Source organism: Ruegeria sp. CDSC002, from assembly GCF_059610905.1.
On sequence record NZ_JBXWOM010000005.1, the window covers coordinates 1 to 368,855 of the forward strand.

The following is a 368,855-nucleotide window of genomic DNA, read 5'->3' on the forward strand; positions in this document are numbered from 1 at the left end:
AACGTCGTGACGTTCCTGGTATCCAGGCACCTGCAACAAGTACATACGCGCATGCTCAATGTAATCCGGACGAGGTCCGACCAGGCTCATATCACCTTTGAAAACATTGATGATTTGTGGTAACTCATCCAGACGGCTGCGACGCAGGAACCGGCCCAGCGGCGTGATCCTGTCTTCCTCAAGCGGGCAATCCGCGCTGCGCTCGATCTTCCGAGCCGGGCGCATCGAGCGAAACTTGTACGCCGTGAAAGGTTTGCAGTTTTGGCCCATGCGCTCTTGCGCAAAAAAAAGCGGTCCCTTGTTCCAGAACGGGTTCAATATCAACAAAAGTACACCGCATAACGACATCAAAGGTAGCAGGAAAAGCGCACTGATCAAAAGATCAAACGCCCGCTTAACAATCTGAAACACAAAACTACGAAAAGGGCTGGAAAAACGACGCTTACCAATCGAACCAGAGCTATCATCCTCAGAAAAACTGGAATCAAACATCTCTACAATAGAACCTGATCATAATCTTTTATTACACACGCAAAGAGGGATGAGTTTTCGTTAATCGCTTAGTAAGCTCTTCGTGAGGTTGTCAATCGGATTCGGCCCATATGTCGATGCATTTCACCTGCTATGTTGCATAAAAGGGTAGGTACGAATTCCCCACCTGAACCCATCCTGATAGCTGGAAGTGGTGAGGTATTATTCCACCGCAAAACGCAAGGCCGCAAATGGACCGTCGTACAGCTCAGGAAAAAAGGGGAGGATCGTCGCCGATCTGTTTTGATTGGATAATGGTTTGCGTCGATCGTATCCGCATTAGGTCATCCCGCCGCGTAAGAATGCCACGCAGCTTAAGCCAACGACGGCCGGAACCGCGTCAAAATAAGATGCTCGGTGTGAGGTACATCAGTCAGAACTTCATGGCCAAGAGCTTTGACCGGTAAGCCTCGGAAATCTGGCCCAGAGGCGCTACCTTCGACAGATACCTCTCGGATAAAGCCCCCAATTTGTACAAGAAAGGTATGTGACAACATCAGTCGGCACTAAAATCTGACAAAGGCCATACCCGGAGGCTTTTTAGTATCGAAATTAGGTCCCGGGTTGTCTCGGTCAAAAGGCATCTATAAGCAGACTTCACTGTTAGTTCTTACTGTTCGAGATTGTGCGCGATGCTCATTGCTCCTGTTATCCTCTGTGGTTTTTTCGACAATCGCCCCCAAGACCCAGTCGACAAAAGATCAGCGTATTTTTACCTTCCTGTCTTCTTCGGATGAATGCCATGAAAATTGTAGTTGCTGGCCTTGGTTATGTGGGGCTGTCCAATGCGGTGCTTTTGGCGCAGCATAATGAGGTTACGGCGGTCGATATCTCTGAGGCGCGCGTGCAGATGGTAAACGACGGCCAGTGCCCGATTGTAGATCCCGACCTAGAAGAGCTTCTTGCCACCCGCGAGCTGGGCCTCAGCGCCACCACAAATGGCAGCGCAGCTTATGAAGATGCGGATTACGTTATCGTTGCGACGCCCACGAACTATGATCCGAAGACCAATTCCTTTGATACGTCCAGTGTCGAAGCCGTTGTGGCCGAAGTTCTGAAGGTGAATCTCACCGCCACGATCGTTATCAAATCCACTATTCCCGTAGGTTTTGTGCGCGACTTGCGTGCCCGAATGGAGACCGAACAGGTGATCTTTTCGCCCGAGTTCCTTCGTGAGGGGCGCGCGCTTTACGACAATCTGTACCCGTCCCGTATCATCGTTGGCGAACGTTCTGAGCGGGCGCGTGTATTTGCGGATTTGCTCCTTGAAGGGGCAAGGAAGAATGATGTCGAAATCCTGTTTACCAATCTGGATGAGGCTGAGGCGATCAAGCTTTTTGCCAATACTTACCTCGCGATGCGCGTAGCGTTCTTTAATGAACTTGATAGTTATGCAATGGCGGGTGGTATGGATACTCGTCAGATCATCCAAGGCATCAGCCTCGATCCGCGCATTGGTGCGCATTACAACAACCCTTCCTTTGGCTATGGCGGTTATTGCTTGCCCAAAGACACCAAGCAGCTGCTGGCCAACTACAACCACGTCCCGCAGAACCTGATCCGCGCCATCGTGGACGCAAACCGCACCCGCAAGGATTTCTTGTCCGACCAGATTCTGATGAAAGGTCCCAAAGTGGTCGGCATCTATCGTCTTGTGATGAAGGCGGGGTCGGACAATTACCGACAGTCTTCGATCCAGGGGATCATGAAGCGGCTGAAAGCCAAGGGTATCAAGGTCATCGTCTATGAACCGGTTCTAGAGGACGATGATTTTTTCAGAAGTCCGGTAGTCTCTGACCTTGAAGCCTTTAAGGCCGAAGCGGACCTGATCGTGACCAACCGGCTGACAGATGAGATCGCAGATGTGTCTGCTAAGGTTTTCACCCGCGATCTTTTTGGGGCTGACTGAACGCCCGAGATCAAGTGTTTCACGATAGCTGACGAACAGGGCCGGCAGTATGACATCGAAAACCACCGTAATTGGTGTGAGCTTGTCATGAAAGTGCAGGATATCACTGGCTAACAGCCGATGGATCACTTGACCGTCTGCTTTGGATCTTGTGTGGCCGTTCATCGTGCTCAGATTGATGATAGATCAGATCTTCCGCTTTGGTTGGTTCCGTGATCCCCGGTTAGTTGACACTCAGAGTTGGCCGTTAGCCCGCAGGTGCACGATCACGCGGCTTGCCATATTTGCGCATCGCTTGCCTCCGAATGGAAAGATCGCTTCGAATCCACCACGAACCTGTCGTTCAAGCGCTGAGCGCAGTCGGCGACGGGCGCGGAATAGGCGCGTTTTTACTGTGATCGGATTGATCTGCAGCTCACGGGCGATGGCCATAACGCTCATATCTTCGGATTCCCGCAACAAAAACGGAAGGCGCATATCGGGTGGCAGTTCGGAAACCGCGGTTTCCAATAATCCGCGGAGTTGTGCCCGACCTATGGCGGCATCGGGAAGTTCCGAATTTTGACCGGGAAATGTCAGGACCCGAGACAGGTTGGTCTCCTCAACAGTGTTGTACTCTTCCTCTGGCCGAAAACGTCTGCGTTGCATGCGAGCGGTATTGATGACGATCCGGGTTATCCAAGTCGAAAAGCTTGCCCGTTCCTGAAAACTGTCCAGTTTGCTGAAAGCGGACATATAGGCCTCTTGCAGCGCGTCTTCGGCCTCGGCATCTGTATCAACAATGCCTCGGGCAACGCGGAACAGACGCGGGTTCAGACGACGGACAAGTTCACGGACGGCCGTTTCGTTTCCGCTCCGGGCGTCGGCCACAAGCTCTGCTTCGGATTTAGCTGTTCCGTATCGGGCTTCCTTCGCGTGACTTGTCCCGACCGTCATGATCTGCCCTTTCGCTTGATGTTACCTTTCGCGATTATTTCCTGTACCAATGGCAATGCCTCCAAAACCTGATCGGATACATCGCTTTGATCTTCCGAGGCTCCTTCCCAATCCGCATCGGCGGGGGTCCCCACCACAATGCGGCCGACCATCGCCGCCATTTCGTGGGGCAGGCAATAGTAATCGTACACCCCGAGAGCTGTCAGCGTGACCTCGAAATATGCATCGGGCAGCAGAAAGTCGCTGTCCCAGGGGTCCGCCGCCGCAGGAATGCGACGCATTCGGTCATAAACCTTGGGGTGATAGGCGGTCACCGTATGGCTGTTTCCCGGGTCTCGGTTGGTGAAACGGATGGTGGAGCCCGGTGCCACTGACAGACCCAAGGGATCAAACCAGACCCTCTCGCCACGCGCGCTGCCGCGCATTTCAACATTGATAACTGTTTGTTCACCTGATGATCGTGAGACTGCGCAGGTAGCGATCGCGCCACCTGCGAGCCACAGCGCATGGCGTCGCGTGCAGATCATTCGGCCAGCCGTTCTTTTGCCCCCTCATCATGGAACAGCACGACATGTGCGTGGGGCTTTTCCACCCCGGGGTGACCGGCGTTGAAGTAAACATCTGTCGAACTGACAGTGTGCGACCCCAGACCCAGCCCGTCGAATGAAACTCCGTTCTGCAGATCGTCAAGCGGGGTCATATAGACCGTTGCCGACAACTGCCCATCGCGATCATAAGCCAGGAACGGACCAGCGGGCAGGGTGGCCGGGTCTACAAACAGCGTGCCAAGGCCCGGGATAAATTCCGGCAAAGGAAGCACGTCGCTCACTTGCACATAAGGATCACCGGCGGGCGCATTCATAAGAGCCTTTTCGTCATGCGCAGCGGCAAGCGTTGTGGTGGCGAACAACAGTCCGATTGCAGACACAGAGATTTTAGTCATGGGCTTGTCCTTTCCATAGTTCACATCCGGTGCGTCACAATTGGCACCTGTGTTATTGGATGCGCTGCGCGCGAAAAGGTTCCCAAGTTTTTTCGATGGGATTTTGATGGCCGGCCGCGTTGTGGTCAGTTGCGCGGAGTATTCCGGCGACCAGGATCGTATTTACGACGTTCATTCCTGGACTAGCTCTGCTAGTGGATGGCACTCCACCTCATTCCCAAATCCGACAGATGCCTTTGAACCCGTCCGGGATAGTCAGACACGATTGCGTCCACGCCCAGATCAATCATCCTGCCGATCTCGTCGGGTTCATTGACGGTCCACACTGCGACGCACAGGCCCAGCTTTTTGGCAAGAGCCACGTTTTCAGCAGTCACATCCGCAAAATACGGGCACCAAAGCGCACCGCCCGCTTCTTTGACCAACTTTGGAATTTCATCGCGACGGCCGCGAAAGTCCGGACAAACTGCTTTTGATGAATCCTCGCCCACATCGTCCGCGTTATCGGGAAGTTGCGTCAGGTACGAAGACGGCATATCGGGGGCCTGTCGCTGACATTCCTCCAAGAGACTCCAGTCAAAGCTGTGCAGAACCGCACGCGACGACAAACCCTTGGCGCGAACGTCTTGAAGAACCCGGCCGACGAAGCTCTGTCTGTAAACCGCATCATGTGCCAAATCAGGATCTGACTTTAGTTCGAGCATCAGACAGGCATCGCGGTATTTTGGGTCATCGACCAGTTCCAGCAGGTTCATCAGCGTTGGAACACGAACACCGTCCATTTGGGCCTGGTCTGGAAAACGACGACCATAGGCCGAATGCCCATCCAACCGTCCGATGTCGAATTGCTGCATCTGTTCGACGGTCAACGAGGAAACCTTTGGTTCTTCTCCCACCAAAAATCGACCATCGGCGTCACGAAATGTCGGTGCATGCAGTCGGTGGTTATGGGTTATGACCGGAATGCTATCTGCGGTCATAACGACATCAAATTCCAGGAGCGGGACGCCGATGGACAGCGAAAAGTCAAAGCCAATCATACTGTTTTCTGGTAAAACGCCGCGTGCTCCCCGATGCCCCACAACCCGGATCAGGTTTTCACCGCCACGAAAGGCTTCAACCTGTGGAAACGTCATCAGTTTTGCAGCCTTTCACCGGTTGAATGGTCAAACAGGTGCATATTTTCTGAGGCGATCGAAAACCGCATGTTCGGATGCTGGCCTTCGATTGGGTGGACACCCGGAAGGCTTATCGTAATCGCGCTGCCAGAGCCTATGAGTTGGCCATGCAATAGTGTGTTTGCCCCCAACGGTTCCGCAATCTGAATCGTAGCTCCCAGCGGACCGTTTTCATCCAACAACAGATGCTCTGGCCGTATGCCCAATTTTACCTCGATATCAGGCCCCTGGGATGCACCGATCTCAATTTCTCCGATCTTGACCATCCCGTTTTCACGTCGGGCATCAAACACATTCATCGCAGGGCTGCCAATAAACTGCGCTGCGAACAGAGTTCTGGGTGTTTCGTAAACTTCCAGTGGCGTTCCAATCTGCTCGGCGATACCGCCATTCATCACGATCATCCTGTCCGCCATTGTCATGGCCTCGACCTGGTCGTGCGTAACGTACAGGGAGGTTACTCCAAGCTTTTCCTGGAGCTCACGGATTTCCAGACGCATCTGAACACGCAGTTTGGCATCCAGGTTCGAGAGCGGCTCATCAAACAGGAAGACTGCTGGTTCGCGGACAATGGCACGGCCCATGGCCACTCTTTGGCGTTGACCGCCCGACAGTTGTCTGGGCTTACGATCCAGCAAAGGTTCCAACTGCAATAGCTTGGCCGCGTCTGTCACCTTTTGATCGATCTGATCTTTGGGAAGTCCGGCAATCTTCAGGCCGTAACCCATGTTCTGACGCACGGACATGTGCGGGTAGAGCGCATAGTTCTGGAACACCATCGCGATGTCCCGATCCATAGGCTCTTTGTCGTTGGCCCGTTCCTCACCTATCCGGATTTCCCCGGACGTAACCGTTTCCAACCCTGCCACCATCCGCAGCAGCGTGGATTTACCGCAGCCCGAGGGGCCGACGATCACGATGAACTCTCCGTCTGCGATATCGACATCAATACCGTGGATCACATCCGTCGGGCCAAAACTCTTTTTGACGTTCTCTAGGGTTACTGTTGCCATTTCTTATTTCTCGCTATCGACAAGGCCGCGGACAAAGAGCTTTTGCATCGACACCACAACGATGACCGGTGGGATCATTGCCAGAATTGAGGTCGCCATGATTGTGGGCCAATGCGCAAAATCATCACCCGACGGGAACATCTGCTTGATGCCCATCACGATGGTGTTCATTTCAGGGTCTGTCGTGATCAGCAGCGGCCACAGGTATTGGTTCCAGCCGTAGATGAACAAGATCACAAACAGCGCCGCGATATTGGTCCGGCTCATGGGCACCACGATGTCGATGAAGAACCGCATCGGTCGCGCGCCATCCACACGGGCAGCTTCGGCCAGTTCATCAGGGATCGTCAGGAAGAACTGACGGAACAGGAAGGTCGCCGTTGCCGAAGCGATCAGGGGAAAGATCAGACCGTAATAACTGTTGAGCATGCCAAACCCGGCCACAACCTCGAAGGTTGGGACGATGCGCACCTCGACCGGCAGCATCAGGGTCAGGAAGATCAGCCAGAAAAACGTCGTACGGCCTGGAAACTTGAAGTAGACAATCGCAAAAGCGGACAGCAGCGAAATGATGATTTTGCCCACCGCGATGCCAATTGCCATCACCAGGCTGTTGAACAGCATCGTCGCAACGGGCACGTTTACACCTGAGAACAGCGCCGCTTTGTAGTTCACCCAGAACTGATCACCCGGTACCACGGGCATTGGTGGCGAGACGATGTCTGCCTGGGTCACGGTCGAGGCTACAAAGGCCAGCCAGATCGGGAAAAAGATGATCAAAACGCCTAGGATCATGAAGGCGTGGGTGAACCAGATGCCTACGCCGCGTTTTTCGACCATTCCGTGTTGTTGGGCTGCCATCAGTAATGCACCCTCTTTTCCACGTATTTGAACTGAATGACGGTCAGCAGGCCGACAACAATCAACAGGATGACAGATTGTGCCGATGATGACCCAAGATCCTGACCAACAAACCCATCTGAGAAGACCTTGTAGACTAGGATCGTCGTCGCCTGTTGTGGGCCTCCGCCAGTGATCGTGTGGATCACTCCGAAGGTTTCAAAGAAGGCATAAACAACGTTTACCACCAGCAGGAAGAATGCAGTCGGGGACAGCAGCGGCAGCACAATCGTGAAGAACCGGCGCCAGAAATGCGCGCCGTCAATCGCCGCCGCTTCGATGACCGAGCGGGGAACGGATTGCAGCGCTGCAAAGAAGAACAGGAAGTTATAACTGATGCGGCCCCAGGCCGAGGCGACAACAACCAACCCCATAGCTTCGGTGTCGTTCAGGACATGGTTCCAGTCATAGCCAAGCTGGCTGAGGTACCACGCCACAACGCCAACGCGTGTATTGAACATGAACAGCCACAGCACACCTGCCACGGCGGGGGCCACGGCATAAGGCCAGATCAGCAATGTCCGATATACGCCTGACCCTTTAATGAGCCTATCTGCGATAACTGCCAGAAATAACGCCGGAATCATCGAGCAGAGCGTCACAAGCGTCGAAAACACCGCCGTTGTTACGAAAGATGCGCGATAATATTTGTCGCTCAGAAGGAACTCAAAGTTGCCGAGCCCCACAAACTGCGACGACAGACCGAACGGGTCGGGAATGAACAGGGACTGCCACACCGCCTGACCGGCGGGATAAAAGAAGAAGACGGCGGAAATGATGACCTGTGGGGCGATCAGCGCCAATGGCAATAGCCAGCCGCGAAAGGTGACGCGTTTTTCCATCCTGAATTTCCACCGAAGAAAGATAATGCGGGCCCGAAAAGGGCCCGCATGAAGTTATGACTTATTGATTGGCGGATTCGAAGCGGCGCAGCAGCGCGTCACCACGTTCCTTGGCGCTATCCATCGCTTCCTGAGCAGTTTTCTCACCGGCCCAGACGGCCTCAAGCTCTTCGTCGATGATACCGCGGATCTGGTCGAATGATCCCAGACGCAGACCTTTGGAATTCGCGGTCGGCTCTTTCGCTGTCATCTGGATCACAGCGATGTCGGTGCCGGGGTTTTCGTCATAAAAACCTGCCGCACGGGTCGCATCACCCGCTTCGGCCGTGATCGGAAGGTAGCCGGTGTTCTGGTGCCAGGCCGACTGCACGTCAGACGATGACAGGAAGCTCAGGAACTCTCCGACGCCCTTGTACTCCTCAGGGTCATGACCTTCCATTACCCAAAGGGATGCGCCACCGATAATGGTGTTCTGCGGCTCACTTGTGACGGCTTCCCAGTAGGGCAGCGGGCGGACGTCAAAGTCGAATTCGGCCTCTGCCTTGATGCCCGCGTAACCTGCCGAACTTTCAGTGAACAATGCGCATTCGCCTGACCGGAAGTTCGCCCCGCCTTCGTTTCTGCGACCGGTATAGATGAACTTGCCATCCTTGGCCCAGTCACCCATCGCGGTCAGGTGTGCCACCTGCGCCGGACCGTTCAGCATCAGTTCGGTATCCAGACCGGCAAAACCGTTATCCTGAGATGCGAACGGAACGTCGTGATAGGCCGACATGTTTTCAAGATGGATCCAGCTCTGCCATGCGGTGACCAGCGGGCAGTCTTCGCCCCCGGACTTGAGCTGTTCAAGTACGTCTCCAACCTTTTCCCACGTGGACAGATCCGTGTCTGGATCAACGCCGGCCGCTTCGAACGCGTCTCGGTTGACCCAAAGAACTGGCGTGGATGAGTTGAAGGGCAGCGAAAGCATGTCCCCGTCAGTGGTTGTATAGTATCCTTTGACGGCACCAATATACGCGTCGGGATCAAAAGACGCGCCACTTTCAGCCATCACTTCGTAGACCGGCCTGATTGCACCTTCGGCTGACATCATCGTTGCCGTGCCGACCTCGAATACCATCAGGATTTGCGGCTGCTCACCGGCGCGGAAGGCAGCGATCCCCGCGTTCAGGGTTTCCGAGTAGTTGCCCTTGTGGCTTTCAACCACGACATACTCGTCCTGGCTGGCGTTGAATTCTTCCACTTGGGCTTTGACAAGCTCACCAAGGCGGCCGGTAAAGGCGTGCCAGAACTGGACCTCGGTTTGTGCCATTGCCGCCACTGGGGACAATGCAGTTGTTACGGCGAGAGCGCCGAGAAAATTCTTTTTCATGATTCCTCCCATGCATCAGGTTCGATGCTTCGTTGAGTACCGACCGCAACGGGTAAACGGCACACATGACGATTTCACGACGTTAACGTTACAGAAATATAATTCAAGCCCAATCTACTGGATAAAAAAATAACATAGTGTTATGAGGCGAGGGCGGCAGATTGGGATCGGTAATGAGTCAAATTCTTAGAGTCCGGCAGTTAGAAGCCCTTATGGCTGTAACAACCAACGGCTCTGTCACGGCGGCAGCGACCGACCTGGGGGTGAGTCAGCCAGCCGTCAGCAGGTTGCTTTCGGATCTTGAAAAGTCACTTGGGTTTCAGCTTTTCGATCGCCGCGAAGGCCGGTTGGTGCCGACGCAGGAGGTTCGGTATCTTTTGCCCAGCGTCGAGCGTGTTCTGGAACTGATGAGGCAAATATCTGACGTCAGTCAGGACATCACACAGCGCAAAGCAGGGCACATCCGTGTTGCATGCCTGCCCGGGTTCGCCACCAGCCATTTGCCCGATGTTGTCGCCCGATTCTTGAAGGATCGGCCCGGCGTCACCCTGACGATCGAACCTGACAGACCTGAGCGCATTCTTGAATGGATGATCGGCGAGCAGTATGATTTCGGGATCACCGACAGCTTTAACGGTCACCCCGCCGTTGAAAACTGGGATATCGAGGTCCGGACGGTTTGTGTGTTCCCCGCCGGAAGTGAATTGGAAAACCTCTCTGAGGTTACACCGACGGACCTCGTAAACAGCAAAATTATCCACACACGACGCGACAGCGACTTTTTCGGGCGGCTCTCAAAAGCGTTTCAAAGTGCCAATGTGGAGTTAAATTCCCATATTGAAGTCAGGCAGTTCACTGCGGCATGTGAATTGGCCGTGAAGGGCGTTGGCGTCTCCGTCGTGAGCGAACTTGACGCCGTCCAATACGCAGCGCACGGATTAAGCTATCGACCGTTCAAGCCATTCTTGCCGCATACTCTCTCGCTTGTTCGCCCGATTTTGAAACAACCTTCACTGGTGACGCTGGAATTCATCGAGCAGTTCCGAGACAGCCTTGAGCCTTTCAAAGCAGAATAGGGCCGTCGAAATTAATTCTTGCAACCGGTTGCAAAAATATTGATTGTGTCACCTGAGAATTGATTCGGGGGACCGTATGTTGAAGATCGGATTGCTGGGGGCCGGACGTATTGGTCGCGTGCATGCGGAAGCGATTTCGGCACACCCCAAAACCGAATTGACAGCTATTTCAGATGCGGTGAATGATGCCGCTGTCGGATTGGCTGCTGAGTACGGGGCCAGGGTGCAAAGCTCTGACGAGATTATCGGTGATTCTACGATTGATGCGATTCTGATCGCAACGCCTACAGATACGCATTCCGATCTGATTGAAGCGGCAACGCAGGCCGGCAAAGCGGTCCTGTGCGAAAAACCCGTCGATCTGGACCTTGAGCGAGCAAAAATTTGCCAAAAAGCCGCGGGCGTGACTGGTCAACCGGTCATGCTTGGCTTCAACCGTCGCTTCGACCCAAATTTCCAGACGCTGAAAGCCGCCTATGATGCGGGCGAGGTTGGTAAAGCTGAACTATTGTCCATTACGTCGTTTGATCCAGCGCCGCCTCCGGTAAGTTATGTCAAGGTATCGGGCGGGTTGTTCCGGGACATGATGATCCATGATTTTGATATGGTCAACTACCTGACAGGACAAATTCCTGTCACCATTTCAGCTGTGGGAACCTCGGTCGTCGATCCGGAAATAGGGCAGGCCGGTGACGTAGATACGGCTGTGGTAACAATGACTTATCCGGATGGCAGTCTGGCCGTGATCAAGAACTCGCGGAGGGCAGCATACGGGTATGATCAACGAGTCGAACTACTAGGCTCAAGGGGTCTTTTGCAGGCGCATAATGTCCTTGAGAACTCAGTTGTTAAATCAACAGCCGACGGCGTGACCGGAGCGAAGCCAACATACTTCTTTCTTGAACGCTACATGACCGCTTATCGCGCCGAATGGGATGCGTTTACGCGCGCCATTCAGTCCGGCTCGGACGTGCCGGTAACACTTGAGGATGGTGTCGCAGCGTTGGCAATGGCCGAAGCCGCAACGCGCTCGGCGAAGTCCGGAAGGCCCGTGGCGATGGAGGAAGTTCTTTGAAACCGGTTGCAAAATGATCGGATATCCGGAAACTGAAGGAAGCCCGATCACGGATCGGAGCAGACGAGATTCGGTTTAGCCGAATGGCCGGGCAGACCCGGCACCAAGATTGAATTTTCTATTGGGAGGAATGGAAATGAAAAAAATCGTAAAAGGTGTGCTGATGGCCAGCGCAGTCGCATTTGCCGGCGCCACAGGCGTTGCGGCAGAAGGCGAGAAGTATATTCTGGTCAGCCATGCTCCGGACAGTGACAGCTGGTGGAACACCATTAAAAACGGTATTGCCCTGGCGGGCGATCAGATGGGCGTTGAGGTCGAATATCGCAACCCGCCTACCGGTGACCTTGCCGACATGGCGCGGATCATCGATCAGGCCGCAGCTTCGGGACCCAATGGTATCATTACTACGCTGGCCGACCCGGACATTTTGGAAGGTCCGATCAAAGCCGCCGTGGATTCCGGTATCGACGTCATCATCATGAATACTGGCACGCCGGAAAAGGCGCGCGAAGTTGGTGCGTTGATGTATGTCGGCCAGCCGGAATATGACGCTGGATTGGCTGCTGGCCAGCGCGCCAAAGACGATGGCATTGGCTCGTTCCTGTGCGTAAACCACTATATCGTGCAGCCATCCAGCCAAGAACGCTGCCAGGGCTTTGCAGACGGTCTGGGCATCGAACTGGGCGAGCAGATGATCGACGCGGGTCAAGACCCGGCCGAGATTAAGAACCGCGTTCTGGCCTACTTGTCGGCAAACCCCGAAACGGAAGCCGTTTTGACACTTGGCCCGACATCGGCTGACCCGACCATTCTGGCGCTGGAAGAAAATGGTATGGCCGGTGACATTTACTTCGGCACCTTCGATCTGGGCGGTGAAATCGTCAAAGGCATCAAAAGTGGTGTGATACAGTGGGGCATCGACCAGCAGCCCTTCCTGCAGGCCTACCTGCCAGTCGTCGTGATGACGAACTACCACCGCTACGGCGTTCTGCCGGGCAACAACATCAACTCAGGCCCCGGTTTCGTGACCGCTGACGGGTTGGAAAAGATCGAAGAGTTCGCGGGCGAATACCGCTGATCTTCAAAACGGTGCGGACGCATGACGTGTGTCCGCACCACCTGATGCAAGCATTCAGACGAACGCGCCAAGGAGGCAACAATGGCTGAGTCAGCGCAATCCGCAGTCGGTGGTGACGAGCGGGTAAAAGAGATATCACCTCTACGCCAGGCCCTGATACGCCCCGAATTGGGCGGAATGGTCGGCACAGTCGCGGTATTCACGTTTTTCCTGCTGTTTGCTTTTGACAGCGGCATGTTCACCAGTCAGGGCGTGATGAACTGGTCCGTGGTTTCCGCGCAGTTCATGATCATCGCTGTTGGAGCCTGTTTGCTTATGATCGCAGGTGAGTTTGACCTTTCCGTCGGCTCAATGATCGGGTTCGCGGGCATGATGATCGCGATTTTCTCGGTCACTCTTAGCTGGCCGGTCTGGATTGCCATCATGGTGACCTTTGTACTTTGCGTCTCAATTGGGGCGCTGAACGGCTTTATCGTCGTGCGCACCGGATTGCCCAGCTTTATCGTGACGCTGGCCTTCTTGTTTATTCTGCGTGGTTTTACCATTTTTCTACCGCAAACAATCGAGCGGAAAACAATCATTGGCGGTATCCGGGATGTAGCCGAGGGCGATTGGCTGGCATCGGTGTTTGGCGGCAAGATAGGGCAGGGCTTTTTCGTCTGGTTGGGTGATAATGACCTAATCGGAACTTTTGAACGCGGCACGCGCGAGGGTCAGCCGGTGGTTGACGGTATCCCCATGCTGATTATTTGGGCCATCGCGCTTATCATCTTCGGCCATGTGCTTCTGACCAAAACAAAGTTTGGCAACTGGATCTTCGCCTCGGGGGGTGACGCTGAGGCTGCGCGAAACTCGGGTGTTCCGGTGAACAGAGTCAAAGTTCTGATGTTCATGTTCACCGCCTTCTGCGCGACGGTTTTTGCGACCTGTCAGGTTATGGAATTCGGTTCCGCCGGTGCAGATCGCGGGTTGCTGAAGGAATTCGAGGCAATCATCGCCGTGGTGATCGGCGGTGCGCTGCTGACCGGCGGTTATGGCTCGGTCCTTGGGGCGGCGCTTGGGGCATTGATCTTTGGCGTGGTGCAGCAGGGGCTGTTTTTTGCCGGGGTCGAAAGCTCTTTGTTCCGGGTGTTCCTGGGCGTGATCCTTTTGGGTGCCGTGATCCTGAACACTTACATCCGTCGCATCATCACAGGAGAACGCTGAGATGACCGAAGATACCAATTTCCATCACGGTGATGTGCAGGGTCAGGATCCGATTATCCGGATGATCGACATTGAAAAGCACTTTGGCTCTGTGATTGCTCTAGCCGGGGTCAGCTTTGATCTGAAGCCGGGTGAGTGTCACTGCCTTCTGGGTGACAATGGTGCAGGTAAATCGACCTTCATCAAGACGATGTCCGGGGTCCATAAGCCGACAGCTGGCGAGATCATCTTTGAAGACAAACCCATGCATTTTGAGGACCCGCGTGATGCCATCGAAGCCGGGATCGCAACAGTACACCAGCATCTGGCTATGATCCCGCTGATGAGCGTCAGCCGCAACTTCTTCATGGGCAATGAACCCACGCGCAAAGTCGCCGGGATCAGCTTTTTCGACAAGAAGTTGGCCGACGAAATCACCATGGAAGAAATGCGCAAAATGGGTATCAACTTGCGTGGTCCCGATCAGGCTGTGGGTACGTTGTCAGGTGGTGAGCGTCAGACGGTTGCGATTGCACGGGCCGTGCATTTTGGCGCTAAAATCTTGATTTTGGACGAACCGACATCGGCTCTTGGCGTGCGCCAGACTTCGAACGTTTTGGCGACCATCGACAAAGTGCGCAGTCAGGGTGTGGGTGTGGTGTTTATCAGCCACAATGTTCGGCACGCGCTGGCGGTTGGCGATCGGTTTACAGTGTTGAACCGGGGTAAAACTCTGGGCACTGCCAAACGGGGTGAGATTTCGCCCGAAGAACTACAGGACCTGATGGCAGGTGGGCAGGAACTGGCCCAGCTGGAAGGGTCTTTGGGCGGAACGGTCTGACGCGGTCCCGCGCAGACCCAGCTTTCGAAAAACTGGTATTCAACGGACTGGCCGGGTGGCCTTGAGTTGAAAGGGATCAATATGGGCAAAACTATCAGACTGACCGCAGCGCAAGCTCTGGTCCGCTACTTGGGCGCGCAGATGAACGAGGCCGGAGAGCCGTTTATCGCAGGTGTCTGGGCTATTTTCGGCCACGGCAACGTGGCTGGCCTCGGTGAGGCGCTGCATGCTGTAAAAGACAGCCTGCCGACCTATCGCGGCCACAACGAACAGACGATGGCGCATTGTGCTATCGCGTATGCGAAGCAGATGCGGCGCACGCGCGCGATGGCGGTGACGTCGTCCATCGGACCGGGCGCGACCAACATGGTGACAGCCGCCGCCTTGGCACATGTGAACCGGTTGCCGGTTCTGATCATCCCCGGGGACATCTTCGCAACGCGTGGTCCCGACCCTGTATTGCAGCAGATCGAGAGCTTTGGGGACGGAACGGTCAGCGCGAACGACTGTTTCAAACCTGTCAGCCGTTACTTCGACCGCATCTCAAGGCCGGAGCATCTGCTAACCGCACTGCCAAGGGCTTTCCGCACGATGACGGACCCGGCCGACTGCGGACCGGCAACACTGGCCTTCTGTCAGGATGTTCAGGCCGAGGCCTACGACTATCCTGCAAGCTTCTTTGAGCCCCGCGTCTGGTATCAGCGTCGCATTCGCCCCGACGAAGGCGAACTGGCCCGCGCCGTCGCTGCCATCAAAGCGGCAAAGCGCCCGGTCATCGTGGCCGGGGGCGGAGTTCACTATTCGGGCGCGACGGACGCGTTGCAGAGTTTCGTGGAAACGCACAATATCCCGATCACCGAGACACAGGCAGGCAAATCCGCCCTGGCATGGGATCATCCACTGAACCTTGGACCCGTGGGCGTGACCGGTGGCGAACCGGCAAACTCGGTCTGCGCTGAGGCTGATCTGGTATTGGCAGTTGGCTCTCGCCTGCAGGATTTCACGACCGGCTCATGGGGTTTGTTTTCGAACCCACAGCGCGAAATGATTTGCCTGAATACCGCTGCCTATGATGCTGAAAAGCACGGCGCGATGCCCCTGCAGTCAGATGCGCGCGTTGGGCTTGAGGAGCTGGGTTCGGCTTTGCAAGGATACCGTGCCGATCCTGTGGCAGATACGCTTAAGGCGGATTGGTACGGCAAGGTCGACAAACTGACCGATGCCCCTGGCGACGGCAATGCGCTGCCGACCGATATGCAGGTGGTTGGTGCGGTTCAGCGAGCCTCGAACAACGATACTGTCGTCATGTGCGCGGCGGGCACCATGCCCGGAGAACTGCACAAGCTGTGGAAGGCCCCGCGTCCGGGTGCCTATCACATGGAATATGGCTTCAGTTGCATGGGGTATGAGATTGCTGGTGCGATGGGCATCAAGATGGCGCAACCGGATCGCGATGTGATCTGCTTTACCGGCGATGGCACCTATATGATGGCGAACTCGGAAATGGCTTCGGCTGCGATGATGGGCATCTCGTTCACCGTGGTCATTACCGATAATCGCGGCTTTGGCTGTATCAACCGTCTGCAGATGGGCACAGGTGGAGCCGAGTTTAACAATCTGCTGGATCATGCTGTGCACGAGAACCCCTCGGCCATCGATTTCGCGGCCCACGCCGCGGCAATGGGCGCGACCTCGGTCAAGGTCAGCTCGATTGCGGAACTGGAAGACGCGCTTGCCAAGCGTGGCGATATCAAAGGGCCTTATGTGGTGGTCATCGACACCGATCCGTACCCTTCGACCGAATACGGCGGGACGTGGTGGGAAGTGGCGGTTCCGGAAGTCAGCATCCGCCCCGAAGTGAACGAAAAACGCGCGGCCTATGAGCTGGCGATCAAGGAAAGAAACACAAAATGAGCGTGAAAATCGGGATTTCTCCGATCGCCTGGCAGAATGATGACCTGCCGGACCTGACCGCGGTGTATACGATGGAACAGGCGCTGAAAGAGGCGCGTGAGATCGGATACACCGGTGTGGAACGTGGTCAGCGGATGCCCAACGATACCGAAGGGTTGCGTGCTTATCTGGAAGGCAATGATATCGCGCTCTGCGGCGGGTGGTGCTCGGGTGCCTCGCTGGTCAATGATTTCGCTGCAGAACGTGAGGCTGTGCGGGAACAGGTTGAGCAGTTTGTCGCCCTGAACAGCCCTTGCATCGTCTATGCCGAATGCTCAAACACCGTTCAGGGCCAAGCGGGTACGCCGGTGAACAACCGACCCAGGCTGACCAAAGACGAAGTATTGGCGTATGCCGCCAAGATCACCGAGCTGGCCAAATGGATGGCCGATCAGGGGATGCCGATGGCCTATCACCATCACATGGGTACCATCATCGAGACCGAAGATGACGTGAACTGGTTGATGGAAGGTTCGGGCCCGGAGGTGAACCTGTGCTTTGACACAGGACACTTGTTGTTTGGCGGCGGCGATGTGATGGCGACCCTCAAACGCTGGGGCGATCGTGTGCATCACATGCATTTCAAAGATATCCGCCCGGCTGTGGTGCAGGACGTAAAGGAGAATGATCGCAGCTTTCTCGATGCGGTCGTCGCCGGAGCATTCACCGTACCAGGTGACGGGTGTATCGACTTTCAGGCCGTGGCGAATGCGCTCAAATCCTTGGATTACAACGGATGGATCGTTGTGGAGGCCGAACAGGACCCGGCCAAGGCTCCGCCATACGAATATTCCAAGAAAGGCTACGAGCACATTCTCGACGTCTGTGGACAGGCAGGATTGGAGGTCCAGTCGTAACAAATCTCCCTACGGGGTTAACACCGAAGCCATGAAAAGGAGAAGATCATGGTAAATCAGCAGCTAGGTTTTGTCGGCTATTTCGACCGGGAATCCTGTGATCTGGATGAATTCAAGGTGTTGACCTCGCAGAACCTTACAGCCGATGTCGTCCCGTACGCCACCACGATCGAAAAGAACGTTCCAGTTTATGACATGGACGAGCTGCGCCCTGCGCTGGAAAACGTAGGTAAGCGCAAGGCTCTGCTGGCCGAGTGGGGCCATGTGTTGGACAAATCGTCAGGCGTAATCGTTCTGAAACGTGCGTTCGCCGATACGTCCGTGATTGACCGCGCAACCGATGTCTTTCGCCAGATCATAGCTGACGAAAGACAAAGCGGCGCGGGAGAGGGTGACCACTTTGCGGCGTCCGGGGCCAATGATCGGATCTGGAACGCCCTGCAAAAGCAATGTCAGCGCGACCCCGAGGGCTTTGCCCTCTATTTTGGGAACACGGCTGTTGCTGCAGCCTGCGAGGCGTGGTTGGGGCCAAACTATCAGGTCACGGCACAGATCAATCAAGTGCGTCCAGGCGGTAAAGCGCAGCAGGTGCACAGGGATTACCACCTTGGATTTCAGAGTGCAGAAAGTGCTGCGCGCTACCCCGCACATGCACATCTGGTCACGGCATCACTGACATTGCAGGGGGCGATTGCCCATTGCGACATGCCAGTCGAAAGCGGGCCAACCAAGCTGCTGCCGTTCTCGCAGATTTATCCGCCGGGCTACCTGGCGTTTCATGACGAGGGCCACCGCGCGCATTTTGAAGACTGCTATATCCAGCTGGCGCTGGACAAGGGGGATGCTGTGTTCTTCAACCCGGCACTGTTCCATGCGGCTGGTGAAAATCGCAGTGCGGATATCGACCGGATGGCGAACTTGTTGCAAATCTCATCTGCATTTGGCCGCGCAATGGAAGCTGTTGACCGACGGTCTATGTCCGAGGTGGTATTTCCGTCGCTTGTTGCGTTGAAACAACGTGGACAGCTGAAAGGGGCCGAACTGGATGCAGTCATCGCCGCCACGGCAGAGGGATACCCGTTCCCGACCAACCTGGATACGGATCCTCCGGTCGGTGGCAACGCCCCGGAAAGTCAGGCCGACATTTTGCGTCGTGCTGTGTCAGAAGGCTGGACCGAAAAACAATTGGCCGAGACATTCTCGGCGCTGCAAACAAGGCAAGCTGCCTGAAGGAATACGGGCGGGCATTCCAAGCCCGCCCCACACGGAGAAAAACACATGGCCGACCTGCTCAAAAAGCCCTTTGGGACCAGAGGTAAAGTGCATGACATCACTCCGGCCAGTGCCGGGTGGCGCTATGTGGGGTTTGGGCTTTACCACCTTCGGGCAGGCGATACAGTGGCCGAGGCAACGGGTGATCGCGAGGTCATTCTGGTCATGGTCGAGGGCAAGGCCCGCATCGCCGGAGCTGAGCGGGACTGGGGTGTTCTGGGCGATCGGATGAACGTTTTTGAGAAGACTCCGCCGCACTGTCTTTATCTGCCGAACGGCACAGAATGGACGGCCACAGCCGAAACGGATTGCGTGATTGCGGTGTGTACAGCCCCGGGCAAGAGTGGCCACTCTGCGCGACGCATCGGTCCCGAAGGCATTACTCTGACCGAGCGCGGCAAGGGCGTAAATACGCGCTATATCAACAACATAGCGATGGAGAATGAGGACTATGCTGATAGCTTACTGGTGACCGAAGTGTTTACGCCAAACGGGCATTGGTCATCGTATCCCAGCCATCGACACGATGAAGAAGATTTTCCGCGGATCACCTATCTGGAAGAGACCTACTACCACCGTCTGAACCCGGCGAATGGGTTCGGGATTCAGCGAGTCTATACCGATGATGGGCAGTTGGATGAGACTATGGCTGTTTCCGATGGCGATGTTGTTTGCGTGCCCCGCGGTCATCACCCATGCGGCGCACCCTATGGATTCGAGATGTATTATCTGAACGTTATGGCCGGACCGCTGCGCAAATGGCGCTTTGTTCCGGCCCCCGAAGTTGAATGGATCATGGAGCGCGACGCGTAACGCGCACGCCTACCTCTGCGCGGGCGCACCAAAGGCCCGAATGACCATGCGGGCTGCCGCCTCAACCGGGTCGTGGGTCTCCTTCAGGATCGTCACGCGGTCAAATCTGTCAGGGTCTCGGTTGACTGCCTCGCGCAGCGCGTTACCAAATGCCATGCGCAGTTCGGTACCGATATTGAACTTGCAGATCGACGTTTCCCGCGCCAACCGGCTGCGTTGTTCCACAGGCACGCCAGAGCCGCCATGAATGACCAACGGAACACTTGTCGCAGCGTCGATTCCGGCGATGCGAGCCTCGTCCAATCCGCCTTCTTTGTTTTGCTGCAGATGAACGTTTCCGACTGAGATGGCCATTGCGTCCACGCCGCTTTCACGAGCGAACTGCGCGGCCTCGTTTGGATCTGTCCCGTTCGATCCTTCGCCGCCGGAATAGCCGACAAAGCCGATCTCACCTTCGCAGGAAATACCGGCCGCATGCGCCATTTCGGCAATGGCAGCAGTTTCGTCGATGTTTTGCTGCAGCGGCTTGCGTGACCCGTCAAACATGAGCGATGTGAACCCGCTGTCCAATGCGATCTTGCAGTCCTCGAATGTATAACCGTGATCCAGATGGGCCACGACCGGAACCGAGGCATTTTCGGCCAGGTAGCGAAACATCTTTCCCAGAACAGGCAGGGGCGTGTGTTCGCGGCAGCTTGGACCAGCTTGTAGGATGACCGGCGCATTTTCCGCCTCGGCTGCGGCTACATAGGCGCGCATATCCTCCCATCCCAGCGTAACAAGCCCGCCAACAGCATAGCCGTTTTCGTATGCAGGGGTGAGGACGTCTTTGAGTGTGGCGAGGGTCATTTGAATTTGGCAATCATGTCTTTGATGCCTGGAATGGTCTCGACCTGATAGGCATGGGTTGGTTGGAAGTACTGGACCAGCGAACGCTGAGTCAAACCGCCAAGGATGGTGAAATAGTACATCTCGTATCCCGGCAGAACACAGCAGGGGTGATAACCCTTGTCGATGCAGATCGTTGAGCCGTCGACGATGTGATAGGCGTCGCCCGGTTCGTTATCCTCACGCTGCAACATCTGAAGGCCCGATCCCCAGTTGGGTTTGAAACGGAAATTGTAGGTCTCGTCGTGCCGCGTCTCTTCCGGCAGACGGTTCGTGTCATGCTTGTGGCTGGGGAAGCCGGACCAGCCGCCCTGACCCACGGTGAACAGCTCACTGATCAGCAGGCGACCCACTTTGTCGTGCTGTTTTTGACCGAGGATGTGTTTGATTTTGCGATGCGTTTTAGTGTCGTCGCTGCCGTATTGCACAAGGTCGTGTTCACGCACATCGAACGGATCCAGTACCTTGTCGTACTTGGCGCCCGCTATGAAGATTTCGGTTTCATCCGACACGCAGACCAGTTGGACCTTAGCGCCGACCGGCACATAAACGCCTTCCGGATCCCCATCCCAGACGTCTTCGCCCCGCTTGCCCAGCTTGGCGAACTGCTCGCCTTCTACGTCGACATCGACACTGCCCGTGGCGGGCACGATACACGTCTCATAACCGGGCACCTGATATTCAAACGCTTCGCCCTTTTTCAGTTTGACGATGTTGAAGTAGTTCAGCGGAACCGTTGGATCATCGGCGTCGACGATCGGTTTGTTTTGATTGTCATAGGGAGCGATGTGCATGAGGGGTTCCTATGTCGTTGGGCCGGGATTGGCCGCAAGAAATGCGTCCAGTTCCGGAGTTGTTGGCATGGCCGGAGCGCAGCCGGGCTTGGACACGACGATTGAGGCGCAGGCTGAGCCGCGCATAACCGCTTCTTTAGGCTCGCTTCCAGCGGCGATCGAGGCCAGCAGGCCGGCCATGAAACTGTCGCCAGCACCGTTGGGTTTGACTGCGGTGACGGGATAGATGCCGGTTTCGATTTCCTGCCCATCCACCAGAGTTACCGCGCCTTTTTCGCCCATCTTGTAGATCACGATCCGGCCCGGTTTCGCCGCCAACTCCTTGGCTTTGGCGAAGCCTTTGTCGATGCCGCCTGCCATGAAACCAAATTCTTCGTCATTGCCGACGATTAGATCGCTTGCTTCGCCCGCGCGCGACAGGACTTCGGCAGCAACCTCAGGTGATGGCCAACTGTACGGGCGGTAGTCTATGTCAAATATTACCGGCAAACCCGCCTTTCGGGCGTTTTCGAACGCGCGAAACGTGGCGCTGCGCGAGGGTTCAGCGGCAAACACCGTTCCGGCAGATATCACGGCTGAAAATTTGCCGTAGTCGACCTTGTTCATGTCGTCCTCGGTCACCTGAAAGTCGACTGCGCCGTTGCGGTAGATGACATTCTGAAATTCTTCGATCCGGCTTTCGTAAACGGCCAGAGACATGCGGTATTCACCACCGACGACGCGGATATAGGATGTGTCTACACCGTAGTGAGCAAGTTTATTCAGGCAGAAGCGGCCAACCGCATCATCTGAGACCGAAGTGATCAAGGATGCCTGGCTGCCCAGTTTGACCAGCCCCGCGCAGATATTTGCCGATGAACCACCCAGATCGGCGTGAAACATGTCGGCGTCTTCGCTTTTAACACCAACGGGATCGGCATACAGGTCCATGCCCGCGCGTCCAAAGACCGCGAACCGGTTTCCTTTGATACCGTCTATCAAAGCGCTCACGTCATGTCCTCCGGCAAAAATGGGCTGGCGAGGATCGTTGGTCCTTGCGTTGAATCGATTCACACGATACTGATTTTGCAACCGGTTGCAAATACATTGTTCGGAGCCGTTGCAGATGCCTGAAATCGGAATTGGAATAATCGGCGGTGGCTATATGGGCAAAGCTCATTCAGTCGCGATGTCAGCCGTAGGCCCAGTGTTCAACACAGCCTTGCGGCCACGACTTGAGATGATCTGCGCCTCCACGCCCGAAAGCACCGAGCGATACCGCGCGGCTTACGGCTTTCGTCGCGCGACCTCGGATTGGTCAGTGCTGGTCAATGACCCGGCAGTGGATGCTGTCGTGATTGCCTCGCCTCAAACAACGCACAGACAGATTGCAGAGGCCGCGTTAGCCTTGGGCAAGCCTGTGTTGTGCGAAAAACCCCTCGGATCTTCTTTGGATGATGGGCGCGCAATGGTTGCCGCGGCCGAGGCCACGGGCGTCACCAATATGGTCGGGTTCAACTACGTCAGAACGCCCGCAACACAGTTTGCCCGTCAGTTGATAGCCAACGGTGAATTGGGGGACATAACCTGGTTTCGCGGCGAGCATACTGAGGACTTCTATGCCGACCCTGACGCCCCGGCCACATGGCGGACGTCCGGAATGGCCAACGGCACGATCGGAGATCTTGCCCCACATATGGTCAACGGTGCTTTGGCCCTGATCGGTCCGATTGTCGAGGTTATGGCCGAAGTCGAAACGGTTCATACTGAGCGCCCAGGCGGCACCGTCACCAATGATGACCACGCGCAAATCATGTGCCGGTTTGCCAGTGGCGCGATGGGCAATATCTATGTCAGCCGCATCGCGACAGGTCGAAAGATGGGCTATGCCTATGAAATTACAGGCACCAAAGGCGCAATCCGGTTTGATCAGGAAGATCAGAACGCCCTGTGGCTCTATCGGCGCGAAGGACCAGAGGAAGAAAGGGGCTTCACTAAGATCCTGACGGGTCCGGCGCACCCCGACTACGAGCCTTTCTGTCAGGGCCCCGGTCATGGAACAGGTTATCAGGACCAGATCATCATCGAGGCCAAAGATTTTCTTGAGGCCATTCACACGGGCAAAACGATTTGGCCCACATTCCGTGATGGGCATGAGGTCAACTGCGTTCTGGCCGCCGCGTTGAAATCGTCAGAGCAGCGGCAGTGGCAGGACGTCAGTACCGTCTGAACACAAAAACTAAGAGATCATCTAAGAGAGACGAGAACCATGGCAAAGCTGAAATGGGGCATGATTGGTGGTGGTGAAGGCAGTCAGATCGGACCCGCACACCGGTTAGGAGCGTTGGCGGACGGGATGTTCGAATTCGCTGCGGGTGCTTTGGATCACCGACCCGAAGTGGGGCGGGAATATGCGCGACGACTTGGAGTGGCATCGGATCGTGCCTATGGCGACTGGCAGGAAATGCTGGCCGGGGAAAGGAACCGTCCCGACCGGGTTGATCTGGTGACCATCGCCACTCCGAACTCCACCCATTTTGAAATTGCCAAAGCGTTACTTGAAGCCGGGTTCAATGTGCTTTGCGAAAAGCCAATGACAATGACCGTGGAAGAGGGCCAAGAGATCGTTCGCGTTGCAGAGGCCTCGGGCAAGATTTGTGCCGTGAACTATTGCTATTCCGCTTATCCGATGGTGCGCCAGGCGCGCGCGATGGTTCGGGCCGGGGATATTGGCAAGGTGCGTCTGGTTGTGACGAATTTCAGCCATGGCCACCATGGCGACGCGACTGACGCCGATAACCCGCGCGTACGCTGGCGCTATGATCCAGCGATGGCGGGTGTGTCTGGCCAATTCGCCGATTGCGGTATCCATGCGCTGCACATGGCCAGTTTCATCAGTGACGATGAAGTCAAAACCTTGTCTGCAGATATGGCGTCTACGATTTCAAGCCGCGAACTTGAGGACGATGCCATGGTCAACTTCCGGACCGAAGGCGGTGCTGTCGGGCGGTTGTGGACCTCTTCGGTGGCAATTGGGCGTCAGCACGGGTTTGATATTCAGGTGTTTGGCGAAACCGGAGGTCTTCGCTGGACGTCGGAGCAACCCAATCAATTGATCTATACGCCTGTCGGTGGCCGTACACAGATCATCGAAAAAGGCGAGGGCGGTCTTCACGACGATGCGCAACGATTGTCCCGTGTGGCGATTGCCCATCCCGAAGGGTTCCCGCTGGCCGTGGCCAACATCTATTGCGATCTTGCCGACGCTATTCGCGGAGAGGCGCGTGATGGTCTGCCTACACCTGCCGACGGAGTGCGGTCGATCGCAGCCGTGCATGCCGCAGTGGCGTCTGCAAAAAATGACGGGGCATGGACGGACGCGCGCCCACCGATGTTTCGCTGATCAGGGTCGGGGCCGCAATGTGCCCCGCTCGATCACACGGCAGGGGAAAATACGGGCCTCGGGGTAACGCTCGGGGTCTTTCAGCATCTCTTCGACCAGGTCGACGGATGCGGTAATGATTTGTTTGATCGGCTGATGAATCGTCGTCAGGTTCACGCTTTCCCAGCGCGACATCTCCATGTCGTTCAGGCCGATGATGCCGATGTCTTTGCCCGGTTTCAGCCCGTGATCGGAAAATGCGGACAGGGCACCTATGGACAGAATGTCGTCGCCGCAAAAGTACCCTTCTGCAGGGCCTTCCGCCAGTTGCTGAAGCATTTCTTCTCGCCCGGCTTCAAATGAATAGGCGCCTGCGAAGCAATGCGTCACTTCGAGTTCCGGGTGCTTTTCAACTTCTTCCATGAAGCCGCGATACCGATCCATCGCCGATGTCGCATCTTTCGGGCCGCCCAGATAGCCGATACGACGATACCCCCGCGACGACAGCTCGCGCGCGGCCATGCGTCCGCATTCAACGTTGTCTATGCCTACAACATGCACCTCAGGTGACGTCGCAGATCGACCGAAAGTGTGCACTACCGGAACACCTGCATCGTGGAACGCCTTGGCAAAGCTGGGGGGCAAGGTAGATGAGGCGACGATGGCAGCATCCACAGAATACTGCCGCAGCATTCGGACCGAATTTGTCGGCTCGGTTTCGTCGGTCAGGTTCACGATCAGCGGACGCAGGCCGCGTTCCTGCAAAGCGCGGGTGAACTGGTCAAAGACCTCAAGAAAAATGGGGTTGTGGAAGTTGTTAGAAATCAAACCGATCAACTTGGTGCGTCCGGTTGTCAGCGAAGAAGCCAACGCGTTTGGGCTGTACCCCAGTTCGGCTGCAGCCTTCTCCACCTTGCTCCGTGTCTTTGGTGATACGGACGCGCCTTCGGTAAAGGTCCGCGATACGGCAGAGCGAGATACACCGGCCAGTGCGGCCACTTCTTTGAGGGTCACACTCATAGCTGGCACCGATGGGTTCGGGGATGGCTTTCAGTCAAATTCATGGGAAAATACTACGCCCTATTGCGTCGGGTTTGCAATCGGTTGCAAGGGTGTGCTGAAAAGACGTTGGGTTCCTTGCAAAGAAGCATCGAAAATCTCAAGCCCTCCGACTTGGATGCAATCTAAGGATTCAGACGCTGTATCGAAGGGGGTTTAGGCAGGCACATCGCTCCTAACGACCCTGACATTATGTGGCCTGCAACTTGAGAATGCCCCTTTTCCGACCTCATTGAAGCAATGACCATTCAAGACGGTTATCTCCGCACACTTCAGCCCGAACACGCATTGCCCCGCCTTTGGTGGGCGCAGCGACAATTGTGCCTTCTTTGACCGGCGTCAAGGGTGTTGTCGTCCATCGCAGTCTTTGTTCCATGGTAACATGCTTAAGTGGGCGCTGCAGACTGGGTTCTTCGTAAAAAACGGGGCAGTGGGGCGCATAAACGTTCAGGGACGTCATCTTGTAGGCGGTGAACACATCAAACGGCTTACTCCGTTTTATGGCCGCCCGCGTGGAATGCCGCCACGCATCCAGACCTGCTGGTGACACATAGAGAATAGCTATCGCACCGGCCATAGAATGCAGCCTCAGCCAATCGCTGTTCTCAGTCGAAGCGAGTGCAAGGTTGTAATGCGCGCGGTGGCCGAAACGTTGAACATAGCGACGTATCCAGGGAAAGCAGCCGAAGGGCGAAACGCCCAAATAAACGACGTCCGCATCTTTTGGAATTTCAGGAATGGTCAGGTCTTCGGTCAACGCGGAGACATCATCCTCCAGAACCAATGCCGGGAGCGTTTTGAGTGACTCAAGCGCTGCAAGGTGGGCGCGGGCGCAGTTTAAGGCACGGCTTTGTCCGGCGCTGCCTTCTGAAAATGAAAAACTGATGCCGTGCTTGTTCATCAAGTTGGTCATATGAAGCCGTCTGCTATTGTTATCGGGTAAATTGATGACCCGGCAGTCTGCGACGATTGCGCTCAACTTTTTCATTTTGGTGTCCGTCAGCTGCGCCACGCAATTCGCGCAGCCGATGAATGATCGTGGATCGGGGGTTTCAAGATGCTTGAGCATCGGCTCTGTTGCAATCGTTGCTTTGGCCTACGCGGGGCATGGGACATGGACCTGAATCCGCCCGACAACAATTGTCAGGCAAGAGACAAAGTTGGGCTGTTCATACATAGCTTGGACGCCTGCCAAAACAGAACGTCCTCAAAATCCTGAAGCGCCTGAGATTTCTCCTGCGTTGCGGGGTACAACAAACCAAAGGTCATCCAACGCTCTGGTGCGATCGGAACCAGGGCCAAACGTTCTTTTGTTTCCTGTGCTGCGACCAACTCGTCAGCAATGGTTATACCGGCGCCTTCCGCGACAAGCGAACAGGCAAGCTGGGACGCCGCGACTTCGCAGGTATGTCTGGGATTAACGCCCGCTGACCGGAAGATGTCATCAAGCTGTTCGCGCAATAGAAGCCCGTTCATCAGCCGAATGACCGGCTCGCGGGCAAGATCTGTCGCCGTAACCGACTTGCGATCAGACAATGCATGCGCAACCGGCAAAACGGCCTGCGCCCGCACCCGCAGCAGGGGTTTTGTCCTGACGCCCGGATGCTCGACCGGCAATGCTCCGATGCCGATGTCATATTCACGTCCGGCAAGCCATTTGCTGGCCTCACGTCGTGCCCGGATGTCCAGAGTTACGTTTGTATCAGGGTGGGCTTGCAAAAACATCGCAAGTGCAGGCGCCGAAATTGCCCGTGCGATACGCGGCATCGTGACCACGCGCAGTGTTTCCGTACGTCCGGCTTTAATCTCTGCAGCGATGCGGGGCACTTCATCAAGGTTGTCCAGGATACGCCCGGCTTCGCGGTAGAATGCCAACCCTTCGCGTGTCGGAGTCAAGTTGCGGCCGCTGCGGTCAAACAGGGTCAGGCCCAATTCTGCCTCAAGCCCGGAAATCAGTCGGCTGATTGCAGGCTGACTCAGGTGCAGAATTTCAGATGCAGCAACCAGCGTTCCTTCGGAAAGGGTGGCACGAAAGGCGCGAAGGGCTTTGATATTCATCAGGCGGACTCTTTACTAATTTGCAAGATAAGATAACATCTTTGCATTTTTATTAACACTGAATTTAAGCTAATTTTGATCGCATCTTAGGGAGGATGCTATGAAGCGTAGAACAATTCTCACTGCTGTTCTTGCGGCAGTAACCGTGACTGCAACGGCAACGGCAAGTTTCGCAGCCGACTGGCCGAAACGTCCGATCAACCTGGTTGTTCCTTACAAAGCCGGCGGTGGTACAGACGCTTATGCTCGCGCTATTTCGGCAGCAGCCGAAGGCATTCTGGATGTTCCAGTTGTCGTCGTGAACAAACCCGGCTCGGGCGGTCTGAATGGTGCGAACTCGGTCGTGGGTGCACGCCCTGACGGCTATACATTGATGATGACTTCGGGCGGTTCGTTCCTGTTGTCGACCATGACACGTGACACCGATATCGATGCACTGGACAGCTTTGAGTTTGTTGCTCAGGTCGGTCAGCTGCAAACGTCGCTGATGGTGCCGCTGAACAGCCCGTTCGAGTCCGTTCAGGACGTGATCGACGCGGCCAAAGCCAACCCCGGTCAATTGCGTTGGGCCCATTCGGGTCGCGGAGGCTTCCACCACGTTGGTGGCATGGGCTTCCTGGCCAGCAATGACATCGAAGCACAGGACGTACCGTTCAAAGGTGGCGGACCAACCCGTGCTGCACTGATCGGTGAACAGGCCGACTTTGGTTTCCTGGGTGTTCAGCAGCTGGCAGGGTTTGAAGAGCAGCTTCGCGCCTTGGCCGTCAACAGCCAGGAACGCGATGGCATCATGAAAGACGTGCCTGCATTTGGCGAGCTGGGCATCCCGTTTGCCGCTGTATCTTCGCCGGTAATCGTTTTCGCTCCGAAGGGCACACCGGCCGAGGTCGTTGCCGCGATGGAAACCGCGCTGGAGCAGATCGCCGCGAAACCCGAATTTGCCGAATTGCTGGCCTCGCGCGGAACAGGCCCGGTCTATCAGAATGGTGCGGACGCCAAAGCAACGCTGTCCGCCATGAAAGAGGACGCCGCTCCCCTGGTCGAAAGTCTGACCAACTAAAGTCCTCGGGGCCGGGTGGATATTCTTCCCCCGGCCTTTTTGTATCTAACGCAATCAGGGAGGAACGATATGCGCGCCTATGCAGAAGGCCTTGTGCTTGCCCTTATTTCCATCGTTGCCATTTGGGGCGCCTGGCAAGTGCCAGCAGCTTCGCCGGGGGATACCTGGGCTGGCATCGTACCATTTTCAGCATCCATCGCACTGCTGTTTCTTTCCGGCCTGTTACTGTTAAGCGCCGTCCGTCAACCGGCTGGCGATGCCGGTCAGGAACAGGAAAACGGCGCAACCCTGCAGATCATTGGTCTGTTCATCATCGCCCTGATCTATCAGCAGTCATTCCGCTGGTTTGGCTATCTTTTGCCAACAGCGATCGCTGCGCCGGTCGTTTTGTACTTCTTCGGAGTTCGCAGCTGGATCGGTCTGGCGGTTTCCGTCGTTCTGTGCCCGTTGATCTTCCACCTCATCTTTTTTGTGCTGCTTGGTGTGTACCCGCCTTATGGCGAGGTCTTTGACCTGCTCAGCTGGATACAGGGGTAAATCGTCATGGAAATTTTTCCCGCACTTCTTTCGGTCATAACCGACCCCAGTTTGCTGTTTGCCATCGTGCTGGCCGCAGCTGTGGGCATGGTCGTTGGGGCCACGCCCGGTCTGACCGCATCGGCAGCGATTGCCATGCTGCTGCCCATCACCTTTTACATGTCGCCACTATTCGCGCTCGCCTTCCTGTATGTGATCGGTAAGTCCGGTCGCTATGGCGGATCGATCGCGGCAATTCTGTTCAACACGCCGGGCACTGCAGCCAGTGCCGCGACACAGATTGACGGTTATCCCCTTGCACGCGCCGGGCAGGCCGGAAAGGCCATGAAGGTCGCGACCATATCATCAGTCATCGGTGACCTCATGGGGGATATCCTGCTGGTCGTCGGCGTTGGTTTCATTGCGGCTATTGCCCTAAAGCTTGGCCCGCCAGAAACCTTTGCGATCTATTTCGCGGCCTTCGTGGTCATCGGCTCGGTCATCGGCAACTCAATCGTCAAAGGGTTGGCCTCGGCGTTGATGGGCATCTTAATCGCTATGGTCGGATTGGACCCTATCTCAAGCGAAGAACGCTATACCTTTGGCTCGTTTGACTTGTCCAACGGGATTGGTCTTGTGCCCCTGATGATCGGTGTATTCGTTTTGGGCGAGGTCTTTGCCCAGTTGGAAACGCGCCGCAAGGCAACCGGTGAAACCAAAGAAAATGAAAGCACGGAAGACGGCAACAGCCTGACATGGGAAGAGTATAAACCTTGCTTGCCTCATGCGTTCCGTGGAGGCTTCATCGGTGCAGGTATCGGTGTGCTCCCAGGTTTGGGTTCGGCTATTGCGGCCTTCATTTCGTACGGTGAAGGCAAACGCCGCGCCAAAAACCCCGAGAAGTGGGGCAAGGGCGCGCTGGAAGGTGTCGCAGCACCCGAAGCCGCAAACAACGCGGTGTCGGGTCCGTCGATGGCCCCGCTGCTGACGCTGGGCATTCCGGGTTCGACGATTGGTGCAATCCTTTTGGGTGTTTTCCTGATCCACGGCATCCAGGTAGGACCAACCCTGTTCCTGACTGACAAAGAGCTGGTCTACAAACTGTTCGCCTGCGGGATGCTGGGTATCGTGGCCTATGGTCTGATCGGTTACTTCGGTGCCACTCAGGTTGCACGAATTATCCTGAAGATCCCGACCAATGTCCTGTACCCGCTGATCTTCCTGACCGCGTTTGTCGCAGCTTATTCTGCACGTGGATCAATGTTTGACGTCACGGTCATGACCTGTGCGGGCTTTGCTGGCTGGCTGATGCGGAAATACGACTTCAACGTAGCGGCATTTGTCATTTCGTTCGTGCTGGCCAAAGGTGCTGAAGAGACATTCCGTCAGTCGTTGCTGATGTCCGATGGCGGGGCCCTGATCTTCGTTGAACGCCCGATCGCTTTGGCCTTTCTGGTCATCGGCGCAGGGGCAATTGCCTTCCGCGTCCGTGGGATCATGAAAGAGCGCAAGATCGCGAAGGGAGCGTTGGAAGATGCTTGAACACTCCCTTTACCGCGACTGCTTTTCCAGCGCCGATATGCGGTCCGTCTGGTCGGAACACGCCACGATCTCGGCCTGGTTGAGGGTTGAACAGACGCTGGCCCGTCACCAGGCGCTAGAAAACCAGATCCCGCAAGAGGCTGCAGATGCGTTGGACGCGGTGTCAGTCTGCAATCTGGATACCGAGCGGTTGCACGAAGACATGATGCTTGTTGGGCGCCCGATCGTTGGTCTTGTCGAACAATTGCGAAGGCAGGTCGGTGAGCACGCGACACAGGTGCACTACAGGGCGACAACGCAGGACATTATGGACACCGCTCTGGCCCTGCAAATGAAGATCGGTCTGGAGCACATCCAGACCGGACTGCAAAGACTGACCACCGCTATTGAGCAACACATCGATCAGCTTGGTGATACTATCATGATCGGTCGCACGAATGGCCAGCATGCCTTGCCCATTCGGGCCGAAACTAAACTGACCGTCTGGAAAGTTGAACTACAGCGGCGGGCACAAGCGTTGGAAGAAGCAGGTGTTCGCGGCCTGAATGTCCAGATTGGTGGCCCCGTTGGCGATCTGCGCGGTTACGAAAACGGGACCGGACATCGCATCAAGGAAGGCGTTGCGGCCACTTTGGGTCTGAATGTAGTTGAGCCCCATTGGCAAAACGCCCGTGACGGGCTTGCCGATGTTGTAACTGCGCTGGGAGGGCTGTGTGCGACGCTGTGCAAGATCTCGCATAACGTCAATCTGTTGTCTTCATCGGATATTTCCGAATGTTCCGAGGTGCATGAAGCCGGTAAAGGCGCGTCTTCGGCTATGGCGCACAAACAGAACCAGCGCGCGTCAGAATTCGGAGAGGCCGTCGCCCGGCTTGGACGACAGCGGGCTGAACAGATCGGCGAATTCACCACCCATCAACACGAACGTTCGGGTGGTATGTGGATTGGCGAATGGATCGTTATTCCCGAGACGTTCTTGCTGACTTCGGGCGCATTGTCATGGGTCGAAACGATCTTTGCGAACTTGGTTGTGGATTCTGAATCCATGGCCCGCAAGGTTAACGACTTTGAGTATAGCACGGCTGGGAAAACGCACTGAAGCGAAAAGACTGGTCATATCACCGCTCATTTCTCGAGCGGTGATTGACGATGCGGGATGTGATCACTGGGTCCTGCGCCTGAATTGGGGCTTTCGCTTTTCCAGAAAGGCATTCATGCCTTCTTGTTGGGCCGGCAATCCATAAAGCGCGTGATACATCTGCCGCTCGAACCGCACACCCGATTCAAGTGTGCTCTGGTCGGCCATGTTTACGCAAGTACGCGCCATACTGACGATATCATCAGCGTAATCTGCAATGGTTTCGGCCACCTCTTGCGCGGTGTCCAAAAGAGTGTCCTGCGGGACAACCCGACTGACCAAGCCCATCTGCAGGGCCTCTGACGCGTCGATCATGCGCCCGGTCAGGATCATGTCCATAGCTCTGGCACGGCCGATCAGCCGCGTAAGTCGCTGCGTGCCGCCAATGCCGGGAATGCAGCCGATTTTGATTTCGGGCTGACCGAATTTCGCAGTGTCCGAGGCCAGAATGACGTCACACATCAGCGCAACTTCACACCCGCCACCCAGGGCATAGCCACTGACCGCTGCCACCTTGGGCAGGCGAAGCGCCGCAAACCTGTCCCATTCGGCAAAGTAGTCACTTGCCTGCATGGTCGCGTAGGTTTGCACCGCAAGCTCGCCGATATCTGCCCCGGCGGCAAAAGCACGATCATTGCCCATAAGGATCAAGCAGCCGATGCCGGAGTATTTATCGAATTCGGTGGCGGCGGTCAGCACTTCGTGCATGAGTTGTGTGTTCAATGCGTTCAGATGATCGGGCCGATTGAGGCGGATCGTCGCGACCCGCCCCTGTGTATGGGTTTCGATTGTCTCAAACATGATCAGCTATCCCAAATTGCGCCATAGGCGGGAATGCCAAGGCTTTCCAAGTCATGCACAACCTTGCGGGTCAGCTTTTGGTTTGAGATCACGATAACTGCTTCGGCCCCGCTGTCGCGAACGGCTTGCAATGCCAAGGCCGAAAGGTTCGGTTTGCCGTCTTCGTCGGTGTCCCAGATCAAAGGCTGCTCGGTATTTGCTTCGATCTCGTCAACCAGCGCGTCACCATAGGTTTTGCGCGGGCTTCGGGTGGACCAGATCAGGCGGTTCGGCACTTCTTTGGCCAGCAGATGTGGCAGGATCGGCCCAATGCCCGAACCGGTGCCCACATACACCACCTTTTTGAACAGCACTTCGATCCGCGCGACACCGGATGTGGTGATGCCCTTGACCCAAACCTTCTTGGGCGGATTGTCGATAAAACGCCCGGTCCAGTCGCCCGCACGGCTGATGGCCAATCGGTAACCCGGCTGGTCCGGGGATGGGATATTGGCGAATGAGTGATACTCGCCAAACGGGGTGTGGCTGATCGCGTTCGAACTGCCGGGGAACGGAGTATCTCCATAGTCAAACTGCGCAATCACCGCATGGTTTGACGGCTTTTCGATCCGGACATTCACGCGTTTCAGGGTCAGCCACGGCGACAGGATCGACAAGGTGATCAGGCAGAGCATCCAGAAGGCCGGACTGTGCAACAACATGCCCCCCAGGTCATTTGTGATCGAGATCGTCTGCGCCCAAAACAATCCTAAAACCGTCCAGCCGACAAAGCGGTGCGTTTTCTCGAACGCATTGTGAAACCGCGCGCGGACCGGGCCGAGGGCCGATATCACCATCAATGTCATCAAGACGACCATTGTCGCGCTTAGGCCCAGTGTCAGGTCTGAGGGCAAGGCGGCTCCGTTGGCGCGGTTCCAAATTATTGCAAAAAAAAGAAAGCCGAACCAGATGGTTCCAGTGACGGCGCCGCCGGAATGCAACCCGCCAAAGTGGAACACCTTGCCAGCCCCCCAACGGATCCATAGTGGCCATGATGTGGGAATGCGTGTGGCCAGCCAGAACAGGGCGTTGACCACCCGCTGTTGCCGGATCAGGATGCCGAGGCTGAGGTTGATCAGCGCCATATCCGCAATCGGGCCGAGCGTGAATGCATTCTCAGCGAACCAAGTCCCATCGCGCAATCCAACCACAAAGACGGCCAGATTCACCAATGCAACCAGCATCACCAGGCGGCGGTATTCCATCAGGGCCGGGTGGCGGGTCACCCGCCGCCAATTCAGGCCGCCTGTGTCTAGATTTGTCGTCTGCGTCGTCATCAGTTCAACTCCGCACCAGTTGTCGCGATATGGTTGCGCGCCAGATCCAGCAAAAGACGCTTGTCCAGCTTGCCGCGCGGAGTGCGGGGCAACGTGTCCACCGGGACCACAACGGCGGGGCTGCAGTAATATGGCAAGCGATCTGAGACGGATTGGGCCGCCTGCTTAGGGCAGGCCGACGACGGTGAGATAAAGCTGACCAGATTGCGGCTGTCATATTGCAACGTCACCGCCTGCTGACAGCAGGGCGAGGCCTCAAGCGCAGATGTAACGCCGTCCAGCTCAACCCGAAAGCCCCGTACTTTGACTAGGTCGTCAACGCGCCCGAAATGTTCTAACTCACCGGTCTTCGTCCAGCGTCCCAGATCACGGGTGCGGAACATCATATGTCCCGGTCGAAATGGGTCGGGTCGGTAACGCTCGGCCGTCAGTTTGGGGTTGGCGAGGTAACCGGCTGTGACGCAATCGCCGCCAGCCCACATCTCGCCCTTTTCGCCGATGGGCAAAGGGCGCAGGTTGTCGTCCAGAACATAGACCGTGTTGTTCGGTGTCGGGCACCCGATCGACAGAACCGGTTTGTCGGGGTGATGCGGTTCGGCCGTATTGATGATGGTGGTCTCGGTCGGACCACAGGAATTGTAGAAGGTGCAAAAGGAAGACCAGCGATCGGCCAGCGGGCGCGGACAGGGCTCACCTGCCACGGCAGCTGTTTTGACCTGCGCGCAACGGGTGTCGTCCAGTGCGTTCAGGATCGACGGCGTGGCGATCAGAACATCCACCTTCTCGGCCGTTTCCTGAATCGATTTGCCACGGATCACCAAAGTTGCGCCATTGGACAAAGCGCCAAGGATCTCCCACGCTGCCATGTCGAATGAGATCGACAGGATCTGTCCGACCCGCAAGCCCGGTCGCATCCCCAGATCCCCGGGGGCGGTCAGCAAGATATTGGCCAGGTTCCGATGGCTAACTTGTACGCCGTTTGGAACGCCGGTTGTGCCGGACGTGAACAATATCATCGCCAAATCGTCGGGGCTGGCCCGATAAGCAGGGCCGGGGGCCGGGGCGTTCAGCATCGGGTCGAACATCGTCGTATCAATTGTGATCAGGGTCTGGTCCAATCCAACGGGGATTTGATCTGCCAGTTCGCTCAGGCTGAGAATGATTTTTGCACCAGTTACATTCGCAACATGGCGTAAGGTTTCTGTTGGCGCGACACCGACATGCTGCGGAATATAAGCGGCCCCAAGCTTTATGGCGGCGACGATACCTACGACCATTTCGACCGAACGATGCAGGAACAGGCACACCGCGTCGCCGCGTTTCACGCCATGGGCGCGCATGACATTCGCCAATCGGTTCGAGGCCTCGTCCAGTGCCCGGTAGCTGAGGTTATGGTCCGCACATTCCACTGCGGTGGCATCGGGCTGATCCCACAATGACTGGCGCAGCGCATCGGCGATGGTGGCATAGCGTGGCAGAACCTGCGGCCCCCAGCCAAAGGATAGAAACAGCTTTTGATCTTCGGGGCTGAGCGCGTCCAGCGCACCCGGCTTTTTTGTGCGGGCTAGTTCGGTCTGAGACAGGGGGGGGTAGTTTGTCTGGGGATCGGTTGCGATAAGGTGCATGGCATTCTCCAGTTCAAGAAGGGGTCACACCTTAGTGATAATGGGAAAAATTCCCATTAAATGTCACATTCGATCACATTTTGAACACGAAAGCGTTGAATTCGTTAATTCTAGGAAAATGTTATCAACTACCAATCCGTGACGAGTTCCCAAATGTCGAATGATCCCAAGCCTCCTCTTGAAACCGCGCTGTCTGCGTTGCTGGTCCCACTGGCACAGGCAATGGTTGCGCATGGGGTCACGCTTGGCTCCGCGACCGAAGCTCTAAAACTGGCCTTGCTAACGGCAGCTGAGCAAAGCACAGACGGAAAGCTAAGCGACAGTCGCGCCAGTCTGTTGACGGGTCTGCATCGCAAGGATGTTAAAAGGCTACGCCACATCGACGATGATGCCCCGTTGAAGCGCAGTTGTAATGCGGCGGCACTGGTCATCAGCTATTGGTCGACGACGCCCGAATTTCTGGACGACTTGGGCGCGCCTCGGATTCTAAGCCGTAAAGGCGACGAAACTGGGCCGGGATTTGATGATCTGGTGCGGCGCGCGCGTGTGGACATGGCCCCAGGTACCGTTCTGGAAACCTTGGTCGTTCAAAAGAATGTGGAACAGGTCGGAAAAGGCGAGCTTCGCCTGTTGTCCCAAGCCTTTCTTCCTTCTGCTGGAAGCACTGAACAAGTGGCGGCCTACGAGGCGACGCTGTCTGCGCATTTGGCAGTGGCAACACAGAACCTGATGGCAGAACCGGATGCCCTACGCAATTTTGACCGTGCGGTGCGGTATTCTCATCTGTCGTCAGAATCGATTGAAGAGTTGCGTCTATTCTCGTCAGACAGAGCGCAAAGGCTGCTGCAAGAGATCAATTCCTTGGCCCGCGAGCTGCAGGATAAAGACAGTAATGGCGATCACAGTGGTCGATTTGCAGCGGGCGCTTTTGTCCTGCCCTCGCCGCAAAATGCGCAAAGTAAAAACCCGATAGAGGATGAGTAAGTATGGGTGTGTTTCTTCGTGTGCTCGCCGCGTTTTTCATGGTGTCTTGGCTGCCTGCTCCGATTCAGGCCGAAGACAAAGGTGAAACTGATCGTGAAGGTGGCATTATCGGCACTGGTATCGTGGGCACAATCACCGATCTGGGCAGCATCCATGTAAATGGGCAGCATATTCTGTTCGATGACCAGATGCCGGTGGCCGACTCGGTTCCACTGATCTCTGCGGGTGATTTGAAACCGGGTCATACTGTTGCGGTTATTGTAGCGCAGGAAAATGGCGGGTGGCACGCAAAACATATCCGTCAGGTCCTGCCTCTGGTCGGACCAGTGTCCAGCGTGCAGGACGGCCAGATATCGGTTCTTGGAACCGAAGTTGCGTTTGAACGGCAGGCAGACATTCAAGTCGGCGATTGGGTCGCTATAAGCGGATTGTGGCAAGGTCAGTCAGTGCGCGCTTCACACATCGAAAAACTGACAAGCGTTGGGCATCGGGCGCGGTTGTCCGGCACATATCTTGGGTCTGACCCTCAGGCCCAAACAGTGATCGGGGCAAGCGTCGTCAGTGGGCTTGAGCCGCAACATCTGTCGCCGGGTGATCTTGTTCGAGTTGTCGGGCAGCCAACCCGCGCCGGGATTATGGCCGAGCGTCTAGAAGCCGGGCTGTTCGCCGGTGCGGTCGGCGTTGTTCAGGTTCAGGGCTATTACTCGGAACCCCAGCCCAGTGGGTTGTATACGGTGCTGGGAAGTGGCTTGATCGCCTATAGCGATCAGCCCGAGATGATAGACCCGAACACCCTTGTTATCCGCTGCGGCGACGGCAGCGGGTTGGTGAATGCAGGCAGCATAGGTGCTTTCGCTCAGCTGGGATGCTGAAACGTGAACTCTGGTTTTGGCTTTCCGGCGACACGTTTGATCCGGGAGGGTTTAGTCGTGCCCTCAATCTAATCATAAGGTCTGATCCGTGTGGATCCGGCCGGAGTTTTGAAAGCACGAAAGCGTTTCAGAAATGAAACGCGAGGTGACTTGCCCCAAAGGCAAAGCTGAACTTATCGTCGCACGTAGGATAAGCACCCTGCGGGCAGCGCAGGGTAAAACTCTGGGAAAGCAAGTTTTCAAGAAGGTATGCCAGATGTCTGAAAGCACCCCAACGCGTGACGTCGTACTTAGCCAGGCGCAATCCGACAAATATTGGGGGGATGGGTTTCTTTTTCCGCTGACCATCTTTTCGGAAAAGGAGGCTGCCGAAACCCGCGCTGAGCTTGAGCGGATTGAGCGGGAGTGGCTTGACGCGGATCTGCCCTTGCCGTTGAACACCTATAAACGGGTCAACGCACATCTGGTGATGCCGCTTGCGGCGCGTGTCGCGACGGATCCCCGCGTATTGGATGTGGTTGAGGGTGTATTGGGGCCGGATATCATGGTCTGGTCAGCTGAATTCTTCATTAAAGAGCCGCACACAGCCCATACCGTCGGGATGCACCAGGATTTGACCTACTGGGGTATGGGTGAAACCCCGGATCAGGTCACCGCCTGGATTGCGTTGTCGCCGGCAACGGTTGACAGTGGGTGTATGGATTTTGTGCGCGGCAGCCACAAGAACCCGATCCTTCCCCATAAGGACACGTATTCAGACACCAATCTTCTGTCGCGCGGACAAGAGGTTGCTGTGGATGTCGCCGAGAAAGACAAGACCCACATCGAATTGGCACCAGGGCAGATGTCTCTGCATCATGGGCTGACAATCCACGGTTCGGGGCCCAATCAATCGGGTGACCGGCGTATTGGTCTTGCGATCCGCTATCTTAACCCGAATGCCAAGCAACTGGTTGCCGAGCGAGACTATGCCATGCTGGCGCGCGGTCAGGACGGCCAAAGCAATTTTGTTCATGTCGAGCCACCAACCGAGTTGTTTTCTGCTGATGCGCTTGCGCTGTACGACAGGGTTCGCAGCGATCAAAGCGCAGCGCTGGCAGAAGGTGCAAAAGGCTCAGTACCGTTGTATGCGTCGTTCTGAAGCGCTTGCGCAAACGATGGTCAACTGCAGTTGAATCAAAGCCCGATCGTGGCGCAGGGTTGCATTCAGGGGTATATTGCTGTTTCTGAGGCGGCGAAAAGCAAATCAGATATTCTCGGATCGCGGCTATGACAAAAACAGCATTGGTGACTGGTATTACAGGGCAGGACGGATCTTATCTTGCTGAGCTATTGCTGGAAAAAGGGTATGAAGTCCATGGGATCAAGCGCCGTGCATCTTCGTTCAACACACAGCGCATTGACCACATTTATCAGGACCCGCATGTGCCCAATCCGCGCCTGCACCTGCATTACGGTGACCTAAGCGATACATCGAACCTGACGCGCATCATTCAAGAGGTTCAGCCGGACGAGGTGTATAACCTTGGCGCTCAGTCCCACGTGGCGGTCAGTTTTGAATCGCCGGAGTATACCGCTGATGTCGACGCGATCGGTACGTTGCGCCTTCTCGAGGCGATCCGCTTTCTGGGTCTTGAGAAAAAGACACGCTTTTATCAGGCGTCCACGTCCGAACTGTACGGATTGGTCCAAGAAACACCGCAACGCGAAACAACGCCGTTTTATCCGCGTTCCCCTTATGCGGTGGCCAAGCTGTATTCCTATTGGATTACAGTGAACTACCGCGAAGCGTATGGCATGTATGCCTGCAACGGCATCCTGTTCAATCATGAAAGCCCACGCCGGGGCGAAACCTTTGTGACGCGCAAGATCACCCGTGGTCTCTCCAACATTGCACAAGGTCTGGAAAGCTGCCTTTACATGGGCAATATCGACAGCCTGCGCGACTGGGGGCACGCCAAGGATTACGTCCGGATGCAATGGTTGATGCTGCAACAGGACGCCCCCGAGGATTTTGTTATCGCAACGGGTGTGCAGTATTCAGTGCGGCAATTCATCGAATGGTCTGCCGCTGAACTGGGCGTGACGCTTGAATTCTCAGGTACAGGCGTCGATGAAATCGCTACGGTCAAATCCGTCGAGGGCGATAGTGCACCTGCGTTGAAGCCCGGCGATGTCATCATGCGCATCGATCCGCAATATTTCCGACCGGCCGAAGTGGAAACATTGCTTGGGGATCCTTCGAACGCCAAAAACAAACTGGGATGGGAGCCGGAACTGACCGTTCAGCAAATGTGCGTTGAAATGATCACCGAGGACCTGAAGACAGCCAAACGGCATGCCTTGCTAAAACAGCATGGTTACGAATTACCGGTCACGCTTGAAAATGGCTAACGCAGGGGGCATGCGCAAGATCTACGTCGCCGGGCACCGCGGCATGGTCGGCGGCGCAATCCTGCGTCGCTTGCAAGACCGTCAGGCATCAGGTGAGGCGCTGGAACTTGTAACACGGACCCGTGCGGAACTTGATCTGACCAATCAAGCCGCTGTCGCCGATTTCATGCAAGCCGAGCGCCCAGACGTTGTCATTCTGGCGGCGGCTAAAGTCGGCGGTATCCATGCCAACAACACCTACCCGGCTGATTTCATTTACAAAAACCTGATGATCGAGTGCAACGTGATCCATCAGGCGTTTGCCGCGGGGGTCAAAAACCTGCTGCAGTTGGGCAGTTCCTGCATCTATCCGCGCGCTGTGCCGCAGCCAATGCGCGAAGATGCCCTGCTGACAGGTGTGCTAGAGCCGACAAACGAACCCTATGCCGTGGCAAAGATTGCCGGAATCAAGCTGTGTGAAAGCTACAATCGGCAGTACGGCCTGGACTATCGTTCCGTGATGCCGACAAACCTGTACGGACCAGGCGATAATTTTCACCCTGAAAACAGTCACGTCCTACCCGCCCTGATCCGCCGATTTCACGAGGCACGCCGGGATGATCTGGAAGAAGTTGTCATCTGGGGCACAGGTAAGCCCCGGCGCGAGTTTCTGCATGTTGACGACATGGCTGAGGCGTCTTTGTTCGTAATGGACCTGCGCCGTGCTGCATATGAGGCAAATACCCAACCCATGCTGAGCCATATCAACGTGGGATGTGGTGAAGATATCTCAATCGCGGAACTGGCAGCGACGATTGCAAAGATCACCGGGTTCACCGGGCGGATTACGCAAGACGTCAGCAAGCCGGACGGTACCATGCGAAAGCTGATGGACGTTTCCCGGCTGGCCGACATGGGATGGCGCGCGACTATCAGGATCGAAGACGGTATTCGCGAAACCTATGCCTGGTTTCTAGAGCAACCCGAGGCAGAACTTCGCGCGAAGTGACCGCCCGGACACAGATCCGGGCAGTCTGGCGGATCAGAACCAGCGGCCAATTGCTATGGCCGTTGGAGGTAAAGCCGTCGCGTCAGAAACAGACGAAAGAACTTTGTACACGACCTGAGTTTCGGACGGTTCATCAAAGCCCATGAACCTGTTGATCGCGCCCCCACTGCCGCTGATTGCCGTGTTGGTGCCAGTAGCAAAGGCAGCCGGGAAAACCCATGTTGCAGACGAGCTCGCATACAGTGCACCTTCGGTGTTTGTGCAGGTCGTTGCATCCAGTGAAGCGGTGCAAATCTGGGTACCATCAGCAAACCGGACGAAATCACCACTCGGTGTGGCTCCTCGTTCAATCACAGCGCCGGTTGGGGTTCCGCCGCTTTGCGTGACCGCCCCCAAAAGATTTCCGGGCCCATAGCCATAGTCAGCCCGCATCAAGCGGCCCGCAGTTGTGTCTTCCGCGCTGTTTTGCACGGCCGTGCCAGAGGCCACCCCGGACGTTGGATCAAAGCTCAACGCTTCGGACCAATTGTTCCCATCCGGCGAGACCTTGATGGAAAAGCCTGTGCTACCGGACAGACCCATTTCCGCATGTCCGGTCCAGTTGGATTGAAACAAAAGGGATGCGGTTTCACCCGCATTTGCCTTGTTAATCTTCAGTTGATGCCCGGCACCCTCGTGGCTTAGCAAGGTTGCCGGCGCGCGCACTGACAGACGATTGGTCGTGTCGTGCCCGGTGGCAATTCCGACGCCTGGCAGGTTCTGCGTCGTGGTCGGGGGTTCGACCCATGCCGACCCGTCCCAAATTGTCAGACGGTTATTCTCCTGGTCCCACGCGCGCCAGCCCGATTTGGGCGTTATGAAATGCCAGCCATTGTCTAACCAAGCTGCAAGTTCTCCCGCATGATCCGACCAATCGCCGGAGGGCGTCGACCCAAGGGCATAAAGATCACCCTGCGCCGGAACTGTGGGCGGCGTCGAGGCATTAGTAGACTCAATGCAAAGCTGGACGACCAGATCAAGGCGTCTCAGGGCTTCATTATGTGTGACGTGCTTTTGCGCTTGCGACGGTTGCAGCAATGGCAGGTTCAATCTGGGCGAATTTTGGGACAAAGGGCATTCTCCGTTGGTTGTCGGATCGACAATTGCGTTGCGCGCCAGACTGCCGCGCCTCACATGAATCCCGCCTGACCGATACGAACGCTCGGTTAATGCCGTGCCAATATTTTGCCTGAGCGATGGGCTGTCCAATCACCCCAGGGCTTTTGATCTACACCGAAAGAAAAAGGCAAACTGCAATGCTTGCAGTTTGCCCTTAATTCGATACCGTTTACCTCGTTTTCGAGGCCACAATCCCTGGTTACTGGGCTGCCTGACCCGTGGCGACAACGTCGTGCAGGTATTTTTGCAAATCCTCTCGAAGGTCATCGCGCGCCAGCGCAAACGCGACTGTTGCCTGCAGGAAACCCGCTTTGGACCCGCAGTCAAACCGCTGGCCGTCGAATTTGTATCCGAAAACCGGGACACCGTTTCTGATGTCTTCGGCGATTGCGTCCGTCAGTTGAATCTCGCCGCCACTGCCCAGCTTGTTCTGATTAAGGTTGTACAGAACCGATGGGCGCAGAATGTAACGACCGATTACTGCAAGATTGGACGGTGCTTCCTCGGGTTTCGGTTTCTCGACCATGCCGCGCGCGCGCACCGCTGTTCCGATGTTATCGCCCACATCCAAAACGCCGTAAGAGCTTGTCTTTTCCGGGGGAACTTCCATGGTGGCAACCATATTGCCGCCAGTTTCCTCATAGGCTTCTATCATCTGCTGCAAGCAGGGCTTTTCCCCTGCGATGACGTCGTCGGGCAGCATGACCGCAAATGGTTCGTCTCCAATCAGGCGGCGTGCGCACCACACGGCGTGACCCAAACCCAAAGCTTTGTGTTGCCGGATATAGGCGATAGCCCCGCTTTCCATGTTGGTCGCATTTAGCGTTTCCAACAGGTCGTCTTTGCCTTTTTCCTTAAGCGTTTGTTCAAGGATTTGGTTGTGGTCAAAATAGTCCTCAAGCGCTGACTTTCCGCGGGACGTTACAAAAATGAATTCGGTAATCCCGGCCGCCCGAGCTTCGTCGATTGCGTATTGAACCAGCGGGCGATCGACCAGGGTCATAATTTCCTTAGGTACCGATTTTGTCGCGGGCAGAAAGCGAGTACCAAGACCCGCAACCGGAAAAACCGCCTTTGTGACCTTACGTGCCATGCTACCTCTCAGCAAAAAGTCTTGTCCGTATGAAAGTGTTTTGTCGACGCCACCTCATATTGCGCGCGATTAGAACAATCAACGCAATTAGGCAAAGTCGGTCAACTTGGAGAGATCGTGCCACCGTTGAAATCGGAAGTCAAAATGCTCTGCACATGCTGGCTATGACATAGCCTTAGAGGTTGCCAGTTTAGGGTTAAAATGGATGAAAATGTGCATATTGGATGCAATGTGGAGACAAACGGAGTCGCTGAAACACCCAAAAAACGAACCTGCCCCGAAGGCTGTGAATTGCTTCGGAGCAGGCGGGTTTATGCCTTCGCCATGATCGCCTCGAGCGGGTCGTGCTCGGCCACAAAATGATTAGGCTTCACTTCACTCAACAGAGGAACATAGTCATTCTCACCGGCCGCCAAACGACTTGGGAGGAAACGCAACGCGGCTTTCGGATCCATCGGTGAGGGCAGTTCGCCCGGCAGTTTCAGGCGCGTGCGGCTGCGCTCCACGTCCGGGTCCGGAATTGGCACGGCCGAGATCAGCGATTTGGTGTAGGGGTGGATCGGATCAGAACAGATCACTTCTCCGTCGCCCAGTTCCACGATCCGGCCCAGATACAGCACCATGATCCGGTTAGATACCGCTCGTACAACCGACAGGTCGTGACTGATGAAGATCATCGACAGACCGAACTCCTGCTGCAACTCGCGCAGCAATTCCACGATCTGCGCCTGAATTGACACGTCCAGCGCGGACACTGCTTCGTCGCAGATGATCAGCTTGGGTTTGTTGATCATCGCCCGTGCAATGCCGACGCGCTGGTTCTGACCGCCCGAAAGCTCGTGCGGATAGCGGTTGATCATGTTGGCCTTCAGGCCGACCCGTTCCATCATTTCGGCGACTAGCTTCTTGCGCTCCCGCTCAGTCAGGTCAGGGCGATAGGTCTTCAGCGGTTCCGCAATTGAGGCCGAGATGGTCATCCGCGGATCGAGGCTGGCCAGCGGGTCCTGGAACACGATTTGCAAGTCCTTGCGGTACTTGTTCAACTCGGACCTCCTAAGTCCAACAATGGGATGACCCAGCCAACTGACATTTCCCGCACTGGGTTCGATCAACTGCAGGACGGCCCGTGCCAGAGTGGACTTTCCGCAACCAGACTCGCCCACAACTCCCAATGTTTCGCCCTTGCGGATGTCAAAACTGACACCATCGACGGCTTTCAAAGGTACTTTGTGCCCGAACAAACCGCCCGAGACGTGGATTGGGAAGTGCACTTTGACGTCGTCGACTTTCAGCAGCGGCTCATCGACTTTTTCCAGCGCCTTGGGTGCGTCACCGGCGTCGATGCGGGGCATCGCGGCCAGCAAAGTCTTGGTGTAGTCGTGTTTGGGCGCCCGGAAGATTTCACGCGTCTCGCCGGCCTCAACGAATTGACCCAGCCGCATGACCTGAACGCGATCGCACATTCGGGCCACGACACCCATGTCATGGGTAATCAGCGCAATCGCGGTGCCTTCGTCCTTTTGCAGGCGTACCATCAGGTCCAGAATGTCTGCCTGAACGGTCACATCCAGCGCCGTTGTCGGTTCATCCGCGATCAACAGCTTTGGATTACACAACATGGACATTGCAATCATGACCCGCTGGCGCATGCCGCCCGACAGCTCATGTGGATACTGATCCAGACGCCGTTTAGCCTCAGGGATGCGCACACGTTCGAGCCATTCAAGACAGCGCGCCCGAGCAGCCGATCCTTGCAGCCCCTCGTGAACCTGCAGAACTTCGCGCATCTGCTGACCGATCCGCAGGTGCGGGGTCAGGGCGGTCAGGGGATCCTGAAAGATCATGCCGACATCGTCGCCACGGATCTGGTTCAGCTTGTTGACCGGCAGGTTCAGAATTTCCTGACCGTTCAGCATGGCGGAACCGGTTGCCTGCCCGGCAGGTGGCAGCAGGCCCATCGCGGCCATGAATGTCTGGCTTTTGCCGGACCCACTTTCGCCCACGATGCCCAGGCATTCGCCTGGATTGATGTCAAAACTGATGCCTTTGACGGCCTCTACAACACCGTCGGCGGTGTTGAACTGGACGCTCAGGTCTTTTACGGAAAACAGGCTCATATCAGCGATCCTTCGGGTCCAGAGCGTCGCGCAAGCCATCACCTATGAAGAACATGGTGATGATGATTGCGACGTAGAATGTCAGTGGGAACAACAACTGCCACAGCGTGCCATAGCCCATCGTCCCGGCCCCTTCGGCGATCAATCGACCCAGAGAGGTATAGGGTTCGGAAATCCCAAGGCCGAGGAACGAGATGAAACTTTCGGTCAGGATCATTTCTGGCACCAGAAGCGAAGCATACACAATCACCACGCCAAGAAGGTTGGGCAGGATATGGCGATACATGATGGTGAATTCGCTGACCCCAGCCGCACGTGCGGCCTCGATAAACTCTCGGTTCTTCAGGGTCAGGGTTTGCCCCCGGACAATTCGTGCCATCGTCAGCCAACCAACCGCACCAAGTGCGATGAACAGCATGACGAATGATCGACCCGCGACAACCAGCAACAGGATGATGACCAGAGTTGCCGGAATGGCCAGCAGGATATCGACGAAGCGCATCATCACACCATCGGTGCGGCCACCGATATACCCTGCGGCAATACCGTAACATGTACCGACGATCAGGGCGGTTGCGGCACCGATCAGACCCACCAGCAGCGATGTCGTCGTCGCCTGAATGATGCGGCTGTATAGATCGCGCCCCAGATCGTCGACGCCGAAGAAATGTCCAGTCTCTGCGGACGGCATTCCCATGCCGCGTACGTCGCCCATGACGTTCCAGTCGATTTCCTCGTTGCTCCAAACGGCAAAGTAGGGGCCAATGATCGTGAACAACACGATCATCGCCAGAATGAACAGGCTCGCCATGGCGGCTTTGTTGCGAACAAAACGCATCCGTGCGTCCTGCCAGAGTGAACGCCCCTGAATGACCGTGTAATCGGTGATGTCTTCGGCCAGGTGGGCGGCTTTTTGTGATTTACCAAGCATTGCCAGCCCCTCAGTAACGGATTTTCGGATCGAACCAGGCATAGGCCAGGTCGGTCAGCAGGTTTACGAGTACGGTCAGGACGCCATATAGGATCGTGACACCCAACAGCACCGCGTAATCACGCGATAGCGCGGACCCCACATAGGCCTGCCCCAGCCCACCGGTCGAAAAATAGATGTCCACAAAGACCGAACCGGTCAGTACATAGACGAAAACCGGACCCAGATAAGACACGACGGGCAGCAAGGTCGGTTTCAGTGCATGGCGCCAGATCACAGTTCTTGTCGGCAGACCCTTGGCGCGAGCCGTGCGGATGAAGTTCGAGTTCAGAACTTCAAGCATCGATGACCGCGTGATCCGCGCAATGGATCCCATGTATGAAGTCGCAAGCGCGATAACGGGCATGATCAGGTACGGCCACTGGCCGCCATTCCAGCCACCGCCCGGCAGCCATCCCAGCCACAAGGTGAAGGTCAGGATCAGGATCGGACCCATGATGAAGTTCGGCAGCGCCTGCGCTGCGATACCCAAGCCAACAGCGAAATAGTCGATCCAGCTGTTGTGCTTGATCGCCGCGGCAATCCCCAGCGCGACTCCGACGGTTGTTGCCACCAGGAAGGACAGCGAACCGTAGGTCAGCGAGATCGGGAAACCCTGCGCGATGATGTCATTCACATCCCGGTCCTTGAACTTAAACGACGGGCCGAAATCAAAATGCACGACGATGTTGTACAGATAGTCCCACAGCTGTTTCCACAGCGGTTGGTCCAACCCGTACCGCGCCTCGATATTGGCCAGCACAGCGGGCGGCAGTGGCCGCTCCGAGGTGAATGGTCCACCTGGCGCGAAGTGCATCAGAAAGAAACTTGCAACGATCAGCAAAAGGATCGTTGGGACGGCGATCAGCAATCGCCGGACGATATAGGCAAGCATTTCATGCCCCCATTATTGGCTTTGCCCCGGAAAGAACTCCGGGGCAAAGCTTGGTCTAAGGAAGATTATTCGGCGGTTTTGTAGAGGTTCTTGGAATACCAGTTCTGCTCTACGTTTTTGACCGGCCAGTTACCGACATCGCTGTCCATCATGTAGACGCCAGCATAGTGATAGATAGGGATAACAGGCGTCTCTTGCGCGATGATACGCTCGACCTCAGTGTAGAGAGGAGCGGCATCGTCAGAGGTTTTGGCTTCGGACAGCAGTTCATCAACGCGGGCGTTGTTGTACTTGCCGTCGTTATAGCCGGAATCCGACTGTAGCAGATCGAGGAAGGTCGAGGCTTCGTTATAATCGCCACACCATGCGCCGCGTGCCATATCGAAGTTCTGATTGCCACGCTCTTCCAGGAAGATTTTCCATTCCATGTTGGCCAGCTCGGCATTTACGCCCAGCTTTTGCTTCCACATCTGGCTCAGGGCCACGGCAACTTTTTTGTGCGCTTCCGAGGTGTTGTAAACCATCTCAAAGCTCAGTGGGTTGTCGGGACCATAACCAGCTGCGGCTAGCAGTTCCTTGGCCAGTTCGTCGCGCTCGGCCTGCGACATGGACGCCATTTCTACGTCTGGAACGTCAAAGCCAGCGGTTGCTGCCGGGGCAAAGGTATAAGCCTGCGGCTGCCCACCTGCCATGATGTTCTCGGTGATGATCTTACGATCAACTGCCAGGGACAGCGCTTGACGGACGTTCGGGTCCTTGAAGGCTTCGGGGCCACCATCGGACAGGTTGAACGTGTAATAATAGTTACACAGGCGCGGGAAGCTGATTGCTTCTTCCGGATGCTCTTTTTGCAAGCGTGGGAACTGACCTGCGGGAACTTCTGTGCGGTCCAGCTCACCTGCCAGGTAACGGGTCAGCGCGACGTTTTCGTCGTTGATGACCAGTGCCACGACTTTTTCGATGATCGTGTTGTCGTTGTCCCAGTAGTTTTCGTTCCGCTCACGAACCGAACGTTCCTGCGGCAGATGCTCGGTCAGGACGTATGCACCGTTCGATACGATGTTTTCAGGCTTGGTCCAGGCGTCGCCAAACTCTTCGACAACTTTCTGCGGGGCAGGGAAAGTGGTCGAATGCGTGGTCATTTGCGGGAAGTACGGCAGCGGTGCGCTGAGCGTCACTTCAAGCGTGTGGTCGTCGATGGCTTTGACGCCCAAGTCGTCAACCGACTTGTCACCTGCGATGATTTCAGATGCGTTCTCGATCGACATCAGTTCCATGAACCATGCATAGGGCGAGGACAGGGCGGGATCGACGGCACGTTTCCAGGCAAAAACAAAATCGCTGGCGGTTACCGGATCACCATTCGACCACTTCGCATCGTCGCGCAGGGTAAAGGTGTAAACGTCTTTGGAGTCGTTGGTGGTGTAACCGGTGGCAACACCGGGGACCAGATTGCCGTCTTCGTCCTGGTTCATCAGGCCTTCGAACAGGTCACGCACGATCTCGGCGCCGGAAACATCCTCAACAACTTGAGGATCGACCGAGCTGTGTTCGTCCAGAATACGATAGGTAAAGGTTTGGTCATCCGCCAACGCTTCGCCGGTAGTCGGATGGGTTCCGGCGGCAAATGCAGCACCGGTTATCATGGTCGAGGTCAACAGCCCCGCAAGAGATGTACGAATATACTTGTTCATGTTTTTCAACTCCCGTTTTTTATTCAGCAACCCACGCGCATCCCTTCAGGATGGCTGAGGGCCACCATGTTTGTCCGACCCAGAAAGAGACCGGGACTGGTTCGAATTTTGCTTTTTCAGATCGCAATGAACACCGCGTCGCAGTCTTTCGGTTTGCAGTCGGGAACGTGTTTGCAAAAGTCGCCTTTCACTGATGTCGAACGTGGCATTATTTCAAAAAAGGTTAAAGCCTTTGCCTTAAAATTGGGCAACCATAGGTGGAATGTGAATGGAAACGGGGGTGCAGTGGAAATTTTATGTTGAAACTCGGAGGCTTCGTGACATTTTCGTGAAGGCTGCCGATTTTCGTTTGGTTGTTTCCGTCGGGTCAAACAGCTGAGGGGTATCTGGATCAGGGCGAATCGCTACTGTTTCAGGCTGGCCTTCATTCCCGCATCAGGAAAGCAGGTAGGAGCTTGGCCGATCGATTCTTGCCAGCGTCCGATCGAACGACGGGTTTTGAACCCGGGTAGGCCATCCGCCCCTCCGACGTCGTGCCCTTGTTGTTCCAGTGTGCGCTGCATGGCAGCGATATCGGATCGGTACATGGCGTCGATCTTGCCCCAGCGACCAGAAAAATTGCCAACGCCATATTGAATGCGGTCTCCGACGTGTCCAACGAACAAGGCATACAGATCGCTTTTGTTGTATTCCTTGAGGACATAGAAGTTCGGCGTGACGACAAAGGCAGGTCCGTTCCGCCCTGCGGGCATCATCAAATACCCCTCTCCGGCCATTTCATGTTTTGGAAACGGCTTGCCGGACATGCGCGCAATTCCCATTGCGGCCCAGTCCCTAATGGGTCTGCCTTGGTCGGGACCTTCCAGCGCGCAGGATATGGTGTCAGGAACAACGACTTCGAACCCCCAATCGCGCCCGGCCCTCCAGCTATGCTGCGCCAGATAATTCCCGATAGAGGCAATTGTATCTTCGGCTGAGGTCCAAATGTCAGCTTTCCCGTCCGCGTTCCCGTCGGCCGCATAGGTCAGGAAATTGGAGGGCATGAATTGCGGTTGGCCCAAAGCGCCTGCCCAGCTGCTTTTCATTGTGCCCGGCGGTGCATCGCCCGCTTCGGCGATTTGCAGCGCCGCGATCAGCTCTTTGGTAAAATAGTCAGCGCGGGTACTCATGAACCCTTTGGTGCCCAGCACCTGGAAGGTGTTGTGTCGAATGGGAACTTGCCCATAGCCGCTCTCACGACCCCAGATGGCCAGAATGATGCGGGCGGGCACGCCTGTTTCGGCCTCGACGCGCGCCAAGGTTGCGGCGTGTCGCCGGGCCATCTGCCGCCCGACGGATGTCGCGCCCTGAACGGAGCCCGCGTTGAAGTATCGACCCGGGGAGCCAAATTCAGCCTGTTTTTGCCGTTTCGGGGTTTTGATCGGTTGCCCCGGAGGCACCAGATCCGGCAATTTCCAGTTCAGCGTCACACCGTCAAAGGCCTGTTGCATCGTGCGCCTGGAAACACCCTTGGCTCTGGCCTTTGGCCAGATGGTGTCTTGCAGCCAAGACTGGAATTGTCTTTCAACCGCAGCACGATCTTGCGCGGTTGCACTTGTGGACAGGCACCAAAGACCCAGGACGAACATGATCCATCGCATCGCTTAAGGTCTGGCTTGGTCAAAGCCGCAAGTCAACAGCGGTTTCCCCGTGGTTTTGTCTGCGCCTATTCCCACCGTTGATCAGGGTCGGCGGCCGAGCACCGACCTATTTGGGAAAAAGCCTTGAGAAATTTCATTTGTCTGCCGATAGTTGGCGCGAGAGATTGCTTTAGGAGGACAATCAGGCGTGGCCCTATTCCGAATGTCACCAAAGGCGATGCAGGTTGTGATTGTCGCTGCGGCTCTCTCTGCTACGGCGCAAGCTGCCGGTGCAAGTGACAGTTTCATGGACCCACAAGGTCCGATTGCCGCTGTCCAAAAAGTGCATCTTTTCCGCGCAACTGTCCTGATCCTGTTGGCGGTTGTTCCGGTTCTTGTTCTGGTGCCGCTGATTGCATTTCGGTATCGGCGGCGCAAAGAAGGCGGAGCCATATACCGGCCCAAGTGGGATTTCTCCGGTCCGTTGGAGTTTGTTATGTGGGGCGTGCCGGTCCTGATTGTCGTGCTGCTGTCTTTCTATTTGTGGAAGGCGACTCACCGATTGGACCCATATTCGGATCGCTTTGGCGAAATGCCTGTGCTGAACGTTCAGGTCGTCGGCTTGGATTGGAAATGGCTGTTTATCTACCCCGATCTTGGCATCGCCAGCGTCGGAGAGCTTGGCATCCCCGTCAAACAGCAGGTCGCAATGACACTGACGACCGATACTGTGATGCAGTCCTTCATGATCCCTGCTTTGGCAGGCCAGATTTATGCAATGCCCGGTATGACTACGGAATTGCATGTCGTGTCGGATGTGGCTGCAACAATGCAGGGCGAGAACACCCAGTATAACGGGCGCGGGTTCACCAAACAGAAGTTCCAAACCGTTGCCATGTCCGATGCGGAATTCAACGAATGGGTCGACGAGGTGCGCAGTAACGGCATTGCGCTGAATGACGAGACCTATCGCATTTTGGCCATGCGGACGGACCGGGACGAGGTTCAAGCCGCGTTGGGAACCGAGCAAATGCCAGATAACGCGTTGTATTTCACGCTGGAGGACAGCAACCTGTTTCATTCAATTGTGCATCGGTATCACGGCAACAATGCTCTGACCGCCGACCAGCAGCCGGGGACGGTAGAATTCGGGCAGGAGGCGCAGCAATGACCACCAATGGTTCTGGCTTCTTCGGCCGCCTGAATTGGGACGCGTTTCCGATTACGGGGCTTATTCAGAATCCCAACACGAACGAGATTGTCGCCAACGCTGCCGCTGCGATAGTGATTGTCGGTGTCATCGTTGTCGTTGGATCATTAACGTGGTTTCGCCTTTGGGGACCATTGTGGCGCGATTGGCTAACCAGTGCGGATCACAAGAAGATCGGCATCATGTACATCGTCTTTGCAATCGTCATGCTTGCGCGCGGCGTTTTGGAAGGCGTGGTAATGCGGGCGCAGCAGGCGGCCGGTCCGGGCGATGGATTTCTTGAGGCCGAGCATTTCGCCGAGCTATTTAGTACCCATGGCACGATCATGATCTTCTTTGTCGCCGTTCCGTTTGTGTTTGGGTTAGCGAATTTCTTGATACCGCTGATGATCGGTGCGCGCGATGTGGCCTTTCCTGTGATGAACCAGATCAGCCTTGGTCTGACCGTCTCAGCCGGGATGATGCTGATGGTGTCGCTTGTGGTGGGCGAGTTTTCGACCGGCGGATGGACAGCCTATCCGCCATACACCGGTGCGGCGTTCAACCCCGGTGTCGGTCCGGACTACTGGATCTGGGCGATCGTCGTCTCTGGTGTCGGAACAACACTGACGGGCATCAATTTTGCTGTCACGATCTATAAGTTGCGCGCACCTGGCATGAAATTCATGCGGCTACCGATGTATTGCTGGACAATTATCTGTAGCTCGATCCTGATTGTCTTTGCCATGCCGCCTCTGGGTGTTGCCGCCCTGATGCTGGCAGCGGACCGGTATCTGGACTTTCATTTTTTCACCAACGACCTTGGCGGCAACATGATGAACTATGCCAATATGTTCTGGCTGTTTGGTCATCCCGAAGTCTATTTGCTGGTTCTGCCGGCCTACGGTATCTACTCTGAGGTCTTCGCAACATTCTCGGCCAAGCGCCTGTATGGCTACAACTCGCTGGTTATCGCCACCATGTCGATTGCAGTGTTGTCATTCACTGTCTGGCTGCACCATTTCTTCACCATGGGGCAAAGCGCGCTGATCAACGCCGTGTTTGGCATCGCTACAATGCTAATTGCTATCCCGACAGGGGTGAAGGTCTATGACTGGATGGCTACCCTGTTCCGCGGGCGTATCCGGTTTTCGGTGCCAATGCTCTATGGGTTGTCTTTCTTGATGTTGTTTGTCATCGGCGGGCTTTCCGGCGTGATCCTTGCCAACCCAACAGTGGACTATCAGGTACACAACACGCTATTTCTTGTCGCCCACTTCCACAATGTCCTGTTGCCGGGTGTGCTGTTCGGACTGCTTGCCGGATACAACTATTGGTTCCCCAAAGCTTTCGGGTTCCGCCTGAACGAATTCTGGGGCCGCGTCTCGGTTGCGTTGTGGACCGTCGGGTTCATGCTGACATTCCTGCCGCTGTATTTCGTCGGCCTGATGGGAATGCCACGCAGGTCATTCAGTTGGGAGGACCCGAGCTTCCACCCGTACATGATCGTCGCCGTCGTCGGCGCGCTGATCATATTGGCGGCTTTGCTGTCGGTGATCGTGCAACTGTGGGTTAGTATCCGTGATCGGGAAAAGGCACGCGTTCCGGTCGGTGATCCGTGGGATGCGCATACGTTGGAATGGTCGATCCCGGCCCCGCCGCCTTCCTACAATTTTGCCATCATCCCCCATGTGACCGATCGTGACGATTTCGCTGCCGCGAAAGAGCGCGGCAACGCGTACCCGTCGCCCGATGCCTATGAGGATATCTCGGTTCCGCTGAACACTGGAATTGGGTTCAGTCTCTGCGTACTCAGCGGGGTTTGGATGTTTGCGTTGGTCTGGTGGATCTGGTGGCTGGCGGCGCTGATGACAATATTTATGCTCGCGACCTTTATCGCATGGACGTTCAAGGCCGAAACAGAGCGGGTCATTCCGGCAGGCGACGTGCGTAAGCAGCACGAAGCCTGGTTGGATCTGGTTCACAATTCTACGCCCGTTGACCGTGATCACGAAACTGCCCCGGAAAATCGCGGATTAGCCCGCCCTGATCTGGAGGCCGTGACATGAAACGCGCGCCCACCCACAGCTATCCCGGCCTGAACCTTGGACGGCGGCACGCAAGTGCCGACAAGGCAAGCGAAGTCGTCACCTTCGGGTTCTGGGTCTTTTTGATGAGCGATCTGGTCTATTTCGGGCTGATGTTCGCGATCTACATAACGATGATTGATGCGCAGGCAGGCGGACCGGGGCCGCACGAATTGTTCGACCTGAAAAGCATCTTTGCCCAGACGCTGATCCTTTTGACTAGCAGTCTTACTGTGGGTCTGGCAATGCTTGCGCTCAAATACAACCTTCCGCGGTGGCGGATCGTATTCTGGTTCTTCGTGACACTGGTTCTTGGTCTCAGTTTTTTGGTTCTGGAAATACGCGACTTCATGTCGATGGCCGAAAAGGGGGGTATCCCACAGCGCAGTGGGTTTTTGTCAGCATTCTATGGGCTGGTGCCTTTGCACGGTCTGCACGTCACGGTCGGGTGCATTTGGTTGATCGTGCTGGGTATTCAGCTACGAATTTTTGGCCTTACCGATTTGCTGATGTCTCGCGTGGTGCGGCTGGCGCTGTTCTGGCACTTTCTGGACCTGATCTGGATTGGCATCATCACTATCGTTTATTTCGGAGGGCTGACCTATGGATAGGCGCAGCGAAATGCATCGCCGCGAGCGTCGTCGCTATGTAATCGGTTATGGTGGGTCGTTATTGTTGACCTTTGCAGTATTTGGAATCGCCTACCGATACGGCATTGAGACAAAGGGCGTTTACCTTGCAATCAGCCTGCTCGGATTGGCTCAGCTGATCGTACAGCTGGTTTATTTCTTGCACATCGACCGACGTCGCAGCAGCCGCGAAGATCTGGACCTTATCCTGTTTTCCACGATGGTGCTGCTGATCATCATTCTTGGAACTGTTTGGATCATGGGTAATCTGGCGGTTCGGATGCACACGTTTCCAATGTGACGTCTGGCCAAGCCAAATGAAGGGGGCTGGTTCATGAAATCTCTCAAGGTCGTTGGCGCGGTGGTCATCTTGGGCGCAATTGCCGTCGGGCTGCTGTTGTACTGGCGCCATCAGGAACGATACCCCTCGACCGATGACGCCTATGTGGGGGCGAATATCATATACGTGGCACCACAAGTCACCGGTCAGGTTGCCGAAGTGCTTGTGATTGAGAACCAGCCGGTCAAAACCGGGGACTTGCTGTTTACGATCGACGATACGCAATTCAAAGCTTCGGTCGATCAGGCCAAGGCCAACCTCGACAGCGCGGTTCAGCAGGCGCAGTCTTACAGTACACAGATCGCGGCCGCACAAGCGGTGGTCGACAGCACGCAGTCGGCCTACAATACGGCTCAGAGTAATCTGGAACGTGCTAAGGCGCTGTTTTCAGACGGTGATCTGGCGCAGGCGTCCCTGGATCAGACCAGTTCGGAATTTGCGCGCGCCGCGGCGCAACTTACCACAAGCCAATCCGCCCTGTTGGCCTTGCAAAGTGGTTTGGCGGCCAAACAGGACGATATACTGTCATCGCGCGCCCAAGTGGAAATTGCGCAGGCCAATCAAAATTGGACCAAGATCTTTGCGTCGGCAGATGGGTGGATCGCCAACCTGACCCTCAGGCCTGGATCGTCGGTTTCAGCTAACGCGCCGCAGTTTTCGATCGTTGAGTCGTCTGATTGGTGGGTGGACGCCAATTTCAAAGAGACATCACTGCCGCGCATTCGTCCGGGTCAGCAGGTCACGGTAAAGATCGACATGATGCCGGGCGTCACCCTGACGGGCAAAGTTGCGTCAATCGGACGGGGGTCGGGGGATACGTTCTCGCTGTTGCCATCCGAGAACGCCAGCGGGAATTGGGTCAAGGTCACGCGGCGCTTTCCGGTACGGGTTGAACTTGATCCTACGGATGCCCCATTGCGGGTGGGTGGCAGTAGCAAGGTGACCGTGGATACCACACCGCAGGCCCAAAAATGACATCCCCGGCAGCAGGCCACATCAATCCGGTGATTGTGGTTGCTGTTGTCCTCAGCGCTATTCTTGAGGTGCTCGACAGTACAATCGTCAATGTCGCGCTGCCCCATATTCAGGCGGCATTCGGGGCAACAACCGATCAGGCCACGTGGATACTGACCAGTTATATTGTGTCGGCCGTTGTGGTCATGCCACTGACGGGCTTTGTCGCCCGCCGTGTCGGCCGTCGACGTCTGATCCTGACCGCTGTGACCGGGTTCGCGACGATGTCGGTCATGTGTGGCCTGTCCTGGAGCCTTGAAACCATTGTAGCCTTTCGCCTGGCCCAAGGCATGTTCGGGGCGTTTCTGATCCCGTTGTCCCAATCCATTCTCTTCGACGCCTATCCCCGTGAAAAACGTGGGCAGGCGATGGCGGTCTTCGGTTTGGGAGTCGTCGTAGCACCGGTGTTGGGGCCCACAGTTGGGGCGATCCTGACCGAGTATTTCTCTTGGCGAATGGTGTTTTTCGTGAACCTGCCGGTAGCCGCGATGGCGTTGCTTTTGTTGGCCGGAGAGTTGCCGGATGACGAAACCGAAGAGGTTCGCATCGATTGGAAAGGCCTTGCTCTTTTGGCCATTGGCATAGGCTGCCTGCAATTTGTTCTGGATCAGGGAGAGACCAAGGACTGGTTGTCATCACGGGTCATTCAGGTTGCCCTCATCGCGTCGGTTTTGGGCGCGGTTGGGTTTATCATCCATGTGCTGACCACGGAAAAGCCGGTTGTCGATTTGCGGTTTTTCGCGGATCGCAATTTTGCGCTGTGCAATCTGGTTATCGCCGGATTTGCCATTTCCCTGTTCGGAGGTATCGCGATCCTGCCGACTTTCGTTCAGAACTTGCTGGACTATCCAGTCATCACATCGGGCCATCTTTTTATCCCGCGAGGGGTCGCCGCCGGGCTGTCGATGGTCCTGACCGGCGCTGTTCTGGTTACGCGTTTCGATCCGCGCATCCTGGCGGGGCTCGGTATGCTTTTGACGGCTGTCAGCAATTTCATGATGGGACGGCTCAACATGGATGCTGGATTTTGGGAGCTTGCCTGGCCAGGAGCAGTAAGCGGTCTGGGAATGGGGCTGGTGTTTGTGCCGATGTCGATATTGGCCTTCGAAAGCATCTCCAAATCGCGGCAGGATGAGGCATCCGGCCTGTTCAATGTGACCCGTCAGCTTGGATCATCAGTCGGAATTTCCTTGGTCGGAACTTGGGTGGTTCGGGGCCTTCAAACAAACACGGCAGTTCTCAGCCAAAACGTGACCCCCTATAACCCCGCCGCCCAAGCCTATCTTGCGCCACTGAACCTGACGTCAGACAGTGCGCAGGGGGCGGCCATTCTGGGGCAGGAGATCGCGCAGCAGGCTGAACTGATTTCATATCTGACCGTCTTCAACAATCTGGGGCTTTTGGCTTTGGCGACCATTCCGCTGCTGTTCTTTTGCAAAGCACCTAAACCTGGAACGCAGGCGTCAGTGCCTGCACATTAACGCATCAGGAACAAGCCAAATGCCAGCGCCATCCAGCAAAGACCCAGGCTGAGCAATATATTGGCCGCCGCCAGCGCGATGGTTCGTTCGCGTCTGAGTTCCAGCGACTGATAGGCAAAACTGGAAAACGTTGTGAAGCCGCCGCAAAAACCAAAGACCAGGCGTTTTTGTTCTTCGCCCATCTCTATTGATCCGCCGAGATAGCCGATCCACAACCCCAGCAGCAGACTACCCAGGATGTTCACAATCAGAGTTGAAAACGGCAGGTCATGGACAATCCGCAGAGCGATCCAGTGGCGCAAAACGGCCCCTAAACCGCCGCCTAACCCGAACATCGCGTGCAGGAACAATTCGGTCATTCAGTCGCCCTCGGCGGATGAAAGCGCCTTCCGATAGCCTCACCCAAAATGGCGGCTGCCAGTCCCGCCGCGATTTCCAACGCGGCGGCCGAAGCCGCAACCCATATGTTAGACAATGCCAACCGCTCCAAATCGGAAACAAACGAGGAAAAGGTCGACAGGCCACCACAAAAGCCAACAGCTCCAAGATGCAGCACATGGGCATGGACGCGGTTTCGAACCGAATACAGCCATCCCAGTATGAAGCAGGCCACGATATTGATGCCAAAGGTCTGCGTCAGAAATCCGGCATGCGGTATGCTCACCGAGAACAACTCGCGCAGCAGCGACCCAACTGCGCCACCAATGAACACGGCTCCGAACATCAATGCCGTGGTCCGAACATGCGTTCGTTTCTGTGTCACAGCCTACCGTCCTGCCCCAATCCCGTTTCTTCGGGCATAATAGCTGGCGTTGCCCGGATCAACCGTGACCAATGTCCGGACTACATTTCACATCTTCGCCCGTTTGCGTGAAGGCGGGCACAATCGCTTGCAATCTAACAGCGATTTGCCCCACGTTTGGCGAACACCTCGCCTGCTGCAGCAGGCTGGCAAGCACGCGACCCTGGGAGAGCACGAATGATTGTACGCAGACTCTATTACTTCATTGCATATGTGTGTCTGCCGCTGACCCTGTTGTGGGGTTTTTTCTGGCCGCCCGCCCATTGGTTGCTGGTGGTGCTCATTCCATATGCCGTGATCGGCCTTTACGACATGCTGACGACCAAACACAACGTGCTGAACAACTATCCGGTCCTGGGGCATTTCCGGTATATGCTGGAGTTCGTCAGCCCGGAAATCCGGCAGTATTTTGTGGAAACCAACGAAAGCGGCCGCCCTTTCAATAGGATCGTACGATCGCTTGTCTACTCGCGGGCCAAAGGACAGGTGGATACGCAGGCGTTTGGTACGCAATACGACGTCCTGTCAGTCGGATATCATCGTGCTAACCACTCGCTTGCGCCCAAGCATGTGGATCAAAGCGAAGAACGGATCATGCTGGGTGGGCCGCAATGCACGCAGCCATACAGTGCGTCGCGGCTGAACGTCTCCGCCATGAGCTTTGGGGCGCTCAGCGCCAATGCGATCCGGGCACTGAACGGCGGCGCCAAGGACGGCGGATTTGCGCATAACACGGGTGAGGGCGGCCTGTCCCCGCACCATCTGGCCGAGGGTGGCGACATCATTTGGCAGATCGGAACAGGCTATTTCGGCTGCCGCACGCCCGAGGGTGGTTTTGACAAGGACCTGTTTGCCGAAAAGGCAAAAAAGGACGTTGTCAAAGCGATTGAAATCAAGCTGTCGCAGGGGGCCAAACCTTCGCATGGCGGGGTGCTGCCTGCCGCAAAAGTGGATCAGGAAATTGCCGAAATTCGCGGCGTGCCGGAACATCAGGACGTGATATCTCCGCCCACTCACTCTGCTTTTGAAGGTCCAACCGGTCTGATGCATTTTGTGCAGCATCTGCGGGAAATGTCTGGCGGCAAACCAATCGGGTTCAAGCTGTGTATTGGTAGACCGTCCGAGTTTATGGCGATTTGCAAGGCGATGCTGGAAACAGGAATCCTGCCGGATTTCATCACCATTGACGGTGCCGAAGGCGGTACCGGTGCTGCCCCGGTCGAATTCACCAACCGGTTGGGCATGCCGCTGAACGAGGCGCTGATTTTCGTAAACAACTGCCTACGTGGCGTCGGTTTGCGCGACAAAATCCGGATCATCTGTTCGGGTAAGGTAGCCACCGGCTACGATATGGTCGAAAAATTCGCGCTGGGGGCAGATATGTGCAACGCGGCGCGCGCGATGATGTTTGCCGTAGGATGCATTCAGGCGCTGCATTGCAATACGAACCGCTGCCCGTCCGGCGTTGCCACTCAGGACCCGATACGGGGCAGGGCGGTCAATGTTCCACAAAAACGCCAGCGCGTGCACCGCTTTCACGATGCGACATTGGAAAGCTTCCGCGAACTTTTGGGCGCTATGGGCAAAGACAAAGTGTCAGACCTTCACCCGATAGATATCCGCCGCCGCACGGCAGACGAGCGGGAACGGTCTTATGCCGAACTCTATACCCTTATCGACGAAGGCGTTTTGTTGACAGACGCAATACCGTCCGACTACGCGGCCGATTGGAAACTCGCGTCGGCGGACCGCTTTTAATTTTTTTTGGCTATTTCGCCAAGGATTGACGATTTTGATCCGTCATACTCAGTGTGATGCGTATGAAAACATCGGATGAAGACTTGGCCAGGGCCGCTGCGGACGGGGACGTTGACGCGTTTGCGACCCTGTTGCAGCGCCATTACGACCGGGTCTTTCGTCTGGCTTTTCGTCTGACCGGACGGGCTGATCAGGCTGAGGATCTCACACAGGATATCTGTGCGGCGCTGCCCACCAAAATTGCGGGCTTTCGGGCGCAGGCCAAGTTCACGACCTGGCTTTATCGCGTTGTCGTCAACGCGGCCGAGGACGCCCGGCGTCGCCAGGCAAGTCACAGTCGCGCTGCCGCAGGGTGGGGTGATGTGGAGCAATTGCGACGGGCAGAAGCGACCGAGACGGCCCAAGCATTGGATTGGTTGCAGCGCGCCATGCGGTCTCTGCCACCCGAATTGCAAGATACTCTGGCCCTGACATTAGAGGATGAAATGACACACGCCGAAGCTGCTGCAGTTCTGGGCGTGTCCGAAGGCACCGTGTCCTGGCGCATGTCCGACATTCGCAAACGTCTGCGCGCCCTGCGACAAGAGGAATTGGCACAATGACCGATGATCTTGATGATTTCAAAGCCTTGATGGATGTCGCGACGCCGGCACCAGATGCCGAACGGCGGGCGAAAAACTTGAAATTGGCTCAGAAAAAATTTGCACACAACCAAGGATCGCATGCTGCTGTGCGTCCGACTGTTAAGCGAGGCCCAATGGCCCGCATGACAGAAGGAGCGAAATCCATGTTGAATGCCTTGTCCCATCGCGGCGCCCTGACCGCCACAACCGCAATTGCCGCTGTTGCGCTGATCATGTTCGTGCCGCAGTCCCGCGACATCGTTGTGCAGCCCCTATCGCGCAGTGAAAGCCCTGCGCCCGCACCCGAAGCAGATTCTGCCGCATTGGAAGATCTCGTCGTTGAGGCCCCGGTCGTAGTTGAAGAGTATGCCGCGCCCGTGCGATCCAAAGCGGCCGCCCCTCAGCAAGGCGTTTCGGGCTTGGTTGCTGAAAACACTGCGCGACTTGGCATCACTTCGGGCGATGCCACTCATATGATGGTTGAACCAGAGGTGGGAATTCTGCCCTTCCCGGATACCGAGGCGTTTTCAAACGCTGAAGCCAATCCTCTGAAAGTTACCAGTGAAGAGCCTGTTTCCACCTTTTCAATTGACGTCGATACGGCCTCCTATTCGATCGTCCGGTCCTCTCTTATGCGCGGTCAGCTTCCACCCAAGGATGCCGTCCGTGTCGAAGAGATGGTAAATTATTTTCCTTACTCGTATCCCGCACCAGAAGGGGACGCGCCGTTCCGGCCGACGATCACAGTAACACCGACGCCTTGGAATGAGGGTACTCAGCTTGTGCATGTCGGTATCCAAGGGGCATTGCCGCAGATTGAGGACCGACCGCCGCTTAATCTGGTCTTTCTGATCGATACCTCGGGATCGATGCATGATGCCAACAAACTACCACTGTTAAAACAATCGTTCCGTTTGATGCTGTCAGAGTTGCGAGAAGAGGACGAGGTCTCGATCGTGACCTATGCCGGAAGCGCGGGGCAGGTTCTGGAACCCACCGCGGCCGTGGAACGTGACAAAATCCTCGGCGCGCTCGACCAGTTGGAGGCAGGCGGTTCGACCGCAGGTCAGGCCGGGTTGCAACAGGCATATCAGGTAGCCGAAAGCATGAGCGCTGACGGTGAGGTCACGCGCGTCATCCTGGCAACGGATGGCGACTTTAATGTTGGCTTGTCTGATCCTGATGCGCTGAAAGACTTCATAGCAAATAAACGTGACAGCGGTACGTTCCTGAGTGTTTTGGGTTTTGGCCGGGGTAATCTGGACGATGCCACGATGCAGGCACTTGCCCAGAACGGAAACGGACAGGCCGCGTATATCGACACGCTGAGCGAGGCGCAAAAAGTCCTGGTCGACCAGTTGACGGGCGCATTGTTCCCAATCGCAAACGACGTCAAAATCCAGGTTGAGTTCAACCCGTCACAAATCGCCGAATATCGCCTTATCGGATACGAGACGCGCGCGTTGCGTCGGGAAGATTTCACCAATGACAAAGTGGACGCCGGCGATATCGGCGCAGGCCACTCGGTTACGGCGATTTACGAGGTCACGCCTGTTGGTTCAGACGCGATCCTGAACGATCCGTTGCGTTATAATGCCCAAGTGGTACGTGACGGTTCGGATGAGATCGGGTTTTTCAAACTGCGTTATAAAACGCCGGGGTCCGACCAGAGCCGGTTGATCGAACAGCCCATTGCGGCGACGCAGGACGAGGTTTCAGACGATGTCCGCTTTTCCTATGCCATCGCCGGGTTCGGGCAGTTATTGCGCGGTGCAGAATATCTGGGGAACTGGTCCTACGACGATGCGATCGGATTGGCAAACGCAGCCCGCGGTGAAGATCCCTTTGGGTACAGGGCCGAAGCTGCCACGCTCATGCGGCTTGCGCAAACGTTGTCACGGTAACAGCGGGCAATGGGGCGCTGCGTTGGGCAGCGCCCGTGTCCCGTCAATACGATCTTTGGTTGTTGGCCGCATGTGTGTTGATCCGGCGCACGCTCCACTCTACGGCGTCGCGCATGGTCCTGCCCAAAGCATCGTCAAAGGCTTTCACAAGGTCAGGCGTCGAATCGCTGGCAGAGGCAACAACTTCCCGAAATGAACTAGACGCGATGATCTTGTCTTCGAATTCATCAATGATCTTAATGTTCATGCGCACTTCGACGCGGATGGTTTTTGTCCCCTCAACATCGCTGACGACGAACCCCTGAAATTCGCGTAGGTCCGGAACGATGACATAATCGGCGCGCAGGCCCACGGTTGAGCGACCAACAGCGGCCACCTTGCCACTGTTTTCATAGCTTTCGACCAACAGCGCCTGTACGATAAGCGGTGCACGGTCGACCCATCTGGCGCGCGGTAGGTATTGCACCTGCAATGGGGTCGGCTGAATAGCGATCTGATCGGTATTGACCGCCGCCGTTGCTGTCGGTTCCTGTACAACGATTTGTTTTTGGACGCGCGGCAACGAAGACGAAAAGGTGCTTTTCGGCGTCAAAAGATACAGGTCGTTTGGCTTGGATGCCTGCCTCAGCGTGCCCAACCCGGTGCACGCGCCCAGCGACCCCAACGCCAGAACCAAAAGAAACAGCCTGATCATTGGCGAAACTCCGAAGCTTGGGTTCCCAGTAAGAAGCGTGCCGGGTCACGTTCGACCTTGTCCACCAGCCGATCCAGGCTGATTACCAATCGTTGCGACTCTTCTACGAAACGTGTGAATTGCGGCAGGCCGACGCGGAGGAAGTCGGACAATTGCCGTCGGTTGTCCTGAACGATGCCGTCGATGGTGCCCAGCAATTCGGACGCCGATCGCGATGCATTGAGGATATCGGCCGAAATTTCGTCCAACTTGCTTGTGACATTAGACACTGTTGAGGCGACCTGATTGGCCGCATTGCGGATATCGTCCATGACTGCGCCGACGTCTTTGTTGATGACCTCATTGGCCGAGTCAAAAGCGCGTTCCGCAGAAGCCAATGTGGTGTTTGCTGTATCCATCGCTGCCGTGATCGACCCCAGTGTTTTGTTTGCATTCACAAAGGTCTCGGTCGCGGTCGCCAAGGCAACGCTGCCTTCGTCGGACAGGCCGGTCAGGCGTTCTGCCAATGTTGAGGCCCGATCGATAAATGGTTTCACGTCGTCCTGTATTATGCGATCGGCCGATTCAAGTGTTGTCTTGGCGCTGTTCAGTGTTTCCGTTGCGGACTCGGATGCAGTTTTTACGCTTTTGAGTGTGTCTGTCCCTGTCGTCAGGGTGGTTTCGGCTGTATCGGCCAATTTATCAAGCCGCGTTGTAAAGTTGCCCAGTTGCTTGGCAGCGCCGCCAAGGTCGGTGGACAAGCTTTCGAAATCTGTCAGCGTTTTGTCCAGCCTGCCGGACGCAGAAGCCAGGTTGTCCAAAATTTCGCTGACGGATTGGCGGTTCTTGTCGTCAACGACCGAGTTCAGACTTTCAAGCAGGGTAACCGCCTCATCCAGAACTTTCGGGGCGCCTTCGAACAAGGATTGAATTGCGCTGCGCTTGCTTTTGATTACGCTGTTTTCCGGCAAGGGTTTGTCGCTGCTTTTGCCACCCGTCAGCTCAACATAACTGACGCCAGTAACACCCAGAGATTGTAGCTGCGCGATGGTATCTTCGGTGACGGGTATGTCGGCATCTACTTCAAGCTTAACGCGCACCTTTGACGGATCGTCCTCGTCCAGGTTCAACGAAATCACCTGACCAACGGGCAAGCCGTTGAAGCTTACGCCGCCCGCAGAGGAGAGGCCCGATACGTTTTCGAACAGAACGTCGTAATATGCGTATTGGCGCGACACCTCGAATTTCGCGAGCCATAGGAAAAACCCGAAGGCACCAAGGATGCCCGCGATTGTGAACGCGCCGATCAGGATATAGTTTGCCCGGGTTTCCATAGCCTTTACCTGTCCTGCCCCTTCTCTTGCGCCGCGCGGGCCCGGGGGCCGGTGAAATACTCTTGAACCCAAGGATGGTCGACTTTGGTCATTTCTTCAATCGGACCTTCAACCAGAACCCGTTTTTCTGCGAGCACTGCGACCCTATCGCAAATGGCATAAAGACTATCGAGGTCATGTGTGACCATAAAGACGGTCAAGCCTAAAGCATGCTGCAATTCACCGATCAACTCGTCATACGCAGCCGCGCCGATTGGGTCGAGGCCGGCGGTTGGCTCGTCCAGAAATACGATCTCGGGGTCCAAAGCCAAGGCGCGGGCAAGGGCGGCGCGTTTGCGCATCCCGCCGGACAATTCGGAAGGCAATTTCCCGCAACTCAGTTGCGGCAAACCGACAAGGCTGATCTTCAGGTTACCAAGCGCGCACATCAGGCTTTCGCTCAGCCCTGTATGTTCGCGCAGCGGAGCCATCACGTTCTGCAAGACCGTCAGCGAGGAAAACAATGCCCCATCCTGAAAGGCAACGCCCCAGCGACGCTCAATCCGGCGGCGTTCCTGTTCCGGGCCATTCAATACGTCGACACCCAGCACCTCAATGCTGCCCGCCGCGGGTCTGTTCAGGCCGACAATCGTGCGCAGCAGAACCGATTTGCCGGTTCCCGATCCACCGACGATCCCCAGAACTTCACCACGCCACACATCCAGATTCAGGTTCTGATGTACAACTTGCGGACCGAACTGGTTTGTAAGATTGCGAACGCGGATCACCGCCTCGCGCTGAGCGTCGGATTTTGATGTCTGTTCCAGCGTCGTACCGTCCATCTCAGACCTCCATCACCGAAAAGAAGATCGAGAACAAAGCATCCAAAGCGATCACCAGAAAGATGGATTGCACAACCGAAGCCGTGGTTCGTTGCCCGACGGATTGGGCAGACCCCTTGACCTGCATGGCCTGCCAACAAGCAATTACGCCGATGACCAAAGCAAAGAAGGGGGCCTTGATCATGCCAATTGCGAATTGCCAAATACCGGTGTTTTCTTTCAGGCGCGTGACGAACATACCGGGGCTGACACCCAGATCAACCCAACTCATCAATCCGCCGCCGATCAGGGCGGCAAGGTCGGCGATGAAGCCAAGGATCGGCAGCATGATCAACAGGGCAACAACACGCGGGATCACCAACACCTCGATTGGGTCCAAACCCAATGTGCGCATTGCGTCGATCTCTTCCTGAACCTTCATCGAGCCAATCGAGGCGGTAAAAGCCGAGCCTGAACGCCCCGCAACGATGATCGCTGTCAGCAAAATGCCGAGCTCACGCAAAACTGAGATCGAAATCAGTTCGACCACAAAAATCTCGGCGCCGAACTGCTTTAGCTGGGTCGCGCCCTGAAAGGCCAGTACGACGCCGATCAGAAACCCCATAAGGGCAACGATCGGGATGGCCTTGAGTCCGGTCTCTTCCATTTGCGAGACCAAGGCCGCTTTGCGCAGACGGCGCGGCATTAGAATTGTACGGACAAGGCGATGCAGCGTCAGACCCAGGAAGCCCAGCAGGGATAGCATGTCTTTTCCGGCCTGGGCGGTGCGTTTCCCGACACTTGCGACCCAGTCGGTAAAACTGCGCTTTTCAGTTGCCACACCGGGGTCGTCGGGAATGTTTTCCGCCACGGTCTCTAAAAGAGCGGAATGAGCGGGCTTTAACCCTTCATAATGTACGTTTGCGCCACTTGCCTTTGCGCGCCGCGCAACATCGGCAATCAGCCATGCGCCACCGGTATCCAGTGCTCCGACCTTCGAAAGATCGACAGTTAGTTCGTTACTGTCTGCTCGAAACCCTTCAAACGCCTTTTCGACTATGTCCAGGGATTGAGTCACCAGATCACCCGAAACCCGCAGGTAAACGCCGTTGGCGTCACGGTCCGACTGTATCACTGGCTGCGTCATGAGCGTATGTGATGGCAAAGGACATTGACCTGCAACGGATTTTTGCGAACTACGTTGTATTTCTTGCCGCTCAATAGCGTCTAAGTGACATCTCCAGACACCAAAGTCATGGTTGAGGTTGGTTTTGCGCTCAACTGGGCCGACCGGTGCAAGATCATTTCAAATTAATCTGTTGCTTCTGTTGCAAGGGCGCGCGGGGCGAAAATCCGATGGGTCGTGACTCAGGTGTTGCGGGGTTCTGCGAACCAAGACAGAGTTCGGTCTGGCGCCACTGACGTGGAATCAGGGAGAGCGAAATGCGGCACGCTAAGAATGTTCTGTTCATCATCATAGATCAGTTGCGCGCCGACTGTCTGAACGGCGCTTTAGCGGCCCATGTCGATCTGCCAAACCTGCGTGCATTCATGGACGAGGCGGTGACGTTTGACCGGCATTTTTCGGTGACCAACCCCTGTGGCCCTTCGCGTGTGTCAATTCTGACCGGGCAATATGCGATGAACCACCGGTCGGTTCGCAATGGAACCCCGTTGCGGCATGATACCCCGAACATCGCGACCGAAATGCGCAAAGCCGGCTATCTGCCCATGCTGTTTGGATACACGGATACATCTGCCGACCCTAGGGTGCATGATCACAACGATCCGATCCTGAAATCCTATGAACACCCAATGGCTGGGTTTCATGAGGTCCTCGAAATGCGGTTGGAGGAATCCTATCCTTGGCGCGGACATCTGATGCAAAAGGGTTATGCGTTCGAAGACTACTGGGACGTTCACAAGCCGGTCGCGCCGGATGGGGGTGATCCCCGATTGAATGACCCTGCGATGTATCGGGCGGAAGACAGCGATACTGCCTTCCTGACGGACGTGTTCTTGAACAGCATGGCGCCTTATGTTGGCCAAGACTGGTTTGCCCATCTGACCTATATTCGACCACACCCGCCATTGGTCGCCCCGGCACCCTACAACGATATGTATGACCCAGCGACCCTGCCTCGGCCCGAAGGGTTCTCCAATCCGTTGGATGAGCGGGCGATGCACCCGTTTATTGGCCCGACAATTGACAATACGTCTGCCGGTGATTTTGTTCTGGGCTTTGACGGGGTTGAGCCGACGCTTGAAAAAACCCAATCGCTACGCGCCGTTTACTTGGGCCTTGCGACCGAGGTTGACCATCACATCGGGCGTGTCGTCCAGTTCCTGAAGGATAGCGGCCAATACGACAACACGATGGTTGTCATCACTGCGGACCACGGAGAGATGCTGGGCGACCGACACAGCTGGGGCAAGATGGCGGTCTTTGACGCCGCCTATAAAACGCCATTGATGATTAGGGACCCCAACAATCAATCGCATGCCGGGTCGGTGATCTCGGTACCGACGGAATCCATCGACATAACCCCGACGATATTGGATTGGGTCGGCCAGCCGATCCCAAATTCCATGGACGGCCGATCGTTGCTGCCGCTGATGCAAGGGCAAATCCCCGACGATTGGCGCACATATTCCTTCAGTGAATTGGATTTTGCCGAACCAGAGCAACCTACGATCTGGCAGCAGGTTTTGGGGACGGGCAATAGCGATTCATGTCTGGGCATCCTGAGGGATGAGCGTTTCACTCTGGTCGAATTCGCCGCAGACCTTCCGCCCATGCTGTTTGATCAGCAAGATGGTGGAGAATTGCGGAACAAAGCAAATGATCCCGAATGTATGTCGGTCTTGATGCGCCTATCCAGACAAATGTTGCGCCATCGGATGCAAAATATGGATCATACGCTGTCCCTGGATTCCATTACGGCGGATGGTCCCAAGACCCAACCCAGGTATTGAAAGCAAAATATATGCGACCAGTTTTTCCAATCTGTCGCGCTGTTGCCCTCTACACCTGTAACAGATCCGGTGTTACGCATGTGTCGCGGGGAGGATGGGTTTGGAAATATCCGAGCAACAGATAAAATCTATGACGACAGCTGGTCTGAACCTGATCGGCCAGGCCCTGTCAATTTATGACAGCCAGCTTCGGCTGGTGGTCAGCAATCGACCGTTTCAGACAATGTTCGATCTGCCGGACCATCTTGTCCAGCCCGGCGCGTTGTTCAGTGATACGATCCGGCACCTCGCATCCAGTGGCGAGTATGGATATGTCGATGACGTCGAAGAGGCCGTCGATCTGCGTGTCAATCAGGCTTTGACATTCGAATCTCATTACATCGAACGTATTCGTGCCAACGGTCAGGTTATCTCGGTCGAGGGTGCCCCACTACCCAAAGGCGGGTGGGTGGCGGTCTATACCGACATTACAAATACAAAACAGGCCGAAGCCCTGCTGCGTGCCCGATCCGAGGAACTATCTGGCCAGTTGCTCGACCGGGCTGAAGAATTGTCTGCAACGAACAGAAAACTGGCGGCGACAAATTCGGCGCTGGAAGAAGCCAAGCGCCAGTTGACCGAAATTGAAGCGCGCACCCGTATGACGACCGAAATGATGCCGGCCCATATTGCGCATCTAGATGCCGATGGCCGCTATGATTACTCCAACCGGCGGCTCAACTCGGTCATGCCCGGTCGCCCTTCCGAGATTTTGGGTATGCATATTTCGCAGGCGTTGGGCAATGCTGCCTTTACTCGCGTCGAGACGCATTTACAAAAGGCCTACGCTGGCGAGACCTCTGTTTTTGAGTTTACCGAAGACCAGGATTCCAGACGGATTCGCGTATCCTTCACGCCTGATGGCGAGGGTGGCGTTTACATCATGTCCGTCGACATCACCGAAGAGACGCAGGCGCGCGTCGCGCTGCAGCAAACCCGTCGCCGCGCGATGGCTGCACAGATGACAAGCGGGTTGGCGCATGATTTCTCGAACCTATTGACCATTATTCTGGGCATGCAGTCTCAACTGGAAAAAATGGATTTGTCGGAAGAGGCTTTGGAACTGATCGACGCGACCAAGCAGACAGCACGCAGGGGGGGACAATTGCTGAATCGCATTGCGGATATGACTGGTAACCGGACACCTCAGCCAAAAGCGACAGACATGCGCGGGCTGCTGGAAGATCTGCGCATTCTGGCCTCTCCATCTTTGCCGCGCGGGGTCGGCCTGTCGTTGGTGAATACATTGCCTGACAAAGCTCTTATGCTGGATCCAGGAATGGTTCAGGACGCCTTGCTGAACCTGGTTTTGAATGCGCGCGACGCTTGTGGTGAAACCGGTCAGATTACAATCAGCGCCCACACAATCGGTGAGATATGGACGGAAATAGCAGTGTCGGACACGGGCCCCGGGTTTTCGAAAGATGCGTTGGATAAGGCGCTGAACCCATTTTTTACAACCAAAGGCGACAAAGGGTCAGGCCTTGGTTTGCCGATGGTCTACGACACCGTCAAGTTGGCCGGGGGCGACCTGAGTCTGCGCAACACTCCGTCAGGTGCGTCGGTTATTTTGCGATTGCCGTACCGTGCGGCCCCGCCGGTACAGGAGGGGTTGGTTTTGTTGGTCGAAGACAGCAACGATCTGCGCAGTCAATTCCGCGATATGTTGGTCGACATCGGGTTTGCAGTGATTGAGGCGACGTCTTGTGACGAAGCCATCGCCCTGGCAAAAGATGTCAAAGACATTGCTTTGGTGCTGTCCGATATTCGCCTTGAAGGGCAGGAGACGGGTTTGGATCTTTTGGCAAAACTGGAGCCCGCCTTGCCCCGTATCCTTATGACATCCTTGCCTTATTCCGATCCGTTGTATCGCGAGGCGCTGAAACGTGCGCCGGTGCTGCGGAAACCCTTTACCCGGGCGCAACTGTCCGCCCTGATCCGTGACGAGGCTGCCTGATGACCCAACCGCTGGTGACCATCGTCGATGATGAGCCCGAGATCCGGCGCATTCTGACCGACGCGCTTGAAGAAGCAGGCTTTCGCACCCAGAGTTTTGCGCGCGCGCGGGAATTCGAAGCGTCGCTCAAACGGGTCACGCCGGACGTATGTCTGGTTGACTTGTCATTGCCGGATACGGACGGGTTGGCACTGGTCCATCGGTTGGCGCTGGAGCAGGGGGCTTCGGTCATTATCATATCCGGTCGTGCTCAGGTTCAGGATCGTGTCACCGGTTTGGAGCTGGGGGCGGATGACTATATTACCAAGCCATTCGACCCTGCCGAAGTTGTGGCGCGCATTCGGGCGCGGTTGCGGTCCCCCAAGGCGCAGACCACACAGTCTGACGTGGCGCGTTTCAACGGTTGGACGGCTTATTTTGATCGCTACATCCTAGAAGACGGATCCGGCGCCGAGACCCCGTTCAGTCATGCAGAGGGAGAAGTTCTGAGGCTGTTTCTGGAAAGTCCCAAGCGATTGATCAGCCGCACTCAGATGCAAGATGCCCTGGGTGGCGCTGCCGGCGACAGTTTCGATCGTGCGATGGATGTCAGAATTTCCAGGTTGCGGACCAAACTGGGCGAAGACCCCAAAAACCCTCGCCTGATCAAGACTATCTATGGTGCCGGATATATATTTTTGGGTGATGTTGAATGGTAAGCAATGGTCTAAACGACGTCCTGCCGCGTTAATACTTGGGGCACCAGTTTGTCGTTTGACGCTGCACTTTTTTATTCGCGCAGAGCGCGATCCTTAATCTTGATTACGGGTTGCAAAAGGTAGTCCATAACTGTTTTCTTGCCTGATAAGATATCCACTTCGGCAATCATCCCAGGTATGATCTCGACGGCAACGCCGCTTGCGTCCAGAATAGCGTGACGTGTCTGGATTTCGATGACGAATACCTCTTCATCATTACGTTCCGGCCTTGTCACCGTGTTCGCGCCTATGCGGGTGATCTCACCATCCAGCGCGCCGTAACGCGCAAAGTCATAGGCCGTAATTTTCACCTTAACGAGCTGGCCTGCGTGCAAAAACGCGATATTTTCTGGGCGAACATAGGCCTCGACCAGCAGCCTGTCGTCTAGTGGAACAATCTCGATCAGCTCTTCGCCGCTGCGTGCCAAACCGCCAATCGTTGTCCGGTGAACGCGATTTACGATTCCCCGCACCGGTGATCTGATCTGTGCGCGATCCGCGCGGTCTTGCAAGGCCGGCAAGGACGGCCGAAGTGCTGCGAGTTCGGCTGTCGAGACCGCAAGGTCGGTCAGAGCCGCGCTCCGGAACCTGCTATGCGCGGCTTGAATACGATCGTTGATTTCTTCCAGTCCGGTTTTCAACCTTTTGGTCACTGCAACTGCACGGACCTTGCGACCCTCCCATTCGGCGGAACTGCGGCGCAGCGACAAAAGCGTTGTCGCAGGTTCCATTCGTTTTTCCACCAAGGGGGTCATGATGGCGCGTTCTTCGGCCAGGATCCCAAGCGTTTCTTCGGCTGTCACTTGGTCCACCAGTCCTTCCTCATACTCGCGGTGGCGCTGCTCACGCTGTCGCTCCAGAATGGCAACTTCAGCAGCCAGTTCCGCCTGACGACCCTGATACAAAGCAGTTTCGGATCTGACGACTTCTGGCGCGCCTTCAATCAGCTTTCCTGAGAAGGTAAGCTGGGTGCCGTCAATCTCTGCCTGCAATCGTTGGGCACGAGCCATTAATCCATACGCGCGCTGTTGTTCCTGGCTCAACTGACTGTCGATTTGCGTTGTGTCGAACTCCATCAACAGTGTTCCCTTGTCGACAACCAACCCTTCCGCGACGTGCAAGGATTGCAATACTCCGGGTTCTGTTGCCTCGATTAGTTGAACGTCTGCCGACGGCACAATCCGCCCGTCTACGCGGGTCACGTCGTCCAGTTCCGTCATATAGGCCCAAAGCCCGGCGGAGACGAGACAGGCAAGGATAACAAGCAACAGGAGAGACCCCCCCAACGGAGATTTTCCCCGCATTTCTCTTGCCATAATGGCAAGGTCAGGATGCCGCGACATTCAGATGCCTCCCTGTTGAGTGCGCGCGCTGAGTCAGCATGCTTTTTGGACCGTCTGCGCCGACCCGGCCGCGTTCGATAACAATGACCCTGTCGACCAGATCAAGCAGGCTGCTCCGATGTGTGACGATAACCATTGTGGCGTCATTGGTTTCTTGCTTCAGACGCTTGATAACTTCGGCTTCGGTCTTCACGTCCATTGCACTGGTAGGTTCATCCAACAGCAACACTGGTGGGCGTCCAATCAACGCGCGGGCAAGCGCGATGGCTTGACGCTGGCCGCCCGATATTCCTTCGCCACGTTCTGCCAGTTGTTGGTCATAGCCGTTGGGGCAATGCGCGATAAAATCTTCAACCCCGGCCACCTGGGCGGCTCTGATCAAATCTTGATCCCTGGCCCGGATCGCACCGCTGGCAATGTTTTCGCGAATTGAGCCGGAAAAAAGCCAAACGTCCTGCAAAACCGAACCGACATTGCGACGTAGGTCGCCAGGGTCAATCTGACGGATATCGACCCCATCCAGCAATACCGAACCGGTTCTCGGCTCGAATAAACCGAGCATCAAACGCGCGATGGTGCTTTTCCCAGATCCGATCGCGCCCAGAATGGCAACTTTTTCACCCGGCTCTATGTCGAATGAGACACCAGAAAGCGCATCATCGGCTTGTTCTGGATAGGCAAAATGCACATCTTTAAAAGAGATGCGGCCTTCAACATGTGGTCGACTGATCCAGTTGCGTCCTTCGGGCCGCTCATTTTCCGCCTGCATCAAAGCGTTCAGATTTCGATACGCGCTGCGCGCCTGGTTCACACGTGTGAGTGTTTGGGCAAGCTGCCCCAATGGCGCCAGCGCGCGTCCAGTCAGCATTACCGACGCGATTAACGCACCCATACTTGCCCGCCCTTCAGTGATCAGGAACACGCCGAAGAAGACAATCAGGACTTGCGCCGCCTGTTGCGTGAAGCCCGTCAGATTCAATGCGAACTGGGTAACTGTTCGGCTGCGGACTCCATGCGAGGACTGCCGCTCGATAGCATCTTCCCATCGCGCCCGCATTTGTTTTGCCGCTGCAGTTGTTTTGATGGTTTCAAGACCGGAAACCGTCTCGACCAGTACGGATTGTTTTGACTGACCGTCCGCAAAGCTTTTTTCGGCCAAGCGCGATAATATTGGTTGCACTACCAGGCCCGCAATCAAAACAATCGGAACGGCAAGGGCAGGTATCAGCGCCAGGGGTCCACCAACGAGGTGAATGACCAATATAAAGAGGGCGATGAAGGGCAGGTCCACGAGGGCGACCAGAGTTGCCGATGTAAAAAACTCGCGCAGAGTTTCAAATTCGCGGATTGTGCTGGCCATAGCACCGGTCGATCCGGTCCGCGATTTCATTTTGATGTTCAAAACCTGGTCAAAAACGCGCCGCCCCATAAACAAATCGGCCTTTTGCCCGGCCCGATCAATAAAGCCAGCGCGCAAGAGTTTGAGGGCGAAATCGAAAGCAAGGGCAAGACCAACCCCTGCGGTCAGTGCGATAAGGGATTCCGTCGCCTCATTCGGAAGAACCCTGTCATAGACGACCATGATGAAAACGGATGTGGAAAGGCCCAGGAAATTAGCTACCGCCGCAGCAAGCACCACTTGCGCATAAGACCAGCGGTTTGCCAACATGGCCGACCAAAACCAATGCCCGGATGCGGTCTTGTTTCGGCCCTGCGTTTCCTCGTTGTGGCTGCGCCGAAACAAAAGTGCGTACCCGGTGTAGCGATTTCCTATAACTTTCTCTTCAACCTCTCCGATGCCTTCACCCATCTCAGGGTCGAAAATCAGAAGATGGCCGCTCTTGGTACGCCCGTGAAACACAACTGCTTTTTCATCCTCCAACAGAAAAATTGCTGGGACTAGTGAGTCATCGAAATCCACAACTCTTCGCGACCCAAACCCAGCCTGCAACCCGGCATGGCGCGCCACCGCAATCGCCTCGCGTTGGGTCAAATGGCCTGTGGTGCCGGATTGCGCTGCGTGAAGTGCCCCGACCGTAAGTGAGCGATCAAGATGCGCGGCGACGTGCAGCAGGCAGGTTTCTAACGGAGAAAGCTCTTGTTTAGGTGTTAAAGGTTTCAACGCGGCCATGAATCTACGCCTGTGTTTGCAATTGAAATACCGAGATAATCCAGGATGTCCCCGGTCAGACTGAGGGCGGCGTAGTTTGTAAGGAAGAAGCTTTGTTCCGCCAAAATCAGCCTTTGCTGCGCGTTCACATAGTCTCGCTGGGCATCCAATATCTCGACCAAGCTGCGTCGGCCGATGGTGAATTGAGCCCTCGCAGCTTCCACGCTTTCGGCGTTAGCCTGGGCAGCTAAACGAGCCGCCTGCAGGCGAACCGCTCCCGCGTCCTGATCTGACCGGATGAACTCTAACTCGCGGCGGATTTCTCGAATTAACGTCTCACGGGCGAATTCGGCCTCTTTTACCTGAGCTTGGGCTGCAGCTATGGCGGCCTTACGTTGACCGGTGCTGTCCAGTTCATAGTTAACGGACAGGTCGACACCGAAATTAGCATCATTGCTGTCATCGCGATCAGCAAAAGCCGCGATCTCTACACCTGGCTGCCGCCGCGCAATGGCTGCGGTGTGCTCGGCCTTTGCGGCGATCAAAGCGGCATTCGCACGTCGTACTTTTGGGCTGTCCAAAACGATTTGCGAATCCGTTCTGGCCAATTTGGGCGCAGCGACTGGAGCGGTAAGTGCCCCCGGTGGGCGTCCGAAGACTTCCTGGTATTGTGCCTCGGCCCTGTCTGTCCGGGCTTCTGCATCGGCAAGCTGCGTTCGCGCGTCTGCCATACGCGAGCGTGCGGTCAAAACGTCGGCATTTGAGCCCACGCCCTGCGTGCTGCGTTCCGTGATCTGGCGCACGATCTCGGCGTGCACCTCAACGTTCTGGGTTGAGATTTCCAGGATCTTGCGCCGATCAAGGACCGCAACATACGCTTCGATCGCGGCGAGGGCCAACGCCGCTGCGGTTTGCAGCTGACCGCCTCGGCTTTCGAGGACGCGAGCCTGAGCCGCAGCCAGTTCGCCCGACGCAGCACCTCCGTCAAAGACGAGTTGCGAAACGCGCAGATACGGGGTGAAGTCTGCAATATCGGAATTCACACGCTGTGATCGCGCATTAATGCCCATTGATACGCGAGGAAGGAAAGCACCCTTGGCCGCATTTTCGTCAGCGTCTGCGATTTCCAGTCGTGTCGCGCTTTGCGCGAGGTTTGGGTTAGTTTCGACAGCCGCCCGCACCTTTTGACCAAATTCGCTTTGCGTCAGACGTGGAAGGGGCCGCTGCGCGCCAGCCCCAACAGAACCTGCTGACAGTGAAACCTCTACGCCCGTAAGGTCAGGCGGAGGTGCGCAAGCCGCCATTAAAGGAATACACAGACAGGCAAGATACTTTAGGCCAGAGTTGCAGCAGATCAGAGGCATATTCACACCTCACCGGTCACTAAAAGTTCGTCATTATGCGCGTGTGCCATGGCGGTAAGGAAACGCGAAATGTCTGAATTTTCGGTGTATTGCTTTTGAAGTTTTGGCTTTGCCAGCTGCTCCTGTGCCTGCGACAGCCAAGAAATGTGTGATAGTGATACTTGGTGGGCGTGCAGCAATTGAATTGCACCGACATCAAACAACGCAAGCTTCTCTGTCTGCGAAAGAGCCTTCAGGCGTCGGACATTCAGGACCAGGTACCCCGTCGGCAAGGCGACGTTTTCGTAGCTGGTCATTTTTTCAAAAAGACCCATCTCTTGAATGACTTTACACACGGACCGAATGTCCTTTGCCGAAGCCTCTCGTGCTTGGATAAACCTGAGGACGTTTAAAAGTTCAGCGGTCAACTCACCAGCGTCGGTAAAGAACGGTTCGTCCTCCGGAGTGTCAGTGACCAGGCCAGAAGATTCATCGACCTGAAGTTGTGGCTCACAATCCGTTTTACTCGGCAAACCCGCTTGAAAGGGCGGGCACCGTAACGCGGACGGAATGTAGGTGGCCAACCATCGGCCTTCGTCGGACACAAAAGGGGTTGGCGCGTCCGTGTTAATTGACAAAAGCGCTACAGGTTCAATTTCCCCCTCGGATTCGCGAAACAATACCGGGTACGTGGCCGCGACGAGCAGAATTTCTTTCTCGACAATCGAGCAAGCCTGCTGGGTTTCCGCAAAGTGGTAAGATGAAAAACGCTTCCAGTATTTGCCACTGTGCCGCTCATATGTGACTGGAAACAGGCCGTTCTCTGCCATGTTTGATCCTTTGGTGTATGGAGTGGCTGCCGGTTGAAAAGCCGGCAGTCCGTGTTTTGATCAAGCCGTTGCTCCGGTCGGGTCGGCGATCAGGATATTGTCCGCGCTCAATCCGCTAAGGTCGTCCAACCCCGAAAAATGCGCCATGGTTTCAACGGTGGCTGCAGTCGGGGATGAATAGTCGACCCTAACCAGAACGCTGTCGTCTCCATCTGTCGCGAGTACGTAGATCTCGTCACCGGCTTGAAGTCCCGTCAAACTTTCGACGGCAGTTTCAATTGTGTTGATCGACAGGTCGGCCAGAGCTGTGGTCAAGCCGATGACGCCCGTGTTGGCACCAACTGCGCTGCCTACATTTAATGTCTCAACGTCCGTGCCATCGCCACGCAAAGTAGAGTGATCGAGGCCACTGAACATCAACGCATCTGACACATCCGCTGCCGCGCCGAGTGAAAAGCCGGTGATCGTGTCCACTCCGTTAGCCGCAGGGGCGGCTTCGAACACAACGACGTCGCGACCCGCGTCCGAGACATTGACGGCGTCGTCACCGCCCTGACCACGAACAAAGCTGTCCACATCGCTGGCGACCAAAGTGTCATTTCCATCAGTGCCGACTATGACGGTCGTCGGACCCCCATCCGGGGTGGTAAGCGACAGTTCAACCGGTTTGCTGGGGTCCTGAACGGTCATGGTGAACGTTACCAGAGGTTGGTTCAGATCCGTAAAGCTGGTCGCAACACCTGCAAAGTTGACCACGGAGCCCCCAACTGGGTTGGACAGATACAGACCGAAAGCCCCGTTCCCAATATCGGATCCTGCGTCGAAGGTCACAACTGACGGATCAAATCCCAACTCGATCGTCATCGCTAGCCCGCTGGAAACGTCGCGGTCAGCGTCTGCGAAGATTTGGTACGTGATAGTTGAACCGCTCCGACCCGCTTCTGCAATGACATATGCGCCCGGTACATGCGCCGTCGTCTCACCGGTTGCCGGTAAAGGATCAGGGCCGCCGGAAACCGTGGCCTGCGCCTGAAAGTTCAGGTCATCACCTGCTGAAATACCTGTGAAATCCGACGCCGGAACTGCAAGCGACCAGGTTCCATCAGCTGCGACAGTAGCGGTGCCGACAGAGTTACTATTGAGTGTTACGTTCACCGCTTGGCCAGCGGCGAGGCCAACGGATGTTCCAGATACAACAACGCCAGAACTCTGCGCGTCGCCGAGTGAAATTGAGTTGTTCGCCCCTATAGAATTCAGGTCTAACAGCGGCCGGAAATCCGTAGCGAGTGTTGTGGTCGCCGGACTGGCGCTATTGCCGGCCTGATCACTGACCGTTGCAGAAATGGGGAAATTTGTACTGTCCGCCAATCCGGAAAGATCCGCCGCAGGGACAGTGACCGACCAAGTGCCACCAGTGGCGACACCGGTATATGATTGGCCATCCAGCATGACGGTGACTATTTGCCCTTCTTCCGCCGATGTCGCCCCGGAAATGGACAGATCGTTGCCCTTTTCGGAGACGTCCAAAACAGATCCTACAGCCAATGGGTTGATCGTCACAGTTGGTGCTGTGAAGTCTGTTCCAAACCCATCACTCGCGCTGGCGCTGTTTCCAGCCGTGTCTGAAACCGTCGCATTCACACTGTAAATTTCGTCGTCTTGCAGGGCATTTAAGCCGGCCGCCGACGAAACCAACGTCCAGGTGCCGCCACTGACCGTAGTGGTATTGCTCAGGTCTACAGTGCCATCTGCCCTGACGATTTCCACGGTGATGGTGGTGCCGTCCGGGGCATCCGATGTGCCTGAGACCGTCAGATCCGTGCCGCGTTCCGCCAAGTTCATGACCGGGCCGTCGGACAAATTGGTGATGGTGATGGAATGAGGTGAGAAATCAGTGTCAAAACTGCCGCTTGCCTGCAGCGCTGGGTTTCCGGCGGCATCTGTCACGTCTGCAGTCACCGGGATTGTTGCGCCATCGGACAATGCCGTCAAATCTGCCGCGGGTACAGTCGCGCTCCAGACGCCACCAGCGACGGTGCCAGTATAATCCTGGCCGTTTAACGATACGGTTACGGTCTGTCCGTCCTCTGCTTCAGTTGATCCGGTGATTGTCAGGTCTGTATCACGCTCAGCGGTATTCAGGACGGCACCATCAGAGTATCCATCGATGGTCAAGGTTGGGGCGGTGACATCCTTGGATACGGGTGCATTCGCCTGGTTGGCTGCGAGCCCGTCCGCATTGGATACATTTGCGGTGATGGTGAATGTGCTCCCGTCTGCCAATGCTCCAAGGTCGGCCGCTGGGATGGTCACCGACCAGCTGTTGCTGGACACTGCGCCGATGTAACTCTGGCCGTCCAGCACGACTGTTACTTGCTGGCCGTCTTCTACGTTCCCGGTAATTCCCGAAATTGTTAAATCCGAACCGACTTCTGCCGCGTTCACAGCGGACCCAACTGATAGCGGCGATATGGAAATTGCAGGGCCAGTCAGATCTACCGGAACGGAGGTCATTGCCGGAACCGAAGTGTTTCCTGCTTCATCGCTGACAACGACCCTTATCGACACAGGAGTACCTGAGGGCAGATTTGCGAGATCAGCGGATGGAATAGTGACGCTCCAACTACCGTCAGAGGCGGTTGTCAAATAGGTCTGCCCGCCGAATTCGACCATAACTGTCCGGCCATCAGCTGCTGTTGTCGATCCGCTCAGCTCCATATCGTTCTGAACGTCGACCAATTCGATTTTGTCGACGGGGAGAGGATCCAGGGTAACGGTCGGTGCCGTAAAGTCTGTCTCAATGCTGTCACTGATCTGTGCTGCCGGGTTTCCCGCCATATCTGAAACATCTGCGGTCAACACGATGGTTTCGCCATCCGGCAACGCGGCAAGATCGCTGGCAGGAACAGTGACGGCCCATTGACCGTCGGTCACAGTGCTAGAGTATGTTCCGCCGTTCAGAGTAACCGTCACGGTCTGACCGTTTTCCGCGTTTGTCGTCCCGGAGACGGTCAGATCCGTTGCACTTTCCGCCGCATTTATGACCGCACCGTCCGACAATCCGGAAATTGTCAGAGTAGGGGGTACTGTATCGATGTTGTAAGATACGGTTTCTACCGAAAGTTCTCGCCCGCCGCTGTCCAAGTGACGAACCGTGACGTTCTGAACGCCTTGTGGCAGACTGGCCGCTTCAACAGCTGTCAGCGAAATGCTCCAACTTCCATCGGGATTGAGTGGCACGGACTTGACCAAAGACCCGATCCTAAGTTCCACTGTTTCGGTTCCATCCGGAACCCTGATATTCGCCTCTGTACTGCTGAGCGCTGTGGATTGTGCCTGCGCGAGGTTCAAAACCTGAGGCGGAGCAGGCGGCGCGGGTTGAAAATCACCATCGTCTCCACCACCGCCGCCGCCGGCCCCCGCAGCGGCGGCCCCCGCCAGGCCCAATCCGCCCAATGCAGCCCCGACGCCACTGATGCCGCCGCCCGCCGCAGCGGCACCACCTGCTTCGGCAGCCAGACTGAATTGCGCAATTTCACTCACGGCATTTTCGGCGATCATGATCGCGCCACTGTCCAGAACCTGAACGTTTTCCGCAGCGACAATCATTGTACTGCCATCTATCATCTTCAGCAGAACATCCCCGTTTTTCAGGAGCTTCACTGACTGAACGCCGGGAATCGTTTCTGCAAACTGATAGGCATAAAGCTCTTCTATCGTTGCCTGCGCCAAGGCGGGTAGCGCCATGAGAGTCGAGCCAAGCCCCCCAGCGATACCGCGTCCAATCCAGCGTCGCATCTTGCCATCAATCCACCGGCGAATGTGGTCCTTGCGACCATTGTCTGATCCGGAGTCTGCAGTTTTGGCTTTGGGATCATGTTCTTTGGTCATCTTACCCTCACATGTGATGTCTGTGTCCGCCTGGATGGGCCAGGTTTTGTTCATCAGTCTTTCGCGTTTGTGACTCATGCGGTCGGACCAGGAAAAATTGTGTTAAACTGAAACCGAACTCCTCGTTTTCACCACAATTCCGCTTTGGTATCGGGCCGGGCATCGGATCATCCTGCAGTCATTGCCAAGTTTGGCGTGGGGTGATGTAGTATGATGCTTCAGTTCGAAAGCGTGGTTGCAACAGGGAGCGCAGCGCTCGATTCAGGTATCCGTGATACGGCTTTAAAAACGCTTAACGGGACCACGTATCTGTACAGTTTGACCGGCCCCGGTGGTGGCGTTGCTGTTTGGAAGCTTATCAATGGCGCGGTTCCGCAACTGGTCGATGCCGAGTATTTCAGCGGTTCGATCACGTTTCAGGTGGGCCGCACGGGGACTCCGATTTCGTTTGGCGGCAGTGATCAGCTCGTATTGGATATCGACACGGCAAATGGGCTGGTGGGGTATGATTTGAACCCGGATGGGACCGTTGGATCCTTGCGGGAAACCGGGATATTGACTGGCGGCGGTGACATTTCGGCCTTGGTGAAACTGTCGACCGGGTCCGGCGATCTGCTGATGATGGCGCATGAAGATACCGGGCGGATTGTCACTTATACCGTGAATGGGGACGGCACGTTGACGTCCTCGGGCGTGATCGTGGCACGATCTGATTCGATGCAGTCGTTGAGCATTGGTGCAGACAACTTTGTTATTGCGACCGACGGGGCCAGCAACACTGTCTCGACTTACAGGGTTGACGGGGGAACCGCAGCCATAACAGCGGTAGACAACAGCGAGGCCCTGACGACTTTGGGAATCGCGACGCCCACAGCGGTTGAAGTGATACAGGCATATGGCAAGTCCTGGGTGGTGGTCGCGGGGGCTGAAAGTAACTCTCTCAGTGTCATGGAACTAGCCGCCGATGGCCGTCTAATTCCAACCGACCATGCTCTGGATTCGCTGCACACACGGTTCGAGTCAGTTCAGGACCTTTCTGTGGTCGAGATCAACGGGCATGTGCTCGTCGTCGCGGGTGGTGGCGATGATGGAATAACCTTGTTCGCCATGACGCCCGGTGGACAACTGGTGCATTTGGACAGTTTTGCCGATACGCTTCAAAGCGGTTTGCAGAATGTGGAGTCGTTCAGCGTCTCGCAGGTCGGTGATGAGCTGCAGATTCTGGTCGCTTCGCAACAGGATGCGGGGCTGACCCAACTAACGGTGGATGTCCCAGAACTGGGTGTCGTTCGAAGTGGCTTGGGAACAGTTAACGGTACCGCCGGTAACGATATGCTCAGCGGCACTATTCTTCCAACGACCCTTATTGCTGGGGCCGGGGATGACATTTTGATTGCCGGTTCTGCCGCTACCACAATGTCGGGTGGGTCGGGTGCGGACATCTTTGTCATGCAATACGGAGCGGAAACCACCACGATCACGGACTTTCAGGCTGGTATCGACCGGTTGGACATGTTCGATTATCCGCTGCTCAGAACGCCTGGACAGTTGACCTTTACCGCGACGGCGCAGGGAGCCCGGATTGAGTACCTCAACGAGACGATAAACGTGATTTCCGCCAACGGTGGTCTGCTGACCAGTGCTCAGGTGTTTGGCGCGGGTTTTGGCGGCCCCGATCACATTCCTGTCGATTTTGGCGATTTCGGGGGGCTCGAGCCGGGCAGTTCCGATGGGGTTTTGGGGGATGTCTCAATCAATTCAGAGACCGCCAACCCCAGCCTCAGTGACGCTGAAATCAGCTTCACCCCAAATGGCGGAGCCACAATCAGTGCTCGTGCAGACAGCAATGGGCGGTTCGATTTGAATTTACCGTCTGGCACTTTCGAGGGTGAATTCGACGTCATCAAGACCTATTCTACCGCGAGCAAGGACATCAACGCATTGGACGCGCTGCAGGTTTTGCGGATCTCGGTCGGTCTGGACCCGACATGGGGGCCAGCCTCGCCGGAGAATTTGATCGCGGCTGATTTTAACCGGGATGGTTCGGTGAATGCGCTCGATGCATTGTCGATTCTGCAAGTAGCAGTCGGACAGCCGACAGCCGTTCCCCCGGGATGGGTTTTCATCGACAGTGACGCGGACCTTTCAGGGATCACGCGCACCGATGTTTCTTATGATACCGGGGCCAATGTAGTGGCTGTGGATGGCTTGATTGCTACCGACATGACCTCGATTCTGCTGGGCAACCTCGAAGCGCCTTAGTGCGGCCGGGCGGTCACTCTCGGAACGCCCGGTTGAAGTAATCTGCCAACGGTTTCACCAGATAGGACAGGGGCGTACGTTCATCCGTCTTGATCAATGTTTCCACTGGCATGCCGGGCAGCAATTCCTGCCCGTTCAGACGATCGACTTGCCCGTCCTGTGGTACGACCTCGGCGCGATAGAATGTCTGGCCAGTGTTTTCGTCTGTAAATGTATCTGCCGAGACATTGATCACCTGTCCGTCAATTTCAGGCGTTTCACGTTGATTGAACGCGGGAAACCGCAACAAAACCGGCTGGCCAACATGCAACTGGTCTACGTGAATTGCATCGACGCGTGCGGCCACGACCAGGGGCGTATCCTGCGGCACCAGATACATCATCGGTTCCGCAGGTTGGATCACAGACTGCAGGGCAAAAACCTGGCTGCCGTATACCGTTCCTGAAACAGGGGCGCGGATATCCAGTCGTGACAAACGAGTGTCCAGCGACAGGCGGCGCTCGGCCAGTTCTGAAATCTGGGATTGAATATCTCGCAGTGTCGAGATGGCTTCTTCTCGCCGTGTCGCCTCAAGCTCAAGGATTGCAATTTCGGTCGCAGATATCTCGCCTCTCAGGCGCGCAGCGGCAGCTTCCAACCGGCCGATATCGCCGGTAAGGCTGGCTTCTTCGCGCTGAAGGGCGGAAACACGGCTTGCCTGAGTGAGGCCGCGCTGAAGCAAGCTTTGTTGATCATCCAGCTCGGCCTGAATCAATTCGACCTGACGCCGCAGTGAAACAAGTTGCGCTTCGGTACCGCCGATTTCGCTTTCGATTTGAACGGTCTGTTTGCTCAGCTGCTCTGTTTGCTGGTTCAGTGTGTTCAAGCGCGCCTCGAACAGGCGTTGCTGACCTGCGATCAGATCAGGGTCAATATTTTCCTGTTGCAGAATCTCGGCCAGCCGGGCGGCCAGAGCTTCGGCATTTGTGCCATCGCGCTCGACTTCCAAACGGGCCCGGCGGGCCAATAGTTCGAACAGCTGGGCTTCGACAATGGTTTTCTCAGACGACAGAAAAGTGTCGTCCAGTCGCAACAGCAATTCGCCACTGTCCACGGCATTGCCATCGCGCACATAGATCTCACCAACAACGCCGCCGTCGGGGTGTTCAATAACCTGACGGTTGCTTTCGACCTCGATAATGCCTTGCGAGATGATAGCCCCGGCCAATCGCGTGTTGACGGCCCAAACACCCAAGCCGCCAACAAGGATGCCAAGGGCTGCAAAACCAACCAGGGCAGGGATCGTAATGCGCCACACCGGCCGCGGATTATTTGTTTTGTCCTGCATCAGTTGCCTGCCTTGCTGAGGTTGCGCTGGATCGATCCGGCGTTTTGTACGACTGCGCCCAGAACTTCATCCCGTGGACCAGATTTGACAACCTGTCCGCGCTCGACCACCGCAAGATCATCACATTCCGAGATCGCCTGCGGACGGTGCGTCATAATGATTGCGGATTTTCCTGCGGCCTTGAGTTCGCGAACGGCGGCGTTCAGCGCCTCGGTCCCATCGGCATCCAGCGCCGAGTTCGGTTCGTCAAGGATCAGCAACACGGGGTCTCCGTACAGCGCGCGCGACAATGCGATCCGCTGTTTTTGACCACCCGACAGCTGACTGTCATTGCCTTCCAGAATGGTGTCGTAGCCTTTTTCCAGCGTCAGAATCAGCTCATGCGCATTGGCCTTCTTGGCAGCTGCTACAACGGCTTCAGGGTTTGGGTCTTCGGACATGCGTGCGATGTTTTCGGCAACAGTTCCGTTGAACAACGTAACTTCTTGCGGAAGGTACCCGATATGCTGACCCAGATCAGTCGGGTCGTATTGATCCAGCGTTGCACCGCCCAACCGGATCTCGCCCGCGGCAGGATGCCAAATACCCAAAAGCGCCTTGGCCAAGGTGGATTTTCCGGACCCGCTTTTACCGATGACGCCAAGCGCCCGCCCGGGCTCGAGGTTCAACGACACGTTACGCAGGGTTGGCGTATCCGCGCCGGGTGGGATGACCGTCAGACCTTTGGCCGTTAGCCGCGCCTGGGGCACAGGCAGCTTGGTGCGCTGTGCTTCGGGCGGCGTGGCATCCAGAAACCGGCTCAACGAGGTCCACGCAGTTCGGGCACGTTCAACGACAGCCCATTGCCCAACGACCTGTTCAACGGGAGCCAAAGCGCGGCCCAATAGGATTGATCCCGCGATCATCGCGCCGGGGGTCAGTTCGTTACGAAGAACCAGCAATGCCCCAAGTGCCAGCATTGCAGATTGCAAAAACAGCCGCAGCGATTTGGTCACGGACGAAAAACTGCCGGTCCAGTCACTGGCAGCGATTGTCTGCTGCAGGGCGTTTGAGCGTTGTCGCTGCCATCTACGCGTGATGTCCTGTTGCATGCCTTGCGAGCGGACGATTTCGGCGGCTTGCCGGGCATGTTCCGAAAAGCTGTTGGCTTTTGCGGACGCGGATTGAGCCAGAGCAACTTTGCGACGGGTCAGTATCTGGTTCAACAACGCGATCACAACCAAAAGCGAACCGCCACCAACGGCCAGCCAGCCCAGAAGGGGATGGAATAGAAAGATCGCCGCAATGAAGATCGGCGTCCAGGGGATATCCATCACAGCCAACAGAACCGGAGAGGAACACAGGTTTTGGATGGATTCCAGATCGCGCAATGCGGTTGCTGGCGCTGCCCGGGCGCGTGGGTGCAGCGATCGGCGTAGGGTCGCGTCAAACACGCGTTCGTCCAATTGCGATTGAAAACGCGCGCCAAAACGCGCCACGATCCGACCCCGCGCAAAATCGAGCATGGCCATAAGGCCGTACAATAAAGCGACCAGCAGGAAGAGTGCCGCCAAGGTCTCGACCGCTCGGGATCCAAGGACGCGGTCATAGACTTGCAACATGAACAAGGGTCCGGTCAGCATCAGCAAGTTGACAAAAATACTGAACAGAAACGCCAGCGCCAGGAATGTGATCCCCTGGTTGCGCGCTGATTGCATTTCATGTCTTGGCTGGGTGGCCCTGCGGTTCTCAATATTCACGAACGAAGCTTCTCGTTTTTGTTGCTCGGGTTTCGAATGGGCTAGCATTCGCGCGCATCCTAGACTGATGTCTCAACAGTGGAAATGCATGCCGTCGCGGATTGTCCATATGCCGCCGACCGAGTTCGTAATCGACGTATTGAATATAGCGCATTGGCATCAAACTCGCCTGTTGATTGAAACGGTATTCTCTTGATCTTCACGTAGCGCAATCGAGGCAGAGTCCACATGGCAAACATCTCAAGCCCTGCGAACCGCGCGCTTGTCATCGTCGCGTTTGATGACGTCGATGCGGTGATACCGCAATGGTTTCAACAAGCTGGACAACTGAACTGCACCTGATCGGGAAAACGGACAATGTTCTGCGTCACGGGACGCACGACGGTGCCAAATTGGGTGCGCTGAACACAGGGGTGGTACTTCGGTCGAAAATGTGGACAAGGCGATCAGGGCGGGGCGTGAAGGGGCCGAAACTATAGTGCAACATTGGGGAGGGCGGGGCTGGCGTCAGGCTATTTGCGATCCTTTGCCCAAACCTTCGACGGATCGTGGGATGACTTGGGCAAAGTTCACCTGACCGATGATGTAACCGGGCAACTGGATTACAGTTTTGAAGCCGAAGAGTGTGTTCGCCAGCCCGTCAGCGGTTTTCGCCCAATACCTTGATCGCCCCCAGAAGACGGGCGATTTCCTGCTCCGTGTTGTAGTGACAGAAGGAAATGCGAATGCAATCTGACAGGTCCAGCGGCGTAAGAACGTTGCCGGAATAGTGATCGGCCTTTCGCGTATGGGTCCGAATGCCCTGCTGATTCAATACCTCGACTACGTCTTCGGATGCATACCCCTCGACCACGATTGACACCAGTCCTTCGCGTGCCGGGTTATCGGCGCCCGCCAAAATGGTCACGTGGTCCATATCACGCAGTCCTGGCAGATTGCCTGTGCCGTTGATTGCAGTATTGGTCAGGTGGGTTTCATAGGCGTGAATGGCGCGACCTGCAGCCTCGATCCGCTTGCGCGGTTCGGTCTCATCCGAGACTTCGCTACCGAGCCAGTCAAAATACGCCACTACGTCCGAAACAGTTGCGTAAGATCCCGCGTCACGGGTCCCGAACTCCCACCCGGTTGCGGGTGCGTCGATCAACATGTCATGCGGCAAAGCGCTGAGTTTGTCAGAAATCCAGGCGATGCCATATCCGTGACGCGAAAACACTTTATAGGGCGAGATCGCGTAGCCATCGACATTATAGCCATCCAGATCCAGTTGCCCGTGGGCAGCATGCTGAATGCCGTCGACGATGATCAAACAATCCGGTGCCACAAAACGGATCGCCGCGGAAATTGCAGCTACGTCCATACCCATGCCTGTCACGGGGGACGCATGCAGGATCGTTGCCACTGCGACATCTGGCGTCATCAGCGCGGTATAGTCATCGGCCGTAACCAATCCGGTGTCGTTGCCGTGGGGCACATTCACATACTCCAGCCCTGCGATTTCAGCCCAGCGGCAGGCTGCGCTTCGGGTGGCCGGGTGCTCGATGGATGACCCTATCACTTTTGACCCTTTGGGGGCGACCAGGCACGCGGTGCGGATCATGCGAAATAGCAGCTCGGTTCCGCTTTCACCTGCGAAGAACTGCCCGGAAGATGCGTTCATGAACACGGCCAGGTCGTCCTTTGCCTTGTTAATAACGCCTTGGGTTCCCTGACCTGCCGGATTTATGCGCCCGGGATTGTCTGGGATTGCTGCATAAAAAGCTGAGGTTTCAGCGACGGATTTCAATGTCAGTGCTCCGCCCGCATTCTCGAAAAAGATGCGTTCGCCCTGAAACGGGCAAGTGCCGACATGGGCGAACCGGTCGCGGATGGCGTCGATGAGGGCAGGGTTGTCTTGGATCATAGATTTGTCCTGTGCATAGTCAGAGCGCGGTTCACGATCGTGCGGCGGAGCTTGGCCACCGCGATAAGGCTTTGTTCGGAAAACCGTCGACAGAGTCATCGAAAATTCCGCGAACTGAATTGATCAGGCCGTATGCTGCCATCCTGTCAAGCGACAACGCGACATGATTGCGCTGCACCGGCGTTTTTTGTCGCTATCGAACTATTCTTTCATAAAAATATTGCGCGTATTATCGGGAGATCCAGATGAGAATGGCGCCTTCTGTTGGCTCGTGTGTGTGGTGAAGCAGGCGATATGTATCGTGAACGGTTTCATATCCTCGACAAAGGTTTTTGTCAGCTTTAGCATACTTACCGCAGGGTGTTTTTCACGATGATCGGGCACTATCCTGCCGTTGGGTGATACGCTGGTTTTCTAAAAATATATAATATAATCAAAAAGTTGATCAGAGTTTATCTATTTACTAAAAATTTAGTTTGACAGGTGCGCAGAAAATCGCTGATGCTGTCTGCTATCCGGTTTGCGCCGGAAAACCATAATTTTTTGGGAGGAAAGAGATGCGGAGACATCTACTTTCCGCAGTGGCGGCTGTGGCCGTCATTGCGGGGCACGGTCCCGTTTGGGCCGACGAAGCCGCAGCACAACGTTGGATCGACGATGAATTCCAGCCATCGACGTTGTCGAAAGACGAACAGATGTCGGAAATGCAGTGGTTCATCGAAGCTGCACAGCCTTACTCTGGCATGGAAATCAACGTCCTGTCCGAAGGCATCCCGACACACTCTTACGAATCCGAGGTCCTGACCAAGGCGTTCGAGGAAATCACCGGCATCAAGGTCAACCACCAAATCCTTGGTGAAGGCGAAGTGGTTCAGGCGGTTCAGACCCAGTTGCAGACCGGCCGGAACCTGTATGACGGCTATGTCAACGACAGTGACCTGATCGGCACGCATTCGCGTTTGCAGCTGGCCTATCCGCTGACCGACATGATGGGTGGCGACTGGGCCGGTACGACCTCACCGACGCTGGATCTGGATGACTTCATGGGCATTCAGTTCACCACCGGTCCGGACGGCAAGCTGTATCAGCTGCCGGATCAGCAGTTCGCAAACCTCTATTGGTTCCGCAAGGATTGGTTCGATGATGAGGCCAACAAAGCCGCGTTCAAAGAGAAGTATGGCTATGACCTGGGCGTTCCGGTCAACTGGTCAGCTTACGAGGACATCGCAGATTTCTTCACCAACGACGTAAAAGAAGTCGACGGCACCACGATCTACGGTCACATGGATTACGGCAAGCGTGCGCCCGACCTGGGCTGGCGTATGACTGATGCATGGCTGTCGATGGCTGGTGCAGGTGATAAAGGCGAGCCAAACGGTATCCCCGTCGACGAATGGGGCATCCGTATGGAAGCAGGCACCTGTAACCCGGTCGGCGCTTCGGTGTCGCGCGGAGGTGCTGCGAACGGTCCGGCCGCGGTCTATGCGATCCGTAAGTGGGACGAATGGTTGCGGAACTATGCGCCTCCGGGTGCGGCGTCTTATGACTTCTATCAGTCGCTGCCGGCGCTCAGCCAAGGCAACGTGGCTCAGCAGATCTTCTGGTACACAGCCTTTACTGCCGACATGGTAAAGCCGAAGTCCGAAGGCAACAACACCGTGGATGACGAAGGCACGCCGTTGTGGCGGATGGCGCCAAGCCCGCACGGCCCCTATTGGGAAGATGGCCAGAAGGTCGGGTATCAGGACGTGGGTTCCTGGACCTTCCTGAAGTCGACCCCTGCGGATCGTGCTCAGGCGGCTTGGCTCTATGCCCAGTTCGTGACCTCCAAGACTGTCGATGTGAAGAAGTCCCATGTGGGTCTGACATTCATCCGCGACAGTTCGGTCAATCACGAGTCGTTCACCGAGCGCGCACCCAAGCTGGGTGGTCTGGTCGAGTTCTACCGCTCACCTGACCGTGTGGCATGGTCGCCCACCGGCATCAACGTGCCGGACTATCCGAAACTGGCCCAGATCTGGTGGCAGCAGATCGGTGACGTGAACTCGGGCGCCTTCACCCCGCAAGAGGCGATGGACCGTCTGGCCGAAGAGATGGACATCACCATGGCCCGTATGCAGGCCGCGGATGAAAGCGCTGGTGTCTACGGTGGCTGTGGTCCCCGCCTGAACGAACCGCAGGATGCGTCGTTCTGGTTGGAAAAAGCAGGCTCGCCCAAAGCCAAGCTCGAGAACGAAAAGCCGCAGGGCCAGACCGTTAACTATGACGAACTGGTTCAGCGCTGGCAGTCTCAGTAAGCCATTGAAACCCGGGGATGCCGTTTCAGGCATCCCCACCTCAAGACCAGTGCGACGCACTGAAGAACCGGAACCCACGGACATGATCGAACTACAAGATGCCACCAAACGCGTTGGCAACGTTATCCATATCAAGCCCACGACCCTGACGCTGCAAACCGGCCATTTCAATGTGCTGCTGGGCGCGACGGGATCGGGCAAAACCTCTCTGATCAAGATGATGGCCGGGCTGGACCCGATCGCCTCGGGCAAGGTGCTGATGGACGGGCAGGACGTCACAAAGCTGAACACGCAAAGGCGGCAGATCAGCCTCGTGCACCAGTTTTTCGTGAACTATCCGCATATGACTGTCTTTGACAACATCGCCTCGCCTTTGCGCGTGGCAGGGATGGCGAAATCCGAGATTGAAGGACGCGTGGAAGAGGCCGCCGACTTGCTGCAGCTGCGCCCTATGTTGCATCGCCGACCGCATGAGCTGTCAGGCGGCCAACAACAACGTACCGCGTTGGCCCGAGCCATCGCAAAAGAAAGCCGAGCCGTGTTCCTCGATGAACCGTTGGCCAACCTGGATTACAAGCTGCGCGAAGAACTGCGCGAGCAGCTACCCGACCTGTTTGCCGGTCGTGGGGCGGTGGTGGTTTACGCCACCTCGGAACCCGAAGAGGCGCTGCTTTTGGGTGGATATACCGCCCTTATGGAAGACGGTCGCGTTACGCAATTCGGCCCGACTGCTGATATCTATCGCAACCCTGAGAATATTGCCGCTGCGCGCGTGTTCTCAGACCCGCCGATCAATGTGGCCCGTGTCACCGTGTCAGCTACGCAGGCACAGCTTGCAGGCGGCGGCGGCTGGGCGGTTTCGGATTTGGCGGACGGCGAGTACATGGTTGCAGTACGACCGCACCGAGTGACTCCCACCCGCACCTCGGATGCCGATGTGGAACTGACAGGTCGTGTGATTGTCACAGAGCTATCGGGTTCCGATTCCAGCGCGCATTTCCAGCACGGGGATGATGCTTGGGTCTCTTTGGCGGCTGGCGTGCACCCTTATCGGGTGGGCGAAGATCACCGATTTTATATGAACCCGGCCCATTGCCGGTATTTCGGCCAAGACGGCAAAAGGGTGGCCTGACATGGCACAGATCAAGCTTTCAAACCTCAAACACAGCTACATGCCGACGCCGGCAGGTCCGGAAGACTATGCGCTGAAGGAAATCGACGTGACATGGCGCGATGGTGGGGCATATGCACTGCTGGGACCGTCGGGTTGCGGCAAGTCCACGTTGTTGAACATCATCTCGGGCTTGTTGATGCCGTCCGAGGGCCAGATCCTGTTCGATGATCGCGACGTGACAGCTCTGCCGCCTGACCAGCGTAATATCGCGCAAGTATTCCAGTTCCCGGTGATCTACGACACGATGACAGTAGGCGAGAACCTGGCGTTTCCGCTCAAAAACCGAGGTGTTGATACGGCGACGATCAAACGTCGCGTCGATGAGATTGCCGAGATGCTGGATGTCACTGAGTTGCTCAAGACCCGAGCGTCAGGACTCAGCCCAGACAATAAGCAGAAAATTTCGATGGGCAGAGGTCTGGTCCGCGACGACGTGAATGCGGTTATGTTCGACGAGCCGCTGACTGTGATCGATCCCCACCTGAAGTGGAAGCTGCGGTCCAAGCTGAAAGAACTGCATCAGCGCGTGCGGGCCACGATGATCTACGTGACCCACGACCAGACTGAGGCGCTGACCTTTGCAGACGAGGTGGTCGTGATGCAGGAAGGCGAAGTGGTTCAGATCGGCACGCCTGTCGAGCTGTTCGAACGTCCTCAGCACACGTTTGTTGGTCACTTCATCGGCTCACCCGGCATGAACGTGCTGCCCTGTGAAGCCAGGGGCGACCGCGCCGTTTTTGAAGGCCACGAAGTGATGTTGGAAGGTCCGATCCATGGTGATGGCGGTCGAACCGATCTGGGCATCCGCCCCGAATATGTGGGGTTCGGTGACACCGGTATCCCGGCACATGTAACCAAGGTCTCGGATATTGGCCGTCACTACGTGGTCAGCGCCATGGTTGGTAATACGGCCCTGAAAGCAGTAACTGAACACAGTGTTCCGGAACCGGGATCACAAGTCTTCCTGCAATTCAAACCTGAACAATCGCGCGTCTACCGCGACGGCTGGATCGCTAGCGAGGAGCGGGCACAATGAGAACGGAAAACCAAAAGGCATGGTTCTTTGTCTTACCGGTGCTGGCACTCGTCGCGTTCAACGCGCTGGTGCCGATGATGACGGTGGTCAACTACTCAGTGCAGGAGACCTTCGGCAACAACCAGTTCTTCTGGGAGGGACTGGGCTGGTTCGAACAGATCCTGCGCTCTGACCGGTTTCAGGCTGCGCTTGGACGGCAGTTCCTGTTCACTTTCCTGATCCTGCTGATTGAGGTGCCCCTGGGCATCATCGTAGCCCTGTCGATGCCGCGCAAAGGGTTCTGGGTTCCTGTTTGTCTGGTTCTCATGGCTCTGCCGATGCTGATCCCATGGAATGTAGTCGGGTCGATGTGGAATATCTTTACTCTGCCCAAGATCGGCTTGCTGGGCTATTTCCTGAATGACGTTTTGGGCATCAACTATGACATGACGCAGCAGCCGCTGTCGGCGTGGATCACGGTCGTCATCATGGATGTCTGGCACTGGACTTCATTGGTCGTACTACTCTGCTACGCTGGCCTCGTGTCGATCCCGGACGCCTATTATCAGGCCGCCAAGATTGACGGCGCCAGCCCGTGGTCGGTGTTCCGTTATATTCAGCTGCCTAAGATGAAAACAGTCCTGACAATCGCGGTACTGCTGCGGTTCATGGACAGTTTCAACATCTATACCGAGCCCTTCGTTCTGACCGGCGGCGGCCCCGGCAATTCGACCACCTTGCTGTCGATCGACCTTGTGAAGATCGCGCTGGGACAATTTGACCTTGGCCCTGCAGCTGCAATGAGCCTGATCTACTTCGCCATCACGCTGCTGGTATCTTGGGTCTTCTACACTCTGATGACAAAGGATGACGCGCAATGAAGAAGCGGTCCCTTATTCCGATCCTCTATATCGCGTTCCTGATGCTGCCGATCTATTGGCTGGTGGCGATGTCCTTCAAGACCACAAACGAGATTCTGTCGGGCTTTTCCCTATTCCCTCAGACCTTCACGCTGGAGAATTACATCACGATCTTCACAGATCCGACGTGGTATTGGGGCTACATAAATTCGATTGCCTACGTGACAATCAACACGGTGCTTTCCGTTTGTGTGGCCTTGCCCGCCGCCTATGCGTTCTCGCGCTATCGGTTCCTTGGCGACAAGCAGTTGTTCTTCTGGCTGCTGACCAACCGTATGGCGCCGGCTGCGGTGTTTGCGCTGCCTTTCTTCCAGCTGTACTCGTCTATCGGATTGTTCGACACATATCTGGCCGTGGCACTTGCCCATACACTGTTCAACGTGCCGTTGGCTGTTTGGATCCTGGAAGGTTTCATGCGCGGTATTCCCAAAGAACTGGATGAGACAGCCTATGTGGATGGCTATTCGTTCCCACGTTTCTTCGTGACAATTTTCCTCCCGAACATCAAAGCGGGTGTTGGTGTCGCGGCCTTCTTCTGCTTCATGTTTTCGTGGGTCGAGATGCTGTTGGCCAAGACCCTGACTGCGGTAGAGGCTAAACCCATCGCGGCCGTGATGACGCGTACTGCCTCCAGCGCCGGGTACGAGCTGGGTCTGCTGGCCGCTGCCGGAACCCTGACCATCATCCCCGGAGCCATCGTCATTTGGTTTGTCCGCAACTACATCGCGCGCGGTTTCGCGATGGGTCGTGTATGAGGTTCGATATGCGTAAACTTCTTCTCATCCTCCCCTTCCTACCCACGACGGCCTTGGCTCAGGCTCAGACCGGATGGGGCAACGTTGGCCAGCAAGAGGAAAAGGGATTTTCCTGGACCGACCCTTTGTGGCCCGATTTCTGGATGGCCTGGACGCCTGCGACACTTGCAGTTTTCGTTGGGATATTCTCAGCCATCGCGCTGATTGGCGTTCTCGAAGGCTTCAAATATCGCGACGGGATCGAGCGGCGCGGCGTATTGGGTCTGACCACCACGCTCGGCGATCGTCTCTTCATCACGCTTCTAGGGGCTGCCTACATCTTTCTGGCCTGGCTCGGATTGGTTGGGCAACCGGTTTGGACGCCGCTGTTTTTGTCCATCGGTTGGGGCATCTTCGTCTTCTGGAAAGTTTAGGCTTTGCGAAACAGTGAAAGGATGCTTGTCTGTCAGGCATACTAAAAAATGGCGACACCGAGACTGATGCGAAAGAAAAAAACTACAAATTTGCTGACCGACGTGGAACTTGAGTTCATGAATGAGCTCTGGGCGCTGGGTCAGGGCTCGGTCCGAGATGTTCTTGATCGTTTGGCGCCAGATCGAAATCTGGCCTACACATCCGGCGCAACAATTTTGCGAATTCTCGATGAAAAGGGATTTGTAGAAAGCGAAAAGAACGGCAAGTCGTTGATTTATAGGCCACTTCTGGAAAAAGACAGGTATCAGTCGCGTTCGCTGCAAAATCTCTCCCGGACGTTATTCGACGACACCCCCGCAACTTTGGTTGCAAGGTTGGTCGACGATGCGGGGCTGACAGAAGATGATCTGGAGGAAATTCGAGCACTGGTAGAGAGGAGACTGCAAAATGACGGCGGTTAAACCGGTTCTCGACGCTTTTCTCGAGTTAAATGTTGTACTTGGATTGTCGGCACTTATCTGGCTGGCGGTGCGCGTCGTGTTCGCGCGATCGTCTATGCGATATGGGTTTGTTGCACAACTTCGATCGCTCAAAGCACTTTGTATTTGTGTTGTGCTGAGCCCGGTGCTGGCAATGGGTGTCTCGGCCTTTATCGGTTTTCTGTGGCCTGGACGCGCAGTCGCACTGGGGGATCTGGCCGTGGCTGCCTACTTGCGTGGTGATATTGCCATGCCGGCTGCGCAGTTCGAAACCCTGCTGAACACGCGCGAACGTTGGCTTGATCACGTTCTTTCTGGTTCGTCTGTCCTTGTAACATGCGTTTTGATTGCATTCGCCCTGGTGTCGACTTTCTTGACAATTCGTGTGCTTCGCGATGCATGGGCAATTCGCAAAACCGTGAGATCCAGCTTTCTTTGGCGGCGGTCGTCGAAGGTAGACATTCGTTTGTCGGACCGGATAAACGTACCCTTCGCTGTGCGCGGCCTACGTCGCCGCCACGTCGTCTTACCCAGCCATTTGCTAAATACACCGCGTGAATTGCGGTTCGCTCTGGCACACGAATTTCAACACATCCGTGCCATGGATGTGGAGTGGGAGCTGGGCTTTGAGCTGATGCGCCCGCTACTGTTCTGGAACCCGGCATATCTGGTGATTAAGCACCAGTTTGACCGACTGCGCGAGTTGGCCTGTGACCAATCCGTTGTCTCGCGTAAGGGGATAGACGCCAAAGACTATACGGCCTGTTTGCTGGATTACTGTTCGCGATCTCTTACAATGAACTGCCCACGCATTCTTCATGTGGCCTTGGTGAACGGGACAAAAGCAAAGCATGTGTTGCGTTTGCGTGTGATTGCCTTGACCGAAGCGTCGACGGCAAGTCCTCCTCTGCCTGCCGTATTTCTTGGGATGACCCTAGCATTGGCAACCATTCTTGCCATCAGCTCGGCGTCAGTACGCCAAACTCAGGATTGGAGCCACGATCGCTTGATGCTGTCGACAGTTGTTAATCTGGAACGGCTTGAGGCTCGCACTCAGGGGAATTGATATGCGGTGATGCTCTCCGGCCAGGGTTGGAGAGACGGATTGCCGTTTCATGCGCACGATGTTCAGCGCCGGGAAATTTTGGCCCGAGGCTGGGGTATGTTGAGTTCCTGATTTTGCGTTAAAGCGGGGCAGGGGTGCCCGTTCTAACGCAACCAGGCAGAGCTATGTCGTTTCACCAACGTACAACCGCTTGCGCAACCGGCATGGTGTTGCCTTGCGGGCCCGAACCCAGTGCGAGTTGCACGCTTCCCAAAGAATGGACCGGAAATAAAACGAGAGTCTGACGCAAATACTCAGACTCTTGAATGATCCCCTATAGGTTGTGTATTTTTTGCCACAGCGTGGCAGTCAAACGCGGGCAACCCTGCAGTCAGATTGACTGCAGAGATCAATAAAATAGAAGTGGATCAATAATTTATGGTTTGAGGCTTTGAGTTTTTTTTGAGCGCTGTTTTGCCCTCTTTAGGTGTACATCTTTTAGCGGATTTCTTCGATTCAACTGCACTTTATGATCCTGCTCCAGCTGAAAAAGCTCTGACACGCGCGGCTATTGCAGCCAAAGCGCATGTCCTTGACGTCGAAACTCATGATTTCGGACAACGTGCAGGGTTTACCGGGGTGGCTTTGTTGGCTGAGTCCCATATCTCGATCCACACTTGGCCCGAGCATGGTTATGCCGCCATTGATATCTTCATGTGCGGCGACGCCGAGCCGCAGCGCAGCCTGGATGTACTGAAATCCTATTTCCGCCCGCAGCGCATTGAGGTGCAATCCATCAAACGGGGCCTGATCGGACAAAACGTGCCGCGGCTAGCTATCGCCGGCAGTTGAAGGGCGAATGAGAGAGCTGCGCAGATGCCCGGTCACGATATCTCTAATCCTGTGCGCGATTTGCGTCTACGTGCTGTTCGGTCCGGTGCGTTATTCGGGGCCTGTGCAAAGCTTGCCCGACCATCTGTTGTTCGTGATCCGGCATGGCGATCTGAGCCATCTGACACTCAACTGTGTGATGATTTTCATCGGCGGCTGTCTGACCGAACCTCGCTTGGGCAGTACCGGGACCGCAGGCCTTGTGATCCTGAGCGTCGTTGCCGGCACAGTGGCAGAGTTCGTTCTGGTCGGGCCGGGGTTCGTAGGGTTATCAAGCGTTTCCTATGCCCTTGTTGCCTTTGGTCTTGTAGCAGCGGGACCGCCAAGCCAACGTGTTTGGGCGCTTGCGCTGATATGCATTCTGCTCGTCGCCGAGTTTTTGTACCTGCGGTCTCAGATCGCGGTTTTCACCCACATTACATCCGCGTTGGTCGGGGGAGGTCTTGCCTTGTTTAATGCGTTGTTCGGCTCGAAGGGGCCGACCCTCACGCCTATGGAATGGCGGCATGTATCGCCTGCCATTCAGATCATCGCCCAGACCGATGAAGATGACGCGGCCGAGGCTGAAGACAAATTTGTTAACGAGGGCACCCAAAACATGTTTGTCCTGCAAGATCGGGGCAACGTGCTCGGTCTGATCGGCTACAGTATTGACGAAGATGTACCTGATGTTGCGTGGCTGTCCTGGACCTACCTGGATCAGGCCCAAACCGGCAAAGGGTTGGGCGGGCAGATGTTGAACGACATGCTGGGTAAGCTTGCGCAGCTACAGATCCGCAAGATTTTCATCGAAACCAGTGACTACGAAGAGTTCGGCAAGAAAATCTATGCCGCCGCGCATAAGCTGTATGAAGAATTCGGGGCAGCGGTCGAGTTGACCGTTCCTGGGTATCACAGCCCGCGAGAGGCGAAAATCATCTATGGATTGGATAATCCGGATGCGCCCGAACTACCGCCCGCCCATCCTGCCTCAACCACAGGTCTGTCTGTCGTTGACCTGCAAAAGGCCGCGGAAACCAACGATGTAGCGGGACTACGCTGGAGCGAATCCGGTACCGGTTTGAACGGGCTGGATCAGCAGCTTTCGCTGGCTCGCACGCAGAAATATCGCATGGCCATTCTTACTGTCCCCTCTGATCTGTCCGACGCACATGCAGCCGAATTACAGGGGCAGGGGATGAAGAAATGCGGTGCGCTCAAAGAATTCTACGGCAAGGACCTGCACCAGGATTGGTGGTCCTATGACCTTGATGAAACCTGAAAACACAGTCTTAACTCGATAGGAGAAATTATGTTTGGAAATCTAAAAACAATCGTCATTTTGGGCGTTGTGGGCTTCATAGGGTATTCGGTGTTCCTGGCCCCGAAGTCCGAACAGACCGCCGATCTTGGGCAGGTTCTGGACCGGACCGAATTTGCGATCAACGAGTATCAGGAATATCTGACAGCTAACAGCATCGCCGAAGCCTCGGACGATCAAGTGGAAGAGTTCACGGAGTATCTCACCCAGATCATGAACTCGGAACCGCGCTTTTATGACGAGCCGCTGGGTCTTGAAATTCTATCCGACGCCAAGTTCTCGGGTTATGCAGACGCTAATGCAAACGGCGCACGAGACTCGGATGAAGGTGAGATTTTGCCATCGAGATTGACGAGGCCAACAGACGCCTGATCGCCACTGACACTACTGGTGAGTCCGCTGGCCTGCGTTTCTCGGGCGCCGGCTTCCTGGCCGGTGCGCTGATTGGCAACCTGCTCAGCCGACAGCGTTCGGCCGGTATCAGCGCCTCAAGCTTCAACAACCGGAACGTGACGCCGCGCGCCAGCTATTCAGCTCCGCGCAGCGCTCGCGCTGGTGGTCTGCGCGCCGGTAAATAAGGCACCGCGTCCGCAACATACTCCACTCAGGCCCGGCGCTAATCGCGTCGGGCTTTCCAGTTATTCGGAATTCAATATGACCGACACTCTGACACCGCGTTACACAGAGCTGCCACGCCGGCAGGCGATGGTTCTGCTTGGCGCGATCCTTGTTGTTGCCCTGTGCGGCATTGTCTACGAACTGATCATTGGAACGGTGTCCAGCTACCTGCTGGGCAACTCGGTCTATCAGTTTTCACTGACCATCGGGTTTTTCATGTTTGCTATGGGGGTCGGGTCATATGTCTCACGCTTTTTCCACGGCAACCTGATCCAAACGTTTATCTGGGTTGAACTGATTCTGGCCTTGGTCGGCGGCCTGTGCAGCGTGTCATTGTTCATGCTCTTTCCCTATGCGCCGTGGTTCTACACGGTGGGAATGTTTACCTTTATCTCGACCATCGGGTTTCTCGTCGGTTTGGAAATTCCGCTTTTGATGCGGGTCTTGTCCGAAAGCAGTACCGCGCGGGAATCCATCGCCGACGTGCTATCACTTGACTATATCGGAGCACTTTTCGGATCTGTTTTGTTTCCAATCCTGTTGCTTCCATCGCTTGGACTGATTTCATCCTCATTCGCCATTGGCCTGACCAATGCCATGGTCGCTTTGCTGAGCGTCCTTTGCCTACGCGACCAGCTGGATTCACCCAAACGGATGCTGGTCAGCGCAATCGCGACCATCGTTTTGCTGTTCGCGCTGACTTTGCTGGCCGGGCGCATCACTGCGTTTGCGCAGGACCATCTGTATTTTGACCGTATCGTCTGGCGTAAGCAGTCGCAGTATCAGTCACTGGTCGTCACCAACACCTGGCAGAAAAATGACGTGCGCCTTTACATCGACGGCCACCTGCAGTTCGCCGAAGCGGATGAGTATCGCTATCACGAGGCGCTGGTCCATCCAGTTCTGTCATGGGGGGAAAACGCCCCCAAGTCCGTATTGGTTCTGGGCGGAGGCGACGGGCTGGCCGTGCGAGAGATCCTGAAACACCCCAGCGTATCGCGCATCGACCTTGTTGATCTCGATCCGGCGATGACCGACCTGGGGCGCAATCTGGCCCCCATCGCGCGCCTGAACGAAAACAGCATGGAGGCCTCGATTCTGAACGTCTACAACACCGATGCATTCAACTATGTCAAATCCACCGATCAAACCTATGATCGGATCATTATAGATTTTCCCGACCCCCATAACGAAGCGCTGTCAAAGCTCTATTCGATCGAGTTCTATGCCATGGTGAACAGCATTTTGAGCGACGATGGTGCTTTGGTCACTCAAAGCAGCTCTCCCTTCTTTTTACCGCATACCTATTGGACGATTTCCGAGACCCTTTCCGAGATTTTCCCGCAGGTGGTGAACTATCAGGTTTCGATCCCGTCATTCGGAGTTTGGGGTTACAACCTTGTGGCCAATGATCCGACGGCGACACTGGGCGAGGTTCCAGAGAGTGCGCGCTTTCTGACATCCGGTGTCTTTGAGGCCGCCCAAGTGTTTTCCGAGGACCTTCTTCCCAAGCGAGAACTGGCGATTAATTCCATCTTTGACCCAGGAATCTATCACGAATACTCGCGTGACGTTTCTGGCTATTGAGCTAGGTTTGCGACCGATCGATTTCCGTCTAGCTGTATGGTTCGCCGTGGCTGAAACAGGCGGCGAGCATGCCTGATCTATTCTGGTTGAGCGACGTACAGTTGGCACGCCTTGCGCCCTTTTTTCCAAAGCCTCATGGGAAGCCCCGTGTTGACGACAGGCATGTGTTGAGTGGTATTATTTCATTAACCGCAACGGGTTAAATTGACGAGATGCGCCCAAAGACTTTGGTCCGCGCAAGATCCTCTTTAACCGTTGGAAGCTGTGGAGCGATTAAGGCATCTTTGCCTAGATGCTGGTCGGCCCGGCAGCGAATGGCGACACGCTACGAAAGATGCCAAAAGCCTTTCTCTTCGCAATCGCTTTTGCTGCACTCGTTATTTACGGGTTAGATATCCTGAAACTAACAGTTGCGTGAGATCTCGCGTCTGGGTCTAAGAAAACTTTGCTCTCTTAGCTGTCTCAATTCAATACTGAAACACGTGGCTTTTTGGCGGAGAGTTTATTGCGATTTAGTGTAGGCATTGCTGTGTCAATTCTGGTGGCTGTGTCTATCGGAGTGTCGACGTTTATTGTTCATTCCCTGTGGTGGACAACAGCGCGCGACAATAGCCGCATGCTTGCAGCAGAAATAAACGGCCAGATCGCAAACACTGTCCGTATCGAGGTGGGCGTGACACTCAGGTCGGCCGAAGCCGCCTGGGCGGCCGTTCGTACGATCTTTGTTCAGAACGTCATCGCGACGCGACAGGCCGACAAGCGGGAGTTTGTTTTCCTGTCACAATTGCAGGCGCAGCCGAATATCTCATGGATGTTCTTCGGCTGGCCTGATGGAAATTTTTTCGCGTCACATCGCCTGGGTGACGGTGGGCTTGAGATGATTGAAATCGATGAGGGAATCCGCGACCGAATGCTGCGGAAAGACCGCTACATCTTCATTCCTGGTGACATACAGTTCGAAGAGCGGACCTTTACCGAAACATCTTATGATCCGCGCGAACATGCCTGGTTTAAAAACTTCATAGGCCTCAATTCCTCTGGGTGGATCGAAGCGCGCGACCTTCCGGATAGTGACAGAACCGTTTACGCCTTTGCCGGTCCGATAGACGTCAATAGAGCGCGACAAGGCGTTCTGGCAGTTGCGATCGAAACGGATCGTTTGTCACGGTTTCTTGCCACGCTTGCGCCCGGCGAATTTGGCGCGGCGTTTATCTTGAACGCCGATGGAAAGGTTATCGCGGTCCCCGATGCCGAAGCGGATGAGGTCACTCCGGCGCGCATGGGCGAGGGCAAGCTTTATGAAGTCGCCATGATCTCGGGCGAAAGGCTGTTGGCTGACCCACAAGCAAATGCCTCTGGTACATTGACGAAACGTGTCGTCATTGACGGCGTGCCTTATGCGGTGGCGCTGACGCCCCTGGGGTTTTACGGCTGGCGCGTTGCCACAGTCATACCTGAAGCGGCCTTTCTTTCGGGCATCGACGAGACGCTGATCAATCTGATTTACGTTTTGATCATTGTGGTGGTTGTTGCAACCGGATTAGCGATCTGGCTGATCCGCAAAGTTGTGGCAAATCCGCTGGCACGCATTGCCGAAGACCTCGGTAAAATTGAGCGCTTTGACGTCGAGCAGATTGAGCGCAGACCGTCCAAACTGTCTGAGCTTTCCAATCTTTCTGCGGCCACCGCCAGCATGGCGGCTGGTTTGTCAGCATTCCGAAAATACGTACCCACAGATCTCGTGCGCATGCTGCTTGCTGAGGGTATCAAGATACAGCCCGGCGGAGAGATGAAGCAGATCTCTGTTTTATTCTGCGACGTCACGGGTTTCACCGGGCTGTCCGAGAAACTTGGCCCCAAGATTACCCAACTGATGGAGCCCTTCTTTAGCGCGGCCTCCACGGCTATCGCTAAAAATGGTGGGACGATCGACAAATTCATGGGTGATGCTGTGATGGCGTTTTGGGGGGCGCCGCGCAAGGATGTGAACCACGCTGAAAACGCCTGCCGCGCAGCATTGGACCTTGTCGCTGCAGTGGACGCGTCTGGAATTGAAGATGATGACGGCAATCCCTTGCGTGTCAGGATCGGGCTGAACAGCGGCGAGGCTCTGGTCGGAAATATCGGATCAGAGCAGCGGTTAAACTACACCGCGATTGGCGATGTTGTGAATGTTGCCAGCCGGTTGGAAGGAGCCAACAAAGATTATGGCACGCTGATCCTCATTGGGCCGGAAACGAGACAACAGGCAGCCGACACAATCGTGGTGCGCGAACTGGACACGCTAACCGTATTTGGGCGCCTTGAAGAGCTTGTGGTCTACGAACTGATAGCGATGGCAGATGGGCGTGGCGGATCATTTGCCTGGATAGAGACCTATGAACAAGGCCTTGCGCACTACCGGGCAGGGCGGTTTGAAGAGGCTCTTGCCGCATTTGAGGTTGCAGACCGAAAACGAAATGGAGATCCCGCCTCAGTCGCAATGATGGCCCGTGCCCAAAGCCTGTTAGACAAGCCTCCACCAGAAGACTGGCGCGCAATTACCAGTACCAAAAAATAGTAGTAGCCACATCCGCCTAAGTTAGGTTCAGGCCCCCTTTTTTGATTTTCGTTTTGTGGTGCGGTTCACGGCGCGCAACCGACCGGTAAATATGTCTGACCTTTTCTGGCAAGCCGACGCCTTGATTAGCCCCATCCGAGTGGTCCAGTTTGAGCGTGAGTGCAGGATTGGCCTTGGGTTCCATAGTAACGATGAACTCCGGGCCGTTGTCCGACCTGATGTAGGCCGGAGTGTGGCGCAAGATGAACAGGTCCATCAATGCACCAATGACTTCTGTCGAGTTCAGCATCCGTATCGCCAGGAACGCTTTCCCGTCATCGGTCCGATGAAGAACGAAGTCATGTGACCAGACATGATTACGATGTTCGGGTCGGAGTCGAACACACGACCCGTCCACAGCGCGGCAGGGCATTGCGAAGCAAAGTCCTCAGAGGATTCAGCGAGAGACGCCCCATCTTTGTTTCATTGGCACTTTGAGGCCCTTACGTCGCCACAGGCGCTCGGCACGCTTGTTGTTGATCTGCTAGCCCGCGTCACTCAGAAGGGCTGCGATAAGGCTTTACCAGTATCGACCAGAATGGCGCATCAGCTTGATCGTGTAGGTAGCCAGCCAGTCTTCGCCGGCACGTCCAACTGGCAACCGTCTCTGCGTGGGCCGATGCTGACCCAAAACACGGCAGATCCGCCGCTCGGACACCCGCATCTTGTTACGAATGTGATCAATGCAAGCCCGGAGACTTGAAGGGCTAAGTAGTTTCCCTGTGCTGCTTCAGACCGGATCAGCTTGCCCAACGTGAGGTGTGACACGGCACGACGCAGCCGATCATTCTCCTGCTCAAGCCGCTCTAGCTCCTTAAGTTGGTCGGTTGCCATACCGCATACTGCTTACACCAGCGATAGAAGGTCTGTCTGTTGTCCGCACTTATCGCATGGTGTCTACGCGCAGCATCTCTTGGCCGTAAAACGCCTCAACCTTCCATAATTTAGTGACAATCACTTCCGGGTTGTATCGTTTGACTATCACATCTGACCCTCGGGTACCTAACTATAGGGGCGGAACAATTTAGTGGGGGAGGATAAGCATTTATTAATCGTATAATCAATCTTATGTTAAATGAGAATCCTTGGAGTTGTCACCTAGTTACAAAATCGACGCCAGAAACCAGCAAGGTTGACCCACACGAATTCATCTACCATCCTATTTGCGTATAGCTTGTTTTATTGTGCGAACCTGCACGTTTGTTTTGGCAAGGTCGATGAAATGACCGATAGTTCACAAAAGACCTACGTGCATGACACTCATCGTCTGCGCGACCCCGCACACACCCTGAGTATTGTGCAACCATTTCTTCGGGAAATGGGTATAACTCGGATCGCGAATCTGACTGGTCTGGATCGGATTGGTTTGCCTACCGTCATGGTTGCTCGTCCCAATTCCCGATCTGTTGCGGTGTCACTTGGTAAGGGACTGTCGTTGCAGGCAGCGCAAGCTTCAGGCGTTATGGAAGCGATCGAATCCTGGCATGCCGAACGTGTGCGACTTCCGCAACGGCTTGCCAGACTTACCGATTTGGCTGATGAAGCGACCGTAGTGGATGTGGAGCGATTGCCTAAGGTCACCGGCGCGAAATTTGATCCCAATAGCAACATGTTATGGGTCGAAGGCCGGGATTTGAAAAGCCAACGGGCCTGCTGGGTTCCGCTTGAGATGGTGGACACTGACTACACCACGGCTCCACTCGCTGGACAACGCGCCTTTCCCAGAACAACAAACGGTTTGGCTTCGGGCAACAATGTCGCCGAAGCGAGTTGTCATGCGATTTGCGAATTGATTGAGCGGGATGCAACGACGCTGTGGTCTCATCAAACCCCGACCGTGCGTATTGATCTCGGCACTGTCGACGACCCAAGATGTCAGGCGGCCATTGAAAAAGTCACCGGCGCAAATCTGGAGATCGGGGTGTGGAACACCACGTCGGATATCGGAATTGCCAGTTTTCGCTGCGTGATCTGTGAGGCCAGCGGGCAGCCTGGTCACATCGGCATCGGCGACGGGTGCCATCCGGATCGAGCAATCGCGTTGCTGCGCGCGGTGACAGAGGCTGCTCAGACCCGGCTAACCTATATCTCGGGCGCGCGCGATGATCTGGATCCGGAAGAATTCACTGACCAGGCGCAAACGGATCGGTGTAGATATGTGCGGGATCTGATCGATCGTGCCACTCCGACAGAGAATTTTCAGGACTGCCCGACGCATTCAACCAAGACATTCGAGGATGACCTGGCTTTGCTGTTGAACAGGTTAGAGGCCGTCGGGATTTCTCAGGTTGTGATCGTGGACTTGTCTCGGCCTGAATATGATCTATCGGTTGTTCGGGCGGTCATACCGGGCTTGGAGGCGCCACATGACGACGCGGATTATGTACCAGGACTAAGAGCGCTGCAGATCAGGCAGGAAACCGCATGACCGTCGTTGTATTTGTGGGCCCTACCCTGCCAGCGCACGAAGTCACCGCACGGTTGAATGCTGCGATCCTACCCCCTGTTCAGCAGGGTGATGTTTATCGCGCAGCCAAGGATCAACCGCACGCCATTGGAATCATAGATGGGTTTTTTGAAGGTGTGCCGTCAGTCTGGCATAAGGAAATCTTGTGGGCGATGGAACAAGGGATACCGGTATTTGGCAGCGCCAGCATGGGCGCCCTGCGAGCAGCGGAACTTGCCGATTTTGGAATGATCGGTGTTGGCGGGATCTTTAAGGACTACCTCAGCGGCGTTTTGCACGATGACGATGAGGTCGCGGTTCTGCACAGCCCGGCAGAACTGGGGTTTCAACCGCTCAGTACACCGATGGTATCGATCCGGGCCACAGTCAAACAGGCGCAGGCCCAAGGGATTTTGCCTTCTGAAAGCGTCGCCACCATCCTAGAGCATGCGAAATCCAGACACTATCGGTACCGCATCTGGCAGAACATCGGCAAAGAGTTAAGCGACTTGCCCGGAATAGCGGCCTTTTTAGATTGGCTACCCGACGGCCAAATTGATGCCAAGGCAGATGACGCTCGGGCGATGCTGGCCCTTATGGCGGATTGCCTGTCGCAAGGCACCCTACCCCCAAGTCCCGTAACACGGACCGAGCCAACATTGGTGTGGAAACAGTTGCGCAACCGCATCGACACCAACGAGGCACAGAACCACGCGGTGATCGACGAGTTGAGGTTAGACCCCGTGCTTTACACCGAATTGCGCAACCGCGCAGTGCTGAGCGTAATGGCACAGGAAGAAGCCGCCGAGCTGGATCGGCAACCTGATCGTGACGCCCTGATCCGGCAGATGACGGGCCACAGGGCCAAGGCTGGATTGTCTCATAAAACGCATTTGATGGAATGGTTGACCGCCAATGATCTGAACCTTGCGGAATACGAGGACATTCTGGCAGATGCCGCCCGGATCGATGCGACGGTCGTCGCGCGTTTGGCCCAATTGGATGTGCCATTGCTGGCTGAACTGAAGCGAACCGGAAAGTATGCCGATCTACGGGAACGGGCGGCCGCCAAGGAAAAAGCTGCGATTGTGAATGGGCACCCCTCGGGCGCAGATCGTCTGCGTATGGTCGTGTGGTATTTTGAAACGCGCCTTGACCAGGACGTGCCGGATAACCTGGACAGCTACGCAACCTCGCTTGGCCTATCCGGGCGCGCGGAACTTGGTGAGTTGATCGAAGCAGAGTATTTGTTTTGCCACAGGAGTGCCTGTGCGGATGTCCCAAAAAGCAAGGTGACCTCCGCCCGGCACGAGGGGTCGATTGATGAACACACATGAGACTGTAAGCGACGAAGAACCCGGCACACGGTTCCTGCTGTATCCGCAATCACCTTTTCTGGAACCGGGCGCGCAACCGGAGCTTGTCGAAATTTCGGCTCCGCAAGGTAGCATCGGGCCGGGGCCGTCCGGTCCGCGCATGTACACTGTAAATCCTGTCGGCAAAACCACACCTTACGGCGCCATTGTTCCCGGGCCAAATGGACCGGGTATGTATCTGCCTCCTTGGGACGGATACATCCAACCGCCCGCGATGCCTGATGAGTTAGGGAACTTCTTTCATATTGCCCCGTCGGACCCCTCATTTGAGGCGGCGCATTTGTTCGGGTCAGCTCACTTTACAATGGATGTTTGGCAAGGGTATTTTGACCGGCCGATCCCATGGCATTTCTCACGCGATTTCAACCGGCTTGAACTGTCCCTGCTACCCAGTCTGGACAACGCACATATTGGTTGGGGGTTTCTGGAAACGGGCGGCACACACGAACATGGAGACGAGTACCGCCCATATAGCCTGAACTTTGACGTTGTCTCCCATGAAATTGGACATGCCATTATCTATAGCGTCATTGGTATGCCGTCAGACGGAGATGCGTCGGGCGAATATTACGGATTTCACGAGTCCGCTGCCGATATGGTCGCCCTTCTTGCGTCGCTGCATTTTGGTTCTGTTGTTGACGCGTTGTTGAAAAACACGCGGGGCAACCTGTACACATTCAATCGCCTGAACCGGTTTGCCGAACTGGGGGAAAACGCTCAGATCCGAATTGCCGCCAACACACGGTCCATGTCAGAGTTTGCGGCCGGATGGACTAGCGAACACGATCTGTCCGAACCATTGACCGGAGCGATGTTCGACATTTTCGTAGATATTTATCACGAACGCCTGCTGCTGCATGGGCTGATCTCACCTGAAGAAGAACACCTGTCCGATCAACTGGAAGACTCTCCGGATTACAGCGAGGTTATGCAGGGTGTGTTCGATGCCCGCTATGCCGAAAACCCGGAAGGTTTCCGGATCGCTTTGCTTGAAGCGCGCGATTTTTTGGGAACCTATCTGGCCGACACATGGGAGCGGCTGGATGCCGATATGCTCAGCTATTTCGGTGTTGAAAAGGCCCTGCTGGCGGTCGATCAGGAAATCACTGGCGGTGCGTTTCGCAACATCATCGAAGGCAACTTCCGCATGCGTGATATTGGTCTGACATCTGCCGGTCCACGTCTTCCCGACCCCGAGGAAGACAGCCACTCGGCCTCGGTTCGTACGCAGGTGCCAGTGTAACTTGTAAAATCCTTTATTTTTAAGCGGTTTTATGGCATGCAATCGGAAGAAGATTATTGGAACGCATTTGCTCGAATATTTTTCGAGTTTATTTTGAGGGGGAGATGAGGGTTCTGGCTTCGTCGATCCCATAATTGGGAGAGAGAGATATGCCTGAATCCTTGCTCAGTTTTTCAGAAGTGTTGATATATGGCCGTGAGCTCGAAGATTTAGAGTACAAACGCATTCCGTCCAAAGGGAAGGGCGCCAACAAGCATCTCGACGATCAATTTGGGGTGGAAAAAGGGGAGAAAGGTCCTCGGTTCGCCAAGATTTATGGCTTTGCCTTTGAGGGCACTTATTACGAAATGCCGGAGCCGGTGATCTTTCTGGTTCATGGTAAAGGTGAGCTGGTCGCTGATCCCGATAAGCCTGCAGACGACGCATCCCGAGCGCCGCAAGACCCGAGTATCGGGGGCGTCGCAGCGGCCGACTATCAGGTCGCCGATGGCATCCGCGTCTGGCGGTATGACAAATCTGACCAGACCATGCGTATGGACGTGATGACCGGCCAGTTCGAACAAGTCCTTCTGGACATCTATTTCGGCTTTGATAGCCCGGCTATCAGCGGTGCCAAAGTCAGCGGCGCGAAAGTAAGTGGGGCCAAGGTCAGCGGTGCCAAAGTCAGTGGTGCGAAGGTGAGCGGCGCCAAGGTCAGCGGCGCAAAGGTACGCGGCGGCGACTAAATCCAGTTTTTGAAAGTAAGCTCAGGGGCACCGGAACGCGGTGCCCCTTTGCATTTTAGAACCCCGCCTTTTTCAGACCTTCCACAAAGTGCTGCGTGTCTTCCTCTAGCCGATCCGGTTGAACGGTTGTCCACCGGGCCAGCGAAAAGTTCGGATGCGCCTCGCGATGTTTTTCCCGGATCAGACGGGCCATGTCCGTTTGACCAAGCTGCGCATAGCTCGCAGCCAGCATACGCTGCCCTTCAGTCGGGTTGTTCATCTTGTTGACCGTCTCAATGACGTCCTCATAGCGTCTGAGATTGTAATACGCGCCGCCCAGATGCCAAAGGTATTGATCCGGGAAATAGGGATTTAGGCGCATTGCCTGCTGAAGATGCGTTATGGCCGTCTCGTTGTCGCCTGAATGGGCCAAAGCATCGGCAAAGTCAGAATGCATATCTGCGTCATTTGGGTTTAACGCCAGCGCACGCTGATAGGATTGGATGGCTGCGTCATGCTCTTTGCGGTATAGGTGTACATAGCCCAATTCGCCGAAACCACGCGCGTCGGTCGGGTCCAGCTCAATCGCGCGCTGCGCCAACATCAGCGCCTTTTCCAGGGATTGTGATGGCTCTTCGGCCCAGGAATAACGCCAATCGATATTTAGAGTTCGCGACAGCGCTGCTGCAGCACGGGCATATCCTTCGTCCCGTTCAAGGGCTGATTGATAGAAATTCTGTGCCTTGCGGTTGTCGTTTCGGGTATATTTGAAGATGTGGTGCTGACCTTGAAGGACCGAACCATAGGCCTCAAGATCGTTTGGAATCGCCTGAATCATGCGCTGTTTTTCATGCGACTCGATCATCACCGCAGTGGCCGCCACAATGCATTCCGTGACCTCATCAAGAATGTCGAAAATATCGTCAATCTTGCGATCGAACCGTTCGCCCCAGATCGTGCGCTCGGTGTTGGCATCAATCAACTCGGCGGAAATCCTGATCCGACTGGCTGAGCGACGTACACTGCCGCGCGCGACATAACGGACATTCAGTTTTTGCGCGGCCTCTTTCGGAGGCATCGATTGTGTCCTGAAGAAAAACGACGAGTTTCGGGCGATGATAAAAAGGTTCCGGAACTTGGACAGATTCATGATGATGTCGTCCGTCAGACCTTCGGCGATCCAGCTGTCGGACTCATCGCCGCCAGAGCTACTGAAGGGCAGAACGGCCACCGACGGCGTATCCGGCCGTTCGAATATGTCCCCTTTCAAATCCGGGCGCATCGTGCCAGCCATTGTTGCGCCGGCCACTTCGCTGCGGACGCAGTAGGTCGAGACAGGATTCATGATGTTCTTGAGCTGTTTTGGCCCCAGAAACTCGTACCCATATCGCAGGCGATTGCAGACCTGATCATACACGGCAGAGCTGACATAGACCCGCTCAGGCTCGGCTATCTCTTGCAACCGGGCCGCGATATTGACGTTGTCGCCGTGAATGCCACGTTCGTCTATCAGTATCTCACCAAGGTGAATCCCGGCCCGGAACTTGATTCGCTGATCCTGCGCGCGGGTTTTGTTCTGATCGCTTGCGATTTGATGCAATTCGACCCCGAATTCTACTGCGCTGGTGGCAGTTTCGAACAGGGCCAAAATCCCGTCCCCACGTACCTCAACCACTCGGCCGTTGTACTTTGCGCACGATGCCTCAAGCAAAGAAATCAATGCTTTCAATTCATTATAGGTATCCAGCTCATTCTCGCTCATGAGCCGGGAGTATCCTACGACATCAGCGAACAATACTGCGCCAAGCCGTTGAGTAATTGGAATGTCAGAAATTGTCGTACTCACAAGTGTTACTCTTTTTTCGGATTCGTAGCGGACCCGTAACCAACATATATCAAAAAACGTTTTTGACGACCGAAGCAGTTTTGATCGGAACTGATCACACCTCTGCGATCCGAGGTGGCCATGACCAGTCGGCGCAATCATTCGGCCCCAAAGTCACGATCGTATTCGCATCCAGTTCCTGTGCCAAAACGTTTCGGCGAACCATCCACTCGGATTTCAGAATGCCCACAACAACCATATCTTGAAACTCACCTTCAGCGAACCACGCTTGACGCATTGTCCCCTCAATCTGGAATCCTATCTTCGCAACAAGATCACGGCTGTGATGATTGTCCTCACGATAATAAGACGTTATGCGGTTCAGCCCCAACTGTCGAAATGCCAGATCCAGCACCAAAGCAGATGCCCGGAGCCCGACGCCGGATCTGCGCATTGCCTTGTTGACGAAAACTGCAACCACTGCATCGCGATTGATGTTCGAGATAGACTCGAGTCCGGCCAACCCAACGGCCTCACCTGCGGAGGACTCGACGATAAACCAACATTTGCGGCTGGCATCGGAAGACGTAAATGAATCTCTCCAAAATTCTTCGGCATGCGATGTATTGAGGGGCACGCGCGTTGTACGATCGAAACGCGCAAGGTCTTCAACGTCCTGAAACCAACTCAGAACGGAATCCAGATCTGCCCTTTCCATCGGACGCAACCTGAACGTGTTTTGTGAATTGTTGCTCACGATAAATAGTACCTTTGAAAGAAATCAGTAAAATCTGCTCGGACACTAGCACAAAAAATTCAAAATTACGAAATGAGATTACAGTATCTCTGTCCTCTGTTTAATTCACCACAAGAATTGAGTTTTTGGTGCAGGGGGTCGATAAGTGTGCTGTCCGGTCAAATACAACGGAATTTCCCATCCGCAACCCTGTTGGCTAATGATGGCCGCGGACGCTCTGAGCAAAGGGAACACTATCAATGAAATTACTGCGGTTCGGTCCCAAGGGCGCGGAAAAACCCGGTCTTCTGGATGCCAAGGGCGCAATTCGTGATTTGTCGGGTGTGATTGATGATCTCACAGGCGAGTTGCTTGGCGATGAAGCCCTGTACCGATTGCGCAGGTTGGATACCGCAAGCCTGCCTCTAGTGGATGGTCAACCGCGGATTGGCGCTTGCGTCGGTCAGGTCGGCAAGTTCGTCTGCATAGGTCTGAACTACGCCGATCATGCGGCCGAAAGTGGGATGGAGCTGCCGCAGGAACCGGTAATCTTTTTTAAGGCAACTTCGGCCATTATTGGCCCCAACGACACGGTCGAAATCCCTCGTGGCTCGGTCAAAACCGATTGGGAGGTGGAACTGGGTGTGGTGATCGGGAAAGAGGCCAAATACCTCTCGGAAGCCGAAGCCTTGAACCATGTCGCCGGTTATTGCGTCATCAACGACATATCAGAACGCGATTTCCAACTGCACCGTTCGGGCCAGTGGGTCAAAGGCAAATCCGCCGACACGTTCGGTCCTATAGGTCCATGGCTTGTGACACGGGATGAGGTACCCAATCCGCAGGACCTGCAGATGTATCTTGAGGTGAACGGGCAACGGTTTCAGAATGGATCGACCCGAACGATGCATTTCGGCGTGGCGACAGCAATCTCTCATCTGTCGCAGTTCATGTCGCTACAGCCGGGAGATGTGATTTCGACAGGCACCCCTCCGGGTGTGGGCATGGGCCAAAATCCGCCGACCTTTTTTAAAACCCGGCGACAGGATGGAGTTGGGCATCAAAGGCTTGGGTGTGCAACGGCAGAACGTTGTGCAGGGCTGAGCCCCCTGTTTGTGCAATTGTCACAATTTCCCGCAACAGAAAAAGGGCTGAAAAGTCACTCGGGCCAGGGCAGTGAATAAGTTTTGACGTTGGTGAAAAATTTCATCGCCTCGATCACGCCTTCCTTGACGCCGTTGCCGCTGTCCTTGATGCCGCCAAAAGGAGACATTTCGATCCGGTAGCCGGGCTGTTCCCAGATGTTGCAGGTGCCAACGTTCAAACCGTTGATGTAGGTAATCGCCCGGTTCAGATCATTTGTACAGACACCCGCAGACAAACCAAATGCGGTGCCGTTTGAGATCTGCATGACTTGCGCATCATCATCTGGAACACGAACGATCGGCACGATTGGACCAAATGTTTCTTCCATCACCAACTCACTGCCGTGGGGCACCTTGTCGACGACGATCGGCGGCAACAGTGCACCGTCGCGGCCGGGGTGATAGAGGATTTCTGCGCCCTCTTGCGCAGCCCTCAGCACGCGGTTTTCGAACAACTCGGCGGCTTGTGCGTGGATAACGCAACCCAATTGCGTTTCTGGGTCCTGAGGGTCACCAAACCGGATCGCTTTTGCCTTTTCCAGAACAAGTGGCACAAATCTATCTGCCACGCTTTCCTGAACCAGAATGCGTTTGATCGCGGTACAGCGTTGCCCCGAATTCCCTGTGGCCCCGGCCACAGCTATACTGGCGGCCTTGTCCAGATCGGCGTCATTCAGATCATTCAGCACGATCAGAGGATCGTTGCCGCCCAACTCCAGTGCCTGCCGTTTGTAACCCGCCTTGGACGCGATCATCTTGCCTACCGGCACACCGCCCGTGAAGGTGACTATGTCAATGTGTTCATTGGTGATCATCTCATCGCCGATATCTTTTGGCCAGCCAGTCACGACCTGAAACATTTCGGGCGGCAGCCCTGCCTCGTACAGTATGTCCGCCAGCGTCAGGGCCGTCAGTGGGGTCAACTCGGTCGGTTTGCAGACCATGCTGTTATTGGTGGCAATGGACGGTGCAATCTTGTGGCTGACCATGTTCAGAGGGTGATTGAACGGTGTAATTGCGCTGATGGTTCTGACCGGCTCGCGTTTGGTGAAAATCTTGCGCGCCTTGCCGTTGTGGGTCAGATCGCACGAGAAAACCTCACCATCGTCCTTCAGGGCCTCGGAGGCAGCGAACTGAAAAACGTCCTGCGCGCGCCTGGTTTCATAGATCGAGTGCTGATGGCAGATGCCAAGCTCAAGCGTCAGCCATTTTGCGAGGTTTTCGCGATTTTCACCAATCAACGCGCCGGTGCGCCGCAAAATCTCGCTGCGCTCGTAACGCGTCAATTTGGGCGTGTAATTTGCGGCGATCTCAAAAGCTTTGCGTACATGTTCAGAAGTGCCGGCAGGGACGGTACCGACAACCTCACTCGTGTAGGGGTAGTGGACCGGGATTTTAGCATCGGTAAAGACAATCTCGCCGCCAATACGCATGCCTTCGTTGCGGATACCGGATGTGTTCATGATAACGTCCATGATAAAGGGGCCAACGCTATGCTGGCAAAAAACGGTGCTTCAAAATTGCGCAATGGCAGGCGCAGCGAAGTGTCGATCACGCAATTGAAGATGAAGGGAACGCCCCGCTCGGTCAATCCACTGTGGCAGTCCAGAGCTGGATTGCACCTCGGTATCCAAGTCTCACCAACGGTCTTAGTTGCCACTTTCGTGCGACCACGATCTGCGGAAGTTATGCGGCGAAACATTGTACCGGCCTCGGAAATGAACTGAAAGCCTGTCCGTGCTGGAAAACCCGGATGCAAAGGCAATCTCGGATACGCTGAGGTCGGTTTCATTCAAAAGGGCGAAGGCACGATCTAGCCTGAGGTTGTTGTAATACTGGCCGGGCGACATCTTTGTGTGCTGCTGGAACAGCCGTTCCATATGGCGTCTGGACAGAGACGCCTGATCCGCTACCGCCTCAAGACTGAGCGGCGATTCAATGTTGTCCCGCATTATTTGGACAGCTTCGACCAGCTTGGCGTTGCGCGTCCCCAAAAGGGCCGAGACTGGCGAAACTTGATTGCTGCCACTTTCTCCGACGCGTCGGTGCAAGCACATCTCGGACACGTTGATGGCCAGGGCGTTGCCGAACAATTCCTCGATCACTTCCAGCATCATATCGGTGCTGGCGTGCCCTCCCCCGCAAGTGCGCAGCTTGCCGTCAATCTCGTACAGACTCTGGGTTGGCGTCATTGTCGGAAAATACTCGCAAAACCCGGGGCGGTTTTCCCAATGAACGGTGAACTTCTTGTCGCCGATCAGGCCTGCCTTGGCCAAGGCAAAGGCCCCGGTGCAGATACCGCCAAAATCGCATCCATGTGCCTTTTGCCGACGGATCCAATTCAAAACCCGGGTGTCAAACGAAGCCATCGGCTCAGTGCCGGAACACACGAAGGTATAAGCCCCCTGCTCCAGATCATGCATGGGTTGGTCGGCTTGAATGCGGATTCCGTTCGAACACGTGACCGGCGCGCCATCTGCTGACAGGACATACCATTCGAACAATTGCTTTCGGGCCAGTTGGTTTGAAATACGCAAGGGTTCAATCGCTGCGCTAAACGCCAACATCGTGGTATTAGGCAGCAACAGGAAATGAAAGGCCTTGGGTGGTCCATCATAAAGAACGTCGACGGAAATCGCCCCCTTGGGCAGGAAACGTTGACTGACCACTACACCCCTCCTTCGCGTTCGAATACCGCATCGTTGCTGGCCTGCTGGAACGTTCGAGCAACTTAAAGTTATCAATAGATGTAAGACCCTTGGAAATCGAACGCTCATTTTGTATTTTGGATACAACTTACACCGACCGAGACCACTCTTATGCCCAGAACCCGCGCGATCGCACGTCAAAGTCTTCCAGAAGTCATCACAAATGATCTGCGGGAACGTATCCTAAGCGGAGAGATGGCCGAAGGTGAAACCATCCGTCAGGAGGCCCTTGCCGAGGACTACGATGTTTCGCGCATGCCGATCCGCGAAGCATTAAAACGGCTGGATGCCGAAGGCCTTGTGCAGCTGACTAACAACCGTGGTGCATCGGTGACTTCGCATTCGCTTTCGGAAATTGGCGAGATTTTTGACCTTCGCGTTCTTTTGGAAGTTGACCTGTTTAGACGGGCCATTCCGCAGATGACGGAAGCTGATTTCGCCAGATGCGAGAAGCTGCTCGACGACATGGAAAGGTCTTACGAAGCTTACAATGTCGGGCGATGGGGCAGCCTGAACTATGAATACCACAAAGCCCTTTATGCTGCTGCTGATCGTGGGTTGACCAATGAGATCCTGCAAAGGGTCAATCTGCAATCGGACCGCTATGTCCGTATGCATCTCAGCGTTATGGAACAGCGCGAGCCCGCCAAGCTAGACCACCGACAGCTTTTGTCGCTGGCACGCAAACGTCAGGTTGATGCCGCAGGTGAACTGCTGACCAAGCATATTCAACGGACCAAGGATCAGTTGCTGGCGATGGTTATTAAGACACGGAAAGGCGAAACTGGCTGAAGGTCCCCCATCCCTACCACAGTGGATGCAGGCACGCCACTTTGTGGTCTGACCCGCTCAGTTCTGGTGGCGCGGCGCGGCATTCTTCGGTTGCAAGCCAGCACCGTTGTGCAAAGGCACAGCCTTTGGGGATGTTCATCGGGGACGGAAGCTCGCCTTCCAGTTTGATCCGATCCTTTCGCGCGTCGGGATCTGCGCGAGGTGTTGTCGACAAAAGAGCCTTGGAATAAGGATGTCGAGGGGCAGCAAACAGCTTTTCTTTCGGTGCCTTCTCAACCGCGCGGCCTAAATACATAACGATCACGTCGTCGGCAAAATGCTTCACCACCGACAAATCATGCGAAATGAACAGATAGGCAAGGTTCAGACGTTCCTGCAGTTCGACCAGCAGGTTCAGAATTTGCGACTGGATTGAGACGTCCAGTGCTGAAACCGGCTCATCCAACACCAGCACCTTGGGGTTCAGCATCAAGGCGCGGGCAATCGCAATCCGCTGCCGCTGCCCGCCCGAAAACATGTGTGGGTAGCGGTCGTAATGTTCGGGGCGCAAACCCACGAGGTCGATCATTTCACGAGCGCGCGCCTCGCGGTCGGCTGCGGACATCTCGCGGCGGTTAATTATCAATGGCTCTTGCAGGATTTGACCGATCCGTTGGCGCGGGTTGAGCGAGCCGTAGGGATCCTGAAACACAATCTGCACAGTTTCACGCATTTGGGCCCATTTCGACGGAGTTATTTCAACGCCATCGATGGTCAGACTACCCGAGGTCGGTTCTTCGATCATCGTCACCACCCTTGCGAGGGTGGACTTCCCACAACCGGACTCTCCTACGATCGCCAACGTTTTGCCCGGCCGCAGTTCGAAGTCCACGCCAGACAAGGCCTTTACCGTTGCGGCCTTCGACAACAACCCGCCTTTTACGGTATAAAACCTGGCCAATTCACTGGCCTGAACGATGGGGGCGGTCATGCCAACTCTCCGGTTGTTATCTTTTCAACGTAATGGCAACGCGCCTTGCCGAACTCCGCACTGTGCGGAGTTGGGGGCAACGATCGGCACAGATCATCAGCATATTGGCATCTGGGGCTGAACAGACACCCTTTTGGCCGGTCAAACTGCCCTGGAACGACGCCGGGAATAGTAGGCAGCATCTTCGACGTCGCCCGTTCCGGAAGCGCGTTAAGCAACGCAGTTGTGTAGGGGTGACGCGGGGTGCGGAACAGGTCTTTGACTGCCTGCTCCTCGACCTTTTGGCCAGCATATTGGACCTGCACCCGCTCGGCGGTCTCGGCGACAACGCCCATATCATGAGTGATAAGGACCAAACCCATGCCCTGTTCGTCCCGTAGGCGAACCAACAGATCAAGGATTTGCGCCTGAATTGTCACGTCCAGCGCAGTCGTCGGCTCGTCCGCAATCAACAGCTTGGGTTTGCAGGCGATGGCCATCGCTATCATCACCCTCTGGTTCATGCCGCCGGACATCTGGTGCGGAAACGTGTTCAGGCGGCTTTCCGGTGCGGGGATGCCGACCTGATCAAACAGCTCTATGGCGCGTTGGTGGCGGTCCTTTCGGTTCAGGCCCAGGTGGATGCGCAAGGCTTCCTTGATCTGGAAGCCGACCGTAAAGCAAGGATTCAGCGAAGACATCGGTTCCTGAAAAATCATAGCAATGTCCTTGCCGATGATCTTGCGCCGGTCACGGGCCGAGATTTTGGTCAGATCAATGCCTTCAAAGCTTAGTTGGTCGGCCGTAATCGTGGCCGTCCAGGGTAGCAGACCCATCAATGCCAGCATCGACACCGATTTGCCCGAGCCGCTTTCGCCGACGATGGCCATCAACTCACCCTTGTCGACCGACAGGTCAACACCATCCACAGCGCGGAACTGACCCGAGGCGGTTGCGAATTCGACAGTGAGGTTTCGGATATCCAACAGGCTCATGTCTTCAGCTCCGCTTTAGCTTAGGGTCCAGCGCGTCGCGCAGACCGTCGCCCATCAGGTTGATGGCCAGCACCGTGACCAGGATGGCCAGACCGGGGAACGTCACCACCCACCACGCGCGCAGAATAAATTCACGCGCTTCGGCCAGCATGGTGCCCCATTCCGGCGTGGGCGGTTGCGCGCCCATGCCCAGAAAGCCAAGGGCTGCCGCATCCAGAATGGCGGTTGAAAACGACAGTGCCGCCTGAACGATGATCGGAGCCAGACAATTCGGCAGCACGGTCTTGAACATGAGCCGGGCCTTGCTGGCACCGGCGACGCGGGCAGAGGTCACATAGTCCTTTTGCCGCTCTGCCAACACAGATGCCCGGGTCAAACGCACGTAATGCGGTTGAAACACAATGGCGATGGCGATCATCGCGTTCGTCAACGAGGGGCCAAGGATGGCAACCAGAACCAGCGCAAGCAGTAGCGAGGGGAAGGACAGGATGATATCCATCACCCGCATGATCATCGTATCGACCCATTTGGGCGCGAAACCCGACAGCAGGCCGACAATCACCCCGCCCGTCACGGCCACACACACCACCACGATGCCGACAAAGAAGGAATAACGTGAGCCCATGATCAGCCGCGACAGCATATCCCGACCCAGCGGATCGGTGCCCAACGGGAAGGCCCAACTGCCGCCTTCTTGCCACGCAGGCGGTTGCAGAATGTGATTGCGGAACTGTTCAGTCGGGTCGTAGGGGGCCAACAAAGGCGCAAAGGCCGCACAGAAAACAAAAGCTGCAAAGACCCAAAGGCCCATCACCGCACCGCGGTTTTCGCTGAAATAGAACCAGAACTCTCGCAGGGCACTGGGGCGGTCTTCGGTTTTTGGTGGGGTCGCGGACAATTCAGCCATCATCGCCTCCGGATTTTGGGGTTGATGACGCCGTAAAGGACATCGACCAGCAGGTTCACCAGCATGACGATCACGGCGATCATCAGCAGGCCGCCCTGCACCACCGGGTAGTCGCGGCGGAAAATGCTGTCGACCATCCACTTGCCGATGCCAGGCCAGCTAAAGATTGTCTCGGTCAGGATCGCTCCGGCCAGCAAAGTGCCGACCGACAGGCCGATCACTGTAATCACCGGGATCAGCGCATTACGCAGCGCATGCAGCCCATTGATCCGCGCGGGGGCGAGGCCCTTGGCGCGGGCCGTGCGGATGTAATCCTCACCCAACACTTCCAACATGGCCGAACGGGTCTGGCGTGCAATCACGGCCAAAGGGATCGTGCCCAAAACGATGGTCGGCAGGATCAAATGGCGTACAGCCGATCCAAACGCCCCCTCCTGCCCGGACAGCAGACTGTCGATCAACATGAAGCCCGTGACGCTTGGAAAGTAGTACAGCAGGTCGATCCGGCCTGAGACAGGCGTCCAACCAAGGTTGCCGGAAAACACGATGATCAACAACAGCGCCCACCAGAAGATCGGCATGGAATACCCGATCAGCGCGGACGACATCAGCGCCCGGTCGAAGAATTTGCCCCGGTTCACAGCGGCAATAACGCCCGCAGGAAGCCCCAAAGCCACTGCAAAGATCATGGCACAGATCGACAGTTCCAGCGTGGCGGGAAACAGGGCAAAGAATTCGTCCCAAACCGGCTTCTTGGTGACAAAGCTTTCGCCCAGATCACCATGTAACACGCCAACCAGGTAGTCCCAGTATTGCTCTAGCACCGGTTTGTCGAAGCCCAACTTCTCGACCATTTCTTGATAACGTTCTTCGGACATTCCGCGTTCACCGGCCATGACGATGATCGGATCGCCTGGAAGCACCCGAATGAACATGAACGAGATCAGTGTTACGCCCAGAAATGTCGGAATGAACATGCCGAGGCGGGTAAGAAAATAGCCAAACATCAGCGGCCTATGATTGTTAGTTCTTTGGGAAAGCTGGTCAGCGACCGGCAACCGTCGTTGGTCACCAATACGTCATCTTCGATCCGAACGCCGAAATTGTCCAGATCATAGAGGCCCGGCTCGTTTGTCCAAACCATGCCCGCGCGCATGATCTGGCCGTTGCCACGCATGATGTAGGGCGCTTCGTGCACATCGCGGCCCAGCCCATGACCGGTCTTGGTGCGGATACGATCTGCATAGGGCGAGGCCTCGAGCACGCTGGTCACCGCGTCGTCGATATCGTGGGCAGTGACGCCAGGCCGGCAAGCTTCGAACCCGACCAGGTTGGCCCGCAGAACGGTGTCGTAGACCGCCCTGCCCTCATCCGAGGCTTCGGCGACAAAAAAGGTGCGTGTGATGTCGGCGGCAAACCCATGTTTGCGTGCGCCGAAATCGAACAGCAGCGCGTCGCCTGCTTTGATCTGATAATCCGCGCGCGCTTTACCATGTGGTTGAGCCGAGTTTCCTCCGGCCGTCACGATAGGCGAAAATGCCAGCGAAGCGGCTCCTTCGGCGAACAGCGCCTGGATCAAGGCTTGCTCGATTTGTACTTCTGTTTGGCCAACGCGAACATCCGCAATGACCCGCTCCAGCGCTCGCTCCGAGATATCAATCGCCGCTTGCAGCGCTGCAATGTCATCGTCCGTCTTGATGATGCGCAGGCCAGAAATCTCGCGCTCAGCATCCACGATCCGCAAGTTGGGCAGGGCTCGGGTAAAGGCCTTGGAGACAAAGACGCGCATCACCTGCCCTTCGACCGCCAGAGATCGCAACGGCATATGTTCAGCCAGTGCCGCGAAGGCATCGTCATAGCCCGTCTGATCGCGCCAGTCGAAGACAGCGCCGTCAAACCCGACCAGCGCCCAAGAGCCCAGTTCTAGGTTCGGCACAATCGCTGCCGGTACGCCTTCGGCCGGGATCACGACCACAAAGGGCCGCTCGTTGCTCATGAAGGGTTTTACCAAAGCGCGGGTAAAATTCGGACCGGGCACCAGTGCCACGGCATCTACTGACATGTCCTTTGCCAGTTGTTGGTACTCGGACAAATCCGGCATTCGCGCCGACCTCCCAATAAAGAAAACCGGAGCCGCCAATTGGGCGGCTCCGGTCGTTGAGTGGTGGTTTATTCGACGCTCACACCGTAGAAGATGTGTCCGCCCAGCGGGTGCACTTTATAGCCCTGAACCTTATTGCTCATCGGCATGTAAACGACCGAGTGCGCAATGGTTGCCCACGGGGCCTGCTCTTTGAAGATGACCTGGGCATCTTCATACAGCTTGGTGCGTTCCGCCTGATCAGTAGACTGTTTGGCCTTCAGGATCAGATCTTCGAACGGCTCATGGCACCATTGTGCCCGGTTCGACGCTTCACGACCGTCACAGCCCAGCAGAACCGCCAGGAAGTTGTCTGGGTCGCCATTGTCACCGGTCCAACCCAGAAGAACGGCACCATCACGGTCCAGATCTTTCGAACGCGACAGGTACTCACCCCATTCGTAAGACACGATCTCGACGTCCACGCCAACCTTCGCGAAATCCGCCTGGATCAGTTCAGCCATACGGCGCGCATTCGGGTTGTACGGACGCTGTACCGGCATTGCCCATACCTTCATCGACAGGTCGGAAACACCTTCGGCTTCCAGCATTGCCTTGGCCGCTTCTGGATCATAGGCATCGTCGGTGATCGCGTCGTTATAGCCCCACATGGTCGGCGGGATCGGGTTCTTTGCAACCTGGCCCGAGCCCTGGAACACCACGTCGATGATCGCGTTCTTGTCGATTGCCATGTTCAACGCCTTGCGGACGTTCGGGTTGTCGAAGGGCGCCATTGTGGTGTTATAGGCCAGGTAGCCAACGTTGAGGCCTTCCTGCTCCAACATGTTGATGTCGGCATCATCCTGCATCGCCTGAATGTCCGCCGGGTTCGGATACGGCATGATGTGACATTCGCCCGCCTTCAGCTTCTGATAGCGCACGGATGCGTCCGGAGTGATCGCAAAGATCAGATTTTCAACATCCGCCGGATCCTTCCAGTAGTCGGCATTCTGGGCATAGCGGATCACGGCGTCTTTCTGATACGCTAAGAACGAGAACGGGCCGGTACCAATAGGTGCGGTGTTTAGCTTTTCAGGTGTTCCAGCTTCCATCATCGCATCTGCATATTCTGCAGACAGGATCGAAGCGAAATCCATCGCCATATTGGCAACAAACGGCGCCTCAGGCTTGGTCAGAGTAAATTTGACGGTGTAGTCGTCGACCTTTTCAATGGACTCGACCAGATCGGGCATACCCATACCCTTGAAGTATTCCCACGTACCGCCTGACACCTGATTATAGGGATGGCTGTCATCCTTTTGGCGCATGAACGAGAAGATCACGTCATCCGCGTTGAAATCGCGGGTCGGCGTGAACTCGTCATTCGAATGGAACTTCACACCCTGACGCAGCTTGAATGTGTACTCCAGGCCATCATCACTGGCTTCGACGCTTTCGGCCAGACCGGGGATAACGTTGGTTGTGCCGGTTTCGAATTCCAGCAGGCGGTTGTAGATCGGGTGCGATGAGGCATCAAATGTGGTTCCGGCTGTAAACAGTGCGGGATCGAACCCCTCGGGTGAGCCTTCTGAACAATAAACCAGCGTGTTGGCCTGCGCGGCTGCGCTGGACAGGGCAATAGCCGCTGTTGCAGCCAAAAATTTGAGTTTCATGATTGTCTCCCAGAAAATTTTCAATCGGCTTTCGCGTTGCTTTTGTTGACCAAGCAATTTCTGACGACTCTCATCGCCGCGAAATCTGTGCTCAATGTATCCAAAATACAAAATCCATTGTCAACTCACTTTGAGAGTTGAAGGAATGTGTGAACCAATGCACCTCGCAAAGCCGAGAGACTACACATCTCGGTTTCATTGATGATTGCAAAGATTGACGAGTGATTACGGCGTGAAGGTCGGCGCAACACCAACCGGGGGTTGATCTTGAATATATGCACCCACACGGTTCAAAACTTGAGTTCTAGGACATCCCGGGCGGGTCGCAGCACCAAGGTTACGCAGGTTGCCGGGCCCCTCAAAAGGAACAAAGCACAAGGGCCACTTGTCTCGCTTGAATTGCTCGGCAGCCAGGGCCGACACAATTGTACAATCATCAGAATGACAAATGTGTCGGCAGATCGTTTCAAACCTCAGCGCGCTCAGATCAAACCGCTTGGCGACTCGGATCGCAGGATCAGCTTTGGGCAAACGGTCCTCAAGTTCATAGCCAAAACTGTGAGGAAGCCGGATGAAGTCATGCGGAGGCACATCCTCTGGCGCAATAGAGGGAAGCATACAAAGTGGGTGCCCTTCACGCATGGCCAGAAACAACGGCTCGGCCCAAATTGACGTGAAAGCCAGAGCGTCGCTGTTGTTGACTTTGGCCACCAGCGCCATGTCCAATTGATGATCTTCCACCATCTGCAACATGTTTTGCGGAAGGTCCTCGATCATGGTCACACGCATCCGCGGGTACAGATCGCTGAACAACCCTGAGAAGTACTGCGTCAGGTAGGGTGCAAGCGTTGGCGTCATGCCAATCCGGTACGTGACGGCCTCGGGGTCGCGGTATTGGGTGGCAGTGTCGCGGATCTGTTGTGCATCAGACAGGATGGATTCAGCTATTTTGAGGATGCTTTGACCAAATGCCGTTGGGCGCACTTCGTTATTTAGTCGTAGAAACAGTTCAACACCCAGTTCGTGTTCCAGCTTCTTGATCTGGTTCGATAGTGCAGGTTGCGAAACGTTGCACGCAACCGCCGCCTGACTGAACTTGCCATGTTTTGCAATGGCGAGCACATACTCCAAATCCCTGAAATTCATCCGCTCAATCTCTCTGCGGTCATACAAAATCGGCTCGAAACCACCCCTTTATGTACCTTAAAGCGGGTAAAACTGCATGAAATCCCGATCAACTCCGCTGACAAAACTGTTAACCGGCGCATTCGAATAGAACATCACGCGCGGCAGGAAAATTGTAACCTGTTGATTTATTTGATGTGGCATTTCCGGATTCTCACGGAAACCGTGACTATTTGCGTTGGTTATACGGCCGATTTGCAGGATGAATTTCAGATGACCCGGGGTGCCGTCTACCCCTTTGCTACGTGGAATGCCCGACACACAGGGCGGACTGCCAAACGTAACAATTTATGACGGAGTACCCCATGCTGTCCCAACTTCTGACAAGCCTGCGCGCTCGTCTCTTGACCACGTCTACAATAGCGCAAGAGACCACCCGCGACGGCCAAACCCTTTTCAACAACTTCTTTCAAAGCACCGTTGTAGATGACACCCCGGCTTTCGTGCTGGCAAATGACTTCTCGCGTCTGCTGAACTTTGGTGAAATCATCACCAACAACGCCGTTGCCGCCGTTCAAGCGCAGGGGCAGGATATTGATGTGTTCAACTTCCGCTCTGGGCGGATCGAGGCGAACAACGGCCCCGACGCATTGGCCACCGGCGTTCAGGTCACCGGCAGCGCACAGGTTCGCAACTTTGGTGAGATCGCGGGTGAATTTAACGGCGTTCAGTTTGCAGGTGCTCAAAGCTCGGGCGGTCTGGATAATTTCCGCGGCGGCGTGATCAGCTCTGACAGCCGCGCAGTCGACATTCAGGGCCAAGGCATTGATGTGCGCAACTTTGGTGACATCATCGGCACCGGCGATCAGCGCAATGGCACGATTTACACCAACAGCACTGCCGAAGATATCTCGATCTCGAACTTTACGGGTGGCACGATTGACGCGGGCGAAGGCAACCAGGGCGCGGGCATCTCGTTGCAGACTGGCGATGAGGTTGGCGATCGCGTGGAAACCGACATCTTCAACGGTTTTGGAGCGACAATTCAAGGCCGTGGCCAAGGGGCCGCCAATACCGGGCTGGCCGGCGACGGCATTCGCATTGACGACGGTGTCGAAGGTGCCACGTTGGAAACCGAGATCGTCAACAGCGGCCTGATCTCGACCGAAAGCAACCAAGGCACGGCCGCCGGTATCCGCATCGCGGATGGCGTAAACGCCGAAGGTGAGATCCTGAACACGTCGACCGGCGTGATAGAAGGCCCGCGCAATGGCCTTTACATCGGCAATGGTGAACATGATCTGGACGTGCTGAACTTTGGCACCATCCAATCCGGAAGCCGCGCGGTGAACATCGACGGCTCAGGTGTCAACCTGATCAATGGCGGCGACATTCTGGGAAACGACGACCAGCGTAACGGCACCGTTTATGCCGATGGCACCGCAGATGACTTCTCGGTCCGCAATCTGGCCAATGGCACAATCGACGCGGGTGAGCACAACCAGGGCTCGGGTTTCGCAGCAGAAATCGGTGGAGCCGCAGACGGTGCCAACACGTTCTCGTTGGAAAACGATGGCCTGATCCAGGGTAGGGGCAACGGCGCAGCAGGCACTGGCCTGGCCGGAGATGGTATCCGCATTGGCAACCCGGGAAATCAGGGCATCGCCGAAGGGACCATTGTCAACCGTGGCGAGGTACGTTCGGAAGGTGCCAACGGCACTGTAGCCGGTGCGCGCGTTGTGGATGGCGTGAGCTTTCAGGGCGAATTTACCAACGCCGGCACAATCTCGGGTGTCCAAAACGGCGTCTACTTTGGCAACGCGGATCATACGGGTGGTCGTTTCGTCAACGAAGCAGGAGGCGTTGTGTCCTCGGACAGCCGGGCCTTCAACATTGATGGCACGGGGCTTGAGGTCGACAACCAAGGTAACATCCTTGGCACCGGAGATCAGCGCAACGGTACGGTTTACGCTGACGGAACCGCGGATGACTTCTCGGTACAGAACTCAGGTCTGATCGACGCTGATGACGGCAATCAGGGTTCTGGCTTTGGTGTGGAAATCGGTGGTGCAGAAGATGGTGCCAACACATTTACACTGGAAAACACGGGCGTAATCAACGGGCGCGGAAACGCGGGTGCCGCCACGCCGCTTGCCGGTGATGGCATTCGCATCGGCAACGTTGGCAACACCGGCACTACCGATGCGACGATCTCCAACTTTGGCGGGATTTTCTCTGAAGGTGCCAACGGCACGGTCGCCGGCATCCGAGTTGTCAATGGCGTGAACTTCCAGGGCACATTGCTTAACGCGGGTGCCGTCGAAGGTGTGCAAAACGGTGTCTACTTTGGCACTGGTGACCACTCGGGCGGGTCGTTTGTCAATAGCGGCACCGTTTCCTCGGACAGCCGGGCACTGAACATCGATGGTAACGGGCTTTCCGTTCAGAACCTGGGTGCCATCTTAGGTACAGGCAATCAGCGCAACGGCTCAGTCTACGCTGATAGCACGGCAGACAACTACACCTTCACCAACACTGGTCTGGTGGACGCAGGCGAGGGCAATAACGGCTCGGCTGTTTCGCTGCAAACAGGTGACATTTCAGGCGATGTCGTCTCGGCGGCGATTGTAAACGAAGGTGTGTTGCAGGGCCGCGGCGATGCAACCGAGGGCAATCAGGTTGGCGATGGTCTGCGCCTGTTCACGGGTCAGGAAGACGCGTCTTTTGCCGGAGTTGTCATCAACGAAGGTCTCATTGCCGGGTCCGAACAGTCGGACGCTGCAGCCGGTATTCGTATCGATGGCGGTTTGAACCTTCTGGGTGCGATCCTGAACGAAGGCGAAATCCGAGGCACGGTCAATGCGATCGATGCATCGGATGCTGGTGACGTTACCATCGTCAACGACGACGAAGGTGTGATAAACGGCAACGTCCTGCTGGGCAACGGCAATGACATTTTTGTCGATCTGGGCACTACTAACGGCGACATCAGCGGTGGCGAAGGTGATGACGTTCTGATCGCTGGCGATGCAGACAATGTGCTGACCAGTGGTCTGGGCAATGACTTCATCGACGGAGGCGGCGGCATCGACACAGCCGATTTCTCGGATCTGGATGTTGCGGTAGAGGTCCGTCTGGACGCCAATGGCAACGGCACCGCCACGCGCGATACCGGGTTCAACGTCTCGATCGTGGATGCGGCTGTTGTGGCTCCGGACCAGTTTGGTGCGAATATCCCGGATGGAGGCTGGTTTGTAGAAGAGGCCGTTCTGGGCAATCTGTACTACAACATTCACACCTCCGACTTTCCTGCCGGGGAAATTCGCGGGCAATTGCTGGTCGACAGCGATGTAACCGAAAACGGCATCCGCACAGTTTCGCTGAGCGGCGGTCTGGACGCATCGCAAGAACCCGGGCCGACATCGGATAGCGAAGCCACCGGCAACGCGACCGTTGTCATCACTCAGAACCTGGCAACAGGCGAAGTCACCTACTCGAGCGAGCTGAGCGTTGTGGGCCTTAACGAGGCCGACCTGAACACGCCGATCCCCGGTGTCGTATCAGCCATCCATCTGCACAATGCACCAGCGGGCGCAAACGGCCCGGTCGTGCAGGACACGCTGGTGGACGCGGGCGCGACGCTTGATGTTGATGCAATAGGCGGCACCGGAGTTGTCGGACTGGACGTGATCGACAATCAGATCGAAACCGACGTGCTGGTCTCGATCGAGAATGTCATCGGCTCTGACGATGGTGATGTGATTGTCGGCAGCGATCTGGAGAACGTTCTGAACGGCGCGGATGGCGATGACCTGCTGAACGGTGAGGGCGGCAATGACGTCCTGATCGGTGGCGAAGGCGCTGACACCTTCCTGTTCCAGGGCACCTTCGGTGACGACACAATCTCGGACTTTGAAACGGGCGTCGACAGAATTCAGATCGGAGATCTGGGCCCTGACTTCGACGGCGGTCCGAGTCCCGTTCAGGATGGTGACGACGCCGTCATCAGCTTCGGCGACGCAGGCTCGATCCGTCTGGCCGGTGTCGACGCCGCGGACCTGACGGAGAACGACTTCATCGTTTAACCAATCAACAGCGGGGCGGCCTAGGTCGCCCCGTTTGCCAAACCGGAAAGGGTTCCCTGATGTCCCAGAAAACCAATCCCGTGAAAGCCGCCTGGGGGTCGCTGCGCAAGGGCTTTGTTGCAGTTGCCTTCTTCAGCTTGTTTCTGAACCTTCTTATGCTCGCCGGTCCGCTTTACATGTTGCAGGTCTACGACCGCGTCCTGACCAGTCAAAATGTCGACACCTTGATCGCGTTGTCAGCATTGTTGGCCGGTGTATTCGTCGTGGTCGCCTGCCTTGACCTGATGCGGATGCGCATTTTGGGACGTCTGGCCGCCCGCTTTGAGCTGAACGTTGGTGCCCCAGTTCTTGGCGCTGCGATGCGCCGCCGTGTCCATGGCGAAGCCGACGCTGGCGAAAACCTTGTCGAAGACGTGAACGGATTTCGCGAATTCATCTCGGGAACCACGCTGACCGCGTGTTTCGACGCGCCGTGGATCCCGCTCTATCTGTTGGTCCTTTATGCCCTACACCCGTATCTGGGTCTGCTTGGTTTGGCCGGGGCCGTCATGCTGACGATCATGGCTCTGATCAACAACTCGCGCGCCCGGGAACCGATGCGGTCGGCTTCGCAAGCGCGCGGTCGTTCAGATGCCTTGTTCAGCATCAGTGATAAAAACGCCGAGCTTGTTCAAGCGCTTGGCATGAAATCCGATTTGCTGCGACGCTGGACCTCGCTTCAGGCGGAAGCCCATCAGCACAAGACCCGCGCCGCTGACCGGGTTGCCAGCTTTTCTGTCGTGTCCAAGACCGTTCGGATGGGATTGCAATCGGCCATTCTGGGACTTGGTGCGGCACTGGCCATCACCGGAGAATCCACCGCTGGCGTCATGATCGCGGCAACCATCGTACTGGCCCGCGCACTGGCCCCAATTGACCAATTGATCGGTCAGTGGCGCAGCTTTCTGGCCGCGCGCGGATCTTACTCCAAGCTGACTAAACTGACCGAAGAGTTTGCCGAAGCCCCACCCAATCTGCACCTGCCGCGCGCGTTCAAATCTCTGGACGTCAAGATTGCGCAGGCAGGCCCCCCGCGCGCCGTCAACGCCTCGCTCCGCCAGATCGACTTTGGCCTTGTGCCCGGAGATGTGTTGGCAGTTATCGGGCATAGCGGTTCGGGCAAGACCACCTTGGGCAAGATGATTGCCGGTATCTGGCACCCCCAACGGGGCGAGGTTTTGCTGGATGGCAGCCCGATGTCCAAATGGAACCACGAGGATCTGGGCAAACAGATCGGTTATCTGCCACAGGATATCGAGCTGTTCGACGGCACGATCCGCGAAAACATCGGGCGCTTCTCTGTCGCCATAGACGATGCCGAAGTGCTGCGTGCCGCACGCGAAGCCGGTGTGCACGAAATGATCAGCGCCCTTCCCGATGGATATGAAACGCGCATCGGTCGGGGGTTCTTTTTGTCCGGTGGTCAACGTCAGCGGCTGGCACTAGCCCGGGCGCTTTATGGCGATCCGTTTGTGTTGATTTTGGACGAGCCGAATTCGGATCTAGATGCCGAAGGCGAACAGGCCCTGCGCGATGCGATCACGGCGGCGCAGTCCCGCGGCGCAATTGCCATCGTCATGACCCATCGTCCTGCAACGTTGCAGGCTGCCAACAAAGTAGTGGTCCTGCGAAACGGCGCCCAAACACAGTTCGGGGATAAAGAGGACGTCCTGAAGGTCAATCGCCGGAACGTTCTGGACAAACCGACCCAATCCGGGGCGCACGAACCCACTGTGCGCCCTGCCAATGCAACTCAGATCAGCGGAGCTGCCCAATGACCCAGTTGATGAAACGCCCACAATCCCCGAATGTGCTTACCGCCCACGATGTGCAAGTATTGGACATCACGACCGAAGCCTCTGGCATCAAACGCTATGTCCTGTTCGGGTTGTTTACCCTGATGGCTTTCGTCGGCGGCAGCATCTATTGGGCCTTCGCCTCGAAACTGGATGGGGCGGTGGTCGCGCCGGCCTCGTTTGTGGTGGAAGGTGACCGCAAGACGGTTGAACATCTGGATGGTGGCATCATTGACTCGATCTTGGTCACGGATGGTGAATTCGTTCAGGCAGGTCAGCCCCTCGTACGGCTTGACACCTCAGATTTCGACGTAGATCTGAGTGTTCTGGGCAGCCAATTGGGCGAGTTGTCGGTCCGGCGCGCCCGCTTGCTGGCGCAGATTAACGGCACGGACAGGTTTGACGAGCCAACCGCTTTGGCCGGGTTCAGCGATGGAATGCAGCGGCTGCATTGGTTGTCGCCTTACCTGACGCAGAAACAACTATTTGACGCCGAAGCCCGCGCCCGCCGGACCGAGGCTCAAATCAACGCGCACCGCATTCTGGGGCTGCGCAATCAGATCGCCGGCCTGAACGAACAACGCCTCTCGACCCAAAACCAGAAGGACATCACGCAGGTTGAGCTGTCCAATCTGAAATCCTTGCTGGACAAAGGGCTTGTGGCCGTCACACGGGTCAGCGCGCGCCAGATCGAAATGGAACGTCTGGGCGGTGTCGATGCGTCGTTGCGCACCCAGATCGCGCAGGCCCAGGACCAGATGCAAGAGTTGCAACTGTCCCTGCTCAGCCAACAAAAGCTGCGCGACGAGGTGATCGCCGGAGAGCTTGCGGTTGTGGATGCCCAGCTTGATCTGATCCGGTCACAATATTCAGGGGCATCGGAACGGTTGAAACGAACACAGGTCCTGGCCCCTGCCAGCGGGCGGGTCGTTAATTTGGCAGTATCTACAACCGGCGGCGTCATTCGCCCCGGAGAGGCGATCATGGATATTGTTCCCGCCAATCAAGCCCTGATCGTCGAAGCACGTATCAAGACCGCCGACATCGACAAGTTGCAGATCGGTCAGGCAACGCGCATTCGCCTGTCAGCCTTTACGCAGACCGATGTGCCTGAAGCCAGCGGCCGGATTTTTGACATCTCAGCCGACGCGCTGGAGGACGATCGCACAGGCGAGCCTTATTACAAAGCCCGGGTGAAACTGGATGCCGATCAACCCACCGAAGTCGCCGCACTGGATCTGTTGCCAGGAATGCCCGCGGATCTGTTTGTGAAAACCGGCGAGCGCGCAGTAATCAGCTACCTGTCACAACCAATCAGTGACCGGCTCGCCAAGACTTTTATCGAGTAACTTATTTTGCCCGCATCCGGCTTGCCGGGTGCGGGTCGTTCACGTCTTTCTCGTGACTAAATGCAGCAGGTTAGACGCCGTATCGCGCCATGAACATATCAACGGCCTGCGTCGCAATTGCATCCAACTCTGCTTTGGAAAAGCTCTTTTGAACGCCAATGGCAGCGCGGGTCCAAATCCGAACCTTGCAAAGTTCACTGAACTGTTCGGCTGCCAATTGCAGGTTGTCGATGGCCAACTCTCCCTTGTTGACCGCCTTTTCCAGATACTCGACCATCTGGCGCTGACCGTTCTGCGGCCCGGCCTCATAAAATGTTTGGCCCAGCTCCGGGAACCGGTCACGCTCGGCGATGCAGATGCGGAACATCTGTTGCGAGAAGTCCGAGACCAAAAAACTCGTGAGCTCTGTTGCAGCGATTGTCAGAACTTCGCGTGCCGGTTTGCAATCGTCGACCATCGCCACGACGTTTTCCGCCATCCGTCTACACTCGACCTGCGCCACTTCCATGAAAAGCAGCCGCTTATCGGGGAAATAGCTGTATAGCGTGGCCTTAGAGACCCCGGCGGCACGGGCTATATCGTCGACGCTTGCTCCTTCGAAACCATCCGCCATGAAAACCTCTCGGGCTCCGCGCAGGACCTGATCAAATTTTCGGCCTGTACGCAGAATGACGGCTGCTTCGGTCATGTACTCTCCTTCGGTCGATTGGGTGACAAATGTTTAAACCGTTCAGTTCAGATACAACAAATCGCACAATTAGCAGGCATCTGGCAACACAGATGACGTTAGGTTTTCGATTAACCAGTTAAGTTAATTTACAACGCGCGTCCCCAAAGCCCTATAATTGGCCCGTCATATCTTGCAGCCTGTGTGTTACGTGCTACCACTTTGCACATGGTCGATATCTTTCTGCGCACACTGCCCTTTTTTGCGATCATCGGCTTGGGATACTGGGCTGGGCGCAGTCGATTTTTTTCTGAAGAAGCAACGGCGTACCTGACGAAATTCGTTTTCTATTTTGCGCTGTCGGCCATGCTGTTTCGCTTTGCCGCCACCCTGCCCTTTGCGGATATCTTCAATGCAAGGCTAGTCGTTGGATACTTGATCGGAACCGCCGCTGTGTACGTCTTGGCGACGGTTGTCGCATGGATACGTCGGCTTGATATCCCGACCGCAGCGGTAGAGGCGCAATGCGCGGCCATCGGCAATGTCGGTTTTCTGGGCCTGCCCATGCTGGCGCTGCTGTTTACCGAAGCCGCGATTGGCCCGGTTATGCTGGTTCTGACGGTAGATCTTGTGGTGTTTTCATCCCTGATCGTCATCCTGATAAATGGCGGGCGCGACGGGCGGTTGACGCCTGCAACCTTCCGACTGATCGGGATCGGTTTGATCAAGAATCCGATGATCGTTTCGATCTCGGCGGGAATGCTCTGGTCCGCGTTGCAGATTCCTGTTCCTGTCCCATTGAACGATTTCCTGACAATTCTGGGCGGGGCCGCGACCCCGGGTGCCCTGTTCGCCATCGGAGCTTCTCTGGCCAGCAAATCCGCTGAACGTGTACACATTGCAGGCTGGTTGAGCTTTTGCAAACTGGTCGTACACCCTGTTTGTGTTGCGGTTGTGTTGCTGTGGGTTTTGCCCGTGGCTGCATTTCCTGCTTCTGTCGCAATCGCCGCCGCGGCACTGCCGGTGGCGGGTAACGTGTATATGCTGGCCGCCCATTACAGGGTGGCCCCGCACCGTGCATCAGCTGCGATACTACTGTCCACAGCGGCCAGCATTCTGACGGTGCCATTGTTCATCGCCTGGGTCGGAACGCCCTGATCTAAGCCTTGTGAAAAATGGCACACCAAAGCCGCGCAGCCTTTACGTATCGAGCGTGTAAGGATAGCCATGTCGCAAACCCAACGTAAGGACGAAACCAAATGGAAACCCTTTCGGAAAATGCATGTTTCGGAGGCGTTCAGGGCGTCCACCGCCACGCCTCGACTGCCTGCCAATGCGACATGACCTTTGGCTTATTCCTGCCGGCCGAGGCCAAAGACGGCCCGGTTCCGGTTTTGTGGTATCTGTCAGGCCTGACCTGCACCCATGAAAACGCGATGACCAAAGCAGGTGCTCAGGCCTGGGCGGCCGAACAAGGCATCGCGGTGGTCTTCCCGGACACCTCGCCACGCGGTGAGGGTGTTGCCGATCACGATGATTACGATCTGGGCCAGGGCGCCGGGTTCTATCTGAACGCCACGCAGCAGCCTTGGGCGCCGCATTTCAATATGTGGGATTACGTGGCCGAAGAATTGCCTGCTTTCCTGACCGAAAACTTCGCGATCGACGCGGAGCGTCAGGCCATAACCGGACATTCGATGGGAGGGCACGGAGCGTTGACACTGGCTATGAACTTGCCGGGGCGCTTCCGGTCTGTGTCCGCTTTCGCACCCATTTCAAACCCGACGGGTGCGGATTGGGGTCGCAAGCAACTCAGCGCCTACCTAGGCGATGATCAGACGGCATGGGCCAAACACGATGCCTCGGTCATGATGAAAGAAATCGGCTTTGACGGCCCTATTCTGATTGACACTGGTGCGAATGACCAATTCATCGACCTGTTGCGCCCCGAAACTTTGGCGCAGGCGATAGCGGAACGTCGTCAGCAGGCAATCTTCCGTCTTCAACCAGGCTATGACCACTCATACTTCTTCGTGTCGACCTTCATGGAAGACCACATCACCTTCCACGCCGAGGCGCTGTACGGAGACTGAGGCATGAGCAAATACGACTATGACCTGATTATCATTGGGTCCGGCCCTTCGGGTCGATCGGCCGCAATTCAAGCGGGCAAGTTGCAACGGCGCGTATTGGTGATTGACCGCAAGGACCGGTTCGGCGGCGTATCCGTCCACACCGGCACGATCCCATCAAAGACCCTGCGTGAAACGGTACTAAACCTGTCCGGCTGGCGCGAGCGCAGCTTCTATGGCCGCTCGTACCGCGTCAAAGATCAGATCCGGGCCGAAGACTTGAAGGCACGTCTGCATATGACGCTGGATCACGAAGTTGACGTGCTGGAGCACCAATTCAACCGCAACCATGTGGAGACCTTGAACGGGTTGGCCAAATTCGTTGGGCCTCACGAGATTGAGGTTGCCACTGATGCCGGTGAGACCACGAGACTTACGGCGGCCAAGTTCCTTATCGCAACCGGAACAAAAACCTATCGCCCGGATTATGTGCCATTCAACGGCAAGACCGTAGTGGACGGTGACGACTTTCTAGAGATGGCAGAGATCCCGCGCTCGCTGGTCGTGATAGGTGCCGGAGTGATTGGCGTGGAATACGCCACCATGTTCTCGGCTTTGGACGTTCGGGTGACGTTGATCGAACCGCGCGAGACCTTCCTGGATTTCATCGACACCCGCTTAATCCATGATTTCACCCATCAGATCCGCGAAAACGGCGTGGACCTACGTCTGGGCTCAGCCGTTCAAAAGATAGAAGACGCTGGCGGCCATGTCGAAGTGACGCTCGAGAATGGCCGCCACGTGCGAGCTGAGATGCTACTGTTCGCCGCCGGGCGCATGGGGGCGACATCGGCATTGAACCTGCAGGCCGTTGGCTTGGATACCGATCATCGCAACCGGATCGACGTGGATCGCAAGACGTATCAAACTGCTGTGCCACATATCTACGCGACGGGCGATGTGATTGGGCACCCATCATTGGCCTCAACCTCGCTGCAACAGGGCCGCGTGGCTGCATGCCACGCGCTGGAAACCCCTACCCTGCCGGAAAGTCCGTGGTACCCTTACGGCATTTATTCAGTCCCCGAGATCTCAACTTGCGGCATGTCCGAAGAGGAACTGCAGGAACGCGGCATCCCATACGAAGTCGGCGTGGCGCGGTTCCGGGAGACTTCGCGCGGGCATATAATGGGGTTGGAGCACGGCATGCTGAAGATGCTGTTTTCACTGAAAACACGTCGGGTGCTGGGCGTGCAGATCGTGGGTGAAGGCGCGACCGAGTTGATCCATATCGCGCAGGCAGTCCTGAATCTGAAGGGCACGGTGGATTACTTCGTGCAGAATACGTTCAACTATCCAACCCTGGCTGAGGCATATAAGATCGCTGGTTTGGATGCATTCAATCGGATGCCAATCCCGGACGAGTTCAAAGTGCGCAAGAAACCCGCTGAAAAGACCGAGAAGAAGGCCGGGAAAGCGTGACGACGCTCTATATCGATGGCGATGCCTGCCCCGTGAAAGCTGAGGCCGAACGGGTTGCAACCCGGCACAAAGTTCCGATGGCACTGGTGTCAAACGGTGGCTTGCGGCCGTCTGCAAACCCATTGGTGCAAGTGGTCATCGTGTCCGAGGGCGCGGATGAGGCAGACAAATGGATCGCCGAACGATGCGGCGCAGGGGACGTTGTGGTGACATCCGATATCCCGCTGGCCGCAAAATGTGTTGAGGCCGGCGCTCGGGTCCTGCGTCCAAACGGCGAAGCCTTTACCGCGGCCAATATCGGCCAGCAACTGGCCATGCGTGATTTGATGGCCGACTTGCGCGCATCCAACCCATTGGGCGCGGGTGGCGGCGGAAAACCCTTTGGCAAAGCTGACCGATCCCGGTTTTTGGACGCCCTGGAACGGGAATTGAGGGCTGCGCAGCGAGGCTAATCCTCCCGCTTGCCAGCGACGCATCAAAGATGCGCCTTTGACAATTGGGCCGAGCAGCGCTGCGCGCTGCGGTTGTGCCTTGAACAATCCCGTCGCGCTTGGTTCAGTGGCACCAACTAAGGAACAAGAAGACAGGTACGTACATGTCGGTGAAAGCTGTTGTTTTTGACATCGGGAATGTTCTGATCGAATGGCAACCCGAACGCTATTACGACCAGGTCATCGGGGAAGAGCGCCGTCGTGCCATGTTCTCGGAAGTTGACCTGCACGGGATGAACGACCTGGTTGACCAGGGTCATCACTTCACTGACACAATCTATGATTGGGCCGAGAAATACCCGGAATGGCGGGATGAAATCCGCATGTGGCACGACAAGTGGATCGAACTTGCCGCGCCCGAGATCCCCCACTCGATCCGTCTGCAACGGGCCTTGCGGGCCAAAGGCGTGCCGGTTTTTGCATTGACCAATTTCGGGGTGCAAAATTTCGACTATGCGACGACGGTTTACCCGTTCCTCAACGAGTTCGACAAACAATACGTGTCGGGACGGATGCAGACCGTCAAACCGCATGTTCCGATCTATGAAATGGTCGAAGCGGATTGTGGACTACCGCCCGAGGCGCTTTTGTTCACCGACGACCGACTCGAAAATATCGAAACGGCGCGCGCCCGTGGATGGCAGACGCACCACTTTACCGGCCCACAGGGTTGGGCGGACCGACTGCTGCAAGAAGGTCTACTGACGGTCGAAGAGGCGCTGTAGCTCAGGCGGTGACGGGCGTTGGGCGGTTTTCGCGAATGGGAAGGTGGACGATGGCACTGAACGCCCCAATTGCGACTCCGATCCACCAGACCATGGTGTAGTCGCCGTACTGGTCATACATGCGCCCGCCCAACCAGACGCCCAGGAAACTGCCGACCTGGTGGCTGAAAAAGATGATCCCATACAGCGTTCCCATGTAGCGCAGTCCGTAGAGATGCGCGACCAACCCCGAAGTAAGCGGAACGGTGGCAAGCCAAAGCGAACCCATGACCAGCGAAAACACGATGACCGACAGGGGCGTGATCGGGAACACGATGAAGGCCGCCGCCGCAAGTGTGCGCGCCGTATAGACACCTGCCAGAAGGTATTTTTTGGGAAAGTGGTTCCCGGCCCAACCCGCCAGCAGCGTGCCCGCAATATTTGCCAGGCCTATCAATGAAATTGACACGGCCCCCAGTGCTGATGTGGTTGTGATGCCAATAGAATGCAGTACGCCACCGGGTTGTATGGGTCCGCACATCTCGGTCACGAAAGCGGGGAAATGTGCGGTGATGAAGCCAAGCTGATAACCGCAGCTGAAAAAGCCCAGAAAGATCAGCGTATAGGATGGATCGCGGAAAGCCCTGGTCAGGATCTGGCTCATGCTTTCTTCGATCTCTGCCTTGCTGGCGGCCTGCGGGGCGCGCATGAACGGCAGTGTCAGCACCAGTGCCAAGATAGCTGCAGCGAATACGATGAACACCTGCTGCCAAGGCATAAAGCTCAGCATCCATTCGGCTGTAGGCGCCCCCAGAACCTGACCGAAACTGCCAGCAGCTGTGATAATCGCAAGCGACATAGAGCGGTTTTCGTCCGACGATGCCCGCGCCACCACGGCAAGCACCACGCCAAATCCTGTTCCCGCGATACCGAACCCCACAAGCCATGCGTACATTTGGTGCTCGAACGGAGTGACGGACCAGGCCGACAGAACCATACCCGCCGCGTAGGTCAGAGCCCCAAGAATAATCGCGCGCCTGTCGCCGACCTTTTCGGCGATGACCCCGAAAATCGGCTGCCCAATGCCCCAGGCCAAATTCTGAATTGCGATTGCCATCGAGAAGTCCGAGCGCAGCCAGCCGAATTCATCTGCGATGGGGATCTGAAACACGCCAAACGATGCGCGCACGGCAAAACTGACGGTGATGATGATACATCCGACGATCAGGATGGGGTTCAGCAAGCGCGTGTGTTGGGGCATTAGGTCCTCGGGCGTTCAAGAACCAGACGTTACCGCGTTTAGGTTGTGCGTCAATTCAGGAGTTTTGCGGTCACGGATCAGCAAAATTGATGCGCCCGAGAAATGGCTGCTTTTCAACGGGCAAACCGGGCGCTATGCCTCAAAACATGACGGGTTTGATATCGCTTTATGACACGCAGGTGGCCGACGGCACCCTGACCAGAGACGACGCGCAAGAGGCCGTTCTTCCTCATTTCGAACGTATCCGGGCGGCATTGGCCGAACCTGTGAAACGGGGGTTCTTTCGAAAAGCCCCGCCGCCGCCCAAAGGTTTATATCTGTGGGGCGGAGTCGGGCGCGGAAAATCCATGCTGATGGATATGTTCGTCGACTCTTTGGCAGACATCCCCGCCCGCCGAGTGCATTTTCACGCCTTTATGCAGGAAATCCACGCAGGCATGCACAAGGCCCGTAAGGATGGAGTTGAAGACGCGTTGGCTCCGGTGGCCGCCTCGGTGATCAAGTCCGCGCGCGTACTGGCATTTGACGAAATGCAAATCACCGATATCACCGATGCGATGATCGTTGGTCGTTTGTTTGATCTGCTACATGAAGGTGGCACCGTGGTCGTGACGACATCGAACCGCCATCCGGATGATCTGTACAAGGACGGGCTAAACCGGCAGCTATTTTTGCCCTTCATTGCACATATCAAAGAACAGCTTGAGGTGTGGGAGCTGATCTCACCCACGGATTACCGCCAAAACCGGCTAGAAGGCGCACCTGTTTACTTTACACCCATAGGCCCCGAAGCACGCGCGAGCATTCGCAGCGTCTGGAATGACCTGGCCGGGGGGACGGCGGACCCGCTGATCCTGCAGGTCAACGGTCGTGCGGTAGAACTGCCCGCCTTTCGAAATGGCGTGGCGCGGGCCAGTTTTTACGACCTTTGTGGAAGGATGCTGGGCCCGGCAGATTATCTTGCCATCGCGGAAAAAGTCAAAGTTCTGGTGCTTGAGGACATCCCGCGCCTGTCGCGCAATAATTTTAACGAAGCCAAACGGTTCGTCACGCTGATCGATGCACTGTATGAGGGAAAAGTCCGCTTGATCTGTTCAGCTGCGGCAGAGCCCGAGATGCTGTATGTCGAAGGTGAAGGCACATTTGAGTTTGAACGCACCGCGTCGCGCCTGCGCGAGATGCAGGATCAGGATTGGGGGCAATAGGAGCGCTGCCCCCGCCGCGCTTTGCGCGACTCCCCCGGGATATTTGGCCAGATGAAGCTGTGCGGATGCGCCTTTTTCAGCCGTTCTCGCGCAGAATATTACCGGCCAGGTATAGCGATCCACAGATCAGAACCCGCACCTGCGGGTCATCTTCAGTAATTTTTTTCAGGGCCTCGGCTACACTATTGGCAGTAGACGCTGCCAGCCCAACCCGAGAAGCGGCTTCAGCGGTGTCGTCAGCGCTCAGCGTATTGACCTCGCCCGGGATAGAGACTGCCGTCAGGCTTTGCGCCTGTGCGGCAAGCGGAGCCAGATACCCGGTGACGTCCTTTGTGTTCAACATCCCACAGATCATATGGGTTGGACGTGCAGGCAGCTTCGCCAGTAGATCGGCCAATGCCAAACCTGCGGCAGCGTTGTGCCCGCCATCCAGCCAGAGCTCGGCCTCGGGGGCCTGTTCGACCAGAGGGCCGGTTTTCAATCGCTGCATGCGGGCTGGCCATTCAGCCTTGGTCACCGCAGCCTCATAGGCGTCTTCCCCAAGATCCAGATGACGCAATACCGCTAGCGCGGCGCCGGCGTTTTGATACTGATGTGCGCCCAACAGATTTGGCAGCGGTAGATCGCGCAGGCCAGTTTCGTCCTGATAGACGAGCCGCCCGTTTTCTTCGGTGACGTGCCAGTGTTGGCCATGCACCAACAAAGGTGCACCCAGACGCGCGGCAGTGTATTCAATGACCTCCAGCGCCTCATCCTGTTGCGGGCCAACGATGCAGGGAACACCGGGCTTGATGATGCCGGCCTTTTCCGCTGCGATCTTGCCCAAGGTATCGCCCAGATATTGTTCATGGTCGATTGAAACCGGCGTGATGACCGTCACCGCCGGGTCGTGAATGACATTGGTCGCATCCAACCGGCCACCCAACCCGACCTCAAGCAACGTGTAGTCCGCCTTGGACCGGGCAAAAGCCAGCAGGGCCGCGCAGGTTGTGATCTCAAAATACGTGATGTTCTCGCCACCATTGGCGGCATAACATTCGTCCAGAACCGCCGTCAGAGCCGGTTCGGAAATCAGTTCACCCGCCAGACGAATACGCTCATGAAACCGTGCCAGATGGGGCGAGGTATAGGCATGGGCGGTCAGCCCTGCCCCTTCCAGCCCCGCTCGGATCATGGCCTGGGTCGAGCCCTTGCCGTTGGTTCCCGCGATATGGATCACCGGCGGCAGCTTGTTTTGCGGATTGTCCAGCGTGGTCAGCAGACGCCAGACACGATCCAAGGTCAGGTCAATGATCTTGGGATGCAGCGCCATCATCCTTTCCAGAATGACGTCCGATGTCTGAGGGGTCATTTCTCTTCCGCGTCTTCAGCCGGGGCTTCTGCCACTGCATCTTCGGATTCGGGCGCTGGCAGATCACCTTTGACCGCCGGAGGCTGGTTCATCAACATCCGCGTGATGGTGATCAACTCATCGCGCATTTCGGTCCGCTTGGTCACACGGTCCAACATGCCGTGATCCAACAGGTATTCGGCACGCTGAAACCCTTCGGGCAGCTTTTCCCGGATCGTCTGTTCGATCACGCGTGGACCGGCAAAACAAATCAGCGCATTGGGCTCTGAGATATGGACATCACCCAGCATCGCGTACGAAGCCGTCACACCGCCCGTTGTTGGGTGAGTCAGCACTACGATGTAGGGCAGATTTGCCTCTTTCAGCATTTCTACTGCCACGGTTGTGCGGGGCATCTGCATCAGGCTTAGGATACCTTCCTGCATCCGTGCGCCGCCAGCGGCCGAAAACAGGATCAGCGGGCGCTTTAGCTTCACCGCCTCTTGAGCGGCCGCGATGATCGCGTTGCCGACATACATGCCCATGGATCCGCCCATGAACGAAAAGTCTTGCGCAGCTGCGACAATCGGGGTTCGGCCAATTTCACCCAGGGCGACCAACATCGCCTCTTTCTCGCCCGTTTTCTTTTGGGCGGCTTTCATCCGGTCGGGGTACTTTTTCTGATCGCGGAATTGCAGCGGATCGTCTTTGGGCGCGGGAACCTCGACCTCGGTAAAGATCCCACCATCAAACAGATGATCGAACCGCTCGCGCGGAGTGATCGCCATGTGATGATCGCACTGGGTGCAGACATTCTGGTTTTCTGCCAACTCACGGTGAAACAGCATGGTTCCGCATTCATCGCATTTGTGCCAAAGATTCTCCGGCACTTCTCGGCGCGAGAAGATCGAGTTGATCCGTGGGCGGACGTAGTTTGTAATCCAGTTCATATCGGAACCTTGGCTTGTGCGGCTTTGACGTCAAATAAGACGCTACGGAAAGAAATGCAATCAACGCCTGAGCGCAACCCGCGCTGTTAGCCAACTGACGATCATCACAGCAAAATCCACATACAGCCATTGCCGCAGCGCCCCGGTATCCGACATGTCGTAAGGAAGCAGATACAATGCCAGACCACTTAAGCCATCGGGTAAGGAAACAAACAGCAGAGCGACCATATTATTGAACAGGTGCAATGCGATAGCAGGCCCCAACGTCCCTGACCGTGCCGTCAGATCCGCCGCCATCAGGCCGAACATACCGGACCACACGGCAACCAGTAGCGCGTTGTCTCCGGCCGCGCCGGGGGCATAGTGACCTGCCGCGAACAAAATCGACGGTACGCCCAACCAAATAACTGGCGATCGGAATCGCGCTGCCAGACTTTGCTGGATGTAACCCCGAAAAAGCACCTCTTCAGCGCTTGTCTGAATCAGCACTGCAAAAAGCGAGAAAGGCAGAAACAACAGCCAGGTCGACAGTGCCAAATTCTGCGTCAGCGTTGCGCCCATGCCATATGGCGGCAAGATGGCCACGACGATCCCAACGATCAGCAATGCCTTAAAAACATTCCAAAATTGCCCAATGCCCTCGCGCCATGGACCACAGATTGAGCGCAGCGTTCGATGTTGTAGGCGTTTTGCAGCGATGGACACGCCCAATGTGATGAAGCCAAAGCTTGCCAGTAGCACCAAAAGTGCAACCGGGGATGCGCCGGTCAGCAAACCTTGGGCCCATTCGACGGATCCAAGACCCGCAACCAATCCAAAAAGTAGGAAGTTCAGAAGGATGCCAACCACGCCAACAATGGTCAGCCCGACAAGCAGGCGCCAAAGCTCTGGCCGTGCGCGCGAAGGTGCAACCAGTCGTTCATGCGCCATGTATCTGCCGGGGCGGGCGTCAGGCATTGTCGGCCGTGTCCCGGTTCGGCTCGTCATCATCGAAGATCAATGAGGTTGCATTGGCGGCGTTCAGCCTTTCGGAAATCGTAGTCAGATAGCCGGCAACCGTTTGCAGCAGCTGCATTGCAACACCTGCGTCACTTTCAATTACCGCGCGCAACTCCTCGGCCCCAATGCGCAGGAACGAACAATTCTTGACCGCAACCAAATCAAATTGCCGAATTTCGCCTGTGATAATCGACAAGTCTCCGATCAGACGCCCCGGCTCGATGACCGAGATCGTACGCGCGGTTCCGTTCCCTTCATTCCAGATCAGGTCGGCTTCGCCCGAAATACACAGATAAGCGGCATCTGGCGTTTGCCCTTCGGAGAAGATGATCTGTCCGGCTGCGGCATCGTACCATTGCGCCGAAAACGCCAGAAGGCGCTGGTTGCGACCATCAATGCCGGAAAACAGCTCGGTCGACGAGATAATCTTGAGCTTACGGCTCAGGTCATCCGTTGAGCTGGCCTCCTCTTCTGGGCGGGTCCGCGAGACGCCGTCAATTCGACCATCCTTGATCTCGACGAACAGATCATAGGCTTCGGGATGGGCAAAGTAATCCTCCATGAAGACCATGATGGAATCCGGCAACAATTCCCGCAGTTTCAGCCGGGTTCTCAGCCTGCTCTCGGAATCATGGCTGGCCAGAGCTTTGTCCAGGATCAACACATCAGGACGCTTGATTCCAGCGCGCGAGAATGCGGCGCGTTCCTGAAATACCGTCGGCAGGTTATTCCCACCCAGACCCGAGGGCAGGTCATAGATAATGGCCGCCGCCCGGCGGCGCAGACCAGCTTCGTTCATGGCTTCGGCGACGACATCTTCGATTTCATCCGTGTGCGCCCCGGCCATCAAAGAAACCCGCCCGAACAGGGCATTTTCCATGACAGTCATGCGTTCAATATATGCATCCGGCGTGACCGGAACGAACATCCCATCCATCGAGGCACGCAGCTGTTCCGCTTGTCCCCTTCGGATGGCCAAGATCTTATCTTTGTACTCGTCCGGAAAATCAGGCCCGATCTGTTCCGCGGTCAGCAGGAACGGAACGGTCAGCAACAAGGCACGCTCGCCCTCGCTGATTGCTTCATCCCCTTTGGCTTTGCGCCGGTCCTCGATATCAAGCAGACGGTGGAACATATCCTTGGCCATACCCAGACGAAGGAACAGCGGGTGATCTGCCCCGTCCCGCCCAAACGTCTGGTGCAGTGTTTCCAGCACCGCGCTTGCAATGCTCATTGCGTCATCGTCCAGATCGTGATGGCGCAGCATCCACATGAACCGATCATCGCCCGCCAGAATATCCGGTGAGATATCGCGAGACGGAGCGGCAAACAGCAGGTTGCCCCCCAGCGGAACAGCCGGGTTAAAGCGGTCCGGTTCGAACCGATAGACATACCGCGCCAGGTCTTTTTCTTCCAACCTCTGCGCGACCGTATCGCGCAGATTTACGATATCACGCGCCAGGGCAGAATGTTGCACTGGATCGAACTGGGTACGTAATGTCCGGCGGAACATGAACTCGTCGATGCCCATCGCCTCGACCAGCTGGAACCACCAGTTGCGGATATCCTCGATGTCTTCCAACCCTGCCAGGCCGGGATCGATCCACTCATCCGACAGGGAATCCGGAGGGTTCCCGGCCCGCACCGCTTCGATCTGCCACCGGCTTGGGGCCTTCTTTGCGTCGGGTTCGTGTTGTGGATGGGTTCGCAACGGCATCAAAAGGTTATCGCCTAAAGTCCCGTCAAACAGATAGGGTCGCGAATAGGCATAGCCGATCCTCGCCGCAATTACCGTCTGATGGAGTTTTAGCAGATCGTGACCCGCAATTGTGACGCTGCCTTGTATTGGCAATAGCTCTCGTGTCAGTAGTTGCGCCAACGCGCCACGCTCGGCGGCGCTTGACGACTGGATAGCAACGCGGGCACCCTTGGGGATGGTCAGGTCGATATCTTCAAGGATGGTTTTCCCGTCATCATCGCGCACTGTTACATTGCGCAGTTCGATATCGCCGCTTAGATGCGGAATAGACTCTGGCTCACCCACAAACAGCTCTTCAGGGATCATGTTGTCCGGGGCAAAACGTTCAATCACGATTTCCCAGCGCAAAGACATATCCTGAACCTGGTTGTAATAGGTCAGCAAGTCTTTCCATGGGCCACTAAGGTCCTTGTATGCCCCAAGCGCCGCGACCAACGCGCCCACTGTCACCTCACCCGTGATCGCCAGATAGCCACCGACCGAATAGAACAGGAACGGCGTCATCTGAGTAATCAGATTGTTGAGGAACTTCATGAAGAACTTCTTGTTGTAGATCTTGAACCGGATCTCGAACAAGGTTCCCAACCGATGGCTGAATTGTGCCAACCGATAGCGCCAGCCACCATTGGCCCGCAAATCGCTGATGCCCGCCGCGCTTTCGCCAATTTCCGAGCTGAGGTGGCGGACCTGCTGAATACGTTCCTTGTTCAGCAGGTTGATCTGGCGCTGCAGTTTTGGGATCAGCCATGCCTGCAACGGAATCAACGCGATGCTGGCCAGACCGAACCAAACGCTTTGCATGAACAGAAAGGTGACAATGGTCATCATCTGACCAAACTGGAACACCGGCTGGGCAATCGCATCACCCATCAGGCCGCCCATCGGTTCGGCCTCAGAGGTGATCATTGAAACAAGTTCACCTTGGCTGGTGGTGGCAAAATACGATTTCGGGAATCGCATCGCGCGGTGAATCAGCGTGAACCGAAGCCGGCGCAGCATACGCTCGGCCAATATGCCCTTCATCGTGTTGATGCGCATCTTCATCAAGCCGCTGGCGATTACAGTGGCCAAAAATGCGAAACAGAGGATTAGCAGATATTGGACCTGCGTGAAGGTGAACCCAAAAAGTGTAACGCTATCGTTGGGCGCACCAATTGCGTCGTTGATGATCTGTTTTGGCAGCTCTAGCGAGGCGTAGAGAAACGGAAACGACAATACCGTCAGAAACAACAGCACAAGCTGCTGCTTTTTCGAGTGTTTCCAGATGAACGAAAATAGTGTGGGTTCCATGCCCCGGCCTTGCCTCAAAGAATTTAGTACGCGGTTTTTCGGATAATCCAAAGCAATCAGGTGCCGGACGGTACGCACAGTCCCAGGTGATTGCAAGAACGGCGATGGGGGCCTTAGCAGACACAACCAAAACCGCCCAGTCACAACCACGTTAGTGTCGGGCAGTTTTATGCGGATTTCGCCAATTCGGCCTTATCCTCGCCGTTGTCTTTGACTAAAGAAGGTCAAGTTCAGACGATGGGATCATGGGCAAACTTCTCGAACGATATCTACACCGCAAAACTATTGCGCGTTGGCAACGCGCCGTTCAAGACGCGGCCGGGGCCACGAACCCCCAATTGCGTCAACAGCGCGACGAGGCGCGCAAACTGCGTGCGCAATTGGACCGTTTGCTACGGGAAGCAAACGAAAGACTGACGCTGCCCCTGATTGGATCAAAGCAATTCCCCAAACCGCTGGGTACTGACTGGTGCTGGCGACCTGATTTGTGGCGGGGTCCCTTGCCCCGGCCCGGTCTCGCCTCAATCCCGCGTAAGGTCGAATTGGATCAGCAGGTAAAGATATTCCATGACTGCGCTCTATCCGAGATCAGTGTGCGACAGGCACGAAACATGGACGAAAAGGACCTGGCCGCTTTTGGACTTGGCGTCGAAGTGTTTGGCTTTGCGGGGTCATTCCTGTCCGTGTCGCTGGATTTGCCGCCCGAGGCTGTGCAAGGTCTGACGCGGCAGCACCTGATGCGGGTCGATGCCCAGATTGAAACAGAACGTCCGCTGGACGTGACCGCGCGATTGAATATTCGGCACGGCCCAAACACTGATTCCGTTCCACGGTCTCTTGATTTGTCGACAAGTTCGAATGTTCTGGATTTCGATCTTGCCAATTTGCCGCTGAACGAACGGCGTATAGACAAGATCTGGCTGGATCTGGTTCTGACCAATCCGGCTATGAACCGCATAGTTCTGCGGGACCTGACCCTTTGCCGCCACCACCGCGCCGACATGTGAGAGCATTGGCCATGACACAACCAACCTTGACCCCAACCCTGTTCGAAAACGGCATCTGGCGCGGGTACCTGCAGGCCGACACTGAACCGCACGTCGAAGTCCGTTATATGGGCCAGGCGCTGGAGGGTGTACTCATGACCGCCGCCGATGGTGGTTGGGAGCTGAGTGTGCCGGTGCCATCAACCGCGATTGCCGACGGGGTTCATTGCTTTGTAATAGCCGATGCAGCCACATCACAGAAGATCGGTGAATTCACAATCATTGCGGGTGCATCAGCCGCGGATGATTTGCGGACCGAAATCGCTTTGTTGCGGGGGGAACTGGACTTGTTGAAACGGGCATTTAGACGGTCTCAGGCACCTTCGGACTGATCCGGGTTTTCTTCGTTTCCAAGGCTTTGTCTATCTTTCAGGCGGAATCCGTGCATCATAAATGTCATCCGAAGCAACCCGAGTGCGAAAATGGACCGCAGCAGTATCGTCAAGGTCATCGCTCTGATGGTGACAGGGTTCGGGATCGGTATCGACTTTACCGGCGCTCTTATTCTTGTCCCGGCCATCGAAAACAGCTTTGACGCTGATATTACCAGCACCCAATGGGTTCTGAATATCTACGCCTTGTTTTTTGCCATGACCATGGTCGCCGGGGGGCGCATGGGGGACATGTTCGGGCATCGCAAGATGATGATCATCGGGCTGGCGATCTTTCTATTTGCGTCCGTCATGTGCTTTGTCTCTCCCAGTCTCGACTTCCTGATCGCCGCGCGTGCTTTGCAGGGGATTGGTTCAGGTTGCGTCTGGCCTTGCACGCTTGCTTTTGGCGCCACCAAAGTCTCGCGTCCCGAGCACCGCGCCATGATCATGGGTATGATCCTCGCCGGTGTGACCAGCGGCAATGTTTTTGGTCCGCTCATCAGCGGCGCCGCAGTCAGCTTTGGCGACTGGCGCTTGTTCTTTCTTGCAAACGTGTTGTTTTCGACCATTTCGATGGTTACGGCCTTGATCCTTATGGAGCGTGAAACTCAACACAAACGGGGCGAACAAATCGATTTCGCCGGGATAGGTATTCTTTCGTTTGCCGTTCTTTTGCTGCTTTACGGGCTGGACATCGGTGCGGACTGGGGCTGGACGTCTGTCCCGCTGCTGATGTTGTTTTTCGTCAGCGCCGCGCTGTTCTTCTTTTTCCCGCAAGTCGAGAAGCGCGTGAAAGAGCCGCTTTTACTGCCACAAATGATGCAGAACCGCGAGTTTCGGATCACGCTGGGACTGAACATGTTCAACGTGTCGGCGGCATTTGTAGGGCTGCTATACTTCCCTCAATACATGCAAAAGGTCCTTGGTTGGTCCGTGTTTGAATCCGCGATTGGGCTTGCCCCGCTAACACTCCTGCTGGCCGTTGGCTCGATTGTTTCGGGCACTCTTTATAATGATTTCGGGCCAAAGCGCCTGCTGTTCTGGGGGTATTTGATCGCAACGACCGGCGCTCTCAGTATTATTATCTTGCCGGCGGGGCTGGGCTATTTTCAGATTTTGCCCGGCATGGCGATGATCGGGCTGGGCGCAACGTTGACGGTTGGGCCATCAGGCACTGCAGCCGTGTGCGCCGTCAAACCTGAACGCGCTGGACTTGTCGGCGGGCTGAGCTTTATGACCCATCTGGTATACGGCGCTATATCCGTCGCCTTCGCGACCGCAATAATGTATGTCGTCAGCCTGTCCAGCCTCAGTAAACAGCTGGTTGCGGATGGGATCAACATGTCTGCAACCGATCAAAAGGCGATCAACGGTGGAACGCTTACGACCGGTACGGCCCGCGCTATAGTGGAAAAGCTAAGCTCGGCAGAAGCCGAAAAGGTCAAATCCGCCGTCGCTGCCGCATTCGATGCAGGTATGAACATGGCCTTTGTTTTTGCGGCCATCTCGGTCTCGGTAGGCATTGTTCTGGCGATGATGCTTGACGAAGAAAAACTGCACAAGGTTGAGGGCTGATCCTGGCCTTTGCAGAAAGGGCCGCCTGTATCGGCGGCCCTGTTTGTCTTACTGAGACGGTCCGTTGGGATTGAACGCCGACAAACCTTTGAGGATGTCGATGGCGTAAGCCAGCTGATAATCCTCTTCCCGCAATTCAGCCGTGGCTTCGGCTTTGGCGCGGTCTTCTTCGATCTGACGAATTTCATCTTCGCTGAGGCTGTCATTGTTCAGGCTGCCGCGCAGGTCAGCTTCGGACCGCGTGCGGGCGTTGGCTTCCTCTTCCTCGGCATCCGGCGCAGGGCGCGGTTGTTCAACGATGATGTCGGGGCTGACGCCAAGTGCCTGAATTGACCGGCCCGAGGGCGTGTAATAGCGCGAGGTCGTCAGACGCATTGCACCATCGCCACGCAGCGGCATGACCGTTTGCACCGATCCTTTGCCAAAGCTCTTGGTGCCGACAACGATCGCGCGACGGTGGTCTTGCAGCGCGCCGGCCACGATTTCCGATGCAGAGGCGGACCCGCCATTAATCAGGACAACGATTGGTTTACCTTCGGCCAGATCACCCGCTGTTGCATTGAAACGCTCACCGTCGCTTGGGTCACGACCACGGGTGGACACGATCTCGCCTTCGTTCAGGAACGCGTCCGAAACTTTGATCGCCTGGGTCAGCAGCCCGCCAGGATTGTTCCGCAGGTCAAGGACAAAGCCATTGACCTTGTCCAGACCACCAGCTTCTTCGATCTGTTCATTCAGGCCTTCCTGTAGGTTCGGGAAAGTCTGGTCGTTGAATGTGGTGACACGCAGAACAACGCTGGTGCCTTCGGTTCGGGCACGCACGGCTGTTAGCTTGATGGTGTCCCGGATAATGGTGATGTCGAACGGCTCTTGTTCGCCCTCACGAACGACGGTGATCACGATTTCCGACCCGACCGGGCCACGCATCAGATCGACGGCCTTGTCCAATGTCAGGCCAAGGATGCTTTCCCCATCGACATGAGTGATGAAATCACCCGCTTCGATCCCCGCCTCATCTGCCGGGGTATCGTCGATCGGCGAGACAACTTTGACATAGCCTTCCTCTTGCGTGACCTCGATGCCCAATCCACCGAATTCACCACGTGTCTGCACGCGCATCTGCTCAGCATCATCTGGCGAAAGGTAGCTGGAATGCGGATCAAGCGACGTGAGCATACCGTCGATGGCCGCTTCGATCAGCTCTTCCGGCTCCACGTCTTCGACATACTGGGCGCGGATACGTTCAAAAATATCCCCGAACAGATCCAGTTGCTCGTACACGCTGGCCTTCCGGTCAGCCTCTTGCGCCAGCAAAGGACCAGCAATTTGTGTAGTTGCGATTACACCTGCCACGGTTCCGGCCAGACCGGCCATCAGAAATTTCTTCATACTCGTTTATCCATCCTTGTCGGTCCGAAACCATGATTCCGGGTCCACGGGGCTATTATTCTGTCTTACCTCTATATAGAGCGTTTCTGACCGGCCAGTTCCAGTGCCATCACTGCTTGTTGACAAAATTGCGCCGATTTCGGGCGATTCACCCGGCATCAAACCCACCGGAGTGCCTTCGGGGATCACCTCGCCCATGTCTCCGTAAACGTCTTGCAGGCCGGCGAACACGAACAACAAGCCTGGTTGCGGCTCGAGGATCATGACGTTCCCGAGTTCCAGCAATGGTCCACGGTACCGGATTGTTGCCGCGGTTGGCGCTGTAACAATTGCCCGCGGACGGGTGGCCAGAACCACACCGGGACGCGTCACACCAGCCGCATCAGTCTCATCCGCGCGGTGCAAAACAACGCCTTGGGTCGGCAATGCAATCCGCCCTTTGCGGTCAGATACATCCGCATCTGTTTCGGCAATTTCGCCTTCCGAGATTTCGGACAATCCACTGGCAAAGCCGTCCAACGTCTCGGTTGATGAAATCAGGATGGCCGTGCGAACCGGATCTTCGACAAAGCGACGGGGCAAATCCGTGCGGTCAGCGATGGCTTCACTGAGGCTGGTGCGCGCGTTTTGCACACCTGTTAATCCTTCGACCAGAGTGTCTGCAGCACTTTGCTGAAGTTTCCGAAGGGTCTGGACTTCTTGCAGATCACGGGCCAGTGCCTGCGCGCGCGCGTTCAGTCCGGGAGTAACTTCGGACAGCATCATGCCTGCCCGCGCGGAACCAAGGGGCCCGGACGGGTGCAGCATCAGAACGGGTGGTGCCGTGGTCTCAATAGTCTGCAACACACCCAGCAGCTGCGCGACCTCCTGTTCCCGCGACCGCAATTCTGCTGTCAGCTGTGCCTCGCGGGTCGCTGCCATGCGCAACCCGTCCCGCATCGCTGAAAGCCCGGCCTCATAAGCCTGGATAGTTTCGGTCAGGGCACGCACGCGGTCGCGGGCACCGTCGGCTTCAGTCAGGTTGATCGAGGCCTGTTCCAGCATGCGCGCCGCATTCAAAGCTGCTGTGGACGGATCATTCTGCGCGCTGGCAGGCGACGCAAGACATATCGCAAAGATAAGCGCGCGCATCCTCATGACAGCAGGCTCTTCCCCGTCATCTCGGGCGGTTGCTCAAGACCCATCAAGTCCAGCAGCGTCGGGGCTAGATCGGAAAGGCGGCCGTTTCGCAGCGATGCATCTTTTGGTCCACCGACCAGCGCCACGGGAACCGGGTTCAGAGTATGCGCGGTGTGCGGCCCGCCGGTTTCGGGGTCAACCATGACCTCGCAATTGCCGTGATCCGCTGTGACGATCATCGCGCCACCGACCTTGTTCAGCGCCGCGACAACCTGCGACAAGCCCTGATCGACGGCCTCACATGCCTTGATTGCGGCTTGCAGATCGCCCGTGTGACCAACCATGTCGGGGTTGGCATAATTGGTGATGATCAGGTCATAGCCTGCCTCGATCGCCTCGACAAACTTCGCCGTCACTTCGGCCGAAGACATCTCGGGCTGCAGGTCGTAGGTGGCCACTTTGGGCGATTTCGGCATAAACCGGTCTTCGCCTTCCTCGGGCGTTTCCTTGCCGCCATTGAGGAAGAATGTGACATGGGGGTATTTTTCGGTCTCGGCCAGACGGAACTGGCGCAACCCCTTCTTGGCAACCCACTCACCCAGAGTGTTCACGATTTTCCGCTTGGGGAACACGGTTGTCATATAGGCATTGTGACCGTCGGAATATTCGACCATTCCCAACAGGGCGGAAAGCTGCGGGCGCGGGCCGGTATCGAAGTCCGAAAAGCCCGGTTCGCCAATCGCGCGCAAGATTTCACGGGCGCGGTCCGCTCGGAAATTCAGACAGAAAACCCCGTCACCATCCTGAATGCCGTCGTAACCTTCCAGAACAGTAGGAGCGATGAACTCATCGGTTTCAGACTGGTTATATGCGTGATCCACAGCGCCATGCGCGGTTGTGGCAGCCCGACCCTGGCCTTTGACCATCGCATCATAAGCCTCGCTGACGCGTTCCCAGCGATTGTCCCGATCCATTGCAAAATACCGACCACAGACCGTGACGATGCGCGCCCCGTCGGGCAAACGATCTTCAAGCTCAGACAGGTAAGTAAATGCCGATTTCGGAGCGACGTCGCGCCCGTCCGTCATGGCGTGCAGCGCCACCGGAACGCCTGCATCAGTAATAGCCTTGGCAGCAGCGACGATGTGATTCAAATGGCCATGGACGCCACCGTCCGAGACCAAACCCATCAGGTGCGCCGTTCCACCTGCTGCCTTCACCTTTGCTATGAAGGTCTGCAATGCGGCATTGTCGAAAAAGCTGCCATCTTCAATTGCCAGGTCGATCTGCCCCAGATCCATCGCAACAACGCGGCCCGCCCCGATATTGGTGTGACCCACCTCGGAATTGCCCATCTGGCCGCTGGGCAAGCCAGCATCCGGGCCATGTGTAATAATGGTCGCGTGCGGCCCATTGGTCATGATCGCATCAAAGGTCGGAGTATTTGCAAGGTACGGCGCGTTAGACCGTGTGTCTTCGGACAGGCCCCAACCATCAAGAATGCACAGGACGACGGGTTTGGGGGCGGTCATTGCGGCTCTCCGGATTTCTGCTCTGGTCGGTCTTGTATCGCCTGCCCTCGGGCAATTGAACCTTATTTTGTGCGCGGATGTGCAGATTTAATACTCAGTCCGCTCAATCCTTGTTTATCAAATCCGTATACGGACGCGTCGTGCGACCGCGATACTTGACGGTCAGGTCCAGCGGCGCATCGTTTTCATCATAGACCCCGATCACGATCCCCCTGCCCCGGCTTTTGCTCCGCATCTCAATCAACTGCTGTTCCGACCGTGTCGTGCGCTGCGACTGGCGGCGTGTCCAAACGAACAGGTGGTCGTACATTGTGGCAACAATATCGGCGTGATCGGCACTGTTCCCCAGATCAAACAGGATAGACCGATGACCGCCTTCGCAGTGGGTCAGCTTCCACTTTTTGTTGGCTGCCATGAACATGACTGCGTCCCGGACAGAGGCATTTAACATGTCTGCAATTGGTGATGCAGAGTAATCGTACTCACAAATCACCACGTCGCGGGGTGTTTCGTTCTGCTGCCCATGCAGGATCGGAAGCAAGGAGTGCCCCTCAATAATATGCCCTGCGATCTCACCGCCCGCCACATCCACAAATGTCGGAGCAAGGTCGATGGATTCAACCAGTGCATCGCTGACAGTGCCACGCGTTCCGTCTGCTTCGGGTGACGGGTCATAGATAATCAGTGGCACCTTGGTTGATGCGTCCTGAAAGAACGTTTTCTCGCCCATCCAGTGATCGCCCAGAAAATCGCCGTGATCGGAGGTCAGCACGATCATCGTGTCCTCCATCCGGCCAGTTTTCTCCATCCAGTCAAACAGTCGCCCCATCTGGTCATCGGCTTGCTTGATCAGCCCCATATAGGCCGGGATCACCGCATCACGTACATCCTGCCGCGAGAATGTCTGCCCGACTTTAGTATCCATGAATGCCTTGAGCACCGGATGCGCATTCTGACGTTCCGTGTCGGAGCGCACGACCGGCAGAACATGTTCCGGCCCGTATATCGAGGCATAAGGTTCCGGCACGATGTATGGCCAATGCGGCTTGATAAAGCTCAGATGACAGCACCACGGGCCATCATGGGTGTCCATGAATTCGATGCCACGTCCGGTCAGATAAGGGGTTTCGCTGTCCTTTTCCGCTATGTTGGCCGCCTCGGTTGAGTTCTTTAAAAACCAGCCGAACAGGACATTGCCGTCCTCATCCAGCCCCGAATTGGCAAAGTCGTGCCAGGGGTTGTCACTCTCATACCCTTTAGCAGCCAGATGCTTATTGTATTCCTGTGCGGCAATTCGGATCATAAAATCCGTCGGGTCCTTCAGGCAGCATACCGTCATCGCGTTCATATACATCAAACCCGCATTCCGCGACACGCGCGCCGATCAGACTGTCAGGCTCCAACCCCAGCCGCTCCATTCCTTCCGCATCTGCGCGCATATGGGTCTTGCCGACCAACCAGCAGTCCATGCTTGCGTTGCGCAGGTGATCCCCCATCGTGATTTCACCAACTTTCAGCGGAATGCCATTCCATGAGGCGCCGTGTGAATGCACGTAGCGGCCGGTATAAGTCGACATGCGCGAACTGCCGCAAATCGGGGACTGGATGTAGGCCCGATCAAAGCGGACTCCGTCAGCAGCCAGCCGGTCAATGTTCGGGGCGTGCAAATGCGGATGCCCGTAACAGCTAAGATAATCCCAGCGCAGCTGATCGAACATGATAGACAGGATGTTTTTGCCTTTGGCCAAACCCGCGCTCTCCCGCAAGATGCCTCAGGGGTCTATTTAGCCATTACCATCACTATAGCGAAGCGCAATCTGCGTTCAGGCCTGACGCTCCATCTGCTCAAGCATCTTTTTGGCACGTTTGCATTGCAACTGATCACGCAAGGGCGAATTGGGATCGACATCCTTTTTGCAGACCACACATTTGTCCGCGCCCGAGATTGCGTTCAGACCACCACAGCTGCCTTTGATCGTCTTGCCCATCAGCATGACGCCCAGCGACATGCCAACCACGATGATCAAAAGCAGAAAAAACGCTATGATAAAGGTGCTCATCCCGGTTCCTACCTGTCAGTTGGTGCCCAGTGCGTCTTTGAACGCAGTGCTGTGAACCGTAATATAGGCATCGTCGCCGCCTGTCACATCCCGCGAGATAAAATACACGGCAAGTTTATGTTCTTCTGCCAGCTCCAGGCCCTTATCCTGACCCAGCGCTAACATCGCCGTCGCCCAGGCATCAGCCATCATCGCATTTTCGGCCAGAACCGTGACCGAGGTCGTGCGATGCGTGATCGGACGACCTGTTGTTGGATCGATGATATGCGAATACCGCACGCCGTCCTGTTCAAAGAAATTCTTGTAGTCGCCAGAGGTCGCCATACCGAGGTTGTCCAGCTCAACTACCAACTGCAGGTTTTGGGCCCCTGCTTCGGGCTTTTCGATCCCGATCCGCCAAGCCTCACCCTTGTCGTTCTGGCCCTTGGTGACCAAATCACCGCCGATCTCGACCATATAGTTTTCGATCCCAGCGTCGCGCAGAGTCGCAGCCACCGCGTCGATGCCATATCCTTTGGCGATTGCTGACAGGTTGATGCCCACACCAGCATCTGATTTGGCCAAAGTTCCGTTGTCGCTGTCCAACATCAGCAAGCGTTCCTGACCAACGCTTTCCAACGCCGCCTGTATCTCGGCATCTGATGGCACCGGATCTTCTGGCTTGCGCGGACCAAAGCCCCACAGTTCGATCAGCGGGCCAAGCGTTACGTCGAACGTGCCGTCCGATTTTTCGTGCACGTCATTTGCTGCACCTAAAACCAGCGCAAATTCTTCGGAAACCTCGGTGGGTTCGGTGCTGGACGACGCCGAAAATGTCGAAACCTCCGAGTTGGGGTCCCAGTTGGACATCTTGGCGTTCACGTCTGCCAATGTCTCTTCCACGGCAGAGCCCAATGCAGTCTCATCCACATCCGTGCCGATAGCGGTGATGTTGAATGTGGTACCCATGGTCTCACCGGACAGGTGCACAACCTCGGGTTCTTTGTCAAAGAGACATCCGGAAACAAGTGTTGCAACAGCCAGAACAGGCAAAAGGCGCATCGAGAGACCTCCAGAGGAAAACCGTGCCCGGCATATGCCAGCGGCCCCATGCAGAGTCAAACCGACTTCACAGCTTTAGCGGCAGGAAGCCTAACATAAGTAGCCCAATGCCGGCCGGCACACCGAACAACCAGGCTTTTTTTTGCCAGCCAACCGGCTGCTGTTTCCAGGCCATTCTAAAGTTATGCCCGCATACGACCACGGCAAAGAAAATCAGCACTGCGACGGGCGGGGTAAGGTACAAGTCAGACAAAAGGCCGGATATCCTTGTTTAGCGGCAGTTTTCCCCGGTTTGGGCATTTGCACCCTATACAGACCGCATTGCTGCGGTAAGGTGTAAGGGAAGCCATCTCAAAAATAAGAGGAGATTGCCAATGGCCCCAACCTCATATCAGCCCCCAACCCGCGGCGACAAGACCGATACAAGCACGCATAGCCAATCGGTTGAATCCAATCTGTCGCACTCGCAGACGACGGTGGCAAAATTGCTTGCGGGTAAAGGGGATGCTGTATTTGCGGTGCGCCCAAACGACACAATCCATTCGGTCGTGAATACCCTCAGTGAAAAGCGGATTGGTGCCGTGGTCGTGACCGACCAGAACGGTACCCTTCAGGGTATTCTGTCCGAACGCGACATCGTCCGGCGCATGGCTGACACGCCCGGCCAGACCCTGCCACAATCAGTCGAGGATCTGATGACGCGCGAGGTCAAGACATGTTCACCAGACGATTTGTTGAATGATGTCCTGAAAACAATGACCGAAGGACGTTTTCGCCACATGCCCGTTGTTGGCGACGGCAAACTGCGCGGCGTCGTCACAATCGGTGACGTTGTTCATTTCCGGCTGAAAGAGCTCGAGTATGAAGCGTTACGCATGAAACAAATGATCGTAGGCTAATCCTTCCGGCAGAAATCCCTTGACCTTGGCTGACTGACAGTATCCTTGATGCCAAAATTTGTTCGGTTATAGGTCGAGGGTAAATGAAGCACGTTCTGGTAACGGGTACAGCGGGATTCATTGGGTTCCATCTTGCAAAACTGTTGCTTTCGGAAGGATTCCGGGTGCACGGCTATGACGGGATGACCGATTACTATGATGTTGCGTTGAAAAACCGCCGGCATCAGATGCTGCTGCAAAACCCTGGGTTTTCCGTCACCGAGGACTTGCTGGAAAATCACGAAAAGCTCAAACAGGTTGGAGATGACTTTAAGCCTGACGTGATTGTGCACCTGGCTGGTCAGGCAGGCGTGCGTTACAGCCTGGAGGATCCGCGCAGCTATATCGACTCGAATATTGTGGGCACATTCAACGTGATGGAGGTTGCCCGCGAACATAAGGTTGAACACCTGTTGATGGCGTCCACCTCGTCGGTCTATGGCGCGAATGAGGTGATGCCCTTCACCGAGGTCGAAAAGGCCGACACGCCTCTGACCATCTATTCAGCTACCAAAAAGGCCAACGAGGCCATGGGCCATTCCTACGCGCATCTTTGGAACCTGCCCACAACTATGTTTCGGTTTTTTACCGTTTATGGCACTTGGGGGCGGCCGGACCTGGCGCTTTACAAGTTTGTGGATGCCATTCTGGATGACCGTCCGATCGATATCTACAATCATGGCGACATGTATCGCGATTTTACCAATGTGGATGATCTTGTCCGCGGAATCCGGCTGTTGATTGACAGCCCGCCCGTGCGCCCCGACAGCGCAGATGACATCGAAGAAGGCGACAGCCTTTCGCCCGTAGCGCCCTGGCGCGTGGTCAATATCGGAAATGGCGACAAAGTGCGCCTGTTGGATTTCGTCGAGGCGATCGAAGAAGCTGTCGGCAAGAAAGCAATCAGAAACTATATGCCCATACAGATGGGCGATGTCCCGGCCACTTGGGCCGATACCGATCTGTTGCAGCGATTAACCGGGTATCGCCCACAAACCGATTTCAAGGTCGGGATTGCCCAGTTCGTGGAATGGTTCCGCGACTATCACGGAAAATGAACTGAGTGCCGCATGCTCGAAACAGACCCCAATTCCCGTAAAATTGCCGTCATCGGCCTGGGTTATGTCGGCCTGCCACTGGCAGTGGCGTTTGCCGGGGTGGGCCCGGTCATTGGGTTTGATATCAATGCCAAACGCATTGACGCGTTGCGCGCGGGGCAGGATAGCACTCAGGAAGTTGACCCCAATGATCTGAGCGCTGCGACAGGTTTGACCTTTACTTCGGAACCTTCCGATCTGGCGGGATGTGATACCTTTATCGTTACGGTTCCAACGCCAATCACGGCGGGCAAACAACCGGATTTGTCGCCCTTGCTGAGTGCGTCCGAGACGGTCGGGCACATTCTGAAAAAAGGTGACCTGGTGATTTACGAGTCCACGGTCTATCCCGGCGCGACCGAGGAAGACTGTGTGCCAGTGCTCGAACGGGTCTCTGGGCTGAAATTCAACAGGGATTTCTTTGCCGGATACAGCCCGGAACGGATCAATCCGGGTGACAAGGCACATCGGATCTCGGACATTTGCAAGGTGACCTCGGGCTCGACACCCGAAGTTGCTGATTTGGTAGATGCGCTTTATGGCCGGATTATCGCGGCAGGTACACACAAAGCGGAAAGCATCCGCGTAGCCGAAGCCGCGAAAGTTATCGAAAACACTCAACGCGACCTGAACATCGCGCTGGTCAATGAATTGGCGATGATTTTTGGACGCCTGGGCATTGATACCGATGCCGTTTTGCGCGCAGCTGGCACCAAGTGGAATTTTTTGCCCTTCCGTCCTGGCCTGGTCGGCGGACACTGCATCGGCGTTGACCCTTATTACCTGACACATAAGGCAGAGGCGGTCGGCCATCATCCACAGATCATTCTGGCCGGGCGACGTCTGAACGACAGCATGGGCAGCTATGTGGTGTCGCAACTGGTGAAGCGAATGACTCGCGTCGGGATTGACGTCGGATCGGCGCGCGTGCTGGTCATGGGGCTGACATTCAAGGAAAACTGCCCGGATCTGCGCAACACAAGGGTCGTCGACATCATAGAGGAACTGAAGGATTACGGTATTGAGGTAGATGTGCATGACCCGCACGCCGATGCCTCCGAAGCACAGGTCGAGTATGGCATTTCCCTGGTCGACACCCCTAAGGAACACGCCTATGAAGGCGTCGTTTTGGCCGTCGCACATCGAGAGTTTTTGGATGTAGAGCCCGCGCAAATCAGAGCGTTCGGAAAAGACACAAGCGTGGTCTTCGACGTCAAGTCGGTCCTGCCGATAGAGGCCAGCGACCTTCGCCTTTGAGCACAAAAGAAAACCGGCGCGTATGAGCGCCGGTTCTTTATTTCTTACCCGCCGAAATCGTCGAGCATGATGTCTTCGCGGTCCACGCCCAAATCCAGCAGCATGTTGATGACCGACTGGTTCATGATTGGTGGGCCACACATATAGAACTCGCAGTCCTCAGGCGCAGGGTGGTTCTTGAGATATTCTTCGAACAGAACATTGTGGATAAAGCCGGTGTAGCCTTTCCAATCGTCCTCTGGCTGCGCATCCGACAGGGCAACATGCCATTCGAAGTTGTCGAATTCCTCGGCCAGAGTGTCGAAATCCTCGACAAAGAACATCTCTTTCTTGGACCGTGCGCCGTACCAGAAGCTGATTTTGCGGTCGCGATTTTCCAGACGCTTGAGCTGGTCGAAAATGTGGCTGCGCATGGGCGCCATACCGGCGCCACCGCCGATAAAGACCATCTCTTTCTGGGTGTCGCGGGCAAAGAATTCGCCAAACGGGCCCGAGATGGTGACCTTGTCACCCGGTTTCAGGTTGAAGATGTAAGACGACATCTGACCTGCTGGGATACCTTCGGAACCGGGAGGTGGCGAGGCAACGCGGACGTTCAGCATGATCATGCCTTTTTCGTCCGGGTAGTTGGCCATTGAATACGCGCGCTCGATCGGTTCGTTCACAACCGATTCATACTGCCACAGATTGAAGCGGTCCCAATCTTCGCGGTATTCCTCTTCCACGTCGAAATCAGTGTATTTCAACGCATGCGCAGGCGCTTCGATCTGGATGTATCCGCCAGCACGGAAATTCACGTCCTCGCCCTCGGGCAGATCCAGAGTCAGCGCCTTGATGAAGGTTGCCACGTTTTCGTTCGAGCGAACCGTGCATTCCCATTTCTTGACACCAAAGACCTCTTCAGGAACTTCGATGTTCATGTCCTGCTTGACCGCAACCTGACAGGACAGGCGGTCGCCGCAAGAGGCTTCGCGCTTGGTGATATGGCTTTCTTCAGTCGGCAGGATCGAACCGCCACCTGAATGCACACGCACGCGGCACTGCGCACAGGTGCCACCACCGCCGCAGGCAGAAGGCACAAACAGCTTTTCGGCCGCCAGTGTCTGCAGCAGTTTGCCACCTGCAGGAACGGAAATGGTTTTTTCACCGTTGATAGTGATGTTCACATCGCCAGTCGATACCAGTTTCGAACGGGCGGCCATGATGAGGGCCACCAAAGCGACAACGATCAGGGTGAAAAGGACGACGCCCAGGCTAAAAGTTTCCATTCGTCCCTCCTTACAGCTTAACGCCCGAGAAAGACATGAAGGCCATCGCCATCAGTCCCGCGGTGATGAAGGTGATGCCAAGACCCTGCAAGCCATCCGGAATATCCGAGTATTTCAGCTTTTCACGAACGCCCGCCATAGCGGTGATCGCCAGTGCCCAGCCAAAGCCCGAAGACACACCATAAGTGGCTGCTTCGGCAAAGTTATAGTCACGCTCGACCATAAACAGCGATCCCCCCAGAATGGCGCAGTTCACTGTGATAAGCGGCAGGAAGATCCCCAGCGCGTTGTAGAGCGGCGGGAAGTACTTATCCAGAACCATCTCAAGGATCTGCACCATCGCCGCGATCACGCCAATGTAGGAGATCAGACCAAGGAAGGTCAGGTCCACATCAGGGAAACCCGCCCAGGCCAACGCACCGGGCTTCAGCAGATAACTGAGCAGCAGGTTGTTCGTGGGAACGGTAATCGCCTGAACGACCATGACCGAGATGCCCAGACCCAGCGCGGTCGAGATCTTCTTGGATACGGCGATGAATGTACACATCCCGAGGAAGAAGCTGAGCGCGAGGTTTTCAACAAAGATGGCCTTCACGGCCAGTGAAATCAGACCTTCCATCAGTGGGCCTCTACCTGCTGAATTTTGTATTCACGCTCTTCGACCTGGTTCGGCTTCCATGTGCGGAAGGCCCAGATGATCAAGCCGATGATAAAGAACGCGGACGGCGGCAGCAGCAGCATGCCGTTGGGCACGTACCAGCCACCATTGTTCACGGTTTCCAGAATGGTAACGCCAAACAGCGATCCGTTGCCGAACAGTTCGCGAATGAAGCCAACAAGCAGCAGGATCAGACCGTAGCCCATTCCGTTGCCCAAGCCGTCAATGAAGGACGCGACGGGCGGGTTCTTCATCGCAAATGCTTCGGCGCGGCCCATCACGATACAGTTGGTGATGATCAGGCCGACAAAAACCGACAAGGTTTTGGAAATCTCAAAGGCGTAAGCCTTGAGAACCTGATCCACCAGGATCACCAGCGAGGCGATGATCACCATCTGTACGATGATCCGGATCGAACCCGGGATCTGGTTGCGCAGGCATGAGATGAAGAAGGACGAGAACGAGGTCACGAAGGTAACCGCCAGCGCCATCACGAAGGACACCTGCAGCGAAGAGGTCACCGCCAGCGCCGAACAGATACCCAGCACCTGCAGTGTGATCGGGTTGTTGTCGACAAGCGGGTCGACCAGCATCTCTCTCTTGGTCTGGGACATCAGAACTCTCCTGCTTGCAGTTTGGCCAGGAACGGAGCGAAGCCCGCATCACCCATCCAGAATTTCACCAGGTTATCAACACCAACCGAGGTCAGCGTGGCACCGGCCAGCGCATCTACATAAAAGTCGGGGCCAGCGGCAGGTTGCGACTTGGATACTGTGATCTGCAGATCACCTGCATCGTCCCGCAGCTTCTTGCCGTTCCACAACGCTTTCCAACGCGGATTGTCCACCTCGGCGCCAAGACCGGGGGTTTCGCCGTGCTGATAGAATTGAAGGCCGTAGATATCGTTGCCGTTGTTTTCCAGCGCGATAAAGCCATAAAGCGTCGACCAAAGACCATAGCCGTGCAGCGGCAGGATCACCTTGTCCAACTCGCCGGATTCGTCGCGCAGCAGGTAGACAACACGGTACAACGCCTTGCGACCGATACCAGCCGGGTCATCGCCCAGCGCGACGCTCAGCTCTGGATCGCTTGCGGCGGCCAGATCGTCGAATGTTGCGGGATCGAACCGGTCGTCGACGAACTCACCTGTCGAAAGTTCAACAACGTGCGGCTCGAATGCGGCGAACGCCTCAGACACGTCGGTGCCGGGTTCGTAAACACCAGCAACCTGCAGAACGTTGATCTGCTTGTCCTTCAGCGCGTTGGCTTCTTGGACAGGGCGCAAGCTAACGGCTGCGGCGGACACAACCATCGAGGCCACCAGACAGACGGCGACGGCGATAAAGATCGTTTTACCGACCGAGTCCGGCGAGGCCGCCAGAAACTTGGCAATCGCGCCCTTGGGTTCTGGGGATTGCGTATCAGACATGGCGACGCGCCCTCCGTTTGATGTTTGCCTGAACGACGAAGTAGTCGATCAGCGGTGCAAAGACGTTACCGAACAGGATTGCCAGCATCATGCCTTCGGGGAAAGCGGGGTTCACCACACGGATCAACACAACCATGATACCGATCAGAGCACCGTAGATATACCGGCCCATGTTGGTATGGCTGGCTGAAACGGGCTCAGTCACCATGAAAGCCAGACCGAAAGCGTAACCGCCGACGACGACGTGCCAGTACCATGGCATCGCGAACATCGGGTTGGTATCCGACCCAATGAGGTTAAACAGCAGCGTCAGACCTATGGTCCCAGCCAGACAGCCGACAATCAGTCGGAAATTGGCGATGCGGGTCGTTAGCAGGAATGCCAGACCGATCATACAAGCCAGCGTTGATGTTTCACCAAAGCTGCCCTGCATCTGACCAAGAAACGCATTCCACCATGTCAGCCCCTCGGTGGCCAACGCCTGATATCCTTCTGAGGCGGATACCGACAGAGCTGTCGCGCCTGAAAAGCCATCAACCGGGGTCCAAACCGTGTCACCTGACATGTTCGCCGGATAGGCAAAGTACAGGAACGCACGACCGACGAGTGCTGGGTTCAGGAAGTTCTTGCCAGTGCCACCAAAGACTTCTTTACCAATCACCACCCCGAAGATGATGCCCAACGCAACCTGCCAAAGTGGCGTAGATGCGGGCAAGATTAGCGTGTAAAGCATGGAAGTTACAAGGAAACCCTCGTTCACTTCATGGCCGCGAACAGTCGCAAAGATGACCTCGAAGATACCGCCTGCAACCAGAGTGACGATGTAAATCGGCAGGAAATACATCATCCCGTGCATCACATTGGCAAAGATGCTGGCGGGGTTCAGCGAGATACCGAACATCTGCAGGATGGCGATCCGCCAGCCAGTGGCTGAATCGGGTCCAAGCGCGGCAATGGCCGAGTTTGCCTGAAAGCCGGTATTGTACATTCCCCACAGGATACAGGGGATCGTGGCGATCACGACATATGTCATGATCCGCTTCATATCCACGTAGGACCGCGCATGGGGTGCAACGGAGGTTACGGTTTTCGGAGTGTAGACGAAGCTTTCGACCATCTCGTAGATGGGGAAATACTTCTCGTACTTGCCGCCCTTAGTAAAGTTCGGCTCGATCCGGTCAAAGAAGTTGCGCAAACCCATTCGGATCAGCCCTCCTTTTCAATCTTTGTCAGGCAGTCGCGCAGCGCCAGCCCATATTCATATTTCGCCGGACAGGCAAAGCCGATAAGGCCAAGGTCCTCTTCGTCCAGCTCCAGCGCACCTAGCGCCTGTGCAGTATCGGTATCCATTACCAGCAAAGCGCGTAGCAATTGCGTCGGCAAATAGTCCTGCGGCATCAACTGTTCGAATGTACCGGTCGGAACCATCGCACGGCGTCCACCATTCAGATTGGACGTGAATGCAAACAGCTTCTTGGCAAAGGCCGAGCCAAGAACCGGCTGAACCGCGTATTTCGACGGCATCGGAAGAATCCAGCCCAACGTATGCTGATCATGGTCTTCGCGGATGATGCTGATCTGACGCGCGAAACGGCCCAGGTAAGCTTGTGGCCCCTCTGCATGACGGCCCGACAGGATCGAGCCCGAGATTACACGGGCCGTGCCGTCCACATTGATTTCGTCACGGGTAAGATCATCGGTCGAGGCCCCCATGACGGTGCGGATCAGGCGGGGTTGACGCGCGCCGGGGCCTGAAAGGGCAACCACGATGTTCGGATCCAGATGGCCGGTTTGCATCAGACGGCCAATCGCGATGACATCCTGATAGCCGATTGTCCAAACCTGCTTTTCACCGGCCAGCGGCTCAAGGAAGTGGATGTGGGTTCCAGCCAGGCCTGCGGGGTGCGGTCCGGAAAATGCTGCGGTTTCAACACCCGGAACGTCGGCGCCCGGCAGGGCTGCGCCCTCATTTTGGCACAGATACGTCTTGCCCTCGGTCAGCTTGGCAACTGCGCTCAGGCCGACAGCAAAGGCGTCACCTGCATCCTGGATAATGATCTCGGCATCAGCGGCCAGAGGCTCACTATCCATCGCGGTCACAAAAATTGCTGTAGGCTTGGTACCCGGTGCGGGCATCTTGGAATAGGGCCGCGTGCGGAAAGCAGTCCACAGGCCAGCCGCACATAGACGTTCGGTCACGCCCTCGGCGGTATCGGCGTTGCCCACAGCCGAGAAATCCAGACCTGTGTCGTTGACGTCCGAGACTTCGATTACGACGCTCTGCAACACCCGACGCGCACCACGGTTGATGGCCACGATCTTGCCGCTGAGCGGAGCGACCATCATCGCCTCGGGCACGTCCTTGTGGCAAAACAACGGTGTGCCCCGCTGAACCTCTTCACCCTCTTGAACCAGCATGCGCGGTTTCAGGCCCAGATAATCAGCCCCCAAAACCCCGACAGACCTGAATTCAGGACCCGGTTGGATCGTCTGCTCTGGCGCGCCTTGCACCGGCAGCTCCAACCCTTTTTTCAGTTTGAAAGTTTGCATGTCGCTACTGTCTTCCAAGCCTCTTTCCTGCAACACATCGTTCCCACCACTGCATAGTGGCACAAAACGATCTGTATGTGGGAGCCTGAGAGCAAAAAAGGCGCATAGCACCTGTTTTCATTCCAAGCTTCGTTTTGATCACGGTCCCTTTACGCGGGGATGTTGCCAAACGCAAACCCGTTGCTGCCTAAATTGCCGATATTTTGTCAAATTAACTTGAAGGGCTGCCTTTTGAACCTGTTGAAATTGCATATCGCACCCGCAACACTTCCGGTGTAAGCACCCGGGATGGAACCAAACAACGATTTTGAGATTTTTCTGGTGGCAACGCCCGGCCTTGAAGCCCCGCTGCATGCCGAAGCGGTCGAGCAGGGATTCGCAGATACAAAGCCGGTACCCGGCGGCGTCACCTGTCGCGGAAGCTGGCCTGAGGTCTGGCGCGCGAACCTGTGTCTGCGCGGTGCGAACAAGGTTTTGGTGCGATTGGGCGGGTTTCCCGCAGTTCATTTGGCACAACTGGATAAACGGGCCCGAAAATTTCCCTGGGCCGAATTTTTGCGTCCCGATGTGCCCGTCAAAGTCGAAGCGACAAGTCGAAAATCCCGAATCTACCATGCAGGGGCCGCCCGGCAACGTATCGAAGTGGCAATTACGGAAACTCTGGGCGCACCGGTTTCGTCCAATGCGGCCGTGCGCGTCCTGCTGCGCATCGAAAAGGACCTGTGCACATTTTCGATCGACAGTTCCGGCGAGCCTTTGCACAAACGCGGCCACAAACCGGCTGTCGCCAAAGCCCCGATGCGCGAAACGATGGCGGCAATGTTCCTCCGAGAGTGCGGATTTGATGGGTCCGAGCCAGTTTTGGATCCGATGTGCGGCTCTGGCACCTTTGTTATTGAAGCCGCCGAAATCGCGCTGGGGCTGCGCCCCGGCCGTTCTCGCAGCTTTGCCTTTGAAAATCTGCCAAGTTTTGACCCCAACGCCTGGTCCTCGATGCGCCAGCAACAACCTTTGGCCAAACCGGACGTCGTTTTTCATGGCTCAGACCGCAATAGCGGAGCGATTGAGGCCTCGACCAAAAACGCTGACCGGGCCGGGGTTGCCGATTTCACCATTTTTCAGGCGCGCTCGGTCAGCGACATAAAACCCCCGTCGGATGCCGCAGGTCTTGTTATTGTCAACCCACCCTATGGTGCCCGGATCGGGGATGAAAAACGCCTGCGATCCGTTTACGGCAGCTTGGGCAAGGTACTGCAAACCAAGTTCAAAGGCTGGCGTATCGGTATCGTGACCAGCAACGCAAGCCTGGCCCGATCCACCCGCCTGCCGCTGTTGCCCCCCGGGCCAATTGTGGACCACGGTGGCACCAAAATCCGACTGTATCAAACTGGTGTTTTAACCTGATCCGATGCCCGGGAACGACGAAGGCAATTCGCACAAACGACACGGAAACCCCCTTGCACATCCAAAAATGCAAGTATAGATCACGCGCCACGGTCGGAGTGTAGCTCAGCCTGGTAGAGCACTGTCTTCGGGAGGCAGGGGTCGGAGGTTCGAATCCTCTCACTCCGACCAATAAAACAAGGCGCCCAAGGGCGCCTTTGTTGTTTTCAGGACAGTGATCCAAATTTCGCTGAACCTGAGCATTGGCCGAACTCTAACGCATTGGCAGCTTTACGCAGGTGCTCGGGGCTATTAGGTACGCGGCGTCGCATTCCAAAGCTTTCGCCAAAGCCGAGACGCGATCCAATGCCACCTTGGAACTGGCCGCAAGGCGGTTCGTAGAAACGTTCCGGGGCTTTCAATCCAGACCAGACCATTTGATGTCTACCAACCACTTTTTTGCGGCCAAAATCGACGCTCGCCCAGTTTGGTCGACATGTGACAACAGCCATACATCGCGGGCGACCGGATTTGTCTGATCATCAAGTAAGAGGGCGCGGAGCCTTTTGTCGCCATCCGCGATTAACGATGGCAGCAGTGTTTTCCCTAGACCATTTGCCGTCGCTTCCAGTGCGGTTTCGACGTCCGCCACCCGGATATTGGCACGCCGCGTGCTTGAAGCAGAGATCGTTTTCTCAAGCCATTTGGCCTGCGGCAGGCTGGCGTTGGCATCATCATAGGTGATCCAGCCGAGATTTTCCGCGTCATCTGCTGAGATCTTTCGATCTACATATACGCCAAATTGCAGCTCGCCCAGTTTCTGGGCCTTAATGCGAAAGCCACCCTCGTATGGGCGGGCAAACCGCAGGGCCAGATCCGCCTCACGCCTGGAAAGGTCTAGATTGTCCGAGCTTGGAAACAGCTCGATCGTCAATTGAGGGTGCAACTGGCCAATCACGTCAATTTGGGGCACGAGAACGCGATTGATGATGACCGGTACAGAGGTGATCCGAACGACTCCTGACACGTGATCTGCCGTCCTGTCTGCACGTAATTGCAGCGCCCGGTTCGCGGACTCCATGGTTTCAGCGTAGCTGAGAATGTCCAAGGCAGCATCGGTGGGTTCATATCGTCCCGCAGCGCTGCTTAGAAACAGGGATAGGCCAAGATCAGATTCAAGCGCCTTGACCCTGCGTGCCACTGTTGTTTCGTTCACCCCTGTCGCCTGTGCGGCGGCTTTTAGCTTGCCGCCGCGAAACAGGGCCAGGAAATATCTAAGATCATCCCAGTTTGTGCTCTGCATTTCTGCAGACTAGACTGGCAGATTATCCAATTCAATCGGCGAAAATGCTGTGCATAGATGATGGTGTTCTAAATAGGAGAGCAGCTTATGAATTTCATCATTCTCTTCGAAGATGCACCGCAGGCCGACCCTGACACCCGTAAAAACCATATGGCGCAGCATCTAAGTTTCCTTGAACGTCACGCAAGTAAGATTGAAGCGGCCGGTCCGTTGTCAGATCCCGAAAGACAAGGGCGCGATGGGCTTTGGCTGGTCGATGTAGACTCGATAGATGACGCAGAAAGTCTGATCAGAGAAGATCCTTTCTGGGAGACAGGTTTACGTGCGTCCTACTCAATAATCCCCTGGAGGCTGGTTTTTTCGGCAGGGTCGCGACTGATCTAGAAACTGTATTGCTTTCGGCGGCCAAGAAGAACAGTCGCCGGATAGCCCAACAGCAAAGATGGATTTTATCGACCTTTCTCGGCGCTGCACGAACGGTGGCCCCCGGAATTGTCACATCATAATTTTCGCAAATAGGCCCAGGACACATATCCCTTGAGCTGACGCGCGCGATCAAGCGACACACGGCACCAACGGGTGCCACCAGTTTGTTCGCAACTGTGAACCCGCAGGGCGGTTCCATTTGGAAGCCCAACGATAACGATATACCCTGTTCCCGGCCCAGCACGCATTTTCAGCATGTCACCCTCTTCGACACCAAAAACCTCGTATCGTCCAAGTGAGGCCGCTTTTGCAGCCTCAGTGGTTATAAAGATCCCTAGAACAAATACCGCCAGGTGAAAGAAAATTGCGTTGCGCATCGGTTTTTCCTGCTTGTTGCCTCGGACATCATCTTAACGAACCGGATCGACAAGCGGAACGATTCCAGGCAATAACTTTAGGACGCCGACCGGTGTCCAAAGTGTGCTTAGCCTGAAATAGCGCGTCGTAAGGGCAAAACGGATGTTTAGTTTACGGATGTTCTCCCGGCACTTGGCCTTCGGCTGCGTTGGTTTAAAACCTGTATTGGTTGTCCTCATCCGCTCCCCGGACGTGCAGCGTCCGAATGCATGGCTGACGCAGGTCCTCACCTACATTGGGGGCATCGGTCGGACTTCATCGCCTAGCTTCAGGGATTTCCGCGCCCGGTAGCCTTGATCCGCAGGCCTCCATGCCGGTGAGACTGGGTTCGAGGTTTTCAAGAATTCTACTGCCGGATCTCGGTATAATCGTATTGAAGAAGGTTTCGCCCGGCATTCAGAAATTGAACTGGGTACAGTGATGAAACAAAACCGGTAAATTTCCAAAGCGGTACCTTGAAACCTGGGCGGCAATTGTATACCGGTGCATACAAATATGATCGAGCGGGTTGCCCCACGCCTCTCAACAGCAGCAGATTCACACAAAGCGGAAACAGCCATGAGCCAGTATTCAGACTACTTGGATGAAATTGAAACGCGCAAAGAACAAGGGCTTAGCCCGAAACCCATCGACGATGGTGCGCTGGTCGAGGAAATCATCGAACAAATCAAGGATACTGGTCATCCGCATCGCGCAGATTCGCTGCACCACCTGATTTACAACACGTTGCCCGGCACAACCAGTGCTGCGGGTGCGAAGGCAACGTTCCTGAAGTCCATCATCGTCGGCGAGGTAACTGTTGAGGAAATCTCGCCAGAATTCGCGTTCGAACTTCTGTCCCACATGAAGGGCGGACCGTCCGTTGACGTGCTTTTGGATGTTGCATTGGGCGACAAGCAGGACACAGCGGTTCAGGCGGGCGAGGTTCTGAAAACTCAGGTATTCCTGTACGAGGCTGACACAGACCGCCTGAAAGCCGCTTATGAGGCGGGCAACAAGATCGCTGCGGATCTCCTTGAGAGCTACTCCAAAGCCGAATTTTTCACCAAGCTGCCCGACGTGGACGAAGAAATCCAAGTTGTCACATATATTGCAGCCGAGGGTGACATCTCCACTGACCTTCTGTCGCCAGGCAATCAGGCGCATTCGCGTTCCGACCGCGAGCTGCATGGCAAATGCCTGATTTCCGAGGCCGCACAAAAAGAGATTGAAGCGTTGAAGTTGCAGCACCCCGACAGGCGCGTGATGCTGGTTGCGGAAAAAGGCACTATGGGCGTTGGTTCGTCGCGGATGTCGGGGGTCAACAACGTGGCGCTTTGGACCGGCAAGCAAGCCAGCCCGTACGTGCCTTTCGTCAATTTTGCACCTGTCGTGGCCGGCACAAACGGCATTTCGCCCATCTTTCTGACAACCGTGGGCGTCACCGGTGGTATCGGTGTCGACCTGAAGAACTGGGTCAAGAAAGTGGACGAGGATGGCAAGGCGATCCTCAACAACGATGGCAACCCGATTTTGGAACAGCGCTATTCGGTTGAGACCGGCACCGTGCTGACCATCAACACGAAAAAGAAAAAGCTCTATAGCGCGGATGGCAGTGAAGAACTGGTCGACATGGCCGGTTCGTTCACCCCGCAAAAGATGGAGTTCATGAAAGCCGGCGGCTCTTATGCCATCGTCTTTGGCAAGAAACTGCAGACATTTGCATGTGAGACGTTGGGCATCGAACTGAAGTCGGCCTTCGCCCCTGCGAAGGAAGTCAGCCATGAAGGTCAGGGGCTAACGGCTGTCGAAAAGATCTTTAATGCAAATGCGCGCGGAGCGACCCCGGGCAAAGTGTTACATGCCGGCTCTGACGTGCGCGCCAAAGTCAATATCGTGGGCTCTCAGGACACCACCGGTCTGATGACCAGCCAGGAGCTTGAGGCCATGGCTGCCACCGTCCTGTCACCCAGTGTCGATGGTGCATATCAGTCCGGCTGTCACACAGCTTCGGTCTGGGACCTCAAGGCGCAGGCCAACACCCCGCGCCTGATGGCGTTCATGCACAAATTCGGCCTGATTACTGCGCGTGATCCCAAGGACATGTACCACGCGATGACAGACGTCATTCACAAGGTGCTCAACGACATCACGGTGGATGACTGGGCCATCATCATCGGCGGCGACAGCCACACGCGGATGTCCAAAGGCGTGGCCTTTGGTGCGGACTCGGGCACGGTTGCGCTGGCGCTGGCCACGGGTGAGGCGACAATGCCTATCCCGGAATCCGTCAAGGTGACGTTCAAGGGCGAAATGGCACCGCACATGGATTTCCGTGACGTGGTGCACGCGACGCAAGCTCAGATGCTGGCGCAGCACGGCGACAACGTTTTCCAGGGCCGGATCATCGAAGTTCATATAGGTACGCTGCTGGCGGATCAGGCCTTTACCTTCACCGACTGGACGGCCGAGATGAAGGCCAAAGCGTCGATCTGTATCTCGAACGACGATACGCTGATTGAATCGCTGGAAATCGCCAAGTCGCGGATCAAGATCATGATCGAGAAAGGCATGGATAACGATGTTCAGATGCTGCAGGGCCTGATCGACATCGCGGACAAACGTATCGACGAAATTCGCTCGGGTGAAAAACCGGCCCTGCGCCCTGATGACAACGCCAAATACTTTGCCGAAGTCGTCGTGGATCTGGATCAGATCGTCGAACCGATGATCGCCGACCCGGATGTGAACAATGCCGATGTGTCCAAGCGTTATACCCACGACACGATCCGCCCGATCTCGTACTACGCTGCTGAAAAGAAGGTTGATCTGGGCTTTGTGGGCTCCTGCATGGTGCACAAGGGCGACATCAAGATCGTGGCCCAGATGTTGCGTAATCTCGAAGACGAGTATGGCAAAGTCGAATTCAAGGCCCCGCTTGTTGTTGCTGCACCGACGTACAACATCGTTGATGAGCTGAAGGAAGAAGGTGATTGGGCAATTCTGCAGAAGTATTCGGGCTTTGAATTCGATGACCTGTTCCCCAAGCAAACCGCTCGGACCGAGTACGAGAATATCCTCTATCTTGAGCGCCCGGGCTGTAACCTTTGCATGGGCAACCAGGAAAAAGCAGCCAAAGGCGACACCGTTCTGGCAACGTCCACCCGTCTGTTCCAAGGCCGTGTTGTAGCGGACAGTGAGACAAAGAAGGGTGAATCCCTTCTGGGTTCAACCCCGGTTGTTGTTCTGTCAGCCATTCTGGGTCGTACGCCGACGCTGGAGGAATATAAGGTCGCGGTCGAAGGCATCGACCTGACCAAATTTGCACCACCGATGGAAGTTCCCGGTACTGCCCGCTCGGTGCATTTCTAATACAATAGCGGGCTCGGCGAATGTTGCCGCGCCCGCTTTACCCCAAACTGCCCGACGCTTGGTAAAAACGGCGCATTACAATGGGGGTCAGGTACATCGGGATCTGATAGGCCCCGATGAACACCAAAAGTGGCGCCGTTACCTCGGGTGGCAACGCAATCAGGAAAATCGCGACATTCCGGTTTCCGGCGACAATGGACAAAGCGGTGGCTTTGTCGGCAGCCACTCGGTTGCGTGTCAGAAAATACATCACCAGTTGCGCGCCGAAATTGGCCAGACATGCGAACCCCACCCAAAAGGCCGCAAGCCCGGGATCAACAAGCGCAGTCGCGGTCACCGACGGCATCAAGCCGATCACAAAGACAGCGAGGGTGATCGTTGCCAACCCTTCAAGATCTTTGAGGGTAGTTTGTGACGGGTTTCTCAGAAACGCGAGGCGCAACAACACGGCTGCAACAGTCGCCCCCGCAATTGTCAAAAACAGGCGCAAGACGGTGATCAGAACGGATTGAAAGTCTCCCAACTCGGGCATCAGAACGAAGATGGGAAACACCGTCAGCGGCAATACGGCGGTCCCTATCACCATCAGGCGCATAGCGTGCTCCGCCGGATGTCCCATCATCAGGCACATGTTGGCACTTCCCGAGATGGACGGAGCCGCGGCCATGATCAGCAGAGACAAAAAGACCGGCGTACCGGTCCACCCACCGATTATGCCAATAGTCACAACTAGTAGCGGTAAAACCAGCTGGAATGCGATCACTGTGTTTGCCACCTGGCGTAAATCGACCAAGGAACCCAACAACAAAGCAGGCTCAATTCTAAGGACCGTCAGAAACAGCAGTAGTGCGACAAGCGGCGGCAATACTGCCCGCATCGGCTCGGCCAGCGCGGGCAGCAGCAATCCGGCGGCCAGCCCTGCGACCAAAACATAAGGACCGTTACGCGCCGCCAGATGAAGTGGGTTCAAAGCCCCCTACCCGCCCGGGCTTTGCCTTAGGTTTTCCGGCAGCCAGGTGGCCAGATCCGGAAACCAGATCAAGACGAAGACCATCACCACCATGATCAGGAACATAGGGATTGCCGCGCGGGCGATATAGCTCATCTCATGGTTCGTCATGCCTTGCATCACGAACAGGTTGAAGCCGATTGGTGGTGTGATCTGCGCCATTTCAACGACAACCACGATAAAGATACCGAACCAGATCAAATCGATACCCGCGTCCCGGATCATCGGTTCCACCACGGCCATGGTCAATACAACCGAGGAAATGCCGTCAAGAAAACAGCCCAGAATGATGTAGAAGACCAGCAGAACCATCAGCAACTCAAACCGCGTCAGCTCCCACCCGGCGATTAGATCAGCCAGGCCGCGCGGCAGACCCGTGAAACCCATGGACAGCGATAGGAACGCAGCCCCTGCCAAGATCAGAGCGATCATCGCACTGGTCCGGGTGGCACCCATCAGGCTTTCAGTGAATGTTTTCCAAGTCAGGGACCCCTGCCCTGCGGCCAGCAACAGACCACCGATCACGCCAAAGGCGGCGGCTTCGGTTGCAGTGGCATAGCCCAGATACATTGACCCGATCACCACCATGATCAGCAGGATTACCGGCAGCAAAAAGCGTGAGTTCTTGAGTTTTTCAGAAAAGCTCAGCTTATTTTCGCTGTTTGGGTTCCAGTCTTTCCCGAATTTCGAATAAATTGCGACGTATCCCATGAACATCGTCGCAAGCACCAATCCGGGCAGAATGCCTGCAAAGAACAGTTTGGTGATCGATTCATTGATGGTCACGCCATACACGATCAACGTCAGCGACGGTGGGATCATCAGACCCAGTGTCGCCGCGCCGGTCAGTGTTCCGATGATCATTCGTTCGGGGTAATTGCGCTTGCGCAGTTCGGGGATCGACATCTTGCCAACCGTCGTCAGTGTTGCCGCCGACGAGCCAGACACGGCGGCAAAGACCGTGCAGCCAACAATGTTGGTATGCACCAATCCACCGGGCAAAGGTGCCATCCAGGGCGACAAACCTTTGAACATGTCCTCGGATAATCGCGTTCGATACAGGATTTCGCCCATCCAGATGAACATCGGCAATGCGGTCAGGGTCCAGGACGAGGACGCCGACCAGATGGTGGTGATCATCACGTCGCCGACGGGTCTTGTTGTGAACAGCTCCATCCCGACCCAGGCAACGCCCATAAGCGCCAGACCGACCCATACGCCGGTGCCCAACAAGGTGAAAAGAACAAAGAGGAAGAGGATGATGACAGACAGGTTTTCCATGCGCTTATTCCCCGTGGCTCTGATCGGCCAGATCGCGGACGATGCGGTGATTGCCACGGAACAGGACGTGGACCAGATGATCGGTCAGGGCGATTGCAAGAATGACCCCGCCGATCAGCATCGCAGACTGCGGAATCCACAGCGCGGTTTTGTCCTGACCCTGACTGATGTCGTTGAACTTCCAGCTCCAGTAGACAAAGCGATAGGCATACCAGCAAAAGTACCACATTACCGCTGCACCCACGGAAAAACACCATATTTCAAGGATGCGTCGAACCCGATCAGGAACCGCATTGAGTAGGATCGACACACGAATGTGGCTGCCTCGGTTCAGAGCATTGGCAAAGGCCAGAAATGACGCGGCGGCCATGGCATAGCCCGCGTAATCGGGGGCGCCGGGAAAAACTTCACCGGTCCAGCGGGCCAGCATTTGCACAACGATCAGCAGCAAAATGGCGATCAGGCTAAGCGCTGCCAGAACCCCTGCTGCCTGATAGATGAAATCCAATACGGACCTGAGCCCTCGTAGTGCCGCCATGCTGTCCCCACTATTAGTTATTCTATGGAAACGGGCAGCGGGTTGATCCGCCGCCCATCTCTGGCCAATTACTGAGACGAATTGAACGCATCGACGATGGCCTTGCCCTCGTCACCTGCGGCCTCAAGCCACTCATTGGTCATAGTGACACCGATCTCTTTCAACTCGTTGGTCATCTGCTCGGACGCCGGACCGACTGTCATGCCTCCATCACGCAGACCTTGCAGGGTAAAGCCGGTGTATTCCTTGGCGCGCCAATTGCCGGCATATTCGGCAAGCTCTGCACAGCCCTTGATGACGTTCTTGTTGGCATCAGAAACGCCAGCCCAGATGTCTGAGTTGACCATGACGTAGTTGCGCGGCAGCCACGCGTCCACTTCGTAGAAATAATTCAGGCTTTCCCAAACCTTGCGGTCATACCCCGTCGATCCCGACGACACCATCGAGTCCGCGACACCAGTGGCAAAAGCCTGGCTGATTTCTGCAGCCTCAATTGTCACAGGCAACATGCCGGTCAGTTCCGCCAAACGCGACGTGGCATTGTTATAGGACCGGAATTTGATGCCTTCCATGTCGGCGACAGAGTTCACCTCGTCTTTAAAGTACAGCCCTTGCGGCGGCCACGGCACGGCATAAAGCAACGTCAAGTTCTGTTCAGCCAGCAGATTTTCGATCGAGGGTCTTGCGGCCTCCCATAGCTTGGCGCTGTCATCGAACGACGTTGCCAGGAATGGGATCGAGTCGAACCCAAACAGTGCGTTTTCGTTCTGGTGACCGGACAGCAGACGCTCACCAATTGGGGCTTGCCCGGTTTGAATGGCACGCTTGATGTCGGCACCTTTGAATAGTGACCCGGACGGATGCGTGACGATTTCAACCTCACCACCGGTGCCTGTGGTCACGCATTTGGCAAATTCCGCACCCGTGGCCGAATGGAAGTTCGATGCCGAATATGCCATTGGCATATCCCATTTCTCGGCCATTGCCGGTGCGGTTGCTGCGGCTGTCAAAGCGGTTGCCGCCAGAAGGCTTGTCAATTTCTTCATCTTTTTCTCCCTGTTTAATTTTGTTTGCCGGCTTGTGTTACCGGACATTTCTTAAGTCGCGTAGCGAGACGGCGCATAGACGCTCATGTCTGCGTTTGGGGTCCTGCCCGCGATCATCTGCGCGAGCAGACGTCCTGTTTTTGGCCCGCCTGTCAGACCGATATGATGGTGGCCAAACCCCATAAATGCTCCGTCAATTCCCGGCACTTCGCCGATGATCGGGATCGAGTCCGCCGGTGCGGGCCGGTGCCCCATCCATTCTACTTCGTCCTTCCATGTCACGCCCGGAAAGGCCGCCCGGGCATTCTTGCGCATCAGTTCGATCGGTGCCCTTGAAGGCGGAGCGTCCAGCCCGCCGAATTCGACAATCCCGGCCAGCCGAATGCGGCCATCCATCGGCGTGGCGACGAACTTGCCCGAAGCAACCATAACCGGACTTTTTGGCATCGCGGAAGGTTCCACCAATTCAAGATGATAACCACGTTCTGTCTCCAGAGGAACAGAAACGCCCAATTTGCTGGCCAGAGGCCCGGACCAGACGCCCGCAGTGACAATGGCAGTGTCACAAGCAATTGTCTCACCAGCGGTCCGCACGCCGGTGACCTTGCCGTTATCGTGTACGACATCTTCAACAGCAGCACGGATGACCCTGCCGCCGTTGGCCTCGACATGTGCGGCGAGGTCTTTCACGTACCGCCCAGGATCGGTGATGTGTCCGTGATCAGAAAGCTTGGCAGCAAACCCGATATCTTTGCTGTAGATCGGGTCGTAGGCGTGGAACGCGGCACCCTCTAGTTCTTCCCACTTGAACCCGTGCTTGCGCCGAACACCCCAACCAAAGGCATCGCCTTCGAAATGCTGGCGGTTTTCGTACAGGAACAGGTAGTCGGATGGCATAATCCATTTCTCAGCCGCCGTACCCTGAGCCAGCGCCTGATGATCGTTTAGGCTGTCTCCGACAATGGGTGTTAGCGCGGCCGCGATACGTTCGACGTCACCTGCGTTTGCGTGTTTCAGATAGCGCGTCAACCACGGCAAGAGCTTGGGTACATAGCCCCATTTCATGAACAGAGGTTGCGACGGGTCAAACAGCATCCTTGGCGCTTTCTTAAGCAGCCCCGGCACTGTGACCGGAATGATCGAGCAAGAAGCCAGCACACCGCCATTGCCATGCGAAGTGCCCTCTCCGGGGCCGGCCTTGTCGATCAAGATAACATCATGTCCGTCACGTTGCAGCCAGACGGCGGTTGAGACACCAACTATACCGGCACCGATGATGGCAATTGTCTTTTTTTCGCTCATGCCGCCACCGCTTTAGAAACAGCATAGTGGTTCAGCTTTGCCTCGTCTGGCTTCCCTCCAAGACCCGGTGTGTCAGGGACTATGACCTGGCCCCTTTTCACCTCGAAAGGCTCCTCAAGAATGTCTTCTGCCAAGAAATAAGAGGCCTGATAAAACTCGCAGCCCAGCGTGACTTCCGGTGTGGCGGCGATCATGTGAGTGCCTGCCATATGTGCCAGACCTGCCTCGAACATATCTCCGCCATAAGCACTCAGGCCGTGTGCGGCGGCCATGCGAGCGACCGTTTGCCCGCGCGTCAATCCTCCGGATTTCATGATTTTGACCGAGACACCGTCGCAGATCCCTTCGCTTGCAGCCCGCTCCATGTCCTCGGGGCCAAAGACGCTTTCATCAGCGAGTAGCGGCACATCCGTCATTTGCCGCAGCTTCGCCATCATGCCGTAGTGATGTGCGCGTACCGGTTGTTCGATGAAATCGGGATTGAACGATGCCACGTCCCGCACCTGCGCCGGAGCGTCCTCGATTGACAGGCCTTGATTGTAATCAACACGCACTGAGAACTGTGGGTAATGCTTCGCCAAATACTCAAGGCGCATGATATCAAAAGCATGATCCTTGAACCCAGTCTTCAACTTCACGATCCTCACGCCGTCGTCCTCCAATCGGGCCAGAAGATCTATATCCTGCGCAAAATCGGGGTTAGCGATGGAGCAGCTTAGCGGGATCGCGTCGCGGCATTTCCCTCCCAACAAGGCCCAGACCGGAACGGCGCTGATCCTACCCGTCAAGTCAAGCAATGCTGCTTCCAACGCCGCTTTAGCCTCGGTGCAATGCGCCACCGCATATGAAGCACGCTCCATGATGGCGGCTCTGTCAGCAACCCTCGCCCCCATGACCAACGGACGGAGGTAGCGATTCAGGGCGGCGTATGTCGCTTCGGGCGTTCCGGTGAATACCGACCATGGTGAGGCTTCGCCATATCCGTGGCTACCATCCTCGGACGTCAGGCGAAGGACAACGACCTCGCACACGCCTTCGACAGATCCAATGCCGTGGTCCCGGCGGGATGTGACGGGCAGTTCAAGGTGCCACAGGTCGTAGCCGATGATTTTTTGTGACAGATCGACCATTCGTCCTCCCCAGCGGTAGGTGGAAGCCTGCCTTGACCTACATATCATTTCAAATACTATGTTTTCATAAGTCCATCATAATAAATGATAGGTTAAGCTATGTCTCTGCGCTTTCGTCAGTTGCAGGCGTTTCACGCCATCATGGAAACGGGTACCGTAACCGGGGCCGCGTCGGTTCTGGGAATCTCGCAACCGGGCATCAGCAATCTGTTGGCCCAGCTGGAACGCGAGGCCCGGTTGCCCTTGTTCGAACGCAACAAAGGACGTCTTTTGCCGACGCCAGAGGCCGAGCTTTTGTTTCGAGAGGTCGATACGGTGGTCCGCGGGCTGGATCACGTCGCGCAGGCCGTGTCGGATCTTCAGAACAAGCATCCCGGGCAATTGCAGGTCGCGGCACCCCATTTGTTGTCGTTCGGCTTCATGCCGCGGGAGATTGCACGCTTTGCCAAGTCACGCCCCAATCTATCCGTCAGCTTCCAGTCGCAGTATTCTTCGAAAATACAGGAGTGGGTAACTTCGGGCTTGTTCGAAATCGGCATCGTCGAGATGCCAATACTCCACGATACGCTGAACTATCAGGTCTTCCATTTTGAAACTATGGCCACGTTCCCCGAGGGTAGCCATTTGGCTACCCATGACGTTCTGACACCTGAGCTGTTGGAGAATGAGCCGTTCATCGTCATGGGCCCCGAGCACCAAACCCATCGCAGGACCCGCGACATTTTTCAGACTGCAGAGCGTACTTGGCAGACGCGAATACACACGCACTTGTCGGAAAACCTGCTGAGCTTTGTCAAACAGGGCATGGGCGTCGCGATGATTGATCCGTTCACAGTGACCTTCGATGAAGAGGGCGGATATCAAACCCGCCCCTTCACACCAGCCGTCACGCTGGATCTTGCAATAATCACCGCCAAAGGCCGTCCTTTATCGATGATTGCGCAGGAGTTTCTGGCCCAACTGACCCCGTCCATCGCGTCTTACGCCACCCATTCCGACACCGGTGCTGCAGCTTCGTGAAGCTGTTGTGAGTGGATGTCGACCAGCGTCGGGCCATCATGCTCAACGGCCTGCTTCAAAACTCTGCGCAGATCATCCGGGTCCTTCACTGTCCAGGATTTGACCCCAAATGCCGCCGCAACAGCGGCGTGATCGGTCCGATTGAAATCGACGTTGTAGTAACGCTGCCCAAAGCCTGCATCCTGACCCGCTTTGATCCAACCAAAGACTGAGTTCGAGAATACGATCGAGGTAATCGGCATTTTGTGCCGCACCATCGTTTCAAACTCACCGCAAGTGAAGCCAAACGATCCATCCCCCATAACGGACAATGTCTTGACCGATGGCCGACCTACATGGGCGCCCATCGCCGCACCAAGCGAATACCCCAACGCGCCATGTGCCCGATTGGTGATAAAATGCCGCCCCGGTTTGCGCCAGCGGTAATGGGCGCTGAAGTAAGGGCACGGAGTGCCCGGATCAGCGACGACAATCGCATCATCGTCCAGGATGTCTGCAAGAGCCGCCATTACGGCTTCGGGCCGGATCGGGGTGTCGCGACTGGCCGCAAGCGGAGCGAACGCCGCCAGCTTGGCTTCCCAAGCGGCACGGGCTTGGGCCGCTCCACCAAAACCTGGCAGATCGTGCCGCGTCTCAAGCGACCGCGCCAAAGCCTCAAGCGCCAACCGGGCATCGGCACAAATGGCGACTTCGGTCTGATAATTTGCGCCGATCACCATCGGGTCGCTGTCTATATGGATGATAGTGGCATCTCGCCCGGGGCTGCGCCAGCGTTCGGTCGTGACCGACCCCGCGCGGCATCCGACAAATATGACCACATCGGCCTGATCCACAATGGCGCGCGTGGCCGGAACACCACCGTTCGAGCCAACGACGCCCAAGGCCAGCGGATCCGTTTCGGCAATGGAACCCTGACCGGAAACTGTTGTGGCAACTGGGATATCCAACAGGGTGGCAACACGGTGCAATGCCTCTTCGGCCCCGGACAGAACCGGCCCGCCGCCGCAAACGATGACTGCTGATTTGGCTTTGGCCAGGATATCCGCAGCCGCTTCAATGGCATCCAGATCCGGTCCAGCCCGTTCAGCGGGATAGCTGCGGTGGCGTGCATCTGCCCAAACCTCAGCTTCGTCCACCGGACCTTTCTGCGTATCAAAGGGCAGCGCCAGATGTGTGGCTCCTGGCGTTCCGGTCGTCATTGCACGAAACGCAGCCCGCACCATCGCAGGCAAACGCGAGGCGTCGTCCAGAGACGCATTCCACTTTGCCAACGGCTTGAACAGCGCAGCCTGATCCAACTCAGTCAACGGGTATTTTCCGCGGCTGGTCGTCGCCACGTCAGAGGTGATCGCCAGAATGGGAACCGAGCTTTCGCTGGCCTCGATCACCCCCGGCAGTATGTAGGTTGCCCCGCCTCCGGACGGGCCTTCGCAGACGCCCGGCTTGCCAGTGACGCGTGCGTATCCATCCGCCATATAGGCCGCGTGACGTTCATCCCGGGTCAGTATGTGCTGAATACCATGATCCATCCGCGCTAACGCGTCATAGAAGGGCAGCGTTGTATCACCGCACAGGCCGAACATGTGTTTCACGCCGTGTGCTTCCAACATGCGCACCATTGCTTCGGCTCCTGTCAGATAATTCGTCCCGGTCATGGCTGGGTTTCCTTTGATTTCATTCTGCACACAGAGCTGTATACAGTTTTGTATATTGATTTCAAGAGCAACCTGTGGCACGCCTTAGCAAACGGAAAAAGGCGGCACTTATGGCAGGTCCACGCGTTGATGACATCTATGATCAGGTAAAGGCGATGGCCGTCTCGTTTCACCTTCGACCTGGTGATCGGTTAAACGAAGTGGCTTTGTCGAAGGAATTGGGCGTCAGCCGAACCCCCCTGCGCGAGGCCTTGAACCGGTTGGTGGCCGAACACCTGTTCGACTTTCGCCCTGGCCTGGGCTTTTTCTGCCGCCCGCTGGACCCGCAGAGCGTGTTTGATCTGTTCGAGTTGCGCCAGATCATCGAATCCGCCGCCGCGCGCATTGCTTGCGCGAAGGCGTCTGACAAAGATCTACAAACACTTCGGGATGAGCTTTACGCGACCGGCATCGACATCACCGGCCTGACCGTCGAAGAAGCGGTTAGCAGAGACGAAGATTTTCATCTGGGCATTGCCAGGCTATCGGGCAACAACGAACTGGTGCAAACCCTGACCCGGATCAACGAACGCATCCGATATATCCGCTGGGTTTCCATGAGCTTGGATCGGGTTCAACGCTCTAAAGACGAACATAAACGGGTCATGCAGGCCCTGCTGGATCGCGACGCGGATGAGGCCGCGCGCGTACTGGGTGCCCATATTTCCAAGCGAATGGATCAGGTGCAGGACGCCGTGCGCCACGGGATATCCAGCATCTACATGGAAGGGTCCGAAGACATTTCGGCACGAATAATCGAGGAGGCGCACGGATGATCGCCCAAGGCGGCAAATCTATTTACGGAGCGTCGGTGGGTATTCTGATGCTAGACGCCCAATTCCCACGCATCCCCGGTGATATGGGAAATGCGCTGACATGGCCTTTTCCGGTGCTCTATCGCATTGTTCGGGATGCCTCGCCGGACCTGGTCGTTCGACACCGGGCCGAGGGCATGTTGGACGCATTCATTGATGCCGCGCGAGAACTGGTCAAGGACGGCGCGGATGGCATTACCACCAATTGCGGGTTTCTGTCCCTGTTTCAGAAAGAGCTGTCCGAGGCTGTGCCGGTTCCTGTTGTGACCTCATCTTTGATGCAGGTGGAGATGGTGAACGGTATCCTTCCGGCCGGAAAACGCACGGGGGTTCTGACCATCTCTGCCTCCACTTTGACCCGTGAACATCTGCGCTGTGCTAAGGTTCCGGACGATACACCCATCGGATCCACCGAAGGCGGGCGCGAATTCACACGCGCGATACTTGGGAACGAACTTGCCCTGGATGTTGATAAGGCCCGTGCCGATAACGTTGATGCCGCGCTTGCGTTGCAGTCTCAAAACCCTGAACTCGGCGCAATTGTTCTGGAATGCACGAATATGTGCCCTTACGCGGCAGATATTCAGCGCGCCACAGGATTGCCCGTCTTTTCCATCGTGACATTGGTCAGTTGGTTTCAGGCCGGGCTTTTGCCGCCGCGCTTCCCCGGTCCTTAGGAGGCACAACGGCCGTTCGATTCCACCAATTCGTGCATTGCGCTTACTGGCAAAAGACCGTAAGCGTCCCGCCCGCCGGTCGCAGCCTACCCGGTTATCAAAACAAGGACTGAAAACATGAAAACTACATTGGTCTGCTCCGGCGGACTGGATTCCGTGTCGCTTGCGCATGTGCTGGCCGCGGAAGGAAACCTGTCACGGCTTGTGTCTTTCGACTATGGCCAGCGCCACACCAAAGAGCTGACCTTCGCTGCCCTCTCCGCAGAGCGGCTGAGCGTGCCTCATCACGTGATCGACCTGCGTTCTGTCGGCGCGTCGCTGACAGGCTCGGCCTTGACCGACGATGTCGACGTGCCTGACGGGCATTACGCGGAAGAAACGATGAAGGTCACGGTTGTCCCCAACCGCAATGCGATCATGCTGACCATCGCTTATGGCGTGGCAGCAGCGCAGCGTGACGATGCGGTCGCGACCGCTGTGCATGGCGGCGACCATTTCATCTATCCCGATTGCCGCCCGGCATTCACCGATGCGTTTGACACCATGCAGCGCGCCGCGTTGGACGGCTACGCGGATGTGGCGCTGCATGTGCCATTCGTGCACCGCAGCAAAGCCGATATTGTCCGCGAAGGCGCGCGCGTGGGTACCCCGTTCGATCAGACGTGGTCCTGCTACAAGGGCGGCGATTTGCATTGTGGCCGTTGCGGAACATGCGTTGAACGGCGCGAGGCGTTTGATCTGGCCGTTGTACCGGACCCAACGCAATATGAAGACGCCAAATTCTGGAAGTCGGCCATCGCGGGGGCACAGGTCTGATGTACCGGATCACCAAGGAATTCCACTTTTCCGCCTCGCACCAGCTGACCCACCTGCCCGAAGATCATCAGTGTGCCCGGATGCATGGACACAACTATGTCGTCGTGGTCGAATTGGCCCGGCGCGAGTTAAACGCGGATGGGTTCGTGCGGGATTACCACGAGCTGAAATCGCTCAAGACCTATATCGACGACGAATTTGACCACCGGCACCTGAACAATGTGCTGAACGTCGTGTCGACTGCCGAAAACCTCGCGCGGCACTTCTTTGACTGGTGCGCGGCCCGCTGGCCCGAAACCGCTGCGGTGAAAGTGTCCGAGACGCCCAAGACATGGGCCGAGTATCGCCCATGACCCTTAGAATATCAGAAATTTTCGGCCCCACAGTACAGGGCGAAGGCGCGCTGATCGGTCAGCCGACGGTATTTGTACGCTCGGGCGGGTGCGATTTCCGGTGCAGCTGGTGCGACAGCCTCCATGCTGTCGACAGCGCCTATCGCCACGATTGGGCAGCAATGGAAACGCAGGCCGTCTGGTCTGAGGTTCAGCGTTTGTCAGGCGGGCGGCCACTGACCGTGTCTCTGTCTGGCGGAAATCCCGCCATTCAGGATTTTGGCCCGCTGATCCGGCAGGGCAAAGCGGAAGGCTATGCCTTTTTATGCGAAACCCAAGGGTCAATCGCAAAGCCGTGGTTTTCCGACCTTGCTATGCTTGTTCTCAGCCCGAAACCCCCCAGCAGTGGCGAGGATATGGATTGGACGGCGTTTGACGCCTGCCTCAACGTGCGCCCTGCGCAAACTGTCCTCAAGATCGTGATCTTTGACGACACTGATTTTGACTGGGCACGCAGCGTAGCCGACCGGTATCCGGACCTTCCGCTTTACCTTCAACCCGGTAACCCGGAAACCGATCCGGCCAGCCCGGTTGATTTGACCAATGCCACCAGCCGTGTGGAATGGCTGATAGATAAGACTTTGAATGCCGGTTGGTTCGCGCCTCGCATTCTGCCCCAGCTACATGTGCTGATCTGGGGCAACAAACGCGGCGTCTGACTGCAGGAGAGATAACATGACCGATAGTATCTACAGTAACCTCACCCAGTTGGGCGGAGACACCAAAATGCCAGCCAGCCCGGAAGAGGCGGTTCTGGAACGCGTGCAGAATCCGCAGGCTGATGTGGATTACAACGTGCGCTTTACCGCGCCCGAATTCACCTCGCTTTGTCCGATGACGGGCCAGCCGGATTTTGCCCACCTGGTGATAGATTACGTGCCCGATCAGTGGTTGGTGGAAAGCAAGGCGCTCAAGTTGTTTCTGGGCTCATTTCGCAATCATGGCGCCTTTCACGAAGATTGCACCATCTCGATTGCCCGCCGGCTGCAGGAGTTTCTGGAGCCAAGGTGGCTGCGTATCGGAGGGTACTGGTATCCGCGCGGGGGCATTCCGATCGACGTGTTCTGGCAAACTGGCCCAACGCCCGAAGGCGTCTGGATCCCGGATCAGGGTGTGCCGCCTTACCGTGGGCGTGGTTGACCACGATGATTTGAGAGGCGTGTAGGCCCCAGCCTGACAAGCAATCAAAGGGGCCCCTACACCGGTTCGAAACGTGGCGCTTTGGCACTGGTGGTAATTTTGTTTCGTCCAGGCTTGTGGTTTTGAAACATCATGACAATTCAGCGTTGATGGGTTAGATGTTCTTTTAATGTAAGAACGAATTCCTGGTGACGTTTGTGGAACAGGTGGCTTTTAATTTTGAGATGGGTGTTGTTTGCGCCCTTCTTGCCTTCACCGTATTTCTCTTTGTATCCGAAATCGTCAGAATTGACCTTTCTGCCATACTTGTTCTGGTCCTTATCGGCCTTCTCAGTTACGCGCCCGGGCTCGAAAAACTCGCTGACGTGCCGCACCTGTTTGATGGATTTGCATCCAATGCGGTGATTTCCATTATCGCGGTCATGATCGTCGGCGCGGGCCTCGACAAGACCGGCATAATGAACAAAGTCGCCGCTGTTATTCTGAAATATGGCGGTACGTCCGAGAAACGCGTGCTACCTATTATTTCGGGCACTGTTGGGGTCATTTCCTCGTTCATGCAGAACGTTGGGGCCGCTGCGCTGTTTCTTCCGGTCGTCAGCCGAATATCTTCCCGATCGGGCATCCCGTTGTCGCGCTTGCTGATGCCCATGGGATTCTGCGCCATCCTTGGCGGAACAATGACGATGGTCGGATCTTCGCCTCTTATATTGCTGAACGATCTGATCCAGTCAGCCAACAATAGCCTGCCCGACGGTCAGAAAATGGAACAGTTCGGCCTGTTTTCTGTGACGCCGATCGGGATTGTTCTGATCCTGACTGGCATTGCCTACTTTCTGCTGCTGGGTCGGTGGGTTTTACCGGGTGATGAGGGATCGGAAAACACCGGAACCGGACAGGGAACGCAGGAGTATCTGCAACGTGTCTACGGCCTGAAAGCCGATGTTTTTGAAGTAATCGTTCCAGCCGAAAGCCCTTTGGTCGGGCAGATTTTGGCCGACATAAACCACGAAAACCACCTGTACATCATTTCGACATTCTATCGCGGCAAAACCTCGATGGTTCAGGTCCTGACGGCCGAAATTGCTGCACCTTGCCGGTTGGCGATCATTGGTCGACGCTGGGTCGTAGAGGAGTTTGCGCAGAAATACGGGCTGACCGTGCTGCCGGCGTTGGACATCTTTGTCGAAGAATTCGCACCAACCAATGCAGGCATCGCCGAAGTTGTCATAACACCCGACAGCAAACTGATTGGGAAATGCCCACGCGAGCTATTGTTCCGCAAAACATATGGCATGTCGTTGCTTGCCATTCATCGCGGCGAGGAAACGCTCAGCCATGTTGAATCCGAAACGCACGAGTCCACTCAAATCGGGCTTGAGGAGTTTCACGCAGGCGACATGCTAGTGGCCCATACACGGTGGGACAACTTGATGCGGATCAAGCGCGATCCCGATTTTGTGGTCGTCACCACCGACTTCCCGCAAGACGAACTGCGCCCGCAAAAGGTCGGTTGGGCGCTGGCGTTTTTCGCCGTTTCCTTGTCGATGATCCTGTTCACCGACATTCGGCTCTCGCTCTGTCTATTAACCGGAGCCGCGGGAATGATGCTGACACGTGTGTTGAGTGTCGATGAAGCCTACCGTGCGGTCGGATGGAATACTGTTTTTCTGCTCGCATGCCTTATTCCATTGGGTCAGGCGGTACAGAATACCGGCACGGCTGCGTGGATTGCACAACAGATCATGATCATTCTGGACGGCTGGCCGATCTGGTCCCTTCAGGCAGGCGTTGCGGTTCTGGCTACGGCGTTTTCGTTGGTGATGTCCAATGTCGGCGCCACTGTTCTGCTTGTGCCATTGGCCGTTTCCATTGCGGTGGCAGCTGGCGGAAATCCGGCCGTGTTTGCCCTGACGGTTGCCATATCAACATCGAACAGCTTCATAATCCCGACCCATCAGGTAAACGCCCTGATCATGGGTCCTGCAGGGTATAAAGTCATGGACTTTGTGCGCTCAGGGGGGGTCATGACGATCCTGTTTCTTGTTGTTTCACTCCTGATGCTCAATTTGCTGTACTGACCGCTTAGACAAGCAGGAATGGGTCCATGGTGCTGACAATGCGCTGACGCTCTGCAGCTGCAAACTACCGCTCACTGAATGCACGTTCCATTGTCATCTGCACCGGCTTCAACAGGTAGGAAAGCAGCGTCTGTTCGCCCGTCGTCATTTCCGCAACAACAGTCATCCCAGCTTGAAGTGGACGTTCCCACGGGCCCGTACCAACCTTGGTTTCGGCCAATTGAAACGAGGCCCTGAAATAGGTTTCACCGGTTTGTTCATCGGTCAGAGGCACAGGATAGATGGATTGCAGGCGTCCTTCAACCTTACCGAAACGCCTGGCATCAAACGTGTCTACGCTTACTGAAACCGGCTGATCCACCGCAACATGGCCGACCTCGGAATTGGTGATACGTGCTTCTACGACCAAGGCGCGACGGGTTGGCAAAATCTCAAAAATCACTTCGCCCGGCGCGATGACTTCCCCTGGGTTAGGAAATGTTACCGCCTGTATAGTTCCACGTGCTGGGGCAGAAATACGCAGTGCAGACAATTTGGAATTTACGACGTCTAGCGATATCTCCAACTCCACGCGCTTTTGCTCAAGTTCGGCCCATCGGGTCAGCACCTCATCTCGCAACGCCAGGGTTTCTTCTGCTTTGGCTGCGCGGGCCAGCATCAATGCGCTCTGGGCTTCGGCAAGGCGCACCCGAGCGTCCGATGCAGCCGCGCGAACCGCGTCCACTTCATCCTCTTCCTCAAGGAAATCGCTCAGGGATTTTAGACCCTGCGTCCGCAACTGTGCGTATCTCTCAAGAATCTCCTCTTTCTTTCGAACGCGGTCCTGCGCGAATTGCGTGGCCCGTATCAGAATATCCAACGTCCCTTCTTGCTGTTTGATCGAGGCCAGCTGAATGCGTTGGCTTTCAGCATAAAGGTCCAGCCTTGCGGCCGCAGAAGTCAGGCCCTTGCCCTTGAGCGCATCAATTTCCGCCTTGTCAGGCACAGCTTCGCGATCCAATACCGCCAGTACAGCAGACGCTGTGGCCAGGTCTCGCTGAACCGCAGCAAGCTGGCCGGACGTAACATCTCTTTCCCGCGTCAGATCCGGGTGATGCAGCTCAACCAGCAAATCCCCCGCTTCAACCAGCTGACCATCGCGGACGTGAACAGCCCGGACAATGCCGCCGGGCATCGTTTCGATTTGTGGATACGCGCCAACTGGCAGGATCGTCCCTGGGGCGCGGGTGACCTGGGGAACAGCAGTTTGCCCTGCCAGAACCACCAGGCATCCAACCATGGCCGAAAGCGCAAGCGACAGGAAAGCCGCAAATCGTGGCCGCCGCATTCGACGCCTCCAATTTGCGCGTTCCATTGGACCGGACGTGTCACTTTTCTTTGAACCTGACTTCACTGTGCCCTCCCAAGCGTTTTCAATACGGCCTGAAGTTTCTTGCGACCCGCATCACCAGTGCTGTTCACGACAACCTTGTCCCCGTTCAGAAAGATGAAGCGGTCTGCAATCTGCATGAATGAGCGATCCGCCGTTGCTATGGCCACTGTCTTGTGTCCTTGCTGCGCGCGGATCCAGTTTCTGAAACACGCACGCCGATGGTCGGACAGGCCGTTGGTTGGCTCGGAAAACAGATAGACCGAAGAAAGTCGCGCCATGCTGCGTGCAAGGACCAGCGACTTTAAGGTTGCCGATGGCATCTGCGCCAGGTCACCGTCGGTCAAACGAGTGTCGATGCCGTTTGGCAGAAGCCCTTGGTCATCCAGCAAATCCATGTCAGTCAAAGCAGACATTATGTTGTCATCAGTAAGAGACGGCGAAGCCAATCGAAAGTTCTGGGCAACAGTGCCGTAGAACATCGACATGTTGTAAGTGGCGTAGGTTATGGATTTACGCAATTCGTCCCTGGCGATCTGACGAATGTCGATGCCGTCATGTTCAATCGTACCAGCCAGAGGCGTATAGAGGCCGTCGATCAGATCCAGCACCGCTGTGCGACCTGCCGCATCGCTGCCCATGACCAGTACCACTTCGCCCGGATCACAGTTGAAACTGGCTTGCGAAAGGACAGGCGCGTTCAAAGGGTCCGGCCGGTACGTGACAGAGGAAAATGCAATCGCGCCGCTTAAAGTTTTTTGGTGCGTTTGTTCCAGCCCCACTTCGATCTCTTCGCCAAGATCAAGGACGCGATCTGCCTGATTTCGACTGCTTCGGAAGGAAAGGATCTGGGGGAAGCTGGAATATAGAGACTGAATCGGCGCCAGGATTTTGGACACCAACGCAATCGAGGCGATCAACGCACCAAAACTGATATCACCGCGCAACGCGCCATGCGCGCACAAGATGATTGCCCCCATCGTCGCAAGTGCCGTGACGGATTGAGCCAATGATTGCGCGAGCGCCTGAAACTGACGGCTGCGGCGCGCGGCCGCTTCTGCGCGCTGTGCAAGACGTATGCAGCGGTCCAACCATTGGTTTTGCATCCCCAGATTTGCAATGGCCCGCTGGTTAAGAATAGCGTCCTGAACGCCCGACTGGCTAGCGGCGGTGGCCTCTGCCATTTTTTGATCCAACCGTTTTTGGTTTGGGATGATGATTGCGCCAAGCAAGACAAGAAAGACCGCCAAGCCGAGAGTCAGCAGCCCGACCTGCGGTGCGAGATATGCAAGGACCGCAAAGAAAATCACCACGAATGGCAGATCCAGAAGGGTCGTCATGACCTGCCCGGTAAATGCATCGCGCAAGGATTCGAATTGGCGAAAACGCGATAGCTGTTGGTTTACATCCGTTTTCCCAAGCTGGCTCAGCGGCAGTGACATCAGTTTGCGAAACAGCGCAATCATCAACTGACGTTCTCCACGCCAGCCAACATATGCCAGCGCCCGCGTGCGCGCATGGCGGAAGCACAGGTCTGACGCCCCCACAATCACCACACCAATCATCAGCGAAACCAGCAAACTGACAGAACCCGACGGGATGACCCGCTCATAGATGCCCATGATCAGCAAGGGAGCCATAAGCCCCAGAACGTTGGACAACAACGAGACGATCAGCAGCCAGGGCAACATCGTGCCTAATTCTGCGAATGCCGAGCGGACAGATGTGAACCGCCTATCTGTCTGGTGATGCGTGAAGCGGTCGATCCGGATGACGGTGCACCATCGGCGGCCGGGCTTGAGGTGGTTCAGATCTGGGTTCAGATCTTCGCTGATTTGCAGCGTGCCACCTATCCGATCCAACGCAAGGTAGCAGGCACCTTTGTCCGGTATGATCAATGCCGGGCATTCGTGATCCGTGATCTCGCGTTCACGACATCTGATCTGCGTGTAGGGGATACTGAGGTTTTCCAACGTCTCGAAAATGTCATCCGGGCGGAGCCGATCCAGCACGTGCGGAAACGCCTCAAGCAGCCGGTCTTCATTATTGCGCCAGCCGCGCGCCAATAGCAGTCTAAACAGCAACCCGCTTGCAATCTGAGTGTTCATTACGGTCATGCGGCACCCTTTTTCCAGGCTTCCGCGGCAGTCCGTTCAAGATCTGCGTCCACCGCCCATGCCGCCAGATCCAGGGCGTTTGACAAACTTAAGCAAACGCACCTGTCCGTTATCTGCCTCATCCGAGGGTCCGGGCTTGCCACAAACATCGTAGGCCGCGGAGAAACGGATTGGAGGTAATCCGCCAGAGCTTGGCGTTCCATTGTATCTAAAACCGCTGTTGGTTCATTCATCAAAAGCACCCGCGGCCGCAGCGCCAAGGCCCGTGTCAATGCAATGAGATGACGGTTCACCGGGTCGGCCTCAAACCCGGTTCCGGTGTTAAGCAGGGTTGCATAACCCATGGGCAAACGGTGAATGCGTTTCTCTAGCCCAAGTGCGACGGCAATCTGCTTGGCGCGATCAACGGTCTCTGCGTCACTAAAAGCGCTGATGTTTTCAACCAGTGTTCCCGACAGGATCGCGGGCTCGGCTTCGAGCGCAACCAGCGCATCGTGCCCGCGCCACCCGGTCAGCTGTGAGGCCGGTATGCCACCAATGGACAACCTGCCCTCATCAGGTTCTCGCTGCCCCGTCATTGCGTCAAACAACGCTTCGACCATCCAGCTTTCTTCGGGCTCAATCAAAACGCCCTGCCCTTGCTCCACCTGAATGTTGAGGGGCGAGAAAGCTCTCCCCTCTCCCTTCAAACGGCGCATGGACAAACCGGAAACCCTGATCTGATCCAAGTGATTGTAGGAAAGCCCTACACTTTGCCCGATTTCAAGCTGTTCCATTTCGTGCAATCGTGCTTGTGAAATGGCAGAGTTTTCCGACTGAACCCACATCGCCATGAGTTTGGTCAAAGGCTGGATAATTCGGCCATTCAACAGCATGCAGGCAGCCAATTCGGCGATGCCGATCAGGTTGATGATCACCAGGTAGGCCCCCAGCAGCCCCATCGCAGCAACAGTCATCTGCGAAAAGATGGCTCCAAAGCTTTGTGCAAAGCCCGAAAATTGGATCAGCTTTTTGCTGATATCGACGGTCTGATCTTCAAGCAATTCAAAGCGGCGGGCCATTTGTGGCTCCATCCGGTTTGCCTTGACCGTGGGCATGTTCGACAAAATCTCGGTCAAGAACGCGTATCGGCGTGTGTCCAGGGACTTGCGGTGCTTGAACAAAGCCCACTGCCCCCGCTTCATGACCGCTGCGAAGATGATCACAACGCAAAACGCGCCCAATGGCACCAAAATCAGCCACCCCCCGATCAATCCGATCAAAATCGCAAACAAGACCGTAAAGGGCAGATCAATCGAGAGTGTTTGCCCTTGCCCCGAATGGTAGTCCCGCAACTGGCCGATAGCTGCGTAGCGTTCCGCATAATTGCTGGCGGGTTCGCGTGAGAAGGCCAGAGAATTCGCGTTCAGGACTTTGGTCATAAAGCGGCGGTAATTCCAGACCGCTGCCCCCTCAGCCGAGGTTGTCAAAAGGACGGCACGGCACTGTCTAAGCAACAGCTCCATAAAGGCTCCGATCACCAGTGCCACCGTCAATACGCGCAGCGTGTCTGTAGACTGAAATGGGATAACCCGATCGAATATCAGCAAGATGGAAATCGGCATCAAAAGCGACAGAATATTCATAGTCAGAGAGGCAACCCAAAGCGGGATATCAAAGTGAGGTGCCGAAATGCGACCAACAAATCCACGCGGTTCCATGATGCTTTTCACCCCCTTGGTCATTTCAGCAGGAGTGGTCGGCTTCCGTTTAAGACCCGTAAATTCTCCGGCACATCTTGCCTAAGATTTGCCTTTAAATTTAATCGCTTAGTTGCCCGTTATGGGCGGAGGCGTGTTACCTAAAACGGTGAATCAGCTGTTGTTTGGGGAATTGTGCGATGGGTAAACTAGAGAACGACCTGAATTTTAACACAAGGTCCGCACAGGCCGATATGGACGAACAACACGAGATCGCCTCTCATCTTTCCCGCAGTGTTGTCGAGCCAAGCGAAGATCCGACGCGCAGTTCGTTACACACAGGCCAACAGTTCTCTGGGACATTGGAACGCAACACTCGGAACGAGGGTTCCCCGGAAGAGTTGAACCCTCGCACCGTGCATGCACAACAATCCGGCAACGTCACAAACACTGATCCTGTCGCCCACACTTTTCATTCAACGAGCTCGTCGGCTGGGTCAATTGCACAAAACCCCAAGGCAGAGGCGACGGAAATTGACGAAAGCGCGGCCGGAATGGAAACAATCAGTGCTGCAATTTCAACGCCCCAAACAATCAAAGGTGTGGGAAAAACCCATGTAAGCGGTCCGGCCTCTCGTCCAGAGCCGCCAAGCGTACCCAATCTGGATGCAGCGCCGGCAGTTTCAACCGACACACAGACCGAAAACAACGCGCCGCAAGAGGTCACTCTGGACAACACATCTGTTGCAGAGAACGCCAATGGCGCGGTGATCGGAAACATTTCCATCGTGGACCCGGATGCGTCGGACACGCACAGCTTTGACATCTCAGACGACCGTTTTGACATCGTTGACGGCAAGTTGCAGCTAAAGCCTGGCATTGCTCTGGATCATGAGGAAGCGGCACGGATAGAAGTCGACGTCACGGTCACGGACTCTCGCGGGGCCACCCTGACCGAGAGTTTCATCGTGGAGGTTCAGGATGTGAACGAGGGTCCGACAGGCCTTGTGCTGGACAACACTTCAGTCGCCGAGAACGCCAACGGCGCGGTGATCGGAAACATCTCGATCGTCGACCCGGATGCGTCGGACATGCACAGCTTTGACATCTCGGACGACCGCTTTGACATCGTTGACGGCAAGTTACAACTAAAGCCCGGGATTGCACTGGATCATGAGGAAACGGCACAGATAGAAGTCGACGTCACGGTCAAGGACTCTCGTGGGGCCACTCTGGCCGAGAGTTTCATCGTGGAGGTTCAGAATTTGAACGAGAATCCGATAGGTCTTGTGCTGGATAACACCTCTGAAAACCTCATTCAGAATGGCAGTTTCGAAGAATTTGACTTGGATAAAGGCAGGTGGAAAGGCTTTGGCTCGGATGAAAGCGGATCCTGGCAAGACGCACATGGAATGGAAATCTGGGATCATTTAGGCGGTACGAAAGCGTCCGATGGCGATCAGCTGCTCGAGATGGATCATGGTCGGGGCATCGACAGTATTTCCCAGGTCGTCCAGACAGAGGATGGTCAGCTCTATGATCTGGGCATTGACCTGCGTGAGCGCCTCGCAGGTGGAACCGATACAGTCGAGGTCTATTGGAACGGCAATCTGGTGGCGGAGCTGGACCCGCAATCCGCTGATTGGGAGACGTTCCAGATGCAGGTTGTTGGAACCGGGCAAGACACGCTGGAACTGCGCGAACCTGAGGGCCAGAATGATACCTACGGCGCCCTGGTTGATAACATCACTCTGACCGCCGCGCAGCAGACAGTGGCCGAAAACGTCGATGGGGCCGTTGTGGGGCAACTCAGTTTCGTGGATGCGGATTTGCACGACACCCATAAGTTTGAAATCTCGGATGACCGGTTCGAAGTTATTGACAATCAACTGCGTCTGAAACCCGGCGTGGCAATGGACTATGAAGAGGCATCCTCGGTCACTATTGATGTCACGGTGATTGACGAAGGCGGGTTACGTCAGATCGAAAGCTTTACGGTCAATGTGGCAGATACGGACGAGATGACGTTTTCGTCAGGGTTTCACGCCAAATACTTCGACGTTGATCATCGTCTTTCCAAACTGGAAGACATCAACTGGACCGCAGAGCCGACCCATGAAGAAGTTAAGCCCGAAATCAACTACGCTAACGGTCACGACACATTCTGGGATGGAGGCGCAAAAGACACGTTTGGCGTCCAGATCAATGGCAGTATCGAGGTTGAGCAAGGCGGAACATTCACTTTCTTTCTGGGCGCCGATGACGGCTCGATGTTGGTAATCAACGGCCAACCGGTCGTTGAAAATGATGGGCTACACGGGTTTCGAACTCGAACAGGTGAAGTTGAGCTTGAACCGGGAACACATTCGATCGAAATCCGATACTTCGAAAATTACGGCCGGGCTGGACTGAAGCTTGAATGGGAGGGCCCAGGTCTTGACGGACGTGAGGTGGTTACAGCCCCGGACATGTCCGAGGCCCAAACCGTTTCGGGGATGCCGCTGGCCATTGATGTGGATATGGGAACGCTCAGCGTGACCGATGAAACCACGTTCGAACTGACAGGTCTGCCCACCGGAACAATTGTCGAGGCTGGCGGAACCGCATTCACAGCAAACGCGGACGGGATCGCAGAGATGGAAGGCTGGCAAGGTGAGATGATCACCATAACACCGCCGCCAGAGTTTGCGGGAATAGTCGAAGCAGCCCTGCATCATTCTACGCCGACCGGTGAAAACAGCAGTCACGACGGCGTACAATACCTGACTTTCGAAGTAACTCAGGCCGACATGCCCTCACCAGATGTCAAAATTGTGGGCGGATTCCGTGCCAGTTATTTTGACATGGACAACAGGTTGTCAAAGTTGGACGACATCGACTGGTCCGCTGACCCGGCGCATCGGGAATTTGTGCCTGAAATCAATTTTGAAAACAGTCGCAACTCATTCTGGGAAGGCGGTTCAAGGGATACGTTTGGGGCAAAGCTCGAAGGTAAGATCACAATAGAAGAAGGCGGTTCCTACACTTTTTTTGCCGGTGCGGACGATGGCGTAGCAGTCTTCGTCAACGGGGTTAGGATTGTGGACAATGATGGTCTGCATGGGTTCCGGACGCGGTCCGGAGAAATCGACCTGGAACCTGGCACTTATGATATCGAAGTTCGGTATTTTGAGAACTACGGCCGTGCGGGGTTGAAATTGGAATGGGATGGGCCCGACACAACGGGGCGTGAGCTTTTGCAGGCCGACCCAGCCCCGAATTTTGGTGAAAACGGGGCTTTTGAAGTCGCAATCGAGCTGGACCAAGCAAGTGATCAGGCTGTTGTATCATTGGAAGGGCTACCACCAAATACGCTTCTGATCAGCGGTGAGGATTCACTGATGACTGATGGCGGTTCGGCGGATCTGTCCGGCTGGGATCTCGACTTTCTTGAGATATCCCCGCCCCCAGGATTCGAAGGCTCAATCGACGGAGAAATCTTGGTGACGGACACCGGATTTAATGGGGCGCAATTGACCTCGGAGATTCCCTTTGCGCTGGAGGTCGGGCAGACAGATGAAGATGCAAAAGACTTTGCCATTGATCTGTCCGAAACGCTTGCTGCGACAATGCAGGTTGAACCGCCGGAGCCGTGGCACATAGATCAGTCGCAAAGTGACGCGGAAAACGACGGTGATGTCATGGCCGAAGCGGTACTGACCAACCCGGGCTCTGAGATCTCGTGTATCCAGACCGAAGCCTATGAGCGCATTGATTGGTAGCAATATTCAACCTTGTTTGCGGGCCACGATCCATGTTGGGTTATATGTCAGGGTCACGCCATCATCGTCACCAAAGTGTCGGACATAGTGTTCCGAGAATTGGGCAAGGCTGGTTTTGGTCCAGGCCTTCTGCGCGCGCCCGTTGACCCCAGTTCTTCGAAGGTGATTGAGAACGCCTCGGGGCGTATCAAAGCGCAATGCAGAGAGAATTTCGCCGCAACTGATAATCTCTAACCGGCCTTCGACCGCCGCGGCCAAATCTTCAGATCGGCACAGGCCCGGCGCTTTGGCTGTGGAGCCGACTTTCATCAGCTCCCGGTACTGTTCTGGTCCAAAGCCTGAAACCGCCAACCAACCTCCAGGAGCCAATGCGTTGGCCGCCTTTTGCAAGAAGGCTTCGGGATCGAACAGCCATTGGATCATGGATGCGGAAATGACCAAATTGGGCTGAGGTGGCCATTCAACAGTTTTGGCATCACCACACAAAAAGTCTGCGCCGACCGCTGTTGCGGTCTCAGCTGCTTCGGGCGACAGGTCATTGACCGTCAACTGGCCAATATCGAATGCGCTACACACCCGATTCGTGAGGTGGCCGGTACCACAGCCAAATTCCAATCCGGTCGCGAAACGATGCGGCGCGCCGCCGACCCGCATCTCTTGGACCAGCCGATCCGCGATTTTGGCTTGCTGGCTGGCCGAGCCGTGATAGCTGCGGAAACTGCGGCTGAAACTGCGCTGAACGCGGTCTGCGATCTGTACGTTCATGCGACCCACTCCTGCCAGTTCTGACCGTCGCGAAACGGGACATGCGGGGTGGCAATACCACGCACGGCAGCTTGTTGGTGCGCCCATGCCGCCTCTTGCGCGGGGGTTGGGATAATACGGTCCCGCTGGGGGATCCAAATCCGGTCAAACGCCACCTCGGGTGCGCCACCACGGTCGATCACGGCGTGAAGCTCTGCCTGCGCAGCCTCCAGATCAATTTCAGGCACCGGCCCGTTCATTCCAGCACGGCGACAGAACTTTGCGAAACTGGCTTCGGTCAGATTATCCGCTGTGGCGCGGATCATATCCGGTGCGATTCCACGCTCGGGGTCAGCCGGACATAGCGTGCCACCGACAGCAATCAGCCGATCGGGACGAAACCCAGTTTGCGCCAGCCAATGGCCCAAAGATGCAACACCAAAAGAAAAGGCAATCAGATTGACGCGGTCATATTGCGCAATATCAGGCAGAGGATCGTCAAGGTGGCGGAAGTCGTCGACGAATAGCACATCGCCGCGCCCTGAAAGCCCAGCAAAAGGCACAGCCCCCAGCGCCCAACCGCCAAAAACCAGAATCAGCTCGTCCGTTCCCGAACGCGATAACCACCGCTGTTTCATGACATGCCTTTGACGAGCGAGATCATGGCCGATGTTACACGGCTCAATTCATTCGCAGAGATGATGTATGGTGGCATGCAATAGATGTTGCGGGCAAACGGGCGCAACCAAACGCCGGTATCGGGTGCCAGCGCATGCGCAACCGCAGGATCAACCCATTGCTCCATTTCGATGACCCCGATCGCGCCAAGCACGCGCACATCGGCAACGCCTGGCAATTCACGTGCGGGGGCAAGCTCTTGCTTCATCTGGTCGGCGATCGCGTGCACTTCGGCGCGCCAATCTCTGACCGATAGTTGGTCCAGACTGGCCACCGCGGCAGAACAGGCCAGCGGGTTGGCCATATAGGTCGGGCCATGCATCAAAACGCTGGCTTCGCTTTCCCCAATTTGGCGCGCGACATCTTCAGTCGTGGCGGTCGCGGCCAGAGTAATATGGCCGCCAGTCAAAGCTTTGCCCAAACAGATGATGTCCGGAATCACTTCGGCGTGGTTCATCGCGAACAGTTCGCCCGTGCGCCCAAACCCGGTCGCGATTTCGTCAAAAATCACAAGAATTCCGAGTGCTTTACACAGGTCTTGCGCGCCTTTTAGCCACTTGGGGTGATAGAAGTACATACCACCCGCGCCCTGCACCACAGGCTCAAGGATCAGGGCCGCGATTTGATCGGCCTTGGTTTCCAGCAGCTCTTCCAAAGCATCCAGCCCATTCAGGGTTGGATCATCCGTCCATTCCTGCTCAAACGATATCGGCGGGCGTGGCAGGAAATGTTGGATTGACAGCGCGCCACTGAACAGCCCGTGCATCCCATTCTCGGGGTCGCAGACGCTCATCGCTTTCCATGTGTCCCCGTGATAACCGCCGCGAATGGTCGCAAACTGCGTGCGCCCCGTGTGACCCAGCGCCATCTGAAACTGCACGGCCATTTTCAAAGCGACTTCAATCGCGACCGATCCGCTGTCGCTGTAGAAAATGCGATCCAGCCCGTCAGGCAACAGCTCGACCAGCTTGCGGCCTAGGTCAATTGCGGGTCGATGCGTCAGACCACCGAACATGACATGGGGCATTTGCCGCAGCTGTTCCTGCATCGCAGCAGTAATGGCCGGATGACGATGCCCGTGCACCGCACACCACCACGACGACATTGCGTCGATCATCCGAGTGCCGTTTTCCCGGGTCAGCCATACCCCTTCGGCCTCTGTGATCAGATGCATCGGACCGGGGTTCAGAACATTCGTATAGGGATGCCAAAGGTGGCGGGCATCAAACTCCAGAGCGGTCACAGAGCCCTCCGAATTGTTGCAGTGTCGATCACATGGAAGGCATCCGATAGCGTTTCCCGCGTCAGGGTTTCAAGATACGGCAAGCGTCCCAAATAGGTAACCTGGCACATCTCGGCGATGGTCTGTTCAACCTCTGGCTCAGCATCGCCTACAAACGCTACGCCCAAAACGTTGCAACCTGCACCCCGCAAGGCCATCAGGGACAGGCTTGTGTGATTGATCGTCCCCAACGCGGTCCGGGCCACAAGAACCACGGGTGCCTGCCACCCCGAGATGACATCAAGGAAAAAGGTTTTGCGGTTCAGCGGCACCATGATCCCGCCTGCCCCCTCGACGACCAAGGGGCCGTTGACCTGCGGCAGCGCAAGTCGATCCGGCAAAATCTCGACGCCCATGTCTTCGGCTGACAAATGGGGTGAGGCTGGCATGTTCAGGCGATAGGCTTCCGGCAAAATTTCGGCGCGGGAAAGCGCCGCGACGGTTTCTGTGTCCGTTGCATCCTCAAGCCCGGATTGCACTGGCTTCCAATAGGTTGCGCCAAGCGTGGCCGTCAGTCCCGCAGCAAAAACCGTTTTTCCGACGCCGGTGTCGGTGCCCGTGACGATAACAGCGCTCATGCCGCCTCCGTCTGTTGATGCGCCAGTGTTTCGAACAGAGCACTTATGTCATCCTTGTCCACGTTGCCGGTGATCGACACGCGCAGGCGCGACGTGCCCCGTGGCACGGTCGGCGGCCGGATACCACGGACATCAAAACCTTTGGCCTGTAATTTTTCGGCCGTTTCCAGGGTTTTGGCGTCATCACCCAGAATGATGGGGATAATGTGACTGTTAAGCGCCCCTTTGGGTATTCCGAACTGACGTGCGATGGTATGCGCGTGGCGGGTTCGGGACTGGGCGTTCAGTATCAACGAACGATCCGTTTGCAGATGCTGCAGCACCGCCCGAACCAAGGCCGCATTGAAGGGCGACGGGGCTGTCGCGAAGATAAACGGCCTCGCGCGGTTGATCAGTGTTTCGATCATCACCCGCGGGCCGCAAATCAACCCGCCCGAAACCCCCAATCCTTTCCCGCAGGTGTGCAGAGTCAGCAGATCAGCCTTCAGGCCATGTGCCAAGCCTCTACCGTTAGGACCAAAAACTCCGGTCGCGTGGGCCTCGTCCACGACCAATATGGCACCATGTTCAAGGGCGAGATCCGATAGCGCGTTCAGAGGCGCAATGTCGCCTTCCATGGAATAGATGCTTTCCACGGCGATCCAGATTTGGCCTGTTCCGCCCTCTGCCAACCATCCCTCAATTGCCAGGCGGGCCGCTGCCACATCGTTATGGGCAAACGCACGTGTTTGGGCACGCCCCATCCGCATGCCTTCATGCGCACTGGCATGAACCAAAGCGTCATAAAGGATCAGGTCTTCGGCTGCTGGGAGGGTCGAAAAAATTGCCTGATTTGCCTGAAAACCCCCGCCCATGAACAAAGCCGCCTCAGCGTTGAAAAACGCGGCAGCCTCATGTTCCAGCGCCTCATGCTCAGGGTGATTGCCCCGCAACAGACGAGAGCCCCCGGATCCCAGTGGCACACCCCGCCCCAATGCCTTTTGGGCTGCATCCCGCAGGAGCGATGATTGTGCCAAACCAAGGTAATCGTTGGAAGCAAAGTCCCGACCGCGCCGAGGTGCCAACACCCGGCGACGATGCCGGGTGCCCAGCAATTCAAGCATCGAGCTCAGACGACTCAATGCCTTCATTCAGCAGCGTCCAGACAGGATTTTTCAACTGACGTTTCTGCCTGTAGACCCAGCTTCTTGAACAGAATGGCGTCAGTGTCTTCTTCGGGGTTTTCTGCCGTCAAAAGCGTTTCACCAACAAAGATCGAGTTCGCACCGGCGAAGAAGCACATGGCCTGCAATTCCTCACTCATATCGCTGCGCCCTGCGGACAGACGAACATAAGACTGCGGCATCATTATCCGCGCCACGGCTATTACCCGCACAAAGTCGATCGGGTCGATGGGCTTCGCGTCTGCCAATGGTGTGTCTTCCTGCGGCATCAGCATATTGATCGGCACTGAATCCGGCGCCGGGTTCATATTGGCCAAAGTGACAAGCATATCGACCCGGTCCTGAACCTCTTCGCCCATTCCGAGGATACCGCCGGAACAGACTTTGATACCCGCTTCCTGCACACGGTTCATCGTGTCAATCCGGTCTGCAAAGGTGCGCGTGGTGATGACTTCGGGATAGTACCGCTCAGATGTGTCGATGTTGTGGTTGTAATAATCGAGCCCTGCGTCGCGCAAACGGACCACCTGATTGTCGTCCAGCATGCCAAGGGTCATACATGTTTCCATCCCCATCTCGCGCACGCCTTCGACCATGGCAACAAGGGCATCCATATCCCGGTCTTTGGGTTCGCGCCACGCAGCGCCCATGCAGAACCGGGTTGCCCCGCCGTCGCGGGCCTTGCGGGCTTCGGTCAGAACGCGCTGAACCTCAATCAGTTTCGAGGCCGACAGTTTGGATCCGTTCCGTGCTGATTGCGAGCAATAGGCGCAATCTTCGGCACAGCCACCTGTTTTGATCGACAGCAGTTTCGATGTCTGGACCTTGTTGGGATCAAAGTTCTCGCGATGCACTGTCTGCGCGCGAAACAGCAAATCCATCAGCGGAAGGTCATACAGAGCTTGAGCAGCGTCGCGGGACCATATCGGGGAGGTATTTTTCATTTTATAGATACTTTTCGAGAACTCTCATGGCTACACATTCTTTTATAGATAAAGATCGTTATCACAACCAAATTTTACCATCTGCGTCACTCAGGCGGAAAGACGCGGATGCTTGCAATGGTCCGCTGTGCCAACGCCGCTTTAGCAAACGATGCGGAACATTCTATCCCAATGCCGCTGTCGCTATTTCCGCAATATGCACCGCGCGATAATCAACCGTCTCAAATCGACACATGTTGCCATGATTGGGTAAGCAGATCACAATGGGCATCAGTACCAAACATTCCCGCATGCGCCGCGCCGCTGCAAACGCGTTGGATACCAGTGTCACACGGTTGTTTTGTAAGTCATGCAGAAGGCGCGTTAGCCAACATATTGAAAGGTTCCGAATGACCTCCTCCAGCCATTTTTCGATGTCTCGCCGCCAGTTCCTTGCCACAACTACGGCCAGCGCCGCCGCAATCACCCTACACCCGTTTTCGGCCGCTGCTGCCGACAATCAGGCGCATCTTCGGATCATGGAAACCACCGATATCCATGTGCATGTCTTCCCTTATGATTACTACGCAGACAAGCCGCGCGATACGGTAGGCCTGTCGCGCACCGCATCGATCATCAATGACATTCGGTCAGAGGCAACCAACTCGTTGCTGGTGGACAATGGCGACTTTTTGCAGGGCAACCCAATGGGTGACTACATCGCCTATGAGCGCGGCATGAAAGAAGGCGACAGCCATCCAATCATCGCCGCATTCAACACCGTGGGCTATGACGCAGCTACTTTGGGCAACCACGAGTTCAATTACGGCTTGGATTTTCTGGAAAAGTCACTGGCTGGAGCAGATTTTCCGGTCGTTTTGGCCAATATTGCCAAGGAACAAGGCGCAGGGCCGCGTGACGACAAAACTTTGGTCAAGCCTTACGCCATTCTTGACCGCGAAATAGAAATGGGTGACGGCACCAAGCATCCAATCAAGGTTGGCGTCATTGGCTTTACCCCACCTCAAATCATGAATTGGGACCGCAAGCATCTGGAAGGCAACGTTCAGGCCCGCGACATCGTCGATACGGCGAAAGCGTATGTGCCAGAAATGCAAGAGCAAGGCTGTGATCTGATCATCGCCCTATCGCATTCGGGTATCGGTGAGGCAGATCACGCCGACGGCATGGAGAACGCCTCAGTCGTGCTGGCTGGTGTTGAGGGCATCGACGCGCTGGTCACGGGTCACAACCACCTGGTCTTCCCCTCGCCTACATTCGCGGATCGCCCGGGTACCGACGTCGAAAAAGGCACGCTTATGGGTAAACCAGCGGTCATGGGCGGTTTCTGGGGCTCGCATCTGGGTCTGCTGGATCTGCTGCTGGAACGCGACGGGAATGAATGGCGCGTCGTAACAACGACGTCCGAGGCGCGCCCGATATCAAAGCGCAACGAAGATCGCTCAATCACCGCGCTGGTTGGCGACGACCAGACCGTGCTGGATTCGGTCGCCAAAGATCACGACGAAACACTGACTTATGTGCGCCGCGCCGTTGGGAAGACGTCCGCGCCTTTGCACAGCTACTTCGCACTCGTCGCGGATGATCCGTCGGTGCAAATCGTGTCGATCGCACAAAAATGGTATGTCGAAGAGATGATGAAGGGCACCGAGCACGAAGGGCTGCCCATCCTATCAGCCGCCGCTCCGTTCAAGGCCGGTGGCCGTGGTGGGCCAGAGTATTATACCGACGTTCCAGTGGGCGATGTGGCTATCAAAAACGTGGCTGACCTGTATCTCTATCCAAACACCGTGCGGGCGGTCCGCGTGAACGGGGCACAGGTTCGAGGCTGGCTGGAGCGTTCGGCAGGCATGTTCAATCAGGTCGAGCCGGGCTCGGCCGACGCAATCCTGCTGAACCCAGAGTTCCCATCCTACAACTTTGATGTAATGGACGGCGTGACCTATCAGATCGACCTGTCCCAGCCCTCGCGATTTGGACCAAAAGGCGAAGAAGTGAACCCAGACGCGGCGCGGATTGTGAACCTGTCCTTCAACGGCACGCCGGTTACGGATGACATGGAATTCATCATCGCCACTAACAATTACCGCGCGTCTGGCGGCGGGTCTTTCCCGGGCGCATTGGGCGACACGGTTGTCTTCGAGGCCCCCGATACCAACCGCGACGTCATCGTTCGCTACATTGTCGAGCAGGGCACAATTGATCCAAAAGCGGACGCCAACTGGTCCTTCGCCCCGCTCGCAGATACCACGGTGCTTTTCGAAACCGGCCCCAAAGCGCGCGACTATATGAGCGATGTCAAAGGAGTGGTGATCGAAGACGCAGGCGAAGGCGCCGATGGTTTTGCCGCGTTCCGCATTAAACTTTAAACGTCAAAGATTTTAAGCCGGCTGCCACCCCGACTAATGGGTGGCGGTCGCGCACCGAAGATGGCGAATTTTTAAACACTTAAAACCGGGCTTTGGAGCAATCAGTCAAGTTCGCCGCTTTCTGACATCAAAATCGCCAGCGGTCGCGTAGAATGGATTTGCGACAAGATAATCATCACCACGGCAGTCAACGGTATCGCCAATATGGTGCCTGCCAGACCCCACATCGCGGTCCAGATCGTCAGCGAAAACAGCACCATAAATCCGCTCAGGTTCACCGAGTTTCCGACCAAGCGGGGTTCAAGGAAGTTTCCGACAAACAACTGAGCGGCCATAAGCGCAATCAGCGCGACACCGGCGTGCCAGATGCCGCCGAATTGCACGAGGCTCAGCATTACGGGAAACAGAACGCCCACGATTGAACCCAGATATGGGATATAGTTCAAAAGTCCGATCAATATGGCCCAGAACATTGCGAACTCGATCCCAAGCAACAACATGATCACATATGAGATCACAGCCAAAATGACGTTGATCAGGGTCTTTGCGCTTAGGTAGCTGCCAATCTTCTGGTTGATCTGGGCGACGATTTGCAGCGACCGGTCAGCTGTTTCGGCATCACCCAATGCCTTTCTAACTTTTTCCGGCATGTCATCCAGATCGGACAGGATGAACACAATATAAAGGATTGTCATCAACATGACCGTCCCGAAACCCTGCACTGTGGAAAGCGTCCCCTGCACAAAACCCAAAATATCGAACTTGCCGGCAATCGTCTGCTCGATCGTGGACCAATCTGGCAGTTTTTTGACGCCCAACATCGCCATTGCCGAGTCAATCAGCGCTTTTAAATTTGTTTGGTAACGCGGGATATTCTGGGCGACCGCTTGCGCGTTTGCCTCAAGAAAGACCCCTATCAGAACCAACGTTAGAAATATCGCAAGCAGCGCAAGCAAACGGCGCCCGCGGCGTGGTATGTGGCGCAACCCCGGAACACGGCCGATTGTCGAAGCGGTCGAGTCCAGAATGTATATTCCGATTATGCCTAAAAGCACCGGAAGAAGGATGCTTTTGCCCAGCACCAGCAGCCAGCCGATGACAACAGCGACGATCAGGCCAGATGCAAGTTTTGTCACATTAAACTGCAGCATATCTTCGCTTTCGGTCGGACGGGTGGGTTCTTTTGTGCCGGGTTCAAGGCTTATATTCAACTTCTTTCACGCGATCTGCGGCCCCGAGCGCGGTGACGGCTACCCGGTGCAGGAGGCGTTTCGCGACCACCGGCAAAACACTGTGCGATTGACATCCATTCGGCAGCAACCGGTCCCACCACCTTCAGCGATGTATCCGCGATGTTACGGGTTTGAGCTGAGACCTGTGCAAACTCCACCGCAGGTCCTGTTACCTGGTTATCTCCTGGTTCACCGAACTCCCAGACGGCTCCGGATGGCGCGGTCAGTTCCAGTCGCGGCATCGCCTCGGGTACAGGATGGCCGTTGACCTGATAAGCCCAGCCAAACGTATTAACACCCAGAATGACGATGTTCTTGACCCGGTCCTGTTCGACGCGCTCGACACCAAGAACGTCAAAGACCTCTTGCCCGTGTGCCCAAGTCTCCATCTGGCGGGCCGTGATCGACGAGCGTACAGACATATCCGGACCGGCCCATTTCACCCGGTGCTTGGGATCGAGATCGGCCCAACGCGCGCCAATATCTGTGTAAAGTGTCCGCCAGGAATCGCGCAGCTCGTTCCCGCGCAGCAAGATCGCTTCGTTCTCGGCTGCGCGCAGCCCTTCGACCTTGGCTTTGACAAACAATCCGCCAATGCGGGCTGTGAACGCGTCGGGGTCCTGAAGCGACAGATCTGCCATCTGGTTCCAATAGTGCAGATGCACCAGAACATCGTTCAGCGTCCATCCTTTGAACTGTGTTTGTACTTCCCATTGTTCGCCCGAAATATCGCCCAGAATGGCAAACAATGCCTCGCTTTCTTGCAGAAAATCCGTTGCCTGTTGCACTGCTTGTTCCCTCGATTTTGTGTTTGCCTATTCGATGTCCCCGGATGAAGTGGCGGTGGTCGACACACACACAATTTCATCTATGTTTGATCAATCTCGATCATCACATCCCCAGCGCTCAGCTGCTGCCCGACCTCAACGTGGACAGAGGTCACGACGCCTGCAACGGCAGCAGTGATCTGGTGCTGCATCTTCATGGCTTCGAGAACGGCCAGACAGTCGCCTATCGAAACGCTTTGACCGGGTCTTGCCGCCACCTCGACCAAGGCACCCGGCATGGGGGCGGTGACGCGACCGCTAGCGATCGTTCCCGCATCCAATGCACCGGGACGCAGGCGTCGAAACGTCAGGCGCTCGGCGCCGATGGCGATCTGGGCTGTGTCGCGGGTTATGTGTGCGGTTGCGTCGACGGTGTTGTCATTTATGCGTGCCCGGACCTTCCCGCTGCTGCGCTTGATAAACGAGACATCATACGCGTTGCCCTCAACCCATACCGTCCATCTATCGGGGCGGGCGAGCGCGCGCGTTTGTATCTCTTCGTCACCATAGGCAAGCGTCACGGCGAACGGCGGCAACGCTGCGCTGGACCAACCCAACTGTTCGGTTGAGACATAGCCCGCCGCAGCCCTTGCGCGGGCCTGATCCGCATCCAACAACAGCACAGCCGCCAATGCGATGTCCGGCGCAGTTGCCCAGTACGCAGGAAAGCCCCGGGGGTAGGTCCGATCCAGAAATGTTGTCGTTGCATCGCCGGCAATGAAATCTCTATGCTGCAGCACATCTGCAAGAAACCGCGAATTTGTCACCGTTCCCAGCAGAATAGTTTCATGGACAGCCTTAATCAGCCGCGCACGTGCCGTTTCGCGGGTCGGACCATGCGCGATGATCTTTGCAAGCATGGCATCATAAAAAGGAGATACCTCTTGCCCCTGCTGAATGCCTGAATCCACACGAACTCCGGGTTCAGCCGCAGCCTGCCAGAAATCAATTGAACCGGTTGCCGGCAGATATCCGTTAGCAGGGTCTTCGGCATAAAGCCGCGCCTCGACGGCGTGACCGTTCATGGTGACGTTTTCCTGAGAGATTGGAAGGGCATCACCCTGCGCGACAGCGAACTGCAGCGCCACTAGGTCGATGCCAGTGACCATCTCGGTCACAGGATGCTCAACCTGCAGTCGGGTGTTCATTTCAAGGAAATAGAACACGCCGGACGGTTCCAAAAGAAACTCCACGGTTCCGGCGCCGCGATAGCTCACCGCACGGGCCGCCTCAATCGCCACAGCCCCCATTTTTGCGCGCAACTCTGTCGTCATGACCGGGCTTGGTGCTTCTTCAATGACTTTTTGGTGGCGACGCTGAACCGAGCATTCCCTTTCACCCAGATGAATTACGTTCCCGTACCCATCGGCAAAAATCTGAAATTCGATATGGCGCGCATCACCGATCGCTTTCTCAAGGATCAGTTCGCCGGATCCAAAAGCGTTCTCGGCCTCGGATCTGGCAAGCGCGATCACCTCAGAAAGAGTTTCGGCGGATTGGACCACGCGCATTCCGCGTCCACCGCCACCAGCCGCGGCTTTGACCATGATGGGAAAACCGATTTTGCTCGCTTCAGCGACCAGTACGGAACCCGATTGATCATCGCCTTCATACCCTGGAACGCAGGGAACGCCCGCGCCAATCATAAGGCGTTTGGCGACGGCCTTGTCGCCCATCAGCCGGATCGCTTCGGGATCGGGTCCGACAAAAGTCAGACCCGCGGCCTCGACTGCCGCTGCAAAACCCGCATTTTCGGACAAAAACCCATAGCCCGGGTGGATCGCCCCTGCCCCAGTTTCCTGAGCCGCAGCAATGATCTTTTTTGCGTTCAGATAGCTGGCACCAATCGGCCCTTCACCGATCCAAACTGCCTCATCAGCAAGTTCGACATGGGGTGCCCGAGCGTCAGCGCTTGTATAAACGGCCACTGTGCGCAGGCCAAGCGACCGGGCGGTTCGCATGATACGCGCGGCAATTTCCCCACGATTGGCAACGAGAAGCGTGTCGAATGTCATGCCTCAGCCTCTGCTATCTATCTTGGATGTGGATTTGGTGAGTAATGCAGCATGGTCAGAACCTGTGCACCCCGTACGAACTGGGTTTGACCGTTCGCGCGCGACCCTCAAGGCAGGTTTCAAGGCAAAAACCCAGCACACGCCGCGTGTCGCGGGGGTCGATGACGCCATGATCGATACACCGGCCCGAGGTGTAAAATGCATTCTCCTGTCGTGTGAAATGTGCTGTGATCGCTGCCTTTTGCGCAGTCAGTTTGGCTTCGTCGGGGTCGATCCCTTTGCGTTTGAGCCCTGCGCGCGCAACCAGTTCCATCGTCCCGGCGGCTTGCTCACCTCCCATTACGCCCGTTGCCGCATTGGGCCATGCGAACAGGAAGTCCGGGTCATAGGCGTAGCCGCACATCCCGTAATTGCCGGCCCCGAAACTTGCCCCGACATAGAGCGTGATCTTGGGCACATCGACCGACGTAACGGCCTGGATCATCTTAGCCCCATGTTTGATCATGCCGCTTTGTTCATATTGGGTGCCGACCATGAACCCTGTAATGTTGTTCAGAAATATCAGGGGAATGTCAGACTGACCGCATAGCTGGATAAACTGTGCGGCTTTGTTCGCGCCTGCAGGGTCCAGTGGCCCGTTGTTTCCAAGAATACCCACAGCGATACCATTGATTGCAGCCTGCAAACAGACAGTCGCCGAGCCATAGTCGGGCTTGAAATCCTCAAAATCCGAGCCGTCCACTATGCGGGCCACAACCTCGCGGACGTCATAGGGAACGCGATAATCGGTTGGAACAATGCCTGCGATCTCATCCGCATCATATTTCGGTGGCTGCACTTCTTTGCTGCGACGCACAGGCAAGGATTTGTTCCAATCCAGCCGGGCCATCACGTTCCGAGCCATTTCGATACCGTGCGCATCATCCTCGGCCAGATAGTCGACTAGCCCGGATGTGGTGGCATGCATCTCGGACCCGCCCAGATCACGGTCATTGGCCTTTTCGCCCGTCGCCGCATGAACCAAGGCGGCACCGGCCAAGGCGGCCATGCCGTTGTTCTTTACGCCAACGACATAGTCCGCAAGGCCAGGCATATAGGCCCCGCCGGCGGTTGATGGGCCGTGCAGCACTGCAATGTTGGGCAGCCCTGCGGCCGAATGGCGGGCCAGATTTCGGAACAGTTTGCCGCCATTGGCCCAGAATTCGACCTTGTATTCCATCAAGTTTGCACCGGCGCTTTCGACAAGATGCACAAAAGGCAGGTTCTGTTTCAATGCCATGTCTTGCGCGCTCAGGAAGGCCGCAGCTGACATCTCGACCATCGCGCCGGCCTTGATCCCTGAATCGTCGACGATGATCATGCAGCGCACGCCCGAGATGAAGCCGCTGCCGATGACCAATGACGCGCCCGGAACCGATTGCTCAGGATCGCATGTATCGACGCAGTAGCCCGCCAACCCGTGCAGTTGCAAAAAAGGCATGCCAGGATCCAACAGTTGGGCCAAACGGTCACGGGGTGTGATCTGCCCCCGGGCTTCCATCCGTTCGCGCCGTTTCTCTGACAGGGCGACAGGACGCGCTTCAAGCGCGCGCATCTCGTCGACAAGAGCCAGCATATCGGCTCGGTTCTTGGCAAAGCTGTCAGAATCGCGGACGACTTTACTGACAAAACCCATCAGCTTTCTCCTCGCTCGGGATATGAGAATAACTCTGCAGGAATCCTGATCGGTGTGGCCAGCAATATCTGGGCATAACTCTTGCCTTGCGCGTCGTTGCTCAACGAGGCGACGCCACCGCCACCCAGCGCATTGTGCAGCAGAATGTTCATGGAATGCGTTCCTGGAAGATAGAACCGTTCGACCCTGCCAGATAGGTGGTTAGAAAAAACATCTGCCAGCGTCGCTTCGGTCAGCGCGGCCCAAATGTAGGGCAAAAAGGTAGCATGACGTGCAATGACCCCAATGTTTGCGGCGTCGCCTTTGTCTCCAGATCTAGCCCAGGCCAAATCTTCCAAGGGGCATGTGATCCACTCGGTCACCTTTTCGTCGGCTATTTCCGGGGCTTTTGCCGGGACAGGTTCCGGGTCTTGTGGGGACGTTTTCGGCGGATTGTATGCGATATCGTCCCCATCCATCGTTACGCAATAGGTCAGCGTGTTGTTTGGCACCAAGAAGGAAAACAGGGCAACGACTGGCGAGGGCTTTGGACGCCCTCCTCCGGTAAAGATGTGCAACCCCGGCGGTGCGGCCAGTGCGCACCCGGTCATTTCACGCAGGAATACGCCAACCGCGCGAGGGTCATCGTGTTTCACGGCTACCTTGAACGAGATCTCTTCGTAATCGCCGTCGCCAGGCCGACCTCCGAAGGTTTCAAACGACACCTCGCGATAGTCGGGGGTGCCCATCCGTTGCAGGACAGCGCGCGCGCGATCCAACCCCGCTTGGGCAAAAGTCTTCGCCTTTTGTCGTGCCTCACGCCCGTTGATCAGAATCGTCATGCCCGCGCGATAGCCATCCGCCCAGGTGGCGGACACTTTGAGTTGCCCGGTCGGCGCGCGGCCTTTTGCACCCGAAACGGTTACATGGTCTGGCTCGGATTGCTCAATCCTGACATTGGAAAAGTCGCAAATCACGTCAGGCAGAATATAGGACTGCGGGTCGCCGATCTCATACAGCATCTGCTCGCAGGCCGAAGCTGGGGCCACACATCCCGTCGTGCCCTTCGGCTTGGTCAGGACCAACCCGCCATCTGCGCTTACCTCGACAATCGGATAGCCAATTTGGGCGATATCCCCCGACATTTCCCAATCCGTGAAATTCCCGCCAGTGGCTTGGGGTCCACATTCCAGCAGATGCCCCGCAAGCGACCCGGCAGCCAGTAAGTTGTGGTCCTCGTGCCGCCATCCAAAATGATACATGCACGCGGCCAACGTAAGTGCGCTGTCGACGCAGCGGCCTGTGATGACGATGTCAGCCCCGGCGTGCAGCGCCGCCAATATCGGCCCTGCCCCAATATAAGCATTCACCGAGGCGATCTTTTCGGTCGGTGGCATCGGCGCACCGGAAAACATCTCAATCCGATCGACAAACTCAGCAACACGCGGCAGCAAGTCGTCGCCTTCGACCACTGCAACTTTCAAGTTCAATCCCAATTCAGCAGATTTGCGACGTAATTCATCAGCACAGGCAACTGGGTTGACCCCGCCTGCATTTGACAACACCTTGACCCCTTGCTCGGCGATCTGGGTTAAATTTTTGGCCATTACGTCAGAGACGAAATCCACCGCATATCCCATTTGGGGGTCTTTAAGGCGGGCTCGGGCCATGATCGACATGGTGATTTCGGCCAGGTAGTCGTAGACTAGAAAGTCAATCTGAGGGGCACGCAGCAATTGCTGTGTCGCATGAGGGGCTTCCCCCCAAAAACCACTTGCTCCTCCGATCCGCAGAGAATGTGTCACGCCACGTCTCTCCCGCTTGGGTACGATCTGCAGTTTACAGACCGACTGTTCTGTTTTTATGATCTACTGACCTCCTTGGTCAACGAAGATTTGCCACTGCGACGCGACGGAAGATGACGGATACGATGCCAAAAAAACCCTCGGTCCAGGATCAAAGGTCCCGGGATATGCAGGCCAAAATCTGCAATGCGACGGTCACCTGTCTGGATCACCTTGGGTATGCCGAGACTACTTTTGCCAAGGTGCAAGCCAAGGCGGGCATCTCACGCGGGGCAATTACGCATCACTTCCCCACGAAACAGGCCCTGGTCGCAGCTACCGCGATGCGACTGCTGGGCAATGTGCAAAACCCGCTCTGGCCACATGATCGCGCCCCTCAGCCCGTCTATGATCTGATTATGTCCGCCTGGGCCAATATCGTAAATTCCGCAGGCGGACGTGCCATAGTCGAGATTCTGGTTGCTTGCCGAACCGACCCAGCACTGTTCGGAATGCTTGAACAGAGCCTAAGAGAATGGGACAAATCGAACCTGAGCCTGATCTCAGCCCGGTATGTCAGCGCAACAGGCAACCGTGACGACACTGAATTGTTGTGGAGCATCGCCCGGAATTTCCTGCGTGGTTTGTTGTTGCATGAGAAATTTGTTTCGTCGCCAGAATACCTTACGCAGATGATGGATCGCTTTGCTCGCATGATGGAAAGCCAGCTTCAGGTATTGCCCGAAAATGACGTCGAGGAGGTCGAATGACCCTGCCATCCCCTTTCATGACCCCTGAACGCGAAGCTTTCCGCGGGAATTTCCAGCGGTTTGTCGATGCCGAAATCAAACCTAATATTGAGCAATGGGAGGCGGATCGCAGCGTCCCATGGGAACTGCATGCAGCAATTGCTGAGTTCGGAGTATATGGCTTTGGGATCGATGAGGAATATGGCGGCCTGGGTTTCGACAACGCCTTTATGCGCCATGATTATAGCGAAATCCTGTTTGGTTGTGGGGCATCCGGTATCGGAGCCGCCGTAGGGGGACGCACGATTTCAATCAGCCCAATTGCGAAATTCGCTTCCGAGGAGTTCAAACAAAAAGTGCTGCCCGAGATCATCTCGGGGCGCATGATGTCGGCCCTTGGGATCACCGAACCGGGCGCAGGGTCGGACGTTGCCAATATTCAAACAAGGGCCGAGTGCAAAGGCGGCAAATGGATTCTGAACGGGGAAAAGACCTATATCACCGGGGGGATGGATGCCGAATGGTTTGTGGTTGGTGCCCGTACCGGTGGCCCAGGATTGACCGGCATTTCGTTGTTTTTAGTCCCTCATGACGCGACCGGATTCAGCCGTACACCTTTGGGTGGCAAGATGGGCTGGCACAGTTCACAGCAAGCAACGCTGCATTTCGATGATTGCGAGCTGGATTCTACTGCGCTGTTGGGGCCTGAGAACAGGGGCTTCATCGCAATCATGAACAATTTTAACTTTGAACGGCTTGGCCTGACATCCGCTTCGTTGGGAATGATGAAACTATGCTACGATAGTGCGCTGGACTGGGCACGGGAACGCGAGACATTCGGCAAGCGACTGGTCGAACATCAGGTCATTGGCCACAAATTTGCAGAAATGTCCGCCCGGTTAGATATGAATGAGGCATATATCGAGCGGATCTGCTGGGCGATCGAGCAGGGCCTGATGCCTGTCGCCGAAATTGCCAAGGCCAAAGTTCAGGCCACGACGTCGCTGCAATTTGTTGCTTCCGAAGCGATGCAGATCTTTGGCGGTGCCGCCTACATGCTGGGTAACCCTGTCGAGCGTGTCTGGCGCGAAATCAAAGTAATGGCAATTGGCGGCGGATCCGAAGAGATATTGCGCGATCTGGCCGTACGCCAGATGGGATTGGCCGGGCAATAGCGGCGACGTTACGGGTCCGCATGCGCGTACTATGAACGTGAAGAGGTCGCCGAAAGGCCAGCCTTAGACAAATCCTTTTCCTGGCAATTGTCCGTAAATGATCAATGCACAATTGCGCAATCATTCATGACAATCTAAGTTGCACCAAACTCAACACGCGAGGGAATTATGGAAATTTGGTTCTATGTGGGGCTTGGCTTGTTGATATGGGCTATCAGAGATTTGGTATTTGGTTCGACCTACTTGTGGGAACGGGTTACCCGTGCCGAAAATCCGGGAACCTACTGGGTTTGTGTTTTGGTTTGGCTTGTCGTTGCGTTGGCTATTTTGGCCACGTCCCCAACGACCTACTACCTGTTCTCCTGACAACACGTTCCGAAAAGAAGGCCATGCAACCCGCCGTTCCTAGACATGGAGACCGGTGTTTTCACTATGGATGCAGTCACCTTATCGTTCGCTTCGCGAACGCACCCGACTGTTCGGGTGTCAAAATCCAGTCGGCTATCCAGTATAGAACTTTATCGATTGCCTGAAAGCCCGCAAAGGCGATCCGGAATGGAAAATTCTCTAGAACGATATGGTGCGGGTGGAGGGACTTGAACCCCCACGCCTTGCGGCGCCAGAACCTAAATCTGGTGCGTCTACCAATTTCGCCACACCCGCAACCCAAGCACTCAGTGCCAGAATGTCGGCGTGAATAGCAAAGCTTGCTGCGGAGTGCGAGAGGTAAAATTGAGTTGTGCACAAGATTATTGATGACATTGGCGGAACATGCTTCTGAACTGACCGCCGTGCACATATGATGTGTGCTGGACGCCGCTGCCAAGCAGGATGCGGGTTATTCTCATATGTTGCTGTTCGCGACAGGAAAGCAGTCTGATTATTGGCGTTTTCCGAGCAGATAAAAAAGATTCCCAGGTCAAAATTTTTCAATTTCATTGTTTTGCATTTAGCAACATTCAGGTTCTTTTGGTGATAGTTTGAAAACTATCTAACGTTGAGTAAAGCGCCTCTCATTTAAGATCCTGCAATGGTGAGAATCCAAAGACGATTCCAACAAACACAAATTTTACAGACGTCCTCTGCGTAAATTATGTTGGGCTGAGTTCAAAAGAGGTGTCTAATTTCCGTTTATTAACAAATTACTAAGTCCGCCCTCAAAAATGTCGCACATTTGCGCCGTTGCAAATTTTGTCCTCTTGAATGCTGCAAACGGCAAATGGCGCTGTCTACATCGATGCCGAAAATACGCTCGTAAGTTGTGGTTAAAAAATACCACCGACCACAATTGCGACACAATTCAAACGCCAAAAAATCTTATTCGCGTCAAAATAAGACCGCCTTGAAAGTCACTTATGAGCAGAAGGAGTTAATGAGTCTTTTTTGCCTTCGGGCGCTGTACGAGTTTTTTCGCTCAACTCCAGTACAAGGGTCTGAAACGTGACCAATATGATGAACTCCGCTGCTGCCGAGCAAGAAGCCGTTGGCCTTGCGCGTGAAAGTTTTCTTGGTGAACTCAAATCCCTGAACCGCGACCATCCAAACACCGGGTTTGGCGTTTCATTGCGCACGCGCTCGGGGCGGCGATACTTGCTAGCCAACTCGCGTATGCCGCTGCCCGAAACCAAATCCGAGGGCTTTCCGACCGGGCGTCGTCTTGCCCGCCTTGAAAATAGCGAGCGCTTCAGCTCGATCGAAGTTTTGGCGGATTGCCACACCTTCGAGTCGATTTCGCCGGGCGCCGAAGCCGCTATCTTGGGCAATGCCCTGAATCTGATCGCCCGAATCGACACCATGACCAGCACGCCAACAGACACGTTGGCCGCGACCGGAACCGGAGGCTGAACATGGCGCGCAACGACCATCTTTTGTCAGTTGGCAATGAGGCACTGACGCCCATGACGTCAGCGATGAACTCGCTGACCGCACAGATTGATCAATTGACAGAGGTGGCGGATGCACGTTCGTCCGCGCGTCTTGCCACGCTCAAGACGCGGATGGAGAATTTCTCGGCCAGCGTTACGATGGTCGGGCAGGTCAAGGCTGGTAAGTCCTCGATCGTGAACATCCTGGCCGGGCGCCCTGCCCTGCTGCCGTCGGATGTAAACCCGTGGACATCGGTGGTGACCACACTGAACATCAACACCCGCACCGAAGGCGACAAACGCGCCAAATTTACCTTCTTTGAACAGGAAGAATGGGACAACCTGATGGTCGGCGGCGGCCGTCTGGGTGAGCTGGCAAACCGCGCTGGCGCCGATGACGAGATGGATGACATTCGCCGCCAGATCGGCGAGATGAAGGCTAAATCCGAATCCAGATTGGGCCAGCATTTCGACCTGATTCTGGGGCAGAGCCATCAATATGATTACTTCGACGAAGAGCTGATCCAGCGCTATGTCTGTCTGGGTGACGAAGATGACCCGGACATCAACCCCAAGACCGGGCGGTTCGCCGATGTGACGAAGTCGGCAGAACTGTATATGGACATTCCGCAATACCCGATTGCGTTGAAGCTGTGTGACACGCCGGGTGTCAACGATACTTTCATGGTCCGCGAGCAGATCACCCTGCGCAGCTTGCGCGGATCTGAGGTCTGCGTTGTTGTTCTGGCTGCCAGCCAGGCGCTTACAACCATGGACATGGCGCTGATGAGGATTATTGCCCAGTTTGAGAACCGGCAGATCATCCTGTTTGTGAACCGAATTGACGAACTGGCTGATCCGGTCAATCAGGTCCCGGAAATCCGTGACCGTATCCAGGACACGCTCAAGCAGAACAATATCGATGCCAGTACCAGCGTTGTCTTTGGCAGCGCATTGTGGGCTGAGGCCGCGTTGACGGGCAACCCCGAGATTCTGTCCGATGAATCCCGCGAGGCGTTGAACACGTTCTATCTGGCTGCCGGTTTTGGTGATCAGGCACCCTCGCTCGACAAAATCTGGGCGCTGTCCGGCCTGCCCGATTTGCTGTTGGCCATGAACGAACGCATCGCAGAAGGCGCAGGCACCCGTTTGCTAGATCGCGTCCGCCACCGCGCCCGCAATATCGCCAGCCAAATCCGCGCCACGGCCGTTGCCAAGACCCTTTCGGGCGGTGAAGGTCTTGTGCGTGATCTGGATGGTGTATCGCCAGAGGACGCGATCGCCACACTCTCGGATCAATACGATAAGAAAGTAGCTGAACTGACCGCATCCTTACGTGCGAAGGTGTTGGAGAGACTGAATTCGGCGGAAACCAACTTTGTCAAACGTGCAACGGATTCGCTGATTGCCCATCTTGAGCGGAACGGCGAACAAGGCACGTGGCAGTATGACCCGGCGGGTCTGCGGACCTTGCAAAAGGCCGCGTATTTCAGCTTTGCGCGGTCGATGCGCAAAGAAGCAGGTGCGCTGTACAATACGGCGGCCGCAGATATTGAGACACTGTATCAGAAGATACTGGGCAACCACCTGGGTGAGTTCAGTATCGAAGCACCCATTGTTCCGCGTGTCCCACCCCCACTCGGAATTGGACGAACAATCGCATTGGACTTGCAAAGCACCTGGTGGCGTCGCTGGTGGCAGCGCCGCAAAGGGTTCGAAGCCTATGCAGCCGACTATACGCGCCTGATCGCGTCCGAGGCGAATTCGATCACCAAGGACATCGAGGAAAATCAGGTTGCAGCCGTGTTGGAAAACGTTCGCGCGATCCTGTCGGATTTCATGCGCGAGCAGAAAGAGACGTTGCTTAGCATTTCGGCATCGGCCGAGAGTGACCCAAGCCGCAACGCAGCTCTGATGGCAGGACTGACACCACAGAAATCGCGTGACGATATTCTGGGCGACATCCTGAAAGATCTTAGTAACGAGGCAGCATAAGTAGCGATATGGCAAAAGACTCACAAACCCGTTTCGTCTCGCCCAAGGCATGGGAACGCATTGAGCAGTGGTCCCGCCGCAAGCCGATCTTTGCGCTTATGGGAGAGTTCAGCGCTGGCAAATCGACGCTGATTAACTTTCTGCTTCGGTCGCACACGCTGCCGACTCAGGTGACTGCCACGCAGTTGCCGCCCGTCTGGTTCAGCTGGGGCAAGCAATCTGCATATGTACAACGCCATGACGGCAAACGCGAAAACATCGAGCTAGATGCGTTGGAATCCGTCGGCGTCAATGACGCTCAATTCGTTCGTATTTTCCTTGAATCCGACATTCTCGAGGCGGTCGATCTGATAGACACGCCCGGCATTTCGGACCCCAAGATTTCAACCGATGTCTGGCGTCGCGCCGTGGGTCAAGCCAATGGGGTGCTGTGGTGCACACACGCCACCCAGGCCTGGCGTGAGACCGAACGGGCGACATGGGTCGCGCTGCCGGAACGGTTGCAACACAACTCGCTGTTGTTGGTCACCCGCGCGGATACCCTGGGCACGAAGGACCGTCAGAAGGTGTTGCGCCGTGTAAACCGCGAGGCCGGGCATCTGTTCAATCGATCGATTTTGTTCTCGGCCCGCGATGCTATTACCGCGCGCGACAAGAGTGGCGACGCCGAAATGTGGGGACGCAGTGGCGGCGGCAAGATGGTGGACAGCTTTCTTGAGATCACCGAACAGATCATGGACAACCGAGCAGACATGCTGGCGCGTTACCAGATCGACAACAGCCTTGCCCATATGCCCAGTGTGCAACCTATCCGCCCACGCAAACACGGCGAGAGCGCAGAGCAGCCTGCCACGCTAAAGCTGGTCAATCCTGTTCAGGACGAAAATCTGCAGGACGAAGTCGTTACGAGCTTTCCGGTCCGTCCTGCCCGGGTCGAGGCACGCTCAGGCGACACTGAACGCGCACCCCGCATTGACGCGGATGAGGCCGAACGGTTGCGGGCTGAAATGACCGCGATCTCGGAAGAGACCACGCCCGAAACAGATCAGGACGAGCTACGCTCTTTCTTCCGGGAAACGCCAAGTCAGCCTCTGAATTTGGCGGATGTTGTCGAGATCCCTTCCGAAGAAAACGCGTTTCTTGAACTGGATGACGAGGATCTCGACGAAGAAGAGCCCCTGGAACTGGAAGCCGAAGTCGAAGCAGATCAATCGGACGTTAGCGCCGATGGTCAGGATCCTTTTGTGGCGTCGCTTGGAGACAAGCTGGCCGACGTACCTGAAACTGTTGAGACCGACAAACCCGGCGCAGACGCGCAAAGCGCTGATGTGTCAGTGTCCTCCATCGCCGCCTTGCTCGCCGAGCAATCGGATGGTGCGGCGGATGAATTCGAACCGGAACCTGAAACCAGCGGCCTGATGGAAACACAGATCGTGCATATGCCGAACGGCACGTCATCCGAGGCGGAGGCCGAGTCTGAATCGCTTGAGCAACTGCTCAATGTGGAGGCCGGATCAACACTCAGCGCATCGGCGATGTGGCGCGAGATCACAGCTGGTGAGGATCTTCCCGACGACTCGGAAGGCCTGAAAAAGGTTTTCATGGCCTTCCTGGAAGAGTTCGACAAGATCGCCGCTGAACACGGCGCCCGTGACGAAAAAAAGGACGTTTCAACGCTTCCGAAAGCCGGGAACAAGGGCGGGGCTGAATGGCATGTTTTATAACGTGAAACCAAGGTAGAAGGACGGGAAGCCCGATGTCTATCGAAGCCGCACTGAAATCTGCGATGGAAACGATACCCGACTGCGTCGCAGCCGGGTATGTCGACATGGAAACAGGGATGTTATTGGGGACCAGTGTCCGCGATCAAGAGGACACCGAAGTGCTGGACAGTCTTGCGCTTGCAGTGGCGAACCTGTTTCAGGGCGGCGGCGTGGGTGCTTTTGAAGCCTTGCTGCGGAAATCGGGTAATGCTGATACCGAAAATCCGGGATTTGGGGAAATCGCGGTGTTTTCAAAGGATCGGTTGAACATTTTCTTGCGGACGCAGGCCTATCCGGATCATGTGGTCTGCTACATCTGTCGCAACAGCGTGAATGTAGGATTGGCACTGACAAAATCGCATCTCAGTCTGGGGCCCGTCGCGGCCGCAGTTTAGACGGGACCAGAGGGGGTCACGGCATGATGGATACAAACATACTCGATTTGCTCGAGGACATTGGGCGATCATCGGTTGCCCGGCTGGAGCCAGCCGTCGCGCTTGCTGGTGACACTGCGCTTGAGCGTCGCGAAAAGGTATTGCAGTCCATCCGTGGCACTGTTTTGCCGCGCCGGTTGGAGTTTACGGCTGCCAATGGCGATTGTCTCGCGATTGAGGTCAACAGCTCTCGGGTTACTGATGTCTTTCGTGTCCGGTCCGGCGTTGCGCCTGATTTTGAAACCGAAGAGCGCGATACTCTGGCTGGACAATTGGCGCAACTGGTAACCGATATTGCCGCGGCGCCTGCACCGCTCAGCCTGATATCCCTACGGCCGGACGCCACGCTGGAAGCGGACGATGTCGGAATCACTTTTAGCGAAATCGCTAGTGCTTGCACGATGATCGAAATGCCCGCTGAACCCGTCATAGCGGTCGTTCCGGACACAGCCGAGCCCGCAAATGACGTGGAAGCAACAGACGATGCCAGCGATTTGGCCAACCAGTTCTATCTCGGCAGCCAGCGGTTGGCTGTTGGGCGCATCCAGGTCAAAGCTGAAGGCGGGGAAATGGTTCAGTCTGACGGCGATTGTAGTGAAGATCAGCCATTACATGCAGATGAAACTTTGCTGGCGCAGTTCGCACGTGACCTGTCGGGCTGGGATGATGACGCTGCCGCCGCGCTGGATCATCCGCAACTGATCGTCATGCGTCCGTCCGGCGGTAAAGGTTCTGGTTTGGCCGTCCTGAATGACGGCAAGGAATTCTCCATGGTCGTTCACGAGGCGCGCAAGCTAGGCGCCATTGTGAATCTGTGGACATCTCTGACGGAGCGTTCCGAATGATAGCGCCCGTAATATTCAATTTTTCGACTAATTCAATCTGTGATTGCAAGTACCCAGGGTAACAGTATGAGTGAAAATAACCGTCGTGAGTTAATTCGAATCGCCGAAGACATGAACGGGGTCAGTAACGACGAGACCCGCCAGTTTATTTCGCGCATTGTAGGCGATCTATCAAATCTTAAACCGTCAATTGCATTTGTCGGACAAATCAAGGCTGGCAAGTCCCGCCTTATCAACGGGTTTACGGGGCAGGCCGAATACCTGCCCTCGGATGTTAATCCGTGGACGACCGTGATCACCGACATGCATTTCGGTCACCCCTCGGGTCGGACCCAAGGGGCCGAATTTCATTTCTTCGATAACCGTCAGTGGCAGGCGCTGATCGCCGAGGGCGAAGAACTGCGCAACATGTTCCCCGACGACGAGGACAGCTATAAGCGCGAGATGATCGAAGAGCAGGTCGACGCGATGAAAACCCGCGCCCAACTGCGATTAGGCGACAGCTATGAGCAGTTGCTGGGTCAGCATCACGATCTGGAGCATCTGAACTCGGACGATCTGGCCCGTTATGTTTGTGCGGGTGACGATCCGACTGACAGCGAAGAATACGACCCCGGTTCAGATCGGGGACTGTACAGTGACATCACGCGCAAAGCCGAGGTCTACTTTGACATTGGCCATTTTCCGTTCCCGTTGACGGTTACGGATACGCCCGGCGTCAACGACCCGCTGCTGATCCGCGAAGAAATCTCGCGCCAATACCTCAAGGAATCCGATTTCTTTGTTGTTGTATTGTCCGCGCATCAGGCCCTGTCCCGGGCGGATCTTAAGCTGTTCCGCCTGATGCAGGCACTGGAACTAGGGCAGATCGTCGTCTTCATCAACCGCGTGGACGAACTGGGCGGCGGCGCTGAGGACGCTGGAAAAGTCCGGACGGACGTGTTGGATGGCCTGGAAAAAGCCCTGGGCAACTCGGACATTGATGTTCTGATGGGCAGCGCCCAATGGGCCCATTATGCCTTGACTGGTGACGATACCGGCGTGAACCACGATCACGTTCTGGCTTGGCTGCGCGCCCACCCCGAGCAGATGAAGCAATATCTGGACGGTGTAGAAGAGATCAAACAGGGCCCCGGCCCAATCAGCCGTGAGGGCGTTTTGCGCTTTGCCGCAATGATCGCCTCTGGTCTACCCGATCTGCGCCGCCACGTTACGCACGCCTTGACCCAAGGGCCCCGTGACGAACAGCTCAAGATGGCCTGGCAGCACCTTAACAGTTTTGCGCAAGGTGAGCTGGAACGGTCTAAGGCCCATCTGCGCGTAATTGACGACGAAAACTCCGCCGACATTACCGACGGCGACGAAAACGACAAAACATTGGCCGAGCTGCGCGCGCTGGTTTCGCAAAAAACCACACAGATCATTGACGATATGGATGATGTGTTGGCCAATCTTCGCGGCGTCATGGATGACACTGTATCCGAAGCCGTTTCCGCCGTTGTCCGCGGACCGAATGGCGATTCCCCTTTGTTGGCCAAGGGCGGTGACACTGAATTGAACTTTTCGCCGCTGCGGGATCGCATGCGCGAGCTGGTTCAGGGTGCAACACAGGTGGTGCGGCAGCGAATGCTCAGCGAACTTTACGCCGTCGACATGAACAGCAATGCCGCGCTTCGCGCCCTGCCCGGCTGGCAGGACCCGGCCGATAGTCGGATGAACACCAGTGCGGTTCGGTGGTTCCGTCCGGATACCACTGCACTGACCCGGGGCATCACCGTGGAATTGCGCGTCAGCTGGTTGTCCCGGCTGATTTCGCGCAAAAGTGTGGTCGCTCGGGCCGAGCGGATGATCGTTCAGGAATTCGAAATGATCGGGGACGATCTGGTGGACACGGCGCGCGCCGATCTGCTTGAGCGTCTGAACACCGTTCTTGACCATTATATGGCATTGTTGGCCGGACATCTTGAACAACGGGTCGGAACCGGCCAAACCAATGTTCGTGCAGAAGCACAGGCAGCATTCGATCAGGCGCAACGTGTCGCAGATGATCTGGATGCGGTATTCGGCGGCAATAGCGCGGACAAGAAATTAGCAGAGGCTGCGGAATGATTGAATTTCCCGGAACCGAACAGGAAGTACGCAAGCTTGAACGCTTCCTGACCGCCACCGAAAACCTGCCGTCAGAGGTCGGTCTGGACAAGATGCGCGAGCGCGCCTTGTTCCATGCCGAACGGCTTTCGAATGCGGTCAATATCGGTTTTGCAGGGGAATTCGGGGCCGGGAAATCCAGCCTCGCAAACATGCTGGCCGGGGCGGACATTCTGCCCACGGGTCCGCAGCATCTGAAACTGCCATTGGTCATCGTGGCCTATGCGGACGCACCGGAAACCACGGTTGGCTGGTGGGACAAAGAGCCCAAAGTCTATTCCGGCATTGCGCTGGAAAAAGCCGCGGCTGATAACCCTGATTTTATCTCGGTTGGGTTGAATACCCCTGCCCTGCAAGAGATCTCATTATTCGATCTGCCGGGAACCGGCGCCCTGGATGACACCTACAAGTCCACTCTGGACCTATTGTCCTATGTCGATTGTGCCATCTGGTGCACGAACGGAACCAATGCCTGGCGTGAGACTGAGCGCCACCTGTGGGCACAAGTTCCGCAAGAGTTGCGCTCGAACAGTTTGCTGGCCGTAACCCACGCGGATCTCCCCCCGGTTCGGGACGCGCTGGACCGTGTTCTGCACCGGTTGGAAAAAGAAAAAGGTAAATTCTTCCGGTCTGTCGTGCCCATTGGCACACCGGTCGCCGTCAAGGCTATGGCGCAAGAACCCGAGCCTGATTTTGATCTGTGGGAGACCTGTGGCGGTCAAAATCTGGCCGAACAGGTCCTGCAAGTCGCATCCGAGCGGCGTTTGAAGGATTTGGAAGCTGCCCAAAATGACATCGAGCAGGAGTTTCTTCCGTTTCTGGCCAGCCTGAACATCGCAGAAGCTGAACCAGCGCAGGTCGAAGCGCCCTCAATTCATGCGACGCTGGAATCCGCCCTTCCCCCGCTTGAAAACCCGATCCTTGAAGACTGGCTGGCGGCAATTGCCAGCATCTATGACGACTTGCGCGAGACATCGGATATTGAACCCGCCGCATTCCTGAACAGTTGTCAGGAAATCGTCGAAGATTTTGCAGAGCGTCTGGAGCAAGGGGGCGAAATCGCCACTGAAGCCGACTGGATTCCCGGTGAGTTTGAAAAGGCCACTGATCTTCTTTTGCTGCTGCAATTCGAAAGCGGTGACGCGCCACTGAAGGATGCAATCAGCATCCTCGCCCAGCTCAGCGATAACCTCGCCTGGGCCGGCAGCCGCGTCGATTCCGTTCAGGCAAAAACCGGAACCTGACGCCTACCCGTTTTAATTGAGCCGCAATGCAGCGATTCGAAGCCCTCAGAATCGCGCGTTTATTGTTTCGGATTTAGTTACCAATCCGCAAAAAATAGGCACTCAGTCCGCAAGTATTGCCGCTAGAAAATCAACATTTAGATTTTCGCATGAGAAAGAGCGCGATATATAGATTTTCTTTGCGCTGGGTTCTTAGTGAAGCCATCGGGCGGCCCCAATAAAGTCAAATTTGAAACGTCTAACGTACATGAGTGTCCTGCGGTTGTGTTTGGTTGTGAGTTCGCGGGCTGAAAGCCCAGTTAAGTAAGCCGCAAAACGATTAGAACGGGCGGAAAGAAATGAGCCACAACCAGGCCGTCGGCGCGACGCACGACGAACCGAAAATTGAAGGTCTTCAACCAGGCGCCAAGCTGTTGCGCGGGCAATACGAGATCCTGCGTTTTATCAGCAATGGCGGATTTGGTATCACCTATCTTGCGCGGGACAGTCTGGAACGCGAAGTTGTGATCAAAGAGTGCTATCCCGGTGCCCTTTGCCGTCGTAACGGCGATATGGTTGAACCGGTCGAGCCGGACTACAAGGACGATCTGCGCGCAATCATCGACTTGTTTATTCTCGAAGCACGCAATCACGCTCGCTTGGTACACCCCAATATCGTCGACGTTCATCAGGTGTTCGAAGACAACGAGACCGCTTATATCGCGATGGATTTTATCCGTGGCTGCGATCTGCTGGATTATGTTGAAGATTCCAAAAACAAAGCTGGCCCGGACTTTATCGTTCAGGTCACCGAAAAAATGCTGTCGGCGGTGTCTTTCATCCACCAAAGCGGCATGCTGCACCGCGATATTTCGCCCGACAACATCCTGATCGACGAAAATGGTGATCCGGTACTGATCGACTTTGGCGCCGCGCGCGAACAGGCTGCGCACCAGTCCGCCGCGCTGATGACCCTCCGGGTTATCAAGGATGGTTATTCGCCGCATGAGTTTTATGTACGCGGCGCGGAACAAGGGCCAAGCAGTGACCTCTATGTTCTTGCGGCGACCCTGTATCACGCCATCAGCGGCGAACGTCCGATCGACGGTCAGACTCGCCTGAACGCATTCAACAACGGTCAGACGGACCCCTACACACCGCTGGCGGGGCGTATCGAAGGCTACCCCGACGGGTTCCTGGAAGCCATTGACAAGGCGATGGAAGTTCACGCAACGGATCGCCTGCAGACCGCATTAGATTGGCTACGCATGTTCCGCGGCCCCGGCGTGATGTTCGACAGCTTTGACTATCGGCCGGTGTCGGTGATCGTGGCGATGGACCAAAAAGACGAAGAAGAAGAGAAAGCCAGGATCAAGGCTGAAAGCGAAAACGCCGAAGCCGTTGTCACCGCATTGCTTGCCGGAAACACTGACATTGCACTGGGCAATGAGGACAAGAACGACGACGGGCTAGCCACGTTCACATCGAAGGATGAAGTTCCGGTTGCGGTGGATACCGTGGTCAAAAGCGGGTCCAGTGGTGCAGGCAAAATTGTTGCGGGTGTGGCCGTGGTCGCCGCTTTGGCGGCGGGCGGGTTCTTCCTGATGTCCGGAGAGGAAACTCCGGCCGAAGACACCGCATCGACGCAAACGCCCGTAGTAACGGAAACGGTGGAGGAAACCGCCGCAGTCGAAACATCCGAGCAGGAACCGGTCGAGCAAGTGACCGCAGCCGAAGTGGAGCCGGCATCAGAACCAACTGAGACCACGCAGGCCGAGGTCGCACCCACTCCAGAGCCTATCGAGCAGGCGCATGAAGATCCGGTTGCCACGGAGCAGGAAGAAGCTGCGGCGACGGAAACGGCTGAAGCCGGGACCGTCGAGCCGACACCGCCTGTTCCGGCGGAACCGGTGAACCTCGCAGAACAGCAGATCGCTTTCTCTCACTGGGACGTAGACATCCCGTTTCAGACATCACGCCGCCGGGCTTCGACCGGCAACGTGATTGCGATAACTGGTGTTGACCAGGATATGGACGCGTCAATTGTGGGTGAGTGGGTCACGCGCGGCGCCACGATCTTCACTCTGAACGGCAAGCCAGTGCAGGCAGATACGACTTTTGCTGCTCAGGTGTTGAACGATCTGAATGTGGACCCGGACGGCTACATCCGCGTTTCTGCCCGCTATCGCACATTGGGTGAAACCCGCCCTCAGAACGGATTGTTGGCACTGCCCGCAATGCACGTGATCGGCTTGGAAAATGGCTACGTTTTCACAATTCTGAACAAAGACGGTGCGGGTTGGACAACCGTTCTAAGCTCGGTTCCGCCGGAGGCGGCAGGCAGCTTGCAGGAAGGGGATGTCCTGGTCTCAGAGACAATTTCTGGCACTGGCATTGATGGCTCGGACAGCCTTGATGTTTTGTTGGCCAAACTCGTTTCCGAAGATCAGCCGCAGGCCCGTTTCAGCGTTTTGCGCAGTGGCGTCGAGACGGATGCTGACATGCCATTAGCGCAGGAGTGATCTGACCGGTTCGTATGTGATCTGCCAGTATGTATTTGCTGAGGGTAGCGCCAAATTCGGCACCCCTGACGGGAACCGGCCCGTCGCGGAAATAGAAAGTGACCTTGTTGTCACAAATATCCGTGCCGTTGTGCAACCGCGCACAGAGGTAAGAAGCAGCCCCATAGGACCGTTGTCCTGTGCCAAGGAATAAAGGTGTCGACACCATGTTCAAATACAAAAGCCCTCTTAGCCGGCTTCTCGAAGGTGCCGGCAAGCCAAAAGAGAACGAAGCCGAAGAAGCGGTAGCGCCAGAGGCGGAAAAGGCCGAACCAATCGCCGATTTCAATGCCCTGCGCGAAGCGCTGGCAGGCGGCAATATGTCCTCGGACAGCTACGAAGAAACCGATGAGTTGGTGCCCGAAGAGAAAATGCCGGAATTCTCTGAGGAAGACGTAGCAGATGCAACTGAGGCTGAAGATGATGTCGTCGTCGCTGAAGTTATCGCAGAAGTTCAGAACGTGGCAGACGAAGTATCCGCGCCCGAAGCAGAAACCGTGTTGACGCTGCACTCGGCAGTTGAGGAAGAAGTCGAAGAGGTTGTCGAGCACGAGGTACTTGAAGTCGAGGAACCCGAGCCGGAACAGATCATCGAGGTAATCGCTGACGAACCCGCCGCAGAACCGGTGCCAGAAGCACCGGTCGCCGAAGAACCACTGGCTGAAGTTGCACCGGTTCCGCAGCCTGCGGCTGCCGAAGATCGTCGTGGTCGCGTCAAGACAACCTTCCTGGGTTTCGAACGCGCCGACACGCATGTGCAGGACCTGATCGAGACAGCAGAACCTGCAGCCAAGACAGACAATGCCGAACAGTCTTTCCCGGTTGGTTGGCTGGTCATCACTGGTGGTCCGGGCCGGGGTGCGAGCGTAACACTGACCGAGGGCTTGATGCAGATTGGCCGCAACGACGATCAGGCCATTCAGCTCGACTTTGGAGACACTGGTATTTCCCGCAGCAACCATGCGGTGATTGCTTATGACCCCGAGGACCGCAAATGTTATCTGGGACACGGCGGCAAGGCCAACCTGGTGCGTCTGAACGGGAAGCCGGTTCTCAGCACCGTCCCACTGTCCAGCGGGGATCTGATCCGCATCAGCGAAACATCAGTCCGCTTTGCCGCCTTCTGTGACGATGGCTTTGACTGGCGGGATTCCTAATAGATGCTGGCGACACCGGCATATGATATTGCGCTGATCCTGGACAAGGGCCAGCGTGACACGCAGGAGGACGCGGTTGCTTCGCGTATGTTCGATGCGACGAATGCAAGCTATGTCGTCGTCGCTGACGGCATGGGCGGGCATGCGGCAGGTGAAGTCGCCTCGGACCTTGTGATCCAGGCCTGGCGTGACGCGTTAGATGCCGAGCTTGAAGGTTCAACGACACCCGAGTCCGCTTTGATCGACGCGTTGCCCCTTGCGGCAATGCAAGCCAATGCGTCCATTGCCGGTTATTCCGAGGAACAAGGTACTGGATTCAACATGGGCTCAACCATGTTGGGCACTTTGTTGTTGGGCCGGCGGCTGTTCTGGATTTCGATCGGCGACAGCCCGCTTTACCTGTTCCGGGACGGAGAGCTGTCGCAGATCAACGAAGATCACTCGATGGCTCCTATGATTGATGCACAATTGGCCGAAGGGACTTTGACCGAGGCCGAAGCTCTGGCGCATCCTGACCGCAACCAACTGACTTCGGTCATCATGGGTGCGGCAATTCCAAAGGTCGATTGCCCGGAAACCCCGCTGGACCTGACACCTTCGGATGTTTTGGTTCTGGGAAGCGACGGCCTCCAATATCTCAGCAACGCTGAAATTCGGTCCATTCTTCAATCCAATGCCAGCGGGCTTGCACAAGACATAGCCGGGGCGCTGCAGGCCGCGCTGAACGCTAAGGGCGACCCAGATCAGGACAACATCTCAATCGGTGTTGTCAAACTTACAAAAAACTAAACAAGGCAAAGCAACAGGACCCATGAGAAACCATCTGATCATATCAAGCCTGGCACTTGCTGCCGCTGCGGGTACCGCCTCGGCACAACAGGCATGCTCAACCTACGAAATTCAACGAGGCGACAGCCTGCGCGAGTTATCCATCGAAGTTTATTCGACCGAAGACTTTCGTATCATTTACGATGCAAACCGGGATTTGATCGGGAACAATCCGAACATCATTCGGGTAGGCGACGTTCTGACCATGCCTTGTTTGGAAGAGATCGGGCGTGCACCGGCCGCGCCGCAGACTGAAGCCGAAGCCATGGCCGCCGAAATGGCCGCCGAGCTGGTCAAGGCAGCCGAGAATCGCGCGGCGAAAGCCATCGCAGAGGCTGAAGCCCGCGTTGCCGAAGCCGAAGCTGAAGCCAAAAAGGCAAGCGAAGATGCAGTGATCGCTGCAAAATCGGCTGCCAAGGATGAGATCGAATCCGCGCGGGCAGAAGCCGCAGCGCTGATCCGTAATGCAGACGCCGGCGAACGCCCAGAGATCCGCGACCGTCAGTTGTTGCTTATCACTGGCGGTAACTATGCGCCTTTCACCGACGAGGCCCTGCCCAATCGCGGGCTCTACACCTACCTTGTCGAGACAGCGATGCTGCGTGCCGCACCCGAGCAGGCTTATAAGATCCAGTTCGTCAATGACTGGTCATCGCATCTGGACCTGCTGATGCCGACACTGGCGTTCGATGCCACCTTCCCATGGTCGCGTCCGAACTGCGAGGCAGCAGAGACTTTGTCGGAAAAGGACCGTACGCGGTGCGAAACGTACGACTTCTCTAACCCGTTCTACGAAGTTGTGGACACGTTCTTTGCCCGCGAAGGATCGGGCTATGAGCAAACACTGACCTATGCTGACTTCGCCGGGACAACCATCTGTCGGCCGGAAGGCTGGTCGTTGTCACACATGGATGAGGTCGGGTTGTATGAACCGGCAATCTCGCTTGTGCGTCCGGTTTCACCCGATGACTGCTTTCACGCCGTTATGGACGGGACAGCCGACATCGTCGCAATCGAAGCTCATCTGGCGATCGAAGCAATCGGACGGCTGGGATACGAACACCGAATTGTTGAAAACCCCAACCTGGCGGCGATCAAGTCCCTTAACGTCATGACGCATAAAGATAATCCAGATGGCGAAGCGATCCTGGAGACGCTGAATCAAGGTCTGACAATCATGCAGCAATCCGGCGAATGGCGCGACATCGTGTCAACCGCCCTACGCCATCAAATGGAAAACGGCTGAAACACTTTTAAGCCTTCTCAATTACTATCTCTGGAGAAAACAACTAATGCCTAAACTACCGCTCCATAACGTTGCGATGACCTCTGCTGCCGTCATCGCGTTAAGCGCCGGAGCCGCCGCCGCCCAGCAAGCCTGTACGAATTATACGGTACAGGATGGTGACACGATGGCCACCATTGCGATTGCTGCTTACGGCACGTCAAACTACCAGCCAATTTTCAACGCAAACCGGAACTCGATTAGCAACCCCAACGATCTGGCACCTGGTCTGGCGCTTGTGCTTCCGTGTGAGGACGGCAGCTTGCCGAACGGCCAAAGCGCACGCGAGATTATTGCTGAACAGCAAGAACGTTTTGCGAGCTCGACCCAAACAAGTTCGTTCAAAGCCCCAATCAAACTGGTTACGGGCAACGGCTGGGCTCCGTTCGCGGATGAGACCCTGAACGGCGGTGGTTTCATCACTCGATTGGGAACAACGGCTCTGCAACGGGCAGGCAATGCGCACGAGTATTCGATCAGCTTTGTCGATGACTGGAACTCGCATATCGAAACCCTGCTTCCGCTGGGCGCGTTTGACGTGTCGATGGCGTGGAACATGCCCGATTGCACCAACCGTAGTTACGAATGGTCCTGGGAAACAGAAATCCGCTGTACGCAATTCCACGCGTCAGCACCTGTGTACGACATCGTCTTGGGTTTCTACACACTTCCCCAAAGCGATTACGCCAGTGCGACAAGCTTTGAAGATCTGAAAGGTGCAACCGTCTGCCGTATGGAAGGTTGGTTCATCCACGACCTCGAACAAGAAGGTCTGCAACCAGAAAAAACCATCGATCTGCTGCAACCCGTTACCGCGCGGGAATGCTTGGATGCCGTCCTAACTGGCTCCGCGGATGTCGCGACCTTCGAAGTTCAGCTTTTTGCCGACGCAATGGCTGAAATGGGTCTCAACGAGAACGATCTCGTCGAAAACCCGTATGTCACGACACTTTCAGCCCTGCGGTTCATTACTCACCGGTCCAACCCAATGGGTAAACAATACTTGGCGATGCTGAACAAAGGCCTGAACGAAATGCGGGAGTCTGGCGAATGGTACGCCATCATCTCGGACACACTGAATGAGCACAATGAACGACTAATAGCCTCATCCGGCTAAGGATCCACTTTCCAAATTCCAACCCACGGGAGGAAAAACAATGCACAAACAAAAATTTAACACCAAGGTGATGACGGCGACTGCCGTCCTCACACTCACCGCAGGCGCAGCGGCAGCGCAGGAAGCCTGTTCAAACTACACGGTCTCGGACGGTGACACGATGGCCACCATCGCGATCGCTGCCTACGGAACGTCGAACTATCAGCCCATCTTCAACGCAAACCGCAACATCATCACCAACCCGAACGACCTTGCGCCAGGTCTGGTTTTGGCCCTGCCCTGTGAAGATGGCAGCCTGCCAAACGGTCAATCCGCGCAGGAGCTGATCGCTGCGGAAGAGCAACGTGCAGCAAGCGTCAAGCGTTCGAATGTCTATGCCCCGCCGATCAAAATGGTTGCGGGTAACGGCTGGGAACCCTTTACCAGTGAAGCACTGGGCGGCGGCGGCATCATGACCCGTCTGGCTACGACCAGTCTTCAACGTGCCGGCAACAGCCGCGACTACTCGGTCAGTTTTGTCGATGACTGGAGCTCGCATCTGGACACATTGTTGCCGCTTGGCGCGTTCGATATTTCGATCGCATGGACCGTTCCGGATTGTACGAACCGCACATACGAATGGTCGTCAGAAACCGAAGCGCGTTGTACGCAATTTGTGGCTTCTGTCCCTGTATACGACATCGTAGGCGGCTTCTTCACATTGCCGGAAAGCGACTACGCCAGCGCGACCAAATTCGAGGACTTCGTAGGTTCTACCATTTGCCGCATGTCAGGCTGGAGCATGGTTGTTCTGGAAGAAGTCGGATTGAACCGCGAAAACACAACTGTGGTCCAACCCAACTCGGCCCGCGAATGTCTTGATGCTGTTTTGACCGGCACGGCGGATGTCGCCGCGTTTGAGGTCGATCTGTTCGCTTCGACCATGAACGACATGGGACTGACTTCGTCTGATCTGGTTGAAAACCCATATGTTTCGACCTTGTCCTCGATGAGCTTCCTTGCGCACCGCACCAACCCGTTTGCTCGCGAATATATCGCGATGATGAACAAGGGCCTGAACGAAATGCGTGAGTCGGGCGAATGGTACGCGATTATCTCGGACACCCTTCGCGAACAAAACGAAAAGCTGAACGCAGCATCTAACTGATCATTCGACTTTTAGCACGAATTGGGCCGGTCATTTGACCGGCCCTTTTTCGTTTAAAATAGGCGGTTTAGCTACAGGTTGCACCCAAATTCCCAAAAGTACGGGAATCCCCTAATTTCCAAAACTCGTGGATTAGTTAACGTGAATTCAACTACACCGGTGAGGCTTCGGCCTAACCACTCACTCAAAAAAGGGCCGACTTTGGGGGTCGGCCCTTTTTTCTATTGATCTCATCAATCCGAAAATACCCACGCCGCAAAACGTGGGTACTGTTTATCAGCCGATGATCGCGTTCAGTGTCGCGCTGGGGCGCATTACTGCTGCGGTCTTGGCAGGATCGGTGTGATAATATCCACCGAGATCCGCGGCAGCACCCTGAGCGGTCGCCAGCTCAGACAGTATCTGATCTTCTTTATCCGCCAGCTCTTTTGCAATCGGCGCAAATTCTGCTGACAATTCAGCATCACCCGATTGCGCGGCCAGAGCCTCAGCCCAATAGCGTGCGAACCAATAGTGGCTGTCACGGTTATCTGGCTGCCCAACTTTACGGCTGGGCGATTTATTGTTGTCCAGGATGCCTTGCGTGGCCGCTTCGGCCGCGGCACCCAGAACACCCGCTTTGGCGTTGCCATTATTGTCGGCTAGGAAGTTCAGCGATTCACCCAAGGCACAGAACTCACCCATCGAGTCCCAGCGCAGGTGGTTTTCCTCAACCAATTGCTGCACGTGTTTCGGAGCGGACCCACCCGCGCCGGTTTCGAACAGACCACCGCCATTCATCAGCTTCACAATCGACAGCATCTTGGCCGATGTTCCCAGTTCCAGGATCGGGAACAGGTCAGTCAGGTAGTCGCGCAACACGTTGCCCGTGATAGCGATGCTGTCCTTACCTGCCGTGATGGTTTCCAACGACTGGCGGGTCGCCTCGCGCGGAGCCATGATCAGGAACTTGTCGGCTACGCCAGCTGCCTCGAGTGCCGGTTTGACGTATTTGATCAGCTCCGCGTCATGGGCGCGGTTTGCGTCCAGCCAGAAGATCGCTTCGGATCCAGTCAAACGCTGCCGGTCCATGGCCAGCTGGATCCAGTTTTCGATAGGAGCTTTCTTCACAGTGCAGGCACGCCAAATGTCGCCCTTTTCAACGTCATGCGAATGCAGCGTCTCGCCATTGGCCAAAACGATACGGATGGCACCGTCGGCCGGCGCTTGGAACGTTGTTGGGTGCGAACCGTATTCTTCCGCTTTTTGCGCCATCAGGCCGACGTTGGCTACAGCACCGACAGTTGCAGGGTTCAGCGCGCCATTGGCTTTGAAAAACTTGATGCTCTCATCATAAACTGATGCATAGCAACGGTCGGGGATCACACAATTGGTGTCGCCCTTGGCACCGGCCTCGTTCCAGCCTTTTCCGCCCGCCCGGATTATGGCGGGCATCGAGGCGTCGATGATCACGTCTGACGGCACGTGCAGGTTGGTAATGCCTTTGTCGCTGTCGACCATATACATGGACGGGCGATCACCTTTGATCGCTTCGATGGCAGCCACAATATCGGCATTGCCCTGAACACGTTCCAGCAAATCGCCTAAGCCGGAATTCGGGTTCACACCCAAAGCGTCGAGTTCAGCGCCAAATTTTTCGAATACCGGGGCAAGCCAGGCTTTGACCGCAAAGCCAAAGATGATTGGGTCCGAGACCTTCATCATCGTGGCTTTCATGTGCAGTGAGAACATGGTGCCGTCTTTCTTGGTGTCCTCAATCGCATCTGCCAGGAAGGATGACAGCGCCCTGACCGACAGGAAAGTGGCGTCTGCAACGGTGCCCTCGGCCAGGGGCCAGACGTCTTTCAGGATCGTGACGCTGCCGTCTTTGCCGACGAATTCGATCTTGGCATCACCCGCCTGAGTGGCGGTAATGGTGGCTGACTTCTCGTTAGCGTAGAAATCATTGCCAGACATCGACGACACTTTGGTTTTGCTGTCCGACGCCCACTCCCCCATCGAATGCGGGTTCTTCTGAGCATAGTTCTTCACCGCACGCGCCGCGCGACGATCCGAGTTACCTTCGCGCAGTACCGGGTTCACAGCCGAGCCTTTGATAGCGTCGTAACGCGCACGGATCGCCTTTTCCTCGTCAGTCGAGGGTTCTTCGGGGTAGTTCGGAATGTCATAGCCTTGCGACTGCAACTCTTCGATTGCCGCCACCAACTGCGGGACCGACGCCGAGATGTTGGGAAGTTTGATGACGTTCGCATCCGGAGTTTTCACTAACTCGCCCAGAGCTGCGAGATCATCGGTGATGCGTTGCGCGTCAGTCAGGTTCTCGGGGAACGTTGCCAGAATACGACCCGCCAGTGAAATGTCCTTGGTTCCGACACTGACACCCGCCGCAGAGGCGAATTTGCGAATGATGGGCAGAAACGATGCGCTGGCCAGTTCGGGCGCTTCGTCTACAATGGTATACAATATGTCGAAGTTTGAGTTATCTGCCATATTCTTTTACCTTTTTTAAGCCTTTCGGGGCGTGCGATCCTAGAGTGTGCCACAAACGGGTGGCTAATGATGGGCGTGTTCAACCTACCGCCCAACGGTGACTCTGTGTTGACAAGGTCTCCCATAAATCACGATTGGCTTGGGATCAATCGTCTAAACGGGGCGCAAATTGCCACGGGTATGAGAATGTGGATAGAGGTTTTAGCTAAAACTACTGAGCACCGGTTGTGAGGGTCATTACTGGCGCTACTTTTTCCGGCAGCCCGTACGCCATGAAGCCGCTTTGTTTTTCAAGTTGACCGAGGTAATCTGCGATTGCGGCGTTCAAATACTCAACAGAACCGGCGTCCGCCTCGCGCGGAACCGAGATTCCGAATCCTCGCATAACTAGTATCAAAATGTAGCGCCCATTCTCTCCGGTTTCCTCAAGGAAACCTTGGAGTACGGACATGGCGAGGTCCGGCCTGCCAAAGGCAGCAAGCAACGTGTAGCGGTGCAACCACTCTTCATCTTGACCCAAGGCATACCAATTCGAAACTTTGCGAAACCATCGCTTAGGGAAAACCAACTTAGCAAAGTCTCGCTGTACAGCGTAATCTGCATATTCGTTCACAAATTCAATGCCTTTGTCTTCGTCGCCGATTTTCAGATGTATCATGGCTGGCATAAACAACTCGTATTTTTCGCCAGGCTCCAGCCGAGCGAGCGTCGCAGATGCCGTAAGAGCGCTTTCATGATCTCCTGCGACATTCAGATCGTAGAGCAAACGAGCACTATACACCCATGTTTGATCGGGCCAACGCTGTTCGGCTTGTGCAAGAAACTGTTCGACCGCGTCATGTCCATTTACGTCGTAGTGAGCATTGATCAGTACTGTTCCCGCATCCCCATTGCTCGGGTCGAGTTCCAGAACCTTCTCCAACCCATGAATGGCGGCTAGAGTGTTTCCCTGGCCCCTGTCGAACTGAGCTTTGTGAAACAAAGCCTCAGTGCTGCTTGGGGCAAGCAACAAAGCTTTTTCATACGCTGCTTCAGCAGATTGGACGTCGCCCGCCGCGTTATAGGCAATAGCACGCCACAAAGTTGAACGTGGGTCGTTCTGAGCGAGAGCCAAAGCACTGGTATAGTCCGAAATTGCCTCTTCGTACCGTTTGCCGCTGTAATACGCCCAACCACGAGATCTCAGCAGTGTGTTCCGGTTTTCTGGGGTAACACCCTCGCCATTTATCAAAGTTGTGCAGGCCGCGATCACATGCGCCGTGCCGCCTTTGTTGCCAAGGCATGACTGGGCCAGCTGCGTGTAATTTGGTCCGGGTTTTGATGGTGAATTGAAGGACAGCAACAACGTGGCGATCACAATAACCAGGGCGGCAAGACGAATGTGCATTACACCTCCAATCTGTTCAAAGCACTCACCTTAAAGTGGCAATCCAGAACCTATACTCAAGGAAACGGGTCGCCAAAATTGTGTAATGAAACGGAAAAGACACAAGCGCAATCGCAGAGATTGATCAAACGCCCCAAGTGTCACTCAACCGATACCCACCCGGCCAAGGGTCGTCTGGATCAAGCATGTGCTGATGGGTTCCGGTGATCCATCCGCGCCCGCTGATTTCTGGAATGATAGCGGGTTGGGCACCAACTTGCGTTTCCCGAACAATTCTCCCGGTAAAGCGCGAGCCAATGATCGAGACGGCCTCGAGGGTTTGCCCAACCGTCATCTGCCCTTTGGCCGCCATTAACGCCATGCGCGCAGATACTGCTGTGCCAGTGGGCGAGCGATCCACCTTCCCGGGCTGGATGGCAACGGCAGATTTACCGCGCCAACCAGTCGGCGTCTTTTCAAGCGGGCCACAAAAAGCGCAAAAGGAAATGTGGGTCCAATCTGGGTTCTCGGGATGCGAGAACCCCAGTTGGGCATTGGCGGCATTCGTAATTGTAACGCCGGTCCGGGCGATTTCACGCGCTTCGTCTTGGGTTATATCAAACCCCAGCTTAGCGGCATCTACAACCACGAAACTGTCGCCTCCAAAAGCCGTATCAACAGTCAGCGTGCCCAAACCCGGAACCTCTAACGGGACAGAGAGCTTACCCGCAAAAGTGGGGAGGTTCTGCACGTGGATCCGTTCTGCCTTACCGCCCCGGCATTCAGCGCGCACGCGAACCAGGCCTCCGGGCGCTTCAAACGTCAGAATTGTCTCGGGTTCTTGCATTGCTATGATCCCGCTATCCAGCAATACCGTGGCAACACAGATTGAGTTTGAGCCGGACATGGGTGGAGTGTCCTCGGGCTCCATAATGATAAAGGCGGCATCGGCATCCGGATGTTTGGGCGGAACCAGAAGATTGATATGACGAAACACACCGCCTCGCGGTTCGTTCAGTACGAAATTTCGTAACGTTTGATTGTTGGCGATATGCGTCCGTTGCTCCCAGATCGTGTCACCGGGCGGCGGAGAGACCCCGCCAACGATGACGTCGCCAACCTCGCCTTCGGCATGGGCCGACACAACATGAATGGTCTTAATGCTGCGCATATCCCCTCCTCAAAATCGGGTGGCGGCGTAAGGCGACAATGATATTGGTGGGTCTTGCCCATCGACCAGCGCCCCGACGAGTTCCGCAGTTCCCGCAGATTGGGTCAGGCCCAAATGCCCGTGCCCGAATGCGTAAACGACATCCGCCGATTTACGAGACGGGCCGATCACCGGAATGCTGTCCGGCAACGATGGACGATACCCCATCCATTGCGTGCCACTTTCGGTTTTTAGTCCAGGCAGGAACGCCGCCGCCTTTTCCAACAAAATATCGGCGCGCTTGTAGTTTGGCGGTAAGGTTAACCCGCCCAGTTCGACGGCCCCCCCTACACGCACGCCACCATTTATTTTGCTGGCAACAAAGCCGTGGCGCGAGAATGTTAGGTGCATACGCAAATCAAATGCGCCTTCCGGCAAAGTCGTATTGTATCCACGCTCGGTTTCCAGTGGAATGCGATCGCCCAATGTTTGCACGATGTGATGAGACCAAGCACCTGCGGCAACCACCACCTTGCTCGCTTCGATTGTTCCGTCCGCGCATGCGACCCGCACACCATTTTCCTGCGGTGACAGGGTTCGGATATCTTTCCGTTCAATCCGACCGCCGCGACCCTGAAAGACCTCAGCAAGGTGTTCGACCCATCGTTTTGGATCAACAGTGTTCAGCCAGTTCGGCGTAAATCCGGCATGGGTGAACCGAGGGCTGAGTCCCGGCTGCATCTCGGCAATTGCGGCCGGGCTTTCAATCAGTTCAAATTCGATCCCGTGTTCGCGCCGCAATTTCCATGTCGGCAAACTGGCGCGATATTCAGCCTCGCTTTCATACAACTGCATCTGCCCATCGCGTTGCAGCAAGTGCTCGCCATCGACGGTAGATATCAGTTGATCAAGCGCAGTTTTGGAAAACGCCATCAAACTGGCTTGTGCACCAAGCAAGTTTTCATAGCGGTCCGGTCGGCTGGCGCGCCAAAACCGGTACATCCACGGCGCAATTTTCAAGGCGTAGGCCGGCGGGATAGATAGTGGGCCCAACGGATCCAACAACCACTTCGGTGCTTTGCGCATGATGCCGGGCGTGGCCAGTGGTTCGACCTCAGAAAAGGCAAACGCCCCGGCGTTACCGGCTGATGTTTCAGCCGCGATGCCCTTGCGATCCAAGACAAGCACGGAATGGCCCCGTCGTTGCAGTTCGAGCGCGGTCGTAATCCCAATTACTCCGGCGCCGATGACAACGACTTGTAAGGTCATGTTTCGATCCCGGCTCTGAAAGGATCGTTATCGTTGAACAACAACGTCGCTTCGGCCATGACGAATGCTTGTCCGGTGATCGAGGGGATAACACCCCCGTTTAGCCCGGGCTGGTAGGACAGCCGATAGGAACTGCCAATCACGCTTTGCTGGATGATCTCCTGACTCGGCGCTAAGCGCCCGTCCGCCGCCAGACAGGCCAGTCGGGCCGAGCTGCCCGTTCCGCACGGTGAGCGGTCATAATTGTCATCGGGGCACAGAACGAAATTGCGACTGTAAACTGACGGATCTGGTGAATCATCTTGAAAGATAACGTGGTCAATTGGTTCGCCTTTTTCGCCGCCAACCCCGCGCGTGATCGAAGCCTCTCGGATGGCGACCGTCATATCCGTCAGTTGGCGAATATTGGCAGGCTCGACCGGGATCGGGCTGGGATCAACGATGAAGAACCAGTTGCCGCCATATGCAACGTCGCCTGTGACATGGCCATAGCCCGCGACATCCAGTGTAACGGCCTGATGAATTCTGCGGCTTTCAATGTTGATCACGGTTGCGGTGTTTGCATCGTGCAACTTGACCGTCACCACCCCGGCAGGCGTTTCGATCCGGTGTTGGCCCACGTCGATTCGTCCCAGATGAGCCAATGTGACCGCCAGACCGATGGTTCCGTGCCCACACATGCCCAAAACGGCATCGACATCGAAATAGATCACACCAGTCACGCATGTCGGATCAACCGGCTCGACCAGTAACGCAGCGACCATGGCTGGCTGGCCGCGCGGCTCTAACATGACAGAGCGATAGAACGCCTCATGCTCTGTCGCCAGCCGCTGTGCTCGTTCCGCCAACGGCCCAGAGCCTAGATCGGGCGCGCCATCCAGTATGACACGCGTCGGTTCGCCGCCTGTGTGACTGTCGATCACGTGCATTCAGCGATCACCCCACCCTGTTTCGACCAATCGGCATACCAAATCTGGAACAGATCATATTGCTGTTCGCAATAGTTACGTTGTGCATCCGTCAACTCATCCGTTTCGTTAAAGTGCAATCGGTATTCCTGTTCCCCGTTCAGGACCAACAAGTGCTTGTAATACAGCACCAGATCCGGGCCTTCGTCAAAGCTGGAAAGTACTTGAATCGCCTCGGTCAGTTCCAGTGCGCGCTTGCGGGCCTCAGCATGGCCTTGCGCCGCTTTTTTGGATAAAGCAGCCAGCAACAGCGCTTCGCGCGGCAAGGCTGTGCCAATCCCGGTGATCGACCCGGTTGCGCCGCAGTTTACGAAACCGTGGAAGACCTCGGTATCAACACCCACCATCAGGGTTACCTGATCGTCCTGACTGGTAATGTTCTCGGCCGCATATCGCAGGTCGTCTTTGCCGCCGAATTCCTTGAAGCCAATCAGATTTGAATGTTCTGTGCGCAGAGCAAAGAACAGGTCAGCCCGCGTAGCAAAGCCATAATACGGGCTGTTGTAGATGATCGCCGGAACATCGGGGGCGGCTGACAAAATCGCTTTGAAGTGGTTCCTCTGCGCGGCAGGTGAACTGCCGCGAGACAGAACGCGTGGAATGACCATCAGGCCAACGGCGCCTACCTTTTGTGCATGGGCTGCATGGGCCACGGCGGATTTGGTGTTGATGGCTCCGGTCCCGACCACAACGGGCAAACCCGCGTCGACCAAACGCTCGACACCTTCCATCCGCTGTGCATCGGTCAACAAGGGCCAATCCCCCATCGAGCCGCAGTAAACCACCGCGGACATACCCGCGTCGATCATCTGCTTTCCTTTGTGCACCAACGCATCAAAGTCAGGCGTCCGGTCGGGTTTGCATGGTGTCATCAGAGCGGGCATCGTGCCGGTGAACACATTGGTCGACATTGGTAAATTCCTCGATGGCTGGGCGGTTACACACGCTTTTAGAATCGCCATAACGGATATTGGATACAAAATCCAGAAAAATTGAAAACGCGCCGGATCGATGATCGGGCGCGCTCAAATTACAAAATGGATTTTTCAGCGAAGGCGGTGACCTGTTTCGGGATCGAACAGCATCACGCGTTCCGGTCGCACTGACAGCCCGATGCGTTCACCCTGTTTGCTGCGCTGATCTTCTCGTTCCTCGACAATCAGCTTATCGCCATTGGGCGTCAGCAGATACGTATAGCTGACACCGCCAAGCGCTTCGGTCAGATCAACCGTGCAAGTATCGCCTGCCCGATCCACTGCGATGTGTTCCGGACGTATGCCAAGGGTCACTTTACTCATCCCTGCCGGTACGTTTACAGGCACATCCAGCGGTTCGCTGAGAGCCGGGTGCGAAACCTTTCCATCGACGATGTCGCAATCAAGGAAATTCATGGCTGGTGACCCGATAAACCCCGCTACAAACCGATTGTCTGGGTCCCGATACAAATCCATCGGCGCGCCGACCTGTTCGATCCGGCCATCACGCAGCACAACGATCTTGTCGGCCATAGTCATCGCCTCGACCTGATCGTGAGTTACATAAATCATGGTCGCGCCAATTTCATTGTGCAGCCGCGCAATTTCAACCCGCATTTCGACCCGCAATTCAGCATCAAGGTTGGACAAGGGCTCGTCGAACAAAAACACTTCGGGCCCCCGCACGATGGCACGCCCGATGGCGACCCGCTGGCGTTGACCGCCAGACAGGGCTTTGGGTTTGCGCTTAAGGTATTGATCCAACTTGAGGATGTTCGAAGCGTCTTGCACTTTCTTGTTGATCTCGGACTTTTCCACGCCATTCATGCGCAAGCCAAAACCCATATTCTCAGCCACAGTCATGTGTGGATAAAGGGCGTAGGTCTGGAACACCATGGCCACGCCACGCTTGGCCGGGTCCATATGGGTCACTTCGCGGGCACCTATATGGATTTGCCCTTCGGTTGTTTCCTCAAGGCCCGCGATCATCCGCAGCAAAGTGGATTTACCACAGCCCGACGGGCCAACGAAGACACAGAACTCTCCATCTTCGATTTCCAGATCAATGCCGTGAATAACCTGCGTCTCGCCATACCGCTTGATCGCCTGGTTCAGAGTCACACCTGTCATGTTGCTTGCATCCTGTCTGTGTCGGCGCTTGGGCGGGTCTCGGGGAACCGCCAGGCCTGTGCTTCGGCTCCGATTTGTTCGGCCACACGGCGAACACGGGGAACCCAGGTTTCCAATTGGTCGAAATTCATCCGTTCGGTCGATCCGGTCACGGAAATCGCCCCCAACATCCGCCCGCCCGAGGTGAGGATAGGACAGGCAATGCAGATGATGCCGGGCTCATGCTCTTCGTCATCGACGGCATAGCCACGGTTGCGGATCAGGTCGAGATCGGCACGCAACGCCGCCTCCGAGGTCAGTGTCTTGTCGGTAAAGCGGTGGTAGCTTTGCTGAGACACGGCGCGGTCCAGCGCGGCCTCATCCAAAAACGCCATCATGGCCTTACCGACGCCAGTGCAATAGGCCGGGCCGACCTTGCCAGCCTGCGAATACATCTCAATCGGCTGGGCCGCATTGCGTTTATCCACGTACAGCACCTGATTTGAATCAAGCTGTGCCAAATGCACCGTTTCCCCGGTTTCCCGGCTCAATGCATCCAGAAAAGGTCGCGCAATTGGCGCGAGCGAGCTTTGTGTCCACGCTGCATGAGCCAGCCGAACCAATCGCAAACCAGGCGTATATGTCTGTCGGTCCGGATCATACGACAGCATTCCCTGATTGGTCAGCGTTTGCAGGAACCGATACAGGGTCGCCTTGGGGAAATTGCTGCTTTCCAACAGCTCTGCGAATCGAACCGGGCGCGCGAATGCAGCCACCTGATCCAGCACATCACATGCTTTTCCTATTGTTCCGTCACCAGCCACGGATGCCTGTTCTCCTCCAATTAACCCATCGCAATCGGCACGAGGGTCTTGACAAGACTAACCGAGTTGATGTGTAGTTTTCAATATATAAAACACAGTTTCACTATTTGGAACTGAAAAAGTATAAAATGGAAGCTAAGGGAGGAAACCATGCATTCCATGTACAAGCGCACTGCCGCCGCTTTGGCAGCCAGTGTCGCACTTGCCGCACCTGTCGCCGCCGAACTGACCGGCGAGCTGCGAATCTTTCTCGATACCTCCAACCCGGCGCCACGCGCGACGATGGAGGCAATGATCGACCGTTTTGCGGAACAGCATCCGGGACTGGAGATCGAAACCACAGTAATCGACCGCGAGGCGTACAAGACCCAGATCCGCAACTTCCTGACTGCGGATACGCCGGACGTGGCGACGTGGTATGCGGCGAACCGCATGAAGCCCTACGTCGAGGCGGGCCTGTTCGAAGATGTATCGGATTTATGGGCCGAACCTGAAATCGCCGAAAATCTGGCATCGACCAAAGGTGCGATGACCATCGACGGCAAGCAGTGGGGTGTACCCTACACCTACTATCAGTGGGGTGTTTACTATCGCAAAGACATCTTTGACGAGCTGGGCCTGACCGAGCCAACGACTTGGGAAGAAGAGCTGGCGAACTGCCAGAAGATCGTCGATTCCGGTCGCGCCTGCTATACGATCGGCACCAAGTTCCTATGGACCGCTGGCGGCTGGTTCGACTACCTGAACATGCGCACCAACGGGTTTGACTTCCACAACCAGCTTGCCAATGGCGAAATCAGCTGGGAAGACGACCGGGTCAAGCAGACGTTCGCTAACTGGAAACAGCTGATCGACATGGGCGCGTTCGTCGACAACCATCAGACGTACAGCTGGCAAGAGGCCCTGCCCTTCATGGTGAACGGCGAAGCCGCCGCGTACCTGATGGGTAACTTTGCTGTTGCTCCGCTGCGCGAAGCGGGACTGACCGACGACCAATTGGACTTCTATCAGTTCGTTTCTATCAACCCGGATGTCGAACTGGCGGAAGATGCGCCAACTGATACGTTCCACATCCCGGCCAACGCATCGAATAAAGAAGCCGCGCGTGAGTTCCTGCGCTTTGCCGTTTCCGCGGATGAGCAAACTCAGATCAACAACGGCGCAAACCTGGGTCAGCTGCCTGTGAACGCCCAATCGTCTGTTGATGAAGACAAGTTCCTGCAGCAAGGCTTTGAGATGCTGTCGGCCAACAGCCCCGGTGGCGTCGCCCAGTTCTGGGATCGTGACGCACCCGCGGAAATGGCGAAGGTGTCGATGGAAGGGTTCCAGGAGTTCATGGTCAAGCCGGACAATGCTGACCGTATCCTGTCCAAACTGGAACGCGCACGTCAGCGTATCTACGAAAACTAAACCGGTTGGGCCGGGCTTTTGCCCGGCCTGCACCACTTCGTGCGTAAGGCGGGTGCATACCCGGCTTACTCCTTTGATCCAAAACCGAGTGAGCGCATGTCAGCCGTCGATGTCCCTGAACAAGAAAGCTGGTTCCACAGAAATCAACAGCGCATAGCGCCCTGGCTATTTTTGGCCCCGGGTCTGCTGTTCTTCATGGTCTATGTGATCATTCCAGTGTTCCAATCGTTCAACTTGTCCTTGTACGAATGGGATGGGCTTGGCGCTGCGGAATATGTGGGTTTTCGCAACTACGAAGACCTGTATTGGGAATTGGCCGACCGCGACGCGTTTTACATATCGCTGAAGAACAACCTGATCTGGTTGATCATGTACCTGCTGGCAATCCCAGCTGGTCTGTTCATTGCTCTGTTCCTGAATCAAACCGTCTGGGGCATTCGGCTCTATAAGTCACTGTTTTTCTTCCCCTTTGTCATCTCTCAGGTCGTCGTCGGACTCGTTTTCACGTGGTTCTATGATCCGACTTTCGGCCTGTTGAACGAATTCCTAGGCTTCTTCGGCTTCGGCCCGCTGAATGTTCTAGGGGATGAGCGTTTCGTCACCTACGGCATCATCTTTGCCGGACTCTGGCCGCAAACAGCCTACTGCATGATCCTGTATCTCACTGGCCTGAACGCTGTGGATCCTGAACAGATCGAGGCCGGACGTCTAGACGGTGCAAAAGGCGGGCGGATGCTGTGGCACATCATCCTGCCTCAACTACGCCCAGCCACCTTCATTGCTTTCGTTGTCACCATCATCGGCGCGCTTCGGTCATTCGACTTGATCTCGATCATGACCCAGGGTGGCCCGTTCGGTTCGTCCCGTGTGCTTGCCTATTACATGTTCGAAGTCGCGCTGTCAGAATACGGCTTCCGCATGGGATATGGCGCCGCCATCGCGGTGATCCTGTTCCTGATCATGCTGTGCTTCATCGCCTATTTCCTGTGGTCGATGTACCGCGAAGAAAGGGGGCATTAAGATGTTTCCCAAACCCATCGAAAAACAACCCCGCGGGGCTCAGATCACCTACCAGGCGATGCTGCCCCTGGCACTGCTGCTGTGGCTCGGCCCCCTGTTGGCGGTAGCGCTGTTCTCGGTCAAGCCGGCAGCCGACTTTACCAACGCAAACTACTGGGGGATGCCGTCCAGCTTTGAGGGTGCCTACAACTATGGGCAGGTATTCTTCAACTCGGACATGCCACGCTATTTGCTGAACTCGTTCATGATCACCATTCCAACAGTGATCGGTGCCGTTGCGCTTAGTTGCATGACCGGGTTTGCACTGGGGATCTATAAATTCCGCTCAAACATCTGGATCTTTTTCATGTTTGTTGCGGGCAACTTCGTCCCGTTTCAGATTCTAATGGTTCCGGTGCGCGACCTGACGTTGGAGTTGGGTCTCTACAACACCAAAACCGGCCTCGTCTTGTTCCACATTGCTTTCCAAACAGGCTTTTGCACGTTGTTCATGCGCAACTTTATCCGCGCCCTGCCCTTCGAACTGATCGAGGCGGCTCGCGTTGAAGGCATCAGTGAATGGCGCATTTTCTGGTACGTGGTCCTACCGCTGATGAAACCGGCGATCGCGGCCCTCAGTGTGTTGATTTTCACCTTCATCTGGAACGACTACTTCTGGGCTGTTGTCCTGACACAGGGTGCGGAAAGCCAACCCGTGACAGCAGGTATAACCAGTTTTAACGCCCAATTTCGGGCGGCCTATCAACTAATGAGTGCCGGTTCCATCGTCGCGGCTCTGCCGCCGGTGGCCATGTTCTTCCTCATGCAGAAACACTTCATCGCGGGTTTGACCCTCGGTGCCGTAAAATAACGTCAAACCAAAGGTTTGCCACATGACCAAGATCACCTTTATCGGGGCAGGCTCCACGATCTTCATGCAGAATATCGTGGGCGACGCCCTGCTGACACCTGCACTGGCCGACAGCCATTTTGCGCTGATGGACATCGATCCCGTGCGCCTTGCCGAAAGCGAGGCCGTCGCCAGGGCGATGATCCGCTCTGTCGGAACAGGGGCATCTGTCTCAAAGCATACCGACCGGCGCGCCGCGCTTGAAGGCGCCGATTTCGTCATCACCGCCTTCCAGGTCGGCGGCTACAAACCCTGCACGGTGACGGATTTCGAGATCCCCAAACAATACGGCCTGCGCCAGACCATCGCTGACACCCTGGGCGTCGGCGGCATCATGCGAGGCCTGCGCACGGTTCCTGTGTTGTGGGACGTTGCACGAGACATGATGCAGCTCTGCCCAAACGCAACGCTGCTGCAATACGTGAACCCGATGGCGATCAACACATGGGCCCTGGCAGAACGTTTCCCGGCGCTGAAACATGTCGGCCTGTGTCACTCTGTCCAAAACACCGTTGAAGAACTTGCTCACGATCTGGACCTGCCCAAGGACGAGTTCCGCTACAAGGTGGCAGGCGTGAACCACGTGGCCTTTTTCCTGAGGCTAGAGCATGACGGGCGCGACCTCTACCCGGCATTGCGGCAAGGGTATGCCGGCGAGCAAATTCCCAAACCACCGCTTTTGATGCCACGTTGCCCCAACAAGGTGCGGTATGAGGTGATGGAACATCTGGGCTATTTCTGCACGGAAAGTTCAGAACACTTGGCGGAATACGTTCCATGGTTCATCAAAGATGGCCGCCAGGACCTGATTGAGCAGTTCAGCATCCCTCTGGATGAATACCCAACCCGTTGCGAGGAACAGATCGCCAGTTGGAAAGAACAGGCAAAGACCCTGACTGACGGGCGTGATATTGAAGTGATCCGAAGCCATGAGTTCGCCGCTGACCTGATGAATGCGATCGTGACTGATACGCCCTACGTGGCGTATGGGAACCTGCCCAATACTGGACAGATCCCTCAACTCCCCCTTGGCGCGGCTGTCGAAACACCTTGCCTTGTCGACACTAACGGTGTCCAACCTTCGGTCGTAACAGATATTCCGCCCCAGCTGATCGCGCTGATGCGCAGCCAGATCAACGTGCAGGAACTGACTGTGCGGGCATTGGTTGAGCAGAACCCAGAATACATTTACCACGCCGCTATGATGGACCCGCATACGGCCGCTGAACTGGACCTGCGTCAGATCCGCAGCTTGGTTAGTGACCTGTTGGTGGCACATGCCGATTGGTTGCCAGATTGGTGCAAACCCGCCAAGGCGGCCTGATCCCAATTTTAGAAGGCTGAAAAACAATGACAAAAAAACGCCGCTCTCAGCATTGGTATGGCAAGCTGGACAAGGATGGCTTTATCCACAGATCTTGGATGAAGAACCAAGGCTTTCCTGATCACGCGTTCGATGGTCGCCCGATCATCGGTATCTGCAACACCTGGTCGGAACTCACGCCCTGCAACTCGGGCCTGCGTGATTTGGCTGAAGGCGTCAAACGTGGCGTTTGGGAGGCCGGAGGATTTCCGGTCGAATTCCCGGTGATGTCACTGGGTGAAACCCAGATGAAGCCAACTGCCATGCTGTTCCGCAACCTGCTGGCGATGGATGTCGAGGAATCTATTCGCGCCTATGGCATCGACGGCGTGGTGTTGCTGGGTGGGTGTGACAAGACCACGCCGGGGCAGCTGATGGGTGCGGCGTCAGTCGATCTGCCCTCGATCGTAGTCAGCTCTGGCCCGATGCTGAACGGAAAATACCGAGGCAAGGACATTGGATCCGGAACAGATGTCTGGAAATTTTCCGAGGCCGTTCGTGCCGGCGAGATGACCTTGAAGGATTTCATGAACGCCGAATCCGGTATGTCACGCAGCGCAGGTGTTTGCATGACCATGGGTACGGCCTCAACCATGGCGTCTTTGGTGGAAGCGATGGGTATGTCCCTGCCCACCAACGCCGCCCTGCCGGCAGTTGATGCCCGCCGTATGGCGCTGGCACACCTGACGGGTAAACGGATTGTCGAGATGGTGGACGAAGATCTTAAGCCGTCGGACATCCTGACCAAGGAAGCGTTCGAAAATGCCATTCTGGCCAATGCGGCCGTTGGCGGCTCGACCAATGCAGTAGTGCATTTACTCGCGCTGGCGGGCCGCGTGGGCGTAGACCTGACGCTGAAAGATTTTGAAATCGGGTCGGAAATCCCACTACTGGTGAACTGCATGCCCTCAGGGAAATACCTGATGGAGGATTTCTGCTACGCGGGCGGTGTGCCGGTGGTTCTGAACGAGTTGAAACCCTTCCTGCGCCCCGCAAAAACCGTTCTGAACAAAGATATCTCGGCGCATTTTGAAGGGGCAGAATGCTTTAACCCCGACGTTATCCGCCCCTTCGACGATCCGGTGAAACCCGCCGCTGGTCTGCGCGTGCTGCGCGGTAACCTCGCGCCCAACGGGGCCATTGTGAAACCCTCGGCCGCGACGGATGCGCTACTGGAAACAGAAGCCGAGGCCTACGTTTTTGAGAGCATCGAAGACTTGAAAGCAAATATTGACCGGGATGATCTGCCAGTAACGTCTGAAACCATTCTGGTCCTGAAGGGTTGCGGCCCAAAGGGCTATCCCGGCATGCCCGAAGTCGGCAACATGCCGATCCCGGCCAAACTGGTGAAGGAAGGCGTCCGCGACATGATCCGCATATCCGACGCCCGCATGTCCGGCACCGCCTATGGCACCGTCATCCTGCATGTCAGCCCCGAGGCACAGGCAGGCGGTACGCTGGCACTCGTCAAAACCGGGGACCGTATCCGGGTTTCTGCCAGCAACGGGGAATTGGAGTTGCTTGTCGCCGCTGAGGAGTTGGAAACCCGCCGCGCCGCGTGGCAACCGGATGATCCGCACTACACGCGCGGTTATGCGAAACTCTATGTCGACCACGTGCTGCAAGCCGATCAGGGCGCGGACCTAGACTTCCTCGTCGGCAAAGACACCCGCCTTGTGACCAGAGAGAGCCACTGATGGACCATCCAGCCACTTTCCACGATCTAAACGGCGCCTCGGTCTATATTACCGGCGGCGGCTCTGGTGTAGGGGCCGCACTGACAGACGGTTTTTTGGCCCAGGGCGCAAACGTTGCCTTTATCGGCCGCTCGGACGCCAGCGCATTCGTTGAGGAAATGCGGGACAAACATGGTCGCGCGCCGCTGTTCATGCAGGGCGACATGACGGATACCGAACTGCTGCACGCCACAATGCAAAAGGCTGCCGAGGCACATGGACCTTTGGATGTGTTGGTCAACAACGCCGCTAACGACAAGCGTCACTCGCTTGAGGAAACCACCGCCGAGTTCTGGGACTGGATGATTGAGGTGAACCTCAAGGCCTACTACTTCGCCTGTCAGGAGGCTGCGCGCCAAATGACTGGCAAAGGGGGTTCAATCGTCAACTTCAGCTCGATCAGCTACATGATGGGGAATGCGGGGTACCCAATCTATACGACGTCGAATGCCGGGATCACCGGGATGACGCGATCTTTGGCACGCGAATTGGGGCCGCAAAAAATTCGTATCAATGCGCTGGCTCCCGGATGGGTTTTGACGCAAAAGCAACTTGACATGTGGGCCACGCCGGATGACCTGGCAGCGCATTTGGAGCGCCAGTGCCTGAAAGAACACCTGACGCCCGAAGACATGATCGCACCGACATTGTTCCTGGCCTCGGATGCCAGCCGCGCGATGACCGGACAGTGCATGGCCGTCGATGGCGGCGTTGTAGTAACGGGGTAAGGCCATGAATGCAGAGTGGATAGCCGTCGACTGGGGAACATCCCAACTGCGGGCCTGGGCCATGCAGGGCGACACCGTACTGGCGCAATCCCAGTCTGATCGGGGAATGGCCCGGCTGAGCAGAGATGCGTTTCAATCTGCCTTGCTTGACCTGATCGCCGACTGGCTGAGTCCTGAACCTGTCGACGTTGTGGCTTGCGGTATGGTCGGTGCGCGGCAAGGTTGGGTCGAAGCACCCTACTCGGCCGTCCCGTCAGCGCCGCTGCCGGATGCACCTATACGTGTACCGGGAACCGATGCGCGGATACGCGCATTCGTGGTGCCTGGTCTCAAACAGAACGCACCGCCAGACGTTATGCGCGGTGAGGAAACTCAAATATCTGGCTTTCTGGCAACCCGCCCGAACTGGGACGGGGTTATCTGCCTGCCCGGGACGCATTCAAAATGGGTTCAGATCAGCGCAGGAGAAGTCGTGAGCTTTCGAACGTTCATGACAGGTGAGATGTTTGAACTGCTCTCCGAGCAATCAGTGCTCAAGCATTCGGTCGGTGACGGCTGGGACGCCGACGCCTTCGCAGAAGCTACGGCAGACGCGTTGTCCAAACCCGAACAATTGGCTGCGCGTCTGTTCGGACTGCGAGCGGCGGATTTGTTGCACAATCAGGACAAGGAGACAGCCCGAGCCAAGTTATCCGGGCTTTTGATCGGGGCCGAGTTGGGCGCAACACGCCCTTACTGGTTGGGGCAGCAGCTGGCAATCATCGGCGCCGAAGGGATGTCCCAAATCTACGCACGTGCGCTGCAACTACAGGGCGCTTTCGTGGACACAGCTAACGCAACACAATGCACATTGGCAGGTCTGGCACAGGCCCGCAAACTAACGAGGCAAACCGCATGAGCCGCCCCATAATCGCCATTCTGCGTGGCTTGCAACCGGCAGAAGCCGTCAATGTAGGCCATGCTCTGATCGAATCCGGTATCGACAAGATCGAGGTGCCGTTGAATTCGCCTGACCCGCTGAACAGCATTGAATCGTTGGCCAGCTCATTCGGCGATCAAGCATTGATCGGCGCTGGCACGGTTCTGACCCCCAAGCAGGTAGAGGCCGTTTCGCAAGTTGGCGGAAAACTGATCGTTTCCCCGAATTATGACGCCGAGGTCATATTGCGCTCTGTCGCGCTTAACATGCAAAGCTGGCCGGGCGTCTATACCCCGACCGAGGCGTTTGCCGCGCTTAAGGCTGGCGCGACGGGATTGAAATTGTTCCCGGGTGTCACCGCCGGACCAAGTGGTTTGGCCGCACTGCGACCTGTATTGCCATCGGGTACTTTGGTCTATGCCGTTGGTGGCGCTGGACCTGAGAACTTCGCCGAATGGATCAAGGCTGGGGCAGACGGGTTTGGCATCGGATCGGCCCTGTTCAAACCGGGGATGTCCGTCGCGGAAATTGCCGGTCAGGCCAAGCGGATCGTCGCTGCCTATGACGAGGCTGCTGGATGACCTTTGTTTTTGATGATCGCCCTTGTGAGCTTGGCGAAGGACCCCTGTGGCATCCTGAACGCAAGCAACTGTACTGGTTTGACATCATCAACAAACGTTTGATGACGCAGACCGGGGTTGAGCAACACAGCTGGCAGTTTTCGGAACATGTCTCAGCAGCAGGTTGGGTTGACCGGGATACAATAGTGATGGCCTCGGAAACCGGTCTGTGGCGGTTTGGTTTGAACAGTGGTCAAAAAGACCTGATCGTCTCGCTTGAGGCGAACAACCCGGTCACCCGCTCCAATGACGGGCGCGCAGACCCGTGGGGCGGGTTCTGGATTGGGACGATGGGTAAAAACGCCGAACAAGAGGCGGGCGCGATCTATCGGTACTGGCAGGGCGAACTACGCCTGCTTGTGCCCGAGGTCACAATCTCGAACGCGATCTGTTTTTCCTCAGACAGTTCCTGCGTCTATTACACAGATACAGTCACACAACAGGTTAGGCGCTGCTCGCTGGAGCCTGAGACGGGGTGGCCCGAAGGCAATAGCACGGTGTTTCTCGATTTGCGCGCTGATGACCTTTTTCCCGATGGCGCTGTGGTCGACGCAGAAGGCAATATCTGGATCGCCCAATGGGGGGCAAACCGTGTCGCTTGCTATGACCCGAACGGGCGGTTTCGGCATGCCGTTTCGTTTCAGGCCGCACATACATCTTGTCCCGCCTTTGGCGGCGACGATCTGACAACGCTGTTTTGCACCACTGCCCGTCAGGGGTTGGACGCAGACACTGTTGAAACACAACCAACCAATGGCATGACCTTTGGCGCATTGGACGCGGGCACAGGCCAGGCAGAACACAGAGTCCTTCTATGAAACCAGAACTTGGTGTTTGCTATTACCCGGAACATTGGCCCGAGGCCATGTGGGCCGAAGACGCGGCTCGAATGGTTGAAACTGGCATAAGCTGGGTCCGGATCGGTGAGTTTGCCTGGAGCCGAATGGAGCCGGTTCCTGGCGATCTGCAGTTGGATTGGCTGGACCGTGCAATCGAAACGCTTGGGGCGGCTGGGCTCAAGGTTGTGCTGGGGACGCCCACTGCGACGCCTCCGCGGTGGATGCTTGAGAAACACCCAGACATGCTGGCAGTGGATGTTCTGGGGAATACACGAAAATTCGGCTCACGCAGGCATTATTGTTTTAGCCACCCGGGTTATGTCCAGGAATCCGTCCGCATTGCCCGGATCATGGGCGAGCGCTATGGACGAAACCCGCATATTGCGGCATGGCAAATCGACAATGAATATGGCTGTCACGATACGACCGTCAGCTACGGCCTCGCCGCTCTGCATGCCTTTCGGCATTGGCTAAAGGATCAATACGGCAGCATTGACGCACTAAACGAGGCATGGGGCAACATATTCTGGGCGATGGAGTATCGTGATTTCGACCAGATTGATCTGCCCAATATGACAGTGACCGAACCCAACCCGGCGCATGTTCTGGCGTTCCGGCGTTTCAGTTCGGATCAGGTCGTTGCGTATAACAAAGCCCAGGCAGATGTACTGCGCGCTTTGACCGATGCGCCTTTGTTGCACAACTATATGGGCCGAGTGCTGGATTTCGACCATTTCAAGGTTGGCGAAGATCTGGATATCGCCACATGGGACAGCTATCCAATCGGCTTCCTCTCTGACCGGCTTGAAGCGGATGAAACGCACAAAACCGCCTTTCTTCAGCAGGGCGACCCGGACATGCAGGCTTTTCATCATGACCTGTATCGCGCGGTCGGGCGTGGGCGTTGGTGGGTGATGGAGCAGCAACCCGGCCCGGTGAATTGGGCACCATACAATCCGGCGCCACTACCCGGAATGGTTAAGCTTTGGTCACTTGAGGCAGTGGCGCACGGGGCAGAGGTCGTCAGCTATTTCCGCTGGCGGCAGGCCCCGTTTGCACAAGAACAAATGCATGCGGGGTTGCTGACACCCAACAACCGCCCTGCCCCGGCCCTGACCGAGGCAAAGCAGACTTCGGACGCGTTGTCAGAAATAGGCAACGTTGTGCAAACACGGGCCCAGGTGGCCATCCTGTTCGACTACGCCTCGGATTGGGCTTGGTCGACACAGCCTCAGGGCGCGGGATTTGACTATTTTCGTCTGGTTTTCTCGGCGTATCGCGCCTTGCGGCGGGCGGGCTTGTCTGTGGACTTCGTGTCCTCAACCAACATTCCGCGTGTTGGCTACAAGTTCATCCTTGCTCCGGGGATAGCCACCGTGAGCGACAATTTGGAGCGTCAATTGGTGGAGGCCAGTGATCTGCTCATCCTGGGTCCACGAAGCGGGGCGATCACACATGATTTCCAGATTCCTCGGGCACGACCCGGTCTGAACGGTCTGAAATGCGACGTCGATTTGGTCGAGACACTGCCGCCTAACATCCGCCGTGGCGTTGAAGGCGGCGGCACGGCGCAACATTGGATCGACAGGGTTTCAGGGGCTGCCTCCAATTTGCTGACATTTGCAGATGGCACCCCTGCGCTTTTGGGTGAAAACTGTCTTTGGTATCTGGCAGGTTTCCCGGATGACACATTGTGGGACCGGGTCGTTGAAATGGCCGCGCGCAAAACCGAGGTTACCCTATATCCGATGCCCAAAGGGTTTCGCCGTCGCGAGACGGCCACGCATGTTTTCCTAATAAACTACAATGCGCAACCGGTCGCATGGAACGGTGACGTCGTTGACGCATGTGACGTTGCTATCACACAGAAAGATGCGCCCGAAGAGGAATAACCTCTCCGGGCGCTCGTTTTGGATTTAGCTTCAAAACCTACTGGTCAGTCTGCAGGCTGTTGGGGTCGAACACGCCCCCAAAGCCACCGTTGTTTGAAGGCGGAGTTTCAGTATCTGAACTCTCCTCTTCGGCGTCCCCACCAAGAGTATTCGGCGCGAAGACATTGCCAAAACCACTGTTGTTGGATGGTTTCGGTGTGGATTGCTGCGCACCACCTTGTTCGGCTTCTTCGGCCTCGCGCTTCTTACGCTGTTCTTCGCGCTGCTTGCGCAGCTCTTGAATGCGTTGTTCGGCTTCCAAGCGTTTCTGCTCTTTCACATTGGCGATGCATTGGCCGGGGTTGTAGGCCGTTGCGGTGCCAACGACAGTGATCGTCGCAACCGCAAACACAACCAGCAAGACAGCCGCCATGTTGCCAGCAAAGAAGCTGGGCAGCTTAATCTTGCCGGCCAGCTCCTCAACTGTGGCGCTCTTGCGGGCTGCGGCCACCAGTTCCTGACGCTTCAGCTTGGCTTCGTTCAACAAGGCAAAGAACACTGTCAACGCCACGATGATGAAGGCCAGAGCCGAAATGGCGGGTGTAATGCCGTAGCGCACCTTTTGGGCCAGTTCGATCGTAAGCGTCGGGTATTCACCAAAGGTGAAAGTGGTCGTGTTGTAGTTCTCGAACGAAGCGAGGAATGCCAGCACAGCAGCCGACGCGATCGCAGGACGCATGAAGGGCAACAGGATCTTGCGGAAAGCCTGAGCATGCGTTGCACCAAGGTCCAACGCCGCTTCGGTCAATGCCACATCGTAACGCTGCAGACGCGCCACCAGAACCAGCATGCAATAGCTTGCGATAAAGGTGGATTGGCCGATTACCGTCAGGAAGATACCGTTAGACAGGAAGCTATCTGCACCCAGTCCCAGCATCCGATTTATCCGATCCCAGAACACCAAAGTCGAGATGCCAAGAACAACACCCGGGATCAAGATCGGAGCGATGATGATCGTATAGTAGGTCGCCCGTAACTTAGGCCAGATCTGGGTCAGCATCAGCGCACCGGCCAGACCCATCGCCACCGACAGAACAACCGTTCCGGCGCCAATGATCAGCGAGTTCTTTATGCCGTTCAGGATACGCTGATCCTGAAACAGCTCGCCGAACCACTGGAAGGTCAGACACTCCCACGGCGTCATGCGCGGGAAGGCCGAGGAATTGAAGGCTGTGACCGACATGATTACCAGCGGGCCCAGCAGGTACAGGAAGAAGATGACCAGATAGACCCAGATGCTTACACGAAGGAAGGAATTGTTCATTTCCCGATATCCCCCATGTTCACCTTGAACAGGCGCATCATCGCCAGCACGAACAGGATACAGGTCACCAGAAGAACGATGGCGTAAGCAGCACCTTGCGGCCAGTCATTGTTGTCATTGAATTGCTGGTAAATCAGCTGCGTGAACCACAGACTGGACGGTCCGCCCAGGATTTGCGGCGCGGCCAGCGCACCGGCGCTTAGCATGAACACCATGGTACAGCCCGAGCTGATGCCCGGTTTGGCGTAAGGAATGACCACACGCCAGTGAATTCGCCACCATGGCGCACCAAGATCACGCGCAGCCTCGATCTGGTTTTTGTCCAGACTTTCGATCACGTTGTACATTGGGAAGATCATCAGCAGGATGTAGGCATAACCCAGACCGGCATAGAGCGCGATGTCATTGCGAATAAAGTCAAACGGCGTATCCCAGATGCCCAGCCCCACGAACAGGGTATTCAAAACACCGGTCTCACCAAAGATAATCCGCAGGGCAAAGGCGCGCAAAATCTCGTTGATCCAGTATGGGATGATCAGCATGATCGCGAAGATGCGAATGTGGTTGCCCTTGGACTGGCCCAGATAATAGGCAATCGGATAGCAGAGGATCAGGTTGAAGATCGTCACACAGACTGCGGCCAGCAATGTGCGAAAAAAGACCCTCAGGTCGACTGCATTATAGGACTGACTACCGCCTTCGGGGCCATAGATCAGGTACTTGTAGTTCTCCAGCGTATAGACGTCCTTAGGCCCGCCAATCTCGGGCGGTGGCAGATTCGGACGGAAGGAGAAATCCAGCATCGACAGCTGGGGCAGAATGATCAGGCCAATGGTCCAGAACAGGACAAGACCCAATATTGCGGCGCCCATGCCGATGCCGTTTCGGTTAAAGAATTCTTTCAGGAAGCCTGGCATAGTCGGGCCCCTTATTCCGCGGCCAATTCACCCGCCGGAACCAGAACCGCATTGCGGGTCTCATATTCCAACGTGATGTTTTGGCCTGTGTGGTCATCGAAGGATTGGCCGAGGTTTGGCAAGGACACCTTGATCTCTTTACCGCCGTCACCTTCGGTGAAGATGTTGAAGACGTTACCTTCGAATTCTTCGTGGTTCACCCGCGCGGTGACAAAGTGATCGCCTGACGCACCATCGGAGGCGATCGCAAAAGCCTCGGGGCGAATGAACATCATGGCGTCATCACCCACTGCCAGCTTTCCTTGGTTGGCGGTCGAGATGCGTGCAACCAATTCACCAGACCGGTTCGTTGAAATCAGCGCTTCGTTCCCCATCATCTGTTTAATTTTGCCGCGGAACACGTTGTTTTCACCTACGAAAGAGGCCGCGAATGCAGTGTTAGGATCATTGTAGATGGTCTTGCCATCGGCGATTTGATCGATCACACCTGCCCGCATGACCGCGATATTGTCTGACATGGTCAGGGCTTCGCCCTGGTCGTGGGTGATATAGATGAAGGTGATGCCGACGCGTTTTTGAATCTCACGCAGCTCGGTGCGCATATGCTGGCGCAATTTGAGGTCGAGCGCGGACAACGGTTCATCCAGCAACAGTACATCCGGTTCCGCACATAGCGCGCGAGCGATGGCAACCCGTTGGCGCTGACCACCGGACAGCTCGCTTGGCAGTTTGTCACCCTGGTCGGGCAGCGCGATCATGTCCAGCAGCTCATCGGCACGTTTTCGGCGCTCTTTGGCGCTTGCGCCGCTGATCTCCAATGAGAAGGTGATATTTTCCCACACTTTCATCAGCGGGAACAACGCGAGGTTCTGAAAAATCAAGGCGGTCGGGCGTTTGTTCGGGCCGATGCCCCGCATATCCTTGCCACCGATCAGAACTTTGCCTTCGCTTGGTTCCAGAAAGCCCGAAACGGCCCGCAGGATCGTTGTTTTGCCGCACCCCGAGGGACCGAGAAACGAAAAGAAATCGCCCCCGTTGATGTTCACGTTTGCATCCCTCACGGCAACAAAATCACCGAAACGGATCCACAGGTTCTCAAGATCTACACCGACCCCTGCACTCATTTTTGGTATCTCCGTCAGGTACGGTCCGTGACCGCACCGAAATAGCGTCCGTCACGCCGTTGTGGCATGCGGGTTGATAGCCCTCCGCACAGTGGCGGAGGGCACCTTGTCAAAGCAATCAGGCGCTTTTGAACTTGTTGACGAACTCGGTCCGAGTTTCGGCATACCACGGAGCCTCAGCAGGCCATGGGTTCAGGTTTGCCAGTGAGTCGCCCGGATAGGCCTCGGCGAAGTTCTTCTTGTAGGTGTCGCCCGCATATTGGTCGGCACCCAGAACTGGCGAGTTGTAGCCGTGGCTATCGATGGCGACACCAGCAGGCTTGGCCTGATAGGCAAAATCGATGAAGGCATAAACCTGGTCGATGTTCTGCGCACCAGTCGGCATCGACAAACCGTCGACCCATGCCATCGCACCTTCGACCGGAGCCTGATAGTGCACCGGCTCACCAGCTGATTTCAGCGCCAGCGGCGGACCATCCCAAGTCTGGCCGACAATAACGCCTTCGTTCAACAGGCCGTTTTTCTGGGTGTCAGCGTCGTTCCAGATCAGCTTGATCCGGTTCTTCCGCTCGACGCACCAGTCGGTGATCTGACCCCAGACCTTGCGCATGGTGTCTTCGTCGCCGTACGCGGCCCAGACAGAGCCAGGCTCCATCTCACCAGAGGCTTCCATGTACAGACCCGCACCCAGCATCATCGAATGCGCGCGGCCCATGGTCTTGCCTGCGTTTGCTTCGGACCAGACGTCCCCATAGGACGGGGCGTCTCCTTCGGGCAGCCACAGGTCGGTGCGGTAGGCAATACCTTCTGTACCCCAGATATGCGGCAGCCAGTGCACTCCGCTGTCACCAAAGTTCCAAGCGTCGGTGCCGATCTGCGCCATCGCAGGGTTCACCAGATCAATCGGAACCTTGTTCATGTCGAAGGGCTGCAACAGTTCCAGCGGCCCCCACTGCAGCGAGCGGTTGTTCGTCGGCGATACGATGTCAAAGCCTTGGCCTTTGGTGGCCTTCATCTTGTTGATGATTTCTTCGTTCGACCCGATACCGGTATAGTTCACCTTGATTCCGGTCAGAGTTTCAAACTCTTGCAGGAATGCGGGCGGCAGATAGTCCGACCACATCAAAATGTTGATTTCACCCGAAGATGCCAGCGCGCTTTTGCTGTAAAGCGGTGCTGCCAGTGCTGCTGCGCCCGCGCCTTTCAGGACCGAGCGTCTGGAAACGGTTTTCCGTTCAGCCATATTTTAGTTCTCCCGTTATTGGACTGTGTTGTTTTGTTATTATGGTTGCCACGCTAGAACTTTGCGGGGGCATTGTCAGGCCAAAAGTGACGGATTGGCAATTTCGTATGTCCAGATTGCGATTTAATCTAGCAAATATGGCTAGTTAACCCCTGGGTCCGCAGTCACATATTGAGACCGAAGCAGCCTATTTCTGCAACGTTTCTTAAGAAATTAACACAGCTGCCCGTCCGGTCCGGGACCAGATTTTGGGCCGCAATCCAATTGGGGAAAAGCGGGTTCTGTCATGCCAGACCGAAAGAAATCACGCCAAAAACAGTCGTAAACTGCATGCTTTTGGCAACGCACACAGATCCCGGGACTTGCTGCCGCGGGGCCCAGACAACGTTCCAAGCTGTATGAAAAGGGGCATTCGCGTACTGCATAGCACCCTTCGATCCATCAGGTATGGGTTACAGTTATTTTCTCATAGACAGACCTTGGTGAAAAAGGTGAACCTTGCCCGGATCTGCCGAAACGGCAACCGTTTGACCCCGCATGTTTTTTTGGACGCCCGGCAGTTTTGCGATTGTGGCGTCCTCCCCGTCTTTTGCCGCAAAATACAACAGCGTGACCTCGCCAAGGGCTTCGGTAAAGTCCACAATCCCTTCCATAATCGGATTGCTTTCAACGGGATGAAAGTCTTCGGGACGCACTCCGATATTCACCTGTTTACGCTCGTCAGCTGCATCGGTTGGGATGCTGGTCACCGCGGTCCCACCACCATCCAGTTTTACGACGGTGCGCTCACCAGTCTGCGTGATGACCCCCGGCAAAAGGTTCATTGCAGGTGAGCCAATAAATTGCGCGACAAACTCATTGTCAGGCGTTTCATACAGTTCGAGAGGGGTGCCAACCTGTGCGATCCCCTTGTTGGCCAAGACGACAATCCGGGTGGCCAATGTCATCGCCTCGACCTGATCGTGGGTGACATAGACCATCGTGCTGTCGGGCATCGCCTCTTTCAGGCGTGCGATTTCGATGCGAGTCGCGACGCGAAGCGCCGCATCAAGATTGGAAAGAGGCTCATCAAACAGATAGACTTTGGGGTCGCGCACGATCGCCCGGCCGATTGCAACCCGTTGCCGCTGACCACCGGAAAGGGCCTTAGGAAGTCGGTCCAGAAACGGTTCCAACTGTAGGATACGAGCTGCGCGGTCAACTGCTGCGTCGACCTCGTCCGATGGCATTTTGGCAATTTTCAATGCAAAGGCCATATTCTCGCGCACTGTCATGTGCGGATACAGGGCATAGCTTTGGAAAACCATCGCAATGCCCCGTTGCGCGGGCGGTACGTCGTTCATCACCTGACCTTCGATCTCAAGCGTTCCGCCCGAAATCTTCTCTAGTCCCGCAATCATACGCAGCAACGTAGATTTTCCACAGCCAGAGGGCCCGACAAAAACGATCAGTTCACCGCGTTCGATGTCCAAGTTGATGTTTTTGAGCACATCGACGTTGCCATAGGTCTTTGCCACATCCGTGAGATTGAGTTCCGACATGGCTTACTCCTTTTCGCGCATCATCAAACAGAATTGAGCCGCGTCGAGGGTGATTGTCCCCGCCCCTTCGACGCCGCCCAACTCTTGCCCGATTGCCTGCCAGTTACCGTCGGGCAGTGTGATTTCCGCGCTGTCAGATCCCAGATTGAATACGCAGAATATCTGTTGGACATTGTCCTCACGCAGGAAGGCAAGGATCGGTCCAGACTGTGCCATCTCGCGCTGTTGGCCAGTCATCAATGCGGAATGCGCGTGGCGCAGCGCAATGGCACGGCGATAATGTTGCAGCATGGAGTTTGGGTCTTGCTCTAACCTGTCTACTGCACGCTCGGCCTGCGTTTGGCTGACGGGCAGCCAGGGGGCACCAGTACTGAAACCCGACTGTTCGTCCTGCGCTGCCCATACCATCGGGGTACGACAACCATCACGGCCCTTGAACTCCGGCCAGAATTCTATGCCGTAAGGGTCCTGCAGATGTTCAAACGGTACGTCCGCCTCGGGCAGACCAAGCTCTTCTCCTTGATACAAGCACGCTGACCCACGCAGGCACATCATCAGCACCGCGTGCTGACGGATGGCCGCATCGTCCAGCGCCCACCGTGTCGCGTGGCGCTGAACATCGTGGTTCGAGAACGCCCAGCAAGGCCATGCATCGCCAGCCTTTTCTTCCAACTGATCAAACACCTGCTTGGCGTACGCGGCGGTTAAAGCGCGTTTTTCGAGAAACTCAAAAGCATAACACATATGCATGCGTTTATCGCCGCTGGTGTACTCGCCCATGATCTCAAGACCGCGCTGCGCGTCGCCAACCTCGCCCAAACAAGCGCGGCCTTCGTATTCGTCCGTTAGTGCACGCAACCGCTCGAGGAAGGCGATGTTTTCCGGCTGGCTTTTGGAATGAAGGTGATCCTGATGGTTATAGGGGTTCACCATCGGCGCGATCGAGGCATTTCGCTGATCCATCGGCAGGCCAGGGTTGTCGCGCAGTTGTTTGTCGTGGAAATAGAAGTTGATCGTGTCCAGACGGAAACCATCAACGCCCAAGTCCAGCCAGAACCGTGCAACATCCAGCAATGCATCCTGCACGTCCGGGCAATGGAAGTTCAGATCCGGCTGCGACGTCAGAAAGTTGTGCAGATAATATTGCAGGCGTCGGGAATCCCACTGCCATGCGGACCCACCAAAAATCGACAGCCAGTTGTTTGGCGGCGTGCCGTCGGGCTTGGGATCAGCCCAAACATACCAATCGGACTTGGCATTTTCGCGATTGGATCGGCTCTCCTTGAACCATAGGTGCTGATCCGACGTGTGCGACAACACGAGGTCGATCATCACCTTCAGCCCAACTGAATGCGCCTGATCCAGGAGATACTTAAAGTCCTCCATGCTGCCAAACATCGGATCAACATCACGGTAGTCGCTGACATCGTATCCAAAGTCCTTCATCGGCGATTTGAAGAATGGCGAGATCCAGATGGCATCGACGCCAAGCGAAGCGATGTAACCAAGCCTTTGGGTGATACCCCTGAGGTCTCCGATACCATCGCCGTTGCTGTCTTGAAAGCTGCGCGGATAGATCTGGTATATCACTCCGCCCCGCCACCAATCGGCGGACGCTTTGGTTGCTTTATGTAGTTCTACGGTGTTCTGCACGTTCATCAGACGCCTCTACTTGACGGACCCGGCCAACAGACCGCGGACCAGATATTTTTGCATTGCGAAGAAAACAATCAGCGGGACGATGATCGAAACAAAGGCCGCTGTGGCAAGGATTTCCCAATTCCCACCGCGCGTGCCTAAAAGCTCAACGATGCGGTTGGTCATGACAGTGGTCTGTCCGGATGCGTCGATCAGGAACACCTTGGCGACCAGCAAGTCATTCCACGTCCAGAGAAACTGGAAGATCGCAAAAGACGCCAACGCTGGAAAGCTGAGCGGCAAGATCAACTTGGTAAAGATCTGAAACTCGGTCGCGCCATCGACCCGCGCGTTTTCGATCAGATCGCGAGGCAGACCGGCCATGTAGTTACGCAAAAGATAAATCGCCAGCGGCAACCCGAACCCGGTATGCGCCATCCAAACCCCCAGATATCCTTTGCCAATCCCAATATTCAGATGGAATTTCAGCAACGGGATCAGGGCCAGTTGCAGCGGGACAACCAACAGACCAACGACAGCCGCAATAATCAAAGCGCGCCCGGGGAAATCCATCCAAGCCAGCGCGTAGGCTGCAAAAGCCGCCACGAGAATCGGAATGATCGTTGCCGGTATCGTCACGGTCAACGTGTTGAAAAATGCGCGTCCCATACTGTCGGTGCTGTCTTCTGCCAGAAGAACCTTGTGATAATTGTCTAAGGTAAACTCAGGCGGCAATTCTGCAGTTACAAAAACACGCGATCCGCGGCTGCCGGTGAACTCGTCCGGGTTCTCCATGCGGTAATTCCCTGCGGCATCTACGGTGATTGTGCCGCCCTTTCGCAGCTCAGCTGTTTCGCCGGGGGCAAAGGCATCAATCGCGCGAGAGCTGATCCCCCATTTTGAGATTGTCGCCTTCGTCCCTTCGTCAAACAGATTGCCTTCGATCACGTACAGCCCGTTTTTGAGTACCTGGGTATCCGGGGCAGCGCTGCGCAGTGTCAGGTTCTGCTCGGACGGAAACAGCGACCGCCACCAGCCGCTGGTTGCGATTTGATCCGCTGTCCGAAAAGACGAGATCAAAAGACCCAGAGTTGGCACAACCCACAGCACCACCAAAAAGAGGACCGAGGCATGGACGACCCAGCGAAGGGCGGGTTTGGTTCCTGCAATATCGCTCATGACCCTACTCCATCTCTTTCCGCGCGTTGCGCACATTCCAGACAAGGATTGGAGCCACTAAGAGCATGATCACCATGGCCGAAGCCGACCCGACGCCCCAGTCGTTGGCGCGGAACAGCTTGTCATACATGTAGTTGGCCAAGACCTGCGTTTCCCACTGGCCATTGGTCATTGCAAAAACGATGTCAAAGACCTTGAGGACGGTGATCGTAATCGTGGTCCAGACGACAAGGATAGTGGTTTTGATCTGCGGCACTTTGATCCGGAAAAATATCTGAAACGGATTAGCCCCATCCAGAATTGCGGCCTCAATCGTTTCCTCGGGGATTCCGCGCAGGGCGGCCGATAGGATAACCATGGCAAAACCGGTTTGGATCCAGATGAGGACAACCATCAGCAAAAAGCTGTTCCAGAACGGTATCGTCAACCAAGTCTGCGGCTCGGTCCCGCCAAAGAAAATATAGAGCGCATTGAGCATGCCAATCTGGTCTTGCTCAGCCGGACGAGTGTCATAGACCAGCTTCCAGATAACCGATGCGCCCACGAACGAGATCGCCATTGGCATAAAGATCAGCGACTTGGCGAGATTGCCCCAACGAATGCGGTCAGTCAGCTGTGCCACCAACAGGCCAAAGGCCGTCGACATTGCTGGCACAATGATCAGCCAGAACATGTTGTTGCGCATCGCTTCCCAAAACTTGGGCTCCTTGGCCATCTGGACATAGTTGTCCAGCCCGACCCATTTGTAGCCGCCGCCCGGGACACGATCAGTCAGTGACAGGCGCAGGGTTTCGACAACCGGATAGGCCAGATACAAGCCCAAAGCAGCCATCGCCGGGAACAGAAACAACCAAGGCCGGATCATGTTCGCGCGGTTGATATTGCGGCCAGCATTTGGCCCCCGAGGCGGGAAAAGAACTCTGTCCAGAAACTGATTGGATAGATAGAAATAGCCCACGCAACCTGACACGCCGATGGCGATGGTCAGCAGGCCTTGAAATGCCGGGTGCATGCCGCTCTCCCTTGCGACGATGGGTTCGGGCAACCCGACAGAGCGGGTTGCCCAATCTCAGACGCTTTAGTCCAGCGCGTCCCACGAGGACTGGATTTCGTCGGCGACGTCCTGGGCAGGTGTTCCGCCCGTATAGTCGACCATTCCAGTCCAGAAGGTGCCTGCACCCACGCCGCCCGGCATAAGGTCGGAACCGTCAAACCGGAAGGTGGTGGCCCCCAGAAGAATGTCGTTCATCTTCTTCAGCGTTGGGTCTGAGAAGACCGAGGTATCGACGCCTTTGTGCGGCGTCAGGAACCCGGTCAGAGCCATCCAGGCTTCGTGCGCCTCCGGCGTTTCCAGGTATTTCATCAGCGCATGCGCGCCCGGGCTGTCATTGGTAATGGCCCAAACTGTGCCGGCCCCAAGGACCGGGCTGCCGAGGTCTTTACCTTCATAGGCCGGGAAGTAGAAGAAGTCAGCATCCTCGCCCACAACCGTACCTTCGGGGAAGAAGGCGGGAATGAACGAGGCCTGACGGTGCATGTAACACTGCGGAGGCGAGCTGAACATACCCTTCGGGCTGTCACGGAAGTCAGTCGTTGCAACCGCACCGGCTCCGCCGGCCACGTAATCATCGTTGCGCGCAAACGCTCCGAATTCTTCAATAGCGGCGACAACCTTAGGATCGTTAAATTTCAATTCGTTGGCGACCCAGGCGTCATAATCTTCGGGCGGTAACGTGCGCAGCATCATGTCTTCAACCCAGTCAGTCGCTGGCCAACCGGTCGCTCCGCCGGACCCCAGCCCGATGCACCAGGGCGTTTCACCATCTGCAACGATCTGATCGGTCAGCGCCTTCAGCTCTTCCATTGTGGTCGGGATTTCATAGCCGGCGTCTTCAAAGTTCTCCGGCACAAACCAAACCAGCGATTTCACGTCGACCTTGTAGAAAAACCCATACAGATGGTCCTGCCCGTCCGGGCCCTGATAGGTTCCCAGATCCACCCACGACTGACCGGCCGCATAGTTGTCGCGAATCCAATCCGCAGTTCCTTCACTCAGGGGTGTCAGGAATCCCGCCTTGGCCATATCTGATGCCAGACCGGGTTGGGGAAACACTGCTACGTTGGGCGCCGATCCGGCTTCGGCATCAATTCTGATCTGCTGCTCAAAGCTGTCCGAGCCCACATAGCTGTACTCATGCCCGGTCGCTGCGGCAAAGCCGTCCAAAACCTTTTCGACATTTTCCTGATCAGGCCCCAGCCACGGGCCAAACACGGTGACCTTGTCGGCATACGCCGCGCCCGCCATCAGGGCGAACGTGGCCGCGCCTGCATAAAGCGAGTGTTTCATGAAGTTTCCTCCCAACTTTGCTCGCGCCTTTGAGACTCATTTTCAAAGCGCTTTGGATGACGCACTTTATCCGCTAACATTCAATTTTTGTCAATAATCTGTTTACTGATGCCCATATTATTAATATTCAGGGCTGTGTCAGAAAGATGTGGCAGTCGGGTGGGAAGCGCCCGCAAATCTGCAAATGATCAAATTTGAAGGCGCTTTGAGGCGAAGATGAATCTAAAGCAGCTCTCAGAAATCCTTGGTTTATCTCAAACCACTGTCAGCCGCGCGCTGAATGGTTACCCCGAGGTGAACGAGGATACGCGCCTGCGCGTTCAAGCCGCCGCTGCCAAGCATGGCTATCGGCCGAACAGCCGGGCCAAGGGATTGGCAACAGGGCGCTCGATGGTGATTGGGCACGTGATTCCCTCCTCATCCCAGCATGAAATGGTGAACCCGATTTTTGGTGATTTTGTCGCCGGTGCTGCACGCAAGTATTCGGATCATGGATATGACATGATGTTCACCAATGCAGACGACACCTCGATCGAGGAAGCTTATCGCAGTCTTTTCCAGCGTGGCGCGGTCGATGGTATTGTTTTGCAAGGCCCCAAAGTCAACGAGCATCGGATCGAGGTCCTGACCAGAATGGGCGTGCCCTTTATCGTTCATGGCAGATCGACCGGGGTAGACGTGCCCTATGACTGGATCGACGTGAACAACAAAAGTTCGTTCCTGCGCGCCACCCGGTTTCTGATCGACCTTGGGCATCGTCGCATTGCCCTGATCAACGGGCTTGAGGATATGGATTTCGCTCAACGTCGCCGCGACGGATATCTTGAAGCCCTGCATGAGGCAGGCCTGTCCCCCGACCCGGAATTGATGCGCAGCGCCGAGATGACCGAGGTTTATGGTCACCATGAAACCCGCGATATGCTTCGCCTGGATGACCCCCCTACGGCCATTCTGACAGCCTCTATGATTTCCGCGATCGGTGTGCGCCGTGCACTCAACGAAGCGGGGTTGAAGATGGGCAAGGATGTCTCGGTCATCGCCCATGACGACGATCTTTCCTATCTGAAGAACGGCCAGGACGTACCGATTTTCACCGCTACACGATCGTCTGTACGTAGGGCCGGAGAAATGGCGGCTGAAATGCTGATCGAACGCATTAAATCTCCGGAAGACCCGGTGAAAACTAGATTGCTGGAGGCCGAACTGGTAGTTGGCGGCTCAACCGGCCCCGCCCCAAACAGGTTCTGAAAATGAAATATACACGCTCGGACTTCCCCAAAGATTTTCTCTTTGGTGTCGCAACCTCGGCTTATCAAATCGAAGGACACGCACAGGGCGGCGCAGGAAAAACCCATTGGGATAGCTTTGCGGCCTCACCCGGAAACGTGGTGCGAAACGAAAATGGAGATCTGGCCTGCGATCACTTGAATCGTTTTCCACAGGATTTCGATTTGGTGCGTGATGCTGGTTTTGATAGCTACAGATTCTCGACCAGCTGGGCGCGCGTTTTACCCGAAGGGCGTGGCCCGGTAAATCAGGCAGGCCTAGACTATTACGACCGGCTCGCCGATGCGCTGCTGGAACGCGGCATTCGGCCCTGTGCGACCCTTTATCATTGGGAATTGCCTTCTCCGCTTGCTGATCTGGGCGGCTGGCGTAACCGGGATATCGCAAGCTGGTTTGCCGACTTTGCCGAGGTCATCATGGGCCGCATCGGCGACCGCATGTACAGTGTAGCGCCAATCAATGAGCCGTGGTGTGTCAGCTGGCTGAGCCATTTTGAAGGCCACCATGCACCCGGAATGCGCGACATTCGCGCGACGGCACGGGCCATGCATCATGTTCTGCTGGCTCATGGCCGCGCCATTGAGGCGATGCGTGGTCTGGGCATGTCAAACCTGGGCGCTGTGTTCAATCTGGAATGGGCCGAACCTGCCGATGACAGCCCCGCTGCGCGCAAGGCGGCTGACCTTTATGACGGGATTTACAACCGGTTTTTCCTAGGTGGTGTGTTCAAAAAAGCCTATCCGCAAAATGTTCTGGACGGGTTGGAACCTCATCTTCCATCCGGCTGGCAAGACGACTTTGACACCATTGGTGCACCCGTCGATTGGTGCGGTCTGAACTACTATACCCGCAAACTGATCGCGCCTGCCGATACCGCATGGCCAAGCGTGGAAGAAGTACCCGGCCCGCTTCCCAAAACACAGATGGGGTGGGAGATTGAACCCGATGCCCTGACGCGCTTTCTGACCCGTACGGTGCGCGATTATACCGGCGACTTGCCGATTTATGTCACCGAAAACGGCATGGCGAGCCCGGAACGCCAGCAAGATGACGACCGCATTGACTACCTCAACAAACACCTTGGTGCCGTTCAAAACGCGCTGGACGACGGCGTTCCAGTCAGGGGCTATTTCATCTGGTCCTTGTTGGATAACTACGAGTGGTCCTTTGGCTATGAAAAGCGGTTCGGGTTGGTTGATGTAGATTTCGATACGCTCGAGCGGACGCCAAAAGCCTCGTACAACGCGCTGAAATCGGCCTTGTCCGGTGGGCCTGTTTCTCTGCCGATGGCTCAGCCTGCCGGAACAATGCACGAGCACTGGAATCTTGTCGCGGACATCGGTGGCACAAACACACGACTGGGTGTCATCTCGAACGGACAACTGACGGACCTTCGCAAATACCCAACCGGGTCGTTGCCAGAGCTTCTAGATGCGTTCCACAGCCTGCGTGACGAGATTGGCACCGACCCACGCGCCGTCGTCGCGGCCGGAGCAGGTCCGGTAAAAGACGGGACAATCCGCCTGACAAATGCACATCTTGATTTGTCCGAAAGCGACATCGGCAAGGCAACAGGCGCGCAACACACATTTGTTATCAATGACTTCACCGCGGCCGCCTGGTCGGTCGCCGAAATCACCGGTGATCATGTCGAGGTCCTGCAAGGGGCTGAGACACCGCCGGTCGGAACCCGGCTGGTTGTGGGCCCCGGCACTGGCCTAGGCGTAGGCGCATTGCTGTATTCCCAGGGGCGATACCATACCGCGTCGGGCGAAGGAGGCCATGTCGGACTGTCCCCACGCCACGAGGATGAGGTCGAAGTCTTCAAAGCGGCACGCCATATCGCGCCCGAATGCTTCTTTGATGACAGCCTAGTGCTCGAAGCGGAAATGTTCCTCAGCGGCACCGGCATTCCCATTCTGTACCAAGCCGCCAGCATGGCTGCTGGACAGACCGATGCTCCAAGGCGCAGCGCCAAGGATATACTGCAGGACGCGCTGGCGGAATCCGACCCGATTGCGGTCAAAACTGCGCATATGTTCAAAACCCACCTTGGGGCTATTATGGGCGATCTGGCCGTCGCCTACATGCCGACAGGAGGTGTTTTCCTTGTGGGTGGCGTCGCCGAGAAAAACCGGTGGCTGTTCAAGGATGCGTTCCGGGATGCCTTTAACGCCGGTGGGCGGTTCAGTGACTTGCGGCGTTCAATGAACCTGTATGTGTCCGAGCAAGATGAATTTGGCATTGTTGGCGCTAACAATTTCTGTAAAAGTGCGCTCGCGCGGTAAACTGACCGCCTGACCCTGTTACAGAAAGGACCACGGCATGATTTTGTGCTGCGGTGAAGCCCTGATCGACATGATCGCCGAGCCAACCGTTTCTGGGTCGCGCGGTTTCGTACCCCATTCCGGTGGTGCCGTCTTCAACACAGCCATTGCTTTGGGTCGGCTGGGCGCGCCGGCGGGTCTGTTGACAGGCTTATCGACAGATATGTTCGGACAGCAACTGGCAGACGCGCTGCAAGCCAGCCATGTGGAAGCAAGCCATGTGATCCGATCGGATCGCCCCACGACACTGGCCTTTGTACAGCTAGTGGACGGCCATGCCACCTACAGCTTTGTCGACGAAAACTCGGCTGGGCGCATGTTGATGCCTGAGGACATGCCAAAACAGCTGCCTACTGTATCCGCCTTGTATTTTGGTGGGATCAGTCTTGCATGTGAACCCTGTGCGGACGCCTACGCGGCCCTGTTGGAGCGCCACGGATCAGACCGGGCAGTCATGTTGGACCCAAACATCCGACCCGGATTTATCAAGGATCAATCACGGTATCGTACACGATTGAACCGTATGATCGCTCAATCTGATATCGTGAAAGTCTCGGACGAAGATCTGGACTGGATCGTTCCAGGGCCTGAAACACTGGCCGAGAAAGTCCCACTACTCCTGCAAGCAGGACCTTCCGTAGTTATCGTAACACGCGGCAGTGATGGGGCGTCGGGATATCTGGTGGACGGGTCCGAAACTTCGGTGCCTGTCAAAGCGGTCGAGGTGGTCGATACGGTGGGTGCCGGTGACACTTTCAACGCTGGCGTTCTGGCTGAGTTGGACCGTGCAGGTCGATTGACCAAGGCCAATCTTCGGACGTTAGACCCAGACGTCTTGCGCGCGGCGTTGGCCAAAGGTGCAGACGTCGCCGCCATCACCGTTTCCCGCGCCGGCGCAAACCCGCCGTGGGCGCATGAACTTTGACCCCCTAAGGGACCGAGATGAAAAGATCAGATATCAACGACATCAAAACCGAAGCCGAGGCCTTCATTCGCTCGTTCGGGGCCGTCCTGCCCCCCTTTGCCAACTGGTCGCCGGAACAAATGCGCAGCGCACAGGCACAAGGCATCCGTGACCGCGGTCTCGGGTGGGACATCACCGACTATGGTCAAGGCCGTTTTGATGAGCTCGGCCTGTTCCTATTTACCCTGCGCAATGGCGATGTGCAGGATCTGAACAAAGGTCGCGGGATGCTTTATGCAGAGAAGCTTTTGGTTTCTCGGGACAAGCAACTCTCCCCGATGCATCGCCATATCATTAAGGCCGAAGACATCATCAACCGGGGCGGCGGCGATCTGGTCATGGAGATTTATGCCTCGGACCCGGACGGCGGTATAGACCGGGATAACCCGGTGGTTGTTCCCAGCGACAACTGCCCTGTCACCATCAAACCTGGTGAGTTGCTGCGGCTGAAACCCGGTCAGAGCGTAACCCTGATGCCGGGTATCTGGCATGCATTCTGGGCGGAACAGGGCGACTGCCTGATTGGCGAAGTGTCAACTGTCAACGATGACCGGACCGATAATGTATTCGAGGATCCCATTCCGCGCTTTGCAACGATTGAAGAAAACACAAAGCCCGATTTCTTACTGGTATCAGACTATTGATAAACGGATAGCGCGTGCGCCGGCTTGATCACATCCGGGCCGGGTGCTGATCGCTGCATCGGGATAACACCCTTTCCCGAATTCAAAAAATCGAATTAACATGGCCCTCGACAAAGGAAAAAGTCGCGAGCCTGATTTTTGCGCGACCATCGAAGGACCCAAGTGATGGTAACCAAAGCACAGCTAGAAGCCGAAGTCGCAGAGTTGCGGCGTCAACTGGCCGAACAATCCAGCGCACGAGAAAGCATCTCAGATTCGAACAACGGCAAACAAGCTGATCCACACAAATCGATGACGGACGGAATTGTCGAAAGCCTGGATGAGTGGTCAACGCAATTAGAAGAAGTCATGACAGAGCTTGAGGAGTTTCCACATAAAAGGCCGATCCTATTCGCCCTTGGGATTTTCACACTTGGCTATCTTCTAGGCCGTTCCCGGTAGGAGCCCGAACATGAACCGCATTTCACGCAACATTTCGATCATCCTGCGAGCCGAGCGTCTTATTGCTCAAAGGCAACTGTCCGTCGCGGCGAAACGCACAGGCTTTTACGCTGCTGCCGGGTTAGCCGTTGGGCTTGCCGTAATCATGCTGAACGTCGCCGGGTTCTTTTGGCTGTCCGAGACCATGTCAAAGTCTCTGGCCGCGATCATAGTGGCCGGGGTGAACCTTGTTCTGGCCGTGATCCTCGCACTGGTCGCAAATTCCATGACCGCCGAAAGTGACACTTCGGCTGCCGTCGAATTGCGGGATATGGCGCTGCACGACATCGAGGACGAAGTCCGGGACAACTTCGCCGAAGCGCGCAACACAATCGTCGGCCTAAAGCGCGATCCGATCGGGATGCTGTCACCCGATATTATCAGCACGGTTCTAGGCGTTCTGCTCAGATACGCGCGACGTGGAAAAAACAAACCGGATTAGAAGCGATCATGCCATTCTCGCCGCTGCACGCGCGATCACCATCTCTTCGTTTGTGGGAATAGCCAGAATACGCACCCGGCTGAAATCAGTGGACAGAACCGTAGCGTTGTCGGCATTTCGGTTCGGGTCCATATCAATCCCGATCCAGCGCATCCCTTCGCAAACCATCTGACGGATACGGGCGGCATTTTCACCGATGCCTCCGGTAAAGACCAAAGCGTCGATGCCTTCCAGTGCGGCAGACAAGGCGCCCAGTTCACGGCGGATGCGGAAGACATAATACTCAATCGCCTTGCGCGCGTCCGGAGTGTCAGCAGCCAACAGGGTGCGCATGTCCGAGGACATGCCGGACAGGCCAAGCAAGCCGGACTTTCGATAGAGAAGCTCAGCGATTTCGTCTGCCTCCATCCCTTCTTGCTGCATCATGTAAAGCACGACCCCCGGGTCCAATTGCCCGCTGCGGGTGCCCATGGGCAGACCGTCGAGCGCCGAAAATCCCATGGTCGAGGCCACGGCCCGGCCACCCGACACCGCACACATCGACGCGCCATTTCCCAAATGCGCAATGACGACGCGGCCGTCGTACAAACCCGGCGCAATTTCTTTCAGCTTTTGCGAGACGTAGTCATAGCTCAGCCCGTGAAACCCGTATCTGCGAACGCCCTTTTCGTAGAATCTTTGAGGCAATGCGAAGGTATCATTCACCCAAGGGTGTGTCCTGTGAAACGCGGTATCGAAGCACGCAATCTGGGTGGTACCCGGAAAGGCTGCCGCGGCCGCCTTGATACCCGCAAGGCTGTAGGGTTGGTGCAAAGGCGCGAAGGGAATGAAACCGCTTAGCGTATCAAAAACGTGCTCGTCCACCACGACAGGTTCCGAATAGACTGGTCCGCCGTGAACGACGCGGTGGCCCACGGCCCGGACGTAAATGTCCGGCAGGTATTCGCGGGTAAGTTCAAGAAACGCGCTGATGGCCTCGTCATGGGTCTTAGCCCCAGACAGCTGACGGTCGACAGACCGCCCCCCTGCCGATTGGGCCAACAGGCGTGGGGCATCCCCCAACCGCTCGATTTGACCGCGCCAGCGCATACTGGGACGTCGGTCCTCGACCAGTTCGTAAAGCGCGAATTTCAACGAGGACGACCCGGCATTCAGCGCCAAAACATGTTCAGCCATGGATTTTGCCTTCATTCGCAATTGCATGCAGCGCCGCGACAGCACAAGACGCCAGCCGCGAAGCATCATCATCTGCCCGAGATGTCAGGATAATCGGTGCCGCAGCACCTATCACAACGCCGGCAGCCTCGGCATGAGAGATATATGTCAGCTGTTTGGCTACCATGTTGCCGGCTTCGATATTCGGAACAACCAGAATGTCTGCGACCCCCGCGACTGGTGAGGTAATGCCTTTTGTCCGCGCCGCGTTCAGATCAACCGCGTTGTCCATGGCCAAGGGACCATCGACCAGTCCGCCGGTGATCTGTCCACGCTCGGCCATTTTCGACAACAGCGCGGCATCGACAGACGACGGTAAATGCGGGTTGATGGTCTCAACCGCTGATAAGACGCCAACCTTGGGCATCTCGATGCCAATAGAATGCGCAAGATGGATGGCGTTCTGAACGATATCGGCCTTGGTTTCGAGATCCGGTGCGATATTCACCGCCGCATCTGTAACCATGATGGGTCGAGACATGCCTGGCACGTCCATCACGAACACATGCGACAGCCGCCGCCCGGTTCTCAGACCTTTTTCCCTGCGCAGAACGGCGCGTAACAACACATCCGTGTGCAAATGACCCTTCATCAGCATCCGGGCCTTACTTTCAACGACCAGCCCGACCGCGCGTTGGGCGGCCACTTCGTGGTCTCGCGCTTCAATGATTTCAACTCCGGACAAATCGGCCCCAAGCTGGGCAGCAGCAGCGGTGATTTTGTCCGGGTCGCCAACCAAAATCGGAGTAATGATGCCGCTTTCCAACGCGAGTAATGCCCCGCCTAGCGAATTCGGCTCTTCCGGGGCGACGATCGCTGTGGGCATCGGGTCCAAAGGACGTACCCTTTCCAACAAAGCGACGAAATGCCGGTGACGCTGAACGATCAGTCCCGGCACCTCGACCGAGTCGAAGGTCAAATGCCGCGACGGTGGCGTGACCTGTACGGTACCGCTCAGGATCAATGCGTTATCCCCGACCCGGCGCACTTCGGCGGAACAGGTCAGGTCGCCGTCTTCACGCTTTTCGGTAACAGCCACAAAGGCGGTCAGTTCTTCGCCCGCCATAACCGGAGCATGAAAACTCAGGTCCGCCCGACGTGTTTGCGTACCGGCCCCCGGTAAGATGTTTCCAATGACTGCAGCCACCAGACCCGCGGGCCACAAAGCGGGCGCGACAGCCTCGGGGTGTCCATCTCCATCTCCGTCATAGGCCGCCAGATTTAGCGGGTTGTGGTCACCCGAAGCCGAGGCAAACGCGTACAAGTCGTCCACGGTGCACAATCGGGTGACCTGCGCCTTGTCGCCCACCTTCAGTTGAGAATAGGTTCTGTTTTCTTGAATTTTCATCTCGTCCGGCTTTGTTTTTGAAAGCGTGTTCGTTGTTTCAAACATTGGATGTGCGGCCCCCCGGAACCAGAACATATCCACCTTTGTTGCTACATTTCTGCAACGCAGCGTAGTCAGATCATTGGCAAATGACAAATGACCTCTGTGCGTGGGGCGGCGCGGATTATCGCTTGACCCAAATTCGGAACTCGGGCAAGCATCACCGCGATGGTTCCCTATGGTTCGCCACGGGATGAAAAGGGAATACGGTGAGGTTGCCAACAAGCGCCAAGTCCGTGACTGCCCCCGCAACTGTAAGCGGTGAGCGACGCCAAATACCCACTGACCCCAAATGGGTCGGGAAGGATGGCCAAGCCACGACCCGCAAGTCAGGAGACCTACCATCCGATGTTCAACCAACCCGGGGCGGGGCGTCCTGGAAGGAGGCTTTATGACACGTCTAAGACGTGATGACATGATTGGCACCTTCTGCCCGCGCTTGGCAACAGGCGGAGTGGGCCATGTCGATCAGTCCTGATCACTTCCTTCTGATTTGCGAGACCTGCGAGGGTTCTGACCGGGCGGATTCATTGCGCGCTGCGCTTGCAAGCAAGCTTCCATCCAGTTTTGACATCCAAAGCGTTTCCTGCATGGCCGGTTGCGGTCGTCCCACAACCGTCGGGTTTCAGGCATTCGACAAAGCGCAGTACCTTTTCGGTGACATCCAATCGGCTGAGGACGTGGATGCTTTGGCCGAATTTGCACATCAATACCATCGCATCGCGGATGGGTGGACCAGCGCAACGCAGCGCCCGCCTGCCCTTCTTGAAAAGACTCTGGCGCGCCTGCCGCGGCTAAAAGTGGAGACAAGCGCATGACCTGCGGAGCTTTCCTTGAGGCGCGCGGGCTGGAGTATTACGCCCTGAACGGCGACGTACTGCTGCAAAACATCAATTTCGAACTGAATGAAGGGGCCACTCTGGCAATTGCCGGCCCAAACGGTGCGGGTAAGACAACGCTGCTGAATCTTTTGTGCGGCGGTGAAGAGATTGTGCTGGGGGACGTTTTGGTAAAGGGGCGCAGCCTTCGGCAGCTTTCGGCGATGGACCGCGCCCGAATGATCGCCGTGGTCAGTCAGCAGGAATCGCCGGACGGGCGTTTGTTTCTGCGCGATTACGTGGCCCTTGGGCAAATCCCCATCCGCGCTGATCGATCTGCGGCTGAGCACGCCTTGGAATTGGACCGCATCTTGAAGCTGACCGGACTCGTCGCCCTCGCCGACAAGCGGATGGCCGTGTTATCCGGCGGGGAACGCCAGCGCGCTCATATCGCAAGGGCGCTGGCGCAAAACCCGTCGCTTTTGTTCCTGGATGAGCCGACGAACCATCTGGACCCGGACGCCAAGGGACGGATGCTGTCGCTGGTAGCCGAGCTGGGCATTACGGTGGTCATGATCGTCCATGATCTGGTCATGATCCCGGAATTCGCGACCCATGTCGCGTTGATGAAATCCACGCGCCTGACCGGTTTCGGCCCCGTGCACGAAGTGCTGACACCCGAAAGGGTCCGTGAAACGTTTGGCGTCGATTTTCTTAGCTTTCAGCACGAAGGCCGCATGATCCCGGCACTGGATATCCGAAGAACCACTACCTCAAACTAGGAAAAATAACATGAACAAAACTCTCTGGTGCGCTGCACTGATCACTGGCATTGCAAGTGCCACAACAGCGCGCGAGATCACCGTCGACAATTGCGGCGAGCCGCTGGTGTTTGAAACTCAACCCGAGCGGCTGGTCGTACACGACATGAACATGACCGACATGGCCTTTGCGCTGGGTTTGCAGGACAAGGTCGTTGGCCTGACGGGCATCACTGGCTGGTACAAAACCAGCCCCGAGTTTGACACACTGCGCGGCGACATCCCGGAACTTGCGCCTAAGTACCCGACAGTTGAAAATCTGGTCGCTGTCGAACCCGACCTTTTCTTTGCGGGCTGGTACTATGGGATGAAGCCGGGCGGTGACGTGACCCCCGACACGCTTGCGCCGTTTGGCATCAAAACGATGATCCTGACGGAAAGCTGCGTACACCTGGATAAGGATCGCCCAGAAGCCAGCATGGATTTGCTGTTCACCGACGTCCTTCGCTTGGGCAAAGTAATGCACGTTGAAGACAAGGCAGAAGAGCTGGTTTCCGGCTGGAAGGAGGAACTGTCCGCGATTCAAACACAGACGGCCGACCTGCCGAAGCCCCGCGTTTTCCTGCTGGACGGCCCCGCCGATGCCCCGTTTACGGCTGGTAAGTTTGCCATTCCCGACGCGATGATTGCTGCCGCTGGCGGCGAGAACGTCACCCATGACATGGACACCAGCTGGGGACGTTCCTCGTGGGAGGCTGTTGCCGCTTCGAACCCGGAATTCCTGGTTTTACTTGATTATCAAACTGGAAATGGCGCCGCAGATACCTTCAAGTTCCTGCAGGACCATCCCGTGATGTCTCAGACGGACGCGGTCAAGAACGAACGCTGGATTGGTCTGCGCTACGAGGAACTGACACCCGGACCGGCAAATATCGAAGCAATTTCGAAAATGGCCAAAGCCATGCACCCGGGCCTGAACTGATATGGGCCGACTTGGCCTTACACTCTTGCTGGGGGCGGCTGTATTGGCCGCCCTTTTGCTAACCTCGACGGTCTACGGGACCACATCCATTCCGGCCTCTGACGCACTGGCCGGTGTCTTGTTGGGCACGGGAATAGTGGAAGGGGAAATGTCTCCGCTCCACCGCATCGTGTTTGACCTGCGCTTACCACGCGCGCTGTTTGCCGCCGTGATCGGTGCTGGGCTGGGCATCGTCGGCGTTGTCCTGCAAACCACCACACGCAACGATCTGGCGGACCCGTTTCTGTTCGGCCTGTCCTCTGGCGCTGCGGCGGGAGCTGTCTTTGTCATTACAGTAACCGGAGATGTGCTGGGCTTTTGGACCCTGCCACTGGCCGCGTTTTTCGGAGGGCTTGTCGCATCAGGTATTGTGCTGGCTTTGGTTCATGGGCTGCGCACAAGCGCGCCCGAAAAACTGATCCTCGCGGGGCTTGCGGTTTCGTTTTTGTTTTCAGCTATTACCAATTATCTGATTTTCGCGGGCGACAGCCGTGCGGCCCATTCGGTTATCTTCTGGATGCTTGGGGGTTTGGGTCTTGCCCGGTGGGAGACATTCCCGCTGGTCTGCGCAGGTTTAGCATTGATCCTCGCCTATGCAATGTACCGTAGCCGCTGGCTTGATGCACTGCTGACTGGTGATTTGACGGCCGCCACCCTGGGTGTGCCCGTTCAAGGCTTACGGTTCCGGATGTTCTTCGTGGCCGCTCTTGCGACTGCTGTGTTTGTGTCCGTCGCGGGTGTGATCGGTTTTGTCGGCTTGATGGTTCCCCACATCGCACGCGGTATCGCGGGGCCTTTGCACAGCCAGCTTGTGCCTACCGCCGCCATTGTCGGAGCAGCTTTGCTTACAGGCTCGGATATCCTGAGCCGTCTGTTGCTTGCCCCGCAAGAGCTGCCTGTTGGGATTGTCACGACATCGCTGGGATCGGTTTTTGTTTTTCTTCTACTAATCCGAACCGCGCGCCCTCGCAGATGATCTCAAAGGGTCGCTTCGGCAAAAAAATTAAAGTTTCCTAAATGACTAATATTTAACAGGCCAAATGACCTAAATCAAAAAAGGCCCCCACAGATCACGGTATGCGATACACTCGATTACAGGAATCGAGTGTAGCCAGGTCGCACGCAATGCAACAACTGACCAGCCGACGCGCGTTTCTAAGCGCAAAGATCAGACCAGAGGACGGCAATATCGCCAGACCTCCGGGCTCGGTTGAGCTGTGCTTTGTTGAAACATGCAGTAAATGTGGTGATTGCGCAGATACTTGCCCCGAAGATGCGATCGTCATCGGGACAGATGGATATCCCCGCTTCCAGCCCACTGACAATCCCTGCACCTTCTGCGGTGACTGCGCCCGTATTTGTCCAACCGAAGCGATATCGATTGACCGTTTGCCAGATTGGCCATGGCGCGCCGCGCTTACAGCGGACACCTGCCTATCTATGAACGGCATCAGTTGCCGCATCTGTCAGGACAATTGCGAACAAAGCGCGATCCGTTTCAAACTGATGACCGGCGGCCGCGCAGAGCCGGTGCTTGACCTTGATACATGCAACGGCTGCGGGATTTGCCCAAGTTTATGTCCCGCCGATGCCATTGCGCTGGAACGCCAACCTCAACCACAAATGGAAGCTACTCAATGAACATCTGCGGTTGTCTCGCCCATGTCGCACCTGATCACACGAGCGCAGCAGCGCGCGTGATGAAGGGCACGCCGGGTGTCGAAATTCACGCTGAAACGGAAGATGGCCGATTTGTTGTCGTCGTCGAAGACACTCCAACCCGTCTTGCATCCGAAACCATCATGGATCTGCACCAGATCCCAGGCGTCATCTCTTTGACCCTGACTTATCACCATTTCGAGGATCTCGCGGACGCCCATCCGCAGCCCGATGCCCCAAGCCCAACCACCAGCCGGAGGCCCACGCAATGACACATTCTGAATCCCGTCGGACTTTTCTCAAGGCCTCTGCGGCCGCAGCAACGGCGTCAGCCGCTGGTATTCCGTTGGCGGCCGGTCAAGCCAATGCCCAGGCCGGAGCGCCAGACATCCGGTGGGACAAGGCGGCTTGCCGGTTCTGTGGTACAGGCTGCTCTGTTCTGGTTGGCACCAAAGAAGGTCGTGTCGTTGCGACGCAAGGCGACCCCGACGCGCCGGTGAACCGGGGGCTGAACTGTATCAAGGGTTATTTCCTGTCCAAGATTATGTACGGCAAGGATCGACTGACTACACCTTTGCTACGCAAGACCAATGGCGAATACGACAAAAACGGTGAATTCGAGCCGGTAAGCTGGGACGAAGCGTTCGATGTCATGGCCGCAAAATGGAAAGAGGCGCTGGCCAAGAAAGGCCCGACCAGTGTCGGCATGTTTGGTTCCGGGCAATGGACGGTTTGGGAAGGCTATGCGGCATCCAAACTGATGAAAGCCGGGTTCCGGTCCAACAATATTGACCCCAACGCACGGCACTGTATGGCATCAGCCGTTGTGGGCTTTATGCGCTCCTTCGGCATTGATGAGCCAATGGGCTGCTATGACGATTTTGAGCACGCGGACACGTTCGTTCTGTGGGGTTCGAACATGGCCGAGATGCACCCGATCCTGTGGTCGCGCCTCACCGATACACGTCTGACCAAACCGGATTGCGAAGTGCATGTACTGTCGACGTTTGAGCATCGCTCGTTTGAACTGGCGGACAACGGCATCGTTTTTGAACCGCAGACCGATCTGGCGATCCTGAACTACATCGCCAACTACATCATTCAAAATGGCGCGGTAAACGAAGACTTCGTCAAGAAGCACGTCAACATCACCAAAACCGCCACCGATATCGGCTATGGCCTGCGCGACACCAACGCACTGCAGCAAGAAGCCGAAAATCCGAACTCGGGCAAGATGGATCCGATCAGTTTCGAAGAATACGCCGAAGCCGTCGCGCCCTACACGCTGGAATATACCTCTGAACTGTCTGGTGTCCCTGCAGACAAGCTGGAGAAACTGGCCCAGCAATATGCCGACCCGAACCGTAAAGTGATGAGCTTGTGGACCATGGGCTTCAACCAGCACACCCGTGGGTCCTGGGTGAATTCGCTGATGTATAACGTGCACTTGCTGGTGGGAAAGATTTCCGAACCCGGAAACTCACCGTTCTCGCTGACGGGTCAACCGTCGGCCTGTGGTACGGCGCGTGAGGTGGGGACCTTTGCCCACCGTCTGCCGGCGGACATGGTTGTTACGAGTGATAAGCACCGCGAAATCTGCGAAACCGCATGGAACATCCCCGAGGGCACTATCCCGCCCAAGCCCGGCTTCCACGCCGTGTTGCAGCACCGCAAACTGAAGGACGGCGAACTGAATGCCTATTGGGTCCAGTGCAACAACAACATGCAAGCCGCGCCCAACATCAACGAAGAAGGCTATCCTGGTTACCGTAACCCGGAAAACTTCATCACAGTCTCGGATCCTTACCCAACTGTCACCGCAGTTTCGGCCGACTTGATCCTTCCCACGGCCATGTGGGTTGAGAAAGAAGGCGCCTATGGCAACGCCGAACGCCGTACGCAATTCTGGCGTCAACAGGTGCAGGCACCGGGTGAGGCCAAGTCGGACCTGTGGCAGCTGATGGAATTCGCGAAACGTTTTACCATCGAAGAGGTCTGGGGCGAAGAGCTGCTGGCCAAGATGCCCGAGCATCGCGGCAAGACCATGTATGACGTGCTTTATGCCAACGGTAAGGTCGACCAGTTCCCGCTGTCGGAAACGGCGGAAGGGTTCCACAACGACGACGCGGAGCATTTCGGCTTCTACGTTCAGAAAGGTCTGTTTGAAGAATATGCCGATTTCGGACGCGGCCACGCGCACGACCTTGCTCCGTTCGAGATGTATCACGAAGCCCGTGGCATGCGCTGGCCTGTCGTCGACGGCAAGGAAACACTCTATCGCTTCCGCGAAGGGTATGATCCGTATGTGCCGGAAGGCGCAGACGTTAAGTTCTACGGCTACGAGGACGGCAAGGCCAAGATCATCTTTGCCCCCTATGAGCCCGCCGCCGAGGAACCGGATGAGGAATTCGATCTGTGGCTATCCACCGGTCGTGTGCTGGAACACTGGCATTCAGGCTCGATGACCCGCCGCGTGCCCGAACTGCATCGCGCGTTTCCGTCAGCCGTTGTCTACATGCACCCGGAGGACGCCAAGGATCGCGGTCTGCGCCGTGGGCAAGAGATCGTACTCTCCACCCGCAGGGGCGAGGTGACCAGCCGGGTTGAAACGCGCGGCCGCAACAAGGTGCCACGCGGATTGGTCTTTATGCCATGGTTCGACGAGCATCAGCTGACCAACAAGCTGACGCTGGACGCGACTTGCCCGCTGTCGAAAGAGACCGACTACAAGAAATGCGCCTGTAAGGTCGAGCGCGCGTAACGGACAAGCGAGGCAAAGGCCGTCCCCATGCCCTTTGAAGGTAAACCTCTTTCGCCGCAACGGCGTCGCTTCCTGCAGGATGCGGCGCGTGCGTCGGGCGGCTGTGTGGTCGCCGGGTCATTGTTGGCATGGCTTGCCCGCGATGCCCGCGCGTTGCCGGCCGAAGCGTTGCGCCCCCCCGGCGCGCTACCGGAAGAGGCGTTTCTGTCCGCTTGCATTCGCTGCGGGCTTTGCGTGCGGGATTGCCCTTACGACACATTGAAACTGGCGGAATTGGGCGTGGATGCGGTTGCTACAGGGACGCCCTATTTCACAGCGCGGGATGTGCCTTGTGAAATGTGTGACGACATCCCTTGCGTGGCCGCCTGCCCCACCGGTGCATTGGATCCGGCCCTCGACAATATTGATGATGCCAAGATGGGTGTTGCCGTCCTTGTCGATCAGGAGAACTGCCTGAACTTCCTCGGCCTGCGCTGCGATGTCTGCTATCGCGTCTGCCCCGTGATTGATGAGGCAATCACGCTGGAAACGGCCCATAACGAACGTTCAGGCCACCACGCACTGTTCATCCCGACAGTTCATGCGGACCACTGCACAGGCTGCGGCATGTGCGAGAAAAGTTGCGTTCTGCCCGAGGCCGCGATCAAGGTCCTGCCTGCGCGTCTGGCGCGCGCCAGCAGTGCCGATCACTACCGCAAAGGCTGGGAAGAGAAAGAGGCCAAAGGCGGTCCCCTAGTCGAAGGCCTCATCGATCTGCCGGACCGTCTGCCCGGTCCGGGCACCGACAACCTTGCCGCGCCGGGCGGGTTCGCACCAGCATACGATTTGCCGGGGGTCGGACAATGAGTGCACGCACACATATGCCGGCCGGAATGGAGGCCATCGAAGAAAAAGGTTGGGTGCGCGCCCACAAATACCTGCTGCTGCGCCGCGCAAGCCAGTTGCTCTTTCTGGCTGTGTTTCTTCTGGGACCGTGGTTCGGCATCTGGATCGTGCAAGGCACGCTCGCGGGTTCTTTGACGCTGGGCGTGCTACCGCTGACCGACCCATTTATCTTACTGCAAAGCGCGATCGCCGGGCATTGGCCGGAATTGACGGCCCTGATCGGCGGAGTGATCGTTCTCGCCGCTTACGCTCTGATTGGTGGGCGCGTCTATTGTTCATGGGTTTGTCCGATCAACCCAGTCACCGACGCAGCCAACTGGTTGCACAGACGTTTGGACCTGCCGAAAGGCTGGCAGCCCAAGCGCAGCACCCGCCTTTGGATATTGGCCACCGTCCTAATCGTCTCGGGCGCTACAGGCATGATCGCATGGGAGCTGGTCAACCCGATCACCATGCTGCATCGCGGGCTGATTTTTGGCGCGGGGTTCGTGTGGGCCATGATCATTGCCATCTTCGTGTTCGACCTGTTCGTTTCGCGCCACGGCTGGTGCGGTCACATCTGTCCGGTTGGCGCATTTTACGGCCTGATTGGTGCCAAAGGTTTGCTGCGGGTCAGCGCCTCAAATCGCGCAGCCTGCGATGATTGCATGGATTGCTATGCCGTTTGCCCAGAAAATCAGGTCATATCTCCTGCGCTGAAGGGTAAGTCGGGTTCCACACCACTGATCCTTTCCCCTGACTGCACCACCTGCGGTCGTTGCATCGACGTGTGCGCCGTCGACGTCTTCAAATTTACTCACCGGTTCGACGACAAGGTCGCCGCACCTACTGATCCAGTTCCCGCGCCCGATCCGCGCGCAGCCAGACCTATCTGAGGGAGTGCCAAGATGAACAAGCCAACCCGAACAGGCCTTATAGCCCTTATCCCCGTTTTACTCTTGGGCGGATTCGCCCTTGCGCAATCAGCTCAGGTAGAATCCCTGCGGGGTGCCGATGTGGATGAACTGATCCCTCTGGAACAGATCCACAAGAACGTCGAAGGGCGCATGCAGCGCAACTATCGCCAACAACCGCCGCTGATCCCGCACTCGGTCGAGCAATACCAGATCGACACGCGCACAAATCAGTGCTTGTCCTGCCACGACTGGACCAAAGCCGGCGAACGCAACGCCCCGACATTGTCGATGACACACTATCTGGATCGCGACGGCAACGAGTTGGATCACATCGCAGGCACCCGTTATTTCTGCAACCAATGCCACGTGCCGCAAGCAGACGCGCCGCCATTGGTTGACAACGTCTTTCAACCGTCCTCGGGCAATTAATCCAACGCAAGAATGAAAGGAGCACCAACATGGCAGACTCTCCTGAAAAACGCGGGTGGATTGGCCGCATCTGGAACTGGATCTGGACCCCAGCGGTTGCCTTTAGCTCGGGTTTTCTGATCCTTGCGGGTTTTCTGGCTGGAATCCTGTTCTGGGGCGGGTTTCACTGGACGCTTGAGCTGACGAATACCGAGGAGTTCTGTACCTCATGCCATACGATGGAGACTAATCTGGGCGAGTATCGCGAGACGATCCACTACAACAACCACTCCGGTGTGCGGGCTATCTGTTCCGATTGCCATGTGCCACATGAGTGGAATCACAAGATCAAAGCCAAGATCATGGCGGTCAAGGACGTCTATCACGAGCTGGCAGGCACGATCAGTACACCCGAGAAATACGAAGAGCACCGTCTGAGCATGGCGACCGCCGTCTGGAAGAAGATGAAGGCCTCCGACAGTCGCGAATGCCGGAATTGCCACAACTTCGACTATATGGATTTCACGTTGCAGGAAACGCGCGCTGCCTCTGAGCACCAACGCGCCATTGATGAAAACATGACCTGTATCGATTGCCACCAGGGCATCGCCCATAGCCTGCCACCCGGCTATCAGGAGCGGTATCAGGAAGTGACCGAAACCTTGGCCAGCAAAGCGCAGGGTTCGTTGCAACAACAGGCCGCAGCTGACGGCGATGACATCAAGTCATTCCTGAGTACTCGGGCAGACTGAAAAGGGACACGAAATGCTGGAAATTCTGGGAACAATCGGGGCCAACGTCATCAGTCTGCCGGGTATCCTTGGGCTGGCCCTGGGAATGATGACACGCCGCGTTTGGCTGGGCGCATTGATGGGGGGCATTGTCGGGGTGTTGGCAACCTTCGTATTCGCTCATGGTTCATTTGCCGCGGTCGATACATTTGAGCTGTTGGTCGCAATTGGCATTGGCCTTTGCGCTGGTAGCGTGGGATCGGCCATACGCATCAAGGGGGCAACGGTCTGACACTATTGGCAATCTAAGATCCAATTACATTTACTTTGCCGCATGTGAAACTGCGGCAAACAACCCAGCGTTGCCTCAACGTAAAAGTTCAGGAAACGCGACAAACGATATCAATTCAGTAGTATAACCCTGTTAAGGCCTTTGGGCTTGGCGTGATGGTCAATGAAAACAAACCATTCAGACGGGGGCATCTATGCTGCGAACATTACAAGATTGGTGTTTTATCACCCGTGTTTTAGCGGCTTCGATTGCATTTTTGCTTGCTGATCAGGGTTTGGCCCAGTCAGATGCAGCAGCGCCCAGTGCGACCAATGACGATAGGCTGGAAAATGCAGACTGGGCCAACGTGCAGGATATCCTGAACCACCGCTGTGTGGTGTGCCACAGCTGCTACGACGCGCCCTGCCAACTCAAGCTGACATCCCCTGCCGGCCTTTTGCGCGGCGCCAGTAAAGAGGCGGTCTACCACTCCGAACGACTAAAAGATGCGCAACCAACACGGCTTGGCATCGACGCGCACACAATTCCCGGGTGGCGGGATCTTGGTTTTTTTCCCGTTCTTCCGTCATCCGAGGTGACCGGCACGGGCAGGTCGGTGTTAGAGCGCTCTCTTAACCTCGGCAGGCAAGCCCGTTTGACGGCTAACGCACCTGTCCCAACCCAGCTTGGTTTGTCGATTGATCGCCCCTTGACCTGCCCTACAACGCAGGAATTCGACGCCTTCAGCACGGAAAACCCAAGGGCGGGAATGCCCTACGCCACAGCCCCACTGAGTGAGCAAGAATACCAAACCCTCATGTCATGGCTTAAAAATGGTGCGCCCTTGCCATCGGCCACACCACAAATCCCTCAGGACATTCAGGATCAGATCACAAATTGGGAGGCCTTTCTGAACGTGCCCGACCTGCGCCATCAATTGATGAGCAGATATGTATACGAACATCTGTTTCTGGCGCGTCTCCATTTTCCATCCGACAATCCAAGACAGTTTTTTCAGCTGGTGCGGTCCGCCAGCCCGCCAGGATCAAAGATTGAGATCATCGCGACACGCCGTCCCTTCGATAGTCCCGGCCCAAGGCCGTTCTACTATCGCCTGCAGGCATTCGACGAAACGATCGTGCACAAAGATCATCTGGTCTATAGTTTTGGTCCGGATCGTCTGGCGCGATACCAGCAGCTATTCCTTGATCCGGCGTGGTCCGTCACCGAGTTGCCTGCGTACGGAGAAGACGAAGGCGGCAACCCGTTCAGCACCTTTGCCAACATACCGGCCCTCAGCCGTTATCAGTTTCTTTTGGACGACGCATTGTTTTATGTGCGCAGCTTCATCCGCGGACCGGTCTGTCACGGCGAAACCGCTGTTGACGTGATTGAAGATCGGTTCTGGGTCAGTTTCCTTGATCCGGATGCCGATCTGTCCGTCACAGACCCCAGCTTTTTGGCGGACGGGGCGGCCTTTCTGGAATTGCCAGTGAGTACTGCAGATATAGGGTTCTTGGGGGACCTTCACGGAATGTCCCACGAAAACCAGATCAAGTACCTTGAGTTTAGGGATGCCCGATATCGCAACAGCGCGGCGCACAAAAACGGGTTTGGATATGACGCAATCTGGGATGGCGAGGGCACCAATCCCCAGGCGCTGATTACCGTGTTTCGGCATTTCGATAATGCCTCTGCTATGACCGGGTTCCACGGCGGCATCCCCGAAACCGCATGGGTTATCGATTATCCGGTGTTCGAACGTATTTATTACGACTTGGTCGCAGGCTTTGATGTTTTCGGTCGGCTCGAACACCAGCTTTCAACCCGGTTATACATGGACGAGCTGCGGATGGAGAGTGAGGACACTTTCCTGAACTTCATGCCGCGCGGCGACAGGCAAAGGATGCACAAAACCTGGTACCAAGGAGCTCTGGCCGAGCTGCACACGTATTGGCACCGGCGCCGTGTCGATGACAGTTTTCCGACTGGCATAGATTTTAAAACGGACACGCCGAAGCAAGAGTTCCTCCTGGAACTTCTAAATCGCGGCAACGGTCTTTGGGCTGTCGAGGACACGATCAACAGATGCAAAGGGGCCGTCTGCTCGAATGGCAATTCAGATGTTGTGGACAACTTGCGGGCGCTCGCGGATCAAACCGGCGATTGGGTCAGGTATCTGTCAGATGTTTCCCTGCTTTTGGTGGACAACGAAGATGGTTCCACATCTCTCTATTCGCTGCTCCACGACAAGGCCCATTACAATGTGGCGTTCTTATTTGAAGAAAAAGATCGCAGGAATCCGCAAGCCGACGTGCTGACCATCCTTCCGGGGGTGATCGGAAGCTATCCAAATTTCTACTTTCGACTTCAGGAAGCCCAGCTGGCGTCTTTTGCAACCGACCTCAAATCAGTGCGGTCGCAGACCGAATGGCTCGATTTCGTAACCACTTATGGCCTGCGCAGGACAAGCCCGGGGTTTTGGGAAACCAGCGATCAGGTGATGACTATGTTTCTGGCAAGCGACCCCGTTCAGGCAGGCGTGCTGGACCTGAACCGGTATAAGGACCCTCGATCCGATAGCGATCCTGAAAACAACTAAGTCCGCCCATTGAAAAAGGGGCGTCTGATCATTCGCATTTTATCAACTCGACGCAGAAAGAAAGCCTAATACCTAGGCCACGTCATTGAGCCAAACTGAAGTAGCGGTAAGCACAGCAAACGCGGTTGTTACGGCATTTTCAAAAGCCGATGCCGCCTCGTTTACTTTATTTTCTGGCATGACATTATACTGCCTGCAAGATCTCCATCAGACCCAGATTTTCGGCGGGAAACCTTGTTTGTAACCCGAGCGGAGAAAGGACGAAAATACACCCCGGCAAGCGAAGAGCGAGACGGCGGAGTATTGGTCCGAAGCTTACTTTTCACCCGTCAGGTAGCCTAAAATGCGTTTTAGGTGCTGCGCGATGTCCTCTGCGGTGAGTGGCATCCCGGCAATGCTTTGCTGGATGTAATACCGATAGGCGCCATCCAGCATCATATAGATGTCCACACCACGCACATCATTGATCGCAAACTTCTTTCCAAGCTCGTCACAAATTGCGACATACCGGGCCTCGACGTCAGCAACTCGCGGCCTGAGCAAACCATCGAACATAGCCTGATTGCGGATATCATACCAAAGCCTGTGCAGTTGCGCATAGTTGACGATCGAATAGGCAAACAGCTCGATATACGCGCTGCGTGCCTCGCGAGGGTTGAGTTCTGCATCCAGAATCTCGTTCAGCTGTGACGTGAACTTGTCGACCGACAGATCTACGCAATACAACAGCAACCCCTCTTTTTCGGGAAAATAATACTGTATTTTGCCTAGTGATACGCCGGTCGAGGCCGCAATGTCCCGCAAGGTGGTGTTGGCGTATCCAGCCCGCGCAATTGTGGCAATCGCGTTCTCGGCAAGTTCACGTCGCTTCTGTTCTCGGTTTCTGTCGCGCTGTTTGGCCCGATTCTCTGTCAAATTTTGCGTCATCCGCCTTTCCTAGCGCAAATCCCGCAAAAGTTTGAGCGGAACCCTGGTGTTTGTGAGAACTGGATCAAAGCCCTGAAAACACAACGTTTGCCACGAAATAATATTCCAATTCAAACGTACAATACAAACGTATTGAAAAGATGTCAGCTATGTGCAACAAATAACTGTCATAACCGACAAACAAATAACCAACAGGCAAGCAACAGGAGCAAATCCGTGACCTATCCAGAATAAGTTCGGGTCGTTGGTAGGGTTCGCGCAGAACAGTTGTTCCGTAACGCGGCGCAGACCCGGGAGGAGCGAGCCAATCAAAACATCTAAGCAACGAGGAGGTGTCACCCCGGGACTACTCGCACCGCAATAATCAGACCAAAAACCCGGCCTAAGACTGGGCTGCAATAAACGACAGGGACTATGAAAAAGCGCGTAATCGGCTTGTTTGCCGAACCAATTGGTATTGCCTGCTGCAAAGCGGCCCACATCAGGGTCGCGGCGTTGCATTCAAACGGAAGACCACATTCCGCCATCGCACCTAATTGCGACGGCCTCACGCTGCGCGCCTCCCTGCTGCACCACAAACAGTTTCACAAGCCGGAAACGCAACCATTTGAAGACACGTCATTCGATGGTTGCACGACCATGCGCAAACCACGGCGCTTTCAACAGGCCGCCGCGCCCTAGCGCCACGGTCACATCAGGTCCCCTCGGCACAATTAAAGACACAAAGCCGAGGAAAGGGAGGGAAGAATGAATAAAATTGCAACATTGGCATTGGGCGCGGGCTTGATTTCAAGCCCAGCATTTGCCGGCGGAATCGAGGGGTTCCCATCGGTAAACCGGTTCCTTTTTGAGCAGGGCCGTTATGTCGAAATCACCGGAGGATGGGCCGATTCAAAAACCGAAGGCACTGAGTTCGGACAGCCAACAGGTACTGTTACACCCAGCATTAGCGGCCTGTCCCTGGCTTACAAACAGGATGTAGGCGACAAATGGGCAGTCGCAATCCACGGCTTCAACTCGGTCAACTATAAGCTTCTATACCCAACTGGTACGGGCGCCCCGTCTGCTGGCACCAACGTCCGGTATCGCGGCACCGAAGTCGCTTTGATGGCGCGCTACAAATTCAATGAGAATTTTAGTGCCTTTGCCGGGGTACGGTTCGAAAAAATTAACGATTTCAGCGGTGCACTGATAAATCCCTCTCTAAGCTACTCGCTGGATTCCGAGGGTGACTTCAATCCCGGTTTCCTTGTGGGTGCCGCGTATGAGATCCCGTCGATCGCGTTTCGCGCCGACCTGACATACTACTCGGAAATTGATCACGATCTGGATGGTGTCGAACAGCTGCAACCCCTTTCGCCATCTGACGTGACGACGCAATTGAGCACCCCTCAGACAGTCGCCCTGAACGTACAAAGTTCAATCAGCGGCCCTTGGGGCGCCTTCGGGTCGGTCCGTTGGAGAAACTGGGATGATGTCGCCGTACAGTCTCCGGTTCTTGGCGGTCCGCTTGCGGAATTTGCGGAAAACTCGGTCGACTACCAAATTGGCGTCGGCTACCTGCTGAACCCGAAATGGTACTTCTACGGCATTCTGTCCCGCTCTGAACCTGAAGGCGGTTTTGTTGGCTTTGACTATGAAGGCGGCGGCAAAGGTATCACACTGGGTGCCGTTCACTCGATTGGTCAGACCCGAATTCTGGTTGATGTCACGTATGGCACGCTTGGCGATGTGAACGAACCTGACGCGGGCCTGCAGATCCGGGATGTTTCCGGCACCGCTGTACGTGTGAGCCTGTCGCATAACTTCTGATCAAGCACCCGACCGCGAACGCGGTCGGGACTTGCACTCCACTACGCGAATGGCCGCTGCTTGTTGCCTATTGCTTCGGCGGTCAATTGCTTCTCAAACGCGGTCGTTAGGTTCCATTGTTTAACACCTTTGACAAAAAACGATCCTTATGATCTGCTTTGAGTGATCGATCACTTACCGTCTTGCTGCAAGAAGTTCCGGAGGAGAATATGAATTCCAGTACTGAAAGCCCACCGGTCAGCATGAAGCTGTTTTACGGGGCAGGCGGCATTGCCAACGGCATCTTGTCGAACGGGCTGAGCTTTTTCCTGCTTATCTACTACAATCTGGTCATCGGCCTTCCGGCCGAGACGGTGGGGTTTGCGCTTTTCATTGCTCTGATGTGCGACGCTGTGTCTGATCCTGTTGTCGGTTACTTGTCGGATAACACGCGCTCTCGGGCCGGCAAGCGCCACCCGTTCATCTACGCGGCGATTATACCTGTCGCGCTCCTTTTCTGGTTAATTTGGAACCCACCTGCAGCACTGACCTCAGAGACCCAGCTGTTCTGGTTCCTGCTGATCACAACGATCCTTCTGCGGACGGCGATGACGTTGTTTGACGTTCCACACAACGCGATGGTGCCAGAGTTGACCAAGGACTATGGCGGAAGAACCATGTTGTCTGGCCTCAAGGTCTCGGTCACCTGGATTGCCGGTCAGATCATGGTCATCGCGATGTATGTGATCTGGTTGGTTCCGACCGACACGATGCCTTACGGCATCCTCAACCAGGCCGGCTATCAGGAAGCAGGCCTTGTCGGTGCAATCCTCATAGCGCTGGCTATCACTGTCACCGCCTTGGGCACGCGCAAATGGCAGAATAGAATGCTGGATATTTCGCATGTGGCGACCTACAGCATCTCTGGGTTTTTCAGACAGTTTTTCGCGGCGTTCAAGCTGCCTGCATTACTTGCCATCTTTGTCAGCTCGGCGGTTTTCGCGGTGGGCGCTGGAATCGGAGCAGCTTTGTGGACCTACCTGACCTCGTTCTTTTGGGAGCTGAACAATGACCAAATAGCTCTGATCCTGATGGCCAACCTGATCGGTGCTTTGATAGCGGGCGTAACCCTGAAACCTATCGCAGGATCCGGCGACAAAAAATCGAGCGCCATATACTTGTCGATCCTCTCGGCAATTGTCGGTGTCGCCCCTTACGTGCTGCGTGAAATCGGGTTCTTCCCTGCAAATGGCACCGAACTTCTGATCTGGTTGCTGTTTGTTCACGGCATTCTGCAAATCATCCTGATTGTCTGGACCACATCTCTGCTGACGTCGATGACCGCGGACGTCGTTGAATTGGGTATCAGCCAGAACGGTTTCCAGAACGAAGGGATCATCACATCGGTCATCACATTCGTGCTTAAGGCGGGCACGGCTGGCGGGTTAGCGATCTCAGGAATGTTTCTGGCATATGTAGGCTTTCCGGAAGCGCCAGACCAATCGAACCTTACCCCCGAGGTCACCCGTGCACTGGGATGGAACTATGCCTGCCTTAGCCTCGTCATATACATGGCCTCGATTGTTGCCCTGATGTTCTACCGGTTGGACAAGGCGCAGTTCGACCAGCTTCAGGCAATCCATGACTAAACAGCTGGCAGGTCGCCCGCGTGGACGGAACTTCAACTGATCAGCAATGGCGGCAAGCCAGAATATTACACAGCCTCTTCAAAGCCACGCAGTTTTTTGAGGCATAGGTAACCCATCGTCGTGCCCACTTTGATGCGGGCACAAACCCCGAAAATAGATAGAGAAGTTCAATGCAATACCTCAAATCCCACCCCCTTTCTTGGATCATCTTCTTATGTTTGCTGTTGGCCACATGGTTTCAGGTCTACGCGATCTGGGGGTTGCTGTTCATGTGGTGGGCCGCCTCATCCTTCATGACCGGCCAGGCCTTTTTGATTGAAACAATCGACAGCCGAGAAAACCCGCCGCTTTTCTACGCCATCACGATCATGTGGTTCACCTTCGGGCTGCTTTACGTCGTGCAGGATCTCGCATGGCGTCTGTTTGGAATTTACATCGGTTAACTGTTCAGGAGAAACTCAATGACCAAAACTGCATTCATCGCTGGCCTTATGGCTCTTGCAGCATCTCAGGCGGCGGCCGGGGATATACAGATCGATATCTCTGGTGTCGATTCTGGACGCGGAGGCGTCCTTCACATCCTGGCCTTTGACGATAAGACCGCGTTCGACCAAAGCCAGATGGCGAAAATCGTAGGCTACGCGAAGATCCCCGCCTCAGGTAGCACAGTTTCCGGAACGCTCGAGAACCAGAAACCCGGACAGCTTGCGATCATGATACATCATGACCAGAACGACAACGGCCAGTTCGAGATGAAAGGGCCGATCCCGCAAGAAGGTTGGGCATATTCCAAGGGCGCAGGCGTCAGATCGTTGCCGGCGTTCGAAGACGCGGTGATTGAATACGATGGCAATACCTCATCGCTTGGTTTGAAAATGAATTACGCAAACTAAAGCTACCTTTCAAATTTGACCCCAACTGCCCCGGAAACGGGGCATTTTTTGCGGATATCGAATTGTTCGGGTTGAAACGGCGGGGCTAAGTTTTATTTTGTCCCATATGACAGTTTACTGAAATCGCAGCCGCTGTCGTCAGATCTAAAGGACCGCCATCCGCCATGAAGTCATCCCTGGAAGACACCAGTCGATTCTTGATGCAGGCCACGCTTGGGACCGATCAGAGGTTACTGCATCAGGTCAGCAAGACCGGCCCGGAACGCTGGTTGGATGATCAGCTGAACGCCTCGGTCGGAAACAATGGGCCGTTCGAAAAATCCACCCGCAGGATTTGGAAGAGCATTCGGAAGCGCCTGAAGCGCGCTCATGGTGAATGGGCGATCAACGGCGACGGCAACAATCCCGCCCTGCCCTATAAATGGTATTTCCACATGGCCTGGTGGAACCACACGCTGACGCAGCGCGACGACCTGTTGCGTCAGCGTGTTGCGCAGGCGCTGTCCGAGATTCTGGTTATTTCGGACGCATCTTCGCTGGAGCTGGATGCCATCGGGATGGCGAATTACTATGACCTGCTCTATAAGCACGCGTTCGGCAGTTATTCAGACCTTCTGTACGATGTGTCGATGCACCCGATGATGGGTATCTACCTGTCGCATATGACCAATCAAAAGGCGAACGAGGCCAAGAACATCCATCCGGATGAAAACTATGCGCGTGAGATCATGCAGCTGTTTTCTATTGGCTTGTTCGAACTGAACCCCGATGGCACGGAAAAACTGGATGCCAGTGGGGATCCGATCCCGACCTATGACAATCGCGACATCAAGGAACTGGCTCGGGTCTTCACCGGCTTGCTGCCCGCGGCCTATGAATACGAGTGGAACACATCGTTCTGGGAAGACAGCTATAATGGTTATCCAGTTCAGTTCGATGATGGGGTCGAAAAGGCCTATAAGACAGTGCCCTTCATTGACGCGACCAAACCGATGATCGTGGAAGAAGCCTTTCACGACCGTGGCGCAAAATCCCTGCTGAACGGTCGTCTGACCTTGCCCGGCGATCAGTCCGGCCCAAAAGAAATCCGTTCGACCATCGACCAACTGGTTGCCCACCCTTCGACCGCGCCGTTCATCGCAACCCATCTGATCAACCGGCTGGTCACCTCCAATCCCTCGCCCGCCTATGTCGAAGCGGTGTCGCAGGCATTTGGCCCAAACGGAGATCTGAAAAGCGCAGTTCGCACAATCCTGACCTACCCATTGACCAATGAGGTTGCCGCTAAACGTCTGCCGTCGGCATACAAATCCCCGACAAAAGTAGTACAGTCCCAAAAGCTGAAATCGCCCCTGCATCGCGTCACGCAGGTTCTGATTGCGTTTGGAGTGCATAACCAGACCGGCAAGCTGTGGCTGCTGGGTGATGACATTCAAGAGGCGCTGCAGATGCATCCACTGTCCGCGCCCACTGTGTTCAATTTCTACAAACCCGATTTCACCCCTCATGGCGCATTGCAGAAGATGGGCCTTCGCGCTCCCGAGTTTGAGCTGCACACGGCCGCAACCTCGGTCGCTTATGTCAACAACATCTACTACTGGTTCTTTGGCGGCTATCTCCCGCTGGTTTCGACCCAGATCGGCGCGGGTCCCGAGCAGATGATGGTGATGGAGTTTGACCCCGATACGCTATGGGCCAATTCCAATAACGCGCTGAGCTTCGATCTGAGCGAAGAGATCAAAATTGCAAAGAACCGAGGCCGTCATGATGAGCTGATAGATCGGATTTCGGTCCTATTGACCGGTCGGACTGATGCCGTAGTGCGCAAACGGATCAAGCAAGCCTATGTGCAGTATGCGGACAATCCCGAATGGGTGGTGCAGACCATCGCCTTCATGATTGCCGTTTCCCCAGAATTTACCGTGCAGGAGGCCTGAGCCCATGCTGACCAAATCCTTTACGCGTCGGCAGTTTTTGGCCTCGACCGGTGTTGCCGCAACTGGCGCATTGATGGGTGCCGCCCTGCCCGGCTTGGCGCAAGCTGGGACGGGAATGATCAAGCCCGCCCGCAGGGCGCTTGTTTTTGTTATGCTGGATGGCGGCAATGACAGCTTCAACATGCTGGTACCAAAGAACAAAATCGCGCATGGCCAATACTCGGAAACGCGGGCGAATCTTGCCCTTTCGCGAGGTGAGCTGCTGGACTTGGATACGCCCAAAGATCGGCTGGGCCGCAGCTTTGGCCTGCACCCGTCGATGCCCGAAATGGCCGAGCTGTTCGATCAAAGGCGCCTCTCTTTTGTCGCCAATGTTGGGCCCTTGGTCGAACAGGTCCGGAAAGAGCAGTTCTATGACGGCTCGGCCGCACTCCCCCTGGGACTGTTGAGCCACGCAGACCAGTTCAAACATTGGCAAACCTCGCGCCCGGATCTGCATGTGAATGTCGGATGGTTCGGGTTCTTTGCCGACGACCTGCAGCCCTCAAAGTCGGCGCACGAGATCGGAATGAACATCTCATTGGCCGGAAACAACATTGCGCAAAACGGCAAGATCGACTCGCCATATGCAATCACAGACAAAGGCAGCGTCGGCCTGTACGTAAAAGAAGAGAAAAGCCCGCTCAACGACCTGCTTTTGGACAGTTTCAACCGAATGATGAACGCCGATCAAAACGGCGATCCCTTCCGTGAGACATATCTGAACCTGACCCGTGACGCACAGTCCAAACACGAGACGTTCAAATCCGCGACCCGAGGGATCAAGATACCCCGGTCCTTCCCATCCTCGGACCTTGCACAGCAATTGCGTATGGTCGCCAAAACGATTGCCGCCTCGGACCGGCTGGGTCACGAGCAGCAAACGTTCTTTGTGCGCTATATCGATTGGGACCATCATGATGAGCTGTTGGCGAACCATGCCCGTATGCTGCGCGTTTTGTCCGAAGCCCTCGGTGCATTTCAGGCAACGCTTGACGACATGGGGTTAGCTGATCGTGTCGTGACGTTCACCGGATCAGATTTCGGCCGGACGTTGACGTCGAATGGCAACGGTACGGATCATGGTTGGGGCGGCAATACTTTGGTTATGGGCAATGCTGTCAAAGGCGGGCAGATTCTGGGAGATTACCCCGAACTTGGCCTGGCCAGCGACAACGCGCTTGATGTGGGCAACGGTGTTTTGATCCCAACGACCTCGACCGATCAACTTTATGCTGATCTGTCCCTTTGGTTTGGTGTGCAACCTTCGGCACTGAAAACTCTGTTCCCAAATCTCAACAGATTTGCGGATGTGGCGGGCGGAGAAAGGCTTGGGCTTTTCACCTAGATCCACCGCCCTCAAACAGGTCGCCCCACCGGGAAGCTTGAACATAGCTTGCGTCAGATTGTCGTCTGGAACGATGGGCAATAGTTTAGAAAACGTTAAAGAGCGGTAGACACTCTGGATTTAAATTGATTGTCAGTCTTGACAGTCAATTTCAACTAAGATATCTCTAAAATTCCGTTTCAGTGTAAGGGTAATCGCATGGGTCGCCCCTCGGTACAAGATCAACGTAAAAAAGAAGTCCTCGATGCCTTTATGTCGTGCGTCGTTCGCTATGGCGTCGAAGGGGCCACACTTGAACATATCGCGGCACAAGCCGGGCTGAAGCGCCCATTGATCCGCCATCATCTTGGCAACCGCAAAGCAATGGTTCTGGCGCTAGGTGAGCATGTCGTCGAAACGTTCAGCAAACAGACCGAAACATTGCGCGTTGCGCTGGACGAACATCCCGATGCCCGCAATCTGATCGAGGCCCTGTTCAACTCTGACGGTGAGATGGATCCCCGGATCAACATTTGTTACCAAGCTCTCGTCAACTCGATTGAGATCTACCCAGAGCTTCGCAAGCCGCTACTGGAATCGATGGAGGCTTTTTATAAGGTGGCAATAGATATCGTTCTTGCCTCACACCCAAAAGCCGACAAACAAGCCTGTGAGATCGTCGCGCACGGAATCATAAACCTGTTTATCACCACGGATGCTTTCGTTCCGCTTAAACCGCCGAAAACATGGGGTTATTCGTCATACTTCGCCGCGCTGAAACTGGCTGAAACATTGGAAGAAAAAACCTGACGGCGACGGCCCGGCCAACGGCCGGGTTAATCATAACTAACCGCAAGCTTGTCCGTCGTGGCAACCGCCTGGCAGGACAGGACGGCACCTTTCGCGATCTCATTATCATCCAAAGCGGTTCGCGCCCGCATATGAACTGCGCCCTTTTTCACCTGACACCGGCACGCCCCACAGACCCCAGACTGGCAGGAATATGGCGGCTCCAACCCAGCCTGTTGAGCAGCCTGTAAGATCGTCTGACCAGATGCTATCTGAACCGATTGTCGCTGACCGTTCAGTGTTATGTCCACAATGGCATCAACGCCCTTGATACTGTCATCGGTTTCTTGCGCGCCGCCGTAGCTTTCCATGTGAATCCGATTGGCAGGCACATCCAAAGACATAAGCGCGTCTTTTACCGCTTTGTTCATCCCGCCGGGACCACAGATGTAGTACTGGGCATTCTGGGCATAAGGCGGATTTTCTGTGATCAGCGCCTCGAGCGCATCCTTGTCGATGACACCCCGGCGCCAATAAGCGAAACTGGACCACATTGAGGGTTTGGAAAGAAGGTGATGCACCGTCAGGCGTTCAGAAAAAGCCTGCTGGTATGCGGCAAACTCATCTTTGAACAGGATACTGTCCGCGTTCGCATTACCATAGGCCAGATGCGCAACCGACCAAGGTTCGGCCAAAAGCACGGACTGAAGCATGGAATGCAACGGGGTGATACCACTGCCCGCCCCAAAGAAATAGTGTGTGCGCCGTTCCTCCGTGTCTGTATCCAGACAAAAACTGCCAAATGGCGGCATGATGTCGATCACATCACCCTGTTGAACCGTATCGTTGATATGGTTGCTGACGAGCCCCTTTTTCACCCGTTTGACGGTGATACGCAGCGGACCCCCTGAAGCGGGCGAAGACGAGATCGAATAGCTTCTGCGCACCTCTTCACCATTGATCCAAAAGCGAAGGGTCAGGTGCTGACCGGCACGCCAGGCAAAGTCTTGGGCCAGATGTGGCGGCACGTCGAACATGACGGATTTGGCCTGCCCGCCGATCTCGTTGCGCGTTTCAAGCACCTCAAGCGGGTGAAAATCTCTGGTCATTAGGGCCTCCGAAATTCGTGCCATGCGAATGGGCAGGATGTGTGATGATACCCGATACGGGCCGGGTGTTTGAATTGAACGGATTAGGCATTGGCGCCCAGTTTCGATGCCGCCGCGTTGATCCGTTTGGTGATCTCAGACAAGCGCGCGAGGCTTTGCAGGACCATCGGTAAAACCACAACCGATTGCACAAACTCGAACGAATAGGTGACAACCGAGAAGATCTGCCCTGCCGTCGCCCCGCTTTGCGTCGCTGCAAACCACAGGTTGAAGGCCAGCATGCTGAGCAAGACAGCAAAAATCGCAGCGTAGACAAGCGCCTCGGAATCCGACAACCGAACCTCATGCCTGCGCAATCGAAACAAGTGTTGGTCGATCTTTTTCAAATCCATGCTTTGCAACGCAGTCACCTGTCTTTCTGACTGGTGGTTCAACAGCCCATTCAGGCGGAAGAAGCGACGCGAAAACAGGGTGAAGATGATCAGGATAATCACCGCAGCGGTCCCTGCGGCGGTGGCAAGTGCCCCGTGAAAGGACATCAGAATACCGACCGAGACCAGAACCTGGACGACCGCACCCATCGATTCAGGGGCCTCATTCTCTAGAAAATCAACCAGTTCGCGGGCCATCAGCACCCGCGCATTTAGCACCGAGACATCGCGTCCCGCATCCCGTTTGGCCTGCGCCTTACCCAATTCGACGCGGATCGTGCCATAGGCCCGGGTGTCGTAAATTCGGCGCAACGTCGACACAACCAGCAGCGCTGCCATCGCAACACCGAAATAGATGAACGACGTGTAGTCCCCATTCGACAGACCGTCGATCGAATAGCCGATCAACAGGGGAAGGAGAGTAAACAACCCCGTTTCAACCAGGGTCAGACCCCAGGTCGTTGCGATCTTTGTGCGGAAGACCCGCAGCAAGGTCGCAATCGACAACCGGTCGTCGGAGTTGATCATTCTTCTTGCAACCAATCGCGAACGACCCTTTGGTGCTGAACCACGGGGCTTTCCCCAACGGCGGCTGGACCGACCTCAAAATAGGGCGATGTCAGGGATTTCTGTTGCTGTTCACAGGCATAGATGTCCTCTTGCGTGAAATCGCCCGAGGCCATCGGATCGTTTTCATCATACGCATCATCACCGTCATATTTGCCTTTGATGCCGAAATTGTTCCAGAAGGACGCCGACCGGGTGGCCTGTTTCAAAAACTCCCAGCCCGAGGCATTGGCAACACGCGTCCGGTTCAGAATCCGCGTCCTGTCCGGAGCAAGCGGGGTAATGATAAAGACGTTCCACACGTCCTCGGACGCGCCAATTCCTACCCCTGGAAACAGCATCGGCACCCATGCACCATTCTGATCTTCGGGAACGACCCGAGGCATCTGAAGCTTTTTGTTCTGATCTTTGGCGAACTCTGCGACCGGCGGTTCCCAAAAGATGTAGTGCGGCCCATACCAACCATATTGCGCATTGGCGTGGTCATACATCTGTAAGGTGTTCGAATGCAGGTGGCTCAGATGGTAGACGTCGATGTAGTTCTCGACGACGATCTTCCAGTTGGCCTTGATCTCATAGGTGTTGGATGTGTCCTCGTGCTCCACCAGCTCTTCTGGCACGTGCGGCCCGACTTTGTCGTCCACATCGCCGAACCATTTCATGATCGACCCTGCGTTCGGGTCGGGATGCACAAACAACATACCCTTCCAGATATCGACCGAAGCAGGCTTCAGGCCAAGGCAGGACTTGTCGACGGACTTATATTCGCGATGCTCATCCGGGACCGAGATCAGGTTGCCCTCTAGATCATAGGTCCAGTCGTGATAGGGGCAGGTCAGCGCTTTTTGGGTCTTTCCCACGGCGCGGATCAATTGGGTGCCCCTATGTCTGCAGATGTTGTGGAAGGCCCGCAGCCTGCGATCCCTCCCCATGACGATGAACAAGTTGTTCAATCCCGCCTGAACCGAAAGATAATGGCCTGGCTCGGGCAAATCTTCCATAAAACCAGCAAAACGCCATGTTTTTGAGAATATCTCTCGCTGTTCTCGGTCGAACCACTCCTGCGATGTATACGCCTCTGCAGGTAACTCATGGTACATTTGCGGCATGCTGTCCCCTCCTAGGGCCGTCGTCTTCACGGTTGGCAAGCTAAACGTTTTGACCTCAGAAACAGTGGTTAACACATGCCCGATCTTACGGTGCTTTGAACCGAGATAGGCAAACAGCAAACAACTGTCAATGGTGACAATTTAAAGAATGAAATCAGCCGAAACATGTAAGCAATTTTTTGCGATGTCCGCCGTTTCGATCGGTGTCATCTCGCACATTACCTAACGATACAATCGGACTAAGGCGCCTGCAGAGATTTGGCACTCAACAAAATTTGCTTGGCACTATACAGAGCGGCACCACTTTCAAGACGGACAATACACCGATGCCCTCATTCAACATTTGCGTCAATTTCGCCCTCGCGCTGATGCTAACCGCCTGTGCCAGTAGCTATGATCGGACAGCACTTACGCCGACGCCCGAGAATTACGAGACCTTTCTACCGGTTGGAATAACCCCGGACAGCCGGTATTTCGAGGATGATAGTCGCGACCGTCTGGCAACTCTCAATGCGGAAATGCGCAAGACGCTAGCACAGGTTCCAAGGGGGCAAGGCCTGAACATTCTTGCGCTGTCGGGCGGCGGTCAGCACGGCGCTTTTGGGGCCGGCGTTCTAAATGGTTGGACCGACAAGGGCACACGCCCGTCCTTTGATGTGGTCACCGGAATCTCAACTGGCGCGTTGATTGCGCCCTTTGCTTTCCTCGGTCCGGATTATGACAGCCGTCTGAAGCGGTTCTACACCGAAACCGCAACCCGGGATGTCGTGCGATTGGACGTTTCAGGTGCCGTCTTTGGGCGCGGCTTTCTGACCAAAGCAACGCCACTGAAAGCGGCAATCAAGCAAGAACTGACCGACGATCTGATCCGCGAGATCGCGAAGCAGCACAGATTGGACCGCCAGCTTTTGATCGGCACCACCAACATCGATGCGGAACGTCCGGTGCTGTGGAACATCGGGGCGATCGCCCAAACCGACACGCCGGGCGCACGGGAGCTGATCCGGGATGTAATTCTGGCCTCGGTCTCGATACCTGTCGTGTTTCAACCAGTTACAGTTAAGGTGACCAATGGCGAAGTACAACGCGAAGAACTGCATGTGGATGGCGGGCTTACCCGCGAGATTTTTGCCTACCCATACGACTTGCAGATGCATCAGCTGCTGCGGGACGCTGGGTTGAGCAATCAAAAAAACCGCATTTGGCTGATCCACAATAAAACGCTGGAACCGAGTTTCGATCCGTTGCCCGGAAATGCAACCGCAGTGGCTAACCGCGCGTTCGAAATGCTGATCAGTTCGCAAAGCCTTGGCAATATCGAAAGCATCCTGACCCTCGCGAACCGGGACGGGTTTCAAGCCAACATCACCTATATACCCAAGGAATTTCAAAGAAAGCCGCAGGAACCCTTCGACCCCGAATACATGACCGAACTGTTTGCGATCGGTTATTGGGCCGGACAGCTTAAGGAAGAGTGGATCTATAATGCGCAGCAGTGGCAGTGAAGAGGACTTAAGGCCCGGCCAATTATTGAAGCAGACAATCAACAAGATGTTTGAACAAAGCGCAAATAACTGCAGGATAACGGGGCAAATCATGAGCAGACCGCATAGATGGTAACGCCACGCCGCCTCTTCCCCTCAATTTCATCACTCCGCGCCCTTGAAGCGCTGGATCGCTTAGGCTCGGCTTCTGCGGTCGCTGATGAGCTTGCCCTGACCCAAAGTGCCGTCAGCCGGCAATTGCAAACACTGGAAGCCCAGCTAGGTGTCGATCTGATCCGTCGGGATCGCAAACGCCTGCTGCTGACGCCGGTTGCGCAGGAATATGTTGCCGAGGTTCGGCAAGGCTTGAACCAGATCGCTCAGGCCTCGCTAAAGCTGCACATGGCTCCTATTGGTGGCACCTTGAACCTTGCGATTTTGCCGACGTTCGGAATGCGGTGGCTAGTGCCCAGATTACCCGAATTTGCCCGCATGCACCCGGAAATAACCATCAACATGTCGACCCGCCTGCGTCCGTTCAGTTTCACCGCTGAACCCTTCGACGCGGCGCTGCATTTTGGAGAACCCGATTGGCCCGGCACGGATCGGCTGTTGCTGCGTGTGGAAAGTGTATTGCCGGTTTGCGCACCATCCTTGCTGCCCAAAGGCGCGCCGTCATCACCGCGAGATCTGCTGAAACTCCCATTACTGCACATCCAGACCCGGCCCTATGCCTGGCAAGAATGGTTCAGCCATATGGGGACAAGCCATCCCGACGCGTTGCCCGGAACGATTTACGATCAATACACAACGATCAATCAGGCGGCGGTTCACGGTCTTGGCGTTGCGTTATTGCCCAATTATTTGATCGAACAGGACCTCGCGACAGGCAAACTGATCGCAGCCTTCCCGGACGCGGTTGAGATGATGGGCGCCTACTATCTTGTTTGGCCTAAAACCAAGTCGGACGACCCGTCGCTGCGCAGCTTTCGTCACTGGCTGTCCACGCAGGCCCAAACCGAAGAGGGCCTGCCGCGCTGACGTCGTCGGATGCGACCCGACTTGGCAATCACAAAGTTTCCGTCAGCAATGAAGCCGCCCGCCTCAATTCGGTGCGCCAATTTGACGGCGCATCAAGTGCGGCCAGTGAATCGAGGGACAGGAAGATCGTTGAAATGCCCTGCGCCACGGCCTTCACCCGTTCTGGTGTGGCGTCGGGCGACACGCGAGCAAAGAACTTCTCAAGAACCGCCACAAAACGTGCCAGGACTTCCAGCAACGCCTCCGCAAGTTCGGGATGATCCCCGACTGATGCGGATAACCCCTGCCACGCAGCAGCAAGCCGTGGGTCGATCTCTTCATCTTCGGCAAATAGGATTTCCAAGAGCTGATCGCCTGTTTCGATCTGCGTAAGATGACAGTCCAACTCCAATGTCAGCGCGTTGAACGCGTCTGCGACATGCTGATTTAGCGCTTCAATCATCTGGTCACGATTGCCAAGGTAGTGCCGTAACAATGGTCGCTTCACACCAGCCTCGGCCGCGACACGCTGTTGGGTGGCGCCATCAAGCCCGTACCGGGCCACGCAGGTCATATAGGCATCAAGGATTTCTTCTGACCGTTGCGGTTTTAAACTCGGGCGCGGCATAGCGTTTCCAGTCTCTCCATCAGGCTCAGGACAAGAGCCCTTGAAATCTTGATTAATCGCAGTTTTTGCGGCCAATTTCTTTCAAATCGTCAAAATTAGTGAACGATCACTTTGCATTGACATATGCCGCGTTCAAGGTTATCTGTCAACAATGACAATAATGAAAACTTAGCAGCCATTTGTGAGATCATTCATGCAACAGCCAAACCAAATGCCAGAGGTCGCTACCCAGGAATTGCCACCCGAAGCCTACACATCAGATGAATGGCTGGCGCAGGAAAACAAGAAGCTGTTTTCGCGCAGCTGGGTGTTTGCTGGCGTCGAGTCAAAGGTTGCCAATGCGGGCGATTACATGACGGCCAAGGCAGGGCACTTTTCCCTGGTCGCAATCCGCGGAAACGACGGCGAACTGCGTGCGTTCCACAACATTTGCCGACATCGCGGAACCGAACTGTTGGACCACGGCTGCGGCAATGCGGGCAAGACGGTCGTGTGCCCCTATCACTCGTGGACTTTTGGCCTGGATGGCGCGCTGCGTGGCATCCCCGACCAGCAAGCCTGTTTCCCGGACATCAACAAAAAAGAAAACGGCCTGCACAGGGCTTCGGTCGCGGTCTTCAAGGGCATTGTCTTTGTCAATCCCGAACCCGATCAGGACTTGTCAGAATGGCTCAGCGGATTGGAAGATGTCGTCTGGCCGCACGACATCACCAGCCCTGAACTGATATCCTACGGTGAACCTGTAACCTATGAAATGCAGTGCAACTGGAAAGTGTTCTTCGAGAACGCGATCGACGGATACCACCTGGCCTATCTGCACAAGAACACACTGGGCGGCCCAACTCAGGACAAGAACATCTGGGACCCTTATGGCGACAATCAGGTTTGGTACTCGACTGAAAACGAAACCGTGCGTTCGCGTGTTCCGAATTTCGTGTCAACGCACATGGACAAATGGAACGCGAAGAAAATCCCGCATGCTGAGAAAGAAGGCTATGGCGGCGTCTACATGTTGTTCCCGACAACCCTGATCGTGGCAAGCCCCTGGTCTTTTTCGATATCCGTGATGGAACCTGTAAGCGCCGGTGTGACACGGTTGCATGCTTATGTCTGGGCCGCAAAATCATGGATGTCGAGCCGCGGATCCGTCAAGGATATCCCCGGTTATGACAAAGTATCCGGCATGATCAAAAGCTCGCACTGGAAAGTGCATCCGCTGGAAACGCAGGACTTCCAGACCGAGGATGTATATGTCGTCGAGAAAATGCAGCGTGCGATGATGTCGCCCAAATACACGGTCGGCAAAATGGCCTCTGGTCCGGGGGCTGAATCTCCGCTGACCTACTTTCAGAGATCGGTTCTGCGCCACATGGAAGCGTAGGTACACGCGGCAAGCGACAGAGATTTCACTGGGTCACTTGCTCAACCGGATGGCCTGCTTCATTTGAGGTGGTCATTGAAACGACGAGGCTTGACCGCATTTCAACGATCAAGCCTCACACTGTTTTTCGAACTTTCATTCCCTGACCAAGAGCATTCGGTCAGGAACGGTGCTTATGCCGCACCGCTTTGGTCGTCGCTGCTGCAAATCTCGATGATCTCGCGTTTTTGAATTTTACCTGTCGGTCCTTTGGGCAACGCGTCCCAAATCTCGATATCTTTCGGGATCTTGAAGTTGGCAATCTTACCCCGGCAGTACTCACGCAGTTCCGCGCTGCCGACAGCGGTGCCCAAGTTCAGGGTGACAACGGCATGAATCCGATCCCCCCATTTTGGGTCGGGCAAGCCGAACACACTGACTTCGTCGATTGCATCATGTTCAGCCAGACAGTTTTCGACCTCGACCGGGAACACGTTATAGCCGCCGGACTTGATACGGAACTTTGCCCGGTCCTTGAGATGCACGTAACCCTCGGCATCGATCACTGCGATATCCCCGGTATGCAGCCAGCCATCACGGACGGTTTCCGAATACTCCACCGCTTGGTTCCAATAGCCAGGTATCACATAGGGCGAGTGAATCAGCAGCTCACCCGCCTCACCGCTAGGAAGGTCATTGCCCTGCTCATCCACCACACGGACGTCCACGTAGTATAGTGGTCGACCCGCGCTTTCCAGACAGTTGTGCCCGTCTTTCAAAGCGCGCTCGTGATCCGTTGCGGTCAGCATCATGCCCATGCCCATCAGCTCGGTCGTGCCAAACATCTGCAAGAACTTGCACCCGAAAGCCTTGAGCGCATCGCGCACTGTCGCGGGTGGAATTGGCGCAGATCCATACCCCAGCTGCCGGATCGACGCGCAATTGTATTGCGTGATCAGCCCGGAAGACAGCAGGTCGTTCAGCATTGTCGGCACCAGAACGCAGATCGTCGCCTGCTCGCGGTCAATAAGCTTAAGCGCCGTTTCTGCATCCCATTCGCCAACAATGGCGCATTTGGTACCGTGGAACATGTTACGCAGCAGGTGAATGATCGGAACGCCCGATGCCGGCATCGCGTGCAGCCAGACATCGTCCGGACCCGCACCTTCTGTCAGCGCGATTACACCCATCGACTCGATCATCAACGTGTGAGGATAGATCGCACCTTTCGGCAAACCGGTTGAACCAGTGGTGTAGCAGATCATCAATTGCTCATGAGGGGTATGGATGAAGGCTCCGCGATCAGATGCTGATGCGATCCGGGTTTCATAATCCCGCTCCAGCGTATGCTGGGCACCGACACCCACCAGCACCGGCTGACGCTTGCTGAAGGTCAGTGCCTCTTGGGCAATTGCAACTTTCGTGTCCTGCACGATCAGAACATCCAAGCCCGCGTCGTCAATCAGCGCGCCGATTTCGCGCGGGGCAAGGCGATAGTTCAGACCCACTCGAATCGCACCGGCCTTGGCGCAAGCGCCGATGGTTTCTGCGACCTCGATGCAGTCGGGCAGGATCACGCCGACCCTGTCACCCTTGCGAACACCCAGCGACCGCAACGCATTCGCCAACGCATCTGTTCGCTGGCCTAACTCGCGCCAACTGCGACGGCGGTCCAGTTCTACATAAGCATCTTGATCCCCAAAGCGGTCTGCGTTTCGGTCGATCAGCTGTCCAAGCGTCGGCATTGGTGTCTCCTCCCGGGCATCATCACGGCAAATTTTCAGTTACGTGATGGTCGTTTTTAGTGGCGGTTTTTGGTGGTGTAAGACGTGCGGAGGCAGGTGAAAATTCACTTTAACCCTGCATCAGCCTTCCAGCGGTGTGAGTTTGTGAAATCCCTTGCGCCCATAAATTAGCGCCGACTTTTCCGGGTTCAGGTGAACTTCTTTTACCATACCGAAGAACACCGCATGTGTCTTCGTGTTTGCCCAGTTGTCGACCACGCATTCAAAGGACACGACGGACTCTTTCAAAACAGGCAGACCCAGATCTCCGTTGATCCATGTCCCGGCTACCTGGAACTGTTGTTCCTTGTCCATTTTCGACGAAAAGGCACCGACAACCTCGGTCATGTCATCGGGTATGAGGTTTACGGCAAACTTTCGGCTGTCCATCACGACGCCATATGTTCGCGCTGTTCGGTTGATGCAAACCAACAAAGCTGGCGGATCGGCCGTTAGCGAACATACCGCCGTCGCCGCCATTCCAGCGCGCGAATCCTCGAATTCTGATGTGATGATGGTCGTTGAGGCCGCCAGCAACTGCATGCCGGTCTTGAACCTGTCTTCTGTGGTCAGGGTCATACTGCGCTCTTGCTAATTAGTGAACGATCACTTACTTTCCACATCGCCGGATAAATGTCAACGCAGACTTCGCAGCCCGGCGGCAAAGAAACGAAACCCGAACCTTGTGACCAATGGGACAGAACGGGCACACAGACCAACGGGAAGGCGGTTGCGCACCGCAAAACCAACCGCAGGAGACGCGTATTGAACCAGCATAGCCCCAACCCCGCCGAGAGCCTCGCGACGCTTTTGGAGATACAAAAAGCCCACCAGGCCGAACATGGCGCGCCAAACGCGGCTGAACGCAAGGATCGCATCACGCGGTTAAACGACCTGGTACTGGATAATCGCGATGCCATGATTGACGCGATCTCGGCCGATTTTGGCAATCGGTCACAACATGAAACGATCGCGGCCGACATCGTTGGCACGGTAAAACAGTTAAAATTCGCGCGGGACAACCTTGATCGTTGGATGCGCCCTGAGAAGGCAAAAGTCGAGTTTCCCTGGGATTGCTGGGCGCGCGCGGTCGCATTCATTATCAACCCCTGGGTGTCATTGGGATTGTCAGCCCCTGGAACTTTCCGATCTATCTGGCCATTGGCCCCATGGCCGAAGCCTTTGCGGCAGGCAACTCGGTCATGCTGAAGCCGTCAGAATTCACATCCCGCACATCCGACTTTTTGAAATCGCTGATAGAAGCAAACTTCGCCCCGCACGAAGCCGTGGTTGTGACCGGTGGCGTCGACGTCGCACAGGCGTTCACTGCGCTTCCTTTTGACCACCTTCTGTTTACCGGCGCCAGCAGCATTGGGCCGCACGTCCTTCGCGCAGCAGCTGAACATATGGTGCCGACTACACTGGAGCTTGGCGGCAAGAACCCCGCCATCATCGCCCCCAGCGCGGATATGAACCTTGCGGTCGCCCGGATCGCCGCCGGCAAAGGATTCAATGCGGGTCAGGTATGCCTGGCACCGGACTATGTCTTGGTCCCACGCGCAAAGATGGAAGAATTCGCCACCCAGCTTGCGGCAAAACTTGCCGAGGCCTTCCCGACCCTGTCCGGCAACCCGGATGTCACCCATATTGTGACCGACCGCCAATTCGATCGGCTCAAGGGCCTTGTGGAGCAAGCACGCTCGGCAGGGGCGCGGGTCGTTCAGGTCAACCCCGCCAACGAAGATCTCTCAGCCACGAATGAGAAAATTCTACCCCCGACACTGATCGTAGACGCCGATCCGGCGCTGGACGTCATGCACGATGAAATCTTTGGGCCGATCCTGCCAATCCTGCCTTACGACTCGCTGGATCAGGCCATAAGCTTTGCCAATGCCCGTCCGCGCGCTCTGGCGGCTTACGTATTTGCTAAAGACGCGGGCGAGCAGGAGCAGGTGATGGAAGGCACCATTTCCGGCGGAGCGTGCATCAACGAGACCATCATGCATTCGACCCAGAACACCCTGCCCTTTGGCGGCGTCGGAAATAGTGGCATGGGCGCTTATCACGGCCTGCATGGCTTCAAACGGTTCAGCCACGCAAAGGCTATTTTCAAGCAGATCAACATGGATGGCGTCTTCAAGGCTCTTCGCCCGCCGTATGGCGAGAAGTTCTTTAAGACAATGGCACCGTTCCTGAAAAAGTAATCTGGTGCACCAAAAAAGAAGGGAGCTCTGCATTTGTGGAGTTCCCGTCAGTTGTTTTGCGGTAATGCCGGCAGCGCGGCTTGTTATGAGCAAGATGCCTGCGGCGATACCTCAGACCTCCAGCCATTCCTTCCGGATTTCGTCATTTTCGCGCAATGCCTGCGGGGTGCCTTCGTAAACCATGTGCCCGTGACCCATGACGTAAACCCGGTTGGTCACACGCAAAGCGATGGTCAGCTTTTGCTCGACCAACAGGATCGAGACGCCACGCTCGGCAATCTGCAGCAGCAGATCCCCTACCTGCTCAACAATCTTCGGGGCCAGGCCTTCGGTCGGCTCATCGATCATGATGAAATCGGGGTCGCCCATCAAAGCGCGACAGATGGTCAGCATTTGCTTTTCGCCGCCCGACATAACCGAGGCATCCACATCCGCACGATTGCGCAGGTTCGGAAACATCTCGAACATATCCTCGATACACCAGCGGCCATCGCCGTCCTTTTGGCCAGGTTTCAGCCCCAATATCAGGTTTTGGCGCGTTGTGAGACCGGGAAAGATATCCCGGTTTTCGGGAACGTAGCCAATCCCGGCCTTAGCAATCTCAAAGCTCTTGCGGCCAGCGATCTCCTGGCCGCGGAACTTGATCGACCCATGTGGCGCGACCTCGCCCATGATCGCCTTGCATGTGGTAGACCGCCCAACCCCGTTCCGCCCCAACAGCGATACGATTTCGCCCTCGCCCACTTTAAGGTTAACACCCTGAAGAATGTGGCTCTTGCCGTAATAGGCGTGCAAGTCAGTGACCTGAAGCATTACACAGCCTCCTCTTCCAAACTTGCGCCCAGATAGGCTTCTTTCACTTTTGCCGATGCGCGTACAACATCCGGCGTGTCGGATTCGATCACTTCGCCATATACAAGGACCGAGATCTTGTCCGCCAAATCAAAAATCACGCCCATGTCGTGCTCGACAATCAAAAGCGTCTTGTCCTCGGTCACGTTGCGGATCAGGTCGACGATCAGGTCGGTTTCCGAATGGCTCATCCCGGCGCAAGGTTCGTCCAGCAGTATGATATCCGCCCCGCCTGCGATCGTGATCCCGATCTCAAGCGCGCGCTGTTCGGCATATGCCAGCGTGCCAGCCAGTTCATTCCGGCGCGAACTCAGATTGATCTGCGCCAGAATACCGTCAGCCTTTTCGGTAACGTCCAGTTGGCGGCCAATCATGTGCCAAAAAGAATAGCGATACCCAATTGTCCACAACAACCCACACCGAATGTTTTCGAACACGGTCATGTTGGGAAATATGTTGGTGATCTGGAAAGATCGGCTGAGGCCGCGGCGGTTGATCTCGAAGGGCTTCAATCCGGTGACATCTTGGCCGTGCAGAAACACTCCGCCCGAGGTCGGCGCGAACCGCCCGGTGATCAGGTTGAACAGGGTCGACTTCCCGGCCCCGTTTGGCCCAATGACCGCATGGCGTTCACCTTTTGCGATCTGCAGGTTCACACCCTGAATGATCTTAGCCAGACCAAAACTTTTTTCGAGGGTTTTCAGCTCAATAGCAGGAGCGCTCATGCACGGTCCTCCGCATGGTTCGCATTGTCCCAGGCTTCACGGATTTCCGGCAAAACGCGGGACACGAGGAATAGTGAGATCGCGGCGATGATTACTGCAAAGGCTATGGCTTGATAGCCACCACTGTCAAAGGCAATGCCATAGAGGTGCATCTCGTGATCGCCGCCGTATCCATGGCGCTTGTGGAACAGAATTTCCAGAATGGCGGCCAGTGACAGGACACTCGTGATCGCGGGGATTGCCACCTTGAGATACGGCTTAATCAGCAATTTCAGTTTACCCAGTGCAAGTGGTCGTCGATGCATCGCAATCAACCCGGCAAAACCAGACGGGAAGAACATCACACAGGCCACGAACAAAATGCCCAGATACAGCGCCCACAATTCGGTATGCAGACCAAGTACCGTTTGAAGCAAGGTGAACACGACCGCGCCGATGATCGGCCCGACAAAGAAGCCGGCTCCGCCAATGAAGGTGATCAGCAGGATTGAGCCTGACGTTGCAAGGTTCAGGTTTTCCTCGGTCAAAATCTCAAAGTTGATCGCGAACAACGACCCGGCGACACCGGCAAAGAAACCCGAGGCGCAGAAGGAAATCCAGCGAACGTTGCGTTGGGAATACCCCAGAAACTCGGCGCGTTCTTCGTTGTCGCGCACCGCGTTGGCGATCCGCCCGATCGGCGTGCGCGAGAACAAGTACATCAGCAGTGCCGCCACCAAAAGCCACACGACCGTAAGGTAATAGACCTCTTGCTGTGTAAGGAATTCATATCCGAACACTGGCGGTCCCATGGTCCGGTCGCCCGAGATGCCTTCTTCGCCGCCAAAGAACACGACGATGATGACCGAACAGGCGGCGATCAGCTCTCCGACACCAAGCGAGATCATGGCGAATACAGTGCCTGCTCGGCGGGTCGAAAAACTACCGATCAGGAAGGCGAAGACCATGCCGAACAAGCCTCCGACTATCGGAAGAAACGGCAAAGGCAACCACAGCCCGTCCTCGACCATGTTCATCACGTGCATGGCGAAGAACCCGCCAAGGCCCATATAGACCGCATGACCAAAGGACAGCATACCACCCTGCCCCAGCAACATGTTGTAGCTCAGCGCGAAAACGATGGTGATTGCCATCTGGTTCATGATCGTCAGCGCCGAACTGGACTGGAACACAAACGGCAGGCACAACAGGAACAAAGCGGCAAAAGCCCAGGGCATCACGTTCGATAGCGATATCAGCCGCGAAGTGCCCGCAGTTAAAGGCGTCTTACTAGCGATACTCATGATTCACGGTTCCCCATAAGACCTTGCGGGCGCAGAACAAGAACGATGATCATCAGCAGGTACGGCAGGATCGGGCCCAGCTGAGGCAGCGTAAGTGTCCACAAGTCCTGCAGCGGATGATCCCAGATCATCTCTGGCTTGGTAAAGCCGATCGCGGTCAGCACTTGTTCGGCCGTGATGTCATAGGCGGTGGCAAAGGTCTGAAGCCAGCCGATAATCAGGGATGCAACCAGGGCGCCCCAAAGCGAACCCAGACCGCCGATCACAATGGTCACAAAAACGATCGAACCCAGCTGCAAGGCCATGCCAGGGAAAACCCCCAGAACCGGACCAGCGATGACACCGGCCAGCCCGGCCATCGCGGTTCCCACGCCAAACACGCACATAAAGACCAGCGGTACGTTGTGACCCAGATTCTGCACGGTTTCGGGATAGCTGAGCGCGGCCTGAATGGTCATGCCGATACGGGTTTTGGTCAGAATGTATAGCAGCGTCAGGAAGATCCCCATCGCAACGGCGATCATGAAAACCTTGTAGGCAGGAAAAGCATTTCCAGCGATAGCGAAAGCTGCAAAATCCAGCGCGGCAGGTTCCGAGAATGGAAGCTGACTTTTGCCCCAGAAGAATTGAATCGTTTCTTCAATCAGCAGCGCAAGACCAAAGGTAAAGATCAGTTCTGGCACATGCCCGTATTTGTGAACTCGCCTTAACCCGTATCGCTCGATCAGAGCTCCGATCAAACCGACAATCAATGGCGCGACAAGCAAGCCGACCCAGAACCCGGTGACGAGGCTGATCTGATAGGCGAAATAAGCACCCAGCATGTAAAAACTGGCATGAGCAAAGTTCAGAACGCCCATCATGGAAAAGATCAGTGTCAAACCGCTGCATAGCATGAACAGCAACAAACCAGTCACAAATCCATCCAACACGTTCACGAGGAACAGCGCCATTACGTGTCTCCCTGCATATAATTGAGTGGCAGACTGGTGGCCCGCCCGAATTTCAGACGGACCACCAGAGTGGTTAGAGGGTTATGGGCGCTTCATCTCGCATGTGGTGGCTGAGTCATTGGACGCCAGTTCGACAACAGTTTCTGCAACCATACCGCGGCCAGACTTGTCGTATTCAAAAGCGACCTCGGGCGTCTGGCCCTGCACGGTCACGGTCTGGATCGTCTGGTGATCGCTTTCACGCATCACGGTCTTGCCAGTGACAATACTGTCGTATTCCATACCTTCCAGCGCATAGGCGATCGCCTTGATATCCGTGGCGTTGCCAACTTCGTTGATCGCGGCTGCCAGCATCGGTGCGACATTCGCCATCTGAGGTTGACCAAAGTCCAGATCCGGGAAGCTTACATAGAAGGCTTCGATGAACTCCTGCGCTTCAGGTGTTGGGGCCGGATTGACCTGACCTGCGCCGACCAGTTTGACGATACCGTCGCCTTCTTCACCAAAGGCCGCGGTGATGCCTGAGGTCGCGCCATAGTAGGTGTAGATCGGCTTGTCGAAACCAGCACCCATGACCGCCTTGCCCAAACCAACCATGTCGCCACCCCAGTTACCTGTGATCACGGCATCTGCCCCCGAACCAACAATCTTGCGCGCGTAGGGCGTGAAGTCTTTGACTTTGCCGATCGGGTGCAACTCGTTCCCGACAATCTCAATATCGGGGCGCTTTTCCTGCAGGAACCGCTGAGCGGCCGCAGCAACAGCCTTACCGAACGAATAGTCCTGACCGATCACATAGACTTTTTTGATATCCGGGTTCGCTGCAATGTCATCGGTCAACGCGTCCATTTTGATGTCAGCATTGGCGTCAAAGCGGAAATGCCAGAACTGGCACTTGTCATTGGTCAACGCCGGGTCAACGGCCGAGTGGTTGAGGAAGATAACCGGATCATCAGGATTGCGACGATTGTGCTTGGCAACTGCTTCGGTCAGCGCGTTCGCCACACCGGATGATGCGCCCTGAGCGATGATGCGAATGCCCTGATCCATGGCAACCTGCAACTGGATGAGAGATTCCTTTGCGCTGATCTTATTGTCGAAAGGCACCATCTCGAATTCGGCATTCCCATCCAACAGCCCGCCAGGTTCGTTCACCAGCTCTTTGACGCTGTGGCGATAGATCGCCAGGCCTTGTGTGCCCGTCGTCGCAAATGGCCCGGATAGCGGATCAATGAAAGCGATTCGTACTTTTTCCTGTGCCGCAGCGGCCCCTGCAACAAGACCAGCAGCAAGTGCGGTCGCCATCATCAAATTGAACTTGTTCATTTCTTCCTCCCTATTGACACCAGGCGGTAGGTTTCAGCCCGCTGTAAGATCCACACGTGGGTGAGTGATCGATCACTATATTCATAGTTGTTTGTTAGTGTGTCAACGAATTACTGACCGAATTTGGAACTTCTGGACATTCGTGAAACAAAATCGGCATTGCGCCGTCACATCGCCCAATTTTATCGCGACTAGAGTGGCTGCTCCTCAATTAGCTTTGAAAATAAGGGGAATGATCAATCGACTGAATATCCGTGATCCAATCTTCTGCCCGCGCTCATGATAAACAAAACTGGCCCAAACAAATCGTTGACATTTTTTTTGTTCGCGTAATATCATTTGTGTACTAACGAGAAATTTCTCATCAGGATAGACACTTTGCGGTATCTTTCTCCCAACACGCTCGATGATGCATTTGACTTGCTGACCAGCAATGATCTGACGGTTGTCGCTGGCGGCACTGACTTTTTCCCATCCCGGCAGCGTCATGAGCTGCACACCGACATATTGGACGTCACACGCATCAATGGTCTTTCGGGCATCCAACTTGTGGATGACCGTTGGAGAATCGGAGCCACAACAAGCTGGACAGACATTGCCGGGGCCAATTTGCCCGTAGCATTTAGGGGCCTGCAAATGGCAGCGCGGGAAGTCGGTAGCCTGCAGATCCAGAACAGCGGCACGATTGCAGGGAACCTGTGCAATGCCTCGCCTGCCGCTGACGGCGTGCCACCGCTGCTGACGCTGGAGGCTAGCGTTGAGCTTGGCTCGGCCCGAGGCTTTCGCGAGGTTCCGCTGTCAAAGTTCATCACTGGCGTGCGCAAAACGGCGCTGTCCGGCGATGAGATTGTGACGGCGATCTACCTGCCCGATCCGCCCAAAGGGACTGTTGGACATTTCGAAAAACTCGGCGCGCGACGATACCTTGTGATCTCGATCACGATGACTTCTGTCATCATCGGCCTCGATGAAAACCGCCGGATCAACTATGCGCGCGTCGCCGTGGGGGCTGCGTCAGCCGTGGCACAAAGGCTGGTACAGCTCGAAGCCGATTTGATCGGGAAATCCCCTGAAACGGTTGAAGTTTCATCAGAGCATTTGGCACCGCTTAGCCCCATTGATGACGTCCGCGGGGACGCCGCATTCCGACTGGACTCTGTGACAGAACAATGTGTCCGGGCAATCGCAGAGGCGGGACAACATCATGGATAAACGCGCTGATGAAATCACGACCGAATTCACCCTGAATGGCCACCCCGTCAGCGCGGTGCCGCGCGTGGGTGAGCGCCTGTCGGAAATGCTGCGCGAGCGGCTGTCAGCACGCGACGTCAAGATCGGATGCAATGCCGGCGACTGCGGTGCTTGCACCGTTCTGGTCGATGGTGATCCGGTCTGTGCCTGCCTGGTTCCGGCGCAACAGGCTGCTGGGCGGTCTGTGGAAACGGTGTCCGGGCTGACGCAAGATGACCAGATTGCCAAACGTCTGGCAGAAAGCTTTCAAAACCACGGTGCGGCGCAGTGCGGTATCTGCACGCCGGGCATGATGACCGCTGCCGTCGCATTGCTGCGCGAGACACCTGAGCCAAACAATGAGCAGGTCCAGGATGCCCTAGGCGGCGTTTTGTGCCGCTGCACCGGGTATCGCAAGATTATCGATGCCGTTGTTGCCGCTGGTGCGCCTACTTTGCCAGAAGCAACACTGGGACACGCGGGCGACGCCATCTGGCGCGTGGATGGGCACGACAAGGTTACAGGCACAGAGCTTTTTGGCGATGATGTTGCCCCGGCAGGTACGTTGGAAATCTATGTCATCCGTTCCCCCTATCACCGTGCCGGATTTACACTTGGCGATCTGGACACTTGGGCCAATAAGACCCCTGGGATCGAAGCAGTCCTGACTGCGGCCGACATTCCCGGGCGCAACAACTTTGGCGTTATTCCCGACTTTGCCGACCAACCTGTATTCGCGGAAACCGAGGCTCGGTTCCGTGGTGAGGCTATCGCCGCCATCATTGGCCTGCCCGAGATTCTGGCAACATTCGATCCAGCAGATTTTCCAGTAACGTGGGAAGAAAGACCCCCCGCGTTGGATTCACTGGACGCCATGACGCCCCAAGCCGCGCAGCTGCACCCAGATCGCGACGGAAACGTTATGTGCGCCGGTTTCGTGAAATGCGGAACCCCAGAAACTGCGTTGGCCAACGCAGATGTTGTGGTCGAAGGCCATTTCCGCTCGGGCTTTGTCGAACATGGGTATATCGAGCCTGAGGCCGGGTTCGCCGAGATCGTGAACGAGCGGGTCGAAGTCCATGCCTGCACGCAAGCCCCGGTGATGGACCTGGACGCGTTGGAGATCATTCTGGGAATGCCGCGCGATCAGATCCGTATTGCCCCGACCGGGGTCGGCGGCGGGTTCGGCTCAAAACTGGATATTTCGGTTCAGCCTTACCTGGCTCTTGCCGCGCTCAAAACCGGCAAGCCGGTGCGGCTGACCTATTCCCGAACCGAGTCGATGCAGTCCACCACCAAACGCCACCCTTCCGACGTGCGGGTCAAGATCGGGGCAACTAAAGACGGTCGTATCAGTGGGATGACTTTTGATGGGCTGTTCAACACAGGCGCCTATGCCAGCTGGGGTCCGACCGTAGCCTACCGGGTGCCCGTGCATGCCTCGGGTCCCTACAGAATTGCCGACTACCGCGCCGAAGCCAAAGGCATCCATACGCATTGCCCGCCGTCGGGCGCATTCCGCGGCTTTGGCGTTCCGCAATCAGCCATCGCGCAGGAATGCCTGTTCGATGAGTTGGCGGACAAGTTGGGCATCGACGCGCTTGATTTCCGCATCAACAATGCGCTGGAGAATGGGGTCCCCACCGTTTGCGGGCAGGTCTTCGATCAGGGTGTTGGCATTCGCGCCTGCCTCGAAGCGCTGCGTCCCGCGTGGGCTGAAGAAAACAAAGCAGCTCAGGCACACAACGAACAAAACAATACCTTGATGCGCGGCGTTGGGCTGGCGGCAGGCTGGTACGGGTGCGGCAACACTTCGTTGCCCAACCCGTCGACGATCAAATCGGGCATCCGGTCAGATGGCAGTGTGGTCCTGCACCAAGGAGCGATGGATATCGGCCAAGGGGCAAACACCGTCATCACGCAGATCTTTGCCACGGCGCTTGGTGTCCCGGTTGCGCAGATCGAAATCATCGGGGCCGATACGGATGTCACGCCAGACGCGGGCAAAACTTCGGCCTCACGTCAGACCTATGTCTCTGGCAGCGCTTCACGTCTGTCGGGTGAAGCGATGCGGGCGCAGATTCTGTCCCGCGTGAACGCCGGGCCTGACGCCGTGATTACCCTAAACGCAGGCGCAATTGCTGTGGATGATAACGGACAGCAGCACACGATCGACCTGACCACGCTGGAACCGGACGCCGAAGGGTATGTTCTGCGTTCCGAAGAAACCTATGACCCGCCCACAAAACCGTTGGACGAAAACGGTCAAGGGATACCTTATGCTCAGTTTGGTTATGCTGCGCATCTGGCTGTTGTCGAGGTGGACACAAAACTTGGCACGGTGAAACCGATCAAATTCGTGGCCGCCCATGACGTCGGCAAAGCGATTAACCCGATGCTGGTCGAGGGTCAGGTGCAGGGCGGTATCGCGCAGGGTCTTGGCATGGCGCTGATGGAAGAATACCTGCCCGGCCTTACCGAGAACCTGCACGACTATCTGATCCCGACCATTGGAGACATCCCCCCGATCGAAACCCTCATCATCGAGGAAGAGGATGCCCACGGCCCCTACGGTGCCAAGGGACTGGGAGAGCACGTTCTGATCCCGACGGCCCCGGCCCTTTTCAATGCAATCAATCGCGCCTGCGGCGTTCGGCTGACGCAAGGTCCTGCCACGCCTGCAAAGATGCGCGCAGCAATCAAGGAACTGAAAGATGGCAACTGAACGCGCCACACCAGAGAAAATCCGCTGCGATGCCTGCCCGGTGATGTGCTACATCGCGGACGGTAAAATCGGGGCCTGCGACCGCTATGCCAATCATGGTGGCGACCTAGTCCGTTTGGATGCATTGACGATCATCGAAAGCACTGAGGACACGCGCCTTGTCCCGTTCCTGAAAGACGGTAAAGACCCCGAAGACTGGGACGGCGACATCGTGCAAGGCAAGCGGCCCTTTGTGACCGCCGTCGGTGCGGGCACGACCTACCCCGACTACAAACCTGCGCCCTTTATCGTCAGCCAGGACGTGGAAGGCGTGGATATGGTTACTGTCGTGACCGAGGGGATTTTCTCGTATTGCGGTGTCAAAGCGAAGATCGACACCGATCGCCATATTGGTCACGAGCGCGATGTCGTCCGCGTGGACGGTGAGCCCGTCGGGCATGTGATGACCTCGGAATACGGGTCCAAGATGTTGTCGCTGGGTGGGGTCGAGCATCTGACCGGCGGTTCAAAGAAAGAGGGGCGGATCACTTGCGACGCCCTGCTGCGGCTGTGCAATCGCGAGGCCGTTGAAATGGTGATCGGCGATGAGGGGCACGAAACGACGATTGTGGTTCAGGCCGGTAAAGCGCCCATCATTAATGGGGTCGAAGAGAAACTGATGCGGGTGGGCTGCGGCTCGGCAACGATCGGAATGTTCGCCAAGCAGTGGATTGAACATGTGGATGACGTGGTGGTGGTCGACGACCACATTACCGGCGTTCTGTCCGAGCATCAGGCAGGCAAACTGCTGGATGTCGAACCAACGGGCATCAAGATCAATGGTCGTCGTTCCACCCCGGGTCGCTATTTTCAGGTCGCAGAGCCTGGCACCGGCTGGGGCGGTACGGATATCGAGGATCCGCTAAAAATTCTGGGCGACTTCAATCCAAAATTCGCGCGTAAAGGTATGAGCCTGTTGATGGTATCCACCACTGGTGAGCAATATGGCTATTTTGAACTGGATGCCGAGCTGAAACCTCAGCCCGTCGAGATTCCCCCGGCGCTGAAGGCGTCTGCTGAGCTGATTGCCGAAAACTGCGAACCTTCGGTCTGCTCGGTTCTGTTCATGGGCGGCGCAGGCGGCAGCCTGCGGGCAGGTGTCACGGAAAACCCGGTGCGGCTGACAAAATCGGTCAAGGACTCGCTGACCTTTGTATCCTGCGGCGGGGCCGAGGCTTACGTTTGGCCTGGCGGCGGCATCACCGTGATGGTCGACGTTCTGGACATGCCCACCGGATCGTTCGGGTACGTGCCAACACCAGCGCTGGTCGCCCCCATCGAGTTCACGATGCGTGTCAGCGACTATGGCACACTGGGCGGACACATGGATGAGATCAAGCCGGTTTCCGAGGTTGTCTCGGACGAAACCCGCAAGGTGGATCAGTTCGAAAACCAACCCGACCCGATGTCTTCGAAAAATTATCGCTGGGCGAAAGGAGCATAAGGCCGGATGCACCCCACCTCTGCCATATTGCCCTGCGGCCGCAGATTGCATCTGCAACACGGACCGATCGACCTGATCGTCGAGGCAGATGGCGCGCAAGATATCGCATTCGAAGCTGCCCAGTTACGGTTCCAATCCTTGCTGCAGGGCTTGGTGGATGAACTGGGGTTGCTGAAAATGCCCATGACCGCTGAATGCGCCCGCCCTCAAGGACGGGTAGCGCGCCGCATGGATGAGGCTGCGCGCCCTCATTCCAACGTGTTTGTTACACGCATGGCCGCCGTTGCCGGAGCTGTCGCGGACGAAGTACTGGCGGCCATGCTTCACGCCACACCTCTGGATCGCGCGTTGGTCAACAATGGCGGAGATATTGCTGTTTATCTGGGCTCGGGTCAGGACTATCGCATCGCAATGAGCGGGCTTAACGGATGCGATCTGGGCCGCATTGCTATCCGTGCAAGCGACAAGATTGGCGGCATTGCCACGTCGGGTCGCGGCGGGCGCAGCTTGAGCCTTGGCATCGCCGACAGCGTTACAGTGTTGGCCAGCAACGCAGCAATGGCCGATGTGGCAGCGACGCTGATCGCCAATGCGGTTGATCTGCCCGGGCATCCGGCCATCCGGCGCCTTCCGGCCAATCAACTGCGCGATGACAGCGATTTGGGCGACCTGCCCGTTCCGGTTTCTGTCGGCCAACTCTCAGCCCAAGATATTCAAGATGCCCTGTCACACGGCCTGAATACTGCCGAGACCTTGCTTGGACGCGGTTTGATCTCTGCCGCCCATCTGTCTCTTGGCTCCCACTCCCGCCAGACGGGCGCGTCTCGACTGGTGATCTCAACCACTCAAAAGGTTCCACAATATGCCTGACGTTCAACTGCGAAAGAAGCTGTTTTCGCTTGAAGAAATCTATCACGAAGGCGGACCGCTGTCCGACACACCGCTGGTGCGGGTGGCCGCAATGGCCGTGATCGCCAACCCGTTTGCAGGGCGGTACGAACCCAAAATTCAGGGCTTTATGGAAGACCTCAAACCTCTGGGTCTGGAAATGGCACAAGCCCTGATCGACATGCTGGGCGGTCCGGAAAACGTACAAGGCTATGGCAAAGGTTCTTTGGTTGGTGAAGGCGGCGAGCTGGAACACGGCGCTCTGTGGCACGCCCCCGGCGGCTATGCGATGCGCCAGTTGCTAGGCACGGCAAACGCGATTGTGCCCTCATCCAAAAAAGTCGGTGGCGTGGGTGCGCGACTGGATGTGCCGATCACGCATATCAACGCCTCATATGTGCGCAGCCATTTCGACAGCATGGAGGTGGGTTGCAATGACGCCCCGCGCGCAGGCGAGCTGGCTTTCTCGCTGGTCATGACAACCGGGCCGCGGGTGCATTCGCGCTCGGGTGGGCTTGAGGCCTGGGACATCAAAGGAGAGGACGGCCTAAGATGACAAAGATCCGCAAAATCGCAGTCAACGTTGAAGAAACCCATATCGAGGCAGGGCGACCGATCTCGCCCGCCACGCGCAAGGCGGTGGCCGTGGCCGTGATCGAAAACCCCTTTGCCGGGCAATATGTCGAGGATCTGACACCCCTGATGGAAACTGGGGCTGAGTTGGGCGCTTTGCTGGGTCGCCGCTGCGTCGAGGCCCTTGGCATCACACCGGAACAGGCCGAAAGCTACGGCAAATCGGCGATGGTCGGTGAGAATGGCGAGCTGGAACATGCCGCCGCCATCCTGCACCCCAAACTGGGCGCGCCACTGCGCAAAGAGGTCGAAAAGGGCGCTGCCTTGGTTCCTTCTTCGAAGAAGATGGGCAGCCCTGGGCAGGTACTGGACGTACCGCTTGGTCACAAGGACGCGGCCTATGTGCGCAGCCATTTTGACGGCATCGAAGTGCAGTTGAACGACGCGCCCCGTGCGAATGAGATCATGGTGGCAGTTGCGGTCACCGACAGCGGACGACCGCTGCCGCGTGTAGGCGGACTGACGAATGAGGAGGCAGAAGGCAAAGACGGGCTGCGCTGAATGTAGCAGCTGCGCTCTTTAGGGCTGACAACACATTAAGAAGCCGGGATAACTGGCCGTGAACAATGATCATTGGGAGGAATTCGAAATGAATCTGATCAGACGCACGGTACTGGGCGCGCTTGCGGCGCTACCCTTCACCAGTTTGACGGTTGGGGTCAGTCTGGCCCAGGACTCAATCGTTTTGGGTGAGGTGAACAGCTATACCCGTCTGCCCGCCTTTACTGAGCCCTACAAGAAAGGTTGGCAACTGGCGGTCGAACAGATCAACGCCGCAGGCGGGATCGACGGCAAGCAACTGGAAGTGATCAGCCGGGATGATACCGGTGATCCAGCCACCGCAATCCGGATCGCCGAGGAACTGGTCTCAAAAGACGGTGCAGTTCTGATCTTTGGCACCTTCCTGTCCAATATCGGTCTGGCCGTTTCCGATTTTGCCAAGCAGAAAGAAGTCCTGTTCATCGCGTCAGAGCCCCTGTCCGACGCGATCGTCTGGTCCAAAGGCAACAAATACACCTATCGTCTTCGCCCCTCGACCCATATGCAGGCCGCGATGCTGGCCGAACAGGCCGCCAAGCTCGACGCCGTGAAATGGGCGACTGTCGCGCCGAACTACGCCTATGGGCAGGATGCGGTGAAGGCCTTCAAATCCGAACTGACCAAATTGCGCCCCGATGTAGAATTTGTCGAAGAACAATGGCCACCGCTGTTCAAAATCGACGCGGGTTCCACCGTCCGCGCGCTTGAGGCCTCGAAACCGGATGCGATTTACAACGTGACCTTCGGCGGCGATCTGGCCAAATTTGTTCGCGAAGGTTCGCTGCGGTTCCTGTTCGAGGATCGCGACGTTGCATCATTGCTGACCGGAGAACCGGAATACCTCGACCCGCTGGGGGCTGAGGCTCCTGAGGGTTGGATCGTCACTGGATACCCCTCGACCGACATCGCAACGGACGAGCATAAGGCGTTTGCTGAAGCCTATATCGAAAAGTTCGGCGAAGCGCCCAAAACCGGATCTATCGTTGGATATAACTCGATCCTCGCCATCGCCGCAGCACTAGAAAAGGCCGATTCCACAGACACTGACGCCTTGCTAGCCGCGATGGAGGGCCTGACCGTCGACAGCAGCCCAACCGGCCCCTTCACCTTCCGCGCGGCTGACCATCAGTCCACGATGGGCGCCTATGTCGGAAAGACTGGGACAGTCGACGGCAAACCATCGATGGTCGACTGGTCCTATGCCGACGGGGCAGATTATTTGCCCAGCGAAGACGACGCAGCAGCCTTGCGTCCGGCGGAATAAGCCGAATTAGGCGGGGCAATAGCTGCCCCGCCCCACAAAAAGAACACGAACAAGGGACGGTGGCCCGATGGGGTTCTATTTTGCACAGCTACTGACTGGATTGGCGAACGCTTCCTCGCTTTTCCTGATCGCATCCGGGCTTTCGATCATCTTCGGCGTCACGCGGATCGTGAACTTTGCGCATGGCTCGTTCTACATGGTCGGCGCTTATCTCGCTTACACACTGGTCACACTCTGGAGCGGCAGCATCCTTGGCTTTTGGGTCAGCGTCATTTTGGCGGCAATGATCGTCGGGGTGATCGGCCTGATCATCGAACTCACTATCCTGCGCCGCATTTACCACGCACCTGAGCTGTTCCAACTAGTCGCAACGTTTGGCGTCGTATTGATCTTTCAGGATGGCACGCTGGCGATCTGGGGCGCAGAGGACCTTTTGGGCCCGCGCGCGCCGGGATTGGATAGCGCGGTTCGCATCATGGGTGAACCAATTCCCGAATATGACCTCGCCTTGATCGCTATCGGGCCGGTCGTATTGCTGGCCATCTGGCTGCTGTTCCACAAAACCCGCTGGGGTGTTCTGGTGCGTGCCGCGACCCAAGACCGCGAGATGGTCGGGGCGCTAGGCGTCAACCAAGCCTGGTTGTTTTCGGCAGCATTCGTATTGGGCTCGTTCTTGGCTGGATTGGGTGGCGCACTGCAAATCCCGCGCGAGGCGGTATCGCTGCAGATGGATCTGTCCATCATCGGTGAGGCTTTCGTCGTGGTTGTCATTGGCGGTATGGGCAGCGTGTCCGGCGCGTTTGTAGCGGCGGTTCTGATCTCGGTCCTGAACGCTTTTGCAATCCTGATCTTCCCGCAAATCTCAATCGTTTTACCCTTCGTCATTATGGCGATTGTCCTGATCTTCCGGCCCCATGGCTTGTTCGGCAAACCCGGCAGCGAAAAGGGCGCGCCGGAAGAACCGGACCAACCACTGGCGCTGATGGATCAGAAATCAGCAATGGTGCTGATGGCCGCGCTGCTGGTGCTGGCGCTTAGCCCCTTGTTCACTGCTGATTTCACTTCGGTCCTGATGGTCGATGTGATGGTCGCGACGTTATTTGCCGTATCGCTGCATTTTATGATGGGTGTTGGCGGCATGGTCAGCTTTGGGCACGCCGCTTATTTCGGCGTTGGCGCCTATGGCGCGGCGATGGCGGTCAAATTCCTTGGCCTCGGCATGATCTCGGCTATGCTTTTCGGCCCGGTTTGCGCGGCCATAGCAGCGCTGTTCTTCGGCTGGTTCTGTGTCCGGCTGTCGGGCGTTTACCTCGCCATGTTGACCTTGGCCGCAGCCCAGATCCTATGGGGTGTCACGTTCCAATGGCAGGAATTCACCGGCGGGGATGATGGCATCCTTGGCGTATGGCCTGCCAAATGGGCCAGCTCCGACAAGGTTTATTTCTACATCGCCTTCGTCCTATGTATCGGCGGAATATGGGCTTTGCGTCGTGTGGCCTTCTCTCCATTTGGCTATATCCTGCGCGGCATACGCGACAGCCAGACCCGGGCTGAATCGATCGGCATCGATACCCGGTTTCATCAATGGATGGGCTTTGTGCTGGCGGGTGGCTTTGCCGGTTTGGCCGGGGTCGTCTTTGCATTTTCAAAGGGCAGCGTCTTTCCTGACAGCCTCGGCATCGCGCTGAGCATCGACGGTCTGATCATGGTTCTTCTGGGCGGCATTCACGCGCTGGCGGGTCCGATCCTCGGGGCCGGTGCCTTTGTCCTGATCGAAGATTGGGTCACGCGGTTAGACTACTGGCGCTTTATCTTCGGGGCCATCATTCTAATCGTTGTCCTAGTGGCACCTGACGGGATTGCGGGCGGTGTCCAGCGCCTGCTGCGCGGCCTGAAAGGAGGCCGGGCATGACCAACGTTCTCGAAGTCCGTAACCTGTCCAAATCCTTTGGCGGCGTGCAGGCCGTGAAGGATGTGAATTTCGATCTGAAAGAAGGGGAATTCCTTGCCCTGATCGGCCCCAACGGCGCGGGCAAAACTACATGTTTCAACATGCTGAATGGCTACCTGAAACCGAATACAGGTTCCGTATCCTTGCGCGGCCAGGCCCTGATCGGCCACCCGCCGCGCAAGATATGGCGTATGGGTGTCGGTCGAACGTTCCAGATTACGGCAACCTTCCTGTCGATGACCGTTGTGGAAAACGTCCAGATGGCGCTGATTTCGCATCACCGCCGGGTGTTCGACCTGTTTTCACGCGCAACGCGGATGTATGTGGACGAGGCAATGGCGCTGCTGGAACTGGTCTCGATGCAGGACCAGGCCGGACGGGCATGTTCGGAATTGGCTTATGGCGATCTAAAAAGGCTGGAACTGGCGATTGCCCTGGCGCATGAGCCCGCCCTACTGCTGATGGACGAACCGACGGCGGGCATGGCACCGTCCGAACGGCTAGCCCTGATGGCGTTGACCGCGGAAATCGTGGCCAAAGGCGGCGTGAGTGTGGTGTTCACCGAACATGACATGGACGTCGTTTTTGCCCACGCCCATCGTATTCTGGTCCTGAACCGGGGTGAGTTGATCGCCGAAGGCACAGGGTCTGAAATCCGCACCAACCCATTGGTCCAAGAGGTATATTTGGGCGGCGGCTCAGTCTTTGAAGCGGAGAGCGCCCATGCTTGATGTCAAAAACCTTGGGGCCTGGTACGGCCGTGCGCAAATCCTCAACGGTGTTTCGCTGAGCGTCGGCGAAAACGAGGTGGTTGCGCTGATGGGCCGGAACGGCGCGGGCAAATCGACCACCATGAAGTCCATCATGGGATTGGTGCGTCACATCAATGGCACCATCCGCTATGCCGAACGCGAGGTTCAGGGGAATACCCCTCATGCGATCTGTCGCCTTGGCATGGGTTATGTCCCCGAAGACCGTCGGATTTTCGGGGATCTGACCATCGAAGAAAACCTCGAAGTCGGACGCCGCGAACCACGTCCAGATGCACCCGAATGGACACAGGAACACTTGTTCGAGCTGTTCCCGAATCTGGCTGAGCGTCGCAAGAACCTAGGCAAGCAACTTTCGGGTGGAGAACAACAGATGTTGACCATCGCCCGTACGTTGATGGGCAATCCCAAGCTGGTCTTGTTGGATGAGCCATCAGAAGGGATTGCCCCCGTCATTGTGGAACAAATGGCCCGCGTGATTGCGGAACTGAAACGAGAGGGGCTGTCGGTGCTGATCAGCGAACAGAACCTACACTTTGCGCGGATCGTGTCGGACAGGGCTTATATCATCGAAAAAGGCGAAATGCGGTTTGAAGGCAGCTTTGCTGACCTCGACGAAAACCCAGAAATTTCAAACACCTATCTTGCCGTCTAATACCTTAGTCTTGTGGGAAGGACTAGGCTTTGTTTATTATAGTACAAACAATTGAATCAGGCAGGAGCCGTCATGACGGAATCCATTGAAAGCTATGCGCTTGACGAGCAGGTCGGCTACCTTTTGAGGCTGGCCAATCAGCGCCACGCGTCGATTTTCCAGTCACACACATTGGACGGCCTGACGCCCACGCAGTTTGCTGCGCTGATCCGTATTGCCGATTTGGGCAAGTGCTCTCAAAACCGGTTGGGGCGGCTGGCGGCAATGGATGTTGCGACGATCAAAGGGGTCGTTGATCGCTTGCGTCAAAAGGGATTTGCGGTTGTCGAGCCCGATCCGGACGACAAGCGACGCACACTGATTTCGCTATCCCCCGAAGGCGAGGCCATGGTCGCGCGCATGAAGGATGTTGGTCAGCAGATCACCAACGAAACGCTCAAGCCGCTGACGGCCGCCGAACAGCGCAACCTGATTCGGATTTTGCGCAAAATCTCATGATTTGAAGGGCCGTTTGGCAGACGCCTTATCCAACTGCAATTCAGACCGGGAAAACCGGATCGGAGTGCGCAGACCGGGCACGCCTTCCGGGTTAATCTGCATCTCGCGATGCTGAATCTGCGGGTCGCTCAGCGCCTCTTGCACTGAATTTATCGGACCGCCTGGCACGCTGTGTTGTTCAAGAGCCGCCAACAGATCGGTCTTGGTCCATTCCAGACAGGAACTCGTCAGCAATTCAGTCAACGCAGCGCGATTTTCCACACGGTCCGCGTTGGACATGAACCGTGTATCGTCGATCAACTCTGGCAGGCCAAGTATTTGGCACAGGCTTGCATATTGCCGGTCGTTGCCGCAGGCGATGATGATGTGTCCATCCGCCACCGGAAACACCTGATAAGGCACGATATTGGGATGGGCGTTACCCAGTCGCGTTGGACACGTACCCGAGGCCAGATAATTCATCGCCTGATTGGCCAGAACGCCCGTCATGCAATCCAGCAGGCTCAGATCCACGTGTTGTCCCTGCCCCGAGCGCTCTCGTTCAGCAAGTGCAGCCTGAATGCCGATCACCCCGTAGAGGCCCGTGAAGATATCTGCAAAGGCGACGCCGATCTTTTGCGGCTCTCCCTCGGGGTCGCCTGTCAGGTCCATGATCCCGCTCATACCCTGGATAAGAAAATCGTACCCCGCCCGATGGGCATAGGGCCCATCCTGACCGAACCCAGTGACGGATGCGTAAACAAGTCCGGGGTTGATCTGTTTGACGCTATCATAATCCAGGCCGAATTTCTTCAACCCGCCGACCTTGAAGTTTTCGATCAGCACATCCGCATCGCGGATCAGATCCAGCAACTTGGCCCGATCACCCGCATCCCGGAAATCCAATGCGATACTGTCCTTGCCCCGATTGGCCGCGTGGAAATAAGCGGCTGTCTTATCGCCATCGCGTTCGATAAACGGAGGGCCCCATTTTCGGGTATCATCCCCCTCGGGGCTTTCGACCTTGAGCACATCCGCCCCCAGATCGGCCAATGTCTGCCCGATCCAGGGCCCGGCCAGAATGCGGGCCAGTTCGATCACTTTCAGTCCGTGCAAGGGGGTGCTCATGGGTTGAACCTTTCAAAACTCTGCTGCGATCGGCCAACTTGTGTCCGGGATCGAATCCTGCATCTCCCCAACAGCATAAGTCCGATGTTTCGACAACCCGCTTGTCAGTCATGTCACCCTGCCGAAGCGCAGTATTTTCGTTAGTACACTAACTTTTTTCACTTTTGGGTCAAGAGTCCGACTCAGGAAAAATTCATTCGTACAGAAACGTATTGACAGGCACGCACTTCTCACAATATTCATTTGTACACTAATGAATAGGTGCTCCATGACTTACGTCGTCACCGAAAACTGCATCAACTGCAAATTCACTGATTGTGTGGAGGTTTGCCCCGTGGATTGTTTCTACGAAGGGGAAAATACACTGGTCATCCATCCCGACGAATGTATCGACTGCGGTGTGTGTGAACCGGAATGCCCCGCCGACGCAATCCGCCCGGACACCGAGGATGGGATGGAAAAGTGGGTCCAACTAAACGGCAAATACGCAGAGGCTTGGCCCGTCATCACCGAAAAGAAAGACCCGATGCCTGCCGCGGACGACTGGAACGGCAAAGAAGGCAAGCTTGCGCTCTTGTCGGATGCCCCGGCAGAATAGGAGACTCATATGTCGCTGGATTCTACGACCAAAACTGAATTCCCCATTCCGGCGGGCGTGCTCGCCCAAACCGTTACCGAAGTGAAGCACTATACCGACCGGCTGTTCAAATTCCGCATCACGCGCCCGGCTTCATTCCGGTTTCGGTCAGGTGAGTTTGTGATGATTGGTTTGCCGAACGCGGAAAAACCCGTGTACCGCGCCTATTCCATCGCGTCACCCAGCTGGGACGAAGAGATCGAGTTCTATTCGATCAAGGTCCCCGACGGCCCGTTGACCGAACACCTGCAGAAAATTCGCGAAGGTGATACGGTTTTGATGCGCAAAAAGCCCACAGGCACGCTGGTCAATGACGCGCTGTTGCCGGGTAAACGGCTTTGGATGTTTTCGACTGGAACCGGCATTGCGCCCTTTGCATCGTTGATCCGCGACCCTGAAACCTATGAGAAGTTCGACGAAGTAATCCTGACCCATACCTGTCGGGAAAATGCCGAGCTGGACTATGGCAAGGAACTGGTTGCGGCGCTCAAATCCGATCCGCTGGTTGGCGCGATGGCACAGAATTTGCGGCACTATTGCACCCTCACGCGTGAGGACTATCCGTTCAAAGGTCGGATCACCGATCTTATGGCATCGGGCAAAGTGTTCGATGATTTGGACCTGCCGCTAATCTCACCAGAAACAGATCGCGGAATGATCTGCGGCTCGATGGCGATGCTGCAGGATACCAAGGCCGCGCTGGAAGGGTTCGGCCTGGAAGAGGGCGCAAACAATAAACCTGCAACTTTTGTGGTCGAACGCGCCTTTGTCGATTGACCAACCGGGGCTCTGCCCCGGCCCTACACCGGGATCTGGTGAAACGCTCTCACACCAGATCCCGCGTGTCTCGGGACTTACTGATTGTCCCGCTTTCCTGTCTTGTTCAGAAATGCCTCCATCCCGGCCCGCGCTTCGGGTGAGGATTGGGCAATCGCCGCAGCCAGGCTTTCGGTAAAGAAGCCATCACTGGCCGACATGTCATTGATGCGCGTGATCGCCTGCATCATCATGTAGTTTGACAGCGGCGCATTCTCGGTCACACGCCAGGCCAGCTCCATCGCTTTGTCAAACACGGATCCGTCCGGCTCAACATAATGCGCCAGCCCCAGTTGCAACCCTTCGTCCGAGCCATAGCGGCGACCGGTCAGCATCATCTCCATCATCCGGCTGGCCCCGAGAATCCGGCCAACACGTACCGTTGCGCCGCCACCCACAAAGATCGCGCGGCGTCCTTCGGGCAGCTCATAGAACGTATCCTGCTGCGAGACCCGAATATGGGCGGTCATAGCCAGTTCCATCCCGCCGCCCAGCACACCGCCGTTCATTGCGGCCACAACCGGAACCCGGCCGTATTCGATCTTGTCGAAAATCCGGTGCCATAGGCGGCATTCATGCATAGCCCCTGCGGCGTCGCGCATCGAATGTTCCAACAGGTCCAGCCCGGCACAGAAATGCTGACCGGAACTGCGGATCACAACGGCGCCGATCTCATCGGGAAGGGTGTCGAAATAGTGCTCGATCTCGAACAGCAGCCCGTGATTGATCGCATTGAACTTGGCAGGTCGGTCCAGCGTCAGGATACCAACCGGGCCGTCTGTCTCTGGGGTGATATGTGTGTATTCCATTGCAAAGCCTTACTTGGGTTCCAGACGGATCGCGCCGTCCAGACGCACGCATTCACCGTTCAGCATGGTGTTTTCGATCATGTGCCCTGCCAAGCGCGCGAACTCAGCCGGCTGTCCAAGACGCGACGGGAAGGGAACCTTGGCACCCAGACTGTCCTGAATCTCTTGCGGCAGCAAATCCATCATCGGGGTCGAGAAGATACCCGGTGCAATCGCCATGACACGAACGCCCGAGCGCGCAAATTCCCGCGCCGCAGGCAAGGTCAGACTGGCCACCCCACCTTTCGAGGCTGAATATGCCGCTTGTCCGATCTGCCCCTCAAAAGCCGCCGCCGACGCGGTGTTGATGATAATCCCCCGCTCGTTATCCTCAAGCGGTTCATTTTGCATGATCCGCTCAGCCGCCAGGCGCATGACATTAAAGGTGCCGATCAGGTTGATCTGGACCGTTCTGGCGAACCCGTCCAGCGCCGCCGGGCCGTTGCGCCCTACGATCCGTTCGCCATGTGTGACGCCGGCGCAATTGACGACAACACGGGGTAAACCATTGGCCGCAATTGCCGTGTCCAGCGCCGCAGAAACCTGGGCCTCATTGGTCACGTCGCAAGGCGCGGCAATTACCCCCATTTGCTTTGCGGCCTCGTCCAGCTTGTCGCCGGGCACGTCGAACAGGGCCACTTTCGCCCCGCTTGATGCAAGATATTCGGCCGTCGCAAACCCCAACCCCGAAGCACCGCCAGTCACGATTGCGGATGCGTTTTCGATTCTCATTTCAAGTCTCCCTGTGTGCCCCGAACGCCATAACGCAACGAAATCAGGCTTCGGTCTTGCGCGATTTTCTGATGCGTCATACCCGTTGAATCGGGACTTAGTGAACGATCAATAATACATTTGCATACTAACAATTTTTTGGATAGCCTGATTTTCAAATGATGCATCATGTCGCGCCCAGTGCGACCCGATGACAGGGAGAGGAAAAATGAGCATTTCAGCCCGGCAAAAAGAACACGACTTGGGGCATCTCAAAAAATTCGCCCCTTCACAGGTGTTACGAGAAGATCTGGGCGATGGCGCTTTTGTTTTACGCAGCCCCTACCTGCTGGATATGGACGTAAAATGTGTTTCCGAATATTTGGAACGCTGGGCCGAAGAAGCACCTGATCGCCTTTTTCTGGCAGAACGTGGGCCAGACGGTGAATGGATCAGCGTCACCTATTCCGAGGCTTTGGCGCAAACCCGCTCACTGGCTGCGTTTCTTCTGAGCATGGGGCTGGCTCAAGACCGCCCACTTTTGATTCTGTCAGGCAATTCGGTCCGGCACGGTCTGCTGATGCTGGCTGCTATGCATGTGGGCATTCCGGTGGTGCCGGTTTCTGTTCCTTACTCTCTGGTCGACGAGTCGCTGGCCAAACTGCGCCATATCGTCAGGACCACAAATCCCGGTATGGCCTATGCCGATGATGCCAAGGGCTTTGCCCATGCTTTTGAGTTTCTCGCTTCGGAAGGCATCGAACAGCTGTCGGACAATGGCGCACTGACCTTTGAGCACGCCCTAGAAGCCACAGCTGGCGAACCGGTTGCCCAAGCGCGTGCCACGATTGACTATGACACGCCGGCCAAGATCCTGTTCACTTCTGGCTCAACCGGGTTGCCCAAGGGCGTCATCGTAACGCAGCGCATGATGTTGGCCACTCAAGAAGCCGTGGTGCAGATTTGGCCGTTTCTGGAAAGCGCCCCACCTGTCGTGGTTGATTGGCTGCCCTGGAACCATACGTTCGGCGGCAATTTCAACTTCAACATGATGCTGCGCAACGGCGGTAGCTTTTATATCGATGATGGCAAACCCGTGCCGGGCGAGATTGAAAAGACAATTCGCAACGTGCGCGACGTTTCACCCACCCTATTCTTCAACGTCCCGCGCGGTTTTGACATGCTTTTACCGGTCCTGCGCGAGGACGCAGCCTTTCGCAACGCTTTTTTCAAGCGGCTTGATCTGATCTTTTTCTCTGGTGCGGGGCTACCCGACCATCTTTGGGAAGGTCTGGAACAATTGGGCGTGCAGGAACGGGGCGAGAAAATCCCGTTTGTAAGCGCCTGGGGCCTGACTGAGGCGATGATGGCCACCTGTGTGCACTTCCCCATCGACAAGGCAGGCGTCATCGGGGTGCCGGGTCCGGGATCCGAGCTGAAGTTTCTGCCCAATGGTGGCAAGCTGGAAATGCGGGTCCGCGGACCGCATGTGACAACAGGTTATCTGAACAACGCCGAAAAAACCGCCGAGGCGTTTGATGACGAAGGGTACTTCCTGACTGGCGACGCGGGACGTTTGCAAGATCCAGATGACCCGTCGAAGGGCATCGTATTCGATGGCCGCATCTCTGAGAACTTCAAACTGATGACCGGCACTTGGGTCGCCGTCGGCAACTTACGTGTTGCGTTACTGCAGGCGCTTAGCCCGATTGCCTCGGATGCGGTCATTACCGGCCATAACCGGACCGAAGTTGGTGCGCTTCTGTTCCTAAACATAGATGAATGCAAAACCCTGACCGGACGGGGCGACACATTGGCAGGTTACGCTGATGATCCGACTGTGCGCGCCTTCATTGCCGAACGTTTGGCTGCATACAATGCCGACCAAACCGGCAGCGCCACACGCGTGAAACGCGTTCGCATCGAACACGACGCCCCGTCGGTTGAAAAGAATGAAGTCACGGATAAAGGCTATATAAATCAACGCTTTGCGCTAGAACTTCGGGCCGACGCGGTCACTGGATTGTATGAAGGGTCCGAGGATGTGATCGTATCAGGAAAGGCTACCACATGATCGACTACACCGCCTCTGAAGCCGAGATTGCATTCGTCCTCAAGCATATCGGTCGGCCCGAGCGGCTGCCCGGTTGGAGCGACGATCTGGCCGAGGCTGTAATCCCAGCCTTAGGCCGCTTCATCAACACCGAAATTGCCCCTTTGGACATGATCGGCGAGGCACACGGCACGCGTCTGGAAAATGGCCGTGTACGGATGCCACCGGGCATGGTTGCCGCCTATAAGCGCTATGCCGATGCCGGTTGGCCGGGCTTGTGCGCACCTGAAGAATATGGCGGGCAGGAATTGCCACACATTCTGGGTGCGGTTCTGGCGGACATGCTGGCTGGCGCGTGTATTTCCTATGAGATGGTGCTGAGTCTGGCGCAAGGCTGCATTCGAACTCTGAATGCCTCAGGCAATGACGATCAAAAGGCGCGACTGCTGCCGTCGCTGGTGTCCGGCGAATGGATGGCATCGATGTGCCTGACCGAGCCGGATGCGGGGTCAGATCTGGGTCGGATCAAAACGACCGCTACGCCGGATGGTGATAGCTATGTGCTCAGCGGTACCAAAATCTTCATCTCGGGCGGTGATCACGACTATACCGACAACGTATTGCATCTGGTGCTCGCGCGCACCCCGGACACGGCACCGGGGGTCAGGGGTCTCAGCCTGTTCGCCTGCCCTGCCGTGTTACCCGATGGGACACGTAACCGGGTTCAGACCGTACGGATCGAAGAAAAGATGGGGATGCATGCCTCACCCACCTGTCAGATGGCGTTCGACGGCGCAAAGGCCGAATTGTTGGGCCAGTTAGGCCAGGGGCTGGCCGCCATGTTCACTATGATGAATGCCGAGCGTCTGGATGTGGCCCTGCAGGCCGTGGGCCAAATGGACGTGGCTTTTCAGCGGTCGCGTTTGCATGCCGCAGGTCGGCGCCAGGGCACAACATCAGAAGGCTCGGCGCTGATCATCAAACACGGTGACGTTCAGCGGATGTTGCTGGATATCTACGCCTACACGCTGGGATGCCGGGCGATGGTCTATCGCACTTTTGTGGATATGGATTTGGGCATTGATCAGGGGTTGCTGGATATCCTTACTCCGACCTGCAAGGCATTCGCGACCGACGCAGTCAACGCGGCCTCAAGCCAGGCAGTGCAAATCCACGGCGGCTATGGATTCTGCAAGGAATACCGCGTTGAACAGATCATGCGCGACAGCCGCATCATGGCGATTTACGAAGGTACCAACGGCGTTCTGGCGACCGGAGTTGCCCGCCGCGCGATCCGCGCAAATGGCGGTGCGGCGGCGCAGGCTTTTGCCGATTTGGCCTCAACGGGCCCCAGCTCGGTCGAGCTGGCCGATGCGATCGACGCCTGGAAATCCGCAACCCAAGCCATGCAAAGCTATATGGATATCGGTCCGTCGGTCTCGGACTATATGCGGCTGACCGGGCTGGTATATTTTGGTCGCGTCTGGGCGGATCTCGAGGCCGCCGCGGACAACGCCCCGGAACCCGAATTGTTGCGCGCCACTGCGGCCCATGTCCGGGCGCGCATCCTGCCCGAAGCCGGTTTGTTGCGGCACCGCATCCTCAATCCAGAACCCACGCATTCTGCGGCGATCTTTGCCGCGTGAACATCAAGGACGACACATGACTGACTTTACTCTTCCCGAAGCCAGCCCTCAGGCCGACGCGGCGTTCCGTGCCGGTCTGGACGCTGGAAAATTTCTGATCCAGCGCTCAAAAACCACCGGTGAATACAACTTCTACCCACGCGCTCTGTCCCCTAATACCGGAGCAGACGATCTGGAATGGGTCGAAGCCTCGGGCCGCGGCACTGTCTTTGCCTCGACCATCATCCGACGTCCAGCAAAATACGGCGGTGACATCAACAACGTGCTGATTGATCTGGACGAAGGTCCTCGCATGTTCAGCCGCATTGTGGACGTGGACAACGAAGCGATCACCATCGGTATGAAAGTGCAGGCCGTTGTCATGACCCCCGACTTCGGACCCAACGCAAAATCCGGCGAAGCCGCCGTGTTCTTCAAGCCCGCGGAATAAGGAATTCAATCATGGCACACGCACTTCGCGGCAAATCCGCAATCGTTGGCAAAGGCTATTGGGGTTTGGGCAAAACGCCCAACACCTCACCAATGGAACTGATCGCCAAAGCCACACAGAACGCGCTGACCGATGCAGGTATGGACCTGTCCGAGATCGACGGCGTCTGTGGCGGGACATTCTACCACTTCTTCCCCACCCTCTCGATCGCCGAGTATTTGGGCGTCAAACCAACCTGGGCGAACTCGGACATGGTGGGCGGATCGTCCTTCATGTCCTATCTGGTCGAAGCGACCATGGCGATTCAGGCGGGCTTGTGTAAGAACGTTCTGATCTGCTACGGCTCGGCCGCGAAATCCGCGCGCGACCTCAATGGGCTGATCGAAACCCCGCAATGGGAACGCGCCTATGAACCAATGGTGCCGGTGCCGGGATATGCCTTCACCGCGCAACGCTATATGCACGAGTTCAACGTACCCAAAGAGCATTTCGGCCATGTCGCCATCTCGGCCCGGAAATGGGCTCAGCTGAACCCCGATGCGACAATGCAGGATGACCTGACGATGGAGGAGTATCTGAACTCGCCCATGGTTGCCGATCCATTGGCGGTTCTGGATTGTTGCCTGATGTCGGATGGCGGTGCCGCGATCATCGTGACCTCAGCCGCCCGCGCAAAGGATTATCAGGAAAAGCCCGCCTATTTCCTGGGCGGCGGCAACGCGATTTCCCACCGCGAGATCAGTCAGGCCGCCACGCTGACCACCACCTGTGCCACCGAAAGTTCGAAACGTGCGTTCGAGATGGCCGGCGTCACTACCAAAGACGTTGACGTCGTCGAGCTTTATGACGCCTTCACGATTAACACGCTCCTGTTCCTCGAAGACATGGGCTTTGTGAAGAAAGGTGAGGCCGGGGCCTTTGTGGCCGATGGCAACATCGCGCCGGGCGGCTCGCTGCCGGTTAACACCAATGGCGGTGGGCTAAGTTGTGTGCACCCCGGCATGTACGGCCTGTTCTGCCTGATCGAGGCGGCCACCCAGATACGGGGCGACGGCGGCAATCGTCAGATCGATGATGTGAATATTGCGATTGCCCATGGCAACGGCGGCACGTTCTCGAACGAGTTCACGACCGTTCTGGGCAGCGAAGCGGCGCTTTGAGCGATCAAAATAGAGGCAAATTCGCCCCCCCGCTCCCAAAGTTTGAGGTTTTGCCAGTGCGATAGAACGCAACCTACCGAAGACGAACCCTCGGAAACGGTCAGTTAGCGTCAGAAGCAGACAATCCTATTTCGTATTTTTGGGAAAGCCCTAAGCCCGACTGCTCATCTGGCGGTCGGGCTTAGGCATCAAACCTACGTTTCCCGTGTCTTTAAAGTACGGGTACGCGCGCTGCAGGAGGGGTCGAACGTGACCGTCCGGTTCGCATTTTGCCATCAATCATAACGGCCCCAACTCCGGGGATGTTGCCGACCGCCATGCCCTCCAAAACGTTCTTACCGTCCGATCCTTCTGGGCGGTCCATGAACACCAGATCGGCTGGGCGGCCTGGTGCGACGATGCCTTGTGCAAGATCCCGTCTCTTTGCCACGTTTCCGGTACCACAGCACCAAGCTTGTTCGGCAGGCAATCCGCCAATACTGGCCAGCAGAGTTGCCATTCGCAGCATTCCATTCGGCTGTACACCAGACCCCGCTGGGGCATCTGTTCCAATCAAGAAATCGACAAGGCGACCTTCGGCCAACGCGCCTTCCAGCGTCACAATTACCGACTTCTCGTTGCCATTGTGTACCGCTTCAAGCGCCCCTTTCGCGTGGCGGCAAAGCTCTCGGATTTCATCCTGGGAAATTGAGGTTGGTCCACCATTGATATGGCTGACTACGTCCGGTTGCGCCTCTAGCACATCTGCTGCTCGAACATCGTGAGAGCCCGCAATCGAAGGGCCGCCAGTATGCATAATGGTTTCTATTCCCAATTCCCGACACCAGCCGGTGACGCGGGCCGCGTCGGGACCTTTGGCAACTGTCCCAAGGCCGATCTCTCCAATATGCCGGATACCGGCCGCCTTTATTGCCGCATAGAAATCGCGATCAAAATCAAGTTCGGGCACTGGCGCTCCTGCCAAAACCTTGGCACCGGACGGGCGGAAATTTGAATAGCAACGTTGTGCCACCATCGCCAAAGCCTTGACGCCTTCGGCATCCTTGGGCCGACCAGGCAGATGGACTTCGCCGGCGGAAATAAAGCTTGTGACGCCGCCGTTAACATTCATTTCGATCCAGCCAATCTGGCTTTGGCGCGGGGTCCAATCGCCGAAAACCGGGTGGCAATGGCCATCAATCAGGCCCGGTGCGACCGCACAACCAGAGGCGTCAATTACGCGATCCGCGTCGCCGGCCTCAAGGCCCACAATCACTCCGCCTTCGATGAGAAGGCAATCACTGTCGGCAATAGGCGATTCCAGATCACCGGTCAGAAGCAGACCGATGTTACGGATTAGTGTGCGACCCTGTTCCGGTGTGTCTTTTGGTGCGTCAGCCATCTGATCCCCCATTTAGCGTGTGATTTCCGGTTCATATTTGGATCAAAAAAGCACGCCAAGAAATCGTTCGGCCGTCGTGCTTTCTTCATCCATTTTCATTAGTATACAAGCGATATTAGAACGCCTGTGTCAAGACCTTCTAACTGGCACTACGCCGGGATTGGCTACCCTTGAGCGGCTGATTGACCAGAGCCGACCAATCCTCGCCTGTTAGTAAGAAACCTGCATTCGGCAAGCCACCGACTAGTACCGCGGCTTGGGCGCTGTTGCCCCTATTGCCGCGGGTCAGGAAAACGCCGTGATGACTTTGGCGTAGTTGTTCATGATCTCAAGATCTTCATCCTGCGTGAAGTAACCGACGTGATGCCAGACGACGAATTCCTTGGTCCCGTGTTTCTCTTTCAACGCACCAACCTGATCGATCACCTGGTACACGGCGCCTTTCCAGACCCGCCACATCGGCACATAATATGGCGGGGCGTTAGGGGCGAAATTGAACAATTCCTCAAAAACGCGGTAGTGCTGCCCGGCCTGCGCTTCGGTCGATCCGATGGTCAGATTGGATTGTGATGATATAAAGATGCCACGCCAGTGTATTCAGCCAGCGCGGCGTATTGTCCCAACCAAAACCACAGAACAGTCGGCCACCGGGCACGTGATCGATCGTTGCCAGATCCTCGGCCAGACGCATCGGGTGATGCGCCGTCAGCGCCATACCCACCTGCCCCACCATCGGGTTTTTGGTGTTTGCAGCGATGTGCATATTCCACAAAGGCGGATTGGTCGTGGTTTCGATCCCTTCCATCTGAAAATGATGCTCGGTCATGCAAAACCCGGCATACCCGTTTTCGTCGGCAAATCTCATCTACTCGGTTGTCCGTTCTAACAGCGTTTCATACCGATCCGGGTCCGAGCCGGGCAGAACGACATTTTCGCCCTTTTAATGCATATAAAGTTGTACAAGGTTGTGGGTTTTCAAGACTATACCTGCCTTTAGTGCCCGTTCCCGAAATTCTACTGCTGACCGCTCAACGGAACTCAATTTGGGTCAAGAAACGCAAAAAGGGCGCCCTGTTTCCAGAACGCCCTTTAGCACCACTGTCTGTGAAGAAGGAGGAGTTACAGACAGCGATCAGCCCGACATACAACGCTGGGTTCACCGGCCTGCATGATCAATTCGTGGCTGACAGCACGGGGCAATGCCCGCGCCATAAAGGCGCGCGCTGCATCCACCCGATCCGCATAGTACTCTGGCGATTGAGCGCCCGCTGCAGCCTTGGCCACCCGTGCAATACGGGCGGACATCCAGGCCGATACGCTGAGGGCTACAATTTCAAGATAGTCACAGGCCCCGGACAGCACGTCACCTTGCGCTGTGCCCAGCACCCAATCCGTCGAACGTCCAAGCCGGGATGCCGCATCGCGCAAGCTTTTCTCTAAGTCAGAGAGGTCGTTGCCCAATTTGCCCGCCTCGTCCAGCATATCGGCCACTAGACCCTTGATGACGGCACCATTGTCGCCGCGCACCTTGCGCATAACCAGATCGCGGGCCTGAACGGCATTGGTACCTTCGTAGATTTCGGTGATCCGCACATCACGCACCAACTGTTCGACGCCATAATCTTTGATGAAGCCATGCCCGCCATGCATCTGCACAGCCTCATTCGCCATTCGCGATCCCATGTCCGAAAGGTAGGACTTGATGACCGGCGTCAGTAGCGAAAGGCGCGCGTCTGCAACTTTGCGCTGCTCGGGCGTTGCGGCACGATGAACTTCATCCAACAGGCCCGCTCCGAAATAAGCCAGCGCACGGGCAGCGTCCATTTCGCCTTGGGCGGTCAGCAGGCGGCGGCGTACGTCCGCATGGGCAATCAGCGGATCCGCAGGACCGTTCGGGTTCAAAGGTTCCCCGTCTGCGCGACCCTGACGGCGTTCGTGGGCATATGCCGACGCGGTTTGTACAGCGGCCTCAGCTACGCCCAACCCTTGCAGGCCGACCGATAGGCGCGCGGCGTTCATCATTACGAACATTGCGGCCAGACCTTTACCCTCGTCGCCGACGATCCAGGCCTTGGTGTCCTCAAACGAAATCCCGCAGGTGGGTGATCCGTGGATTCCCATCTTGTTCTCGATCCCGGCAATGGTGATCGTGTTCTGCTCGTCCGTCGTGTTGTTATCCGCATCCAGCATGTATTTTGGCGCCAGAAATAGTGACAACCCACGCGGTCCGGGCTCAGCGCCCTCGACCCGTGCGAGGATCAGATGGGCGACATTTTCCGACATGTCATGGTCGCCCCAGGTGATGAAGATCTTGTTGCCGGTGATGGCATAAGATCCGTCATCATTTCGAACGGCCTTGGTGCGGATCAGGCCCAGATCGGTGCCGCAATGCGGCTCGGTCAGGTTCATGGTCCCGGCCCAGTTGCCGGACGTCAGCTGAGGGCAGTAGACCGCCTTTTGTTCGTCCGAGCCATAGGCCATCAAAGCTTCGACAACGCCAAAGTTCAGTTCGTGGATCAGGGCAAAAGCCAGATTGGTTCCGGCCATCCCTTCACGCAGGGCAGCATGCAGGACGAAGGGCAGTTGTTGGCCGCCATATTCTTCTTCCAGCGCCAGCGCGTTCCAGCCGTCTTCGCAGAATACCTTGTAGGCATCGCCAAAACCGGGCGCGGCATAGACTTTACCATCTTCAAGCCGTGCGCCCGGGCTGTCGCCCGCCTCATTGCACGTTGCCAGATTGTCGCGCACAAAGCCGTTGATCGCGTCAACGACCGCAAAGAACGTATCTTTGTCGCAATGCTCATACCCAGGCAGCGCCAGCGTCTTGTCGAGGTCAAGAACCTCGTCCAACAGAAAAGTAATGTCCCGCTGCGGGAGTTGATAGTCCATACCTATGGTCCCTCAGTTTTTAAGCGGCTTGCCGGTCGTCATGGTGTGGCGCATCCGTTCGAGTGTCTTATCCTGTCGGATCAGGCGCATCATGCCTTCGGCTTCCAGCCTGTGCAGCGCTTCTTCATCCAGAACGCCGCCCTCACCCCCGGCCAGTACGTGCGCCGTTTCACACGCAATCTCGACCGTGTAGGGCGCGTCTGGCATAGCCTCGGCCAGTGCGGCCAGCTTTGGCTCCAACGCGGCGTTGATAGCTGCGGCATCCAGTGTGATCTCGGCCTTGGGCGCGGGTTTGTACCCGTCGACCAACGCCAGAGCCGCCACCTTGGCTTCGGCCAAAAGGCGGTCGCGGTTCATCACCACGCCATCGGTTTTCCGCAAGTAACCCGCATGCTGCGCCATAGGGGCAGAGCCGGTCATCAAAGCGACTGAAATCACGTCGAACGCAGCCTCGGCCCCTTGGACGGCATCACCAAGTTCCGCAGCCTTGAGCAGCAACAGCGCGGTTGTTCCGCCCCATGCGGGCAGCAGACCAACATTGGCCTCGACCAATCCGATATTGCTTTCCAAAGCGGCCATGACCCGATCCGAGTGCATTAGGATTTCGCAGCCGCCACCAAGGGCCAGACCACAGGCGGCCGAGACAACCGGGAACGGCGCGTACTTGATCTTGCGCATCGTGGCCTGACCGATGGCTAGTTGCCCTTCGACCAGATCCAATTCCCCCGCATCAGCACGATCCAGCGCTTTTTTTAGGTTCGCGCCCACAGAAAAGTGGTTGCCGTCCGACCCGATGACCATCGCTTTGAAGTCTCGGCCTACAACGTCCAGTGCTTCGCTCACACCTGTCATCACCTGATCATCCAAAGCCGCATTAGGTGCCGTGATCGTCAGCAGAGCGACGCCATCACCCATATCGCGCAGCACAACGGCCTCGGTCTGGAACACCGGAGCATCCGTCAGGTCAGATGCAAAGATCACCCCGGGGCCACGCGGCACGTCCGCTTGTTCGCCCGAAGGCAACAGCACCTTGCGGTCACGGCCCTGACCTGAAAAAATCCCGCCGCGTTCAGCGGCCAACGCCAGCAAGGGCGGCACGTCCTGACCCTCGGCCTTCAAGCGAGCCACAATCTTGTCCGCACCAATCTTGTCGATCAGCTTGAATGGGCCCATACGCCAATTGTATCCCAGCTCCATCGCTGCATCGATATCCGCCGGGTTGGCGGTAATCTCGGGCACGTAGTAAGCTGCGTAAGACAAAGTCGGCCCCATTACGGCCCAGGCAAAATCAGCCAATCGATCACCGGCCTGATCAATAAAGTCGACACCAAAGCTTTTGGCAAACTCCGGACCCTTGGCCTGCGCACGATACTCTAGCGTTGCCAGATCAACGGCTTCGGCGACTGGTTTGCCATTTTCGTCCTTGGATCTGCGATAGAAACCCGAACCGACCTTGCGACCAGCAAGGCCCTTGGCGGCCATCTGATCGAACAGCTCCAGACCGTCGGTGTGGAATTGCTGCGGATCATCAGCCTCAAGCAGATTGCGCATAGACAGGCGCGATTTGCCCATCAGGTCGATACCGATCAGGTCCATCAACGCGAATACACCCGTTCCGGGCACGCCGAAGGGACGGGCCAGCACTGTATCAGCCTCTTCAACTGTGATGCCACGCGCCACAGCCTCGCGGGCAGCGGCGTTCATCCACAGCCCGCCCAGACGGTTGGCGATGAAACCGGGGCGGTCGTTGCAGGGCACGACGGTTTTGCCGAGGCGTTCATAGCTGAACGCACGCGCACGTTCCGCAGCAGCCGGATCTGTGTCCGGTCCGGTCACAAGCTCAATCAAGCGCATATAGCGCGGCGGGTTGAAGAAATGCACGATGATGAACCGCTTGCGCAGGCTTTCATCCATCTGGCTGACCAGATCGGCCAGCGGAATGGTCGAGGTGTTCGAGCTCAGCAGCGCGTCCTCGCGAAGGTAGAGTGCAATTTTCGCGTAGAGCGCGTGTTTGATGGCGAGGTCTTCCAGAACAACCTCAACCACCCAATCACAGGTCGAAAGCTGATCCAGATCATCATCCAGATTGCCCGCTGTCAGCCGGGCCGCATAGGCCGGGTCAGCCAGTTGCGGCGCGCGGCCCTTGGTCATGCGTGCAATGGCACCTTTGGCCAACATCGACCGGTCTTCGGCATCCTTTGGTACGATATCCAGCAGAACGACTTCGGCACCGGCATTGGCGAAATGGGCGGCAATGCCTGCCCCCATCACGCCCGAGCCGATGACAGCAACTTTTTTGATCGCAGTCATTTACAGAACCTCGAACAGACCAGCAGCACCCATGCCTCCGCCGATGCACATGGTGGCAACGATGTACTTCGCGCCGCGTTTCTTACCCTCGATCAGCGCGTGACCGACCATACGCATGCCCGACATGCCATAGGGGTGGCCCACGGAAATCGCGCCGCCGTCGACATTCAGGATCTCATTCGGGATGCCCAGCTTGTCACGGCAATACAGGGCTTGCGATGCAAAGGCCTCGTTCAATTCCCACAAGCCGATATCGTCCATCTTGAGGCCATTGCGTTCCAACAATTTCGGCACTGCAAACACCGGGCCGATACCCATCTCATCGGGTTCGCAGCCCGCGACGACATAGCCCATATAGCGACCCAGCGGCTCGAGCCCGCGCTTTTCGGCCAGCTTCTCTTCCATCACGACCTGGGCCGAGCCACCATCGGACAATTGCGAGGCGTTGCCGGCGGTGATCCACTTGTCCTCACCCATCACTGGGGTAAGACCCTGCAGGCTTTCCAGCGTGGTCGAAGGGCGGTTGCACTCGTCCTGCGTCAGCGTGACCTCTTCATAGGTGATCTCGCCGGTTTCCTTGTTCTTGTTTGCCTTGGTGACCGTGATTGGCACGATCTCGTCATCGAACTTGCCCGCAGCCTGCGCCGCGGCGGTGCGCTGCTGCGATTGGAGGGCAAATGCATCCTGCGCCTCGCGGGTGATGCCATAGCGTTCGGCTACAGTATCGGCGGTCGAGATCATCGGATCGTAGAACCCACGAATGTTCTGCGCGATCCAGTCCTCTTTCAGGCGATAGGTGTTATCGCGACCCATCACCAGCGAGATGCTTTCGGCACCGCCACCGACAACCACATCGCAGCCATCGACCATGACCCGCGAGCAGGCGCGTGTCAGCGCCTCAAGACCCGAGGAGCAGAACCGGTTGATGGTTTGACCCGATGCGGTCACGGGCAGACCGGCGCGCATGGCGACCTGACGACCCAGATTTCCGCCGTTTGCACCTTCGGGGACGGCATTGCCGATGATCACGTCCTCAATTTCAGACGGGTCAACACCGGCGCGTTTGACCGCCTCGGCGACGGCATGGCCACCATAAACGGCGGGGTGAGTGTCGTTGAAAGCACCACGAAAGGCTTTGCCAATTGCAGTACGGGCGGTCGAGACGATTACAGCAGAACGCATTAGATTGATCCTTGAAGGAAATATTAAATGTCAGTGGGCAGCTTGTAGTCGGCGTATTGCTCACGCAGATGCAGCTTTGAAATTTTGCCGGTCGCGGTGTGCGGAAGCTCGGCGTGGAACACCACGTCGTCGGGCGTCCACCATTTGGCGATCTGGCCGTCATACAGCGCCAGAATGTCCTCGCGGCTGACATCCGATCCCTCACGCTTGACAGCAACGATCAACGGGCGTTCATCCCATTTACGGTGTTTGGCGGCGATACAGGCAGCCTCCAGAATATCCGGGTGGCTCATGGCGATGTTCTCCAGATCGATCGAGGAAATCCACTCGCCGCCCGATTTGACGACATCCTTGGTTCGGTCGGTCAGGCGCAGATAGCCTTTCGGGTCGATCGCCGCGACATCTCCGGTGATGAACCAACCGTCCTCGGTAAAGGCATCAGCACCGGCCCCGCCCCAATAGCTTTCAGCAACCCAGTGACCGCGAACCTGCAACATGCCAGAGGCGACGCCGTCATGCGGCAACAACTCACCTTCGTCATTAACGATGCGCATCTCGACCCCATAAAGCGCACGGCCCTGTTTGGTTTTCAGCGCAAGGCGGTCGTCGATTGGCAGTTTATCCTCGCCCCATTTGGGCACCGAAAGCGTCCCGACCGGGCTCAGCTCGGTCATGCCCCAGCCATGCACCACGTCGATACCGTGGCCTTTTTCGATCTGCTCGATCAGTGACAGAGGTGCCGCTGAACCTCCCATCATCGCGCGTTTGACTGTTTTTAGCGTGGCGCCCTGCTGATCCAGATATTCGAACAAGCCCAGCCAGACAGTCGGCACACCCGAGATCATCGTGACCTCTTCGTCGTCCATAAGTTCGCGCAGCGGGGCCGGATCCATGCCTGGTCCGGGCATGACCAGTTTGGTGCCGTTCATCAGGGCCGCATAGGGAATACCCCAGGCACAGGCGTGGAACATCGGCACCACGGGCAAAGTGGCATCACGCGAACTGAGTGCAAGCCAGTCGCCGCCGGACACGCCCATGGCGTGCAGCACGGTCCCACGATGGGAATACAAAACGCCTTTGGGATTGCCTGTTGTGCCAGATGTGTAACACAGCGCCATGGCCGCGTTCTCATCCAGTTCGGGCCAGTCATAAACCTCGGGCTTGCCCGCGATCAGGGATTCGTAGTCACGGACCAGGGTCTTCATCTGCGGCACCTGATCCGGGCCAGTCAGGCTGAACCAGGCCTGAACGCTGGGGCAGCGGGCCGAGACAGCATCGATCAGCGGTGCAAAAGTCGTGTCGAAGAACATATGCGTATCTTCGGCGTCGTTGATAATAAACGCGATCTGATCGGGATGCAGGCGCGGATTGATCGTGTGGCAAATCGCACCGATGCAAGCCAATGCATAATAGAGTTCCAGATGCCGATTGTTGTTCCAGGCCAGCGTCGCGACGCGGTCACCCGGCCCCATACCCAGTTCGGTCAAAGCGTGGGCCAGTTGCTGGGTGCGTCGCCCCATATCCGCAAAGCTGTAGCGAACAATCGTCATGTCCGAGTTGCGCCAGACAATCTCCGCCTCGGGGTGCGCACGCATGCCATGACGGAAAATGCTAGTCACCGTCAGTGGCATCGTCATGATCTGACCGGGAATCGTCGTTTTTTCTGCGCTCATTTTTTGCCTCTTAATGTGTTTTTCTGCATCTGCGCCCGTCACAGAGGCGCAGGCGGCATTTCTCCGATGTCCAGTTCGATCCGCCACGACATTTGCAAAACGCCCAGATCGTCAAAGCGGCGTCCGACCAGTTGAATACCGATCGGCAACCCGTTGCGGTCTAGTCCGACCGGAATGCTGGATGCCGGTTGCTCAGTGAGGTTGAACAGGAAGGTATTGGCCCAACTTTCGAACGGCTTATCGGGGTCAGACCCCGGCAGGTCGGCAGCAAAGGCGGTGTTCGGTGTCGATGGCAGCAAGACAAAATCATGGCCGTCAATCAGCGCCAACGCACGTTCGCGCAACACCTGCGTGTGGTCGAAATTCCGCTGATGCTCAACAGCGGACAATGCGCGTGCATCATTGGTCCAGTCGCGAATATAGGGCGTTTTCGCCTGTTCGGCCTCGGGTTGGCGCATCAGTTCGGACAGGGTACGTATTTTGTAGAACGCCTCGGCGGGACCCCAGTCCGTTCGACTGAACGGTGCGGTTTCAAGATAGGTGACCTGAACGCCCATATCCCGCAAAACCTGTGCCGTCCGTTCCAGCGCTGCCTGAACATCTTCCGCCACCGGTTCGCCCAAGCCCAGCTCGGGGATAACCAGAACCGACATGCCTTTGCGGTCGCCGCGCGTCAGGCGCGAAACATAGTTCACACCGTCCCGTGCCAAAGCCGCGAAATCGCGCGTATCCTCTCCGGTCAGAACGTTCATATGCAGCGCGACGTCGCCAAAATTGCGGGCCAACGGCCCCGCCGTGATCGCCGGGCTGTTGCAGACGTAATAGGGCACTCGCCCCTGGCTGGGCTTCAGCCCGGCCAGGCCGCAATACGAGGCCGGCAGACGAATGGATCCCACGATGTCGGTCCCAATCGAAACCGGCTCGATCCCGGCGGCAACACTGGCCGACGCGCCCGAAGATGATGCGCCTGTCGTGCGCGATACATCCCATGGATTACGGGTAACCCCATGCTTTGAGCTCACTCCGCCTGCAAGAATGCCATAATCGCACATGGTATTCTTGCCCAGGATCACCGAACCCGCCTCACGCATGCGTGCGACCGTGGGATGATCGGTTGTGCTGACCGATACCTCACCCGCCGCCGAGCCGCGATAGGCGGGCATACCGATGCAATCCATTGCGTCCTTGACTGTTGTCGGCACGCCATCCAGCGGCCCCATTGGTATGTTGTCGTGCCAACGTTTCTCAGACGCCCGGGCTGCTTCAAGCGCGCCCTCGGCATCCACGTGGTAAATCGCATTGATCCTAGGATTAACCGACTCAATGCGGGCCAGCGCTGCCTGCGTGACGTCGATCGGAGACAGCTCCAGCCGGGCAAAGGCCTGCACCATGGCACGCGCCGAAAGTTGGGAATATGGGGCGGTCATTCGGGGACTCGATCAGATAAAGGGGATCAGTCTTCGGTGCGCTGGACGTAATAGACCTTGGCCGCAATCTTCCAGCCCTCGCCGGTGCGGACCAGCGACAGGTAGTCGATGAAGTATCGCGGCTGCACGGCGCAGTCGATCTTGACAAAGGCTGTATTCGGCCCTGATTGATCGATCGAGATTGTGTGCCCGTAGACAGGATAGCCCTTGGATTTCGGGCTTTCGCGACCGCCGATGATTTCTTTGTATTTCTCCAGCGTCATGTGGATATAACTGCCATCCTCGTTGGCGCAGCAAAGATCACATTCCGGCAGAAACATCTGGTCGGTCTTGCTGATGTCTCCGTCATGCAGGTTTTCGATATACGCCAGCATCAGGGTTTCGATCTCGGCAAATGCGGTCATTGGATATCCTCGGTCATGAGTGTCTTGAAACGCAGGTGGTGTTGGCGATCAGGCGGCCTTGTCGGCAAGCAGGTCCTGGCGGTACCGTTTGAGGTCTTCAATCGTGCCGACCTTAAGGCCGTGCCGGGCCCCAAATTCCAGCAGATCCGGCAGGCGCGCCATTTCACCGTCGTCATTCATGATCTCGCAGATCACACCGGAATCCCCCTGCCCGGACAGGCGGGCCAGATCAACTGCGGCTTCAGTGTGGCCTTCGCGTTCCAGAACGCCGTGCGGTTTCGCCACCAATGGGAACAGATGCCCGGGCGAAACCAGATCTGCCGAAGAGCCGCTGTCGGACGCCAATAGCGCAATGGTCTGCGCCCGGTCGCTGGCGGAAATGCCGGTGGTCGTGCCTTCTTTCGCATCCACCGAAATGGTGAACGCGGTATGATGTGGATCCGTGTTCAACGCTGTCATGGGGCCAAGGCTGAACTGCTCGGCCCGCTCGGGCGGAATGGCCATGCAGATCAAACCCCGACCAAAGCGTGCCATGAAGTTTACCGCGGTCGCTTCCGTGCAGGCGGCTGGAATCACCAGATCGCCCTCGTTTTCGCGGTTTTCATCGTCGACAAGAATTACCATACGGCCTTGTTCGCAATCCGTAATGATTTCTTCGATGGGCGACAGCTGGTAAACTTCATGCAGATCGAACACGGTCTTCCCCTTATCCGTTCAGAGGCTTGATGACGCCTTCGGCAAATTCGATCAGGGCTTCCTGCTCTATCTCGTCGCCAAAGTAGTTCACGTGGTGCCACACAAAGAATTCGTCGATCTGATAGCGCTCGGCCAGTTCACCAACCTGATCCAGAACCTGTTGACGCGAGCCGTCCCAGACGCGGCCCAATGGGACGTGATAGGGCGGCGCGTCGTAGGCCGAGAACCACAGGTTGTCGAACATTTCGCGGTACTGTTTGGTCTTGGCCGGTGTCTTGCCCATCATCAGATGCGCACCCAGAGCCAGAACGTCGTTATTGGTGGTTTGAGGCAGCCCTTTTTCATGCGCAGCCTTCAGACAGTTCTCAAGGATCACCGGCATGAATTCTTCTTTTTCGGCGGTTACGAAGGATACCATCTTGGCCCCTTCCGACGCCCAAAACTTGGCAGTTTCCATCGAATATGAGAACGGCGCATATACTTTTGGGTGCGGCTTTTGCAGCGGCCGGGGAACGATGCCCGATTTGCGCAGGATCTTGTTGCTATCAACCGGGCTGTAACCGCCCCAGAGTTTGGTCGGATTGAACTCCCACTCGACATTCGACGGGAAGCTCCAGAACTCGCCCTGATGTTCGGTCAGGTCATCGGTCCACAGCGATTTGATCAGACGCCAGTTTTCGTACAGCGCGCGACGGTTACGCTGGTCGGCCTCGGACTTGTCGGATTCAGCCGAGGTGATGTCCAGGTGCTGCCCCATGGTCGCTGTCCAGCGCGGCGTGTTCCCGCGCGAGAACCCTGCGAAGACGCGGCCGCCGGTCATGTGGTCCAGCATGGCGATGTCTTCGGCAGTCTTGATCGGGTTCATCGCGGTCAGGTTCATCCCCAACTGACCAACTTTGAAGTTCTTGGTGTGCTGGGCGATGTACATGTTCCAGAACAGCGGGTTCGTGGTGCATTCAACGCCTTCGACCTGCATGTGGTGCTCAGTCAGGCAGAAGCCGTCATAGCCCAGCTCTTCGGCAAGGACCATCTGATCACGCATCGTGTGCATCATCTTGTTGAACCGCGCAGGGTCACGTCCAGCAAGCTGAGTGTCCTCGCCATGCTGGCGTGCGAATGGAATGGCGAGAATCTTGAACTTCATGCAGGCGTCCCCTGGCGAGTGATTGAACGTTCACTAACATTCCCATACAGCCGGCAATTTCGTCAAGCCCCGAATTGTTTTTCCCTACGTCGCAACGACACTGCGACGATTTCCAACTGGACAAGAGATAGGGATTTCAACATGTTGCCCTCAGGTAGGGTCCTATGGAGGCAAGCCGCGTGTTTTTGTATTCCGCTGCGCAAGTTGATGAATTTATTAATAAATCGCAGCTAGATGGCGTGTGCGTTGCGCTGGCGATTGATGCTGCGCGCGAGGAACTCAGACGTCTCGGCGACACTTTGCAACCAACACTGGTCAACACGTCGGCCACGAATCTGGCAACTGCGGGACAGGGGCAAATCGAGGCCCAGGCCATACGCATGTCGCCAGAAGATTCGCTGCTGACCTCCTACCGTGTCTCGATCGTTCAGGCCGGGCACAATCCCGGTGAAGCTGCCACGCTGATGGAAGTGACCTGCACGTTCTCAGTCGAAGCACAACTGGCGGAAACGCCAAAATCCACTCAGGCTGAAAAGCCGCGCCGCGCCCTGTCCGACACCGCCGAGGAACGGCGGCGGCAGATCTTTGAGGGCGCGTGCAAGGTGATCGCCAAGCATGGGTTCGGCAATGCATCGATGCGCGAGATTGCCAAAACATCTGGGCTGTCGGTTCCGCTGATGTACAAGTACATCAAGGACAAGGATGACATACTTCACCTGATCACCACGATGTGCATGCAGGACATCATCGACTTTTTCGATACCGGAGAGCTGTTCACCGGCCCCGCCGATCAAAACCTTGAAAAAGCGGTTGACCGGTACATCGACTACATTGGTGAAAACCGCCGCTACATCAATCTGGTCTATTCGGAAACACGGTCCATGTCTGCCGAGAACCGTGCGCGTGTATTTGATATGGAGCGTGAATTCATGGGCCGCTGGAAAGGCATTCTGGACAAAGGGGTCGAGCAGAAAGTGTTCCGCCCCATGAACACAGAGCTGATGGCCAATTATCTGTATTTCCTTTGTAATGTCTGGTCTCTCCGGCATTGGAGCATCGGGAAGTTCCCGGAAAGCGAGATCCGGACCAGTCTGAAGGCGCTTATCATGGATGGGGTTTTGGTCAGGGCTGCTCCCTCCAAGAAATCCTGAGCGAACCATCAACCACTCTGGGTGTTTGATGCACAAACGCTTAGGCAATCAAGTCGCACATCTCTGTCGCTTCCGGGCGATTTGGTCGCAAACCAACTTGCGACACGTCTTGGGCGTGTCAAACTGAGTATATGACAACGCTCTGTAGTCCTAACCCTCTGGATCGCCGCGCAACCGGTTGTGACCTTGTCGTGAGTGGATGATGGCTGGCGCTCTGCGCCCATTGCCTTCTGCCCAGACAACGGACAATTCGGACACTCTCATGACATCTCAAACCTTACGCCTAGCCATTGATATCGGCGGCACCTTTACCGATACGGTACTCGTCTCGGACGATGAGACCATTTTGGCTTCGACCAAGACGCTCACGACGCACAAAAATCCCGCAGATGGCGCGATGGAGGGCGCAAGACGTGTCATGGCGGAGTCCGGCCGGTCGTTGAATGAGGTGACAGGTTTCATCCACGGAACGACACTGGCGACCAATGCATTGATCGAACGTCGAGGCGCTGTTGTGGCGACCGTGACGACCGAAGGTTTTCGCGACATTCTGGAAATCGCGTATGAGCGGCGATATGCGCAGTATGACATCAACCTGGAAAAGCCGGACCTGCTGGTCCAACGCGAACGGGCGCTGACCATTCGCGAACGGATGGATGCCGGAGGGGATGTGCTGATCCCGCTGGATACTGGTTCGATAGACGCGCTGTTGGCCGAGCTGGATGCCACCGGCGCGGAAGCGGTCGCAATCTGTTTGATGCATGCCTACGCCAACCCGTCGCACGAACGCAGGTTGCGCGAAATTCTCGCGGAAAAACGCCCCAGCCTGACAGTTTCAATTTCCTCTGATGTCAGCCCCGAGGCGCGCGAGTTCGACCGGCTTTGTACCACGGTCGCCAATGCCTACATCCAGCCGCTAATGGAAAGCTATCTGGCGCGCTTTGCCTCACGGTTCCAGACAGAAGGCGTGACCTGTCCGATCCTGATGATGACGGCCAGTGGCGGAATGTGCACCGTTCAGACGGCCTCACGATTTCCGATCCGGCTGGTCGAAAGCGGGCCGGCGGGCGGAGCAATTTTGGCCGCACGGATCGCAGCGCGGGCCGGGATTGACGAGGTTCTATCTTTCGACATGGGCGGGACGACTGCGAAGCTCTGCCTGATTGACAATGCGCGGCCTCAAACCTCGCGCCAATTCGAAATCGCGCGGGCCGCGCGGTTCATCAAGGGGTCGGGCATGCCTGTGCGTATCCCTGTGGTCGAAATGATCGAGATCGGCGCAGGCGGCGGCTCAATCGCCGGGGTCGACCGTCTGGGACGGTTGACTGTGGGTCCAAAATCGGCCGGATCAGAACCCGGTCCGGCGGCCTTTGGGCGGGGCGGTACCGAGCCAACCGTGACTGACAGCGACATCTCTCTGGGCTATATCGTGCCGGACACATTTGCCGAAGGGTTTATCAAGATCGACCCCGAAGCATCTGAAGCTGCGCTGAACCGGGTCATCGCCGCGTGTCTGAACACGAACGGCACAACGGCCGCCGACGGCGTCAGTCGCATCGTCGATGAAAGTATGGCCAGCGCGGGCCGGATGCATGCAGTGGAATCAGGCAAGGACCTTGGTTCCCGTACGATGATCGCCTTTGGCGGCAACGGCCCCCTGCACGCAAGCCGTGTGGCCCGATCCGCCGGGGTCCGTCGCGTTGTGATCCCGCCCAATCCGGGCGTCGGATCCGCGGTCGGTTTTCTGTTTGCTCCGGTCAGTTTTGAGATCGTCAGATCACGCTACTCTCTACTTGAATCCCTGGATCTGGAACGGGTCAACACCCTGTTCTCCGACATGATCGACGGGGCAAGCCGCGTGGTTGCCCAAGGCGCCGGTGACGCACCCACTCAAACACAACGCATGGCCTTCATGCGCTACAACGGTCAGGGCCACGAGATCGAGATTGCCCTGCCCGATCGCGACCTAACATTCGAAGACATAAAACCGCTGACCGATGCTTTCGAGGCGGAATACCGTAAACAATTCTCGCGTCCCGTGCCCGGAATGCAAATCGAGATCCTGAACTGGGCTGTCCGCGTCGCAACCCCAGATGCGGATGTTCCAGATTTGCCGGAAACGCCAGTTCTGACAACTATCACATCGGCCCAAACCCGCCCCATCACCTGCGATGTAGATGGTCAGATAAAGCAGGCTGGTTTTGTGCCACGTGACAGCCTGAACCCCGGCGACCGGGTTTGCGGCCCGGCGCTGATCACGGAACCGCAGACGACGACCTTGGTCTCTGCTGATTTCTCGGCGCATGTGGATGCCATTGGAAACCTCATCCTTATCCAAGATCAGAAAGGAGGTGTATGATGCCTACCGATCTTTCCCCCGCTCGCCTGCAAGTCATGTGGAACCGCCTGCTTGCGGTGGTTGAAGAACAAGGTCAGACCCTGATCCGCGCCGCATTCTCACCCATTGTACGCGAATGCGGCGACATTTCTGCCGGGATTTTTGACGCCGAGGGTCGGATGCTGGCACAGGCGGTCACCGGAACGCCCGGGCACATCAACACGATGGCCGAAGCCGTAATGCATCTTCGCGGTCATTTCCCTGTTCAGGACATGAGGCCCGGTGATATCTACATGACCAATGACCCGTGGCTGGCTTCGGGACACCTCAACGACTTTCTGCTGATGATGCCTGCCTTCAAAAACGGCAAAGTCGTCGGCTTTACTTCATGCACTTCGCATCTTGTGGATCTGGGCGGCCTTGGAATGGGCCCCGAAGGGTCGGATATCTATGATGAGGGTCTGCTGATCCCACCCTGCAAACTGATCGAACAAGGCGTCCCGAACGCCTTGCTTTTGGACATTGTCCGCGCCAACAGCCGCGAGCCTATTGCTAATGAGGGCGACATATATGCACTGGTCGCTTGCTGCGAAGCGGGCGTGAACCGCCTGCTCGATATGATGGATGAGTTCGGGATCGACGATCTGGATCTACTGGGCAGCTACATCATCGACACCTCGCGCCGCGGCACGCTTGAAGCCATCGCTGAAGTGCCCACAGGCACCTATATAAACGTTCTGAGGATGGACGGTTATGAAAAAGAACTGGAGCTGCACGCCACCCTAACGGTCAGCAAAACGGGCATGCATGTGGATTTCACGGGAACGTCGGGCTGTTCGGGCAAGGGCATCAATGTGCCGCTGAACTATGCGACCGCCTATACCGTCTTCGCCCTACGCTGCATCGTCGGATCCGACATCCCCAACAACGCCGGATCGCTGGAGCCGTTCACAGTGGACGGGCCAAAAGGCTGCATCCTCAATGCACAACGCCCCGCCCCGGTAGCAATGAGACACACACTAGGACAGGTAACACCAGATCTGGTGCTTGGATGCCTGCATCAGGCCCTGCCAGATCAGGTCCCCGCCGAGGGCGCATCTTGCATGTTCGATCTGCCGATGCGGCACGCACCCGAAGTGGCGCGTGATGGAGGTCGGGAATTCGCGGTTGAACCTGTACATAATGGCGGCACCGGTGCCCGGCCACACGCGGATGGCTTGTCTGCCACAGCCTACCCCTCGGGCGTGTTCGGATCTCAGGTCGAGATCACGGAAAGCGTGGCCCCGGTCACAATCTGGAAACGCGAACTACGCCAGGATTCAGGAGGTGCAGGCAAGTATCGCGGCGGTCTCGGCCAACGGATCGAGATGACCTCTGCGAACAGTGCACCCTTTCTGGTGTTCCTGTCGGTTGAGCGCCTCAAATTCCCCGCCCTCGGACGCATGGGTGGAAAACCCGGTGCACCCGGTCGTATTCGTTTCCTTGGTGGCGAAAATGATATCCCGGGCAAAGGAGAACTGCGCGTTGAAGCTGACGACTACCTGATCTTTGAAACTCCTGGGGGCGGTGGTTTTGGCGACCCGGCCGCGCGAGACCCACAGGCAATCTCCCTAGACCTCAAGCGCGGTCTGATCAGCGCAGAAGGCGCAAAATCCTACGGGGGCGCATCATGATCCGCCCGGTTCCCCACATAAGTGCAATGGCGGCCTATGCGCTGGCCGACCTCGGCGGCGAAAACACTATCTCGTTGGCCCAGAACGAAAGCGCCTTTCCCGCAAGCCCCGCTGCCATCAAGGCGGGTCGTGACGCAATGGCCGATCTGCAATTGTATCCTGATCCGGAATGGTTGGAACTGCGCACAGCAATTGCAGATGTGCATGGACTCGATCCGGCACGGGTGCTGTGCGGAGCAGGCTCGATGGAGCTGATCGGCTGTTTGATCCGCGCCTATGCCGGGCGCGGTGATCGGGTCCTTGGCACGGATTACGGATATGCGTTTGTCGCCTCAGCAGCCGCTCAGGTTCAGGCCGATTACGTCAAGGCGCGTGAAGTGGATCTGACCGTATCCGTCGACGATATCATCGCCGCGGTCACACATGAAACGCGGATCATCTTTGTCTGCAACCCTGGCAACCCGACCGGCACCCTAATCCCCAATTCCGAGATCCTTCGTCTGCGCGGGGAACTGCCCGCGGATGTTCTACTCGTCGTCGATCAGGCTTATGCAGAATTTTCCGATCACAAACATGATCCGGCCGATATCTTCGCGCTGAGCGATCGAGGGGACACCGTGATCATGCGCACCTTTTCCAAGGCCTATGGCCTGGCGGGAGCGCGTGCAGGATGGGGGTACTTCCCGCCCGAGATTGCGGCTGAACTGCGCAAATTGCTTAATCCAAACAATATTTCCATCGCTTCACAGGCGGCGGCAGTTGCAGCGATCCGCGATCAGGCGCATATGCAAAATGTGGTTGCCCGCACGACTGAAATCCGTGAACGATTTGCCGTGGAATGTCGTGCGTTGGGCCTAATCATTCCTCAAAGCCACACAAACTTTGTGCTATTGCGCTTTGCCTCAACGCAGGATGCGCAACGGGCAGACGCGGCGCTGCGGGCGGACGACCTACTAATGCGCGGCATGGGAGGATACGGCTTAACCCACTGCTTGCGCGCCACAATCTGCGAGACGCCGATCATGGATCGGTCCCTGACCGCCCTGAAGGGAGCATTGAAGTGACCGAAACACGAACCGCAGCCAAAATCGGTGTTCTGGTACCTTTCACCAACACCAACCTCGAACCGGATATGGAGTTGTTGAGGCCGCCCAACACCACAGTCCATTTTCAACGTATGGGCGGGTATGACGTGGATGAAATCCCCGGCTCGGATCAGATGGCGGGGTTGGGTGCATCGGATATCACTCACGACCTGCGGATGATCTCGGGCATACGCCCCGATGTGGTATTGTATGGCTGCACCTCGGCGACGCTGACCCACGGACCGTCCTTTGATGCAGAGCTGGCCCAGCAGATCAAGGCGGGCTCGGGTGCAGTTTCGCTGACCGCTGCAGGGGCGTTGATCGCTGGGATCAAAGCAGTCGGCGCAACAAAGGTCGGTTTTTCATCGCCCTATTTGGGCGAGATCAATGAACAGGCGATGGACTTCATGCTCCGCAATGGCATTAAGACTGTCAAATGTGTCGATGTCGGCCGCGAACTTGGCAACTATGGGCAAGGTGAACTGACCCCGGGCGAGGTGTTCGACTTGGCGTGCAGAGCTGATCACCCGGACGCGCAGGCAATCGTCCTAAGCTGCACAGACATGCGCTCGGTCGAGGTGATTGAACGGATTGAGGCTGCGCTGAACAAACCCGTCATTACCTCCAATCAAGCGATGGTCTATGGATTGCTGAAAGCGCTGAATCTACCGCGTCACGAAACGTTACTTGGGCGTCTTTTCGACACTCTTTGATCAACAGCGAAGGCAAGTGGCACTTCTACGCCCCGATTACATAAGCTGCAGTTCTTCGGCGACTGTCAGGAGTTGGTATGACGCTGCCAACCAAGCAAGCTGAAACAGGCAAACAAAATGGCGGCGACACAGACAATCGAGGGCCCGGCCGGCGTGTCGAAGACATAAGCCGCCCTCAACCCAGCCACAGCAGACGTCGCCCCAATTGCCGCTGCAATCAGGGCCATCGTTTCCGGTGACCGCGCCAGATTGCGCGCCGCAGCGGCTGGTATGATGAGCATCGCCGCTATCAACAGAACACCCACAACTTTGATGGCGACTGCCACCGTGATGGCCAGTGCAAGCGTCAAAACCAGTTGTTCGCGCTTGGGGTCGAACCCGCTGGCATAGGCCAGTTCCTCGTTCAACGTCGCCGTCAACAGCTGGGACCAACGCCAGGCAATCAAAATTACGACCAGTGCAGCGCCGCCCCAGATGACGGCCAGATCCGAACGGGAAACGGCCAGAATGTCGCCAAACAGATAGGCCATCAAATCAATCCGGACACCGGAGAGGAATGAAACCGCCACAAGACCAAATGCCAAAGCGGAATGTGCCATGACACCCAGCAACGTATCCATTGCGTACCCACGACCTGCCAACAGCGTCACGGTCAGCGCCATCAACAAGGCGACGGCCAGCGCACCTGTAAAAACCGACATCTGAAACGTTAGCGACAAGGCCACGCCAAGAATGGCTGCGTGCGCTGTGGCATCGCCGAAATAGGCCATACGGCGCCACACCACAAAACACCCCAACGGCGCCGCAGCAAAGGCCACGCCCACTCCGGCCAGTGTGGCCCGGGTCATGAAATCATCAAGCATTATTCTGCGGCTTCCTGTGAGTCTTTTCCATGATTATGATGATGATCGTGGTTGTGATCATGATCATGGCGGTAAAGGGCAAGCGCTCCACCTGTTCCGGTTCCGAACAACGCGCGGTATTCGGGGGCCGAGGCCACCACCGCAGGTGAGCCCTCGCAACAGACATGGCCGTTCAGGCAGATCACCCGGTCCGAAGCGCTCATCACCACGTGGAGCTCGTGGCTTATCATGATGATAGCGCACCCTGTTTCCTGACGCACGTCTTCGATCTGGCGATAGAACGCAGCCGACCCGGGCTGATCCAACCCTTGCGTGGCCTCATCCAGCAACAGGATTTCGGGCCGGTTGATCAAGGCGCGCGCCAGCAGCACGCGCTGGAATTGTCCGCCCGAAAGCTGTGACATCTGGCGCTTGAGCAGATCGGGCACACCAGCTGTTTCCAACGCAGCCGCGCAATCCTTCTTTGACGCGCGATGGGTCAGCCGCATGAACCGTTCGACGGTGATCGGCAGGGTCGGGTCGATATGCAGCTTTTGCGGAACGTAGCCAATTCTCAGCCCCAGCTTTCGCTTTACCTGCCCGGCAGACGGTTTGATTGCACCGATTATGGCGCGCAGCAGGCTTGTCTTACCCGAACCGTTAGGGCCGACGATGGTCACAATTTCACCAGGTTCGACCCCCATGTTGATGTGCCGTAACACGGTATTGGCCCCATAGCTAACGCTGAGGTCTTCTACGGAAATCAGGTTCATTTCTACGCCTTTTCGGTGCAGTCGGGGCAAACGCCTTCGGCTTCTACAACGGTCCGCTCGATCTCGAAACCCACTGCCCGCGCGGCTGCGCCCAGCTCTCCCTTCGCGGGTGTTGAATGTGTTTCGGCCACAGCATCACATTTCCTGCAAATCATGAAGGCCGGGGAATGCGTTGCCCCGGGATGCGCGCAGGCGACAAATGCGTTCAACCGTTCGATTTTGTGGACAAACCCGTTCTCGACAAGAAAATCGAGGGCGCGGTAAGCCACTGGTGGCTGCGATCCGAAGCCTTCGTCGCGCAATCGATCAAGAATTGTATAGGCACCCAAGGCCCGATGTTCCTGCAGCAGCATCTCCAAAACCTTGCGCCGCACGGGAGTCAGCCGCAGACCTTCTTCTTTGCACCGGGTCTCGGCAACGGTCAGGCTACTTTCGACGCAGTGCGCGTGGTCGTGCTTTTGGAATCCGACAAGGGCGGAGTCTTCAGCAGGTGCAGGTCTCATCTCACTTGTCATGTTATTCCATATCATATATGCCACTCGCAACGTTATAAAATCACATAGAGGGTTTGATGTCCAGAAAGCTTCTTCCTGTTTCGGTCACGGCTGCGTTGATGGGGGGCACAGCGATGGCCGATGTCCCAAATGTTGCCGTTGATATTGCTCCGGTGCACTCATTGGTGGCGCGCGTGATGGAAGGTGTTGGCGCACCGAACCTGATCGTACAAGCCGGCGCGTCCCCGCATGAATACAACCTCCGCCCTTCCGAGGCGGCTGCCCTGCAGAATGCGGATTTGGTATTCTGGATGGGCGAGGACCTGACCCCATGGATGGAAGGCGCAGTCGAGAACCTGGCCAACGGAGCGACAGTCACCCCCCTGCTCGAAGCGGATGGCACCGTCCTACTGGATTTCCGCGAGGACGCGCTGTTTGAAGCGCATGATCATGGCGATGAAGATCACGCTGAAGAGGAGGACCATGACGATCATGGTCACGAGGATCATGCCGACGACAAAGACCATGACGATCATGACCACGAAGAGCATGCCGAGGGCGAAGACCACGATCACGAGGATCATGCAGAACACGACGACCACCATGACCACGCGCATGGCGATCATGATCCGCATACCTGGCTTTCGCCCAAAAACGCCGACACCTGGCTGAACGTGATTGCCGCGCAGCTTTCCGCAGCGGACCCGGACAATGCGGGTGCATATTTCGCAAACGCGGCGGCTGCCCGCGAAGAGATGGCATCCCTCTCCGCTGAAGTGAGTGCAACTCTGGAACCTGTACGCGGCAGTAACTTCATCGTTTTCCACGATGCTTATCAGTATTTCGAGAACGCCTTCGACTTCCCCGCGTCGGGTGCGATTTCGCTTAGTGACGCGTCAGATCCAAGCCCGGCGCGGATTTCTGAGATTCAGGGGCGCATTCGCGAAGAAGGGATCAATTGTGTTCTGTCAGAGCCGCAATTCAACCCAGGCATCGTCGCCACTGTCTTGGACGGAACCGAAGCGAATACCGGTGTGATAGATCCACTAGGTTCTGATCTTGAACCCGGGGCTAAGCTGTACCCGCAAATGATCCGGAACATCGCAAAAACATTGGCGGAATGCCTATGACCTGACAGGGCAGCCCGTTTTGGCATGGAAATCCAGAGCGGGCTGAACATCGCCGGGGGCACAAAGGTTTCTCGGAAACTTGGTTTTTTCGTTTCGGTGCTCGCGGCATTCGCCCTTTTGGAAACTCAGCCAGATTTCTTCTAGAATTCCCAACAGAACGACGCAGTCAGAGGCTGTAGCGGTGTCGGGATCAACGATCCGGACACTAGTTACGGGTCAGGCATGCGCAATCCCGGCTCACGACGCGCGTCCGTAAAACCCGATGCGTTCTTCGTGTGTGAACTGAACGTTTGGCCGATCATAAAAGGAAAACACGGCGATCATACGGTCGCGGTCGCCTTGAACAGGCGAGACGCGGTGCGCCGTGTTTTTGCCTTTGAAGATGTTCAAAGTCCCCGGCTGCAGTTTCATGAGCGTGGGCTTGCGCCGGCCTTCCAGCAATTCAGCCACCCCATCGTAATTCGGGTTGTCATCACTACGCAGGTCTTTTTCGTACTCAAATTCACCCCCCGCAGACGGCGCTTGCAACAGCAGCGTTGTGGTGAATTCGGACCTGTCGAAATGCCAGTTCAGGGCCTGCCCGGCTGAGTAAGCCATGACGTTCACGCGGGCCAGCGGATCATCCATCACAAATAGCTTTGGCTTTTTCATGACCGCAGCCAGAAACTGCGCAAATGGCGGCCAATCGTAGAGGCGGATCACAATGGCCTGCCCCAACTGATCGGCACAAATCGTTCTGTTAGACGTCTCAAATTGGGTCAGGGCCGGATGGTCGCTGCCGAGGCCCTCGATAGACGTCCTGAAATAGATGTTGTGCCGCCGCGCGTGGACAAAAGCCTCTTCGGCAAAAACCGGTTGCAGCTCAGACACCGCCGATTCCAGCGCACTGTCGCGAACAAAGCCAGGCAGGTTAAATAGTCCATTCTCAGAAAGATCGGCTTTGCAGCGTTCGATCAGGCTGTGCCAGGCCATGCTGCCCGGCTGGTCCAATGGATACAAATCCAAGTTTAAGACATCACGCATCTTCGACCCTCCTTTCCTGTTATCCTGAGCAGGGCTTGAAACAGGGCTTTATCAATGGATAGCCTTTTTGGGGAGCATAAGAATTTCAAAAGCACTGACCGAAAAACGGATTGCCCGGCGGAAAGCGCCTATTCCTGAGGGCGCTTGTTCAGTAGAAATGACGGCGATGGATTAAAAGTCGGAGACCCTCATCAGGATGAGCATGTCGCCGATCCCTTTGCGGCAGGATTACCGGATAGCTTACGCAAAAAGACGTAGATCTCCTCCAGATGTAAAAAAAGTCGTAGCTGCGCTGCAAAGTTAAGGCACCACTGAATTCAGCAGTGGGGATCAATCTGGCACACTCGCCCGGCGACGTGAGGTAACCGCCCTGATTTGTTGACGCAGGCTATTTGCCCGCATACGAACTTGCCCACATGCAGGAAACCCACAGCCGACGCGGCACAAATTCCGCCGGACATCCAAGGAATAACGCCATGAGCGAACATATCATCGTCAGCACTCAGGATCGCGTCACCACAGTCACGATTTCTCGCACAGACAAGAAAAACGCGATCACTTTTGCCATGTATACCGCGATAGCTGAAGCCATCGAAGAATACGGTCAAACCGATCAAGCCCGGGCGCTGGTCATCACTGGTGAAGGCGATATGTTCACGGCCGGGAATGACCTGCAGGACTTTATGACAGGCGGTCTTCCGGCGGGTGACGCTGAAAATCCGATTATTCGGTTCCTGAATGCGATCCGGGATTGTCCGAAACCCCTGATCGCCGCAGTCAACGGTTCTGCAATTGGTGTTGGCCTGACCATGCTGCTGCACTGCGATCTGGTCTATTCCGCGAACAGCGCTACATTCAGCGCTCCATTTGTCCAACTGGGTCTGGTGCCCGAGGCCGGTTCTTCGATGTTGCTGCCTGCGTCTCTCGGTATGGCTGTCGCCAATGACGTCTTGCTGGCCGGGCGGGTTCTGACGGCATCCGAGGCCCTGAACCACGGGTTGGTCGCGCGCGTCTTTGCCGACGGTGAGTTGATGAACGAAGTCCAGGAGATCGCAAAAGCCATTGCAGCCTCATCCCCGGTAGCGCTCAAACAGTCAAAGACCCTGATCCGCAATCAGCGTGACGAAGTGGCCGGACACATGGCCGCGGAAATCAAGATTTTTGCCGCGCAGCTACAATCCCCGGATTTCGCCGAAAGCGTTGCGGCCAAACTGCAAAAACGCGCACCGAATTACGGCTGACCCGCGCCTTTGAGGGACTACGGCTTTCCTCGCCTCGAAGGCAGCCCCAGTTATTTCGGAAACGAAAGCTGAGGCACAAAACGCCACTGACGCAAACCCAAGCTGAAACCAACCTTCCGTAATTGGCCTACGTCGCCAATAACGACAGGATATCAACTTAATTTCATTACCGGGCTGGTCAATTCCGCCCGGCAATGGAATCAGTGCGCATCAACAAATTTTGATTCGCCCTGACACGCTTTAACAAGCCGAAATAGGGCGTGCCCTGTGGCTGTTGGATGGCGTTTCACCCGATAGCCGCGTGAAGTCAGAGGAAAAGCATGGGCCTAACCTGCTATGACGTGATGGTGCCGCCTGAGGTACAAAAGACCATTCTGCCGGATGAAAGCATCGCCACGGCTTTCAACATCATCAGGGGCAGCCGGGCACGGTTTCTGCCTGTCGTGGCTGAAGACGGGACTTATGTTGGCGTCTTTACCGCCCCGACGCTGCTGAAACTGATTCTGCCGAAGGCGGCTACAATCGGTCTAAATGATGATGCGTCGCGCGTCGCGATCGACTCGCTCAGCTTCATGAATCTGACGCGGGATGATTTCGAACAACAGATGGAGCGGCTGAAGACCGAAAAGGTTCGCGACAACATGTCGAGGCCCTCGAACATCCCTGTCGCTGCACCTGATACGCCGGTGATGGAAGGTATCTTCCTGATCTACAAATTCAAACGGCACGTGATCCTTGTTGAGCCCGAAACCAACCGTTTCGTTGGCACCGTAAGCGCCAACTCGCTTTTGGATCGCGCACTCAGCTAACCCTATACAAACCGGACTAAAACCTTGGCTACGCATTCGACGTCACACGGAGAGGCCGCTCTCTCTGTTCCACAACTATTGGGCATTGATCCGCTTTGGATCGCGACCGGAATTCTGATTTTGGTGTATGCGGTCCTGATCACCGAAAAGGTTAACCGCGCCATTCTGACGATGCTGGGCGCGTCCCTGATGGTCCTGTTTGGCATCATCAATCAGGAACAGGCCGTGGCGGGTGTGGACGCCAACACTCTGGCACTGCTTATCGGCATGATGGTCATCGTGGGGATCACCAGCAAATGCGGATTGTTCCAATACGTAGCGATCAAGGCCGCAAAAGCGGTGAAAGCCAATCCAACCGGCATCCTGATCATGCTGACGCTGATTACGGCGGTGTTCTCGGCCCTGCTGGACAACGTGACGACCGTTTTGCTGATCGCCCCGATTACGCTTCTGATCACTGAAGCCCTGGAAACGCGTGTGTTCCCGTTCTTTGTTGCCGAGATCCTAGCCTCGAACGTGGGGGGAACAGCGACGCTGATCGGTGACCCGCCCAACATCATCATTGGCTCGGCCGCAGGTTTGAGCTTCAACGATTTCGTGGTGAACCTGGCGCCTATCTCGGCCATATGTCTGGTTGTCCTGACCGGCATTATTTACCTTATGAACCGCAAGGAACTGGCCCGCATTCCGAAATCGGCCAGCGATCGGATTATGGGGTTCAACGAATCCGAAGCGGTTACTGATGTTGTCTTGATGATCAAGTCTCTGGCCGTATTGGCTCTGGTTTTGCTGGGGTTCACGCTGGGGCACAGCTACGGCATTCAGCCCGGTACGTCAGCGTTGGCCGGTGCTGGCCTGTTGATGCTGCTGGCCTATGGCCACCAAAGCGGTGAAGAACAATCCGAGTCGGTTCACCACATTTTTGGTGAAGTTGAATGGGTCACAATCTTTTTCTTCGGTGGGCTGTTCGTCATTGTTGCCGGTGTTGAACATGTTGGCCTCTTGGCATTCTTTGGTGAGAAAGTGCTGGAGCTGACCCAAGGCGACATGATGTGGACCGCGTTCTTCATCTTTTGGGCCTCCGGCATTTTGTCCGCAATCCTCGACAACATTCCTTTCGTGGCAACGATGATCCCTCTGATCGAGTCCACCGCAGACACGTTCGGCGGCAAGGACGCGATTGAACCCCTTTGGTGGTCGCTGGCGCTTGGGGCCTGTCTGGGCGGCAACGGTACACTGTTGGGGGCAAGCGCCAACCTTACGGTGGCTGCTTTTGCGGAAAAGGCCAAGCAGCCCATCGGCTTCATCGCCTTCGCCAAAATTGCATTCCCGATCATGATCCTCACCCTGATGATCGCGAACGTCTATATTTGGCTGCGTTACTTCTGACCTATGGCCCTTTGAACCAAACGTATTACAGGTTCAAAGGGCGTCCGACTCCGGACAGGTTTACTTGCCCGCATGTGACACGCACCGCGCTGAGGCACCGAATTTGGTTGTCTTTCTAGCCAATCCCCCCTAGTGACGGCCTCACCTCGGGGAGCACGGCCTGCCGCGCTGAGATGCTTATCAAGCGAACCCGTAGAACCTGAACCGGCTAGAACCGGCGGAGGGAAGGGTTTCGGTTTCATCCATCCTTGCCCTCTCGCCGCAATGGAGGATGACATGAAACATCTGCTAATTGCTGCGGGACTTCTGAGTGCAACTACGGCCATCGCCGCCGACAAGCCTCAGCTAACCGTTTACACCTATGACAGCTTTGTATCCGATTGGGGCCCCGGCCCGCAGGTCAAAGAAGCCTTTGAGGCAACCTGCGACTGCGAGCTGAACCTCGTGGGCGTCGAAGATGGTGCCGCACTTTTGTCGCGTGTCCGGCTTGAGGGTGAAAACTCTGACGCCGACGTCGTGCTTGGTCTGGATACCAACCTGATTGCAGCGGCCCGGGAAACCGGCCTGTTTGCGCCCAATTCCGTTTCTGCCGACTTCGCGCTGCCGATCGAATGGACCGATGACACGTTCACACCGTATGACTGGGGCTACTTCGCCTTCGTTCACAAAGCGGATGCGACCGCGCCTGCGAACTTCCGGGAGCTGGCGGACAGCGACACCAAGATCATCATCCAGGACCCTCGCTCGTCCACGCCCGGTCTGGGTCTGCTGATGTGGGTTAAAGCGGCGTATGGTGATGATGCACCCGAAATCTGGGCTGGTCTTTCCGACAATATCGTGACGGTCACAAAAGGCTGGTCCGAAGCGTACGGCCTGTTCCTTGAGGGCGAGTCGGACATGGTTCTCAGCTACACGACATCTCCGGCCTATCACCTGATTGCCGAGGACGATGGCAGCAAGGCTGCGTCTGCTTTTGACGAAGGCAATTACCTGCAGGTTGAAGTCGCCGCAAAACTGGCCGCGACGGATCAGGCCGAACTGGCGGATCAGTTTTTGCAGTTCATGGTCTCGGACGCGTTCCAGCAGATCATTCCAACAACCAACTGGATGTATCCGGCTGTAACGCCGGCAGAAGGTTTGCCGAAAGGGTTTGACACCCTGACAGTGCCGGCAAAGTCGCTGCTGTTCTCTCCCGATGAAGCCGCCGCCGTGCGGGATCAGGCCCTGGCAGAATGGCAGAACGCGCTCAGCCAGTAAGCCCATGGCCCGGTATCGGTGCGGCAGCTCTGGTCGCCGCGCTGATCCTGGGCACTCTTGCGGCGGTTGCACTGCGTGCTGAAACCAGCGGCGGGTTCAGTCCCGCCGACTGGGCTGCGCTGCGCTTCACGCTGACCCAGGCCACGCTGTCCGCATTGTTCAGCGTGGTGTTGGCCGTGCCGGTTGCGCGGGCTTTGGCACGTCGGAGGTTCCCCGGCCGACGGGCTTTAATTGCGCTTTTGGGTGCGCCCTTCATCCTGCCGGTCATCGTTGCCATTCTGGGTCTGCTGCAAGTCTTTGGCCGGTCGGGATGGATCTCGGACTTCCTTGGCATTTTCGGCCTGCCGCCCATACGCATCTACGGCTTGCATGGGGTCGTACTGGCGCATGTTTTCTTCAACCTACCCCTGGCCACACGCCTTGTGTTGCAAGCCTGGCAGGAAATTCCTGCAGAACGGTTTCGCCTGGCCGCACAACTGGGCTGCAATGGCATGGCCATGTTTCGACTGATCGAGATGCCCATGCTCAAACGGACCCTGCCCGGGGTTCTGGCGGTAATCTTCGCCATCTGCCTGACCAGCTTCGCCGTCGCCCTGACCTTGGGCGGAGGGCCACGGGCTACAACAATCGAACTGGCAATCTATCAGGCTTTTACCTACGATTTCGACTTGGGTCGCGCCGCCCTGTTATCCGCCCTGCAACTTGCCCTGACAGCTGCGACCGCTTTGGTGGCGCTGAAGTTTTCGCGCGGGGACGGTTTTGGAACAGGTCTCGATCGCGCCTTGCGCCGCTGGGATGGGGGTGCGCCGACGATAGATGTATTCTGGATCGTCGCAGCGGCCGTCTTTTTGCTACTGCCTTTAGCATCGGTCGTAATTTCGGGAGTTGCCGGGTTGTTTGACTTGCCCGCAATCGTTTTTCGGGCTGCGCTGATCTCGGTCCTTGTTGCTGCGGCAAGTACTGCAGTCCTACTATTGCTAGCTTTGCCTATGGCCACCGCCGTCGCGAGCGGCCGGTACGGGCTTGTGGAACTCAGTGGCATTTTGGGTTTGGCGGCATCACCATTGGTCATCGGTACGGGCCTGTTCATCTTAATCCGGCCTTTGGCAAACCCGACGACATTGGCTCTGCCTGTCACTGCTTTGGTAAATGCTGCGATGGCCCTGCCCTTTGCTTTACGCATTCTGGTCCCCGCCGCGCGCGACATAACCGCCAGGCACGGACGTCTCGCGCTTTCATTGGATATGACAAAATGGACGTTTTTCACGCGCATCTTGCTACCGCGCATGCGTCCACAGATCAGTTTCGCCGCTGGCCTTGGGGCGGCTCTGTCAATGGGTGATCTGGGTGTGATCGCACTATTCGCCGATCCGCAGATCGCGACCCTGCCCTTGCAAATCTACCGCTTGATGGGTGCCTATCAGATGCAGGCTGCTGCCGGCGGGGCATTACTGCTGCTGCTGCTGTCCATGGGCGCATTCTGGCTATTGGACCGAGGAGGGCGCTGGCATGCTGAAGCTTGACGACTGCGTGATTGAAAACGGGAATTTCACCCTAAACGCCGATATCCAGATCGAGGTTGGTAACAGCATTGCCATTGTCGGCCCGTCCGGGGCGGGCAAGTCCACATTGCTGGAGACCATCGCTGGATTTCGGGATCTGAAAAAGGGTCAGATTTTTTGGAGTGGACAACAGATTTCCAACTTGCATCCCGGCAAGCGCCCTATGGCGATGCTGTTTCAAGACGGAAACCTGTTTCCGCATCTGACGGCTGAACAAAACATCGCCCTGGGCCTGCGCCCAAACGGTCGGTTGTCCGCAGACGAGGATGCTCAAGTTCAGTCCGCTCTGGGCCGGGTTTCTTTGCATGGTATGGGCGCGCGCAAACCCTCGGAACTGTCCGGAGGACAGCAAAGCCGGGTTGCCCTGGCCCGCGTACTTGTGCAGCGGCGCGAACTGTTGCTTTTGGACGAACCGTTTGCAGCCCTTGGACCAGCCTTGAAAGCCGAAATGCTGGATTTGGTGGCCGATCTGGTGGCCGAAACCCAAACGACCCTGTTGATGGTCAGCCACGATCCGCAGGATGCACGCCGTATTGCCGACCAAACCGTACTTGTTGCAGACGAAACGGTGCATGCCCCCGTTCAGACAGCGGAACTCTTTGACAACCCGCCGCCAAGCCTGCGTGCCTATCTTGGCTAGCGGTGATCCCGCCTCAGAAGTCAACGAGGCGTTGTAACGGGTCGCCAAGCTAAATATCGTTCAAAGATGGTCAACGAAGACAAGCATACGCAGCACACTGGCGTGATCGACAAAAGCGCGCGGTCGCAAAGCAACCGCCAGACAAGGTTGAAAATCCGAATTTCCACTCTGCTGGCGCTGACCATTGGCGGACTGGTGGCAATATCGGCCGGCGCGGTTCTGTTGGTTTCGACTTATGCCAATTTTCAGAACACGACGGAACTGTTGAATACGTCTGCAGCGATGATCGTCGAATCCATCGAAGACGATATCTTCAGCCTGACGACACCGATCGAGGAACTGGCACAATCCCTACAAGAAGACGCAAGCACGGGTGAAGTCGATCTGCACGACACCGATTTTCTGAGAGCCTACTTCAAAGGCGTGGTGGCTTCGGTCCCGTATCTGACAGATCTTGCCATCGTGTATCCTGACGGCAGTCTGTTCATTTCAACACATATCACCGATGTTGAGGGGCCACGTTTAATAACGTCATACGAGCCTCCGGCTGCAGGCACGCTTCAGTATCTTAAAGATGTTAAAGGCTATGATGGTTTGTTCTGGAACGAACCCTTCTTTGACCAGGGCCGGACACATATCTCAGCAACTGTACCTGCCTATAAAGACGGTATTTTCCTCGGGGCCGTGCTCGTTTCTTCTACCGTTCACCATTTCTCGGGCCTGGTCGACGAGTTAAGCGGGAAATACGGGGCAACTGGTTTTGTTCTGTACGGTGACAACCGCGTTCTGGCCCATCCCAAATTGCTGAACCTGTCTGCAAACACGTTAAGCTCAAACGCCCCCTTGCATTCGGTCGCAGCACTTGATGACGCGGTCATCTCACAAATGCTGATGCAGCCACCCGAGTTTCAGGGCAACGATGGAACATTTGTCGGATATGTGGTCGAGGCGCTGGACGGAGAGCACCTGGTTTTGACAAGCATCGTCAGCGGCTTCGGATCTGAGCCGTGGGTGATTGGGCAGTATTCTCCACTGAGCGATTGGAGCAACCAATGGTCCCGGCTGAGTGATGCCGCCTTGGTCAGTCTTGGTTTACTGATCGCTTCGGTCATTGCGGCGCTTGTGTTGGCCAGACGATTGGCGGCACCCATTCACAGGTCGACCGAAGAAGCCATCAAAATCAGCGAGCTGAATCTGAACCAAATCGACCACCTGCCCCCCTCTCGGGTCTCAGAACTGAACCTTCAGGCTGTGGCCTTCAACAAGATGCTCGACGGGCTGCGCTGGTTTCAAACTTATTTGCCCCGAACCCTTGTACGGCAAATGCTAAAGACCGGAGACCCTAACCTCGTGTTGCCGCGCGAAGTTGAACTGACCGTCATGTTCGCCGACATCGTGGGGTTCACACCCGCATCCGAGGCCATGACGCCACAAGCCACGGCAGCAATGCTGAACCGGCATTTCGAGATCCTGAACCGCTGTATTGAAGCCGAGGGCGGAACGCTCGACAAATACATCGGCGACGCGGCGATGGCGTTCTGGGGCGCGCCCCAGGACCAGACGGACCATGCCGAACGCGCCTGCCGGGCTGCAATGGCAATCAAGCGATCACTAGCTGAGGCTGGCGTCGAGTACGGCGTCAAAATCGCGGTGCACACCGGACCGCTGATTGTCGGCAACATCGGGGCCGTCGACAGGATGAATTACACGGTGATCGGCGACACAGTGAACACCTGTGCCCGGATCGAGACCCTGGTAGGCGAGCTGCCAAGTGACGAGCAAACCAGGATTTTGGTCAGCGATGCCACAGCCCGACTGATCAGCCCGGCTTTTCATTTGATCGACTGTGGCGAATTCACTGTCAAAGGACGTTCAAGGAAAGTGAATGTCTACCGCCTTTGCGACGCAGATAAGACCCTTGACCCCTCAGCATAACCTGCCAGGAATTCCAGAGGCCGTATAATGGTCACTCCGTGCGACGCAGTTGTTTTGGTGTTTTGCCGTATTCGGCCTTGAATGTCTGGGCAAGCGTAGAGGTTGACGCAAAACCGCAGGCTATGGCGATGTCAATAATCGGCATTTGCGAGTTCGAGACCAGGGTAAACGCTTTTTTCAACCTGATCTTTCTATAAAATTTTCCAGGCGATGTGCTCAGGTGCAGCATGAACTGACGCTCTAACTGCCGGGTAGATACGCCCACGCGGCGGGCAAGGCTGGCCGTTGGCAACGGGTGTTCGGTGTTTTCTTCCATGATGCGGATCGCGTTTTGCAGCCGCTTTTCCAGGAAATTCGGGTTCGCGCTCAGACCTTTGGGTTGCTCTTGCGCGTGGCCCCGAACGTCGTTTAGCATCAATTGGCAGGCCAGTTCAGCCCTGTCTTGAGGCTCAAGAACCTCGGCCAGAATGCCGATGATCGCCTCGGCGGTATGACCGTGCCCGGCGCAAGTCAGCACTGTTCCATTTCGGGCAACAAGACATTCAGAAAGCATGGGGTAATCCCCTATCTCACGCAGCAACCCAATGTCGCGCCAATGTGCCGTGACCGGCCCGGATTGTTGCACTGTCGCCTTGATGTATTCGCGTGCCGCGTCCGAAAACAAGGCAACCGGTCGTTTGTGTTTTTGCATTGCCCGGACGCGTCGCAGCCATGTGCTGACATCTCCCAACTGACCGCCCACAACACACAGGCAATCGCTCAGATACTGGTCAGAGATGGCAGGCGTTGCCCGCACAATCAGGTCTGAACTGCTGGACACCAGACCGGGCGTGTCCGACGAAATCTGCCACCGAAAAAGATCGCGGTTGAGAACATCATTTGCCGTCTGCAAAACTGCAATGATGGATGACAGCTCAAGATACGCAAACTCGGCCTGCACGAAGATCTCGAATGTTATTCGCTGTTCAGTCTTTGATCTGTCTGTAGGTGCTAACATTCGATGAGTTCTTGTTGTTCTTTGCCAGCACGTTAGCCCTTTTTTGCAAGACCCGGTCAGTCTTTGGGGCAGCTGTAAATCAACTGGCGAGGGCTTAGTTTGAACCGATCATCAGATTGAAAGCAAGGTGCAAGTCCGCGCGCAAATCCAAGGTGCCGGTCGCGGCGATAATATGTAGACCACGAGACGTTAAGACCCAATCGCGGGACCCAAAAGACCCCGCGCCAAGGAATGCTTGTAATACAGATGCTTATGCCGCAGAAATCTGATTAGCCTTTTCGACCAGTACTTCGGCCTGACGGATCGAGGCATAGTCGATCAGGCGACCATCCAGAGACACAGCGCCTTTGCCAGCCGATTCAGCCTCGGACATGGCTACGAGTATGCGCTGTGCTTTGGTGACTTCGGCATCTGATGGCGACATGACCTCATTGGCCAGGACAATCTGGCTGGGGTGGATAGCCCATTTTCCTTCACATCCCAGAACGGCCGCGCGTTTCGCTGCCGCGCGATACCCGTCTGGATCCTGAAAGTCACCGAAGGGCCCGTCGATCGGGCGCAGGCCGTTGGCTCGGGCGGCGACAACCATGCGGGCTAGCGCATAGTGCCACATATCGCCCCAATGCGTCATGCGTCCGCCATCTGCATCCGCATCGGTCAGAACGGAATAGTCGGGGTTTACACCGCCGATGATGGTGGTCCGGGCACGGGTTGAAGCCGCATAATCGGCGACCCCGAAATGCAGGCTTTCGTTGCGTTTGGATGCGGCCGCAATCTCGCTGACGTTCTGCATGCCAAGCGCGGTTTCGATGATGTGTTCGAATCCGATCCGTTTCTTGTAACCTTTGGCGTCCTCGATCTGCGTCACCAGCATGTCGACTGCATATACGTCAGCTGCGGTTCCAACCTTGGGGACCATGATCAGGTCCAGGCGATCACCGGCCTGTTCGACCACATCCACCACATCGCGGTACATGTAGTGCGTGTCCAGCCCGTTGATCCGCACCGACATGATCTTGTTGCCCCAGTCGATATCGTTCAGCGCTTCGATGATGTTCTTGCGCGCCTGTTCCTTTTCGTCCGGTGCAACAGCGTCTTCCAGATCAAGGAAGATAACGTCCACATCCGATTTCGCTGCCTTTTCGAACATTCCGGGCTGGCTGCCCGGAACGGCCAGCTCGCTGCGGTTCAGGCGTGCGGGGGCTTGGTCGATGTTGTGAAAGCTCATGGTTTTGGGATCCTTCGTCTTACAGGTTTGGATAGATCGGGAATTTAGCGCAAAGCTCTGCAACCTCGGCTTTGACCTTGGCTTCAACCGCGCCAT

At 56.2% G+C, this 368,855-nt stretch carries 307 protein-coding genes, 2 tRNA genes, 6 pseudogenes and 2 riboswitches; of the genes and pseudogenes, 171 read left to right on the plus strand and 144 right to left on the minus strand.

Going from position 1 to position 368,855, the window contains the following annotated elements; all coding sequences use genetic code 11:
• Positions 1-492: sugar transferase (locus AC2FJE_RS10455; protein ID WP_282169419.1), on the minus strand; the 492-nt coding region annotated here is incomplete at its 3' end.
• A 781-nt stretch (positions 493-1,273) separates the two neighbouring features.
• Here AC2FJE_RS10455 and AC2FJE_RS10460 point away from each other — a divergent pair.
• Complete coding sequence (locus tag AC2FJE_RS10460; protein WP_496756170.1) at positions 1,274-2,440, plus strand: nucleotide sugar dehydrogenase; 1,167 nt, start codon at positions 1,274-1,276, stop codon at positions 2,438-2,440.
• A 234-nt stretch (positions 2,441-2,674) separates the two neighbouring features.
• On the opposite strand, the gene AC2FJE_RS10465 is transcribed toward AC2FJE_RS10460, so the two are convergent.
• From AC2FJE_RS10465 to ugpB, 8 genes are all read right to left on the minus strand, one after another.
• The gene (locus tag AC2FJE_RS10465) at positions 2,675-3,376 is read right to left on the minus strand and encodes an RNA polymerase sigma factor (RefSeq protein WP_496756167.1); all 702 of its coding nucleotides are present in this window, start codon (positions 3,374-3,376) and stop codon (positions 2,675-2,677) included.
• Positions 3,373-3,903, minus strand: a complete 531-nt coding sequence (locus AC2FJE_RS10470) for a plastocyanin/azurin family copper-binding protein (protein ID WP_496756165.1) — start codon at positions 3,901-3,903, stop codon at positions 3,373-3,375. The genes AC2FJE_RS10465 and AC2FJE_RS10470 overlap by 4 nt, the downstream gene beginning before the upstream one ends.
• Positions 3,900-4,319, minus strand: a complete 420-nt coding sequence (locus AC2FJE_RS10475; RefSeq protein ID WP_496706630.1) for a hypothetical protein — start codon at positions 4,317-4,319, stop codon at positions 3,900-3,902. The genes AC2FJE_RS10470 and AC2FJE_RS10475 overlap by 4 nt, the downstream gene beginning before the upstream one ends.
• A gap of 191 nt (positions 4,320-4,510) precedes the next feature.
• On the minus strand, positions 4,511-5,455 hold the full coding sequence (locus AC2FJE_RS10480; RefSeq protein WP_496756163.1) for a glycerophosphodiester phosphodiesterase family protein: 945 nt from the start codon (positions 5,453-5,455) through the stop codon (positions 4,511-4,513).
• On the minus strand, positions 5,455-6,510 hold the full coding sequence (gene ugpC / locus AC2FJE_RS10485; protein WP_496756161.1) for a sn-glycerol-3-phosphate ABC transporter ATP-binding protein UgpC: 1,056 nt from the start codon (positions 6,508-6,510) through the stop codon (positions 5,455-5,457). Before ugpC ends, AC2FJE_RS10480 begins: the two co-directional genes overlap by 1 nt.
• 3 nt (positions 6,511-6,513) lie before the next feature.
• The gene (ugpE, locus tag AC2FJE_RS10490) at positions 6,514-7,350 is read right to left on the minus strand and encodes a sn-glycerol-3-phosphate ABC transporter permease UgpE (RefSeq protein ID WP_058274572.1); all 837 of its coding nucleotides are present in this window, start codon (positions 7,348-7,350) and stop codon (positions 6,514-6,516) included.
• Positions 7,351-7,370: 20 nt separating this feature from the next.
• Positions 7,371-8,252: a sn-glycerol-3-phosphate ABC transporter permease UgpA gene (ugpA, locus tag AC2FJE_RS10495; RefSeq protein WP_058274560.1), complete on the minus strand. Its 882-nt coding sequence runs from the start codon at positions 8,250-8,252 to the stop codon at positions 7,371-7,373.
• Positions 8,253-8,313: 61 nt separating this feature from the next.
• Positions 8,314-9,624 carry a sn-glycerol-3-phosphate ABC transporter substrate-binding protein UgpB gene (gene ugpB, locus AC2FJE_RS10500; protein WP_496723096.1) on the minus strand — a complete coding sequence of 437 codons (1,311 nt, stop codon included), beginning with the start codon at positions 9,622-9,624 and terminating at the stop codon, positions 8,314-8,316.
• A 173-nt stretch (positions 9,625-9,797) separates the two neighbouring features.
• Here ugpB and AC2FJE_RS10505 point away from each other — a divergent pair, with 173 nt between their 5' ends.
• The 9 genes from AC2FJE_RS10505 to iolB all read left to right on the plus strand — a co-directional run bounded on the left by AC2FJE_RS10505 (position 9,798) and on the right by iolB (position 19,774).
• Positions 9,798-10,700: a LysR substrate-binding domain-containing protein gene (locus AC2FJE_RS10505; RefSeq protein WP_496756158.1), complete on the plus strand. Its 903-nt coding sequence runs from the start codon at positions 9,798-9,800 to the stop codon at positions 10,698-10,700.
• 76 nt (positions 10,701-10,776) lie between these two features.
• A complete protein-coding gene (gene iolG / locus AC2FJE_RS10510; RefSeq protein WP_496760926.1) occupies positions 10,777-11,775 on the plus strand; it encodes an inositol 2-dehydrogenase in 999 nt (332 codons plus the stop codon).
• Positions 11,776-11,911: 136 nt separating this feature from the next.
• Positions 11,912-12,853, plus strand: coding sequence for a sugar ABC transporter substrate-binding protein (locus AC2FJE_RS10515; protein WP_058274571.1), 942 nt, complete (start codon positions 11,912-11,914; stop codon positions 12,851-12,853).
• 81 nt (positions 12,854-12,934) lie between these two features.
• On the plus strand, positions 12,935-14,059 hold the full coding sequence (locus AC2FJE_RS10520) for an ABC transporter permease (protein ID WP_058274556.1): 1,125 nt from the start codon (positions 12,935-12,937) through the stop codon (positions 14,057-14,059).
• A gap of 1 nt (position 14,060) precedes the next feature.
• Positions 14,061-14,879 carry an ATP-binding cassette domain-containing protein gene (locus AC2FJE_RS10525; RefSeq protein ID WP_058274555.1) on the plus strand — a complete coding sequence of 273 codons (819 nt, stop codon included), beginning with the start codon at positions 14,061-14,063 and terminating at the stop codon, positions 14,877-14,879.
• 81 nt (positions 14,880-14,960) lie between these two features.
• Positions 14,961-16,793 (plus strand): 3D-(3,5/4)-trihydroxycyclohexane-1,2-dione acylhydrolase (decyclizing), encoded by a 1,833-nt coding sequence (iolD, locus tag AC2FJE_RS10530; protein ID WP_496756153.1) that lies wholly within the window; start codon positions 14,961-14,963, stop codon positions 16,791-16,793.
• Positions 16,790-17,689, plus strand: coding sequence for a myo-inosose-2 dehydratase (gene iolE / locus AC2FJE_RS10535; protein WP_496756151.1), 900 nt, complete (start codon positions 16,790-16,792; stop codon positions 17,687-17,689). Before iolD ends, iolE begins: the two co-directional genes overlap by 4 nt.
• A gap of 48 nt (positions 17,690-17,737) precedes the next feature.
• Positions 17,738-18,919: a phytanoyl-CoA dioxygenase family protein gene (locus tag AC2FJE_RS10540; protein WP_496756149.1), complete on the plus strand. Its 1,182-nt coding sequence runs from the start codon at positions 17,738-17,740 to the stop codon at positions 18,917-18,919.
• 48 nt (positions 18,920-18,967) lie between these two features.
• Positions 18,968-19,774, plus strand: a complete 807-nt coding sequence (iolB, locus tag AC2FJE_RS10545; RefSeq protein ID WP_496756147.1) for a 5-deoxy-glucuronate isomerase — start codon at positions 18,968-18,970, stop codon at positions 19,772-19,774.
• Positions 19,775-19,783: 9 nt separating this feature from the next.
• Here iolB and AC2FJE_RS10550 read toward each other — a convergent pair whose 3' ends face one another.
• From AC2FJE_RS10550 to iolC, 3 genes are read right to left on the minus strand one after another with little or no spacing between them, the layout of a single operon-like run.
• Positions 19,784-20,623, minus strand: coding sequence for a class II fructose-bisphosphate aldolase (locus tag AC2FJE_RS10550; RefSeq protein ID WP_496756145.1), 840 nt, complete (start codon positions 20,621-20,623; stop codon positions 19,784-19,786).
• A complete protein-coding gene (locus AC2FJE_RS10555; RefSeq protein ID WP_496756143.1) occupies positions 20,620-21,456 on the minus strand; it encodes a 5-deoxy-glucuronate isomerase in 837 nt (278 codons plus the stop codon). Before AC2FJE_RS10555 ends, AC2FJE_RS10550 begins: the two co-directional genes overlap by 4 nt.
• 9 nt (positions 21,457-21,465) lie before the next feature.
• Positions 21,466-22,446, minus strand: a complete 981-nt coding sequence (gene iolC / locus AC2FJE_RS10560) for a 5-dehydro-2-deoxygluconokinase (RefSeq protein ID WP_282152137.1) — start codon at positions 22,444-22,446, stop codon at positions 21,466-21,468.
• Positions 22,447-22,561: 115 nt separating this feature from the next.
• Between iolC and AC2FJE_RS10565 the strand changes: the two genes are divergently transcribed.
• Positions 22,562-23,665, plus strand: a complete 1,104-nt coding sequence (locus tag AC2FJE_RS10565; protein ID WP_496756141.1) for a Gfo/Idh/MocA family protein — start codon at positions 22,562-22,564, stop codon at positions 23,663-23,665.
• A 39-nt stretch (positions 23,666-23,704) separates the two neighbouring features.
• On the plus strand, positions 23,705-24,838 hold the full coding sequence (locus AC2FJE_RS10570; RefSeq protein ID WP_496756139.1) for a Gfo/Idh/MocA family protein: 1,134 nt from the start codon (positions 23,705-23,707) through the stop codon (positions 24,836-24,838).
• Here the strand turns inward: AC2FJE_RS10570 and AC2FJE_RS10575 are convergent, their stop codons facing one another.
• The 3 genes from AC2FJE_RS10575 to AC2FJE_RS10585 form a co-directional block, all read right to left on the minus strand.
• A complete protein-coding gene (locus AC2FJE_RS10575; protein WP_496756136.1) occupies positions 24,839-25,837 on the minus strand; it encodes a LacI family DNA-binding transcriptional regulator in 999 nt (332 codons plus the stop codon).
• Positions 25,838-26,105: 268 nt separating this feature from the next.
• A complete protein-coding gene (locus tag AC2FJE_RS10580) occupies positions 26,106-26,945 on the minus strand; it encodes a hypothetical protein (protein WP_282119496.1) in 840 nt (279 codons plus the stop codon).
• 74 nt (positions 26,946-27,019) lie between these two features.
• On the minus strand, positions 27,020-27,934 hold the full coding sequence (locus tag AC2FJE_RS10585) for a LysR family transcriptional regulator (RefSeq protein WP_496756131.1): 915 nt from the start codon (positions 27,932-27,934) through the stop codon (positions 27,020-27,022).
• A gap of 100 nt (positions 27,935-28,034) precedes the next feature.
• Between AC2FJE_RS10585 and AC2FJE_RS10590 the strand changes: the two genes are divergently transcribed.
• From AC2FJE_RS10590 to AC2FJE_RS10605, 4 genes are all read left to right on the plus strand, one after another.
• Positions 28,035-28,994, plus strand: coding sequence for a tripartite tricarboxylate transporter substrate binding protein (locus tag AC2FJE_RS10590; RefSeq protein ID WP_472725086.1), 960 nt, complete (start codon positions 28,035-28,037; stop codon positions 28,992-28,994).
• A gap of 69 nt (positions 28,995-29,063) precedes the next feature.
• A complete protein-coding gene (locus tag AC2FJE_RS10595) occupies positions 29,064-29,531 on the plus strand; it encodes a tripartite tricarboxylate transporter TctB family protein (protein WP_496756127.1) in 468 nt (155 codons plus the stop codon).
• Positions 29,532-29,537: 6 nt separating this feature from the next.
• Positions 29,538-31,052 (plus strand): tripartite tricarboxylate transporter permease, encoded by a 1,515-nt coding sequence (locus AC2FJE_RS10600; RefSeq protein WP_282119493.1) that lies wholly within the window; start codon positions 29,538-29,540, stop codon positions 31,050-31,052.
• Entirely contained in the window at positions 31,045-32,151 is a 1,107-nt protein-coding gene (locus AC2FJE_RS10605; RefSeq protein ID WP_496756126.1) for a lyase family protein, read from the plus strand. Before AC2FJE_RS10600 ends, AC2FJE_RS10605 begins: the two co-directional genes overlap by 8 nt.
• A 63-nt stretch (positions 32,152-32,214) precedes the next feature.
• Here AC2FJE_RS10605 and AC2FJE_RS10610 read toward each other — a convergent pair whose 3' ends face one another.
• The 3 genes from AC2FJE_RS10610 to AC2FJE_RS10620 are packed head-to-tail and all read right to left on the minus strand — an operon-like array spanning position 32,215 to position 35,932.
• The gene (locus AC2FJE_RS10610; RefSeq protein WP_282152127.1) at positions 32,215-32,991 is read right to left on the minus strand and encodes an enoyl-CoA hydratase-related protein; all 777 of its coding nucleotides are present in this window, start codon (positions 32,989-32,991) and stop codon (positions 32,215-32,217) included.
• Positions 32,992-32,993: 2 nt separating this feature from the next.
• Positions 32,994-34,307, minus strand: a complete 1,314-nt coding sequence (locus tag AC2FJE_RS10615) for a ferric reductase-like transmembrane domain-containing protein (protein ID WP_496697694.1) — start codon at positions 34,305-34,307, stop codon at positions 32,994-32,996.
• Entirely contained in the window at positions 34,307-35,932 is a 1,626-nt protein-coding gene (locus AC2FJE_RS10620) for an amino acid adenylation domain-containing protein (RefSeq protein WP_282169444.1), read from the minus strand. The genes AC2FJE_RS10615 and AC2FJE_RS10620 overlap by 1 nt, the downstream gene beginning before the upstream one ends.
• Before the next feature lie 153 nt (positions 35,933-36,085).
• On the opposite strand from AC2FJE_RS10620, the gene AC2FJE_RS10625 reads away from it, so the two are divergent.
• From AC2FJE_RS10625 to fcl, 5 genes are all read left to right on the plus strand, one after another.
• The gene (locus tag AC2FJE_RS10625) at positions 36,086-36,916 is read left to right on the plus strand and encodes a DUF6502 family protein (RefSeq protein WP_496756119.1); all 831 of its coding nucleotides are present in this window, start codon (positions 36,086-36,088) and stop codon (positions 36,914-36,916) included.
• Positions 36,917-36,918: 2 nt separating this feature from the next.
• A complete protein-coding gene (locus tag AC2FJE_RS10630; protein WP_496760927.1) occupies positions 36,919-37,788 on the plus strand; it encodes a DUF5666 domain-containing protein in 870 nt (289 codons plus the stop codon).
• Between the two features lie 256 nt (positions 37,789-38,044).
• Positions 38,045-38,929, plus strand: a complete 885-nt coding sequence (locus AC2FJE_RS10635; RefSeq protein WP_496756115.1) for a phytanoyl-CoA dioxygenase family protein — start codon at positions 38,045-38,047, stop codon at positions 38,927-38,929.
• A gap of 128 nt (positions 38,930-39,057) precedes the next feature.
• A complete protein-coding gene (gene gmd / locus AC2FJE_RS10640) occupies positions 39,058-40,182 on the plus strand; it encodes a GDP-mannose 4,6-dehydratase (RefSeq protein ID WP_113790783.1) in 1,125 nt (374 codons plus the stop codon).
• A 10-nt stretch (positions 40,183-40,192) separates the two neighbouring features.
• Positions 40,193-41,170 carry a GDP-L-fucose synthase gene (fcl, locus tag AC2FJE_RS10645; protein WP_496756113.1) on the plus strand — a complete coding sequence of 326 codons (978 nt, stop codon included), beginning with the start codon at positions 40,193-40,195 and terminating at the stop codon, positions 41,168-41,170.
• A gap of 33 nt (positions 41,171-41,203) precedes the next feature.
• Here the strand turns inward: fcl and AC2FJE_RS10650 are convergent, their stop codons facing one another.
• The 7 genes from AC2FJE_RS10650 to AC2FJE_RS10680 form a co-directional block, all read right to left on the minus strand.
• Positions 41,204-42,280: a DUF2793 domain-containing protein gene (locus AC2FJE_RS10650; protein ID WP_496756110.1), complete on the minus strand. Its 1,077-nt coding sequence runs from the start codon at positions 42,278-42,280 to the stop codon at positions 41,204-41,206.
• A gap of 247 nt (positions 42,281-42,527) precedes the next feature.
• Positions 42,528-43,421, minus strand: coding sequence for a UTP--glucose-1-phosphate uridylyltransferase GalU (gene galU / locus AC2FJE_RS10655; RefSeq protein WP_282169450.1), 894 nt, complete (start codon positions 43,419-43,421; stop codon positions 42,528-42,530).
• Positions 43,422-43,732: 311 nt separating this feature from the next.
• A complete protein-coding gene (locus AC2FJE_RS10660) occupies positions 43,733-45,538 on the minus strand; it encodes an ABC transporter ATP-binding protein (protein WP_282119485.1) in 1,806 nt (601 codons plus the stop codon).
• 1 nt (position 45,539) lies between these two features.
• Positions 45,540-46,469 (minus strand): ABC transporter permease subunit, encoded by a 930-nt coding sequence (locus tag AC2FJE_RS10665; protein WP_058274595.1) that lies wholly within the window; start codon positions 46,467-46,469, stop codon positions 45,540-45,542.
• Positions 46,470-46,479: 10 nt separating this feature from the next.
• On the minus strand, positions 46,480-47,403 hold the full coding sequence (gene oppB, locus AC2FJE_RS10670) for an oligopeptide ABC transporter permease OppB (RefSeq protein WP_058277210.1): 924 nt from the start codon (positions 47,401-47,403) through the stop codon (positions 46,480-46,482).
• A gap of 65 nt (positions 47,404-47,468) precedes the next feature.
• Positions 47,469-49,097, minus strand: coding sequence for a peptide ABC transporter substrate-binding protein (locus AC2FJE_RS10675; RefSeq protein ID WP_496756107.1), 1,629 nt, complete (start codon positions 49,095-49,097; stop codon positions 47,469-47,471).
• Between the two features lie 404 nt (positions 49,098-49,501).
• On the minus strand, positions 49,502-50,725 hold the full coding sequence (locus tag AC2FJE_RS10680; RefSeq protein ID WP_432653521.1) for a lytic murein transglycosylase: 1,224 nt from the start codon (positions 50,723-50,725) through the stop codon (positions 49,502-49,504).
• 199 nt (positions 50,726-50,924) lie between these two features.
• Between AC2FJE_RS10680 and AC2FJE_RS10685 the strand changes: the two genes are divergently transcribed.
• From AC2FJE_RS10685 to AC2FJE_RS10710, 6 genes are read left to right on the plus strand one after another with little or no spacing between them, the layout of a single operon-like run.
• Positions 50,925-51,887 (plus strand): cytochrome ubiquinol oxidase subunit II, encoded by a 963-nt coding sequence (locus AC2FJE_RS10685; protein WP_496760928.1) that lies wholly within the window; start codon positions 50,925-50,927, stop codon positions 51,885-51,887.
• A complete protein-coding gene (locus tag AC2FJE_RS10690; protein WP_496760929.1) occupies positions 51,884-53,974 on the plus strand; it encodes a cbb3-type cytochrome c oxidase subunit I in 2,091 nt (696 codons plus the stop codon). Before AC2FJE_RS10685 ends, AC2FJE_RS10690 begins: the two co-directional genes overlap by 4 nt.
• Positions 53,971-54,603: a cytochrome c oxidase subunit 3 gene (locus tag AC2FJE_RS10695; RefSeq protein WP_496756102.1), complete on the plus strand. Its 633-nt coding sequence runs from the start codon at positions 53,971-53,973 to the stop codon at positions 54,601-54,603. Before AC2FJE_RS10690 ends, AC2FJE_RS10695 begins: the two co-directional genes overlap by 4 nt.
• Positions 54,596-54,922 carry a cytochrome o ubiquinol oxidase subunit IV gene (locus AC2FJE_RS10700; protein WP_496756100.1) on the plus strand — a complete coding sequence of 109 codons (327 nt, stop codon included), beginning with the start codon at positions 54,596-54,598 and terminating at the stop codon, positions 54,920-54,922. The genes AC2FJE_RS10695 and AC2FJE_RS10700 overlap by 8 nt, the downstream gene beginning before the upstream one ends.
• A 33-nt stretch (positions 54,923-54,955) precedes the next feature.
• Positions 54,956-55,936, plus strand: a complete 981-nt coding sequence (locus AC2FJE_RS10705) for an HlyD family secretion protein (protein ID WP_496756097.1) — start codon at positions 54,956-54,958, stop codon at positions 55,934-55,936.
• Entirely contained in the window at positions 55,933-57,456 is a 1,524-nt protein-coding gene (locus AC2FJE_RS10710) for a DHA2 family efflux MFS transporter permease subunit (RefSeq protein WP_496760930.1), read from the plus strand. Before AC2FJE_RS10705 ends, AC2FJE_RS10710 begins: the two co-directional genes overlap by 4 nt.
• On the opposite strand, the gene AC2FJE_RS10715 is transcribed toward AC2FJE_RS10710, so the two are convergent.
• The gene (locus AC2FJE_RS10715; RefSeq protein WP_282119477.1) at positions 57,453-57,815 is read right to left on the minus strand and encodes a fluoride efflux transporter FluC; all 363 of its coding nucleotides are present in this window, start codon (positions 57,813-57,815) and stop codon (positions 57,453-57,455) included. The genes AC2FJE_RS10710 and AC2FJE_RS10715 overlap by 4 nt on opposite strands.
• Complete coding sequence (locus tag AC2FJE_RS10720; RefSeq protein ID WP_282119476.1) at positions 57,812-58,219, minus strand: fluoride efflux transporter FluC; 408 nt, start codon at positions 58,217-58,219, stop codon at positions 57,812-57,814. Before AC2FJE_RS10720 ends, AC2FJE_RS10715 begins: the two co-directional genes overlap by 4 nt.
• 216 nt (positions 58,220-58,435) lie before the next feature.
• Here AC2FJE_RS10720 and AC2FJE_RS10725 point away from each other — a divergent pair, with 216 nt between their 5' ends.
• The 3 genes from AC2FJE_RS10725 (at position 58,436) to AC2FJE_RS10735 (ending at position 62,543) form a co-directional block, all read left to right on the plus strand.
• The gene (locus tag AC2FJE_RS10725; protein ID WP_496760931.1) at positions 58,436-60,016 is read left to right on the plus strand and encodes an FMN-binding glutamate synthase family protein; all 1,581 of its coding nucleotides are present in this window, start codon (positions 58,436-58,438) and stop codon (positions 60,014-60,016) included.
• Positions 60,017-60,078: 62 nt separating this feature from the next.
• The gene (locus AC2FJE_RS10730; protein WP_496706582.1) at positions 60,079-60,618 is read left to right on the plus strand and encodes an RNA polymerase sigma factor; all 540 of its coding nucleotides are present in this window, start codon (positions 60,079-60,081) and stop codon (positions 60,616-60,618) included.
• Positions 60,615-62,543, plus strand: coding sequence for a vWA domain-containing protein (locus tag AC2FJE_RS10735; RefSeq protein ID WP_496756089.1), 1,929 nt, complete (start codon positions 60,615-60,617; stop codon positions 62,541-62,543). Before AC2FJE_RS10730 ends, AC2FJE_RS10735 begins: the two co-directional genes overlap by 4 nt.
• A 43-nt stretch (positions 62,544-62,586) precedes the next feature.
• Here AC2FJE_RS10735 and AC2FJE_RS10740 read toward each other — a convergent pair whose 3' ends face one another.
• From AC2FJE_RS10740 to AC2FJE_RS10755, 4 genes are read right to left on the minus strand one after another with little or no spacing between them, the layout of a single operon-like run.
• On the minus strand, positions 62,587-63,237 hold the full coding sequence (locus tag AC2FJE_RS10740; RefSeq protein ID WP_282152106.1) for an ABC-type transport auxiliary lipoprotein family protein: 651 nt from the start codon (positions 63,235-63,237) through the stop codon (positions 62,587-62,589).
• Positions 63,234-64,550 carry an MlaD family protein gene (locus AC2FJE_RS10745; RefSeq protein WP_496756086.1) on the minus strand — a complete coding sequence of 439 codons (1,317 nt, stop codon included), beginning with the start codon at positions 64,548-64,550 and terminating at the stop codon, positions 63,234-63,236. Before AC2FJE_RS10745 ends, AC2FJE_RS10740 begins: the two co-directional genes overlap by 4 nt.
• Positions 64,551-64,555: 5 nt before the next feature.
• The gene (locus AC2FJE_RS10750; RefSeq protein ID WP_496756085.1) at positions 64,556-65,371 is read right to left on the minus strand and encodes an ABC transporter ATP-binding protein; all 816 of its coding nucleotides are present in this window, start codon (positions 65,369-65,371) and stop codon (positions 64,556-64,558) included.
• A 1-nt stretch (position 65,372) separates the two neighbouring features.
• On the minus strand, positions 65,373-66,497 hold the full coding sequence (locus tag AC2FJE_RS10755) for an MlaE family lipid ABC transporter permease subunit (RefSeq protein WP_496756082.1): 1,125 nt from the start codon (positions 66,495-66,497) through the stop codon (positions 65,373-65,375).
• A gap of 296 nt (positions 66,498-66,793) precedes the next feature.
• Here AC2FJE_RS10755 and AC2FJE_RS10760 point away from each other — a divergent pair, with 296 nt between their 5' ends.
• The 3 genes from AC2FJE_RS10760 (at position 66,794) to AC2FJE_RS10770 (ending at position 71,020) form a co-directional block, all read left to right on the plus strand.
• Positions 66,794-68,326, plus strand: coding sequence for a sulfatase-like hydrolase/transferase (locus AC2FJE_RS10760; RefSeq protein WP_496756080.1), 1,533 nt, complete (start codon positions 66,794-66,796; stop codon positions 68,324-68,326).
• Between the two features lie 130 nt (positions 68,327-68,456).
• On the plus strand, positions 68,457-70,322 hold the full coding sequence (locus tag AC2FJE_RS10765) for a PAS-domain containing protein (RefSeq protein WP_496697732.1): 1,866 nt from the start codon (positions 68,457-68,459) through the stop codon (positions 70,320-70,322).
• Positions 70,322-71,020, plus strand: coding sequence for a response regulator transcription factor (locus AC2FJE_RS10770; RefSeq protein ID WP_058274613.1), 699 nt, complete (start codon positions 70,322-70,324; stop codon positions 71,018-71,020). The genes AC2FJE_RS10765 and AC2FJE_RS10770 overlap by 1 nt, the downstream gene beginning before the upstream one ends.
• 71 nt (positions 71,021-71,091) lie before the next feature.
• Here the strand turns inward: AC2FJE_RS10770 and AC2FJE_RS10775 are convergent, their stop codons facing one another.
• From AC2FJE_RS10775 to AC2FJE_RS10795, 5 genes are read right to left on the minus strand one after another with little or no spacing between them, the layout of a single operon-like run.
• Complete coding sequence (locus tag AC2FJE_RS10775) at positions 71,092-72,402, minus strand: HlyD family type I secretion periplasmic adaptor subunit (RefSeq protein WP_496760932.1); 1,311 nt, start codon at positions 72,400-72,402, stop codon at positions 71,092-71,094.
• Positions 72,386-74,533: a type I secretion system permease/ATPase gene (locus AC2FJE_RS10780; protein WP_496760933.1), complete on the minus strand. Its 2,148-nt coding sequence runs from the start codon at positions 74,531-74,533 to the stop codon at positions 72,386-72,388. Before AC2FJE_RS10780 ends, AC2FJE_RS10775 begins: the two co-directional genes overlap by 17 nt.
• Entirely contained in the window at positions 74,521-75,876 is a 1,356-nt protein-coding gene (locus AC2FJE_RS10785; protein ID WP_496756076.1) for a TolC family protein, read from the minus strand. The genes AC2FJE_RS10780 and AC2FJE_RS10785 overlap by 13 nt, the downstream gene beginning before the upstream one ends.
• A gap of 2 nt (positions 75,877-75,878) precedes the next feature.
• Positions 75,879-76,685 (minus strand): SapC family protein, encoded by an 807-nt coding sequence (locus AC2FJE_RS10790; protein ID WP_496756074.1) that lies wholly within the window; start codon positions 76,683-76,685, stop codon positions 75,879-75,881.
• 60 nt (positions 76,686-76,745) lie between these two features.
• Positions 76,746-80,576 (minus strand): Ig-like domain-containing protein, encoded by a 3,831-nt coding sequence (locus AC2FJE_RS10795; RefSeq protein WP_496760934.1) that lies wholly within the window; start codon positions 80,574-80,576, stop codon positions 76,746-76,748.
• Between the two features lie 210 nt (positions 80,577-80,786).
• Here AC2FJE_RS10795 and AC2FJE_RS10800 point away from each other — a divergent pair, with 210 nt between their 5' ends.
• Positions 80,787-82,838 carry a dockerin type I domain-containing protein gene (locus tag AC2FJE_RS10800; RefSeq protein ID WP_496760935.1) on the plus strand — a complete coding sequence of 684 codons (2,052 nt, stop codon included), beginning with the start codon at positions 80,787-80,789 and terminating at the stop codon, positions 82,836-82,838.
• A gap of 13 nt (positions 82,839-82,851) precedes the next feature.
• Here the strand turns inward: AC2FJE_RS10800 and AC2FJE_RS10805 are convergent, their stop codons facing one another.
• The 3 genes from AC2FJE_RS10805 to AC2FJE_RS10815 all read right to left on the minus strand — a co-directional run bounded on the left by AC2FJE_RS10805 (position 82,852) and on the right by AC2FJE_RS10815 (position 87,804).
• Entirely contained in the window at positions 82,852-84,165 is a 1,314-nt protein-coding gene (locus AC2FJE_RS10805; protein ID WP_282169471.1) for an HlyD family type I secretion periplasmic adaptor subunit, read from the minus strand.
• Positions 84,165-85,862 (minus strand): type I secretion system permease/ATPase, encoded by a 1,698-nt coding sequence (locus AC2FJE_RS10810; RefSeq protein WP_496756068.1) that lies wholly within the window; start codon positions 85,860-85,862, stop codon positions 84,165-84,167. The genes AC2FJE_RS10805 and AC2FJE_RS10810 overlap by 1 nt, the downstream gene beginning before the upstream one ends.
• A gap of 682 nt (positions 85,863-86,544) precedes the next feature.
• Positions 86,545-87,804: an aminotransferase class V-fold PLP-dependent enzyme gene (locus AC2FJE_RS10815; protein ID WP_496756066.1), complete on the minus strand. Its 1,260-nt coding sequence runs from the start codon at positions 87,802-87,804 to the stop codon at positions 86,545-86,547.
• Positions 87,805-88,361: 557 nt separating this feature from the next.
• On the opposite strand from AC2FJE_RS10815, the gene AC2FJE_RS10820 reads away from it, so the two are divergent.
• From AC2FJE_RS10820 to AC2FJE_RS10885, 14 genes and pseudogenes are all read left to right on the plus strand, one after another.
• A complete protein-coding gene (locus AC2FJE_RS10820; RefSeq protein ID WP_496697747.1) occupies positions 88,362-90,101 on the plus strand; it encodes an ABC transporter substrate-binding protein in 1,740 nt (579 codons plus the stop codon).
• Between the two features lie 82 nt (positions 90,102-90,183).
• Positions 90,184-91,233 carry an ABC transporter ATP-binding protein gene (locus tag AC2FJE_RS10825; RefSeq protein ID WP_496756064.1) on the plus strand — a complete coding sequence of 350 codons (1,050 nt, stop codon included), beginning with the start codon at positions 90,184-90,186 and terminating at the stop codon, positions 91,231-91,233.
• 1 nt (position 91,234) lies between these two features.
• Positions 91,235-92,311, plus strand: coding sequence for an ABC transporter ATP-binding protein (locus tag AC2FJE_RS10830; protein WP_496706571.1), 1,077 nt, complete (start codon positions 91,235-91,237; stop codon positions 92,309-92,311).
• On the plus strand, positions 92,308-93,171 hold the full coding sequence (locus tag AC2FJE_RS10835) for a carbohydrate ABC transporter permease (protein WP_058274620.1): 864 nt from the start codon (positions 92,308-92,310) through the stop codon (positions 93,169-93,171). Before AC2FJE_RS10830 ends, AC2FJE_RS10835 begins: the two co-directional genes overlap by 4 nt.
• Entirely contained in the window at positions 93,168-93,965 is a 798-nt protein-coding gene (locus AC2FJE_RS10840; protein WP_058274621.1) for a carbohydrate ABC transporter permease, read from the plus strand. The genes AC2FJE_RS10835 and AC2FJE_RS10840 overlap by 4 nt, the downstream gene beginning before the upstream one ends.
• Positions 93,966-93,973: 8 nt before the next feature.
• Complete coding sequence (locus AC2FJE_RS10845; protein ID WP_058274638.1) at positions 93,974-94,378, plus strand: DUF2160 domain-containing protein; 405 nt, start codon at positions 93,974-93,976, stop codon at positions 94,376-94,378.
• 66 nt (positions 94,379-94,444) lie between these two features.
• Positions 94,445-94,840, plus strand: coding sequence for a BlaI/MecI/CopY family transcriptional regulator (locus AC2FJE_RS10850; RefSeq protein WP_496756062.1), 396 nt, complete (start codon positions 94,445-94,447; stop codon positions 94,838-94,840).
• The gene (locus AC2FJE_RS10855; protein WP_058274623.1) at positions 94,827-95,924 is read left to right on the plus strand and encodes a M56 family metallopeptidase; all 1,098 of its coding nucleotides are present in this window, start codon (positions 94,827-94,829) and stop codon (positions 95,922-95,924) included. The genes AC2FJE_RS10850 and AC2FJE_RS10855 overlap by 14 nt, the downstream gene beginning before the upstream one ends.
• A gap of 441 nt (positions 95,925-96,365) precedes the next feature.
• Complete coding sequence (gene speD / locus AC2FJE_RS10860; RefSeq protein ID WP_496756059.1) at positions 96,366-96,755, plus strand: adenosylmethionine decarboxylase; 390 nt, start codon at positions 96,366-96,368, stop codon at positions 96,753-96,755.
• 7 nt (positions 96,756-96,762) lie between these two features.
• Positions 96,763-98,055 carry a GNAT family N-acetyltransferase gene (locus AC2FJE_RS10865; RefSeq protein ID WP_496760936.1) on the plus strand — a complete coding sequence of 431 codons (1,293 nt, stop codon included), beginning with the start codon at positions 96,763-96,765 and terminating at the stop codon, positions 98,053-98,055.
• Between the two features lie 30 nt (positions 98,056-98,085).
• Positions 98,086-98,466 (plus strand): hypothetical protein, encoded by a 381-nt coding sequence (locus tag AC2FJE_RS10870; protein WP_496697760.1) that lies wholly within the window; start codon positions 98,086-98,088, stop codon positions 98,464-98,466.
• Positions 98,467-98,748: 282 nt separating this feature from the next.
• Positions 98,749-100,299 (plus strand): polyamine aminopropyltransferase, encoded by a 1,551-nt coding sequence (locus AC2FJE_RS10875; protein ID WP_496760937.1) that lies wholly within the window; start codon positions 98,749-98,751, stop codon positions 100,297-100,299.
• Between the two features lie 68 nt (positions 100,300-100,367).
• Positions 100,368-100,573: pseudogene (locus AC2FJE_RS10880) on the plus strand (transposase); the annotation flags it as partial.
• Between the two features lie 231 nt (positions 100,574-100,804).
• Complete coding sequence (locus tag AC2FJE_RS10885; protein ID WP_496760938.1) at positions 100,805-102,859, plus strand: adenylate/guanylate cyclase domain-containing protein; 2,055 nt, start codon at positions 100,805-100,807, stop codon at positions 102,857-102,859.
• 190 nt (positions 102,860-103,049) lie between these two features.
• Here AC2FJE_RS10885 and AC2FJE_RS10890 read toward each other — a convergent pair.
• A pseudogene (locus tag AC2FJE_RS10890) lies at positions 103,050-103,883 on the minus strand (transposase family protein); the annotation flags it as partial.
• 237 nt (positions 103,884-104,120) lie between these two features.
• On the opposite strand from AC2FJE_RS10890, the gene AC2FJE_RS10895 reads away from it, so the two are divergent.
• The 4 genes from AC2FJE_RS10895 to AC2FJE_RS10910 all read left to right on the plus strand — a co-directional run bounded on the left by AC2FJE_RS10895 (position 104,121) and on the right by AC2FJE_RS10910 (position 108,688).
• Positions 104,121-105,326, plus strand: coding sequence for a YcaO-like family protein (locus AC2FJE_RS10895; RefSeq protein ID WP_496756050.1), 1,206 nt, complete (start codon positions 104,121-104,123; stop codon positions 105,324-105,326).
• Positions 105,323-106,681 (plus strand): TfuA-like protein, encoded by a 1,359-nt coding sequence (locus tag AC2FJE_RS10900; protein WP_496756048.1) that lies wholly within the window; start codon positions 105,323-105,325, stop codon positions 106,679-106,681. The genes AC2FJE_RS10895 and AC2FJE_RS10900 overlap by 4 nt, the downstream gene beginning before the upstream one ends.
• The gene (locus tag AC2FJE_RS10905) at positions 106,668-107,963 is read left to right on the plus strand and encodes a gluzincin family metallopeptidase (protein WP_496697769.1); all 1,296 of its coding nucleotides are present in this window, start codon (positions 106,668-106,670) and stop codon (positions 107,961-107,963) included. Before AC2FJE_RS10900 ends, AC2FJE_RS10905 begins: the two co-directional genes overlap by 14 nt.
• Positions 107,964-108,112: 149 nt before the next feature.
• Positions 108,113-108,688: a pentapeptide repeat-containing protein gene (locus tag AC2FJE_RS10910; protein WP_282169484.1), complete on the plus strand. Its 576-nt coding sequence runs from the start codon at positions 108,113-108,115 to the stop codon at positions 108,686-108,688.
• Positions 108,689-108,743: 55 nt separating this feature from the next.
• Here the strand turns inward: AC2FJE_RS10910 and AC2FJE_RS10915 are convergent, their stop codons facing one another.
• Together AC2FJE_RS10915 and AC2FJE_RS10920 are read right to left on the minus strand one after the other, a co-directional pair.
• Positions 108,744-110,513 carry a tetratricopeptide repeat protein gene (locus tag AC2FJE_RS10915; RefSeq protein WP_282119444.1) on the minus strand — a complete coding sequence of 590 codons (1,770 nt, stop codon included), beginning with the start codon at positions 110,511-110,513 and terminating at the stop codon, positions 108,744-108,746.
• A gap of 94 nt (positions 110,514-110,607) precedes the next feature.
• Positions 110,608-111,210 carry a GNAT family N-acetyltransferase gene (locus tag AC2FJE_RS10920; RefSeq protein WP_282119443.1) on the minus strand — a complete coding sequence of 201 codons (603 nt, stop codon included), beginning with the start codon at positions 111,208-111,210 and terminating at the stop codon, positions 110,608-110,610.
• Positions 111,211-111,488: 278 nt separating this feature from the next.
• On the opposite strand from AC2FJE_RS10920, the pseudogene AC2FJE_RS10925 reads away from it, so the two are divergent.
• Positions 111,489-112,332: pseudogene (locus AC2FJE_RS10925) on the plus strand (fumarylacetoacetate hydrolase family protein).
• Positions 112,333-112,387: 55 nt separating this feature from the next.
• On the opposite strand, the gene phnY reads toward AC2FJE_RS10925, so the two are convergent.
• Both phnY and AC2FJE_RS10935 read right to left on the minus strand, forming a co-directional pair.
• Entirely contained in the window at positions 112,388-113,836 is a 1,449-nt protein-coding gene (gene phnY, locus AC2FJE_RS10930) for a phosphonoacetaldehyde dehydrogenase (RefSeq protein WP_496760939.1), read from the minus strand.
• Positions 113,837-114,022: 186 nt separating this feature from the next.
• Positions 114,023-115,042, minus strand: coding sequence for a GlxA family transcriptional regulator (locus tag AC2FJE_RS10935; protein WP_496756041.1), 1,020 nt, complete (start codon positions 115,040-115,042; stop codon positions 114,023-114,025).
• A 150-nt stretch (positions 115,043-115,192) separates the two neighbouring features.
• Here AC2FJE_RS10935 and AC2FJE_RS10940 point away from each other — a divergent pair, with 150 nt between their 5' ends.
• The gene (locus tag AC2FJE_RS10940; RefSeq protein ID WP_496756039.1) at positions 115,193-115,873 is read left to right on the plus strand and encodes a GntR family transcriptional regulator; all 681 of its coding nucleotides are present in this window, start codon (positions 115,193-115,195) and stop codon (positions 115,871-115,873) included.
• 13 nt (positions 115,874-115,886) lie between these two features.
• On the opposite strand, the gene AC2FJE_RS10945 is transcribed toward AC2FJE_RS10940, so the two are convergent.
• The 7 genes from AC2FJE_RS10945 to AC2FJE_RS10975 form a co-directional block, all read right to left on the minus strand.
• Positions 115,887-116,843 (minus strand): ABC transporter ATP-binding protein, encoded by a 957-nt coding sequence (locus tag AC2FJE_RS10945; protein ID WP_496756037.1) that lies wholly within the window; start codon positions 116,841-116,843, stop codon positions 115,887-115,889.
• A complete protein-coding gene (locus AC2FJE_RS10950) occupies positions 116,840-117,817 on the minus strand; it encodes an ABC transporter ATP-binding protein (protein WP_058277169.1) in 978 nt (325 codons plus the stop codon). Before AC2FJE_RS10950 ends, AC2FJE_RS10945 begins: the two co-directional genes overlap by 4 nt.
• Positions 117,818-117,821: 4 nt before the next feature.
• Positions 117,822-118,727: an ABC transporter permease subunit gene (locus AC2FJE_RS10955; protein WP_082649183.1), complete on the minus strand. Its 906-nt coding sequence runs from the start codon at positions 118,725-118,727 to the stop codon at positions 117,822-117,824.
• Positions 118,724-119,731 carry an ABC transporter permease subunit gene (locus AC2FJE_RS10960; protein ID WP_058277167.1) on the minus strand — a complete coding sequence of 336 codons (1,008 nt, stop codon included), beginning with the start codon at positions 119,729-119,731 and terminating at the stop codon, positions 118,724-118,726. The genes AC2FJE_RS10955 and AC2FJE_RS10960 overlap by 4 nt, the downstream gene beginning before the upstream one ends.
• Entirely contained in the window at positions 119,731-120,825 is a 1,095-nt protein-coding gene (locus AC2FJE_RS10965; RefSeq protein WP_496756031.1) for a M24 family metallopeptidase, read from the minus strand. Before AC2FJE_RS10965 ends, AC2FJE_RS10960 begins: the two co-directional genes overlap by 1 nt.
• A gap of 68 nt (positions 120,826-120,893) precedes the next feature.
• Positions 120,894-122,477, minus strand: coding sequence for an ABC transporter substrate-binding protein (locus AC2FJE_RS10970; RefSeq protein ID WP_282152074.1), 1,584 nt, complete (start codon positions 122,475-122,477; stop codon positions 120,894-120,896).
• A 225-nt stretch (positions 122,478-122,702) separates the two neighbouring features.
• Entirely contained in the window at positions 122,703-123,623 is a 921-nt protein-coding gene (locus AC2FJE_RS10975; RefSeq protein WP_282119434.1) for a LysR family transcriptional regulator, read from the minus strand.
• A 344-nt stretch (positions 123,624-123,967) separates the two neighbouring features.
• Here AC2FJE_RS10975 and AC2FJE_RS10980 point away from each other — a divergent pair, with 344 nt between their 5' ends.
• Genes AC2FJE_RS10980 through AC2FJE_RS10990 form a run of 3 tightly spaced genes read left to right on the plus strand, consistent with a single transcriptional unit; the run spans position 123,968 to position 130,871 of the window.
• The gene (locus tag AC2FJE_RS10980; RefSeq protein WP_496760940.1) at positions 123,968-127,687 is read left to right on the plus strand and encodes a beta strand repeat-containing protein; all 3,720 of its coding nucleotides are present in this window, start codon (positions 123,968-123,970) and stop codon (positions 127,685-127,687) included.
• Positions 127,688-127,746: 59 nt separating this feature from the next.
• Positions 127,747-129,504 carry a type I secretion system permease/ATPase gene (locus AC2FJE_RS10985; RefSeq protein WP_496706546.1) on the plus strand — a complete coding sequence of 586 codons (1,758 nt, stop codon included), beginning with the start codon at positions 127,747-127,749 and terminating at the stop codon, positions 129,502-129,504.
• Positions 129,501-130,871: an HlyD family type I secretion periplasmic adaptor subunit gene (locus tag AC2FJE_RS10990; protein WP_496756023.1), complete on the plus strand. Its 1,371-nt coding sequence runs from the start codon at positions 129,501-129,503 to the stop codon at positions 130,869-130,871. The genes AC2FJE_RS10985 and AC2FJE_RS10990 overlap by 4 nt, the downstream gene beginning before the upstream one ends.
• A gap of 70 nt (positions 130,872-130,941) precedes the next feature.
• Here the strand turns inward: AC2FJE_RS10990 and AC2FJE_RS10995 are convergent, their stop codons facing one another.
• Entirely contained in the window at positions 130,942-131,559 is a 618-nt protein-coding gene (locus AC2FJE_RS10995; protein WP_282169497.1) for a TetR/AcrR family transcriptional regulator, read from the minus strand.
• A 207-nt stretch (positions 131,560-131,766) separates the two neighbouring features.
• On the opposite strand from AC2FJE_RS10995, the gene AC2FJE_RS11000 reads away from it, so the two are divergent.
• The 5 genes from AC2FJE_RS11000 to AC2FJE_RS11020 all read left to right on the plus strand — a co-directional run bounded on the left by AC2FJE_RS11000 (position 131,767) and on the right by AC2FJE_RS11020 (position 136,308).
• Positions 131,767-132,696: an AEC family transporter gene (locus tag AC2FJE_RS11000; protein WP_496760941.1), complete on the plus strand. Its 930-nt coding sequence runs from the start codon at positions 131,767-131,769 to the stop codon at positions 132,694-132,696.
• Positions 132,697-132,797: 101 nt separating this feature from the next.
• A complete protein-coding gene (gene fghA, locus AC2FJE_RS11005; RefSeq protein WP_496760942.1) occupies positions 132,798-133,631 on the plus strand; it encodes an S-formylglutathione hydrolase in 834 nt (277 codons plus the stop codon).
• Positions 133,632-133,634: 3 nt separating this feature from the next.
• The gene (gene sthA / locus AC2FJE_RS11010; RefSeq protein ID WP_496760943.1) at positions 133,635-135,092 is read left to right on the plus strand and encodes a Si-specific NAD(P)(+) transhydrogenase; all 1,458 of its coding nucleotides are present in this window, start codon (positions 133,635-133,637) and stop codon (positions 135,090-135,092) included.
• Positions 135,089-135,544, plus strand: a complete 456-nt coding sequence (locus AC2FJE_RS11015) for a YaiI/YqxD family protein (protein WP_058272080.1) — start codon at positions 135,089-135,091, stop codon at positions 135,542-135,544. The genes sthA and AC2FJE_RS11015 overlap by 4 nt, the downstream gene beginning before the upstream one ends.
• A gap of 143 nt (positions 135,545-135,687) precedes the next feature.
• Positions 135,688-136,308 carry an HAD family hydrolase gene (locus AC2FJE_RS11020; protein WP_108859718.1) on the plus strand — a complete coding sequence of 207 codons (621 nt, stop codon included), beginning with the start codon at positions 135,688-135,690 and terminating at the stop codon, positions 136,306-136,308.
• 1 nt (position 136,309) lies between these two features.
• Here the strand turns inward: AC2FJE_RS11020 and AC2FJE_RS11025 are convergent, their stop codons facing one another.
• A complete protein-coding gene (locus tag AC2FJE_RS11025; RefSeq protein WP_282169501.1) occupies positions 136,310-137,548 on the minus strand; it encodes an MFS transporter in 1,239 nt (412 codons plus the stop codon).
• Between the two features lie 146 nt (positions 137,549-137,694).
• Here AC2FJE_RS11025 and zapE point away from each other — a divergent pair, with 146 nt between their 5' ends.
• Complete coding sequence (gene zapE, locus AC2FJE_RS11030; RefSeq protein ID WP_496756005.1) at positions 137,695-138,753, plus strand: cell division protein ZapE; 1,059 nt, start codon at positions 137,695-137,697, stop codon at positions 138,751-138,753.
• A gap of 76 nt (positions 138,754-138,829) precedes the next feature.
• Here zapE and AC2FJE_RS11035 read toward each other — a convergent pair whose 3' ends face one another.
• From AC2FJE_RS11035 to AC2FJE_RS11050, 4 genes are read right to left on the minus strand one after another with little or no spacing between them, the layout of a single operon-like run.
• Entirely contained in the window at positions 138,830-140,104 is a 1,275-nt protein-coding gene (locus AC2FJE_RS11035) for a bifunctional folylpolyglutamate synthase/dihydrofolate synthase (RefSeq protein WP_496756001.1), read from the minus strand.
• Positions 140,101-141,033 (minus strand): acetyl-CoA carboxylase, carboxyltransferase subunit beta, encoded by a 933-nt coding sequence (gene accD, locus AC2FJE_RS11040; RefSeq protein ID WP_058272084.1) that lies wholly within the window; start codon positions 141,031-141,033, stop codon positions 140,101-140,103. Before accD ends, AC2FJE_RS11035 begins: the two co-directional genes overlap by 4 nt.
• Positions 141,034-141,093: 60 nt before the next feature.
• Complete coding sequence (locus AC2FJE_RS11045; RefSeq protein WP_282169504.1) at positions 141,094-141,990, minus strand: CPBP family intramembrane glutamic endopeptidase; 897 nt, start codon at positions 141,988-141,990, stop codon at positions 141,094-141,096.
• Complete coding sequence (locus tag AC2FJE_RS11050) at positions 141,983-145,081, minus strand: ABC transporter transmembrane domain-containing protein (protein ID WP_496760944.1); 3,099 nt, start codon at positions 145,079-145,081, stop codon at positions 141,983-141,985. The genes AC2FJE_RS11045 and AC2FJE_RS11050 overlap by 8 nt, the downstream gene beginning before the upstream one ends.
• Positions 145,082-145,326: 245 nt before the next feature.
• On the opposite strand from AC2FJE_RS11050, the gene AC2FJE_RS11055 reads away from it, so the two are divergent.
• The 3 genes from AC2FJE_RS11055 to AC2FJE_RS11065 all read left to right on the plus strand — a co-directional run bounded on the left by AC2FJE_RS11055 (position 145,327) and on the right by AC2FJE_RS11065 (position 148,076).
• The gene (locus AC2FJE_RS11055) at positions 145,327-146,088 is read left to right on the plus strand and encodes a DUF6478 family protein (RefSeq protein WP_496760945.1); all 762 of its coding nucleotides are present in this window, start codon (positions 145,327-145,329) and stop codon (positions 146,086-146,088) included.
• 11 nt (positions 146,089-146,099) lie between these two features.
• The gene (locus AC2FJE_RS11060) at positions 146,100-146,459 is read left to right on the plus strand and encodes a hypothetical protein (RefSeq protein ID WP_496760946.1); all 360 of its coding nucleotides are present in this window, start codon (positions 146,100-146,102) and stop codon (positions 146,457-146,459) included.
• Positions 146,460-146,549: 90 nt separating this feature from the next.
• Positions 146,550-148,076 (plus strand): MFS transporter, encoded by a 1,527-nt coding sequence (locus tag AC2FJE_RS11065; RefSeq protein ID WP_496755988.1) that lies wholly within the window; start codon positions 146,550-146,552, stop codon positions 148,074-148,076.
• Positions 148,077-148,124: 48 nt separating this feature from the next.
• Here AC2FJE_RS11065 and AC2FJE_RS11070 read toward each other — a convergent pair whose 3' ends face one another.
• The 6 genes and pseudogenes from AC2FJE_RS11070 to AC2FJE_RS11095 all read right to left on the minus strand — a co-directional run bounded on the left by AC2FJE_RS11070 (position 148,125) and on the right by AC2FJE_RS11095 (position 155,217).
• Positions 148,125-149,465, minus strand: a complete 1,341-nt coding sequence (locus AC2FJE_RS11070) for a S41 family peptidase (protein WP_058277149.1) — start codon at positions 149,463-149,465, stop codon at positions 148,125-148,127.
• 6 nt (positions 149,466-149,471) lie between these two features.
• Positions 149,472-150,602: a murein hydrolase activator EnvC family protein gene (locus AC2FJE_RS11075; RefSeq protein WP_496760947.1), complete on the minus strand. Its 1,131-nt coding sequence runs from the start codon at positions 150,600-150,602 to the stop codon at positions 149,472-149,474.
• A complete protein-coding gene (gpmI, locus tag AC2FJE_RS11080) occupies positions 150,599-152,116 on the minus strand; it encodes a 2,3-bisphosphoglycerate-independent phosphoglycerate mutase (RefSeq protein WP_496755983.1) in 1,518 nt (505 codons plus the stop codon). Before gpmI ends, AC2FJE_RS11075 begins: the two co-directional genes overlap by 4 nt.
• A gap of 103 nt (positions 152,117-152,219) precedes the next feature.
• Positions 152,220-153,834: pseudogene (locus tag AC2FJE_RS11085) on the minus strand (sulfatase-like hydrolase/transferase).
• A 105-nt stretch (positions 153,835-153,939) separates the two neighbouring features.
• The gene (gene nqrM / locus AC2FJE_RS11090) at positions 153,940-154,176 is read right to left on the minus strand and encodes a (Na+)-NQR maturation NqrM (protein ID WP_058272093.1); all 237 of its coding nucleotides are present in this window, start codon (positions 154,174-154,176) and stop codon (positions 153,940-153,942) included.
• A 15-nt stretch (positions 154,177-154,191) separates the two neighbouring features.
• Positions 154,192-155,217, minus strand: coding sequence for an FAD:protein FMN transferase (locus AC2FJE_RS11095; RefSeq protein ID WP_496760948.1), 1,026 nt, complete (start codon positions 155,215-155,217; stop codon positions 154,192-154,194).
• A gap of 374 nt (positions 155,218-155,591) precedes the next feature.
• On the opposite strand from AC2FJE_RS11095, the gene AC2FJE_RS11100 reads away from it, so the two are divergent.
• From AC2FJE_RS11100 to tviB, 3 genes are all read left to right on the plus strand, one after another.
• Positions 155,592-156,116: a CBS domain-containing protein gene (locus AC2FJE_RS11100; RefSeq protein ID WP_058277144.1), complete on the plus strand. Its 525-nt coding sequence runs from the start codon at positions 155,592-155,594 to the stop codon at positions 156,114-156,116.
• Positions 156,117-156,199: 83 nt separating this feature from the next.
• Positions 156,200-157,213, plus strand: coding sequence for an NAD-dependent epimerase/dehydratase family protein (locus tag AC2FJE_RS11105; protein WP_282119414.1), 1,014 nt, complete (start codon positions 156,200-156,202; stop codon positions 157,211-157,213).
• A gap of 12 nt (positions 157,214-157,225) precedes the next feature.
• Positions 157,226-158,509: a Vi polysaccharide biosynthesis UDP-N-acetylglucosamine C-6 dehydrogenase TviB gene (gene tviB / locus AC2FJE_RS11110; RefSeq protein WP_496755974.1), complete on the plus strand. Its 1,284-nt coding sequence runs from the start codon at positions 157,226-157,228 to the stop codon at positions 158,507-158,509.
• Between the two features lie 44 nt (positions 158,510-158,553).
• Here tviB and nqrF read toward each other — a convergent pair whose 3' ends face one another.
• From nqrF to AC2FJE_RS11140, 6 genes are read right to left on the minus strand one after another with little or no spacing between them, the layout of a single operon-like run.
• Positions 158,554-159,777, minus strand: coding sequence for an NADH:ubiquinone reductase (Na(+)-transporting) subunit F (nqrF, locus tag AC2FJE_RS11115; protein ID WP_058277141.1), 1,224 nt, complete (start codon positions 159,775-159,777; stop codon positions 158,554-158,556).
• Between the two features lie 10 nt (positions 159,778-159,787).
• Entirely contained in the window at positions 159,788-160,396 is a 609-nt protein-coding gene (nqrE, locus tag AC2FJE_RS11120) for an NADH:ubiquinone reductase (Na(+)-transporting) subunit E (protein ID WP_058272100.1), read from the minus strand.
• Positions 160,396-161,049, minus strand: coding sequence for an NADH:ubiquinone reductase (Na(+)-transporting) subunit D (locus AC2FJE_RS11125; RefSeq protein ID WP_058272101.1), 654 nt, complete (start codon positions 161,047-161,049; stop codon positions 160,396-160,398). The genes nqrE and AC2FJE_RS11125 overlap by 1 nt, the downstream gene beginning before the upstream one ends.
• Positions 161,049-161,864: a Na(+)-translocating NADH-quinone reductase subunit C gene (locus AC2FJE_RS11130; RefSeq protein ID WP_496755972.1), complete on the minus strand. Its 816-nt coding sequence runs from the start codon at positions 161,862-161,864 to the stop codon at positions 161,049-161,051. The genes AC2FJE_RS11125 and AC2FJE_RS11130 overlap by 1 nt, the downstream gene beginning before the upstream one ends.
• Positions 161,857-163,065 carry an NADH:ubiquinone reductase (Na(+)-transporting) subunit B gene (locus AC2FJE_RS11135; protein WP_058277138.1) on the minus strand — a complete coding sequence of 403 codons (1,209 nt, stop codon included), beginning with the start codon at positions 163,063-163,065 and terminating at the stop codon, positions 161,857-161,859. Before AC2FJE_RS11135 ends, AC2FJE_RS11130 begins: the two co-directional genes overlap by 8 nt.
• Before the next feature lie 5 nt (positions 163,066-163,070).
• A complete protein-coding gene (locus AC2FJE_RS11140) occupies positions 163,071-164,414 on the minus strand; it encodes a Na(+)-translocating NADH-quinone reductase subunit A (RefSeq protein ID WP_282169690.1) in 1,344 nt (447 codons plus the stop codon).
• Positions 164,415-164,702: 288 nt separating this feature from the next.
• Between AC2FJE_RS11140 and AC2FJE_RS11145 the strand changes: the two genes are divergently transcribed.
• Both AC2FJE_RS11145 and AC2FJE_RS11150 read left to right on the plus strand, forming a co-directional pair.
• Positions 164,703-165,818, plus strand: a complete 1,116-nt coding sequence (locus AC2FJE_RS11145; RefSeq protein WP_282169514.1) for a THUMP domain-containing class I SAM-dependent RNA methyltransferase — start codon at positions 164,703-164,705, stop codon at positions 165,816-165,818.
• A gap of 94 nt (positions 165,819-165,912) precedes the next feature.
• Positions 165,913-165,989 (plus strand) — tRNA-Pro (locus AC2FJE_RS11150).
• Between the two features lie 226 nt (positions 165,990-166,215).
• Here AC2FJE_RS11150 and AC2FJE_RS11155 read toward each other — a convergent pair.
• Complete coding sequence (locus AC2FJE_RS11155) at positions 166,216-167,100, minus strand: LysR family transcriptional regulator (protein ID WP_282119411.1); 885 nt, start codon at positions 167,098-167,100, stop codon at positions 166,216-166,218.
• A gap of 87 nt (positions 167,101-167,187) precedes the next feature.
• Here AC2FJE_RS11155 and AC2FJE_RS11160 point away from each other — a divergent pair, with 87 nt between their 5' ends.
• Entirely contained in the window at positions 167,188-167,484 is a 297-nt protein-coding gene (locus AC2FJE_RS11160) for a YciI family protein (protein WP_496760949.1), read from the plus strand.
• A 116-nt stretch (positions 167,485-167,600) separates the two neighbouring features.
• Here the strand turns inward: AC2FJE_RS11160 and AC2FJE_RS11165 are convergent, their stop codons facing one another.
• The gene (locus AC2FJE_RS11165) at positions 167,601-167,903 is read right to left on the minus strand and encodes an SH3 domain-containing protein (protein WP_282119409.1); all 303 of its coding nucleotides are present in this window, start codon (positions 167,901-167,903) and stop codon (positions 167,601-167,603) included.
• A 598-nt stretch (positions 167,904-168,501) separates the two neighbouring features.
• Here AC2FJE_RS11165 and AC2FJE_RS11170 point away from each other — a divergent pair.
• Positions 168,502-171,294: a bifunctional aconitate hydratase 2/2-methylisocitrate dehydratase gene (locus AC2FJE_RS11170; RefSeq protein ID WP_496760950.1), complete on the plus strand. Its 2,793-nt coding sequence runs from the start codon at positions 168,502-168,504 to the stop codon at positions 171,292-171,294.
• Positions 171,295-171,331: 37 nt separating this feature from the next.
• Here the strand turns inward: AC2FJE_RS11170 and AC2FJE_RS11175 are convergent, their stop codons facing one another.
• From AC2FJE_RS11175 to AC2FJE_RS11200, 6 genes are all read right to left on the minus strand, one after another.
• Positions 171,332-172,264 carry a hypothetical protein gene (locus tag AC2FJE_RS11175; RefSeq protein WP_496760951.1) on the minus strand — a complete coding sequence of 311 codons (933 nt, stop codon included), beginning with the start codon at positions 172,262-172,264 and terminating at the stop codon, positions 171,332-171,334.
• Between the two features lie 6 nt (positions 172,265-172,270).
• Positions 172,271-173,584, minus strand: coding sequence for a TRAP transporter large permease (locus AC2FJE_RS11180; RefSeq protein ID WP_496760952.1), 1,314 nt, complete (start codon positions 173,582-173,584; stop codon positions 172,271-172,273).
• A gap of 4 nt (positions 173,585-173,588) precedes the next feature.
• Complete coding sequence (locus tag AC2FJE_RS11185) at positions 173,589-174,122, minus strand: TRAP transporter small permease (protein ID WP_058272118.1); 534 nt, start codon at positions 174,120-174,122, stop codon at positions 173,589-173,591.
• A 68-nt stretch (positions 174,123-174,190) separates the two neighbouring features.
• Positions 174,191-175,168: a TRAP transporter substrate-binding protein gene (locus AC2FJE_RS11190; protein WP_109311038.1), complete on the minus strand. Its 978-nt coding sequence runs from the start codon at positions 175,166-175,168 to the stop codon at positions 174,191-174,193.
• Between the two features lie 51 nt (positions 175,169-175,219).
• Complete coding sequence (locus tag AC2FJE_RS11195; RefSeq protein WP_496755960.1) at positions 175,220-176,470, minus strand: NAD(P)/FAD-dependent oxidoreductase; 1,251 nt, start codon at positions 176,468-176,470, stop codon at positions 175,220-175,222.
• On the minus strand, positions 176,467-177,600 hold the full coding sequence (locus AC2FJE_RS11200) for an enolase C-terminal domain-like protein (protein WP_496755957.1): 1,134 nt from the start codon (positions 177,598-177,600) through the stop codon (positions 176,467-176,469). Before AC2FJE_RS11200 ends, AC2FJE_RS11195 begins: the two co-directional genes overlap by 4 nt.
• A 99-nt stretch (positions 177,601-177,699) precedes the next feature.
• Here AC2FJE_RS11200 and AC2FJE_RS11205 point away from each other — a divergent pair, with 99 nt between their 5' ends.
• Positions 177,700-178,620 (plus strand): LysR family transcriptional regulator, encoded by a 921-nt coding sequence (locus AC2FJE_RS11205; RefSeq protein WP_496697872.1) that lies wholly within the window; start codon positions 177,700-177,702, stop codon positions 178,618-178,620.
• Here the strand turns inward: AC2FJE_RS11205 and AC2FJE_RS11210 are convergent.
• The gene (locus AC2FJE_RS11210; RefSeq protein ID WP_496697874.1) at positions 178,581-180,275 is read right to left on the minus strand and encodes a thiamine pyrophosphate-binding protein; all 1,695 of its coding nucleotides are present in this window, start codon (positions 180,273-180,275) and stop codon (positions 178,581-178,583) included. The two genes, AC2FJE_RS11205 and AC2FJE_RS11210, sit on opposite strands and share 40 nt — an antisense overlap.
• A 110-nt stretch (positions 180,276-180,385) precedes the next feature.
• Here AC2FJE_RS11210 and AC2FJE_RS11215 point away from each other — a divergent pair, with 110 nt between their 5' ends.
• The 7 genes from AC2FJE_RS11215 to AC2FJE_RS11245 all read left to right on the plus strand — a co-directional run bounded on the left by AC2FJE_RS11215 (position 180,386) and on the right by AC2FJE_RS11245 (position 186,235).
• Positions 180,386-181,090 (plus strand): GntR family transcriptional regulator, encoded by a 705-nt coding sequence (locus AC2FJE_RS11215; RefSeq protein WP_496697876.1) that lies wholly within the window; start codon positions 180,386-180,388, stop codon positions 181,088-181,090.
• On the plus strand, positions 181,087-181,806 hold the full coding sequence (locus AC2FJE_RS11220; RefSeq protein WP_496755950.1) for an aspartate/glutamate racemase family protein: 720 nt from the start codon (positions 181,087-181,089) through the stop codon (positions 181,804-181,806). Before AC2FJE_RS11215 ends, AC2FJE_RS11220 begins: the two co-directional genes overlap by 4 nt.
• Before the next feature lie 117 nt (positions 181,807-181,923).
• On the plus strand, positions 181,924-182,622 hold the full coding sequence (queC, locus tag AC2FJE_RS11225; protein ID WP_496755948.1) for a 7-cyano-7-deazaguanine synthase QueC: 699 nt from the start codon (positions 181,924-181,926) through the stop codon (positions 182,620-182,622).
• Positions 182,622-182,975 (plus strand): 6-carboxytetrahydropterin synthase QueD, encoded by a 354-nt coding sequence (gene queD, locus AC2FJE_RS11230; RefSeq protein WP_108859686.1) that lies wholly within the window; start codon positions 182,622-182,624, stop codon positions 182,973-182,975. Before queC ends, queD begins: the two co-directional genes overlap by 1 nt.
• On the plus strand, positions 182,972-183,673 hold the full coding sequence (gene queE / locus AC2FJE_RS11235) for a 7-carboxy-7-deazaguanine synthase QueE (protein WP_496755946.1): 702 nt from the start codon (positions 182,972-182,974) through the stop codon (positions 183,671-183,673). The genes queD and queE overlap by 4 nt, the downstream gene beginning before the upstream one ends.
• Positions 183,674-183,689: 16 nt before the next feature.
• On the plus strand, positions 183,690-184,154 hold the full coding sequence (queF, locus tag AC2FJE_RS11240) for a preQ(1) synthase (protein WP_108859684.1): 465 nt from the start codon (positions 183,690-183,692) through the stop codon (positions 184,152-184,154).
• A gap of 224 nt (positions 184,155-184,378) precedes the next feature.
• Positions 184,379-186,235, plus strand: a complete 1,857-nt coding sequence (locus tag AC2FJE_RS11245) for an SLC13 family permease (RefSeq protein ID WP_496706322.1) — start codon at positions 184,379-184,381, stop codon at positions 186,233-186,235.
• A 64-nt stretch (positions 186,236-186,299) separates the two neighbouring features.
• On the opposite strand, the gene AC2FJE_RS11250 is transcribed toward AC2FJE_RS11245, so the two are convergent.
• The 3 genes from AC2FJE_RS11250 to AC2FJE_RS11260 all read right to left on the minus strand — a co-directional run bounded on the left by AC2FJE_RS11250 (position 186,300) and on the right by AC2FJE_RS11260 (position 191,421).
• Positions 186,300-187,562: an HlyD family type I secretion periplasmic adaptor subunit gene (locus AC2FJE_RS11250; RefSeq protein ID WP_496755944.1), complete on the minus strand. Its 1,263-nt coding sequence runs from the start codon at positions 187,560-187,562 to the stop codon at positions 186,300-186,302.
• Positions 187,563-187,624: 62 nt separating this feature from the next.
• Positions 187,625-189,721 carry a peptidase domain-containing ABC transporter gene (locus tag AC2FJE_RS11255; RefSeq protein WP_496755942.1) on the minus strand — a complete coding sequence of 699 codons (2,097 nt, stop codon included), beginning with the start codon at positions 189,719-189,721 and terminating at the stop codon, positions 187,625-187,627.
• Complete coding sequence (locus AC2FJE_RS11260; RefSeq protein WP_496706285.1) at positions 189,718-191,421, minus strand: ABC transporter transmembrane domain-containing protein; 1,704 nt, start codon at positions 191,419-191,421, stop codon at positions 189,718-189,720. The genes AC2FJE_RS11255 and AC2FJE_RS11260 overlap by 4 nt, the downstream gene beginning before the upstream one ends.
• Before the next feature lie 179 nt (positions 191,422-191,600).
• Between AC2FJE_RS11260 and AC2FJE_RS11265 the strand changes: the two genes are divergently transcribed.
• Positions 191,601-195,161 (plus strand): PA14 domain-containing protein, encoded by a 3,561-nt coding sequence (locus AC2FJE_RS11265; RefSeq protein ID WP_496760953.1) that lies wholly within the window; start codon positions 191,601-191,603, stop codon positions 195,159-195,161.
• Positions 195,162-195,167: 6 nt separating this feature from the next.
• On the opposite strand, the gene AC2FJE_RS11270 is transcribed toward AC2FJE_RS11265, so the two are convergent.
• From AC2FJE_RS11270 to bioB, 6 genes are read right to left on the minus strand one after another with little or no spacing between them, the layout of a single operon-like run.
• A complete protein-coding gene (locus AC2FJE_RS11270) occupies positions 195,168-195,926 on the minus strand; it encodes a methyltransferase (protein WP_496755935.1) in 759 nt (252 codons plus the stop codon).
• The gene (locus tag AC2FJE_RS11275; protein ID WP_496760954.1) at positions 195,923-196,543 is read right to left on the minus strand and encodes a pimeloyl-ACP methyl esterase BioG family protein; all 621 of its coding nucleotides are present in this window, start codon (positions 196,541-196,543) and stop codon (positions 195,923-195,925) included. Before AC2FJE_RS11275 ends, AC2FJE_RS11270 begins: the two co-directional genes overlap by 4 nt.
• The gene (gene bioA / locus AC2FJE_RS11280) at positions 196,540-197,826 is read right to left on the minus strand and encodes an adenosylmethionine--8-amino-7-oxononanoate transaminase (protein WP_282169534.1); all 1,287 of its coding nucleotides are present in this window, start codon (positions 197,824-197,826) and stop codon (positions 196,540-196,542) included. The genes AC2FJE_RS11275 and bioA overlap by 4 nt, the downstream gene beginning before the upstream one ends.
• Entirely contained in the window at positions 197,823-198,443 is a 621-nt protein-coding gene (bioD, locus tag AC2FJE_RS11285) for a dethiobiotin synthase (RefSeq protein WP_496755931.1), read from the minus strand. Before bioD ends, bioA begins: the two co-directional genes overlap by 4 nt.
• Entirely contained in the window at positions 198,440-199,573 is a 1,134-nt protein-coding gene (locus AC2FJE_RS11290) for an 8-amino-7-oxononanoate synthase (RefSeq protein ID WP_496755928.1), read from the minus strand. The genes bioD and AC2FJE_RS11290 overlap by 4 nt, the downstream gene beginning before the upstream one ends.
• A complete protein-coding gene (gene bioB, locus AC2FJE_RS11295) occupies positions 199,570-200,550 on the minus strand; it encodes a biotin synthase BioB (protein ID WP_496755924.1) in 981 nt (326 codons plus the stop codon). Before bioB ends, AC2FJE_RS11290 begins: the two co-directional genes overlap by 4 nt.
• A 389-nt stretch (positions 200,551-200,939) precedes the next feature.
• Between bioB and AC2FJE_RS11300 the strand changes: the two genes are divergently transcribed.
• Entirely contained in the window at positions 200,940-202,919 is a 1,980-nt protein-coding gene (locus tag AC2FJE_RS11300) for a bifunctional 2',3'-cyclic-nucleotide 2'-phosphodiesterase/3'-nucleotidase (protein WP_496755921.1), read from the plus strand.
• Between the two features lie 101 nt (positions 202,920-203,020).
• Here the strand turns inward: AC2FJE_RS11300 and AC2FJE_RS11305 are convergent, their stop codons facing one another.
• The 5 genes from AC2FJE_RS11305 to AC2FJE_RS11325 all read right to left on the minus strand — a co-directional run bounded on the left by AC2FJE_RS11305 (position 203,021) and on the right by AC2FJE_RS11325 (position 210,452).
• Positions 203,021-204,055, minus strand: a complete 1,035-nt coding sequence (locus AC2FJE_RS11305; protein ID WP_496760955.1) for an AI-2E family transporter — start codon at positions 204,053-204,055, stop codon at positions 203,021-203,023.
• A 71-nt stretch (positions 204,056-204,126) separates the two neighbouring features.
• Positions 204,127-204,939: a TIGR03084 family metal-binding protein gene (locus AC2FJE_RS11310; protein WP_496760956.1), complete on the minus strand. Its 813-nt coding sequence runs from the start codon at positions 204,937-204,939 to the stop codon at positions 204,127-204,129.
• An 80-nt stretch (positions 204,940-205,019) separates the two neighbouring features.
• Complete coding sequence (locus AC2FJE_RS11315) at positions 205,020-206,993, minus strand: acetyl/propionyl/methylcrotonyl-CoA carboxylase subunit alpha (RefSeq protein ID WP_496760957.1); 1,974 nt, start codon at positions 206,991-206,993, stop codon at positions 205,020-205,022.
• A 55-nt stretch (positions 206,994-207,048) separates the two neighbouring features.
• Positions 207,049-208,668 (minus strand): acyl-CoA carboxylase subunit beta, encoded by a 1,620-nt coding sequence (locus tag AC2FJE_RS11320; RefSeq protein WP_496755915.1) that lies wholly within the window; start codon positions 208,666-208,668, stop codon positions 207,049-207,051.
• On the minus strand, positions 208,668-210,452 hold the full coding sequence (locus AC2FJE_RS11325; RefSeq protein ID WP_496755912.1) for an acyclic terpene utilization AtuA family protein: 1,785 nt from the start codon (positions 210,450-210,452) through the stop codon (positions 208,668-208,670). The genes AC2FJE_RS11320 and AC2FJE_RS11325 overlap by 1 nt, the downstream gene beginning before the upstream one ends.
• 125 nt (positions 210,453-210,577) lie before the next feature.
• On the opposite strand from AC2FJE_RS11325, the gene AC2FJE_RS11330 reads away from it, so the two are divergent.
• Positions 210,578-211,201: a TetR/AcrR family transcriptional regulator gene (locus AC2FJE_RS11330; protein WP_496755910.1), complete on the plus strand. Its 624-nt coding sequence runs from the start codon at positions 210,578-210,580 to the stop codon at positions 211,199-211,201.
• Positions 211,198-212,355: an acyl-CoA dehydrogenase family protein gene (locus AC2FJE_RS11335; protein ID WP_496755908.1), complete on the plus strand. Its 1,158-nt coding sequence runs from the start codon at positions 211,198-211,200 to the stop codon at positions 212,353-212,355. Before AC2FJE_RS11330 ends, AC2FJE_RS11335 begins: the two co-directional genes overlap by 4 nt.
• Positions 212,356-212,933: 578 nt before the next feature.
• On the opposite strand, the gene AC2FJE_RS11340 is transcribed toward AC2FJE_RS11335, so the two are convergent.
• Positions 212,934-213,018: transfer RNA gene (locus AC2FJE_RS11340), tRNA-Leu, on the minus strand.
• A gap of 786 nt (positions 213,019-213,804) precedes the next feature.
• Between AC2FJE_RS11340 and AC2FJE_RS11345 the strand changes: the two genes are divergently transcribed.
• The 13 genes from AC2FJE_RS11345 (at position 213,805) to AC2FJE_RS11405 (ending at position 230,723) form a co-directional block, all read left to right on the plus strand.
• Positions 213,805-214,200 (plus strand): hypothetical protein, encoded by a 396-nt coding sequence (locus AC2FJE_RS11345; protein ID WP_174822482.1) that lies wholly within the window; start codon positions 213,805-213,807, stop codon positions 214,198-214,200.
• A 2-nt stretch (positions 214,201-214,202) separates the two neighbouring features.
• On the plus strand, positions 214,203-216,215 hold the full coding sequence (locus AC2FJE_RS11350; protein ID WP_496697914.1) for a dynamin family protein: 2,013 nt from the start codon (positions 214,203-214,205) through the stop codon (positions 216,213-216,215).
• 8 nt (positions 216,216-216,223) lie between these two features.
• Positions 216,224-217,939: a dynamin family protein gene (locus AC2FJE_RS11355; protein ID WP_496755905.1), complete on the plus strand. Its 1,716-nt coding sequence runs from the start codon at positions 216,224-216,226 to the stop codon at positions 217,937-217,939.
• Between the two features lie 32 nt (positions 217,940-217,971).
• Positions 217,972-218,373 carry a hypothetical protein gene (locus AC2FJE_RS11360; RefSeq protein WP_496760958.1) on the plus strand — a complete coding sequence of 134 codons (402 nt, stop codon included), beginning with the start codon at positions 217,972-217,974 and terminating at the stop codon, positions 218,371-218,373.
• Between the two features lie 23 nt (positions 218,374-218,396).
• A complete protein-coding gene (locus tag AC2FJE_RS11365; protein ID WP_496755901.1) occupies positions 218,397-219,257 on the plus strand; it encodes a hypothetical protein in 861 nt (286 codons plus the stop codon).
• 66 nt (positions 219,258-219,323) lie between these two features.
• Positions 219,324-221,366: a dynamin family protein gene (locus AC2FJE_RS11370; RefSeq protein WP_282119374.1), complete on the plus strand. Its 2,043-nt coding sequence runs from the start codon at positions 219,324-219,326 to the stop codon at positions 221,364-221,366.
• On the plus strand, positions 221,363-222,649 hold the full coding sequence (locus AC2FJE_RS11375) for a dynamin family protein (protein ID WP_282119373.1): 1,287 nt from the start codon (positions 221,363-221,365) through the stop codon (positions 222,647-222,649). Before AC2FJE_RS11370 ends, AC2FJE_RS11375 begins: the two co-directional genes overlap by 4 nt.
• 338 nt (positions 222,650-222,987) lie before the next feature.
• Entirely contained in the window at positions 222,988-225,150 is a 2,163-nt protein-coding gene (locus AC2FJE_RS11380; protein WP_282169550.1) for a serine/threonine protein kinase, read from the plus strand.
• Positions 225,151-225,356: 206 nt separating this feature from the next.
• Positions 225,357-226,346: an FHA domain-containing protein gene (locus AC2FJE_RS11385; RefSeq protein ID WP_496755894.1), complete on the plus strand. Its 990-nt coding sequence runs from the start codon at positions 225,357-225,359 to the stop codon at positions 226,344-226,346.
• 3 nt (positions 226,347-226,349) lie between these two features.
• A complete protein-coding gene (locus tag AC2FJE_RS11390) occupies positions 226,350-227,135 on the plus strand; it encodes a PP2C family protein-serine/threonine phosphatase (protein WP_496755890.1) in 786 nt (261 codons plus the stop codon).
• 22 nt (positions 227,136-227,157) lie between these two features.
• Positions 227,158-228,420 (plus strand): substrate-binding periplasmic protein, encoded by a 1,263-nt coding sequence (locus AC2FJE_RS11395; protein ID WP_496755888.1) that lies wholly within the window; start codon positions 227,158-227,160, stop codon positions 228,418-228,420.
• Positions 228,421-228,466: 46 nt separating this feature from the next.
• Entirely contained in the window at positions 228,467-229,576 is a 1,110-nt protein-coding gene (locus tag AC2FJE_RS11400) for a transporter substrate-binding domain-containing protein (RefSeq protein ID WP_170559914.1), read from the plus strand.
• A gap of 40 nt (positions 229,577-229,616) precedes the next feature.
• A complete protein-coding gene (locus AC2FJE_RS11405; protein ID WP_496697930.1) occupies positions 229,617-230,723 on the plus strand; it encodes a peptidoglycan-binding protein LysM in 1,107 nt (368 codons plus the stop codon).
• A 276-nt stretch (positions 230,724-230,999) separates the two neighbouring features.
• Here the strand turns inward: AC2FJE_RS11405 and AC2FJE_RS11410 are convergent, their stop codons facing one another.
• From AC2FJE_RS11410 to AC2FJE_RS11445, 8 genes are all read right to left on the minus strand, one after another.
• Positions 231,000-233,213, minus strand: a complete 2,214-nt coding sequence (locus tag AC2FJE_RS11410; protein WP_496755885.1) for an NADP-dependent isocitrate dehydrogenase — start codon at positions 233,211-233,213, stop codon at positions 231,000-231,002.
• Positions 233,214-233,424: 211 nt separating this feature from the next.
• Positions 233,425-234,600, minus strand: coding sequence for a tetratricopeptide repeat protein (locus AC2FJE_RS11415; RefSeq protein WP_496755883.1), 1,176 nt, complete (start codon positions 234,598-234,600; stop codon positions 233,425-233,427).
• Between the two features lie 124 nt (positions 234,601-234,724).
• Entirely contained in the window at positions 234,725-235,750 is a 1,026-nt protein-coding gene (locus tag AC2FJE_RS11420; RefSeq protein ID WP_496755880.1) for a trans-3-hydroxy-L-proline dehydratase, read from the minus strand.
• Between the two features lie 9 nt (positions 235,751-235,759).
• Positions 235,760-236,998 (minus strand): NAD(P)/FAD-dependent oxidoreductase, encoded by a 1,239-nt coding sequence (locus tag AC2FJE_RS11425; RefSeq protein ID WP_496755878.1) that lies wholly within the window; start codon positions 236,996-236,998, stop codon positions 235,760-235,762.
• Positions 236,995-237,927, minus strand: coding sequence for a 4-hydroxyproline epimerase (locus AC2FJE_RS11430; protein ID WP_496755876.1), 933 nt, complete (start codon positions 237,925-237,927; stop codon positions 236,995-236,997). Before AC2FJE_RS11430 ends, AC2FJE_RS11425 begins: the two co-directional genes overlap by 4 nt.
• A complete protein-coding gene (locus tag AC2FJE_RS11435; RefSeq protein ID WP_282119363.1) occupies positions 237,918-238,877 on the minus strand; it encodes a dihydrodipicolinate synthase family protein in 960 nt (319 codons plus the stop codon). Before AC2FJE_RS11435 ends, AC2FJE_RS11430 begins: the two co-directional genes overlap by 10 nt.
• Before the next feature lie 135 nt (positions 238,878-239,012).
• Complete coding sequence (locus AC2FJE_RS11440; RefSeq protein WP_496755871.1) at positions 239,013-240,071, minus strand: ABC transporter ATP-binding protein; 1,059 nt, start codon at positions 240,069-240,071, stop codon at positions 239,013-239,015.
• Positions 240,068-240,874, minus strand: coding sequence for an IclR family transcriptional regulator (locus tag AC2FJE_RS11445; protein WP_496697944.1), 807 nt, complete (start codon positions 240,872-240,874; stop codon positions 240,068-240,070). The genes AC2FJE_RS11440 and AC2FJE_RS11445 overlap by 4 nt, the downstream gene beginning before the upstream one ends.
• Before the next feature lie 150 nt (positions 240,875-241,024).
• Here AC2FJE_RS11445 and AC2FJE_RS11450 point away from each other — a divergent pair, with 150 nt between their 5' ends.
• From AC2FJE_RS11450 to AC2FJE_RS11495, 10 genes are all read left to right on the plus strand, one after another.
• Positions 241,025-242,284 (plus strand): ABC transporter substrate-binding protein, encoded by a 1,260-nt coding sequence (locus AC2FJE_RS11450; protein WP_058271992.1) that lies wholly within the window; start codon positions 241,025-241,027, stop codon positions 242,282-242,284.
• A 96-nt stretch (positions 242,285-242,380) separates the two neighbouring features.
• On the plus strand, positions 242,381-243,304 hold the full coding sequence (locus AC2FJE_RS11455; RefSeq protein WP_058271993.1) for a carbohydrate ABC transporter permease: 924 nt from the start codon (positions 242,381-242,383) through the stop codon (positions 243,302-243,304).
• A gap of 1 nt (position 243,305) precedes the next feature.
• On the plus strand, positions 243,306-244,154 hold the full coding sequence (locus AC2FJE_RS11460; RefSeq protein ID WP_058271994.1) for a carbohydrate ABC transporter permease: 849 nt from the start codon (positions 243,306-243,308) through the stop codon (positions 244,152-244,154).
• 22 nt (positions 244,155-244,176) lie between these two features.
• The gene (locus tag AC2FJE_RS11465) at positions 244,177-245,517 is read left to right on the plus strand and encodes an alpha-glucosidase/alpha-galactosidase (RefSeq protein WP_496755868.1); all 1,341 of its coding nucleotides are present in this window, start codon (positions 244,177-244,179) and stop codon (positions 245,515-245,517) included.
• Positions 245,518-245,543: 26 nt separating this feature from the next.
• Positions 245,544-247,253 (plus strand): IlvD/Edd family dehydratase, encoded by a 1,710-nt coding sequence (locus tag AC2FJE_RS11470; protein ID WP_496755865.1) that lies wholly within the window; start codon positions 245,544-245,546, stop codon positions 247,251-247,253.
• A complete protein-coding gene (locus AC2FJE_RS11475) occupies positions 247,253-248,020 on the plus strand; it encodes an SDR family NAD(P)-dependent oxidoreductase (RefSeq protein WP_282119358.1) in 768 nt (255 codons plus the stop codon). Before AC2FJE_RS11470 ends, AC2FJE_RS11475 begins: the two co-directional genes overlap by 1 nt.
• Positions 248,021-248,024: 4 nt before the next feature.
• Positions 248,025-248,918, plus strand: a complete 894-nt coding sequence (locus tag AC2FJE_RS11480) for a 2-dehydro-3-deoxygalactonokinase (RefSeq protein ID WP_496755862.1) — start codon at positions 248,025-248,027, stop codon at positions 248,916-248,918.
• Positions 248,915-249,520 carry a 2-dehydro-3-deoxy-6-phosphogalactonate aldolase gene (locus AC2FJE_RS11485; protein ID WP_496755859.1) on the plus strand — a complete coding sequence of 202 codons (606 nt, stop codon included), beginning with the start codon at positions 248,915-248,917 and terminating at the stop codon, positions 249,518-249,520. Before AC2FJE_RS11480 ends, AC2FJE_RS11485 begins: the two co-directional genes overlap by 4 nt.
• On the plus strand, positions 249,517-250,377 hold the full coding sequence (locus tag AC2FJE_RS11490; protein ID WP_496755857.1) for an SMP-30/gluconolactonase/LRE family protein: 861 nt from the start codon (positions 249,517-249,519) through the stop codon (positions 250,375-250,377). The genes AC2FJE_RS11485 and AC2FJE_RS11490 overlap by 4 nt, the downstream gene beginning before the upstream one ends.
• Entirely contained in the window at positions 250,374-252,290 is a 1,917-nt protein-coding gene (locus AC2FJE_RS11495; protein WP_496755855.1) for a beta-galactosidase, read from the plus strand. The genes AC2FJE_RS11490 and AC2FJE_RS11495 overlap by 4 nt, the downstream gene beginning before the upstream one ends.
• 37 nt (positions 252,291-252,327) lie before the next feature.
• On the opposite strand, the gene AC2FJE_RS11500 is transcribed toward AC2FJE_RS11495, so the two are convergent.
• From AC2FJE_RS11500 to AC2FJE_RS11540, 9 genes are all read right to left on the minus strand, one after another.
• On the minus strand, positions 252,328-253,593 hold the full coding sequence (locus AC2FJE_RS11500; protein WP_282119353.1) for an ABC transporter permease subunit: 1,266 nt from the start codon (positions 253,591-253,593) through the stop codon (positions 252,328-252,330).
• Positions 253,590-254,510: an ABC transporter permease gene (locus AC2FJE_RS11505; RefSeq protein ID WP_058272003.1), complete on the minus strand. Its 921-nt coding sequence runs from the start codon at positions 254,508-254,510 to the stop codon at positions 253,590-253,592. The genes AC2FJE_RS11500 and AC2FJE_RS11505 overlap by 4 nt, the downstream gene beginning before the upstream one ends.
• 11 nt (positions 254,511-254,521) lie before the next feature.
• Entirely contained in the window at positions 254,522-255,634 is a 1,113-nt protein-coding gene (locus tag AC2FJE_RS11510) for an ABC transporter ATP-binding protein (RefSeq protein ID WP_496755852.1), read from the minus strand.
• A gap of 118 nt (positions 255,635-255,752) precedes the next feature.
• Positions 255,753-256,877 (minus strand): extracellular solute-binding protein, encoded by a 1,125-nt coding sequence (locus tag AC2FJE_RS11515; RefSeq protein WP_058276645.1) that lies wholly within the window; start codon positions 256,875-256,877, stop codon positions 255,753-255,755.
• A 458-nt stretch (positions 256,878-257,335) separates the two neighbouring features.
• Entirely contained in the window at positions 257,336-258,418 is a 1,083-nt protein-coding gene (locus tag AC2FJE_RS11520) for an ABC transporter ATP-binding protein (protein WP_496755849.1), read from the minus strand.
• Positions 258,419-258,421: 3 nt separating this feature from the next.
• Complete coding sequence (locus AC2FJE_RS11525) at positions 258,422-260,077, minus strand: alpha-glucosidase (protein WP_496755847.1); 1,656 nt, start codon at positions 260,075-260,077, stop codon at positions 258,422-258,424.
• 9 nt (positions 260,078-260,086) lie between these two features.
• On the minus strand, positions 260,087-261,235 hold the full coding sequence (locus AC2FJE_RS11530) for a carbohydrate ABC transporter permease (protein WP_282169572.1): 1,149 nt from the start codon (positions 261,233-261,235) through the stop codon (positions 260,087-260,089).
• A 4-nt stretch (positions 261,236-261,239) separates the two neighbouring features.
• Entirely contained in the window at positions 261,240-262,247 is a 1,008-nt protein-coding gene (locus AC2FJE_RS11535; RefSeq protein ID WP_496755844.1) for a carbohydrate ABC transporter permease, read from the minus strand.
• Between the two features lie 66 nt (positions 262,248-262,313).
• Positions 262,314-263,582, minus strand: a complete 1,269-nt coding sequence (locus tag AC2FJE_RS11540) for an ABC transporter substrate-binding protein (RefSeq protein ID WP_058276650.1) — start codon at positions 263,580-263,582, stop codon at positions 262,314-262,316.
• Between the two features lie 216 nt (positions 263,583-263,798).
• Here AC2FJE_RS11540 and AC2FJE_RS11545 point away from each other — a divergent pair, with 216 nt between their 5' ends.
• From AC2FJE_RS11545 to AC2FJE_RS11575, 7 genes and pseudogenes are all read left to right on the plus strand, one after another.
• Positions 263,799-264,830 carry a LacI family DNA-binding transcriptional regulator gene (locus AC2FJE_RS11545; RefSeq protein ID WP_496755842.1) on the plus strand — a complete coding sequence of 344 codons (1,032 nt, stop codon included), beginning with the start codon at positions 263,799-263,801 and terminating at the stop codon, positions 264,828-264,830.
• A 2-nt stretch (positions 264,831-264,832) separates the two neighbouring features.
• Positions 264,833-266,134, plus strand: a pseudogene (locus tag AC2FJE_RS11550) (GH1 family beta-glucosidase); the annotation flags it as partial.
• A gap of 42 nt (positions 266,135-266,176) precedes the next feature.
• Positions 266,177-267,157, plus strand: a complete 981-nt coding sequence (locus AC2FJE_RS11555) for a glucokinase (protein WP_496760979.1) — start codon at positions 266,177-266,179, stop codon at positions 267,155-267,157.
• Between the two features lie 37 nt (positions 267,158-267,194).
• Positions 267,195-268,121 carry a carbohydrate kinase family protein gene (locus AC2FJE_RS11560; protein ID WP_496755840.1) on the plus strand — a complete coding sequence of 309 codons (927 nt, stop codon included), beginning with the start codon at positions 267,195-267,197 and terminating at the stop codon, positions 268,119-268,121.
• Positions 268,122-268,138: 17 nt separating this feature from the next.
• Positions 268,139-268,804 carry a D-lyxose/D-mannose family sugar isomerase gene (locus tag AC2FJE_RS11565; RefSeq protein WP_282119350.1) on the plus strand — a complete coding sequence of 222 codons (666 nt, stop codon included), beginning with the start codon at positions 268,139-268,141 and terminating at the stop codon, positions 268,802-268,804.
• Positions 268,805-268,969: 165 nt separating this feature from the next.
• On the plus strand, positions 268,970-269,245 hold the full coding sequence (locus AC2FJE_RS11570; protein WP_282151981.1) for a hypothetical protein: 276 nt from the start codon (positions 268,970-268,972) through the stop codon (positions 269,243-269,245).
• 10 nt (positions 269,246-269,255) lie between these two features.
• Entirely contained in the window at positions 269,256-269,726 is a 471-nt protein-coding gene (locus AC2FJE_RS11575; RefSeq protein WP_058272016.1) for a phage holin family protein, read from the plus strand.
• Positions 269,727-269,732: 6 nt separating this feature from the next.
• Here the strand turns inward: AC2FJE_RS11575 and AC2FJE_RS11580 are convergent, their stop codons facing one another.
• Complete coding sequence (locus tag AC2FJE_RS11580; RefSeq protein WP_496755837.1) at positions 269,733-270,902, minus strand: acetate/propionate family kinase; 1,170 nt, start codon at positions 270,900-270,902, stop codon at positions 269,733-269,735.
• On the minus strand, positions 270,895-272,334 hold the full coding sequence (locus tag AC2FJE_RS11585; RefSeq protein WP_496760959.1) for a bifunctional enoyl-CoA hydratase/phosphate acetyltransferase: 1,440 nt from the start codon (positions 272,332-272,334) through the stop codon (positions 270,895-270,897). The genes AC2FJE_RS11580 and AC2FJE_RS11585 overlap by 8 nt, the downstream gene beginning before the upstream one ends.
• A 148-nt stretch (positions 272,335-272,482) precedes the next feature.
• A riboswitch (cobalamin riboswitch) is annotated at positions 272,483-272,688 on the plus strand.
• A 101-nt stretch (positions 272,689-272,789) separates the two neighbouring features.
• Between AC2FJE_RS11585 and AC2FJE_RS11590 the strand changes: the two genes are divergently transcribed.
• The 14 genes and pseudogenes from AC2FJE_RS11590 (at position 272,790) to AC2FJE_RS11655 (ending at position 285,141) form a co-directional block, all read left to right on the plus strand.
• Entirely contained in the window at positions 272,790-273,146 is a 357-nt protein-coding gene (locus tag AC2FJE_RS11590; protein ID WP_496755834.1) for a DUF1636 family protein, read from the plus strand.
• Positions 273,143-273,928 carry an ABC transporter ATP-binding protein gene (locus AC2FJE_RS11595; RefSeq protein WP_109311106.1) on the plus strand — a complete coding sequence of 262 codons (786 nt, stop codon included), beginning with the start codon at positions 273,143-273,145 and terminating at the stop codon, positions 273,926-273,928. Before AC2FJE_RS11590 ends, AC2FJE_RS11595 begins: the two co-directional genes overlap by 4 nt.
• Before the next feature lie 10 nt (positions 273,929-273,938).
• The gene (locus tag AC2FJE_RS11600) at positions 273,939-274,889 is read left to right on the plus strand and encodes an ABC transporter substrate-binding protein (RefSeq protein WP_282119345.1); all 951 of its coding nucleotides are present in this window, start codon (positions 273,939-273,941) and stop codon (positions 274,887-274,889) included.
• A gap of 1 nt (position 274,890) precedes the next feature.
• A complete protein-coding gene (locus AC2FJE_RS11605) occupies positions 274,891-275,904 on the plus strand; it encodes a FecCD family ABC transporter permease (protein WP_058272020.1) in 1,014 nt (337 codons plus the stop codon).
• 149 nt (positions 275,905-276,053) lie between these two features.
• Positions 276,054-276,308 (plus strand): annotated as a pseudogene (locus AC2FJE_RS11610) (4Fe-4S binding protein); the annotation flags it as partial.
• A 60-nt stretch (positions 276,309-276,368) separates the two neighbouring features.
• Complete coding sequence (locus tag AC2FJE_RS11615; protein ID WP_282119520.1) at positions 276,369-276,569, plus strand: 4Fe-4S dicluster domain-containing protein; 201 nt, start codon at positions 276,369-276,371, stop codon at positions 276,567-276,569.
• The gene (locus tag AC2FJE_RS11620) at positions 276,566-276,859 is read left to right on the plus strand and encodes a chaperone NapD (RefSeq protein WP_058276663.1); all 294 of its coding nucleotides are present in this window, start codon (positions 276,566-276,568) and stop codon (positions 276,857-276,859) included. Before AC2FJE_RS11615 ends, AC2FJE_RS11620 begins: the two co-directional genes overlap by 4 nt.
• The gene (gene napA / locus AC2FJE_RS11625; protein ID WP_058272023.1) at positions 276,856-279,348 is read left to right on the plus strand and encodes a nitrate reductase catalytic subunit NapA; all 2,493 of its coding nucleotides are present in this window, start codon (positions 276,856-276,858) and stop codon (positions 279,346-279,348) included. Before AC2FJE_RS11620 ends, napA begins: the two co-directional genes overlap by 4 nt.
• Before the next feature lie 27 nt (positions 279,349-279,375).
• Entirely contained in the window at positions 279,376-280,194 is an 819-nt protein-coding gene (gene napG / locus AC2FJE_RS11630; protein ID WP_282151974.1) for a ferredoxin-type protein NapG, read from the plus strand.
• Entirely contained in the window at positions 280,191-281,108 is a 918-nt protein-coding gene (napH, locus tag AC2FJE_RS11635) for a quinol dehydrogenase ferredoxin subunit NapH (RefSeq protein ID WP_109311112.1), read from the plus strand. The genes napG and napH overlap by 4 nt, the downstream gene beginning before the upstream one ends.
• Before the next feature lie 12 nt (positions 281,109-281,120).
• Positions 281,121-281,558: a nitrate reductase cytochrome c-type subunit gene (locus tag AC2FJE_RS11640; protein ID WP_282119339.1), complete on the plus strand. Its 438-nt coding sequence runs from the start codon at positions 281,121-281,123 to the stop codon at positions 281,556-281,558.
• 29 nt (positions 281,559-281,587) lie between these two features.
• Complete coding sequence (locus AC2FJE_RS11645) at positions 281,588-282,289, plus strand: NapC/NirT family cytochrome c (protein ID WP_058272027.1); 702 nt, start codon at positions 281,588-281,590, stop codon at positions 282,287-282,289.
• A gap of 13 nt (positions 282,290-282,302) precedes the next feature.
• Positions 282,303-282,560, plus strand: a complete 258-nt coding sequence (locus AC2FJE_RS11650; protein ID WP_058276668.1) for a hypothetical protein — start codon at positions 282,303-282,305, stop codon at positions 282,558-282,560.
• 193 nt (positions 282,561-282,753) lie between these two features.
• On the plus strand, positions 282,754-285,141 hold the full coding sequence (locus AC2FJE_RS11655) for a fatty acid cis/trans isomerase (protein ID WP_496760960.1): 2,388 nt from the start codon (positions 282,754-282,756) through the stop codon (positions 285,139-285,141).
• Positions 285,142-285,456: 315 nt separating this feature from the next.
• Here AC2FJE_RS11655 and AC2FJE_RS11660 read toward each other — a convergent pair whose 3' ends face one another.
• Entirely contained in the window at positions 285,457-286,068 is a 612-nt protein-coding gene (locus AC2FJE_RS11660; RefSeq protein WP_496755826.1) for a TetR/AcrR family transcriptional regulator, read from the minus strand.
• Positions 286,069-286,815: 747 nt separating this feature from the next.
• Between AC2FJE_RS11660 and AC2FJE_RS11665 the strand changes: the two genes are divergently transcribed.
• The 7 genes from AC2FJE_RS11665 to AC2FJE_RS11695 all read left to right on the plus strand — a co-directional run bounded on the left by AC2FJE_RS11665 (position 286,816) and on the right by AC2FJE_RS11695 (position 294,514).
• Entirely contained in the window at positions 286,816-287,880 is a 1,065-nt protein-coding gene (locus AC2FJE_RS11665) for a hypothetical protein (RefSeq protein ID WP_496755824.1), read from the plus strand.
• A gap of 209 nt (positions 287,881-288,089) precedes the next feature.
• Positions 288,090-289,508, plus strand: a complete 1,419-nt coding sequence (locus AC2FJE_RS11670) for an MFS transporter (RefSeq protein WP_496760961.1) — start codon at positions 288,090-288,092, stop codon at positions 289,506-289,508.
• 170 nt (positions 289,509-289,678) lie between these two features.
• On the plus strand, positions 289,679-289,951 hold the full coding sequence (locus tag AC2FJE_RS11675; protein WP_496698000.1) for a hypothetical protein: 273 nt from the start codon (positions 289,679-289,681) through the stop codon (positions 289,949-289,951).
• Positions 289,952-289,969: 18 nt separating this feature from the next.
• Positions 289,970-290,401 (plus strand): DUF2141 domain-containing protein, encoded by a 432-nt coding sequence (locus tag AC2FJE_RS11680; protein WP_496760962.1) that lies wholly within the window; start codon positions 289,970-289,972, stop codon positions 290,399-290,401.
• Positions 290,402-290,565: 164 nt separating this feature from the next.
• On the plus strand, positions 290,566-292,338 hold the full coding sequence (locus AC2FJE_RS11685; RefSeq protein WP_496760963.1) for a DUF1800 family protein: 1,773 nt from the start codon (positions 290,566-290,568) through the stop codon (positions 292,336-292,338).
• 4 nt (positions 292,339-292,342) lie between these two features.
• Positions 292,343-293,725, plus strand: a complete 1,383-nt coding sequence (locus AC2FJE_RS11690; RefSeq protein WP_496760964.1) for a DUF1501 domain-containing protein — start codon at positions 292,343-292,345, stop codon at positions 293,723-293,725.
• A 198-nt stretch (positions 293,726-293,923) separates the two neighbouring features.
• Positions 293,924-294,514, plus strand: coding sequence for a TetR/AcrR family transcriptional regulator (locus tag AC2FJE_RS11695; RefSeq protein ID WP_282119328.1), 591 nt, complete (start codon positions 293,924-293,926; stop codon positions 294,512-294,514).
• Between the two features lie 26 nt (positions 294,515-294,540).
• Here the strand turns inward: AC2FJE_RS11695 and AC2FJE_RS11700 are convergent, their stop codons facing one another.
• From AC2FJE_RS11700 to AC2FJE_RS11710, 3 genes are all read right to left on the minus strand, one after another.
• Positions 294,541-295,602, minus strand: a complete 1,062-nt coding sequence (locus AC2FJE_RS11700; protein WP_496755812.1) for a 2Fe-2S iron-sulfur cluster-binding protein — start codon at positions 295,600-295,602, stop codon at positions 294,541-294,543.
• A gap of 83 nt (positions 295,603-295,685) precedes the next feature.
• The gene (locus tag AC2FJE_RS11705; protein WP_496760965.1) at positions 295,686-296,561 is read right to left on the minus strand and encodes an ABC transporter six-transmembrane domain-containing protein; all 876 of its coding nucleotides are present in this window, start codon (positions 296,559-296,561) and stop codon (positions 295,686-295,688) included.
• Positions 296,558-297,709 carry an aromatic ring-hydroxylating oxygenase subunit alpha gene (locus AC2FJE_RS11710; RefSeq protein WP_496760966.1) on the minus strand — a complete coding sequence of 384 codons (1,152 nt, stop codon included), beginning with the start codon at positions 297,707-297,709 and terminating at the stop codon, positions 296,558-296,560. Before AC2FJE_RS11710 ends, AC2FJE_RS11705 begins: the two co-directional genes overlap by 4 nt.
• 326 nt (positions 297,710-298,035) lie before the next feature.
• Here AC2FJE_RS11710 and AC2FJE_RS11715 point away from each other — a divergent pair, with 326 nt between their 5' ends.
• Positions 298,036-299,214, plus strand: a complete 1,179-nt coding sequence (locus AC2FJE_RS11715; RefSeq protein WP_496755806.1) for a patatin-like phospholipase family protein — start codon at positions 298,036-298,038, stop codon at positions 299,212-299,214.
• Between the two features lie 108 nt (positions 299,215-299,322).
• On the plus strand, positions 299,323-300,234 hold the full coding sequence (locus AC2FJE_RS11720; RefSeq protein WP_496755804.1) for a LysR family transcriptional regulator: 912 nt from the start codon (positions 299,323-299,325) through the stop codon (positions 300,232-300,234).
• A 28-nt stretch (positions 300,235-300,262) separates the two neighbouring features.
• Here AC2FJE_RS11720 and AC2FJE_RS11725 read toward each other — a convergent pair whose 3' ends face one another.
• A complete protein-coding gene (locus AC2FJE_RS11725) occupies positions 300,263-300,841 on the minus strand; it encodes a TetR/AcrR family transcriptional regulator (protein ID WP_496755802.1) in 579 nt (192 codons plus the stop codon).
• A 193-nt stretch (positions 300,842-301,034) separates the two neighbouring features.
• Here AC2FJE_RS11725 and AC2FJE_RS11730 point away from each other — a divergent pair, with 193 nt between their 5' ends.
• Positions 301,035-302,222, plus strand: coding sequence for an aromatic ring-hydroxylating oxygenase subunit alpha (locus tag AC2FJE_RS11730; protein WP_496755800.1), 1,188 nt, complete (start codon positions 301,035-301,037; stop codon positions 302,220-302,222).
• 173 nt (positions 302,223-302,395) lie between these two features.
• Here AC2FJE_RS11730 and AC2FJE_RS11735 read toward each other — a convergent pair whose 3' ends face one another.
• Together AC2FJE_RS11735 and AC2FJE_RS11740 are read right to left on the minus strand one after the other, a co-directional pair.
• Positions 302,396-303,946: a class I adenylate-forming enzyme family protein gene (locus AC2FJE_RS11735; protein ID WP_496760967.1), complete on the minus strand. Its 1,551-nt coding sequence runs from the start codon at positions 303,944-303,946 to the stop codon at positions 302,396-302,398.
• Positions 303,947-304,066: 120 nt separating this feature from the next.
• Positions 304,067-304,564: a flavin reductase family protein gene (locus tag AC2FJE_RS11740; protein WP_108859602.1), complete on the minus strand. Its 498-nt coding sequence runs from the start codon at positions 304,562-304,564 to the stop codon at positions 304,067-304,069.
• 186 nt (positions 304,565-304,750) lie between these two features.
• On the opposite strand from AC2FJE_RS11740, the gene AC2FJE_RS11745 reads away from it, so the two are divergent.
• Positions 304,751-305,194 (plus strand): hypothetical protein, encoded by a 444-nt coding sequence (locus AC2FJE_RS11745; protein WP_496760981.1) that lies wholly within the window; start codon positions 304,751-304,753, stop codon positions 305,192-305,194.
• Positions 305,110-306,189, plus strand: coding sequence for an aldehyde dehydrogenase family protein (locus tag AC2FJE_RS11750; RefSeq protein WP_496760980.1), 1,080 nt, complete (start codon positions 305,110-305,112; stop codon positions 306,187-306,189). The genes AC2FJE_RS11745 and AC2FJE_RS11750 overlap by 85 nt, the downstream gene beginning before the upstream one ends.
• Before the next feature lie 111 nt (positions 306,190-306,300).
• Here AC2FJE_RS11750 and AC2FJE_RS11755 read toward each other — a convergent pair whose 3' ends face one another.
• The 5 genes from AC2FJE_RS11755 to AC2FJE_RS11775 all read right to left on the minus strand — a co-directional run bounded on the left by AC2FJE_RS11755 (position 306,301) and on the right by AC2FJE_RS11775 (position 311,328).
• Positions 306,301-307,002 carry an ABC transporter ATP-binding protein gene (locus tag AC2FJE_RS11755; RefSeq protein ID WP_496755791.1) on the minus strand — a complete coding sequence of 234 codons (702 nt, stop codon included), beginning with the start codon at positions 307,000-307,002 and terminating at the stop codon, positions 306,301-306,303.
• A complete protein-coding gene (locus AC2FJE_RS11760; RefSeq protein WP_496760968.1) occupies positions 307,002-307,766 on the minus strand; it encodes an ABC transporter ATP-binding protein in 765 nt (254 codons plus the stop codon). Before AC2FJE_RS11760 ends, AC2FJE_RS11755 begins: the two co-directional genes overlap by 1 nt.
• The gene (locus tag AC2FJE_RS11765) at positions 307,763-309,049 is read right to left on the minus strand and encodes a branched-chain amino acid ABC transporter permease (RefSeq protein ID WP_496755787.1); all 1,287 of its coding nucleotides are present in this window, start codon (positions 309,047-309,049) and stop codon (positions 307,763-307,765) included. The genes AC2FJE_RS11760 and AC2FJE_RS11765 overlap by 4 nt, the downstream gene beginning before the upstream one ends.
• Entirely contained in the window at positions 309,046-310,002 is a 957-nt protein-coding gene (locus AC2FJE_RS11770) for a branched-chain amino acid ABC transporter permease (protein WP_496755783.1), read from the minus strand. Before AC2FJE_RS11770 ends, AC2FJE_RS11765 begins: the two co-directional genes overlap by 4 nt.
• Before the next feature lie 81 nt (positions 310,003-310,083).
• The gene (locus tag AC2FJE_RS11775) at positions 310,084-311,328 is read right to left on the minus strand and encodes a branched-chain amino acid ABC transporter substrate-binding protein (protein ID WP_282151952.1); all 1,245 of its coding nucleotides are present in this window, start codon (positions 311,326-311,328) and stop codon (positions 310,084-310,086) included.
• Between the two features lie 378 nt (positions 311,329-311,706).
• Between AC2FJE_RS11775 and AC2FJE_RS11780 the strand changes: the two genes are divergently transcribed.
• The 11 genes from AC2FJE_RS11780 to AC2FJE_RS11830 all read left to right on the plus strand — a co-directional run bounded on the left by AC2FJE_RS11780 (position 311,707) and on the right by AC2FJE_RS11830 (position 323,965).
• A complete protein-coding gene (locus tag AC2FJE_RS11780) occupies positions 311,707-312,540 on the plus strand; it encodes an FAD binding domain-containing protein (RefSeq protein ID WP_282119312.1) in 834 nt (277 codons plus the stop codon).
• Positions 312,533-315,283, plus strand: coding sequence for a molybdopterin-dependent oxidoreductase (locus AC2FJE_RS11785; protein ID WP_496760969.1), 2,751 nt, complete (start codon positions 312,533-312,535; stop codon positions 315,281-315,283). The genes AC2FJE_RS11780 and AC2FJE_RS11785 overlap by 8 nt, the downstream gene beginning before the upstream one ends.
• Positions 315,273-316,766, plus strand: a complete 1,494-nt coding sequence (locus AC2FJE_RS11790; protein ID WP_496755773.1) for a 6-hydroxynicotinate reductase — start codon at positions 315,273-315,275, stop codon at positions 316,764-316,766. The genes AC2FJE_RS11785 and AC2FJE_RS11790 overlap by 11 nt, the downstream gene beginning before the upstream one ends.
• A 6-nt stretch (positions 316,767-316,772) precedes the next feature.
• Entirely contained in the window at positions 316,773-317,636 is an 864-nt protein-coding gene (locus tag AC2FJE_RS11795; RefSeq protein ID WP_496755771.1) for a UPF0280 family protein, read from the plus strand.
• Positions 317,629-318,210 (plus strand): amino acid synthesis family protein, encoded by a 582-nt coding sequence (locus AC2FJE_RS11800; protein ID WP_282119308.1) that lies wholly within the window; start codon positions 317,629-317,631, stop codon positions 318,208-318,210. Before AC2FJE_RS11795 ends, AC2FJE_RS11800 begins: the two co-directional genes overlap by 8 nt.
• On the plus strand, positions 318,207-318,788 hold the full coding sequence (locus AC2FJE_RS11805; protein WP_282119307.1) for an amino acid synthesis family protein: 582 nt from the start codon (positions 318,207-318,209) through the stop codon (positions 318,786-318,788). Before AC2FJE_RS11800 ends, AC2FJE_RS11805 begins: the two co-directional genes overlap by 4 nt.
• Before the next feature lie 88 nt (positions 318,789-318,876).
• The gene (locus AC2FJE_RS11810) at positions 318,877-320,091 is read left to right on the plus strand and encodes an ABC transporter substrate-binding protein (RefSeq protein WP_496755768.1); all 1,215 of its coding nucleotides are present in this window, start codon (positions 318,877-318,879) and stop codon (positions 320,089-320,091) included.
• Between the two features lie 67 nt (positions 320,092-320,158).
• Positions 320,159-322,003, plus strand: a complete 1,845-nt coding sequence (locus AC2FJE_RS11815; RefSeq protein WP_282119305.1) for an ABC transporter permease — start codon at positions 320,159-320,161, stop codon at positions 322,001-322,003.
• Complete coding sequence (locus tag AC2FJE_RS11820; protein WP_496721459.1) at positions 322,000-322,773, plus strand: ABC transporter ATP-binding protein; 774 nt, start codon at positions 322,000-322,002, stop codon at positions 322,771-322,773. The genes AC2FJE_RS11815 and AC2FJE_RS11820 overlap by 4 nt, the downstream gene beginning before the upstream one ends.
• Positions 322,766-323,467: an ABC transporter ATP-binding protein gene (locus AC2FJE_RS11825; protein WP_496706176.1), complete on the plus strand. Its 702-nt coding sequence runs from the start codon at positions 322,766-322,768 to the stop codon at positions 323,465-323,467. Before AC2FJE_RS11820 ends, AC2FJE_RS11825 begins: the two co-directional genes overlap by 8 nt.
• Positions 323,468-323,539: 72 nt before the next feature.
• Complete coding sequence (locus AC2FJE_RS11830) at positions 323,540-323,965, plus strand: MarR family winged helix-turn-helix transcriptional regulator (RefSeq protein WP_108859585.1); 426 nt, start codon at positions 323,540-323,542, stop codon at positions 323,963-323,965.
• Here AC2FJE_RS11830 and AC2FJE_RS11835 read toward each other — a convergent pair.
• Positions 323,960-325,072, minus strand: a complete 1,113-nt coding sequence (locus tag AC2FJE_RS11835; RefSeq protein ID WP_496755765.1) for a CaiB/BaiF CoA transferase family protein — start codon at positions 325,070-325,072, stop codon at positions 323,960-323,962. The two genes, AC2FJE_RS11830 and AC2FJE_RS11835, sit on opposite strands and share 6 nt — an antisense overlap.
• Positions 325,073-325,340: 268 nt before the next feature.
• Here AC2FJE_RS11835 and fdxA point away from each other — a divergent pair, with 268 nt between their 5' ends.
• Together fdxA and AC2FJE_RS11845 are read left to right on the plus strand one after the other, a co-directional pair.
• Positions 325,341-325,670 (plus strand): ferredoxin FdxA, encoded by a 330-nt coding sequence (fdxA, locus tag AC2FJE_RS11840; protein WP_282169614.1) that lies wholly within the window; start codon positions 325,341-325,343, stop codon positions 325,668-325,670.
• A gap of 9 nt (positions 325,671-325,679) precedes the next feature.
• Positions 325,680-326,486 carry a ferredoxin--NADP reductase gene (locus tag AC2FJE_RS11845; protein WP_496755762.1) on the plus strand — a complete coding sequence of 269 codons (807 nt, stop codon included), beginning with the start codon at positions 325,680-325,682 and terminating at the stop codon, positions 326,484-326,486.
• A gap of 77 nt (positions 326,487-326,563) precedes the next feature.
• On the opposite strand, the gene AC2FJE_RS11850 is transcribed toward AC2FJE_RS11845, so the two are convergent.
• Together AC2FJE_RS11850 and AC2FJE_RS11855 are read right to left on the minus strand one after the other, a co-directional pair.
• Complete coding sequence (locus AC2FJE_RS11850) at positions 326,564-327,334, minus strand: crotonase/enoyl-CoA hydratase family protein (protein WP_282169616.1); 771 nt, start codon at positions 327,332-327,334, stop codon at positions 326,564-326,566.
• 9 nt (positions 327,335-327,343) lie between these two features.
• A complete protein-coding gene (locus tag AC2FJE_RS11855) occupies positions 327,344-328,105 on the minus strand; it encodes an SDR family NAD(P)-dependent oxidoreductase (protein WP_496760970.1) in 762 nt (253 codons plus the stop codon).
• Between the two features lie 208 nt (positions 328,106-328,313).
• On the opposite strand from AC2FJE_RS11855, the gene AC2FJE_RS11860 reads away from it, so the two are divergent.
• The 4 genes from AC2FJE_RS11860 to AC2FJE_RS11875 are packed head-to-tail and all read left to right on the plus strand — an operon-like array spanning position 328,314 to position 333,373.
• A complete protein-coding gene (locus tag AC2FJE_RS11860; protein ID WP_496755755.1) occupies positions 328,314-330,158 on the plus strand; it encodes a feruloyl-CoA synthase in 1,845 nt (614 codons plus the stop codon).
• Entirely contained in the window at positions 330,155-331,783 is a 1,629-nt protein-coding gene (locus AC2FJE_RS11865; RefSeq protein ID WP_496760971.1) for an acyl-CoA dehydrogenase family protein, read from the plus strand. Before AC2FJE_RS11860 ends, AC2FJE_RS11865 begins: the two co-directional genes overlap by 4 nt.
• Before the next feature lie 16 nt (positions 331,784-331,799).
• Positions 331,800-332,213 (plus strand): Zn-ribbon domain-containing OB-fold protein, encoded by a 414-nt coding sequence (locus AC2FJE_RS11870; protein ID WP_496755722.1) that lies wholly within the window; start codon positions 331,800-331,802, stop codon positions 332,211-332,213.
• An 11-nt stretch (positions 332,214-332,224) separates the two neighbouring features.
• Positions 332,225-333,373 carry an acetyl-CoA acetyltransferase gene (locus AC2FJE_RS11875; protein WP_496755721.1) on the plus strand — a complete coding sequence of 383 codons (1,149 nt, stop codon included), beginning with the start codon at positions 332,225-332,227 and terminating at the stop codon, positions 333,371-333,373.
• 211 nt (positions 333,374-333,584) lie between these two features.
• Here AC2FJE_RS11875 and AC2FJE_RS11880 read toward each other — a convergent pair whose 3' ends face one another.
• From AC2FJE_RS11880 to AC2FJE_RS11930, 11 genes are all read right to left on the minus strand, one after another.
• Positions 333,585-334,754 (minus strand): amidohydrolase family protein, encoded by a 1,170-nt coding sequence (locus AC2FJE_RS11880; protein ID WP_496760972.1) that lies wholly within the window; start codon positions 334,752-334,754, stop codon positions 333,585-333,587.
• A 285-nt stretch (positions 334,755-335,039) separates the two neighbouring features.
• Positions 335,040-335,189: a hypothetical protein gene (locus AC2FJE_RS11885; RefSeq protein ID WP_282119293.1), complete on the minus strand. Its 150-nt coding sequence runs from the start codon at positions 335,187-335,189 to the stop codon at positions 335,040-335,042.
• A gap of 70 nt (positions 335,190-335,259) precedes the next feature.
• Positions 335,260-335,619 (minus strand): LLM class flavin-dependent oxidoreductase, encoded by a 360-nt coding sequence (locus tag AC2FJE_RS11890; protein WP_496706158.1) that lies wholly within the window; start codon positions 335,617-335,619, stop codon positions 335,260-335,262.
• A 254-nt stretch (positions 335,620-335,873) separates the two neighbouring features.
• Positions 335,874-337,643 (minus strand): acyl-CoA dehydrogenase family protein, encoded by a 1,770-nt coding sequence (locus AC2FJE_RS11895; protein WP_496755719.1) that lies wholly within the window; start codon positions 337,641-337,643, stop codon positions 335,874-335,876.
• A 12-nt stretch (positions 337,644-337,655) separates the two neighbouring features.
• Complete coding sequence (locus tag AC2FJE_RS11900; protein ID WP_496760973.1) at positions 337,656-339,953, minus strand: 3-hydroxyacyl-CoA dehydrogenase/enoyl-CoA hydratase family protein; 2,298 nt, start codon at positions 339,951-339,953, stop codon at positions 337,656-337,658.
• A complete protein-coding gene (locus tag AC2FJE_RS11905; RefSeq protein WP_496760974.1) occupies positions 339,954-341,135 on the minus strand; it encodes an acetyl-CoA C-acyltransferase in 1,182 nt (393 codons plus the stop codon).
• A gap of 23 nt (positions 341,136-341,158) precedes the next feature.
• Positions 341,159-342,808, minus strand: a complete 1,650-nt coding sequence (locus tag AC2FJE_RS11910; RefSeq protein WP_496755716.1) for a long-chain-fatty-acid--CoA ligase — start codon at positions 342,806-342,808, stop codon at positions 341,159-341,161.
• Between the two features lie 38 nt (positions 342,809-342,846).
• Positions 342,847-344,235: an amidase family protein gene (locus tag AC2FJE_RS11915; RefSeq protein ID WP_496755715.1), complete on the minus strand. Its 1,389-nt coding sequence runs from the start codon at positions 344,233-344,235 to the stop codon at positions 342,847-342,849.
• A 26-nt stretch (positions 344,236-344,261) separates the two neighbouring features.
• Complete coding sequence (locus AC2FJE_RS11920; RefSeq protein WP_496755714.1) at positions 344,262-344,639, minus strand: nuclear transport factor 2 family protein; 378 nt, start codon at positions 344,637-344,639, stop codon at positions 344,262-344,264.
• 48 nt (positions 344,640-344,687) lie between these two features.
• A complete protein-coding gene (gene ribB, locus AC2FJE_RS11925; protein WP_496755713.1) occupies positions 344,688-345,335 on the minus strand; it encodes a 3,4-dihydroxy-2-butanone-4-phosphate synthase in 648 nt (215 codons plus the stop codon).
• 10 nt (positions 345,336-345,345) lie between these two features.
• Positions 345,346-346,479 (minus strand): LLM class flavin-dependent oxidoreductase, encoded by a 1,134-nt coding sequence (locus AC2FJE_RS11930; protein WP_496755712.1) that lies wholly within the window; start codon positions 346,477-346,479, stop codon positions 345,346-345,348.
• 179 nt (positions 346,480-346,658) lie between these two features.
• On the opposite strand from AC2FJE_RS11930, the gene AC2FJE_RS11935 reads away from it, so the two are divergent.
• From AC2FJE_RS11935 to AC2FJE_RS11955, 5 genes are all read left to right on the plus strand, one after another.
• Positions 346,659-347,630, plus strand: a complete 972-nt coding sequence (locus AC2FJE_RS11935) for a TetR/AcrR family transcriptional regulator (protein WP_282151923.1) — start codon at positions 346,659-346,661, stop codon at positions 347,628-347,630.
• A gap of 262 nt (positions 347,631-347,892) precedes the next feature.
• On the plus strand, positions 347,893-349,989 hold the full coding sequence (locus tag AC2FJE_RS11940; RefSeq protein WP_496755711.1) for a hydantoinase/oxoprolinase family protein: 2,097 nt from the start codon (positions 347,893-347,895) through the stop codon (positions 349,987-349,989).
• The gene (locus AC2FJE_RS11945) at positions 349,989-351,641 is read left to right on the plus strand and encodes a hydantoinase B/oxoprolinase family protein (RefSeq protein ID WP_496755710.1); all 1,653 of its coding nucleotides are present in this window, start codon (positions 349,989-349,991) and stop codon (positions 351,639-351,641) included. The genes AC2FJE_RS11940 and AC2FJE_RS11945 overlap by 1 nt, the downstream gene beginning before the upstream one ends.
• Positions 351,638-352,705, plus strand: coding sequence for a pyridoxal phosphate-dependent aminotransferase (locus AC2FJE_RS11950; RefSeq protein ID WP_496755709.1), 1,068 nt, complete (start codon positions 351,638-351,640; stop codon positions 352,703-352,705). Before AC2FJE_RS11945 ends, AC2FJE_RS11950 begins: the two co-directional genes overlap by 4 nt.
• Complete coding sequence (locus tag AC2FJE_RS11955; protein WP_496755708.1) at positions 352,702-353,439, plus strand: maleate cis-trans isomerase family protein; 738 nt, start codon at positions 352,702-352,704, stop codon at positions 353,437-353,439. The genes AC2FJE_RS11950 and AC2FJE_RS11955 overlap by 4 nt, the downstream gene beginning before the upstream one ends.
• Positions 353,440-353,504: 65 nt before the next feature.
• On the opposite strand, the gene AC2FJE_RS11960 is transcribed toward AC2FJE_RS11955, so the two are convergent.
• From AC2FJE_RS11960 to AC2FJE_RS11970, 3 genes are read right to left on the minus strand one after another with little or no spacing between them, the layout of a single operon-like run.
• Positions 353,505-354,302 carry an iron chelate uptake ABC transporter family permease subunit gene (locus AC2FJE_RS11960; RefSeq protein ID WP_282119277.1) on the minus strand — a complete coding sequence of 266 codons (798 nt, stop codon included), beginning with the start codon at positions 354,300-354,302 and terminating at the stop codon, positions 353,505-353,507.
• Complete coding sequence (locus AC2FJE_RS11965; RefSeq protein ID WP_496760975.1) at positions 354,302-355,054, minus strand: metal ABC transporter ATP-binding protein; 753 nt, start codon at positions 355,052-355,054, stop codon at positions 354,302-354,304. Before AC2FJE_RS11965 ends, AC2FJE_RS11960 begins: the two co-directional genes overlap by 1 nt.
• A gap of 2 nt (positions 355,055-355,056) precedes the next feature.
• Entirely contained in the window at positions 355,057-355,569 is a 513-nt protein-coding gene (locus AC2FJE_RS11970) for a Fur family transcriptional regulator (protein WP_108859557.1), read from the minus strand.
• Positions 355,570-355,625: 56 nt separating this feature from the next.
• Between AC2FJE_RS11970 and AC2FJE_RS11975 the strand changes: the two genes are divergently transcribed.
• The gene (locus AC2FJE_RS11975) at positions 355,626-356,678 is read left to right on the plus strand and encodes a zinc ABC transporter substrate-binding protein (RefSeq protein WP_496760976.1); all 1,053 of its coding nucleotides are present in this window, start codon (positions 355,626-355,628) and stop codon (positions 356,676-356,678) included.
• A 237-nt stretch (positions 356,679-356,915) separates the two neighbouring features.
• Here AC2FJE_RS11975 and AC2FJE_RS11980 read toward each other — a convergent pair whose 3' ends face one another.
• A complete protein-coding gene (locus AC2FJE_RS11980; protein WP_496760977.1) occupies positions 356,916-357,701 on the minus strand; it encodes a HalD/BesD family halogenase in 786 nt (261 codons plus the stop codon).
• 476 nt (positions 357,702-358,177) lie between these two features.
• On the opposite strand from AC2FJE_RS11980, the gene AC2FJE_RS11985 reads away from it, so the two are divergent.
• The 7 genes from AC2FJE_RS11985 to AC2FJE_RS12015 all read left to right on the plus strand — a co-directional run bounded on the left by AC2FJE_RS11985 (position 358,178) and on the right by AC2FJE_RS12015 (position 366,534).
• A complete protein-coding gene (locus AC2FJE_RS11985) occupies positions 358,178-358,942 on the plus strand; it encodes an enoyl-CoA hydratase (RefSeq protein ID WP_282169643.1) in 765 nt (254 codons plus the stop codon).
• A 320-nt stretch (positions 358,943-359,262) separates the two neighbouring features.
• Entirely contained in the window at positions 359,263-359,751 is a 489-nt protein-coding gene (locus tag AC2FJE_RS11990) for a CBS domain-containing protein (RefSeq protein ID WP_058272048.1), read from the plus strand.
• A 24-nt stretch (positions 359,752-359,775) separates the two neighbouring features.
• Positions 359,776-361,140, plus strand: coding sequence for an ArsB/NhaD family transporter (locus tag AC2FJE_RS11995; protein ID WP_282169644.1), 1,365 nt, complete (start codon positions 359,776-359,778; stop codon positions 361,138-361,140).
• A 137-nt stretch (positions 361,141-361,277) separates the two neighbouring features.
• A riboswitch (TPP riboswitch) is annotated at positions 361,278-361,383 on the plus strand.
• A gap of 33 nt (positions 361,384-361,416) precedes the next feature.
• Complete coding sequence (gene thiB, locus AC2FJE_RS12000) at positions 361,417-362,397, plus strand: thiamine ABC transporter substrate binding subunit (protein WP_109311172.1); 981 nt, start codon at positions 361,417-361,419, stop codon at positions 362,395-362,397.
• Positions 362,373-363,920, plus strand: a complete 1,548-nt coding sequence (locus AC2FJE_RS12005) for a thiamine/thiamine pyrophosphate ABC transporter permease ThiP (RefSeq protein WP_496755704.1) — start codon at positions 362,373-362,375, stop codon at positions 363,918-363,920. Before thiB ends, AC2FJE_RS12005 begins: the two co-directional genes overlap by 25 nt.
• Positions 363,907-364,599, plus strand: a complete 693-nt coding sequence (locus tag AC2FJE_RS12010; RefSeq protein ID WP_058272051.1) for a thiamine ABC transporter ATP-binding protein — start codon at positions 363,907-363,909, stop codon at positions 364,597-364,599. Before AC2FJE_RS12005 ends, AC2FJE_RS12010 begins: the two co-directional genes overlap by 14 nt.
• 102 nt (positions 364,600-364,701) lie before the next feature.
• The gene (locus AC2FJE_RS12015; RefSeq protein WP_496760978.1) at positions 364,702-366,534 is read left to right on the plus strand and encodes an adenylate/guanylate cyclase domain-containing protein; all 1,833 of its coding nucleotides are present in this window, start codon (positions 364,702-364,704) and stop codon (positions 366,532-366,534) included.
• A 31-nt stretch (positions 366,535-366,565) separates the two neighbouring features.
• Here AC2FJE_RS12015 and AC2FJE_RS12020 read toward each other — a convergent pair whose 3' ends face one another.
• Together AC2FJE_RS12020 and AC2FJE_RS12025 are read right to left on the minus strand one after the other, a co-directional pair.
• Positions 366,566-367,531 carry a GlxA family transcriptional regulator gene (locus AC2FJE_RS12020; protein ID WP_496755701.1) on the minus strand — a complete coding sequence of 322 codons (966 nt, stop codon included), beginning with the start codon at positions 367,529-367,531 and terminating at the stop codon, positions 366,566-366,568.
• Between the two features lie 250 nt (positions 367,532-367,781).
• Positions 367,782-368,759 (minus strand): HpcH/HpaI aldolase/citrate lyase family protein, encoded by a 978-nt coding sequence (locus AC2FJE_RS12025; RefSeq protein ID WP_496755700.1) that lies wholly within the window; start codon positions 368,757-368,759, stop codon positions 367,782-367,784.
• Between the last annotated feature and the right edge of the window lie 96 nt (positions 368,760-368,855).

What these genes read in the sequence shown, in the direction of transcription:
- AC2FJE_RS11270 (WP_496755935.1), bottom strand. Translation starts at nt 195,926, where the DNA reads ATGAACGTACAGATCGCAGACCGCGTTCAGCGCAGTTTCAGCCGCAGT.
- AC2FJE_RS11460 (WP_058271994.1), top strand. Translation starts at nt 243,306, where the DNA reads ATGTTTCCCAAACCCATCGAAAAACAACCCCGCGGGGCTCAGATCACC.
- AC2FJE_RS11050 (WP_496760944.1), bottom strand. Translation starts at nt 145,081, where the DNA reads ATGGAACCCACACTATTTTCGTTCATCTGGAAACACTCGAAAAAGCAG.
- AC2FJE_RS11965 (WP_496760975.1), bottom strand. Translation starts at nt 355,054, where the DNA reads ATGAACCTGATTTCCGTAGAAGACCTCAGCGTTAGCTATGGGGCCAAT.
- AC2FJE_RS11500 (WP_282119353.1), bottom strand. Translation starts at nt 253,593, where the DNA reads ATGAACAATTCCTTCCTTCGTGTAAGCATCTGGGTCTATCTGGTCATC.
- AC2FJE_RS11920 (WP_496755714.1), bottom strand. Translation starts at nt 344,639, where the DNA reads ATGACCGCATTTGCCGAGATCGAAACCCTGATGCTGGCGTATATCGAA.
- AC2FJE_RS11505 (WP_058272003.1), bottom strand. Translation starts at nt 254,510, where the DNA reads ATGCCAGGCTTCCTGAAAGAATTCTTTAACCGAAACGGCATCGGCATG.
- AC2FJE_RS10665 (WP_058274595.1), bottom strand. Translation starts at nt 46,469, where the DNA reads ATGCTTGGTAAATCACAAAAAGCCGCCCACCTGGCCGAAGACATCACC.
- nqrE (WP_058272100.1), bottom strand. Translation starts at nt 160,396, where the DNA reads ATGGAAGGTCTGATTTCACTGGCCGTGAAGGCCATCTTTGTTGAAAAC.
- AC2FJE_RS11940 (WP_496755711.1), top strand. Translation starts at nt 347,893, where the DNA reads ATGACATCTCAAACCTTACGCCTAGCCATTGATATCGGCGGCACCTTT.
- AC2FJE_RS11105 (WP_282119414.1), top strand. Translation starts at nt 156,200, where the DNA reads ATGAAGCACGTTCTGGTAACGGGTACAGCGGGATTCATTGGGTTCCAT.
- AC2FJE_RS11450 (WP_058271992.1), top strand. Translation starts at nt 241,025, where the DNA reads ATGCATTCCATGTACAAGCGCACTGCCGCCGCTTTGGCAGCCAGTGTC.
- AC2FJE_RS11755 (WP_496755791.1), bottom strand. Translation starts at nt 307,002, where the DNA reads ATGCTTCAGGTCACTGACTTGCACGCCTATTACGGCAAGAGCCACATT.
- AC2FJE_RS10620 (WP_282169444.1), bottom strand. Translation starts at nt 35,932, where the DNA reads ATGCACCTTATCGCAACCGATCCCCAGACAAACTACCCCCCCCTGTCT.
- AC2FJE_RS11535 (WP_496755844.1), bottom strand. Translation starts at nt 262,247, where the DNA reads ATGCACCCGGCATTTCAAGGCCTGCTGACCATCGCCATCGGCGTGTCA.
- AC2FJE_RS12025 (WP_496755700.1), bottom strand. Translation starts at nt 368,759, where the DNA reads ATGAGCTTTCACAACATCGACCAAGCCCCCGCACGCCTGAACCGCAGC.
- AC2FJE_RS11360 (WP_496760958.1), top strand. Translation starts at nt 217,972, where the DNA reads ATGTCTATCGAAGCCGCACTGAAATCTGCGATGGAAACGATACCCGAC.
- AC2FJE_RS10990 (WP_496756023.1), top strand. Translation starts at nt 129,501, where the DNA reads ATGACCCAGTTGATGAAACGCCCACAATCCCCGAATGTGCTTACCGCC.
- AC2FJE_RS10505 (WP_496756158.1), top strand. Translation starts at nt 9,798, where the DNA reads ATGAGTCAAATTCTTAGAGTCCGGCAGTTAGAAGCCCTTATGGCTGTA.
- AC2FJE_RS10755 (WP_496756082.1), bottom strand. Translation starts at nt 66,497, where the DNA reads ATGACGCAGCCAGTGATACAGTCGGACCGTGACGCCAACGGCGTTTAC.
- AC2FJE_RS11665 (WP_496755824.1), top strand. Translation starts at nt 286,816, where the DNA reads ATGAATAAAATTGCAACATTGGCATTGGGCGCGGGCTTGATTTCAAGC.
- AC2FJE_RS11640 (WP_282119339.1), top strand. Translation starts at nt 281,121, where the DNA reads ATGAACAAGCCAACCCGAACAGGCCTTATAGCCCTTATCCCCGTTTTA.
- nqrM (WP_058272093.1), bottom strand. Translation starts at nt 154,176, where the DNA reads ATGAGCACCTTTATCATAGCGTTTTTTCTGCTTTTGATCATCGTGGTT.
- AC2FJE_RS10830 (WP_496706571.1), top strand. Translation starts at nt 91,235, where the DNA reads ATGGCACAGATCAAGCTTTCAAACCTCAAACACAGCTACATGCCGACG.
- accD (WP_058272084.1), bottom strand. Translation starts at nt 141,033, where the DNA reads ATGAACTGGATTACAAACTACGTCCGCCCACGGATCAACTCGATCTTC.
- ugpA (WP_058274560.1), bottom strand. Translation starts at nt 8,252, where the DNA reads ATGGAAAAACGCGTCACCTTTCGCGGCTGGCTATTGCCATTGGCGCTG.
- AC2FJE_RS11095 (WP_496760948.1), bottom strand. Translation starts at nt 155,217, where the DNA reads ATGCGCCTTTTGCCTGTTCTGGCTGTTGCAACACTTGTTTCCGGATGT.
- AC2FJE_RS10975 (WP_282119434.1), bottom strand. Translation starts at nt 123,623, where the DNA reads ATGAATTTCAGGGATTTGGAGTATGTGCTCGCCATTGCAAAACATGGC.
- AC2FJE_RS11735 (WP_496760967.1), bottom strand. Translation starts at nt 303,946, where the DNA reads ATGCCGACGCTTGGACAGCTGATCGACCGAAACGCAGACCGCTTTGGG.
- AC2FJE_RS11330 (WP_496755910.1), top strand. Translation starts at nt 210,578, where the DNA reads ATGCCAAAAAAACCCTCGGTCCAGGATCAAAGGTCCCGGGATATGCAG.
- AC2FJE_RS11700 (WP_496755812.1), bottom strand. Translation starts at nt 295,602, where the DNA reads ATGACCAGAGATTTTCACCCGCTTGAGGTGCTTGAAACGCGCAACGAG.
- iolG (WP_496760926.1), top strand. Translation starts at nt 10,777, where the DNA reads ATGTTGAAGATCGGATTGCTGGGGGCCGGACGTATTGGTCGCGTGCAT.
- AC2FJE_RS10815 (WP_496756066.1), bottom strand. Translation starts at nt 87,804, where the DNA reads ATGATCCAAGACAACCCTGCCCTCATCGACGCCATCCGCGACCGGTTC.
- AC2FJE_RS11265 (WP_496760953.1), top strand. Translation starts at nt 191,601, where the DNA reads ATGGGTAAACTAGAGAACGACCTGAATTTTAACACAAGGTCCGCACAG.
- AC2FJE_RS11355 (WP_496755905.1), top strand. Translation starts at nt 216,224, where the DNA reads ATGGCAAAAGACTCACAAACCCGTTTCGTCTCGCCCAAGGCATGGGAA.
- AC2FJE_RS10820 (WP_496697747.1), top strand. Translation starts at nt 88,362, where the DNA reads ATGCGGAGACATCTACTTTCCGCAGTGGCGGCTGTGGCCGTCATTGCG.
- AC2FJE_RS10870 (WP_496697760.1), top strand. Translation starts at nt 98,086, where the DNA reads ATGTTTGGAAATCTAAAAACAATCGTCATTTTGGGCGTTGTGGGCTTC.
- AC2FJE_RS11520 (WP_496755849.1), bottom strand. Translation starts at nt 258,418, where the DNA reads ATGTCGGAACTCAATCTCACGGATGTGGCAAAGACCTATGGCAACGTC.
- AC2FJE_RS10715 (WP_282119477.1), bottom strand. Translation starts at nt 57,815, where the DNA reads ATGACCGAATTGTTCCTGCACGCGATGTTCGGGTTAGGCGGCGGTTTA.
- AC2FJE_RS11205 (WP_496697872.1), top strand. Translation starts at nt 177,700, where the DNA reads ATGTCTCTGCGCTTTCGTCAGTTGCAGGCGTTTCACGCCATCATGGAA.
- AC2FJE_RS10770 (WP_058274613.1), top strand. Translation starts at nt 70,322, where the DNA reads ATGACCCAACCGCTGGTGACCATCGTCGATGATGAGCCCGAGATCCGG.
- AC2FJE_RS11260 (WP_496706285.1), bottom strand. Translation starts at nt 191,421, where the DNA reads ATGGAACCGCGTGGATTTGTTGGTCGCATTTCGGCACCTCACTTTGAT.
- AC2FJE_RS11470 (WP_496755865.1), top strand. Translation starts at nt 245,544, where the DNA reads ATGACAAAAAAACGCCGCTCTCAGCATTGGTATGGCAAGCTGGACAAG.
- AC2FJE_RS11560 (WP_496755840.1), top strand. Translation starts at nt 267,195, where the DNA reads ATGATTTTGTGCTGCGGTGAAGCCCTGATCGACATGATCGCCGAGCCA.
- AC2FJE_RS11670 (WP_496760961.1), top strand. Translation starts at nt 288,090, where the DNA reads ATGAATTCCAGTACTGAAAGCCCACCGGTCAGCATGAAGCTGTTTTAC.
- queF (WP_108859684.1), top strand. Translation starts at nt 183,690, where the DNA reads ATGACCGATAGTATCTACAGTAACCTCACCCAGTTGGGCGGAGACACC.
- AC2FJE_RS11680 (WP_496760962.1), top strand. Translation starts at nt 289,970, where the DNA reads ATGACCAAAACTGCATTCATCGCTGGCCTTATGGCTCTTGCAGCATCT.
- AC2FJE_RS11565 (WP_282119350.1), top strand. Translation starts at nt 268,139, where the DNA reads ATGAAAAGATCAGATATCAACGACATCAAAACCGAAGCCGAGGCCTTC.
- AC2FJE_RS11335 (WP_496755908.1), top strand. Translation starts at nt 211,198, where the DNA reads ATGACCCTGCCATCCCCTTTCATGACCCCTGAACGCGAAGCTTTCCGC.
- AC2FJE_RS10470 (WP_496756165.1), bottom strand. Translation starts at nt 3,903, where the DNA reads ATGATCTGCACGCGACGCCATGCGCTGTGGCTCGCAGGTGGCGCGATC.
- AC2FJE_RS11060 (WP_496760946.1), top strand. Translation starts at nt 146,100, where the DNA reads ATGACACAACCAACCTTGACCCCAACCCTGTTCGAAAACGGCATCTGG.
- AC2FJE_RS10725 (WP_496760931.1), top strand. Translation starts at nt 58,436, where the DNA reads ATGATTGTACGCAGACTCTATTACTTCATTGCATATGTGTGTCTGCCG.
- AC2FJE_RS10780 (WP_496760933.1), bottom strand. Translation starts at nt 74,533, where the DNA reads ATGGCCGCGTTGAAACCTTTAACACCTAAACAAGAGCTTTCTCCGTTA.
- AC2FJE_RS11375 (WP_282119373.1), top strand. Translation starts at nt 221,363, where the DNA reads ATGATTGAATTTCCCGGAACCGAACAGGAAGTACGCAAGCTTGAACGC.
- AC2FJE_RS11440 (WP_496755871.1), bottom strand. Translation starts at nt 240,071, where the DNA reads ATGACAGGTGTGACTCTGAACCAGGCGATCAAGCGGTATGGCGAGACG.
- AC2FJE_RS11595 (WP_109311106.1), top strand. Translation starts at nt 273,143, where the DNA reads ATGACCTGCGGAGCTTTCCTTGAGGCGCGCGGGCTGGAGTATTACGCC.
- AC2FJE_RS10555 (WP_496756143.1), bottom strand. Translation starts at nt 21,456, where the DNA reads ATGCACATCGCTCCCTATGACAATCAAAACAAACCGATCGTCGACGCC.
- queD (WP_108859686.1), top strand. Translation starts at nt 182,622, where the DNA reads ATGTACCGGATCACCAAGGAATTCCACTTTTCCGCCTCGCACCAGCTG.
- AC2FJE_RS11570 (WP_282151981.1), top strand. Translation starts at nt 268,970, where the DNA reads ATGGTAACCAAAGCACAGCTAGAAGCCGAAGTCGCAGAGTTGCGGCGT.
- AC2FJE_RS11160 (WP_496760949.1), top strand. Translation starts at nt 167,188, where the DNA reads ATGAATTTCATCATTCTCTTCGAAGATGCACCGCAGGCCGACCCTGAC.
- AC2FJE_RS10700 (WP_496756100.1), top strand. Translation starts at nt 54,596, where the DNA reads ATGGATAGGCGCAGCGAAATGCATCGCCGCGAGCGTCGTCGCTATGTA.
- AC2FJE_RS11905 (WP_496760974.1), bottom strand. Translation starts at nt 341,135, where the DNA reads ATGCGTTCTGCTGTAATCGTCTCGACCGCCCGTACTGCAATTGGCAAA.
- AC2FJE_RS11250 (WP_496755944.1), bottom strand. Translation starts at nt 187,562, where the DNA reads ATGCGGCGGCCACGATTTGCGGCTTTCCTGTCGCTTGCGCTTTCGGCC.
- AC2FJE_RS11970 (WP_108859557.1), bottom strand. Translation starts at nt 355,569, where the DNA reads ATGACAAGTGAGATGAGACCTGCACCTGCTGAAGACTCCGCCCTTGTC.
- AC2FJE_RS10960 (WP_058277167.1), bottom strand. Translation starts at nt 119,731, where the DNA reads ATGTTTGGCTATTTTCTTACCCGCCTCGGCATGTTCATTCCGACATTT.
- AC2FJE_RS10980 (WP_496760940.1), top strand. Translation starts at nt 123,968, where the DNA reads ATGCTGTCCCAACTTCTGACAAGCCTGCGCGCTCGTCTCTTGACCACG.
- AC2FJE_RS10895 (WP_496756050.1), top strand. Translation starts at nt 104,121, where the DNA reads ATGACCGATAGTTCACAAAAGACCTACGTGCATGACACTCATCGTCTG.
- AC2FJE_RS11165 (WP_282119409.1), bottom strand. Translation starts at nt 167,903, where the DNA reads ATGCGCAACGCAATTTTCTTTCACCTGGCGGTATTTGTTCTAGGGATC.
- AC2FJE_RS10565 (WP_496756141.1), top strand. Translation starts at nt 22,562, where the DNA reads ATGCCTGAAATCGGAATTGGAATAATCGGCGGTGGCTATATGGGCAAA.
- AC2FJE_RS11775 (WP_282151952.1), bottom strand. Translation starts at nt 311,328, where the DNA reads ATGAACAAGTTCAATTTGATGATGGCGACCGCACTTGCTGCTGGTCTT.
- AC2FJE_RS11395 (WP_496755888.1), top strand. Translation starts at nt 227,158, where the DNA reads ATGAGAAACCATCTGATCATATCAAGCCTGGCACTTGCTGCCGCTGCG.
- bioD (WP_496755931.1), bottom strand. Translation starts at nt 198,443, where the DNA reads ATGAGCGCTGTTATCGTCACGGGCACCGACACCGGCGTCGGAAAAACG.
- AC2FJE_RS11435 (WP_282119363.1), bottom strand. Translation starts at nt 238,877, where the DNA reads ATGTCGACCAATGTGTTCACCGGCACGATGCCCGCTCTGATGACACCA.
- AC2FJE_RS11580 (WP_496755837.1), bottom strand. Translation starts at nt 270,902, where the DNA reads ATGGCTGAACATGTTTTGGCGCTGAATGCCGGGTCGTCCTCGTTGAAA.
- AC2FJE_RS11485 (WP_496755859.1), top strand. Translation starts at nt 248,915, where the DNA reads ATGAGCCGCCCCATAATCGCCATTCTGCGTGGCTTGCAACCGGCAGAA.
- AC2FJE_RS11020 (WP_108859718.1), top strand. Translation starts at nt 135,688, where the DNA reads ATGTCGGTGAAAGCTGTTGTTTTTGACATCGGGAATGTTCTGATCGAA.
- napG (WP_282151974.1), top strand. Translation starts at nt 279,376, where the DNA reads ATGCCCTTTGAAGGTAAACCTCTTTCGCCGCAACGGCGTCGCTTCCTG.
- AC2FJE_RS11385 (WP_496755894.1), top strand. Translation starts at nt 225,357, where the DNA reads ATGTTCAAATACAAAAGCCCTCTTAGCCGGCTTCTCGAAGGTGCCGGC.
- AC2FJE_RS10900 (WP_496756048.1), top strand. Translation starts at nt 105,323, where the DNA reads ATGACCGTCGTTGTATTTGTGGGCCCTACCCTGCCAGCGCACGAAGTC.
- sthA (WP_496760943.1), top strand. Translation starts at nt 133,635, where the DNA reads ATGAGCAAATACGACTATGACCTGATTATCATTGGGTCCGGCCCTTCG.
- zapE (WP_496756005.1), top strand. Translation starts at nt 137,695, where the DNA reads ATGACGGGTTTGATATCGCTTTATGACACGCAGGTGGCCGACGGCACC.
- AC2FJE_RS11185 (WP_058272118.1), bottom strand. Translation starts at nt 174,122, where the DNA reads ATGGCGGCACTACGAGGGCTCAGGTCCGTATTGGATTTCATCTATCAG.
- AC2FJE_RS11655 (WP_496760960.1), top strand. Translation starts at nt 282,754, where the DNA reads ATGCTGCGAACATTACAAGATTGGTGTTTTATCACCCGTGTTTTAGCG.
- AC2FJE_RS11315 (WP_496760957.1), bottom strand. Translation starts at nt 206,993, where the DNA reads ATGACATTCGACACGCTTCTCGTTGCCAATCGTGGGGAAATTGCCGCG.
- iolE (WP_496756151.1), top strand. Translation starts at nt 16,790, where the DNA reads ATGAGCGTGAAAATCGGGATTTCTCCGATCGCCTGGCAGAATGATGAC.
- AC2FJE_RS11465 (WP_496755868.1), top strand. Translation starts at nt 244,177, where the DNA reads ATGACCAAGATCACCTTTATCGGGGCAGGCTCCACGATCTTCATGCAG.
- AC2FJE_RS11350 (WP_496697914.1), top strand. Translation starts at nt 214,203, where the DNA reads ATGGCGCGCAACGACCATCTTTTGTCAGTTGGCAATGAGGCACTGACG.
- AC2FJE_RS11135 (WP_058277138.1), bottom strand. Translation starts at nt 163,065, where the DNA reads ATGGGTTTGCGCAACTTCTTTGACCGGATCGAGCCGAACTTTACTAAG.
- AC2FJE_RS11845 (WP_496755762.1), top strand. Translation starts at nt 325,680, where the DNA reads ATGTCGCTGGATTCTACGACCAAAACTGAATTCCCCATTCCGGCGGGC.
- AC2FJE_RS11370 (WP_282119374.1), top strand. Translation starts at nt 219,324, where the DNA reads ATGAGTGAAAATAACCGTCGTGAGTTAATTCGAATCGCCGAAGACATG.
- tviB (WP_496755974.1), top strand. Translation starts at nt 157,226, where the DNA reads ATGCTCGAAACAGACCCCAATTCCCGTAAAATTGCCGTCATCGGCCTG.
- AC2FJE_RS11495 (WP_496755855.1), top strand. Translation starts at nt 250,374, where the DNA reads ATGAAACCAGAACTTGGTGTTTGCTATTACCCGGAACATTGGCCCGAG.
- AC2FJE_RS10825 (WP_496756064.1), top strand. Translation starts at nt 90,184, where the DNA reads ATGATCGAACTACAAGATGCCACCAAACGCGTTGGCAACGTTATCCAT.
- AC2FJE_RS11425 (WP_496755878.1), bottom strand. Translation starts at nt 236,998, where the DNA reads ATGACCTTACAAGTCGTTGTCATCGGCGCCGGAGTAATTGGGATTACG.
- AC2FJE_RS11770 (WP_496755783.1), bottom strand. Translation starts at nt 310,002, where the DNA reads ATGGCGCTGTTCCTCGTGAACGTGTTGGATGGATTTGTGACTGGTTTG.
- AC2FJE_RS10580 (WP_282119496.1), bottom strand. Translation starts at nt 26,945, where the DNA reads ATGCTCAAGCATCTTGAAACCCCCGATCCACGATCATTCATCGGCTGC.
- AC2FJE_RS11585 (WP_496760959.1), bottom strand. Translation starts at nt 272,334, where the DNA reads ATGTTTGAAACAACGAACACGCTTTCAAAAACAAAGCCGGACGAGATG.
- AC2FJE_RS11380 (WP_282169550.1), top strand. Translation starts at nt 222,988, where the DNA reads ATGAGCCACAACCAGGCCGTCGGCGCGACGCACGACGAACCGAAAATT.
- AC2FJE_RS10695 (WP_496756102.1), top strand. Translation starts at nt 53,971, where the DNA reads ATGAAACGCGCGCCCACCCACAGCTATCCCGGCCTGAACCTTGGACGG.
- AC2FJE_RS11475 (WP_282119358.1), top strand. Translation starts at nt 247,253, where the DNA reads ATGGACCATCCAGCCACTTTCCACGATCTAAACGGCGCCTCGGTCTAT.
- iolB (WP_496756147.1), top strand. Translation starts at nt 18,968, where the DNA reads ATGGCCGACCTGCTCAAAAAGCCCTTTGGGACCAGAGGTAAAGTGCAT.
- AC2FJE_RS10690 (WP_496760929.1), top strand. Translation starts at nt 51,884, where the DNA reads ATGACCACCAATGGTTCTGGCTTCTTCGGCCGCCTGAATTGGGACGCG.
- AC2FJE_RS11945 (WP_496755710.1), top strand. Translation starts at nt 349,989, where the DNA reads ATGCCTACCGATCTTTCCCCCGCTCGCCTGCAAGTCATGTGGAACCGC.
- AC2FJE_RS11125 (WP_058272101.1), bottom strand. Translation starts at nt 161,049, where the DNA reads ATGTCCCAGACCAAGAGAGAGATGCTGGTCGACCCGCTTGTCGACAAC.
- AC2FJE_RS10795 (WP_496760934.1), bottom strand. Translation starts at nt 80,576, where the DNA reads ATGACCAAAGAACATGATCCCAAAGCCAAAACTGCAGACTCCGGATCA.
- AC2FJE_RS11055 (WP_496760945.1), top strand. Translation starts at nt 145,327, where the DNA reads ATGGGCAAACTTCTCGAACGATATCTACACCGCAAAACTATTGCGCGT.
- AC2FJE_RS10970 (WP_282152074.1), bottom strand. Translation starts at nt 122,477, where the DNA reads ATGAAACTCAAATTTTTGGCTGCAACAGCGGCTATTGCCCTGTCCAGC.
- AC2FJE_RS11790 (WP_496755773.1), top strand. Translation starts at nt 315,273, where the DNA reads ATGGCAACTGAACGCGCCACACCAGAGAAAATCCGCTGCGATGCCTGC.
- AC2FJE_RS11480 (WP_496755862.1), top strand. Translation starts at nt 248,025, where the DNA reads ATGAATGCAGAGTGGATAGCCGTCGACTGGGGAACATCCCAACTGCGG.
- AC2FJE_RS11975 (WP_496760976.1), top strand. Translation starts at nt 355,626, where the DNA reads ATGTCCAGAAAGCTTCTTCCTGTTTCGGTCACGGCTGCGTTGATGGGG.
- AC2FJE_RS11660 (WP_496755826.1), bottom strand. Translation starts at nt 286,068, where the DNA reads ATGACGCAAAATTTGACAGAGAATCGGGCCAAACAGCGCGACAGAAAC.
- AC2FJE_RS11590 (WP_496755834.1), top strand. Translation starts at nt 272,790, where the DNA reads ATGTCGATCAGTCCTGATCACTTCCTTCTGATTTGCGAGACCTGCGAG.
- AC2FJE_RS10675 (WP_496756107.1), bottom strand. Translation starts at nt 49,097, where the DNA reads ATGAACAAGTATATTCGTACATCTCTTGCGGGGCTGTTGACCTCGACC.
- AC2FJE_RS10735 (WP_496756089.1), top strand. Translation starts at nt 60,615, where the DNA reads ATGACCGATGATCTTGATGATTTCAAAGCCTTGATGGATGTCGCGACG.
- AC2FJE_RS10805 (WP_282169471.1), bottom strand. Translation starts at nt 84,165, where the DNA reads ATGCAGGACAAAACAAATAATCCGCGGCCGGTGTGGCGCATTACGATC.
- AC2FJE_RS10550 (WP_496756145.1), bottom strand. Translation starts at nt 20,623, where the DNA reads ATGACCCTCGCCACACTCAAAGACGTCCTCACCCCTGCATACGAAAAC.
- AC2FJE_RS10760 (WP_496756080.1), top strand. Translation starts at nt 66,794, where the DNA reads ATGCGGCACGCTAAGAATGTTCTGTTCATCATCATAGATCAGTTGCGC.
- AC2FJE_RS10605 (WP_496756126.1), top strand. Translation starts at nt 31,045, where the DNA reads ATGCTTGAACACTCCCTTTACCGCGACTGCTTTTCCAGCGCCGATATG.
- ugpB (WP_496723096.1), bottom strand. Translation starts at nt 9,624, where the DNA reads ATGAAAAAGAATTTTCTCGGCGCTCTCGCCGTAACAACTGCATTGTCC.
- AC2FJE_RS11685 (WP_496760963.1), top strand. Translation starts at nt 290,566, where the DNA reads ATGAAGTCATCCCTGGAAGACACCAGTCGATTCTTGATGCAGGCCACG.
- AC2FJE_RS11855 (WP_496760970.1), bottom strand. Translation starts at nt 328,105, where the DNA reads ATGAGAATCGAAAACGCATCCGCAATCGTGACTGGCGGTGCTTCGGGG.
- AC2FJE_RS10585 (WP_496756131.1), bottom strand. Translation starts at nt 27,934, where the DNA reads ATGAATATCAAAGCCCTTCGCGCCTTTCGTGCCACCCTTTCCGAAGGA.
- AC2FJE_RS12005 (WP_496755704.1), top strand. Translation starts at nt 362,373, where the DNA reads ATGGCAGAACGCGCTCAGCCAGTAAGCCCATGGCCCGGTATCGGTGCG.
- AC2FJE_RS11910 (WP_496755716.1), bottom strand. Translation starts at nt 342,808, where the DNA reads ATGAGCGCAGAAAAAACGACGATTCCCGGTCAGATCATGACGATGCCA.
- AC2FJE_RS10575 (WP_496756136.1), bottom strand. Translation starts at nt 25,837, where the DNA reads ATGAGTGTGACCCTCAAAGAAGTGGCCGCACTGGCCGGTGTATCTCGC.
- AC2FJE_RS10835 (WP_058274620.1), top strand. Translation starts at nt 92,308, where the DNA reads ATGAGAACGGAAAACCAAAAGGCATGGTTCTTTGTCTTACCGGTGCTG.
- fghA (WP_496760942.1), top strand. Translation starts at nt 132,798, where the DNA reads ATGGAAACCCTTTCGGAAAATGCATGTTTCGGAGGCGTTCAGGGCGTC.
- AC2FJE_RS11075 (WP_496760947.1), bottom strand. Translation starts at nt 150,602, where the DNA reads ATGAGGATGCGCGCGCTTATCTTTGCGATATGTCTTGCGTCGCCTGCC.
- AC2FJE_RS11555 (WP_496760979.1), top strand. Translation starts at nt 266,177, where the DNA reads ATGCACGAGCACTGGAATCTTGTCGCGGACATCGGTGGCACAAACACA.
- AC2FJE_RS11600 (WP_282119345.1), top strand. Translation starts at nt 273,939, where the DNA reads ATGAACAAAACTCTCTGGTGCGCTGCACTGATCACTGGCATTGCAAGT.
- AC2FJE_RS11865 (WP_496760971.1), top strand. Translation starts at nt 330,155, where the DNA reads ATGATCGACTACACCGCCTCTGAAGCCGAGATTGCATTCGTCCTCAAG.
- AC2FJE_RS10625 (WP_496756119.1), top strand. Translation starts at nt 36,086, where the DNA reads ATGTCGAATGATCCCAAGCCTCCTCTTGAAACCGCGCTGTCTGCGTTG.
- AC2FJE_RS11730 (WP_496755800.1), top strand. Translation starts at nt 301,035, where the DNA reads ATGCAACAGCCAAACCAAATGCCAGAGGTCGCTACCCAGGAATTGCCA.
- AC2FJE_RS11420 (WP_496755880.1), bottom strand. Translation starts at nt 235,750, where the DNA reads ATGCGCAGCATTAAGACCATTCATGTTGTGTCGGCCCATGCCGAAGGC.
- AC2FJE_RS11345 (WP_174822482.1), top strand. Translation starts at nt 213,805, where the DNA reads ATGATGAACTCCGCTGCTGCCGAGCAAGAAGCCGTTGGCCTTGCGCGT.
- AC2FJE_RS10730 (WP_496706582.1), top strand. Translation starts at nt 60,079, where the DNA reads ATGAAAACATCGGATGAAGACTTGGCCAGGGCCGCTGCGGACGGGGAC.
- AC2FJE_RS10985 (WP_496706546.1), top strand. Translation starts at nt 127,747, where the DNA reads ATGTCCCAGAAAACCAATCCCGTGAAAGCCGCCTGGGGGTCGCTGCGC.
- AC2FJE_RS11795 (WP_496755771.1), top strand. Translation starts at nt 316,773, where the DNA reads ATGCACCCCACCTCTGCCATATTGCCCTGCGGCCGCAGATTGCATCTG.
- AC2FJE_RS11155 (WP_282119411.1), bottom strand. Translation starts at nt 167,100, where the DNA reads ATGCAGAGCACAAACTGGGATGATCTTAGATATTTCCTGGCCCTGTTT.
- AC2FJE_RS11915 (WP_496755715.1), bottom strand. Translation starts at nt 344,235, where the DNA reads ATGACCGCCCCATATTCCCAACTTTCGGCGCGTGCCATGGTGCAGGCC.
- AC2FJE_RS11675 (WP_496698000.1), top strand. Translation starts at nt 289,679, where the DNA reads ATGCAATACCTCAAATCCCACCCCCTTTCTTGGATCATCTTCTTATGT.
- AC2FJE_RS10520 (WP_058274556.1), top strand. Translation starts at nt 12,935, where the DNA reads ATGGCTGAGTCAGCGCAATCCGCAGTCGGTGGTGACGAGCGGGTAAAA.
- AC2FJE_RS11525 (WP_496755847.1), bottom strand. Translation starts at nt 260,077, where the DNA reads ATGAACGTGCAGAACACCGTAGAACTACATAAAGCAACCAAAGCGTCC.
- queC (WP_496755948.1), top strand. Translation starts at nt 181,924, where the DNA reads ATGAAAACTACATTGGTCTGCTCCGGCGGACTGGATTCCGTGTCGCTT.
- AC2FJE_RS11540 (WP_058276650.1), bottom strand. Translation starts at nt 263,582, where the DNA reads ATGAAACACTCGCTTTATGCAGGCGCGGCCACGTTCGCCCTGATGGCG.
- AC2FJE_RS10635 (WP_496756115.1), top strand. Translation starts at nt 38,045, where the DNA reads ATGTCTGAAAGCACCCCAACGCGTGACGTCGTACTTAGCCAGGCGCAA.
- AC2FJE_RS11695 (WP_282119328.1), top strand. Translation starts at nt 293,924, where the DNA reads ATGGGTCGCCCCTCGGTACAAGATCAACGTAAAAAAGAAGTCCTCGAT.
- AC2FJE_RS11210 (WP_496697874.1), bottom strand. Translation starts at nt 180,275, where the DNA reads ATGACCGGGACGAATTATCTGACAGGAGCCGAAGCAATGGTGCGCATG.
- AC2FJE_RS11530 (WP_282169572.1), bottom strand. Translation starts at nt 261,235, where the DNA reads ATGAGCGATATTGCAGGAACCAAACCCGCCCTTCGCTGGGTCGTCCAT.
- phnY (WP_496760939.1), bottom strand. Translation starts at nt 113,836, where the DNA reads ATGAACACATCCGGTATCCGCAACGAAGGCATGCGTATTGGCGGCGAG.
- ugpE (WP_058274572.1), bottom strand. Translation starts at nt 7,350, where the DNA reads ATGGTCGAAAAACGCGGCGTAGGCATCTGGTTCACCCACGCCTTCATG.
- AC2FJE_RS10965 (WP_496756031.1), bottom strand. Translation starts at nt 120,825, where the DNA reads ATGCCGGATTTGTCCGAGTACCAACAACTGGCAAAGGACATGTCAGTA.
- AC2FJE_RS11245 (WP_496706322.1), top strand. Translation starts at nt 184,379, where the DNA reads ATGGGTGTTGTTTGCGCCCTTCTTGCCTTCACCGTATTTCTCTTTGTA.
- AC2FJE_RS10525 (WP_058274555.1), top strand. Translation starts at nt 14,061, where the DNA reads ATGACCGAAGATACCAATTTCCATCACGGTGATGTGCAGGGTCAGGAT.
- AC2FJE_RS11870 (WP_496755722.1), top strand. Translation starts at nt 331,800, where the DNA reads ATGACTGACTTTACTCTTCCCGAAGCCAGCCCTCAGGCCGACGCGGCG.
- AC2FJE_RS11025 (WP_282169501.1), bottom strand. Translation starts at nt 137,548, where the DNA reads ATGCCCCAACACACGCGCTTGCTGAACCCCATCCTGATCGTCGGATGT.
- AC2FJE_RS11710 (WP_496760966.1), bottom strand. Translation starts at nt 297,709, where the DNA reads ATGCCGCAAATGTACCATGAGTTACCTGCAGAGGCGTATACATCGCAG.
- AC2FJE_RS10775 (WP_496760932.1), bottom strand. Translation starts at nt 72,402, where the DNA reads ATGTCGCGGCATCCTGACCTTGCCATTATGGCAAGAGAAATGCGGGGA.
- AC2FJE_RS11900 (WP_496760973.1), bottom strand. Translation starts at nt 339,953, where the DNA reads ATGACTGCGATCAAAAAAGTTGCTGTCATCGGCTCGGGCGTGATGGGG.
- AC2FJE_RS11895 (WP_496755719.1), bottom strand. Translation starts at nt 337,643, where the DNA reads ATGGACTATCAACTCCCGCAGCGGGACATTACTTTTCTGTTGGACGAG.
- iolD (WP_496756153.1), top strand. Translation starts at nt 14,961, where the DNA reads ATGGGCAAAACTATCAGACTGACCGCAGCGCAAGCTCTGGTCCGCTAC.
- AC2FJE_RS11605 (WP_058272020.1), top strand. Translation starts at nt 274,891, where the DNA reads ATGGGCCGACTTGGCCTTACACTCTTGCTGGGGGCGGCTGTATTGGCC.
- AC2FJE_RS11825 (WP_496706176.1), top strand. Translation starts at nt 322,766, where the DNA reads ATGCTTGATGTCAAAAACCTTGGGGCCTGGTACGGCCGTGCGCAAATC.
- AC2FJE_RS11740 (WP_108859602.1), bottom strand. Translation starts at nt 304,564, where the DNA reads ATGACCCTGACCACAGAAGACAGGTTCAAGACCGGCATGCAGTTGCTG.
- AC2FJE_RS10765 (WP_496697732.1), top strand. Translation starts at nt 68,457, where the DNA reads ATGACGACAGCTGGTCTGAACCTGATCGGCCAGGCCCTGTCAATTTAT.
- AC2FJE_RS10595 (WP_496756127.1), top strand. Translation starts at nt 29,064, where the DNA reads ATGCGCGCCTATGCAGAAGGCCTTGTGCTTGCCCTTATTTCCATCGTT.
- napH (WP_109311112.1), top strand. Translation starts at nt 280,191, where the DNA reads ATGAGTGCACGCACACATATGCCGGCCGGAATGGAGGCCATCGAAGAA.
- AC2FJE_RS11690 (WP_496760964.1), top strand. Translation starts at nt 292,343, where the DNA reads ATGCTGACCAAATCCTTTACGCGTCGGCAGTTTTTGGCCTCGACCGGT.
- fdxA (WP_282169614.1), top strand. Translation starts at nt 325,341, where the DNA reads ATGACTTACGTCGTCACCGAAAACTGCATCAACTGCAAATTCACTGAT.
- AC2FJE_RS11400 (WP_170559914.1), top strand. Translation starts at nt 228,467, where the DNA reads ATGCCTAAACTACCGCTCCATAACGTTGCGATGACCTCTGCTGCCGTC.
- AC2FJE_RS11180 (WP_496760952.1), bottom strand. Translation starts at nt 173,584, where the DNA reads ATGGAAAACCTGTCTGTCATCATCCTCTTCCTCTTTGTTCTTTTCACC.
- AC2FJE_RS11045 (WP_282169504.1), bottom strand. Translation starts at nt 141,990, where the DNA reads ATGCCTGACGCCCGCCCCGGCAGATACATGGCGCATGAACGACTGGTT.
- AC2FJE_RS10480 (WP_496756163.1), bottom strand. Translation starts at nt 5,455, where the DNA reads ATGACGTTTCCACAGGTTGAAGCCTTTCGTGGCGGTGAAAACCTGATC.
- AC2FJE_RS11070 (WP_058277149.1), bottom strand. Translation starts at nt 149,465, where the DNA reads ATGAAGAAATTTCTGATGGCCGGTCTGGCCGGAACCGTGGCAGGTGTA.
- bioB (WP_496755924.1), bottom strand. Translation starts at nt 200,550, where the DNA reads ATGAAAAATACCTCCCCGATATGGTCCCGCGACGCTGCTCAAGCTCTG.
- AC2FJE_RS11760 (WP_496760968.1), bottom strand. Translation starts at nt 307,766, where the DNA reads ATGAGCGCTCCTGCTATTGAGCTGAAAACCCTCGAAAAAAGTTTTGGT.
- AC2FJE_RS10950 (WP_058277169.1), bottom strand. Translation starts at nt 117,817, where the DNA reads ATGAGCCTGTTGGATATCCGAAACCTCACTGTCGAATTCGCAACCGCC.
- AC2FJE_RS11860 (WP_496755755.1), top strand. Translation starts at nt 328,314, where the DNA reads ATGAGCATTTCAGCCCGGCAAAAAGAACACGACTTGGGGCATCTCAAA.
- AC2FJE_RS10590 (WP_472725086.1), top strand. Translation starts at nt 28,035, where the DNA reads ATGAAGCGTAGAACAATTCTCACTGCTGTTCTTGCGGCAGTAACCGTG.
- AC2FJE_RS10600 (WP_282119493.1), top strand. Translation starts at nt 29,538, where the DNA reads ATGGAAATTTTTCCCGCACTTCTTTCGGTCATAACCGACCCCAGTTTG.
- oppB (WP_058277210.1), bottom strand. Translation starts at nt 47,403, where the DNA reads ATGCTTGCCTATATCGTCCGGCGATTGCTGATCGCCGTCCCAACGATC.
- AC2FJE_RS11410 (WP_496755885.1), bottom strand. Translation starts at nt 233,213, where the DNA reads ATGGCAGATAACTCAAACTTCGACATATTGTATACCATTGTAGACGAA.
- AC2FJE_RS11985 (WP_282169643.1), top strand. Translation starts at nt 358,178, where the DNA reads ATGAGCGAACATATCATCGTCAGCACTCAGGATCGCGTCACCACAGTC.
- AC2FJE_RS10855 (WP_058274623.1), top strand. Translation starts at nt 94,827, where the DNA reads ATGACGGCGGTTAAACCGGTTCTCGACGCTTTTCTCGAGTTAAATGTT.
- AC2FJE_RS11430 (WP_496755876.1), bottom strand. Translation starts at nt 237,927, where the DNA reads ATGCACGTGATCGACAGTCACACAGGCGGCGAACCGACGCGTGTCATA.
- AC2FJE_RS11835 (WP_496755765.1), bottom strand. Translation starts at nt 325,072, where the DNA reads ATGAGCACCCCCTTGCACGGACTGAAAGTGATCGAACTGGCCCGCATT.
- AC2FJE_RS10995 (WP_282169497.1), bottom strand. Translation starts at nt 131,559, where the DNA reads ATGACCGAAGCAGCCGTCATTCTGCGTACAGGCCGAAAATTTGATCAG.
- AC2FJE_RS10710 (WP_496760930.1), top strand. Translation starts at nt 55,933, where the DNA reads ATGACATCCCCGGCAGCAGGCCACATCAATCCGGTGATTGTGGTTGCT.
- AC2FJE_RS11140 (WP_282169690.1), bottom strand. Translation starts at nt 164,414, where the DNA reads ATGCAAACTTTCAAACTGAAAAAAGGGTTGGAGCTGCCGGTGCAAGGC.
- AC2FJE_RS11455 (WP_058271993.1), top strand. Translation starts at nt 242,381, where the DNA reads ATGTCAGCCGTCGATGTCCCTGAACAAGAAAGCTGGTTCCACAGAAAT.
- AC2FJE_RS11880 (WP_496760972.1), bottom strand. Translation starts at nt 334,754, where the DNA reads ATGGCTGACGCACCAAAAGACACACCGGAACAGGGTCGCACACTAATC.
- AC2FJE_RS11200 (WP_496755957.1), bottom strand. Translation starts at nt 177,600, where the DNA reads ATGGTCGATCTGTCACAAAAAATCATCGGCTACGACCTGTGGCACCTT.
- AC2FJE_RS11390 (WP_496755890.1), top strand. Translation starts at nt 226,350, where the DNA reads ATGCTGGCGACACCGGCATATGATATTGCGCTGATCCTGGACAAGGGC.
- gpmI (WP_496755983.1), bottom strand. Translation starts at nt 152,116, where the DNA reads ATGACCGCCCCCAAACCCGTCGTCCTGTGCATTCTTGATGGTTGGGGC.
- AC2FJE_RS10515 (WP_058274571.1), top strand. Translation starts at nt 11,912, where the DNA reads ATGAAAAAAATCGTAAAAGGTGTGCTGATGGCCAGCGCAGTCGCATTT.
- AC2FJE_RS11810 (WP_496755768.1), top strand. Translation starts at nt 318,877, where the DNA reads ATGAATCTGATCAGACGCACGGTACTGGGCGCGCTTGCGGCGCTACCC.
- AC2FJE_RS10475 (WP_496706630.1), bottom strand. Translation starts at nt 4,319, where the DNA reads ATGACTAAAATCTCTGTGTCTGCAATCGGACTGTTGTTCGCCACCACA.
- AC2FJE_RS11510 (WP_496755852.1), bottom strand. Translation starts at nt 255,634, where the DNA reads ATGAGTGCAGGGGTCGGTGTAGATCTTGAGAACCTGTGGATCCGTTTC.
- AC2FJE_RS11170 (WP_496760950.1), top strand. Translation starts at nt 168,502, where the DNA reads ATGAGCCAGTATTCAGACTACTTGGATGAAATTGAAACGCGCAAAGAA.
- AC2FJE_RS11035 (WP_496756001.1), bottom strand. Translation starts at nt 140,104, where the DNA reads ATGACCCCTCAGACATCGGACGTCATTCTGGAAAGGATGATGGCGCTG.
- AC2FJE_RS11515 (WP_058276645.1), bottom strand. Translation starts at nt 256,877, where the DNA reads ATGGCTGAACGGAAAACCGTTTCCAGACGCTCGGTCCTGAAAGGCGCG.
- AC2FJE_RS11300 (WP_496755921.1), top strand. Translation starts at nt 200,940, where the DNA reads ATGACCTCCTCCAGCCATTTTTCGATGTCTCGCCGCCAGTTCCTTGCC.
- AC2FJE_RS11220 (WP_496755950.1), top strand. Translation starts at nt 181,087, where the DNA reads ATGATCGCCCAAGGCGGCAAATCTATTTACGGAGCGTCGGTGGGTATT.
- AC2FJE_RS11365 (WP_496755901.1), top strand. Translation starts at nt 218,397, where the DNA reads ATGATGGATACAAACATACTCGATTTGCTCGAGGACATTGGGCGATCA.
- AC2FJE_RS11650 (WP_058276668.1), top strand. Translation starts at nt 282,303, where the DNA reads ATGCTGGAAATTCTGGGAACAATCGGGGCCAACGTCATCAGTCTGCCG.
- AC2FJE_RS10920 (WP_282119443.1), bottom strand. Translation starts at nt 111,210, where the DNA reads ATGGAAAGGGCAGATCTGGATTCCGTTCTGAGTTGGTTTCAGGACGTT.
- AC2FJE_RS11785 (WP_496760969.1), top strand. Translation starts at nt 312,533, where the DNA reads ATGGATAAACGCGCTGATGAAATCACGACCGAATTCACCCTGAATGGC.
- AC2FJE_RS10540 (WP_496756149.1), top strand. Translation starts at nt 17,738, where the DNA reads ATGGTAAATCAGCAGCTAGGTTTTGTCGGCTATTTCGACCGGGAATCC.
- AC2FJE_RS11065 (WP_496755988.1), top strand. Translation starts at nt 146,550, where the DNA reads ATGGACCGCAGCAGTATCGTCAAGGTCATCGCTCTGATGGTGACAGGG.
- AC2FJE_RS11000 (WP_496760941.1), top strand. Translation starts at nt 131,767, where the DNA reads ATGGTCGATATCTTTCTGCGCACACTGCCCTTTTTTGCGATCATCGGC.
- AC2FJE_RS10840 (WP_058274621.1), top strand. Translation starts at nt 93,168, where the DNA reads ATGAAGAAGCGGTCCCTTATTCCGATCCTCTATATCGCGTTCCTGATG.
- AC2FJE_RS12010 (WP_058272051.1), top strand. Translation starts at nt 363,907, where the DNA reads ATGCTGAAGCTTGACGACTGCGTGATTGAAAACGGGAATTTCACCCTA.
- napA (WP_058272023.1), top strand. Translation starts at nt 276,856, where the DNA reads ATGACACATTCTGAATCCCGTCGGACTTTTCTCAAGGCCTCTGCGGCC.
- AC2FJE_RS11620 (WP_058276663.1), top strand. Translation starts at nt 276,566, where the DNA reads ATGAACATCTGCGGTTGTCTCGCCCATGTCGCACCTGATCACACGAGC.
- AC2FJE_RS10660 (WP_282119485.1), bottom strand. Translation starts at nt 45,538, where the DNA reads ATGAGCCTGTTTTCCGTAAAAGACCTGAGCGTCCAGTTCAACACCGCC.
- AC2FJE_RS11255 (WP_496755942.1), bottom strand. Translation starts at nt 189,721, where the DNA reads ATGACCGTAATGAACACTCAGATTGCAAGCGGGTTGCTGTTTAGACTG.
- AC2FJE_RS10615 (WP_496697694.1), bottom strand. Translation starts at nt 34,307, where the DNA reads ATGACGACGCAGACGACAAATCTAGACACAGGCGGCCTGAATTGGCGG.
- AC2FJE_RS11830 (WP_108859585.1), top strand. Translation starts at nt 323,540, where the DNA reads ATGACGGAATCCATTGAAAGCTATGCGCTTGACGAGCAGGTCGGCTAC.
- AC2FJE_RS10905 (WP_496697769.1), top strand. Translation starts at nt 106,668, where the DNA reads ATGAACACACATGAGACTGTAAGCGACGAAGAACCCGGCACACGGTTC.
- AC2FJE_RS11215 (WP_496697876.1), top strand. Translation starts at nt 180,386, where the DNA reads ATGGCAGGTCCACGCGTTGATGACATCTATGATCAGGTAAAGGCGATG.
- AC2FJE_RS11850 (WP_282169616.1), bottom strand. Translation starts at nt 327,334, where the DNA reads ATGGAATACACACATATCACCCCAGAGACAGACGGCCCGGTTGGTATC.
- AC2FJE_RS10850 (WP_496756062.1), top strand. Translation starts at nt 94,445, where the DNA reads ATGCGAAAGAAAAAAACTACAAATTTGCTGACCGACGTGGAACTTGAG.
- AC2FJE_RS11405 (WP_496697930.1), top strand. Translation starts at nt 229,617, where the DNA reads ATGCACAAACAAAAATTTAACACCAAGGTGATGACGGCGACTGCCGTC.
- AC2FJE_RS10865 (WP_496760936.1), top strand. Translation starts at nt 96,763, where the DNA reads ATGAGAGAGCTGCGCAGATGCCCGGTCACGATATCTCTAATCCTGTGC.
- AC2FJE_RS10630 (WP_496760927.1), top strand. Translation starts at nt 36,919, where the DNA reads ATGGGTGTGTTTCTTCGTGTGCTCGCCGCGTTTTTCATGGTGTCTTGG.
- AC2FJE_RS10570 (WP_496756139.1), top strand. Translation starts at nt 23,705, where the DNA reads ATGGCAAAGCTGAAATGGGGCATGATTGGTGGTGGTGAAGGCAGTCAG.
- AC2FJE_RS11290 (WP_496755928.1), bottom strand. Translation starts at nt 199,573, where the DNA reads ATGAAGGCATTGAGTCGTCTGAGCTCGATGCTTGAATTGCTGGGCACC.
- AC2FJE_RS11320 (WP_496755915.1), bottom strand. Translation starts at nt 208,668, where the DNA reads ATGGGTTTTGTCAGTAAAGTCGTCCGCGATTCTGACAGCTTTGCCAAG.
- AC2FJE_RS10940 (WP_496756039.1), top strand. Translation starts at nt 115,193, where the DNA reads ATGCCCAGAACCCGCGCGATCGCACGTCAAAGTCTTCCAGAAGTCATC.
- AC2FJE_RS10750 (WP_496756085.1), bottom strand. Translation starts at nt 65,371, where the DNA reads ATGGACGGTACGACGCTGGAACAGACATCAAAATCCGACGCTCAGCGC.
- AC2FJE_RS11545 (WP_496755842.1), top strand. Translation starts at nt 263,799, where the DNA reads ATGAATCTAAAGCAGCTCTCAGAAATCCTTGGTTTATCTCAAACCACT.
- AC2FJE_RS11820 (WP_496721459.1), top strand. Translation starts at nt 322,000, where the DNA reads ATGACCAACGTTCTCGAAGTCCGTAACCTGTCCAAATCCTTTGGCGGC.
- AC2FJE_RS11930 (WP_496755712.1), bottom strand. Translation starts at nt 346,479, where the DNA reads ATGAAGTTCAAGATTCTCGCCATTCCATTCGCACGCCAGCATGGCGAG.
- AC2FJE_RS11645 (WP_058272027.1), top strand. Translation starts at nt 281,588, where the DNA reads ATGGCAGACTCTCCTGAAAAACGCGGGTGGATTGGCCGCATCTGGAAC.
- AC2FJE_RS10810 (WP_496756068.1), bottom strand. Translation starts at nt 85,862, where the DNA reads ATGCAATCAGCGCGCAACCAGGGGATCACATTCCTGGCGCTGGCGTTT.
- fcl (WP_496756113.1), top strand. Translation starts at nt 40,193, where the DNA reads ATGCGCAAGATCTACGTCGCCGGGCACCGCGGCATGGTCGGCGGCGCA.
- AC2FJE_RS10875 (WP_496760937.1), top strand. Translation starts at nt 98,749, where the DNA reads ATGACCGACACTCTGACACCGCGTTACACAGAGCTGCCACGCCGGCAG.
- AC2FJE_RS10790 (WP_496756074.1), bottom strand. Translation starts at nt 76,685, where the DNA reads ATGGCAGAGAACGGCCTGTTTCCAGTCACATATGAGCGGCACAGTGGC.
- galU (WP_282169450.1), bottom strand. Translation starts at nt 43,421, where the DNA reads ATGGCACGTAAGGTCACAAAGGCGGTTTTTCCGGTTGCGGGTCTTGGT.
- AC2FJE_RS11190 (WP_109311038.1), bottom strand. Translation starts at nt 175,168, where the DNA reads ATGAAGAAATTGACAAGCCTTCTGGCGGCAACCGCTTTGACAGCCGCA.
- AC2FJE_RS10745 (WP_496756086.1), bottom strand. Translation starts at nt 64,550, where the DNA reads ATGGAAACCCGGGCAAACTATATCCTGATCGGCGCGTTCACAATCGCG.
- AC2FJE_RS11725 (WP_496755802.1), bottom strand. Translation starts at nt 300,841, where the DNA reads ATGCCGCGCCCGAGTTTAAAACCGCAACGGTCAGAAGAAATCCTTGAT.
- AC2FJE_RS11705 (WP_496760965.1), bottom strand. Translation starts at nt 296,561, where the DNA reads ATGATCAACTCCGACGACCGGTTGTCGATTGCGACCTTGCTGCGGGTC.
- AC2FJE_RS11990 (WP_058272048.1), top strand. Translation starts at nt 359,263, where the DNA reads ATGGGCCTAACCTGCTATGACGTGATGGTGCCGCCTGAGGTACAAAAG.
- AC2FJE_RS10785 (WP_496756076.1), bottom strand. Translation starts at nt 75,876, where the DNA reads ATGCCTCTGATCTGCTGCAACTCTGGCCTAAAGTATCTTGCCTGTCTG.
- ugpC (WP_496756161.1), bottom strand. Translation starts at nt 6,510, where the DNA reads ATGGCAACAGTAACCCTAGAGAACGTCAAAAAGAGTTTTGGCCCGACG.
- AC2FJE_RS11800 (WP_282119308.1), top strand. Translation starts at nt 317,629, where the DNA reads ATGCCTGACGTTCAACTGCGAAAGAAGCTGTTTTCGCTTGAAGAAATC.
- AC2FJE_RS10465 (WP_496756167.1), bottom strand. Translation starts at nt 3,376, where the DNA reads ATGACGGTCGGGACAAGTCACGCGAAGGAAGCCCGATACGGAACAGCT.
- AC2FJE_RS11960 (WP_282119277.1), bottom strand. Translation starts at nt 354,302, where the DNA reads ATGCTTGATGATTTCATGACCCGGGCCACACTGGCCGGAGTGGGCGTG.
- AC2FJE_RS11275 (WP_496760954.1), bottom strand. Translation starts at nt 196,543, where the DNA reads ATGAAACAGCGGTGGTTATCGCGTTCGGGAACGGACGAGCTGATTCTG.
- AC2FJE_RS11490 (WP_496755857.1), top strand. Translation starts at nt 249,517, where the DNA reads ATGACCTTTGTTTTTGATGATCGCCCTTGTGAGCTTGGCGAAGGACCC.
- thiB (WP_109311172.1), top strand. Translation starts at nt 361,417, where the DNA reads ATGAAACATCTGCTAATTGCTGCGGGACTTCTGAGTGCAACTACGGCC.
- AC2FJE_RS11720 (WP_496755804.1), top strand. Translation starts at nt 299,323, where the DNA reads ATGGTAACGCCACGCCGCCTCTTCCCCTCAATTTCATCACTCCGCGCC.
- AC2FJE_RS10910 (WP_282169484.1), top strand. Translation starts at nt 108,113, where the DNA reads ATGCCTGAATCCTTGCTCAGTTTTTCAGAAGTGTTGATATATGGCCGT.
- AC2FJE_RS10845 (WP_058274638.1), top strand. Translation starts at nt 93,974, where the DNA reads ATGCGTAAACTTCTTCTCATCCTCCCCTTCCTACCCACGACGGCCTTG.
- AC2FJE_RS10740 (WP_282152106.1), bottom strand. Translation starts at nt 63,237, where the DNA reads ATGATCAGGCTGTTTCTTTTGGTTCTGGCGTTGGGGTCGCTGGGCGCG.
- nqrF (WP_058277141.1), bottom strand. Translation starts at nt 159,777, where the DNA reads ATGGAAACTTTTAGCCTGGGCGTCGTCCTTTTCACCCTGATCGTTGTC.
- AC2FJE_RS10705 (WP_496756097.1), top strand. Translation starts at nt 54,956, where the DNA reads ATGAAATCTCTCAAGGTCGTTGGCGCGGTGGTCATCTTGGGCGCAATT.
- AC2FJE_RS11145 (WP_282169514.1), top strand. Translation starts at nt 164,703, where the DNA reads ATGGAACCAAACAACGATTTTGAGATTTTTCTGGTGGCAACGCCCGGC.
- AC2FJE_RS11980 (WP_496760977.1), bottom strand. Translation starts at nt 357,701, where the DNA reads ATGCGTGATGTCTTAAACTTGGATTTGTATCCATTGGACCAGCCGGGC.
- AC2FJE_RS11415 (WP_496755883.1), bottom strand. Translation starts at nt 234,600, where the DNA reads ATGCACATTCGTCTTGCCGCCCTGGTTATTGTGATCGCCACGTTGTTG.
- AC2FJE_RS11805 (WP_282119307.1), top strand. Translation starts at nt 318,207, where the DNA reads ATGACAAAGATCCGCAAAATCGCAGTCAACGTTGAAGAAACCCATATC.
- AC2FJE_RS11615 (WP_282119520.1), top strand. Translation starts at nt 276,369, where the DNA reads ATGAACGGCATCAGTTGCCGCATCTGTCAGGACAATTGCGAACAAAGC.
- AC2FJE_RS10955 (WP_082649183.1), bottom strand. Translation starts at nt 118,727, where the DNA reads ATGATGGCTGAATTGTCCGCGACCCCACCAAAAACCGAAGACCGCCCC.
- AC2FJE_RS11890 (WP_496706158.1), bottom strand. Translation starts at nt 335,619, where the DNA reads ATGAGATTTGCCGACGAAAACGGGTATGCCGGGTTTTGCATGACCGAG.
- AC2FJE_RS10460 (WP_496756170.1), top strand. Translation starts at nt 1,274, where the DNA reads ATGAAAATTGTAGTTGCTGGCCTTGGTTATGTGGGGCTGTCCAATGCG.
- AC2FJE_RS10610 (WP_282152127.1), bottom strand. Translation starts at nt 32,991, where the DNA reads ATGTTTGAGACAATCGAAACCCATACACAGGGGCGGGTCGCGACGATC.
- AC2FJE_RS11875 (WP_496755721.1), top strand. Translation starts at nt 332,225, where the DNA reads ATGGCACACGCACTTCGCGGCAAATCCGCAATCGTTGGCAAAGGCTAT.
- gmd (WP_113790783.1), top strand. Translation starts at nt 39,058, where the DNA reads ATGACAAAAACAGCATTGGTGACTGGTATTACAGGGCAGGACGGATCT.
- AC2FJE_RS10680 (WP_432653521.1), bottom strand. Translation starts at nt 50,725, where the DNA reads ATGTTCGTCCTGGGTCTTTGGTGCCTGTCCACAAGTGCAACCGCGCAA.
- AC2FJE_RS11715 (WP_496755806.1), top strand. Translation starts at nt 298,036, where the DNA reads ATGCCCTCATTCAACATTTGCGTCAATTTCGCCCTCGCGCTGATGCTA.
- AC2FJE_RS11100 (WP_058277144.1), top strand. Translation starts at nt 155,592, where the DNA reads ATGGCCCCAACCTCATATCAGCCCCCAACCCGCGGCGACAAGACCGAT.
- queE (WP_496755946.1), top strand. Translation starts at nt 182,972, where the DNA reads ATGACCCTTAGAATATCAGAAATTTTCGGCCCCACAGTACAGGGCGAA.
- AC2FJE_RS12020 (WP_496755701.1), bottom strand. Translation starts at nt 367,531, where the DNA reads ATGTTAGCACCTACAGACAGATCAAAGACTGAACAGCGAATAACATTC.
- AC2FJE_RS10945 (WP_496756037.1), bottom strand. Translation starts at nt 116,843, where the DNA reads ATGACCGCCCCCATCGTTCAGGCCAGTGAATTGGCCAGGTTTTATACC.
- AC2FJE_RS11815 (WP_282119305.1), top strand. Translation starts at nt 320,159, where the DNA reads ATGGGGTTCTATTTTGCACAGCTACTGACTGGATTGGCGAACGCTTCC.
- AC2FJE_RS11950 (WP_496755709.1), top strand. Translation starts at nt 351,638, where the DNA reads ATGATCCGCCCGGTTCCCCACATAAGTGCAATGGCGGCCTATGCGCTG.
- AC2FJE_RS11130 (WP_496755972.1), bottom strand. Translation starts at nt 161,864, where the DNA reads ATGTCTGATACGCAATCCCCAGAACCCAAGGGCGCGATTGCCAAGTTT.
- AC2FJE_RS11195 (WP_496755960.1), bottom strand. Translation starts at nt 176,470, where the DNA reads ATGAGCGAAAAAAAGACAATTGCCATCATCGGTGCCGGTATAGTTGGT.
- AC2FJE_RS11765 (WP_496755787.1), bottom strand. Translation starts at nt 309,049, where the DNA reads ATGAGTATCGCTAGTAAGACGCCTTTAACTGCGGGCACTTCGCGGCTG.
- AC2FJE_RS10800 (WP_496760935.1), top strand. Translation starts at nt 80,787, where the DNA reads ATGATGCTTCAGTTCGAAAGCGTGGTTGCAACAGGGAGCGCAGCGCTC.
- AC2FJE_RS11575 (WP_058272016.1), top strand. Translation starts at nt 269,256, where the DNA reads ATGAACCGCATTTCACGCAACATTTCGATCATCCTGCGAGCCGAGCGT.